Below are 376,786 nucleotides of genomic sequence, written 5' to 3' on the forward strand. Positions count from 1 at the left end.
CGGCTGCGCCCTTCGCCAACCCAGAGTACTTGCCGTGTGTCGGCATCAAGAACCACCGTGGCGTAACGATGCCCTTTGAATAGCGCAAACTCGTCCATGACCAACTTGCTGGGCTGCGCGGCAGGCATCGTCGCCAATTGTTCGATAAGCCTTGCTCGCTCGATTCGCCGCACGGTTTCCCAGTGGAGGCCAGTAAGCTGGCAAACGTGGGCGACCGGTAGTTTCTCGCACCACAAGCCGACAAATTGGGCCAGCCTGCGCGTCACTCGCGCATGGCGGTCAAGCCAGTCAATTTGCTCGGCGCAGGTGCCGCAATCAGCACACCGGACACGGCGCAAATTGACCTGCAACCATACCGGCTCACCAAGCAAGCTCATGTCCCGTACTGTGCGCCAATAGCGCCCATGCAGGCGCGGGCATATCGCGGAACAATTGGAACACCGTGCATCGTTACCAGGAACAGGCACGAGCGAAATCCAGATGCCATCGCTGCGTCGATCAAAATTCCAAATGGAGAAGCCTTCCCAGAACGGGAGCTCGAGATTATTATCATGCATGAAAGCGGTGGGTAAAGTTCAGTTTTGTTGGTCGCACAACAAGTCTAACTTTTCTTCACCGCTTTCTCATTTCTACTATGCCCTCAACAGCAATCCGTGAAGAGCCTTTTTTTTTGTGGCCGCAGGCGGCGCCGGCGCGGCGGGTTACGCGCGGCTGCGCCGCGCTAACCCGCCCTACGTTGCCCAAACCTTCACCATTCGCCCGACATTCGCCCGCCATTCGTCCTCCATTCGTCCCATTCGTAGGGCGGGTTAGCAGCGGAGCTGCGTAACCCGCCGGCGCCGCAAGGCGCACAGCGCCGCCAGCCCGCCCCCCATCAGCAGCAAGGAGCCCGGCTCCGGCACGGTCACCGCATCCAGATAATTAATGGTCAGGACCATGCCCGCGCGGTCCGCCGCGTAGGCGCCGTTGTTGGCCGTCGTCCATTGCGCCACGGTGGAGCCGCGCAGGTGCATGCCGAACCAGCTGTCGTGCGCTGCCAGGCTGGCCGCCAGCAGGGAGGTGACATCGAAGTAGCTGACCGCGCGGCCCGCCAGCGTGGACACCACAGATCCGTAATTGGTGCTGGGCGCGTTCCAGCTATATGCCAGGTTGCCTGCGTTCGCGTCGGCGTCGAAGCCCACCAGCGTGCCGTTCTGCGAGCCGGTCTCTCCATCCTTGAGTTCAAACGACAGCACCGCGCTGGAAATGCTCTTGCCCGCCAGTGCGGCGATATCGACCTGCATGATGGTGCGGCTCAAATTGCTGCGTTCCACGCCCAGCACATGGCCCCAGGCGTTGCTGTACATGCCCAGGTAGCCGGTGCCCGCGTAGGTGCTGGCGGTGTTGCTGTTTCTGAGCGCGGCGAAGGTGCCGATGTCGTTGAGCGAAATCGTCATCACGCTGGCGTTGGCCTGCATTGCGGCCAGCAAGGGAATCAGGGCGAACAGTTTTTTCATGATGCGTCTCCGGTGGGGTAGGTGGCAACGTGCTCCGTCCGCGCGGCGTTGGCTCCGGCGCGGCCTTCGAAATAACGGCCGATTTCTTCCAGCGTCTTGCCGCGCGTTTCAGGCAGCAGGAAGGCGGCGGCCAGGAAGTACACCACTGTGCAGCCCGCCCAGGCGAAGAACATGGGCGCGTAGCCGTGCTGGCCCACGGTGGGCAGGAACACGGCGGCGATGGAGGTCGAGACCAGCTGGTTGAGCAGCAGCGCCACACTCATGCCATTGGAACGGATGCGGTTCGGCATCAGCTCGGACAGCGCCAGCCACACGCACACGCCGGGGCCGACCGCGAAGCTGGACACAAACGCCAGCAGGCAGGCCAGCAGCAGCCAGCCTTGCGCGGCAGTGGGCGGCGCGCCCAGGCGGGCACGCTCGATCACCAGCGGCGCGCCCTGGGCCAGGCTCATGTCGGGGAAGGGATTCAGGTGAACGGCGCGGAAGGCGGCGCCGAGCGCGCTGTCGCCGTCGATGTCGGTGGGCGGGGCGATGTTCAGCGCCTGGCCTGGGCGCAGCGTGCGCACTTGCGTCAGCGGGCCGTAGCTGTAAGCGATCTCGAGCTGGTAGGCGTCGCTGCCGGCCAGTGCGCGCAGTGCGGGTGCGTCCAGCGCGAGCGCTTCGTTCCTGGCCAGCGGAGCCAGCGCGGCGCGCACGTCGGCTTTGCCGTTATCCATGGCGAGGAACAGGGCGCCGGCGGCGCACAGGGAGGCGATAATGCCGCCGCAGCCCAGCATCAACAGGAAGCGGCGCCCCTTGCGGTCCACCAGCACCACGGCGGCCACGGTCACCAGCGCGTTGGCCAGCTTCAGCGCGACGTCGCCCCAGTTGGCTTGCGAGCCCGCCAGGCCGCCTTGTTCGAGGATGTTGACGGAGTAGGCCAGCACGGAGTTCATGCCGGTGGCCTGGTTGCAGGCCAGGATCAGGCAGGCCAGCAGGAAGGGCAGCACAAAGCGGCGCTGCAGCAGGCTGCCCTGGTCGGCGGCTGCTGCGGCCGAGGCGGCGGCACCGGCGGCGCCGTCGTTGCCGGCGGCCGCGCTGATGGCGGCCAGTTCGGCGTCGGCATCGTCGTGCGTGCGGGTGCGGCGCAGCGCGGCGAGGGCTTGCTCGCGGCGTCCGCGCCCCAGCAGCCAGCGCGGCGATTCGCTCAGGCCCAGCACGCCCGCGCAGAACAGCAGTCCCGGCGCCAGGCTAAGCCAGAAGATGCGGCGCCAGGCGGCGTCCTGCATGGCGGGCAGGCCGGCGGGATTGGTCTGCGCGACGGCTTCCACCTGCTGTGCCACGGCCAGCCCGATCAGCGCCGCCGCCACCAGGCCTATGGTGAGCAGCAGCTGGAACAGCGCCGTGCCGCGCCCGCGTACGGCGGCGGGCAGCGATTCGGCCAGGTAGAGCGGCACGATCACGCCGATCAGGCCCCCGCTGACGCCTTGCAGCAGGCGGCCCAGCAGCAGCGGCACATAGCCGTCGGCCAGCGCGATCATGGGAATGCTGGCCGAGAACAGCAGGCCAGCCACCAGCATGCCCGCTTTGCGGCCGATGGCGTCCGCCAGCGCGCCTGCGGCCAGCGAGGACAGCACGGAGCCGAGCAGCACGGCGGCCACCACGAAGCCGAGCTGCTGCGCCGACAGCTTCCACAGCTGCGCGGCGGACGATTCCAGATAGGGCAGGGCGCCGGCGATGATGCCGACGTCGATACCGTACAGCAGGCCGCCAAGGCCGGCCACGGCCAGCAGGTAGCGGGTTTGGCTTGCGTGTGTCGCTTGTTTCTCAGGCGGGGACGGGCGCATGGTGTTTTCCTTGTTGGAGGTCCAGGGGGCGTCCGTGCAGGAGCACGGAACGTAGTTGCAATTCGTCGTCGAGCACGACGATGTCGGCGCGCGTGCCGGGGGCGAGGCGGCCACGGTCCTGCATGCCGAGATAGTCGGCCGGGAAGCGCGACACGCGGTCGCTGGCGTCGGCCAGCGTCAGGCCGATGCCGACCAGGTTGCGCAGCGCCTGGTCCATGGTGAGCGCGCTGCCGGCCAGCGAGTCGCCGGTGGCCAGGCGCACGCAGCCCGCGCATTTCATCACGTGCTGGCTGCCCAGCATGTAGGCGCCGTCCGGCATGCCGGTGGCGGAGGTGGCGTCCGTCACCGCGTACAGGCGCGGGATGGCGCGCAGGGCGGCGTGTATCGCGCCCGGCTTGGCGTGATGCAGGTCGGGGATGATTTCGGCGTATTCGCCGTGCGCCAGCGCCGCGCCGACGATGCCGGGCGCGTACTGGTTCAAGCCTGTCATGCCGTTGAACAGGTGGGTGAATCCGGCCAGGCCGGCTTTGAGCGCGGCCACGCCGTCTTCATAGCTGCCGGCGCTGTGGCCCGCCTGCACGCGGATGCCCATGCCGCACAGCTCGGGGATGAGCTGCAGGTGGCCTTCCACTTCCGGCGCCAGCGTCAGCACGCGGATGGGCGCCAGCGCGTTCCAGGCTTGCACCTGTTCCAGCGTGCCTTGCTTGACCAGCGGCGGCTGCGCGCCCAGGCGGCCGATGTTGAGGAAGGGGCCTTCCAGGTGCACGCCTGCGATGTGGGCCGTATCCGGGGCGGGGCTGGCCATGGCCGCGCCGGCGCCGCGCAGCGCGTGCTCTATCGCCGCGGGCGGAGCGGTCATGGTGGTGGCGAGCAGCGTGGTGGTGCCGTGGCGCGCGTGCAGCCGGGCCACGGTCTGCGCGGCGTCGCCGCCCTGCATGATGTCCACGCCGCCCGCGCCGTGCACGTGCAGGTCGATAAAGCCGGGCAGTATCCAGCGGTCGCCGCGCGCGGTGTGGTCGGCTTCGATGGCGACAATGTCGCGCCCGTGGTGCAGGCGCCCGTGTATCCAGCCGTTGGGAGTGAGGATGCGGCCTTCCAGCATATCAGCTTCCATGCCCGTCCTCCGCGACGATGACGGTGACGCCCTGCGCCGCCAGCTGCTCGCGCAGGGCGGGCGCCAGGCTGGCGTCCGTGACGATGGTGTCCACTTGCTTGAGCGCGCAAATGCGGTTCAGGCAGATGCGGCCGAATTTGGACGCGTCGGCCAGCACGATCACCTGGCGCGCGCAGGCCGCCATGCGCGCGTTCAGGCTGGCGTCGGCGGCGTCGTGGGTGGACAGGCCGAAGGCGGTGTCGATGCCGTCGGCGCCCAGGAAGAGCTTGTCGAACACATAGCCATCCAGGCTGGCCTCGGCATGTTTGCCTTGCAGCGACTGGGAAGCGTGGCGCAGCACGCCGCCGGAGACGATGAGGTCGATGTCGCTGGAGTGGGCCAGCTCGGTGGCGATGGGCAGGCTGTTGGTGAACACCGTCAGCGTGCCGCGCGCGGGCAGCAGGCGCGCCAGTTGCAGGGTGCTGCTGCCCGCGTCGAGTATGAGCTTGTCGCCGGGCGCAACCAGCGCCGCTGCGCGCGCGGCGATGCGCTGCTTGCGCTCGCGGTGCTGCAGGCGTTTTTCCGCCAGCGGCGCCTCTGGAGGGGCGGAATGCGCCAGGCGCGCGCCGCCGTGCTGGCGCAGCACCAGGCCGGCGTCGGCCAGCGCCCGCAGGTCCAGGCGTATCGTCACCGGCGTGACGCCGAGGCGCTGGGCCAGGCGCTGCACGCGCACGCTGTCCTGCTCGCGCAAGGCGTGCAGGATCTGCTGGCGGCGTTCCTCGCAGCCCGCCGTGGTGTTGCCGTGGTAGTGCGGCGCGGCGCCGCTTGCGGGGGCGAAGTTCAGCATGGCGCTTCCGCCGTGTTGCGCTGGCACGCGCGTGCATAGCGCGCCAGCACCAGTTCCACTTTGTGGCGCGCCAGGTCCGCTGCGCGCGCGGCCAGTTGCCCCGAGTTCACCAGTTCCGCCTGTTCCGGCAGGTATTGGCTGAGCAGGGGCAGCGGCAGCGGGCGCGCGTCCAGGTTGGCTTTCAGCGTGGCCAGCGCCTGCTGCACCGGCTCCGCCGGCCAGTAGTAGCGGCTGCGGTCGGACAGCGCGTAGCGGCGCAGCGTGGCTTGCTGGCTGGGCGTGCCCGGATAGTGTTTGGTCCAGTGGCCGGGCTGCTCCAGCATGCAGCGCTCCAGCACGGCCTTGAAGTGCGAGCGCTGTTCGATGGGCAGCAGTTCGTCCTCGATGGCGGCCAGCGCGAACCATGCCTCGCGCAGCGCATGGGTGGCGGCCGGCCCCACTTTGAGGATGGCGAAATGGTCGCGCACCAGTGCGTGCAGGGCGTGCTCGGACTGGTAGTCGGTGGAGTGGGCTTCGTACACCAGGCCAGGATGGTCCTGGATGAAGGCGGACAGTTCCACCGCCTCTGCCGGCGCGTAGTGGCGCACTGTGCTGTGGTCGAAGTCCACGCCGGGCTGCACCACCAGCGCAATCACGCGCTGCCATGCCGCTTCCAGGCCGCGCTGAGCGAAGGCCCGGCGGTGCGCTTCCAGCGTGGCGGCCGCCGCTTGCGGGCGCGTGACCTGGATGCCGCCTTCCAGCGATGCTTCGCCGCCAGGTACCGGCACTTCGGTGCCGACCACGTAGACCGGCGGCGGCAGGCCCGCGCTGGCTGCTGCGCGTTCGGCTACTTCGGCCAGCTCGGCGGAGCGCGCCGCCACCAGCTCGTCGGGCAGCGGGAACGGGTCGCCCGCGCAGGCCATGCTGCAATCGAGGTGGATTTTTTCAAAGCCGGCTTCGACGTAGGCTGCGATCAGCGCGCGCGCATGCGCCATGGCTTCGGCTGGCGGCAGGTGCTGCCAGGTGTTGGGGCCGAGGTGGTCGCCGCCCAGGATCAGGCGGTCTGCCGGGAAGTCCATCGCGCGGGCCAGCTCGCGCACGTAGGCGACAAAGTCCGCCGGGCGCATGCCGGTGTAGCCGCCGAACTGGTCGACCTGGTTCGAGGTCGATTCCACCAGCAGCGGGCCGCCGTGTTCCAGTGCGACGGCGATGGCGGCTTGCAGCACTTCGGCGTTGCTGCAGCAAACGCTGGCGATGCCGGCGGCGGCGCCTGCGCGGTGCTCGCGGATCAGGTTTTGGAGATGGGACATCAGTTTTCCTTTGCTATGAGGTTGGGCTGGCGCGCCAGCAGGGCCGCGCCGCGCGCGCCGCCGGCGTCGCCAAAGACGGGCGGCAGGATGGGGGGCACGGCAAGGCCGGGCAGCAGGTGGGCGCCGGCGGCTTGCCCCAGCTCCGCGTACAAGTGGGGCATGCGAGAGAGGCCGCCGCCCAGCACGATGGCGTGCGGGTCGTACGCCAGCACGATGCGGGCGATGGCCGCGCCCAGCAGATCCAGGTGCTGCGCCACCACGCGCTGCGCCACCGGGTCGCCCGCGCTGCGCAGCGCGAGCAGCGTTTCCGCGTCCGCTCCGTCGCCGCCGGTGGCGTGCCGGTGCAGGCGGCGCATGCCGGTGCCGGACACGTAGCATTCAAGGCAGGCCTTGCTGCCGCAGGCGCAGTTCCAGACCGGAAGTTCGTAGCGCTGCAGCAGGTCCGGGCCTATGGGCCAGTGGCCCCATTCGCCCGCGATGCCGTTGCGGCCGCGTACCAGCTGGCCGTCCAGCACATAGCCGGCGCCCGCGCCGGTGCCGATGATGACGCCGAACATGCTGGCGTAGCCTTGCGCCGCGCCGCCGTGGGCTTCCGACAGCGCGAAGCATTGGCAGTCGTTGCCCATGGCGATGGGGCGGTCCAGCATGGCTTGCAGCACGGGCAGCAGCTGGCGTCCGGTCAGGCACGGCACGTTGGCGCTGAGGTGCTTGCCGCTGGCCGCGTCGACGATGCCGGGCACGCCCAGGCCCACCGGCGCGCGCATGCCCAGTTCCTTGTCGGCGCTCTGCACCAGGGCCGCCAGCGCGTTCACGAAGGTGTCGTAGTCGCCGCCGGGCGTGGGCACGCGGCGGCGCAGGCGCACGTTCAGCTCCGCATCGCACGCCACCAGTTCCATCTTGGTGCCGCCGATGTCGATGCCGTAGGTGTAGCCGGCGGATGGATGGTCAGATGGCTTCATGGGCATAGACCGTCACGCCTTGCACCACGCGGTTCACGGTGCCGTCGGGGAAGGGGTTGTCCGGAGTGAGGCCGAGGCGCACCGACTGGTGCAGCGCCAGCGTCTGCGCCAGCAACACGTAGGCGGCGGCCAGCCAGGCGTCGGACAGGTCTTCCGGCGCGCCCAGCGCGGAGCCGTCGAGGGCGGCCACGTGGCCCGCCACCTGGTCGCGCCGCAGCTCGGCCAGCAGATCGTGTTCATACAGGCGGGCGTGGGCGTCCTGGCTGTGGAACAGCACCACCAGCGTGTCCCGGTTCAGCATGGATTTGGGGCCGTGGCGGAAGCCCAGCGGCGTGTTGGGCATGGCCAGCACCTGGCCTGCGGTCAGCTCCAGCACCTTGAGCGCCGCTTCCTGCGCCAGGCCTTCCAGCGCGGCGCCGCCCAGGTAGACGATGCGCGACAGCGGCAGGCTGCCAAGCTCGCGCCACTCGGCCGCGAAGGTATCGAGCCAGCGGTCCGCCAGTACCGCCAGGGACTCGATGCGGCGCGCGGCCTGCGCCAGCGGCGCCGGTTCCAGCAGCGACAGGGCGGCCAGCAGCATGGTGGTAAAGCTGCTGGTCATGGCAAAGCTGCGGTCGCAGGTGGCGGGCGGCAGCAGCAGGGTGATGGTGTCGCTGCGGCCGTCGCCGTCGCGGGCCAGCGCACCTTCGGCGTTGCAGGTGATGTGCAGGAACAGGGCGCCCGGCGCCTTGGCGCGCACCACGTCCACCACGGCCTGGCTTTCCGGGCTGTTGCCGCTGCGTGCGAACGATACCAGCAGCAGGGGCTTGTCTGCCGCCAGGTACAGGGCAGGGTGGCTCAGCAGGCTGGTGGTGGCGACGGCGCGCACCTGCGCAGGCCAGGCGCCGTTGAGGCCGTCCGCCGCCAGTTCGCCGATAAAGGACGAGGTGCCGGCGCCGGTCAGGATGGCTTGCGCCGACGGGTCGGCCAGCAGCGCGTGCAGGCGGGCGCGGTTGCTTGCAGAAATGCCGGCGGAGATGCCGGCAGCTTCGCTTTTCTCTTCATTCAGCAGCGCGGCGGCCAGCTGGCGCCATACCGCAGGCTGCTGCGCAATTTCCCGGGCCGTGTGTTGTCCGCCTAGTGCTTCCCATTGCGGGCTGGCCAGATCGAGGGCTTGTGTCATGGTCATTCTCCTGTTCGATGGTGAAACTGATTGAATTGATGGTAACGTTAACCCATCGAATTTTCCAGTTTCGCTTTCGAATTTGTTGTCCGAATGTGCAAACGAAGAAATCGGCAGAAAAACGCTGGCATTGCCGGAAATGTGTGTGGTATCGTTAACGCACCATTGCCGCGATGCGGAAAACAGATTCAACACTTCCCAACTCTCAACAAAGGACGCCCTATGAAACCTACCCTGCCTTCCCGGTCCGCAGCCCGCCTGCTGGGCGCTACCCTGGGCCTGGCGCTGCTGGCCGGCGCGCCGGCGGCGGTGCACGCAGCCGCCGCCGCGCCTGCCTCGGCCGCAGCGGCCCAGCGCGCCGTCACGCCCGCCGCCACCCTCGCGGTCATGCAGCGCGTGGCGGACTGGCAGCTGGCCCACCCCAGCACCTATCCCGAGGACGACTGGACCCAGGCCGTGGGCGACGCGGGCATGATGGCGCTGGCCGGCATCGCTACCGACACCCGCTACCGCGACGCCATGGTCTCCATGGGCCAGCGCAATGAATGGAAGCTCGGCCCAAGCATGTACCACGCGGACGACTACGCGGTCGGCCAGACCTACGCCGAGCTGTATCTGCAGCTGCGCGACGCGAAAATGATCGCCCCGATGCGCGCGCAGTTCGACTACATGCTGGCCCACCCGCGCGAAGGCAGCCTGAACTGGATCACGCCAGGCGTGCTGCACCGCTGGGCCTGGTGCGACTCGCTGTTCATGGGGCCGCCTGCCTGGGCGCGCCTGGCCGCCGCCACCGGCGAGCACCGCTACCTGGACTTCGCGGTGGCGAACTGGTGGCGCACCTCCGACTATCTGTATGACAAGGAAGAGCACCTGTACTACCGCGACAGCCGCTTCTTCAAGCAGCGCGAAGCCAATGGCCGCAAGATGTTCTGGGGCCGGGGCAATGGCTGGGTGATGGGCGGCCTGGTGCGCATGCTGCAATACGTGCCGGCCAATCATCCGTCGCGCGCCCGCTTCGTGCAGCAGTTCACCGAGATGTCCGAAAAGCTGCTGACGCTGCAGCAGCGCGACGGCATGTGGCGCGCCAGCCTGCTGGACCCGGCCAGCTATCCGCTGCAGGAAACCAGCGGCACCGGCCTGTACACCTACGCTCTGGCCTACGGCGTCAACGAGGGCATACTGGACCGCGCGCGTTTCGCACCGGCGGTGGCCAAGGCCTGGGACGCGCTGGTGGCCAATGTGGACGCGGACGGCAAGCTAACCCACGTGCAGCCTATCGGCGAAGACCCCAAGGCCTTCGACGCCAGCTCCACCGATGTGTACGGCGTGGGCGCCTTCCTGATGGCGGGCAGCGAGCTGCACCGCATGCAGACGCGCGGCGCGGCGAAATAGCGCGCTGACGCAGTGGCAACTGCCTGTCCTGCGGCCCGTGCTGTGGTATTTACTGCAAATCCGGTAAAATAACCGATGTGGAGGCCAAAAGCCCGATATCGTTATCAGTAGCCAAAGGACAGCAATGAAGAAATCGACGGTGACCCTGGTCGATGTGGCCAAAAAAGCGGGTGTTTCAGTGATGACGGCCTCGCGCGCGCTGAGCGGCGAAGGCTATGCATCGGAGGAAACCCGGGCCAAGGTGCAAGCCGCCGCGCAGGAGCTGGGCTACGCGCCGAACGCGCTGGCGCGCATGATGAAAGGCGGCCGCACCAATGTGATCGGTGTGGTCGTCAACGATCTCGCCTCCACGGTGGTGAACGGTTTCGTCACCGCCATCAGCGAGGAAGTGCGCAAGTACGAGATGGACATGTTCATCTACAACTCGCTGGGCGACCTGGGCGACGGCAAGGGCAAGCGCCTGAGCCAGCTGCTGCACGGCTTGTGGGACGGCCTGATCTACGTGCTGCCGCGCATGAGCGACGATTACCTGCGCACGCTGGAGGCGAGCACCAGCCCCATCGTCATGATTAACTACTGCAAGCAGGAGACCACCTTGCCGGTGGTGCGCGGCGACAACGTCAACGGCGCGCGCGACGCGGTGGCGCACCTGATCGAACTGGGGCACCGCCGCATCGCCTTCGTGCGCGGCACCGCTTACACCGGCCAGAGCGACGAGCGCGAGCGCGGCTACCGCGCGGCGCTGCAGGAAGCAGGCATAGAAGGCGACCCCGAGCTGATTGTGCAGGGCGACTTCAACGAGCAGTCCGGCGCGGATGCGGCGCGGACGCTGCTGGCGCTGGCCGAACCGCCGACGGCCATCTTCGCCGCCAACGACGCCATGGCGCTGGGCTGCATGAGCGCGCTGCGCGAAAAGGAACTGCGCATTCCTCAGGACGTGTCGGTGATCGGCTTCGACGATATGGCCGGTTCGGCCGTGGTGCAGCCGGGCCTGACCACCTTGCGCCACCCGGTCGCGCCAATGGCGCAGGCCGCCGTGCAGGAGCTGATGCGCCGCATCCAGTCCCAGCCTGGCCGTCGCCAGCGCATTGAATTCCCCAGCGAATTCGTCATCCGCGCGTCGACCGGGCCGGGTCCGGAAGCGCCTGCGCGCAAGAGCAGGGCGCGGGCGCGCAAACAGGCCTGAGGACGCGCAGCGGCCGGTATGGACGGCCGCTTTTTTGTGAACTAATATGATAACGATATCTCATCATGGTGGCAATGTGATCAACACACCTGTCAACGCAATCCAGTCCCGGCTGTTCCAGGACGCGCAGGCAGCTGCGCTGGACCAGCTGGAGCGCCACGCCGTGGGCTACGGCGCCGATTTTCCCGACGATACGGCCACGGACGGCGTGTACCGCCCGCGCCGGGCGCCCGGCTTTCCGGAAGGCGCCAACGTGGGCTGGACCACCGGCTTCTGGACCGGCATGGGCTGGCTGGCCCATGAACTGAGCGGGCGCAGCGTGTTCAGGCAGTGGGCGCAAAGCCACCATCCGAGCTTTGCTTCCCGCGTGGCGCTGCACACCGACCTGGACCACCACGATCTTGGCTTTCTGTACGGGCCGTCGGTGGCCGCCTTTGGCATTACCGGCGAAGGGCGCCACCGCGAACTGGCGCTGGGCGCGGCGCAGGTGCTTGCCCGGCGCTTCCTGCCTGCTGCCGGCGTGATCCAGGCCTGGGGCCGGATAGGCGACCGCAGCGACCAGCGCGACCAGGGCCGCATCATTATCGACACGCTGATGAATCTGCCCCTGCTGCACTGGGCCAGCGCGCAGACCGGCGACGCGCGCTACGGCGACGCGGCGCGCTCCCACCTGGCCCGCACGCTGGCGCTGCTGCTGCGGCCGGACGGTTCCAGCGCGCACAGCTGCCATATCGACCTGCACACGGGCGAAGCGCTGCGCATCAGCACCGTGCAAGGCCACGGCAGCGATTCCTGCTGGGCGCGCGGCCAGGCCTGGGGCGTCTACGGGCTGGCGCTGAACCACCGCCACGCGCCGGAGCAGGGCGCGCTGGACGCCGCCTGCCGCATGGCGGACCACTTGCTGGCGCACCTGCCGGAAGACGGCGTATGTCAATGGGATCTGGCGCTGGACTGGCGCGGCGGCGAGCAGCGCGACAGCTCCGCCTCCGCCATTGCCGTGTGCGGCCTGCTGGAACTGGCCGAGCAGCTGCCGCCGGGCGCGCACAGCCGGCATTACCGCGAAACGGCGCTGCATATGCTGCAAGGCCTGGCCGCCGGCTGCGCGGCGCCGCCGGGTCCGGGCCGCGGCCTGCTGCTGCATGGCGTGTACAGCTTCCCCGAAGGGCGCGGCGTGGACGAAGCCAATCTGTGGGGCGACTACTACTATCTGGAAGCGCTGGCGCGTGTCAACGCCGGCTGGCGCAGCTATTGGAGCGGCGGCATGGCGGCGCAGTCCCGGCACGCCGCCGCGTGACGCTGTGGGCTGACGCTGTGGCGAGACACTGCGCCGCATCTTGATGTGTAAAACGCCGTAAGTTTCACGTCCGGCCGCTACCGCTGAGTGTCCAAATCGGCTAGCATGCTAGAAGTCATCAGCATGCCACGGTACCGAAGGTCCGGCGGATAGTGAAAACACGGAAGCGCCGGAAGCGGGGAGGTGGAGTGGGCCAGAAAGTCCTTTTGCGGCAAGCGCCGCCGCTGCTTGCTGCCGGCCTGGTGTCGCTGCTGCCGCTGTACTTCTTCCTCCTGATGGGCGACCTGGCATGGTCGCTCAAGGAGCGCGCGGTGCAGGAAGTGGTGAAAGCCCAGCTGCGCGAGTTCAGCCAGAATCCCGTGCTGCTCAATGTGCTGTTCGGCGCCTTGCCCGCCATGCTGTCGCTGCTGTTCGGCCCCCTGGTCGGCGCCTGGAGCGACCGCACGCGCACCCGGCTCGGACGGCGCATTCCCTTTTTGCTGTGCGGCGCGCCGCTGCTGTCCGGCGCCCTGGTGGGGCTGGCCTACAGCGAAGCGCTGGCGGACGCCTTGCTGGCCTGGTTCGGCATCGCCCCCGCATTCCGCCGCGAGACGGTGATCGCCTGCATGGGCGTGTTCTGGGCACTGTTCGAGCTGCTCAGCATCACCAGCAACGCCCTGTTTATCGCCCTCGTCAACGACACCGTGCCCAAGCCCATGCTGGGGCGCTTTTTCGGCCTGTTCCGCATTGTCAGCCTGGCGGTCGGCGCGGCCTTTTTCTATGTGGTGTTCGGCAACGACCTGCCATCGGTGGCACGCCAGGTCATGCTGGCCATCGCTGGCGTTTATCTGGCTGGCTTCGCCCTGCTGTGCGCCTGCGTGCGCGAACCGGAATCTCCGCCGCCCAGCGCGCTGGCGGCGCCGCCGGGACTGGGCCGCTTGCGCGCACCCGGCGGCGAAGCGCCGTGGTTCTATGTGCTGCTGTTCGCGGCGCTGGGCATGGCCACCACCAGTTTGTTGCCGGTGAATATCAACAGCTACAACGCCATCAGCCAGTTCGGCGTGGACCGCAGCAGTTTCGGCCACGCGGTGGCGCTCACCTATTGCATCTCCATCGTGCTCGCGCTGCCGCTGGGCTGGCTGGCCGACCGCGTCCATCCCTTGCGGGTGGGCTTCGCGGCGCTGACGCTGTATGCACTGTGCATGCTGGGCGCCTGGCTGCTGGTGGTGGGGCGCACGTCCTTCCTGATCTGGTTCGTGGTGCACGGCGTGCTGGCCGGCGCCTTCCTCACCGGCACGGCCGCGCTGCTGCCGTCGCTGCTGCCGCGCGCGCGCTTTTCCGAACTGGCGGCGTTTTCCGCGTCCGTGACGGCGCTGCTGGCGATGGTGTTCACGCTGGCCATGGGCGCCGCGCTGGACTGGAGCGGCCGGGACTTCCGCCTGATGTTCCTGGCCGCCGGCCTGGTGGCGCTGGCCGGAGCAGGCCTGTGGTACGGCGTGCTGCGGCTGTTCCGGCGCGCGGACTTCACGTCCCCATCTCAGGATCGCTGACGCCGTGGCGCCCGGTCTCGAGCCGGCCCGCGAAGCGCCGCGTCCAGCCGCCGCTCTGCACGCTGTAATCGTACCAGTAGCGCTGCGCCTCCAGCGGCAGCAGGATGCGCACGCTTTCGCCCGGATCGAGCGTGCGCAGCTGCACCGGCGCGGCGCCATAGGCCAGCTTGCGCAGCGCCACCTCGCACGCGGCCGCGCCGCCGTTGCGCAAGCTTAGCCGCAGGCCGTTGCCGTAGGCTTCCAGCGTCATCTCCAGCGCGTCCGCATCGACGGTGCCCTGCAACTGGCGGTGGAAACCGTTCGGTCCCAGCACCCATAAGTCGTACTTGCCCTGGTCGGCCGGCGCGGGTGTCCACAAGTCCAGCAGCGATTTGCCCGCTTCCACCGTGTAGCGGCGCGGAATGCGTTCCAGGTGCAGCTTGTCGTACACGTGGAAGACCGCGCCCGCCGTGCCGCTGTTGATGAACTGCAGCGCCACGGCGCGCTGCGCGCCTTCTGCGATGGCGGACTTCAGCTCCAGGCGGTAGGGCAAGGCGCGCGAAGGGCGCTCGCCCGCAGGCTGACGCGGCGCGCCCTGGCTGCTTTCCGCAGGCACCTCGATGCCGCCGCGCGCGCGCTGTTCGCGGCGCCAGGCGTCGGCCCAGGCTTTGCTGCGGGACTCCAGCGGCGGCGGTGCGGCGTCCGGCGCGCGGAAGTCGAAGCAGCTGGTCAGGTCGCCGCAGACGGCGCGCCGCCACGGGCTGATGTTGGGCTCAAGCACGCCGAAGCGCGTCTCGAGGAAGCGCAGGATGGAGGTGTGGTCGAACACCTGGGAATTGACCCAGCCGCCCTTGCTCCAGGGGGAGATCACCAGCATGGGTACGCGCGGCCCCAGGCCGTAGAGCCAGTTGACCGAGTGGCATTCGGCCGTGTAGTCCACGGTGGATTTGCCGGCGCGGCTGCCGTCGCGCTGGAGCGAGGGCGCGGCCGGCGGCGGGGCGTGGTCGAAGAAGGCGTCGTTCTCGTCGTACATTTGCAGGAACACGGTCTTGCTCCACACGGCGGGATCGGCCAGCAGCGCTTCCAGCACCATCTGCGTGTAGGCGCCTCCCTGCACCGGCGTGGACGGCCCCGGATGCTCGCAGTACAGGCGCGGCGGGACGATCCAGCTTACCTGCGGCAGGCGCCCCGCCACCACGTCGTCCTTCAGGCCTTGCAAGGTCGCGTTGCGCAAATTGGTGCTCAGGCCTTTTTCGGCCAGCGCGTTGGAACGGCTCTGGTGCGCTTCGCGGAAGCTGCGGAACACGGTCAGCAGATTGCAGTCGTAGTTGTCGTCCATGTCCTGGTAGACCTTCCAGCTTACGCCGGCCTGTTCCAGGCGCTCCGCGTAGGTGGTCCAGGTGAAGCCCTGTTCGGGCGGCCCCAGGCCTTCCATGCGGTTGTCGATGGCGGGGCCACCGCAGGCGCCGGTGGGGTCGTTGGTGCCGGTCAGCATATACAGGCGGTTGGGATTGGTGCCGCCCTGCAGCGAGCAGTGGTAGGCGTCGCACAAGGTGAAGGCCTCGGCCAGCGCGAACTGGAAGGGCAGCTCCTTGCGCGTGTAGTAGGCCATGGAGGCGTCGGTCTTGGAGCGGGGCCAGTAGCCCATGCGGCCCTCGTTCCAGGCGGCTTGCGCGTCCGGCCAGGTGTGGGGCAGGTCCAGCGCGCACTGGGCGTTGCCGGCTTCCTGGTCCAGGTGGTAGGGCATGACGGTGCGGCGGCCATTGTGCTGCTGCCAGACGGTGCGGCCGCCTGCGAGCGGAATGGTGAAGCGGTCGCCGAAGCCGCGCACGCCGGGCAGGGTGCCGAAATAGTGGTCGAAGGAGCGGTTCTCCTGCATCAGGATCACCACGTGCTGCACGTCCTGCAGCGTGCCGCTGTCGCGGTGCGCGGGCACGGCCAGCGCCTGGCGCAGCAGCGGCGGCATGGTTCCCATCAAGCCTGCGGCCAGTGCTTGGCCCAGGAAGCGGCGGCGGTGTTGCGGCACGGCGGTCTCCTTATCAAAAAAGGGCGTACACGGATAACCGGTACGCCCAGCGGGAGAAACTCTCCCGGAGAGTGAAACTCTTACAGCGTCACGACATCATAGCCGCATCAGAACTGCATGTCGGCGCGGACCGAGAAGTAGCGCTGGTAGTCGCGGGCCGGCGTCCAGCTGGTGGTGTTGACGATGGCCACAGGATTCGGCGCCTTGGCGGTCCAGGTGCCGTTCACCCAGGTGTTGGCCAGGCCGGTGGCGTAGGACTTGTTGAACACGTTGTTGACCATGAAGCTCAGCTTGAAGCCGTCCTTCTTGTCCTTGATGCCGGCGCCCAGGTTGACGATGCCGTAGCCGCCTTGCTCGGTCATCGGATCCTGGTTCAGGTTGAACTGGGTCTTGCTCTGCCAGCGGAAGGCCGTGGTGACGAAGCCGTTGTAGCTGCGGTCGGTCAGGATGTCGTACTGGCCGCCCAGGTTCAGCTTGAACTTCGGCGCGTTGGGCAGGGTTTTGCCAGCCAGGTCGGCCACGTTGGTGTTGTTGTACTTCGGATTGGCCGCGCAGTTGCCGCCCGGAGTGGTGCCGGTGCCGGCGGCATTGAGCACGCTGTAGCAAGGGCCGTTCTCGAAGCTGGTGACGATGGCCTTGGTGTAGGCGAAGGAACCATTGAGCAGCAGTTCACGCGAAACGCGCCAGTTCAGGTCGGACTCGAAGCCGCTGGTGCGCAGGCCGCCGATGCTGTGCAGCGTGGTGCGGAAAATGCCGTCGGCGTCGGTGAAGCCGGCCGATTGCTGGAAGCCCGTGAAGTTGGTGCGGAACACGGCCAGGTCCAGCGACATGCGGTTGTTCAGCAAGCTCATTTTCACGCCGGCCTCGATGCTCTTGGCATCCTCGCCCGGCACCGGCTGGGTCTTGGCGATGGCCGCGTTGAAGGAGCTGGTCAGGTCATAGGCCTTGCCTTTGTGGCCGGTGGAGTAGGTCGCGTAGGCCATGGTGGCCGGGTCGAGGCGGTGTTCCAGGCCGATCTTGCCGGTGGCTTTTTTCTCGGTGTCGTCGCCGTGGAAGTACTCGGTCAACACGCGGCTGGTGGCCGGCGGCGGGTTGTAGCGGCTGAAGGAGTAGCCGGTGTCTTCCTTGTTGTAGCGCAGGCCTGCCACCACGCTGGTCTGCGGCGTCAGGTCGAAGCTGCCCTGGCCGAAGATGGCGTAGTTGGTGTTGTAGGCGGTGGCGCCGTAGTCGGTGACGTAGGTGGTGACCGGTGCGCGGGTCAGTTCGCGCGCCAGTTCGTTCTTGCCGTACCACAGGCCGGCCACGTAGCGCACGCTGCTCTTGTCCGGCGAGGTCAGGCGCAGTTCCTGCGTCTTGGCTTTCACGTCGAACAGGCCGTACTGGTACAGGCCGCCGCTCACGCCGATCAGCTTGTTGCTGATCAGCGCTTTGCCCAGGACGTCGCTGTCGGTGGCGTCGCCATCCTGGTAGTCGTTCATCTTGTAGTGCGACCAGGAGGTGACGGAGGTCAGCGTGTGCTTGGCCAGCACGCTGTCCTCGCCGAAGGCATAGCTGACCTTGAGGCCGGCGCCCACGTCGCGTGCCTTGCCGCCGGCGGGGTAGTCGTTGCGCACCGAGACATTGTCCGGGCCGGGCACGATGCCTTTCAGTACCTGGGAGGCGGGCATGTAGCCGCCGGCCGCGTAGGTGGTGCCGTTGTTCAGGTTGTACACCGCGCCGGCGAAGTTCGACATGGAGTTGAACGGCTGTACGCAGCAGGCTTTGGTGAATTTGCTGGCGCGCGGCGAGAACACCACGGTCCAGTTGTCGTCCGGGGTCCATTCCAGCTTGCCGGACAGGTTGGTGTCGCGCGAACCGTTCAGCTTGCCGCCGTCGTAGAGGTTTTTCACCACGCCGCCGAAGCTGGTCTTGCCCGCCGCCAGGCGCATGCGCACGGTGTCGCTCAGGGCGCCGGAGACCGAGGTGCTGGCGCGCCATTCGCCGTCGCTGGTCAGCAGGGTGGAGGCCTTGGTTTTCCAGATGCTGTCGATAGGCTTGGTGCTGATATTGACCGCGCCGGCAATCGAGCTTTTGCCGAACAGCGTGCTTTGCGGGCCTTTCAGCACTTCGATGCGGTTCACGTCGGCCAAATCTTTGAAGGCGTTGGCCTGCATGGCGTAAGGCACGTCGTCGATGATGACCGATACGTCCGACTCCACGCCGATGCCCAGCGAATAGGTGCCGATGCCACGCATATTGATGCTGAAGTTGCCCGGCTGGGTGCTGTAGGAGACGCTCAGGGCCGGCGACAGGGCGGGCAGGTCGTCGAAGTCTTTCACGTTGTTGCGCTGCAGGACGGCGTCGTTCAGGACGGTGATTGCCATCGGCACGTCCTGCAGGTTCTGGGCGCGCTTGTTGGCGGTGACGACCACCGTTTCCAGTTTCACTTCTTCCTTGCCGGCAGGCGCTGCTTGCTGGGCGTGGGACAGGCTGGCCATGGCCAGGGCGACGGCTGCTACAACAGGCCGCACTGCGAATTTGGCTTTGGCGCCGGCTGGATGCTGTTTATTCGTGTTCATGTACTCTCCTCGGTCGAAATTTAACATGTGCTTGCCAGTTGCAGGGCGCCTGGCTTCCCTTATTTATGAGAACGTTATCAGTCGTCGTCCTAAAAAACACAGCGAATCAGGCTGTGTTGATGTGATAACGATATCAGTCATTTTTATCCATAACAAGAAAATTTCATATCCATGCGCGAAAAACCACAGATTCTCACCACAGTGGGGCACGAATTGAATTGCATTTGCAGAAAGGCTTGGGTAACGTTAACACACCGTATTTCCTGTCCATACAAAAAAGGAGCATTCATGACGCAAACCGCATCCCCCGTTCCCCGGCAGCGCACGCTGTCCGCGGCCCTGTGCCTGGCCTTGCTGGCGGCTGCGCCCCTGGCCGCCCCGCATGCCCAAGCGGCAACGGCCGTGCGCGGCGCAGCCGACCAAGCCACGGCGGCCAGCCCGGCCGCCGTGCTGAACGTGATGCAGCGCGCGGCGGACTGGCAGCTGGCCCATCCCAGCACCTATCCCGAGGACGACTGGACGCAGGCGGTGGGCGACGCGGGCATGATGGCGCTGGCCGGCGTCTCCGGCGAGCGCCGCTACCGGGACGCCATGATCGCCATGGGCGAGCGCAACCGCTGGAAGCTGGGTCCGAGCATGTACCACGCGGACGACTATGTGGTCGGCCAGACCTACGCCGAGCTGTATTTGCAGACGCGCGAGCCGAAGATGATTGCGCCCATGCGCGCCCAGTTCGACTACATGCTGGACAACCCGCGCGAGGGCAGCCTGTACTGGGAAACGCCGGGCGTGCTGCACCGCTGGGCGTGGTGCGACGCGCTGTTCATGGGGCCGCCCGCGTGGGCGCGCCTGTACGCAGCGACGGGCGACCAGCGCTACCTGGACTTCGCGGTGAAAAACTGGTGGCTCACGTCGGACTACCTGTACGATAAAGAGGAGCACCTGTACTACCGCGACAGCCGCTACTTCAGCAAGCGCGAAGCCAATGGCCGCAAGGTGTTCTGGGGACGCGGCAACGGTTGGGTAATGGGCGGCCTGGTGCGCATGCTGCAATATCTGCCGGCGAATCACCCATCCCGTCCGCGCTTCGTGCAGCAGTTCAGCGAGATGTCCGCCAAGCTGCTCACGCTGCAGCAGAGCGACGGCACCTGGCGCGCCAGCCTGCTCGACCCGGCCAGCTACCCGCTGCAGGAAAGCAGCGGCACCGGCTTGTACACCTACGCGCTGGCCTATGGCGTCAACCAGGGCATACTGGACCGCGCGCGCTTCGGCCCCGCAGCGGTCAAGGCCTGGGACGCGCTGGTGGCCAACGTCAACGCGGACGGCAAGCTGACCCACGTGCAGCCCATAGGCGCGGACCCGAAATCCTACGACCCCAACTCCACCGACGTCTACGGCGTGGGCGCCTTCCTGATGGCGGGCAGCGAGATCTACCGCATGCGGCTGCTGGACAGCGCACCGTCCAGCGTGGTCGTGGTGCGCAACGGCGGCAGCCTGCACCGGGCGGATGAATCGGTGGAGGCGCCGCTGGCGGCGGGTGATGTTGCCGTGTTGGACGCGGCCACGTCGCGCATCGTGGCCAGCCAGCGCCTGGAGAAGAACGTGTTGTTCCAGGCCACGCTGGCGCCGGGAGAAACGCGGCGCTACCTTGTGCTGCCGCGCGCCTCGCTGCCCGCCGTGCCGCCGGTGGACGCCAAGGCCCACGCCCGCTTTGTGCCGGAGCGGCTGGACGATTTCGCGTGGGAGAACGACCGCACCGCGCACCGCGTCTACGGCCCGGCCATCATGCGCGACCCCAAGGAGATGCTCGTCAGCGCCGGCGTGGACGTGTGGTCCAAGCGCACCCGCGCGCTGGTGCTGGACAAATGGTACGCCAGCGGCGACTACCACACCGACCGGGGCGAGGGCATGGACTTCTACAAAGTTGGCAAGGCGCTCGGCTGCGGCGGCCTGGCCGTGTTCGACGGCGGCCGGCTGCATCCGGCGTCGTCCAACTTCAGCAAGTGGAAAGTGCTGGCGGACGGCCCGCTGCGCGCCGTCTTCGAGCTGACCTATGACCAGTGGGATGCGGGCGGACGCCAGGTGTCCGAGCTGCGCCGCGTGTCCATCGACGCGGGCACGAATTTCAGCCGCGTGGAAAGCCGCTTCGCCGCCAAAGGGCCGCTGGAAATCGGCGTCGGCATCGCGCAGCGCGAAGGGGAAGGGCGCTACAGCCAGGGCAATGGCTGGATGAGCTACTGGGAACCGGCACACGGCGCGGACGGTAACGCTGCCTGCGCGGTGCTGCTGGAAGGCCGCCACACCCCGCACGAAGGCCAGTATCTGGCGGTGGGCAAGGCGCAGCCGGGCAAGCCCTTTGTCTACTACCTCGGCGCGGGCTGGAGCAAGAACGCCGATTTCCCCACGCCGGAAGCGTGGGAGCGCTACGTGAAGGAAGCCGCGCAGCGCGTCGCGGAGCCGGTTGCCGTCAGCGTGGAAAGCGGAAAATAACGTTAATATGGCCCCGCCTCCCGGTGGGGCGCTCTTTGAGGGATCACCAATGAAGTTTGCGACACTTGCATTGATGCTGGCGGCGTGGGGCGCGCAGGCGCAGGCAGCGGAGACGCCGCCCGTGCTGCATATCGATTGTTCGGCCGCCGCTGCTGGCGTTGGCAGCTTGCGGCAGCCGCTGAACAGCCTCGCGCAGCTGAACGCCATCCGCTTCCAGCCCGGCACGCGCATCCTGTTCAAGCGCGGCGCCACCTGCCACGGCAGTTTCCGCCCCATGGCGGGCAGTTCGGGCGCGCCCGGCGCACCCATCGTGGTGGACAGCTACGGCGACACTGCGCTGCCGCGTCCCGCGATCGCGGCGGGCTGTCTTTCGTCGCGTCGCGATCCGCAGCAGGCGCTGACCGAAGCCAGCAAGCAGCCCGATGGCGTGAGCCCCTACCATACGCTATGCACCGCAGATGACGGTCAGTTCAACCGCGCCGCGCTGCATCTGTTCAATGTGGAACACTGGGAAATCAACGGCCTGGAACTGAGCAACGACGGACTGGAAGAAGCCGGGCGCCTCGGCCTGCTGGTGCAGCTGGAAGACTTCGGCACCGGCCACCACTACCGCGTCAACGACGTGCTGGTCCACCATGTGCGCGGCTACCTGAAGGACGAACCGGGCCGCGCGCTGGCCTACAAGGCCACCGGCGGCATGCTGTTCGAAGTCACGCGCGACAACGAAGGCCGGGGCGTCCGGCAGAAGAAGACCAACTTTGACGACGTGCTGGTTGAAAACAGCGAGATCTACCATGTGGACGGCATAGGCCTGTCCAACCGTTCGGCATGGATGTGCCGTCCGCGCGGCGCTCCCTGCGGCGACTTCCCGCCTTACAAAAACAATCCCGGCTATTTGCAGGAGACCGCAGCGCAGGCCGCAAGCGAGTTTTACCCGTCCACGCGGCTGGTCTTCCGCAACAACAAGATCCATGACATCGGCGGCGACGGCATCGTGGTGCGCACGGCGGTGGCGCCGCTGGTGGAAGCCAATCTGCTCTACGACATCTGGATGCGCTCACCCGGCAACAGCGCGGGTGCGTGGGCCATCAACACCGACGGCGCCGTGTTCCAGTACAACGAAGTTCACGGCGTGCGGCTGCGGCCCGAGATCGAGTCCGGCGACGGCATGGCCTTCGATGCCGACATGGGCACGCGCGGCACCCGTATCTACGCCAACTACAGCCACGGCAACGCGGGCGGTTTGATGCTGTTCTGCGCTTGCGGAAAGGACGGATTGGGCCAGCAGGCCATGGCGGAGGACGTGGTGGTGGAGCGCAACCTGAGCGTGAACGACAAGCGGCGCGCCATCATGGTGGCGGGGCTGGACAACGCCGTCGTCAGCGGCAACCTGATCGTGACCAATGGCGCCACGCCGCTGCTGGAAAGCCACGACAAGGGCACGCGTGACGTGCTGAAACTGCGCGGCAACCAGTTTATCGACACCAGCGGCACCGGCGCACTGTACCGCGCGTTTCGGAACTCCGGCAGCCACGCGCGCTATGCGTGGAGCGGCAACAGCTTCCACGGCTACCCTGCGGGCGCGGAAAGCGGGGCGGCCGTGCCGGCGGCGCAGGCCGATGTTCCTGCCCTGATCGAGCAATGGTTCACCGCCACCCGGTTCCGCCAGCGCGGCTACCGCCCGCGCTGAAACCAGAGCCGGGGCAAGCGCCCCGGCCGAACCTCAAGGCCGCTTCAGTTCGAAGCGCGCCTGATACGACTTGCCTGCCGAGCCTTTCACCGCCACCGTCAGTTTGATGGTGGGGCTCAGCTGCTGCACCGTGATGGCCGGGTCAAGCGACAGCACGGCGCGCGCGCTGCGGTGCAGCTCCAGGTGGATCACGTCCGTGTTCTCCTGGGTGGGATCGGCCACGGCCAGTTGCAGGCCTGCGGCGTCCTGCTGCACCACCACGGCGGCCTTGCGGTCGCTGGCCAGGTAGGGCTTGCCCGCCACCTTCACGGTCTTGACCGCATCCTCCCAGAACACCAGGCCGGTCAGGCCCAGCGCGCTGTCGGTCACTGCGGTGGCGCCGGTGGAGCGTTCCGCCACGCGCACAGGATTGGCCGCCGCAAACGCCGCCACCTGGGCCGCGCTGCGGTTGGGCAGCAGGATAAAGGTGTAGGCGCCCGCAGCTGGGCGGACGCCGTGCGGTAGCGCCAGGCTCAGATAGCTGGCGCTGACCGGCTGGGTGGAGCCTTCGACGTTGATATCGCGCCAGGCGCCGGTGCGGACCTCGCGCAGGCCTTGCACGGTGGGCGCGTCCGGGAACACATAGCCGATGTCCGAGCCGGGTACGCTGCCCGCCAGGTGCGCCCATTTGGTGTTAGGCAGCGCGTGCGACCAGCCGGCCGTTGCGGGCTGGCGCACGCCGTTGACCGTCAGCGTATTGTCGCCGCCCGCATTGAGCTTGCGGTTCTCTACGATGGTCTCGACCGCCGCCGTGGGGGAAGTGGCGGAGATGCCAGAACCGACCGCCACCACCCGGTCCCCGAACAGGAACCAGGCCTTCTTGCCCTGCAGGCCGCTGTCGCTCCATGCCCTGGTGGAGAAGTCCATGCCGATGGCCGCGTGCTGGCCCGCCAGTTCCGCGCCGCCAACGGCGGACTTGTCGTTGGCGTACAGCTTCCACTTCTCCGGCGTGCCGCTGCCGCTGTGGTCCGTGGTGGTGCCGGGCATGCGCAAGGCATCGGCGGTGGGCCAGTAGCTGCCGCTGTACTGGGTCTGGTCCGCGTTGTAAAGGGAATGCGTGCCCACGCCGGTCCACCAGCCGCGCAGGTTTTCGCCGTTGCCGGATTCGAAGGAGCTGATGCGCTTCGAGAACATGGCCAGCGTGAAGGCGTGGCCGGGACGGCGCTGCACGGCGCGGTCGGTGGCCGGGTAGTAGCGGGTTTCCGCCGCTTCCGGTTGCGGCGCCACGGCGGCGTCCCGCTGCAGCGCTTTCAGCAGCCCCATTTGATAGACCGGCAGGCCGGCGTAGATGCCGGGCACCGCCGTCGCCACAGGCGTGAAATAGGACGCGCCGAAAGTGCGGTCGCGCTGCAGCCAGCCTTTCAGCACGGACTTCAGCTGCGCGCCTTGCGCGGGCGGCAGCACTTCGGCCAGTTCCGCCATCGTGCCCGTTACCGTGCGGCCCACGCTGTGGTCGGAATAGAACTCGCGCGAAATGGAGCGGCCGCGCTGCATGTCCATCATGGCGCCGTCGTAGATGAAGGGGCGGTAGGCCTGCATGGACCAGTCGAAGGGCAGGCCGGCGTTCGGGTCTTGCAGCTGCCAGGGCGAGCCGTTGAGCACGTAGTACAGCGCCGCGATGTCGGCCATGAGCACCACGCCGTAGCCGCCGATGTAGGACACATGCGTGTGCTGGACGAAGGAGCCGTCGGCATAGAAACCGTCGCCGCTGGTCACATAGGGGAGGGCGTGGCTGATGGCGTCGCGGCCCTGGGCGATCTTGGCGGCGTGCTTGCCGTTCACGCCGCGCATGATGGCGACGAAGGCCTTGTCGAGGCGGTTGGCGCCGGTCTCCTCGGTGCGCGACAGAGTGCCGGATGGCGTGGTGCGCCATGCCGGATCGGGCACATGGAAATCGATGGCGGCCAGGCAGCGCGCCAGCAGCTCCGGCGCGAGCAGGCCGCGCATGGCCATCACGGCCTCGTTGAGCGCCATGGGCGCGCCGATCTGCCAGTCCCACCAGTTGTTGTAGGCATGGCGGCCGGCGGCGTAACGGTTTTTGCTCATCCAGTCCAGGCCATCGACCACGGCGGCGCCCAGCGCGGCATTGCCGTGCAGCGCGGACTTGGGCGAGGCATAGACGGCGGCCATGGCGGCGAGGCGGCGGTAGGCGCTGGTGACGTGGGCCGACACGGTGGTGGAGGCCAGGTCGGGCCAGAGCGCGGCGCGGTCCGGCGCGGTCTGCATGGACGACCAATAGCGTTGCGCGTTGGCGTCGTCGAGCTTGAGCTGGGCGGCGATTTCCTGGTCTGCTGTATCGGCCGCCGCGCCGCCGGCCGCGCGCAGCAGCCACTTGGCGCGCATATCGTCGAAGTCATCGGCCAGGGCCGGCGTCACCGCCTGGCAAGCCTGCAGCACAGCGGCCAGCAGCAGGCTGCGCCGCCAGGCCGGGCGGAACGGTGGTAAGCGATGCAGCATTAATGCTCTCCTCAAGATGATCAATCCGAGGGCATGATAACGTTAACCTAGCCGTTACACCACCCCGGGGTCAGTTCTGTCATCGCGTCATTATGACGCGATGACAGAACTGACCCCGGGGGGATTAGTCGGTGAGGAAGGCGTCCATGGCTTTGGTGGGGCGGCCGTCGTCGCCCCAGGCGCTGAGGGCGTATTTGCTCCAGTTGCGCGCGCCTTGCGGTTCCCAGTAGATCATGCCCAGCCCTTTGCCTTCGGGGACGGCTTTGACCTTCTGCTGCACGGCCACCAGCATGTCGTAGGTGTTCTGCGGCTGCGTGTCTTCGCCGCCGACTTCGACCACCATGACTTCCTTGCCGTAGCGCGCCGCCATGTCGTCCAGGTTGGCGCCCAGGTCGCCGATGGATTGCGTGTAGTCCGGCTTGCCGGGCAGCCAGTAGGGGTAGTAGGAGAGACCGATCACGTCGTATCTGGCGCCGTGGGCCTGGGCCTGGTCGAACCAGCCACGGAAGCGCGCGCTGTTGTTGCCCTGGTCCAGGTGCAGTATAACCTTGGACGAGGGACTGACGGCCTTGATGGCGTCGTAGCCCTGGTTGATCAGCTGTGCCAGTTGCGGCCAGTTAGCGGTGCTGCCTTCGGGATAAATCATGCCGCCCGGCGTTTCGTTGCCGACCTGGACCCATTCGGGCGTCACGCCGGCCTGCTTGAGCGCGCTCATGACGTCGTGGGTGTAGCTGTACACGTCTTGCAGCAGGCGCGGGAAGTCGTGGCCTTCCCAGGCGGCGGGCTTTTTCTGCTTGGCGGGGTCGGCCCAGGAGTCGCTGTAGTGGAAGTTGATCATCACCCGCATGCCGCGTTTCTGCGCGCGCACCGCCATAGCGACGGTTTCGTCCTTGCTATTGTGGCCGCTGGTTTTACTGTCGGACGGGTTGACCCAAGTGCGCAGCCGCACGGTGTTGATGCCGTAGTCTTGCAGGATTTGCAGGCAGTCTTGTTCGGCGCCGTCCTTGTTGCGGAACTTGTAGCCCGTGGCCTCCATTTGCTGCAGCCAGCCGATGTCGGCGCCTTTGACGAAGGCGCCGGTCCGGGCCGGCGCCGTTGCGCAGCCTGACAGGGCGATGGCCATGCAAGCCAGTGCGAGGATTCTTTTCAACGGCATGTGTACTGTTCTCCTTTGGGCTTGAAAATTGGCTGGTGTATCATCCTGCCATGTCTTTCCGCTTGTCTCTGTTCCGCCATTTTGTGCTGGCGCTTTGTTGTTCCGTGCCGCTTGCCGCCACTGCGGAAAGCGTGGAGCTGCGCGTTGCGTCGCAACTGGGCACGGAGCCGAAGTTTCTGATCGATGAATCCTCCGGCCGGATCACCGGCATCTGCATCGACATCATGCGCGCCGTGGAGCGCGCCGATCCGGGACTGAAGTTTGTCGGCGTACAGCGCTGGATGCCGCTGGTGCGCATCACCACCGAGCTGTCTGCCGGGCTGCAGGACGCGGCCTGCGCGCTGCAGCGCACGCCGGAGCGGGAGCGCAAATTCACCTATCTGCAACCGGCGCTGTATCCGGTCGATTTTTTCCTGCTGGCGCGGATGGATGATCCCGTCGTGGTCAACTCGTGGGAGGATGTGCGCAGCTTGCGCCCGGCGCCGGTGGTGCTGGTGAACCGGGGCTTCGGCGCCAGCGCCACGCTGCAGGCGATTCCCGGCATCGTGGTCGATTCCAGCACCACCGAGACCAGGCTCAATCTGGAGAAGCTGATCGCCGGGCGCGCGCGGCTGTATTTCCATCGCGGCCCGGGCATCGCCCGCATGCTGGCGCATGCCGGCGTGACGGACAAGGTGCGCGTGCTGCCCACCGTGATGCTGCACGCGGAGTTTCACTTCGTGCTGGGCAAGCATGTGGCGCCGGCCACCGCCAACCGCCTGCGGCGCGTGCTCGCCGCGATGGAGCAGAGCGGCGAGCTGAAGGCCATCTACAGGAAGTGGGACTAGGCGCCGAACTGGATGGTGTCCTTGCTGGGCGCGCCGATATCGGGTGCGTCCAGTTTCTCCACCAGGTCCATGCTCCAGCCGCAGGTTGTCTTGGGGCAGCGGATGACGGGGTATTCGGCGGTGTTGATATTGTGGGAGTGCGACACCTTGATTTCGCGCCGCATGGCCGCCGCGCTGGAAAATTCGACTGTCACCGGCCGGGCCCTGCCGCTGCAAACGGGGTTGTTGCAGACAAAGTAGGCGTGCCTGGGGCCGTCGTCCCGGTCCGCCATCTTCTTGGCCACGCCGCCCTGGCCGTAGAAGCGCTCGTGTATCCGCGCGAACAGCGCCAGGTTGCCGTCGACCACCGCCCGCACGTCGGCGCGGATGCCGGCGGTGAGCGAGTCGTCGCTGTCGAAGGTGCTGACGCGGCCGCCGCCGAAACTGTAGCGCGGCATATTCTTCTGGCCCGGCTTGCGCCCGTCCGGGAAGATGTAGACGTAGGGGCCGTGGTTTTCCAGATGCAGTTCGAACTTGTAATCCATATTGTTCTGCCACACGGTGATCTCGCGGATCTCCTGTTCGGTGACGCCGCAGCCCCCTTGCGAGGCGGGCGTGGTCAGCATTTTGTCGTTATGGAGGAAGTAGAATCGCATGCTTCAATCCTTGGGAGGTTGGACAAGATAGTTATTAAATAATAACACTTGTGGCGGCGCCTTTCCGGCCTGGCGCCGCCACGCTCCCGGTCCCGCTTACTGCTGCTTGCGGCGGCGCGGCGCACGCATCGCCAGCAGGCCCACGCCCATCAGCAGCACCGTGCCCGGCAGCGGGATGGCGTTGATGGCGTAGGACTGCAGCGGCGATTCGTCCAGCTGCGCCAGGTTGAAGTAGGCGTCATTGCTCCAGTCGTACAGGTTGTTGCTGACGGTGGTGTCCAGCGCGAGCGTGGCGCCCAGGTCCACCAGGGTCAGGTAGAAACCGGCATTCTGGCCGCCCTGGTCCGCCGTGGTGTTGGCGAGGAAAACCCACGGCTGCGGGTCGGGGTTCTCCAGGTTCCACACCTTGTCGATGTTGGTGGTCTGCGCCAGGTCCACCAGCGTGCCGGTGACTTTCGTGATGCCGAAGGGCGACGCGGCGTCGTAGTAGAACTGGCCGCTGAACTGGCCGTCGCGCCAGGTGGCGTCCAGCTGGTACCAGCCGATATGGGCCGCGAGCGCCGATTGCGAGAACAGGCTGAGGGCCAGGGCAAACATCATGTAAAGCTTTTTCATTTCATCTCCGGATTATGGAACCAGCAGTTCGTCGATATTGGCCAGGCTTTGGCCGGTGGATTCGAAGCGCAGCGTGTTGTCGCTGCCGGCGGCGAGGTTGACCGTGGCCGTCATGGTGAGCCAGGTGGTCCAGCCGCCGGTGGGCTTGAACGCGACCGGCTGCGAGACGCCGTTCACTTTCAGCACGCCGGTGCGCGGCGTGGGGTTGCCGTTGGCGTAGCGGATGGTGATGGTCTTGCTGCCGCCCGCGCCGCCGTTGATGCGGCCGAATTCCGCGCTGCCGCCGGTGGTGGGGAAGGTCAGGAAGGCCGTGCCGCGGTAGCCTGCGCGGTCGGTCTTGGCTGCCGTGCCGCCGCCCACGATGGCCGTTTCGGCCTGGATGGTGCCGGTGCCGTCGAACGGGATATGCACGGGGTCCTGCGGGAAGGAGGTGGCGCCTGCGCCCAGGTAGAAGCTCGGGTGCGGCGGCTGGTTGTAGCCGGCGTTCTGGCCCGCCACCTGGGTGCGGTATTGCGGATTGTGCATCAGGGTGGTGATGCGGGTGGCGGTGGGGATGGTGGTGCTGTAGATCTGCAGCTCCGTGTTGGCCGCGTTGCGCCAGATGACTTCCTCGCGCCAGTCGCCGAACAGGTCGGCCGTCAGCACCGGGGTGGCCTTGGTGCCGTTGTTGGAGGCGGCGCCGTTCAGGGCGGCGTCGATGATCTTGGTGCCGGTGCGGGTGACGGGGTCGAACTTGTCGATCGAGGTGCTGCCCATCGGTTCGCGCAGCAGGTCGCCGTCCCACCAGGCCGCGAAGTTGACGTAGGCGGTGGGCGCGGTGGCGTTGATGAGGGCGCCGGTGGCGGTGCGGAAGCCGCCGCGCGTGGCCCAGCATTCCTCGCCTTCGTAGTTGGGGTCGATGTCGAAGCACACGCCGCGTCCCACGTCGGCGTTGGAGCCGCTCACGCCCCAGATCAGCGCGCCGGTGGCCGCGTCGTGCATGCCGGCGCCGGTGGCGCCGTAGACGGCCGGGGTCTCGTGCACCATGTAGATCTGCTGGCCGGGACGGTTCGGGTCGAGCTTGCCGAAGTGCAGGGCGTCGCCGTGGCCCAGGCCGGTGGCGTATTTGAGCTGGCCGTAGCTGTCGATGGTGGCCGCGCCGTAGACGATGTCGTCCTTGCCGTCGCCGTCCACGTCGCCGGTGGCGAACCAGTGCGCACCCTGGCCGCGTGCGGCCGCGCCGGCGATGTCGGTGTCGAATACCCAGCGGCTGGTCAGCGCGCCGTCGCGCCAGTCCCAGGCGGCGATCACGGCGCGCGTGTAGTAGCCGCGCGAGAAGATGGCGCTGGGGCGGTTGCCGTCCAGGTTGGCCACGCCGCCCAGGAAGCGGTCCACGCGGTTGCCGTAGTTGTCGCCCCAGGCGGACACGGTGCCGCGCGCCGGCAGGTAGTTCACGGTCTTCATGGCCGCGCCGGTCAGGCCGTTGAACACGGTGAGGAACTCGGGGCCGGTGAGGATGTAGCCGGCGGTGTTGCGGTGGTCGGCCGTGGCCGAGCCGATCACCACGCCCTGGCCGTCGATGGTGCCGTCGGCGGTCTTGGCCATGACCTCGGCCTGGCCGTCGCCGTCGAAGTCATAGGCCAGGAAGGTGGTGTAGTGGGCGCCGGCGCGGATGTTCTTGCCCAGGTCGATGCGCCACAGGCGGGTGCCGTCGAGCTTGTAGGCGTCCAGGTAGGTGTTGCCGGTGTAGCCGGACAGGGAGTTGTCCTGCGCGTTGGTGGGCTGCCACTTGATGATGATCTCGTAGGTGCCGTCGCCGTCCAGGTCGGCGGCCGAGCCGTCGTTGATCTCGTAGGTGTAGGCCTGGCCGGTGGGTGTGACGCCGGCCGGCGGCGCCTGCACCGGCAGCGATTTGTACAGGTTGGCCCAGGTGGCGCCCGCTTCGTAGCCGTTCTGCTCCACGCCGTTGACCACGGCGCGCACCGAATAGCTGCTCGCCGCGGTGCCGGCCGCGTCGGTGTAGTTGAGCGCGTTCAGCGGCGAGGCGTTCAGCTTGACGCCGCCCTTGTAGACGTTGAAGGTGGTGCCGGCGGCGTCGGTGGCGAGCTGGCGCCAGCTGATGAACACGCCGGCCGGGGATTTGATGGCGACGGCGCCGCGATTCAGGTTTTCTATCTGCTTGCCGGGGCTGGTGATGACGGCGCCGGCGCTGCCGGCGATGGACAGCAAAGCGAGCAGGACGGCAGAAGTGGTTGCTTTTCGTAACATGATGCGTGTCTCCCTGTTGATTTTTATGGTTACCGCAACGTGAAGGTAACGGAAGGAGTTTGCAAAATGTCTACGCGCACCGGCCGCACGTCGTATTGCTCAAACAGTCGAGCAATGCTGTTGTATTTCTGTACAGCCGATTTTGGCCAGTTCGGCCAGCTGCTGCAGCGCAGCAGCGTCGCCGTGCTGCAGGGTGAGGGGAAGGCGGAAGGCGAAGCCGGTGCGGGCGCTGGCGTACTCGAAACTGGCGCCGCGCGCGTCGTCGAGCAGGAAGCGCCAGCTGCGGTTGCGGAAGCCGATCAGGATGTCCACGGTGTGGTCGCCGTTGTTGCCGCCCATGTTGCAGTGCAGGTGGCGGGCCGGATCGCGCCGGGTGGCGGAGGTGGTCCAGACGAGCATATAGCGCACCACGTCGGCCACGGCGTAGTTGGCGAACACGGCGGCCATGCGCGCCGGCTTGCTGTAGGGGTTGGCCAGCCAGTGCAGGCAGGGCAGGTCGTCGTTGGTGGACGAGAGCGGGTCGCCGCACAGCGGGCAGGCGTCGCTGTGGCTGGACGCCGCCAGGCGCGCGTGCAGCGACGCGCCGGTCTGCGACTGGCACAGCCAGCCGGCTAGTTCAGGTGTACATTTCACGATCGCCCCGTTGCGGATGTGTGCCGCATATCATCCGCCGGAGCGGCGCGGGCGAGGAATGCCTTTTCTCGGTTGAGCTATGTGTTTTTGAGATAGCTGGTTTGAGATAGCTAGTCGCTGCGCAGCAGGGACGCGTCGCCGTGCAGCGCGAACGGCACGCCGCGCGCCCAGCGGTTGGACGACAGCGAAAACGACAGCGCGCTCACCTGGTGGTACCAGCCGGCCGGCACGTACAGCATGTCGCCGGGCTGGACCAGCAGCTCTATCATGGTGGCCTGGCGCGCCAGCGGGAAGGCCTCGAAATCCGGCGCTTCCGGGTCGAAGGGCGAGCCGAACAGGATGGCGTTGGCCTCGCTGGGGTAGAGGAACTCGTCGTGGTGGGGCGGCGCCAGGAAGATGCGCTTGCTGCCCCAGATCTGCGCGAAGATGTTGTCGTCATAGTCGCAGTGCAGTGGCGTGCGGGTGCCGGCCGGACCTATCCAGAAGCGCGGCGGCCCCATCTTGCTGAAGTAGGCGGGCCAGTGGCACAGGCTGTTCAGCTCGCGCAGCTCCAGGTTGCCCAGGTAGGGCGGCAGCGCGTGGCTGCCGTCGGCGGCCAGCTCCAGGTACTCCAGCATGGACATGTCCTGCATGGCGCGGTCGGGCGCGAAGGCGGTGCCGATGTAGTCGCCCACCCGCGCGCGCACCGGCAGGTGGCTGTAGCGCTCGCGCAGCGCGGACGGGGTGAGGGCGCACAGCGGCCATTTGCCCACCAGGCCGGTCATCAGGAAAGGCAGGCCCTGCGCGGCGCGGGCGCGGAACTGCGCCGCGCTGAGCACGCCCACGCGCGGCACCTCGGTAATGTGGGGCAGGCTGCGCGCGGACCGCTTTATCGCGTCCCGCATCGCCTGGATGGAAGTCACGCCGCGCACTTGCGCGTCCTTCTGTTCGCGCGCCAGTTTCCTGGCGGCGGCGCCTTCCGGCGGCACGGCGCGGGACGCCTCCAGGGGCGGGAGCTGTTTTAGTTTTGACATTGCTGACTATCTGTTATGGGCGCAGCGTGGGAGCGTGCGCGACGAGAGTGCAATTATAATGCTGGGTTGCCCAATGACGCCGCCCCTCCGCATGCTTGCCATCCTCGCCATCGTCAGTCCCATCTACATCATTATCGCCCTCGGCTACGCCACCACGCGCGCCGGGGTGTTCGGCAAGGCGGAGCTGCTCGCCTTTGGCAAATTCGTCCTCAAGCTGGCGCTGCCTGCGCTGGTGTTCAACGCCATCGCCCAGCGCCATATCGCCGACATCATCGTTCCCGGCTACCTGCTGGCCTACACCGCCGGCGGACTGGCCATGCTGGGCGGCGCCTATGCGCTGGCGAGGAAGGCTTTCGGACTGAGCCATCAGCAGGCGCTGCTGCACGCCATGGGCATGTGCAGCTCGAACAGTGCCTTCATCGGCTACCCCATCCTGCTGCTGGCGCTGCCGGGCGTGGCCACTACGGCGCTGGCGCTGAACGTGGTGGTGGAAAACGTGGTGCTGCTGCCGCTGCTGCTGGTCTTGCTCGAGACCAGCGCGCGCAAGGCGGGCGCCGAGGGCGCTGCCGGAGGCGCTGCGGCATTCAAGGCCACGCTCAAGCAGCTGGCACGCAATCCGCTCATTATCGCGCTGCTGGCGGGGCTGGCCGTGTCTTTGCTGGAACTGCAGCTGCCTGCGCCGCTGGGCCGCAGCGTCACCATGTTCGCGCAGGCCAGCGGCGCACTGTCGGTGTTCGTGATCGGCGGAACGCTGGTGGGCCTGCCGCTGCGCGGCGTAAGCATGAAGGTGGCGCCCATCGCGGCGGGCAAGCTGCTGCTGCATCCGCTGATGGTGGCGCTGGCCCTGGCGGCCTTGCCGCTGCTCGGCGTTGCGCCGCTGGAGCCCGATTTGCGCAACGCCGCCGTGCTGATGGCCGCCATGCCGATGATGAGCATCTACCCCCTGCTGGCGCTGCCCTACGGCTTCACCGAGCGCGCCGCCGCCGCGCTGGTGCTGGCCACCGTTGCTTCGTTCGGTACGCTCAGCGCGCTGCTTTGGCTGATGGGCAGCTTCGCCTAGCACGCCTGCGCGGGACAGTTTTGGAAAGGACTATACTGGTGCCTATGCAGAGGAGCCGCCATGAGCCATGTCGCCAAACTTTTCATCAACGGACGCAGCCAAGCAGTGCGCCTGCCCGACGCATTTCGGTTTGACACCAAAGAAGTGTTCATTCGTAAAGACCCGGAAACCGGAGACGTGATCTTGTCGCGCCGTCCTGGCGACTGGAATGGCTTTTTTGCTGCACTCAAGGGGGCCGAAGTGCCTGCCGATTTCCTTTGCGAGGAAGACCGTCGGACGGACGCAACGCCGCGTGATCCCTTTGACGAGTGGCGTGAATGACGCTGTATATGCTGGACACCAACTCGGTCAGCTATCTGATCAGAGGTAATGCTGCAATTGCCAGCAGGCTGCAAGAAGTGCCGATGAGCGCGTTAGGCGTTTCGGCGATTACCAAAGCCGAGCTGATGTTCGGTTTGGCGAGACGACCCGAGGCCACTCGTCTGCAGCTTGCTGTGCGCGAGTTTTTACGTCGGGTCGATGTCTTGCCCTGGGGGGATGCTGTGGCAGAGGGCTATGGCGTGCTTAGGGCTGGGATGACAGCGCAAGGCCTAGTCCTAGCCCCGCTGGACTTGTTGATCGCGGCCCATGCGTTGAACCAGAGCAGGGTGCTGGTTACGAGTGATCATTCGTTTCGTCTGGTGCCAGGCTTAAAGATCGAAGATTGGACCTAGCTGGCTGTTGACAAATAAATCATCCTGAATTACGTTGCGGGACTCGACCACTCAGCCGGGCTCCGATGAAAACGCTATTCGCCTTCCTTCTGTCCCTGTGCTGCTGCTGCGCGCAAGCCGGGCAATTCAATGTGCTGGTGTTCTCCAAGACCGGCGGCTGGCATCATGATTCGATACCGGCGGGCGTGGCGGCCATCCAGGAACTCGGCAAGCTGCACGACTTCTCGGTGTTCTGGACCGAGGACCCCAAGCGCGTCTTCAAGGACGAGGAACTATCCAAGTACCAGGCCGTGGTCTTCCTGCTGACCAGCGGCGACATCCTGGACCAGCCGCAAAAGGCGGCGTTCGAGAAATACATCAAGGCCGGCGGCGGCTACGTCGGCGTGCACAGCGCGGCGGACACCGAATACGGCTGGCCGTGGTACACCAGGCTGGTGGGCCATATGTTCCAGTACCACCCCGCCAACCAGAGCGCCGTACTCAAGGTCGAAGACCGCAACTTCCCCGGCATGGACCGCTACGCCCCGCGCAGCCTGGTGACGGAAGAGTGGTACGCCTTCAAGCCCGCCACGTCGGACCAGCTCCACTACCTGCTCTCAGTGGACGAGTCCACCTACAAGCCGGTTAAAGGCATGGGAACCTTCCACCCCATCAGCTGGTATCAGCAATACGACGGTGGCCGCTCCTTCTACACGGCCCTGGGCCACCTGCCCGCAAGCTATGGCGACCCGGTTTTCCGCCACCACCTGTATGGCGGCATCTACTGGGCGGCAACGGGCAACACCTTCAAAGCCGAATAAGGGGAAGCGATTGGACAAGAAAGCAGGCAAGCCAACTGCGGGCCTCAACCGCAAGCGGAGGAGCTTCATGGTGTCGGCGGGGCTGGCCGCAGTCTTCCCCGCGCTGGCGCAGGCGAAGGTTGTGGAACAGATTCATGGTGGCCGGGAGAGCTTGAGCTTGTGGTACGACAAGCCCGCAGCGCCCTGGGTTGAAGCGCTGCCGGTCGGGAATGGCCGCCTCGGCGCCATGGTGTTTGGGCGCGTTGCCCAGGAACGCATCCAGCTCAATGAAGACACCCTGTACGCAGGCGGTCCCTACGACCCCAATAACCCCGCCTCGCTGGAAGCCTTGCCGAAAGTGCGCGCGCTGATTGAGCAGGAGCGCTACCAGGAAGCCTCGGACCTAGCCGGCTCCGCCATGTTCGGCATCCCGATGAAACAGATGCCCTACGGCGCCGCAGGGGACCTGCTGCTGGATTTTATAGGTCTCAAGGATAGCGCTACCTACGACCGCTCCCTGGATCTGGCCAGTGCCATTGCCACCACGCGCATTGCGAGCGGTGAGGCCGCGCACGTGCGTGAAGTGTTTGCCAGCGCCCCCGACCAGGTGCTGGTGATACGGCTGATGGCCAGCGGCGGCGCGAAACTGAACTTCGATCTGGGCTACCGCCATCCCTCGGACGTGAAGTACGGCTTGTTGCGCGCAGCCGATGCCGGCGCCAGCCAGTACACGGAAACGCTGAACGAAGACAAACGCCCGGCCTCGCTATCGATAGCGGCGGACGGGCCGGGCGCGCTGCTGGTGCAGGGGCGCAACCAGCCGTCGGCAGGCGTAGCGGCCGCGCTGCGGTATGCCGTGCGCATCCAGGCGGTAGGGGACGGCAAGATCGCCGTCGCAGGCGACCGGCTGCAAGTGCGCGGCGCGCGGGAGATTACGCTGCTGGTGGGCGCGGGCACCAACTATGTGAACTACGCGGACGTGAGCGGCGACCCGGTGACGGCAGTGCGCAAGCAGACCGGCGCCGCAGCGCTGCAGCCATATGCTCGGCTCAAGGCTGCGCACATGAAGGCGCATCAAGCGCCGTACGCGCGCATGTCCATCCGGCTGGGCGGACCAGCGGACAGTGTGCAGCCACCGCGTTTAACCGACCGGCGCATCGCCGCCGCCGAGAGCGGGGCCGATCCCGGCCTGGCCACCCTTTACGTTCAGTACGCGCGCTATTTGCTGCTGTCGTCTTCACGCGCGGGCAGTCAGCCGGCGAACCTGCAAGGCATCTGGAACGAAGGCAACAATCCGCCCTGGGGTTCCAAGTACACCATCAACATCAACACGCAGATGAACTACTGGCCGGCGGAAGCGGCCAACCTTGGCGAGTGCGTGGAGCCGGTGCTGCGCATGATAGAAGACCTGGCCGTAACCGGCGCCGTCGCCGCGCGCAAAGGCTACGGCGCGCGCGGCTGGGTGGTGCATCACAACACCGACTTGTGGCGCGCCGCCGCGCCCATCGACGGTCCCAAATGGGGCATGTGGCCCTGCGGCGGCGCCTGGCTGTGCAAGACATTGTGGGACCACTACGAGTACCAGCCCGACCAGGCCTACCTGCGCCGCATCTACCCGCTGCTCAAGGGCGCGGCGCTGTTCTTCATCGACACGCTGGTGGAAGACCGCAAGGGGCGCGGCCTGGTGACGTCGCCGTCCATGTCGCCGGAGAACGCGCACCAGCCGGGCGTGGCGATCTGCGCCGGCCCCGCCATGGACCGCCAGATTGTGCGCGACCTGTTTGCGTGGACGCTGGCAGCGCACGGCCAGCTCAAGGAGGCGGACGGCGAATTTGCCGCCGCCGTTGCAGCGGCGCGTGCGCGCCTGCCGGCGGACCGCATCGGCGCGCAAGGCCAGTTGCAGGAATGGCTGGATGACTGGGACGGCAAGGCGCCCGAGCAAAAGCACCGGCACGTGTCGCACCTGTACGGCGTCTACCCCAGCGAGCAGATCAATGTGCGCGACACGCCGGAGCTGGTGGCCGCCGCCAAGACCACGCTCAACACGCGTGGCGACAAGTCCACCGGCTGGGCCACCGCATGGCGGCTGGCGCTGTGGGCACGCATGGGGGAGGGCGAGCGCGCGCATGCAATCCTGCTGGGCTTGCTTGGGCCGTCCCGCACCTATCCGAATATGTTCGACGCGCACCCGCCGTTCCAGATCGACGGCAACTTCGGCGGCGCGGCCGGGATACTGGAGATGCTGGTGCAGTCCTGGGGCGGCGAAACCCGCCTGCTGCCTGCGCTGCCCAAAGCCTGGCCCGACGGCAAGCTGAACGGCGTCCGTGTGCGCGGCGGCATGGAGCTGGACATCGAATGGCGCGCAGGACGGTTGACGCAACTGGGCATCCGTGGCCAGCCCGGCGCAAAGGCCGCGCTGCGCCATGGCGGGGAGTTGCGGACCGTCACGCTGGACGCCAAGGGCCGCTACCGGCAGGTGTTTGCGTGAGACGTTCTTACGCGTTGGCGGAGCATCTGCGGCGGCACCCGGTGATCTACCTCATCACGCTGGCCATGCTGGTGTGCGCCGCCGCAGTTTGGGTAATGGGTTCTTTGCTGATCGCCGTTACGCCAAAAGAGGTGGCGTTGCCGGCCCTTGACGCAGAGGCCATCACGCTGCATGCGGGGCCAGGCCAGGCCGTCGCCGCGTCCTACCTCGCGGGAGAAGGACGCGGAGCCATCCTGCTCCTGCATGGCATCCGCGCCGACAGGCGGCAGATGGTGCAGCGCGCACGCTTTCTGCACCAGCAAGGCTACTCCATCCTCCTCATTGACCTGCCGGGCCAGGGTGCCAGCACGGCCGACGCGGTCACCTTTGGCTTGACGGAAGCCGAAGGTGTGCGCGCGGCGCTGGCCGAACTGCGGCGGCGGAATCAAGGACAGCGCATAGGCGTGATCGGCGTATCGCTTGGCGCCGCCTCGCTGGTGCTTTGCCGGGACTGCGGCCCGCTGGATGCCGTGGTGCTGGAATCGATGTACCCGACGATTGAGGAAGCGGTCGTGGACCGTTTGAAATTGCGCTTCGGCGCTGCCGGTGGTCCGCTGTCCGAACTGCTGCTCATGCAATTGCCGCTGCGGCTGGGTATCAGCCGGGAGCAACTGCGCCCTATAGATCATATCGGCAGCTTGAAGGCGCCCGTATTGATTGCGGCTGGAAGCGAGGACCAGCTCACGACGCTGCCGGAAACGCAGCGCCTGTTCCAAACCGCCGCCGAACCCAAGGAGCTGTGGCTGGTGCCCGGAGCTGGGCATGTCGATCTACATGCATTCTCGCCAGCGGACTACGAGCGCCGCATCAGCGTTTTTATGGCACGCAATCTACGAGCAGACCCGGCGGCTGAGCCACGGCAAGACAAGGTATCGCCATAAGAGCTTGCTTGTGACCGGTTGCTGTTACAAAGGGTGTATTTTTGTGGTTTTACAAAATGTTATCCTTAATGCAGACAACCAAGTTTTGCAACGGCAAAAAATATCACAATGCACTTACGCCTACTTGCCATGCCCGTTGCGTTCGTTCTGTCGAGCGGAACATTTGCCGCCTTACCTGCGCAGGCCGTTACGCCAGCGTATGCGCCCACTAAAATGCGGTTGTGCCGGCCCTGCACAATGCCAAGCATTCCCATCGCCCTGCCGCAGCGAGGACTTGTGCTTTCGTTTGGTAGCTTTTTCGGCGATGGTTCAACGTGGTACGTGATAGACCTACAGCGCGCCGAGGCGACCCAGATTTACGCCCGATTGAATCGTTCCACCAGCCAGCAAAGCATCGGCGAGCAAGTAACTCGGCCATTGGCGCCGGAGGAAATCTCCTTGCTCACCCAACTGGTCAATGATATCTGGGCGAGCAGGGAACTGTTACCGTCTACCGATGTGACGGATGTAGCCTGGAGCATTTGGCTGTTGGACGATGACGACGTAAGGCACGAATTTAGCGCAGGTAGGCCCGACGGATTAGCTAAGGAAGTTGAACAAAGCATGCGTCGTATGTTTATGGCAGAGCTGCATGTTCAGCCTAAGGTTAGCCCATGATTGCGGTGCTATGAGCGGAACTTGGTTCGCTGGAACTAGATTGCTATCCTAGGAAACACTATTGCTATGCTTAGTTCGATCGGCCTGGTCCGGCCAAGAACAGACATTGGCTTTGGTTTTCCTTGTGAAACTGGGCTGCCTAGCTAGCCAACTATTTTATTGAGCACTCGCATGATGAAATTTGCATTGATGCTGCTGCCGCTGTTCTCCGGCCTCAGCTATGCCGCCGAAAAAATCGCCGACAAGCACCAAATGGTCAACGTTCAGGATAAGAATATGGCCATGGCAATGGAAAAAGCACGAAGCACGCTGGACAGCTTCCTGGCCATGTCTAGAAATCCGCCTGCTGGCGCGACGGGTTTCAAGTTAAAGGTGATGATGTCCGACGACAACGGCGTTGAACATTTCTGGATGAGCCCATTCAAGGAAGTCAACAGCGGCTTCGCAGGCATCCTCGCGAATGAGCCGAAAGTAGTCAAATCAGTGGAATGGGGGAAATTCTACGTATTCAAGCGAGAGCAAATTTCCGACTGGGGCTACGAACGGGATGGTAAGCAGATGGGCAGCTTCACCGTATGCGCTCTCTTCAAATCTATGCCTAAGGATGAAGTCGCCCGGTATAAGAAGGACTATGGATTTACCTGCGAGAGTTAGCCTTTCAACCTTTAATATCGAGTTGGGCCGCTACCGGTCACAGCGGACATTGGTAAGAATTACGTTAAGGAGGATGAATGGTACGGAATAGATGGTGGCTGTGCCTCGTCATCTCGGCCACGCTACCGATTTGGGCCATTGCCACGTTACGGAGCTTTGGCGGTTGGGTTACTGCGGAAATTCGCTACTCTAACTTTCAATGGTTCGCGATATCCTGTTTCCTTGTGTCTTTTGCGCTGACAATGTTCTGGTTAGGGGCGACCGGATAAGTACAAAATGATGAGAATTGCTACGGGAATTATTCTTGGTGGTGTTCTTTTGGGGGGCGCGGTCATCTGCACTTTTTCTTCATCGTGCGGTCCGACGGTAATGCAACTTGGCCGTGCGTTTTCCAGTCAAGTGAAGCAAGTCGCAGCAAGTGGCGGTTGCGATGTGACTGCCTTAGCCAATCAACGAACGAATGCTCACTGAAGCCTGTCGAATTTCGTACGGTATGGAAGCTGTAAATGTCAGCAACGATACGACAGAAAACGGCCACTTCCGGTCATTTATGAAATGGAGTCAGCGATGTCCTGCGTGTTGCGAGTGTCCGGTGAACATCTTGATATTGATGTTCTGCTTCGAGGTGTAAATCTCATCCCCATCGTTGCCTGGCGGAAAGGAGAAGAGCGATTTTTGAAGGGCCAGTTCCATGCTGATTCGGGCGCCAACTTCGATGTTAGTGATGCCGAAATTGAGGATGTTGCACGTCAAATCGCCGATGCGGAACTCTATCTGGCGACGAATTACAACGAAATTTCCATACTTGTTTCATCTGCAGATGTTGCGAAGGCAACCTTGGATTTTGCAGTGGCGACACGTCCAGAATTTGTTACTCAAACCAGCTCTTTTTCGTCCGCGTTCTTGCAACGTGTGGCTGAGCTAGGACTGGGGCTGGCAGTCTCGCACTACCCCACGCAAGATGATGTTGAATAAGAATGTATCTAATTTGATTGTCGGCATTGGGGCGACTTCTGCCTTGTGTGACAATTCGTGAATTTTCCATGTAGGCAACCTGCTACCCTGTGCACCAACGGCCGAGTCCGGCCAAAAGCGGTCCATCGCGGCTCGGCAGAGAACTAACCCATGTTCCCGAGCTAATTGTCGAGATAGCAGTACAAGTGGAGACCGACGTATGCCTCGAAGGGCTCGCCTGACAAACATCGCCAACGGGTTGTGCAACTCGTTCGCCAGCCGGAACAATGATCTGTATGGCTACTGGTCAATCGGCCAACTGCGTTTGCTGGCCGAGCAGCATTGTAGGCCCACGGTGTCAATCGACCTGTTGACGTCATCCCTGCAGCCGTATTCTTCCGAATTTGCTCCTGTATTGGTGCGCTACCGCCGTCTTCTTGAAAAGCTGGCATACTTCTCCTGCATTCAGCTTGAGGAAATCACGGCGGCACGCATTACACTTGATTTCGCGCCGCCACCTTGGCCCAGGGCCAGCTACTACAAATCGCATTGGGGCGAGCAGTTCGTCCTGACAGTGACTATTAACGCGGAAGGCAGGGCCGCTGGCATCATGCGTCACGCTGGCTATTGCCGGCCGCACGATCCAGCCAGGGAGAGGCGGTCAACACGCGGGGCGTGCTAATGCGAGACTGCTTTGGGGCGGCGGCCTGCCAGTGACAATGCGTGTATTTTTCACCTAAGCAGATGTTATCCTGAGTAGCGACGGCCGAGTCCGGTCACAAGCGGACGGACCAATATGAGAGAGGAGGTGGTCATGCGCATGACCGAACGCCAGTTCATCCGATTTGAGAGGCGTTGGAGAGCAATTTTCACGTTCTTTGCCGCAATGCTCGCAGCTGTACTGTGTGCCTTTAACTTTGGCCTGGTTGAAGGCGTCGGAATTTTCTGGTGCATTGTAATCGGAGCCATATCACTTATTGGGGCACTGTTCGCGGCGAAAGAACTCCGCGACCCTCAACGTCGCGAAGGAGTTTTCGAGGCATTGGAGACTTTAGGCGACGACTAATACTTCATGTCTTGTTCTAATAAATTGAAGGGTAAGTCAGCTTGAGCCGATGCCTATAGCATTAAATTCACTCAGTGCGACATCCCACCAACCGAGCTAATTTCGTCACCAAGGGAACTGAAAAACTCCGGGCGGCGGCGTGTTCTCGGAAATCTCGCCGGATTACATTTTAGATCTAGCAAGCGGTGGATAAAAAGGCGCCTAACGGCCAATAGCGGCCGCCCAATCGGAAATTTCACAACGCCCTCACAACTTGAACGTTACCTATGACTCTTAACGCGAAACGAATTTGCTGCTGGTGGGCCACAGCACTAATGCTTCTGGTTGCGCTTTATTCTGCAATGGGCATCCTCCAAGCGGGCAGCATTTATGTCGGGGAGCGTTCTTTGCAGAACCTTAGGTTTTGGGGGGCGATCATGGTATTAAGCCTTATCGGAAGTGCTTGTTCCACCTTCTACGCAATCCGTCTTGGGAAGTCCACGCCGCGATAATAGGAAAACCGCAACGACTGCTATGGGGAAAGCGGACTGGTCCGAAAGCCTACGCAAAGCAAAACAACGCTTTTGGTTTGTCGCTGTGCTGAGGATGCAGTTTTAGGTGGGCAAATCTATCCTCGGCTTTGCGGTCTACGCAAAAGTGAATGTTATTTTGTTCGTATTATCATCAGCTGGCGCTGAGATTATAGTGAATGCATGTGTTTAAACAGGAGGACATATGCAAGTCACACCCTTGGAAATTGGTTTTGGCGCCGTCATCGAAGGCATGGACCTTCGCCAGGTCGACAGCAGTACAGCCGCATTGCTGCGCGCCTCGCTGCTCGAGTACGGCCTGCTGGTGATACGCGGGCAGTCATTGACGCCCCAGGAGCAAGTGGCGGCGACCAATTTGTTTGGCCAGCCGGAGGTGTTCCCCGTGGTGCGTGGTCAATTGTCGTCATGGCCCGAGATTTTCCGTGTGGCCAGCCAGCCCGCCGACGGACATGTGGAAGTGGGGCGCTACTGGCATTCGGACGGCTCCTTCCGCGAAAATCCCACGCCCATCAGCTTCTGGTACTCGGTGATGCAGTCGGAAGAGGGTGGCGATACGCTGTTTACCGATCTGCAGCAAGCCTACGCCGAGCTGCAGCCCGATATCAAGGAAGAGTTTGATACGCTGAGGACGGCCCATCGCAACGGCGTGGTGCATCCGCTGGTGTTGCGCCACCCGAAGACCGGGGAGCGCGCGCTGTACTTGAACATGGGTCTGACGGCTGGCGTGCTGGGCTACAGCCCGGAGCAGTCCAGGGCAGTGATGGAAGCGGTCGACAGGCATTACTCGCGGTCTGGCGCAAGCTATCGCCACCACTGGCTGCCCGGTGATGTTGTCGTGGCCGATAACCTTCACGTTGCGCACAAAGCGACGCCGTTGCCGGCCTCGGCTCGCCGGATTTTAAACCGCACGACTGTGCGTGCCGACGGCGTGATCTGGCACGAGGCGCAGCAGGCGGCGTGACGGCGTGGTGCGAAAAAAAACCGCCCCCAGCTTGCACCGGGGGCGGCTTTCTCAGAGCGACGCTGCTTAGATTGCTTCCAGCGCGCTGTTGAAGGTGGCGCTAGGACGCATGACAGCCGAGGTCTTGGCTGGGTCTGGGTAGTAGTAGCCGCCGATTTCCACGGCTTTGCCTTGTACTTCAGCCAGCTCGGCCACGATCTTCGCTTCGTTCTCGCCCAGGGCTTTCGCCAGCGGCGCGAAGTAGGCTTTCAGTTCGGCGTCGTCGTTCTGCGCGGCCAGGGCTTGGGCCCAGTACAGCGACAGATAGAAGTGGCTGCCACGGTTGTCCAGCTCGCCGGTGCGGCTCGATGGCGACTTGTTGTTGTCCAGCAGCTTGCCGGTGGCTTCGTCCAGGGTCTTGGCCAGCAGCTTGGCTTTCGCGTTGCCGGTCTTGATGCCCATGTCTTCCAGCGACACCGCCAGCGCCAGGAACTCGCCCAGCGAATCCCAGCGCAGGTGGTTTTCTTCCACCAGCTGCTTGACGTGCTTAGGCGCCGAACCGCCCGCGCCGGTTTCGTACATGCCGCCGCCGGCCATCAGTGGCACGATGGACAGCATCTTGGCCGAGGTGCCCAGTTCCAGGATAGGGAACAGGTCGGTCAGGTAGTCGCGCAGGATGTTGCCGGTCACCGAGATGGTGTCCAGGCCGCGGAAGGCGCGTTCCAGGGTGAAGCGCATGGCGCGGGTTTGCGACATGATCTGGATGTCCAGGCCTTTGGTGTCGTGGTCTTTCAGGTAGGTCTGTACCTTCTTGATCACTTCGTTTTCGTGCGGACGGTAGGTGTCCAGCCAGAACACGGCAGGCATGCCGGAGTTGCGCGCGCGGGTGACGGCCAGCTTGACCCAGTCACGGATCGGTGCGTCTTTCACCTGGCACATGCGCCAGATGTCGCCTTCTTCCACGGTCTGGGTCAGCAGCACTTCGCCGGTGGCCAGGTCGGTGATGTTGGCGATGCCGCCTTCCGGTACTTCGAAGGTCTTGTCGTGCGAGCCGTATTCTTCGGCTTGCTGCGCCATCAGGCCCACGTTAGGCACGGTGCCCATGGTCTTCGGATCGAAGTTGCCATGCCATTTGCAGAAGCCGATCATTTCCTGGTAGATGCGGGCGAAGGTCGATTCCGGCATCACAGCCTTGACGTCCTTCGGACGGCCGTCGGCGCCCCACATTTTGCCGCCGATGCGGATCATGGCTGGCATCGACGCGTCGACGATGATGTCGTTCGGCGAGTGGAAGTTGGTGATGCCCTTGGCCGAATCGACCATGGCCAGTTCCGGACGGTTGGCGTGGCAGGCGTGCAGGTCCTTCAGGATTTCTTCCTTCTGCGACGCTGGCAGCTTTTCGATCTTCTCGTACAGGTTGCCCATGCCGTTGTTCACGTTCACGCCGATCTCGTCGAACAGCTTGGCGTGCTTGGCGAACGCTTCCTTGTAGAAGATGCGCACGCAGTGGCCGAATACGATGGGGTGGGACACCTTCATCATGGTCGCTTTCACGTGCAGCGAGAACATCACGCCGGTCTTGCGCGCGTCTTCCAGTTCGCGCTCGTAGAATTCCAGCAGCGCTTTTTTGCTCATGAACATGCTGTCGATGATTTCGCCGGCTTGCAGCGAGACCTTCGGTTTCAGCACGATGGTGTTGCCGGAGGCGGTGATCAGTTCCATCTTCACGTCGCGCGGCTTGTCCAGGGTCATGGACTTTTCGCCGTGGTAGAAGTCGCCATGGTGCATATGCGACACGTGGGTGCGCGATGCCTGGCTCCATTCGCCCATCGAGTGCGGGTTCTTGCGTGCGAATTCTTTTACAGCCTTCGGCGCGCGGCGGTCCGAGTTGCCTTCGCGCAGGACCGGGTTGACCGAGCTGCCGATGCACTTGCCAAAGCGGGCTTTCAGTGCTTTTTCTTCGTCGGTCTTCGCGTCTTCCGGGTAGTCCGGCAGCTTGTAGCCGCGTGCTTGCAGTTCGCGCACTGCAGCCACCAGCTGCGCTACCGAGGCGCTGATGTTAGGCAGTTTGATGATGTTGGTGTCCGCCAGCTGGGTCAGGGCGCCCAGTTCGGCCAGGGTGTTCGGTACTTTTTGCTCGTCGGTCAGGTATTCCGGGAACTCTGCCAGCACGCGCGCTGCGACCGAAATGTCGCTGGCGACGACGTCGACGCCGGCCGGTGCGGTGAACTTCTTGATGATGGGCAGCAGGGAATAGGTTGCCAGCAGCGGCGCTTCGTCGGTCAGCGTGTAGATGATTTTAGATTTTTGTGTTGCCATGTCATTCCCTCGTTTGCGGTCGGTGGTCGTACTTTCGTGGGTGTACTTGGTATTGGCGCTGTGGCCTTTTTCACCCAAATGCGTATTTTAGACTGTTGCACCTAAGTTTGCCCAAAAAACCCCCAGAAACAGCACGGATAAGCCCTTCGCAGGGCATTTCTCCAAATTTCTCATAGCTGGCGCGAGAAAATACATAGCTGACGCCCCGCGAAGGGAGTTAATCTCGCAGGATAGTCAACCCTTAAATTTATGTTATGGCAATTTCTGCGAACAAAGTGGTCAAAATAGGCCTGGTCGGACTGGGTAAAATCGCTGTGGATCAGCACATCCCCGCGCTGCGCGGCAATCCGGGCTTTGAGCTGGTGGCCGGCTGCTCGCCCAATGCGCGTCCGGACGGCATCCCCGCTTACCCTAGCATGGAGGCCATGCTGGCCGCCCATCCCGAGATCGAGGCGCTGGCCATCTGCACGCCGCCCCAGGTGCGGCACCGCATTGCCAAGGACGCGCTGGCCACCGGCCGCCACGTCTTCCTGGAAAAGCCGCCCGGCGCCACCTTGGGCGAGGCCGAGGTGCTGCGTTCCTTCGCGGCGGAAAAGGGCGTGACGCTGCTGGCCAGCTGGCACTCGCGCTTTGCCCCGGCCGTGAGCCTCACGCGCGCGTGGATCGCGCAGCGCAAGCTCAAGAGCATGCATATCGTCTGGAAGGAAAACGTGCGCCAGTGGCATCCGGGCCAGGCCTGGATCTTCGCGCCGGGCGGCATGGGCGTGTTCGACCCGGGCATCAACGCGCTGTCCATCCTGACCGCCGTGGTGGGCGACGCGGTGATCGTCAAGAAGGCCGACCTGCACATCCCGGTCAATTGCGACGCGCCCATCGCCGTGGAGATGGAGATGACGACCGCGCAGGGCGTGCCGGTGCGCGCCGATTTCGACTTCCTGCAGGAGAACCTGCAGACCTGGAGCATTTTTGCCGAGGCCGAAGACGGCGGCAAGCTGTCGCTGGGCATGGGCGGCGCCATACTGGAAATCGACGGCCAGCCGGTGATGAAGGAGGCCGAGCGCGAGTATCCGGGCCTGTACGCGCATTTCCACGAGCTGATCGCCAGCGGCGCTTCGGACGCGGACTTCGCGCCGCTGCGCATCGTGGCGGACGCCTTCATGCTGGGCAAGCGTATCGCCGCGCCGGAGTACATCGAGTAAAACAATCACGCCAATGATTGAATTGGTCAAGCCAATTTTGTAATTGGTCTTGCCGCAACCTCTTGCTGGGGCTACCATATTTACGGCATTAATCCGTAAAGTCATGTAGTCAAAAAACCATTAAGGGGACACGCAGCATGGACGAAAAAGGCCTGGGACCAATCGATCGACGTACTGTATTGAAAGCGGCCGGCACTGCCGGCTTGCTGCTGGCGGGCGGCGCGGGCGGCGCTTTTGCCGCCGAGCCGCGCAAGCGCTACGCCGTGGTGGGCGTGGGATCGCGCTCGCGCATGTACACCGGCGCCATCACCGGCAAGTTCCGCGACCGCAATGAAGTGGTGGCCGTGTGCGACCGCAACGCCGGCCGCGCCGCGCTGGCCGTCAAGAAGATCGCCGCCACCGGCGCCAGCGCCCCCAAGGCCTACGGCCCGGACGACTTCGAGCGCATGGTGCGCGAGACCAAGCCGCAGTTCGTGATCGTCACCACCACCGACGCCAGCCATGATGACTTCATCGTGCGCGCGCTCGATGCAGGCTGCGACGTCATCACCGAAAAGCCGATGACCACCACGGCGGAAAAAGCCCAGCGCATCCTGGACGCCGTGAAGCGCAGCGGCCGCCACATCCGCGTCACCTTCAATTACCGCTATTCGCCGCCGCGCACGCAGGTGAAGGACATCCTGATGAGCGGCGAGATCGGCGACGTGCTGTCGGTGGATTTCACCTGGCTGCTCAACACCAAACACGGCGCGGACTATTTCCGCCGCTGGCACAGCAATAAGGCCAATTCCGGCGGCCTGATGGTGCACAAGGCCACCCACCATTTCGACCTGGTGAACTGGTGGCTGGGCGCGCAGCCCGAGGTGGTGCATGCTTTCGGCTCGCGCCAGTTCTACACGCCGGTCATGGCCAAGCGACTGGGCCTGGAGGGCGCGCATGAGCGCTGCCTGACCTGTACGGAAAAGGCCAAGTGCACCTTCTACTTCGACCTGGCGGCGGACCAAGGGCTGAAGGAACTCTATCTGGATAACGAGAAGCACGACGGCTATTTCCGCGACCAGTGCGTGTGGCGCCCCGAGATCAATATCGAGGACACCATGAACGTCATGGTCCGTTATGACAATGGCGTGCAGCTGAAGTACGCCCTGTCTGCCTACGATGCGTGGGAGGGCTACCACATTGCCTTCAACGGCACCAAGGGGCGGCTGGAGCACCGCATTGTTGAATCGGCCGGGGTGGCGGGCGCCAATGAGACGCAGAGCAGGAGCGACAATGTGCAGATCCGGGTCATACCGATGCGCGGCGCGGCGCGCGACATCGAGCCCTGGACCGGCGTGGGCGGGCATGGCGGCGGGGATGATGTCATGCTTACCGAGATCTTCGGCGATGCGCCGGCGGACAAGTACAAGCGCGTGTCGGACGAGCGGGCAGGGACGTATTCCTGCCTGGTGGGGATTGCCGCCAACCGGTGTTTCGTCAACGGGACCTCGGTGCGCATTGCCGATATGGTGACCGGCCTGACGCCGCCGGACCGCGCGCCTATGCCGGACCGCAATGGTCCGGTGCCTATGCCGATTCGCACTGGCAAGGCCTGAGGCGGCTCTTGGCGGGTTACGCGCTGCGCGCTAACCCGCCCTACGATATTTCGGCCCCACGCACCCCATGCCGTAAAGGCGTAGGGCGGGTTAGCGGGGGGACGCCGAGTCCATAGCCGCGTAACCCGCCATCCTTGTGGACAAATAGCAACGTCGTAGCCACCCTTGCCTGAAGAGTACGGTTTTCCTTGTTAAAGTGGTCTAACCAATTTAGTATCTGGCTATACCAAAAAAAAGATTGATCGAACCAATTCGATTAGACACCTTGAGGAGGAGATCCCCCATGAAGCAAAAACCGCAACTCCAGCGTGCCGTGCTGGCAACCGCCGTCAGCCTGGCAGTACTGCAGATGGCCAGCCATGCGCAGGCCCAAACCGCCCAGTCCGGCGAGCAGCAAGTGCAGGCCGTGGTCGTTACCGGCTCGCTGATCCGCCGCGTCGCCGACGAAGGCGCCACCCCGCTGACCACCATCAAGGCCACCGAACTGGCCGCGCGTGGCCACACCGAACTGAAAGACCTGGTGCTGGAACAGCCGCAGTCGCTGTCGCTGGGCACCAACTCGGGCGCCGCCGGCCCCGTGACCAACTTGCGCGGCCTCGGCCCGATGCGCACCCTGTCGCTGCTGAACGGCCGCCGCCTGGCCAACGAGCCGCTGCAGGACCAGTACGTGTCCGTCAACGTGATGCCGCGCATGGCGCTGGACCGCGTTGAAACCCTGAGCGGCGGCGCCGCTTCGATCTACGGCGCGGACGCCATCGGCGGCGTGCAGAACTACTGGACCAAGCGCGGCTACGAGGGCGCCTCCATCAAGGCCGAATACGCCACGCCTGAAATGAGCGGCGGCGGCGACACCAAGTCCATCGGCGCGATCTTCGGCTACGGTAACCTGAACAAGGACGGCTACAACGCCTACATCGCGGTCGACCACCAGAAGAAATCGGCGCTGTTCCAGGCTGACCGTCCGGAGCAGCACGACCCGGCCATCCTGCGCACGCTGGGCCTGGGCATCCTGCCGGACGCCCGCAACGCCAGCCCGTTCGCCAACTTCGGCTTCACCCGTGCAGCCAACTCGAACTACAACCCGGCCTATGCCACCGGCTGCGGCGACGGCACTTATGCGCGCCCAACGCTGGGCAACGCCAGCGCCAATACGCCGCCGACCTACGCGCCGGGTTGTGCCCGCAATGCGCTGTACTGGACCGCCATCACCGACGGCAGCGAGATCACCAACGTGGCGGCGCGCGCCAGCTGGAACCTGTCCGGCGGTCACAAGATCGACCTGGACGTCCTGCACAGCAATTTCACGGTGCAGAAATTCCGCGGCATGCAGGTGCCGGGCGCCACGCAGCCGTTCACCACGTATTCGCTGCCGTCCACCAGCCGCTTCTACCCTGGCAAAGGCATCACGCCTAATATCCAGGTGGTGGGCAGCAACACCGGCGCCAACACGCCGACCATGTATATCGACGCGACCAAGACGCCGGGCACCGTCAGCAATCTGAACCTGAACAACCGCCCCATCTACTTCCAGTGGGGGCCTGCCGAACTCGGACCTGCCTACCGCAACGACGAGCAGACCAACAACCGCCTGGTGCTGTCGGCCGAGGGCGAAGTCATGGGCTGGGACTACCGCGCAGGCCTGAACTACGGCGCCTCCGAGCGCGACACCCGCGTGGGCGAAGGCTACATCCTGTACAGCAAGGCGCAGGAAGGCTTCGACAAGGGCATCCTGAATCCATTCGGCCTGCAGGACGAAGCCGGCGCGCAATACCTGCGCGACATCCAGGCCAACGACTACACCTACCGCCTGAACAAAGCCTACAACAAGAGCGTGGACGTGACCCTGTCGCGCGCGCTGATGCCATTGGGCGGCGGTGACCTGACGCTGGCCGTGTCCGGCGAACTGCGCCGCGACTCGGCACGCACCTTCAACGCAGCGCTGGATTATGTGCTGAAGAAGGCCGACGGCAGCTACAACATCGACGCCGCAGGCAACGTGGTGCAGTCCGACCTGGTGGGCGAAACCCCGCAAGGCGTGGCCAAGAAGCTGAAGCGCGACATCTCCTCGCTGGTGATGGAGATCGATGCGCCGCTGACTTCAACCTTCCTGCTGAACGGCGCAGTGCGCGCCGACCACTACGACGACCTGAAGCAAACCACCGTCAATCCTAAGCTGGCCGCACGCTGGCAGCCGATCAAGGAACTGGTGCTGCGCTCCTCCCTGTCGACCGGTTTCCGCGCGCCGTCCATCATGGACATCCAGAATCCGACACCGGAAGTGCGCACCCAGGTGATGGATGACCCGGTGCTGTGCCCAAGCTCGCAGCCTACGGTTGCAGGCACCGGTACGCCGAAGGCCGGCTACACTGCGGACCAGGTCTGCAACGTGACCACCAACTACTGGACCAAAACGCCGAACAACACCTTCCTGAAGCCCGAGAAGTCGCGCGGCTTCTCGTTCGGCGGCGCGTATGAGCCGATCAAGGACCTGGCGCTGACGGTGGACTACTGGGGCCTGAAACTGAAGGACGTGCTGGGCGCGCTGACCATCGCCGAAGTGCAGCAGAACCCGACCAAGTACGCCGAGTACATCATTCGCGGCTCGAACGGCGTGATCGACCACATCGTTGCCAGCCAGGCCAACCGTGGCCAGACCCGCATCCGTGGCGCGGACGTATCGGCCAGCTACCGCTTCCCGACCACCAGCATCGGCAACTTCGATGCAAAGATCGACGGCACCTGGTATCACAAGTATGAGTTCCAGAGCGAGAAGGACGGCCCATGGCTGCAGAACGTAGGCATCATCACCAATGATGGCCGCTTCGGTGGCGCAGGCCCGAACTCCGGCCTGGCCGGCATGCCGCAGATGAATCCGCGCTGGAAGTACACGGCGGCTGTGACCTACACCACCGGCGACTGGAGCGGTACGCTGTCGCAGCGCTTCCAGACCGGCTTGACCGACCTGACGCCGCGCGCCGGTTCCACGCTGACCACGGTGGATTCGTACAGCCAGTACAACCTGAACGTGCGCTACAAGGGCTTCAAGAACACCACCATCAGCCTGGGTGTGAACAACCTGACCAAGGAATGGCCGCCGCTCACCTCCAACAGCATCTACGGCGGTGGCTACGTGACCAGCATGGCCGACATGATGGGCCGCGTGTATCGCCTGTCGGTTGAATACAAGTTCTAACAAGCTTGTTTGAAGGGCGCGGCTCCGCTGTTGGCGGAGCCGCGCTTTTATCGTTGTTGGGAGACTGATTTGTTCATGACACTTCGCTGTTTCGCCGCTGTTCCCCTGTTCATCGTATTGACGGCCCATGCGGCTGCCCCCATTAACCGGCAAGCGCTGGCCGCGCGCCACTCTCCCCATTTATCCGCCATCGACATCATGGCCCCGCTCAGCGTGGGCAATGGCCGCTTCTGTTTCACGGCCGACGTCACCGGCCTGCAAACCCTGCCCGAACACTACCGCGCCGGCGGCACGCCGCTGGAAACGCAGGCGCGCTGGTCCTGGCATGAGAACGCCAACCCCAATGGCTACAAGCTGTCCGACGCCAACCGCAACTTCACTGCGCATGGCCGCACGCTGGGCTACCCAACCAACGCGGGCTCGCCGGCCGGCGTGTGGCTGCGCGAGAATCCGCATACCCAGCCGCTGCCGCAGATAGGCTTCGTGATGGCGGGCGAGGGCGCCCGTCCGCTGGCCGCCGCCGACGTGGCGTCCGTGGACCAGCGCCTGGACCTGTGGCAGGGCCAGCTGCAAAGCCGCGTGCGGCTGCTCGGCCAGCCGGCCAGCGTGCGCAGCACCGCCAGTCCGGACAGCGACACGCTGGCGCTGCATATCGAAACCCCGCTGTTCGCGCAGGGCAGGGTGGTGGTGCGCATCGCGCTGCCGCTGGGCTACGACCTGGCGGCGGCCAAGCACAATTCGCCGCTGGACTGGTCGCACCCCGACGCGCACAAGACCGCCGTGCTGGCGCAGACGGCGCGCACGCTCACCGTTGAGCACAGCCGCGACGCGTCGCGCTACAGCATGACGCTGGCCGGCGCCGCGCCGCTGTCCATCAAGCGCAGCGGCCCGCACAGCTTCGACATCACGCCCGCAGCGGGCAAGGTGATGGACCTTACGCTGACCTTCGTGCAGCTCAGCGCGGGCACGCAGGGCGCAGAGCGTATTGCGGACAGGTCTGCGGATCGTCCAGCGGCGGGCAAGCTTGCCCCGGCGCCGACCGCCTCGCAAATCTTTGCCCGTAGCGCCGCCTTCTGGCGCAGCTACTGGCAGTCCGGCGCCGCCGTCGATTTCACCGGCAGCACGGACCCGCGCGCGCAGGAGCTGGAGCGCCGCGTGGTGCTGTCGCAATACCTGGCCGCCATCCAGCTGGGCGACGAGCTGCCAGCCCAGGAAAGCGGGCTGACCACCGCCACCTGGTTCGGCAAGCACCATGCCGAAATGGTGTGGTGGCACACGGCCCACTTCGCACTCTGGGGCCGTCCCGACTACACGGCGCGCACGCTGGGCTGGTTCCAGCGCACGCTGCCCGCCGCGCGCGCGGTGGCGGCCGAGCGCGGCCTGCAAGGCGCGCGCTGGATGAAGATGACCGGCCCCGGCGGCCGCGAAAGCCCGGGCGGCAATCCGCTCATCGTCTGGAACCAGCCGCACCCCATCCACCTGGCCGAGCTGCTGTACCGCGCCGACCCCACGCCCGCCACCCTGGCGCGCTACGGCGAACTGGTGTCCGAAACCGCGCAGGCCATGGCGTCCATGCTGCACTGGCAGGAGGACCGCCAGCGCTACGTGCTCGGCCCGCCGCTGTGGATAGCGCAGGAAATCTACGACCAGTCGACCAGCATGAATCCGGCCTATGAGCTGAGCTACTGGGCCTGGGGCCTGGAGAAGGCGCAGCAGTGGCGCGAGCGCGCCGGCCTGCCGCGCAATCCGGACTGGGAACACAAGCGCACGCATTTGTCCGCGCTGCCGCAGAAGGACGGCAAATACGTGGCCGTGGAATCGCATCCGGACACCTGGGACAACGTGGACAGCCGCCACGACCACCCGTCCTTCCTGATGGCGCTGGGCCAGCTGCCTGGCGACGGCGTGGACCCCGAAACCATGCGCAGCACGCTGCACGCGGTGCTGGCGAACTGGGACTGGGCCACCAAGATCTGGGGCTGGGACTATCCCATGATCGCCATGACCGCCGCCCGCCTGGGCGAGACCGAGCAGGCGGTTAACGTGCTGATGAAAACGGACGGCCCGAACAACGGCTACACGCAGGCGGGCCACAACCCCAACAAGGGCTTGCCGGTCTACCTGCCAGGCAACGGCGCGCTGCTGGCGGCCGTGGCCATGATGGCGGGCGGCTGGGAAGGCGCACCCGGCCGCGCCGCCCCCGGCTTCCCGGCGGACGGCCGCTGGGTGGTGCGCGCAGAAGGATTCAAAAGGTTGCCATGATGAGTAAACGATACTTCCTTAAAACCGCCGTGGCTGCGGCCGTCGCACTGGGCGCCGTCCTGGCCGCACCGTGGAGCGCCGCCGCGTCCGCCGTGGTGGAACGCTGGGGCAGCACGGAGATTGCGCTGTCCGGCCCCAGCGCGGGCAACCCCTTCATGGAGGTGGAGCTGTCCGCCACCTTCCGCCAGGGTGCGCGCACGCTGACGGTGGCGGGCTTCTACGACGGCGACGGCCAGTACAAGATCCGCTTCATGCCGCCCGAGACGGGCGAGTGGGAATACGAAACGCAGAGCAACCGCGCGGAACTGAGCGGCCGCAAAGGCACGCTCACCGCCGTGGCGCCGTCGGCCGGCAACCACGGCCCGGTGCGCGTGAAGAACACCCACCATTTCGCCTACGAGGACGGCACGCCGTTCTGGCAAGTGGGCACCACCAGCTACGCCTGGGCGCACCAGACCGAGGCGCTGGAGCAGCAGACGCTGGCAACGCTGGCCGGCGCGCCGTTCAACAAGCTGCGCATGGCGGTCTTCCCCAACCAGGACGTAAAGAACCAGCCGCCGCGCTTTCCCTTCCCAGGCCAGCCGCCCAAGGGCTGGGATCTCACGCGCTTCAATCCCGAGTTCTTCCGCCATATCGAGCAGCGCGTGGGCCAGTTGCGCGAGCTGGGCATTGAAGCGGACCTGATCCTGTTCCACCCTTACGACAAGGGCTACTGGGGCTTCGACAGCCTGCCGGCCGACGTGAACGAACGCTATCTGCGCTACGTGGTGGCGCGGCTGGGCGCCTACCGCAATGTGTGGTGGTCCATGGCGAACGAGTTCGACTTCCTCAAGGCCAAGAGCATGGCGGAGTGGGACAGCTACTTCCAGATCGTGCAGGCCAGCGACCCTTACCAGCACCTGCGCTCCATCCACAACGCCTTCGTGTTCTACAACCACACCAAGCCCTGGGTCACGCATGTGAGCGTGCAGAGCGGCGCCATCGCCGAGGACTTCGAGCGCGCGGTGCTGTTCCGCGACGTCTACAACAAGCCGGTGGTGTACGACGAAGTGAAATACGAAGGCAATTTCTCGCGCCGCTGGGGCCAGCTCAAGCCGGAGGAAATGGTGCTGCGCTTCTGGGAAGGCGCCATCGCGGGCACCTATGTGGGCCACAGCGAAAGCTATGAAGACCCGAACGGCCTGGTATGGCTGGGCAAGGGCGGCGTGCTGAAAGGGCAAAGCCCGCCGCGCCTGGCCTTCTTCCGCAAGATACTGAGCGAGAGCCCGCCGGAGGGGCTGGAACCGATAGACAAATGGCAGAACCACCCGTTCGCGGGCAAGCATGCGCAGTACTACCTGGGCTACTTCGGCCTGGGCAAACCCAGGAGCTGGCCGTTCGTGCTGTTCAAGACCGGCCTGAAAGACGGCATGAAGTTCAGGGCCGAAGTGATCGATACATGGAATATGAAGGTGACGCCAGTGAACGGTACTTTTGAAATCGTCAAACGCGACGACTATACTTTTGCGGACAAAAATGGCCGCAGCATCGCGCTGCCGGGCAAGCCTTATATGGCGCTGCGCATCGTGCGGGTGGACCAATGAACGCCTCCCGTGTGCCGCGCAGCATCGCCGCTACGGCCGTTGCCACTGCCGTCGCCGCCGCGCTGCTTGCCGCCTTTGCGCTGCCAGCCGTCAGCCATGCGGAAGTCATCGGCCACATGAAGCCTGCCGAAGCGCTGACCGAAGCCAGCGTTGCCAGCCTTGCGGGGCAAGAGCAGAGCGCTTGGCTGGTCTACATCGCCCGCTCGCGCGCGCTGATGGCCGCAGACAAGGCCGCGCTGGCGGCTGAACGCGAAGGCCTGGCCCCGGCGGCCATTGCGCCGCCCCCGCCGCATTCGAGCAGCCGCGACGGCGGTATGCCGCTGGGCCGTCCCGCCGCCTGGTATGGCGGTGCGGAAGCGCGTGTGGTGGCCATGAATATTGTCAGCTTCCAGACGCCCGCCGGCGGCTGGGGCAAGAACGTGGACCGAAACGCGCCAGCGCGCCAGCGCGGCCAGCACTACATCGCGGACGACCACACGCCGGGCCTGCCCGTCCAGCGGGAAGCCTGGAGCTACGTCGGCACCATAGACAACGACGCCACCACCACCGAGCTGCGCTTCCTCGCCCGGGTGATGGCGCAAGCGCCCGCTGCGGAGAGCGGCGCCTACCGCGAGTCCTTCCTGAAAGGCCTGCGCTATCTGCTCAACGCGCAGTACCCCAACGGCGGCTATCCGCAGAACTACCCGCTGGAAGGCGGCTACCATGACGCCATCACCTTCAACGACAACGCCATGGGCAGCGTGGTGACGCTGCTGGACGAGATAGGCGCAGGGAAGGGCGATTACGCCTTCGTCCCCACCGCCATCGCCGCCGAAGCGCGCGCCGCATCGGCCAAGGCGATCCGGATGATACTGGCCGCGCAGATCGTGGTGGCGGGGCAGCGCACCGGCTGGTGCCAGCAGCACGACCCGGTAACGCTGGCCCCTGTTGGCGCGCGCAACTTCGAACCGCCATCGCTCACCAGCTCGGAAAGCGCCTCGCTGCTTAACCTGCTGATGCTGCAGCCTAACCCCGCTCCGGACACCGTGGCCGCCGTCCGCGCTGCCGCCGCCTGGCTGCAGCGCGTGGCGCTGCGCGACGTGGAATTCACCGGCAAGGAAGCCGCCACCGGGCGGCGCCTGGTGGCCAAGCCGGGCGCAGGCCCGCTCTGGTCGCGCTACTACGACATCGCCACCATGAAGCCCATCTTCGGCGACCGTGACCGCAGCATCCACGACGACGTCAACGCCATCAGCCTGGAACGCCGCAACGGCTACGCGTGGTTCGGCAACGGCCCGGCCAAGGCGCTGGAAAACTACGCCCGCTGGCCGCAGCGCACACCTTGATCCATAGCCAGCCTGGCGGAGTTGTGATACTTTTGAGAAATATTAAGTTAATCACAAAATCCGGGGGATGAATGGTATTCAAAAGCGCGGCGTTGGCAATGGCGATGGCGAGCGGACTGGCGGCGGCGGGTAATCCGGCGCTAGCCTATCCCGATCCGGAAGTGGATTTGCAAAAAGCCGAACTGAAAGTGCGGGCGCCGCGCGAGGTTATCGCCAGGCACGCGCAGGCGCTGGAGGAGGGCGACAAGGCGCGCAGCACGCTGAGCGGCGTCTTGCAAAGGCTGGCAGCGCAGCGTTCCTTCCTTGGCGATACCGAAGGCGCGATTGCGGCATTCGACGAGTCGGATGCGCTGGCCCGCCGTAAGGAAACCAGCTACGGCGACGATCTGGATCGTCTTGCTGAGGCGCGGGCAGAGGATGCGCTGGAAGCGATTGTGCGCGAAGCCCGCAAACACCGCATCGTTATCCTGAACGAGGCCCACCATGTTCCCATGCACCGCGCCTTCGCCATGCGCCTGGCGCGCGAGCTGCGCAAGGCAGGCTACACTTGGCTGGCGGCCGAGACGTTTGAGAACACGCCGTTTGAGAAGGGCTATCTTGCGCTGTCCGACGGCTACTATTCGCGCGAGCCCGTGTTCGGCAATTTCTTGCGCGACGCAGCGGCGGACGGCTGGAAAATGGTGCAGTACGAACCTTTCGACCAGCAGGCAAGCGACACTTTTGAGCAGCAGATCGAGCGCCGCGAATCCGGCGAGGCCCGCAACCTGGTCGAGCGCATCTTTGCCAAAGATGCGGCGGCCAAAGTCTTTATCTATGTGGGCTACGGCCACCTGGCCGAGATGCCGCGCGTGGGCAACGGCATCGGTACGGCATGGATGGCCGCGCAGCTCAAGCATATGACGGGCCTGGACCCGCTCACCATCGACCAGACCGTGATGATGGCCCACTCCAAGCCGGAGGCCGAACCAGGTATCTACGGCAAGGCGGTTGCGCGCGAAACCAGGCTGTCGCCCTTCGTGCTGCGCGCGCCGGGCGGCGGCTACGAAGTCTTCGGCAGCAGCCGCTTCAAGGCCGACATGCAGGTGGTGCACCCGCGCTACGGCATGGACGGCGCCACCGGGCGCGCCGCATGGCTGCAGTCGCTGGCGGGCTTCAAGCCCCTGGCTGTGCCGCAGGAACTGTATCCGGAGGCGGGCGCGCAGTGGGTGTTCGCCCACCTGGCGGGCCAGCCGGCGGACTCGGTGCCGGCGGACGTGGTGAAGCTGGAGGCGGGCAAGCCCGCGCCCCAGTTTATGCTGCGACCCGGGAGCTACAGTTATAGCGTCCGCAAATACCCTTAATTCGTTTGACCAGGACAAGGGGTGCAGATAAAATAGATGCAACACAGAAATAGCATGTCGAAACCCAAACTCCGTTTCAGCATTATCTGACACAGGCATTACCTCATCCGCCCAAGCTGTGCCGCGATGAAGGAGCTGCCTTGAAACGGAGTATCAACATGTTTACCAAGACCACCATTCGCTTGCGGCTCATTTCCACCATGGCGCTGCTTGGCCTGCTCATCGTGGGCACTGGCCTGAGCGGCCTGCATGGCATGAACACCATCAACGCCAGCCTGCGCGATGTGAATACCAACACCATGCCGTCCGCAGTCGCGATCCTCAATTCGCAGCTGTCGCTGAGCCGCGCGCGGCTCGCCATGGACCGCGTGACCATGCATCCGGAAGATCCGGATGCGGCGAAGACCCTGCAGCGCGCGGCCAGCTTTGTAGCCGACTCGGACAAGGCCTGGAGCCTCTACCTGACGCTGCCGCAAGGCGCGGACGAGAAAGTACTGTCGGATGAAATGGACAGCCGCCGCCGCAAATTCATCGACGAGGGTTTCCAGCCGCTGGTGGCAGCCGCCAAGGCGGGCGACGCGGCCAAGGCCGACGCCATCACCATGAAGACCATGCAGCCTTTGTTTACCAGCCTGTCCGAGAGCGCGGCCAAACTGACCGACTACCAGGCGCGCAGCAATATGGAGCAGTTCGACGCCAGCCAGGCCATGTACCGCCAGCGCCTGTGGTTCACGCTGGGCGCCATCGCCGGCGGCGTGCTGCTGATGCTGATCGCCTGCGTATCGCTGCTGCGCTCTATCCTGCGCCCGATCAACGAAGCGGTGAACCACTTCAACAGCATCGCCGGCGGCGACCTGTCCAACCGCATTTCGGTGGACGGCCATGACGAGATGTCGGTGCTGATGCGCGGCCTGGCCGGCATGCAGGCCAAGCTGGCGGCTCTGGTGCGCGGCGTGCGCGACGGCACCGCGTCCATCGCCACCGCCACCCACGAAATCGCCGAGGGCAACCTGGACCTGTCGCGCCGCACCGAGCAGCAGGCGGCCAGCCTGGAGGAAACCGCGTCCTCGCTGGAAGAACTGACCGCCACCGTGCAACAGAACTCCGCGCGCGCGCGGCAGTCCAACCAGTTGGCGCAAGCGGCATCGGAGATCGCGGTCAAAGGCGGCGCGCTGGTGGGCGGCGTGATCGGCACCATGGGCGCCATCCGCGAATCGTCCACCCGCATCCAGGACATTATCGGCGTGATCGACGGCATTGCGTTCCAGACCAATATCCTGGCGCTGAACGCGGCGGTGGAAGCGGCCCGCGCGGGCGAGCAGGGACGCGGCTTTGCCGTCGTCGCCTCCGAAGTGCGTAGCCTGGCGCACCGCAGCGCCGAAGCGGCCAAGGACATCAAGACGCTGATCGGCGACTCGGTGGCCAAGGTCGACAGCGGCGGTCAGCAGGTGGGCGAGGCTGGCGCCACGATGGAGGAAATCGTCTCCAGCATCCGCCGCGTGGCCGACATCATGGGCGAGATCGCCGCCGCAGGGCATGAACAGGAAATGGGCATCGGGCAGATCAACGTGGCCGTGGCCGAACTGGACGACGTGACGCAGCAGAACGCGGCGCTGGTGGAGGAAGCCGCGGCGGCGTCCGAATCGCTGAAAGAGCAGGCCGAGAAGCTGGCCGACGTGGCAAGCGCTTTCCGCGTCGACGGCGTGGACGATGGCGGCGGGGCCGGCAAGGCTGTCCGCGCGCGGCGTCCCGTTGTGGCGGGCATGCTGCAAAGGGCCTGACGGCGCTTACCCGCTCGGTTAAGATGGCCGCTTATCGAGACACGGCAAGGATAAGCGGCATGAGCGACATACTGAAGACATTGCACGGCAACCGCCTGGCGGCCCCTTTCGCCAGGGCGCTGGGCCTGCCCAAACCCGTGACGCTGGCGCGCGCCGCCGGCGGCTACGAGGCGCAGCCCTTTTCGGGGCAGGCCGCGCTGCTGCTGCCAGCGGGCGGCGGCTATGCGGCGCAGGCCTTGCGCAGCGCGCTGGAGGACGCCGGCGCCAGCGTGGCGTCGGCGCTGCCGGAGGATGAACGCCAGCAGGCGGGCATCGTGGTGATGGACGCCACCGGCTGCCGTTCCCCCGCCGACTACCGCGCACTGTACGACTCCTTCCACCCGATCATGCGCCGCATTGCCCGCAATGGCCGGGTGCTGATTGCCGCGCCGTTGCCGGAGGCGGGCGGCGACCCGGTGCAGGCCGCCGTGGCGCGCGGCATTGAAGGCTTCAGCCGCTCGCTGGGCAAGGAGCTGGGACGCAAAGGCATCTGCGTGAACACCGCCTACGTCGCCGCCGGCGCGGAAGACCGGCTGGCGGGCGTGGTGCGCTTCTTCTGCGGTAAACAATCCACTTACGTATCCGGGCAGGCGGTGCGCGTCACAGCGCGCGTGGCCGCGCCGCGCGCCTTGCCGCAGGCGCAGGCCATGGCGGGCAAGACCGCGCTGGTGACCGGCGGCGCGCGCGGCATCGGCAAGGCCATCGTGGAGCGCCTGTCGCAAGAGGGCGCGCGCGTGATCTGCCTGGACGTGGCGGCAACCGCCGAGGAGCTGCGCAGCACTTGCGCGCAGTTCGGCGCCATTCCGCTCACGCTGGACATCACCGCGCCGGACGCCCCGGTGCAGCTGGCGGACTTCCTGCGCGGCCAGGGCGGCGGACTGGATATCCTGGTTCACAACGCGGGCGTAACGCGCGACCGCACACTGTCCAATATGAAGCCGCAGGACTGGGATGTTGTGGTGAACATCAACTTCGCCGCCATCACGGCCATCGACGCCGCGCTGCTGTCGGGCGGGCTGCTGCGCGACGAGGGACGTATTGTGTATCTGTCGTCCATCAGCGGCGTGGCGGGGAATTTCGGCCAAACCAATTACGCCGCCACCAAGGCCGCGCTGATAGGCTACGCGGCGGCGCAGGCGCCCTTGCTGGCGGCGCGCGGCATCTGCGCCAACGCGATTGCGCCGGGCTTTATCGAAACCGCCATGACCGCGAAGCTGCCGTTCTTCACGCGCGAGATAGGCAGCCGCCTGAACGCGCTGATGCAGGCCGGCCAGCCCCGGGACGCGGCCGAGCTGGTGGCTTTCCTGAGCAGCCCCGGCGCCTATGGCGTCAGCGGCGAAACCATCCGCGTGTGCGGCCAGGGCGTGATGGGCGCGTAGACTGTCATGTCAATGTAATAATCCTGTGATCCAATAAGGTCCGCTGCAAAAAACATAACAGGGACCGGGGATCATGGGCTTCAGCGTGATGGTGGTCGAGGACGAGCCGGCTATCCAGGAGCTGATCGCAGCCTCGCTGAACGGATACGAAGTGCGCTGCACGGGTAGCGCGGAGGCGGCCGTGCTGGCGCTGGCGCAGGCCACGCCGGACCTGCTGCTGCTCGATTGGGGCTTGCCGGGACAATCCGGCATAGACCTGCTGCGCCGCCTGCGCTCGCAGGCACGCACGCGCGCGCTGCCGGTCATTATGCTCACTGCCCGCAGCCAGCCGCAGGACATGGTGTTCGGCCTCGAGTGCGGGGCGGACGACTATATTTCCAAGCCATTCAGCCCGCTTGAACTGCGTGCCCGCGTGCAGGTGCAACTGCCGCGCAAAGCGGGCATGGCGCTGAACGGCTTGCAGCTGGACCTGGCTGCGCGAAGCGTGTCTGCGGGGGCGCGCGGCCTTGCACTGGGGCCGGCTGAATTCTCCCTGCTGCGCCATTTCATGCGCCATCCGGAACGCACCCATACGCGGGCTGCCTTGCTGGAGCAGGTGTGGGGCAACGACAGCACCGTCAGCGAGCGCGCGGTCGATACGCGGGTGCGGCGCTTGCGCCTGGCCCTGCAGGCGAGCGGCCACCACGCCATGATAGAAACGGTGCGCGGCGACGGTTACCGCCTGGCGGTGACGCGCTGAGCGCAGGGACGCCATGGACGATATCGTTACGCCTTCCGCGCGCGAGCTGGAATATCTGGTACGGATAATCGAGCGAGCCGCCACCGTGCGCACGCGCGCGGGCTGGTCTTCCTGGTCGCAGGGATTGCTGCAAACGCTGCTGCCGCATCAGGCCATGGTTTGCCTGCACATGGGCGAGCGCGGGCAACTGCTGGATGCGCATTGCCTGCATGGCGAGATGGCGCATGCGGCGCAGGCGGAGCGCCTGCGTGCACTGGCGGCGCGCCTGGCTGCCATTTGCCGCAGCCAGTATGGCTTGCCGTGGGCGGTGGGCGGTGCGGAAACGTCCGCCGCGCTGACGGAACTGCGGCGCGAGATTTCAGGTCTGGTGGCAGGCGAACTGCTGCTGCACGGCTCGGGCGAGCTGCAAGGCGGCGCCAGCATGTTTGTGCTGTTCGGGATGCCGGACGAGGGCAGGGCGCGGCACAGGTATTTCATCGAGCTGCTGCTGCCTTGCATGCATCTGGCGTGGCAGCGGCAGGCGGCGCACCAGCCTCCGGCGAGCTTTCCGGAGGCTGGTGCTCTGGCCGACCCGCTCACCGGGCGCGAGCTGGAGATACTGCGCGGGCTGAAGGAGGGCAAGATCAACGCGGAGATCGGGCTGGCGCTGGGCATCAGCGCGCATACAGTCAAGAAGCATGTCTACAACATCTACCGCAAACTGAATGTGCAGAACCGCGTCCAGGCGGTTTCACGCGCCGCTGCGCTGGCCTTGACGGCGCAGGCAGTTTGATGCGCGCCCCACGGCCTATGGCGGCGCTGGCCTGCGCCTTGTCGATGGCGCTTGCTGCCGCCCCGTGCGGCGCGGCAGGAGCGGCGGCCGGGCCACTGACGCTGGAGCTGTACAACGTGACTTTGCAGCAGGCTTTCGGCGAACTGGCGCGTTCTTGCGGGCTGGTATTCGACTTCGGCGACGGCGTGCGCACCGACCGCCGCATGTCGCTCTTCCTGAAAGACGCGGATCCGGAATCGGTCCTCTACTACGCATTGCGCGCCAACAGCCTGGCAATGCTCCCTCCGCGCGAGGGCCGCGCATTGCTGGTGCTGGCCGAGGAGACCGACGATGCCCCCACAGTGGCCATCGGCACGCCGTCCCTGCTGATAGAGGTGAACAAGGACGAGGCAGACGTGCAGCAGCAGCGCGCCCGCCTGCAGCCACCGCCCGCCGCTGCGCCGGCAGCCGCGTCAATCGCAGCGGCGCCCGCAGCGCAGTCGGCAGGGACGCTGCTTGACTGGAAGATCCGTCCGCGCTCGCGGGTGGGCAGCAACTTCACCGTGCAGCTTTTCCTGCGCTCCGACCGCCAGGTGGATGCCGTGCCGCTCACCATCAGCTTTGACGGGCAAGCGTTCGAAGTGGTGCGGGTGGAGGCGGGAAGCTACTGGGGAGTGCAATCCAGCCTTGCCAGCCGGGTGGACCCTGGCGGAACCATTACGCTGGAAGCGGCGCATCCGGCCGGCGCCAGTACCGGACCCGGTTCCGGCGATGCCGGCAGAAGCATCGGCCAGCCGGGGCTGCTCGCCTCCATCACCTTCCGCGCCGCCGCCGCCGCGCCGGCCGCGCACATCCAGATCGTCGCCGCGCGCGCCGTGGGCAGCGACGGCAATGACATTGGCGTGGCCGTCCCGCTGCGGCACGCGATGCAAGTCCAGCCCTGACCGCGCATACGCCGTTCGGCCTATTTTCCATGTCAACCATGACATCAGGTTGACACACTTGCAATCTACCATCCTCGGCTGAGCTGCGACGCGCGCAGCGACATCAAACCCCCAACGGAAGCCGACTATGCAAACCCCTTTCAAACTGAAGCACCATCTGCTGCTGGCCGCAATGGGCATGGCCGCCGCCGCGCTGGCCCACGCCGAACCGTTCAAATTCGGCGTGATGGCCGACACCCAGTGGACCAGCAACGACGCGGGCAACAACCCGAACACGGTCGCACTGGGCATCATCAACCAGATCCTGCCCAAGTTCGTGGAGCAGCAAGTGAAGTTCGTGGTGCAGGTGGGCGACCTGACCGACAACGGCAGCACCGGCGGCCTGGACACCTGGAACGTGGCCGCGCAAACCCTGTACAACAACCGCATCGGCTTCTACCCCGTGCGCGGCAACCACGAGCCTTCGGCCGCCGCCGCCGCCCGCTTCAAGACCAACTTCCCGCAGACGCAAGGGCAGGGCTCCAACGTCGCCGGCGCCATCAACCACGCCAGCCCGGCCACGCCGGTGGGCCTGACCGGCCTGACCTACTCCTTCGACTACGGCAACACCCGCTTCATCGCCGTGGACCAGTACACCCGCACCAGCGGCAGCACGCCCGCCGTGAACTCGGCCGCGCTGGACCAGCTGGGCTGGATCGGCCAGCAGCTTGACGGCAAGCCTGCCGACAGCCACGGCTTCGTGTTCGCCCACAAGGAACTGATAGGCCAGAACCACACCGACGTGCTCACGGGCGCGGACCCCGCCGCCAACGCGGCGCAGCGCAATGTGCTGATCGGCGCGATGGCGCGCAACAAGGTGCGCTACTTCCTGGGCGGCCATGACCATATGCACCACCGCTCCATCGTCAAGAGCCCGGACGGCACCGCCACCGTGCAGAACATCATCCACTCGTCGGACAGCTACAAGTTCTACGTGCCGTCGGTGCCGTCGAAAGACCAGGCCTACAACGCCGCCAACCGCCAGGAAATGCCGATTGCGCAGGAGCTGTTCAGCATCGGCTACTACATCTTCACCGTGGACGGCCCGCGCCTGACGGTGGACCACTACGCGTCCGACAACGGCTGCGGCGGTTCGCTGGGCGCAGGCCGCGACTGCGACCTGACCCGCACCCCGGCGCTGACCTTCTTCAAGCGCGAGAGCTACGGCTATAGCCTGAACGGCAAGGAGTTCATCTTGCAGCCGGGCGCCAGCTTCGCCAGCATCGCCGACGCGGCGCCGGCCGGCGGCAACTGGGGCGGCACCAGGATGGCCATCCTGGACGGCGCCAACGCCGTTTCCACTACTCTGTACGATGGCCGCGTGGCGATCCAGGACGTGAACACCGGCTGGTCCAGCCGCGCCGACATCGACGCCAACGGCGCCGCCAAACTGAAAAGCGACGCGTTGACCCTGTGGGGCATGGAAAACGCGATCGGCAGCGAAGAGGCGGACGTATTCACCCTGTCGCTGAGCTACGACGCCAGCGCGCGCGGCCCGCTGGCGCTGGTGGCGCGCCCCTTCAACGGCAGCGCATGGGAGCCGGTGGCCGCGCGCAACCTGGGCGGCAGCGCCAAGTACGTGGTCGGCCCATGGAAAGCCGGCTATGCGCTGGGCACCTACGGCGTGGACCCCGCCACCCGCACCGCATGGGCGGTGGTCAATCGCGGCGGCGAGTTCGCCGTGGCGCAAACCATCAGCGGCGACCTGAATGGCGACGGCGTGGTGGACAGCCGCGACGTGGCCCTGCTGACGCAGAAGGTCAACCGCGACGCGTCCGAACTGCCGGCCGCCGACCTCGATAACGACGGCAAGATCACCGCGCTGGACGCCCGCAAGCTGGCCAGCATCTGCAACAACGCCAACTGCGCCATCGCCAACTAACCCTTACATCTGGAGCTACCATGTTCAACATCATCTGCAAACAGGCGCGCAAGGCGCTGACCGCAGCCCTGCTGGCCGCCAGCGCCATCGGCGCGCCCGCCATGGCCACCACCCTGAGCTTCACGCCTGCCGCAGGCAATGTGACGGTAGGCGGCAATGTCGCCATCGACGTGCGCGTTTCCGGCCTGGCCGCAGGCGTGGACGTGGGCGCGTTCGACTTCAGCGTGCTGTTCGACTCCGCCGTCCTGAATCTGACCGGCTACAACCTGGGCGCGACGCTGGGCGACCTGTCGGCCGTCGAAGCGCTGGACGTCAGCGCAGGCAGCACCGGCGCCGGCAAGTTCAACCTGGCCGAAATCTCGCTGCTGTCCGACCTGGCCTTCCAACAGGACTCGTTCACGCTGGCCACGCTGTACTTCACCGCCATCGCCTCCGGCAATGCCGCGCTGTCCCTGGGCGACGTGGTGCTGGGCGACGCCTTCGGCAACGCACTGGCTGCCGACCTGGGCGGCGCCGCCGTGAGCGCCGTGCCGGAACCGCAAGCGCTGCTGCTGTTCATTAGCGGCCTGGCGCTGCTGGGCGCCGTGCGCCGCCAGCGCAAGCAGTAATGTAGTGGACGCCCGGCTTCGCGCCGGGCGTTTTTCCGACTCCGTCCATCCCGCATCCATGACCTCCATACTCAAGACTTTCCAGCGCCGTGCCGCGCTGCTGTGCACCGCCGCGCTGTGCCTGGCCGCCGCGCCGTCTTTCGGCGCCGCCACCGCAGCAGCCGTTGCACCTGCCGCCGCCATCGCAGCGTCCGCAGCGCGCAACGGCGAAGCCGCCCCCATGCTGATCGCGCGCCAGGGCCACACGGCCACCGTGCTGCGCGACGGCACCGTGCTGGTGGCCGGCGGCATAGGCCGCGACGGCGCGGCCACCACGCACACCGAAATCTACGACCCGAAAACCAACAAGTGGACCGAGTCCGAGACCATGACGGTGGCGCGCTCCCAGCACACCGCCACGCTGCTCGCCAACGGCAACGTGCTGGTGACCGGCGGCGTGGACCGCACCACCTTCCGCAACAACGCAGAAGTCTACGACCCTGCCGCCAACACCTGGTTCGCGCTCGGCCCCATGAGCGAAGCGCTGCGCGCCGCGCACACGGCCACGCTGCTGCGCGACGGCCGCGTCTTCATCGCCGGCGGCCACGGCTACCCGGATGACGACGAATACGAGGACACCATGGCGCTGGCCACCGCCGTCATCTACGACCCGCAGTCGCAAACCTGGACCAAGGCCGCGCCCATGCGCACCGCGCGCCAGCTGCACGCGGCCACGCTGCTGGCCAACGGCAAGGTGCTGCTGAGCGCAGGCGCGGGCGAGTTCGGCGGCCTGTCCGACAGCGAAATCTACGACCCCGCCAGCAACAGCTGGACGCCGGGCGGCGTGCTGCGCGAGCAGCGCTGGTCGCACACGGCCAGCCTGCTGCCGAACGGGAAAGTGCTGGTGACCGGCGGCTTCGGCTCCAACCGCTCGCTGGCCAGCGCGGAACTGTACGACGCCGCGCAGCAGCACTGGTCGCCCGCCGCGAGCATGGCCGCCGCGCGCCACCTGCACACGGCCACGCTGCTGCCGAGCGGCCGCGTGCTGGCCGAAGGCGGCGTGATCGCCAGCGGCGCGCTGCCTACGGCGGAACTGTACGACTACGCCGCCGACCGCTGGACCCCGGCCAAGGTGGCGCTGCGCAAGCGCTTCAGCCATTCGGCCACGTTGCTGCCGGGCGAGCGCCTGATGCTGCTCGGTGGCCTGGACGCCAACGACATCCTGTCCAGCGCGGAAGTGTTCAGCCTGAAGGCGGTGGAAGCGGCGCCGTAGCAGGGAGTCCGGGGAGGTAGTCCTTTTTTCGCTTTTGCTATACGTTTTTTGGTATTGATCGGTAAAGCTTTTCAAGTTGATACTGGCTGTCCGATCAATCCATTTTTCCTGCCATGCGCCTGATTCCCCATCTGCTGCTCGCCGCCGGCGTTGGCATGAGCGTGTCCGCCCATGCCGCCGACCGTGTCTCCTTCAACGCCGACTGGCGTTTCATGAAAGGCGAGCCGGCCGGCGCCGCAGGGGCAGGCGCTGCGCCGGGGCTGGACGACAAGGCCTGGCGCAAGCTGGACCTGCCGCACGACTTCGGCATCGAAGGCCCGTTCAAGCAGGAATACGAAGGCGAGACCGGCAAGCTGCCGTGGTGGGGCGTGGCCTGGTACCGCAAGACCTTCACCGCGCCCGCCGGCGACGCGGTCCGGCAAGTCTATCTCGACATCGACGGCGCCATGTCGCACGCCACGGTATGGCTCAATGGCGAGCAGGTGGGAGGCTGGCCTTACGGCTACAGCTCCTTCCGCGTGGACCTGAGCAAGCACCTCAAGCCGGGCGCGGAAAATGTGCTGGCGGTGCGCATCGACAATCCGCCCGATTCCTCGCGCTGGTATCCGGGCGGCGGCATCTACCGCAATGTATGGCTGGTGAAAGCCGCGCCGCTGCACGTGGCGCATAACGGCACCTTCGTCACCACGCCCATCGTCAAGGCCGGCGAGGCCACGGTGGACGTGCAGGTGACGCTGGAGAATAGCGGCGGCGCCACCGCCGCGCAGGTGTCGACCGCCATTTACGCGCTGGATGCGGCGGGCCGCCGCACCGGGCCGGCGCTGGCACAAAGCAGCCCGTCGGCGCTGACCAAGGTGGGCGCGGGGCGCCAGATCCTGCTGGCGCAGTCGCTGCAGCTGGCGCAGCCCAAATTCTGGAGCCCCGCCAAGCCGCAGCGCTACGTGGCGGTGACCACCGTGTCCGGCGAGGGCAAGGTGACGGACGAAGTGGAAACGCCGTTCGGCGTGCGCACGGTGGCCTTCGAGGCCGGGCGTGGGCTGATACTGAACGGTGAGCATGTGCCCATCCAGGGCGTGTGCATGCACCACGACCTGGGGGCGCTGGGCGCCGCGCTGAACGTGCGCGCGCTGGAGCGTCAGCTCGAGATCCTGCGCGACATGGGCGTGAACGCCATCCGCACCACGCACAACCCGCCCGCGCCGGAAATGCTGGAGCTGGCCGACCGCATGGGCTTCCTCATCGTGGAGGAGGCCTTCGACGCCTGGCGCCTGGGCAAGAAGAAGAACGACTACGGCCGCCTGTACGACGAATGGCACGAGAAGGACTTGCGCGCCATGGTGAAGCGCGACCGCAACCACCCCAGCATCATCATGTGGAGCATAGGGAACGAGATCCGCGAGCAGGGCGAACCGGAGGGCTGGAAGATGGCGGCCCACTTGGCGGACATCGTGCGCAGCGAGGACCGTACGCGCCTGACCACGGCCGGATTCAACCACGTGGTCTCAGGCTACAACGGCTTCCAGACCGCCGTGGACGTGGTGGGCTTCAACTACAAGCCGTGGGAGTACCCGACCTTCCACAAGAGCGCCCCGCACATCCCGGTGATAGGCAGCGAGACCGCGTCCACCGTCAGCTCGCGCGGCGAATACTTCTTCCCGGTGAGCGACGACAAGTCGAAAGGCCTGGCCAATTTCCAGGTCAGCAGCTACGACCTGTCTGCGCCGCGCTGGGCCTCCGCGCCGGAGCTGGAGTTCAAGGGCCTGGACGACAATCCTTTCGTGGCGGGCGAATTCGTCTGGACCGGTTTCGATTACCTGGGCGAGCCCACGCCCTACAACGCGGACAGCACCAACGCGCTGAACTTCACCGATCCGGCCGCCCGCGCGCGCGCCGAGAAGGAACTGGCGGAGCTGAGCAAGGTGAAAGTGCCGTCGCGCAGCTCATACTTCGGCATTGTGGACCTGGCGGGCTTCAAGAAGGACCGCTACTACCTGTACCAGGCGCGCTGGCGGCCGGAGCTGCCAATGGCGCACCTGCTGCCGCACTGGAACTGGCCGGAGCGGGTGGGGCAGGTCACGCCGGTGCACCTGTACACCTCCGGCGACGAGGCGGAGCTGTTCCTGAACGGGAAATCGCTGGGCCGCAAGCAGCGCGGCGCGCGCGACTACCGCCTGCGCTGGGACGACGTGGTTTACCAGCCGGGCGCGCTGAAAGCGGTCGTGTACAAGCAGGGCAAGCCCTGGGCCGAGGATACGGTGCAGACGGCGGGCAAGGCCGCCAGGCTGGCGCTGACGGCGGACCGCAGCGCGCTGCAGGCCGACGGCAAAGACCTGTCCTTCGTCACGGTGGCGATCACCGACAAGGAAGGCCGGCCGGTCCCCCGCAGCAGCAACGCGGTGCGCTTCACCGTCAGCGGACCGGGCGAGCTGGTGGCCACCGACAATGGCGACGCCACCAGCCTGGTGTCCTTCCAGTCGCCCGAGCGCGCGGCCTTCAATGGCCTGGCGCTGGCCATCGTGCGGACCAGGGCGGGGCAAGCCGGCGCGATCACGGTGACCGCGTCCAGCGACGGCCTGGCGGGCGCCAAGGTGACGCTGAACAGCAAGGCGCAGCCCTGACAAGGCTCAGGCAGACCTCAGGCAGCGGCGGCGCGCTCAGTCCGCGCCGGGTGCGCCTTCGTAGTTGACGGGCAGCCAGCGGTAGCCGGGGCTCGCGCCGCCTGGTGCGCCGATGCGGCCCAGGCCGGGGAAGGCGATGTGGGCGGCGCCCACCACCATGCGCTGGCTGGCGGCCATGTCCAGCAAGGCCCGGCGCTGGCGTTGCGCGTCGGCGGCGTCGCTGTCGTACTTGACGGTGGCTTCCGGATGCGGGAACTGCAGCGGGGCCACGTGCACAATGTCGCCCCAGACCAGCAATTGCCGTCCCCGGCTTTCCACCAGATAGGCCGCGTGCCCGGGTGTATGGCCCGGCGCGGGCAGGGCGCGCACGCCCGGTTCCAGCTGGCCGAAGGCGGCGTAGGGCTGGAAGCGGCCTGCGGCCTGGTAGGGCGCCACGGCGGCGCGCGCGCTGTCGAAGAAGCTGCGCAGGAATTCCGGTGCGGCCGCCTGCGCCGATGCGCTCAGCCAGTAGTGCGCTTCGCCCTGCGCCATGCGCAGCACGGCGTTGGGAAAGGCCGCCGCGCCCTGGCGCATCACGCCGCCGGCGTGATCCTTGTGCAGATGGGTGAGCAGCACGGTGTCCACCTGCTCCGGCTTGTAGCCTGCGGCGCGCAGGTGCTCCAGCAGCTTGCCGCAGCAGTCGCCGTACAGCGCGCCGGCGCCTGCGTCGACCAGTATCAGGCGGCTGCCGGTGTTGATGAGGAAGGCGTTGATGGAGCCTTGCAGCGGCTGCGCCAGGCCGGCGTCGTCCAGCCCGCGCCCGATCTGCGCCGGGGTGATGTTGTTCATCACCGTGTCGATGGGGAAGGCGTGCGTGCCGTCGGACAGCACGGTGATTTCAAAGTCGCCCAGCATCATGCGGTAGTAGCCGGGCGCCTGGCTGCGCACTTGCGGCGCGCCCGCCTGGGCGGGCGGAGCCAGCGGCGCAAACTGCAGCATGGCTGCGGCCATGAGCGGAAGCGTGAATCGGGTGGTGGTCGCAGCCATGGCGGGGCCGATCAGGAACGCAGGAAGGCCAGCAGCTCGGCGTTGAGCTTGTCCTTGTGCGTGGCGGGCAGGCCGTGTGGCGCGCCTTCGTACACGCTCAGCGTACCCTGCGGCAGCAGCTCCACGGCGCGGCGCGCGGTGGCGGCGATCGGCACGATCTGGTCGTCGTCGCCGTGGATCACCAGCGTGGGCACCGTCATCTTTTTCAGGTCTTCGGTGAAGTCGGTTTCCGAGAACTGCTTGATGCAGGCGTAGGCGCTGCGGATGCTGCACTGCATGCCTTGCAGCCAGAAGGTGTCGCGCAGGCCCGGCGAGTCCTTGGCGCCTTCGCGGTTGAAGCCGTAGAAGGCGGTGGTCAGATCCTTGAAGAACTGCGAGCGGTCGGCCTGCACCGCGCTGCGGATGCCGTCGAACACTTCCATCGGCACGCCGTTCGGATTGGCCGGACCGACCAGCATTTGCGGCGTGACCGCGCCCACCAGCACCGCGCGCGCCACGCGGTCCGTGCCGTGGCGGCCGATATAGCGCGCCACTTCGCCACCGCCGGTGGAGTGGCCCACCAGGGTGGCACCGGTCAGGTCCAGCGCGTCGATCAGCGTGGCCAGGTCGTCGGCGTAGGTGTCCATGTCGTTGCCGTGCCACGGCTTGCTCGACAGGCCGTGGCCACGGCGGTCGTGCGCGATCACGCGGTAGCCGTGTTCGGCCAGGAACATCATCTGGTCTTCCCAGGCGTCGCCCTGCAGCGGCCAGCCGTGGCTGAACACCACGGCCGGGCCGTGGCCCCAGTCCTTGAAGTTGATCAGCGTGCCGTCGCGGGTGGTGACGGTATTGATGGTGCGGGTAGTGGTCATGGCAAGTCCTTGCAGGTTGGTCAAGCTTGCATTCTGGGCAGCGCACGATTGCCCGTCTATCTGGACTAAGGGATAGATGCAACTCCCACTTCATTGCGCGGCGCGCAAAAATGTTCGGCGCGCGGCGCGTATTCCCCGGCGCAGGCGGCGCAGCTACAGTCGGTTCCCATCCCCACACTCCGGAGCGCCGTGATGAAACGCCTAACCTTTCAACAGAAACTCTGGCTGCCGCTGGCGGCCTGCCTGCTGTGCATCTGCGTCTTGTCGCTGCTGCACGCCTTTGAAACCCGCACCTTGCGCTATGAGGAGCGCAAGGCCAACCTGGCCGATGTGGATCAGGCCGCGCTGTCTATCGTGCGCGGCTTGGCCGCAGCGGCCAGGGCGGGAGAAATCAGCCAGGCGGAAGCGATGGCCGAGGCCAGGCGCGTGCTGCGCCATATCCGCTATGGGCAGGACGGCTACGTCGCCATCCTGGGGCTGGACGGCAGCGCTGTGCAAAACCCGGGCAACCCGGCCAACGACGGCAAGTCCATGCTGGATTTCCGCGATCCGGCCGGCCGCTACGTATTCCGCGAAGTGGCCAGCATGGCGGCTTCCGCCCAGGGCGAGGGCTATCTGTCCTATCTTTGGCTGCGCCCCGGTCAGAGCGCGCCGTCCGCCAAGTTGAGCCGGATAGTGAGTTACCAGCCGTGGGGCTGGGCTTTGGTGGCGGGCGTGTACACGGACGATATCGACGCCGCCTTCCACGCTTCGCTGTATCGGGCGCTGGCGGTGACCGCGCTGCTGTGCGCCCTGCTGGCTGCCGTGGTGGTGCTGGTCAACCGCAGCTTGCAGAGGGCGCTGGGCGGCAGCCCTGAATATGCGGTGGAGGTGGCGCGGCAGATCGCGGCCAACAACCTCGGCATGGCCGTCGCCACCGCGCCGGGAGACGAGGACAGTCTGCTGCACGCAATGAAAACCATGCAGCAGAACCTGGCCGGCATGATAGGGGCCATCAGCGGCAGCGCCGTCACCGTTGCCGCGGCCTCCTCGCAGATTGCCACCGGCAACCTGGATCTGTCGGCGCGCACGGAGAGCCAGGCCAGCTCGCTGGAGGAAACCGCCGCATCGATGGAGCAGCTCACGCAGACCGTGGCGCAGAACGCCGAGCATGTCCGGCAGGCCAACCGGCTGGCGGGGGAGGCGGGCGATGTGGCGCACCGTGGCGGGCAAGCAGTGGCGGAGGTGGTGCAGACCATGCACGCCATCCACGCCAGCGCCAGCCGCATCGAGGCCATCACCGGCGTGATCGACGGCATCGCGTTTCAGACCAATCTGCTGGCGCTGAACGCGGCGGTGGAGGCGGCGCGGGCCGGGGAGCAGGGCAAGGGATTCGCGGTGGTGGCGGCCGAAGTGCGCGGCCTGGCCCAGCGCAGTGCGGCCGCCGCGCGCGAGATCAAGACGCTGATTGACGGCGCGGTGCGCGGCATTGCCGAGGGCAGCGGCAAGGCCGCCCGCGCCGGCGGCACGATGGACGAGGTGGTGGCCAGCGTCACCCGCATGCGCACGGTGCTGGCCGGCATAGGCGAGGCGTCCAGCGAGCAAAGCACCGGCATCGGCCATGTTCACGCGGCCATTGCCGATATGGACGCGGCGACCCAGCAGAACGCGGCGCTGGTGGAGCAGGCCGCTGCGGCGGCGGGCAGCCTGAGCGACCAGGCCGGCGTGCTGGCCGCCCTGGTGGGCCGTTTCCGGCTGGCGCGCCAGCCGCTGCGCTTGCAGGGCGGTGTGCGCTAGCCGCCGCCAGGATCAGGTCAGCGGCTGCGCCAGGTGCTCGGCCAGCAGGTCGACAAAGGCCTTGATCGCCTGGGAGCCGCGCCGGTTGGCGGCGTACATGGCGTAAAGGCCGATTTCCATCTCGCCCGGATTGGCCTGGTAGCCGCCCAGCAGGGGCTGCAGCGTGCCGGCGGCCAGGTCGCCGCGCACCAGCCAGTCCGGCAGCATGGCGATCCCCACGCCGTCGAGCGCGGCGCGGCGCAGCATTTCCGAATTATTGATGGTGAGCGTGCCGCGTACCGGCAGCTCGGTGAAGCCGGCGCCGGCCTGCTGGGATTGCAGGCGCCAGCCGCGCCGCGCTACGCCGTAGGAAAACAGCAGGCAGTTGTGGCGCAGCAGATCCTCCGGCGCTTCCGGCGTGCCGTGCCGTTCCAGATATGCCGGACTGGCGCAAATGACGCGCTGGTGGCCGCTCAGGCGGCGCGCGATCAGGTTGGGCTGCTGCTGCGCCGCGCCGATGCGGATCGCCACGTCGATGCTGTCGTCCACCATATTGCTCACCGCATCGCTCAGGTGCAGGTCGAGCTCCAGCCGGGGATGGCGGCGTGCCAGTTCGCCCAGCAGCGGCGCGATAAACATGGTGCTGAACGTGACCGGGGCCGACACCCGCAGCAAGCCGCCGGCCTGGCCGTGGCGGGCTGCGGCCGCGTCGTCGGCCTGGTCCAGCTGCGCCAGGATGGCCTGCGCGCTGGCGTAGTACTGCTGGCCGCTGTCGGTCAGTGTGACCTTGCGCGTGGAGCGGTTCAGCAGCGCCGTGCCGACACGCTTTTCCAGCGCATCGACCAGCCGCGTCACCGACGACGCGGCCACCCCCAGCTGGCGCGCCGCCGGCGAAAACCCGCCGCTGGCCGCTACCAGGCAAAACGCCTTCAATTCCGCAAAACGATCCATCAGTGTTCCTTCATCTTTGCGCGCAGCGCAATGGTGTTGTCGGCCCCGCCCGGATTATCGGCGCGTCCCGGCGCCGCTACAGTGGCTGCATTCAATTACACGGAGCCGAATATGAAAAACATCCTGCAAACCATGACCCTGGGCGGCCTGCCCCTCAGCAGCCGCATCGCCATGGCCCCCGTCACCCGCTCCCGCGCAGGCGACGGCGGCGTGCCGACGGCGCTCAACGCAGAATATTACCTGCAGCGCGCAACGGCGGGGCTGATTATCAGCGAAGCCACCAATGTATCGCCCAACTCGGCCGCCTTCGAGCTGGCCCCCGGCATCTACAGAGAGGCGCAGCTGGCCGGCTGGAAGCAGGTCGCCGCCGCTGTGCATAGCCGGGGCGGGAAGATCTTCATGCAGCTGTGGCACGGCGGCCGCGTGGGCAGCTACGCGCTGCTCGACGGCCGCCAGCCGCTCTCGCCGTCCGGCTTCAACGACGACCTGGGCATGCTGCAGGTATATGGCGCGCTGCGCAACGGCTATTACACGCGCCTGGCGGCTTCGCCTTCGCGCGCCATGAGCGTGGCCGAGATCCACGAGGCGGTGGCCGAATTTGGCGCCGGCGCCGCCAACGCGCTGCGGGCCGGCCTGGATGGCGTGGAGATCCACGCGGCCAACGGCTACCTGCCGCAGCAGTTCCTCTCGCCCCATGTCAACCGGCGCAGCGACGAATTCGGCGGCAGCGTGGAAAACCGCGCGCGCTTCCTGCGCCTGGTGATCGAGGCGGTGCTGCGGGCAGTGCCGCCGGAGCGCGTGGGAGTGCGCATCTCGCCCTTTGCGCTGTATAACAATGCGCTCGACGAGGACGCCGCCGAGACTTACGCCTACGTTTTGCGCATGCTCGACAGCTACGGTATTGGCTACGTGCACGGCGCCGACACCAACGCCTGGGGCGGTAGCAGCGACATGGCGCAGCTGCTGCAGCTTATCCGCAGCAATTACGGCGGCGTGGTGATCGCCAACGCTGGCCTGTCGCCGGAGCAGGCCGAGCACCTGGTTGCCTTTGGGCGCGCGGACATGGTTGCCTTCGGCCGGCAGTTCATCGCCAATCCCGACCTGGTGGCGCGCATTGCCCGCAACGGCCCGTACAACGAGCCCGATCCGTTCAGCTTCTACGGCGGCGGCGCGCGCGGCTACACCGACTACCCGGCATTGTGAACATCACACTTTGGTATGAGGCGGCATACCAAGGTCTGATTTTCAGGCCGCCGTCCGCTATCTATAGTGGTCAGCATCCCGCAGCTTTGCGGCTTGTACCGATCCGGAGGGAGTCATGCCAGTCGAACTGTTAGCCCGTTGGCGCCGCCGTCCGCGCCGCGCCACCGCCGAGTGGCTGGTGCTGGCGCTGGTGCTGTTGATGAGCGGCCTGATGGCCGTGTATTTCATCTGGACCGAGCGCCGCCTGCTGCTCGGCTCCGACATCGAACGCATGCGCATGCAGACGCTGATCATCGACGAGAATCTGCAGCACCAGCTGGAGGGCGTGCGCAATGCGCTCGACAGCGCGCGCGCCGCCTTCGGCTCGCCGGGCAGCGTGGGCACCTGCGCCAGCGACTGCCGCCGCCTGCTGCTGCAGTCGCTCAAGCGCGCCATGCCGGGCGTGCGGGCGCTGGTGGTGGTGGACCGCGAGGGCCGCATCCAGGTGTCGGATGACGACCTGCGCGACGCCCGCCTGGACGACAAACTCTACACCAGCCAGGTGGCGCATATGCGCTCGCCGGACACACTGTACCTGTCGCAGCCCTACGAAAACACGCCCGGCGTGTTCAACATCAAGCTGTCGCTGGCGATGGTGGACGGCGCGGGGCACAATGCGGGCGCGGTCAGCGCCATCCTCAACCCCGAGTATTTCGATGCGGTGATGCGCTCGGCGCTGTACGCGCCCGATATGAGCAGCGCCATCACCGACGGCAGCGGGCGCCGCATCCTGTACGTGCCGGCCAACCCGGCGGCCATGCGCGCCGATGCCGCCGCCGATCTCTTTTTTCGTTATCATCTGCACAGCGCCTTGCCGCTGACGGTGCTGGGCGGCGACCGCCGCCTGGTGGTCCAGCGCACCATGGCGCTGCGCGAGCTGGGACTGGACAAGGCGCTGATCGTGAGCCTGACGCGCAGCCAGGACAAGATAGAGGCGGGCTGGCACAACCTGGCCTGGATCAGCGGCATGGCCTGGCTGCTGACGGGCGTGGCGGGGGCGGGCGGGCTGGCGCTGGCCCAGCGCCGCCGCATGGCGCTGGAGCAGCTGGCGCTGGAGGGCGAGGAGGAGCGCGCCGCCGCCGCCGAGCGGGTGGAGCTGGCGCTGAACGGCGCCAACCTGGGCCTGTGGGACTGGGACCTGGTGCGCGACGTGCGCACCGGCGACGCGCGCGCCGCCGCCATGCTGGGCTATCTGCCCGGTGAGCTGCCCACGGCGCCGGGCAACTGGCGCGCCCTGGTGCATCCGGACGACTGGGAGGCGCTGGACGCCGCGCTGGCCGGCCACCTGGAGGACGGCAGCCGTTCCTACGAAGCCGAGTACCGCATGCGCCACCGCGCCGGGCACTGGATCTGGCTGCAAAGCCGGGGCAAGGTGAGCGAGCGCGCGCCGGACGGCACGGCGCTGCGCATGGTGGGCACGCGCATGGACATCAGCGCGCGCAAGCTGGCCGAGGCGGAAATCGCCCACCTGGCGTTCTACGACGGCCTGACCAAGCTGCCCAACCGGCGCCTGTTGCTGGACCGGCTGGGCCACGCCATCGCCAAGTCCGAGCGCGGCGCCTGCCACGGCGCGGTGCTGTTCGTGGACCTGGACAATTTCAAGTCCCTCAACGACACGCTGGGCCACGAAATGGGCGACCGCCTGCTCGAGATGGTGGCCTTCCGCCTGCAGCAGGTCACGCGCGACAGTGACACCGTGGCCCGGCTGGGCGGCGACGAGTTCGTGATCCTGCTCGAAGTGCTGGGCGCGAGCGCGCAGGAGGCGGCGGCCCATGCCGAGGTGGTGGCGCAGAAGGTGGTCAGCGCGCTGAGCCTGAGCTATCCGCTGGACGGCCACGAGCTGCGCAGCACGCCCAGCATAGGCGTGGTGCTGTTCGGCGCGGGTAACCACACCATCAGCGACCTGCTGCGCCAGGCCGACATGGCCATGTACGAGGCCAAGGCGGCGGGCCGCGCCACCTTCCGCTTCTTCGATCCGCTGATGCAGGCGGCGCTGGACGCCACCGCCATGCTGGAATCGGACCTGCGCTTTGCGCTGGCGCGCGCCGAGCTGGAATTGCACTACCAGCCGGTGGTGGACGCGGACGGGCGGCCCACCGGCGCCGAAGCGCTGCTGCGGTGGCGGCATCCGCGCCGCGGCCTGGTGCCGCCGGCCGAATTCATTCCGCAGGCGGAAAAGAGCGGGCTGATTATCGATATCGGCGACTGGGTGCTGGCCACCGCCTGCCGCCAGCTGGTGCAGTGGCAGGAGTCGCCCTGCACGCGCGGGCTCACCGTGGCGGTCAATGTCAGCGCGCGCCAGTTCCGCCAGCCGGACTTCGCCGAGCATGTGCTGCAGATCGTCGCCGGCACGGGCGCCGATCCGCGCCTGCTGAAACTGGAGCTGACCGAAAGCATGCTGCTGGCCGACGTGGACGACATTATCGCCAAGATGGCGCGGCTGAAGGCCTGCGGCGTGGGCTTCTCGCTGGACGATTTCGGCACCGGCTATTCCTCGCTCAGCTATCTGCAGCGGCTGCCCATCGAGCAGCTGAAGATAGACCGCTCCTTCGTGCGCGACATGCTGCGCGCGCCGAACGCGGCCACCATCGTGCGCAGCATCGTCACGCTGGCGCACGGCATGGGCTTGTGCGTGGTGGCCGAGGGCGTGGAGACCCCGGCGCAGCGGGACGCGCTGTGCCAGATCGGCTGCGACGGGCTGCAGGGCTACCTGTTTGGCCGCGCCGAACCGGCCGATACTATACTTTGGTCTAAGATCATTCCCGTGGCGGTGGAATTATAATAAGAAGATATCACTCCGCATGGGAAGGGCAGGGCATGGTCAGGGTTCAAGGCAGCCCCTTGTTGTCGCTGTTGCTGGTCGGCCTGACGCTGGCCATATTCGCCGTCGACGCGTTTACGCCGCTGGATGTGGCCATCGCCGTCATGTACGTGGTGGTGGTGCTGCTCTCGGCCAGCGTGTGGCGCCGGCGCGGCGTGATACTCACCAGCGCCGTGTGCCTGGGGCTCACGGTGCTGGCCTACGCCTTTTCGCACGCGGCCATGTTCTCCGGCCCCGCCTCCGGCCGCATGGTGGTCAGCCTGGCCGCCATCGGCATCGTTGCCTACCTGGCGCTGCGCTGGCAGGCCGCCACCAATGCGCTGATCGCGCGCGAGGAAGCGCTGCATCGCTCGCAGTCGCAGCTGGCCCATGTCACCCGTGTAACCATGCTGGGCGAGCTGGCCGCGTCCATTGCCCACGAAGTGAACCAGCCGCTGGCGGCCATCACCACCAATGGCGGTGCGAGCCTGCGCTGGCTGAACCGCGCGGAGCCGGATTTGGACGAAGCGCGCGCCGCCATCGGCAGCGTGCTGGAGGAGGCGGGCCGCGCCAGCGAAGTGATACGCCGTATCCGCGCGCTGGCGCGCCGCAGCGATCCGCGCCACCTGCCGCTGTCGCTGAACGAGGTGGCGCAGGAAGCGGCGCGCCTGGTGCGGCGCGAGCTGGCCAGCCACCACGTCTCGCTCAACCTGGACCTTGCGCCGGACCTGCCGCAGGTATGCGGCGACCGCGTGCAGCTGCAGCAGGTGCTCATCAATTTGCTGATGAACGCCATGCAGGCCATGCAGCATTGCGCGCCCGGCGAGGCCTTGCTGCTGCTGCAGACCCGCATCCACGAGCAGGGCGGCGTGGTGTGCAGCGTGGCCGACACCGGCCCCGGCATTCCGCCCGAGCACCTGCCCAAGCTGTTCGACGCCTTCTTCAGCACCAAGGAGGAAGGCATGGGCATGGGCCTGCCGATCTGCCGCTCGATTATCGAAACCCACGGCGGCCGCATCTGGGCGGGCATGCCGCCGCGCGGCGCCATGCTGTGCTTTTCGCTGCCCGTCACGGAGGAGTGTTCCGCATGAACGTGTATATCGTCGACGACGACGCGCCGCTGCGCGCAGCCATTTCCAGCCTGCTGCGCTCCGTCGGCCTGCGCGTGTTCGATTTCGGTTCCGTGCCGCAGTTCCTGGCGCACCAGCGCGAGGAGGCGGCCAGCTGTTTGCTGCTGGACGTGCGCCTGCAAGGCATCAGCGGGCTGGAATTCCAGGCCGAACTCAATCGAGACGGCGTGTCCCTGCCGGTGGTCTTCATGACCGGCCATGGCGACATTCCCATGTCGGTGCGCGCCATGAAGGCCGGGGCGCTGGATTTCCTGGCCAAACCCTTCCGCGACCAGGACCTGATCGATGCGGTGAATTCTGCGCTGGAAGTGGACCGTGGCCGCAGGCAGCACAACCAGGCGCAGCATGCCTTGCAGGCGTGCTACCAGTCGCTCACGCCGCGCGAGCGCGAGATCATGGCGCTGGCCGCCAGCGGCTTGATGAACAAGCAGATCGCCGGCCAGGTGGGCACCAGCGAGATCACGGTCAAGATCCATCGCGGCAACGCCATGCGCAAGATGCAGGCGCGCACCTTTGCCGACCTGGTGCGCATGGCCGAGGCGCTGGGCATCGACACTGCACGCAAAGGATAATCTCTCTATACCCTTGTATGATTCCGCTACCAAGGCGCACACGGTATCTTGTTCCCATGCAGATTCAGGGAGTAAGCCGTGTCCAGTTCCACCACCAGCAGTACCAACCTTAGTGCCCGCGTAGCCATCGTCGACGACCACGACGCCGTGCGCGGCGCCGTCAGCAGTCTGCTGCGCTCCAGCGGCTATACCGTCACCGAATTCGATAGCGCCGAAAGCCTGCTGGCCGCCGGCGCCCAGCACGACTATAACTGCATCATCAGCGACCTGCAGATGCCTGGCATGAGCGGCCTGGAACTGCTGGAGCACCTGCGCCGCAACGGCTGCGGCGTGCCGCTGATTATGCTCACCGCCTTCCCCGAGCCTGCAGTGCGCCAGCGCGCGCAGCAGGGCGGCGCGGCCGCCTTCCTGAGCAAGCCATTCCAGTGCGACGAGTTGATGCACTGGGTTGCGCTATGCGTTGCCGAGTCCAACCCTTCCTCCGCCCCGTCCACCATCTAGGGAGCTAAAGCATGAGCACAACCATGAGCACAGCCATGAACACCGTTACGAGCAGCCTTCCGTCCGGCGCCGCGCCGCAGTTGCGCCTTCCGTCCGCGCCACGGCTGCGATGGAGCGCCTGCCATTCGCGCTGGGCCGCGTATGCGCTGCTGGTGTGCCTGATCACCGCCAGCGTGGCTTTATCTGTGCTGATAGAACGCTCGTCCGGCTCCGGCATGACGCGCCTGGTCCACCTGTTCGACATCGTAGCGCTGCTCACCGGCGCCTTCCTGCTGTACCACGTCCGTGCCCGCTTCCGCGTCGAGCAGCAGCTGGTGCACCAGGCCGGGCACGATCCGCTGACCGGACTGGCCCACCGCCGCTCCTTTGAAGCGCGCCTGCGCAGCCTGCCCGTGCGGCCGCACGCCGTGGTGCTGGGCACCATAGACCGCTTCTCGCGCATCGTGGGCGGCTATGGCCACGGCTTCGGCGACCGCATGATCATCGGCCTGACCAGCCGCATCCGCCAGGCCGCGGAGGCGCGCGGCGGCGAGGTGTATCGCCTGGACGGCGCCAACTTCGCTATCCTCTACCAGGGCCGTCTCGACAGCCCCGAATTCGACGCGGCCATCTCGGCGCTGCGGGCGGAAGTGGGCCAGCCCTACGTGTGCGAAGGCCACGAAGTGTTCACCACGCTGAGCCTGGGCGCCGTGTGCTACCCGCAGGACGGCGCCGAGCCGGAGATTTTGCTGAGGAACGCCGACGCCGCGCTGCAGGCGGCGCGCCAAGCCGGCGGCGACACGCTGGTGCATTACTCGGAAAGCTTGAACGCGCAGGCTGGCTTGCGGCTGGACCTGGAAGCCCAGCTGCGCCGCGCGGTGGAGCGCCAGGAACTGGAGCTGCACTACCAGCCGCAGCAATCGCTGTCCGACGGCGGCCTGATAGGCTTCGAGGCCCTGATACGCTGGCGCCGCGGCGAGGAGCTGGTGTCGCCGGCCCACTTCATTCCGCTGGCCGAGGAGTCGGGCCTGATCGTCTCCATCGGCGAGTGGGTGCTGGAGGAAGTGTGCCGCCAGCTCAGCCAGTGGCAGGCCGACAGCGGCCGCCGGCTGGTGGTGGCGGTGAACATCTCGCCGCGCCAGTTCGCCGCGCCGGGCTTCCTGGCGCATATCGAAGCGCTGCTGGCCAGCACCCATATTGACCCGTCCAGCATAGAGCTGGAGATTACGGAAGGGGTGATGATGGAGAACGCCGAAAGCGCCATCGTGCTGCTGCAGCGCCTGCGCGCACTGGGCCTGCGGCTGTCGATCGACGATTTCGGCACCGGCTATTCCAGCCTGGCCTACCTGAGCCGCTTCCCCATCGACAAGCTCAAGATCGACCAGTCCTTCGTGCGCAATATGGGCACCGTCAAGCAGCAGAGCGCCATCGTGCAGGCCACCATAGGCCTCGGCCACAGCCTGGGCATGACGGTGATCGCGGAGGGTGTGGAGACCGAAGCCCAGCGCGCGCTGCTGCACAGCTGGCAGTGTGACGAGATCCAGGGCTATCACTACAGCCGGCCCTTGCCCGCCCGCGCCGCATTGAATTTCCTGCAAGGCAGCGTGCAGCTGCGCGCCGCCTGAACCTATCCCCACACCGGAGACCGACAATGAACTGGTTCTATCACCTGAAGATTGCTCACAAACTGCTGGCCGCCGTGGCCGCCGTGATGGCGCTGACCGTGGCGCTGGGCGTGTTTTGCTTCCTGCAATTGCGGCATCTGCACAGCGTCAACAACGACATCACGCAGCGCTGGGCGCCTGCGGTGCGCAACGTGCTGCTGGTGAAATCCAGCCTGCTGCGCTTCCGCACCTACGAGCTGCAGCACGCGCTGTCGACCCAGCCGGTGGAATTCGACTACTACGAAGCGCAGATGAACGGCGAAATGGCGGAGATGCGGCGGGCGCTGGCGCTGTACGCGGCGGTGCCCAAGTCCGGCGCCGAGCAGGCCGACTTCGCCAAGTTCCGTTCCGCGCTGGATTCCTACGCCGCGGCGGTGCGCCAGGTGGTGCAGCTGGACCGCGCAGGCAACCACGCAGGCGCCATGGCGCTGCTGCGCGGCGAATCGCGCACCTATAATTTCGAGGCGACGGACCTGGTGGGGCGCCTGGTGGCGGCGGGAGAGCAGGGCAGCGACGCGGCGGCGGCCTCCGCAGCCGGCGCCTACGCCAAGTCGCGCAGCATGATTACCGCGCTGATCGCGGCCACGGTGGTGCTGGGCATGCTGATGGCGGCCTGGGTGGCGCGCCTGATCTCGCGGCCTTTGCAGCAAGCGGTGGACATCGCACGGCGCGTGGCGGGCGGCGACCTGCGCGCCGTGGCGGCAACTTGCTGGCGTGACGAAACCGGCGATCTGCTGCGCGCCCTGAACGGCATGAGCGCCCGCTTGCAGCAGATGGTGGGCCAGGTGCGCGGCGGCGCGGACACGGTGGCTGCGGCCTCCGCGCAAATTGGCGCCGGCAATGCCGACCTGGCCAGCCGCACCGAGCGCCAGGCCGCGTCGCTGGAGGAAACCGCCGCCACGATGGAGCAGCTCACCGTCACCGTGGGCCACAATGCCGACAAGGCGGAGCAGGCGCACGGCCTGATGGAGCGCACCGCCGCCGAGGCGCAGCAGGCCGAGCGCGCGGTGGGCGCCATGCTGGCCACCATGGAAGGCATAGACGCGTCGTCGCGCCGTATCGGCGACATCGTGGGCCTGATGGACGGCATCGCTTTCCAGACCAATCTGCTGGCGCTGAACGCTGCGGTCGAAGCGGCGCGGGCGGGCGAACAGGGACGCGGCTTCGCCGTGGTGGCGGGCGAAGTGCGCAGCCTGGCTCAGCGCAGCGCGCAATCGGCCAGGGAGATCAAGCAGCTGATCGCCGCGTCCATCGAACAGGTAGGCGAGGGCAGCCGCGTGGTGCGCGGCGCCGGCTCCGCCATAGGCGCGGTAACCGGCGGCGTGCAGCGCGTGGCAGGGCTGGTGGCCGACATCAGCTCCGGCAGCCGCGAGCAGAGCATAGGACTGCAGCAGCTCAACGCCACGCTGGCCGAACTGGACGGCGCCACCCAGCAGAATGCATCGCTGGTGGAGGAGTCGCTTGCCGCCACGCTGTCGCTGGGCGAGCAGGCGCAGCGCCTCACGCGCAGCGTGGACCTGTTCCGCCTGCAGGACGAGAAGCTGGAAGAAGGAGTGATCGACATGGCCATCTCCGCGCCCGCGCCCGCGCGCGGCGCCTTGCGCGGCGGCGCGGTGCGCCGGCCGGTCTACGTGGCGGGCGTGGTCTGAGCGTGCTAGGCCACGACGGTGACCACGTTGAGCAAGCCCTCGCGCGCCATCTTGGCGTAGGGGCAGACGCGTTCGGCGTTGCGCACCAGTTCTTCCGCCGTGCCCTGGCGCAGGCCGGGCAGGCGGATCTTCACGTTGGCCATGAGCAGATACATGCCGTCCACCGGATCGCGCGCGAACGACACCGCAACCTCGACGGAACAGCCGGCGGCGCTGAGTCCCGCCTTGGCCGCCAGCAGGTACAGCACGCCGTGGAAGCAGGCCGCAAAGCCCGCCGCGAACAGCTGCTCCGGATTGGTGCCGCCGCCCGGGCCGCCCAGTTCGGGCGGCAGGCGCAGCGCCAGCTCCAGGTTGCCGTCGTCCGAGCGCGCCACACCCGAGGCGCGTCCGTGTCCAGCCTCGCCGCCGGTCACGGTCACTGTGGTGGTGTAGAGCGGCTGGATGTCCTGGCCGACGTATTTGTCGAGCAGCGACAAGGGCGGCGCGGTTGGTGCTGGCGGCTTCATTTTCTGGTGGTCTCCTGGTGGCGGGTGCGCGGATGCGCACGGTGCGGGCCAGTGTAGGCCGGCGCCGCCGCCGCCGGTAGATACGCGCCGGGGTGCACGCTGGTGAGCGCCGTGCACCAGTGCTGGCCGCGTGTTTTGCTGCGTGCGCGTATTGGTGCCTGGCGCTCACCAGCGTGAGGCCCTCCATGCGTCTACCGGAGCAGCTGGCGCGCTCCTAGAATGATTCTGTGCCGCGAGCTTCCGCAAGCGGACTAATACCCAACCAGGAGATCATCATGACGCAGCGTATCAACTACCAGGAGCAATCCCCCGAGCTGTTCAAGAAACTCGTCGAACTCAATACCGTCATCAAGCAGGGCGCGATTGAAGAATCCATCCTCGACCTGGTGGCCATCCGCGCCTCCCAGATCAACGGCTGCGGATTCTGCGTGGACATGCACATCAAGCAGGCCACCATCCACGGCGAGCGCGCACTGCGCCTGCACCACCTGGCCGCATGGCGCGAATCGACACTCTTCATTCCGCGTGAGCGCGCCGCGCTGGCATGGACCGAAGTGCTGACCCGCCTGCCGGAGCAGGGCGTGCCGGACGATATCTATGAGCGCGTGCGCACGCAGCTGTCCGAAAAAGAGCTGTCCGACCTGACCTTCGAAGTCATGGCCATCAATGCGTGGAACCGCATCAACGTCGCCTTCAAGTTCGTGCCCGGCTCTTACGACAAGGCCTTCGGCCTGGACAAAGCCCACCTCGAATAAACCCCCTGGCGCGGCGCGGGGCGGCTTCCGCAGCCGTTCCCGCCAGCCGCATGGAGCCCACTATGAATGCCCCTCTACTGCCATTCGCCAGCCGTCCTGTGGCCCAGCGCATCAAGGTCTACTTGATGCACAGCTCACCCATTGTTCGCGCGGGGCTGGGCGCCATGCTGGCCGGCGAGCCGGACCTGGAAGTCAGCGCGCCGGTACAGTGGCCATGCGCCGACGAAGCCTGCGTAGTGATTGCCGATTACTTCTCCGCCCTGCGCGCCGCGCGCGATTGCGGCCAGGCCCCGGCCCAGTCGGCGCGCGCCATGCGGCTGCTGGTGGTGAGTTCGCAAGGCAAGGCGGGAGAAGTGCGGCACGCGGTCGACAGCGGCGTGCACGGCTATCTGCTGCAGGAGGCCGACGCCGGCGAGCTGCTGGAATGCGTGCGCCTGCTGGGCATGGGCTGCCGCTACCTGGGCGCTGCGGCCAGCCGCAGCGTGGCCAACGCGCTGCACCTTCCGCCGCTGACGCGGCGCGAGGCGGACGTGCTGTCCATCCTGTCGCGCGGCCATCCGGACAAGCTGATCGCGCGCGAGCTGGGCATAGGCGTGGGCACGGTGAAGACCCATATGAAGCAGCTGATGCACAAATTCGACGTCTCCACCCGCACGCAAGTGGTGCTGAGCGCGATGGAGCAGGGGCTGCTGGGCGTGCCTTTCAGTCCACCAGCGTGACCACGCTGAGCAGGCCTTCGCGCGCCATCTTGGCGTAAGGGCAGACGCGTTCGGCGTTGCGCACCAGTTCCTCGGCGGTGCTCTGCTTCATGCCAGGCAGGCGTACCTGCAGTGCGGACGTGAGCAGATACATGCCATCCATCGGATCGCGCGCAAACGAGACCGACGCCTCCACCGAGGTGCCGGCCGCGCTCAGGCCAGCCTTGGCCGACAGCAGGCTGATGACCCCATGAAAGCAGGCCGCAAAGCCGGCCGCAAAAAGCTGTTCGGGATTGGTGCCGCCGCCCGGGCCGCCCAGTTCGGGCGGCAGGCGCAATTGCAGCTCGAGATTGCCGTCGTCCGAGCGGGCCACGCCGGAGGCGCGCCCGTGTTCGGCCTCGCCCCCCGTCACCCGCACCGTCGTTGTATAGAGGGACTGGATATCCTGCCCTACATACTTGTCGAGCAGTGAAAGCGGCGGGGGCGCGAGCGGTTTCATTTCTTCTGCAGCCAGTTCCGTATGGTGGCCGTGCCCAGGCGCGCCTTGCCCGCCGGGACCAGGGTGCGCTCGCCCAGCAGCGCGCCGAAGTAGCGCGCGCCGGCGTCGGCTTCCACCTTGCGCGTATCGCCGATGGACACCAGGTACTGCTGCACCAGCCCGGACAGGGGGAAGGCTTCCGGACCGGCGATTTCCACCGTGCCATTGACCGGCGCGGCGGTGGCGTAATCGGCCATGGCCAGCGCCACGTCGTCCGACGAGATAGGCTGCACCAGGGCAGGGGACAGGCGCACGGTGTTGCCGTCCGCGCCGGATTGCGCTATCCCGCCGAGGAATTCGAAGAACTGGGTTGAGTGCACGATGGTGTAAGGCACCTTGCCTTCCTTGATCAATTTTTCCTGCGCTATCTTACCCCGGAAATAGCCGCTTTCGGCCAGCAGGTCGGTGCCCACCACGGACAGGGCGATGTGGTGCTTCACGCCCGCCTCGGTTTCCGCCTTGAGCAGGTTGCGGCCGGAGGCGGTGAAGAAGGCCAGCACGTCGGCGTCCGCGAAGGACGGCGAGTTGGCCACGTCGATCACCACGTCGGCCCCGGCCAGTACCGCAGCCAGGCCCTCGCCGGTGACGGTGTTGACGCCGGAATTGGGCGAGGCCGCGATGGCCTCGTGGCCGCGTTCCTGCAGGATCTTGATGGTTTTGCTGCCTATCAGGCCGGTGCCACCAATGACGACGATTTTCATGATGAAGCTCCTCTTATTGCGCTCAGAGCGGCTGAGCTGTCCGGTTGCGGAGATCGCGGTACAAGGCCAGTGTAGGCCGCGTCCGGGCGCGCCGGTAGGCGCGTGGACGACAGCACAGTGGTGAGCGGCAGGCACCAATCAGGGCGGATCAGGGCGGGGAGAAATTGCCGATGCAGTACAGGTCCAGCGCGCGGACCTGCAAGGTGATGTAGTCGATGAAGACGCGGGTGCGGGTGGGCAGGTGGCGCCGGTTCAGGTAGCAGAGATAGTGGCCGCGGTCGTCCGGCGCGTACTGCGGCAGCACCGCCACCAGCTGCCCCCTGCGCAGCAGCTCGCACACCTGGTAGCCGGCCAGCTGCGCCAGGCCTTCGCCGTTCAGCACGGACTGCAGCACCAGGTCGGCGTCGTTGAAGGTGCAGGCGGCCTTGGGCAGCAGGGTGCGCGCCACGCCGCCCACCCGGAATTCCCATTCCTCCACGCGGCCGGTGGCGAGCCGGTAGGTGATGCAGCGGTGTTCGGCGATCTCCTCCACGCTGGCCGGCAGGCCGCACTCCTGCGCGTAGGCGGGCGAGGCGCACACCAGCAGCTGCATGGGGATGAGCTGCTTGGCCACCACCTGGCTGTCGTCCATGCGGCCGTTGCGGAAGGCCACATCGACGCGCTTGGCGATGAAGTCGGTGGGGTTGCTGTCCAATACAAGATCCACCGCAATGTCGGGATACAGCGCCCGGAAGCCGCTCAGCAGCGGCGCCACCACCTTGCGGCCGAAGCCGGCCGTGGCGCACAGGCGCAGCTGGCCGCGCGGCGCGCCCGAGCGCAGGTCGCGCATCTCCTCCACGGCCTGCACGATGCGCTCCACGCCGGGGCTGCAATACTCGTAAAATAATTCTCCCTCGCTGGTGAGGGTGGTGCTGCGGGTGGTGCGCAGGAACAAGCGCGTATCGAGCTGGGTTTCCAGTTTGAGGATGCTGCGGCTAACGGCGGAACGTCCTATGCCCAGGCGGTCCGCCGCCCTGGCGAAGCTGCCTTCCGTGGCAACGGCGATGAACGCGACCACGCCGGCGTAGGTGGTGGCGAAGCTGGACGCCAGCGCGTCGCTTTCTGCTGCGGAGAATGAATTCATGTTTTCCAGAGCATTATTCTGAGACAATATTGACAGCAAGTAGACTAAACCCGCAGGAGCAGCCCGTAAATGCCAAACAACAGCGATTTTCTGCCAAGCGCGCCTGGCCAACGCCTGGTGCTGTTTGTGGCTTTCCCCGGCATGTGCATGCTGGATATGGCCGGCCCTCAAACCGTGTTCTGGTGTGCGGACCGCGTGATGCAGGAGCGCGGCCGGCCCGGCTATGCGCGTCACACGGTCAGCCTGGAGGGCGGGCCGGTGCCCACGCTGGAGGGTGTGCCCATGCTCACGGAAGCGCTGTCCGCCTTTGATACGGCGGGTGTGGACACCATCGTCGTGCCCGGCGCGCCCAATATCGAACAGGTGCTGGTGCACGCGCAGCCGCTGGTGGACTGGCTGCGCGCGGCGGCGGCCAGCGCGCGCCGCACCACGTCCGTGTGCAGCGGGGCGTTTGTGCTGGCGCAGGCAGGGCTGTTGGACGGCAAGCGCGCCGCCACGCACTGGGCTTTGAGCGACCGCTTGAAGGAGCTGCACCCGACGGTGGAAATCGACCGCGAAGCGATCTTCATCCGCCAGGGCGGCACCTGGACGTCGGCTGGCGTCACCGCCGGCATCGACCTTGCGCTGGCGCTGGTGGAGGCCGACTGCGGGCGCGACGTGGCGTTGGCCGTGGCGCGCGAACTGGTGATGTTCGTCAAGCGGCCCGGCGGGCATGCGCAGTTCAGCGCCTTGCTGGAATCGCAGCTGAGCGACGGCGACCGCTTTGAAGAACTGCACCTGTGGCTGGCGGACAATCTCGCCAGTGCCGGGCTGACGGTGGAGGCGCTGGCCGCACGCGCGCTGATGAGCCCGCGCAATTTCTCGCGCGTCTACAAGGAGACCACCGGCCGCACGCCGGCCAAGGCGGTGGAGATGTTCCGGCTGGAGGCGGCGCGGCGCATGCTGGAAGACTCCAGCCGCAATATCGACCAGATCGCCCGCGACTGCGGCTTTGGCGACGAAGGCCGCATGCGGCAATGCTTCCAGCGCAACCTGTCGGTGTCGCCCAGCGCCTACCGCGAGCAGCGCGGCAGCGCCGCCTGATTTGTCCCGTATTTGTCCCTGATTGGTGCCTGCCGCTCACCAGCGTGCGGCCCGCCGCAGGCCTACCGGTGACGGCCGCGCACTCCTAGAATTGATCCTGTTGCAGCCCCTCATCCCAACAGGAGTATCACAATGGACATCAAGAACATCTGCCTGGGCCTGGCCCTGAATGCCGCCATGGCCGTGGGCATGCCGACGGCGCACGCCGCGCCCGGCGGCGTTTCCGTCAAGCCCCTCATCAACAAGGACGTGGCCGAAATGCCCGGCAAGGAGCTGCTGATGATCTCCGTGGAATACGCGCCCGGCGGCGAAGACCCGGTGCACCGCCACGACGCGCACGGCATCGTCTACGTGCTGGAAGGCTCCGTCGTCATGGGCGTGAAGGGCGGCAAGGAAGTCACGCTGAAGCCGGGCGACACCTTCTACGAAGGCCCGGCCGACCTGCACACCGTGGGCCGCAACGCCAGCAAGACCAAGCCCGCCAAGTTCGTCGTCTTCCTGCTCAAGGAAAAGCAAAAGCCGGTGCTGATACCGGTGCCGTGATGCTGCTACGGCCTGGCCGGCTCGCGCCACACCGCCATCGACTCGTCCACCGACATGCCGCGCACCCTCGGGACGGGCCAGTTCATGAGCGCTGATCGCGCCCGCATGCGCGCCCTGCCAGCCCAGCAGGCTGGCGGCAAGTGAGGCGAGTTTTCTGCGTAGGGACATGGCGACGGGGCAGGCTGGTCATGCCGGACAGTATAGTCAACCTAATCAGATGAAAATTACTTCCTGTATTGATGTGCGTATAGCGGGCCATCGGCTATCTGCCGAACAGCTCGCTTATCATGGACCTTAAGGGGGAGCCATGGAAGACCGCGCAGAGTTCTACAGGAACAATGTCCAGGCAATTGAGCAGCTGCTATTGGAGCATGAGGTCGCAGATTTTTTTCGTGGCAACCTATACTTGCACGTTGATGGGCATGCTGAAGGCATCCCGCTGATTGAACTGGAATTGCCCGATCTTGGCGAAGGGCCTGTCAGCTTGTCGCCGGTTGATGTTGGCCGCTTGTTCTTTGCGCCGGATGAATCATTGATTGACTTTGCGCGCATTAACGAAGGCAATGACGGCAGCCCCGCTGGTTTCAGCGTAATTTCGGACAGTCCATTCGTTCAGGACGGTTATCCAATCCAGGTTATTGCGTATCGCAAGAACGACGGCCATGCGCTTCTGCTGAAAAACCTGCATTTGCGCACTCTCTTGTTGTCGCCGGAGGCTCCAGAAAGGTTTGCGACGATCGCTTTTGGCCTAATGGCGACTACTGCATACCGGTTCGGCTTTTTGGAAATCACGCTCTATGCGGCAGGCAGGGGGCCAATTCAACGCAATGACCCCGACGAGCTGGTGGGATACGCAGTCTGGCCAAAATTTGGTTTTGATGCTGAACTTGAAGCTGTCGTCCTGCAAATGGCGCCGGAGCATGTGAGGCGCTGCCGGACCGTTCTTGAAGTTGCCGAGATCGCTCCAGAATGGTGGGCGGCGCGCGGTATTGGCTGTTTCATGTCATTCGGTTTGAGGCCAAACAGCCGCTCATGGATGGTCCTGTTAGAATATCTTTATCGGACCGTGGAGGGTTGATGCAATGCCATTCCCAAAAAAAACATCTCTACTTCCACAGCATACTGTGGAGTCGTATAAGGAGCTGGCGCGCCTACGCCGTGCTGCTAGCGAGCTACGGTTGGGTGCTTTGTCCGACGGAGCAACAGCAAAGTTTGAGGACCGGAAAGCGCCCCCGGCGGACGCTAACGTAACGATCCTCAAGGATGGGGGCAAGGTAACAGTCCTGCTAGGTAAAACGCGGCCCATAACGAAACTCAGCACGAAAGCTGCGCTCGGCCACTCAGACCTGTCTATACCCGAGCTCAAAACAGAGAAAGATTCCATTAGGAATCTGGCGAAGCGCAAACGCGCCATTCGGCAAGCAGGCATACCAGAGGATTGATCCCCGCGCTCCGCCGAGCAGACATGCCGAATTGGCAAGCCGGCCTGTCCGTGCGCGCGCAGTTCGCCGCGTGTTCAATGATCGTGACGATGATGTATGTCGGGGTAATGGGGATGGCTGTGCCGCAGCGGCGCGTGCGCATGAGCATGCGCGTGCGGCTCGGCGCCATCCCACTCGAAGTCATGTTCGTGCTGGTGGTGTTCGTCGTGGCTGTGCATATGCGCATGTGACATCGGAAGGTGTTCGTGCTCATGCGCGTGCGATTCCGTCAGGTGCAGCCAGATGCCTCCGCCCATGAGTGCGGCCGCGATCCAGAATAAGGCGCCAGGCACTTCGCCCAGCGTCAGCAGCGATAGCGCTGCGCCTGCAAAAGGCGCAGCCGAGAAATAGGCGCCCGTGCGGGCCGTGCCCAGATGGCGCAGCGCGAGCACAAAGAGCACCAAACTCAGGCCATAGCCGCAGAAGCCCACCACGGCGGCTAGCAGCACCGTTTGCGCTTCCGGCATGGCGCCTCCTAGCGCAAGTCCGATCGCCAGGTTGACCGATCCGGCCACCAGTCCTTTTATGCCGGCGATCTGCAGCGGATCGCTTGCCGACACTTTGCGCGTTAGATTGTTGTCGATGCCCCAGCACAGGCAGGCCCCGGCAATGGCGATTGCTCCCCAAGGCAGCCCCGAGGCAGGCGCCTGCTCCCACGAGAGCATTAGGCCGGCGGCAACGATGAGCAGCATGCCGATAAAAATGCGGCGGTCGAAGTTTTCCTTGAATACAAACCAGGCCAGCATGGAGGTCAGCACCCCTTCCATGTTCAGCAGCAGCGACGCCGACGAAGCGGAAACGGTACTGAGCCCGGCCATCAGAAGCAGTGGCCCGGCCACGCCGCCTGCGGCAACGGCGCCGGCAAACCAGGGCAAATCATGTCGGGTGAGTGCGACAGGTTTGTCCCGGGCATTGCGCTTGATGACTGCGCGCGCCGCATAGCAAGCCAGAAGGCCGATCCCGCTGCCCAGATACAAGACGCCGGCGAGCGCCACCGGCGGCATTTGGCCCACCAGGGTCTTGGCGAATGGCGTGCTGGCGCCGAACAGTAGGGCTGCCAGCAGAGCGTAGACGACACCTGCATGCATAAAAATGTCCGAATCGCTACCCGCGGCGCGACAGCACCGCCGCCTGGTGGGCGTCCTTCTCCTGCCACTTGGATGCGCCCAGCAGGATCACGTGCAGCTGCTGCACGAAGTTCTCCTCCATCTCGCCCTCCAGCAGCGGCTGGCCGGGCGGCAGGTCCAGGATGTCGGTGGCGGCGGCCAGCATGGTCATGACGATCAGGCCGCACACCATTTGCAGGCGCGGGGTCGGCAGGTCGCGGTAGCGGCCCAGCGCGCGGATGTCCTGCGCCATCTCGTTGGTGAAGTGGGTCACGTCGGTGCGGATGGCCAGGCGCAGGATGCGGCTGCCGCCCGAGCGCTCGGTGGCGATGAACTGGAACTGCAGCCGGTTCGCCTTCACATAGTCCAGGTACACCCGCACCGAACGGCGCAGGATGGAGCCGCGCGACACGTCGATCTGGCGCGCTTCGCGCAGCAGGCGGCGCAGCGTGATGCCGGTTTCGTCCACCAGCTCCAGCCCCAGTTCGTCCGTGTTGCGGAAGTGGCGGTAGAAGGCGTTCGGCACCACGCCGGCCTGGCGCGCGATCTCGCGCAGCCCCAGGCTGGTGAAGCTGCGGCCTTCGCCCACCAGCGTCAGCGCCGCTTGCAGCAGGGCCTTGCGGGTGCCGGTCTTGCGCTCCGGCCGCGCCGCGCCTTCGTCTGATTCATGCTCGATCATGGCTTCCTTGTGTACAGGTGTACCGTCATTTTACACGTGCAATTCACGGAAATGTGACGGGCGTGTGACGTGGCTGCCTATTTGTTGTGCAGACGGGACTTGACTTGATGTGTACAAGTGTCCACAATCATGGCTATTCTTATTATTTGCTATGCCATGACACTACGAGCATCCCTGGCGCGCCTGGCGGACATGTTTGCCTATCCGCTGCGCCATTCGCACTATGTGGAGCTGGTGAACCCGCTCTGGACCACGCACGCGCTGATGGCGCGGGTGGTGGGCGTGCGCGAGGAAACGGCCGACAGCCGCACGCTGACCCTGCGCCCCGGCGCCGGCTGGCGCAGCCACCGACCCGGCCAGTTCGTGCGCCTGGGCGTGCCGATCGGCGGCCAGCGCCATACCCGCACTTATTCCATTTCGTCCGCGCCCGACCGCGAAGACGGCTGCATCACCGTCACCGTGAAGGCGGTGCCGGAAGGGCGCGTGTCCGAGCGCCTGGTGCGCCAGGTGCGCGTGGGCGAATACCTGCCGTTGGGCGAGCCGCAGGGGGACTTCGTGCTGCCCGAGTCCATGCCCGTGCATCCGCTGTTCATCACCGGCGGCAGCGGCATCACGCCCATCATGAGCATGCTGCGCAACTATGTGCAGGAATACGAAGTGGTGCCGGACACGGTGCACCTGCACTACGCGCCGCGCGAGCGCGACGTGATCTTCGGCGGCGAGCTCGATACGCTGGCGTCCACCCAGCGCCACTACCAGCTGTTCCGCCACTACACCCAGGACGGCGGCGCGCGCTTCAGCGCCGAACAGCTGGAAGCGGCCTGCCCGGACTGGCGCGAGCGCGAAGTGTGGGCCTGCGGCCCGGCCAGCCTGCTGGCGGCGGTGGAGGCGCACTGGCAGGCCGCCGGCCTGTCGCACCTGCTGCACGTGGAGCGCTTCCACGCGCCCATGGCGGCCGGCACCGACGCCGCCACCGCCGGCCGCGTGCTGTTCGCGGGCAGCGCCACCGAGGCGCAGTCGGACGGCGTGACCAATCTGCTGCGCATCGCCGAAGATGCCGGCCTTAATCCCAAGCACGGCTGCCGCATGGGCATCTGCCACGGCTGCGACACCAAGCTGGTGAGCGGCTGCGTGCGCGACCTGCGCAACGGCGCCCTGATCGCCGAGCCGGGCGACACCGTGCAAGTCTGCGTCTGCAGCGCGGTCGGCGACGTCGAACTGGCGCTGTAACCACCCAACGAGAATTCCATGCCTATTCCATCCCACCTTACTCCCTCCGACATCGCAGCCTTTGGCGGCGAGATCGAAGCGATCCGCAACGAAGTCATGGCCAGCCGCGGCGAGCGAGACGCGCGCTATGTGCGCCGCCTGCTGAAAGTCCACCGCTGCCTGGAAATCGGCGGCCGCCTGGGCATCTACGCCAGCCTGGCGCTGCTGCCGCAATGGGGCCACGCGCTGGCCGGCTGGGCCTTCTTCTGGCCCGTGATGGTGCTGGGCGTGCTGACGCTGGGCGCGGCCAAGATCCTGGAAAACATGGAGATCGGCCACAACATCCTGCACGCGCAATGGGACTGGCTGCGCGACCCGGAGATCCAGTCCGGCCGCTGGGAGTGGGACCACGTTTGCCCGTCCGACCAGTGGAAGCACGCGCACAACGTCAAGCACCACACCTGGACCAATGTGCTGGGCAAGGACGCCGACGTGGCGGGCTACGGCCTGCTGCGCCTGTTCTCCGGCCAGCGCTGGAAGCCCTTCAACCTGGGCAACCCGCTGTGGGCCTTGCTGCTGGCGGTGTTCTTCGAATGGGGCATTGCGATCCAGGAGCTGGAACTGGGCCGCGTGATCCAGGGCCGCATGAAGTGGTCCGCGCTGCGCCCCATGTGGCTGCGCACGCGCGCCAAGATCCTGCGCCAGGCGCGCAAGGACTACCTGCTGTTCCCGCTGCTGGCCGGACCGTTCTTCTTCTACGTGGCGGGCGCCAACGCGGTGGCCAATATCGTGCGCAATCTGTGGACCTACCTGATCATCTTCTGCGGCCACTTCCCGATGGACGTGCATGTGTTCACGAAAGCGGAAGTGGAGAACGAAACCCGCGCGCACTGGTATGTGCGCCAGCTGCTGGGCTCCTGCAATATCAAGGGCGGCAAGCTGTTCCACATCATGAGCGGCAACCTGAGCCACCAGATCGAGCACCACCTGTTCCCCGACATGCCGAGCAACCGCTACGCCGAAGTGGCGCCGCGCGTGCGCGCGCTGTGCGCCCAGTACCGCCTGCCGTACAACACCGGCTCGCTCACGCGCCAGTTCGGCACGACGGTGCTGCGCATCCTGCGCATGAGCTTCCCCGGCTACAGCCCCTTGCTGGACGGCCCGCCGCCCAAGCGCGCGCCGCGCGCCCGCAGCACGGGCGACACGGCCAGCCCGGCCTGATTGCTGATTCCTACTGCTTGGCAGCCTGCGGCGTGTTCACCAGCTTCTGCAGGCTGTATCCCTGTTTCTCCAGCCGGGCCAGCAGCGCCGCATAGGCTTGCGGCTCCACCGTTGGCGTGCGCGACAAAATCCACAAGTACTCGCGTTTGGGTTCGCTGACGGCGGCCAGCTGGTACTGCTCGTCCAGATCGATTACCCAGTAGTCGGCCCACACCATGGGCAGGAAGGACAGCCAGGCCGGCGCGAAGCGCACTTCCAGCTTGGGCGAAGTAGCGCCCCCAATTTGGCGCCCTTCGGCGGTCGCGGAGATGGTTACACCCGGGCCGGTGTCGCAGCGGTTGGTCACCTGCACCGTTTTGTCGGGCTGCAGCGCGTAGTTCGCGGTGGTGTTGCCCACGCATTTGCGCTGGAAGTAGTTGGGGTATTTTGCGATTTCGTACCAGGTGCCCATATAGCGCGGCACGTCCAGCGCGGCGATGGGCTGCACGGGCGCGGCGGCGGCGCCCGTGCAGGCCAGGATAAGACTGGCGGCGGTCAGCAGTTTGTACATTGGTGTTCCCTCGGCCCAAAGCACCATGGTAGCGCCTGGCGCCAGAGTTGTGCTGCGAAAATCGACCCTGGCAGGGGAGGGGGGCTTACATGCCCGGCGCCGGCACTTCCGGGATCTGGTTGCGCAGGCTCAGGTTAATCATGTTCCAACCCTTGATGACGGAGATGGCGTAAGCCAGTTCGGCCACCTCGTTGTCGTTGAAATGCTCGCGCAGCTCGGCGTAGGCCTTGTCGGTGTCGTCCTTGTGCGGCAGGGCGTTCACGGCCTCGGCCCAGCCCAGCGCGGCGCGTTCGCGGGCGCTGAAGAAGGACAGCGGGGCTTCGCGCCAGCCGGCGATGGCGTTCAGGTGGCGGTAGTCCGCGCCTTGCTTGACCAGGTCGCGCCAGTGCATGTCGATGCACATGCCGCAGCCGTTGATTTGCGACACGCGCAGATTGACCAGTTCCACCAGGCGGGCGCCCAGCGAACTTTGCTTGACGGCGCCGGACAGGCCGATCATGGCTTTCAGTGGAGCGGGGGCCAGGGTGAAGAAGGGGATACGTGCGCTCATGATGGTTTCTCTTTTCAGTGTGGGGCAACACCCAGTGTGCTGCCTTCATACTCATAAGACGTGGGCCGCCGCGCGCTTGTGACAGCTTTTCGAAAATAATTTCAATTCAGATATCCTCTGCGCACAAGGAATTTGCGTGGGATCAAGGTAGGTCGGGGTGAGCAGTGCCATCATCGCCGAACCCCTAGCCCCGAGGAGCCCCAGTGGAAAGCGATCTGCTTGACTTCCTGGTCCAGCCCAAGGACCTCATCACCACCAACCGCCCTTTGCGCCTGCGCCTGGACTGCTCGACCCAGCTCTCCGACGACATGCTGCTGCCGCAGCGCGTGTACGGCGCCGAAAGCATCTGCGGCGGACTCGAATACCGCATCCTGTGCGTCTCCGCGCGCGCACAGCTCCCGCTCAAGGAATTCATCGGCTTGCCCGCCGCGCTGGACTTCGTCACCGACCGGGGAGGCCTGCGCAGCATCTGCGGCATTATCACCGAGATTGCCGCCGGCGACAGCGACGGCGGCCTGGCCAGCTACCAGCTGGTGCTGCGCGACGCGCTCTCCATCATGGACAAGCGCACCAACACCCGCGTGTTCCGCAACAAGGACGAAGTGGAAATCGTCCAGCTGATCCTGGACGAATGGCGGCTGGGGAACCGCATCGTCGGCATCTGCTTTCAGCACGAACTGGCCGACTTCTTCGACACCATCCGCTACCCCAAGCGTGAATTCACCATGCAGCACAACGAGTCCGACGGCGCCTTCATCCGCCGCCTGCTCAAGCGGCGCGGCATCGCCTGGTACTTCCGCGCCGATCACGGCCAGAAAGCCCTGTTCCACACCATGGTGCTGCTCAACCGCCCCGACAGCGTGCGCCAAAACGCCGCCGGCGCCGTGCGCTACCACCGCGACAGCGCCACCGAGGAGCGCGACAGCATCACCTCCTGGAGCGCGGTGCGCACGCTGCGGCCGGGCAGCACCGCCACCCACAGCTGGAACTACCGCAACCCGCTCGGCGTGCACTTCATGAGCGTGGCCGCGCTTGGGGAGGCCGACCAGGGCAGCAGCGGCCGCTGGATGGCCGCCAGCATGGACGACTACCAGGTGCTGCCGCCGCACGCCGGCGACGACCATGAAGACCTGTTCAAACTTGGCCAGCTGCGCATGCAGCGCCACGACTACGAAACCAAGTGCTTCCACGCCGAAGGCAGCGTGCGCGACCTGTGCGTGGGCGAGTACTTCACGCTCGAAGGCCACCCTGAGATCAGCAGCCACGCCGCAGAGGAGCGCGACTTCACCGTCACCGCGCTGCAGGTGACCGCGCAGAACAACCTGCCCAAAGCGCTGGCCGCACGCGTGGAACGCCTGTTCGCCCGCAACCGCTGGATGCGCAAGGACGCGGAAGGCGCGCACGATGCGCAGCTGCACCAGGAGCTGGCCGGGCATGTGGCCGAAGGCAGCTCGCGCATGCACATCCAGTTCACCGCCGTGCGGCGCGGCGTCCCCATCGTGCCCGCCTACCACCCGCGCACCGAGCTGCCGCAGCCGCAGATGCAAAGCGCCATCGTGATCGGCCCGGAAGGCGAGGAAGTGCACTGCGACGAGATGGGCCGCGTAAAAATCCGCTTCCCCGGCACCCGCGCGCAGGACCACGGCGACCGCGGCCTGGCCGGCACCGCCAACGACGAATGCGACTCGGCCTGGGTCCGCGTTGCCTCCAACTGGGCCGGCAACGGACCCGGCCACCAAAGCCAGTGCGGCACCCTGGGTCTGCCGCGTATCGGCAGCGAGGTGCTGGTGTCCTTCCTCGGCGGCGATCCGGACAAGCCGGTGATTGTGGGCCAGCTCTACAACCAGGAAGGCCTACCGCCCGCGCTGAGCACGATGGATGGGCTGCCCGGCAACAAGCACCTGTCCGGCATCAAAAGCCGCGAAATCAAAGGCGCCCGCGCCAACCAGTTGCGGCTGGATGACACGACTGGCCAGATCAGCGCGCAGCTGGCCAGCGATCATGGTCGCACGGAACTGAATCTTGGCTACCTCACTCAGCCGAAGATAGGCGGTTATGGCGAATGTCGAGGCGAGGGAGGCGAACTGCGTAGTAACCAGGCAATTGCAGTGCGTGGCAAGAACGGCCTGTTGTTGAGTGCCGCAGCGAGCGATAAGGATGAACAGCTGGACCGGTCAGAGATGCTCGGTATGCTGGATATTCTCAACAGCATATCCGCACAATTGGCCTCGTTGGCACAAACGCATTCGCTAGACGATGCAGATGGCGGTGAGCTGGCGAAGCTAAATGACAAGCTGAAAGGATGGTCCCCCGTCTCCGGGAATCATTCCGTTATCGCCGCAAGTGCACCGGATGGCATGGCACTGATTAGCAGCGAAAGCATCGCCCTTGGTGCTCAGACAAAGCTGGATCTGTTGTGTCAAGGTGAAGCGCAAATCGCATCAGGCAAAAGCATCTTCGCGCGTGCGGCGCAAGGCCTGAGCTTGTTTGCTCACAAACTTGGCGTCAAGCTCATTGCAGCCAGCGGCAATGTCCTCGTCCAGGCACACCAAGGCGATATCAATCTGACCGCAACTGGCCGAATCAAGATCACGGCGGGCGAGGGCGTGGAAATCGTGGGGCCGGAAGTCAAGATCGCGACCAAGGGAGCCCAAGCAGATTTCGGCGGCGGCTCTATTACAGAACAATGCAGCGGTACCCACACCGTCAAATCTGCAAAATTCGAGTACACCAATGGCGGTGATGGCAGTGTCGATGAATTGAAATTTCCGAGCACGAGGCTTGAAACAGACGAACGCATAGTTCTTCATCATTCTCAAACCGGCAAGCCTGTAGTGGGCCGTCGCTATACCCTAACGCTGGCGGACGGAAGCAGTGTCGACGGCGTTACCGACGAGCAGGGTAGAACCGAACTGGTGAACAGCGACGACCTTGGCGATATCGAAGTCATTATCCATCCCGAGGATGAGCAAGGAGACTAGACACATGGCTGCCGTTCCCGAACCAACACGCCCTTTGACCAACGTCCGTCACGAAAGCGACGGGACCATCCGCGCCACCGCTGCCTTATCGCCAAAGAGTTGCAACACGCGCGCCAGTATTGTCGTGCCGCCAACCAAAGTGATTCCGGTGATTTTCGTTCCCGGAATTATGGGGAGCAATTTGTGTGCGACACGGGATCCCCAAAAAACGCCGAACAAAGTGCTCGATCCTGGGGAAGCTGCATGGCGCCCACCGAATGGGGTTGATGAGGGATTGAGCGAAGCAAGAAAATGGCAGCGACGCGACCCGGCAAAGCGGCAGTCGGTACTAGATGCGGCGACGTTGGACGTTGATGGTGGCGGCTTGATAAAAGTGGCGATTAATTCCCGCACTGGTGCTGCGCTACTTAGCCCAGAGGAGGCAAGGAGACGCGGCTGGGGAGAAGTACACTGGAGCAGCTACGGGACAGTGCTATGTACGCTTCAAGAGAGGCTAAACGCTACGTTCCAGGATTTGTGGGGCCACGTGTCGCACGACGGCCATTGGCGACGCATAAACGTATCCAATCCGGAAAACGGCGAAGATGTGAATAGCGCCGAGTTGAACGAAATTTCTCCATGCGAGCTGCAGAAGTTCGCTGAGTATCACTACCCGGTATATGCCTTTGGCTACAACTGGCTGCAATCCAATGAGCAATCCGCCAACTCTCTTCGTCAGCGCATCGAAGACATTATTGCATCGTGGGCAAACGCAAAGCGCAAATGCACATCGGTCATCCTGGTGACGCATTCGATGGGCGGTTTGGTTGCCCGTGCATGCGCCAAAGCGATCCCCAGCAAGATCGTCGGTGTTATCCACGGGGCTATGCCGGCACTGGGCGCCCCAGTCTGCTATCGGCGCATAGCCTGCGGCACTGAAACGTCGCATCCCGGCAAAGGGAAGCTGGAAAATGCCGCTGCTGAGAAGTTTGCCGACATCGCAGGCCGTCGACCCGAGGACACTACTGCTGTCATGGCAATGTCTGCCGGTGCGTTGGAACTGCTGCCCAACCACCTTTATCCCGAGCGTTGGCTGTTTGCTGCCGTGAAGTCTGGTGATAGCGCAAAGCCTGACGACTATTTGGAACTACCGAAAGGCAATCCGTATGAGATGTATCGCGATATGTCGTCTTGGTATCGGGTCATCAATCCGGACTTGGCGGATCCTGCGAACAACTGTTCGGGTGAGGTGAATGCAAGAATTGACGAAGCGGTACTGCAGGCTGAACGCTTTCACACTGAAGTGCTGGGTTCTTATTACCACCCCAATACCTTCGCATTTTACGGCGATGACGTTCAGCAGCAATCAGTAAGCGGTTGTCGCTGGCTTGCCAGTACTTTGCAAGGCACGCTTAGCCGTGAGCTGCTAGCGAAAGGGAAATACCTAAGCCATGTGGCGAGCGGAGCTCGGAATGTCGCTCTGGCTGGCGGCGCCACTTTGAATTTCTCTCTTAACGAGCAGTACGCAGCCGGTGATGGCACCGTGCCACGGCTTTCAGGCGCCGGTCCCTCCGGCAAAGTCCTGCGCCTGTTTCAGACACAGGGTTATGACCATCAAGGCAGCTACAACAATACGGACATCCTCTACTTGACCCAGCACTTGATCGCGAAGCTAGTGCAAAAGATATGAGCACGCAGCCAGGACGCTCTTTGGGAAGCCGGCTCAAGCTGGTCTGGATTGTGCTGAGCCTTTTAGGCGGTGTTTGGCTAGTCAGGATCATTCAGGAGAATCATATGAAGGCACGAATAGCCGAGATGCCAACCAAGACTGTCTGTGTCGGGCGCTTTCTTATTGACGTACCCAAGCAGGCCATCATCTCATTCGGTAGAACTCGCTTGGCTGGCTGGCGCATATCGGTTGACTACGATGAAACCGAAAGTGCGTTCAAAACTCAGTTACTGGAAAAGGAAAAAGAGCTGCGAGGGCAGAAAAACATGAAGGGCTGGGAAAGCCTGGAATCTGTCACAGAAATTGAGACGGCTGGTGTCAGCGGCAAAGTGCTGGTTTTCAATCGAAAGTGGGCACACCATTACGAGTTCGGGGAGCGGGTCGAAACGACTTCGGCAGCAATACTGGGGTTCGCGAGAACACAAGGGGTGAGCTTCCAGTTTCGCGCCGACTATAGGGACACCAAGAATGTTCCAGGACTGGTCCAGATTTTTAAACAACTTCGTACACGTGATGGAAACAAGATACCAACCGAGCCCGGTTTCTGTTTTGAAAATAGCTTGATTGCCGACCCGCTCATGGCGAGCCAGAGTGAATCCACGGTGATGTTCGCCGGCTTGCCGGGCCATCCCGACCTTGCTATCGCGCTTAGTACTACGGCTGGACTGAAAATCGACCGGACATTGTTGCAGCGTGACGCGGACGGCAACTTCAGGCAGGACTATAGTTCAGCGATTCACAACTTTCGCCTGGGTGAGCGCACGGTGAATGGTTTTGGCGGTCAGGAGCTCATGGACCGTGTCCGGGAGCGCAGCGGCGTTACCGGTCACGATTTTGAATGGGAAGCATACAGCAAGAAGGACAGCGTCTTTACGCCTAAGATATCACTGGAAATGAGCACCGGCCACGGGCGCCCCGGCGGACCAGTTCAATCCAGCCTGTCCGACGTCGAAGCCATCGCATTATGGGACAAGATGCTGTCAAGCTTGCGGCTGCGCCCGACCGCACCCAGCAACTGATCGGATTTGGCCGGACAAACACTCACGAGGATGCGCAAACGGCGGCGGGGGATTGAGACATAATCGGCTCCATCCCATCGTCCGTCTGCAAGGTATCCCGTGGCCCGAATTTCCCCCTCCATCCTGATCGCGGCGTGCTGGCTGGCCGCCGCCAACCTCCATGCCGCCGAAGTGCGCGACTTGTCCGGCCAGTGGCGCTTCGCCATGGACCGCGCCGACGAGGGTGTGGCCCAGGGCTGGTACGGGCGCGACCTGGCCGGCAAGGTCGCCATCCCCGGCATCTTGCAGGCGCAGGGGCAGGGCGACGAGATCACGGCCAAGACGCCGTGGGTGCTGTCCCTGTACGACAAGAACTGGGACCAGCGCGAGGACTACAAGCAGCACACCGAGCCGGGCAAGGTGAAAGTGCCTTTCCTGTCCCAGCCGCCGCGCCACTACCTTGGCGCGGCCTGGTATCAGCGCGACGTGGACGTGCCCGCGTCCTGGCGCGGCAAGCGCGTGTCGCTGTTCCTGGAGCGGCCGCGCTGGGGCTCCACCGCCTGGGTGGACGACAAAAAGGTAGGCTCCAACCTCAGCCTGGTGGCCGAGCACGAATACGACCTGGGCCTGCTGGCGCCGGGCAAGCACCGCGTATCCATCCGCGTGGACAACCGCATGCTGATGGCCTACCGGCCGGATGCGCACAGCGTGTCCGACTCGCTGGGCATGAGCTGGAACGGCATTATCGGCAAGGTGGAGCTGCGCGCTACGTCGCCCGTGTGGCTGGACGACGCGCAGGCCTACCCCAATGTGCAGGACAAGTCGGTGTTGCTGAAGGTCCGCATCGGCAATGCGGCCGGGCGCGCCGGCAGCGGCGTGCTGACGGCGAACGGCGTGGCGCACCAGGTCAGCTGGGGCGAGGGCGGGGGCATCGCCGAGATCAAAGTGCAGTTCCCGGCCGGCGCGCAGACCTGGGACGAGTTCCACCCCGCGCTGCACAAGATCAAGCTGCGGCTGAAAGGCGCGCAGGCGGACGACGCGCGCGAAGTGCGCTTCGGCTTCGCACAGATCGCCGCGCGCGGCAAGGACTTCGTGCTCAACGGCCGCACCCTGCTGCTGCGGGGCACCCACCACGGCGGCGACTTCCCGCTCACCGGCTATCCGCCCACCGACGTGGCCTACTGGCGCAAGATCTTCCAGATCAATAAGGACTGGGGCATCAACCATATCCGCTTCCACTCCTTCTGCCCGCCCGAAGCGGCCTTCCAGGCGGCCGATGAACTGGGCATGTATCTGCAGCCGGAACCGGGCATGTGGAACGAGGTCTCGCCCGGCACCGCCATGGACAAGATGCTGTACGAGGAAACCGAGAGGATCATCCGCGCCTACGGCAACCATCCGTCCTTTGTGCTGCTCAGCCCCGGCAATGAACCCAAGGGCCGCTGGAAGGAAGCGTTCGACCAGTGGATAGCGCACTACCGCGTGGCCGATCCGCGCCGCCTGTATTCCAACGGCACCGGCCACACCGAGAAGGAAGTGCCGGGCCTGGGCGAGGGCACGGACTTCCTGGCCATGCAGCGCATCGGCCCCAAGCCGCTGCGCGGCAACAAGGGCTGGTTCGGCAAGGACTACGGCGATTCGCTGGCCGAGATCCATGTGCCGGTGGTGTCGCACGAAACGGGGCAGTGGGTGGCTTACCCGGACTTCAGCGTGATCGGCAAATTCAAGGGCTACCTCCAGCCGGGCAACTACGAGATCTTCCGCGACTCGCTGGCGAAGCACGGCATGGCCCACCGCAACAAGGACTTCGCCTACGCCTCCGGCAAATTCCAGCTGAACAGCTATAAAGAGGACATCGAGGCCAATCTGCGCACGCCCGGCATGATGGGCTACCAGCTGCTGGACCTGCACGACTACCTGGGCCAGGGCACTGCGCTGGTGGGCCTGCTGGACACCTTCTGGGAACCCAAGGGCTACGTCACGGCCAAGGAATTCCGCCGCTTCAACGGCCAGACCGTGCCGCTGGCGCGCGTGATGAAGCGGGTCTACACCAGCAATGAAACGCTGACGGCGGACGTGGAGATCGCCCACTTCGGCGAGAAGGCGCTGGCCAATGCCCGGCCGTACTGGAAGCTGGTGGACCCGGCCGGCAAGGTGGCCGCCGGCGGCGACTTCCCGGCGCAGGCCATCGCCATCGGCAAGAATATCAAGCTTGGCACGGTGACGGCGGCGCTGTCCGCGCTGCCGGCACCCCAGGCCTACAAGCTGGTGGTGGGGCTGCGCGGCATGGAGGTGGAAAACGACTGGAATATCTGGGTTTATCCGGCCGCAGCCCCTGCTGCCGAGAGTGCGCAGGGCGGCGTGCTGGTGACGCACAGCTGGCCGGCGGCTGAAGCCAGCCTGGCGGCGGGGGGCAAGGTGCTCTACCTACCGCTGGCGGCGGACCTGGACTGGAATTCGCCCCCGCTGGACGCGGTGCCTGTGTTCTGGAACCGCCTGATGAGCCCCGCCTGGGGCCGCATGCTGGGCGTGTGGGTGGACCACCGCCATCCGGCGCTGGCGCAGTTCCCCACCGAGTCCTTCAACGACTGGCAGTGGAACGAGCTGGTGGCCGGCACCCGCGCGCTGAACCTGGACCGCCTGCCGTCCGGCCTGCAGCCCATCGTGCAGCCGGTGGACGACTGGAACCGCAACTTCAAGCTGGGCCTGCTGTTCGAGGCGCAGGTGGGCCAGGGCAGGCTGATGGTGGCCAGCACCGACCTGGAGCGCGACCTGGACCGCCGCGTGGTGGCGCGCCAGCTGCGCAAATCGCTGCTGGACTATATGGCCGGCGGCGGCTTCAAGCCGCAGGCCGTGCTGACGGCGGCGCAGCTGCGCTCGGTGCTGTTCGACACCCAGGTGATGAAGAAGCTGGACGCCAAGGCGGCGGGCGGGCGCGACGCGGCCAATGCCATCGACGGCGATCCGAACACCTTCTGGACGGGGGACGGCAAGAACGGCGCGCCGCGCGAGCTGGCGCTGGCCTTCCCGCAGCCGGTATCCTTCACCGGCCTGGTGCTGCTGCCGCGCCAGAACCACCGCGACCATGAGGGCGACGTGCGCGAGTACGTCGTCCACGCCAGCGACGACGGCGAAAACTGGCGCGAACTCAAGCGCGGCACGCTGGTGTCCACCTTCGAGCAGCAGGCCATCGATTTCGGCCAGGCGGTGACGGCGCGCCACCTGCGCTTCACGGCCCTGTCCGGCTTCGGCAGCGACACGTCCAGCGCCGTGGCCGAGCTGGCGCTGCGCTACACCGGCCCGGCGCTGCCGGAAAACGCCGGTCCGCTGACCTACAAGCGCGTGAGGTCGGCCTCCAGCGACATCGACGAGAACCTGCCGGCCGAGGAGAAGAAGAAACCGGCGCGTTAGCTTAGAAATTGTTGTGGCCGGATGGCATTTTCGCTAGGATGGGGAAAAGAGGAGGGATCATGCTAGCGCCTGCCATGCCTGTGAATGAAGCGACGCGCGTCGCCACGCTCAACGCGCTGCCCTTGCTCGACGCCTGCCCCGAGGAGCGCTTCGACCGCCTGACCCGGCTGGCCAAGCGATTGTTCCAGGTGCCGGTGGCCAAGGTGACGCTGGTGGCGTCGGACGCGGTGTACACGCTGTCCTGTTCCGGCCAGCTGGGCGCGCCGGTGCCGCGCGAAGTGTCGTTTTGCGGCCACGCCATCCTCGGCGACGACATCCTGATGGTGCCGGACGCGCGCCTGGACGCGCGCTTCCACGACAGCCCGCTGGTGCAGGGCGAACCCCATGTGCGCTTCTACGCCGGCTGTCCGTTGTTCGCGCCCAACGGCGCCAAGCTCGGCACGCTGTGCCTGATCGACCACGTGCCGCGCACCATGGGCGAGGAGGATATTGCTCTACTGCATGATCTGGCCACGATGGTGCAACAGGAGATGGCGGCGGTGCAGATGGCCACCATGGACGACCTGACCAAGCTGTCCAACCGGCGCGGCTTTGAAATGCTGGCGCAGCAGGCCATCAATGTGTGCCTGCGCATGAAGAAGGCGGCCTCGCTGCTGTTCTTCGACCTGAACCAGTTCAAGCAAATCAACGACACGCGCGGCCATGCCGAAGGCGACCACGCGCTGGTGGCGTTTGCCGATGTGCTGCGCCACGTGTTCCGGAACAGCGACCTGATCGGCCGCCTGGGCGGGGACGAGTTCGTCACCCTGCTGCTGGACGTGAACCGGAGCGACACCCGGGCCGCCATCGAGCGGCTGCGCGTGGCGCTGGAACTGCACAACGCCGAGGAGCAGCGCGGCTACGACATCTGCTTCAGCGTGGGCCAGGTCGATTTCGATCCGCAGCGGCACGACACCATCGCCCGCATGCTGGCCGACGGCGACGCCGAGATGTACCGCAACAAGGCGGAGATGCGGGCGCAGCGCCTGCCGCCGCAGTAGGGGCCGGGCAGTCCGGCGGCCTCAGGCGAAGCAGGAGCCCCAGCCGCGCTGGATTTCCTGCTTGGCGTAGCGGATGGCGGCGTCGACCGCCAGGGCGCTGTCGGCAAAGGCGTCCGCGCGCGGCGTGCTCCAGGATGTCTTTCGGTTGCCGCGAGAGATGCGGCATTGCGGCCGCCACAGCGTTCCCATCTTCACGGCGGTTGCTTCGATCATGAAGTTGCGGAAAGTGGCGTGCTGTATGGTTCCGGTTTTCATGGTGTTCTCCCTGTAGGACAACATCATCGCCCGGCGGCGGCCGGCGCGTCGGTGCGCAAGCGCACGAAGGCGGCTTAGTCCATGCGCTAGTCCATGCGCTTGAGCATGGCGCGCACCTCGTCGGCCTGGGCGAATTGCATATCGCCAGCCATCAGGTGCTGCAGCTCCTTGCGCGCGCCGTCCTTGTTGCCGGTCTTGTACAGCGCCACCGCCACGTGGTAGCGGATGTCGCGCGCCTGCGGCGCCAGCGCGCTGGCTTTCTGCAGGATGGCCAGGCCGCGGCCGGCGTCGTCCGGATGCTGGTCCACCAGTATCCAGCCCAGCGTGTCCATCACCGCCGGCTTGTTGCCGGCCAGCTGGAAGGCCTGCTCGGCGGTGGGCAGCGCGCGCTCGTCCTTGAGCTGCTGGTAGGTCCAGGCCTGGTTGTTGAGCGCCTGGATGTTCTTCGGCTCCAGCTTGAGCACGCTTTCCAGCTGATGCGCCGCCTGCGGGTACTGCTTGTCCGCCATCAGCGTTTCGGCGCGGAACAGCAGCACGCGCACGTCCTTGGGATGCTGCTGCAGCCATTGCGCCAGGCGCGCTTCGCCGTCCGGCTTGCGTCCGGCCATGCGCATGCCGTGCACGGTCTTGACCAGCAGCTCGCTGCTTTTGGCGTTGGCCCAGGCCTGCTCGTAGGCGGGCAGGGCCTGCGCGTAGCGGTTCTGGCTGACCAGCACGTCGCCCTCCAGCTGGAAGCCGGCCGCCGCCTTCGGATACTGGCGCTGCAGCTGGCGCGCCATCAGCACGGCCAGCTCATGCTGCCCGTTGCGCACGTACAGCTCGGCCTGCGCCACCTGCGCGGCCGGGAAGTCCGGCTGCATGGCCAGCGCGGTTTTCAGCTGGTCCTCGGCCGCCGCCGTGTTCTTGAGCAGCATGTGCAGCGCCGCCACCTGCATGTGGACGGAAGCCGAACGCGGCAGCGCCGCGGCCAGCTTCTTGTAGGTCTCCAGCGCCCCCACCAGCTCGCCGCTGGCGATCTGGCTCTTGCCCAGCAGGTCCAGCAGGTCCGGGTCGCTCGGGTTGCCCACCTGGACCTTGCGCGCCAGCGAAATGGCCTTCTGCTTGTCGCCGGTCTGCAGGTAGTGCGACAGCAGGCGCACCGAGGGCGCCACGGCGTCCGGGTAGGCCGCGCTGCCCTGTTCCAGCCAGTAGGTGGTTTCTTCCTTGTTGCCGGTGCTGGCGGCCAGCGCGGCCAGCGCGGTCATGGTTTCCAGGCTGTTCTTGTTCTTGGCCAGGAAGTCCTTCAGATGCCGGCGCGCGGCGTCCGGCTGCTTTTCGGCCACGTCCAGCTGCGCCAGGTTGGCCACGGCGGGGTAGTAGGCAGGGTCCAGCTGCAAGGCCTTTTCAAAGCAGGCGCGGGCGCGCGCCGCGTCCTGCTTGCCCAGATAGACCAGGCCTTTCAGTTCCTGCACGGCGGCCACGGCCGGATTGGCCTGCTCCAGCGCCAGCACGGCGGTATAAGCCTGCTCATAGCGGTGCAGGCCCAGCTCGGTGCGCACCAGCGACATGCCGGCGTACTGCGACTTGGCGTCCAGCCGGGTGGCGTGCTGCAGGTCGTTCAGGGCCTGGTCGCGCTCGCCCTTGCCCAGTTTGCTCAAGCCCAGCTGGGTGCGCAGATTGGCGGCCTTGGGATCGAGCTCGCTGGCCTTGGCGTAATACTCCTTGGCCTTGCTGAAATCGCGGATCTGCATATAGGACTCGCCGGCCAGGGCCAGCAGTTGAACGTCCTGCTGGCTGTCCTTGATGATGGGCGCCAGCACATTGAGCGCGTCCGGCGACTGGCCGGTGCGCAGCAGGGTGCTTGCCAGCATCTTGCGCGCATACACATTTTCCGGGTGCGCCTTCAGGTAGACGCGCAAATGCTTTTCGGCCGAGGGCAGCAGGTTCAGGCTGAAGTCGGCCGCGCCGGCCAGCAGCACGCTGGGCATGTGCTCGGGCGCCGAGTTCAGCACCGTTTCCAGGCCTTCCTTGGCGGCCGAGTGCTTGCCTTGCGAGAAGTCCAGCAGGGCCTGGGTATAAGTCACCAGCAGGCTGTTGGGCGTGGTCTCGGCGGCGGCGGTCAAGTCGGCCTGGGCTTCGGCGAACTTGCCGATGGCGATTTGCAGGTAGGCTTTTTCCACGTGGGCAGTGCGGTGCTGGGGGAAGACCTTCAGCGCCTTGTCATACATGGCCAGCGCCGGCTCGTACTGGTGCTGGGCGCGCAGCAGGTCGCCCATGAACATCAGCGCCTCGGTGCTGTTCGGGGCCGCAGCCAATGCCTGGTCGGCATAGGCGCGCGCGGGTTCCGGACCCTGCTCCAGGAAGGCCACCCGGCCCAGGCCGATCAGGGCGGCGGAGTAGCCGGGCTGGCGCGCGAGCGCCGCTTCGAACAGCTGCTTGGCCTCGGCGCGGTGGTCCTGGGCCAGGTGGGCGTCGGCGCGCACGCACAGCAGGGCGGCGTTGAGGCCGTCGTCGGCTTGTTCGGTCTCGTCCAGCGCCTTCTTGAACTGGCCCTGCAGCACCAGGGAGCGGCCCAGGATGGGCATGGTGTCGGCGGGGCTGTAGCCGAGGCTGATGGCGCGGCGGATTTCTTTTTCCGCCGACAGCGCTTCGCCGGTTTCAATGTAAAGCTGGGCCAGCGTGAAGCGCGCGACGGCGTCCACCGGATCGCCCTCGACCGCGTTTTTCAGCTCGATGCGGGCCGCTTCCAGGTCGCCTTTCTGGTGGTAGGCCTTGGCGCGCGCCATCAGTTCGGCGGTGGTGTGTTGCTGGCAGGCCGCAAGGCCGGTCAGTAACACGGTAATTAGCGCCAATTTGTTGGTTCGGTGTAACATATATTCCCGCAAAGGTAAAATTAACACGGCGCCGCATGTTGGCATGTTTGCCATTCTCCAGCAATATGGCCGTTGCGGCAACCCGATGGACTGTCGGTATTCTTTACACTTTAGGTCGTGTCAGGCGTTGCGGGGGTACTAAGCACCTGATTTAAAAGGCTTGCGCCAGCATGGCACGAATAATGCTTATAGGAATTACACGTTTCTAAGAGAAATATCATGAATAGATTGTTCACTTCGATGTGCGCCCTGCTGGCGATGCTGGCTGTGCCAGCTGTCCAGGCCGGCACCATCACGGACAACGGCATCAACGATTACTGGGGGTCGAACGCACATGGCGACGGCGATGTGATCGGCGCGGCCATGTACGACATCAGCGGCGCCACCATTACGCGGGTCGGCAGCGTGCTGAAGATTACCATCTCCACCGCCTTCGCCGGCCATGCCGGCGCCGACCCCTGGGCCGACCCGGGTCCGGTAGGCCAGGCCGGCATCGCCTATGGCGACTTGTTCCTGGCCTCGGCCTGGAAGCCGAAAGTCGTGGCGGGCGTGACCAACTACCAGGCAGACAACGCCAGTACCGGCACCAAGTGGGAGTGGGGCTTCAGCCTGGATAACCGCTGGAGCAACACCGGCGGCACCTTCAAGCTGTACACGCTGGGCGGCACCACCAACGCCGAGAACATCCTCAATTCCGAGGATGTGATGAATTGTTCGCAGCCGTGCACCTTCCGCGACGGCCAGGCCGTGCAGGTGAAGACCACGAACTCCACCACCGCCAAAGTGGTGAACGGCGTCACCGGCAGCTGGACCGTCACCCCGGACCAGAAACTGACCTTTACGCTGGACATGACGGGCACCAGCCTGATCAACTTGCAGGCCTTCGCCATGCACTGGGGCGAAACCTGCCAGAACGACGTGATCGAGGGCTTTACCCGCGTGGTGCCGCTGCCCGGCAGCGCTGCGCTGCTGGTGATAGGTTTTGGCGCCATGCTGCTGCGCCGCCGCCAGCAGGGCGTGGCGCGCGCCTAGCGATACCTTCTGTTATACTCGCGGCACCGTATCAGCCCACCTTCGCGTGGGCTGTTTTATTTCCGCCGCCCGCCAGATCCGCATGAACCAGCTCCCCAGCCGCATCCGCACCGACGTCCTCGCCGGTTTGACCACCTCCTTCGCCCTGGTGCCCGAGTGCATCGCCTTCGCCCTGGTGGCGCAGCTCAATCCGCTGATGGGGCTGTATGGCGCCTTCTTTATCTGCACCATCACCGCGCTGTTCGGCGGGCGGCCCGGCATGATCTCGGGCGCGGCCGGCTCGATGGCGGTGGTGATCGTGGCGCTGGTGGCGCAGCACGGCGCGCAGTACCTGCTGGCCACGGTGGTGCTGGGCGGCCTGCTGATGGCGCTGTTCGGCCTGCTGCGCCTGGGCACGCTGATACGCATGGTGCCGCATCCGGTCATGCTGGGCTTCGTCAACGGCCTGGCCATTATCATAGCCGGCGCGCAGCTGGAGCATTTCAAGACCGGCGGCCACTGGCTGCAGGGCGCGCCGATGCTGCTGATGGCGGGCCTGGTGGCGCTGACCATGGCCCTGGTCTGGCTGCTGCCCAGGCTCACCCGCGCTGCGCCGCCGGCGCTGGTGGCGATCGCCGCCGTGGGGCTGCTAAGCGCGCTGCTGGACCTGCCCACCCGCACCTTGGGCGACATGGCCCATATCGCCGGCGGCCTGCCGGCCCTGCACCTGCCCGCCGTGCCGTTCACGCTGGAAACGCTGCGCATCATCCTGCCTTATGCGGTGCTGATGTCGCTGGTCGGCCTGCTGGAAACGCTGCTGACCTTCAACCTCACCGGCGACATCACCGGCACCGAAGGCCAGGCCAACCGAGAATGCGTGGCGCTGGGCGGGGCCAATGTGGTGTCCGGCCTGTTCGGCGGCATGGGCGGCTGCGCCATGATAGGCCAGACCATGATCAACCTCGGCTCGGGCGGGCGCATGCGCCTGTCGGGCGTGGTGGCGGGAGCCATGATGCTGCTGTTCATCCTGTTCCTGTCGCCGTGGATAGAGCGCATACCGCTGGCGGCGCTGGTGGGCGTGATGTTCGTGGTGGCGCAGCAGACTTTCGCGTGGGGCTCGCTGCGCGTGCTGGGCAAGGTGCCGCGCCACGACGCGCTGGTGATCGTGGCCGTCACCGCCATCACGGTGGCCACCGACCTGGCCACGGCTGTGCTGTGCGGCATCGTGATTGCCGCGCTCAGCTTCGCCTGGCAGCATGCGCGCGACATCGGCGCCGATATCGACGACGGCGAACCGGGCGTGCGCAGCTACCGTCCGCGCGGCACGCTGTTCTTCGCGTCCACGGCGCGCTTCCAGGAGTTGTTCGCCCCGGCGGACGACCCGGCACGCGTGGTGCTGGACTGCCGCCACCTGCGCCTGGCCGACCACTCGGCCATCGCCGCGCTGGACGCCTTGCGCGAGCGCTACGCCAAGGCCGGCAAGCGCCTGGAGCTGGTCCACCTGTCCGAACGCTGCAGCGCGCTGCTGCTGCGGGCCGGCGCGGAAGTGTAAAATGCGCCCATTCCAATAAGAGAGACCGCCATGAACACGATATTCGCCGCACCGGTATTCGACGCCACCGTCATCTTCGAAGGCAAGGAACTGTTCAAGGGCCAGGGGGCGGCGCGCATGTGGGCCGAGAAGCTGGCCAAGGAACTGGAAACGCCCATCGACGTGCGCAAGATCGGTACCGGCTGGGCGCTGTTTGGCACGGTGGACGGCGCGGACTGCGTGTGGGCCATCCACGGCCAGCGCCTGAAGCGCGTGCAAGCCCCGGAGTGACCCGTAATTGAACTGGAATATTAGGCCAGTTCTGTAGTGTGGGCTGGACTTGACCCGTAATTGTCCGTAGTGTTGCTGGGAGTATGCAGTTCATTCCTACGACACAAGGGCTGGGTCATGAAAATAGCAGTAATAGGCGCCGGCATTGCCGGACTGGCCTGCGCACACCAGCTGGCGCGGATGGGCCGGGACGTCACGCTGTACGAGGGCGGCGACTGGTTCGGCGGGCACAGCAACACAGTGGACGTCACGCTGAACGGCGTCACGCATGGCGTCGACACCGGCTTCCTGGTTTTCAACCACGCCACCTATCCCCATCTGACGAGTCTGTTTGCCAAGCTGGGCGTGGAGACGGCCGGCACCGACATGTCCTTCTCCGTCAAGCTGCCGCTTGATGGCGGCCTGCTGGAATGGGCCGGCGCCAACCTCGACACCGTATTCGCGCAGCGCCGCAATCTGCTGCGGCCCGCCTTCCTCGGCATGCTGCGCGACATCCTGCGCTTCAACAAGGCCGCCACCGCGCTGGCGCTGTCGCCCGAAGGCGGCATCCCCGGCAACGCCGCCATGGCGCTGGGCCACTACCTCGACCTGCACGGCTACGGCGCCGCCTTCCGCGACTGGTATCTGCTGCCGATGGCGGCCTGCATCTGGTCCTGCCCGACCGCGCAGATGCTGGACTTCCCGCTGGCGAGCTTTGTGCGGTTCTGCCACAACCACGGCCTGCTGCAGGTGAGCGGCCGCCCGCAATGGCGCACGGTGACGGGCGGCTCGCGCGAGTACGTGCGGCGCATGCTGGACAGCATACCGCAGCGGCGCCTGTCCACGCCGGTGCGCCTGGTGCGGCGCGCGCCGGGCGGCGGCGCGCTGTCGGTGGCGGTGCATACCGCGAGCGATATCCAGCAGTACGACGAAGTGGTGCTGGCCTGCCATAGCGACCAGGCGCTGGCGCTGCTCGACCGCCCCAGCGTGGACGAGCAGGGCGTGCTGGGCGCGATCCGCTACCAGCCCAACCGCGCCGTGCTGCACACGGACAGCCGCTGCCTGCCGCAGCGGCGCAAGGCCTGGTCGGCCTGGAACTATCAGGGCGGAGTGGACGAACACGGCGCGCCGCGCGTGTGCGTGCACTACCTGCTCAATATGCTGCAGCCGCTGCCCTTCACCACGCCGGTGATCGTCTCGCTCAACCCCATCAACGAGCCGTCGCCAGAGCGGGTGCTGGCCAGTTTCGACTACGCGCATCCGGTGTTCGACGCGCGCGCCGTGGCGGCGCAAGCGCGCCTGCCGCAGCTGCAGGGCGAAGGCCATGTGTGGTTCGCCGGCGCCTGGACCGGCTACGGCTTCCACGAGGACGGCCTGAAGTCCGGCATGCGGGTGGCCGCCGCGCTGGCGCAGAAGGCGGTACTGAGCCATGCCGCATAAGGACAACGGCGGCGCCATCCAGCTATGCCTGGGCCAGGTGCGCCACAAGCGCCTGCGGCCGGTGCGCAACGCCTTCAGCTACGGCGTGTTCTATATCCGGGTGCCTGTGCATCGTATACCAGACCTTCAGCTTGACTGCGCCGCGCCGCCGCTGCGCTGGTTCTCGCGCAACCGCTTCAACCTGCTGGCCTTCCATGACGCCGACCACGGCGACGGTGTGCGGCCTTTGCGCGCGTGGATAGCCGACACGCTGGAGCGCGGCGGCGTGAGCGGCGCGGATGGCGAGATCTGGCTGCAGACCATGCCGCGCGTGCTGGGCTATCTGTTCAATCCCGTGTCGTTCTGGTTTTGCCACAGTGCCGACGGCAGCCTGCGCGCCGTGCTGTGCGACGTGCGCAATACCTTCGGCGAGCGCCACCTGTATCTGCTGGAGACCGGCGCGGCGATCGCCAACGGCGCCGAACTGCGTGCGGACAAGGCCTTTCACGTATCGCCCTTCCTGCCGCTGCGCGGCAGCTACCGCTTCCGTTTTGTGCGCGTGCAGCGGGCCGGGGAGGGCGAGCGCCACCTTGCCTGCATCGACTACCTGGACGGCGGCCAGCTGGCGCTGTCCACCAGCATCAGCGGCACGGCGCAGGCGCTCAGCGACGCGGCCGTGCTGCGCGCCTGCGCCACCCATCCGCTGCTCACGCTGGGCGTGATGGCAAAAATCCACTGGCAGGCATTGCGGCTTTGGTGCAAGCGCGCGCCTTTTTTCAGCAAGCCCGCACCACCGATCGAGGAACTTTCGAAATGACTATGCAACTGCCCATCTCCGAATCATCTGCGGCGCACACCGCCGCAGCCTGCTGCGCCATGCGGGCGCCCGGCGCACCAGGTGCACCCGCTTCGGCGCGGCCTGCGTCCGCCCGCCTGCTGCTGGCCGCGCTGTCCCGCATCCGCCACGGCGCCGTGCTGCTGCAAACGCCGGACGGCGCCGCCACGCTGTACGGCGAGGGCGCGCCCATCACTTTCAGGCTGGCCAACTGGAACGCGTGCCGCGCGGTGCTGCGTTCCGGCGACATCGGCTTTGCGGAAAGTTTTATCGCAGGCGACTGGAGCACCGACAATCTCCCCGGCCTGGTGGAGCTGCTGGCGCGCAACCGCGAGGAGCTGGAGTCGCTGGTGTACGGCAGCTGGTGGGGCGTGCTGCTGTACCGCCTGCGCCATCTGCTGAACCGCAATTCGCGCAGCGGCAGCAAGAAGAACATCCACGCCCACTACGACCTGGGCAACGCGTTCTACCAGCGCTGGCTGGACCCGTCGATGACGTATTCGAGCGCGCTTTTTGCCTATCCGGGCATGACGCTGGAGCAGGCGCAGCAAGCCAAGTACCGGCGCATCCTGGCGCAGCTGCAGGTGAAGCCGGGCGAGCGCGTGCTGGAAATCGGCTGCGGCTGGGGCGGACTGGCCGAGATGGCGGCGCGCGGCGGCCTGCATGTGACGGGACTGACGCTGTCGAGCGAGCAGCTGGCTTACGCGCAGGCGCGGCTGGCCGCCGCCGGGCTGGCAGCGCAGGCGGACCTGCGCCTGTGCGACTACCGCGACAGCGATGGCGAGTACGACGCCGTCGCCTCCATCGAAATGTTCGAGGCGGTGGGGCAGGAGTACTGGGCGAGCTATTTCGCCTGCGTGGCGCGCAACCTGAAACGCGGGGGGCGGGCCTGCGTGCAGACCATCACCATCGCGGACGAACTGTTTGAGCGCTACAGCCGTGGCACCGACTTCATCCAGCAATACATCTTCCCTGGCGGGATGCTGCCGTCGCAAGCCGAGTTCCGCCGCCACGCGGCCATGCACGGGCTGCGCGTGGAGGATGCGCTGCATTTCGGGCCGGACTACGCGGAAACGCTGCGGCAATGGCGCGAGGCCTTCCAGCGCGAGCAGGACAATATCGTGCCGCTGGGCTTCGACCTGAACTTCATGCGCACCTGGGAGTTCTACCTGGCCTATTGCGAAGGCGCTTTCAACGCGGGCAATACCGACGTGGTGCAATTCACGCTGGTCAAGGACTGACATGGGCGTCCGCAACGCAGCCTGGGTGCGGGCCGCTGCGGCGCGGCTGGCCCTGTGCCTGCTGGCCTGCTGCGCCGTGCCGGCCCAGGCGGAGGGCGATGCGGCCGCACCTCAGCCACTGCTGCCAGCGGAGGCATTGCAGCCCATGCAGCCGGTGCGGCTGGCGGGCGAAGGCGTCTACCGCTGGTATGGCTTGCGGATTTATGAAGCGCGGCTTTGGGTGGGGCCGCAGGGCTATCGCGACAGCGCCCCGGCCGCCGCGCCTTTCGTGCTGGAACTGCGTTACGCGCGCGCCTTGCAGGGCAGCCGCATCGCGGAGGCCAGCGCAGAGCAGATGGAGAAGGTCGGCGCAGGCAGCGCCGTGCAGCGCAAAGTGTGGCTGGAGACCATGCGCGGCCTGTTCCCGGACGTGCGCGAGGGCGACCGCATTGCGGGGCGCTACGTGCCCGGCGTGGGCGCGCGCTTCTACCTGAACGGCGCACCCTTAGGCGGGGCACAAGGCGGCGCGCAGCCCCCGGTGCTGGACGCAGAGTTTGCGCAAGCCTTCTTCTCCATCTGGCTGTCACCGCGCAGCACCGCGCCTGCGCTGCGCGAGGCGCTGCTGCGCCAGGCCGCGGCGCAGCCATGAACATCCAGCACACGCCAGCCGCTGGCCGGGACGTATCCGGCAGCGCGCCTTGCGGCGCAACACCGCCCGGCTCGCCTTCTACCGGTTCGGCGCCATCCGCTTCCATCCAGTCGCGCTCCGCACTTGCGAGCTACGCGCTGTTCGCGCTGCCGCTGGCGATGGTGGCGCTGCCGGTGTATCTGTTCGCGCCGGCGCTGTACGTGCGCAGCGGCGGGCTGGCGCTGGCCGGCGTGGGGGCGGTGCTGCTGGCCGTGCGGGTGCTGGCCGCGCTGGCCGATCCGCTGCTCGGCTGGTGGATGGCGCGCAACCAGCGCGGCTATCCCTGGCATGCCGCCGCGTCGCTTGCGCCGCTGCTGCTGGGCTACTGCGCGCTGTTCAACCCGCCCGCGCTGGACGGCGCCGCGCTGATGGCATGGTTCGCCGCCGCGCTGCTGCTGGTCTACCTCGGCTACGGCCTTGCCACCATCGCGCACCAAAGCTGGGGCAGCGCCATCGCCTGCGACGCCGCCGCCCGCGTGCGGCTGATGTCCGCCCGCGAAGGCTGCGGCCTGCTGGGCGCCGTGCTGGCGGCCGCGTGCAGCGGCGTGCTCGGCTACGGCGCGCTGGCGCTGCTGTTCTGCGCCTGCCTGCTGCCCGCCGCCTGGCTGCTGCTGCGCCGCGCCCCTCGGGCGGCCGTGCGGCCCCCGGCCACCGCGTCGGCCGGACAGCCTGCCCAGCCCCCAGCCTTGGGCCAGGCCCCGGCACGGTACGCACTGCTGGCGCCCTGGAGCGAGCCGCGCTTCCGCTGCCTGTTCGGTGTCTACTCAGCCAGCGCGCTGGCGGGCGCCATTCCCGCCACGCTGTTCGTCTTCTTCGCAGCGGACCGCCTTGGCCTGCCGGACAATTGGGCTGGCCCGCTGCTGGTGCTTTACCTGCTGGCGGCCGCCGCATCCATGTCCCTGTGGGCGGCGCTGGCCAGGCGCTGGGACACGCTGGCCGCCTGGCAGGCCAGCATGCTGCTGTCCGCGCTGGTGTTCATCTGGGCCTACGCCCTCGGCCCCGGCGACGGTGCGGCCTTCGCGGCCATCTGCGTATTGACTGGCATCGCAGGCGGGGCGGACCTCGCGCTACCGCCCGCACTGCTGGCCGGACTGGCCGCGCAAAGCCGCAGCGCCGATGCCGCCGCACAGCCATCCGCCGCCCCTTACTTCGCCTGGTGGAACTGGTGCACGCAGCTGGCGCTGGCGTTCGCCGCCGGCGCCACGCTGCCTGCGCTGGCCTTGCTCGGCTATGAGCCCGGCAGCGCCGCCGCAGAGACAGGCGCCGCGCCGCAAGGAACAGCCGTCCTGGCCGCCGCCTACGCGCTGCTGCCGTGCGCATTGAAACTGCTGGCCTGGCTGCTGCTGTTGCGCGGCGCAAGGGGCAGCCTGAAAAGCCTGAACGGGAGAGAAATATGAAGATCAAGCTGCTGCGCGCCTGCTTTGCCGGCGCCGCCATGAGCGCCATGATGGCAAGTCTGCTGTCCGGCTGCTCCACCCGCGCCGACCCGTCCCACTACGCCGCGCAAACGCCGGTGCTGGACGTGCAGCGCTACTTCAACGGCCGCGTGCTCGCCTACGGCATGTTCCAGGACCGGGGCGGCACCGTGCAAAAGCGCTTCACCGTCACCATGACTTGCACCTGGCGGGACGGCATCGGCACCCTGGACGAAGAATTCCTGTACGCCGACGGCACCCGCCAGCGCCGCGTGTGGACCCTGCGCCAGACCGCGCCCGGCCGCTACACCGGCACGGCAGCCGACGTGGTAGGCGAAGCGACCGGCGTGGTGGCGGGCAACGCGCTGCGCTGGAACTACGTGCTGGCGCTGCCGGTGGACGGCAAGACCATCAACGTGGACTTTGAAGACTGGATGTTCATGATAGACGAGGAAGTCATGCTGAACCGCGCCGCCATGAGCAAGTTCGGCATCGACCTCGGCTCGGTCACGCTGTCCTTCCGCAAGCAGAAGGACGGCAATGGCGCTCAATAAGCCCATCAGCGACTGGCAGGGGCGCTGCGTGTGGATCATAGGCGCGTCCAGCGGCATAGGCGAGGCCACTGCCCGGCTGCTGCTCGAGCGCGGCGCGCAAGTGGTGCTGTCGGCGCGGCGCGCGGACTCGCTGGGGGCGCTGTGCGCCGGACAGCCGCGCGCGATGCCGGTCCCGCTGGACATCACCGATGCCGCCAGCGTGCACCGCGCGCGCAGCGCGATCCAGGCGCACGGCTGGCGCATCGACCTCGTGCTGGTGGTGGCGGGCGGCTACCATCCCATGCGGGCCGACAGCTTCAACCTGGAGCAGGCCAACCGCCTGCTCGACCTGAACCTGCGCGGCGTCTACAACTGCCTGGACGCCGTGCTGCCGGAACTGCTGAAGCAGGGCGCAGGCGGCATAGGCGTGGTGGCCTCGGTGGCGGGCTACGGCGGGCTGCCGAAAGCGCTGGCGTACGGCCCCACCAAGGCCGCGCTGCTCAACCTCACGGAAACGCTGTATCTCGACCTGGCGCCGCGCGGCATCGGCGTGTACCAGATCAACCCCGGCTTTGTGGCCACCAGCCTCACCGCCGGCAATGACTTCGCCATGCCCGCGCTGATGACGCCGGAAGCCGCCGCGCAGGCGCTGGTGCGCGGCCTGGAGCGGGGCGACTTCCACATCCACTTCCCGCGCCGATTCAGCAACAGCCTGCGCCTGCTGCGGCTGCTGCCCTACGGCGCTTACTTCTGGCTGGTGCGCAAGGTGACAGGACTATGAACGAACAACAGCCGCTGGAACGCCTGGTGCGCTTCTACGAAACCCTGGCGCTCGAAACGGTGAACGACGTGCGCAGCGTATATGCGCCGGACGCCTTCTTCAAGGACCCGTTCAACGAGGTGCGCGGCCACGCCGCCATCATCCCCATCTTCCGGCACATGTTCGTGCAGGTGGAGCAGCCGCGCTTCGTGGTGAAGGAGCGCATGGAGCAGGGCAGGCAAGCCTTCCTGACCTGGGAATTCCATTTCCGCATGCGCAGCGCGGAAGGCGAGCAGACCATACGCGGCGCCTCCCACATCGAGTTCGACGAACAAGGCCGCGTGGCCATGCACCGCGACTACTGGGACGCGGCGGAGGAACTCTACGAGAAAATACCGCTGCTGGGCGCCGTCATGCGCTGGCTGAAGCGGCGCGCGCGAAAGTAAGGTTGCGCTATTCCGCCAGCGACGGCGGCAGCGGCAGGCCGTCGGCGCGCGCCAGGCGCTCCAGCGCGGTCTCCAGCATCATGCGCGCCTGACCGGCCGTATTGCACAGTTCCTGGTGCAGCGCCGCGTCGTCGGCATTGCGCGACGCGCACTGCTGGCTGTAGCGCTCGAAACTGCCCAGCATCATCAGGATGTCGGCCAAGTGGCGCGGGCACTCGCAGTTGATGCTGTTCGGCGCGCTGGCCAGGACGGCGAGCGCCTGCTCGTCCAGGCGGCGCGGCGAGGGCGCCGGCGTGACCGGCAGCACCGCCTGCAGCGGATGGCCCGCCAGCGCTGAACTGCAGAGCACCGCCACCTCGGCCGGATCGGCCGGCACGCGCGCCACCAGGCAGCCCTGTTCGCGCAGGCGGCGCACGGTGGCGCTGTCGCAGAAGCGGTACATCACCACCAGGGCCGCGCCCGGCGCGGCAGCGCGCGCAGCGGCGATCAGCGGCAGCGTATCGGCCGACATCTCGGACGATTCGATCAGCAGCACGTCGGCCGGCAGGCCGGGCAGGGCGGCGGGCAGCGCCTCCAGCGTGGCGCAGGTGTGGATGATGTCGAGCGGCGGCGCGGTGCGCACGGCGGCCAAGCGGCGCGCCATGGCGGCGCCTACCACGGCCACGCGCAGCGGCACGGCGGCGGCGCCATCGTCGGGTGCCGCGTCCTGCTGCGGCAGCGAGCCTGCCATCACGGCCAGCTCCTCGAAGGACAACGCGGCCACCATGCCGATGGGATGGCCCAGGTCCACCACGCGCTTGAGCAGGCCCAGGCGCCGCACCTGCTCGGCCGAATACAGGCGCTGGCCGTGCGGCGAGCGGTCGGCGCCGGACACGCCGTAGCGCCGCTCCCATACCCGCAGCGTTTCCACCGGCAAGCCTGCCAGCCGCGCTGCCACGCCGCTGCGGTATGCGCCCTTGGGTACTGTCTCTGCCACGTTGCGCCTCTAGCTGTTGTTCCGGTTCCGGATTCTAGCAGAGCGCGGGCGGACGCTCAGCCGCCTTTCGGCGTATCGCGGCCGGGGCGGTCATCGGCCAGCTGGCCTGCGCCGCTGTCCACCGGCATGCCCGAGCCGCGGGTGCCGCGCTCCCCTTTGGTCGGACCGGCTTCCGGCGCGGGCGTGCGCGCGGACTGCTCCGAGCTTGCCGTTTCACCGTGGCGCTGGGAAGAGAAGTCCCCCGCGCCCCGGTCCACGGTGCTGCGGCCCTGTTCCGTGGACGGCATGCCGTCCCGCTGCGGCGTGATCACATTGTTGGCCGGATGGCCGTTGGCGATATTGCCGCCGAAATCCTGCTGCGAATTGCGCGCATCCGCAGCCCTGACGTCCTTGTCGCTGTTCATGGCGAGTCCTCCTGGTCAAAGACGCCAGTATGCGGACCAGGGCGGGCGGCGCCCAAGCAGCGCACGTGCCGCGCGCTTGTAAGACGGGACCGACGCCGCCTTACTGGGCGAAATGCACCCGCATCTTGGACGGGCGCGGCTGGGCGATATGGTCCAGCGGCAGCTCGGTCACCTGCTTGACCTTCTTCAGCGAGATATTCGACTTCACATTGGTCACGCCCGGAATGCGCAGCAAATGGTTCATCATGAATTCCGAGAACGAGGCCAGGTCGTGCGACACCACGCGGATCACATAATCGGCCTCGCCGGTGACGGAAAAGCACTCCAGCACCTCCGGCAGATCGCTGATGGCCTGCTCGAAGGTATCGCCCCAGGCGGTGCCGTGGCGGTCCAGGGTCACGTGGACGAAGGCCATGACGCCCAGGCCCACCACCAGCGGGTCCAGCATGGCCGCGTAATGGTCGATCACGCGCGCCTCCTCCAGGCGCTGGATGCGGCGGCTCACCTGCGAGGTGGACAGGTGCACCTTCTCGCCGATGGCGCTGTTGGTGGCGCGGCCGTCGCGCTGCAATTCGGCCAGCAGGGCAAGGTCATGCCGGTCTACGCTGATGGTGCTCATGGTTTTTCCTCGATTCATGCATATTTTGTGCGCGGGACTGCGGTTATTGTGCACATTATGAACGAAATATTCACGGAGAATGGCTAAACTCATCCTATTACTTGAGGAGATCAGCATGACGCTAGAATTATGGGACAACCCGATGGGCACCGACGGCTTTGAATTCATCGAATACGCCGCGCCGGACCCGGTCGCCATGGGCAAGACCTTTGAAGCGATGGGCTTCACCGCCATCGCGCGGCACCGCTGCAAGAACGTGACCCTGTACCGCCAGGGCGAAATCAACTTCATCATCAACGCCGAGCCGGACTCGTTTGCCCAGCGCTTCGCGCGCCAGCACGGCCCGTCGGTCTGCGCCATCGCCTTCCGCGTGCAGGACGCGGGCAAAGCCCACCGCCGCGCGCTGGAACTGGGCGCCTGGGGCTTCGGCGGCCAGCCCGGCCCGATGGAACTGAACATCCCCGCCATCAAAGGCATCGGCGACTCGCTGATCTACCTGGTGGACCGCTGGAAGGGCAAAAACGGCGCCACGCCGGGCGCCATCGGCGACATCAGCATCTACGACGCCGACTTCGAAGCCATCCCCGGCGCCAATCCCAACCCGGTCGGCCACGGCCTGACCTATATCGACCACCTCACCCACAATGTGCACCGTGGCCGCATGGCCGAGTGGGTCAACTTCTACGAAACGCTGTTCAATTTCCGCGAGATCCGCTACTTCGACATCGAAGGCCAGGTGACGGGCGTGAAATCGAAAGCCATGACTTCGCCGTGCGGCAAGCTGCGCATCCCGATCAACGAAGAAGGCACCGACCGCCCGGGCCAGATCACCGAATACCTGAACATGTACAACGGCGAAGGCATCCAGCACATTGCCATGGGCAGCGACAACCTGTACGGCACGGTGGACGCGCTGCGCGCCAGCGGCATCAAGCTGCTCGACACCATCGACACCTACTACGAGCTGGTGGACCGCCGCATCCCGGGCCACGGCGAATCGCTGGACGAGCTCAAGAAGCGCAAGATCCTGATCGACGGCATGCCGGGTGACCTGCTGCTGCAGATCTTCTCCGAAAACCAGCTCGGCCCCGTGTTCTTCGAATTCATCCAGCGCAAGGGCAACCAGGGCTTCGGCGAAGGCAACTTCAAGGCCCTGTTCGAGTCCATCGAGCTCGACCAGATGCGCCGCGGCGTCCTCGAAGCCGTCTAATTACATCGGGGTCAGTTCCGTCATCGCGTCACAATCACACCGGGGTCAGTTCCGTCATCATGTCACGGACTCTGCAGTAGCTGCGTGCTACAGCTGAGCCCGTGACGCAATGGTGGAACTGACCCCGGTGGTGTAGTTGCGTGCTAAAGCTGAGCCCGTGACGCAATGGTAGAACTGACCCCGGTGGTGGCTAGTTGCGGCCGCTGGCTTCGACGTGGATTTCGCTGCCGCAACGGGAGGTTTGCGGACCCTGGCCGGGTGTCGTACCCAGCAGGCCGTTCAGCCCCTTGTCGACGCTGAAGTCGAGCGGGAGCTGGACGCGGATTTCCTGGAGCTGGCTCTGGCCGGCGCACACCAGCATCACACGGCTGGCGGCCGCTTCGCCGTGCTGGCTGCGCAGCGTGGCGAAGAATTTGTCGGCGTTGAAGCTGCCGCCTATGTTCTTCAGTACCTGCTGGCCGATGGACGAGCTGTTTACCAACTGCACCGCCGCCACTGCTTTCGTGAAGTAGGCGTCCGGGTCGAGCGACTGGCAGGAGCCGTGCTTGTTCCACTCGTATTTGCCGAAGCTGTTTTCGTAGTAGAAGTTGGGCATCCACTGCGCGATGCGGTCGACGGTTTCCTTTTTCAGCGCGAAGGGCTTGCCTTCGCAGTTGCCGTAGCTGGTGCCGCAGGCTTTTTTGTTGGGCCACAGGCCGTGCAGTGTGAGGTTGGTGACCACCAGGCTGCCTTTGTCCATCGCTGCGCACTCGGGCTTGCCGGACGTGCGCGGCGTGTGCTCGCAGAAGCCGGGCTGCCAGCTGATGGCCAGCAGGTAGCTGTCCTGCTGGTTGGCGGTGGAGCAGATTTCGTGTTTGCCGCCGGGACTGTCATTGGCGCTTTCCCGGGCGCTAGCCGGCGCGGCGTCCTGCGTGCCGCCGCCCAGCGCTGCGCTGCCGCAGTCGCGCGCAACCCAGCGCAGCTCGGGCCTGGCGCCCGGCACTTCTATCCGCAGCTGTTCATAGCTGCCCGGCTTGTTGACCTCTTTGATTTCGTAGCTGCTGCCCGGCTTGAGCCGCACATCCCCCGGATTGGTCTCTTTGGCGAAGGACGCGTAGGCTTCGCACGCCTTGCCGGCCTTGAAGCTGCCGCTGGCGGGTTCGCTGGCCAGCGCGAGCGCGGGGAGCAGGGCGAGCAGGCACGCCGCCCCGAGTGTTGTTTTTTTCATCGTAGCCTTCCGTGTTCGTTGTTGCGCTACATCATATCGTCATAGCACGGCAAAGAACAACGGAAAGGCGGGGCTCAGAATGCCTGGGCCGCTTGCGCAGCGGAAATCCGTCCCTTCACTTCCTTGTGGTATTTGGCCCGCGCCGCGGCCTGCTTCACCGCTTCCGCCTCTTTGTTGACCCGTTTGATACGGGCTTTTTCCGCTTTGCTGCGTTGCTGGGCTACGTCTTTGTTGCCGATTCGATTGGTCATGCTCTTCTCCTTGGTTGGTCCAGACTCCAGCATGCACCGGCCGCCACGCGCCATCCGTTCGCTGGCTAACGCGTGTGCGCCATTCCAAATCCATATAGTAATTGGCAAAGAATTCAGTTGCCGCCGCTTGGATTTTCGTCACATAATGTAGTAAATTTACGATATGGCGAGTATCTGGCACCTCGTATGGTGCGGATGTGCGAGATTTGCTGTAATTATGTTCCTAAACTGAAAAATTACTACATACTGGTGAGGCGGGAGATGGACGGTTCAAAGTCGGTGGAATTCAAGGATGAATTGCTGGGGCGGGACATCCGCCAGCTGGGCCGCATGCTGGGCGATACCATACGCACGCAGCACGGCGACGAGGCCTTCAATCGTATCGAGAACGTGCGCCAGCTGGCGATCCGTTTCCGCCGCGAGCAGGACGCGGGCGCGCAAGCACTGCTGGAAGAGGCGCTGCATGCGCTGTCGCCGGATGAAACCAGCCAGCTGATACGCGCTTTCGGCTACTTCTCGCTGCTGTCCAATATCGCCGAGGACCAGCACCACACCCGCCGCAGCCGCGCGCACTTGCTGGCCGGTTCCGCGCCGCGCCTGGGCAGCCTGGCCAAGGCGGTGCAGAACGTGGTGGGCGCCGGCCGCACCTCGTCCTTTGGCGAGTTCTTCGCCGAGGCGCATATCAGCCCGGTCTTCACCGCGCACCCGACCGAGGTGCAGCGCAAGAGTACCCTGAACTGCCAGATGGCCATCGCGCGCGAGCTCGACGAGCGCGACCGCGTGCAGATGACGCCCGAAGAGCAGGAGCAGAACGACGAGGCGCTGGCGCGCGGCATCCACACGCTGTGGCAGACGCGCTTGCTGCGCACGGCCAAGCTGTCGGTGATGGACGAGGTGGAGAACGGCCTGTCCTTCTTCGACCGCACCATCCTGAACGGCTTGCCGCAGCTGTACAGCACTTTGCAGGACATGCTGGCCAAGCTCGATGCGCGCTGGGCCGGCGAGGAACTGCCGACCTTTATGAAAGTGGGCAGCTGGATAGGCGGCGACCGCGACGGCAATCCTTTCGTCACCGCCACCGTGCTGCGCGCCACGCTGGCGCGCCAGGCCGACGTGGCGCTGGAACACTATCTGGGCGAGCTGCACAAGCTGGCTTCGCAGCTGTCGCTGGCGCAGACCATGACCGGCTGCTCCGAGCAGCTGCGCCAACTGGCCGACGCTTCGCCCGACCATTCGCCGCACCGCGTGGACGAGCCTTACCGCCGCGCCATCTACGGCATCCATAACCGCCTGGCGGCCAACCGCGCGCTGCTGACCAGTGCCGCTGCCGCCGGCCGCGCCGACACCGGCGCCGCTGCAAGCGCCGCCGCGAGCGCGCGTGCTGCCGTTGCCACCATCTGGCCTGCCGCCGCTGCGGCGGGCTACGCGCCTGCCGCTCCCGGCGCGGGCGCCCAGCCTTACGCCTCGGCGCAGGAGCTGCTGGCGGACCTGGAGACGGTGCACGAGTCGCTGGTGGCGCATGGCTCGGCCGTTCTGGCGCGCGGGCGCTTGCGCCAGCTGCGCCGCGCGGTGAAGGTGTTCGGCTTCTCGCTGGCGCCGGTGGACCTGCGCCAGAATTCGGACGTGCACGAGCGCGTAGTGGCGGAGATCCTATCCTGCGCCCGTCCCGGCATTGATTACGCCGCGCTGTCCGAGCCGGAGCGCTGCAAGCTGCTGCTGGAAGAGCTGCACACGCCGCGCCTGCTGATCTCTCCGTACACCAGCTATTCCGAAGAGACCAGCGGCGAGCTGGCCATCTTCCGCGCGGTGAGCGAGGCGCACCGCGCTTACGGCGCCGAGTCCATCACCAACTACATCATCTCCAAGGCGGACAGCGTGTCCGACCTGCTGGAAGTGGCGCTGCTGCTGAAGGAACACGGCCTGCTGCGCGCCGGTTCGGTGACGGAAGAGTCGTCGATGGCGGTCAACATCATTCCGCTGTTTGAAACCATCGGCGACCTGCAGGCCGGCCCGGACATCATGGACCGCGCCTTCCGCCTGCCGCTGTATATGGATCTGGTGCGCTCGCGCGGCAGCCTGCAGGAAGTCATGCTGGGCTATTCGGACTCGAACAAGGACGGCGGTTTCCTGACCTCCGGCTGGGAACTGTACAAGGCCGAAATCGAACTGGTGGAAGTGTTCAAGCGCCACAATGTGAAGATGCGCCTGTTCCATGGCCGCGGCGGTTCCGTCGGCCGTGGCGGCGGTCCGAGCTACGAGGCGATCCTGGCGCAGCCGCAGGGCGCGGTGCAGGGCCGCATCCGCCTGACCGAGCAGGGCGAGGTCATCACCGCCAAGTACGCCAATCCGGAAGTGTGCCGCCGCAACCTGGAGGTGATGGTGGCCGCCACCATGGAAGCGACCATGCTGCCGCCGCGCGGCATCGAGCCGGATGCGGCCCAGCTGGCGGCCATGCAGGCGCTGTCCGACGAAGCCATGCGCAGCTACCGCTCGCTGGTGTACGAGACCGAGGGCTTTGAAACCTATTTCTGGGAATCGACCGTCATCTCGGAAATCGCCGCGCTGAACATCGGCAGCCGCCCGGCCTCGCGCAAGAAGTCCACCGCGATTGAAGACCTGCGCGCCATTCCCTGGGTGCTGAGCTGGGCGCAGTGCAGGGTGATGCTGCCGGGCTGGTTCGGCTTCGGCTCTGCGGTGCAGAAGTTCCTGGGCACGCAGCCGGACGGCTTGGCGCTGCTGCAGAAGATGTACCGCGACTGGCCGTTCTTCAACACGCTGCTGTCCAATATGGACATGGTGCTGGCCAAGAGCGATATCGCCATCGCCAGCCGCTACGCCACCCTGGTGAGCGACGCCACGCTGCGCGAGGCCATCTTCGGCCGCATCCGCGCCGAGCATGAGCGCACCATCGCGGCGCTGAAGGAGATCACCGGCCAGGCCGAGCTGCAGGACGCCAACCCGCTGCTGCAACGCTCGATCCGCAACCGCTTCCCCTATATCGACCCGCTGAACCATTTGCAGGTTGAGCTGCTGCGCCGCTTCCGCGACGGCGACTCGGACCCCGCCACGCGCGAGGGCATTCATTTATCGATCAACGGCATTGCCGCCGGCCTGCGTAATAGTGGCTGAGTGGCTGAGCGGTGACCGATACCAACAACAGGAAAGAGACAACGTGCCAAATACCCCTACCGCAGTGACCCGCCGCGCCACCAAGATCGTGGCAACCATCGGCCCCGCATCGAACGACATCGGCACCCTGATCCGCATGTTCAAGGCCGGCGTTGACGTAGTACGCCTGAATTTCTCGCACGGCAAAGCGCAGGACCATGTCGAGCGCGCCCGCATGGTGCGCGACGCCGCCGCCGAGTGCGGCCGCGAAGTGGCCATCATGGCCGACTTGCAGGGTCCGAAAATCCGCGTCGGCAAATTCGAAGAAGGCAAGATCCAGCTGGAAAACGGCGCCCGCTTTATCCTGGACGCCAAGTGGGGCGAGAACGGTGAGCTGGGCAACCAGGAACGCGTGGGCCTGGATTACAAGGACCTGCCGCGCGACCTGCGTCCGCAGGACGTGCTGCTGCTGAACGACGGCTTGATCGTGCTGGTGGTGGACCGCATCTCCGGTAGCGAGATCCACACCACCGTGAAAATCGGTGGCGAGCTGTCGAACAACAAGGGCATCAACCGCCAGGGCGGCGGCCTGTCCGCGCCGGCGCTGACGGCCAAGGATATGGAAGACATCAAGACCGCCATGAGCTTCCAGGCGGATTACATTGCCGTGTCCTTCCCGAAGAACGCGACCGATATGGTGATGGCGCGCCAGCTGGCCAATATCGCCGGCGAGCCGTTCCAGCACAAGCCTTTCATGATCGCCAAGATCGAGCGCGCCGAGGCGATTCCGGCGTTGCAGGAAATCCTGGACGCGTCGGACGGCATCATGGTGGCGCGCGGCGACCTGGCCGTTGAGGTGGGCAATGCCGCCGTGCCTGCGCTGCAGAAGCGCATGATCAAGATGGCGCGCGCGTCGAACAAGCTGGCCATCACCGCCACGCAGATGATGGAATCGATGATCGTCAACGCCGTGCCTACCCGCGCTGAAGTGTCGGACGTGGCCAACGCGGTGCTGGACGGCACCGACGCGGTGATGACGTCCGCCGAAACCGCCTCCGGCAAATACCCGATCGAGACGGTAGAAGCGATGGCGGCGATCTGCCTGGATGCGGAGAAATGGAATCCGTCCAATCCGGACGTGGACCTGATCAACACGACCTTCAGCCGCATCGACCAGTCCATCGCCTATGGCGCGCTGTTCACCGCGCACCATCTGCGCGTGAAGGCCATTGCCGCGCTGACGGAGTCGGGTTCCACCTGTCTTTGGATGAGCCGCAACAATATCGACATTCCCATTATCGCGCTGACGCCCAGCGTGGCGACGCAGCGCAAGCTGGCGCTGTTCCGCAACGTGCAGGCGCTGGAGCTGAAGCAGACGCGCGACCGCGAGGTGGTGCTGCGCTCGGTGGAAGAGCTGCTGGTGGCGCGCGGCATCGCTGAACGCGGCGATACGGTGGTGCTGACCTGGGGCGAGCCTATGGGCCTGGTCGGTGGCACGAATGCGTTGAAGATCATGAAGCTGGGCGCGCCTGCGCATTGATGGAATTTACCAAGCCAACTACTGGAGACTTTGGATGACTGCTATTGTTGATGTGATTGCACGCGAGGTTCTGGATTCGCGCGGCAATCCGACCGTGGAATGCGACGTGCTGCTGGAGTCCGGCGTGACGGGCCGCGCGGCGGTGCCGTCGGGCGCTTCGACCGGTTCGCGCGAGGCCATCGAGCTGCGCGACGGCGACGCCAAGCGCTATTTCGGCAAGGGCGTGCTGCGCGCCTGCGAGAATATCAATACCGAGATCGCGGAAGCCATCATCGGCCTGGACGCGAACGAGCAGGCCTTTATCGACCGCACGCTGATCGATCTGGACGGCACGGAGAACAAGTCCCGCCTGGGCGCCAACGCCACGCTGGCGGTGTCGATGGCGGTGGCCAAGGCCGCCGCCGATGAAGCCGGCCTGCCGCTGTACCGCTATTTCGGCGGGTCGGGCGGCATGGAAATGCCGGTGCCGATGATGAACGTGATTAACGGCGGCGCGCACGCGGACAACAACCTGGATATCCAGGAGTTCATGATCATTCCGGTCGGTGCGCCTTCCTTCAAGGAAGCCGTCCGCTACGGCGCGGAAGTGTTCCATACGCTGAAGAAGATCCTGCACAAGAAAGGCCTGAACACCGCCGTGGGCGATGAAGGCGGCTTTGCGCCTTCGCTGGCCAATCACGAGGAAGCGATCAAGCTGATTATCCAGGCTATCGAGGAAGCCGGCTACGAGCCGGGCACCCAGATCGCGCTGGGCCTGGACTGCGCCGCGTCGGAGTTCTACAAGGACGGCAAGTACCAGCTGGACGGCGAAGGCATGAGCCTGACCGCCGTGGAGTTCACCAACCTGCTGGCCACCTGGTGCGACAAATACCCGATCATCTCGATCGAGGACGCCATGCACGAAGGCGACTGGGAAGGCTGGGCGACCCTGACCGCAGTACTGGGCAAGCGCGTGCAGCTGGTGGGCGACGACCTGTTCGTCACCAATACCAAGATCCTGAAAGAGGGCATCCAGAAGGGCATCGCCAACTCGATCCTGATCAAGATCAACCAGATCGGCACCCTGACCGAGACCTTCGCCGCCATCGAAATGGCCAAGCGCGCCGGCTACACCGCCGTGATCTCGCACCGCTCGGGCGAAACCGAAGACTCGACCATCGCCGACATCGCCGTGGGCACCAACGCGCTGCAGATCAAGACCGGCTCGATGTCCCGTTCGGACCGCATGGCGAAGTACAACCAGCTGCTGCGCATCGAGGAAGACCTGGGCGAGACCGCGTCTTATCCGGGACGGGGTGCGTTCTACAATCTGCGTTAATGCATTGACGGGTTACGGCAGGACCAGATGGGGCGCGGGGCAGAGGGGGAGGCGGATTTCGAATCGGCTGCCCTGGCCCGGTCCCTCGCTGTAGGCGGCCACGCTGCCGCCGTGCAGTTCCACAATTTTGTGCACCAGGGCCAGGCCCAGTCCCAGGCCTCCGTCGGCGCGGTCCGGCCGGCGCGCTCCCTGCGAGAACAGGTCGAAGATGCGCGGCAGCAGGCCTGGCTCGATGCCGCTGCCGTTGTCGCTCACGGACAGCACCAGCTCCTCTCCCACCCGCACGGCCTCCACCCGGATCTCCGAACCCGGCGGTGAATATTTGATGGCATTGGCCAGCAGGTTCGCCGTCACTTGCACCAGCCGTATCGCGTCCCCGTTCACCCACAGTTCGCCATGGATGGGCGCCACGCTCAGCACGTGCTGCTGGCTGGCCGCCATGCCTGCGGTCTGCTCGACCGCGCTGGCGATCACGGGCTGGATGCTGAGCGGCTTGCGCTCCAGCGAAATCAGCCCGCGCGTCACGCGCGACACGTCCAGCAAGTCGTTCACCAGCCGCGTCATGTGGGCGCTCTGGCGCGCGATCACGTCGCTGGCCTGGCGCAGCTGCTGCGCGCTCAAGCCGGGCATGGCCAGCATGTGGGCCGCCACACTGATGGGGGCCATTGGATTGCGCAGCTCGTGGCCCAGCATGGCGAGGAATTCGTCTTTGGCGCGGTTCTGCGTGTCCGCCACTTCGCGCGCGTGCTGGGCCTGGACCAGCAGCCGTTCGCGCTCGGCCGCCGCTTCGGCCAGCAGGTGCGCGGCCTGGTAGATGCTTTCGCCCAGGTCGTCCGCTTCGTCTATGCCCGACGGGGCGGGGCGCCTGGGCGGCCCGGAACCGATGGCGCCCGCCGCAGCGCTGGTCTGCGCGATGGCCTTGGCGATGCGCGCGCTGAGCGCCCAGGCGGTGGCCACCGCGAGCAGCAGCGCCATCAGCAGGCCCAGGCCGGACAGCAGCGCAATGCGGCGCGCGTTGCCGTCGATGCGCTCGGCGCTGGTGGTGATCACCACCCACCAGCCGGACATGGGCGAGGTTGCCAGCACCGCGTAGCCGCCGTCCGGCATGGCCACCAGGCCGCCTTGCCTGGAATGGATGGCGGCCGCGATGGCCGGCGGCGCGGCCGCCCCGATGTCGGCGGGCTGGCGGTTGGACTGGATCAGGCGGGCCTGGCGGTCGTAGATATGGTAGGTGTCGCCGTCGCTGTCCGGCGCGGGCAGGGCCTTGTCCATCAGCGCGGCTTCGAAGGCGTAGCCCATCACGTACTGGCGGTCCTCCGCCAGCGAGAAGGGATATTCCAGCGCCACCATGGGCTTGCGCGTGACGGGGCCGGTCAGCAGGTCGGTCACGGAGACTTTCGCGCTCTCCAGCAGCCGCGCGATGCGGTCTCGGTCGGCGCGCGTGTCGGGCAGGGGGGAGCCTTCCGGCACGCTGGTGTTGACGCGCTGCTGGCCGTTGGCGTCGTACAGCACCAGGTTGGCGTCGCGGTCCCTCATCAGCTGGTGCGCCTTGCCGGCGAACGCTTCCATCTGCTCGGCTTCGAGCTTGCTGGAGGCGCTCAGCGCGCGCATCAGGCCTGCCGCCTCGTTCCACTGGCCGTCCACCGCCACCGAGGTGGCGCGCGCCGCTTCCTGCAGGCTGCGCACGCCCGCGTCGCGCTCGGCGTCGACCAGGCGCGCCAGCGGCGCGGCGAGAAACACCACCACGGGCACCAGTGCCACCGTGATGGTGAGGGCAAGCAGGGAGCGTACCTTCATTGCAGCGAATTGGTTATCTTAACTGCAACAGTATATATGAGGCCGGGGCCGCGCGCGTTTGAAAACTGCTTAGAACTTCATCTCCAGGTTGGCCGAGAAGCGCGCGGAACCGGGCGTACGGGTCCAGGTGCGGCTGCCGCCGTTGGTGTCCAGGTATTGCGAGTCGCCCAGGTTGTCCTCGCCCAGCGCGTTGCTGACGCCCAGGCGCAGCTGGTAACCGGTGCGTATCTTGTACAGCAGGTAGCCTTCCAGCTCGCGCCGTCCCTGCAGGCGGCTGCTTTGCTGCTCGGAGATGCGCACCGGCCCGCCCTGGCGGTAGGACAGGCTGGCGCCGGCGCTGTATTTGTCTTCGCGGTAGTCCGTTCCCAGCACCAGGGTGAGCGGAATCTGCTGGTCCAGGCGGTTGTCCGGACCCGGCACGGAGTCGACCCTGGACCAGTTGCGGTTGGCGCTGGCGCGGAAGTCGAAGCCCGGCGCATCCTTCATGAGGGCCTTGAGCGGGAACTTCAGTTCCACGTCCAGCGAGCGCACGGTGGCGGTGCCGTCGTTGAGCGGCTGGATCAGCCAGTAGCCGCGCGCGTCCTGCGTCAGCTTGCTGCGGATGTAGTCGGAGATGCGGCGCTGCGAGCCGCCCACCGAGAACACGGCGCCGGGGGCGAAGAAGTGCTCATAGGTGAGGTCCACGCCGGTGGCCAGTTCCGGCTTCAGGTCCGGGTTGCCGCTGTAGTCCGGGTTGAAGCGGGTGTTCAGGTCGGACTCGTAGCGGCGGGCGCTGAGTTGGCCGGTGTTGGGCGCCTTGAAAGTGCGCGTCAGGGCCAGGCGCAGCTGGCGGCCGCTCTTGTCCGGGAACTTGTACAGGGTCTGGGCCACGGGGCTGAGCACGCGGTTGCGCGAGTCCGTGGTTTGCAGGCCGCTGCCGGAGCTGTCAGTGTTGATGGTTTCCCAGCGCGCGCCGAAGTAGACCGACCAGTCCTTGCTCACGTTCCATTCGTCCTGCGCGTAGGCGGCGACCTTGGTGACGACGGGATGGAATTCTTCGTTAATGCTGTTTTGCGCCAGGCCGATAATGCCTTCCACTCGCTGGTTGCTGTCGTCCGAGCCCTGGCGGCTGGCTTCCCAGCCGGTGGACAGCGCATGGCCTTCGAAGATGGTGCGCGTGTATTTGCCGCTGGTGCCCGAGTGCGTGAACTGGGACGAGGTGGCGCCCACGCGCGCAAACACCGTCTTGCGGTCCGCCGTGTAGGACAGGGCGTGGTTTTCGTTGTCCGAATTGGCGCGGCCGATATTGGCCTTGGCATCGAGCTTGCCGCCGGCGATTTTCGTGACCCAGTTGACGTCGATATTGCCGTAGCTGGAGGTGTTCCGGCCATCGCCCTGGCGGTCCACATAGTCCGGCTGCGGGAAGCTGCCGATGCGGTTGCTGGTCAGCGTGCCGTTGCCGTAGTTGAAGCGCTGCGACTGGATATAGGAGCTGAGGTTAAGCTGGTCGTCGTTCGCCAGCTTCCAGTTCAGGCGCGGCGCCAGGCCGACCGAGGCCGAGCCGTTGCTCTGGTGGCTGGCCTTGTCGCGCAACTGCAGCACCTGGCCGGACGGCGAGGTGAACTGCTCGGTGCTGTCGCTGGGGTTCTTGCCAAGGAAGCGCGAGGCGGTGGCGTTCAGGTACCAGGACAGCTGGCCGTCGCGGTCCGCGAGCGTGCCGTTGATGAACAGGTTGCGCTGCTGCTCCGAGTAGGCGCTGTTGATGCGCAGGTCGCGCTGCGGCTTGGACACCACTTTTTTCAGGATGATGTTGATGCTGCCCGCGATGGCCTGCATGGAGTTCTCGGCCGTGGCGGCGCGCACCACTTCAATGCGTTCGATCTGGTCCGGCGCCAGCGTGTCCATCGTGAAGCCCGGAGGCGGACGCTCGCCGTTCACCATGATTTGCGTGTAGCCATTGCCCAGGCCGCGCATGCGGATGGCGTTGCCGATCACCGTCACGCCCGGGGCGCGTTTCAGCACGTCGAACACATTGGTGTCGCCGTACTTGATGATCTCCTCGTGGGTCATCACGGTTTTGCTGGCGGTGTCGTCGCGGCGCGCGTCGTATTCGTCCGCGCTGCCCTTGATTTCCACCTTGGCGATGGCGGGTTCTGCGGCTGCCGCCTTGACGGTTTCTTTCGGCGCTGCCTTGATGGTTTCTTTGGCCGGCTGTTGCTGGGCCAGGGAGGCGGTAGCCGTTCCGAGCAGGGCGGCCGCCAGGGCGATGGGGGTGAGACGCAGATTCATTTCAAGGCTCGGATATGCAAACCGCGCAATTATCATCCAGAGCTGCTAATTTGGCAATATTCTTTTAGGGCAATATCTAAATTCTCATGGCAGTGATCGGGGCTGCGTGCGGAGGGAGTCCCCCCGCACGCAGCATTGCGGATTACGGCTGCGGATTCCAGCCGGCGTTGCTGTTAAAGGCGCTGAACACCAGGGCGCGGGTGGCGAAGCCCGCCGCCACGTCGCCCGCGCCGAGCTGGAAGCCGCCCACGCGCGTGGCCAGGTTCAGCGGATTGCCCAGCAGGTCGGTGGTGCCGAACTCGCGCCAGCCGCTGGCGGCGGTGGGCACGGTGGGGTTGGGAGCAGGCTGGCCGTTCACGCCCAGGCCGGCCCATCCAGCCGGGGCGACATGGCTGTCCATCTTGCAGTTGATGAAGGCGATGTTGTCCCAGGTGGTGGTGCCGCCGGGACTGCGCGCCAGCCAGGTGGCGCCGTTCGGCACGTCGCCGTGCAGCGGGCCGGGACCGGCGCCGTGCGTCAGGCTGCTGTTCAGGAACACAAAGCCCTTGTCGGTTGCGTTGGGCACGCGCGCCTGCAGCACATAGCCGCCGCTGGTGGCGCTGGTGGTGTCGCCCACGGAGCGGATTTCGCTTTCCTCGAACAGCGCGGCGCGGCTGCCGCCCCAGATGAAGTCCACATTGCCCGCCACCAGCGAGTGGTAGAACCACGACCAGCCTTTCAGCTGCAGCGTGTCCTGCTCGCTGAGGAATGCGGCGTTGACGGCGACGAGGCGGCCCGCGTCATTATTGAAGTACATGGTTTCGGCCTGCGCCGAAATCGAGGACGAACGCAGCGTGGTGTTGCGGATGGTGAGCGTGTCCAGGCGCAGCATGTCCGAAGTTTCCACCAGCAGCACCGAGCGGCCGCCCGATGGCGCGGCGGCGCCCGGCGCCTGGCTGCCGCCGGAGCCGGAGTTCAGCGTGTCGTGGTTGGTGTACTGGATCACCACGCCGTCGCGGCTTTCGCCTTTCAGGGTCACGTTGTCCTTGCCGCGCAGGTAGAGCAGCTCCTGGTAGGTGCCGTTCTTGATCTGGATGGTGACCGGGGCGGCCTTGGCCAGCTCCTTCATGGCGAAGTTCAGCGCGGCCTGCACGGTGTTGAAGTCGCCGCTACCGTCCGCCGCCACGGTGAGCGTGGCCGCCGCTGCCGGCGGGCCGGAACGGGTTGCAAAGCTCCAGCCGCCCAGCTTGCCGATGCCGAGGAAGGGCGCGCCGCCCAGGGTGCCAACAATGGTGCCGTTGGAGATGGCGACGTAGTATTCATCTCCGTAGGCCAGGCGGTTGCTGTGCGGGCGCACCGTCAGCGTGTTGCCGCTGATGGTGACCGGCGTGCTGTTCACCTTGCGGATGGCGGCCTGGCCTGCGTAGCCGATTTCCTCGGTTTCGCCGCTGATCCTGATCACGTCCACCAGCGCGTCGTCCGCCTTGCGGAAGATGCGGATGGTGCCGCCGGAGCCCAGTGTGGGCGGGCTGTCGAAGGTGAGCTGCAAGGCCGCGTCCACGTTCACGCCGTCCTGCTGCACGGCCGGGCTGGCGATGCCGGCCAGGCCGTAGGTCTGGGTAGGCTGGATAAACTGCGCCGCGATGGTGGCGGCGATGGCGCGCTTGAGCGTGGGGTCGGAGTCGCTGGTGACGGTGATGTTGGCCGTGCCCGCGCCCACCGGCGTAATGGTCAGCGTGCCGCCGTTGACGCCCACCGCAACCACGGCCGGGTTGCTGGAGCTGGCGGTGTATTCGTCGGCCGTGCCGTCGGCCTTGACGGCGGTGACGGCCACTTGCAGCGGCGTGTCGCCCGCTTCGGCGGCGTAGGTGGTGCCGGAAGGGTTCAGCGTGAGCTGGGCCGGTTTCAGCGCCGGGTCGCCGATGCGCACGTCGTCGATCTGGAAAGACTTGTTGGCGGTGTACAGACCCACCAGGCCGCGCGCGGCGAAGGAAGTGTCGGTCACGCTGCCCAGCGATTCGCCGTCCAGGTAGACGGTCAGCGTGCTGCCTTTCATTTCAAAGCGCACGGTGTAGAACTGCGCGTCCATATTGATGGCTTTCTTCACCTGCTTGGGACGGGTGAGGACATTGTTCAGCATCTTGGCGATTTCCACCTGCGTGCTGGCGGTGGAACTTTGCACGTTCAGGCCCGCGCCGTACCAGTTGGTGGCGTTCACGTAGCGCGTGATCAGGTAGAGCAGCTTGTTGCCGGTGGTGCCGTTGGTGAGCGGCTTGATGCGCGCTTCCACGAAGTAGTCGCCGCTCGGCACCGAGGCCATGGCGGTGGTCTTGAGCGTGGCGAGCACGCCGCCGGTGGTGGCCGCCGTGTACTGCATGACCTTGTTGCTGCCGGTCGCGGTTTCCGCCTTGACGGAGAAGCTGCCGTTGGCGCCGGCCACGGTCAGCAGGTCCCAGTTGGCGCTGCTGCCGTTCTGGAAGTCGTCGCAGAAGTACAGGCCGGTGGCGGGGCAGGCCAGCGTCAGGCCGGGGTCGACCGACACGTCGCCGGTGCCGGTGATGGTGGTGGCCAGCTTGCCGCCGCCCGCCTGCGCCAGCGCCATGGCTTTCACCAGTGCAGTGGGGCGCGCGGTGAAGGCGTAGGGCGGCGTCCAGCTCACGCTGTCGGAGATGGTGCAGCCGGCCAGAGGCGCGCCGTTGAGCAGCGAGCCGGTGTCCTTGAAGGCGCCGGTGGCGGTGCCGCCCGGGTTCTTCACCACCTGCGCGCAGCTGGTGGTGCCGGCGATCTCGAACACGTTGGCGTTGGACAGGATCTTGGAGTTGTAGCCCGCGCCCACACTGTATTCATAGCCGTACAGCGGTTCGTCCTTGCTGCCCACGAAGTAGTTGTTGAACAGGTGGACCTGGCCGTAGCGCACGCGCGGCGAACGGCTGGTGACGTCGCGGAAGACGTTGTTGCTGAAGGTGACGCGCAGCTTGCCCTCGTCGGCAGACGCGCTGTCGCTGGAGCCGATCAGGTTGTTCTTGCGGTGCTGCGTGAAGTAGTTGTAAGAAGCCGTCACGTAGTCGGACGCGTTGGTGATGTCCAGCGCGCCGTCGTGGCATTGCTTGACCATGCCGTTTTCAATGGGCAGCAGGTTGTCGGTCATGGCGCCGTCGCTGAAGCTCACGTGGTCCACCCACACGTGGTCTGCGCCGGACAGGGCGATGCCGTCGTAGGCCGAGTTCCAGTTGCCGGTGGAGCCGTCGGTCGGGTCCCAGATCGGGCCGACGTCGCAGGGCGCCACGATCTTCAGGTTGCGGATAATGACCTGGGAGATGTTGGTGACCTGGATATGGCCGTTGATGATGCCGGCGTTGGCGCCGTCGCCGATCAGCGTGGTGTTGGGCTTCATGCGGATCACCCCGCGCGCAGCCTGGTCGCCGGTGTTGGCGTAGGGGATGCCCTCGCTCATGTCCACCGTGCCCACCAGTTTGATGATCTTGGGATTGTTGCCGCCGTTGTTCAGCGCGGCGAGCAGCTGCGCGCGGTTGTTCACGGTGTAGATGTAGCTGCTGATGGCGGCCGAGCCGCCTGCGGTGCCGCCGGCCTGGCCCGCCCAGCCGTCGGCTGGCGCCGGCTGGCGTGCGGGGTCGATGGCGGCGGCATTGAGCGATGCGGGCGCCGACGCGGCGAACAGCATCGCAAGGCAAAGCGCGGCCTTGAAACGGAGGTGTCTCATGTGTGCTCCTGTGTCAGGAATCTAATTTAAATTTGATTGTTTGTTTTTGGCTGCGGCGCTGCTAGGCGGGCGGCGCTTTTCGGCGGCGCGCCAGCGCGATGGCGCCTGCGCCCAGCAGCAGTATGGACATGCTGCCCGGCTCCGGCACGGTGGCGGCGCGCGCCGCTGCAATGCTCATTTTGACGGGTATGAAGTCGCCGCCCCAGCTCAGGGAACTCAGGTCCAGGCTGAGCGCAGTGCCGCCGTTCAGGATGGCGAACTGCGGCAGGCCGCCCACCATGCTGGCGTCCAGCACGGAGAAGGCGGTAATGGGCGAGGCCAGCGAGCTGCCGAAGTCGAAGCGGAAGCGGTAGTCGCCGGGCCCGAGCGCGGCGCCGGTGTTGTTGTAAATGGACAGTGTGCCGTCCGGCGCGAAGTCGAAGCCGAAGGCAAAGTCGCCGCTGAGGAATTCAACCGTCGTATCGAGCGGGTCGAGGGCGGTCTTGTTGCCGTTGGGCGAACCGTTGAACAGGTCGTCCAGCCCCAGCATGGCGGCGCCCGAGCCGTTGTAGCTGCCGGTGATGACGGCCCCTTGCAGCGGCAGGACGGTGGCGTGCGCGCCGGCAGGGAGGGCCAATGCGCAGAATGTTCCGATGGCGGCGGCCGAAGTGATAGCGGTGCGCGCCAGTGTCTCCCATGTTCTTTTTTTCATGTGTGCTCCTGGATTGTGGGACAGCAGGGATGATGCAGCGTCCGGACGTGCCGGCGCGCCGTGGGGGACACCTCGCGTGTCCGGTGCCGTTTTGACGAGGGCGGGGAAGAGCGTGCCGAGGTCTCTGCGGGGAGAACTTGCATGTTGCACTTTTGCTCAATTGATTCTACTTTGGCCTGACCAATATATCAAGGCGGACGGACCAAATTCCTTGCGGCAACATTAACGGCTATTGCCGCGCGGACGCTTGTGTTTGCGGTAGAACGATTCCAGCTCGGCGCCGATCAATTCCTGGCCGGAGGTGACCATGAAGTCCTGGAAGGCGGCGGCGATGCGGGGCAGGGGCTGGTCCACCAGGTGCATCACGTGCCAGTCGCCCTCCACCGGGCTTTCCTGCATCGGCAGGATGCCGATCAGGCCGGACTCGAATTCCAGCGCGCAGGCGTGCACCGACACAAAGCCCACGCCCAGGCCCGCCGCCACCATGCTCTTGATCGCCTCGTTGCTCGACACTTCGGAGCCGAAGTGCAGCGTGTGGCCGGCTTCCTTGAACACGCGCTCCACCGTGGTGCGCGTGCCCGAGCCGCGTTCGCGCACCAGCAGGTTGGCCTGCACCACGTCCTCCATGGTGACGCGCTTCTTGCGCATCAGCGGATGCCGGGGGCTGGCCACGAAGGCCATGGGGTGGTGCGCAAAACGCGTGGCGTGGATGCGGAATTCGCGCGGCGGCGTGCCCATGATGGCCAGGTCAATCTCCTTGCGCGACAGCATGGCGACGATCTCGCTGCGGTTGCCCACGTTGAGCTTGAGGCGCACGTTGGGGCGCTCGGTGGTGAACTTCACCAGCATGGACGGCAGCAGGTGTTCCGCCGTGAGCACCGCGCCTATGCGCAGCGTGCCGCTGCTCACGCCCTGTAGTTCGCCCAGCTCGTCGCCGGCCTGTTCCCACAGCTGCAAAATGCGCTCGGAAAACTGCAGCAGCACTTCGCCCGCCGCCGTGAGCTGGATGTTGCGTCCTGCCTTGCGCGTGAGTGCGGTGCCGGCCAGTTCCTCCAGCGCGCGCAGCTGCGCCGATATCGCGGGCTGCGTGACGTGCATCTCCTCCGCCGCGCGCGACACGCTTTCATGCCTGCCCACCAAAACCAGCGCCTGGAGCTGGCGGAAACTCGCGTGATACATAAGCTATTCCTTATCAATCAGTAGAAATAAGTAATTTTTGTTTTCCATTTGACGGGACTATATTAACAGTCAGAAGGAGGGACATCATGCAATCCATCGTTATCGTAGGCGGAGGCGCAGGCGGCCTCGAACTGGCAACCCGGCTGGGAGATACCCTGGGCCGCAAGGGGCAGGCGCGGGTGATACTCGTGGACCGTTCACCCACCCATTTCTGGAAGCCGCTGCTGCACACGGTTGCTTCCGGCAAGCGCGATCCGCAGGTCTACCAGATTGAATATTCGGCGCAGGCTGCGGCGCATGGCTTCACCTTCATGCACGCCGAGCTGCGCTCGGTGGACCGCGCTGCGCGCACGCTGGAGCTGGCGCCGTGCCTGTCGGACGAGGAGGGCGGCGCGCCCGCCGTGCGCGTGCAGGGCTACACCACGCTGGTGCTGGCGCTGGGCGCGGTGACCAACTTCTACGGCGTGCCGGGCGCGGCGGAGCATGTCTGCACGCTGGACAATGTGCGCGAGGCGAAGGGCTTCTACCGCCGCTTCTTCGGCGCCTGCGTGCGGGCCAGCGAAGGGGGCGGCAAGGAAGGCAGCGCCGTGAACGTGGTGATCGTTGGCGGCGGCGCCACCGGCGTGGAGCTGGCGGCGGAACTGGGCTACAGCGCCCGCGCGCTGGCCAAGTACAAGATCCATACGCTGGACCCGGCGCGCGACGTGCGCATCACCATACTGGAACGCGGCCCGCGCCTGCTGCCGCACCTGCCGCTGGAGCAGTCGGCGCGCGCGGAGGCGTATCTGAGATCGCGCGGCATCGAGATCTGCACCGGCACCGGAGTGACGCAAGTGGACGCGGACCGCGTGCATATGGGGGAGGGCACCGTGCGTCCCGCCAGCCTGACCTTGTGGGCCGCCGGCGTGGAAGGCCCTGCCATTGTTGGCACGCTGGGACTGCAGTTGAGCCGCATGCGGCAGATCATGGTGAAGGCCACGCTGCAATCGGTGGACGACCCCAACGTGTTCGCCATCGGCGACTGCGCCAGCTTTGTCTGCCCGGTGAAAGGCGCAGCGCCGCCGCGCGCGCAGGTAGCGCACCAGCAGGCCGTGTTTTTGGCCAAATCCCTGGCCAGGGCGCTCGCCGCGCCGCGAGGCGGCAAGCGCGCCGCACAGCCCCTGCACGAGTTCAGCTACCGCGACTACGGCTCCCTGGTCTCGCTCGGCCCGGTGGCGGCGGTGGGCGTGCTGCTGGGCGGCGCCTTCGGCAGCAAGCTGCCGGTGAGCGGCGGCTTCGCCCATCTGCTGTACGGCCTGATGTACCAGAAGCACCTGATGGCCCTGCACGGCTTCGTCCGCGCCGCCGCCGTCACCCTGGCCGACTGGCTGCGAAAACGGATCTCGCCCTCAGTCAAGCTGCATTGAGTCAATGTGAGCGATAACATTTTGCCTGCGTAGGGGGCGGAAAATCGCTATCATGGCGGCATGACTACCGCCGCCGCTCCCCGTCCTCATATCTTCACCCTCGCCTGGCCTCTGCTGATTGAACTGTTTCTCGCCGTTGTGGCCGGCGTGGCCGGGACCGCGCTGGCGGCCCGTTTGTCCGATACCTACGGCGCCGCTTTCGCCATCGCCAACAGCATTTCAGTGACCTTGTTCATGCTGTTCCGCATAGTCGGTTCCGGCATCGGCGTGGTCATTACGCAGAACCTGGGCGGCGGGAGGCGCGACATGGCGGACAAGGTGGCGCTGGCGATGCTGGGCGCCAGCACCTGGCTGGGCGCGTTCACCGCATTGCTGGCCTTCGGCGGCGCGCGCTGGCTGCTGGGTCTTATGCACGCCCCGGCCGAGGTGCTGCCGCTGGCCACGCCCTTTTTGCAAGCGCTGGCCGCCGCCATGCTGTTCGATGCCTGGAACGCCTCCATGGCCAGCGTGATGCGCGCCCACCTGCGCACGCGCGACACGCTGGCGGTGCTGGCCGCCATGCATGTGAGCCACCTCGCGCTGGCCGTGCCGCTGATGTTCGGCTGGGGGCCGTTGCCCGCGCTGGGCCTGCCGGGTTTCGCCTTCGCGCTGCTGATCAGCCGCGTGCTCGGCCTGGTGCTGCACCTGATGCTGTGGCGCCGCCACCTGGACATCCATCCCGTGGCCAGCGACTGGTGGAAGCTGCGCCGCGCCGAGCTGGCGGCCGTGCTGCATATCGGCGTGCCTGCGGCGGCGGAAAACATCTCGTGGCGGCTGGCCTTCATGGCCAGCATGGCGGTGGCGGGTATGCTGGGCGCGCAGTCGCTGGCCACGCTGGCTTATGTGCACCAGGTGGGCGGGGTGGTGGTGATGTTCAGCCTCGCCACCGCCTTCGCGGTTGAAATCATGGTCGGCCACATGATAGGGGCGGGCGAGCTGCGCGAAGCGCACGGCCTGGTGCGCGGCGCGCTGGGGCGCGGGCTGGTAATCAGCGGCGTGATCTCGGGCTGCGTGGCGCTGGCCGGCCCCTGGCTGCTGCGCTGCTTCACGCAGGACCCGCTCATCATCAAGAACGGCGCCGTGCTGCTGTGGATCGCGGTGCTGCTGGAGCTGGGCCGCACCTTCAACCTGGTGGTCATCAACGCGCTGCGCGCGGCGGGCGACGCGCGCTACCCGGTGCTGGCGGGCGCCGCGTCCATGGCCCTCGTGATGGCGGGCGGCAGCTGGCTGCTGGGTATCTACTTCGGCCTTGGCCTGGTGGGCCTGTGGATAGCCTACGCCGCTGATGAATGGATACGCGGCCTGATGATGTGGCGGCGCTGGTCGGTGCACGCCTGGGTGCCGCATGCGCGCGCCACGCGGCGGCGCTTGCGCGCAAAAGATCCGGCGTCGTGATTATCTGTGACTTTTGAGCGCTTAAAAAACGTCACAATACCGGCTTTGCCCGCAAGCGGGCGTGGACCGGGATTGCCGTGGACGAGAATTGCTCGAAAGGACTGCCAGGAAGGCGGCGCATACGGCGCCTGGCGCGCGCCGCATGCGCCGGCGTTGCGCTGTTGGCCGCCGCATTGTCGGCAGGCTGCTCGCGCAGCGAGCGCTGGCAGGAGCAGGTGCTGCTGGCCAGCGGCCAGGTCATCCTGGTGGAGCGCGAGAGCAGCGACCGCTCGGCCTCGATGCGCTTCGCCATGCCCGGCCATCCCGGCGAGATCGTCGAATGGCGTTCGCTGCACGACGGCGGCCCCTGGCAGCTCGAGAACCCGGTAGTGCTGGACGTGGAAAACGGCGCGCCGGTGGTGCTCACCGTGGTCTCCACCTCGCCCGGCTGCCGCCTGTTCACCAAGTACGTCAACACCGGCGGCGGCTGGCGCGAAGAAGTGCTGCCGGACCGCTTCAAGGGCCGCGACATGAATCTCTTCATCCGCAGCGGCCTGGCCTTGGGCGACGTGGTAACGCTGGAACACAAGCGCCGCGAAAGCAGCGCCATCTCTTATTCGCGCTCCCTGCGTTTCCTCGGCCCGGCCGACAAGGCTTGCGGCCACTGAATGAAATGCTGCACCGCAGCGTAAACGTCGATACAATAGAGCTGAAGAATCAAGCCGAGATTCATTAGCAAAGGAGATCGACCATGCAGAACCGTCCCTTCATCGCGCCAGCGCTGTTCAACGACCCGGACGCCGCGCTGGCCCAGGTCCAGGCGCTTTACGACGGCAGCATACGGCATCTGCGTGAATCGCTGCAGCGCTTCGTCGACGGCGAAACGCCGGACGAGCATGTACGCGCCTGCTACCCCTACGTGCGGGTGCACACCGATACCGTGGCGCGCGCCGACTCGCGCCTGTCCTATGGCTTCGTGGCCGGTCCCGGCACCTACGAAACCACGCTCACCCGGCCCGACCTGTTCGCGCGCTACTACCGCGAGCAATTCAGGCTGCTGCTGAAGAACCACGGCAACCGCCAGCAAGTGCAGCTGGAAGTGGGCATGAGCGCGCAGCCGATCCCCATCCATTTCTCCTTCGCCGAGAACGACCACATTGAAGGCAGCATGAACGCCGACCGCCGCCTGCTGATGCGCGACGTGTTCGACCTGCCCAACCTGGCCGCCATGGACGACGGCATTGCCAACGGCACGCACGAAGCGCCGTTCGGCGAGTCGCAGCCGCTGGCGCTGTTCACGGCGCCGCGCGTGGACTACTCGCTGCAGCGCCTGCGCCACTACACCGGCACCTTGCCCGCCTACTTCCAGAAGTTCGTGCTGTTCACGAACTATCAGTTCTATATCGATGAATTCATCAAGCTGGGCCACGAGATCATGGGCCGCTCCGCGCAGGGCGAGGACGACTACGTGGCCTTTGTGGAGCCGGGCAACCTGGTGCTGCGCCGCGCCGGCGCGCCGTCCGAGCCGGGCGACGAACTGGGTTCGCCTTTGCCGCGCCTGCCGCAGATGCCGGGCTACCACCTGGTGCGCAAGGATGGCAGCGGCATCAGCATGGTCAACATCGGCGTGGGTCCGGCCAACGCCAAGACCATCACCGACCATATCGCGGTGCTGCGTCCGCACGCCTGGCTGATGCTGGGCCACTGCGCCGGCCTGCGCAACACGCAGGAGCTGGGCGACTACGTGCTGGCGCACGGCTATGTGCGTGAAGACCATGTGCTGGATGAGGATCTGCCGCTGTGGGTGCCCATCCCGCCGCTGGCCGAGGTGCAGGTGGCGATCGAGGCTGCCGTGGCCGAAGTGACCAAGCTGACCGGGCATGACCTCAAGCGCGTGATGCGCACCGGGACCGTGGCCAGCACCGACAACCGCAACTGGGAGCTGCTGCCGCAGCGCACGCCGGAGCGGCGCTTCAGCCAAAGCCGCGCGGTGGCGCTGGATATGGAAAGCGCCACCATCGCGGCGAACGGCTTCCGCTTCCGCGTGCCTTACGGGACGCTGCTGTGCGTGAGCGACAAGCCCATGCACGGCGAGATCAAGCTGCCGGGCATGGCCAATGCGTTCTACCGCGAGCGGGTGGACCAGCATCTGCGCATCGGCATCCGCGCTGTGGAGATGCTGCGCGAGCTGGGCGTGGACAAGCTGCACAGCCGCAAGCTGCGCAGCTTTGCCGAGGTCGCGTTCCAGTAAGCTTGGCGGGTTACGGCTGCGCCTAACCCGCCCTACGCGTCGACCGAACCGCAACGATATCGTAGGGCGGGTTAGCGCCGCAGGCGCGTAACCCGCCGGAGCCGCTAGTACAGCTGGTCTTTCAGCAGCGGCTGGATAATGCTGCTGAAGTCCAGCGTCCCCGCGCCGGACAGGCTATGCATGCCGTACAGGTTGCGCGCCAGCTCCCCCAGCGGCACCGCGCAGCGCGACGCAATCGCCGCCTCGGCGGCCAGCCCGAGATCCTTGTGCATCAGGTCCACGCCGAAGCCGCCGCTGTAGCCGCGCGCCGCCGGCACATTCTCCATCACGCCCGGATACGGGTTGTACAGCTCCAGCGCCCAGTTGCGCCCCGAGCTCTTGCCCATGATATCGGACAGCACCTTCGGGTCCAGCCCATGCGCAGCGCCCAATGCCAGCGCCTCGGCGGTGCCCGCCATGAGTATCCCCAGCAGCATGTTGTTGCAGATCTTGGCGATCTGCCCCGCGCCGCTGCCGCCCGCATGAAAGACGTTCTTGCCCATGGCGGACAGATAAGGCCTTGCGCGCTCCAGCGCCGCCGCCTCGCCGCCCACGATAAAGGTCAGCGTTCCCGCCGCCGCGCCGGCAGTGCCGCCCGAAACCGGCGCGTCCAATGCATCCAGCCCGCGCGCGGCCAGTGCCTGGGCCACCGCCTGCGCCGTGGCGGCGGAAATGGTGCTGCAATCAATCACCAGCGCGCCGTCCGCGATGTGCGGCACGATGCCTTGCTGGCCAAGGTAAAGCCCGTGCACGTGCGTGCTGGCGGGCAGCATGGAGATGACCACCTGCGCGCCTTCCACGGCGGCGCGCGCATCCGGCGCACTGCGGGCGCCCGCGTCGGCCAGTCCTTGCACGGCGCTGGCGGACAAATCGAACACGGCCAGTTCATGCCCGGCCTTGAGCAGGTTGTGCGCCATGGGCGCGCCCATATTCCCCAGGCCGATGAAGGCGATGCGGCTCATGCGGTTTTCCTTTCGAGTTGAGTAAAGAAGCCTTCGCCCCAAGCCTCGCCTACGTCGGCCAGGCTGGCGGGCTGCCAGCGCGGCTGCATGTCTTTGTCGATGATGAGCGCGCGGATGCCTTCGGCGAAGTCCGGCCGCGCGGCGCAGATCAGAGACACGTCCAGCTCGAGCTGGAACACCTCTGCCAGTGACAGGTATTTGGCGCGTTGCTGGATGGCGACCGCCAGCCAGGCCGCGCCCGGCGAGCCTTTGCGCAGCGCGGTGGCGGCCTTTTGCAGCCAGCGGTCCTCGCTTTCCAGCGAGGCGATGCGCAGCACCATGTCGCCGAAATTGCCGCTCGCGCAAAGCTCGTTAATCAGGTCGTAGTGCTCGCGCAGCGGACTGGCGGGGGCGGGCGGGGCGGCTTTCTGCAGCTTGGCCAGCATGGCGCCCAGCATGTGGTGGTTGGCCCCGGGCGGGGCGACCGTACCCGGCGCAGCCCATACCTCGGATTGCAGCATGTCTATCAGGCGGGCCTTGTCCGCGTGGGCAAGGCGGTAGTCGGCCAGGCGCGCGAACTGGGCGTCGGCCGCGTTCAGCGCTGCGCCGGTGAGCGCGAGGAAGGGGCCGGTGTGGCCGGGCGCGCGGCTCAGGAACCAGCTGCCGCCCACGTCGGGATACAGGCCGATGGCCACTTCCGGCATCGCCAGCCGCGACGCCTCGGTCACCACGCGGTGGCTGGCGCCCGCCATCAGGCCTATGCCGCCGCCCATGACGATGCCGTGGCCCCAGGCCAGGACCGGCTTGGCATAGGTGTGGATGCTGAGGTCCAGCGCATACTCGCGGCCGAAGAACTCCCGCGCGTAGGCATTGGCCAGCGGATCGGCCGATTGCGGCGAGGCGTGGTGCTCGCGCATTGAGCGGTACAGCTGCTGCAGGTCGCCGCCAGCGCAGAAGGCTTTGTCGCCCGCGCCTTCCAGCATCACCAGCACCACGGCGGGATCGGCCTCCCAGGCGGCCAGCTGCGTTTCCAGCAGCGCGATCATCTCCAGCGACAGCGCGTTCAGCGTGGCCGGGGCGTTCAGTGTGGCCACGCCTATCAGCGCACCGCCGCCTGCCTTGCTGCGGCAGGGCAGGGTGCGGAACAGTACCGGTGCGGCGCCGCTCATGCCTGGCTCCAGACTGGGGCGCGCTTCTCAAGGAAGGCCTGCACGCCCTCGCGCTGGTCCGCGCCGCCGAACAGGCCGACGAAGGCCTCCCGCTCGGCCGGCAGCACGTGGGCCATGGGCTGGCGGCGCGCGCCCTGGATCAGCTGCTTGCAGGCCTGCACGCTGGCGGGACTCTGCTTTGCCGCCTGCGCTGCCAGCGCCAGGGCGCGCGGCAGGGCGGCGCCGGTTTCCACTACTTCTTCCACCAGGCCGATGCGCTGCGCGGTGGCCGCGTCGATGCGTTCGCCGCACAGTATCATGCGCTTGGCCCAGCCTTCGCCCACCAGCCATGCCAGGTTCTGCGTGCCGCCCGCGCACGGCAGCAGCCCCACGGTGGCTTCCGGCAGCGCCATCTGCGCCTGCGTTTCCGCGATGCGCAAGTCGCACGCCAGCGCGCATTCCAGGCCGCCGCCCATGGCGTAGCCGTTGATGGCGGCAATGGACACGCCCCGGAAGCCCGACAGCGCCTCGAAGGCCGCGCCGAACAGCCGCGCCATGTCGCTGGCCACCGCCACGCCGCCGTCGGCAAACAGCTTCAGGTCCGCGCCGGCGGAGAAGAACTTGGCGCCGCCGCCGGTCACGACCAGGCTGTAGACGTTCTTGTTGGCGTTGAGGTCTTCCACCAGGCGGCGCAGGTCGCGCAGGCTGTCGGCGGTCCAGGTGTTGGCGGGCGGATTGGCCAGCGTGAGCACGGCGGTGTGCTCCATGATTTGCAACTCAAGATTGGTATAGCTGCTCACAGGTTCTCCTCTGTAGGTGCGTTTTTCAGCATGTGGCGCGCGACGATCACGCGCATGATTTCGTTGGTGCCTTCCAAAATCTGGTGAACGCGCACGTCGCGCAGAAAGCGTTCGAGCGGGTAGTCGCGCAGGTAGCCGTAGCCGCCGTGGATCTGCAGCGCCTCGTTGCAGACGTTGAAGCCGGTGTCGGTCGCCAGCCGCTTGGCCATGGCGCAGTAGATGCCCGCGTTGGCGGCGCCGCCATCGAGCTTAGTGGCTGCCAGGCGCACCATCTGGCGCGCTGCCACCAGGCCGGTCTGCATGTCGGCCAGCTTGAACTGCAGGGCCTGGAAGTCGCCCAGCACGCGCTTGAACTGCACCCGCTCGCCCATGTGGCGCTGCGCGCTGTTCAGCGCAGCCTGCGCCGCGCCGATGGAGCAGGTGGCGATGTTGATGCGGCCTCCGTCCAGCCCGCGCATGGCGAGCTTGAAGCCGTCGCCTTCGCGGCCCAGCAGGTGAGAGGCGGGCACGCGCACGCCGTCGAAGCTGATGGCGCGCGTAGGCTGGCTGTTCCAGCCCATCTTGTCCTCCGCGCGGCCATAGCCCACGCCCGCGCTGCCGGCAGGCACGAGGAAGGCCGAAATGCCGCCCGCGCCCGCGCTGCCGGTGCGCGCCATCACCACCAGCGCGTCCGTCGCGCCCGCGCCGGAGATGAAGGCCTTGCCGCCGGTGATGACGTAGTCGCCGTCCTCCAGCACGGCGGACGTGGTCAGCGAGGCCGCGTCCGAGCCGGCGCCGGGTTCCGTCAGGCAGTAGGAAGCCAGCTTGCGGCCAGAGGCCAGGTCCCCTATCCATTCCTCCCGCACTTCGGGCTGCGCCCACTGCGCGATCATGGCGCTGGCCATGTTGTGGATGGTGAGATAGGCCGTGGTGGAAGGGCAGGCGCGCGCCAGCTCCTCGAACACCACGGTGGCGTCCAGGCGCGACAGGCCCAGGCCGCCCATGGCCTGCGGCACGTACAGGCCGCAGAAACCCAGCTCGCCCGCATGCGCAATGGTCTGGCGCGGGAAGATGCCCTCGGCGTCCCAGCGCGCCGCCTGCCCGGCCATTTCGCGCGCGGCGAACTGGCGCGCGGCGTCCTGGTAGGCACGCTGGTCCTCGTTCAGTTCGAAGTCCATGACGGCCTCCTTACTTGAGCGAGATGGTCGTGTTGACGCCCGCTGTCACGGCCGCGTCGTCGAACCAGCGCGCGGTGATGGTCTTGGTCTGGGTGTAGAAGGCCACCACCTGCTTGCCGTAGGGACCAAGGTCGCCCAGCTTGGAGCCGCGCGAGCCGGTGAAGGAGAACAGCGGCACCGGTACCGGGATGGGCACGTTGATGCCGACCTGGCCGGCGTCCACGTCCTCCTCGAAAGTGCGGGCCGCCGCGCCGGACTGCGTGAACAGCGCCGTGCCGTTGCCGTTCGGGTTGGCGTTGATGATGGCGATGGCTTCCTTCAGGCTGGCGGCGTGCATCACGCACAGCACGGGGCCGAAGATTTCCTCCTTGTAGACTGCCATCTCGCGCGTGACGCCGGAGAACACGGTGGGGCCGACGAAGTTGCCGTTCTCGTAGCCGGGCACCACGGGGCCGCGCCCGTCCAGCTCCAGCTTGGCGCCTTCCTCTATGCCCTGGCCTATGAGCTGCTGCACGCGGGCCTTGGCCTTGCGCGAGATCAGCGGGCCGATGTCGGCGCCCGGTTCCGCGCCGGCGCTGATCTTGAGCGTCTGCGCTTTCTTCACCAGCTCCGGCAGCCATTGCTGCGCCTCCCCGACCAGGATCACCACCGACAGCGCCATGCAGCGCTGGCCCGCCGCGCCGAAGGCGGCGCCGGCCAGGTTGTTCAGGGTCTGCTCGCGGTGCGCGTCCGGCAGCACGATGGCGTGGTTCTTCGCGCCCATCATGCACTGCGCACGCTTGCCCGCCAGCGAGGCGCGCTGGTACACATGCGTGCCCACCGTGGTGGAGCCGACGAAGGAGACGGCCTTGATGTCCGGATGGTCGCAAATGGCGTTGACCACGTCCGCGCCGCCGTGCACCACGTTGAGCACGCCAGGCGGAATGCCGGCTTGCAGCGCCAGTTCGGCCAGGCGCATGGTCACCATCGGGTCCTGCTCGGACGGCTTGAGGATGAAGGTGTTGCCGCAGGCGATAGCCATCGGGAACATCCACAGCGGGATCATGGCGGGGAAGTTGAACGGCGTGATGCCGGCGCACACGCCCAGCGGCTGGTGCACGGTGTAGGTGTCCACGCCGCCGGCCACGTTGCTGGCCAGTTCGCCCATCTGCAGCTGGCCGATATTGGCCGCATGCTCCACCACTTCCAGGCCGCGGAAGATGTCGCCCTCGGCGTCGGCCAGGGTCTTGCCTTGCTCGGCGGTGAGCAGGGCGGCCAGTTCCGCCATGTGTTCGCGTATCAGCGCCTGGTATTTGAGGAAGATGCGGGCGCGCGCGCCGATGGGCGTTTTGCGCCAGGTCTGGAAAGCGGCTTTCGCGGCGGCGGCGGCTTGCGCCATTTCGTCCGGCGTGGCGTGCGGCACGCGCGCGATCACTTCCTGGGTGGCGGGGTTGACGACGTCGCTCCAGTGCTCGGTGCGCGACTCGACGAGGGCGCCGTTGATGAGGAGTTTGACGGTGGGGACAGCAGTAGCCATGGTGTGCCTTCCTTGATGGGCGGCGCGCCTGCGTTTCTGCGCGTGTGGCGCCGCCAGTCTGCAAAAGTAAGCCGGACGGCGTCTTGCGCCGCGCGGCACCCGCCACGCGCCTTCCGCACGTGGCCAGACCCGGCGCCGCCATGGAGCGGGCGGCGCTGAAGATCAACAGGCCGGTATCCGGGCTTGCAAGTCTTGCTGCTTCGCCTTCCCAGTCTCGTGGACCAGTGGCATGGATGAAGCAGCCGCACTTGCCTACCGTTGCGGAGGCAGCAGGGGCTTGGGGCGCACCGCATCGAGCGCGCCGACCACTTTCCCGTTTAACGCCGGACAAGAATTTGCCCGGCGCACCTGTTAAATAAAGATTAGCATAACAATTGACGTTTACGTTAACGTAATTTCATTTATCGCTTGCCGGGGACTTCAAGCTGCGCACGATGGCGTCGCGCAGGGTGAACAGATGGCGGTTGCCGTCAAACTCCGCCTCGGGTGAATTGCCGGTATGGACGATGATCACCCTGGCCAGCGGATCGATGAAGATGTTTTGCCCGTTCGTCCCCCAGAAAAACGATCTGCCCCCGGCCGCCTGCGGAATCCAGGTATGCAGGCCGTAGTAGGGCGGCCTGGGCGGCTGCGGCTTGTCCGGGCGGAGCGCGGTCATGGCTGCGATCCAGTCCGCAGGCACCACCTGCTTATCGCCGATCCTGCCCTGATTCATCACCAGGTAGCCCAGCCGGGCGTAGTCGCGCAAGGTGGCGGCGAACTGGCCTTGCACGCCTTCTTCGCCGTTCTGGTTCTTGATCCAGTGCGCGCTGCTTTCCGCGCCCATGGGGATCCAGAGCTTCTGCTCCAGGTAGCTGGTGAGATCCATGCCGACGCGCTGGCGCAGCATGGCTCCCAGCATGGCCGTCTGCGCGCCGTTGTACTGGAACTGCGTGCCGGGCGCCGACGAGCGTTCGCGCTTGCCACGCAGGTAGTCGCGCACGTTCTGCCGTGGCGACACCATGGGATTGGTGGCGCGGTTATCCGCTTCGGCGCCGGGTTCGAATGAATTGACCAGGGCGGCGCCCGAGGTCATCCGCAGCAGGTCTTCCACGGTGGCCGGGGCGAAGGCGCTGTCCTTGAAGTCGGGCAGTACCGCGTCCACGCGTTCGCTGAGCGAGAGCTTGCCTTCCGAGACCGCGATGCCGACCAGCAGGGCCAACACCGTTTTGGACATGGATGCGGACAGCAGTTTGTCGGCGGCGCCGCCGCCTTGCAGGTAGCGTTCAAAGACGATGTCGCGGTCCTTCAGTATCAGCAAGCCGGTGGTGCAGAATTTGCCGAGATAGTCGTCCAGCGTCGCAGCGGCGCTTTCTCCGGGCAGCTTGTAGCTGACGCTTTTCAACGGTGCGCCCAGCCTCAGCGCCAACGGCGCGGGCGACGCGCTTGCCGTGTTGTTCGGATAGCTGCGCTGCGGGTTGCGGAACACGTCCAGGCATCCGCTCTGGGCGTGGGCCGGCGCCTGCATGGCGACGAAGGCAAGGACGGCAAGCAGCGGGGCAATGCGGGCTTCGGTGCGGGGCGATGGCGTCATGGCTGGTCTCACGGGAGTAGCGGGACATGATATCCCAATGTGCGCCTCACTCCCGCTGCGATTGCGCTCGGATGGCGAGCAGGTAGAAGGCCAGCGAGGCCAGGGCTGCGGCCAGCAGCACCAGCAGCAGGATGGCGGGGGCGGCGTACCGCACCAGCCCGGCCACGGCCAGCGGCCCGGCGGCGCGCGCGATCAGCGCGGGGCCGGCCAGCGCGCCGGAGATGGCGCCGTAGTGGCGGCGCCCGAACATGGTCTGCGGGATGGTGCCGCGCACGATGGTGAGGATGCCGTTGCTCATCCCGTACATCATGCAGAACAGCGCGGCGGCCCAGGCGTGATGGCCGAACAGCAGCAGCGCGAGCAGGGCGGCCGGCAGGGAACAGAAGGTGATCTTGCCGATGGTGCGCGGCAGCGCGTGGCGGCCTATCGTCATTTCGCCGATGCGGCCCGCCACCTGCATGGGGCCGACCAGCGCGGCCAGCCACACCGCCAGCGTCGCGGCGTGGCCGTATTGCTGCAGCAGCGGGATCAGGTGCACGGACAGCGCGGAGAAGATGAAGCTGTTGGCGGAAAAGGCGAAGGCCAGCTTCCAGAAGGCCGGATGGCGGAGGGCTTCCTGCAGCGAGTGTTCGCGCGCCCCGGTGGCTGACGGGGCGGCGGGTGCTGCGGCGGCATGGGGCGGCAGCTGTTTGCCGGACGGTAGCAGCAAATGCAGCGGGAAGCTGAGGAGGAGCTGCGCTGCCGCGTAGACCAGGCAGGTGGCGCGCCAGCCGGCGTGCGCGTCCAGGTATTGCGTCAGCGGCCACGAGACGGTGCTGGCGAAGCCGCCGAACAGGGTGAGCGTGGAGATGGCTTTGCGGCTGTCCATGCCGAACTGGCGGTTGATGGTGGCGAAGGCCGCTTCATACATGGTCATGGCCATGGCGCATCCGAGCACGGTCCAGGCGGCGTAGTAGGCGGGCAGGCTGTGCACCTGGCTAAGCAGCGCGAAGCCCGCCGCGCCGAGCAGCGACCCCGCGCCCATCACGCCGCGCCCGCCGTGCCGGTCCAGCAGGGCGCCGATGGGCGTGGCGGCCAGGCCGGACACCAGCAAGCTCCAGGAAAACGCGCCCACCACGGCCTCGCCGCGCCAGCCCATCTCGCGCTGGATTTCGGGCGCAAGGATGGCGATGGCGTAGTACAGCGCGCCCCAGGACATGATCTGCGTGCAAGCCAGGATAGCGAGAGTCTTCCAGCGTTGCGGCATGCGGCGGGCCTTAAAGGTCGATAATGCCGCGCCGGATGGCGATGGTGACGGCGTGCGTGCGGTCGTTGGCGCCCAGCTTGGCCAGCAGGCCGCTCATGTGGGCCTTCACGGTTTCCTCGGCGATGCCCAGTTCCGCCGCCACGCGCCGGTTGGAATTGCCCAGCGCGACCAGGCGCAGCACGCTGATCTCGCGCGCCGTGAGCGCGTCGGCGGCGAAGTAGGCGGCCATCTCTGCGGCGATTTCGGGCGGTATGTGCTGCTGGCCCGCGTGGACTTTGCGTATGGTGTCCAGCAGGTCGGCGCGCAGCATGCTTTTCAGCAGATAGCCCGCCGCGCCGGCCTTCAGCGCGCGCAGTACCTGCACGTCGCCCTTGTAGGTGGTTAGCACGATGATGCGCGCTTGCGGATCGCCCGCGCGGATGGCGGCAATGGCGTCCAGGCCGCTCATGACCGGCATTTGCAGGTCCATCAGCGTCACGTCCGGGCGGTGCTGGCGGTACAGCTCCACCGCTTGCGCGCCGTTTTCGGCCTCCGCCACCAGCTCGATGTCCGCGCAGTGTTCAAGCACGGCCGCCAGCCCCTCGCGCAGCAAAGGATGGTCGTCGGCGACGAGAACTCGGATGGATTGCGGGCTGTTCACGGGTGATTGATTCGCTAAAAGCAATATTTTACACGAGACAACGGTGTTTTTACGTTCCGTATACCCCAATCGGGGGTAGGGCATTGTGCGCTGCGGCGTTACGCTGCTTTGCATGGATATATTGCTGGAACAGGATTTGGAGCCCCTTGCCTTCGGCCGTTATACGCTGCTGCCGGGGCGGGGCGAACTGCAGGCGGCGGGCGGCAGCCCCGTTGCGCTCGGCCCGCGCGCGACGGCGGTGCTGATGGCGCTGATCGCCGCGCGCGGCAGCGTGGTGAGCCAGAATAGCCTGCTGGCGCATGCCTGGCCTGGCCAGGACATCCACGCCAGCAATCTGCGGGTGCAGATTGCTGCGCTGCGCAAGGCCTTGGGCGAGGACCGCGAGCTGATCGGCACCGTGGCGGGACGCGGTTACGTGTTCACTGGCCGGCTGAGCGCAGTGCCCGCCGCCGTGCCGGACAGCCGCATGATACGGCCCTGCACCGGCCAGTTGCCCTTTCCGATGGCGGAGCTGATAGGCCGCGAGGCGCAGTTGCAGGACGCGCTGGCGCGCCTGGAACGCTGCCGCCTGCTCACGCTGGCCGGACCGGGAGGCATCGGCAAGACCCAGCTGGCGCTGGCGATGGCGCATCGGACTGCAGCTTTGGCCGCAGGCAGCGTGGCCTGGGCCGAGCTGGCGGATCTGCGCGACGGCTGCGGCGAACAGGACGTGGCGAAAGCGGTGGCGTGCGCGCTGGGGCTGGGGGCCGCTGCCGGTGTGGGCGCCGGCTTGCATGTTCCGGCCACGCTGGCGTCTTATATAGGCGAGCAGCCCATGCTGCTGGTGCTGGACAATTGCGAACATGTGGCGGACGCGGTGGCGGGGCTGGTGGAAGTGCTGCAGCAGCGCTGCCCGCAACTGCGCCTGCTGGCCACGAGCCGCCAGCCCTTGCTGGCCGCAGGCGAGACCGTGTGGCGCGTGCCGCCGCTGGCCGTGCCGAATCCGGATGTAGTGGACGGCGCGCATCTGCTGCAATACAGCGCGGTGCAGCTGTTCGTGGCGCGCGTGCGCGCGGCCGATAGCGGCTTTTGCCCGGCGCCGCGCGTGGCGGCGCAGATCGCGGCCATATGCAGAAGGCTGGAGGGGTTGCCGCTGGCGATAGAACTGGCTGCGGCCTGCGTGCCCGCCCTGGGCGTGGAGCAGACCGCTGCGGGATTGGACGACATGCTGCGGCTGCTGCGCCGTGGCCGCCGCAACGCGCCGGTGCGGCACCAGTCCATGCGCGCGGCGCTGGACTGGAGCTATGCCTTGCTGGCCGAGCCGATGCGCTGCGCCTTGCGGCATCTGGCGACGCTGCCGGACGGTTTTTCGCTGGAGGGGGCGGTGGCGGCATTGGCGCCGCAGGGTTTGTCCTCGTTCGAGGCGATTGATGCGCTGGCGGGACTGGTGGCGCATTCGCTGGCGCAGGTGGACCACAGCGGCACGCCGCCGCGCTATCGCCTGTCCACCACCACGCGGGCCTACGCGCTGGAGCTGCGCGGCGGCGGGGAAAACTGACTCAGTACTTGTTCCAGTTATTGCGCCGGTGCTCGGACGCTTCCTTGAGCAAATGGCCGGCGCGCTGCGCATCGTCGTTTTGAACGGCCAGCGCCAGGTCTTGCAGCGCCGGCGGATACTCATGCTCGGCCGCTTCCTCCAGCCATTTCAAGCCTTTGCGCTCGTCGCGCTCCACGCCCACGCCGTAGCGGTAGGCGTTGGACAGCAAGAACATCGCATGCGCATTGCCCAGCTCACTGGCCACCGCCAGCCACTGCACGGACACCGCCGCATCCTTGCGCACGCCTTCGCCATTGGCCGCCATCTGGCCCAGCGTGAGCGCCGCCTTGGCGTGCCGGCCCTCGGCGGCCTGCCGATACCAGGGCCAGGCCCGCGCGGGCTGTCCGGCCTGCGCCGGACCGCCCGCGCGCAGCAGCTCGCCGAGCTGGAAAGCCGCTTCCACGTCCCCCGCGCGCGCCGCGTGCTCCAGCAGCTGGCGCGCCGCGCCCAGGCGCTCCGGCTGCTTGCGGTACAGCGTGCCCAGCTCGCGCTCGGCCACCGGCAGGCCTTGCCGCGCCCAGCGTTGCAGCTGCTGGCGCGCTTCGGGACTGCCGGTCTGCGACGCCGACATGGCCGCCGCCTCTATCTGTGCGGAGGAGGGCGGCGCATCCGGCCCAGCGGCCGACCGGCTTGCTCCCGCCCCCGCCGGCGTGGCGGCGCCGTGCATGCTCCACGCCAGCACGGCGCCCGCCAGCACCACCGATGCACCCGCCAGCAGATGTGTGCTTTTCATGGCGGGTTTCACTTGCTCAGGTCCACCGTGTACTTGGCGAAGCCGCTGGCGTCCAGGCCGCCTTCCGCCGTCACGCCCGCCAGGCCGCTGGCCCTGGCTTGCGCCAGGTGTCCCGGCGCCGAGCGCAGGATCACCGGACCGGCCGTCGCCACCTTCACAAAGCTCCAGCTGCGCGCGCTGCCGTTGGCCGCCAGCGTGACCTTGCCGCTGCTCTTGCCCAGCGCTTGCAGGTAGTTGCTCACCACGGTCTGGTTGGCGTCCGGCGACTTGATGATGGTCTTGCTGCCGTCGATGCCGGGCACCGCGCCGCCGCCGCCCGCGCGGTAGTCGTTGGTGGCGACGATGAAGTCGTCCCCGTCCGCCACGGCCTTGCCTTTGTAGGTCAGGCCGACAATGCGGCTGCCGCCCGGCTTGGTCACGTCGATCTGGTACTTCAGCTCATTGTTCTCGGCGTAGAACACGTCGTAGTTGTAGATGGTGCCGTAGCTCGGCACCAGGTCCTGTTCGGCGGTCCTGGCCGGGTCGATCTGGCCGAACTGGCGCGCGGCCGTTTCCAGCCAGGCTTTCAGGTCCGAGCCCTTGATCTTCACCGCCTGCAGGTTGTTATTGCTGTACAGGTAAAGGTCGCCCGGATTGCGCACCTGCAGGCCCACCGGCGCTGCCGCGCTGGCGCCCGGCGCCACGTCGGTGAAGTCCGAAGGACCGTTGCGGCCGGCCTTGAACGGCGCGCTGCACGAGATCACGGGAATGGACTTGTAGCCGGCCAGCGTGGCGTCCGTGCTGGTGGCGATGAAGTTCTTCACGTAGTCGATCTGCGCCTGGTTCACCAGCTGGATGGCGCTCACGTCGCCGGCCAGCGCGAAGTAGGCCGACATCTGGAAGTCCGTGCTCACGCCCAGCGGCTGCTTGGCGTAGGCGATCGTGGCGGCATGCTCGCTGGCCACTTGCGCGGCGATGGCCGGGTCGGCGTTCACATTGGTCACGCCGTCCGTGTACTTGAAGCCGCGCGACTCCACCGTGGTCTTGCCCGGCTGGACCACCCACTTGTTGCCCTGGTAGACCAGGTCCATCTTGATAATGCCCAGGCGGCGTCCCCAGCTCTGCGCCATCACCGTGGGCACGCCGTTGACGAAGCCCTTCACGCCGTCCACATTGGCGCTGGCGGGCAGCGCGGTGAAGGACGGGTCCAGCGCGGCGGCGCCGGTCTCTTTCCCTTTCGGGAAGATCAGGTGCGAGTGGCCTATCATCAGCGCGTCGATGTCCATGCCGGGCGCGGTCAGGTGGTAGCTGGCGTTCTCCATTTTCGGGCTGTAGGTGCTGGAGTCCAGGCCGCCGTGCGACAGCGCCACCACCAGGTCGGCGCCTTTGCCGCGCAGCTCGGGCACGTATTTGCGCGCCGCTTCCACCGCGCCGTTGACGGCCACTTTGCCGGCCAGGTTCTTCTGGTCCCATTCCAGGATTTGCGGCGGCACAAAGCTCATCACGCCGATATTGAGCTTCACGCTCACCGGCTTGCCGTCCGGGCCGGTGCCCTTGAACTCGCGCGCCAGCAGGCTGTATGGCGAGAAGATAGGCTTGCCGCTGGCCACGCCGTCCACATTGGTCAGCACCAGCGGGAAGGCGGGGGCGCCGCAGTTGCCGGCCGGCTTGCTCACGCCGGGCACGCCGAATTCGGTATTGGTCACCTGGCTCAGATAGGGCAGGCCGTAGTTGAATTCGTGGTTGCCCATGCCGCCCGCGTCGAACTTCATGGCGTTCATGGCTTTGTGGATGGCCAGCGTGGCGCTGCACGGCACCGGCGTGGTGACGGCCTGCAGGTCGCCCAGCAGCGTGCCCTGGATGGTGTCGCCGTTGTCGAGCAGGATGTTGTTGGGGAACTCGGCGCGCGCCGCCTGCACCAGCGTGGAGGTGCGCTCCACGCCCAGCGAGGTGTCCTCGGACAGCGAGTAATAGTTGTAGCTCATGACGTTGGCGTGCAGGTCGGTGGTCTCCAGCAGGGCCAGCGTGACGGTGGTGCCTTCGGCGTAGGCCGGCGCCGCAGCGGCGGGCGGCGCGTCGCCGTTGTTGGAACAGCCGGCCAAACCCGCTGCAGCCAGCGCTGCCAGCAATACCTTATTCTTTGTCATTGCAGTGATTCCGTCAGTTGATAACGGCGCGACTCTACATTGAGCAAGTGACAAGAGCGTGACATGGAAGTGAGCCGGGATTCACCCGGCGTGACCCGCTAGCGCGGCTTGCACGGCTCCAGCGCGATGCCGTAGCGGGCCGCCACGGCGCGCCACTGCGCATCGCAGGGCAGGGCGGCCAGGGCGGCATTCAGGCTGGCCAGCAAGTCCTTGCGGTGCGGGCCGACAAACAGCCGCCGCGTGAACGGCGCCACGCCCGGCTCGGGCTCGGCCTCCAGATGTCCGGCGAACTCCGGTTCGCCCGCCATGCTGCCGTAGAGCAGGCGGTTCATCTGCGTGAAATCGATACGGCCTGCAGCGAGTTTTAGCAGGTTGCTGCGCTCGCCATTGGTGTCCTGGCGCACCACCAGCTCGGCGGCCAGTCCGCCGCCGCCGTCGAGCACGAAGGGTACGCCTGCGTTCCCTGATATCAAAAGCGGTATCGAAAACCGTTAAAAATTGATTGGATTGTATTCACTCCACCCCATAAGATGGTTTCCTAAGCGGCATTGCTCACGAGCTTGCTCATAACTAAAACAGACGGAGACCTTATGGAACACGCTATCGGCCCGATTGCGGCCAAGCCCTATACTTTTATCTTGAAAGCTTCTGTCGGCTCACTGTTGGCGGCCGGCCTGCTGAGCACTGCTTCGGTGTGGGCGCAGGAAGCCGCACCGGCCGCGCAGGACGGCGTGAACGGCTCCGTGGTGACCGTGAGCGGCGTGCGCAAAGCGGCCCAGAGCGCGCAAACCATCAAGCGCAACGCCGATGAAGTGATCGACACCATCGTGGCCGAAGAAGCCGGAAAATTCCCGGACAAGAACGTGGCCGAAGTGCTGGGCCGCGTGTCCGGCGTGCAGCTGCGCCGCGAATCGGGCGAAGCCAGCTCCATCATCGTGCGCGGGCTTCCCGGCCTGGTCACCCTGCTGAACGGCCGCGAGATCTACACGGCCCGCGACCGCAGCCTGTTCCTGGCCGATATTCCGACCACCATGCTGCAGCGCGTAGACGTGTACAAGACCCAGAGCGCGGACATGGTCGAAGGCGGCACCGCCGGCGTGATCGACGTGCGCACTTCGCGCCCCTTCGACTTCAAGGGCTTCACCGCCAACGTGGCCGGCCGCGTGGAAAACCGCGACAAGGCCAAGACCAACGACCCGCAAGTGTCGGGCATGGTCTCGAACCGCTGGAAGACCGGCTTCGGCGACGTCGGCGCGCTGCTCGGGCTGTCCTACCAGAAGGGCAACTACCACGACGAAGTGACATGGAGCGCGCCGCCGGCCCACCTGGTGCCGGGCGACCCCGCCGCCACCGGTCCGATCGACCTGGGCCACGTGAACGCGCTGGGCAAGCGGGTGCGCCTGTCGGCCAACTGGGCCGTGCAATGGCGTCCGTCGCGCACCGTGGAACTGTATTCGGAAGGCTGGTCGACCCGCATCGACCACGACATGGAGCGCCAGTTCTTCCTGGCCGGCGTGGGCTGGAATCCTAATTCGACCTACACCTTCTTCCCCGGCACCAAGCAGGTGGCCACGGTCACGTCGACCAATCCGAACGGCCTGTTCTCGCTGAGCTCCAACCAGGCTCCGCAGGACGATTCCGAAAGCCACCAGGGCGCCATCGGTGCGCGCTGGGACGTGACCCCGGACCTGCGCCTGACCACCGAGTTCTCGCGCGTCAACAGCCGCTGGAAGCAGGAAATGCCTATCCTGGACCTGAACGCCAGCCCGACCAAGATCGAAGGCAGCACCTACGTCAACGGCGGCGCCTACTTCAACTACCCGGGTTACGACATGACCAACCCGGCCAACTACAAGATGGGCGCCCTGATCGACAACTGGCAGGCTGCGGGCGGCCAGTCGAACGACTGGCGCGCCGACGCCATCTATAACAATGGCGAAGAGAGCTTCTTCCGCGAATTCAGCGGCGGCGTGCGCCTGGCCCAGCGCAAGGCCAGCTACCAGCACGAGAGCAACAACTTCCTGCCGGCGCCGGCAGGCCTGCCTGCCCCGGCCTCGATCCCCGGCCTGCTGTGCCCATCCATGCAGCTGGCCAACGACTACGGCATGAACCAGTGGCAAGTGGCCTGCGCCGGCTACCTGCATGGCAAACTCGACCAGCTGCGCAAGATGTATGGCCGCGACGGCAGGACCGCGCCCGATCCGTACTCGCTGTTCCGCAACGGCGAGGACACCACCGCCTTCTACGGCAAGACCCGCTTCGGCTTCGACGCCTTCGGCTTGCAGTTCGACGGCACTGCCGGCGTGCGCGTGGTGCGCACCGACCTGAACGTGAACGGTTTCAGCAACATCAACGGCAATCCGGTGGCGGTCAACCGCGACGTGTCCTCGACCGACGTGCTGCCGAATATGACCCTGAAAGCGACCCTGCGCAAAGACCTGATTGCCCGCTTCACTGCCGGCAAGGCGGTCCAGCGCCCGGCCTTCGGCGACTTCAACCCGGGCGTTTCGCTGGGCACCACGCCGGACGGCGAAGGCATCTACGGCGGCAACGGCGGCAATCCGGACCTCAAGCCGATCACCGGCAAGAACATGGACGCGGCGCTGGAATGGTACTTCGCGCCGACCGGCAGCGTGACCGCCACCGTGTTCCAGCACAAGTTCGAGGACTACGTGATCCGCCGCCTGAGCCTGGAGCAGATCGACGGCAAGACCTATCGCATGGACCGTCCGCGCAACGTCAACGACGGCCAGCTGGAAGGCATCGAACTGGGCTACCGCCAGTTCTACGACTTCCTGCCCGGCTGGCTGGGCGGCTTCGGCCTGGAGGCGAACTACACCTATATGAAGGGCTACCTGATGGAGGACGGCAAGCGCAACCCCTTCCAGGGCATGTCCAAGAACGCCTACAACATCGTCGGCCTGTATGAGCGCGGCCCCTGGTCGGCGCGCCTGGCCTACAACTGGCGCAGCCGCTTCGTGGACACCTACAACTACCGCGCCCTGGGCCTGGACCTGATCGTCGATCCGATCAAGACCGCCGATGCGTCGCTGTCATACAAGATCAACGACAACATGGGCGTGACGCTGGACGTGGAGAATCTGCTGGATCGTACCTACAACGACTACCACGGCATTCCGACCAACCCGCGCGACGTGCGCCGCTACGACCGCACCGTCGGCCTGTCGCTGCGCTGGAAGATGTAAGCAGCGCAGTGCCTGATGGCGTATTCCGCCGCGAGCCGCCGAGGCAGTCAGCCCCGGCGGCTTTTGCAATTGATATGTGAGGATCGGACCAGACATGCATACCCAAAAATTATCGACGCTGGAAAAAATCGGCTTCGGCGCCGGCGACATGGCCCTGAACGTGGTGATCTCATCCATGATGCTGATCATCACCTTCTTCTACACCGACATCTACGGCCTGCACACGGCCGACCTGGCGATGCTGTTCCTGGTGGTGAAGTTCGTCGGCGCCGCCGCCGACCTGGTGATGGGCCAGATCACCGACCGGTTCACCAGCCGCTGGGGGCGCTACCGCCCATACTTCCTGCTGCTGGCCGTCCCTTACGGCATCAGCGTGTTCTTCGTGTTCTCCACCCCGGACTGGGGCTACGACGCCAAGCTGCTGTGGGCCTATTCCACCTACATCCTGATGACCGTGATGACGGCGGGCGTCGGCATTCCCTACATCTCCCTGCCCAGCAGCCTGACCGCCGACCCGCAGGAGCGCCTGTCGGCCAACGGCTACCGCCTGTTCTTCGCCAAGATCGCCGGCTTCCTGGTCACCATCGTGGTGCCGGTGCTGGCCGAGCGCTGGGGCAGCGGCAATCCGGCCGTGGGCTACCAGGCGGCGATGGCCGTCATGGCCGCCATGGGCGTGGCGCTGTTCCTGTTCTGCTTCTTCACCACCACCGAGCGCGTCACCCACGTGGTCGAACGCCAGTCGCTGTGGGTGCAACTGAAGCTCCTGCTGCGCAACGACCAGTGGCTGATACTGTGCGGCGTCTGCGTGACCGGCACCATAGGCTATGTGCTGCGCGGCTCCGTGGCCATCTACTACGCCAAGTACTACCTGGGCGGGAACACCGCCGTGGTGTCCACCTTCATGTCCATCGGCGTGGGTGCGGCCATCTTGTCGATGATCGCCTCCACCTGGATCACCAAGTTCTACTGCAAGGTCAAGCTGTTCCGCTATACCCAGATCGGCGTGGCCGTCATCAGCGTGATGATCTACGCGCTGGTCAAGCCGGGCGACATCATGCTGGCCTTCGTGCTGTACTTCCTGCTTTCCTTCGTGGTGGACCTGCACGCGCCGGTGTTCTGGTCGGCCATCGCCGAGACCATAGACTATGGCCAGGTGAAGACCGGCAAGCGCGTCTCCGGCTTCGCCTTCGGCGGCATCTCCGTGTGCCAGAAAGCCGGCATGGGCATCGCCGGCGTGCTGGTGGGCGTGCTGCTGACCTGGTTCAACTACCAGCCTAACCAGGAGCAGACCCCGTTCGCGCTCACCGGCATCGCGCTGATGCTGTCGATTATTCCCGGCTTCTTCCACTTCTTGATGGGCATGCTGATGTTCAAATACCGCATCAGCGACCAGTACTACACCGAAGTGAAAGCCGAGATGAAATTGCAAGGCTATGTGGCAAACTGAATTTTTAGAATTGGAGAACCCTGTGGCTGAAATACTCAAGCCCCTGATCGAGCAACGCGCCGATCCCTATATCTACAAGCACACCGACGGCTACTACTACTTCACCGCCTCGGTGCCGCAGTACGACCGTATCGAACTGCGCCGCGCCTCCAGCATCGCCGGCCTGGCCTCGGCCGAAAAAGTGGACGCCTGGTTCAAGCCGGACAGCGGCGCCTGGAGCGAGCTTGTATGGGCGCCCGAGCTGCACTACAACGATGGCGCCTGGTACGTCTACTTCGCCGCCGCGCCCAGCCGCGAGATCAAACACAAGCTTTTCCAGCACCGCATGTACGCCATCCGCAACCAGAACGCCAACCCGCTGGAAGGCGAGTGGGAGTTCATGGGCCAGGTCGATACCGGCATCGACACCTTCTGCCTGGACGCCACCACCTTCACCCACAAAGGCCAGCTGTACTACCTGTGGGCGCAGAAAGACGTCGCCATCGAAGGCAATTCCAATCTGTATATCGCGCCAATGAAAACGCCGTGGCAGCTGGGCGGGCCGCCCGTGATGCTCAGCAAGCCGGAATTCGACTGGGAGATCCGCGGCTTCTGGGTCAACGAAGGCCCGTCGGTACTGAAGCGCAATGGCAAAATCTTCATCAGCTACTCCGCCAGCGCCACCGACGAGAACTACGCCATGGGCCTGTTGTGGGCCGACGAAAACGCCGACCCGCTGGACCCGGCCGCATGGACCAAGCTGCGGCAGCCGGTACTGCAAACCTGCTACGAAGGCAAAGTTTACGGCCCGGGCCACAACAGTTTTACATACGGCGATGACGGCGAAGTGCAGTTGGTTTATCATGCGCGCACTTACACCGAAATCGTTGGCGACCCGCTGTGGAATCCGGACCGCCACACCTACGTCAAGCCGCTGCGCTGGGACGCCCAGGGCATGCCGGTGTTCGGCAAAGCATCGGAGGCTTAATGGAATTGCGTATTACCGAGGCGCCTTTCGGCGCCACAACGGACGGCGTGGAAGTCCAGCTCTACACGCTGGCCAACCGTAATGGAACGACCGTCAAGATCACCAACTACGGCGGCATCATCACCGAACTGCATGTGGCAGACCGCGACGGTCGCCTGGCCGACGTCACCCACGGCTTCGACAGCGTGGCGCCGTATTGCGGCGACGTGCCGTACTTCGGCGCCCTGATCGGCCGCTACGGTAACCGCATCAAGCATGGCCGCTTCGAGCTGGACGGACGCACCGTGCTGCTCGACGTAAACGACGGCGAGAACCACCTGCACGGCGGCGCGCTGGGCTTCCACAAGCAGGTGTGGGATGCCACGCCGCTGGTGGCGCAGGACTCGGTCGCGCTGAAGCTCGTCTACCTGAGCCGCGACGGCGAGCAAGGCTACCCCGGTAACTTGCGCGTGGAAGTGGTGTATGAGCTGAACAACGCCAACGAACTGAGCGTGCGCTACAAGGCCGAGACCGACCAGGCCACGCCGGTCAACCTCACGCAGCACGCCTACTTCAACCTGGCGGGGCATGGCGACATTCTCGGACACGAGCTTGCGATCCACGCCGACCGCTACACGCCCATCGACGGCAAATCGATCCCGCTGGGCGAGCTGGCGCCGGTGGCCGGCACGCCGTTCGACTTCCGCGCGGCGCAGACGGTAGGTTCCCGCATCAACGCACAGGACGTCCAGCTGGCCAACGGCAAAGGCTACGACCACAACTGGGTGCTGAACGGGCAGGACGGCGAGCTGGAACTGGCCGCTACGCTGCGCGATCCGCAATCGGGTCGCGTGCTGGAACTGTACACCCGCGAGCCGGGCCTGCAGTTCTACAGCGGCAATTTCCTGGACGGCAGCCTGAAAGGGAAAGGCCGCAGCTACGAATACCGCACCGGCCTGTGCCTCGAACCCCAGCACCACCCCGACTCGCCCAACCACCCCGAATGGCCCAGCACCATCCTGCGCCCCGGTGAAACCTACTTCACCGAAACGCTGTACCGCTTTTCCGCTGGCTGAGCAGATAATGGCGGGTTACGCGGGGCGCGCCCCGCTAACCCGCCCTACGCGGTAATGGGAGACCGAGTCCCCCCTCCCACTGCAATGGGAGATCCGCGTAGGGCGGGTTAGCGCACAGCGCGTAACCCGCCGTTGCAGGCGTGAGCCTAGCGCACTTTATCCAGCACTTCGTTGATCGCCTTCACCACCGCCTGCGGCTTTTCGGCCTGGATAATGTGGCCGGCGCCCGGCACCACACGCTCGCTGCCCCGTTTCGACAGTGCCGCCACTTCCTTGTGCATCTTGCGGTTCTCGTTTTCAAACGCCTTGTTCAAGGCGCTCTGCGGCTTGCCAGGCACCGCGAACGGGCTCACGCCGCGCGTGAGCACCAGCACGGGCATGTCGCCGAAGCTGCGCCGGGCCGCGCGCAACTGGTCGCCGCCTTTGTCGAAATTAAAGTCTTCCGACACCGCCGCGCGCCAGTGTTTGGCGGACGACACCACGCCCAGGTAAGCCTTGGCCAGCTCGGGCCCGAAACCGTCCGGCACCTCGCCGATGCAGTTCTTCAGCTCATCGCTGCCCGGCTGGAAGCCTTTCTCCGCCTGCGCAGCGCACGCCTTCTCCATCTCGTTCTGCTGCGCATAAACCTGTTTCAGCTTGCCTTGCGAGGCCGCGTCCAGGCGTTTGGTCTCGTCTTCATGCTGCGGCTCCACCAGCACCAGCCCCTTCACCTCAGCCGGATAGCGATACGAGTACAGCTGCACGTTCGCGCCGCCATACGAATTTCCCACCATCACATACGGCGGCGCAATGCCCGCCTTGCCCAGCAGCGCATGCAGGTCCTCCACCGCGTTGCCCGACACGCCCTCGCGCGGCGACGGATCGCTAAAGCCCAGGCCCGCGCGGTCATACACGCAGGCACGCGTGCGCTTTGCGATCTCCGGCTGCACGCCGACCCAGCTCCAGCCGGCGTCGGTGGACGGCGAGTCGAACACCACGGTGACCGGCCCGCTGCCGCTGCAATGCAGATTCAATTTGCGCCCGCCGATGTCGATCATCTGCTGGGGCTTGGAGAAGGCGGATTGCTGGTCGAACGGGGCGGCTGCGGTGGCGGAGTTGGCCGCGCATGCGGCGAGGAGCAGTGCGAGGTTTTTGACGTTCATGTCTTCCCGGGCATGTTGGTGAAAAACCAATTTTGGCACAAAATAATCAGGCGCAGGGAAATAGCGAAGCGCAGCGTTTGGGCATCGCCCATCAATGGCGCATAGGTCCCACATTTGCTGCGGCTTTGATCTATCGTAAAACCGCGCAACAAGCGGAGCTTAGACTTCATGAATGGCTAATCGTGATCCAATTTGCGCTAGATATTTCAATCAGGCCGACATTTCCATTACATGGGACAGCTCGATAGGCAGTGAGCAACTCGAATGGGATGCAGTGACAATCGCAAAGCTCACGGGTGCGCCTGATGGAAGCAATATTTTGATTCGGCGCGGCGTTGGCAGCGTCGATTGCTTTGTGTTGACTGTGAAAAATGACGCTATATTCAAATATCCGTCTGAATACATCCTTTTCGGAGAGAGTCCTGCTGGGCGGCCGCAGCTCTTGATGGAATCAATTTATGTGCGTCCTGAGCTCAGGCGGATGGGCGTCGGGGTCCGGTCTGCAATGATCAGTTTGCTTGCTGCGAAGATGTTGGACTTTGCTACCGTCAAGCTTTTGGCCGCAGGCAGTGCGGCAAATCGTCGGATGTTCGTCGGCTATCATGTGTGGCCTCAACTTGGATTCGATGCCCCCTTGCCTGTTGAAAATTCACGAGCATTGCCACCAAGCCTGGCTGGCGCCGTTTGCCTGTCTGATTTGATGGTCTCGGAAGAGGGACGGCGCTGGTGGTACGATCATGGAAGTGCAATTGAAGTGGAGTTTGAGCTGGCAGACGGCAGTGCGAGCTGGAAATTATTTTCTTGCTACGCAAAGAGAAAAGGAGTTTGCTTATGAATCGAAATATTCATCGAAGCGTTTTGGAGCTGAAGCCCACGACTTTGGCTGAGCTGAGGGCCGCACTCGTCCAGGCGCGTGGATACGCGACTTATGCGATGGCGTTTGAGGAGGACATGCTTCCGCTGGGCGATGATCTGCGTGCTCCCGCAATTGACCTGTCTATTTGCGGCCGGGTGGAGCCTGATTGCTGAGCGGCACCGCTACCTGATTGGCCGCTATGCGCCGCGCAGCGCTTTGCGGACCACCAGCTTCAAGCCGGACCAGATTTCGCTGACAGCGCAGACTTTGATGTCGACAAAGCCCAGCATCTTCGCCAGCGTCGTGCCTGAATAGCCTGTGGGCTGCGTCGCCATGGCCTGCGTGCTTATGCCCGGAACAGGTGGGCTGCCAGGAGGCCCAGCATGGCCAGGATGAGCGCGATGCCCATATAGGCGCTGTTCATCATGAAGCGGCCCTCCCAGCTGCCTTCGCGCTTCAAACGCGAGTAGTAGGACCAGCCGCTGCCCGGTACGTAGGCGTTCTTCCTGCGGTGGCGGTAGTCGATAAGCTGGCACGGTATGCCGACCGCCACCACGAAGATCACCATGATGACTTTTAATATCAGCATTGCAGGCCCTTCAGTGTGGCGCTGGCGCGGAGGCAGCGGTCCAGCGCGGCTTGCACCTGCGCCGGATCGGCCTCGGCCGGGCGGCGCTGGAGTTCATCCACCGCCAGGTCTCCAGCCGCCACGTCGGCCAGCAGCGCTTCCCATGCATCCGCGCCCACGTGCGCGCCGGACGCCCGGAAGAAGTCCAGTTCGACTTTCAGCCGCTGCTGGCCGAAGATCAGTTTGCCGATGGTTTCGTAGTCCATGTCCACAATAGAGAAGAGGTTCAGCCCAGCAGCATGACGGAGCACAGGCTGGCGTTGTAGGCCGCATGCAGCAGCATGCCGTAGACCAGGCCGTGCCGGATGCGGAGGTAGCTGAACACCAGGCCGCAGAACAGCTGCGGCAGCAGCAGTAGCGGCATCAGGAAGGCAGCCTTGTGCGAGTATTCGAAATTGCCGATGTGGATAATGGCAAAGGCGGCGGCGTAGGCCCACACCACCAGCGGATAGCGCCGCAGGAAGGCGCGCCCGCGCCGCATGACCAGGCCGGGACGCGCCAGGTAGCGGCGGTACAGCCAGTCCATCAGCCCGATCAGCGCCATGGCGGCCGTCGCGGCCAGCGCAATCTGCCAGGTGCCGGGCCGCGTGACGATAAACAGCGCCGGCCCCAGGAACAAGGTGTAGCGCGCGCTGCGCAGCCCGGCCCGGAATGCCAGTTCCTCCACCACCGGCGCCATGAACACGGCCATCAGCATAAAGCGGGTATCGGTCGTGAGCGCGTATTTAATGGACGGGGCAAACTGCTCGAAGCCCAGCTCCAGCGGGATTTGCAGCATCGCCACCGCCAGGCACAAGCCCCACAGCAGCAGGAAGCGGCTCAGCCATTTCCGCTCGCCGCGCAGGGTGCGGCGCGGCTTGCGCACGAAATCGGCAAACATGCCGACTTCGTGCTTGATCTCGTTCCACGTGCGCTGCCTTTCGGACAGCGGCGCGGCAACCGCTTCGTTTAGGCCGCCTGGCACACGTCCACCCACTGGCCCTCGGTCAGCGCGGCGATCTGCTCGGGGCTGATGCGCACCGCGCTGTGCACCGCACCGGCGGCCGGCAGCACCTCGTCATACTTGCGCAGCGAGGAGTCGAGATAGACCGGCAGCGGCTCGGCCAGGCCGAAGGGGCACACGCCGCCCACCGGATGGCCGGTCATGCGCACCACGTCGTCTGCATCCATCATGCGGCCCTTGCCGAAAGCGTCCTTGAATTTGCGGTTGTCGATGCGCGCGTCGCCGCTGGCCACCAGCAGGATGGCGCGCCCGTCGCCCAGCCGGAAGGACAGCGTCTTGGCGATGCGGCCCGGCTCCACGCCGTGCGCCTCGGCCGCCAGCGCCACCGTGGCGGTGCTCACCTCCAGCTCGATAATCGGCAGATCCAGCTGTTTGGCGGCGAAAAAAGCGCGGACGGATTGCAGGCTCATGGGCGTAAAAAAGAATGTTAGAGTTGTACAGATTATAAGCGTAAGGCAATTTTCACAGGCGATATCAATTTTAGTATCGATATCGATTTTTAATTCATTGGAAAGACATCAATACCTTCTTTAGTATTCCACTATTGCAGTGCGAAAATTACAGGAGATTTTGCATGTCGGAGACGAAGAAAAAAGTGGAACTGCGCTCGGCGCAGTGGTTCGGTACGCAGGACAAGAACGGTTTCATGTACCGTAGCTGGATGAAGAATCAGGGCATTCCAGACCACGAATTCCAGGGCAAGCCGATTATCGGCATCTGCAACACCTGGTCAGAACTCACGCCGTGCAACGCCCATTTCCGCAAGCTGGCCGAACACGTCAAGCGCGGCATTCTCGAGGCGGGCGGCTTCCCGGTGGAGTTCCCGGTGTTCTCGAACGGCGAATCCAATCTGCGCCCAACCGCCATGCTGACCCGCAACCTGGCGTCGATGGACGTGGAAGAGTCCATACGCGGCAACCCCATGGATGCCGTGGTGCTGCTGGTCGGCTGCGACAAGACTACCCCCGCGCTGCTGATGGGCGCCGCGTCCGTGGACGTGCCCACCATCGTCGTCTCCGGCGGCCCCATGCTGAACGGTAAGCTGGACGGCAAGAGCATCGGTTCCGGCACCGCCGTGTGGCAGCTGCACGAGCAGGTCAAGGCCGGCGAAATCTCCATGCACAAATTCCTGGCCGCCGAAGCGGGCCACTCGCGTTCCGCCGGCACCTGCAACACCATGGGCACCGCATCGACGATGGCCTGCATGGCCGAAGCGCTGGGCACCACCTTGCCGCACAACGCCGCCATCCCTGCGGTGGACGCGCGCCGCTACGTGCTGGCCCATATGTCCGGCATGCGCATTGTGGATATGGTGTGGGAAGACCTGCGCCTGTCCAAGATCCTGACCAAGGAAGCGTTCGAGAACGCCATCCGCGTGAACGCCGCCATCGGCGGTTCCACCAACGCCGTGATCCACTTGAAAGCCATCGCCGGCCGCATCGGCGTGGATCTGGAGCTGGAAGACTGGACCCGCATCGGCCGTGGCCAGCCCACCGTGGTGGACCTGCTGCCGTCGGGCCGCTTCCTGATGGAAGAGTTCTACTACGCAGGCGGCCTGCCGGGCGTGATCCGCCGCATGGGCGAAGGCGGCATGCTGCCGCACAAGGACGCGCTGACCGCCAACGGCAAGACGCTGTGGGAAAACAATAACGACGCGCCGATCTACGACGATGAAGTCATCCGTCCGCTGGACAAGCCGCTGCTGAAAGACGGCGGCATCTGCATCCTGCGCGGCAACCTTGCGCCGCGCGGCGCGGTGCTCAAGCCGTCCGCCGCCACGCCGGCGCTGATGCAGCATCGCGGCAAGGCCGTGGTGTTCGAGAACTTCGAGCACTACAAAGAACGCATCATGGACCCGGACCTGGACGTGGACGCGAACGATATCCTGGTGATGAAGAATTGCGGCCCGAAAGGCTACCCCGGCATGGCGGAAGTGGGCAATATGGGCCTGCCGCCCAAGCTGCTGGCGGCCGGCGTGAAAGACATGGTGCGCATCTCGGACGCCCGCATGAGCGGCACCGCCTACGGCACCGTGGTGCTGCACGTGGCGCCGGAAGCGATGGCCGGCGGCCCGCTGGGCATCGTGCGCGACGGCGACTACATCACGCTGGACTGCGCGGGCGGCCAGTTGAACCTGGAAATCTCGGACGAGGAAATGGCGCAGCGCCAGGCCGCGCGCGCCGAGCAGAAAGTGGAAGGCGCCAAGTCCGGCTACCAGCAGCTCTACATCAACCACGTGCTGCAAGCCGACGAAGGCTGCGACTTCGACTTCCTGGTCGGCAGCCGCGGTTCGGCCGTACCCAAACACTCGCATTAATACGGAGACACCCATGCTGCTCGTACAATTTAAAAAAGAAAACGGCGAACGCCGCGTAGGCCTGTTGGAGCAGGGCGCCATCCGCGAACTGGAAAGCTTCGCCACCACCTACGCCCTGGCGCAAGCCGCCATCCGCCAGAAGAAAAGCCTGGCCGAACTGGCCCAGGCAGACGCCGGCGCGCAAACCCACAACTACGCCGACGTGGCCGCAAGCGGCCGCCTGCTCACGCCGCTGGACCACGAAGACGCGGCCCACGCCTATGTCACCGGCACCGGCCTGACCCACCTGGGCAGCGCCGACACGCGCGACTCCATGCACAAGAAGATCGGCGGCGACGTCGAGGCCCTGAGCGACTCCATGAAAATGTTCCGCCTCGGCGTGGAAGGCGGCAAACCCGCCCCCGGCGCCAAAGGCGTGCAGCCGGAATGGTTCTACAAAGGCGACGGCTCCATCGTGGCCGCCAGCGGCCAGCCCCTGGTCATGCCGGACTTCGCGCTGGACGGCGGCGAAGAGCCGGAAATCGCGGGCCTCTACATCATCGGCGACGACGGCCAGCCCTACCGCCTGGGCTACGCCATCGGCAACGAATTCTCGGACCACGTGACCGAGCGCCAGAACTACCTCTACCTGGCCCACTCCAAGCTGCGCGTGTGCGGCCTGGGTCCGGCGCTGCTGGTGGGCGAACTGCCGCAAAGCGTCACCGGCACCTCGCGCATCCTGGACAAGGAAGGCAAGGTGCGCTGGGAGAAGGCCTTCTTCAGCGGCGAGGAAAACATGTCCCACACCATCGCCAACCTGGAGTACCACCACTTCAAATACGGCCTGTTCAAGCGCGCCGGCGACGTGCACATCCACTTCTTCGGCACCGCCACGTTGAGCGTAGCGGACAACATCACCGTGCAGCCCGGCGAAAGCTTCGAAATCGAAGCGCCGGCCTTCGGCCCCGCGCTGCGCAACCGTCTTGAAGTAGTTGAAACCAGCCACACGAAAGTGACCGCGCTATGAAACTCACCGGCGAATCGCTGATAGGCGGCGTTGCCGTCAAAGGCAACGGCGACGCATTCCACGGCTACGACGCCGCGCTGGGCACGGCCATCGAACCCGCCTTCCACACCGTGGACGCGGACCAGATCGGCCAGGCCTGCAGCCTGGCCGGCGCCGCCTTCGACACCTTCCGCGCCACCAGCGACGCCGAGCGCGCCACCTTCCTCGAAGCGATAGGCGCGCAGATCATGGCCCTGGGCGACGCGCTGATCGAACGCGCCATGGCCGAAACCGGCCTGGCCCGCGCCCGCCTCGAAGGCGAGCGCGCACGCACCGTCAACCAGCTCAAGCTGTTCGCGGCCACGCTGCGCGAAGGCTCCTGGCGCGACGCCCGCATCGACACCGCGCTGCCCGAGCGCACCCCGCCGCGTCCCGACCTGCGCATGCGCCTGATCCCGGTCGGTCCGGTGGCCGTTTTCGCCGCCAGCAATTTCCCGCTCGCGTTCTCGGTAGCCGGCGGCGACACCGCCTCTGCACTGGCCGCAGGCTGCCCGGTGCTGCTGAAAGCCCACTTCGCGCATCCCGGCACCTCCGAACTGGTAGCCCGTGCCGTCGTCAAGGCGGTGGAAGAGTGCGGCCTGCCGGCCGGCGTGTTCTCGCTGCTGACCGGCACCGGCAACGCGCTTGGCCAGACGCTGGTGGCGCATCCCGCCATCCAGGCGGTCGGCTTCACCGGCTCGCGCTTCGGCGGCATGGCGCTGATGGCGGTGGCCGCCCAGCGTCCGCAGCCCATCCCCGTGTACGCCGAGATGAGCAGCATCAACCCCGTGTACCTGCTGCCGCAGGCGCTGGCCGCGCGCGCCGAAGGCATTGCCCAGGACTTCGCCGCCTCGCTGGTGATGGGCGTGGGCCAGTTCTGCACCAATCCCGGACTGGTGTTCGGCATAGACGGCCCGAACCTGGACCGCTTCGCCCAAGCCGCCACGGCGGCCCTGCAGCCAACCGCAGCGGCCCCCATGCTCACCGCCGGCATCGCAGGCAACTACCAGCGCGGCGTGGACAAACTGGCCAGCCAGGGCGGCGTTGCCACGCTGGCCAAGGGCGAACAGCTGGCAGGCAAGGGCGCGCCCGCCTTCTTCAAAGCCAGCGCCGCATCCTTTCTCGGCGACCACGCGCTGCACGACGAAGTATTCGGCCCCGCCTCGCTGCTGGTGGCCTGCAAGGACGTCGCCGAAATGCGCGCCATCACCGAAAAGCTCGAAGGCCAACTGACGGCCACGCTGCAGCTCGACGAAGGCGACTACGCCGACGCGCAAGCGCTGCTGCCGGTACTGGAACGCAAAGTCGGCCGCATCCTGGCCAATGGCTGGCCCACCGGCGTGGAAGTGGCGACCGCCATGGTCCATGGCGGCCCGTTCCCGGCCACGGCCGACGGGCGCAGCACCTCGGTCGGCACGGCCGCCATCAACCGCTTCCTGCGTCCCGTGTGCTACCAGAACCTCGCGCAAGCGCTGCTGCCTGTGGAGCTACGCGAAGGCAACCCCCTGGACATCTGGCGCCGACGCGACGGCGTGCTGGGCAAAGCCTGAGCACGTAGGGCGGGTTAGGCCAAAGGCCGTAACCCGCCGCCAGCAGCATAAAAATCATAAAAAAAAGCAGGAGACAAAATGACAGACCTTGCCAAATTCGGCAGCCTGCGCGGCAAGCGCGTATTCATCACAGGCGGCGGCAGCGGCATCGGCGAAGCGCTGGTGACGGCCTTCGCAGAGCAGGGCGCGCTGGTCGGCTTCGTCGACATCGCAAAGAACGCCAGCGAAGCGCTGGTCGAACGCATCGCCGCAGCGGGCCATCCGGTCCCCGAGTTCCGCCACTGCGACATCACCGACATCCCCGCGCTGCAAGCCACGGTGGCCGAACTGGCCGCCAAGCTGGGCGACTTCGACGTGTTGGTCAACAACGCCGCCAACGACCAGCGGCACGACGCCGAAAACGTCACGCTGGACTACTGGAACGAGCGCATCGCCATCAACCAGCGGCCCATGTTCTTCACCGCGCAGGCTGTACTGGCGGGCATGAAGCGCAAAGGCGGCGGCTCCATCATCAACGTCAGCTCCATCTCCTGGCACGCCAAGGGCGCCGGCTACCCGGTGTACGCCACCACCAAGGCCGCCGTGATAGGCCTGACCCGCAGCCTCGCGCGCGACCTCGGCCCGCACGGCATCCGCGTCAACACCGTCACTCCCGGCTGGGTCATGACCCAGCGCCAGATCGACCTGTGGGTGGACGACGAGGCCGAAGCCGAAATCAAGCGCATGCAATGCCTGCCCGGCAAGCTCATGCCCGGCCACATCGCCTCCATGATCCTGTTCCTGGCCGCCGACGACAGCGCCATGTGCACAGCCCAGGAATTCATCGTCGACGCCGGCTGGGTATAACCCCCCCTGGAGGGGAATGTGTGAACTTACAAGGAGGGCGCTTGTCTGGCGACGGGCGTGGCTAAGAATGATGATTTCGCATTTGAATCTTGGTGTGGCGCTGGCAGTTGCCGTTGCCGCCGTTGCGCCGGCGGCCCAGGCGGGCTTGAGCAGTCCGGATGGGCGCCTTGTTGTCAGCGTGCGCGTGGCGCAGGGCGGGGTGACGTATGCTGTTGCGCGCGACGGCAAGCCGGTACTGCTGCCGTCCGCGCTGGGCCTGAGCCTGGAGGGCGCGGATTTCACGCAGGGCCTGGTGCTGGCGGGTTTGACCGCCGCCAAGCCGGTGTCCGATAAGTATCAGATGGCGGTGGGGAAGCGCCGCAGCATCAGCTACGCGGCGAACGAGCAGGTCTACACGCTGCGCAACGCGCAGAAGCAGACCATGGAGGTGGCTTTCCGCGTTTCCAACGACGGCGTGGCCTTCCGCTACCTCGTCGCCGAGCCGTCGCTGCCGCTGAAGAAATTCACCGGCGAGAGCACGAGCTTTGCTTTCGCGAAGTCCGCCCAGGCCTGGCTGCAGCCTATGTCCGTCGCGCAGACGGGCTGGAAGAATACCAACCCGTCCTATGAAGAGCATTATCAGATGGCCATCCCGGTCGGTACGCCGTCGCGGATGAAGGCGGGCTGGGTCTTCCCGGCGCTGTTCAAGACCGGCGATACCTGGGTGGCGTTGACCGAGGCGAATATGGATGGCAGCTTCCACGCGTCCCGCCTGCAGGCCGACTCGTCCAACGGCGTGTACCGCATCGGCGGCCCGGCCGAGCCGGAGGTGTTCACCGGCGGCGCGCTGCTGGCGGAATCGACGGGGACGCTGGCCACGCCTTGGCGTGTGCTGGCGATAGGCTCGCTGCCCACGCTGGTCAATTCCACGCTGGGCACCGACCTGGCCGCACCCGCCGCGCACCGCGCCGCCTCGGCGCCTGCGCTGCCGCAGCCCGGCCACGCGTCCTGGAGCTGGGCGCTGCTGAAGGATGACCACACCGTCTACGACGTGCAGAAGAAATTCATCGATTACGCGGCGGACATGAAGTGGGACTACACGCTGATCGATGCGGACTGGGACCGCAAGATAGGCTACGAGAAGGTGCAGGAGCTGGCCGCCTATGCGGCTGCGAAGAACGTGGGCGTGCTGGTCTGGTACAACTCGTCCGGCGCGTGGAACCAGACCGAATATTCGCCCAAGGGCAAGCTGCTGACGCGCGAGGCGCGCCGCGCCGAGTTTGAGCGCTTGCAGGCCATGGGCGTGAAGGGCGTGAAGGTGGACTTCTTCGCCGGCGACGGCAAGTCCATGATCGCCTACTACATCGATATCCTGAAGGACGCGGCGGACTACGGCCTGCTGGTGAACTTCCACGGCGCGACGCTGCCGCGCGGCTGGTCGCGCACCTATCCCAACCTGATGACGGCGGAGGCCATCAAGGGCTTGGAGTTCACCACCTTTACGCAGGGCGACCAGGACGCGGTGGTGCGCCACATGTCCATGCTGCCGTTCACGCGCAATCTGTTCGATCCGATGGACTTTACGCCCATGGTGTTTGCGGACATCCCCAACATCAAGCGCGCCACGCGCAACGGCTTTGAGCTGGCGGAGTCGGTGCTCCTGCTGTCGGGCATACAGCACTTTGCCGAAGTCCCGGAGGGCATGGCGACGGTGCCGCCTTATGTGAAGGCCTTCCTGCAGGATCTGCCGCGCAGCTGGGACGACAGCCGCTTTGTGGCCGGCTTCCCCGGCAAGTTCGCCGTCATCGCGCGCAAGGCGGGCAATGCCTGGTACGTTGCCGGCATCAATTCGGAAGATACGGACAAGACGCTGGACCTGGACCTGTCCTTCCTCGGCAAGCGCACAGGCATGCTGCTGACGGACGGTGCGGGCCAGCGCGAATTTACCCAGTCTGCCTTCGCGGCGGGCAAGGCAAGCAAGATCACGATCAAGCCGCACGGCGGCTTCGTCGCAGTATTCAAATAAAAACCAAGGAGACGAGATGAACCTGATTAAAAAAACCATACTGGCCATGAGCCTGGCGAGCGGCGCGGCCTTCGCTGCGGGCGAAGTGACCATCACCATCGACGCGGCCAAGCCTGGTCCTGTCATTAACAAGAACGTGTACGGCCAGTTCGCCGAGCACCTGGGCACCGGCATCTACGAAGGCATGTGGGTGGGTCCGAATTCCAAGCAGCCCAACACCAAGGGCTGGCGCAACGACGTGCTGGGCGCGCTGAAGGAGCTGCATGTGCCGCTGGTGCGCTGGCCCGGCGGCTGCTTCGCGGACGAGTATCACTGGCGCGAAGGCATCGGCCCGCGCGCCAAGCGTCCGGTCAAGGTCAACACCATGTGGGGCGGCGTTGAGGAAAACAACGCGGTCGGTACGCACGAGTTCTTCGACCTGGTGGAGCTGCTGGGCGCGGACGCTTATGTGAACGGCAACCTGGGCACCGGCAGCAACCAGGAGATGGCGGAATGGCTGGAGTACATGACGTCGCCGTCCAAGTCCACGCTGGCGGAAATGCGCCGCAAGAACGGCCGCGACAAGCCCTTCAAGGTGGCGTACTTCGCGGTGGGCAATGAGGCCTGGGGCTGCGGCGGCCAGATGACGCCGGAGCACTACACGAACCTCTACAAGAACGCCGCTGAATTCCTGAAGGCGCCCAAGGAGAATATGCCGAAGTTCATCGCGAGCGGCGGCAATGACAACGACACGAAGTGGACCGAGACGCTGTCGGCCAATGTGAAGCACAAGATGGATGCGATCAGCTTCCACTACTACACCATCCCGACCGGCAAGTGGGACGTGAAGGGCGCGGCCACCGGCTTTGCCGAGGACCAGTGGATCTCCACCATGAAGAACACGCTGCGCATGGATGAGCTGATCCAGAAGAACGTGAAGATCCTGGACAAGAACGACCCGTCCAAGAAGGTGGGCTTCTATGTCGACGAATGGGGCACCTGGTACGACGTGGAGAAGGGCACCAACAGCGGCTTCCTGTATCAGCAGAACTCCCTGCGCGATGCGGTGGTGGCGGCGCTGAACTTCAACATCTTCCACAACTACGCGGACCGCGTGAAGATGACGAATATTGCGCAGATGGTGAACGTGCTGCAGGCCATGATCCTGACCGACAAGGACAAGATGCTGCTGACGCCGACCTATCACGCTTACCGCATGTACGTGCCATTCCAGGACGCGGCTTCCCTGCCTGTGACCGTGGCCAACAACGGCCAGTACAGCGTTGGCAGCGTGAGTGTGCCGCAGGTGAGCGCATCGGCCGCGCGCGGCAAGGACGGCAAGGTCTACCTGGCGCTGGTGAACACCAATCCGAAGGAACAGGCCGAGGTGGAAATCAATGTCTCCGGCGCCCAGGCTGGCGTGGCGCGCGGCCAGTTGCTGACCGCCGCCGCGATGGATGCGCACAATACCTTCGCCCAGCCGCAGGCGGTGAAGCCGGTGCCGTTCGAGGCCAAGGCCAGCGGCGGCAAGCTGCAGGTCAAGCTGCCGGCCAAGGCGGTGGTTGTCGTCGCCGTCGAGTAAGCTGCAAGCCGCGCGCCGTGAGTGGAACCTGATGGGAATGACGATGAAGTATGCAGCATTGGCAGTATCGGCAATAGTGGCGGCGGGACTGGCGTGCTCCGCACAGGCGGCGCAGGTGGGTGTGCACGACCCGGTGATTGCGAAGGAGGGTAATACCTACTACGTCTTCAGTACCGGGCCGGGCATCACCTTCTACAGTTCCACCAATATGAAGGACTGGAAGCCGGAAGGCCGCGTCTTCCCCGGCCAGCCTGCGTGGGCCAAGCAGGCCGCGCCCAGCTTCGACGGCCATATCTGGGCGCCGGACGTGCAGCACTACAAGGGCAAGTACTATCTGTACTACTCGGTGTCCGGCTTCGGCAAGATCACCTCGGGCATAGGCGTCACCGTCAACAAGACGCTGGACCCGCGCTCGCCGGACTATAAATGGGAAGACCAGGGCATGGTGCTGCAATCGGTGCCGGGCCGCGATCTCTGGAACGCCATCGACCCCAACGTGATTGAGGACGGCAAGGGGGGCGGCTGGATGTCCTTTGGTTCCTTCTGGGGCGGCTTGAAGCTGGTGAAGCTGAACGACGACCGCACCAGGCTCGCCGAGCCGCAGGAGTGGCGCACCATCGCGCGCCGCGAACGTCCCGCCTTCACGGCAGACGAATCCGGCGGCCCGGCGGAAATCGAGGCGCCGTTCATCTTCAGGAAGGAAGGGTACTACTACCTGTTCGCCTCCTGGGGACTGTGCTGCCAGAAGGAGAAAAGCACCTACCACGTGGTGGTGGGCCGAGCGCGCGAAGTGACCGGTCCTTATCTGGACAAGAGCGGCAAGGACATGGCCGCCGGCGGCGGCTCGCTTGTCATCGCGGGCGACAAGGACTGGCAAGGCGTGGGCCACAACAGCGCCTACAGCATGGACGGCAAGGACTATTTCGTTACCCACGCCTACGAGACCGCCGACAAATACCGCCAGAAGCTCAAGATCCTTGAAATGAAGTGGGACCAGGGCGGCTGGCCGGTGCTGGACCAGCAAGATCTCAACCGCTACCAAAGCAATCTGCAGTAACCGGCCCCACGACATGAAACTGATCCCCATCGCCTTCGCATTGCAACTGGCGCTCGCGGCCCAGGCGGGCTACGCGGCCGAGCTGTTTTCGCTATCCGACGTGCGCCTGTCGCCCAGCCCTTTCCTGGACGCCCAGAACACGGACCTGAAATACATCCTCGAACTGGAGCCGGACAAGCTGCTCGCTCCCTTCCTGCGCGAAGCGGGCCTGTCGAAGAAGGACGGCAGCTACGGCAACTGGGAGTCCAGCGGACTTGACGGTCATCTCGGCGGTCACTACCTGTCCGCGCTGGCCCTGATGTACGCCTCCACCGGCGACCCCGAAGTGCTCAAGCGCCTGAACTACTTCGTGGCGGAACTGAAGCGCTGCCAGGAAGCCAACGCCAACGGCTATATCGGCGGCATCCCCGGCGGCAAGGACGTCTGGAACGCCATCGCGCAAGGCAAGCTGCAAGCGGATAACTTCTCCGTCAATGGCAAATGGGTCCCCTGGTACAACCTGCACAAAGTCTACGCCGGCCTGTACGACGCCTGGCGCCTGGGCGGCAATGCCGACGCCAAGGCCATGCTGGTCTCCTTGTCCGACTGGGCGCTGGAACTGAGCACCCACCTCACGCCCGAGCAGATGCAGCAGATGCTGCGCAGCGAGCATGGCGGCATGAACGAAGTCTTTGCCCAGGTGGCGGAGATGACTGGCGATAAAAAATACCTGGCCCTGGCCATCAAGTTCTCGCACCAGGCCATACTGAAGCCGCTGGAAGAAGGGCGTGACCAGCTCACAGGCCTGCACGCCAACACGCAGATTCCGAAAGTGATCGGCTTCAAGCGCATCGGCGACATGACGGGCGACCCGAAATGGCAGCAGGCCGCCCAGTTCTTCTGGCAGACCGTGCGCGACCACCGCACCGTGGCTATAGGCGGCAACAGCGTCAAGGAGCACTTCCACGACGACAAGGACTACAGCTCCATGGTTCAGGAGACCGAAGGCCCGGAAACCTGCAACACCTACAATATGCTCAAGCTTACCGAGCTGCTGTTCCAGGGCGACCAGAAAGGCAGCTACGGCGACTACTACGAGCGCGCGCTGTACAACCACATCCTGTCCTCGCAGCGGCCGGACACCGGCGGCTTCGTCTACTTCACGCCCATGCGGCCCAACCACTACCGCGTGTATTCGCAGGTGGACAAGGGCATGTGGTGCTGCGTGGGCTCCGGAATAGAGAGCCACGCCAAGTACGGCGAATTCATTTACGCGCATGAAGGCGACGCGCTGTTCGTAAACCTGTTCATCCCCTCCACGCTGAACTGGAAGGCCAAGGGCATCCAGCTGCGCCAGGAGACCCGCTTCCCGGACGAAGACCGCACCAGCATCACGCTGGAATCCGGCGGCCGCTTCACCATGAAAGTGCGCTACCCGGAATGGGTTGCCCGAGGCACGCTGACAATCCGCGTCAACGGCAAGGCCGTGAAGGTGGACGCCAAGCCGGGCTCCTATGCCGCCATCGCGCGCGAGTGGAAGGCCGGCGACAAGGTCGAGATCCAGTTGCCGATGAAGACCCGCCTGGAGCAGATGCCGGACAAGTCCAACTACTACGCGGTGCTGCACGGCCCCATCGTGCTGGCCGCGAAGACGCAGCCTTTCGCCAGCGAGAAGCTGAACTACTTTGCCGACGACTCGCGCATGGGCCACATCGCGCAGGGGCCGGTGTGTCCGCTGGAGGCGGCGCCGCTGTTCGTCAACGACAGCAAGGCCTTCCTCGACAAGTTCAAGCCCGTGCCGGGCCAGCCGCTCACCTTCCGCGCGCCGGGGCTGGTGCAGGGGCCGGGCGCGGAGAGCACCCGCTTCATTCCCTTCTTCCGCCTGCACGATTCGCGCTACATGATGTACTGGCAGCAGACCACGCCCGCCAACCTGGCGGTGATGCGCGCCGCGAACGCGCGCGCCGAGTCCGAGCGCCTGGCGCTGGACGCCATCACCGTGGACCAGGTGGCGCCGGGCGAGCAGCAGCCCGAGTCCGACCATTTCTTCAAAGGCGAGGGCGCAGACGCCGGCATCAACAAGGGCCGCCACTGGCGCCACGCGAAAGCCTGGTTCAGCTACGAGCTGAATGACAAGGAAGGTGCGGCCAAAACACTGCGCCTATCCTTCTCCCGGGCCGACGCGGGCCGCAAGTTCGACATCGTGGTCAACGGCGAGCTGCTGGAAACGGTGATACTGGGCCGCGACGCCGCCGACGAAATCTACACCCGCGACTTCGCCATCCCCGCCGGCCATCCCGGCCAGCCGCGCAAACTGACGGTGAAATTCGTCGCGCACCCCGGTTCCATGGCGGGTGGCCTGTACGGCCTGCGCCTGCTGCGTTGATTCCCGGAGCCGGCTCAACTGTAGAAAGTTCAAAAAAAATAAAAAATAAAGTAGCTGCGTGCCTGATGGGGTAATGATTAAATTGCCTACATTGACTTTTGGTTAATTCAATTTTCAATGGGGGACGCAATGAAAATGTTCCTGTTAGCACTAGCGCTCGCCAGTGCCATCCTGCCGCACAGCGCGCAGGCCGAGGAAATGCAGGTGGTTGAGATCGTTGGCCAGCGCCCGATTTTCGATCCTGGAATGCTGGATTATCTCGACCTTATCCGTAATCGGGAGCGCTACGATTGGGTGGAGCGCTCGACGGGAGGCGGTGCCAGGGTCGTCGCCGCACCGCCGTCCGATAGCAACTCAAATCATGGCGAGATTGGCTGCAATAAATCAAAAACAGGAGCGCCGAACGGCGCCTCTCCTGTAATTGGCAACCCCGTGGTGGTCGCCACGGGCGAAAAACTGCTGTTCGAGCGGGACTTCCAGGCGATGGGTGACTACGGCCTCGGCCTTGCCCGCACTTACCGGAGCCAGAACGCCTCCGGAACCCTGTTCGGGCCTTACTGGCTGTCCAGCATCGATTCCCCCCGCTTGAATATCGTCACAGCGAATTGCTACCGCCTGCAAGTCGGTGGCTGCATTCCGCGCACGGTCATCGTGACCGATCCCGACGGCGTCAAGCAAAGTTACGGCCTCCAGCTATTCCACGATGAGCGTTTCCGCCTTTATGACTACACCGTGCGCAAATCGCAGTCGGCCGGAACGCTGACCCACAGGGCCAACGGCGAATGGCTGCTCACGCGGGATAAGACGCTCTACGCCTACAGCAACGACGGATACCTGCAGCGCATCGTGGACAGCTTTGGCGCGGTGCTGTCATTCGGCTACCAGGGCAACCGCTTGATCACGGTCACCAGCGCCGCCGGCAAGACCTTAACGCTGGGCTATGGCGGAAACGGACTGGTGGCTACGGTGCGCGATCCGGCCGGCTCCATCTGGACATACGATTACGACGGCAACAACATGCTGGCGAAGGTGACCGCGCCCGGCGCCGCTGGCCAGCAGGATATCCGTGAATATACCTACGGCGGCCCGGACAACCCCGCAAGCACTGACCCCACGCTGGTGACCGGCATAGTGATTAATGGCGTGCCCTTCAGCAATTACACCTATCACCCGGACCGGCGCGCAAAAGACAGCGGCCCGGCCAGCGGGGAAGAAAAGGAAACGTTCAACTACGGCGCCAACCTGACGAATGTGACGGATTTGCGCGGCCAGTCCACCGACTACACATTCATCAATGTTTTGGGCGAGATGAAGATCGACACCATCTCCCGCGCACCCAGCGCCACCTGCTCGTCCGCCAGCGCGAAAACCGTGTACGACGCCAACGGTTATATCGACTACCAGCTGGACTGGGAAGGCAGCAAAACCGACTACACCTTCGACGAGTTCGGACGTTTGACGGACGTCACGACCGCAGCCGGCACCAGTGATGCCCTGGCAACGATATACACATGGGAAGGCGACGATATCAAGACAACGGAATGGCGCGGCACCAATGGGATAGCCTACCTGCGCGTCACCTACACATACGAAGGATCGCAGCTGAAGTCGGAAGTCTGGGACGACCTGAAGACCGGCAACCGGCGCGAGATTATCTATACATACACCAGGCACCCGAGCAACATCCTGGCCGCGCGCACGGCGTCGCGCTGGCTGCCGGAAGGGTATGTGACCGACACGCTGGAGTTCAATACCAGCGGCAACCTGGTGCGGCACGTGAATCCCTTGGGCTACGCCGAGAGCTGGGCCAACCACAACAGCATGGGCCAGCCGGGCCGCCACACCACGTTCAAGAACCGGGTCGAAGAATTCGGCTACCACGTGAACGGCAACCTCACCCAGCACGCGCTGCTGCTGGCGGGCGGCAAGCGGTTCACCAAATTCAGCTACAACCATGACCGCCAGGTGATGGATGTCAGCCATGCCAGCGGCCGCATTGACCGCTACCGCTACAACGTCAGCGGCCGCCTGGACCGGACTGGCGACGCGGCCGGGAACTATGCCACGACGGTGTTCGATGCGCCCAGCAACACCATGACCTGGAGCGCCGAGCGCCATGTTCCTGCGGCCGGCAACGTGCCGCTGGCGAAATCCGAGGGACGGTTCAGCAAGGTCACCGTGTTCGACTCACTGGGCCGGCCCTACACGGTACTGGGCAATCACGGACAAAGAACCGATTTCCGCTACGACCTCAACGGCAACCTGGCCACCCAGACGGACGCGTTGGGCCGCTCCACCACCTTCGAGTACGACGCCCAGGACCGGCCCGTCAGGCGCGTCGCGCCGGACGGCGGCGTGAGCCGCTGGGAGTACGACAACGAGGGCCGCCTGCATTACTTCTACGACCCGCGCGGTATCCGAACGGACTACACCTACACCGGCTTTGGCGATGTGGCGACAGTGAACAGTCCCGATGGCGGTAATGTGAGCTACGGCTACGATGCCGCCGGCCGGCTGAAAAGCGAAACCCGCGCCGGCGAAGCCATAGTCTATACGCTAGACGCATTGGAGCGCTTGCGGACGCGCAGCCGCGGCGGCGTCACCGAAACGTATGCATACGACCCCATGGGCAAGCTGGAAAGGTTCACCGACGCGACCGGCAGTACCGACTTCGGCTACAACGACGCGGAAGAGCTGGTGGGCAAAGTCAGCAACGTCTATGGCGGGATTCATACGACCGCCTGGGCGTATGACGTGGCCGGACGCCTGATAGGCATGGGCTACGACGGCAGCCAGTTATCGCTGGGCTTCGACTACAACACGGTCGGCCAACTGACCCGCATCCGCACCAGCAAGGGCGGCACCTGGGGTGTGCTTGCCAGCCAGTTCCTGTACCAGCCCGCCACCGGCAGGCGCTACGGCTGGCGCTTCAACAACAGCATTCCACGGCTGGATACTTTGGATACGGACGGGCGTATCGAGAAAATCTACAGCATCAACGCGGTGAACCAGACCTACGGCTACGACGCTACCGACACGCTGAACCGGATCACGGATGCCGCCTATCCGACGTTGAGCGAGAACATGGGGTATGACGCCAATGACCGGCTGGGCTATTCTGGCCCGGCGGCCAATGTGCAGGCCTACGTCTGGGACCAAAGCGGCAACCGTGGCGTGCACCGCAACTTCGGCATCGAATATCACAGCGTGATCTCCCCGACCAGCAACCGCCTGGACTTATTGCACACGCTGGACAATCGGCAGTGGCGCAGCTTCGAATACGACGCGCTAGGCAACCTGTTCAGGGAAACGGCCAACAGCGGAACCCGCACCTACAGCTATGATGCGTTCTTCCGCATGAACGGAGCCCAGGTCGGAGCGAACCAGGCGGCATACTACAACAATGCGCTCAACCAGCGCGCAGTAAAAGTGGCGAACGGCAGCGTCACACATTATCAGTATGGCCCGGATGGCGAGCTCGTGGCCGAGTACATAGGCAGCAGCCGCACCTACTACATCTGGCTGGGCGGCGAACTGCTGGCCATCGAGCGCGACGGCACGATCTACGCGAGCCACAACGACAGGACCGGCCGCCCGGTGGTGCTGCTCGACGCCACGACGAAAAAGGTTTGGCGCGCCGCCAACACGGCGTTCGACCGCAAAGTGGAAACCAGCACCATTGGGGACATGAACATCGGTTACCCGGGGCAGTACTACGACAAGGAGACGGGCCTATGGTACAACTGGCACCGCTATTATGATGCCTCGCTCGGGCGTTACATCCAAAGTGACCCCGTCGGACTGCTAGAAGGGAGTAGCCTCTATTCTTATGTGGATGGTAATCCACTTAGCTATACCGATCGTCTAGGTTTGTGCCCTGCGTGTGTGCCTTTCCTAGCGCTGTTAGATGTAGGATTAACGCTGAATGCACTGGCGACCGGGGATGGGCCGGGAGCGTCGCCAGCTAGTTCGCCAATTCGAAACGCTGTGGCACTGGGACGGCAGGGCGAAGCATCTGTATGCAGTGCCTTCGACATTGGAGTGAGAAGAACAATCAAGGTGAATGGACGTAGGCGAATACCTGATGGCATATCAGAGGATGCCGTTAATGAAGTTAAAAATGTCGCGAAATTGAGTTTTTCTAGACAGTTGCGAGACTATTCTGACTTCGCTAAAGATAATGCGCTCAAGTTTAATCTCTATACCCGGCAAGGCACGAACTTATCTGCTCCTTTACAGAATGCCGTAGACATCGGCCTAATTAACCGTTTATTGATTCCGTAATGAAAAACAGTAAAGAAAAGGCCCCTATCCGCGACCGTATGACGGATGATGAGCTTGAAAACGTAAGAGCTAGCGATTTGTCTCGACTTAAGCTGGATGATGACGAAAAATCCCGATTGCGTGAGATAAACCGAAGGCTCGATGACGAACGATTGTTACGTTCAGCAAGGCTGGCAGTTGAGGCGGCGCCGTTGATCGCAGAGCTTAAAGAGGCCGGAATGAATGTCCGCTCTGTTTGGGATCTGGTGAACACAGCAGAGAGCTATGCGAACGCTGTTCCAGTGCTGCTAAAACATCTCCAGATGCCGTATTCGGATCGCACGCGGGAAGGTATTGCCCGCGCCCTCGCTGTGCGGGATCCTCAAGTCAGGAATGCATGGCCGCTATTGGTTGAAGAGTATCGTAAGGCGAAATCCGGACTCGGATTTAAAGCGCCCGGTGACGACAAGATGTACGAACTGGGCGCCAAGGATGGCCTTGCCTGCACGCTGTCAGCCGCCTTTTCGAAAGACCGCCTGCCTGAATATATCGAACTGCTGCGAGACCGAAGCAATGGGCCAAGTCGCCTGTTGCTTTTGTCTGCACTGCGGCGATCTAAAGATCCGGTCGTTCTGCGCCTGCTAGAGGATCTCGCCAGCGATCCCGATTTGACGGAAGAGTTGTTGTCGTGGGGGCGGTTTAGGACGCATTAAGGTGAGTGGAAGGCGACAGCAGAGTTGGCGAATCTGGTCGGCATGCCATGTTGCCGCCAAGGTGCAGCTGCCGCGTGCCTGCGCGTGCACTCGCTGGCAACTGCGCGCCATGGCCGGGCGCATGTGGCGCACACTGACCTGCTGCACGGCGCCTACCGCGCCCGGAGGGGGAAATGATGAGAACATTGGACGACAACGCCATGCGGCTGGTGCTGCAAATTCTGGCGCGCGGGCAGGAAATGAGCCTGGCCACGCTGCGCCCGGACGGCTATCCGCAGGCCACCACGCTGAACTACGCCAGCAGGGGATTGACGCTTTACGCAGCCATCGGCCTGGGCAGCCAGAAAGCGCACAATATTCAGGAGCACAAGCAGGTGTCGCTTACCATTTCACCCCCGGCTCAGCCGGGAAGCGAAATACAGGCCTTGTCGATCGGCGGGCTGGCCAGCTTCGTAAAAGGAGAGGAGCATACCGTCGATGTGTCGGCACGCCTGCTGCAGCGCTATCCGCAGTTCCGCCATGTGCTGTCCGGCACGCAGGGCCATCCGTGGGGCGGCATCGTGTTTCTGCGCATCGATCCGCAGGTGGTGTCGCTGCTCGACTACACCAAGGGTTTTGGCCATACCGAATTGTTCAAGGTGCAGGACATCGCCGTGCCTGCTTAGCCGGGCAGGCTGCAACGCGGCAGGTTGACGGTGAACACGCAGCCGGTGCCCGGCACGTCGCGCACCGACAGCGTGCCGCCGCTGGCGATGACGGCGTTTTGCGCTATCGTCAGGCCCAGCCCCAGGCCGCTGCGGTCTTTGCCATGCTGCGAGAACGGCTGGAACATGGAGGCGGCGGCGCCGGCGGGCAGGCCGCCGCAGTGGTCGTGCACTTCGATCAGGATGCGCTCCCCCGCAGCCATGGCAAGCAGCGTCACCTGGGAATGGGGCGGCGAAAATTTGAAGGCGTTCTGCAATAAATTCGCCACCGCCGCGAGCAGCAGTGCGCGGTTGCCGGCAATGGCCAGGCCGGCCTGCACCGGCGATGCCACCAGGGTGCAGCCCCGGCTGCGGGCCGTCAGCTCGGCGGTGCCATGGACTTCGCTGATGAACTCGTCCAGCGCAAACACCGGCGCAGCCTCCGTCTGCTGGTGCAGCACGCGGATCTCGTCGAGCGCGCCGTCTATCAGCCCGGCCAGGCCGTGCAGGCTGCGCTCCAGGATGGTGCTGGTGGCGCCTTGCAGGCTCAAGTTGCCGGAGCGTAGCGCGGTGTGCGCCAGCAAGGCCGTGCCAAGCATATTGCGCGCCTCGTGGGCGAGATAGCCCAGGCGTTTGTTGGCGTCGCTGGTGTGCTGGTCCGAGATGTCGGACTCGCGCTGGCGGCTGAATTCCGTGACCGCGTCGGCAATCGCATTGTCCAGGCAGCGGTTCAGCGTGCGGAACTCGTCCACCTCGAACGGCGTGCCGGACTCCACCGCCAGGTCGGTGATGGCCTGGCACAGGTCGCCATAGGTATGCACAGCCTCATTGACCGTGAAGCCCAGCGTCAGCAATTCCTTGCCGTGCTGTGCCGCCGTCACGCCGATCTCGCTGGCGGACAAGGCGCCGCCAGCCGGGCCGGAAATCCTCAGGCTTTCGGCCTGGCCGTCGCCTTGCTCGGCCTGCAGCGTGCGTATCAGCTGATCCAGGAATAGAGGGATGCCGTATTCGAGTTGCACCTGCGTGACGGAAGGCGCCTGCCGCTGGAGTACTTTGGCCTTGCAGCGTTCTATCAAGTCGCTGCGGGAATCAGACAGGAAAGTGTGCAACATGGGATATCTCCTGATTCTTGCTTGGAAATATAGAGGGATCGGCGGCCCAATGTGAGATGCAGCGCAGATGCAGACGCGGAAAGCGCGTTAAATCGTCTGGCTGTCTTGTTTTATTTTATTCACTCCATAGGGAATTTCATGTCCGATAACATAGCGAAAGCGTTGGAAAAGCAGGGCATGCCGGCTGCGGAGCAGCTTGAACTGTTGAACCTGGCCCTGGACGCGGCACTGGATTGCCTGACCGGCCTGGTCGCCATGAATAGCGCCCTGGCACGCACCGTGGCCGAAAGCGAGCAGCAAATCGCCGCTTCCCTGGCGCTGGTGAGCCGTATCGCCGGGCTGGCCGGCCTGCATGCGCAGCCATCCCCCCGCCAGCACAGCGCCGAACTGCGCGCGATTCTGCTGGCAACGAATGAGGATTTCTCCTCGGCCGTCGATTTCAATGCATGGAGAAAAAGACATCAAATCTCCACCCAGGCGGCCAGCGTCTTGAGGAGCCATCAACATATTGCCCCTGCGGAGCCCATCAGGCAAGCAGCCTCGTCTGCTCAGAAAGACAGCGAGGCCGCAGAACTCATTATGCAGGATGAGGGCGGGCACTGAACTGCTTTTCAGCGCCGCGCAGCCTGCCTGTAAATGTATTCATACTTTCCAATTCGAAAAATTCATCGCAGCCATCGAGGCTTGCTCGCGCTTGAGCAGGTTGGAGAATTGCTCCGCCTGCAAGGGGTGGCTGAATAAAAAGCCTTGCACGGCTTCACAGCGCATGGTTTGCAGATAGGCCAGCTCGGACTCCAGCTCCACTCCTTCGGCCACGATGGTTTTCCCCAGGCTCTGCCCCATGGCGATCACCGCGCCGGCCAGCATGCTGCCCTCCTGGGGGCCATTGATGCTCTGGACGAAGGACCGGTCTATTTTCACCACGTCGATGGGCAGGAAGTTCAGATAGCTCAAACTGGAATAGCCAGTGCCGAAATCGTCGAGCGCCAGCGTCACGCCCATGAGCTTGAGCTGGCGCAGGGTTTCGGCGCAACTGGCGGCGTCCCGCATCAGGACGCTTTCGGTGATTTCGAGCTGCAAATGCCGCGCGGGCAAGCCGGACTGGGCCAGCACTTCGCGCACATTGGCCAGGAACTCGGGGTGGCAGAATTCCAGCGTGGAGACGTTGACCGCCACATCCACCCACGCCGAGCCTGCGCTTTTCCACTGCTGCGCCTGCATGCACGCGGTCAGCAGCACCCAGCGCCCCATATTGACGATCAGGCCGAATTCCTCCGCGATGGGAATAAAGCGGTCGGGCATGAGCAGGCCCCATTCCGGGTGATTCCAGCGCATCAGCGCCTCGGCGCCGCAGATGCGTCCGCTGCGCAGGTCGACCTTGGGCTGATAGTACAGCTCCAGTTCGCCGCGCAGCAGCGCATGGCGCAAGCTCGATTCGATGGCTTGCCGTTCGACCGCGCGCGTGTTCATGGCCGGGGTGAAGAACTGGTAGTTGTTGCGCCCGGCGCTCTTGGCCTGGTACATGGCCGTGTCCGCATTTTTCAGCAAGGCCTCGGTATCGAGCCCGTCGAAGGGGCACAGGCTGATGCCGATGCTGCAGGTGATGTACAGTTCGTGGCCCAGTATCATGTGCGGCGCGGCCAGCGCCTGCAGGATTTTTTCCGCCAGCTGGGCGGCGGCCGCCGCTTGCGCGCCGTCGGGAACCAGCAGCACGAATTCGTCGCCGCCCTGGCGGCTCACGGTGTCGGACGCGCGCACGCAGGCGGTCAGGCGGCGCGCGATCGATTGCAGCAGGCGGTCGCCGGTCCCGTGGCCGAGGGCGTCATTGACGCTTGAAGTTGTCCAGGTCCAGGAAGAACAGGGCGAAATTGCTGCCGTCGCGCTCGGCAAGCAGGGTCGCTTGCGCAATGCGGTCGTTCAGCAGCATGCGGTTGGGCAAGTCAGTCAGGAAATCATGGTAGGCCAGGTGCCCCATCTGTTCGTTCGCCTGCTGCGCCGTGACCTTGCCCGCTTCGGCCTCGAAGCAGGACTGCACCAGTTTTTCGTTCACCTGCCACAGCCGCTGCAAGCGCTGCTCCAGCATGGCGCGCTGCTCGGCGCGCTTTTGCCCGATGCGCCCACGCCGCATCGCCGAGCGCTCGCGGGCGCCGCCGGCACGCCGCTCCTCGAGCCGGCGCTCGGGCCGGCCGGCGCCTGCCGGCTGGCTGGCGGACGCCGCCGGCAGCGCCGGTGCGTCTTCGCCCCAGGCCGCGTGCAGCAGGGTGCTGGTCATCTGTTCGCCCAGCAGGATGGCCAGGCTGTCTATCATGCCCAGGAATACATGGCGGCCGGCAAAGGCAATTTCTATCGGGGCGCGCCCATCGGCGCTGTCGCGCAGCACCGCGATCAGGTCGCCGGGGCTGGCGGGGGGGCTGCGCTGTTTTAGCCAGGGGTAGCGGCTGCGCGCCTGGTGCACGCTGCGGCTGAAAATAATGCAAAACCCCGCGTTGCCTATGAACGGGACCAGTTCCCTGGCCGCCGCCTCGGCCATGCCGATGGCAAGCTCTGCTATGCCATTCCGGCGGGCCGGGTCCAGCTGCGTCCGGATGGACTGCCGTAGTGCCTCAATTGCGTCCATCACATCTCCTGGTCCGGAATGGGCGCAGCCCATCCCGCCTCACTGTGCCGCCCGGCTGGCGCTGGGGTGGCCCGATAGCAGGCCTTCAAATGGCATACGCTGGGCGCCGATTTCTATGCCCTGGTCGCTGATGGTGTAATTGCGCAGATCCGTGCTGTGCCCGCTGCCGCGCACCTTGACCACGGAAATGACTTTCTGCAGACGGCCGCCGATTTCGGCGTAGCGCATGGCGATGATGGCGTCGGCCAGGAAGGAAGTGTCGCTCAGGCTGAAGCGCATGTCGGTGAAGCGGTCTTCCATGCCCATGGTCACCAGCACCGTCACATTCAGCGCGGCCAGCGTGGCCAGGACGCGGAAGATCGAGGCGCGGAAGTCCTGCGCGAACTCCGGCGCCAGGGACAGCCCTAGTTCGGACAGGGAATCGATCACCACGCGGGTGGCGCCGGTGCGCGCAATTTCCTGCACCAGGTCGTCCAGCACATTCTCAATGGACAGGTCTAGCGAGCGGGTGGCCACCACGGTGACCTGGCCGGCGCCGATCAGGGCGGCCAGGCGGTGATTGCGGCAATGCGAAGGCATTTTTTCAAAGCTGGCCAGCACGCCGTGCCCGCCTTGGCGCGCACCTTCCTCCAGGAAGGCCGTGGCCAGGATGGTCTTGCCGGAGCCCGAAGGCCCGACCACCAGGGCCGCATGGCCTTGCGGCAGGCCGCCGTTCAGCAGTTCGTCCAGCATGGCAATGCCCGTGCCCACCCGCGCCGTGGCGCCGTCTTCCTGCGCGGCATAATAAGAAGGCGGCAAGGAAGGCAGGGTGCGCGGATAGACTTTCAGGCCGTCCCCGGTGATGCGGAAGGTGTGCGCGCCGCCCATGTGGGCGTGGCCGCGCATTTTCACCACGCGCATTTTGCGCACCACGGCGTTGCCCTCCATATGCTGGGCCAGGCAGATCAGGCCGTCGGCCACGGTCATCACCGGATGGGCTTCGATTTCGTTGAAGGAATATTCCCCGATCAGGAAGGTGGTTGCCTGCCAGCTCGCCATGGAGGTGCCCAGTTCCTGCACAAACTGCTGCAGATCGGCGATGCCCTCGTTGCCCTGGCGCGCAGTCTGGATGACGGAGCGGAAGGAGTCGACAAACACCAGCCTGGGCTCGAAGCTGGCCACTTCCTGCATGATGCGCGCCAGCACACCGCTGAAATCGCCGGCCCGCAAGTCATCGGCCAGGTTCACGTAGCGCACGCTCGCTTCGACCTTGTTGACGTCGAAGAAGCTGTAGCGCTGCTGGTAGCGCAGCATTTTCAGCGGCGGCTCGCCCAGTACGGTGAAAAACAGCGCCTTGCAATTGGCCGATGCCAGCGCGAACATGATCTGGTGGGCCAGGGTGGTCTTGCCGCTGCCCGGCGAGCCAGCGATGACGTTGAACGAGTATTCGCTCAGGCCGCCGCCCAGCAGCGTATCGAGGCCAGGCACGCCCGTCGCCAGATACTCGTGGCTGGTAGGGGTAATCATAATGGTTTTCCTTCGGCCGCATTGGCCCAGGCGGTGGTGAGTAAGCGCATCGTGAGCGGCAGCCCGATCAAGCCGGCCAGCAATCCGGTCAGGGTTTCTATCACGGCAATACCAGCGCGGGCCGCCTGCTCGGTGTCGGCCGATGACAAGCTGGCCTGCAGGGCGGTGAAATGGGTGTCATCGCGTTCCATCGTCGAGAGCGGCGCGAGGCATGCGTGCTGCGCCCGGTTCAGATGCACGCTGCGCAAATACAAGGCGAAAAATCCGCTGCTACCCATCAAGGGGCGAAAATGAACTGCCAGTTGCTGTAGCGCCCGCACGACCTGGGCGACAACCGCGCTCTGGTTGGCGCCTTCCTCAAAGGAAAGTACGGACAAGATCAGCAGTTGGCGTTCGTCATCGGATTTGTCCATCGCGAAAAATTATAGTGTTGACTGCGCGCAACCAAATCGCTATTCCACAAGTGAATGCAGGGAATGGACGAAGTATGCTCTGTTTTTGAAAGTGAGGCCGCGAATTCTTTATCTCTTTTCAAGCAAACCATTTTTGCAACTCTTTGTGATACGCAAAACGATATCAATCCATCTAAAAAATGTATTGGATGGCTATGGCGCTTTCCCCTACTATTGGTGCATAACTATTATTGGAGATTCAGCATGCATTTCACTCGCAGGACTATCCTGGGCGCGGCGGTAGCCGCCGCTTGTGTCGCTGTTACCACCGCCGCCGCTCCCGCCTACGCGCAGAAGCCGCTGGTGATCGGTTTTTCGCAGGTGGGCGCGGAAAGCGAATGGCGCACCGCGAACACCGCTTCGGTCAAGGACGCCGCCAAGAAGGCGGGCGTGACGCTGAAGTTCGCCGATGCGCAGCAGCGCCAGGAAAACCAGGTGAAAGCCATCCGCTCCTTCATCGCCCAGCGCGTGGACATCATTGCGTTCTCGCCGGTGGTGGAGTCGGGCTGGGACACGGTGCTGCGCGAGGCGAAGGCTGCCAAGATTCCGGTGATCCTGACCGACCGCTCGGTCAACGTGAGCGACCCGACGCTGTTCGTGTCGCTGATCGGTTCCGATTTCGTCGAGGAAGGCCGCAAGGCCGGCCGCTGGCTGGTGGAGTATGCGAAGAAGTCGCCCGCCGCCACGCTGAACATCGTTGAACTGCAGGGCACCGTGGGCTCGGCGCCTGCCATCGACCGCAAGGCGGGCTTCGAGGAAATCATCAAGGGCAATCCCAAGCTGAAAGTGGTGCGCACCCAGACCGGCGACTTCACCCGCGCCAAGGGCAAGGAAGTGATGGAAGCCTTCCTGAAGGCCCAGGGCAAGAGCATCAACGTGCTGTACGCGCACAATGACGACATGGCCATCGGCGCCATCCAGGCCATCGAGGAAGCGGGCCTGAAGCCGGGCAAGGACATCATCATCATTTCCATCGACGGCGTGAAGGGCGCGTTCGAGGCGATGATCGCCGGGAAGCTGAACGTGACCGTGGAATGCAGCCCGCTGCTGGGGCCACAGCTGATGGAAGCCGCCGCCGCCGTCAAGGCCGGCAAGGCCATACCGAAGCGCATCGTGGTGAACGAGGGCGTGTTCCCGGCTGAAGTGGCGGCCAAGGAATTCCCGAACCGGAAGTACTAATGGCGGCGACGGACGTTGCGCCGGTCCTGGAACTGACCGGCATACACAAGGAGTTCCCCGGCGTGAAGGCGCTCAGCGATGCGGGCCTGCGCCTGTATCCGGGCGAGGTGCACACCCTGATGGGCCAGAATGGCGCGGGCAAGTCCACGCTGATCAAGGTGCTGACGGGCGTCTACACGCCGGAGCGCGGCACCATGCTGCTGGAAGGGAAGCCGATCCGGCCTTCGTCCACGCTGGAGGCGCAGGAGCTGGGCATCAGCACGGTGTACCAGGAAGTGAACCTGTGCCCGAACCTGTCCGTGGCGGAGAATATTTTCATCGGCCGCTATCCGCGCAAGTGGGGACGCATCGACTGGAAGGGCATGCAGCGCGAAGCGGCGCGCATGCTGGCGCTGATGGATATCGATATCGACGTGGCCAAGCCGCTGTCCCACTATTCGCTGGCGGTCCAGCAGATGGTGGCGATTTCGCGCGCGCTGAACGTGAACGCGAAGGTGTTGATCCTCGACGAACCGACCTCCAGCCTGGACGAGGCCGAGGTGCAGCTGCTGTTCACGGTGCTGCGCCGCCTGCGCGGCCAGGGCATTGCGATCCTGTTCGTGACGCACTTCCTGGACCAGACCTACGCCATTTCGGACCGCATCACCGTCATGCGCAACGGCGAGCGGGAAGGGGAGTACCTGTGCAGCGAGCTGTCCCGCATTGCGCTGGTTAACAAGATGATAGGCGCGCCTGCCGATGAGCAGCGTGCCGCCGCCGTGGCGGAAGACGCCGCGTTGGCGCAAGGCGGCCAGGCGCAGGCAGGGCAAGCGGCAGCGCAGTCGCCGGAACTCGTGCTTGAAGCGCGTGCCCTGGGCCGCCGTGGCGCGCTGCTGCCGACCGATATTTCCATCCGCAAGGGCGAGCTGCTCGGCCTGTGCGGTCTGCTGGGTTCCGGCCGCACCGAGCTGGCGCGCCTGCTGTTTGGCGCGGACAAGGCGGATAGCGGCGGCATCACGGCCGTGGACCGCGCCAGCGCCGCGCCGTTCGCCAATCCGCGCGACGCCATCGGCGCCGGCATCGGCTTCTGTTCGGAGGACCGCAAGCACGAAGGGGCGATCCTGTCGCTGTCGGTGCGCGAGAACCTGATCCTGGCCATGCAGGCGCAGGCCGGCATGCTGCGCGCGATTCCGCTGAAACGCCAGCAGGAACTGGCGAACAACTACGTGAAATGGCTGGGCATCAAAACCGCCAGCATAGAAACGCCTATCGGCTCGCTCTCGGGCGGCAACCAGCAGAAGGTGCTGCTGGCGCGCTGGCTGGCCACCGAGCCCAAGCTGATGATACTGGACGAGCCCACGCGCGGCATCGACGTGCGCGCCAAGGAGGAGATCATGGATTACGTGTCCGCCTTGTGCCGCAAGGGCATGTCCATCCTGTTCATTTCGTCCGAACTGCCGGAAGTGCTGCGCGTGAGCGACCGCATGATCGTCATGCGCGACCGCAAAGCCTGCGGCGAGTACCAGCGCGGCGAGCTCGATGACACCACGGTGCTGCACGCCATCGCAGGGGAGGCGGCATGAGCGCTCCCGACGTCACCGTTCCCCACGCCGCGTCCGCGCGCGGCGGCAACAACCCGGAAAGCTTTGCCATGCTGTTGCAGCACCCTCTTATGAAGCCATTGGCCGCGCTGTTCGCGCTGCTGCTGGTGGACCTGATCTTCATCCCCGGTTTCTTCCACCTCGAATGGAAGGATGGCCATTTGTACGGCAGCGTGATCGACATCGTCAACCGCGCCGCCCCGCTGATGCTGGCGGCGCTGGGCATGACCCTGGTGATCGCCACGCGCGGCATCGACATTTCGGTGGGCGCCGTGGTGGCGCTGTCCGGCACCGTGGCCGCCATGCTGATCGGCGGCACCATGGTCATGCACAACGGCGTGCCGGTCTACGAGGCCAACACGCCCATGCTGTGGGCGCTGTGCGCGGCCATGGGGGCGGCGCTGCTGTGCGGCGCGTGGAACGGCCTGCTGGTCTCCACGCTCGGCCTGCAGCCCATCGTGGCCACGCTGATACTGATGGTGGCCGGGCGCGGCCTGGCGCAGCTGCTGACGGACGGCCAGATCGTCACGGTCTACTACCAGCCCTTCTTTTTCCTCGGCAGCGGCTACCTGTTTGGCCTGCCGTTCTCGCTGTACGTGGTGGCGGCCGTGGTGCTGGCCGTGTCCCTGCTGATGCGCAAGACCGCGCTGGGCCTGTTCATCCAGGCCGTCGGCATCAACCCGGTGGCCGCGCGCCTGGCCGGGCTGAAGACCGCCGCGCTGATCTTCTTTGTCTACGTGTTCTGCTCGGCCTGCGCCGGCATGGCCGGGCTGATGATCAGCTCCAACATCAAATCGGCCGACGCCAACAACGCCGGCCTGCTGCTGGAGCTGGACGCCATCCTGGCCGTCACGCTGGGCGGCACCTCGCTCGCGGGCGGCAAGTTCAGCCTGGCGGGCAGCATGATAGGCGCGCTCATTATCCAGACGCTGACCTACACCATCTACTCGCTCGGCGTGCCGCCGGAAGTGAACATGGTGGTGAAGTCGGTGGTGGTGTTCCTGGTCTGCCTGTCGCAGTCGCCGGAATTCAAGCAGATCTGGAAAAGGAAAGCAGCATGATGGCCCAAGTGCGCGGCTTCGCGTCCGCCCCGTATTTCACGTCCCTGGTGACGGTGTTCCTGCTGCTGGCCATGCTGGCCGCCGGCGGCGCCGCCTATCCGGGCTTCCTGTCGCTGCAGGTGGTCTTCAACCTGCTGATCGATAACGCCTTCCTGCTGGTGATCGCCATCGGCATGAGTTTCGTCATCCTGTCCGGCGGCATCGACCTGTCGGTGGGCTCCGTGCTGGCGCTGGCCACCATGATCTCGGCCTGGCTGCTGCGCAGCGCGCACTGGCCGCCGGTGGCCGTCATTGCCTTCGTGCTGGTGCTGGGCGCGCTGTTCGGCGCGGCGCAGGGCGCGCTGATCCACTACTTCAAGCTGCAGGCCTTCATCGTCACGCTGGCCGGCATGTTCCTGGCGCGCGGCCTGTGCTACCTGATCAGCATCGAGTCCATCACGATAGAAGACCCGCTGTTCGTCGCCATGTCGCAAACGCAGCTGGAACTCCTGGGCGGCTTCATCTCGCCGGGCGCGCTGATCGCGCTGGTGCTGCTCGGCCTTGCCATCTACGCGGCACACTACACGGCCTTTGGCCGCGCGGTGTACGCCATCGGCGGCAACGAGCAGTCGGCGCAGATGATGGGCCTGGCCGTGGGCCGCACCAAGGTGCTGATCTACGCGCTGAGCGGCCTGTGCGCGGCGCTGGCCGGCGTGCTGTTCTCGTTCTATATGCTGTCCGGCTACGGCCTGCATGCGCAGGGCACGGAGCTGGACGCCATCGCGGCGGTGGTCATTGGCGGCACGTTGCTCAGCGGCGGCTACGGCTATCTCGCCGGCGCGCTGTCCGGCGTGCTGATACTGGGCACCATCCAGACCCTGATCGCTTTCGACGGCACGCTCAGCTCCTGGTGGACCAAGATCGTGATCGGCGGCCTGCTGTTCGTGTTTTGCGTAGTACAGCGCCTGATGTCCATCGGCGCGAAGAATAACCAATAATCGGAGAACCCATGTTCAAGAAGTCCCTGCTGGCCTGCGCCATTTCCATGGCGGCAGCCGCCGCCGCACACGCGGGCAATCCGCTGTTCAAGGATAAATTCACCGCCGACCCGGCCGCGCTGAGCGACAACGGCCGCGTCTACCTGTACGTGGGCCGCGACGAGGCCGAGGAAAACGGCAAGGACTACCTGATGAAGGAGTGGCTGGTCTATTCCAGCTGCGACATGAAGAACTGGAAGGCGCACGGCTCGCCGCTGAACGTGCAGACCTTCGCCTGGGCCAAGAAAGACGCCTGGGCCGCCGACATCACCAAGCGCGACGGCAAGTACTATTTCTACTCTACCGTGGCGCACGCCACCATACCGGGCAAGGCCATCGGCGTGGCCGTGTCGGACAGCCCGGCCGGCCCGTTCAAGGACGCGCGCGGCAGCGCCATCATCACCAACGACATGACCAGGGAAACGGACATCGGCTGGGACGATATCGACCCGGCCGTCTTTATCGACGACGATGGCCAGGCCTATCTGTACTGGGGCAACCAGGTGATGAAGTACGTGAAGCTGAAGCGCAACATGATAGAAGCCGACGGCCCTATCCACACCGTGGCCGTGCCGCACTTCACCGAAGCGACCTATCTGCACAAGCACAAGGGCACCTACTACCTGTCCTGGTCGCGCGAATTCCCGGAGGAGACCGCGTACTCCACCGGCCCGAGCGCCACCGGCCCGTGGACTTACCGCGGCGTGATCATGAAAAAGAACGCGGTGGTGAAGACCATCCACCACGCCATCATTGAGCACAACGGCAAGTCCTACATCTTCTACCACAACGACAAGCTGCCCACCGGCGGCGAGTTCCGCCGCTCGGCGGCCGTGGAGGAGCTGCACTACAACCCGGACGGCACCATCCGTTTCATTCCGCAGACCGACGAAGGCCCGGCCGCCAATCCGAGCCCCGGCTGCCAGGGCTGATATCGAGGTGATATGATTTGCGGATGGATACCCTCAACCCGAACTGGTTTTTACGCGCCCGCCTCAAGACCCGCCAGCTGCTGCTGCTGATAGCGCTGGACGAACACCGCAACATCCACCGCGCAGCCGAAGCGCTGCACATGACGCAGCCCGCCGCGTCCAAGCAGATCAAGGATCTGGAGGAGATGCTGGACGTGCGGCTGTTCGAGCGCCTGCCGCGCGGCATGGAGCCCACCATCTACGGCGAAACCATGATACGCCACGCGCGCATGGCGCTCACCAGCCTGTCGCTGGCGCATGACGATGTAGTGGCGCTCAAGGCCGGCCTTGCGGGGCAGGTGGAGGTGGGCGTCATCATGACGCCGGCCATGTCCATGCTGCCCAAGGCCATTGCGCGCGTCAAGGAGCAGGCGCCGCTGCTGCGCATCGGCGTCAAGCTCGAGCCGAGCAATGTGCTGGTGGAGATGCTACAGCGCGGCAACCTGGACTTCATGATAGGCCGCATCCTGGAGAAGGACGGCAGTTCAGGCCTGATCTACGAGGAGCTGACCGAGGAGCCGGCGTGCGCCGTGTGCCGCCCCGGCCATCCGCTGATGGCGGTGGAAAACCTGCAGCTGTCCGATATCGCCGGCCATCCGTGGATATTGCCTCCGCCCGGCAGCATCCTGCGCCACCGCTGCGACATGATGTTCCGCCGCGCCAGCCTGGAGCCGCCGACCAATGTGGTGGACACCACCGCCATGCTGCTGGTGGCGCCGCTGCTGCAGCAGACCGACTTCCTGCACGTGATGCCGCTGGAAGTGGCGCGCTACTACGCCGACCTGAATATCCTCAGCATCCTGCCGATAGACTTGCCGTGTAAAATGGACGCGTTCGGCATTATCCGCCAGCAGGACCACCTGCTATCGCCCGGCGCCGATTTGCTGCTGCGCGCCGTCCGTACCGCTGCCAAGGAAATCCCCGCATGAGTATTGTGTTTTCCAGTCTTAACCATTCGCTGCGCGTGCCGCTTGCGGCCGAGATCCACTCGCGGCCCTTCCTGAAACTGGAAGCGCCGGAACTGATATCGCACTTTGCCGTCTACCGCGCCGCCGACAACGGCAGCGGCGCACCGGTGGGCCACAGCCACCACGCCACGCTGGGCGCGCTGTGCAAGCACTTCGGCGTTTCGTCCCCCGCCGGCGACGCCAAATACTTCTTCCACGACTTCGGCCGCTTCCGTCTGAAGTGGGAATGCCATACCGAGTTTTCCACCTACACCTTCGCCGGCCGCCCGGCCCAGGACGTGGCGGGCGAGCAGGCCTTCGAGCAGATGCCCGTCACGCACCTGCCGCAGGAATGGCTGCTGTCCCTGCAAGGCCGCCTGATGGTGGCCGCCCACGTGGTGCTGGAACGCGGCGAGCGCCTGAGCGACGCGCAGGACACGCTGCTGCGCATCTTCGAGGGCAACACGCTGGCGGGCAGCCAGGTGATGCAGGGCGGCGAGCTGTACACCGACTTTGCCATCCAGTCCGACGGTTTCAGCCGCTTCATCATCCGCGACGTGGGCATGCGCGCGCAGCAGGCCGGCCGCCTGGTGCAGCGCGTGCTCGAGATTGAAACCTACCGCATGATGGCGCTGCTGGGCCTGCCGCAGGCGCAGCAGGCCGCGCCCGCGCTCAACGCGATTGAATCGGAGCTGGTGAAGCTGGCCGGCGCCATGGTGCAGACCGACGCCGCGCAAGCCGACGGCGGCAGCGTGGACGGCGCCACGGAACAGGCGCTGCTGGGCGAGATCACGCGCCTGGCCGCGCGCATCGAAAAGCTCTCGCTGGAGAACAGCTACCGCTTCTCGGCCTCGAAAGCGTATTTCAGGCTGGTGAACGCGCGCATTGAAGAACTGCGCGAGGCGCGCATCGAAGGCATCCCCACCGTGGGCGAATTCATGGACCGCCGCCTGGCGCCGGCCATGAACACCTGCGAGGCGCTGTCGGCGCGGCAGGAAGCGCTGGCGCGGCGGGTGGCCAACACCAATGACCTGCTGCGCACGCGCGTGGGCATCATCCAGGAACAGCAGAACCGCAAGATCCTGCAGTCCATGAACGCGCGCGCGGCGCAGCAGCTGCGCTTGCAGCAGGCGGTTGAAGGCCTGTCGGTGGCGGCGATCTCGTACTACGTGGTCGGGCTGGTGGGCTATTCCACCAAGGCCGCCAAGGTACTGGGCCTGGTGGGCAATCCGGAAGTGGTGATAGGCGTGATGGTGCCGGTGGTGGTGGCCGGCGTGTGGCTGGCGCTGCGAAATATGCACAAGAAGCTGCATACGGCATAATGGCGGGCTTTCCCGCCATGATTCCGCATACATGAAACGATACCTGGCCGCCGCGTGGTGCGCGGCAAGCTTGCTGTCCGTCCCACTCGCCGCCGGCGCGGCCGAACGCACCGTGTCCAGCCTGCGCCTGATCGGCGAGCAGCGCATCCCGCACAGGCTGGACTTCCAGGGCACCGTCGTGGGCGGCTTGTCCGGCGTGGATTACGACCCGGCCAGCGGTGCCTGGCTGCTGGCCAGCGACGACCGCAGCGCCCTGAGCCCGGCCCGTTTCTACAGCGCCCGCCTGGACTACGACGGCGCCGCCTTCCGCAGCGTCACGCTCACCGGCGTGGCCACCTTCAAGCAGGCGGACGGCAGCAACTACCCCAGCGTGAAGCAGTACGACGTGAACAAGACCGGCGACGTGCCGGACATCGAAGCGCTGCGCATCGATCCGCTGGACGGCACCGTGTGGTACACCAGCGAAGGGGACCGCAAGCGCGGCTTCGATCCCTTCGTGCGCCATATGCGGCGCGACGGCGCCTACCTCGGCGCCGTGCAGCTGCCGGAGATGTTCCGCGTGTCCAGGGAAGAGAAGGGCTCGCGCGACAACCTGTCCTTTGAAGGCCTGAGCTTTGCGCCGGACGGGCGTTCGATGTGGGTGGCCATGGAGTCGCCGCTCTACCAGGACGGCCCGCTGCCCACGCCGGCCGGCGGCGCCTTTGTGCGCATCTCGCGCATGGACCGCGACGGCCGCATGCTGGAGCAGTACGCCTATCCGGTGGACGCCATCCCGGCGGCGCCCGGTCCCGGCAAGGTCGCGGACAACGGCGTTTCCGAAATCGTGGCCGTGAACCAGCGCTCGCTGCTGGTGCTGGAGCGCTCCGCCGTGCAGGACGCCGCCGGCGCCTACAAGAACTATATCCGCCTGTACGAAATGGAAGCCGGCGGCGGCGCCAGCGACGTGCGCGGCGTGGAGGCGCTGGCCGGAGGCGGCTTCCGTCCCGCCGCCAAGCGCCTGGTGCTGGACCTGAACACCCTCGGCATCCGGCTCGACAACCTGGAAGCCATGAGCTTCGGCCCCAAGCTCGCCAATGGCCATGACAGCCTGCTCATCGTCTCCGACGACAACTTCGGCAAGGACCAGGTCACGCAATTCCTGCTGTTCGAGGTTATTCCAAAAAGTGGAATGCTGAATTAATTTTTGTGGCTGTTCTCTTTGTGGGTGAAATAATCCACACTGCGGTATCGAATCTCGATCAACCGATTACAAGAGGAAGCCACCATGAAACTGTATTCCCACCCGCTGTCCGGCCATGTGCACCGCGCCCGTCTGTTCCTGTCCCTGCTGGGACTGGAGCACGAGGTGGTCGATGTCGACCTGCTCAAAGGCGAACATAAAACGCCGGAGTTCCTGGCCCTGAACAGTTTCGGCCAGCTGCCGGTGCTGGACGACGGCGGCGTGGTGGTCAGCGATTCGAACGCCATCCTGGTCTACCTGGCCAAGCGCGAAGGCCGCACCGACTGGCTGCCGGAAGACGCCCGCTCGGCGGCGGCGGTGCAGCGCTGGCTGTCGGTGGCGGCCGGCGAAGTGGCTTACGGCCCGGCTGCGGCGCGCATCGCGGCGCTGTTCAAGCGCACCGGCGACACGGCAGAGATGGTGGCGCGTGCCCACCGCATCCTGGGCCTGATGGACGCGCAGCTCACTGGCCGGAACTGGATCGCCACCACGGCCGCCGCACCCACCATTGCGGACGTGGCGCTGTACGCCTATATTGCCCGCGCCCCGGAAGGCAGCGTGGACCTGTCGGGCTATGCCAGCGTGAACGCCTGGCTGCGCCGCGTGGAAGCGCTGCCCGGCTTCGTGCCCATGGTTTCAAGCCCTGTCGGCCTGGCTGCTTAAGGTAAGGAGAACATCATGGACGCAGCCCTGGCATCACCCTGGCATGCTGGCGAAGTGGCCATGCAGCGCACGGTCGGCATGGCGGAACGCATGGACGAGCTGGGGCGCAAAGTGATACGCGGCTTTATGCCCGAGCAGCACCGCGCCTTCTTTGCGCAGCTGCCGTTTGTGGTGCTGGGCGCGGTGGACGCGGCCGGCGACGCCTGGGCCACGCTGCGCGCTGGCCGTCCGGGCTTTCTCCATTCGCCCGATCCGCAGCGCCTGCGGGCGGCGCTGCCGCGCGAGCCGCAGGACCCGGCGGAGGCCGGGATGGAACATGGCGATGCGGTCGGCATGCTGGGCATAGAACTGCACACGCGCCGCCGCAACCGCATGAACGGCGTGCTGCGCCGCAGCGGCGAGGACGGTTTCGAGGTCGAGGTGCGGCAGTCCTTTGGCAACTGCCCGCAATACATCCAGCTGCGCGATTACGCTTTTGTGGAAGAGCCGCAGGCCGTGCCGGTGGAACTGGAGGCGCTGGACGGCGAGGCGCGCGCGCTGATAGGCGCGGCTGATTCCTTTTACGTCGCCACCTATGCCGAGGTGGTTGCCGGCGGGCGGCAAGTGGACGTGTCGCACCGTGGCGGCAAGCCCGGTTTCGTGCGGATCGACGCGGACGGCACGCTGACCATCCCCGACTTTCAAGGCAATATGTTCTTCAACACGCTGGGCAATATTGCGCTCAACGGCAGGGCGGGGCTGGTGTTCGTGGACTTCGCCAGCGGCGGCGTGCTGCAGATGAGCGGCACGGCCGAGCTGCTGAGCGGCGCCGAAGCGGCGGCCGATCTGGCGGCTTTCGACGGCGCCGAGCGGCTGTGGCGTTTTGCTCCGCAGCGCATCATTCGGCGCGCGCATGCGCTGCCGTTGCGCTGGTTTGCCCAGGACAACGGCGCCTCGCCGGCGGCGCTGCGCACCGGAGCCTGGCCTGCGGCGTAGCACGTGATTCCTGTGTGCGTCTTGTGCGCGTCGTGCGCGGAAGGCTTGGGCTAGAATCGGGAGAACCCGGCTACATTAGCGCCCCCCGATGCACACCGACCACCATCTGACTGACCCAGCGCCGCCCGTCAACGATGAGCGGCTGGCTGGTTTCGGCACCCTGTTCGGCGCCAGTCCGCACATGGCGGTGCTGGTGGATGTTCAAGGCCGCATCCTGGCCTTGAACCGCTGCGCCACCTTGCATGCGATGGACGCGCGGCCCGGCATGCCGGCCGCTCTGCTGTACGCCCCCTGGGCCGGCAGCATCGTGCGCAGCGAAGGGCTGCCCACGGCGCGCGCCATGGGCTACTGGCGCGGCGAAATGGAGCTGGCGGAGAAGGACGGCGAAGCCAAGCCGGTATCTCTGCTGATCGAGTACCAGCCGGCCGATGCGGAAGGCGAAGCGACCTACCTGCTGCTCAACTACGAACTCGGCGAGTTCGATTCCTATGGATCCCGGCTGCGCTTCAAGCGCCTGTTCGAAGCCCACCCGCATCCCATGTGGGCGTACGACCTGGTGACGCTGCGCTTCCTGGTGGTGAACGCCGCCGCCGTCGACCACTACGGCTACACCGAGGCGGAATTCCTGGACATGACCATCAAGGACATCCGCCCCGAGCGCGAGCAGGAGCGGCTGGCCGCCGACCTGGCCGCCACGCCCGCCAAGGGCGCGCAGCGCGCCGGCTACTGGGTGCACCGCAAGAAGGACGGCTCGCTCATCACGGTGGACATTTCCTCGCACTCGCTCACGCTGGCGGGCCGCGCCGCGCGGCTGGTGTTTGCGCACGACGTGACGGCCAAGCTGCATATGGAAGAGGCGCTGCACGCGTCGCAGGAAATGCAGCAGCTGGTCATCAACCATATTCCGCACCAGATCTTCTGGAAGGACCTGGACTCGGTCTACCGCGGCGGCAACCAGTCCTTCGCCAACGCTGCGGGCGTGGGCGGGCCGGCCGGCATTGCCGGCAAGCGCGACAGCGATTTCCCCTGGGCGGCGAACGCCGCGCGCATCGTGGCGGACGACCGCGCCATCATCGACACCGGCCAGCCCAATCTCAACCAGGAAGACCGCATGTTGTTCGCCGACGGCAGCATGCATTGGTTCCTCATCAACAAGCTGCCGCTGCACGACGCCCAGGGCCACATTATCGGCGTGCTGGGCACCATAGAAGACATCAGCCAGCGCAAGCAGGTGGAGCAGACGCTGGCGCTGCGCGGGCGGGCGCTGGACGCCAGCGTGAGCGCCATCGTGATCACCGCGCACAGCGCCGGCGGCAGCGAGATCGAGTACGCCAACAAGGCTTTCGGCCAGCTGACGGGCTATGCGCCCGAGACCCTGGCCGGCCAGCGCCTGGAGCCGCTGCTCGATTGCGACGACGGCGCGGAAGGGGCGCTGGAGGCGAATGCCGACGTCACCCGCCTGCTGCAATGCCGCCACCGCGACGGCACGCTGTACTGGAGCCAGCTGCACGTGGCGCCGGTGCGCGGCGAGGGCGAAGTGAGCCACCATGTGTGCGTGCTGACCGATATGACGGCGGTGATGGATTACCAGGCGCAGCTCGAGCACCAGGCCAACCACGACGCGCTCACCGGGCTGCCGAACCGCCATCTGTTCAGCGACCGGCTGGAGCAGGCGCTGAGCTACGCGCGCCGCTATGGCCACGGGGTATGGGTGGTGTTTATCGACCTGGACAACTTCAAGCTGGTGAACGACAGCCTGGGCCACCAGGCCGGCGACGAGCTGCTGCGCGTGGTGGCGGGGCGCTTGCGCGCCTGCGTGCGCGCCAGCGACACCGTGGCGCGGCTGGGCGGCGACGAGTTCATGCTGCTCCTGCTGGGCGGCAGCGAAGGAACCTTGCCGCACGCCCTGCTGCAGAGCGTACTGGAAAGCGTGGCCGCGCCGGTGCCGCTGGGCGAGGCCGAGGTGGCCATCAGCTGCAGCGTGGGTGTGAGCGCCTACCCGGCCGACGGCGACGACGGCCAGATGCTGCTGCGGCACGCCGACATCGCCATGTACCGGGCCAAGGAGACGGGGCGCAACCAGGCCCAGTACTACGAGCCGGCCATGCAGGCGCGCGTGGCCGAGCGGGCCGCCATCGAAACGGAGCTGCGCTACGCGCTGCCGCGCCAGGAACTGCGGCTGTACTACCAGCCCAAGGTGAGCGTGGAGACGGGAGAACTGAGCGGCATGGAGGCGCTGCTGCGCTGGCCGCATCCGCGCATGGGCATGGTGTCGCCGGACCGCTTCGTCGGCGTGGCCGAGGATACCGGGCAGATCGTCGAGATAGGGCGCTGGGTGATACGCACCGCCTGCGCGCAGGCGCGCGCCTGGCAGCAGGCCGGCCTGGCGCCGCTGCGGGTGGCGGTCAATGTGTCGGCGCGCCAGTTCCGCGATCCCGGCCTGGCCGACGACATCGTGGCCGCGCTGCGCGACACCGGGCTGGCGCCGCACTACCTGGAGCTGGAGCTGACCGAGAGCATGATGATGCACAGCATAGACGAGGTGCTGGCGACGGTGACGCGGCTCAAGGGGCTGGGCATCGCGCTGTCGATCGACGATTTCGGCACCGGCTATTCGAACCTGTCCTCGCTCAAGCTGCTGCCGCTGAGCCATCTGAAAATCGACCAGTCCTTCGTGCGCGACATGCTGGACCAGCCGAATGTGTCCGCCATTGTGCGCTCGGTCATTGCGCTGGGCCACAGCCTGGGTTTCCGCATTATCGCCGAGGGCGTGGAGACCGAGGCGCAGCTGGCCTATCTGCGCGGCTGCGGCTGCGACGAGATCCAGGGCTACCACTTCAGCCGCCCGCTCGACAGCGACGCCTTTACCGCGCTGCTGGAAAGCGGACGGCGGCTGCAGCTGGCCGGCGCGGCCGATCCGGCCGAACGCACCTTGCTGCTGGTGGACGACGAAGCCCATGTGCTGGCCGCACTCACGCGCACGCTGCGGCGCGACGGCTACACGATACTGACCGCGCCGTCCGCGCGCGCCGCGTTTGACCTGCTGGCCCTGCATCCGGTGCAGGTGGTGATCAGCGACCAGCGCATGGCGGAGATGGACGGCACGGAATTCCTGCGCCGCGTGAAGCTGTTGTATCCGGACACGGTGCGCATGATACTGTCCGGCCACGCGGAGCTGGAGATGGTCATCAGCGCCATCAACACCGGCGAGATCTACCGCTTCTTCACCAAGCCCTGGGACGACGAAAGCCTGCGCGCCTCGGTGCGCGAAGGCTTCCGCTACCAGGCGCTGATGCGCCAGCGTTAAAGGAGGTTTTCAGGCCGGCGGCACCAGCGCGCCGAAGGCGTCGAGCAGGATGCGGGCGCGGAAGGGCTTGACGATCACGCGGGTGACGGCGCGTTCGCGCAGCGCGGCCAGCAGTTCGCCGGTGCAGTTCTCCGCCAGCACCGCGATAGGCATATTGCGCTGGCTGGCCGAGTCGCCCTCGCGGATCTGGTCCAGCAGGCCCAGGTCGATGGCCTCGCCGCTGTTGACGGCGATGATGGCGCCGCAAAAGCTTTGCTGGCGCAGGATCTGCCGCGCCAGCGCCGCGCTGGCCGCCTCGTGGATGTCGGCCAGGCCCAGCGAGCGCGCAGTCAGCGCCACGGTCCGGCGCAGCATGGTCTCCGGCTCCACCAGCAGCATGGGCGGCTGGCGCGCTTTGCTGTGCTCAGGCATGGCTGGCCTCCTGTTGCGATTGCAGCTCCTGCATGACCAGGCCGCGCAGCGTGGAAAGGATGGCCATTTCCACGTCGTCCAGCTGGCGCGGTCTGGTGTCGATCAGGCATATCGTGCCGAGCGCGTAACCGTTCGGCAGCAGCAGCGGGGCGCCGGCGTAGAAGCGGATATGCGGCGGGCCGGTCACCAGCGGATTGTCGGCAAAGCGCGGGTCTTGCGCCGCGTCCCGCACCTCCATGATTTCGGCGCGCATGATGGCGTGGCCGCAGAACGAGATGTCGCGCCCCGTTTCGCAGGCATCCAGGCCCACGCAGGACTTGAACCATTGCCGGTCGCTGTCGAGCAGCGAGATCAGCGCAATGGGGACATCGAACTCCATGGCGGCAAATTCTACGATCTTGTCGAAACGTTCCTCGCGCGGCGTGTCGAGGATGAGCAGGGCGTACAGGGCGGCGATGCGCTCTGCCTCGTTGGGCGGAGTGGGGGCTGCGAGCATGGCTGGTATCCATTCGGGCAATGCGCACACTCTACCACCATCGTTACAATTTAGTCACCCCGTTTGCGTTGGACTTCTGGCAATATTCCCGGGAGATTAATGATGGGGGCGGGGTATGCGAAAAGCGGGACTGGGGCAGTGGATCAAGCGCGTGGCGCTCACCTTGTTGCTGTTGCTGGCCATACTGGTACTGGCCCTGTGGTTCTTCCTGCGCGGCAGCCTGGCACAGCTTGACGGCCGCCGCACCGTGCCTACGCTGAGCGGCAGCGTGAACATCGCGCGCGACGGCCAGGGCATACCCACCATCAGCGGCGGCGACCGCAAGGACGTGGCCTACGCCACCGGTTTCGCCCATGCCCAGGACCGCTACTTCCAGATGGATTTGCTGCGCCGCGTGGCGGCCGGCGAACTGGCCGAGCTGTTCGGGCCGCGCGCGCTGCCGGTGGACAAAGAGCACCGCTTGCACCGCTTCCGCGCGCGCGCCGAGGCGGTGCTGCAAGCCATGCCGGCCGGCGACCGCGAACTGCTGGCGCGCTACGCGGCGGGCGTGAACGACGGTGTGAACAGCCTGGGTACGCGGCCGTTTGAATACGCGCTGATACGCGTGAGCCCGCGCCCGTGGAGCGAGGCCGACTCGCTGCTGGTGATCTGGGCCATGTATTTCGATTTGCAAGGCGGCCAGGAGGCGCGCGAGCTGGCGCGCGGCTGGCTGAAGGAGCACGCCACGCCGGAACAGCTGGCGGTGCTGCTGCCCGAGTCCACCCAGTGGGATGCGCCGCTGGACGCGGCCTCCGTGCCCGCGCCGGACGCGCCGTTCCCGGATCAGGCGCCCGCATGGTGGGGCAGGGCTACGGCCAAGGAATCAGCCCGGATAGCCGGCCTGGCAGGGGCGGACGGCGGCGGCGCGGCCGAGCTGCGCGGCATGGTGGGCAGTAACAACTGGGCGGTGGCCGGGAGCCGCAGCCAGGACGGCGGCGCCATCGTGGCGGACGATATGCATTTGGGCCTGCAACTGCCGCACATCTGGTACCGCGCGGTGCTGATGGTGCCGGACGGCCACGGCGCCACGCGCCGCGTGGCGGGCGTGACGCTGCCCGGCGTGCCGCTGGTGGTGGCAGGTTCCAACGGCCACGTGGCCTGGGGCTTCACCAACAGCTATGGCGACTACGCCGACCTGGTGACGCTGGAGACGGACCCCGCGCAGCCGGGCAAGCTGCGTACTCCCGCCGGCTGGGAAAGCCCGGCGGTGCATGAGGAGATCATCCTCGTCAAGGATGCCGCCGCCGAGAAATTCACCGTGCGCGAAACCTCGCTGGGGCCGGTGCGCGAAGTGGCGGGCCGCAGCTACGCCGTGCATTGGGTGGCGCACGCCAGGGAAGCGGTGAGCCTGGCCGCAGGCCGGCTGGAAATGGCCACCACGCTGGACGACGCGCTGGCCGTGGCCAAGCGCTCCGGCCTGCCGGCGCAGAACTTCGTGGCCGGCGACAGCAAGGGCAATATCGGCTGGACCATCGCCGGCCCGCTGCCGCGCCGCGCGCAGCCCGGCCTGGCGTCCACCTTCCCGCTGGCGGGCGAGACCCTGGCGGCAGGCTGGCAGGGGCTGCTGGCGCCGGAAGCCTATCCGGTGGTGCGCAATCCGGCCAGCGGCCAGCTGTCGACCGCCAACAGCCGTTTGCTGATGGGCGCGGACGCCGCCAAGCTGGGCGACGGCGGCTTCGACCTCGGCGCGCGCGCCCACCAGGTGCGCGACAGCGTGGCCGCGCTGGGCGCCAAGACGAATGAGAAGGGCGTGTACAGCGTGGCGCTGGACGACCGCGCGCTGTTCCTGGCCGGCTGGCGCGAACGCGCGCTGGCTGCCCTGGACGAGCAGGCCGTGGCGGCGGGCGGCGCCAATAGCGCGCAGCGCGCGGCGGCGCGCGAGCTGCTGAGCAAGAACTGGAGCGGGCACGCCAGCGTGGACTCGGCGGGCTACCGCATTGCGCGCGGCTTCATGTGGTCGATGTATGAGCTGCTGTACGGCGGCGCCAGCGCGGAGATGGGCAAGCTGGCCGACAAGGCGGACATGGCGGCAGCCAGCGCGCGCTGGCCGGTGGTGGTGGCGCGCCTGCTGGACGAGCAGCCGGCCGGATGGCTGCCGCCGCAGTACGCCAGCTGGAAGGATCTGCAACTGGCCGCCATCGACCGCACCGTGGCCGCCATGACGAAGGAAGGCAAGCCGCTGGCCACGGCCACCTGGGGCGAGCGCAATACGCAGGACATCGCGCATCCCATCGCCTCGGCGGCGCCCGCGCTGCGGCGCTGGCTGTCCGCGCCGGGCGACCAGATGCCGGGCGACAGCCACATGCCGCGCGTGGCGGGCCGCAAGTTCGGCCAGTCAGAGCGCATGGTGGTCTCGCCGGGCAAGGAGGAGCAGGGCATCTTCAATATGCCGGGCGGGCAAAGCGGCCATCCGCTGTCGCCGTACTTCCTGGCGGGCCACGCGGACTGGGTGAGCGGCAAGGCTACGCCTTTCCTGCCCGGCCCTGCACAGCATATGCTGACGTTCGTCAAGGTGGTGAACTAGGCCGCAACCGGCTGCGCCGATGCGGCGCGGCTGGTATCCGCGCCGGGCTGCTGCGTGCCATGGATGCCGAAGCAGGCCCGCAGCAGCGGCACCCTGCGCACGGCCTCGAAGATGGCGAAGCTGAACGTGAGCGTGAGCAGCACCAGCAGCAAGCCTTCCTTGGCTGGCTGCATGCGGGCCGGCTGCATCAGGTGGGCGAACACGATAATCAGCGTCTGGTGCACGATGTAGACCGGGAACACCGCCTGCGACAGGTAGCGGCGCTTGGCGCTGTCGAATTGCAGGTGGCGGTGGCCGAAGCCGAGTACCGCCAGCATGGCGCTCCACTGCACCAGGGCGTACACCACGCGCTGCGCCTGGATCAGCGGCATGATGTCGGCCGGGTTCATGTTCTCGGTCAGCGCGTAGTAGGCGATCAGCATGCTCCAGCAGCCCAGGGCCACGCCCAGCGACACAAAGCGCATACCCTCCATGCGCTGCCAGACGGCGCGCTCCTGCTGCATGCCGAGCAAGGCGCCCAGCAGGAACAGCGGCAGATACTGAGCGTGGTTGTACCAGTCCACCACCAGGTTGTGCGTGGACGGGTAGCTGCCGAACAGCGTCACGCGGGCCAGCGCCAGGGCGGCGACGGGCAGGGCGACCAGTTTCCATCCGGTGAGCGCCTTGCACAGCCGGTCCGACACAGCCTGCAAGCGCGGACCGAAGGCTGCGGCCATGGCGCCCAGCAGCAGCGTGTACACCCACAAGTAGGTGACAAACCACAGGTGGTTCCAGGTCGGCAGGTCCAGGCAGGCGCCTTCCTTGCAGAAGCCGTGGTAGCGGGCCAGGTAGAGCTTCATGAAGTCCAGGTAGCTGCCGCTGTAGCCCAGCTTCTCGACCACCTCGCAGTAGGATTGCGGCGGCACTACCACCAGCATGCCGAAGACCAGCGGCAGCAGCAGGCGCGCGCTGCGCTGGCGCAGGAAGGCGGCGGTAGTGAGCTTTTTCATCAGGTAGGCCGCCGCCACGCCGGACACCAGGAACAGCAGGCCAAGGCGCCAAGGCGAGGACAGCATCATCAGCGGTTCGATGGCGTCGCTGGCGAAAGGGCTTTTAATGTGAAAGTCCCAGGTCACGTAGTACATGCCGGTGTGGTACAGGATCAGCAGGAAGAATGCGCAGATGCGTATCCAGTCGAGGAAATACAGTCGGCTTGGGTGGGTGTTCGGCATGGCTGTCTCCACGTTGCGGGTTGCGATGAAGACAAGCTTATGGCCGTGCCGCGCGGCGGGCCAGCGAAATGGGGCGAGGCGGGGGCGGCCTGGGGCGAGCCGGGGGCTCAGCCCCGGCCGGCGAGCTGGGCCAGCAGGGCGGGGCGGTACTGGCGGCTGAGCGGGGCGCGGGCGCCGCCGTGCAGCAGCAGTTCGCCGTCGCCCTTGTCGTCCACTTCGACGGCGGCGACGGCGGACAGGCGCACCGCGCCGCGCCTGTGGCAGCGCAGGAAGTCCGGGCCAAGTTTTTCCAGCAGGCCGGCCAGCGTCTGGCGCAGCAGGGGCTGGCCGCCGGGCGTGTGCAGGATGACGTAGTTGTCCGCCGTTTCTATCCAGCTGATGTCCTCCACCTTGACGATGCGCGTGGCGCCGCGCTCGGGCACCAGCAGCTGGCGTACCGGCGGCATGGCCATTGCCATGGCGGCGGGAGCCTCGGCCGGGGTGCTGGCGCGTTCCATGGCCAGGCGCATGCGCAGGCGTTGCATGGCGCGCTGCAGGCGAGCCTGGTCGTAAGGCTTGAGCAGGTAGTCGATGGCGTTGGCGTCGAAGGCGCGGATGGCGTATTCGTCGTAGGCGGTGACGAAGACGATCAGCGGGGCAGGCGTGGGCAGCGAGGCGGCCACGTCGAAGCCGCCCACCTCGGGCATCTGGATATCGAGGAAGATGGCGTCCGGCGCGCAGGCGGCTGCGCGTTCCAGCGCTTCCACGCCGTCGCGCGCCTCGTCGATGGCGCTGACGTCCGCTTCCAGCGCCAGCAGGCGGCGCAGCTTGTCGCGCGCGGGGCGCTCGTCGTCGACGATCAGCACGCGCATGGCAGCCTCACTTCGGCGCACACGCCGGCCGGTTCCAGCTGCAGCAGTTGCAGCGAGCCCGCGCCGCCGTGCAGCACTTTCAGCCGTTCGCGCAGGTTGCGCAGGCCGATGCCGCTTCTTGCCGCGCCGGAGGATGATGCTGCCAGGCGCCCGCTGTCGTCCGCGATGCGCAGCAGCAGATGTCCGCCTTCGCGCTGCGCGCTGATGGCGATGGCCGTGGGCTGGCGGCGCTGCTCCACCGTGTGCTTGAACACGTTCTCCAGCAGCGGCTGCATGCTCATGAGCGGCACCTGGCAGCCCAGCAGCGATTCGTCGATGTCCCAGGTGATGCCGACCCTGTCCTCGAAACGCTCGCTCATCAGGTGGGCATAGCCGCGCAGCAGGCGCAGTTCGGTGGCCAGCGGCGCCTGCTGCTGGCCCGAGTGGTCCAGCGTGGCGCGCAGCACGTCGGCCAGCTGCATCAGCGTGGCGTCGGCGCGCGCCACGTCGGTGTGCATCAGCGAGGAAATGGTGTTGAGGGCGTTGAACAGGAAGTGCGGCTGCATCTGCTGCGTGAGCTGCTGCAACTGCGCCTGGCGCAGCAGCGTGTTGGCCTGCGCCGCCCGCAGGCGCTCCTCCAGCAGCGCGCGGTAGGACAGCAGGCCAAACTGGATCAGCACGAACAGGCCGAAGAACACGGTGATCTTGATGTCCTCGTACAGGAACACCTGCGGCCATGCTTCGTGCTCGTAGGACTGCCCGGCCAGCGCATACACGGCGTGCCGGATGCCGAAAGCCAGCGGTACGAAAGCCAGCCAGTACACCGGCGCCCACAGCAGCTGAACGCCGGCCCAGCGCAGCGGTGCGGCCATCAGGTGGTCGTAGCGCCGCGTGTGGCGGCGCTGCAGCACCATCAGCACGGTGGCCACCACCGCCGACGAGGACTCCCACAGGATGGGCTTCCAGACCGCGTGCTCGCCGTCGCGCAGCGCGTCCTGCACGGCGGTGAGCACCATCATGCTCCAGAACAGCAGCCAGGCGGCGGACAGGGCGAAGGTGGCGCGGCGGTTCTGCATGGCTTAGCGGAAGCGCGTTTCGCTCAGGTCGATCTCGCGCACCAGCTTGCGCGCGGTTTCGTCCGAGATGTGGTCGTGCCGCGCCAGGTTGAAGATGGCCTTGCGCTCGGCGTGCAGCGCCGCCATGCGCAGCGCCTTTTCCGCCATGTCCAGCTTGCGGAACTGGCGCGCCTGCTCCACTTCGGTGTGCTCGACCAGGCGGTGCCGGTACAGCGCGATCACGCGGCTGGCGGCCTGGGGGTAGAGGTCCGCGTCCACGCTGGTGGACATCAGTTCGATCTGCGCCCGTTCGATAGCGGCGATGGCCGCGTTGGCCGCCACTTCGCGCGCGCGGTCCTCTTCCTGGCTTTCTTCCGAGTCCTCAGGAAAATCCACGCCGCTCAGGATGCGCGGCAGGCCGATGCTGGCCGCCAGCAGCGACAGCAGGATCACCGCGCTGGCCAGGAAGATGGTGAGGTCGCGCGCGGGGAAGGGCTGGCCGCCGGGCATGAACAGCGGCAGCGTCATCACGCCGGCCAGCGTAATGGCGCCGCGCGCGCCGGCCAGCGACGTGGCCAGCAGCAGGCGCCAGTGCGGCGGCGCGGCGTCGTGGCCCATGCGGCTCTTGCGGAACAGCGTGAGCTTGAGCGCGGTCCACACCCAGGCGAAGCGCAGCACCATCAGGCCCAGGGTGATGGCGAAGGCGTACAGCACCAGCCACCACGGATTGACGTGGCCCACCGCCTCCAGCGAGGCGCGCGCACCCTTCAGGATGCTGGGCAGCTGCTCGCCCAGCAGCACGAACATCACGCCGTTGAGGGAGAACTGCACGGTGTCCCACACGGCGGAGCGCTGGATGCGGGTGGCCGCCAGCGCGTGGCCGCCCAGCTCCACATAGCTCATGGTGACGCCGGCCGCCACCGCCGCCAGGATGCCGGACGCGTTCAGGTGTTCGGCCAGCAGGTAGGCGCCGAAAGGCATCAGCAGGTTGACCAGGATGGGCGAACCGGACGGCTCGCCGAAATGGCGCGTCAGCCAGCGCTGCGCCAGCGCGATCAGCAGCGTGACGCCCACGCCCATGCCGATGCCGCCGGCCACCAGCCACACGAAGGTGAGCGTGGCCGAGGTGAGCGAGAAGGTGCCGGTCAGTGCGGCGGCCACGGCGAAGCGGAAGCACACCAGGCCGCTGGCGTCGTTGAGCAGCGATTCGCCTTCGAGAATGTGCATCAGGCGTTTTGGTATCGGCGTGCGCGAGGCGATGGCGGAGACGGCCACGGGGTCGGTGGGCGAGATGATGGCGGCCAGCGCAAAGGCCACCGGCAGCGGCATGGCCGGTATCATCCAGTGGATCAGCAGGCCCATGCCCAGCACGGTGAACACCACCAGGCCGAGCGCCAGTTGCAGGATCACGCCGCGGTCGCGCAGCAGGCCGCTTTTGGGGATGCGCCAGCCGTCCAGGAACAGCAGCGGCGGCAGGAACAGCAGGAAAAAGAATTCGGGGTCGAGCGCAATGCCGTGGCGCGAGAACGCGGCAACGACGAAGCCGAGCGCGATCTGCATCAGCGGCAGCGGCACGGCCACGGGCAGCAGGCGCACCAGGTAGGCGCTGCCGACCACGGCCAACAGCATGGCCAAGACGGTTTCTATTGCATCCATTCATGTCCTTATTTCAACGTGGTGCAATTATATAGTCGGCCCTACTGGCGAGGCTGCAAACTTTCTGTCATAATCTTGCCTTCTGCGGGAGTAGCTCAGTTGGTAGAGCGCAACCTTGCCAAGGTTGAGGTCGAGAGTTCGAGACTCTTCTCCCGCTCCAGAATTCAGAAAAAAGGAAACCTCAGGGTTTCCTTTTTTTTATCCCGGCGCAATTGCAACATCGGCGGGCGAAATGTTTCGTTGTATAGGGCAATATCGTTATACTGATTGCAGACCTTGCAATGGAGACGATCCCTATGAATTCTGTTCAACAAGAAATTGACGAACGCAGTAACTTAACCAACTCCAACAAGTTCGAACTGCTGCTGTTCCGCCTGGGCGCCGACGCCAATGGCGAGCATTCGGAGCTGTACGGCATCAACGTGTTCAAAATCCGCGAAATCGTGGCCATGCCGGAAGTGACGGCGGTGGCCGGTTCCGCGCCCCATATGCTGGGCGTGGTCAACCTGCGCGGCCAGATTATTTCCGTCATGGACCTGCCCGGCATCGTGGGTGTCACGCCGAAGACCGGCTTGAACATCATGCTGGTGACCGAGTTCGCACGCACCACGCAGGCCTTCGCGGTGGAATCGGTGGACGAGATTGTGCGCCTGGACTGGGGCCAGGTGCTGTCCGCCGAGGGCAGCACGGCCGGCGGCATGGTCACCAGCATCGCCCGCCTGGACGGCGACGTGAACAACACCCGCCTGGCGCAGGTGCTGGACGTGGAAACCATCCTGCGCAAGATGGTGCCGAACGAAGGCAAGGACGTGGACCCGGAAACCATCGGCCCGAAACTGGCGCTCAAGGCCGGCACCATCATTTTGGCGGCGGACGACTCGGTGGTTGCGCGCAGCCTGATCGAGCAGGGCCTGACCGCCATGGGCGCGCCTTTCGTGATGACCAAATCCGGCAAGGAAGCATGGGAACGCCTGCAGCATATCGCCGACGGCGCCAAGGCCGAGGGCATCCCGGTCGAGGACCGCGTGGGGCTGATCCTGACCGACCTGGAAATGCCGGAAATGGACGGATTTACGCTGACCCGCCTGGTCAAGCAGGACGCCCGTTTCAGCAAGATTCCGGTCGTGATCCATTCCTCGCTGTCTGGCAAGACCAATGAGGACCATGTCAAGGGCGTGGGCGCGGACGCCTACGTTGCGAAGTTCGTGGCGGAAGACCTGGCGGAAACCATCCGCAAGGTGCTGCACAAGTAAAGTAGGCAAGTTGGCAGCATTGCCCGTCAAATAACGCTATCATGGCCAGGTCGTACTTTTCCAACCAAGTGGGAGATGACCGTGGCAGCCAAGCAGATACTGTTATTGACGGGCGATTACGCCGAGGACTACGAAACCATGGTGCCGTTCCAGGCACTGCAAATGGTGGGCCACACGGTGCATGCCGTGTGTCCGGGCAAAAAGAGCGGGGAGAAGGTCAAGACCGCCATCCATGACTTCGAGGGCGACCAGACCTACACCGAGAAGCCGGGCCACCAGTTCGCCCTGAACGCCAATTTCGATGATGTGAATGTGGCCGCTTACGACGCGCTCGTGATCGCGGGCGGGCGCGCGCCGGAATATCTGCGCTTGAATCCGCGCGTGCTGGAGATCATCCAGCAGTTCGCGCAGGCATCCAAGCCGATCGCGGCGGTGTGCCACGGCGCGCAGCTGCTGGCGGCGGCGGACGTGATCAAGGGCCGCAGGATTTCCGCCTACCCGGCTTGCGCGCCGGAAGTGAAGCTGGCGGGCGCCCAGTATGCGGATATCGCGGTGGACAGCGCCGTGACGGACGGTATTTTCGTCACCGCGCCGGCATGGCCGGCCCATCCGCAATGGCTGGGGCAGTTCCTGGCGCGGCTGGGGACCGAGATCAAGCTATAGGCGGCGCTCGGCGGGTTACGGCGGCGCGCCGCCTAACCCGCCCTACGCAGAGAGCAAGGATCGTAGGGCGGGTTAGGCGGAACGCCGTAACCCGCCAAGATTGGCCGCGTGGAAGCGCAAATGATCCTCGATAAAGCTTGAAATGAAGTAGTAGCCGTGATCGTAGCCCGCATGCCGCCGCAGTTGCAGCGGCTGCGCGGCCTGCTTGCACGCCTCCTCGAACGCTTCCGGATACAGCTGCTCGGCCAGGAACTTGTCGCCCAGGCCCTGGTCTATCAATATGCCTTGCGGGAAGGGCGTGCTGGCAGCGGCCATCAGTTCGCTGGCGTCATGCTTGCGCCATGCGGCCTGGTCCGCGCCCAGGTAGCCGCCGAACGCTTTCTTGCCCCACGGGCAGCGGGTCGGCGCGGCGATGGGCGCAAAGGCCGATACCGAACGGAACACGTCCGGCCGCTTCAGCGCCAACGTCAGCGCGCCGTGGCCGCCCATGGAGTGGCCGAAGATGCCCAGCCGCGCCGCGTCCACCGGCAGTTCCTGGGTCACCAGCCCGCGCAGCTCATGCAGATAGCTTTCCATGCGGTAGTGCTTGCTCCACGGCGCTTCCGTTGCGTCGATGTAGAAACCGGCGCCGGCGCCGAAGTCCCACGCATCCGTTTCGCCGGGCACGCCGGCGCCGCGCGGGCTGGTGTCCGGCGAGATCAATATCAGGCCCAGCTCGGCCGCCACGCGCTGGGCGCCGGCCTTGATGGGGAATGTTTCCTCAGTGCAGGTCAATCCTGCCAGGTAGAACAGCGCGGGCAGCGGCGCGTCGTCCTTGCTTTCCGGAATGAAAACCGAAAATCGCATCGGCAGGCCTATTGTGGCGCTATCGTGCTTGTAAAAGCGCTGAACGCCGCCGAAGCAACTATGTTCGCTAATGAGTTCCAGCATGGGGATTCCTTCTCGTGCATTGGTCTGGCCATGATTCTAACCCGGGCTAGGGTGCGACGCGATTTAACGGAATGCAATAAACTGTGTACTGATTTTGCATTGGAGGAAATATTTATGCCGGATTTAGTAGTTATCACGGCCGAACTGGCCTGGCCTATTGCAATCGCCCTGGCCTGGCTGGCGGGGGAAATCATGCACCGCTGGTCCGGCGTACCGCGCATCAGCGTGTACGGCCTGGTCGGCTTCGCGGTGGCCCAAGCCTTCCCGGACCTGTACACCAGCGACAGCTCCAGCCCCGTCACCATACTCGCCAACGTGGCCTTCGGCCTTATCCTGTTCGAGTTCGGCTACCGCATCAATCTCAATTGGCTGCGCCTGAACCCGTGGATCGCCGTCACCGGCCTGGTCGAATCGGCTGCCACCTTCGGCGTGGTGTATGTCATCGGCAACCTGTCCGGCATGCCGCCGCTGACCTCGCTGCTGCTGGCCTCGCTGGCCATGTCCAGCTCGCCTGCCGGCGTGCTGCGCGTGATTAACGAGCAGAACAGCGCAGGCCAGGTCACCGAGCGGGTGCTGCACCTGGTTGCCATCAACTGCGTGCTGGCGGTGTTCGTCTTCAAGGTGGTGGTGGGCGTGTGGGTGTTCCAGACGTCCGGCAGCCTGGGGCAGGCCATTTCGCACAGCGCCATCGAGCTGCTGGCCTCGGCCGTGCTGGGCGCCGTGTTCGGGGTGGTGATCCCCGCGCTACTGCGCCAGCTCGGCCATGTGCAGCGCGACGGCACGGTGGCCTTTGCGCTGGCCGTGGTGCTGCTGGTGGCGATCACGCACGCGGCCAATCTGTCGCCGGTGCTGGCCACGCTGACCTTCGGTCTGATGGCGCGGCACCGCCGCATTTCCTTCAGCCGCACCGAGCGCAATTTTGGCGCCATCGGCGAGCTGCTGACGGTGCTGCTGTTCGTGTTCGCCGTCACCACGCTGGACTGGGAGCGCGTGGTGGCCGGCGCCGGCCTGGCCATCGTGCTGCTGCTGGCGCGCTTTGTCGTCAAGACCGTGGCGGTGGCCGTGTTCGCGCACCCGGGCGGGGTGACCTGGCGCAAGGGGGCGCTCACCGGGGTGGCGCTGGCGCCGATGTCGGTGTTCGTCATCCTGCTGCTGGAGCAGACCAAGAGCATGGGCATCGTGCTGGTCGACGAGCTGGCCGCGCTGGCCGCGATGACGCTGCTCATGGAAGTATTGGGCCCCATCTTCACGCAGTACGCGCTGGTATGGGCCAAGGAAACGCCGCAAGAGGAGGACGCATAAATGGCGCTTGAACAATTCAAAAATTCCCAGCCGCTCACCATGGGCGTGGAGCTGGAACTGCAGCTGATCAGCCATGCGGACTATGACCTCACCGCGTCCAGCCCCGACCTGCTGCACCTGCTGAACCGCAAGCCTTTTCCGGGCAATGTGACGCCCGAGATCACCGAGAGCATGATCGAGATTAACACCGACGTGCACACCAACCATACCGAGATGGTGGCGCAGCTGCAGCTGATCCGCGACACGCTGGTGCAGGCCTGCGAGAAGCTCAACATCGGCATCTGCGGCGGCGGCACGCACCCCTTCCAGAAATGGTCCGAGCGGCGCATCTTCTCCAAGCCGCGTTTCAAGGAAGTGTCGGCGCTGTATGGCTATCTGGCCAAGCAGTTCACCATTTTCGGCCAGCACGTGCACATCGGCTGTGCCAGCGGCGACGACGCGCTGTTCCTGCTGCATTCGCTGAGCCGCTACGTGCCGCACTTTATCGCGCTGTCGGCCTCGTCGCCGTTTGTGCAGGGCGGCGACACGCTGTTCAACTCCGCGCGCTTGAACTCCGTGTTCGCCTTCCCCATGAGCGGCCGCGCGCCCTTCACCTTGAGCTGGGACGACTTCGAGCACGGCTACTTCGCCAAGATGGAGCATACCGGCGTTATCAAGAGCATGAAGGACTTCTACTGGGATATCCGTCCCAAGCCGGAATACGGCACCATTGAGCTGCGCGTGTGCGACACGCCGCTGACGGTGGAGCGGGCGGCGGCGCTGGCGGTGTACCTGCAGGCGCTGTGCCGCTACCTGCTGGAGCGCCACGAGGCTGCGCCGGAGGAGGACGACTACCTGGTCTACAACTACAACCGCTTCCAGGCCTGCCGTTTCGGGCTGGACGGCACCATCGTGCATCCGAAGACCTATGAAAGCCTGTCGCTGCGCGAGGACATCCTGACCACGCTGCGCAAGATGGAGCCGCACGCGGAGGCGCTGGGCGGCAGCGCCGGCCTGGCGCACCTGGTGCAAGTGACGCATACCGGCAGCGACGCCCAGTACCTGCGCGACCAGTTCAGGGAAAGCGGCAGCGTGGAAGGCGTGGTGGACGCGGCGGTGAACCGCTTCCGGGGCTAAGGCACGGCGGGTTACGGCTGCGCCTAACCCGCCCTACGGTTTTTCGACACACGGATATTCGGTATCGCGTAGGGCGGGTTAGCGCAGCGTAACCCGCCGTCCCCGAGCCGCTACAAGCGCGGGTTGCTAAAAGCGGGTCTCGCGGGCCACGCGCAGGAAGTTGTCCAGTATCGGCGTGCAGTCCAGCAGTTCCACGCCGCCCGCGCGGTGGAACTCCGGGTGCCACTGCAGGCCCATGACAAAAGGCGCCTTGGTGTAGCGGATGGCCTCCACCATGCCGTCCGGGACCGAGCGCGCCTCCACCGTCATATCGCGGCCCAGGTTTTTTACCGCCTGGTGGTGGATGGAGTTGACCATCGCCTGGCCGCTGCGCATCTTCAGCATGCGGCCCAGCGAAGCGCCTTCAGGGAAGGCGATTTCGTGGCGGTGGCGGTCGTAGTCGTCATGCACGTGGGCCATGGCGTCCGGCACGTCGGAGGCGATATCCTGGTACAGCGTGCCGCCGAAGGCCACGTTGATCAGCTGGCAGCCACGGCAAATGCCCAGCACCGGTTTGCCCGCCTCCACGAATTCGTGCAGCAGCTCCAGCTCGTACATGTCGCGCGCGCGGTCGCCGCTCCATTCCGGCCGCGTGGGCGATTCCGCATAGCTTTGCGGCGACACGTCCGCGCCGCCTTGCAGCACCAGGCCGTCCAGGTGGCGCGCGTAGTCGCGCAGGCGGATATTCGATGGATGCAGCAGGCCGTCCGTGTTCACGGTCGGTATCATGAACACCAGCACGTCGCGCGACATGACCCACTGCGCGATGGACTCTTCGAGGTATTGCAGGTTCTTGCTGCGCAGGCCCTTGGCGCCGGCCTCCGGATGGAAGATGCGGGCCGACACGCCGATGTGCAGCGGGCGCTGGATGATGTGGCGCGTGGCCGCCGCCGCAATGCGCCGGTAGCGCGCCATGATGATGCGGCCCCACAGGCTGAACACCGTGTCGCCCGGGTCCAGGTAGCGCGGCGTTCCCATCTGGTCGCCGTGGCGGCGTTCATGGCGGCGCTCCTGGCGCCGCGGATCGTGATCTCCGGTACTCATGCAAACTCCCTTAGTGCGCAAGCATGGTTTTACCACACGCCGCCGTTACGGGTCGCCCGGCTGGCGGGCTCAGTGTTTGAAATAGAGTTCGTGCAAGCGCGCCAGCGTGACATTCGCCGCCGCCTCGGACAGCGCCACCTTCCCGCCTTGCAGCAGGTAGACATGGTCGGCAATGGCCAGCGCGCGCTCGGTGTTCTGCTCGACCAGGATAATGGTGCGGCCTTCGGCCTTGAGCCGCGCCAGGATCCCGAACAGCTCGTTCACCAGCAACGGCGCCAGGCCCAGCGAAGGCTCGTCCACGATCAAGATTTTCGGGTCGGACATCAGCCCGCGCGCCATCGCCAGCATCTGCGCCTCGCCGCCGGACAGCGATCCGGCCAGCTGCTTGCGCCGTTCGCGCAGGCGCGGAAACATCTCGTATGCGGCCTCCAGCCGCGCCGCCACGTGCGGGCGGTGCGCCTTGTTGAAGGCGCCCACGATCAGGTTTTCCGCAACGCTCATGTCGCGGAACACCATGCGGCCCTCGGGCACCATGGCCAGGCCACGGTCGGCCATGTCCCAGGTCGGCGTGCCGTCCAGGCGCTTGCCGTGCAGCGTGATTTCACCCTGCTTGAGCGGCAGCAGGCCCATGATGGCGCGCAGCAGCGTGGTCTTGCCCGCGCCGTTCTGGCCCACGATGGCGGTGAGCCGGCCCGGCTGCATGGCCAGCGACACGTCCCACAGCACGTTGATGGCGCCGTAGCCGGCGCGCACATTGCTCAGTTCAAGCATGGCCGTCCCCCGTACCTGCGCCGGTATAGCTCTTGATGACGGCCGGATCGCGGAACACCTCGTCCGGCGTGCCGTCGGCAATCAGCTCGCCGAAATTGAGCACGGCCACGCGCGGGCACAGGCTGCTGATGGTCTCGATATCGTGCTCGATGATGACGATGCCCACGCCGAAGCGCTGCTGCATCTCCTTGAGCATGCCCATGAAGCGCCGCTTGCCGCTGGTTTCCAGCCCGGCCAGCACTTCGTCCAGCAGCAGCAGGCGGGGATTGGTGGCCAGCGCCTTGGCTACCTCCAGCGCTTTCAGCTCGGTCAGCGCCAGGCTGGTGGCGGCGTCGCGCCGAGCCTTGCCGGCAAGGCTGGTGAAGTCCAGTATCTCGTCGATGCGCGCCATATCCACCTTGCCGGTGCCGAAGCGCTGCGCCACCACCAGGTTCTCGCGCACCGTCAGCTCGTGCATGGGCTGCGGAATCTGGAAGGTGCGGCCTATGCCCAGGTGCGCGCGCTTGTGCATGGGCGCGCGCATCACGTCGCGGCCGTCGAAGCGTATCGCCCCGGCGGTGGGCTTCACCAGGCCGGAGATGGCGTTGAACAGCGTGGTCTTGCCCGCGCCGTTGGGCCCCACCAGGCCAAGCACGCCGCTGCCGTCCATGCGCAGCGAGACCGCGTTGACGGCGGTGAGGCCGCCGAAGCGCACCGTGAGCCGGTCCAGTTCAAGCAGGGGATCAGGCGCGGCCACGTCTGCGCCTCCTTCCAAAGCCGCGCAGCAGCGGCATCAGGCCGTTGGGGCTGAGGATAATCATCAGCACCAGCAGCACGCCCAGCACCAGCTGGTGCCCGGTGGGCAGCAGTTCCTTGAACAGCAGCTGGTCCGCCAGCGACACGAACACGGCGCCCGCGATCGGCCCGGGAATGGTGCGGTAGCCGCCGAAAATCGCCGCCACGATGGGCAGCGTTACCCACAGGCCGTTGAAGGCGTAGTCCGGCTCCAGGAAGTTGATGGTGTGCGCGTTGAAAGCTCCCACCACGCCCGCCATGAAGGCGGACACCATCAGCATGGCCGCTTTCAGCAGCGTGCTGTTGACGCCCACCACGCGGGTGGCGTCCTCGCTGTCGTGCATGGCGCGCAGGGCCAGGCCGTAGTGGCTGGCGCGGATGGCGGCATAGATGAAGGCGAAGGCCACCACGATGGTCAGGATGATGAGGTAGGCGCCGGCCTTGCCGCTGAAGTCGTAGCCCATCAGCGTGGGCAGTCCCGGAATATTGGCCAGCCCACCCGCGCCGCGCGTGACCGAAGTCCATTCGGTGGCGATGATGCGGAATATGTGGGCGTAGGCGAGGATGGCCAGCGCGAAGTAGGGGCCGCGCAGGCGCAGCACCGGCAGCATGGCGATGGAGGCGGCCGCCGCGCCCGCTCCGCCCAGCAGCATGGCGGGCAGCACCGGCACGCCGAGCCGCATGCTGCACAGCGCGGACACATAGGCGCCCACGCCGAAAAAGGCGGAGTGGCCGAAGCTGATCATGCCGCCCAGGTTGCCCAGCAGCGCCCACGACAGCGCCACGCCGCCCGTCACCAGCGCGGCCACGATGGTGCTCATCACGTAGTTGTTGCCCGCCAGCGTAAGCGGCACCACCAGGTAGGCCAGTATCAGCGCGGACAGCACGCCGCTGTGTATCTTCATCCGCGCCTCCGGGCCGCGCCGAACAGGCCGTTGGGCATAACGAACAGCACCAGCAGGAATAGCGACATGCCCGCCAGTTCCTGCAGCGCGGAGCTGGCCAGCGTGACGGTGAGCGCTTCGCACACGCCAAGCAGGACGGCGCCCAGCAGCACGCCGGGAATCGAGCCCACGCCCGCCAGCACGGTGATGATGAAGGCCTTGACCGTGAGCGCGCTGCCGTAGGAAGGCTGGATCACGCCGTAGCTGAACAGCGCCACGCCCGCGAACGCGGCCAGGATGCCGGCGATGATGAAGGACACCAGCTCCACCTTGCCGGGATTGATGCCCATCAGCTTGGCGGCGTCGCGGTTGCTGGCCACGGCGCGCAGCGCACGGCCGTACCAGCTGCGCGAAAGCCACCACCACAGCGCCGCCAGCAGCGCCAGGCTGACGCAGAAGAAGATGGCTTCGCTGCGCATGCTGTACAGCGGGCCGATGACCAGCGCTTCCTGCAGCCAGCTGGAGCTGGTGGTGCGGATGTCGGCCTTCCAGGTGATCAGGATGGCGTTGGTGAGGATGATGCCGATGCCGTAGGTGAGTATCAGCGAGTTGATCTCGCGGTCCTTGTTGATGCGCCTGACGGTCCAGTACACGCACACGGACGCCAGGCTGACCAGCACCAGCGCCACCGGAATGGCGAACACCGGGCCCAGGCCCGCCTGCGATTCCACCGTGTAGGCGATGTAGGCGGCCAGCAGCACCAGCTCGCCGTGCGCGAGGTTGATGATCTTCATGGCGCCGAACACCAGCGCCAGGCCGAGCGCGATCAGCGCGTAGGAGCCGCCTTGCAGCAGGCCGGAATACAGCGCTTGCAGTATCAGTTCGGTCATCAGTTCAGCGTACCGCGCTTACCAGGGCACGGCCGGGTAGGCGATCTTGCCGGTGGCGCCGGCTTTCGGCCAGACGATGACGATCTTCTTGTCCTGGTGCTGGCCCATGCGGTGCACGAAGTTGGGGTTGTCGCCGTTGGCGGAGAACTGCACCTTGCCGATCAGTGTTTCGCGGCTGGTCTTGCGCATTTCCTCGGCGATGCCGCCGGTCTTCACGCTGCCTTTGTCGGCGGCGCGGGCGATGGCTTCGAACAGCAGCATGGACTGCACGTAGCCGAACTGGCCCAGGTAGTCCGGCTCTTTCTTGTACAGCTGCTTGTAGGTTTCGGAGAAGGCCTTGCCGTCCGCCGACTCAAACGTGGCGGGGTAGGGCAGCAGCGCGGTGCCGAACACATTGGGCATCAGGTCGGGGAATTCGGACGCCATCTTGGGCGTGGCCAGCGACCACACGCCCACCATGGCCTTCACGGCGGGCTTGAGCACGCGCGCGGCGCGCAGTATGCCCACGTAGTCGTTTTCGTAGCCGGACATCAGCACCAGCTCGGACTTGTCCTGCAGCTTGATCTTGTTGATGATGGGCTTGAAGTCGGTAATGGCCGGGTCGAAGGAGTGCGAAGCGGCCTTGATGCCTTTCGCTTCGAGCGCCTTCTGGATGTTTTTGGCCAGGTCGGACGTGGCTTCCTTGGTGGAGTAGATGATGGAGACCGATTTGGCGCCCACGTCGTCTATCAGTCCCAGCACGGCTTTCTCGTAGCCAGCGGTGTTATTGATGCGGAAAAAATTCTTGCGCCCGCTGGAGACCAGGCTGTCGTCCACGCCGCCGGAGGTGATGTAGACCAGGTTCAGTTTATTGGCCGCGTCGGACGCCGGAGCGATATTGTTGGAGCCGTAGCCTCCGGTGATGGCGACCACGCCCTGGCTGTGCAGCTTCTCCACGGCGGCGATGGCCTTGGCCGGGGCGGATTCGTCGTCCACGGTGATGATTTTGATCTTGTGCTTGCCGTTGGTTCGGTTGAAGACTTCCGCCGCCACCATCACGCCTTCCTGCATGCCGGCGCCCACGCGCGCCAGGGAGCCGGTGAGCGGCAGTTCGGCGCCGACCAGGAATTCTTCCGCGCGCGCGCCGGCCAGTGCTGCGGACAACAGGGATGCCAGGGCGATTTTCTTGTACAGGCTATTCATTGTTTTGTCTCCTTGGTTTGGGCCGCTTGTTGGGCCAGCGTGCGCAGCTGGCTTTTTAATATCTTGCCTGTGGCGGCTGCCGGCAATGATGGCATGGGAATGATCTCGGCGGGGCATTTATAAGGCGCCAGTGCTGCGGCCAGGTGGGCGTGCAGTTCGCCCTCCAGCACTTCCGGCTGGCCGGCGTGGCGCGGATCGAGTTCCACGTAGGCGATGACTTCCTCGTCGCCGCCGGCCACGGTGCGGCCGACCACCGCCGACTGCGCCACGGCGGGATGCGCGTTCAGCACCGTTTCCACTTCGAGCGGATAGACGTTGAAGCCGGAGCGGATGATCAGCTCCTTGCTGCGGCCGACGATGAAGAGCGCGCCGTCCGCGTCCTGGCGGGCGACGTCGCCGGTGTTGAGCCAGCCGTCCGCGTCGATGGCGGCGGCGGTCAGCGACGGTTCCTTGTAGTAGCCGAGCATGACGTTGGGCCCGCGCACCCACAGCTCGCCGGTGGCGTCCTGCGCCGGGACTATGCGGGTCTCCACGCCGGGAATGGCGTAGCCCACCGAGGTGTCGCCGCGCGGGGCGTCCAGGCGGGTCTGGCTGATGGTGGGCGAGCTTTCCGTCATGCCGTAGCCGTTGTGCAGCGGCTGGCCGAGCAGCGCTTCGGCCTGGCGCTTGAGCACCGGGTCCAGTGGCGAACCGCCGGCGTAGATGAAGCGCAGGCTGGCGCCCAGCGTCTCGCGCCGGGCCGCGCCATCCGCGCCCGCGCCCGCGCCGGGCTGGCCGAGTATTTCAAGCAGCCGCGCATACATGGCGGGCACGCCTTGCAGTATGGTGAGCTGGTCTTCGCGCAGGGCGCGCAGCAGCGCGTCGGCATTGAAGCGGGGCTGCAAATGCAGGCAGGCGCCCGCGTACAGAGTGCCCAGCATGACGGATGCCAGGCCGTAGACGTGCGAAATCGGCAGCACGCCGTAGGCGCGGTCGGCAGGCGTGAGGCCGCGCAAGGTGCTGGAGACGGCAGCCACGAACAGCAGGTTGCGGTGCGACAGCATCACGCCCTTGGACTGGCCGGTGGTACCGGTGGTGTAGATCAGCGCCGCCGGCTGCCGCGCGCTGAAGTCCGCGCCGGCGGCCACAGGTTCCGGCTGTGCCGCTTCGTTCAGAGGACCTATCATCCACTCGCCGAACAGCCAGGATTCCCGCTGCGCGCCATCGCGCTCGCCGTGCGCTGCCGCCTCCGGCGACGCCGCCGTTGCTGCTCCCGCCGCCGATCCGCAGCAATAAATTACGCGCCGCGCGCCGGAATGCTCGCGGAACTGGGCGATCTCCCGCGCCGACAAGCGGCTGTTCGCGTTCACGGCCCACGCATCCATGCTGGCCGCCGCGAAGATCAGCGCGATCTGGGCGACGCAGTTCTCCGCCACCACCATCAGCCTGTCCCCCGGCCGCACGCCCAGTTCGCGCAGCCGCTGCGCAGTGGCATCCACCGCCGCCGCCAGTTCGCCGTAAGTCCAAACCCGCTCGCCTTCGCGCAGCGCGGGCGCATGCGGCGCGCGTTCGGCCCAGCGGCGCGGAATGTCGCTGATGCGCGGCGGCAGGCCGGCGAGGAGGGCGGCAATATCCATCAACCCTGCGCCGCCTTGATCATGTTGCGCGCAATGACGATCTGCTGGATCTGCGAAGTGCCCTCGTATATGCGGAACAGGCGGACGTCGCGGTAGAAGCGCTCCGCCGCGTACTCCGAAATATAGCCAGCCCCGCCGTGTATCTGCACCGAGCGGTCCGCCACGCGCCCGCACATCTCGGATGCGAACAGCTTGCTGCACGAGGCCTCGGTGGAGATGTCCAGCCCCTGGTCGCGCTTGCGCGCCGCGTCCAGCACCATGCAGCGGGCCGCGTACAGTTCCGCCTTGCTGTCGGCCAGCATGGCCTGGATCAGCTGGAAGTCCGCAATGGCGTGGCCGAACTGCTCGCGCTCCATGGCGTAGCGCAGCGCATCCTCCAGCATGCGCTCGGCCGCGCCCACGCACACGGCGGCAATGTGCAGCCGGCCCTTGTCCAGCACCTTCATGGCCGTCTTGAAGCCCACGCCTTCCTTGCCGCCGATCAGATTGGCGGCCGGTACGCGGCAGTTCTCGAAGATCACGTCGCAGGTATGCGCGCCGCGCTGGCCCATCTTCTTGTCCGTCTTGCCCAGGCTGAGGCCCGGTGTGCCGCGCTCCACGATGAAGGCGGAAATGGCGCCCGCGCCCTTGCGCGTTGCATCCGTGCGCGCCATGACGGTGTAGATGCTGGCCTCGGGCGCGTTGGTGATATAGCGCTTGGTGCCGTTGAGGATGTAGTGGTCGCCGTCGCGCACGGCGGAGGTGCGCAGCGAGGCGGCGTCCGAGCCGGAGCCGGGTTCGGTCAGCGCGAAGGAGCCGATGATGTCGCCCGCCGCCAGCCGGGGCAGGTAGTGCTGCTTCTGCTCCTCTGTGCCGTCGATGACGATGCCCTGCGAGCCGATGCCGTTGTTGGTGCCGATCAGCGAGCGGAATGCGGGGGAAGCGTAGGCGATCTCGAACGCCACCAGCACTTCCTCCTCCATGGTCAGCTGCAAGCCGCCATAGGCTTCGGGGATGGACAGGCCGAACAGGCCCAGTTCGCGCATCTGCGCCACCACGGCGGGAGGAATCTGGTCGGTCTCGGCAACCTCCTGCTCCTGCGGCAGCAGCACTTCGCGCACAAAGCGGCGCACGCCGGCGAGCAGCAGGTTCAGGGTTTCTTCGTCGCGTATCATCGTGGTCCCGTGGGAGGGGTTGCCTGGGCGGGTATCGTATCGACCCGGTGGCTCCACTGTCAATTGTTTTACAGCGCGACGCTGCGGCGCGGCTTCAGGCCTGGATGTCGATCAGCGTGCCGATGCGCTGCTCGGCAGCCTGCACCACTTTGGCGTTCAGGTCGAAGCTGGCTTTGTAGACCAGGGAGTTGGTGATGTCGGAGGCGAGGCCGGTATCGGAAACCGCGCCTTCGGATGCGGCCAGTCCACGGCCTTGCGCGGACAGCGTCACGCCGGAGCCAGCCGGGCTGGCTTCCTGGAATTGGGCTTGCTGGGCCTGGTAGCCCTGCGTGCCCGTATTGGCAATGTTGTTGGCCGCGATACCCAGCGCCTGCTGGTTCGCGTTGAGGCCGGAAGCCCCGGCGCTCAGGGCGGATACACTCATGTTCTTTCCCTTCAGCAATAGCAGCCAGTGTAACCGCTTCGCCGTGGCCGTGCAATCGGATGTTGCTGAAAAAAAAGGCAGTGGTTTTGACGTTCTGGTATTGCCTTTGAAAAACTTGACCCGCAGAATTGTGATATTGCCCCGTTCTCTCATCAGGAGCCGCATCATCCGCGCCCTCGTCCATTCCTGCCGCTGCTTGTTCGCCGCCCTGGCACTCTGTGGCGTGTTTGCACCAGGCCACGCCGCCGCATTGCCAGTCTCGCAACTGAACGAGCAGGTGGTGATGATACCGGCCGGGCAGGGTGCTGCGCTGGAAACCACGCTGTTCAAGCCGGACGGCGACGGCCCCTTCCCGCTGCTGGTCATCAACCACGGCAAGGCGCCGGGCGACCCGAAACTGCAGCAGCGCGACCGCTTCGTCCACATGGCGCGCGCCTTCGTGCGGCGCGGCTACGCCGTGATGGTGCCGATGCGCGCCGGCTTTGCGCACTCCGGCGGCCGCTACATCGATCACGGCTGCGACATGGCCGCCAACGGCTACACCCAGGCCGCCGACGTGCGCGAGGCGATCCGCTACGCGCGCAGCCTGCCCTGGGTGGACGCGCAGCGCATCGTGGCGGCGGGCCAGTCCTATGGTGGCCTGGCGACGATGGCGCTGGCCACGCAGCAGATTCCCGGCCTGCGCGGCGTGATGAATTTCGCCGGCGGCCTGCGCGTGCACGGCGGCCCGTGCGACTGGCAGGAAGCGCTGGTGCGCGCCTTCGGCGAGTATGGCAAGCGCAGCAAGGTGTCCAGCCTGTGGATGTATGGCGCCAACGACTCCTACTTCGGCCCCGAGCTGGCCAGCCGCATGCATGGCGCCTACACCAGGGCGGGCGGCAGCGCCGAGCTGGTGGCCTTCGGTGCATTCAAGAGCGACGCGCACACCATGCTGGCCAGCCAGGACGGCGAGCAGGTCTGGCTGCCGCAGGCCGAGCGCTTCCTGGCGCGCATCGGCATGCCGGTGAAGGAAAAATTCGCGCTTCCGGCCAGCGAGCAGGCGCCCACCGAATACGCCGCCGTGGACGACGTGTCCGCGCTGCCTTACCTGGCCGTGCATGGACGCGAAGAATACCGCGCCTTCCTGCAGCGCCAGCTGCCGCGCGCCTTCGCGCTGTCTCCCAGCGGCGCCTGGGGCTGGGCCGAAGAGGGCGAAGACCCGCGCCGCAGCGCCCTTGCCGCCTGCCAGTCCAGGAGCCGTGAACCCTGCCAGCTCTATTCGGTGGACAATGCCGTCGTCTGGCCCGCCGCCACTTCCTCGGGCGGCACGGACCGCTAGTCCGCGCGCTGAATTTCCGTCATCGCTGCCTCCAGCACTTCGTCGCGGCCTGCGCGGATGCCTTCGATGGTGGGGATGACTTCAATGTCCGGGGTGATGCCCACGCGCTGCGTCGGGCGCTTATCGGGATGGAAGATGCCGATGCCGCTGATGAGGGAACGCAGTCCTCCCGGCATGCCAAAGGGCGAGGTGTTGCCGTCCGCGCCGGCCGTGGTGCTGCCGATAATCCGGGCGCGCGGGGAGGCGCGGAACGCCAGGGCGGTGTATTCGGACTGGCTTTGCGAAATCTCGTCGATCAAAATCATCACTTTGCCTGCGTAGTGCGTCTGTCCGGGGTGCAGCATGGCGCCCTGTTTCCAGTAGAAGGCGCCGGGGTTGTTGAGGTCGGGGAAGGTGAAGCGCACGAAATTGGTGGGGCGCTCGACCAGGTATTGGCCTAGCGCGAAGACGACAAACTCGGACGGGTAGTTGCGGATGTCGATCACCAGTCCCTTGGTACCGGCTGCCGCTTCCATATAGCGCGGAATGTCCGCCTGCTTGATGGACGAGAGTTTGAGGTAGGCTATGCCGCCGGACAGCATTTGGAAGGTGTCGCCCGCGCGGTCATGCGTCTTTGCGCGGCGGACCTCGGGCGTGTGGCTTGCCTGTACATCCAGCTCGCTGTCCGCCCTGCGTATCCGCAGACTGGCTGCGCCACAAGGGCCACGGTGCAGTTCCTGTGCGATGTCGCGCAGCCGCGTGGGCTCGTTGGATGCGGCATAGTAGGGGCGCCATGCCTGCACCAGCTTTGCTACGGGCGTGTTGTCTATGGCTGTGATGACGTCGCCGGGAAGGAGGCCGGAGGCCTTGCCCGCAGCCTCGTCCGTGTATCCCGCGACGACGGCGTCGCCGCCGAGGAAGCGCACATTCACCGGCAGCTTGCACTGCCCCAGCGGCGGGCGGACGTGGAGCGAGGTCCACAGGTTGCTATGCGTGTCGTTGAAGCGCGCGATGACGGCCATCATCTCCAGCTCGTAGGCCGGCCGGTCCTTGGCAAGAACCACTGTGGGAATGGACTGGCGCAGCACACCGTTCCAGTCCTCGCCGATAACATCGCGGTATGGCGCCCAGTATTCAATAATGTTCCAGAAGCGGAACAGTGCCAACAGCCTGAATCCCGCGTCCGGATAGCGCATGCCGTCGTACAGGGGCTCGTGCTTGAATACCGGGTTCTTGACCCCTTTACCCAATTCCAGAAAGAACTGCTGGCCGTTTGCGGGACGATTCCGGTAGATGCGCTTCAGGTCTGCCTGGAGTTCCGCGCCAAGCAGCTTGCCGTCCTCCAGCCAGTCCAGCGCCGGGCGCAGATGCAGGTCTTCCGCAGGCAATGTGGCGCAGGGATTGCACGGAATGATCTCGCCCAGGCTTGCTATCCATTTATGGAGCACCGTATTGGCCTCGGCCTGGTCCCGTGATGCGAGGATTGCGGGCGTCACGCGCAGCAGGTCGTAGTCCCAGTGCCGCTGGCCGGATGTGACTATCGGATGGTGATATTTCAGGAAGCCCCACACCTTGCCCAGCGTTGCGAGATTCTCGATCTGCATGTCCGAAAGAGCGGTGATCCTGATATCCGAGCCAGTGTCGAATGTATGGTCTGTGTCGTAGGCGGTCTGGCCGCTGTCCTGCGCGCATGCCGCCTGGCATGCAAATAGAAGGGTGAGGATGAGAATTCGCATGGGCCGGGAGGGGGAAGTTGTCATTCAGTATATAGCGGTTGATCTAATACCTTTGTATCACTATGTATCCCTGTCGTCATCGGCCACAATGATGTACAAAAAGCAGCGTTGTCGTACACACAGCCGATACACGCCCGCCTTATTCTGAGTGCTGTGCATATTTCAATTCGGAGATAGGAATGCAAGAGAACATCAGCCAACAGCGCCGCCGCTTGATCGGTTCCGCAGCAGTCGCGCTGGCCGCGAGCCAGTTCGGCATCATGGGCCTGGCGCGCGCGCAGGCGAATCCGGCGTCGCCGTTCGGTGCGCTGAAGCAGATCGATGCGGGCCTGCTGAACGTGGGCTACGCGGACGTGGGACCTGCGGACGGCAAACCGGTGATCCTGCTGCACGGCTGGCCTTATGACATCCACGCTTTCTCCGAAGTGGCGCCCATCCTGGCTGCGGCCGGATACCGCGTCATTATTCCCCACCTGCGCGGCCACGGCACCACGCGCTTCCTGTCCAATGCCACCTTCCGCAACGCCCAGCAGTCGGTGGTGGCGCTCGACATCATCGCGCTGATGGACGCGCTCAAGATTCCACAGGCCGTGATCGGCGCCTTCGACTGGGGCGCGCGCACGGCCTGCATCATCGCGGCGCTGTGGCCCGAGCGCGTGAAGGGGCTGGTGTCGGTGAGCGGCTACCTGGTGACCAATATCGACACGCGCGCAGTGCCTTTGCCGCCGAAGGCCGAGCATGACTGGTGGTACCAGTACTACCTGGCCACGGACCGTGGCGCCGCGGGCTACGCCAAGAACACGCGCGACTTCGCCAAGTACATCTGGGAGACCGCCTCGCCCAAGTGGAAATTCGACGCGGCCACGCTGGACCGCAGCGCCGCGTCCTTCGCCAACCCTGACCACGTGGCCATCGTGCTGCACAACTACCGCTGGCGCCAGGGCGCCGCAGCGGGCGAAGCACAGTACGACGCGCTGGAAAAGCGCCTGGCGGCGGCCCCGGTCATCACCGTGCCCACCATCACGATGGAAGGCGACGCCAACGGCGCACCATTCCCGCCACCGGCCAGCTACCGCCAGAAGTTCACCGGTAAATACGAGCACCGCAACCTGAGCGGCGGCATCGGCCACAACCTTCCGCAGGAAGCGCCGCAAGCGTTCGCCCAGGCCATTCTCGACGTCGCCGCACTGTAACCAGGCAAGCCTGCTGGTATCATGGCCGCATATGCTGGCTGATTGATACCGAGATGATGAAAAACAGTTCCAAAGGCGGGTTGGTGTATTCCACCGAAACCGGCCGCATGTGCCCGGATTGCGGGCAGCCGGTTGCAGCCTGCACTTGCAAGGCCAGCGCGAAGCTGGCTCCGGTGGGTGATGGCGTGGTGCGCGTGTCGCGCCAGACCAAGGGGCGCGGCGGCAAGTGCGTCACCGTGGTGAAAGGGCTGGCGCTGGACGGCGAGGCGCTGGCCGCGCTGGGCAAGCAGCTGCGCGCCGCCTGCGGCTCCGGCGGCACCGTCAAGGACGGCTTGATCGAGGTACAGGGCGATCATTGCGACGTGGTGATGGCCGCGCTGTCCAAACTGGGCCACCAGCCCAAGCGGGCCGGCACATGACAGCGAGTACAAGCTGGGTGACCGGGTCGGCATTTTCTCCATACTCTACCTGAGCGACGACGAGGTAATCCTTGGCGATGCGGACAAGCACCTGAAAGTATGCGTCTCGGTGCGCAAGCTCAGCGAGGCGCGCAGCGCGGTTGCCGTATCGACCGTGGTCCACATCCACAACCTGCTGGGCCGCGTGTACATGCTGTTCGTTGCGCCGGTTCACAAACTCATCGTGCCCGCCGTGCTGGTGCGCGCAAGCGATCAACTGTCTCCAATCAAGGCCGCTTCGAGTACTGTGCGTCGCTGACTTTTTCCAGCCATTCCACCACCTTGCCGTCCAGCGCTTCGGCGATGGCGATGTGGCTCATGGCGGTGGTGGGGGCGGCGCCGTGCCAGTGTTTGACGTTGGGCGGTATCCAGACGATGTCGCCGGGTTTGATGTCCTGCACCGCGCCGCCCCAGTGCTGCACTTGGCCTGCGCCTGCGGTGACGATCAGCGTCTGGCCCAGCGGGTGCCGGTGCCACGCCGTGCGCGCGCCCGGTTCGAAGGTGACGGTGGCGCCGCCAGCCCGTGCCGCGCCCGTACCCTTGAACGGCGCGTCGACGCGGACCGTGCCGGTGAAGTTCTCGGCCGGGCCTTTGACGGAGGCCTGGCTGCCTGCGCGCGTGACGCTGACGCTGGCCGCTTCTTCGGCCGCCGAGGCCATCGGCGACATGGCCGCCATCGCCGCTGCCGTCACTGCTGCGGATACCAGTTTCATAGTTGACCTTTCTTGGGTTGGATGCAAATCGCGCGGGCACGATGGTTGGGCGCTACGATAAAGCCGAGTACCACCGCGAGCGCCAGCACCAGCATGGCGGAGCTGGCTGCCAGCACGTTGCCGATGCGGTGCGCCAGCATGGCCTTCTCCGTCAGCCCGCCTGATGCGCTGCTGAACACCACCACCAGCACGGCCAGTCCAAGCGAGCCGCCGAACTGGTGCGCCACGGTGACCACGCCGGACGCGGCGCCGGCATCCTGCGCCGGCACGCCGGAAACAGCAGCCACTGTGAGCGGACTCAGTGCCGCGCCCTGGCCTATGCCAATCAGCAGCATGGGCAGCGCCACGCCGGTGAGGTAGGCGGTATCGGTAGACACGCGGCTCAGCAGCGCCACACCTGCCAGCGCCACTGCCAGGCCGCCCGCCAGCAGCGGCCCGTTGCCAAAGCGCTTGGTGAGCTTGGGCACCGAGACGGCGATGGCGAAATTGGTGAGCGTCATCGGCAGGAAGGCAAGGCCGGCCTGGAAGGCGGTAAAGCCCAGCACCCCTTGCAGGAACTGCGTGGTGAAGAACCAGAAGCCCATCATGGCGCCCAGGAAGAGCAGCCGCGCCAGGTAGGCGGCGTTGCGCTGGCTGTCGGCGAACAGGCGCAGCGGCATGATGGGTTGCGCCGCGCCGCGTTCCACCTGCACGAACACGGCCAGCGACAGCACGCCCGCCGTCACCGATGCCAGCGTGGCCGCGTCGCTCCAGCCGGTGCCGGCCGAGCGCACCACGCCGTACACCAGCGCGCCCATGCCCACCGTGGAGCTGAGCGCGCCGGCCAGGTCGAAGCGGCCGCTGTGGCGCTCGGTCTCCGCCAGGCAGCGGTGCGCGGCGGCCATCAGCAGCAGTCCTATCGGGAGGTTGATGAAGAAGCCCACGCGCCACGAGGCCCAGTCTGCGATCACACCGCCCAGCACCAGTCCGGCGCTGGCGCCTATTCCGGCCACCGAGCCGTGGTAGGCCAGCGCGCGGGTGCGCGGCGCGCCTTCGGCGAAATTGGTGGAGAGCAGGGCCAGCGTGGACGGCGCCAGGATGGCGGCGCCCGCACCCTGCACGGCGCGCGCGAGCAGCAGCCAGGCGGGCGTCTGCGCCAGGCCGATGGCCAGCGAGGCTGCGGTGAACAGGCCCAGGCCGGCCATGAACATGCGGCGCCGGCCCAGGATGTCGCCGGCGCGCGCGCCCAGCATCAGCAAGCCGCCGAAGGCCAGCGTGTAGGCGCTTTGCACCCAGGACAGCCCGGCGGACGTGAAGTGCAGCTCGTCCTTGATACGGGGCAGGGCGGTGATGACGATGGAGCCGTCCAGCACCAGCATCAGGTAGCTGATGAGCACGATGGGCAGGACGGCGCGGGATGGGGACGTTTTCATGCCGCCAGTGTAGCGGCACGGGGACTGTGCGATAAGACTACATAATCCGCAAAACCTTATTAGCCGGACTTATGAATTCCACGAGCTTAGTGCCGTTTTGCAGTCAGGTTCAGCACGGCCGGCGGTATCACCTTGGACAGGGACTTCAGGAAGCGCTTGCCGATTTCGTCGTTGCCCAGCATGTCGATCAGGACGGCCTGGTCGGCTGGCAGCAAGGTGCGCGTGGAGACGTAGAATCCCGCGTCCTGCCAGGGCACGTCCTCAAGTGCGCTGATCGACAACTGGCCATCGAGCCCGCTCAGCCTCGGATCCTCGACGATGGTGTTGTAGGCGCTGCTGTACGGCAGGATGGTCACGTCCGCGATGTTGGCCTGCATGCGGCGCATCAGATCATTGAGGTCGTTGGCGTATTGTACCCGCGCGGCCTGGGCCGGCTCGAGCAGCTTGCGGTACGCGGGGCCGTAGTCAAAGCCGCGCACCACGGCGATGCGCAGGTCGGTATTCTTGAGCAGGGTATCCACAGACTGCACCGAGGGGTCTATCGGCTTGACGCCGACCAGCACGGCGCGGTACTTGAAGACCGGAACAAAGGTGCCGGACAGGTCGCGCTCGGGCGAGCGGGTGGAGAGGACAATAACGTCCGCGTCGCTGGCGCGGAACAGCATTTCCAGCCGCGCGCGCGGCACCACGGGGAAGGTGAATTTGCAGCCGTATTTGTCGCCCAGTTCGTCGAGCATGTCGGGCATGACGCCCGCCGCCTTGCCGTGCTTGACCACGATGGCCATGCCGTGCGGCGCCACGGGAACGTTGATGGTGCGGGAACAGGCTGCCGCCGCCAAACCTGGCAAGACGCAGCAGAGGGTTGCGAAGGTGGTCAGGCGGCGTGCATTCATATAAATCGTTTTCAGACTTTCTTGACGAATTCGGTTTTCAGGCTCATGTTGCCGAAGCCTTCGATCTTGCAGTCGATATCATGGTCGCTGTCGACCAGGCGGATGTTCTTGACCTTGGTGCCCATCTTGACCGTGCCGCCGCCGCCCTTGAGTTTCAGGTCCTTGATGACAGTGACGGTGTCGCCGTCCTGCAGGAGGTTGCCGGCGGCGTCCTTGTAGACGCGCGGGCCGTCTTCGGCGTCGGCCGCCGCACCCGGCTGCCATTCATGCGCGCATTCCGGGCACACGCATTGCGTGCCGTCGTTGTACGTCAGTTCGGAGCCGCATTGCGGGCAGGGTGGGAGTGCGCTCATGTTCATCCTTGTTGGTGCAGGCCTGGCCTGGAAAGGGCAGCAGTATAACAGGCGGCCCCTCCGGATCAGGTCCTGGCCAGCGCCTCGCGCATCTGCTTTTCCAGCGCGAGCAGGTTGCCTTGCACGCCGTCGATGGTGCTCTCCATCTGGCGCAGCGTGTGGTACAGCGCGGCGGGATCGACCTTGCCCAGCTCCAGGTCCGACAGCGTGTTCATCATGGCCGGGCCGCTCAGCGTGAGCTGGGTGTTGGTGTTGGCCGAATCCAGCGTGTCGCGCTGCTGGGCGTACAGGGCGGAATAGCGCTGCAGCAGCGCGGGCGACATCCAGCTGGCCGACTGGCTGGCGACCGCCACTTCCCATGCTTCGCGCCGCAGCGTGGGCGTTTTCAGGTTCAGGCCGAAGCTGCGGTTGGTGGCCGTCAGCAGGTGTTCGCCCACGTCCTTGTCGGCGACCTTGGCCTTGATGTCGTCGCGCAGGGCTTTGCGCAGCTTGGTGATGTGCTCGAGCTGCTTGCTGTTGGCCTCGGTCACGCGGTGCAGCTCCTCCAGGTTGATGCGCAGCTCGGCTTCGATCTGCTGTTCGGCGTCGCTCGCGCGGTGGCGGTGGTGCCAGCTTTGCGCCGCGTGTTCGAGCGCCAGCGCGGTCAGGATGCTGACCACGATCATCGAGTATTCGCCCAGGAATTCCTTGACGGTTTTCAGTCCGGCTTTTGGCACTTCAAAATGCATGAGATTACCCAGTGGAAGAAATTCAACCGGGCAATCTTACCAGAAATGCATGCGAAATTAGTAAGGTGCTAGTAGCGGGCAGGCTGATTCGCGGCCGGTGTGGTTTGTTTGATGAAGTCACGGATGTCGTCGGTCGAGCGCACCAGGTCTTCCGAGCGCAGATACATCATGTGGCCGCTGCGGTAGCCCTCGAAGCGCAGGCGGTCCTTCATCTTGCCGCTCGGGTCCAGCTGCCACATGGTGTACTTGGCGTCGAAGTAGGTGGTGGCGCCGTCGTAATAGCCGGACTGCACCATCACTTTCATGTAGGGATTCATGGCCATGGCCTTGCGCAGGTTCTCGCCGGTGGTGTCGTTCTTGTTGTCCCAGGGATGCACGGAGCCGAACATGTTGTACTTGATGTCGGTCTTGTACTGCAGCACGTCGCGCAGGTAGTGGTTGATGGCGGGCGTGAAGGAATGCAGCCAGGAGGTCAGCTCGGCGTTGTAGTCCGGGCTGGCGCCGGCGTCGGACTTGTCGATGCCCTTGTAGCGCGAGTCCAGGCGGCCCACGGTGTAGCCCTGGTCGCGCAGCAGTTCCTTCCAGAAGAAATTGGTCGGGATCACCAGGTTGTGCTGCAGCACGGCCTTTTCGCCGATGCCGGAGTAGCGCGCCACCTTGGCGGCGATGCCGGCCTTCTTCGCGCTGTCCAGGAAGCCGCCCTTGGCCAGCGCGGGGATCAGCTCGTCCACGGTGAAGGCTTCCACTTCGGGCAGCACGTCTTTCAAGTCCCGGGCCTGCAGGTCGGCCGGCAGCGCTTTCTGGTACCAGGCGGTGGCGGCGTAGTAGGGCAGGTTGAGCGCGTCGCCGACGATGCCGTCGCGCTTCAGTCCCAGCTCGGTGGGCGAGACCAGGATCACGCCGTTCAGGTACATCCAGTGCGCGTTCTGCAGCTCCAGCGACAGGCCGGCCACGCGCGCGGTGCCGTAGCTTTCGCCGATCAGGTATTTGGGCGAGGTCCAGCGGCCTTCGCGCGAGACGAAGGTGTTCAGCCATTCGGCCAGGTAGGAGATGTCGGCGTTCACGCCGAAGAAGGTGGCGCGGTCGGCCTTGCTGTCGAGGATGCGCGAGAAACCGGTGTTGACCGGGTCCACGTACAGGATGTCGGCCACGTCCAGGATGGAATGCGGGTTGTCGCGCACGCCGTAGGGCTGGACCGGGTAGCCTTCGTCGTCGATGTTGAGCATTTTCGGGCCGGTGTAGGCCACGTGCATCCACACCGAGGCCGAGCCGGGGCCGCCGTTGAAGGACAGCACCAGCGGGCGCCTGGCCTTGTCGGCCACGTCGCTGCGCTGGTAGTAGGTGTAGAACAGCGAGGCGATCACCTTGCCGTCCTTGTCCCACACGGGCTGGGTGCCGGCGGTGACTTTGTAGGGAACGGCTTTGCCTTTGATCATGACCGTGGCGGACTTGCTGACGGCGGACTCGGCCTTCAGGGCGCGCTCGAAAGGCTGCGCAGGCGCGGCGGCAGGGGCGGGGGTGGCGGGCTTGCTGTCGGCGGCTTGCTGGGCGTGGGCGCTGAGCGAGAGCAGCAGGGCGGGGATGATCAAGGATTTCATGGTCGGGACAGGATCGATGGGAAGGCGCGAGTATTCCATATCGGGATCTGCTTGGGCGGCTGAGTTACAAACTCGCTACATTTCGTCAAGCGCGCACGTTTGATCTGGATCATGGTGCGCCGGCGGGGTTCACGTAGTCTGATTGATTCGCGCAGCCATGTTGCAATGCAGCGCGACCCATCAGATAACTTTCATTTCAAGAGGTGATTTATGTTTTCTTTCAACCAGTCCGTCACTCCCGCCGCCAAACACCACATGGAAGCGCAAGTGTCGCTCATCAACGATATGTCCAAATCGCTGTTCCGCACCGTGCAGCAATACAGCGATCTGAACATTCAGCTGGCGCAGACCATCGCCGAAGAAATGTCGTTGACGGGGCAAGAGCTGCTTACCACCAACCGCCCGGCGGAGGTCGTCAACGTCACGCTGTCGCATGCCCAGCCCACTGCCGACAAGCTGCGCGCCTACCAGCAGCACCTGTCGCGCATCGCGGCCAACACGCACGTGGCCCTGGCCAAGGTGGCCGAGGAGCACGTGAGCGAAACCAGCCGTACCGCCAAGGAACTGGCCGAGGAAGTGACCCGCATGGCCACCGAGGAAACCGAGAAAAACGTGCGCACCCAACAGGATGCGATGCGTCGCATGGCCGCCACGTTCGACCAGTTCGCCGACGGCCATCATTTGCAGCCTGACGGCCACAGCAATGGCCGGGACCGTGAAGAGCAGCAGCGTCAGCAGGCCGAGGCGCAAGCTGCCGAAAGCCGCGCAGCCGGTGCCCAGGTGCACCAGACCAGCCAGCCTGCCGGCTCCAAGCAGCCGGGTGCCCGCAAGGAAGGCTGAGATATCCGATCTGACTTGCAGTAGCTAGCCAGCAGTTGGTAGCTGGCCTCCACCGGCGCCTGCTTGCCAGGCTGCCATGAATGTGCGCGGCATCGTCAAAGGCGAAGGCCGCGCCGATACGGGCTGAGCCGCGCTCACGATTTCCGCATTTCTGCTACATTGGCGCCATGCGCAACAAGGATGGCAGCCATGAATACAGCAACCGACAACAACGCAACCCGTACTGATTCCCTCCACATCGTTTGCCCGCATTGCGACGCGGTCAACCGCGTCCCGGCCACGCGCCTGGGGCAAGACCCAACCTGCGGCAAATGCCAGCGCGACCTGTTCACCGGCAAGCCGGTCGACCTGTCGAGCGCGCGCTTTCTGAAGCAGATAGAACGCAGCGAACTGCCGGTGCTGGTGGATTTCTGGGCGCCATGGTGCGGCCCATGCTTGTCGATGGCGCCGTTCTATGAGCAGGCCGCGCAGCGGCTGGAGCCGGATTTCCGCGTCGTTAAAGTCAATACGGAGGAAGCGCAGGATCTGGCGGCGCGCTACGCCATCCGCAGCATTCCCACGCTGGCGCTGTTCAAAGGCGGACGGGAAGTGGCGCGCCAGCCGGGCGCCATGGACGCCAACAGCATCGTGGCGTGGGCGCAGCAGAACAACCGCCGCTAGACTATTCGCAGTGGCGCCGCAGCCAGGCGCGCACGCCGTCCAGGCTGCGGAAATCGGCCACCGAGCGGCAGGCGATGCCGGGGTGGCGCGCCTGCATCATGCGCGACAGCGCCGCGCCGGGGCCGAGCTCCAGCGCCACGGTGATGCCCGCTTCGGCGCAGGCGTCCATGCATTCATCCCATACGATGGTTTCGCAGAGCTGGCGCGGCAAGTGCTCGATGGCTTGCTCGCGGCGCTCCAGGCGGGCCGCGCTGATGCCCGACAGGACCGGCGTCTGGGCGTCATGCAGGCTGGCTGCCCGCAGGGCGTCGGCGAAGGGGGCTTGGGCGCAGGCCATGAGGGGCGTGTGGGAGGCTATCTCCACCGGTAGCGCGGTAACGCGCGCGCCTGCGGCCGCCAGCAGCGCCGTCGCTTCGCTGGCGCTGCTTTGCAAACCGCCGATGATGCAGCTGTCCTCGCCGGTGGCGATGGCGGCATGGAAGCCGCAAGCCGCCACCAGCGCTGCTGTCCGCGATGGGTGGGGGCCGGTCACGGCGAGCAAGGCCTGGCCGGGATGCGTGGCCAGGCTCTGATCCATCAGCTCCGCGCGCGTTTGCGCCAGCCGCACCGTTTCAAATGGCGTGAGTGCCCCCGCCACCCCCCAGGCCGCCAGCTCGCCTATGCTGTATCCGGCGACCAGCGCAGGCTGCGGCGCGCAGGACCGCAGCGCCTCCCACATCACCAGCGCCGCCGCCACTATCATCGGCTGCGCCACGCGATTTGAAAAGAGCCCGTGCCCTCCGCGCGCCGCATGATCCGCCTGGCCTGCGTGTTCCGCGTAGGGCGGGTTAGCGCACGCCCCGCGTGCGCGTAACCCGCCAAGCAGCGCCGCCGCAGCCGGATCCCCGTCGGCCAGATCAAACATCCCCTCATGCTGCCCGCCCTGGCCCGGACACAAAATCAGCAGCCTCGCGCTCATGGCCACGCGTGCACCGAAAACGCCTGCACCAGGCAGCAAGCCGCCAGCAAATCCGCCGCCCCCCCCGGCGAGAGCCTATGGCGCACAAACAGCCGGTGAGTATCAAGCGCGCGCGCATGCCAATCCGGCTGCCGCGTCCCGCCCAGCTCCACGAATTCCCGCGCCCGATCCCGCACCATGCTCGCCCCGGCCGCGCCGCCGCGATGCAGCACATTCGTATCGCTCACATGCGCCATCAGCGCAAACAGCGCGTCGATGCGCGCGTGGTGCATGCCGCCGCCGCGCGCCAGCGTAGCCTGCAACGCCGGCAAGCCGACCAGAAATACCGACGGCAAGCCCAGCGCCGCCTCCTCGCGCGCGCCGCTGGCCGAGTGGAGTTGCGCGGCGCGCTGGCCGTGCGAGCCATCCGGCGCGGCCAGCGTGTGGGCCGCCAGCGCCGCGCCCCAGCCGTCCAGCAGGGCGGCGCGCAGCGATGCGGGATCAACTTTCGCCGCAAGCCCGGCATTGCGCCGCGCAAGCTGCCGCCCCAGCGCCGCGCACAGCATGCCCAGGCCGAATATGGCGCCGCGATGCGTGTTCACGCCGCCGGTGGCCGCCATCATGCGGCGCTCGGCGGCCATGCCCAGCTGCTTCAGGCGCGCAAACGGCGCAGCGTCCATGCCAGCGAGGCAGATGGCGGCGAAATAATGCCGCAGCGAGAACAGGCTGCGCATAAAGGTCAGCGCCGTCATATCGTCATGGCTGCCGTTGTCGATCAGCGACACCAGGCCGGGTTTGGGATAGAGGGCCAGTTCGGCGTAGAGCGCCCGCAGCGCCAGGCGAGCAGCCTGATGGCTGGCGACACGCCGGCGCGCACTGCCGAGGCCGTGACCGGATGACAGAACTGACCCCGGGGTGGGAGGGCGCGTACTGCCGAGGCCGTGACCGGATGACAGAACTGACCCCGCGTGGGATTCCGTGTGGTGGCGAGGGAGGGCGGGGGTCATGCGGGCCTCAGGGTGGCGAGCAGCTCGTCGGGGGCGGCGAGGTGGACGCTGTCTGTGGTTTTGACGAGCACGCGCGCCTGGGCGGCGCTGGCGCTCAGCCATTCTTTCCAGGAGACGGCTTGTCCGGATGGGAACATGATTTCGCCGTCCAGCGGCAGGCCGTGCGCGGCGCCGGACAGCAGCGCCAGGCCGGCTTGCAATTGTTGCCGGGTGAGGGGGCGGAACAGGATGTCGATGTCGGAGCTGTCCGTCAGGCAGCGCAGGCTGGTCAGGGCTTGCCAGGCGAGGGAGCCGTAGACGCGCAGGTCCAGCCCGGCCGACAGGCGCTGCAGTTCGGTGTAGCCGGGACGCCAGTGCGCCGGCAGCGCGGGCCGGGCGGCTTTGAGCGTGAGCGGGGCGGTGCTGCGTTCGATGTGCGCGGCCGCGACGCGCAGGGCGATGCGCGGCTTGGCGCCGGTGGAGTCGGGCGGGAGGGCGATGCCGGCGAAGACGTCCTGCCCGGCTTCGCTTTCGGGTTCGGCTACGTCCGTGGCTGCTTTCGCCGCCGATGCCGCTGCGCTGCCGATGCCGGGCTCGCGCCGCCGCACGACGACGGGCCAGTCCTCGTCCCGCCAGTGGCGCAGCACGGCTTCCTGCGCGGGCTGGGCGGCGAGCGCCGCTTGCCAGCCGGCGCGGGTGAGCCAGATCAGGTCATGCCGCTTGTACATCATGGCCGCCAAGGATGGCTTGGATGATGGGCTGCGCGAGCTTGCGGCCGCCGCGCTGGCGCCCCAGTTCGGCCCGTACGTCGGCGCCGGCGGGGGCGCGCAGCGCTTGCGCCAGCTGCTCGGCCAGGCTGCCGTCCCAGATCGATTCGATGCCGCCCATGCGCAGGTAGTTTTCCGGGCCGGGGGCGAATACGGGGTTGCTGCGCGCCAGCTCGGTGAGCACTTCTTCCGGCACCTTGGTGATGCGGGCCATGGCGGGCAGGCCCATCACGCGGATGGTGGCGGCGGGCAGGGCGTGGCAGGTGTCGGCCATCAGGCCGCTGGTGATGAAGCCGCCCGACAGCGCCTGGTCGTACACCAGCGCGACGATCTTGTGGCCGCGCCGGCGCGCGAGGTCCACGCATTTGCCCAGGTGGGCCATGTAGCTATTGATGCCCAGCATTTCGTCGCGGTGGCGCAGGCGCTGGCCCTGGGTGTCGACCAGCATGACGATGGGCCGGCCGGGGTGCTCGCGCACCGTGGCCAGCACGGCCTGCGCTTGCGCCAGCGCGATTTCGATGCCGATGGGGGCGTGGCCGGTGGTGCCGATGACGGCTACCGTGGCGCCGTCCACTTGCGCGCTGCCGGACAGGAACTGGTCTTGCTCGGTGATGGCGTGGCCTTGGGGGAACAGGTCTGTTGCCAGGGTTTGCCAGTCCATTATTGGCCTCCTGCGCGGCGGCCTGCCGCTGCCGCTTTGAAGGGGGCGATGTCCAGCATGGCGATGTTGGCTGCGTCGGGCATGCCCATCTCGGTCCAGATGTCGGCCGGGTCGGGCAGCGCGCCGTAGCGGGCGATGCGGTCGGTGAGCATGGCTTGCTCCTGTTCGAGTGCTTGCAGTGTCAGTTCGGGGGCGCTCTGCCGGGCGATGGCTTCGATGGCGGCGGCGCGGAAGGCGCCGATGGCGTCTGGCACGATGGCCTGGCAGTCGCCCATCAGGTAGCGGTGCTTGCCGCCGGTGGTGCGCCACACCAGGGCGCGGTCGCGCGAGTCGAATTCTTCCACGCCGTTGGCGGTTTCGATCACTTCGGGGCCGGACATGGAGAGCCGCGCTTCTTCGGACATGATGACGGCGTTGGTGCAGCGCGCCACGATGCCCATGCCGCCGAAGGCGCCGTTGGCGCCGCCCACCAGGGCGATGACGGGGATGCCCGCCGCCCGCGCGTCCAGCACGGCGCGCATGACTTCGGCCACGGCGATCAGGCCGGCGTTGGCTTCGTGCAGCCGCACGCCGCCCGATTCGATCAGCAGCACCACGGCTTGCGGGCGTTCGTCGAGCGCGCGCCGCAGCAGGCCGGTGAGTTTGGCGCCGTGGACTTCGCCCACCGCGCCGCCCATGAAGCCGCCTTCCTGCGCGGCGACGAAGATGGGCATGCCGTCCAGCCGCGCGCGGCCGATGGCGACGCCGTCGTCGAAGGCGACGGGGGCGTTGAGTTGGCCCAGGTGGGGGCTGACCACGCGCTGGGCGGGGCCGATGAGTTCTTCAAAGCTGCCCGCGTCGACCAGCTGGAGCAGGCGTTCGCGGGCGCTGGCCTCTTGGTAGCTGCTGCTGTTGTTCATGGCGTGGTCCCCAGCATGGTTTCGACGGCCTGGTCCAGCCGCAGGCTGACCACGGCGGGCGTGGCGCCCACGTCGTTGATGGCGATGCGGGCGTCCGCCAGCGGCCAGCGCTGGTGGAAGTCGCGCATGACGGCTTCCCAGATGGCGCCGAAGCCGACGGCGGCGGTGGTGATCTGTATCTCGCAGGCGCCGGCCAGCGGGGCCGATTCGATGAGTACTTCGAGGTTGCCGGAGCCGACCACGCCCACCACCTGCGGCCCGGCCGGCAGGCTGCGGCTGCCGTTTTCAAAGCGGTACGTTAGAGTTTCCATGTCCTTGCCTTATGCCTTAAGTCTTGTGGCCTACCAGTTGCGGAAGCGCTGCGGCGGGTCGTACAAGCCGCCGGATGCGCGCACCAGGTCTTTCATGTTTCGCGCCGCGAGCAGGTCGCGCGTGGCGAGGCGCTTGTCGACGCCGATGTCTTCGGGCCGCTGTATCACGCCACGGTCGCGCAGGTTCTCCACCATGCGCCGGTCGCGGCCCAGGCCCACCGGCGTGTAGCCCGCCACGCCGCGTATGGCTTGCTCCCGTTCTTCGTCGCTGCGGCACAGCAGCAGGTTGGCGATGCCTTCTTCGGTCAGGATGTGGGTCACGTCGTCGCCGTAGATCATCACCGGCGGCAGCTCCATCTTGGCTTGTTTGGCCAGTTCCCATGCGTCCAGCTTTTCCACGAAGGCCGGGTGCATGTGCTCGCGGAAGGTTTCCACCATCTGCACCACCAGCTTCTGGCCGCGCGGGATCATGTTGCGGCCTGCGCGCGCCTGCTGGCCCGCCTTGATCCATGCGGGGCTGGCGTGGCGGCGTCCGCGCGCGTCCGCGCCCATGTTGGGGGCGCCGCCGAAGCCTGCAATGCGGCCCAGCGTGGCGGTGGAGGAGTTGCCTTGCAGGTCGATCTGCAGGGTGGAGCCGATGAACATGTCGCAAGCATAATGGCCGGCGGCCTGGCACAGCGCGCGGTTGCTGCGCATGGAGCCGTCCGCTCCCACCGCGAACACGTCGGGCCGGGCGCGGATGTAGTCTTCCATGCCCAGTTCCGAGCCGAAGGAGTGCACTGATTCGACGAAGCCGGCTTCGATGGCGGGTATCAGCGCTGGGTGGGGGTTGAGCGCCCAGTGCTTGCCTATCTTGCCTTTCAGGCCGAGCGAGGCGGCGTAGGTGGGCAGCAGCAGTTCGATCGCTGCGGTGTCGAAGCCGATGCCGTGGTTGAGCCGCTGCACGCCGTACTCGGCGTAGATGCCTTTGATGGCCATCATCGCCATCAGCACCTGGATTTCGGAGATCAGCGCGGGGTCGCGCGTGAACAGCGGTTCGATGTAATAGGGGCGCGGCGACTGCACCACGAAATCCACCCAGTCGCCGGGTATGTCCACGCGAGGCAGCGTGTCCATGATGCGGTTCACCTGCACGATGACGATGCCGTTCTTGAAGGCGGTGGCTTCGACGATGGGCGGCGTGTCTTCCGTGTTGGGACCGGTGTACAGGTTGCCGTGGCGGTCCGCCGCTTCGGCCGCCACCATGCATACGCGCGGCGGCAGGTCGATGAAGTAGCGGCTGAACAGTTCCAGATAGGTGTGGATGGCGCCGATGTTGAGCTTCCCCGCCGACAGCAGCTTGGCCACGCGGCCCGCCTGCTGGCCGGAGAAGGAGAAGTCCAGCTTGGAGGCCACGCCGCGCTCGAACACGTCCAGGTGCTCCGGCAGGGTCAGCACGGACTGCAGCATGTGCAGGCCGTTGACGCGCGCCGGGTCCAGCTTGGCCAGCGCCTGGGCCAGGAAATCGGCCTGCTTCTGGTTGTTCCCTTCGATGCAGACCCGGTCGCCGCATTCCAGCACCGCGTAGAACAGGTCCGCAATGCGGGCGGCGGGCAGGCTTTTGCCGTCCAGTTCAGCGCCCAGCGCGGCGGCGGCCCGCTCCAGGCGCTGCGCGCGGTTGCGCTGCAAGGTATCCCAGGCGCGCGAGGGTGCGTTCACCGGCGCATTCATCATTTAGCTCCCATCATCATATCCGGCAGGCCCGTTGCAATGGCGGGGAACAGGCATAGCAGGATCACCGCCACGAACATCAGCACCACGAATGGCGCCACTCCCCAGATCACGTCCTTGAGCGGAATGTCCGGCGCAATATTCTTGATGACGAAGATGTTCAGCCCCACCGGCGGGTGGATCAGGCCCATTTCCATCACCACCGTCATGACGATGCCGAACCAGATCAGGTCGAAGCCGGCGGCTTTCAGCGGCGGCAGGATGATGGGGGCCGTCATCAGGATAATCGATACCGGCGGCAGGAAGAAGCCCAGCACGATCACCATCAGCAGGATCACCGCGAGCAGCAGCCATTTGGACAGGTGCATGCCGACCACCCAGCTGGCAGCGGACTGGCTGATGTGCAGATAGCTCATCACATAGGAATAGAACAGCGACATGCCAATGATCATCAGCAGCATCGTCGATTCCTTGATGGTGGAGGTGAGGATGGGCGCGAGGTCTTTCGGCCGCCACACGCGGTAGACGATGGCGATCAGCACCAGGGCCAGCAGCGCGCCCAGGCCGGCCGTCTCGGACGGCGTGGCGAAGCCGCCGTACAGCGCCACCATCACGCCGATGAGCAGCACCAGGAAAGGAAGCACGCGCGGCAGCATCTCCACTTTTTGCGCCAGCGTGAAGTGTTCGTCATGCAGGCTAGCCGCTTTTTCGCCGCCTTTTTCGTAGATGTCCAGCGCGAGCTTGTATTCCTTGCGGGCGCGGTGCACGGCGTAGCTGGCGAACAGCACCACCAGCAGGACGCCGGGGCCTATGCCGGCCAGGAACAATCGGCCCAGCGACTGCTCGGCCGCCACCGCGTACAGGATCATGGTGATGGAGGGCGGCAGCAGAATGCCCAGCGTGCCGCCAGCCGCGATAATGCCGGCGGCGAAACCGGGCGAGTAGCCGCGCTTGCGCATTTCGGGGATGCCGGCCGAACCGATGGCCGAGCAGGTGGCGGGCGAGGAGCCGGCCATGGCGGCGAACAGCGCGCAGGCGAACACATTGGCGATACCCAGGCCGCCCGGCACCTTGTGCAGCCAGGCGTGGATGGCGCCGTACAGGTCGCGCCCCGCAGGCGATTTGCCGATGGCCGCGCCCTTCATGATGAACAGCGGGATGGACAGCAGGGTGATGGAGGCCATTTCCTCGTACACGTTCTGCGTGACCGTGTCCAGCGAGGAGGACGGCATGAAGAAGTACATAAAGCCGGTGGCCACCACGCCCAGCGCGAAGGCGATGGGCATGCCCGAGAACATCACCACCAGGGTGACGGCGCCGTACAGGGCGCCCAGGGTCAGTTCGCTCATGGTGCGGTCTCCGTGGGTTTGTCGCTCAGGCGCGCGGCCGTTTGCAGCAGCAGCTGCAGCGTGAGCAGCGTCATGCCGAGGGCCATCATGCCGTAGGGGATCCAGAGCGGCGGGGCGAAGGTGGAGGTGGTGGTCTGGCCGTCCACATAGGCTTCGTGCCACAGCGTCCAGGACTTCCAGGAGAAGAAGGCGCAGAACAGCATGGACAGCAGGTCGACGAAGAACAGCCGGGCGGCGTTCACGCGCGCGGGCAGCAGCCCGGCCAGCGCTTCAATGCCGATATGGCCGCGATAGGACTGCACATAGGCTGCGCAGGAGAAGGTGACGCCCACCAGCATGAACACCGAGGCTTCGTCCTGCCAGTCGGTCGGTGCGTTGAAGAAGTAGCGCGACACCACCGAGTAGGTGAGGATGAGCGCCGTCAGTATCAGCGCGCACATGGATAGCGTGAGCAGCGCTTTATTCAGCTTGTTGAGCAGGCCTGAGGCGCCGGCCAGGGCCGCGTTGTCCGGCACTGCGGGGCCGGGCGCGGCTTTGAGTTCAAAACCGTGGCTCATAGCGTTTTCTCGGCGAGTTTCAGCAGTTTGGCGCAGTTTTCGTTTTTCTCGCCGTAGTCTTTCCACGCGGTGGTGCGGGCGATGGCCTGCCAGCGCTTGACGGTGGCCGCGTTCAGGTCCACCACCTTGGCGCCGGATTTCTGGTACACGGCGGCCACTTGCGCGTCGTCTTCCTGCGCGGCTTTCAGGGCGAAGGTTTCCATGTCGGCGCCCACGGCGAGGATGGTGGCTTGCTGGTCTTTCGGCAGCTTGTCGAACACCGCGCGGGACATCATCAGTGGCTCGAACATGAACCAGTAGGCGTTGCCGCGTCCCGTGGTCAAGGCTTTGGACACTTCTTCCAGGCGGAAGGAGATCAGCGAGGTGGAAGAGGTGAGGGCGGCGTCCATGGCGCCGGTCTGCATGGCGGCGTAGATTTCATTGGACGGCAGCGACACCACGGCGGCGCCGGCGGCTTTCAGTATCAGGTCCATTTCGCGCGAGCCGCCGCGTATCTTCATGCCTTTCGCGTCCTCCGGTTCCACTACCGGCTTGGTGCGCGAGGCCACGCCGCCGGCCTGCCAGATCCAGCTCACCACCACAATGCCCTTGTCGTACAGGATGCGGGCGAGCTCCTTGCCCACTTCCGCGTTCTTCCAGCTGTAGCCCTGTTCGTAGGAGGTGACCAGGCCGGGCATCAGGCCGATATTCACTTCCGGCACCTCGCCGCCCGCATACGACAGCGGCACCAGCGACAGGTCCAGCGCGCCTTTGCGCATGGCCGAGAACTGGGCGTTGGTCTTCATCAGGGAGGAGCCGGGGTAGATGGCGAACTTGAGCGCGCCCTTGCTGCGCTTTTCCACCTCGGCGGCAAACATGCGCGTGAGACGGTCTCGGAAGTCGCCTTCGGTCAGCGTGCCGCCGGGGAACTGGTGCGAGATCTTCAGCGTGGTGGCTTGCGCCCAGGCGCTGGACATCAGGAAGGGGCTGCCTGCCAGCGCGCCCACAGTGCCGAGTTTGCCCAAGGTGCTTAGTGCGGTCCTGCGTGTCATTCCAGTCATGTCATCCTCCAAGGTGGTTGAAATATGCAATTCCTCTTTTTGTGTATACAAGAATATATGCACTGCATGCATTGTCAAGTTAAAAATCGCTCCTATAATGAAGGCCTACATACAGGAAATTCCATTGCCATGAAGAACCGATCCACAGAATTGCGCGAAGCGCTGGAAGAAATGATCGCCGTAGGCACGCTCTCCCCGGGGCAGCATTTGGACGAGACCGAGCTGGCGGCGCGCTTCGAGGTGTCGCGCACGCCGATACGCGAAGCGCTGATACAGCTGGCGTCCATGGGCGTGGTGGTGATACGGCCGCGGCGCGGCGCCATTGTGGCCGAACTGGGGCCGCAGCAGCTGGTGGAGATGTTTGAGGTGATGTCCGAGCTGGAGGCGACCTGCGGCCGGCTGGCCGCGCGGCGCATGACGGTGGAGGAGCAGCAGGCGCTGCAGGCGGCGCACCAGGCGTGCAAGGAAGCGCTGGACTCGCAGGGGCCGGACGACTATTACTACCGGAACGAGGCTTTCCACGAAGCCATCTACGCGGGCAGCCACAACCAGTTCCTGATCGAGCAGGCGCGCAGCCTGTACCGGCGTTTGCGTCCCTACCGGCGCTTGCAGCTCAGGGTGCGCAACCGCCTGTCCAATTCCTATGCCGAGCATGACGGCGTGGTGCAAGCCATCATCAGCGGCGACGGCGACAAAGCCGCCGAACTGCTGCGCGAGCACGTGATGATACAGGGGCAGCGCTTCTCGGATTTGATGGCGTCGCTGCCGCAGCTGGGCAAGCAGGCTGCCTAGGCTTGCGCCGGCGCATATGGAAACGTCCAAATCGACTTCCCGTACCAGGCGCGCCTTGCTGCTGGCGGCGTGTACGAGCTTGCTGGGCGGCGCATGCGCGCGCGCTGCCGGCAGCGATGCGGCGCCGGGCCGCGAGCTGCGGGTGGTAGGCACACGTTTTCAGCGCATCTACGAGCCCGGGCCGGATGGCGGTATGGGCGGCATGGGGGCGGAGCTGGTGCGTATCATCGCCCTCCAGCTGGGCTATACCTTGCGCTTCGAAATCTACCCGTGGGCGCGGGCGCAGCAGATGCTCAAGCAGGGACAGGCAGACATCTTGATTGGCCCGTACAAGTCGGCCGAGCGCATGCTGGCCATGGCCTTTTCCAGCCGCGCCTTTTTTGAGGACCAGCTGGCGTTTTATGCGCGCACCGACAGCATGATAGCCTGGGGCGGCGACTACAATGCCCTGGCTGGCAAACGCATCGTGGCCTTGAACGGCTGGGCCTATGGCGCGGCCTTCGACCAGGCGCGCCCTGGCTTGCTGCTGAGCGTGTCGAACACGGTGGAAAATGGTTTGAACATGCTGTTCCACCGTCGTGTGGACCTGTTCGCCACCGACCGCCGCGATACCGACCCGGTGGTGGCGTCGCTTGGAATGCAGGGCAAGGTTGCGGTGCTGGCTCCTTTAATCACCACCGAAATTGCCTATCTGGCCTTCCCGAAACTGGCGGCATTCGACGAGTTGCGCACCCAGTTTGACCACGTGCTGAACCAGTTGGCCGCGCGCGGCGCGCTTCAGGAGCTTGGACGGCGCTACGGCGTCAGCGTGCCGTTATAGGCCAAGCGGGAGAGGATGCGGGCGAGACTTCTTGATAGAGTGGATCGCAGCCGAGATGGCGGGCACCGGCGTGGGCCGCATCCTCGCGGCATCTTCGGCGATTAACTCAGGAGAATCGGCATGGACTTGCAACTCAAAGGAAAATTGGCCCTGGTGAGCGGAAGCACGGCCGGTATCGGCTACGCGATCGCGCACACGCTCGCGCAGGAGGGGGCCAGCGTTATCGTCAACGGCAGGTCGCAGGCGGGCGTGGATGAGGCGGTGGAGCGCATACGCGCGGAGACGCAGGGCACGGTCCAGGGCTATGCCGGTGACCTCAGCCAGGCCGAGGCGGCGAATGACGTTGCTCGCCGCTTCGCTGGTATCAATATTCTCGTCAACAACCTCGGCATCTTCGAACCCAAGGCCTTTGAAGATATTCCCGACGAAGACTGGCAGCGCTTCTTTGACGTGAACGTGCTGAGCGGCGTCCGCCTTGCGCGCCTGGTGCTGCCGGAGATGAAGCGGGCGAACTGGGGGCGCATCATCTTCATTTCGAGCGAAAGCGGGATACAGATCCCCACCGAGATGATCCACTACGGCATGTCCAAGACCGCGCAAATCGCGGTTTCGCGCGGACTCGCAGAGTCGGTCGCCGGCACGGGGATCACGGTCAACAGCATCCTCCCCGGCCCGACGAAATCGCGCGGCGTTGGCGACTTCGTGCAGGACATGGCAAACGCCAGCGACAAGACCTTCGAGCAGGTCGAGGCGGAATTCTTCGAGCACGTGCGCCCGACGTCGCTGATCAAGCGCTTCGGCACGCCGCAGGAAGTGGCCTCGCTCGTGGCCTACGTGGCCAGTCCGCTCGCGTCGGCAACCACCGGCGCGGCGCTTCGCGTCGACGGCGGCGTGGTGAAGAGCGCGTTCTAGGGCAGGGCGACCAGGCAAGGTAGCTGCCAAACTTGCCTGAATTATCATCGCTGTGACAAAGGGTGAACATTCTCGCAGAGTAAACACCTACACTGTGCGAAGGAGTAGGGCGGCCGGACGCGAAATTCTTTTTCTCGCAACTTACATTTAGGCGTCTGATGAAATTTCTTAAGTCATCCCTGGTGCTGATTTTCGCCATCGGTTTTTCTGGTTGCACGACTACGCAAACACAGCCGGCAGCTTCCGGAGAAGTTGGCTTGTCTTGCTCGACGTCTCCCGGCGGCGCTTGTTACGCGGGGCCAGGCGGACCGATGTATGCCGGTCCCGGCGGTCCCATGTACGCCGGGCCAGGTGGGCCACTATATGCAGGCCCAGGCGGCCCGCGAGATTCAGGGCCAGGCGGCGTCTGTTATCGGGGGGCAGGCGGGGCTTGCAATGCCACGATAGTGGGGAACCAGCAATGTCCAGCAATTTGTAAACAGTAATGTCGTTCGCACGACCCATACACTTTAGTTGCCGCGCCCGATTTATCCCGCGTTTATGGGGACTGATTGCGACCAACACCGGACTTCCCAAATGCGTGAGCAGAAGTCCAGTGAGGCCCGGACGGCATTAGTTAATTCTAGATGGCGGCAGCCCGTTTGGAGCCGACACGGTCTTGGGTACAAGGTGAGAACCGGTGCGTAAGTGTGGAGCGGGATGTTGGCAACTATGCTGACTTGCACCCGAGGTATCAATCACGCGCACAGCTGGCACGTTCCCATTTGCGTACTGAACGAATTCAAGCCTTACTCGCCCGGATTTAGTCACGAACGCCGCAGAGCCGATTGCCACAATCTCGGCTTCGGGTTGATTCTCCAGCTGCATCATAAGCCGATTGCCACGGTGCGTGATATTCAGCAGGCAGCCATCGACCAGGTCGTATTGACCTTGAAAATCTTGTAGGCCGGTAGCAGGAATTTGCCGGTCGGATGCCGTGGCGGTGGCGGCGGTGAGCGTGCAGCAGGCCAGTAATGCTGCAAAGAATTTGGTTCGCATGGTATATCCTCTGTAAGTGTCGCCATCTTCTATGCGATGGCAATCCGCTTACTGTAGAGCCACGGCATTGGCATTGGGCAGAGTATCCGACCAATGGCGCGTAATCACGGGTGAGTGGCAGATACGTGGTGGTGAATGAAATCAACAGCGAATATCTTGATGACCATGTGCCTTACGTGGACGCTTGCCGATGTTGGCATCACTGGTAACCCATCTGGCGCACCAAAGCCAGTACTGGCTCCTCTCGCGATTCGCTATCTCTCGTTCATGTTGGCCGAAGGCGATCCATTTTGCGATAGACGATGTCTATGTCACTGTATTTCCTGATTGTTTCTACGTCGGAGACGAAGCCGAACTTCTCATAGAAGGCTATTGCCGGTTCGTTGGACTTTGCGACGTTCAATGAGAGCGGCCCGTCTTCCTTTTCGAGCACGGCCTTCAGCAGCGCGCTGCCTGCGCCGCGCCCACGTGCGTCCGAATGCACGAACAAGGCTCGCAGCAGGCCTGGAACGCTTGCAGCGAAACCGATGATGCCATTGTCGTCGCAGACGAGCACGTTGGATGCCTTGAACGCGGCCAGAATGATGGCGTCTTCCTTGAGCGGCGCCAGAACGAAGGGCTGCGCCTCAAACCTGAGTTCATCAAGCTTCGCGTTCGCGTACACCTCAGCGACGCCATCAAAGTCCCGTTCTTCATAGGATCGTATTTGCATCTAAGCTCCTCGGTATCGCAGCGCTTCCACCAGCAAACTGAACGCCGCCGAAGGGTGGCGGCGGCTGGGGTAGTAGAGATGGTAGCCGTCGTAGTAGGGGCACCATTCGGTGAGCAGGCGGACCAGGCGGCCTTCGGTGATCAGTGCTTGCACCTGGTCTTCCGGCACACACGCAACGCCTAGCCCGTCCAGCACTGCGTGCAGGCGCTGGCCCAGGGTGTTGAAGATGAGTTGGCCTTCGACCCGCACTTTGAGTTCGCGCCCGTCCATCTCGAATTCCCAGGGGTACAAGCCGCCGAGCGTAGGCAGGCGGATGTTGATGCAGTTGTGCTGGGTCAGGTCGTGCGGCGTTTGCGGGGCTGGGCGGGTGGCGAGGTAGGCGGGCGAGGCGACGACTGCCATGCGGATCGGGCCGCTGATTTTGACGGCGATCATGTCCTTGGCCACCTGGTCCCCCAGCCGCACACCCGCGTCGTAGCGCGCGGCCACGATGTCGGTCAGGCCGTTTTCAACCATGACTTCGACGTTGATGTCCGGGTATTCCGGTATCAGCCTGGCCAGCGCGGGGTGCAGCACGGTGAGCGCGGAGTGCTCGCCGGCGCTGATGCGGATGGTGCCGGCCGGTTTCAGGCGCTGTTCGCTCAGCAGCGCCAATTCGGCGTCTATCTCGTCGAAGCGCGGCGCCACGGTGCGCAGCATGTGCTCGCCCGCTTCGGTCGGGGACACGCTGCGCGTGGTGCGGACCAGCAGCCGCAGTCCCAGCTGCTCTTCCAGCCCCCGGATAGTCTGGCTGAGGGCGGACTGCGACACGCCCATCTTGGCCGCCGCCCTGGTAAAGCTGCCTTCCTTTGCCACCGCAACAAAGGCGAGCAAGTCGTTATAGTTGATATGCGCCATTAATTAGTTTAACTAATTGGTTCTAGCTAAATTTGCCGTCTATTCACGCATAGTAGCATCCCTTACATTACGTGCAATGGAGGAACGCGATATGAATACACGTATGCTGGGAAGCAGTAATCTGGAGGTGTCCGCACTGGGCCTGGGCTGCATGAGCATGAGCTCGGGATATGGGCCGGCGGCCGACAAGCAGGAGATGATCGAGCTGATCCGAGCCGCCGTCGAGCAGGGCGTGACGCTGTTCGATACGGCCGAGGTATATGGCCCGTTCAGCAACGAGAAGCTGGTGGGCGAGGCGCTGGCGCCGCTGCGCAGCCGCGTTGTCATAGCGACCAAGTTCGGCTTCGATGTCGATCTGCAGACGGGCGAGCGGCGCGGCGGCTTGAACAGCCGCCCCGAGCATATCCGGGCGGTGGCGGAGGCGTCGCTCAGGCGGCTGCGCACGGACACCATCGATCTGTTCTATCAGCACCGCGTTGATCCGGCCGTGCCGATTGAGGACGTGGCTGGCGCCGTGGGGGAGCTGATCAAGGCGGGCAAGGTGCGGCATTTCGGCTTGTCCGAGGCCGGTGCGCAGACGATACGCCGCGCGCATGCCGTCCAGCCGCTGGCCGCGGTGCAAAGCGAATACTCGCTGTGGTGGCGCGACGCCGAGCGCGAGATCCTGCCGCTGCTGGAGGAACTGGGCATAGGCTTTGTGCCATTCAGCCCGCTGGGCGCGGGTTTCCTCACCGGCCAGATCGGCGAGCACACCACGTTTGACAGCAGCGACTTCCGCAACAGCGTGCCGCGTTTCGCACCCGAAGCGCGCCGCGCGAACCTGGCGCTGGTTGAACTGGTGCGCAGGATCGCCGCGCGCAAGGGGGCCACGCCGGCGCAGATCGCGCTGGCGTGGCTGCTGGCGCAGAAGCCGTGGATCGTTCCTATTCCCGGCACCACCAAGCTGCATCGCCTGCAAGAGAACCTGGGCGCCACCGGCGTGGAGCTGAATGCGGATGATCTGAGCGCGATCGTCCTCGGGCTTGCCGCCATTCCTTTGCAGGGCGAGCGCCTGCCCGCAGGCTCTCTGGCGATGACCGGGCTCTGACATGGACATGAAAAAACTGGCGGGCGCCATGCTCGCGCTGGCATTCGGCGTCAACGTCGCGTGCGCTGCCGATGCGGCTCCGCGCACGGCGTCGGTGTCGCCCGCGCTGGAGAAGTACAGCCGGGACGCACTGGACAAGCTGTGGCGCCAGCCGGACCTGGCGCCGCGCGAGCGCAGCATCGCTACGCTGGCGATACTAATCGCGCGCAACCAGTCCGCCGAGCTGCCACGCTACCTGAACCGGGCGCTCGACAGCGGCGTCCAGGCGGGCGAAATCTCCGAGATCATCACGCACCTGGCGTTCTATTCCGGCTGGGGCGATGCTATGGCGGCGGTGGCGCCAACGAGCAAAGTCTTCGCCGCGCGCGGCATAGGCGCGAAGCAGCTGCCTGCAGCGTCGCCCAAATTGCTGGCCATCGACGCGGCGGCAGAGGCGAAGCGTGCAGCCCGGGTGGAGAAAAGCGCCGGACCCATTGCGCCCGGATTGGTCAGGGATACGACAGAGCTGCTGTTCAATGACCTCTGGCTGCGGCCCGGCCTGGCGCCGCGCGACCGCAGCCTGGTTACCATCAGCGCGCTGATGGCGACGGGGCAGGCGGGCCAGCTGCCGTCCCATCTGAACATCGGCATGGACAATGGGCTGACGCAGGCGCAGATTTCCGCGCTGATCAACCATATTGCATTTTATGCAGGCTGGCCCAAGGCCTTTTCTGCCGTGCCGATAGTGGCGGATGTATTCGCCAGCCGCGCCCGTCCCGCAGCGGCGGCCGAAACGCGCCAGACCGAGCCGCTGCTGGTGCAATCGCAGGGCAGCTTTGCGGCAGGCGGCACGGTAGTGACCGGTCCCGCAGGCGAGACCCTGCATGGCGACCACGCCTATGTGTTCTACCAGATCCCGCCAAACGCGCGTAAGCTGCCGCTGGTGATGTGGCATGGCGCGGGCCAGTTCTCCAAAACATGGGGCACCACGGCCGATGGGCGCGAAGGCTATCAGAATATCTTCCTGCGGCGCGGCTACGGCGTGTATGTGCTGGACCAGCCGAGGCGGGGCGCGGCGGGCCGCAGTACCGTGAGCGCCACGGTGCCCGCAACGCCGGACGAGCAGGTCTGGTTCAATATGTTCCGCATCGGCGCCTGGCCGGGCTACTTCGACGGCGTGCAGTTCCCGCGCGAGCCCGAGGCATTGAACCAGTACTTCCGCGCCATGACGCCCAATACGGGGCCGTTCGATATGGGCGTGGTGTCGGATGCGGTGTCTGCCGCGCTGGACAAGACCGGCCCCGCCATCCTGGTCACGCATTCGCAAAGCGGCGGGCCGGGATGGCGCACCGCCATCAAGAATGCCAACGTGCGCGCCATCGTCGCGTATGAGCCGGGCAGCGGCTTTATCTTCCCCGAAGGCGAAGTGCCGCCGGCCATGCCCAGCGCGGCGGGGCCGCTGGAAGCCTCCGGCGTGCCGCTGGCGGACTTCAAGCGCCTGACGCGCATCCCCATCGTCATCTACTTCGGCGACAATATTCCGGAGCAGCCCCATGCCAATCCCGGGCAGGACAATTGGCGCGTGCGGCTGGCGATGGCGCGCTTGTGGCGCGATGCAGTGAACCGCCACGGCGGTGACGCCACGCTGGTGCACTTGCCGGAACTGGGCATACGGGGCAATACGCACTTTCCGTTTTCGGACCTGAACAATGTCCAGATCGCGGACCTTATGTCCCGCTTCCTGGAGCAGAAGAAGCTGGACGGACGCTGAAGCCGGCAGGGTGCAGCAGCACCGGGATGGATTTGGAGGTGGGCGTGCTCGCGCCTGTCGCCACGCTGGCCAGCGGCACCAGCGGGTTGGTCTCGGGGTAGTAGGCGCCCACGCAGCCGCGCGGAATGTCGTATTCCACCAGCAGGAAGCCGTCGGCACGGCGCTCCACGCCGTCGTCCCACACGCTGGTGATGTCCACCATGCCGCCGGACTGCAAGCCCAGCATGCGCAGGTCTTCCTTGTTGATGAAGACCACGCGGCGCAGGCCGAACACGCCGCGATAGCGGTCGTCCAGGCCGTAGATGGTGGTGTTGTACTGGTCGTGCGAGCGCATGGTCATCATGGTCAGCAGGCGTTCGCCGTGCTGCTTGCGGGCGCGGTGCAGCGGCGTGTCGCGCTCGATGGCGTTGACGAGGAATTGCGCCTTGGCGCCCGGCGTGTCCCACTCGCGCTCGCGCGAGGCCACTTTCAGGTGGAAGCCGCCGGGCTTGGCCACGCGCGCGTTGTAGTCGTGGAAGCCGTCGAAGACTTTTTCAATGTCGTCGCGGATCAGGGCGTAGTTGGCGGCGCGCGCCAGCCAGTCCACGGTGCCGCTGCCCAGCGCGGCGTGCGCCATGCGCGCCACGATGGCCACTTCGGACAGCAGCGCAGGCGAGGCGGGCTGGTTGATGCCGTAGGAGATGTGCACCATGCTCATGGAGTCTTCCACGGTGACGCCTTGCGCCACGCCGTTTTGCAGGTCGGTCTCGGTGCGGCCCAGCGTGGGCAGGATCAGCGCGTCGTGGCCGTGCACCAGGTGGCTGCGATTGAGCTTGGTGGCTACGTGCACGGTCAGCGCGCACTGGCGCAGGCCTTGCCAGGTGAGCGGCGTGTCCGGCGTGGCCATGGCGAAGTTGCCGCCCAGGCCAATGAACACTTTCACGCGCCCGGCGCGCATGGCTTCGATGGTGGCCACCACGTCGTAGCCGTGACGGCGCGGAGGTTCGAAGCCGAATACGTGCTGCAGCCGGTCCAGGAATGCCGGCGTGGGCTGCTCGTCTATGCCCACGGTACGGTCGCCCTGCACGTTGGAGTGGCCGCGCACCGGGCACAGGCCGGCGCCGGGGCGGCCGATATTCCCGCGCATCATCATGAGGTTGGACAGCATCTGTATGGCCGCCACGGAGTTGCGGTGCTGGGTCAGGCCCATGCCCCAGCAGGCGATCACGCGCTCGCTGCGGACATAGACCTGGGTCAGGCGTTCTATCTGCTCGCGCGCCACGCCGGATTCTTCCAGCAGCAGGGGCCAGCTTTCGGCGCGCAGGTCGCGCGCGAAGGCGCCGAAGCCCTGCGTGTGGGCGTCGATAAAGGCGCTGTCGAGCACGCGCGGACCGCCGGTGGCGGCGGCCTTGTCGTCCAGTTCGAGCACGCGCTTGGCCACGGCCTTGATCAGCGCGAAGTCGCCGCCCAGGCGCGGCTGCACGAACAGGGAGCTGATGCGGGTGCTGGAGTTGAGCAGCATTGCGCCGGGACTTTGCGGGTCCTGGAAGCGCTCCAGGCCGCGCTCCTTGAGCGGGTTGATGGAGACGATGGCGGCGCCGCGCTTGGCGCAAGCATGCAGCTCGCCCATCATGCGCGGGTGGTTGGTGGCCGGGTTCTGGCCGAAGATCAGGATGGCGTCCGCCAGTTCAAAGTCGTCCAGCAAGACGGTGCCTTTGCCCACGCCCACCGTGTGCGGCAGGCCGCGGCTGGTGGCCTCGTGGCACATGTTGGAACAGTCGGGGAAGTTGTTGGTGCCATACATACGCGCAAACAGCTGGTACAGGAAGGCCGCCTCGTTGCTGGCGCGGCCGGAGGTGTAGAACGCGGCCTGGTCGGGATCGTCCAGCGCCTGCAAGTGCGTGGCGATGAGGGCGAAGGCCCGGTCCCATGGGATGGGCACGTATTTGCCGGAGGCGCGGTCGTACATCATGGGAGCGGTCAGGCGGCCGTGCTGTTCCAGTTCGTAGTCCGATTGCTGGAGCAGCTCTTCGACCGTGTGGCGGGCGAAGAAGTCGGGCCGCACGCGTTTGCTGGTGGCTTCGGCGGCGACGGCCTTCACGCCGTTTTCGCAGAATTCGAAGGTGGACGCGTGGTTGCGGTCCGGCCAGGCGCAGCCGGGGCAGTCGAATCCGTCCGGCTGGTTTTGCGCCAGCAGCGTGGTCAGCTTGCCGGCGCCCACGCGCTCGCGGTACAGGTTGAGCGCCACGTATTTGAGCGCGCCCCAGCCGCCGGCCGGGTTGGTGTATGGCGCCACGTGGCCCTTGTTTGCCATGCCGAGTTGTTTCACTTGATGCTCCTCTTGTTGCGAGCTTCCAGTGTCGCCGCAGCGGCGGCCGGGCAGGGTGTACAGAACCGCAGACGAGGCTGGGGTACAGTGGCATTGGGGCCAGGATGGGGCGCATGCGGCGCCATGCGCTGCGCTATACTGCGCAGCATGAACCTTTACGAAACCCTCGCTGCCGATATCGAAGGCCAGGTCGCGCGCGGCGTGCTGCTGGAAGGGGACAAGCTGCCCTCGGTGCGGCAGACCAGCCAGCACCGTGGCCTGAGCATCAGCACGGTGCTGCGCGCCTACTCGCTTCTGGAGAGCAAAGGCATTATCGAAAGCCGTCCGCAGTCTGGCTATTTTGTGCGCACCCGCCAGAGCAGCATGCCGCGCCCGGCGCCGCTGGCGGCCAGCGCGCCGCTGGAGCTGTCGTCGGAAGTGGACGTGAGCCGGCTTGTTCTGTCCACGCTGCGCACCATACGCGCCCACGGCGCGGTGCCGCTGGGGTCTCCGTATCCGGACCCGGCGCCGTTCCCCTGGCCGCGCATCAACCAGTACGCCAATGCCATCGCGCGCCGCTCGCAGCACTGGAGCGTGATGGACGACCTGCCGCCGGGGAACCCTCAGCTGATGCGCCAGATCGCGCGCCGCCACCTGGAGAATGGGCTGCCGGTGGACCCGTCCGAAATCATCATCACCGTGGGCGCCACCGAGGCGATCAACCTGTGCCTGCAGGCGGCGGCCAAGCCGGGCGACACGGTGGCGGTGGAGTCGCCCACGTTCTACGCGATGCTGCACGCGATAGAGCGCATGGGCATGCGGGCGCTGGAGATACCGACCGACCCGCGCGAGGGCATCAGCATCGAAGCGTTGCGCTCCATCCTGTCGCAGCAGCGTATTGCGGCCTGCATGGTGATGCCGAACTTCCAGAACCCGCTGGGCTTCCAGATGCCGGATGCGCGCAAGCGTGAACTGGTGGAGCTGCTGGCCAGCTACGACATTCCGGCCATCGAGAACGATGTCTACCACGAGCTGTATTACGGCGACAGCCATCCGACGTCGCTCAAGACCTATGACACCAAGGGCCTGGTGCTGCACTGTTCTTCGTTCTCCAAGAGCCTGACGGCCAACTACCGCATCGGCTGGGCGCTGCCGGGGCGCTACACGGCACAGGTGGAAAAGCTGAAGTTCCTGAACACGCTCACCACGCCCACGCTGCCGCAGATGGCGATTGCGGACTATCTGCAGAACGACGGCTACGACCGCCATCTGCGCAAGGTGCGCAAGGGTTATGAGCAGCGCGCGCGCATGATGGCGGCTGCGGTGCTGCGCTTCTTCCCGGCCGGCACCCGCGTGTCCGAGCCGCAGGGCGGCTATGTGCTGTGGGTGGAATTGCCGCAGGGCGTGGATGCGATGAAGCTTTATGCGCTGGCGCTGGAACGCAAGATCACCATCGGGCCGGGGCATATGTTCTCGGCGCGCGGCAGCTATACGAACTACATCCGCCTGAACTACAGCTATCCGTGGTCGAAGGAGATCGAGGATGCGCTGCGCATGCTGGGGCGCCTGGCGGGGCAACTGGCCTAGGCTTTATCCGCCCACCAGCGACATGCGAACCACCTTGTGCGCGTGCGTGCGCCCGGAGGCGGGGACCGTGCCGCGCAGCTCCGAGTAGCGGTCGCTGCGGGCTTCCCACAAGGCGCGCACGCGGGAGGCCAACTGCGCCTCCTGGCCCTCGCCCAGCCAGGGGCGCAGGTCCGCACCCTGCTGCGAGAACAGGCACAGATACAGTTTGCCGTCCGCCGCCACGCGCGCGCGCACGCAGTCGCCGCAGAAGGGATGCGACATGCTGGAGATGAAGCCTATGCTGCCGGCGCCGTCGGCATGGCGCCAGATCTCGGCCGTGCCGTGGCCGCGCGCGGCGCCGTCCGGCGCCAGCGGGTAGTGCTGCTGCACGATGGCGCGCATGGCGTCCGCGCTGAGCACCTGGCTTGCGCTCCAGCGGCTGGCGCCGCCCACGTCCATGTACTCGATAAAGCGCAGCTGCACGCCGCTGTCGCGGAAGTGGTGCACCAGCGGCAGGATCTGGCTGTCGTTCACGCCGCGTTCTATCACCGTGTTGACCTTGACCGGCGCCAGCCCCACGCGCTGCGCCGCCGCTATGCCTTCCAGCACCCGCGCCACCGGAAAATCGACGCCGTTCATGCGCCCTGCAAGCTTGTCGTCCAGGCTGTCCAGGCTGACGGTGATGCGGCTCAGGCCCGCGTCCTTCAGCGACTGCGCCCTGGCGGCCAGCAGCGAGCCGTTGGTGGTGAGCGCGATGTCGAGCGGGCGGCCTTCCAGCGTGCGCATGGCCGCCAGCGTTTCTATCAGCCGGGGCAGGTCTTTGCGCAGCAGCGGCTCGCCGCCGGTAATGCGCAGCTTCTCCACGCCCAGCTCCACAAAGGTGCGCGCCAGGCGGGCCAGCTGTTCGAAGGACAGGCGCTCGGAAGAGGACATGAACGGGAAGTCCGGCCCGTAGCTTTCCTTGGGCATGCAGTAGGGACAGCGGAAATTGCACTGGTCGATGACGGACAGGCGCAAGTCCCTCAGCGGGCGGCCACGGGTGTCTCGGAGGTCTGTCGTGTGCGTAGTCATGGGGCCAGCATAACGCGCGGGCGTGGAGGGAAAGCAGTACAGTCCGGGCCTTGGCGGAGGGGTACAGTTTGCCGGCGGCGCCGCTTGCGCAGGGGATAAGGCTGTACTCCTTCTTCTGCGGCGGTCCTGTACTCCTTGCGTTGTGCCTTGCGCGGCTATCCTGCGGCCATATTGTTCGCCACCCAAAGGAGATCTGCAATGAACACATCCCGCTTCGAGGTAGCTACCTTGCTCATGGCAGGCTTCGCCACGGTCTGCGTCTTCCTGGCCGCCACCATCGTACTGGGCCTGCGGGAGCAGGCCAAGCTGAACGCCGTCGCGGCGAGCATGGCGGGGGACCGCTGGCCCAAGATTGAACTGGCAACCAATATCCGCTTGCGCGTAACCGATATCGCCGTGGCGCTGCGCAATGTGATGCTGAGCAGCGACGAGACCGTGCGGCGCGCGCAGATCGATGAGATAGCCAAGGCCGGGAGGGAGATCGACGCCGACGCGGCGGAGCTGGACCGCCGCGTGGTGACCGAGAGCGGACGCGCTGCACTCAAGCGCGTGGAGTCGGCGGTGCGGGTTTATGAGGAGGGCCAGCGGCGGCTGGTGGCGCTGGTGCAGGCCGGGCACGAGGCGGAGGCGCGTGCTTATCTGAGCGTGGAAGTCATGCCCATGCTGCAGGCGTGCCGCACAGCGATGGCCGCCATGGTGGGCAACGAGGTGGCGCTGATGGAGGCATCGCGCGAGGAGGCGGAGCAGGCCTACGCCGCCACGCGCCTGAAGATGCTGGCGCTGGGCGCGCTGGCCTTGCTGTGTTCCGCAGGCGTGGCCACGCTGATCATCAGCCGGCTGCGGCGCGAGCTGGGCGGGGAGCCGGGGCAGGCGGCGCAGGTTGCCGCCCGCATCGCCGAGGGCGATCTGACGGGCGCCATTGCGCTGCGCAGCGGCGACAAGCGCAGCATGATGTATGAGATGGAGCATATGCGCGAGCACCTTGGCCTGCTGGTGGGCCATGTGCGGCGCGATGCGGAGCAGATTGCGTCGGCATCGGCGCAGATCGCGGCGGGGAATCTGGATTTGTCGGCGCGCACCGAGGCGCAAGCCGCCAGCCTGGAGGAAACCGCCGCCGCCATGGAGCAGCTGAGCGCCACCGTGGAGCAGAACAGCGCCAATGCCGACGCGGCAAACCAGCTGGCGCGGCAGGCGTCTGCTGCGGCGGAGCGCGGCGGACAGGCGGTGGCCGCCGTGACTGCGCGCATGCAGGACATTGCCGCTTCGGCCAGGCAGATGGCGGACATTATCGGCCTGATCGACGGCATCGCTTTCCAGACCAATATCCTGTCGCTCAACGCGGCTGTTGAAGCGGCGCGCGCGGGTGAGGCGGGACGGGGCTTTGCCGTAGTGGCTACCGAGGTACGCCAGCTGGCGCAGCGCTCGGCGGCAGCCGCGCACCAGATCGGCCAGCTGATCTCCGCCGCCACGGGGCAGGCCAGCGCCGGAGCAGCCCTGGTGGAGCAGACCGGGGATGCGATGCGCGACATTATCGACAGCGTGGCGCGGGTGGAAGGCATCATGGCGCAGATACGGCATGCGGGCGCCGAGCAGCATAGCGGCATTGTGGCGTGCAGCCGCGCAGTGGTGGAGATGGACCAGGGCACGCAGCAGAACGCGGCGCTGGTTGAGGAAGTCGCTGCGGCGGCCAATTCCCTGCAAGGCCAGTCCAGCCAGCTCGCGCAAGCGGTCAGCCGCTTCCGTATCGACGCGGCCGATCCAGCCGATCCTGCCGTGAACTCCGGGCGAGTTGCAGGGCGGCCCTCCAGCCGGCGCGCGCTGCCGCTGGCCGCGCAGGCTTGATGGAGGCCCAGCTATGGAAACCATGAGACAGGCGCCGCTGCGCGCCGTCGTCATCGTCGGTGACGCAAAGGAAAGGAGCGCCGTGCTGGCCGCCTGCCGCCATCTCGGCCTGGCGCTGGATGGCTGCACCGGCTCCGGGCTAGCCGGCATGGCCCTGATCGAAACGCTGGCCACTCCGCCGGACCTGGCCATCGTCGACCTGCGCGTAACCGACATGGACGGCGCGGACCTGATACGTTCGCTCTCCATGCTGGACGCCGAAATCGGCTTGGTGCTCTGCGGCGCGGACTGCCCGCGCCTGCAGGACACGGCGCTGGTGCTGGCCGCCGCCCTGGGCATGCGCGGCTGCGCGGCGGTGGCCGGTCCGGTGTCGGCGGCGGTGCTGTCCGCCGCCGTGGCCGAGAGCATAGCCAGCCGTGGCCGGGCCGGTGCCGCGGCCAAGCCCTTCGAGGTGCCGGACGCCATCGACATCCGATCCGGCCTGCTCCGCGATGAGTTCGAGCTGTACTACCAGCCCAAGGTGGCGCTGGCCCACCGCAAGCCGCGCGGCGTGGAAGCGCTGCTGCGCATGGCGCTGGACGACAGCGCGGCGCTGCGGGCGGCGGGGCATATGCTGCCGGTTGCGGTCAACCTGTCGCCCAGGGCGTTGGCCAATCCCGACCTGGCTGGCCATGTGGCGGACGCCGTGCGCCGCTCCGGCGTGCCGCCGCAGGCCGTGATGTTCGAAGTCACGGAGCACACCGAGATCGCCGACCTGGGCGCTGCCCTGCGCGTGCTGCTCAAGCTGCGCCTGCGCGGACACCCGCTGTCGCTGGACGACTACGGCGCGGGCCACGCCTCCATACTGCAGCTTTCGCGCATCCCCTTCGGCGAGATAAAGCTGGACCGCCGCCTGGTGCACAATGCCTGGAAGCGGCCGCACCTGGAGCCGCTGCTGCGGCAAGCCATCGAGTCGGCGCGGCAGCTGGGCATGACGTCGGTGGCCGAGGGCATAGAAACGTCCGAAGACTGGGACTTCCTGCGCAAGCTGGGCTGCGATCAGGCGCAGGGCTATCTGATCGCCCGGCCCATGCCTGCCGCGAGCCTGCCCGGATGGCTGCGGCATGCGGCTTCCACGCCGCCGCTTGCATATGAGGCGGACTCCGCGCCGTGTGACAATGCGTGACTATTTTTCAAAAGGAAACGCGTACACTTCCGGCGATCGACAACATCGCGCGCACGGGAGTCTGGTTTGGGTATCGATTTTTTGTTCGGCATACTGACGTATCCATTGACCCTGCTGCTCTGGCTTGCGCTGATCATCGGCTGCTCGTATGGCGTCTACCATCACCGCAACGCCGCCGCCTTCGTGCCGCCACGGCGGCTGGTGGCTGGCTACGCGGGAGCGGTGCTGGCATGCGTGCTGAGCACCGCTGCTGCGGCCTACGTCACGCCCGAGGAAGCGGCGCAGCTCTGGCAGGTGCCGCCGGATAAATACTGGGCCGCGATACGGCAGGAGTTTGTTTACACGCTGGCGCCGGCCATCATGTTCGGCACGGCGGGCATTGCGCTGGTTGGCGTGCCGGTCCTGCTGCGGCTTGCGCGCGCGGGGCGGCGCACCGTTGGATGGGCGTTGCTGGCGTCGCTGGCCATCTCGCTGCCGTTTTCGCTGCTGCTCTGCGCAGGCCTGCTTGGCTCGGGCAATGGTATAGCCAATGCGCTCCGCGCGATCGCATCCATCACCGGCGCCCATTTGCTGATGACCTTATTTTTCTGCGTGGGCGCGGGCTTGCCTTGGACGCGCAGCGGACAACTGCGTTCCGCCTCGCGGCTGGCGCTGAGCGCCGCAGCGGTGCTGCTGGTTGCGGCCTATCTGCTGTTCTGGCCCGTCCCGATTGAACCGCAGGCGTGGCGGGCGCCCCAGGCGCCGGGCTATGTGGGGGCGCATGCGCCTAACAGCAGGCTGTCCGATATAAGCGGGATTGCGCTGGGGCGGCAGATCGGGCCTGAATATATCGTGCAGGGCAAGGATGGCAAACTGTACGCGGGCCTGTCGAACGGCGCCATCATGCACATGCAGCCGGATGGTAGCGCGCAGGGCATGCTGGCACATACCGGCGGCAGGCCGCTGGGCATGGCCTTTGATGCGGACGGCAACCTGATCGTGGCCGATGCGATGAAGGGATTGCTGTCCTTCGACCCCAACGGCGCGCAGACCGTGCTGCTGGCCGCAGGGCCGGGCGGGCCGCTGCATTTCGCCAATGCGGTGGCGCTTGCTGGCAGCGGGAAAATTTATCTCACCGATTCGTCTGAGCGCTTCTCGCCTGCGCAGTACGGCAGCACGCAATGGGCGGCCACGCTGGACGTGCTGGAACAGTCGGCCACCGGCCGCGTGCTGGAGTTCGATCCGGCTACCAGGGCCGTGCGCGTGGTGGCGCGGGGACTGAGCCTGGCGAACGGGGTTTTGCTTTCCGCCGACGAGAAGACGCTGCTCGTCAGCGAGAGCGGCAAGTACCGCGTGTGGCGCATATCCGTCGCAGCCAGCCAGCTGGATGTGGCGCAAGCGTCGCCGCAGGCGCAAATCCTGTTCGACAATCTGCCCGGCTATCCGGACAACCTGACGAGGGGGCTGGACGGGCGGATCTGGCTGGGACTGGCGGGGCAGCGCAATGATCTGGATCGAATGGCGGACAAGCCCTTCATGCGGAAGCTGATGCTGCGCATTCCGCGCGCGCTCTGGCCCATGCCCAAGGCCTTCGGCCATGTGATGGCGTTCACCGAGGACGGCAAGGTGGTGGCGGATCTGCAGGACGCCAGCGGCCTGTCGCCGCTCACCACCGGCGTGACCGAAACGCCGGAGCGGCTGTATATCCAGAACGTGAACGGGGACCGTTTGGGCTGGCTGCCGCGCGCGGCGCTGGCGCCGTGAGCTGCGGCGCGGCCTGGGTTGCTTGAAGCGGTGGCGGAAGGCAGAAAGAGTCGAACTTACAGAGGAGCGGCTAACGCCCCTCACCGGGTTTGAAGCCCGGCCCCGTCACCGGACGGGAATGCCTTCCTTGGTTTCATGCGTCCAGCTTGCTGAGGGGCGCACCAGATGGCTGTTGCGCACGCGCCGAGTATAGCCGACGCGATCGAAAAATTCCAACAACTGCACGGCGCGCTTGCGTCCCAGCCCTGCGGCGTCGCGCAGGGTGGCCGCCTGCGCGTCCGGAAGGGTGGCGATCATGTGGGCCAGTTCGGCCAGCGGCGCGGGGTGGTAGAACAGGTCCGGCACGATCTGGCTGATGCTGCCGGCGCGCGCCAGTTTGCGCAGCAGGCGGCGCACTTCGCCTTCCGGCACGGCGAGCGTGGCGCTCAGGTCGCGTACCCAGGGCGGGTCGTAGCGGCCGGCCAGCAGCTCGGGCATCAGGCGGTCCGCCAGCGCTTGTTCGGCGGCGCTCAGTTCAACGCTGTGGCTGGGCAGGTGCAGCACGTTGCCCTTGCGGGCCAGACTTCCTTGTGCGATCAGGGCCGTCAGCGCGTGGCTCCATAGCGGGTTATCGCTGTCCGGGCTGGCGATGCGTTTCAGGCGCCAGAAATCGGGGCCGGCTTCGTCCGGGGTGCGGGCGTGGAAATCAGCCAGGGCGGCCAGGGCTTGCTGCTGCAGGCGTTCCAGCGCGCCGGCGTCGATCAGCAGCTCGTCGCCGCCGGGCAGGGGGATGCGGTGCACGCCGGCGGGCAGGGCAAGGCGGCCGGGCGGCAGCTGGGACAGGCGCACCAGTGTGCTTAAGGCCAGGCCGTGCGGGCTGCACGCAAGCAGCGCGGCGATGCCGCTGCCGTCGGCATTTGCGCCACTGCTCGCGTCGCTGCGCCCGGCGCTGCTTTTACGGCCATCCCTGCTGTCGGCAAAGGCGTGCAGCGCGTCCAGCCAGGCCAGGCGCGCGGGGCTGCGGCGCTTGCGGGCGGCGCCGAAAGGATCGAGCACCATGCCGCCGCCTATGGTTTGCGTGGCTTGCGCGTTGCGCAGCACGAAGCGGTCGCCGGGGACGGCGTGCAGCTCCTGCTCGAACACCAGCTGCACGCGCGCGCTTTGGCCGGGATGCATGGCGTCCGCATCCAGCGGCACCACGTTGGCGGTGCGGTGCGCCGCGCCCAGGTGGACGTGCACCGGCGACCAGGCCTTGAGCGCCGCGCCGCTGCCGGGCAGCAGCGTCAGCTCCACGTCGATGCGGCTGGAGCAGGCGGCCAGCTCGGGAGCGACGATCCAGCTGCCGCGCTCTATGTCCTCGCGCGCGGCGCCCGCCAGCTTGAGAGCTAGGCGCTGGCCCGCCCGGCCTTCGGTGGCGGACCGGTTCTGCGCATGGATGCCGCGTACCCGGACCTGCTGCCCGCTGGGCGCCAGCGTCAGCGTGTCGCCCACGGCCACGCTGCCTGCCAGCGCGGTGCCGGTGACGACGGTGCCTTGGCCGGCCAGCGTGAACACCCGGTCCACGCCCAGGCGGAACAGGCGCTGCTCGTCGCGTATGGGCAGGGCGCGCGCGGCGGCTGCAAGGTGGAGCAGCAGCGCCGACACGCCCGCGTCGCCGGACACGGTGGCGGCGGTGGGGAAGATGGGGCAGCCGGCGAAGGCGGTAGCTTCCAGCAGGCGTGCGATCTCGGTTTCCAGCTGCTGCAGGCGTTCCGGCGCAACGCGGTCCGCCTTGTTCAGCGCCACGGCGCCGCGCCGCACGCCCAGCAGGCGCAGGATGGCGAGGTGCTCCAGCGTCTGCGGCATGATGCCGTCGTCGGCCGCGATGACCAGCAGCGCGAAGTCGATGCCGGTAATGCCCGCCGCCATGGTGCGGATGAATTTCTCGTGCCCGGGCACGTCAATCACGCCGAGTATGCTGCCGTCTTCCAGCGGCGCGTAGGCGTAGCCCAGCTCTATCGAAATGCCGCGTTCCTTTTCTTCCTTCAGGCGGTCCGTGTCCACGCCGGTGAGCGCGCGCGTGAGCGCGGTCTTGCCGTGGTCGATATGGCCTGCGGTGCCGACGATCATGCCGGGACCAGATCCTTCAGCTGGGCTGCGAACAGTTCCAGCTGGGCGTCTTCCAGGCAGCGCAGGTCGAGCCAGAGCGTGTCGCTGGCGATGCGGCCGATGACGGGGCGGGGCAGGGAGCGCAGGCGTTTTTCGAGCGTGCCGAGCGGGTCGCCGTGCGTTTGGCGGGCGGCGCGGATCGCCAGGCCGTGGCTGGGCAGCTGGTCCACCGGCAGCGCGCCGCTGCCGATCTGGCTCAGAATCGGCTCTGTGGCTACCGAATAGGCCTCGCCCAGCGCCTGCTGGAGCAGCGGCTGCAGCGTGGCGGCGAGCGCGCGCATGGCGGCGGCTGGGCGCGTGAGCAGGCGCAGTGTGGTCAGGCGTTCGGGCAGCAGGTCCGGGGCGCGGTACAGGGCGAGCACCGGTTCCAGCGCTGCCAGCGTGAGTTTGCCCACGCGCAGGGCGCGCTTGAGCGGATTGCGCTTGATGGCGGCGATCAGGTCTGCGCGCCCGGCGATGATGCCGCACTGCGGTCCGCCGAGCAGCTTGTCGCCGCTGAAGGTGACGAGATCGGCGCCGGCGGCGATGGTTTCGCGCACGGTGGTTTCGTGCGGCAGGCCGTATTGTTCCAGGTCTACCAGGGTGCCGCTGCCCAGGTCCACGGCCAGAGGGATATTGTTGCGGCGTGCCAGCGGGGCCAGGTCCGGCAGTTCGACGGCCTTGGTGAAGCCTGTGATGGCGTAATTGCTGCAATGGACCTTCATCAGCAGCGCGGTGTTGGCGGCGATGGCGTTGCCGTAGTCGGCCAGGTGGGTGCGGTTGGTGCTGCCCACTTCGCGCAGCGTGGCGCCGGCGCGTGTCATGATGTCCGGGATACGGAAGGCGCCGCCTATTTCCACCAGTTCGCCGCGCGAGACGATGACTTCGCGGCCCATCGCCAGCGTGTTAAGCAGGAGCAGGACGGCGGCGGCGTTGTTGTTGACCACCGTGGCGGCTTCGGCGCCGGTCAGTTCGCGCAGCAGTTCTTCCACCAGGTTGTCGCGGTCGCCGCGCTTGCCGGTGTCGATGTCCCATTCCAGGTTCATGGGCCAGCGCAGCGCTTCGGCCACGGCCTGCACGGCGCTGTCCGGAAGCAGGGCGCGGCCAAGGTTGGTGTGCAGCACGGTGCCGGTGAGGTTGAAGACGGGGCGAAGCGCGGAGCGGTTGGCGCGTTCCAGGCGGTCCGCGAGGCGGGCAGTGACGGCGGCGATGCTGGCGTCGGCAGGATCCTCGGTGGCACTGGCTGCACCCAGCGAGCAGGCGCGCAGTTCGGCGAGCAGGGCGCGCAGGGTGGCGGTGGTCTGTTCGCGGCCGTATTGTGCGATGAGCGGCTGGCAGGCGGCGTCGCTCAGCACGCGGTGCACGGCGGGCAGCTGCACCGCGCGCGGCGGACGGATGTCGGCGCTCATTCGGAGCCCAGCCACAGCAGGGGATTGACACTGCCGCGCGCGTAGCCCGCTTCCGTCACCAGCACGTCGAGCGCCAGGCTGGCCAGGTCGTCGGCCAGCGGTTCCACCATAAAGTCATGCTCCTGGTTGAATACTTTCCGGTAACTGTGGCAGTCGTCGCAGGTCTCTGCGCGGGCTACGCGGGATGGGTCCTGGGCTTTGCTGGCAGACGCCTCCTCGGGCTGGTCCAGGCTTTGGTAAGCGATGCGGGCGTTCTTTTCGCAGCAGCTGCATTTCACCCGCACCATATGCCACTCGCTGGCGCAGATGCCGCAGTGCAGATAGCGGTAGCCCTGCGCCTGCCCGCCGATGCGGATCACGCTGGCCACCGGATGCGAACCGCACACCGGGCACAGGGCGCCCGTGACCGGCGGCTGGACGCGGCTGGCGTCGAGCTGGCTGGCGTGCGAGGTCCACAGCACTTGTAGGGCAGCGGCCACGAAAGGCGCATGCAGCGGGTTGATGCCTTCGCCGAATTCGGCCAGCACGGCGTCTGCGCAGCCTTCCAGTTCGGCTTCGGGCAGGGCGCGCAGGTCTTGCAGTACGGCGGCCAGCTGGGGCTGGCCGGAGGTGTCCAGCATGTCGAGCAGCGCCAGGTAGACGGCGCGCCAGCCTGCGGGGCGCGGACCGGATACCGGCAGCGGAGGCATATTGTGGGCCAAGGCCGTTTCGATGGCGTCGAGCGAGGGCAGCGGCGGGATGGTGGCGGGGGCGATTTTGGCTTGCGCGTCCGCCAGCGCGGCCATCAGGAGCAGGTAGCCGTGCAGGGATTCAGGGGCAGGTATGCCGGGGACGCCGCCGGCGGCAAGCTGGCGCAGACGGGCGGCGCGGGCAGAAAACAAGACGCCCGGTTGCGGCAGCACCAGGCGCGGAATGGTGTTGTGGTCCAGCGATTCGATCTCGCCGGGGGACAGGAGGCGTTGTACCAAGTAAGTCCTCTCGTTTGCGGTTGGCGGGTTACGCACTGCGTGCTAACCCGCCCTACAATGTTCCTCCGCCATGCAATGCCCAGGGCGCGTAGGGCGGGTTAGTGCGCAGCACGTAACCCGCCAGCTCATTCTAAACCTAGTCACGCTGCTTGCGCGCCATTTCTTCGAACCAGCGCCGGTGGTGCTTGCGCGCCCACCCGTAGGTGACGGTGCCGCGCACCATGGCGCCCACCGAGCCCTTGACCCAGAAGCCCGCATACACATGCACCACAATCGCCACAATAATAACGAAGGCGCAGAAAGAGTGGAGCAGCGCTGCGAAGCGCACCAGGTCTATGGGGAAGTAGAACGCAAAGTAGGCGCGCCAGATCACGATGCCGGACAGGATCAGCCCCACCATGCACGCAATGAGCACAAAGAACAGCACCTTCTGGCCCGCGTTGTAGCGACCCACGGGCGGCACCTTGTCCTCGCGCAGGCTGATCACGTCGGTGGCGCCTTTCAGCCACTCCTTGTCGCCCGGCTCGAAGCGGTTGTGGTGCCAGAAGCGCGCCACCAGCAGCCCGAAGGACACCGCCATCACCACCCCGATAAACGGATGCAGTATGCGCGTCCACTGCCCGCCGCCCAGGAACACGGCCATCCACGCCGTGGCCGGATGGAACATGGCCAGCCCGGACACGGCCAGCAGCACGAAGCAGATCGCCGTCACCCAATGGTTGCTGCGTTCATTTGCGTTATAGCGCTCGATGAGCGGATTGCCGTCTTTATCGCGTTTCATTTTGGCTCTCCCCGATGCGGTTGGCCTCGTGCAGCGCCTCGGCTTCCTCGTCCTTGCTCACTTCATTCGGCCCCACGCGGCTGTAGTGGAACCAGCCGGCCAGCGCGGTGACGGCGATGCCGGCCAGCGCGAGCGGCTTGGTCAGCCCCTTCCACAGTCCTACCATGGGGCTGATTGACGGATTGGCGGGCAGGTTGTGGTACAGGCCGGGACGGTCCGCATGGTGCAGCACATACATCACGTGCGTGCCGCCCACGCCGGCCGGGTCGTACAGGCCCGCCTGCGCAAAGCCGCGCGACTTCAGGTCCTCAATGCGTTCTTCGGCGTGGATTTTCATGTCCTCCTTGGTGCCGAACACGATGGCACCGGTGGGGCAGGTCTTCACGCAGGCCGGTTCCTGGCCCACCGCCACCCGGTCCGAGCACAGCGTGCACTTGTAGGCGCGGCTGTCCTGCTTAGAGATGCGCGGCACGTCGAACGGGCAGCCCGCCACGCAGTAGCCGCAGCCGATGCAGTTCTCCTGGTGGAAGTCCACGATGCCGTTCGTGTACTGCACGATGGCGCCCGGCGCAGGGCAGGCTTTCAGGCAGCCCGGGTCTTCGCAGTGCATGCAGCCGTCCTTGCGGATCAGCCATTCCAGGTTGCCGTCCTTTTCCTCATGCTCGGTGAAGCGCATGACGGTCCAGGACTGCGGCGTGAGGTCGCGCGGATTGTCATACTCGCCGTTGGTGTCGCCCACGTCGTCGCGCAGGTCGTTCCATTCCATGCAGGCGGTCTGGCAAGCCTTGCAGCCTATGCACTTCGACACGTCGATCAGCTTGGCCACGCTTCCTGTGGCCGGACTGCGCGCCACGGGCTGCTGCACCGTGGTGGCCGACATGCGCTTGATATCCAATGATTGCAGTGCCATGTCGGTTCTCCTAAGCTTTCTCGACCTTCACCAGGAAGGACTTGTACTCCGGCGTCTGGGTGTTCGCGTCCCCCACCGACGGCGTGAGCGTGTTGATCAGATAGCCGGGACGGGTTACGCCCTTGAAGCCAAAGTGCAGCGGCAAGCCGACCGTGTGGACTTTCTTGCCCTCGATGGTGAGCGCCTTGATGCGCTTGGTGACCACGGCCTTGGCAAAGATCTGCCCGCGCTTGGACGACACCTTCACCTTGCCGCCATTGGGCACGCCCAGTTCTTTCGCCAGGTCCTCGCCGATCTCCACGAACTGCTCCGGCTGGATAATGGCGTTCAGGCGCGCGTGCTTGGTCCAGAAGTGGAAGTGCTCGGTGAGACGGTAGCTGGTGGCCACGTGCGGGAACTCCTCGTGCTTGCCCAGCTTGGCCCTGTCGTCCTTGAACATGCGCGCCGCAGGGTTGCTGGTGGCGCGCGGGTTCTTCGGATGCAGCGGGTTGTAGCCCAGCGGGTTCTCCAGCGGCTCGTAGTGCTCGGGGAAGGGGCCTTCGCCCATGCCGGCCCGCGCAAAGAAGCGCGCCACGCCTTCGGCCAGCATGATGAACGGCCCCATGCCGTTTTCGGGCGGCTCGTCCACTTTGAAGTCCGGCACGTCCGCGCCGCCCCAGGTGGCGCCGTTCCAGGCCACCAGCTTGCGGGTAGGGTCGAAAGGCTTGCCCTTGGTGTCGGCGGAGGCGCGGTTGTACAGCACGCGGCGGTTGGCCGGCCAGGCCCAGGCCCAGTTCAGGGTCTGGCCTATGCCGGTCGGATCGCTGTTGTCGCGCCGTCCCATCTGGTTGCCGGCCTGGGTCCAGCAGCCGGCGAAGATCCAGCAGCCGCAGGATGTGGAGCCGTCGTCGCGCAGCTGCGCGAAGCCGCCCAGCTGCTCGCCTTTCTTCACCAGCACCTTGGTGGCGTCCTTGGGATCGGTCACCTCCGCCAGCGCCTTGCCGTTGTACTCCATCGCCAGTTCCTCCGGCGTGGGGCTGAACGGCTGCGCATACGGCCAGGTCAGGTTGACGATAGGGTCGGGGAATTTGCCGCCCTCGGCCTGGTACATCTTCCGCATCCGCAGGAAAATGCCGGACATGATTTCCAGGTCGCTGCGGGTCTGCCACGGCGGCTCCGCGCCTTGCCAGTGCCACTGCAGCACGCGCGAAGAGCTGACCAGCGATCCGCGCTCCTCGGCGAAGCAGGTGGTGGGCAGACGGAACACCTCGGTCTGGATCTGCGCCGGATCGGCCTTGTGGAAGTCGCCGTGCGGCTTCCAGAATTCGGCCGTCTCCACCGCCAGCGGGTCCATCACCACCAGGAACTTCAGCTTGGACAGCGCCTCCGTCACCTTCTGCTTGTCCGGCGCGGACGCCAGCACATTGAAGCCCTGGCAGATGTAGCCGTTCATTTTCCCTTGATGCATGAGCTCAAAGGCTTGCATCAGGTCGTAAGGCTTGTCCAGCTTGGGCAGGTAGTCATAGGCCCAGTTGTTTTCCGCCGTCGCCGCCGCGCCCCACCAGGCCTTCATCAGGCTCACGTGGAACTTACGGTAGTTGCTCCAGTAGCTGAGCTGATTCGGCCGCAGCGGCTTGAGGGCGCGCGCGTTGATGTAGCCGTCCAGTTCCTGCTCCGGCTCGTTCGGCAAGGTCATATAGCCAGGCAGCAGGTTGGTCATCAGCCCCAGGTCGGTCAGGCCCTGGATGTTGGAGTGCCCGCGCAGCGCGTTCATGCCGCCGCCCGCGATGCCGATATTGCCAAGCAGGAGCTGCATCATGGCGCCCAGGCGCAGCGTCTGCGCGCCGGTGGAATGCTGGGTCCAGCCCAGCGCGTACAGGATGGTGCCCGCGCGCCCCGGCACGGCGGTGGAGGCCAGCATCTCCGCCACTTTCTGGAACTTGTCCTTGGGGACGCCGCACACGCGCTCCACCAGGTCCGGCGTGTAGCGCGAGTAGTGCTTCTTCATCAGCTGGTAGACGCAGCGCGGGTGCTCCAGCGTGGGGTCGACCTTGGCGTAGCCGTCCTCGCCTTTTTCATAGTCCCAGCTGGACTTGTCCGCGTACTTGCCGGTGGCCTCGTCGTAGCCCGAGTACAGGCCGTCGTTCAGCGCGAAGTCCTCGCGCACGATAAAGGGCATGTCGGTGTAGTTCGTCACGTACTCGCGCTGGATCTTGTCCGTCGTGAGCAGGTAGTTGATGACGGCGCCCAGGAACACGATGTCCGTGCCGGTGCGGGTGGCCACGTAATAGTCGGCCACCGAAGCGGTGCGGGTAAAGCGCGGATCGACCACGATCAGCTGCGCCTTGCGGTGCGCCTTGGCCTCGGTCACCCATTTGAAACCGCAAGGGTGGGCCTCGGCAGCGTTGCCGCCCATGACCAGGATTACATCAGCATTGCGGATATCGACCCAGTGATTCGTCATCGCTCCACGGCCAAACGTCGGGGCAAGACCTGCCACCGTCGGACCATGTCATACACGCGCCTGGTTATCGAATGCCAGCATGCCGAGACTGCGCATGGTCTTGTGTGTCAGGTAGCCGACCTCGTTGCTGGAGGCCGAAGCGGCCAGCATGCCGGTCGAGAGCCACCGGTTGACGGTCTTGCCGTCCGCCGTTTTCTCGATGAAGTTGGCGTCGCGGTCCTGCTTCATCAGCTTGGCGATGCGGTCCAGCGCATCGTCCCAGGACAGCTGCTTCCATTCCGACGAGCCGGGCGCGCGGTATTCCGGCACCTTGAGGCGGTTCGGGCTCTGGATAAAGTCGATCAGGCTGGCGCCCTTGGGGCACAGCGTGCCGCGGTTGACCGGGTGGTCGGCGTCGCCCTCGATGTGGATGATGCGCGCCGCCGCGTTTTTCGCGCCGTCGCCCAGTCCGTACATCAGGATACCGCAGCCCACCGAGCAGTAGGGGCAGGTGTTGCGGGTTTCCGTGGTGCGCAGCAGCTTGTACTGCCGCACTTCGGCGAGCGCCGTGGTGGGGGCAAACCCGAGCGCTGCAATGCTCGACGTTGCCAGGGTGGCGCCAGTTACCCGTAGGAACTGCCGCCGCGACATCTGGTGCATAGCTGCCTCCATCATCGTCCTGAGATCAGACCAGTGTAGCACCATGACAAAAATAAAGTGTTTGCGGAATTGTATCTGTGATGTATCTGTTGCTTTTGTGGAATGGTCTGGGCGGGAGGGGCACCGGAAACTGATAATATCGACCTGGAAGCTCTGGACAACAGCGGGCAAACCGTAGGGCGGGTTAGACGGCCTTGGCCGACGTAACCCGCCATGATTCGTCGAGCCGCAAGCATTGGCGGGTTACGAGAGCCTTCGGCTCTCTAACCCGCCCTACGGGCTAAAAGCCGCATCAGTTGAGTCTATGGCATCATGACTGGATGAGCGCTTTCTTTGAAAATTCTTCGCCAACGTCCTCCCGCCACAGCGTGCGCCGGATCGCGCGCGGGGAGCGTCTGGACGGCATGGATGACCTGGCCGAGGAAGTGCCGGTGGCGCTGGAGTACAACGGCATTTCTCACGCGGTGATGATGGCCACGCCGGCCGATCTGGAAGACTTCGCTCTGGGCTTCTCGCTGACTGAAGGGATCTTGAACGATACAGGCGAATGCTACGGCATCGACATCGAAGAGGCCTGCGGCGGGCTGACCGTGAAGCTGGAGGTTTCGGCGCGCGCTTTCACGCAGCTCAAGGAGCGGCGCCGCAGCTTGAGCGGGCGCACCGGTTGCGGCTTGTGCGGCGTGGACAGCCTGGACCAGGTCTACCGCGCCTTGCCCGCACTCGCGCCGGACCGCGTGCTGACGCCAGCCGCCATCTCCACCGCGCTCGCCGCGCTGACCGGCGCGCAGCCTTTGGCCCGTTTGACCGGCGCTGCCCACGCAGCCGCATGGTGCGGGCCGAACGGCGAATTGCAGGCCGTGTTCGAGGACGTGGGCCGTCACAACGCGCTCGACAAGCTGATAGGCATGATGGCGCGCCGCCGCCTGGACCCGTCGTCCGGCTTTGTGCTTGTCACCAGCCGCGCCAGCGTGGAGATGGTGCAGAAGACCGCCATGGCCCGCGTGTCTGCGCTGGTGGCGATCTCGGCGCCCACGGCGGCGGCGGTGCGCCTGGCCGAAGGCTGCGGCATGACGCTGGTGGCGTTCGCGCGCGGCGGCGGCTTCGTCTGCTACGCGCATGGCACGGAGCGCCTGCTCGGTTGAGCGTCCCGCTCAGTCCATCTCCACCAGAATGTCGCGCACGCGGGTGAGGGCGGGTTCGATGTCCAGCGTGTCGATGGCGCCGTAGCCGAGGAACAGGCCTTGCTGAGGCGGCTGGTCGGCATAGAAATTGGCCAGCGAATACAAGCCCACGTCGGCGCGCCGCGCCAGCCGGATCAGCAGATCGATATCGACCTCCCGCTTGCACAGCGCCGCCAGGTGGAAGCCCGCTTCGGCCGGCACCAGCTCGAACCAAGGCGCCAGCAGCGTGGCGAACAGCGCCTGCAAACGCTCGCGCCGCAAGGCATAGATGCCGTGGCAGCGGCGGATGTGCTTCTGCAGATGCCCGTCGCCGATGAACTTGGCCAGCGCATGCTGGTTCATGGTGCCGGTGTGCCAGTCCGTCAGGTGCTTGACGGTCAGTACCGCGTTGAGCAGCGCGTCCGGCAGCACCATGTAGCCAAGACGCAGCTCGGGCAGCATCACCTTGGAGAAGGTGCCGACGAAGACCACAATGCCGTGCTTGTCCATGCTTTGCAGCGAGTCCGCCGGACGGCCTTCGTAGCGGAATTCGCTGTCGTAGTCATCCTCCACGATAATCGCGCCGATGTCGCGCGCGCGTGCCAGCAGGGCGCGGCGGCGCGCCACGCTCATCGGTATCCCAAGCGGGAACTGGTGCGCGGGGGTGACGTAGATCAGGCGCGTGCCGTCCGGTATGCGCTCCACCAGCATGCCTTCGGCGTCCAGCGGTATGCCGACCACCTGCGCACCCTGGCTGGCGAACAGGCCGCGCGCGGCAGGGTAGCCGGGGTCTTCCACGGCCACCGCGCAGCCCGGCTCCAGCAGCACCCGTCCCAGCAGGTCCAGCGCCTGCTGCGCGCCATTGGTCACCACCACGTTGACGGGCGTGCAGGCCACTCCGCGCGCGAAGGCGATGTGGCGGGCGATGGCTTCGCGCAGCACCGGCAGGCCTTCGGCTTCCGAATAGCGTCCGCGCAGCGCCGGGTCCTGGCGCAGGGCGTGGGTGACGCAGCGGCGCCATTCGTCCATGGGAAAGTGGCCGGGCGTGGCGCAGCCGCCGATGAATTCGTAGCGCGAGCGGCCTTCCGGCAGCGGGTGCCGCAGCGGCGTAGCCATGCTGTCCCATTTGCGCACGATGTCCGCGCTTGCCAGGCCGGAATGGACGGCGGGGGCGAGGCTGCCACGGCGCGGCGCGGCGGGCGCCTGCACAAAGCTGCCCGCGCCCACGCGGCCAACTACCAGCTGGTCCAGCGTGAGACGGCTATAGGCTTCGGACACGGTCTTGCGCGACAGGCCAAGCTGCTCGGCCAGCAGGCGGGAAGGGGGCAGCTGCTGGCCGTCCGCCAAGCGCCCGCTGCGGATGGCGTCCGACAGTTGGCGGTAGACCTGCCCGGCCAGGTCCTTGCGGCCTTCGATAACGATGTGGAGTTCCATGGTTTGCAAGGCTGCCCGGATTCGCGCCGCTTGGCAAGGGATTGGACTCTTGGCCTGCGCAATTTCCCTGGAATTGGCATCCTTCACAGGGACTTTGGTCTCCTACAATGGCCTCACTAACCCACACATTGAAGGAGCAGCAAAATGAACGCACGCATCGATTTCTACACCGCCAACCCAGACGCAATGAAAGCCATGATCGCCCTGGAAGTGGCAGTCGGCAAACTGGGCCTGGAGCCATCGCTGGTTGAACTGATCAAGCTGCGCTCGTCGCAGATCAACGGCTGCGCCTTCTGCGTGGACATGCACACCAGCGACATGCGCAAGGCCGGCGAAACCGAGCGCCGCCTGAGCGGCCTGGTGGTCTGGCAGGAAACCCCGTTCTTCACCGCCCGCGAGCGCGCCGCGCTGGCCTGGACCGAAGCGCTGACCCGCATCGCCGACACCCATGCGCCGGACGCAGTGTACGCAGAACTGGCGGAGCACTTCAATGCATCGGAAATGGTGGCTGTGACGCTGGCGATCAACGCCATCAACGGCTGGAACCGCCTGGCGATCGGCTTCCGCAAGATGCCTGCACTGTAAGGGAGCGCCGCCATGCTACGCAAATCCCTGATCGTGGCGGCGGCAGCCGTCGCCGCGCTGTCCTTGTCCTTGGGCGCGCAAGCCCATGAAGGTCACGTTGACGCCGCCACCGGCAAGGAAGTCCTGGGCATGCTGCAGCATTTGCCGCTGCCCGACGCGCCAGGCAAACATGGCGTGCTGGTGACAGTGACGTATGCGCCAGGCCAGGCCTCCATCCCGCACCGCCATCCGGGCTCCGTGTTCGCTTACGTGCTGGAGGGCGAAGTGGAGTCGCAACTGGCCGATGGCAAGCCCGTGACCTACAAGGCCGGCGACTCCTGGTACGAAGCGCCGCTGATCGTGCATGGAATGTCGCGCAACGCCAGCGCCACCAAGCCGGCCAAGCTGCTGGTTTATATGATGCTGGGGGAGGGCGATCCGCCGCTCATCCCGCTGAGCAAGTAGCTGGCGTTGGACTGGGTGGAGCCGGAAGGCTCCACTTTTCAATACAGTTTCTTGGTCATGAATATGCGGCTGACGCCTTCAATGTCAGACTCAATTTCGCCGAAACTCCTCCACCCGTTCTTCTTGTAGAATCCGGGCGCCTGGAAGCTGATGGTGTAAAGGACGGCTGAACGGCAGCCCCGTTCGCGTGCTTCGTCTTCGAATGCTTGCAGGATCTTTGTGCCCAGTCCCGAGCCACGCAGGGAGTCCGGGAGGTGAAACAGGTCCAGAAACGCCAGCCCGAGTGACGTTCTTCCGACTATTCCGCCCAAGATTTCATTGGTGTCGGGATCTCTCACCATCACGCACAGGGGGCGGCGGTCGCTTAAGCCCGATGTCTGGAGATTGAACTCGTCCAATCCTTTGCCTATCGCTTTTTCGAATTCGGGATCGGTGTTATCGCTGACGACAATGACGTTCTGCTTCAAGGTATTTCCTTCTGAATCGTTCGGCTTAGTAAGGTTCAAACGCTATCCCCGCCTTGCGCAACTGGGACGTCAGCAGCCGGTTCCACGGGCCTCTTGGAGACCAGACCCGCGCTACCGCTTGATACGCCTGTTCGGGCGCTTCGTGCGCTTGTGTCACGCGATACAGAAACGTGAACGTGGACGCACGCATATTGACCTGGCAGTGAATCAGCACCTTGCGGCCCTGAAACCGCTTCATCGCCACGACGAACTGCTCGAAGTCGGCCTCGGTAGGTTCGCCGAATTCGATAGGGATGTTGATGAACTCCAGGCCCTGTCTGCGGACGATGTTCGCCTCGTCGGCAACGGCATCGGAGACAGTCGGCGGCGCGAGGTAGATGACAGCCTGGAAGCCTTGGCTCCCGAGCTGGGAAAGGGACGCAGCGGTCGGTTGGCCTGAAGTTACAATCGTCGGCGAAATGGCCACGACGTTGGGCGCCTGGATACCGGTTTCGTCAGCATGGACTGGTGTGGTTGTCAGCGCCGAAACCAACATGGTGATCGCGATCAGAAAACTGCGGGGTAATGTGCTGATGCGCATGTGGTGGACCTTATCGGTTGTAGTTGCTTAGATTGCATCTTACAGGTTGCGCTAGGTGGCTGGCGGCTTCCGCCTGCGGATTCAACCGATGTACATCCAGTCATACGGAGGTGGCCGCGCCGAGGGGCGATGTTGGGGCAGCCCGTTCGTACTTTTGCATAAGCCAAAATGAAATGCATAGCGCAAAGAGATTTACTCCTATGGCGATACGTTCGCCAGGCTGTCCGAGGTTCAGGCCAAATTGCGCGCCGAGTACGGAGCCGGAAATGCCGACTTCTACCGGAGACAGTTTGACAAGGACTTGCGCCTGGGCGCCGCAAAACGCCGCGTAGCCGAGAGCAGGTGATTGCAGTAAAGGAGCCTGAACTAGCCAGAAGACGGCATTCTGAAATAATGCTTTCCGATTGCCCTCGAGCATCTGCACGCCGCAATATACGCCCCACAGGAAAAATGCTGTGGCAAGCACAATAGCTATAAAAGAATTTGTCGAGGGGGCCTGACGCTGCAGGTGTGTGTTCATAATTGAACTGAAGCCAATTGCCCCACCACCGAGAGCCAATATGCCAAGTCCACGACGCTGCCACTTATTCAAAGATTTACTCCTGTATATACGATAGAAAACTATTCTGCATAAGCGTACCAGGCGGTAGCACACTACGCTGCGCAAGAGCTAATAGCAGCATTGATACGCAAAGTTTCCCGGCTTGCATCTGTTATGCCGATTATCAACCGTGCCCACGCGTTCCCCTTTAAATCGATTACTACAGTTTGAAGTCCCCCGCGTCTATACACGAACTGCCTGGCGCCTTTTGAAATGAACGTGCCAGCTGCGAGTACAAATGGGATATGTGTTCCCGGAAGACGCCAGCCAAGTTTCAAGCCGTCCAGACCGTTATTTTCCCTTACGGCAACGACTTGACTCAGCGGCACCTTCACCTTATGAACAAAGGAAAAGAGCTGCTCCCACTTATCGAGATGGACGATAAGCTCGCTTTCAGTTATTTCGAATTGGGGCATGCTCGGTCTCCTATGACTGCTAAATCATCAATCTCCGTTTCCGGCCGAACCTGCGACGGCATTCAGTATGCCATCATTTCACCGGGATCATTCCGATCGTCCCAAGCCACGTTTCGACCAGCAAGGGCCACTTCGTGATTGGCGACTTTGTTGCGCGAAGGCCAAACGCGTGCCCGCCATTGGCGAACAAGTGCATCTCAGCGGGTACATTTTCCTTCCTTAGTGCCGCATAATAAAGCAGAGAAAACTCGACGGGGTCTACCGGATCGTCTTGCGCATGAAGCAGAAACGTTGGAGGCGTTTGGCTGGTGACTTTAATGGTTGGATTGAGCCTTGATAAGTCAGCTTTGTAGTTTATCGACATGTGCCCAGGGTACAGAGCCACTGCAAAGTTAGGGAGGCAACTCTCCTTGTCGGCGTCATCAACAGGCGAATAGATGCGTTGACCATGCGTACTGATCGATGCGACCAAGTGCCCACCAGCGGAAAAGCCGAGAACGCCAATCTTGTTCGGATCGATTTTCCAGTCGGAGGCATTGTGGCGAATGAGCCCCAGCGCCCTTTGGGCATCTTGAAGCGCAGTGTGCGTTTTCGGGATGACACGCATGTTGCGGATCTGATCCCAATGTGGACCGGATCCGGGAACCCGGTATTTCAAAAGTACACATGTCACACCTATCGATGTGAGCCAATCACAGACTTCCGTTCCCTCAAGATCGATAGCCAGGTGCCAATACCCGCCGCCTGGAAAAACTACAACGGCAGCGCCAGTGTTCGGTCCTGTTGGCGGGTAAACCGTCATCGTTGGTCGTGTGACATTGGCCACCTCCAACCAAGATTTACCAGCGACGAGCCGCTTGTCTTGCAGCGTCACTTCTTCAGGCCCAGTGCTTGACTTGGCGTCCGGGATTGCTCCAGGCCAGATCGGTATTTGTTTATTTCCGTTCGCAGGTTGCCACGGGGCTGCCTGCGCGCTGGCGAAAAAAGAGGCCGCAATTATGCAAAGAAGATATTTCAAAAAATTTACTTTCAATGTCGAAGCTGAAATTTCATTTGTGTGGTAATTTTTTGTGCGCTGACGGGTTATCGATTTTTTTAGGCCATACAGCCATGCACACACCGCTGAACATGCCAACAAATGCAGCGCGGTACCAGTCAAGATCATGGCTGCTACTTAAAAAATAAGTGTAAATCAGGGTGCCAATTGCAGCGCCTGTACCAGCCAAAAGGAATTTTTTCATGTGCGCGTTATTATCAATATAAAGTTAGGCAAAATAGGCACAGACCGCGACAAGCGCCAAGGCAAAGGTACCAAGAGCAAGGCGGCTGCGTGTTGGTTGGCTTCGGTCTATACAATATCCGCATGCGTGTCCTGCAAACATGCCCATGCCGAGCCCGAACGTCATATTGGTGCCAAGCGCTGCGGCTACTAGCACACCCAATCCCATTCCCAACAGTAAACCTATGATTGCCTTTGGCACTTGGCGTGTTTGCTCGGCACTTTCTCTCATATCACTCCTAGTATTCGGACGGTATCGAAAACTGGCGGGCTGCCCCCCATCGTTTTGCTAGTGGCGCCTGCCGCTGCCGCAGGTCAGCGCGTGGTTGGTTTTGCGTTCGAGGATCACTTCCTGGCGCTGTGCTTCTGTCAGTCGCTGCGGCGAGTTGCCGCCGTGGGTGATGGAGAGGTGTTTGGTCTTTTCGGCGTATTCGATCTGCTGGCGGTCGCGCGTGCAGAGTTCTTCGTCGCTCATCGCGTTGTTGGAACGGTTGGCGCTGGGGTAGTATGGCTCCTGCTTGGCCTTTGCCGATTCTTCCTGGCTGGCTGCGCGGCGTTCCAAGGCGGTCTGCCGTAGCCAGTTTTTGCGGGAGGCTTGCTCGCGCTCGCGCCAGTCGTCTTTTGCGGCGGCGGTGGAGGAGGTGGCTTGCACGCCCTGCATCGGCTGGACTTTGGCGTCGACGCCGTCCTGCGGGCGGTCCGAGTAGTGGATCTTGCCGTTGGCGTCGGTCCATTTGTATATCTCGGCCTGCGCGGGTAAGGTAGACAGCGCTAGCAGGAATGGCAACAGAATTTTCATGCGGCAACTATAAGCGCTTTCGGTACCGCAAAGGCTCACACATTGTCACAGCGCGGGCGCTATTCCGGCCAGTATTAGATCTATCCCTGCAAGAAAATCGCTGCGGTCATCGTGGTCGCGCAGATGGGCGGCCATGCTGCGCGTGAAAGCGTATTCGACGGCGTCCAGCTTGGACCAGTCGTCGGCAACGGCGCCCAGGAAGTCCGTCCTGTCCGCTTCGTGTTCGCGGGCGAATTGCGCGTTGGCGGCGTTTTGCCCGGCCACGCCCAGGATGTAGTGCAGCAGCGCGGACGCGGTCTGCCACAGGGCGCGGTCCGGCACGCCGAGTGCGCCGACTTGCCGGCCTATGCCTTCCAGGATACGCACCATCGGCATCTTGCCCGGGCTGCGCGCAAGTTCGGCGCCCACCCATGGATGCGCGTCGATGGCGTCGAAAATGGCGAGGCCGGCGGCGCGGATTTTCTCCTTCGGCGTGGCGCCGTCCACGGCGGCGGCCATGGCCTGCGCGACGATGCTGTCGCAGGCGGCATTCAGCAGGTCTCCCTTGTTGGCCACATGCCAGTAGATGGCGCCGGCGCCGGTGCCCAGCTGCTCGGAGAGGGCGCGGAACGTCAGGCCGCTTTCGCCGCTGCTGTCCAGCAGCGCGATGGATTGTTCGATGATGCTGTCCCGTGAGAGCGACGCTTCTCCGCGTTGGGTGCGGCGTGTGTTCTTGACCATGCCGCATCTTGACATGCTTGGTGGCTTGCCGCAATATCTATGGAACGACGTTCCATAACTAAGGGAAGGCATCAAAATGACAACATTCGGCATCATAGGCGCGGGACTGGGTGGGCTGATGCTGGCCCGCGTGCTGCATGTGAACGGCATCGCGGCGACGGTCTACGAGGCGGATGCTTCACCGGACTCGCGCTCCCAGGGCGGCATGCTGGACATCCACGAACACGATGGCCAGTTGGCGCTGAAGGCGGCCGGCTTGTTCGATGAGTTCACCCGCATCATTCATGAAGGCGGCCAAGCCACGCGCGTGCTGGACAAGCACGGCAAGCTGCTGCACGAGATGGGCGACGATGGCACGGGCGGACGGCCGGAAGTTCCGCGCGGCGAGCTGCGGCGCATCCTGCTTGGGTCGCTGCCCGAGGGGACGGTGCAATGGGGCCGCAAGCTTGCGGCGGTCACGCCGCTGAGTGGCGGGCGCCATGAACTCGTGTTCAGCGACGGTTCCACCACCACCACGGAGCTGCTGGTGGGCGCGGATGGCGCCTGGTCCAGGGTGCGTCCGCTGCTGTCCGGGGCCAAGCCCGCTTATACCGGTTTCACCTTTATCGAGACCTGGCTTTTCGATGCGGACCATCGCCACCAGCCGAGCGCGCAGGCGGCCGGCAGCGGCGCAGGGTTTGCGCTGGCGCCGGGGCAGGGCATTTTTACGCACCGCGAGCCGGACGGCGTGCTGCATGCTTACCTTGCCTTGAACAAGCCGCTGGATTGGATCGCGGATATCGACTTCGAGGATGCCGCCGCCGCCAAGTCCCGCATCGCCGCCGAATTCGAAGGCTGGGCGCCGGAGCTGAAGTCGCTCATCACAGACAGTGACACCGCGCCGGTGCCGCGCCCCATCCATGCGCTGCCGGATGGGCACAAGTGGGACCGCGTGCCGGGCGTAACACTGCTCGGCGACGCGGCGCACGTGATGGCGCCAGCCGGCGACGGCGCCAATCTGGCCATGGTGGATGGTGCGGAACTGGGCAAGGCTATTGCCGCCAACCCGGGCCAGCTGGAAGCCGCGCTGGCCGCCTACGAGCAGGCGCTGTTTCCCCGCGCCGAGGCGGCGGCAGCGGGCGCGCGCGAGGTCTTCGAGGTGTGCTTTGGCATGAATGCGCCCGAAAGCCTGATCGGCTTCTTCACAGCGCACCTGGAATCCACAGATAAATAAACATAAAAGTTTACTTATCTGGGCGGCGCCGGTATATTGATGGAACTCTAGCAATCCGAGATTCATCATGAAAAATGCGCTGCTGATCGCCGCCGCCTGCCTGCTGGCCCTGTTGTCCACCATCGGGGCCTCGCTTCCGTATCCTATTTTGCCGCCGCTGTTCGCATCCGGCGCCGAGTCCGGCCTGAACCAGTTCCTGGGCCTGCCGCCCAAGCTGCTGTTCAGCGTGGCGGTGATGATCAATCCGCTCGGGCTGCTGATCGGCTCCACCGTGCTGGGCGCGCTGTCGGACCGTTACGGCCGCCGTCCCGTGCTGCTAGCCACCGGCCTCGGCGCAGCCCTCGGCCACGCGCTGACGGCGGGCGCACTGCTGCTGGAATCCTATCCCTTGTTCCTGGCGGCCCGCTTCGCCACCGGCCTGCTGGAAGGGAACGGCGCCGTGGCGCGCGCCATGCTGGCCGAGCGGCTGCAGGGCACGCTGCGCAACCGCGCCATTGGCTGGCTGAATGGGGCTTTCCATTTCGGTTGGCTGGCCGGGCCGCTGCTGGGCGGCTTGACGGTGGGCTTTGGCCTGACAGTGCCGTTCTGGATCGCCGCCGGCGCGCTGCTGGCCGTGGCGCTGGTGGTGATGGCCGTGCTGCCGCGCGAAACGCCGTCCAAGCTCACCACGTCCTGGTGGCAGGTGGCGCGCGACCGCCATTCGCTGAACCTGCTCAAGCACACGGAGCTGCGCACGCTGTTCAAGCTCCAGCTGGCGGTGACCTGCGGTGTGACGGCTTTCTACGAGTTCTATCCGCTGTGGCTGGTGGAAGTGGGGCGCTATGACGCGCAGGGCATTGCCGCCATCAACGTGGGCTTGTGCGGCTTGATGACGCTGTCTTCGCTGTTCTCCGGCAGGCCGAGCGCCACGGCGCCGCTCAAGCGCGCTTCCTTGCATGCGTTCGGCATCGCCTGTGCGGTGGCGCTGGTGGCGCTGGGCAATTTGTGGGTGGGCATGGTGGGCATCGTGCTGTTCGGCTTGCCGAATTCCTTCTACAACGCGGTGGTGCAGAACTGGGCGGCGGACCGGTTTGGTGCGCACGGGCAGGGCGCCGTCATGGGACTGTTGTCGACTACTTTCTGCCTGGCGAATATACTGATGGCGCTTGCTGGGGCGGTGCTGACGCTGATCGACACCCGCCTGGTATTGCTGCTGGGTGCTGCGCTGAGCGCTGCCGCAGCCTGGCAGTTGCAGGCGTGGCGCTTGCGTTTGCCCCTGGCCGCTCCGATGACTTTGAATAAATCGCCCGAATGAACACTGCCGACAATGTACTTTTCCTGCTGAAGACGCGCGGTCCGCAAACCGCGCAGAAGCTGGCCGAGCTGCTGGACCTGACTTCGATGGGCGCGCGCCGCCAGCTTGAGTCGGCGCAGGAGAAGGGGCTGGTCGCGTTTGAGGACGTGGCGGACAAGGTGGGGCGGCCGTCGCGCCGCTGGCATCTGACCGAGGCGGGCCATGCGCGCTTCCCGGACCGGCATGCGGACTTGACGCTGCAGATGATCCAGCAGGTGCGCTCGCTGTTCGGCGAGGAGGGCATGGATAAGCTGATCGCTGCGCGGGAGAAGGAGAGCGAGGCGGTCTACAGGGCGGCGCTGGATGCGGTTGCGCCGCCGACGCCGGCCGATGCGCTGGCCGGGCGCGTGGAGGCGCTGGCACGCGCGCGGGATGCGGAAGGGTATATGGCGGAGACCGAGGTTCAGCAGGACGGGAGTTTGCTGCTGATCGAGAACCATTGCCCGATCTGCGCGGCGGCGACCAGTTGCCAGGGGTTTTGCAGGTCCGAGCTGCAGGTGTTTCAGCGCGTGCTGGGCGACGCATGTCAGGTTGAGCGCGCGGAGCATTTGCTGTCCGGTGCGCGGCGCTGCGTGTACGTGATCAGGCCTGTGTTGGGCCATGGTTCGTGAGCGCTCGAGCTCGCGTAGGGCGGGTTAGCAGCGCAGCTGCGTAACCCGCCATGCGTGCCGTGCGGCGGCGCTGGCGGGTTACGCGGCTGCGCCGCTAACCCGCCCTACGATGGAAGGGCGTGCGGTGCGCCCGGGTATGCGACGGTGGGCTTATACTGGGCCAATCGCACTAAGCATGGAGAAGTCTTATGGACGAGCAGCAGCGGCGGCAGTTTGTGAACGAAGTCTGGCAGCGCTTCGAGGCGGTGCAGGATTGGGCCATCGCCAACTGGCCAAACCCGGAGCATCCGCTCTCCACGTCCGACTTCGTGGAAGCGCGCAAGGAAATCCTGGCGCTGGGCCAAGCTCGGCACGCGCGCCCGTCGCAGTCCGGCGAGCCCGAACCCGAGCAGGGCGGCGCGCAGTATGTAGACGTTACTCCGTCGCCTTGGCCTTGATGCCGTGCGCCGCCACCCAGGCGGCGAAGCTGATCGCCAGGCCACCCATCACGCCGCAGGCCAGCTTGTAGGCGCTGTCGAACAGCATCGGCGCCACCACGCCCGAGATCAGTGCGAACAAAATCATCTGGATGAAGGACTGCATGGACGAAGCCAGCCCGCTGTTGTTGGGGAAGTGGTTCAGCGCGATCAGCGTCATCGGCGGCATGGCGATGGCCAGTGCGAACGAATACACGAACAGCGGCAGCACGGCCCACGGCACTTCCGCCGCGAAGTAGTGGTTGTAGGCCATGTTGGCCGCGCCCGCCGCGCCCATGATGGCGTAGCTCCACCAGATCTGCGCGTTCTGCGAATAGCGCTTGGCCAGCTTGCCGGACAGGCCGGAACCTATCACCGAGCCGCTGATCAGCGGGAAGAACAGCCAGGCGAACGCGGTTTCCGGCAGGTGCAGGATGTGCATCACGAAGTAGGCGGCCGAGCCGATGTAGAGCGCGAAGCCGCCGAAGGCCATGCCCACGCTGATGGACAGCAGCAGGAACTGGCGGTGGCACAGCACTTTCCAGTAGTTGGCCGCGATAAGGCGGCCGTGGAAGGGATGGCGGTCCTGCTTGGGCAGGCTTTCCGGCAGCAGGCGCAGCACGGCGAAGTACATCAGGATGCCGAAGCCGGTCAGGAACCAGAAGATGGAGCGCCAGCCGAAGGATACTTGCAGCCAGCCGCCCAGGATGGGCGCGATGGCGGGCGCAAGGCCGAACACCATCATCACGTGCGACATGATTTTCTGCGCCTCGGCGCCGGAGAACCGGTCCTGCACGATGGCGCGGCTGACCACCATGCCCGCGCCGGCCGACAGTCCTTGCAGCACGCGGCAGGCCAGCAGCACGCCGAAGGACGGCGCCAGCGCCGCGACGATGGAGGCGGCGATATAAATCACCAGCGATACCAGAATGACAGGCCGGCGGCCGAAGGAATCGGACATGGTGCCGTAGAACAGCATCATGAAGGCGAAGCAGAAGAGGAACAGGCTGAGGGTCTGCTGGATGGCGATGGGGCTCGCGTCGAAGGCCAGGGCGATGGCGGGGAAGGACGGAAGATAGGTGTCGATGGCGAGCGGACCGACCATGGTGAGGCCGGCCAGCAGCAGTGTCAGCAGAATATTCATGGATGCGTTATTGTTACCTGGAGCGGTATTTTACGCCACGCGCCGCGCTTCTGCCGGACGGTGGCTAACGGCATATCAATATGCGGATTTCGCATATGGTATGCCGAATTTATTCCTTCGCTTTGCGCGGGCCGCTGATTAAGCTTCTACGCCATAACATTGTTTTTTTGAGATTCCATGACTATCGATACCTATGACGGCACCGGCGTGCGCCCTGCGCACTGGAATTTGGGGCCGGTGATCGAGCAGCTGCGCATTTCGCGCGAAGCCACGCACAACATACGCCACCAGGGCCGCGTGCGCGAGCTGCCGTCGCGCGAGGCGCTGACCACCATCGTCAACGGCCTGTCCGCCGTGCTGTTCCCCACGCATTACGGCCGCCCGAATCTCACCGACGAGAGCATCGACTACTTTGTCGGCGACACGCTGAACACCACGCTGAACCGCCTCACCGAGCAGGTGCGGCGCGGCCTGCAGTTCACGGCGCAGCCGGCCGACGGCAACGAGGACGCGCTCACCGAGCAGGCCAACAACATCACACGCGAGTTCGCGGCGGGGCTGCCGGGCGTGCGCGCGCTGCTGGTGTCGGACGTGCAGGCGGCCTTCGCGGGCGACCCTGCGGCGACGTCGATTGCCGAGATCATGCTGTGCTATCCGGGCACCATCGCCATCCTGCATTACCGGCTGGCGCATTTGCTGCACCAGCTGGGCGCGCCCTTCATCGCTCGCCTGATCTGCGACATCGCCCACTCCAAGACCGGCGTGGACATCCACCCCGCCGCGCAGATCGGCGCCAGCTTCTTTATCGACCACGGCACCGGCGTGGTGATCGGCGAAACCGCCATCCTGGGGCAGGGCGTGCGCCTGTACCAGCACGTTACGCTGGGCGCCAAGCGCTTCCCGGCGGACGCCAGCGGTGTACTCATCAAGGGCACGCCGCGCCACCCTATCGTGGAGAACGACGTGGTGATCTACGCCGGCGCCACCATCCTGGGCCGCATCACCATCGGCGCAGGTTCCACGATAGGCGGCAATGTGTGGCTCACGCAAAGCGTGCCGGCCAACAGCAATGTGTCGCAGGCGCAGATGCGCAACGACTGCCGCTAGGCACATCGGGCCGCCTGCCTGCGCGGCTGCCCGGTCAGTTTTTCCCGCAGCGTTCCCGGCGCGTATTCGCGCTGGTATCGCCCCCGGCGCTGCAGCTCGGGCACGATGTAGTCCACCACGTCGCGCATGGATTCATGGGCGACGGCGAAGGCGAGGTTGATGCCGTCGATGCCGGTTTCGTCCTGCCAGGTTTCCAGCTGGTCCGCCACCTGGGCCGCACCTCCCACCAGCACCGGGCCGCGCCCACCCAGCCGATGAATTCCGCCGCCTGGTGCAAGGTCCACGTACGGTCCGGGTCCGCCTGGCTGAAGGAGGCCAGCGCCGAGCGGCCGGCCTGCGAGTCCATATAGTCTATGGTGGCGTCCAGTGGGTAGGCGCTGAAGTCCACGCCGGTCCAGCCGGACAGCAGCGCCAGCGCCGCTTCGATGTCGATATGGCTGCGGTATTCCTCGTGTTTGGCCCAGGCTTCCTCCTCGCTGGCGCCGGTGATGATGAGCGCCTGCGCGTAGATCAGCAGTCCTTCCGGCTTGCGGCCCGCAGCAGCGGCGGCGCGCACAGGTGGATGCCGGGCACCTTGTAGTAGCGGCCTTCGTGGGCGATGGCGTGTACTTTCGCCGGGTCGATATAGACGCCGCGCTGCTTGTCGTTCACCACCGCGCCGTCTTCCCAGCTCTGCTCCCACAGCTTGCCCACCACTTCCATGTACTCGTCGGCCAGGTCGTAGCGTTCGTCGTGGCCGAGCTGGCGCTCCAGGCCCAGGTTGCGCGCCGCGCTGTCCAGGTAGCCGGTGACGATGTTCCAGCCCATGCGGCCGCGCGTCAAATGGTCCAGCGTGGACATGCGGCGCGCAAAGGTGTAGGGATGCTCGTAGGTCAGCGCGCAGGTGACGCCGAAGCCCAGGTGCTCGGTGGCCTGCGCCATCAGCGGCACCAGCGCGAGCGGGTCGTTCAGCGGCACTTGCACCGCGTGCTTCAACGCCGCCTCCACGCTGCCCTGGTAGACGTCGTACACGCCCAGCACGTCGGCCAGGAAGACGGCGTCGAAGCGGCCCGCTTCCAGCAGCCGGGCCAGTTCGGTCCAGTGCTCAGGATCGGTGTAGCGGTGGCTGGTGTCGCGCGGGTGCGTCCACAGGCCGGGTGACTGGTGGCCCACCGTGTTCATCTGGAAGGCGTTGAAGCGGATCCTCCTGCTCATTTTGCCTCGAGCGCCAGCTGGTAGTCGGTCTTGGAGTAGTCCGCAAAGTGCTTGTTCGTCACGGCCAGGAACTCGCGCGAGCGGTAGGCCGCTTCAATGTCCTTGGCGAACTGCTTGTTCTTGTCGGCCGTGCGTACCGCCACCAGGTTGATGTAGTTGGGCGAAATTTTCTCCGTCACCAGCGCCTCGCTCAGTTTCAGGCCCGAGGCCAGCGCGTAGTTGCCGTTGACGAAGGAGTAGTCCGTGTCCTGCAGGGAGCGCGGCAGCTGCGCGGCTTCCAGCGGCACCAGCTTGATCTTTTTGGTGTTGGTGGCGATGTCCTTTTCGGAGGCGCGGATAGGATCGGTGCCGGCGCGCAGCTTCACCCAGCCCAGCTGGTCCAGCAGCACCAGCGCGCGGGCCTGGTTGGCCGGGTCGTTGGGCAGGGCGACGGTGGTGCCTTCCCTGGCGTCGGCCAGCGTTTTATGCTTTTTGCTGTAGATGGCGATGGGGGCGGTGGGTATCGTCACCAGCTCGCTCAGCGCCAGTTTGTGCTCGCTGGCGAACTTCTTCAGGTAGATGATGTGCTGGAACACGTTGGCGTCCAGCGAGCCTTCGGCCAGCGCGAAATTGGGCTGCACGTAGTCGTTGAACTCCACCAGCTTGACCTTGTAGCCCTGCTTCTCGAGGATGGGCTTGATGCCCAGCTTGATCTGGTCGGCGTAGGGGCCGGCGCTGGTTCCTATCACCAGTTCTTTCGGGTCTTTGGCGTTGGCCGGTGCGGACGTGAGGCCAGCAACGAGGCCGACGGCCAGGCTGGCCGCCGCAATGGCGGTGGCGCTGAGCGCGCGCAGGACGAAGGTGCGGCGGCGGGCGTGGTGCAGGGATGGCATGGGATATTCCTTATGAAGTTAGCGTTTCTCCAGGCGGCTGGCGATGCGGTTGCCCGTGAACTGGATGGTTTGGACGATAGCGATGAGGACGGCGACGGTGGCGATCATGACGTCGGTCTCGAAGCGGTAGTAGCCGTAGCGGATGGCGAGGTCGCCGATGCCGCCGCCGCCCACCACGCCGGCCACGGCGGAATAGGACAGGAAGCTGATGGACAGCACGGTGAGCGCGAGCACCAGGCCGGAGCGGGCTTCCACCAGCAACACGCGCAGCACGATCTGCAGTTCGGAAGCGCCCATGGCGTGCGCCGCTTCAATCACGCCGCGCGGCACTTCGCGCAGCGCCTGTTCGACCATGCGGGCGAAGTAGGGGATGGCGGCGATGGACAGCGGCACGGCGGCCGCCAGCGGGCCGATGGAGGTGCCCGCGATAATGCGCGTGAGCGGCACCAGCGCCACCAGCAGGATGATAAAGGGGAAGGAGCGCACGGTGTTGACGATCCAGCCCAGCACCAGGGAGGCTGGTTTGTTCTGCAGGGACTGGCCGTCTGCCACCAGGAACAGCAGCACGCCCAGCGGGCCGCCTATCAGCACGGCGGCGGACAGGCCTATGCCCAGCATGGTCAGCGTCTGGCCGAGCGCGGTCCAGAGTTCGGGCAGCAGGGAGATGAATTTTTCAAGCATGGACGGTCTCCTTGCGGGGGGCGATTGCGGCGGAGGGAGAGGCAGCGGCGGGGCGCAGGCTGGCCAGCTCGCGGCCCAGGGCGGTCTTGCGCATTTCGCCGCCGGTGAGCGCGAATTCCTCGGCGATGGCGCCGTCCTCGATCACGGCCACACGGTCGCAGATGGCGTCCAGCACGGACAGTTCGTGGCTGACGATGACGATGGTGACGTCCAGCCGCTGGTTGATGTCCTTGAGCGTGGCCAGCAGCGCGCGCGTGGTCTCGGCGTCCAGCGCGGAGGTGGGTTCGTCGCACAGCAGCACGGCGGGGCCGCTGGCCAGCGCGCGCGCAATGGCCACGCGCTGCTTCTGCCCGCCGGACAGCTGCGCGGGGTAGCTTTCCGCCTTGCCGCCCAGTTCAACCAGCTCCAGGCAGTCGCGCACGCGCGCGGCGATCTGCTCCTTGCTGCGGCCGCCGTGGATGCGCAGGGGGAAGGCCACGTTGTCGAACACGCTGGCGTTCTGCAGCAGGTTGAACTGCTGGAAGATCATGCCGATGTTCTGGCGCGCCGCGCGCAGTTCGCGCTTGCCGAGGGCGGTCAGCTCGCGGCCATCGACCGTCACGCTGCCGCTGTCCGGCTGCTCCAGCAGGTTAATCAGGCGCAGCAGGGTGGACTTGCCTGCGCCGCTCTTGCCTATCAGGCCGAATATTTCACCCTCGCGTACTTCCAGCGACACGTTTTTGACGGCGTGGAATTGTCCGCCCTTGGGAAGGGCGAACGTTTTGCTTGCGCCGCGGATCTGTATCAGCGGCGCGCGAGGGACTTGCGGGGTAATCGTCATTGAATTATCGTCGTTTAAGAATATGCAGTTGGTTCGGGCAGCGTGCCTTGCAGCGCGTAGCGGCCCAGGTCGCGGTATTTGTAGTCGATCGGATCGTGCAGGGTATGCACGCGCACATTGCGCCAGTAGCGGTCGAAGCCGTACTTGGCCGAAGTGGACCGGGCGCCGGTCAGTTCGAACAGCTGGCTGCTGATCTCAACGCCCGCCTTGTGGGCCAGCACTTTTGCTTCGGCCACTGTGACGGCCAGTTCGCCGCGCGTGCGGGCGCTCACATGCTCGCCTTGGGCAAACACGCGGTCCAGCTCCTGCGCCGCAAAGTCCGCCAGCACTTGCGCGGGCCGCAGCAGCGTCCACAGCTGGCCGTAGCGGTGCTGCACCAGCGGGTCGTCGCTGGCGGCGGGCACGCCGGACTGGAACCAGGGCCGCGCTTCGTCGTTGGTGTAGGCGCGCGCCGCTTCGAACGCGCCTTCGCCTATGCCCAGATACAGGTTGGCCATGATGAGCTGCGCCACTTGCGAGCGCAGCGTGGCGCGCGGCGTTGGCGCCTGGCCGGGCGCTTGCAGCACCAGCTCGGACGGCAGGCGCACACCGTTGAAGGAGACGTTGCCGCTATCGGTCTGGCGCTGGCCGAACGCATCCCAGTCTGCCTGCACGCGGATGCCCTCCTGGCGCGTGGGCAGCACGGCGATCAGCGCGCTTTGCGTGGACGCGTGCCATGCGGACAGCGTGAGCCAGTCCGAACCCACCGAGCCGGAGGCAAAGCTTTTCAGGCCGTTCAGCTCAAAGCCGTTGCGCGCGTCGGCCGCCATGGTGCGCTTGTCCAGCGGGTTAAGCGCATTGCCCCAGAACAGGCGCTGCTCCACGGTCTCCGTCAGCAGGCGGCGCTGCTGCTGCGGGCTGCCGTATAGAAGGATGCCCGCCAGCTGCAGGTGGTGGAAGCCGAAGACGTGGGCCAGCGCGCTGTCGGCGCGGGCCAGAATGCGAATGACCTGATAGACCTTGCTCCAGCTGCCGCCCTGGCCGCCGAATTCGGCTGGGATGGACAGCGTGAGCAGGCCCGATTCGCGTATCCATTCACGTTCGGCGGCGGCGTGGCCGCCTGCGCGGTCGCGCTCAACGGCGTTCTCGGCAAGGCGCGCGGCCAGCGCCGAGGCGACGGCGATGGGGTCTTCGGTGAAGAAGTCTTCGTCCATGATACGAATTCCAATGATGATGATGCGAACCAGTATCGCACCCGCATTCCGACCCCGTACACGAAGAAATACGGCTTTCCATATGCGGAAATGTCATGCGCCGAAAATCAGATATCGATGCGTAAAACAATTCGTTTTGCTTTCAGGCGGACGCACTTAATCTGCTGAAAAACCAACACTTATCACGGGGAGAAAAATGAGCATCCTACTTCTTGGCGGCAGTCCTTCGATTCCATCCAGTTCCAGCCGCTTGCTGCTGCACATCGGCGACAAGCTGGCGCTGCATGGGCATACGCTGCAGCGCTTGCATGTCCGCGACCTGCCGGCGCAGGCCTTACTGCATGCGGATTTTGAGGACGCTGCCATCAAGCGCGCCGTCGAGGCGGTGGCTTCGGCGCAGGCCATCGTTATCGCCACGCCGGTGTACAAGGCCGCTTATTCCGGCGTGCTGAAGGCCTTCCTGGACCTACTGCCGCAGGACGGGCTTGCGGGCAAGGTCGTGCTGCCCATCGCCACCGGCGGCACGCAGTCGCACATGCTGGCGCTGGACTACGCGCTGCGCCCCGTGCTGCATGCGCTGGCCGCCAGGCAGGTGCTGACCAGCATCTTCGCCACCAGCCAGCAGCTGGTCTGGCATGAGGAGGAAGGCCTCACGCTGGCGCCGCCTATCGCGAGCCGTGTCGCAGCGGGCGTGGATGAAGTGGTGACGGCGCTGGCGCCGCTGGCTAAGCCGCGCGCCGCCGCCGTCCACGGCGTGCACGTTACGAACGGCGCGCCGGTGCGTTCGCTGCAGGACTACCCATACACGGCCGCCACCCAGGCCGCATAAAAAGGAAAGCACATGAGTACCCCAATAAACAAGCGCGATGCGCGCCGCCGTACCCTCGGCCTGCTGTTCGCCGGCGCCGCCGGGGTGGCGGCTTCCGCCTTGCCGGGCATCGCCCAGGCGCAGGCCAAGCCGGTGCTGCGCATCGGCTACCAGAAGTACGGCACGCTCACGCTGCTGAAAGGGCGCGGCACGCTGGAGAAGCGCCTGGCCGCCAAAGGCATCGACGTGAAGTGGACCGAATTCCCGGCCGGCCCCGTGCTGCTGGAAGGCCTGAACGTGGGCAGCATCGACTTCGGCACGGTGGGCGAAGCGCCGCCGATTTTCGCGCAGGCCGCCGGCGCCAATCTGGTCTATATCGGCAACGAGCCGCCGTCGCCGGCCAGCGAAGCGATCGTGGTGCCCAAGGATTCCAAGGTGCGCAGCCTGGCCGAGCTGAAAGGCAAGAAGATCGCCCTGAACAAGGGCTCGAACGTGCACTTCCTGCTGGTGAAGGCGCTGGAGAAAGCAGGCCTGGCCTACAAGGATGTGGAAGTGGTGTTCCTGCCGCCGGCCGACGCTCGCGCCGCTTTCGAGCGCGGCAGCGTGGACGCCTGGGCGAATTTCCTGCGCTGGAATCCCGTATACCGTTGAAAAGGAGCGCCATGCTGCTCGCACCCACTTATTTTGAATCCGACCTGATTACGGACGCACCGTCGCAGGAGCCGTCCGCCCGCCATGCCGACGCCGCGCCGCTGGCGCGCGGCGCGCCCGAACGGGAGGGCGTCCCTATCAACATCTCCGCGCTGCGCAAGTCTTACGGCGCGCGTGAAGTGCTGCGCGGGATAGACCTGCAGTTGAAGGCGGGCGAGTTTGTGGCCATCGTCGGCCGCAGCGGCTGCGGCAAGAGCACCTTGCTGCGCGCGCTGGCGGGGCTGGAGCAGGCCGACAGCGGCAGCATCAGCATGGGCGAGGGCAAGGCCGACTTGCGCATCATGTTCCAGGAGGCGCGCCTGCTGCCTTGGAAGCCGGTGCTGGAGAACGTGGCGCTGGGCCTGCCGCATGCGCTCAACGCCGCCGCCGCCGCGCTGTCCACAGTGGGCCTGGGCGAGCGCGCCGACGATTGGCCAGCCGCGCTGTCCGGCGGCCAGAAGCAGCGCGTGGCGCTGGCGCGCGCGCTGGTGCACCAGCCGCAGGTGCTGCTGCTGGACGAACCCCTGGGCGCGCTCGATGCGCTCACCCGCATCGAGATGCAGCAGCTGATCGAGTCGCTGTGGCTGTCGCGCGGCTTCACCGCCGTTCTGGTGACTCACGACGTGACCGAGGCCGTGGCCCTGGCCGACCGCGTGCTGCTGATAGAGGACGGCGCCATTGCGCTGGACCTCGCCATCGATCTCCCCCGTCCCCGCGCCGCCGCGCGCGGCAATGGCGACAACGCTGCGGCCTTCGCCGCGCTGGAGCAGCGCATCCTCTCCCACGTGCTGCGCGCGCACGCCTGAGTGGTACATACTACCTTTGGCAGATGGGCGCTTCGGGCGCCTGTCTGTACACTGCGCTCATGAATTGCTTCAGTCTTGTGGCTACGATCGATTTTTTCGATAATAAACCGGTATATTTTCCGTTTTACAATCGATTTGCGCCAGCGCATAATCGCCGTCAATCACAAAGATAACGGGCACCCGCCCGTCCTGACAATCATTATTGACTGGAGTTTTACTATGAAAAAAATCGTTGCTCTGCTGATCGCCGCTGGCATTTCGATGGCTGCTACCGCTGCCCCGGAAACCTATGTTATCGACGGCACCCACACCTTCCCACGTTTCGAGTACTCGCACTTCGGCTACTCGAACCAGGTGAGCCGCTTCGACAAAACCGAAGGCAAGATCGTGATCGACAAAGCCGCGAAATCGGGCTCCGTGGACGTGACCATTGATGCCAAGTCGGTCAACACCGGCTTCCCGGTCTTCAACAACCACATCCAGGGCGAAGACTTCTTTGACACCGCCAAGTTCCCAACCATCACCTACAAGTCGACCAAGCTGAACTTCGCTGGCGACAAGCTGGCTTCGGTGGACGGCAACCTGACCATCAAAGGCGTCACCAAGCCTGTCACCCTGACCGTGACCTCGTTCCAGTGCATGCCGCACCCAATGCTGAAGAAAGACGCTTGCGGCGCCAACGCCGTCGCCAAAGTGCTGCGTTCGGAATTCGGCGCCGGCAAATACGCTCCTTACGTGGGCGACGAAGTCACCCTGACCTTCGCTGTCGAAGCCGTCAAGGAATAAATGAAGTAATGCAGTAAAGCAGTGCCGGCCGGCCGCCATTTTGATGTGCCCTATAAATTCAAGGACTACAATATGAATCCGGTATTTACCAGGCTGGTACTGCCTGCGGCTTTGTCCGTAGCGTTCCTCACGCCGGCCTACGCGGCCGACCTCATCATCACCAACGGCAAAGTGGCCACCATGGTCAAAGAGGGCAGCTTTGCCCAGGCCGTGGCGATGAAAGACGGCAAAATCGAAGCCGTCGGCAGCAATGCCCAGATCCTCAAACTCAAGCAAGCCAACACCCAGGTGATCGACGCCGGCGGACGCACCGTCATTCCCGGCCTGAACGACTCGCACCTGCACGTTATCCGCGAAGGCCTGAACTACAACGCCGAGCTGCGCTGGGACGGCGTGACCTCGTTGAAAAAAGCGATGGAAATGCTGAAGGAGCAGGCCGCGCGCACCCCGGAAGGCGCCTGGATCAAGGTGGTGGGCGGCTGGAACGAATTCCAGTTCGAGGAAAAGCGCTTGCCCACGCTGGAAGAAATCAACGCCGCCGTGCCGGACAAGCCGGTCTTCCTGCTGTATCTGTACGGCCTGGGCTTCCTGAACCAGAAGGGTATCCAGACCCTGGGCTATAACAAGGACACCAAATTCAAGGACGGCGTGGTGGAGCTGGACGCGGACGGCAAGCCGACCGGCAAGCTGATCGCCAAGCCGAACGCGCTGATCCTGTACACCACGCTGGCCAAGACCAATGTGCTGCCGCGCGACCAGCAGCTGAACTCCACGCTGCACTATTACCGCGAGCTGAACCGCCTGGGCGTGACCAGTGCCATCGACGCGGGCGGCGGCGGACAGAACTTCCCGGACGACTACGGCGTGACCGTCGAGCTGGCCAAGGACGGCAAGCTGACCGTGCGTACCTCTTACTACCTGTTCGCGCAGAAGCCGGGCAAGGAGCTGGAAGACTACCAGCGCTGGCTCACGCTGACCAAGCCGGACAGCAACCAGCATATGTTCTACGCCAACGGCTACACCACCGAGGGCGCGGGCGAGAACCTGGTCTGGAGCGCGGCGGACTTCGAGAACTTCCTGGAGCCGCGTCCGGACATGCCGGCCCATATGGAAGGCGAGCTGGAAGCCGTGCTGCGCCTGCTGGTGAAGAACCGCTGGCCGTTCCGCATCCACGCGACCTATGGCGAATCGATCGACCGCGACCTGGCCGTGATCGAAAAGGTGAACAAGGAAATTCCGCTGAAAGGCCTGCGCTGGTTCTTCGACCACGCCGAGACCATCAGCGACGCGCAGCTGCTGCGCGTGAAAGCGCTGGGCGGCGGCATCGCCGTGCAGGACCGCATGCACTTCCAGGGCGAACACTACTGGAAGCAGTACGGCGCGCAGACGCGCCAGATGCCGCCCATCCGCAAGATGCTGGAGATGAAACTGCCGGTGGGCCTGGGCACGGACGGCACGCGCGTGAGCAGCTACGGCCCGTGGCCGTCGGTGTACTGGGCGGTGACGGGCAAGACCGCAGGCGGCCTGAGCCTGTGGCAGCCGAAGGACATCCTGAGCCGCTACGAGGCGCTCAAGCTGATGACCGTGGGCAGCGCCTGGATGAGCGGCGAGGAAAAGCTGAAGGGCACGCTGGCCAAGGGCCAGTACGCCGACCTGGTGATTTTGCCGCAGGATTATTTCAGCATGCCGGTCGAGCAGATCAAGAACCTGGAAAGCGCGCTGACCGTGGTGAACGGCAAGGTGGTGTATGCGGGCAAGGAATTCGGCCAGTATGCGCAGCCGCTGCCGGACATCGCGCCTGACTGGAGCCCGGTCAAGCACTACGGCGGGTATCAGAACAAATGACGGGACTGCGCAAACTGGTGGGACCGTTTACGCCGGACCTGGGCATGCTGTTCGCCCGGCTTACCGGGGCGGCGCTGCTGCTGCATGTGCATGGCATACCGAAGATCGTGCATTACCAGGAAGAGCTGGCGCACATCGACGATCCGCTGGGCATGGGGCGCGCGCTGACCTTGTGGTGCGCGCTGTTTGCCGAAGTGTTCTGCCCGGTGCTGATCGCGCTGGGGTTGTTCACGCGGCTGGCGGCCTTGCCGGTGGTGTTTCTGCTGGCCGTGTCCATGGTGCTGGTGCATCCGGACTGGAGCATTGCGGAAGGGCAGTTCGGCTGGCTGCTGGTGATCGTGTTCGGCACCATCGCCCTGTCCGGCGCGGGGCGCTACTCGGTGGACGCCAGGCTGGCGGGTTACGCGCTGGCGCGCTAACCCGCCCTACGCGGCTCGTCGTGCATAGGGATCGTCGTGTACGGGGCGCATCGTGTACGGTGCTCGTCGTGCGGCGGTCTCGTCGTGTTACGGGGCACATCGTGTACGGGGCTTGTCGTGCAACTGCGTAGGGCGGGTTAGCGGCGGAGCCGCGTAACCCGCCAAAGCGCCGCTATACCAGCTGAAACCACCCCAGGGCGGCGCCTGCCGCCAGCAGCCACAGCAAATGCAGCCGCGTGCGCCAGATCACCAGGCCCGCGGCTGCCGCCAGCGCCCACAGCGGCCAGTCCTTGGCCGTCTGCGCATTGGCGGTGGCGAGAATGATGCCGGTGGACACAAGCAAGCCCACCACCACCGGCGCCATCCCTTGCTTGAACGCCCGCACGCCGCGCCGTTCGCGGTTGCGGTGCAGCCATTGCGAGGCCAGATAGGTCAGCGTGGTGCTCGGCAGCATGATGCCGCTCATGGTCACCACCACGCCCATCACGGCGGCGAACCAGCTGCCCGCGTTCAGGCCCACATTCCATCCCATCAGCGCCACAAACAGTACATTCGGCCCCGGCGCGGCCTGCGCTATGGCCACCGCGTCGTTGAATTGCGCCGGCGTGAGCCAGTGGTGCTGCTCGACCAGGTAGCGGTGCATCTCGGCCGTGGTGGAAATGGCGCCGCCTATCGACATCAGCGACAGCAGCATGTAATGGCCGAACAGGCTGATCCAGTCGCTCAGGCTCAGCACGATATGGATGGGTGGATTCATGTTTTCAGCCTGCGGTAGGTGAGCACGCAGCACAGCCCGCCTATGCCCAGCAGCACATAGGCCAGCGGAACGCGCAGGAAGGCCACCAGGGCCACGGCGAGCACGGCGGCCGGTACGCTCCAGGACAGCGGCAAGGGATGCTTGCGCAGCGTTGTGAGCAGCTTGAGGCCGGTTGCCGCGATCATGCCGGCGGACACGGCCGCCATGCCGCGCAGCGCGCCCTGCACGCCGGGATGGTCCGCGAAGTGGGCGTGCAGCACGGCCAGCATGACCACCACCAGCAGCGGCAGCGTCAGCATGCCGGCGAGGGCCGCCATGGCGCCGCGCAGGCCGAAATAGCGCGCGCCTATCACCAGCGACAGGTTGACCACATTGGGGCCGGGCATCACCTGCGCCACCGCCCATTCTTCCAGAAATTCCTCCTGCGTCAGCCAGCGCTTGCGCTCGACCATCTCGCGCTGGACCACGGCCAGCACGCCGCCGAAGCCTTGCAGGGCGAGAAAAGTGAAGGACAGAAACAGGTCGGTCAGCGAGGCTGGGCGGGGGCGATCTGGAGGGATGTCGTTGCTGGATATCATCCTGCCATTATCCTTGACTTTGGGATTTATTGTTCGATACTCCTTTCACCGGGCTTTGCCGGCCCGCCCGACCTGTGAAGGATGATGATGGATGCAATGACACTTCCAGCCCAGTTTGCAGAACTGGCCCCGCCTCAGCAGCGCTCGGATGAGCGCTCCAGCGCGATCGTCGACAAGGGCATTGCAGTGCAACGCTGTTTCAGCACCTTGTGCGCGATAGAGTATCTCAAGTCCAACAACGTCGGCCCCGACGTGATCGAACGTGTGCTGCTGCACCCGGATCTGCGCCGAAAATTCTCCCATTAAGCCCTAATTTCCTCCATTTTTCCCCGGTGCCGCAGAATTGCCGCGCCGGGCGCACTTATGCACAAAAAATGATAATAAGAAAATGCGCAAATAAATTTTGGCAGCGCTAGCTATCCACTTCCAAGTGCTTGATTTATAAGGAGATAAAATCTGCCTTTTGAACGGGCAGTTTGTAGAAAAGCCCATAGATACGGGCTGTATGGGCTGTCAAGTGGCCCTTATCCACAAAGATATCCACATTCGCTGTGGATATCGGAAAAAGCGCTTGAGAATCCGCCACTTAGCGCATGGTGGCGGCACGTTGCAGGGAGTTCAGGGGGAGATGGCTACTGTATGATTATACAGTGGTTTCTGTCAGTCCGGATTGGCGCTGGCGGCCAGCTTGCGGCCCCGCAGGGATTCTTCGGTTCCACCCAGCAGCGCGGCGGCCTTGGCGCTCAGTTCCACAATGCGCCCCTGTTCGTCCAGCACGAAGCGCACGCTGTTGTCGAGCTTGGACTGTACTTCGGCCAGGTGGCGGTCCGCTTCCACCAGGCCGGCGTAGCCGCGCAGCGAGGAGATCACGGTGGTGAACAGCTTGCGCGTGGTCAGGTCGCTCTTGCACCAGAAGTCGTTGATATCGTAGTCGAGGATGATGCTGTGTTCCAGCGCCTGGCCGGGCTGGCCGGTGCGCAGCACGATGCGCACCAGGTGGTTGTGCAGGTCGTCGCGGATCTGGCGCGCCACCTTGAGGCCGGCTTCGCTGGTTTCCATAATGACGTCCAGCAGCACCAGCGCGACGTCCGGCGTGGTGCGCAGGATGTGCAGCGCTTCGTCGCCGCTGTAGGCGTGCAGGAAGCTCAGGCGGCGGCCCTGGAAGCAGGCATTGCTGAGGGAGAATTTTGTGACAACGTGCACATCCACGTCGTCGTCTACTATCAGGACGCGCCAAGGCGCAAGAGCGGGTGCGGGGCCGGCCTGGTCCGCATTGGCAGGCACATCTTCTTCTATCATCCAGTCAGCGCTGGTATCTTCTTTCACGTCCATGCACAAATCCCGTGGGGTAAAAAATCTGTTAGTGCATCTGCTTCCGTCAACACTATTCCTCGCCTGCATTTTTGTCAAAGGATTCTATCGGACGCGGCCAAGCGGGCTCAAGAGACCGGTACGGGCATGCGGAAAATATTTTTTCAACTGGCAAAAAAGCGGCGCGTGTCGGGTTCAGGTGCCTTTGTAAGTCGTTGATTTTGTTGAGTTTAAAAAACTGCCTGCCAAATTGGCATTTTATTGAAAGCCGCACCGTTGCTGGCTTTGCGGCTTGTCAAGGGGCACTTTTCCACACCGTTATCCACAGTTGGTGTGGATAAGGTGAAAAAGCGCTTTAAAAACGGCTCTTTACGCGCTTAAGCTGAGAAAAAGGCTGGCTTGTGGTTTTTACAGCCTGGCTTTCAATCGCTCCAGTTCCGCCATGAAGCGCTCGCATGCCAGGGCGGGCGGCCAGGGCTCCCACGGCGCGCCACCGTAGACTGCGTGCAGCGGGTCCGTGTCGAGCACGGCGGCGCGTATCTTGAGCGTGCTGCGCACTTCCTCGCGCGACCAGCCCACCACATGCACCGCCTCGCTGGCCGCTGCCAGGCGGTCGGCTTTCTTGTGGACGCGGTGCTGGCCCGGCGTCCAGGCCGGCACGCCGTAGCGCAGGAAGACCGCCCGTTCCAGCCGCTGGCTCAGCTCGCGGAAGCTGTCGCCCAGAAAGGGCTTGAGCACCGAGATGCAGTCGAAGCCCAGCAGGCCTTCTTCGGCGTCGTGCAGCAGTTCGCGCAATTCCAGCACCGGGCTGAGCGCGCCGGCCCAGCTGCGCCGCAGTTGCATCACCGTCAGCGAGTGCTGCGCCACCGACAGCGGCAGGGGCCAGGCCGAATGCCCGCCCCAGCGGTAGGTGCGCGCCAGGCCCAAGGCCAGGTCGCCATCGTCCCAATCGAAGGGGGTGGGGTCGAGCAGGTCCAGCCTCTTGCCTGATGGCATACGGACCCAGGCGCGGGCTGTGTGGTCGGCGCGGCTCATCCGCATATCCTTGTTCTTTGCTTCAAGGCCGCATTGTAATCCGACTACGCTGAATAAGGAAATTGATATGCTTTTGGGCAATATTAAATTAACCCTGACCCCATTTTTCAGTGGGGCAAGCGAGGCTGGAGCAGGGCGAGGACGGCGGCTTCTTCGGGGGCGAGGGCGGATGCTGCCGGGGACGGGACCGTGCCCAGTTCGGCGCCGTCCAGGTAGGCGGCGAGGACGGCGGGGTGGATGTAGCACTTGCGGCAGATGCTGGGGGTGTTGCCGAGCTGCTGCGCCACCGTTTCGATGGCGCGCACGATGTTCTTTTTGGCTTGCGTTTCGCTGTCGAATTTCTCGAACTGGGTCAGCGCAAGGGCGGTCAGGACGGTGCCGTGCCAGGTGCGGAAGTCCTTGGCGGTATAGTCTTCGCCGCTGATGGCGCGCAGGTAGTCGTTGACGTCGGCCGAGTCTATGCTGTGGGTGGCGCCGTCGTCGCCGAGGTACTGGAACAGCTCCTGGCCCGGCAGCTCGCGGGCGCGCTGGATGATGCGGGCCAGGCGGCGGTCGCTGACCGTGACCTTGTGCATGATGCCGCTTTTGCCCCGGAACTGGAAGGCGATTGCGCTGCCGTCGATGCGCACATGGCGGTTGCGCAACGTGGTCAGGCCGAAGGACTGGTTGTCGCGCGCGTATTCCTCGTTGCCAATCCGCATTTTCGTCACTTGCAGCAGGTGCACGACCGTGGCCAGCACTTTTTCACGCGGCAGTCCCGGCAGGCTGAGCGCTGCGTCCACGGCCGCGCGGATGGCGGGCAGGGCCTGGCCGAAGGCGAGCATGCGTTCGTATTTGACCTCGTCGCGCACGCTGCGCCAGCGGGCGTGGTAGCGGTATTGCTTGCGGCCGCGCGCGTCGCGGCCGGTGGCTTGCAGGTGGCCGTTGGCGTGCGGGCAGATCCAGACTTGCTCCCAGGCTGGCGGGATGGCCAGCGCGCGTATCCGCGCCAGCGTGTCCGGGTCGCGCACCGGCTTGCCGCCGGCGTCCACGTAGCGGAAGCCTTTGCTGCTGCGCTTGCGGCTGATGCCGGGCTGGTCTCCGCTCACATAGCGCAGCCCTGCCGCCCTGGCGGTGGCGGGCGCGCCGGGAACGGGTGCTGGTTCGGCTGCTGCTGGCGGGTCGCGTTTCATCGCTGTCTTTCCTTGAGGATGACGCGATGGTAGGGCAGTTCGGCCCGCTATTCCGTTCCCTGCCGCACATAGGCCAGTGCATGGCCAGCCGCTTAGTTGGCGCTCAGGCTGGCTTCGGTGGCGTGGCGGCTGTAGGCGCGCAGGTCGGCGCAGGCCTGGTCGAGGGCGGCGGCGACTTCGGGCAGGGAGTCGACCACCAGCTGCAGCTCGCCAGCGGCGGACAGCTTTTCCAGGTCGTGGCAGAGGCTGTGCAGGCCGGTGTCGCTGAGGTAGCCCGCGCTGCCCTTGAGCGCGTGGAAGGCGGCCGAGGCGGCGTGGCTTTTGCCGCCCAGCGCGGCCTTGCGCGCCACTTCCAGGCGCCGTGGGGCCTCTTCCAGGAAGGCTTGCGTGATGCGCTGCATGTGCTTGGGCGACAGCCCGGCCAGCGGCATGATGCTGATCTTGCCTTGCGCTTCGGCGCCGGCCTCGCCGCTGTCTGCGCAGGCGGGCGGCTCCACGCCGAACTGGGCCGCCAGCTCGGCCTCGCTGGGAGTGGCCGGGCGGACGGAAGGGGCGGGGCCGGGCGACGCCAGCGTGTAGCCGGAGTGCCAGTCTTCTTCCTCCGGTTCGGCTGCCGGCGGCGGGCCGCAGGGCGGCAGTTCGCGGCCGCGCACAATCAGCTGGGCGATGGTTTTTTCAATCTGGTCGTACAGCAGCCGCTCGTCTACCGGCTTGCTGAGGAAGCCGTCCATGCCCACGGCCAGGTAGCGCGCGCGGTCGTGGTCGCTGGCGTTGGCGGTCAGCGCGATGATGGGCACACAGGTGTCGCGCACGCGGTAGTCTTCCGTGCCGCCGCGCCGTATCAGGCGCGCGGCCTGCTCGCCGTCCATGCTGGGCATGCGGCCGTCCATCAGCACCAGGTCGTAGTCGGCGCTGCTGAGCGCTTCCAGCGATTCGATGCCGTTTTCCACCAGCACCACTTCGTGGCCCATGGCTTCGAGCAGGGTGCTGATGATGATCTGGTTGGTGCGCACGTCTTCGGCGCACAGGATGCGCAGGCGGTAGGCGTGGCGCTGTTCGCGCGGCGCGGCCGGCACGCTGGCTTCGGGCGGCGTGCCTAGCGTCAGCGGCAGCGTGAAGTAGAAGCTGGAGCCCACGCCGGGCTGGCTGGCCACGCCGATCTCGCCGCCCATCAGCTCCACCAGCTCCTTGCAGATGGCCAGGCCCAGGCCGGTGCCGCCGTAGCGGCGCGTGGTGGACATGTCGGCCTGCTCGAATTTCTGGAATAGGCGCTCCATCGTGGTTTCGCTGATGCCGGGGCCGGTGTCGCTGATGCTGAACTGCAGCATGGTGACGCCGCGCTTGTCCTTGCCGGCGGCCGCCTCCAGGCGCACTTCGCCGCGGTCGGTGAATTTGATGGCGTTGCCGAGCAGGTTGAGCAGGATCTGGCGGATGCGGGTGGGGTCGCCCAGCACGTAGCGCGGCAGGTCCAGCGCCAGTTCGCGCCGCAGCAGCAGGCTCTTGGCGTCGGCCTGCGCCTGCAGGATGCCGATGGCTTCGTCGATCAGGGTGCGCAGGTCCACGCTGATGGTTTCGATCGACAGCTTGCCAGCGTCGATCTTGGAGAAGTCCAGGATGTCGTTGAGGATGGCCAGCAGCGCTTCGCTGTTTTGCAGGCCGATGCGCAGGTATTCCTCGGTGCGGCCCTGCACGGTCTGGTCGCGCAGCGCGAACTTGAGCATGCCGATCACGCCCGCCAGCGGGGTGCGGATGTCGTGGCTCATGGCGGACAGGAAGTCGATGCGGTGGCGGCTGACGATCTCGGCGTGCTCCTTGGCTTCGGTCAGCTCGGCGGTGCGTTCGTTCACGCGCTGCTCAAGGTGGTTGCGCAGCAGGCGGATCTGGTCGGCCAGGGCGAAGGCCAGCAGCACGCCGTCCAGCGTGCCGCCGAGCAGCGTGAACAGCTGCGCGTTTTCCACGGCGGCCGGGATCAGGCCGATATTGGCGGGCAGGATCAGCAGGCCGGGCAGCATCAGCGCAATAAAACCGAGCACGAAGAAGCGCGCCGGCTGGTAGCCGTTTTTCCAGACGATGACGCCGCTGGCCAGGGCCAGCGTCATCCACACCATGATGGCGACGGTGGCCAGCGTGTGCGCCCAGCTCAGCGCGATAAAGCAGCTGGGCAGCAGGGCCAGCGGCAGCACGAGGTTGATGGTGCTGAGCTTGTACAGCACCGGCGACTTGTCGCGCAGCTGCAAAAAGGTGCGGTAGAACAGCGTGCTCAGCACCGGCAGCAGGAAGAAGGGGATGTAGTGGATGTGCAGATTGTGCCAGCCGAACAGGTCGGCGGGCAGGTGGAAGGTCAGGCCCCAGCCGGCCGCGTAGCACAGCACGTAGAGCGAGTAGTACAGCGGCGCGCGTTCGCGCGTGTAGCTGTAGATGAAGAAGTTGAACACGCCCAGCGCGAGCAGGGCGCCGATGGAGCCGATGATAAGGAAGTTTTCGCGCGCCACCAGCTGCAGGTAGGCCGGGCGCGGCGTGACGGCGAACACCGGCGTGCGGGCGTAATAGGGGCTGCTGAAGCGTATCAGCACTTCGTAGCTTTCGCCGGGCTGCAGTTCGATGTCTTTGCCGTAGTGCAGCAGGTATTCGTGCGGGGCGCGGTAGCCGGACAGCAGGCGCTGCACGGCGCCGTCGGGGCCGTAGATGCGGGTTTCCACGGCGTCGATCAGGGTGTCGTTGGGGTCGATGACCCAGGCGGTCTGGCGGCTGTCGTTGCGCAGGCTGGCGTGCAGCCAGTAGCCGCCGCCCAGCAGGTCCACTTCGCTGGCGGGCTTGAGCGTGGCGATCAAGGCGGGCAGGCCGGCCGCGCTGGCGGGGAAGGTCTCAGCCCCGGCCTGGTAGAGGCGGGCGCTGCGCATCAGGTCCTGCGATTGCGGGCTGGTCAGCACGGCCTGTCCGAGGCGGGTGTCGGCCGTGGCCTGGGCATGGGCGGGCGAGGCGAGCACAAGGATGAGCAGACAAGCGGCAAGGCAAGGGAACATCGCGGCGAGGCGACTGAATATCTTGCTGGCTGTACTCATGTTGTTTGCCAAGGGCATCGCGCTGGGATAGTAGAATGGCGGAAATCTTGCCTCATTTTAATCGACTATTCAGGGAAACCCCTATCTTGCTGATCTCTCCGGAACAAATCGTTGCCTTTCTGGCCGCTGCGGTGGTGATAACTGTGTCGCCCGGCCCGGACAATTTAATGGTGCTGGGCATGGGCATGTCGCGCGGACGCGCCAAGGGCATCGTGTTCGGGCTGGGCTGCGCGCTGGGCTGCCTGAGCCATACGCTGCTGGCCACGCTGGGCGTGAGCGCGCTGATCGCCGCCTCGCCGCTGGCGTTCACCGCCCTGAAAGTGGCGGGCGGCGTGTATCTGATCTGGCTGGGCTGGGGCGCGTTGCGCAGTCCGGGCGGCGCGCGCGTGGAGGGCGGCGGCCTGCCGGACGAGTCCCTGCTGCGCCTGTTCGGCAAGGGGCTTTTTGCCAACAGTATCAATCCGAAAGTGGTGCTGTTTTTCCTGTCCTTTTTGCCGCAGTTCGTGGTGCCGGGCAACGGCCCCGTGAGCTGGCAGACTGCCCAGCTGGGCCTGCTGTTCACCTTGCAGGCCTGCGTGCTGTTCGGCCTGCTGGGCTATTTCTCGGGCGCCATCGGCAAGTGGCTGAACCGCAGCCCGCGCGCGGGGCTGTGGATGGACCGCATCGCGGGCACCATCTTTATCGGCCTGGGCATCCGCCTCATCGTTGCCCGTTAATTCGCCACCGCCTCGATGCGGAAGCGCAGCTCCAGCTCGTCCTGCACGGCCAGCGCGCCGCCCAGCACGGAATAAGGCTGGATGCCGAAGTCGGTCTGCTTGAGCCTGAGCGTGCCGGCGGCGCTGATGCCGTTGGCGCGCGGCGTCAGCACGGCGGGGATGGCGTAGCGGCGGGTAACGCCGTGCAGCGTGATGGCGGCCTGCAAAGGGCCTTCCGGCGTGCTGACCGCGTTCACCTGCACGTAGGGGTATTTTTCCGCCTCCAGCACCTTGTTGAGCATATTGTTGCGGGTCCCGGCGATGGCGTCCGCCGCCGGCACGCTGGTCATGCCGGCTTCGGCGCGCAGGGCGCTTTCATCCACGGTCAGCTGGTCCAGGCGGAAACGGAAGTCGGTGTGGCCGGGCTGGCCGCCTGCCGGGGCCACGGCCTGGCCCTCGATGCTGCGGCTGGCCACCACGTGGTCGTGCCCCATCCGCGCCAGCAGGCCGCCGCGCCGCACGGTGACGGCGATCAGGGAGTTTTGCGGGTCGATGCGCAGCAGTTGCCGGGCGGCGGCGGGCGCGGCGGAGGCAGGAGCAGGTGTGCGGGGCCGGGCTGCGGCCGGGGCGGCTGGGGCTGCGGATGCAGGCGCGGAAGCTGCCACCGATGCCGGAGCCGGCGGTGTTCCTAGCGGCGCCGGCGCGCAGGCACACAGCAGTGCGGGAAGCAGGACCGCGCCCAGTGTGGCGCGCGGCAGTGGCTTTTTTGCGATTGTTACTTTTCGAGAGTTTTGCAGGGGTAAGTTTGTCATATTCTGTGCATGAGACCTGAACGCAAACCATACCACCGAATAGCAGGGCAATGTCATGCGCCTGTCACGACGCTGTGCGATGATGGTTCCGCTCTCAAATCTCTCCCGATTTGAATCCCTTGGCCCGCAATGCAAAACATTGCGGGTTTTTTTTGCCCCTTTAGAGCTGGAAGACGCGCACCACCTGCGCCAGCGAGGCCGCTTCCTCCTGCAGCGAGGCGGCCGCTGCGGCGGCTTGCTCCACCAGGGCGGCGTTCTGCTGCGTTACCTCGTCCATGCGGGTGATGGCGGTGTTGACCTGGGCGATGCCGGCGTTCTGCTCCTGGCTGGCCGCTGAAATCTCGGTCATGATGCCGGTCACATGGGCCACGCTGGACACCACTTCGTCCATGGTGGAACCGGCCTGCTGCACCAGCTTGCTGCCTGCCTCCACCTGTTCGACCGAGGCGTTGATCAGCTCCTTGATTTCCTTGGCCGCGCCGGCCGAGCGCTGCGCCAGGTTGCGCACTTCGCTAGCCACCACGGCGAAGCCGCGCCCTTGCTCGCCCGCGCGCGCGGCCTCCACGGCGGCGTTCAGCGCCAGGATATTGGTCTGGAAGGCGATGCCGTCGATGACGCTGATAATGTCCACAATCTTGCGCGAGGACTGGTTGATCGTGCCCATGGTCTCCACCACTTGCGACACCACCTGCCCGCCGCGCGCGGCCGTGTCGGACGCGGCCACGGCCAGGCGGTTGGCCTCCAGCGCGTTCTCCGCGTTCTGGCGCACGGTGGCGGTGAGCTGCTCCATGGCGGCGGCGGTTTCCTCCAGGTTGGAGGCTTGCTGCTCGGTGCGCTGGCACAGGTCCTGGTTGCCGGTGGCGATCTCGCTGGTGGCCGTGGCGATATGTTCGGCGCCCGCGCGCACCTGGCCCACCACGCCGGACAGCTTGCCGCTGATGCCGTTCATGGCGCCGCACAGTTTGCCGATTTCGTCCTTGCTGGTGGTGTGCAGCGTGACCGTGAGGTCGCCCTCGGCGATGCGCTCGGCCGCGCCTTCGGCTTCCACCAGCGGCCGCGTGACGTAGTTGCGCACCAACAGCATCAGCGCCACGGCGAAGGCGGCCAGCGCGACAAAGCCGAACATGACGTAGCGGTTGCGCAGGCGTACCGCGTCCATGGTGATTTCCTCGGCGTAGGCGCCGCCGGCGATCACCCAGTTCCAGTCCGGGAAGGCGGTGTAGACCACCACTTTTTCGCGCGCCGAGCTTTCGCCCGGATTCAGCCAGGGGTAGCGTATCAGTCCCTGCTTCTTCTCGATGATCTCCTTGATGAATTCGCGGCCGCCGGCGTCCTTGCTGTCGATGATGTTGGCGCCTTCCTTGGCCGGGTGCACAACCAGCGTGCCGGCCGCCTTGCCGGGCGTGGAGTCGAGCACGTAGAAGTAGCCGGTCTGGCCCACCTTGATGGACTTGATCTTGTCCTTGAGCGCGCGCAGCGAGGCGCTGACGTCGACCCCGACGAACAGGATGCCGATCACCTTGCCGCCCGCGTTGCGGATGGGGTCATAGCGCGTCATGTACTGCTTGCCGAACAGCGTGGCCAGGCCGGTGTAGTTGTCGCCGGCGCGCAGCTTGGCGTAGCCGGGGTGGGCGCGGTCGAGCAGGGTGCCGATGGCGCGTTCGCCGTTTTCCTTTTTCAGCGAAGTGGATATGCGGATGAAATCCTCGCCGGTGGCGGCGAAGATCGTGGCCACGCTGCCGCTGTTGCGCTGGAATTTGTCCGGCACGCTGAAGTCCATATTGAGGACCTGCTCGCCGTTCTTCAGCGTGGGCGCGGGTTTGCCGGCCACGTCGGTGGTGGCGCTTTCGTCGAGCGTGAACTTGCCGTCGAAGGAGGCCGCCAGCATGCCGGCGTAGCCCGCCGTCTGCGCCTTGAGCGTGGTGTTGAAGATGTCCACCATGTCGGTCACGCCTTGCAGTTCCTGGCGCACGCTGTGGGTGCTGTTTTCTTCCAGCAGATTGGTGGTGGCGCTGCTGATCAGCAGGATCAGGATGCCGATGATGGCGCTGACCAGCGCAAAGGTGAAGGCGGTAATTTTGGCGCCCACGCCCCACAGGCGGGGATCGAATTTGCTGTCTCTCATGTTTGGCCCAGTCTGAATTGTCACTTTTGTACTTGTCGAATTTAATGAAGTCCTAAGCCTTGTCTTCATCAATGCTGGCAAAGTAGCACCTGTAGCGCGCGGTCTCCTCCGTGCGCCAGGTTGCCATATCCCTTAGATGCGGCACGATATCCCCGCGCTCTAAAAAGCGTTTTGACCGGCTCCCTCCAAAGATCGCCGGTCTTTTTTTGCCTGCCGATTTCTTTCGCTACCCGCCTTGTGGGCGTTTTGTACGGGACAAGGCAGTTTCGCCTACACTGGCGGACACTGCAACCAAAAAAGGGTGTCCGATGATAGACCTGTACACGGCAGCAACACCGAACGGCCACAAGATTTCCATCGCGCTGGAGGAACTGGCGCTGCCCTACACACTGCACGCGCTGGACCTGGCCGCCAATGTGCAGAAGGAGCCGTGGTTCCTGGCCCTGAATCCAAACGGCCGCATCCCGGCCATTGTCGACCGCGAGGCGGGCGATTTCGCCGTGTTCGAGTCCGGCGCCATCCTGATTTACCTGGCCGAGAAAACCGGGCGCCTGATGCCGTCCGACCCCAAGGGCCGCTCGCAGGTGCTGCAATGGCTGATGTTCCAGATGGGCGGCGTGGGGCCGATGATGGGCCAGGCCAATGTGTTCTTCCGCTACTTCCCCGAAAAAATCCAGGCCGCCATCGACCGCTACCAGGGCGAGAGCAAGCGCCTGTTCCGCGTGCTGGACGGCCACCTGGCGCGGCATGAATACCTGGCCGGCGACTACTCCATTGCCGACATCGCGAACTGGGCCTGGGTGCGCACGCATAGCTGGTCCGGGGTGGATGTGGACGGTTTGCCACATTTGCAGCGCTGGCTGGCGCTGGTGGGCGAGCGGCCGGCGGTGCGGCGCGGCATACAGCTGCCGCCGTCGCGGCTGGACCGCGCCTCCAGCCCGGAAAAAGCCGAGCAATTTGCGGCCGAAGCGCGCAAAATGCTCGAGACCGGACAATCACGCGAGAAAGGCGTCTAGAGCATGAAACTGTACACGAGCGCGCGCGCGCCCAATCCCCGCCGGGTGGCGATGTTCATGGCCGAGAAAGGCATCACGCTGGACACGCAGCTGATAGACCTGGGCAAGCTGGAGAACCGCGATCCGGCCTTCCTGGCCAAGAACCCCTTTGGCCGCGTGCCCGCGCTGGAACTGGACGACGGCCGCGTGCTGTGCGAGACGCGCGCCATCTGTTCCTATCTTGAGGGCGTTTATCCGGAACCCAACCTGATGGGCGAGGGCTTCGAGGAGCGCGCCTTTATCGAGATGGCGGACCGCCGCATCGAGCTGCATGTGTTTGCGGGCATCGCCAACTGCGTGCGGCATACGCATCCCGGCCTGGCGGCGCTGGAGCAGCCGCAGTTCCCTGACTACGGCGCGGCGCAGGGCGAGAAAATGCGCGAGTGGGCGCGCTGGCTGGACCAGACGCTGGCGGCGCAGCCTTTCGTGGCGGGGCAGCGTTTCACCATCGCCGACATTACGGCCTTCTGCGCCATGGAGTTCGCGCGCGGGCTGATGAAGTTCCGTCCCGGCCAGGAAGGCATGGAGCACCTGCAGGCCTGGCGCGACCGCATGGCCGAACGTCCCAGCGCGGCGGCGGGCTGACCTTCCGGCCATGAGCGGCGCGCGCCCGTCACGCAAGTTCGCCGGCCGGCGGCTTGTGCTGCGGGCCGGCGCCGCAGCCGGCCTGGCTGCGGGCGTATCCGCCGCGATGGGCCAGCCGTCCAAGCCGCCGGCGCCGCTCAAGGTGGTGGCCTTCAGCCTGGTCCCATTCGGTTTGCTGGATGCCTCGGGCCGGCCGGCAGGCATGATCGTCGATTTCCAGAAGCTGCTGGCGGCCGAAAGCGGCCTGGCGATGGACGTGCAGGTCGTGCCGTATCCGCGCGCCGTTGCTATGATGGTGGCCGGCGATGCGGACCTCTTGTTCAGTTTCCCCAATGCCCAGCTGCGCGAGCATGCGCACAGCCTCGGCGTGATCGGCCACGTCGATGTGGTGGTGATGGGCCTGGCGGGCAGCCGCTATGGCAGCGCGGAGGAGCTGCGCGGCAAGCGCGTGGGACATATCCGGGGCGCCGAGTACGATATGGCGCTGCAGTCCGACCCGGCGGTGGCGCGCTATGAAACGGTCACCTACGAACAGACCGTGCGCATGCTGCTGGAAGGCCGCTACGACGCGATGCTGGGCGTGCGCCCGTCCTTCCTGTACACCATGCGGCGGCTGGGCGTGCCGCGCCAGAAGCTCGGGCCGGAACTGGTGCTGCGCAAAGGCGAACTGCTGCTCCACTATTCCAACAAGCGCTACAAGCCGCAGACGGCGGCCACGCTGGTGCGCGCGCTCGCCGCACTGCGCGAGCGCGGCGCACTGGCCGCGCTGTTCAAGGCCTACGAGGACGGCGGCATGCCGCCCTGAGACCTGGCGCTTACAGCGCCTGGCGGTCCAGCCAGGCGTCGATTTCCGGCATGCGGTCGCGGATCACGGTGGCGCGGTACTGGATGCGCGAGATGGCCGTGTTGGTCTGGCTGCGCGCCGTGGCCGGCAGGTTGGCTTCGGCGTAGGCTTTCAGCTTGTCCGCCATGGCGGTGTTGAGCGCGCCGCTGGCCAGGGCGGGGAAGTAGCCCGCGCGCGAGCTGCTTTCCACCAGCGTGTTCACCTTGGGCAGGTTGGCCATGGCGAAATCGAAGGCGCGCTCGGTGTGCTCGCGCGATACGGCGGCGATGATGCCGGAGCCGATGGTGGCGTCCGGCTCGCCGCTCAGTGCCAGGTCCAGCGCGCGCTGCGCCAGCGCTGGATCGGCGCTTTCGCCCAGCAGGCCGTACAGCTCCGCCTTGACCAAGGAGGACTGTTCGGCCTTGGCGGCCGCGTGCAGCTGCTCCCACACGCGGGCGTCCGCGTTGCGGGCCACCACGCCCAGCACCACGCGGCGCAGTTCGGGCGGCAGCGCCTTGGCGTCGCCGGCCAGCGAGGCGTCGTAGCGGCGGCGCGCTTCCACCAGCACGTCGTCGTCGCCCAGCGCGCCCAGCGAATAGATCAGCTGTTCGCGCAGGATGGCGGTGGGGGCGTCCTCGCCGCTGCGGGCATCCCAGCCTACGCGTGCCAGCACCGGCGCCAGGCGGGAGATGGCGAAGGACGACAGCTTGGCGCGGGTGGCTTCATTGTCGCGGGTATAAACGCGCAGGTCGTCGAAGATGCGCGCGATGCGGCCCCACACTTGCGGCGCGGCGTCCACCGGCGTGGCGCGCGCCAGGCTCAGGGCGTCCGAGGCGGGCTGCTTGCCGGCCATGCCCAGCGCCCAGCTTTCGGTCATCAGTCCCAGCTGGTCCAGCGGCGCCAGCTTGCCGAAGCTGGCCGCCAGCGCGGCGTAGGCCTTGGGCGCGTACACGGTGCGGTAGTAGCCGGCTTGGCCGGCGTTCACCAGCACCGCCCCGCAGCCCGGCAGCGTGAGCGAGGCTTTGCCGCCGGTGACCAGGACGCGGCTCACGTCCTGCGCGCCCACAGTCTGCGCCAGCACTGGCACGCGCCAGGACAGCGGCTTCTTGTTCGGATGGTCCTTGCTGTATTCGCCTTGCGTGAGCGTGACGCGGGTCTGGCCGCCCTGGCAGCTGTAGTCGGACACTTTAATCAGCGGCACGCCGGGCTGCAGCGTGAAGTCGTGCGCGATGGCCTTCACCGGCTTTTTCGCGGCGCGCTCGATGTGCTGCCAGAGCTGGTCCGACACGGCGTTGCCGTAGGCGTTGGCCTTGATGTAGCCGCGCACGCCTTCGCGCCAGGCTTCCTCGCCCACATAGTTTTCCAGCATGTTGATGACGGCGCCGCCCTTGGCGTAGGTGATCTCGTCGAAGGCGGCGTGCGCCTCTTCCACGGTGGCCACCCGCTGCACCACCGGGTGGGTGGTGGCCAGCGCGTCGCGTTCGATGGCGCTGTTGCGGCCTGCCACGCGGTTCAGCGAGGTTTGCCATTCCGGATGCAGCAGCGCCGTGGTGCGGCCCGCCATCCAGGTGGCAAAGCCTTCGTTGAGCCACAGGTCGTCCCACCAGCGCATGGTGACCAGGTTGCCGAACCATTGGTGCGCGGTTTCGTGCGCGGCGGTACTGAAGGCTTCCTGCTTGTCGGCCTGGGTGGAGATGGCCGGATCGAGCAGTATGGTGGACTCGAAGCTCATGATGGCGCCCCAGTTTTCCATGGCGCCAAAGAACTGGCTGCGGCCCGGCGCGGCCAGGTTGTCCAGCTTGGGCAGCGGGTAGGGCAGGCCGAAGTAGTCGTTGTACTCGCGCAGCACGGCCTTGGACGAGTCCAGCACGAACTGCGCCTGGGGCAGGCGGCCCTTGACGGTGATCACGCCCAGTTCGGTGCCGCCTTCGGTGGCGGTGGCGCGCTCGAAGTCGCCCTGGCCGAAGAACAGCAGATAGGTGGACATGCGCGGCGTGGTGGCGAAGCGCACCAGCTTGCGGCCGCCGTCCAGCGCGGTGCTGCTGACGATGGGCATGTTGGAGACGGCCATCTGGTCCGCCGGCACGGTGGCCTCCAGCGCGAAGGTGGCGCGGAAAGCCGGCTCGTCCCACGATGGGACCATGCGGCGCGCGTCGGCCGCTTCGAACTGGGTGTAGAGCGCCCGCTTCTTGCCGGACGGCGTGTCGTAGTCGAGCGAGAACAGTCCGGCGGCCTGGTTGCCTATCTTGCCGCTGTAGTCGATGGCCAGCTGGTAGCTGCCCTTGGCCAGCGGCTGGGCGAAGCTCAGGCTGGCGGTGTGCTTGTCCGCGTTGAGGGCGATCTTGCTGGCCTGCTGCACCTGCTGGCCGGGGCCGGAGGCGATGCTGGCGCTGGCCAGCGCCAGGTCCAGCGCGTGCAGGGTGATGACGGCGCTGGGTTCCAGCACCTCGATGGCGATCACCACGCGGGCGCTGAAGGTGGCCGCTTGCGCGTCCGGCGTCAGCGAGATGGCGTAGTGGGTGGGGCGGACATTGCGCGGCAGCTGGGTGGTGGCCAGGCTTTCCGCAGCGGCGGCTTTGGCGGCCTTTGCCGGTTTGGCTTTGGCGGCTTGCGCGGCCTGCGCCGGCGCGGCGGCGAGGGCGGTCAGGGACAGGATGGCTGCGGAAATCAGGCTGCGCTGCATGCAATGCTCCAAGGTTTTTGTTGATGAAGCAATGTAGCTGTAATGGCCAGCGCGGTCAATGGACGGCTGCGGCAGCCAGGGGCAGCAGCATGGTCAGCTTCAGGTCATGGCGCTTGGCCAATTGCAGCGTCACCTGCTGAAAGGCCAGGGCTCCCCGCGCGGGATGCTGGAAGCGGCGTTCGCCGCCTTCGCGTCCCAGCACGTCCTGCAGGGGCCACAGTTGACGGAACTCGCCGCTGCCGCGCGCCAGTTCTGCAATCAGCGAGGCCAGCGGCTCCTGGCTGGCGTGCTTGCTGGTATCGGCGCGAAATTCCGCGACCAGGCGCTGTGCGCGGTGGGGCCAATCGACGATGAGGCTGCGCGCGGCGGGGTGGCTGAACATGAAGCGCAGCAGATTCGGTGTCCGGCCGTGCGGGTCCGCGCCGCCGTCCAGCCAGCCTGCGAACAAGGCCGCCGCGTCCGCATTCCAGGCCACGGCGTCCCATTGCTGATCCAGCACATAGGCCGGCGCCTGTATGGCCTGCACGATGGCGTCCAGCTCGCCGGGCGTGCCGCCGCCGTGCTCGTGCGCTTCGCGCTGCGGGTCCAGGCGCTCGGCAAGGCTGAACAGATAGGTCCGTTCCGCGCCGCTCAGGTGCAGCACATCGGCCAGCCGCGCCAGCATGCCGGCGGACGCGGACACCTGCCGGCCCTGCTCGAGCCAGGTCAGCCAGGTCGGGCTGATTCCGCACAGCTGGGCCAGTTCCTCGCGCCGCAAGCCGGGTGTGCGGCGCCGCCCGCCACCGGGCAGGCCGGCGCTTTGCGGGCTGATGCGTTCGCGGTGGCGGCGGATGAACTCGCCCAGTTCGTTGTTCATTGTCGCTAGCATGGAATGATTTATACCAGGATAAATTGTGGTCTTGTTACAGGATAAAACCCAGCCTATTCTGCAACAACTTGCCCAAACCAGGAGAAATAAATGAAGCAGCAAAGCTATGTCGCCCAGCAGTTCGGCAATACCGCCAGCAGCTATCTGAGCAGCAGTGTCCACGCGCAGGGAGCGGATCTGGCGGCGCTGCACGCCATTGCGCAGGGCATGCAGTCCCCGCGCGTATTGGACCTGGGCTGCGGCGCGGGCCACGCCAGCTTCGCCGTGGCGCCTGCCGCGCAGTCGGTCGTGGCCTACGATTTGTCGGCGCAGATGCTGGAGGTGGTGGCCGGCGCCAGCCGCGAACGCGGCCTGCGGAACATCAGCATCCGCCAGGGCGACGTGGGCAGGCTGCCTTTTGCCGACGCCAGTTTCGACCTGGTGGTGACGCGCTACTCGGCCCACCACTGGCCGGACGTGCAGGCCGCCCTGCACGAGGTGCGGCGCGTGCTGCGCGCGGGCGGGCGCTTCGTGGCCATCGATATCACGGCGCCGAAGGAGGCGCTGTTCGACACCACCCTGCAGGCGGTCGAGCTGCTGCGCGACGGCTCCCATGTGCGCGACTACCGGGTGTGCGAATGGGGCGCCAAGCTGAAAAATGCGGGCTTTGAGCACCAGTTGTCGAGCCAGTGGAAACTGACGATGCAGTTCGGCGAGTGGGTGGCGCGCATGCGCACGCCGGAGCTGCGCGTGCAGGCGATCCGCAGCCTGTTCGATTCGGCGCCGGACGAGGCGCGCGCCTATTTCAGCTTGCGGGACGATTATTCATTCGACATCGACGCCGCCATGTTCGACGCGGTTTGCGCGGGTTAGGCCACGCGCTTGTACAAGGGCTGCATGGGGAGCAGGGGGCGGTAGAAGGCGGCCAGCGCTTCGTTTTCGTCGAACTGGCGGTCCAGGGCCAGTAAGCCGAAGGGCGCCAGGCTGGCGTGGAACAGCTGCAGCACGCGCTGGCGCAGCAGCGGGCCGAAATCGGGCAGGGCGCGGCGGCACACGATGAGGTTGAATTCGTTGAAGGAGGCGTCCGTCACCAGGTTGTACTGCGCCCAGCTGATGCGGCTGCGCAGCTGCGGCAGCAGCACCGCTCGCTGGCCGGTGATGTGGAAGTAGTCGGCAAGCCGCGTGCTGCCGATGGCGGCGCCGGCGCGGTCGTAGCTGGCCTGGTATTCGGCCAGGCGTTCCAGCGGAATAGTGTGGTCCTGGGCTTCGGCCAGCAGTTCGTCGCTGGCGACGGTGCAGTGCAGCTCGGTGCGCGCCAGCAGGCCCTGTTCGGCCAGCAGCACGGCCAGCGTCCAGGCCTGTTCGGCGCCGGCGCAGTCGGCCAGCCAGACCTTGGGCAGCGCGGCGCCGCTCAGGCAGGCCGTGGAAGCCTGCCGCAGCAGGCGGGCTTCTTCCGCATCGTCGAACATGGTTGCGGAGGGCACGTGCAGCGCGCGCAGCACGGCGCTGGCGGCGCGCGGATCGTGCAGCACCTGGCCCTGCAGGGCGGACAGCGTGCGCAGGCTGCGCTGCTGCAGCAAGGCGCGCAGCTTGCGCCGCAGCGCGGTGCGCTCGTGGCCCCGGAAGTCGTAGCCGTAGCGCTGGAACAGGGCCTCGGCCAGCAGGTCCAGTTCCAGCTCCTCCACTTCCGGCGCCGCCTCGTGCCGCATCGGGGTCACATTGCCCATGGGCGCTCCATCAGTGCAGCCAGACGCGCATCAGCGACAGCAGCTGCGCCACGTCCACCGGCTTGGTGATGTAGTCGGAGGCGCCGGCGGCGATGCATTTGTCGCGGTCGCCCTTCATGGCCTTGGCGGTCAGCGTGATGATGGGCAGCGACTTGAACTTCGGTATGCGGCGGATGGCGCGCATGGTGTCGTAGCCGTCCATCTCCGGCATCATGATGTCCATCAGGACGATCTCGATGGTCGGGTCGCGCTCCAGCACCTCGATGCCGTCGCGCCCGTTCTCTGCAAAGGAGACTTGCATCTGCTGGCGCTCCAGCAGCGAGGACAAGGCGAAGATGTTGCGCAAGTCATCGTCGACGATCAGCACTTTGCGCCCGGCCAGGCCGCTGTCGGCCGCGTGGATTTCCTCCAGCATGCGGCGTTGCAGCTCCGGCAGGCTGGCCTGCGAGCGGTGCAGGAACAGCGCCGTCTCGTCCAGCAGGCGCTCGGGCGAGCGCGCGTCCTTGATGACGATGGTCTTGGCGTAGCGCTTGAGCCGCGCCACTTCCTTGCGGTCCAGGTCCTTGGCCGTGTTGATGACGATGGGCAGGTCGCGCAGCGTGGCGTCCTTGCCGATGATGTTGAGCAGGTCGAAGCCGCTGATGTCGGGCAGCGTCAGGTCCAGCACCATGCAGTCGAAGTGGTGGTCGCGCAGCGCCTGGAGCGCCTTCTCGCCGGAGTCCACCGCCACGATGCGCAGGTCGGCGTCGCCGATCAGGCTGACGATGGCGTCGCGCTGGTGCTGCTCGTCGTCCACCACCAGCAGGCTGCGCTTACCGCCCAGCAGGAACTTCTGGATGCGGCTGAATTCCTCGGTCAGCGTTTCCTTGCTGACCGGCTTGTTCAGGTAGGAAATGGCGCCCTGGCGCAGCGCGCGTTCGCGCTCGCGCAGGCTGGACATCACGTGCACCGGGATGTGGCGCGTGCTCGGGTCGCGCTTCAGGCGGTCCAGCACGGTGAAGCCGTCGATGTCGGGCAGGTCCAGGTCCAGCAGGATGGCCGACGGCAGGTAGTCGCGCGCCAGCGACAGGGCCGAGTCCCCCTGGTGGGTGACGATGCCCTTGAAGTTCTTTTCGCGCGCGTAGTCCAGCACCACCTTGGCGAAGCGCTCGTCGTCCTCGATGATGAGCACTGACGGGTCGCCCGGCGCCACCAGGGTGCGGTCGTCGAAGGAGCTGTAGATGGCCAGGTCGGGTTCCGGCTCGGCCAGCGCTTCGACCGCCAGCGGCGGCGGCGCGTACATGATTTTCGGCGGCTGCGCCGGCGCCCGGGTGGGCGGCTGGCGCGACAGGTCGTAGTTGACGAAGCCGGCGCGGTTGTAGGGCAGGAACAGCGTGAAGGTGGAGCCGCTGCCGACCACCGATTCCACGCGGATCTCGCCGCCCAGCAGGCGCGCCAGCTCGCGCGAGATCGACAGCCCCAGGCCGGTGCCGCCGTATTTGCGTGCGGTGGAGCCGTCGGCCTGCTGGAAGGCTTCGAAGATCAGCTGCAGCTTGTCGGCGGCGATGCCCACGCCGGTGTCGCTGACAGCGAAGGCCAGCACGCCGTCCGCATGCAGCAGGTTGGGGTGGTCGCTGGTCCAGCCGCTGGTGACCAGGCCGATCACCAGCGACACCTGGCCGTGGTTGGTGAACTTGAAGGCGTTCGACAGCAGGTTTTTCAGCACCTGCTGCAGGCGCGTGGTGTCCGTCATCACGGCGGTCGGCAGGTTCTCCGACAGTTCCACCGAGAAGCCCAGGTGCTTGGCTTCGGCCATGTGGCGGAAGGTGCGGTCCACGTAGTTGCGCAGGTTGGCGAAGCGGTATTCGGACACGTCCAGCGTCACCGTGCCGGACTCGATCTTGGACAGGTCGAGAATGTCGTTGATCAGCGTAAGCAGGTCGGAGCCGGAGCCGTGGATGGTTTTCGCGAACTCCACCTGCTTGCCGGACAGGTTGCCCTCCGGGTTGTCGCCCAGTTGCTGCGCCAGGATCAGCAGCGAGTTCAAAGGCGTGCGCAGCTCGTGCGACATATTGGCCAGGAACTCGGATTTGTATTTGGACGACAGCGCCAGCTGCGTGGCTTTCTCCTCCAGTGCCAGCTTGGCCTGCTCCACCTCGCGGTTTTTGCGCTCCACCTCGATGTTCTGCTCGGACAGCAGGCGGGCTTTTTCGGCCAGCTCCTGGTTGGTCTGCTGCAGTTCCTGCGCCAGCGACTGCGACTGCGTCAGCAGCGACTCGGTGCGGCTGTTGGCCTCGATGGTGTTGAGCACCACGCCGATGGATTCCATCAGCTGGTCCAGGAAGGACAAGTGGGTTTCGGTGAAGCGGTCCAGCGAGGCGATTTCAATCACCGCCTTCACCTGCTGCTCGAACAGGATAGGCAGCACCACGATATTGGTCGGCGGCGCGGCGCCCAGGCCGGAGCTGACCACGATGTAGTCGCGCGGCACGTCGGTCAGCCAGATGCGGACTTTCTCCAGCGCGCACTGGCCCACCAGGCCTTCGCCCGGCAGGAAGGAGGTGGGCAGCTTGCGGCTGGAGCGGTAGCCGTAGCTGGCGATCATGCGCAGGCGGGCGTCCGTGTCGAGCGAGTCCATCATGTAGAATACGCCGTGGTGGGCGGACACCAGCGGCGCCAGCTCGGACAGGATCAGCTTGGTCACGGCCTGCAAGTCGCGCTGGCCTTGCAGCAAGCGGGTGAAGCGCGCCAGGTTGGTCTTCAGCCAGTCCTGCTGCGCGTTCTTCTGCGTGGTTTCCTTCAGATTGCGGATCATTTCATTGATGTTGTCCTTCAGGTAGGACACCTCGCCGCGCGCCTCCACCTGGATGGAACGGGACAAGTCGCCCCGCGTCACGGCGGTCGCCACCTCGGCAATCGCGCGCACCTGGTTGGTCAGGTTGGCGGCCAGCTGGTTTACGTTCTCGGTCAAGTCCTTCCACGTGCCGGCCACGCCGGACACATTGGCCTGGCCGCCCAGCTTGCCCTCGGTACCCACCTCGCGCGCCACGCGCGTCACTTCCGATGCGAAGGAGGACAATTGGTCCACCATCACGTTGATGGTGTCCTTCAGTTCCAGGATCTCGCCCTTCACGTCCACGGTGATCTTCTTGGACAAGTCGCCGCGCGCCACGGCGGTGGTCACCGCCGCGATGTTGCGCACCTGGCCCGTCAGGTTGGACGCCATGAAGTTCACGTTGTCGGTCAAGTCCTTCCACGTGCCGCCCACGCCGGGCACATAGGCCTGGCCGCCCAGCTTGCCCTCGGTGCCCACTTCGCGCGCCACCCGCGTCACCTCGGAGGCGAAGGAAGACAATTGGTCCACCATCACGTTGATGGTGTTTTTCAGTTCAAGAATTTCGCCCTTCACGTCCACCGTGATCTTTTTGGACAGGTCGCCGTTGGCCACGGCGGTGGTCACCTCCGCGATATTGCGCACCTGGCCGGTCAGGTTGCCCGCCATGGAGTTCACGCCGTCGGTCAAGTCCTTCCACGTGCCGGCCACGCCGGGCACGTTGGCCTGGCCGCCCAGCTTGCCCTCCGTACCCACCTCGCGCGCCACGCGCGTCACTTCGGATGCGAAGGAGTTCAATTGGTCCACCATCACGTTGATGGTGTTTTTCAGCTCGAGAATCTCGCCCTTCACGTCCACCGTGATCTTCTTGGACAAGTCGCCGTTGGCAACGGCGGTGGTCACGTCCGCGATGTTACGCACCTGGCCGGTCAGGTTGCCGGCCATGGAGTTCACCGAGTCGGTCAAGTCCTTCCACGTGCCGGCCACGCCCTTCACCTGCGCCTGGCCGCCCAGCTTGCCCTCGGTACCCACCTCCCGCGCCACCCGCGTCACCTCGGAGGCGAAGGAGGACAATTGGTCCACCATCACGTTGATGGTGTTTTTCAGTTCAAGAATCTCGCCTTTCACGTCCACCGTGATCTTCTTGGACAAGTCGCCGTTTGCCACGGCGGTGGTCACCGCCGCGATGTTGCGCACCTGGCCCGTGAGGTTGGACGCCATGAAGTTCACGTTGTCGGTCAAGTCCTTCCACGTGCCGCCCACGCCCGGCACATAGGCCTGGCCGCCCAGCTTGCCCTCGGTGCCCACCTCGCGCGCCACGCGCGTCACTTCGGACGCGAAGGAGCGCAGCTGGTCCACCATCACGTTGATGGTGTCCTTCAGCTGCAGGATCTCGCCGCGCACGTCCACCGTGATCTTTTTGGACAAGTCGCCGTTGGCCACGGCGGTGGTCACCTCGGCGATGTTGCGCACCTGCGACGTCAGGTTACCCGCCATGGAGTTTACCGAGTCGGTCAAGTCCTTCCAGGTGCCGGCCACGCCTTTCACTTGCGCCTGGCCGCCCAGCTTGCCCTCGGTGCCCACCTCGCGCGCCACGCGCGTCACTTCGGAGGAGAAGGAGGAGAGCTGCTCCACCATGGTGTTGGCGGTGGTGGCCGCGCGCAGGTACTGGCCCTTGAGCGGGTGGCCGTCCACTTCCAGCGCCATGGTTTGCGACAGGTCGCCTTTCGCCACGGCGCCGATCACCCGCGCCATTTCCGTGGTCGGGCGCACCAGATCGTCGATCAGGGTGTTGACCGAGCTGATGATGGTCTGCCAGCCGCCGGCCACGTTGGGCACGGAGGCGCGCTGCGTCAAGCGGCCTTCGCGGCCCACCACGCGGCTCACGTCGGTGACCACTTTGACCATTTTTTCCTTGGTCTCGATGATCTCGTTCAGGGTGTCGGCGATCTTGCCCGGCATGCCGGTCCAGTCGGACGGCATGCGCACCGAGAAATCGCCTTTCTTCAGCGCCATCAGGATCTGCAGCAGCAGCTTGCTGTCGAGATCCTCGGCAAATTCGGTCATGTTGTTCATCAGGATAAATCCTCGGCAAAAGGTGGCGGACGATGGACGTAAAAGATACTCCGCTGACTAGCGGAGTCAAGTAAATGTTGCCAAAAGCGAAAAGTATGCCAAATATTAATTTGGCAACAGTATCGCGGGAAACTAATTTCTAATTTAGAACTTTTTTAGTTTCCGGCGCGCACGATTGTGCGGACAGGGCGGCTCAGCCCAGTTGCTTCAGCAGGAAGGCGTAGGTCAGCGCCCACATCTGCGCCTGCTGCGCGTTGTTGGCGGCGCCGGCGTGGCCGCCTTCGGTGTTTTCCCAGTACAGCACGTCGTGGCCCTGGTCCTGCATCAGCGCCGCCATTTTGCGGGCGTGGCCGGGGTGGACGCGGTCGTCGCGGGTGGATGTGGTGAGCAGCACGCGCGGGTAGCGCCCGGCGGCGCGCACGTTCTGGTAGGGCGAGTAGCGCTCGATGTAGGCCCACTGCGCCGGGTCGTCCGGGTCGCCGTATTCGCCCATCCAGGAGGCGCCGGCCAGCAGTTGGTGGTAGCGCCGCATGTCCAGCAGCGGCACCTGGCAGACCACGGCGCCGAACAGCTCGGGCCGCTGCGCCATGACGGCGCCCACCAGCAGGCCGCCGTTGCTGCCGCCCATGATGCCGAGGCGGCGCGGGCTGCTCAGGCCGCGCGCGGCCAGGTCTTCGGCCACGGCGATAAAGTCGTCGAAGGCGCGCTGCCGGTGTTCCTTCAGCGCGGCCTGGTGCCAGCGCGGGCCGAATTCGCCGCCGCCCCGGATATTGGCCAGCACGTAGATGCCGCCTTGCTCCAGCCAGGCCGAGCCGGTGACGGCGCTGTAGAAGGGCTTGAGCGAGACTTCGAAGCCGCCGTAGCCGTACAGCAGCGCGGGCCGCTCGGCGCCCGGCGCCGCGTCCCGCCCGGACACGACAAAATAGGGTACGGCGGTGCCGTCGGCCGAGGTGGCGTGCAACTGCTGCACGCGGTAGGGGGCGGCGTCGAAGAAGGCGGGCAGGGATTTCAGCCGCACACGCTCGTCGCTGCCGGCGCGGGCCAGGTAGAGCGTGGTCGGGGTCAGGAAGTCGGTGACGGTGAGGAAGTAGTCGTCGCTGTCTATGCTGTCCAGGGCGCTGGCGTCCAGCGTGCCGAAGGCGGGCGCGTCCACGGTGCGGCGCTGCCAGGCGCCGTCCACGTGGCGCAGCTCGGTGATGCGGTTCTTTACATTGTCCAGTTCGTTGAGCAGCAGGGCAGAGCGGGTGGCGCTGACGCCGTCCAGCGAACTGGTGGGCGTGGGCGTGAACAGCACGGCGAAGGCGCGCTCGCCGAGCAGGTGGCTGCGGAAGTCGGCTGCCAGCAGCGCGCCTTGCGGATAGCGCACGCCGTCCACCATCCATTCCGAGCGCAGCTCGATGATGAGCTGGTCGCGCACGGTGTAGGCGGTGGCGTCGTCCGGCTTGTCCACCCTGGTCAGCGTGGCGCCGTCGCGCAGGTAGAGCTCGTTGGTGTAGAAGCTCATGGATCGCCAGATCAGCTGGAACTCGTGGCCGGGCGTGAAGTCCTTGGCCGCGCCCACGGCCAGGTCGTCCGGCTCGCCTTCGAACACGGTGGCGGCCTGCTCCAGCGGCGTGCCGCGCCGCCATTCCTTGACGATGCGCGGGTAGCCTGAGCTGGTCATGGAGCCGGGGCCGAAGTCGGTGGCGATGAACAGGGTGTCGCGGTCTATCCAGGCGGCGCGGGACTTGGCTTCGGGCAGGGTGAAGCCGCCGTCGACAAAGCTGCGCGTGCCCACGTCGAATTCGCGCAGCACGCAGGCATCGCCGCCGCCGCGCGACAGCGACAGCAGGCAGCGCGTGCTGCGGTGCAGGAAACTGGCGCCGGCCCAGACCCAGTTTTCGTCCTCGGCGGCGGCCAGCGCGTCAATGTCGAGCACGGTGTCCCAGGCCGGTTCGGGTAGCAGGAACTGTTCCGGCGTGGTGCGGCGCCAGATGCCGCGCACGTGGACCGCGTCGCGCCAGAAGTTGTAGTAATAGCCTTCGTGCAGGCTGACGTAGGGAATGCGGTCCTGGGAATTGAGGATGGTCTTGAGCCGCGCATGCAGCGCCGCGTAGTGCGGCGTGGCTTCCAGCTCCGCCTCGGACACGGCATTCTGGCGCCGCACCCATTCCAGCGGCGCCTCGCCGGCCACGTCTTCCAGCCAGAGGTGGGGATCAATATTCAGTTCTGCGGGCATGCGGGTCTCCAAGGCGGCAGTGGGTTGGTCCGCCTATTGTGGCATGCCTGGGGACGGCTGGCTTATGGCGGAGCGGGCTGCTGGCTGACCCAGACCGGGGCGGACCAGAGCAGGGTGCCGTCGTCCTGGGTGATGCGGGCGTAGTAGTAGTGCTCGCCCGGCTCCGGGGTGAGGGTGATGCCGCCGCCGGAGGCTGCGCCGGCGAGGGGCAGCTGGGTGGTGGAGCCGCGCTTGCCGGGCACGCCCGATATGATGGCCAGCGCGGCTACTTGTCTGCCGGTGGCGCTGGCGTGGCGCACGTCCAGCGTCAGCGGGCCGCTGTTGCTGAAGCGCTCGCCCATCAGGCGGCCGTTGGCGGTGAGGACGATCTGGGCCTGCTTGTCCATGGTGGCGAAGACGCGCCGGGCGCGGATGGCGTCCAGCAAGGCGGCGGACGACAGCGCGGTGTTTTCCGGCAGCAGCACCGCCGTGCGGTTGGTGTAGGACATGCCCCAGTTGGCGCAGTGGTTGTCCTGGTTGCTGGCGAAGGCCAGGTGGTAGCCCGCTTCCAGCAGCCGCTGGCAGGCTGGCTCGTAGTTGCTGCGGCGGTTCTCGGTTTCGTCCGTATTGACGGAAAAGGCGTTGCTGTTCATGACCTCGCACAGCGCCATGGCGGCGTCGCCGTCCTCGGTGTAGCCCAGGGGCTGGCCGACGGCGCGGAACTGGCTTTCTTTCGGATGGTTGAACTGGCCCAGCCAGCCGCGCTCGCGCATCAGGGTGTAGAGCGCGCCGTAGTTGCCCTTGGCGGTGGCGATGTCGGCCAGCAGCTCGCCGCCGGCGTTGCGCTCCCAGCCCAGCAGCTCGGGGCTGTTCAGGATGTTCAGGTGGCCGCCGCCGCTGATCACACCCCATTCCATGCCGTAGATGGCCAGAAACTCCGGGTGCGCGGCCGTGTAGGCGGCGGCCGCCACAAGTCCGCCGTGGTACAGGCCCCTGGCCTGATCCGGGTCGGCGGATGGATTGCTGCCGTCGGAGCCGTCGTACATGTGGTTGTGCTCGGACGCCATCAGGAAGTCCAGGCCGTGGCGGCGGGCGTAGTCGAAAGCGTCTTCCGGGCCGAAGGGCGCGCTTTGCGGCTCCTGCGCGCCGGTGCAGTGGTCGAGTGCGCCTCCGCCGTCGCTGTGGCTGGTCTGGCTGTGCAGGTTGCCGTAGTAGACGGTGTAGGGAAGGGCGCCCGCTGCCGGCGCGGCGGCCGGGCTGCGGGCGGTGCGCGCCGTGGGCAGCGGACTGAACTGCGCCAGCGCCAGCGGGGTTGGCGCGCCCATGGCGACATCCCACTGCTGCCGGATGACTTCGCGCGCCCTGCCGGCGCCGGCTTCGGCGCGCATGCGCAATTGATAGACGCCGTCGGGCAGGGAATTTGCCGCCCTGCCAGCGGCCGCAGCCGCACCGGAAATCGGGCCGCAGCAGACCACGGTGGCGTCGGCCACGCCGGCCCGCGTGGCTGCCGCACCACGCCAGCGCCGCACGGTTGCACCGCCGGGACTGCGCAGCTCCAGCTGCCAGGCAACCCGCCGCGCGCCAGCGCCAGGCAGTGAAAAGTGCATGCCGATGAGGCCTTGCCCGCGCGCGCCGTCCGCCGCTGCGGCGCTGGCCAGCCGGGCCGGCGCGGCCAGCTCCGCCTCGAATTCCCGGTGCTCCCGCTCTGCGGCCATGCAAGCGCCGCCCCAGACTAGGCTGGCAGCGGCTACCATGATGAACGTCCCTGTGGCTGGCCGTGAACAAATGAACATGATTTCCCTCCTGCTCAACATGGTTAGAGCGGGAGCTTGTGAAATCGTTCACCTTTCTTCATCGCTTGCGTTTCGCTAGGCTCAGGTATGGCCAGTTAACGCTGGTTGAAAAATGCTGTTTGATAGTATGCTGCTTTAATGCAAAACAACTGGAACGAAGTGGCCGTGAATGCGTAAACTGGGTGCCCTGCTCAAAAGCCTGATTAATATAAGGACTGTGCTCTGGGGCATAGGCCTGTCGCTGGCATTGTCGGTGGGCATGGTGCTGTACGCGAACGCGGCGCGCGCGGTGGAGGAAGACGACCGCCAGCGCTTCGACAACCTGGCGCGCAGCACCCAGTACAGCATTTCCGCGCGCGTGAAATCCTACTCGGACGTGGTGCGCAGCCTGGTGGCCCTGTTCCAGACCAGCGACTCGCTCAGCCGCCAGCAGTTCCACGAGTACGTGTCCACGCTGAACCTGCCGCAGCATTTTCCTGCCATCGAAGCGCTCAACTACGCCGTGCCGGTGCGCGACGCCGACCGCGACGCCTTTGTGGCCGCGGTGCGCAACGACCGCAGCCTGCATGCGGGCGGCTATCCCAAGTTCGACATCAAGCCGCCCGGCCGGCGCGACCAGTACACCGTGTTGCTCTACCTGGAGCCGATGGAGATGGTGATGGAGCGCTTCGGCGTGGACATCGGCGTCAACCCGGCCATTGCGCGCGCCATGGAGCTGTCGCGCGACACCGGCCAGATCAGCGCCTCCGGCCAGCCGGTGGTGGTGAAAAAACCGGTGCCGCACATTGGCCTGGGCATGCGCCTGCCGGTGTACAAGCGCGGCATGCCGATACACGACGTGGCCAGCCGCCGCGCCGCCTATATCGGTTCGGTCGGCATCGGCTTTTCGGTAGCCAAGCTGGTGCAGGGCGCGATCGACGAAATGGCGATCCGCGAGGTGCACATGCTGCTGTACGCGGACAGCTCCACCGATGTGGAAAAGCGCCGCCTGACCATAGAAAAGACCGACCGCCTGCTGTACAACGACAACGGCTCCATCGAGGCGGTGCCGGTGGCCCCGGCCAATCCCGACGAATACATGGAAACGGTGCTGCCGATCGACTTCAACGGCACGCTGTGGAAGGCGCTGTTCCGCGTCAAGCGCGCGGACATGCACACCGGGCTGGACGCCTATTTCCCGTGGATCGCGCTGGCCACCGGTTTTATCGTCACCATGCTGATCTACGGCTACCTGCTGACCCTGTATTTCTCGCGCCGCAGCGCGATCGAGCAGCGCCTGCTGCTGGACAGCGTGCTCAACAACGTGGACGCCCGCGTCTTCATGAAGGACCAGCAGCGCCGCTATATCTACGTCAACGCCAAGACCGCCGAGGCGATGGGCATGCCGGTGGAGGAGATCATCGGCAAGAGCGACCGCGAACTGATGCCGCCGGCAGAGGCGGACGCGGCCTGGAAGGAGGAGCGCCAGGTCTTCCTGGACGGCATCAAGCGCGCCGGCGAGGAGCGCTATGTGGGGCGCGACGGCGCCGTGCAGCACCTGTGGACCGTGAAGGCGCCGGTGCATATCGATGGCGACGTTGCGGCCGTGATCGGCCTGGCCACCGACATCACCGAGCTGCACAACCTGAAGGAACAGGCGCAGGCCGCCAACCAGGCCAAGAGCGACTTCCTGTCGAATATGAGCCACGAGATCCGCACGCCGATGAACAGCATTATCGGCATGGCGCACCTGGCGCTGAAATCGGTCACCCACCCCAAGCAGCGCGACTACCTGCAGAAGATCTACCATTCCGGCCAGCACCTGCTGGGCATCATCAACGACATCCTGGATTTTTCCAAGATCGAGGCGGGCAAGCTGGAGCTGGAAGTGCTGGACTTCGCGCTGGAGACCTTGCTGGCCAATGTGTCCAGCCAGCTGGGCGAGAGCGCCGCGCGCAAGGAGCTGGAGCTGGTGTTCGAGATCTGGCCGGGCCTGGAGCACCAGCTGCGCGGCGACCCGCTGCGGCTGGAACAGGTGCTGCTCAATTTCACCAGCAACGCCATCAAGTTCTCGGAGAACGGCAAGATCTACATCCGCGCGCGGCCGGTGGAGGACCGCGACACCCACACCGTGGTGCGTTTCGAGGTGCAGGACCAGGGCATAGGCATGAGCCGGGAGCAGATCGATAAGCTGTTCCAGTCCTTCCACCAGGCCGACACGTCCACCACGCGCAAATACGGCGGCACCGGGCTGGGGCTGGTGATCAGCAAGCAGCTGGCCGAACTGATGGGCGGCACCGTGGGCGTGGACAGCCTGCGCGGGCACGGCAGCACGTTCTGGTTCACCGCGCGGCTGGCCAAGGGCACCAATTTCCTGGAGCAGCGCCACAGCGAAACGCTGCAGGCGGACGTGATGGCCACCATCCAGGGCGCCAACATCCTGCTGGTGGAGGACAATATTTTCAGCCAGCAGGTGGGGCAGGAGCTGCTCGAGGACGCGGGCGCCACCGTGTGCATCGCCAACAACGGCAAGGAAGCCATCGACCTGCTGCTCAAGGAGCATTTCGACTGCGTGCTGATGGACGTGCAGATGCCGGTGATGGACGGCTACGAGGCCACGCGATTGATCCGCTCGCACCCCAAGCTGGCCGGCACGCTGGTGATCGCCATGACGGCCAACGCCGGACGCGACGACCAGGCCCGCTGCATCGCCGCCGGCATGGACGAGTTCATCACCAAGCCGATCGCGCCTAACCTGCTGTTCATGGTGCTGTCGCGCTGGATGGTGCAGCGCGCCGGCGAGGGCACGCGGCCGCCGCGCAAGGACAGCCGGCCGGCCGTGTCCGCCGCCGCCGGGATCGAGACGCCGCTGCCGGAGAGCCCGGCGGACGCGGTTGCCGACGAGCCCGTCAGCGTTGCGGTCCCTGCGCCGCAGGCCGGCGGCGAGCTGTTCGACATCGGCGCGCTGGCGCAAACCTTCGGCAACAAGCACGACAAGATGCGCAAGTACGCGCTGATGTTCCTGGACGCCGCGCGCGACGGCATGGTGGAAGTGAACCAGGCCATGGCCGACGAGGACATGGCGCGCCTGGCCGAGCTGGGCCACCGCATCAAGTCCTCCGCCCGCGCCGTCGGCGCCATGAGCTTCGCCGAGCTGTGCCTGGCCCTGGAACACCTGTCGCCGGACGCCGCGCCGGCCCAGGCCCGGCACATCGTGGACCAGATGCAGCCGCTGCTGGACGTGCTGCAGGGCCATATCGCCCAGGAGCTGACCGCCCACGCGGCGGGCTAGGAGAAAAGTGGACGGAGGGGGAAATATTTTTCGAAGCGTGTCGATTTTGTGCGCAGCCGTCCGTCGTAGGGATGAAGCACCGTTTGCCCATACCACTTTGACCAAGGAAACGCCATGAAGAATCAGATCATCCTCAACTTGCCGGTGAAGGACCTGGATAAGTCCAAAGCCTTCTTTTCCTCGCTCGGCTTTACTTTCAGCGACCGGTTTAGCGGCGAGAACGCGGCATTCATGAACATCGCCGGCGACACCATCCAGGCCATGCTGACGGCCGAGCCTTTCTTCCAGTCCCTGATCAACAAGCCAGTCGTGCAGGCGAAGGACGCCAATGAAGTCGTCATCTGCCTGAGCTGCGAAAGCCGGGAGGAAGTTGACAGCCTCATCGCCAAGGCCGTCGCCGCCGGCGGCCGCACGCCGCACCCGCCGGAGGACCACGGCTTCATGTACGACCAGGGCTTCGAGGACATAGACGGCCACCTGTGGAACCTGGTCTGGATGGCGCCGGAGGCCTGACCCCGAACGGAGGACATGATGGGACTCTTGACCTTCAGTATCAATGTCACCCTGGACGGCTGCATCGACCACCAGGAGGGCATCGCCGACGACGAGACGCACGCCTTCTTCACCCGCCTCATGGACGAGCACGGGGCGATGCTGTGGGGCCGTACGACCTACGAGATGATGGAGAGCTACTGGCCAACTGTCGCCCGCGGCGCTGCGGAGGCGCCGCCGGCGATGCGCGAGTGGGCGGTCAAGCTGGAGGCCAAGCCGAAGTACGTGGTGTCCTCGGCGCGAACCGGCTTCACGTGGACCAACACCCACCACATCGCCGGCGACCTGCGCGCGAGCATACATAAGCTCAAGGACGCCACCCGGGACGGCGTACTCCTCGGCAGCGGCAAGCTCGCGGCCGAGCTCGACCGGCTGGACCTGATCGACGAGTACAAATTCCTCGTGCACCCCAGGATCGCCGGCCACGGCCCGACCCTGTACGGGAGCGGACTGCCCGGCACACGGCGGCTCGAGTTGATCTCGGCGCAGCCGCTCCGCAACGGCGCGGTCGCCATGCATTACCGGCGCGCGCGCTGACAGGGGTTTGCTATGATTGCAAGCCTATCCACCCACCGGAGGCCGCACCATGCTTGAAACGTTCAAGATCGTTGATTTGCCGGCGCAGGCTGTTGCTTGCATCCATATCACCGTGCCCGCCACGCAGATCCAGACGGTGATGGGGCCGGGGATACAGGAGCTGTTTGCGGCGCTGCAGGAGCAGGGCGTGGCGCCCACCGGTCCCTGGTTCACGCACCATTCCCGGCGCCCGACCGATACCTTTGATTTCGATATCTGCCTGCCGGTGGCTGCCGCCGTGAAGGAACAGGGGCGCGTCAAATCCGGCACCATCCCGGCCATGCGCGCCGCGCAGACTGTTTATCAGGGTGCTTATGAAGGCCTGGGCGAGGCCTGGGGCACTTTTATCCAACAAATTGCCGACGCCGGCCACCGCACCAAGGTGGATCTGGTGGAGACCTATGTGCTTGGCCCGGAAACCGGCGCGCCGCCGCAGGAGTGGCGCACGCAGCTGACGCAGCCGCTGGAGTAGTCGGCTACTGTCGATAGGCAACAGTGCAAGAGGTCTGCGGCAGTTGTCCTAGAATGGTTCGCTTCACCAGCCCGGAGGAAGCGCACCATGGAAGACTTGCCTGGCACCAAAATTTCCCGCCGTGACTTGTTGATTGCAGGGGCGCTGTCCGCCACGGCGGCGGCCATGCCGCCGGTGGCGTTGGCGCAAGCACATGCGCAGGACGGCGCGCCGTCCCCCGGCCTGCCGCCGGTGCGCTGCGCGTTCACCGTGAACGGCGTCCGCCAGGAACTCAGCCTGGATGCGCGCACATCGCTGTTGGACGCCTTGCGCGAGCACCTGCGCCTGACCGGCACCAAGAAGGGCTGCGACCACGGCCAATGCGGCGCCTGCACGGTGCTGCTGGATGGCCGCCGCATCAATTCCTGCCTGACCCTGGCGGTCATGCACGAGGGCGCGCAGATCACCACCATCGAAGGCCTGGGCACGCCGGACAAGCTGCACCCCATGCAGGCCGCTTTCATCAAGCACGACGGCTACCAGTGCGGCTACTGTACCCCCGGCCAGATCTGTTCGGCCGTGGCGGTGCTGGACGAGATCCGCCAGGGCAAGCCCAGCCACGTTACGCAGGACCTGGCCGCCAGGCCGTTGCTGAGCGTGGAGGAAATCCGCGAGCGTATGAGCGGCAATATCTGCCGCTGCGGCGCTTATTCCAACATTGTGGACGCGATCACCGAAGTGGGCGGCGCGGCGGGGAGGGCGGCATGAGGGCATTTACCTATCAGCGCGCGCAGTCCCCGGCCGAGGCGGCGGCAGCGGCCTTCCGCGCGCCGGGCAGCCGCTTTATTGCCGGGGGCACCAATCTGCTGGACCTGATGAAGCTGGAAATCGAAACGCCGCAGCATCTGATCGACGTGAACGGCCTGGCGCTGGACAAGATCGAGCCCACGCCGCAAGGCGGCCTGCGCATCGGCGCGCTGGTGCGCAACACCGACCTGGCCTCGGACCAGCGCGTGCGGCAGGATTATGCCGTGCTGTCGCGCGCGCTGCTGGCCGGCGCCTCCATGCAGTTGCGCAACCGCGCCACGACGGCGGGCAATCTGCTCCAGCGCACGCGCTGCCCGTATTTTTACGACACCAACCAGCCCTGCAACAAGCGCCAGCCCGGCAGCGGCTGCGCGGCCATCGGCGGCTACAGCCGCCAGCATGCGGTGGTGGGCGGCAGCGACGCCTGCATCGCCACCCACCCCAGCGACATGGCCGTAGCCATGCGCCTGCTGGACGCGGAGGTGGAAACGGTAAAACCGGACGGCGCCGCGCGCACCATCCCCATTGTGTCGCTGCACCGGCTGCCGGGCAATACGCCGCACCTGGAAACGGCGCTGGAGCCCGGCGAACTGATTACCGGCGTCACCCTGCCCAAGCCTGTGGGCGGCAAGCATGTCTACCGCAAGGTGCGCGACCGGTCTTCCTATGCCTTCGCGCTGGTTTCCGTGGCCGCAATCGTCCAGCCGGACGGCAGCGGGCGGGTGGCGCTGGGCGGGGTGGCGCACAAGCCGTGGCGCATCGAGGCCGCCGAGCAGCAACTGGCGCGCGGCGCGGAGCCGGTGGCCACGCAACTGCTGGCGGGCGCCCGCACCACGCCGGACAACGCGTTCAAGATCCTGCTGGTGCAGCGCACCCTGGCGTCCGTGCTGGACGAAGCGAAGAAAGGCTGATGCGATGAAATTCACCACTCCCGCCACCACCAATCCCATCGACCAGCTCAAGGTGGTCGGCCGCGCCACCGACCGTATCGACGGCCCGCTCAAGACCTGCGGCGCCGCGCCCTACGCCTACGAACAGCACGGCGCCGCGCCGGACGCCGTCTACGGCCATGTGCTGGGCGCGGGCATCGCCAAAGGCCGCATCGCGGCCATGGACGTGAGCGCGGCGCGGCGCGCGCCCGGCGTGCTGGCCGTGGTCACCGCCGCCAGCGCGGGCAAGCTGGGCAAGGGCAAGTTCAATACCGCCAAGCTGCTGGGCGGCCCGGAAATCGACCACTACCACCAGGCCATCGCGCTGGTGGTGGCCGAGACCTTCGAGCAGGCCCGTGCCGGCGCGCAGCTGATCAAGGTGAAATACGTCCGGCAGAAGGGTGCCTATGACCTGGCGCTCGCCAAGGACAAGGCCAAGGTGCCCAAGCCCGAGCAGGGCGATGCGCCGCCGGACTCGAAGGCCGGCAATTTCGAGGCAGGCTACGCGGCCGCCCCGGTCAAGCTGGACGCGCAGTACACCACGCCTGACCAGTCCCACGCCATGATGGAGCCGCACGCCTCGATGGCGGCGTGGAAAGGGGACCGGCTTACCGTGTGGACCGCCAACCAGATGGTGGACTGGGGGCGCGGCGACATTGCCAAAACGCTGGGCATCCCCAAGGACAAGGTGCGCGTGGTGTCGCCCTATATCGGCGGCGGCTTCGGCGGCAAGCTGTTCGTGCGTTCGGAGGCGCTGCTGGCCGCGCTGGGCGCGCGGGCGGTGCGGCGGCCGGTCAAGGTGGCGCTGGCGCGCCCGCTCATGATGAACAACACCACCCACCGGCCCGCCACCATACAGCGCATCCGCATCGGCGCCACGCGCGACGGCAAGATCAGCGCCATCGGGCACGAGTCCTGGTCGGGCGATCTGCCGGGCGGCAAGCCGGAGACGGCGGTGCAGCAAACCCGCTTGCTGTACGCGGGCGCGGACCGCATGACGAAGACCCGGCTGGCCGTGCTGGACCTGCCCGAGGGGAACGCCATGCGCGCGCCCGGCGAGGCGCCCGGCCTGATGGCGCTGGAGATCGCCATGGACGAGATGGCGGAGAAGCTGCAAATGGATCCGGTGCGCTTCCGCATCCTGAACGACACCAAGGTGGACCCGGAAAAGCCGGGCCGGCCGTTCTCGCAGCGGCGGCTGATCGACTGCCTGCGCGGCGGCGCCGAGCGCTTCGGCTGGAGCGCGCGCAATCCTCAGCCGGCCAGCGTGCGCGACGGGCGCTGGCTGGTGGGCATGGGCGTGGCGGCGGCGTTCCGCAACAACCTGGTGATGAAGTCCGCCGCGCGCGTGCGGCTGGAGCGCGACGGCAGCGTGACGGTGGAAACCGACATGACCGACATCGGCACCGGCAGCTACACCATCATCGCGCAGACCGCCGCTGAAATGCTGGGCGTGCCGCTGGCCAGCGTGGCGGTGCGGCTGGGCGACTCGGACTTTCCCGTGTCGGCCGGCTCCGGCGGGCAATGGGGCGGCAACAGCTCCACCTCGGGCGTGTACGCGGCCTGCGTCAAGCTGCGCGAGGAAGTGGCGCGCAGGCTGGGCTATCCGCCCGACCAGGCGGTGTTCGCGGACGGGCAGGTGAGCGCGGGCGGCAGCGCCACGCCGCTGGCCAAGGCAGCCGAAGCGGGCGAGATCACGGCCGAAGACGCCATCGAGTTCGGCAAGCTGGACATGGAATTCCAGCAGTCGACCTTTGGCGCGCATTTTGTGGAGGTGGGCGTGGACGCGGCCACCGGCGAAACGCGCGTGCGGCGCATGCTGGCCGTGTGCGCGGCGGGCCGCATCCTCAATCCCAAGTCGGCGCGCAGCCAGGTGATAGGCGCCATGACCATGGGCGTGGGCGCGGCGCTGATGGAGCACCTGGTGGTGGACAAGCGCGGCGGCTTCTTCGTCAACCACGACCTGGCCGGCTACGAGGTGCCGGTGCATGCCGACATTCCGCACCAGGAGGTGATTTTCCTCGACGAGACCGACCCCGTTTCCTCGCCGATGAAGGCCAAGGGCGTGGGCGAGCTGGGGATTTGCGGCGTGGCGGCGGCGGTGGCCAACGCCATCTACAACGCCACCGGGGTGCGGGTGCGGGACTATCCCGTCACCCTGGACAAGCTGCTGGCCGGGATGCCGCGCTACGCCTGATGTGACACCTGGCGCGGCCCCGGCTGCGGCTTGGCTATGCGGCCAGGGGCGGGGCCGGATCGAGGTCGCGCATCACCGGGGTGGTGAATTCGAAGCGCTTGATCTCGCCCACCATCAGCACGTAGCACAGGATGGCGACCGCCGCGTTGGCGCCCACGAACACCAGGGCGCCGGCGAAGGAGCCGGTGGCCTGCAGGATGTAGCCGATCACGATGGGCGTGGTGATGCCGGCCGTGTTGCCGAAGGTGTTGAACAGCGCGCCGCTCATGCCGCCCGCTTCCTTGGGCGAGGTGTCGGCCACCACGGCCCAGCCCAGCGCGCCGATGCCCTTGCCGAAGAAGGCCAGCGACATCACCATCACCACCACCCAGTCGGCCTCCACGTAGTTGCAGACGATCATGGACATGGCCAGCAGCATGCCGCCCACGATGGGCGTCTTGCGCGCCACCGACAGCGAGCGGCCGGACTTGATCATGCGGTCCGAGATCACGCCGCCCAGCACGCCGCCGAGGAAGCCCGCCACGGCCGGCAGCGCGGCCACGAAGCCGGCTTTCAGGATGGTCATGTGACGTTCGGTGACGAGGTAGACCGGGAACCAGGTCAGGAAGAAATAGGTCAGCGTGTTGATGCAGTACTGGCCGATGTAGACGCCCAGCAGCATGCGGTTGGCCAGCAGCTGGCGGATGCAGGACCAGGTGTCCAGTTTCTGCGTGGCGGCGGCCTTGTCCTTGCTTTCCAGGTCCACCAGCGCGCCGCCGGCCTTGATGTATGCCAGCTCGGCGGCGTTGATGCGCGGATGGTCCTTGGGGCCGTAGACCGTCTTCAGCCACAGCAGCGACACCAGGATGCCCAGCCCGCCCATGACGTAGAACACGCTTTGCCAGCCCAGCGAGTGCACCAGCCAGCCCATCAGCGGCGCAAACAGCACGGTGGCGAAATACTGCGCCGAGTTGAAGATGGCGGCGGCCGTGCCGCGCTCGCTGGTCGGGAACCAGGCCGAGGCCAGCCGGCTGTTGCCGGGGAAGGAGGGCGCTTCGGCCACGCCGATCAGCAGGCGCAGCGAGAACAGCACGGCGACGGCGGCCGCGCCGGTGAAGAAGCCCACGCCGCCCATCATCATGGTGAAGGCCGACCACAGGAAAATGCTGAAGAAATAGGTGACTTTGGAGCCGAAGCGGTCCAGCAGCCAGCCGCCGGGCAGCTGCGCCAGCACATAGGACCAGGCGAAGGCCGAGAAGACGAAGCCCATCTGCACCGGCGTCAGCCCCAGCAGCTTTTTCAGCTCGGGTCCGGCGATCGCGATGGTGGCGCGGTCGGCGTAGTTGATGGTGGTAACGAGGAAGAGGATGGCCAGTATCATCCAGCGGACTTTGGTGGCCCTGGCGGGCGCGGCGTGTTGCGGTGTCATTCGAGTCTCCAAGCGAAAGCGTGGAGCCATGATATCTCAGACGTCGGACATCGTACAACTAATTTGCGAAACCGTGCGGCGGCGCTGGCGCATTATTGCTTGCTGGAGCGATAATGGCATCCCGAGTGCGCCTCCCTGCTGACTATATGGATTCAAGCATCACCCCCGGCCTGTTGATTCTGCACGGCAACCAGATGGAACTGCTGCGCGCGGCGGTGTTCCAGTGGCTGCGCCAGCACCCGCTGGCGCCCCTGGAATCGGACATTTTCCTGGTGCAGTCGAACGGCGTGGCCGAGTGGCTCAAGATCGCGCTGGCCGAGGAAATGGGCGTGTGCGCGGCCAACCGCGTGGCGCTGCCGGCGCGATTCCTGTGGGAAACTTATCGCGGCATGCTGGGGCGAGAGCGCGTGCCGCGCATCTCCGCCTTCGATAAAGGCCCGCTCACGTGGCGGCTGATGCGCTTGCTGCCCACGCTCTTGTCTGACGAGTTGTTCGCGCCGCTGCGCCATTTCCTGGGCGACGGCGACCCCGAGCGCCGCCTGCAGCTGGCCGAACGCCTGGCCGACTTGTTCGACCAGTACCAGGTCTACCGCGCCGACTGGCTCACCGACTGGGCCGCCGGGCGCGACGCGCTGCGCAACGCGCGCGGCGAGAGCGTGGCGCTGGCGCCGGACCAGCGGTGGCAGGGCGCGCTGTGGCGCGCGGTGATCGCCAGCGTGCCGGAACAGGAGCGCGCCCTGGGCCGCGCCGACGTGCACACCGAATTCGTGGCGGCCGCTGCCAGCGGCGCCGCGCCGCAGGGCAAGCTGCCGCGCCGCATCGTGCTGTTCGGCGTGTCCGCGCTGCCTTACCAGACCTTGCAGGCGCTGGCCTCGCTGGCGCGCTACACGCAGGTGGTGCTGGCCGTGCCCAATCCCTGCCAGTTCTACTGGGGCGACATTATCGAAGGACGCGACCTGCTGCGCAGCGCGCACCGCCGCCAGCAGCTGCGCAACGGCGTGGACCTGGGCTTGATACCGCTGGAGGAACTGCACGCGCACAGCCATCCGCTGCTGGCGAGCTGGGGCCGCCAGGGGCGCGACTTCGTGCGCATGCTGGACGAATTCGACGTGGCCGCGAACGAGGCCGCGCAGCTGGCGCAGGAGCAGGGCAAGGATGAAGATAGGGGCGCCGTGGCGCCGCTGCGCGTGGACCTGTTCAGCGACGGCGAAGGCGACACCATGCTGGCGCAGATGCAGGCCGCCGTGCGCGACCTGCTGCCGCTGTCCGACCACCATTATCCGTCGCCGCCGGACAGCGACCGCTCCATCGAGCTGCACGTGGCGCACAGCGTGCAGCGCGAGGTGGAGGTGCTGCACGACCAGTTGCTGGCCATGTTCGCCGCCGCCGAGCACACGGACCGCCCGCTGCGCCCGCGCGACGTAGTGGTGATGGTGCCGGACATCGACGTCTTCAGCGCCGCCATCCACGCCGTCTTCGCGCAGCACCGGCGCAGCGACCCGCGCTACATCCCGTTTGAAATCGGCGACGTGAACGACCGCAGCGTCAACCCGCTGCTGGTGGCGCTGGAGTGGCTGCTGCGCCTGCCGCAGCAGCGCTGCCGCCAGAGCGAGGTGCGCGACCTGCTGGACGTGCCCGCGCTGGCGGCGCGCTTCGGCCTGTCGGAGGACGACCTGCCCACGCTGGGCCTGTGGATAGAAGGCGCGGGCGTGCGCTGGGGGCTGGACCAGCAGCACCGCTCCGGCCTCGGCCTGGCCCCGGCCGGCGAGCAGAACGCCTGGATCTTCGGCGTGCGGCGCATGCTGCTGGGCTATGCCAGCGGCCGCGACACCGCTTTCGGCGGCATAGAATCCTACGGCGAAGTGGGCGGGCTGGATGCGGCGCTGGCCGGATCGCTGGCGCAGCTGGTGGAGGCGCTGCTGCACTGGCGCGCCCTGCTGGCGCAGCCGCGCTCCCCGGCCGAGTGGGGCGTGCAGGCGCGCGCGCTGCTGGCTGCCTTCTTCGACGCGCGCGAGGAGGGCGACCGCCTCACGCTGGCGCTGCTGGACGACACGCTGAACCACTGGCTGGAAACCTGCGAAGGCGCGGGCTTCGACGAGGCCGTGCCGCTGGCGGTGCTGCGCGAGTCCTGGCTGGGCGCGCTGGACGAGCCCACGCTGGACCACCAGTTCGTGTCGGGCGGCGTGACCTTCTGCACGCTGATGCCGATGCGCGCGGTGCCGTTCCGCGTGGTTTGCCTGCTGGGCATGAATGACGGCGACTTCCCGCGCCGCGCCCGCAAGGCCGACTTCGACCTGCTGGCGCTGCCCGGCATGGCCCGCCCCGGCGACCGCTCGCGCCGCGACGACGACCGCTACCTGATGCTGGAAGCCGTACTGGCGGCGCGCGACAAGCTGTATATCAGCTGGGTGGGCCGCCACGTGCGCGACAACAGCGAACAGCCGCCGTCCGTGCTGGTGGCGCAGCTGTGCGACTATCTGAAGGCGGGCTGGCAGGTGGATCTGGCCAGGCGCACGACCGAACACGCGCTGCAGCCCTTCAGCCGCCGCTACTTCGAAGCGGGCGGCCTGCTGACCTATGCGGGCGAATGGCGCAAGGCGCACGCGGCCGACAATGCCGACAATGCCGCCGATGCCGGCCAAGCTGCGGCCCCGCCATCCGCCGTCCTCCCGCCCTACGAGCTGGACCCGAACTTCCGCCTGCGCCTGAACCAGCTGGCCAGCTTCATGCGCCAGCCGGTGCGCTACTTCTTCCGCCAGCGCCTGGGCGTGATGTTCGCGGAAGCGGCCGTGGTGGGCGAGGACGAGGAGCCGTTCGCGCTGAACGCCCTGCAGCGCTACCAGCTGGAAGACATGATGCTGGACGACAGCGGCGAACCCGAACCGATGGCCGACGTGCGCGCCAACCTCACCGAGCGCGCCGAGCAGCTTGGCCGCGAAGGCCGCCTGCCGATAGGCCTGATCGGCAAGCAGGAGCAGCTGAAACTTGTGGAGGCGCTGGTGCCGGTGCGCACCGCCTGGCTGCAGCTGTGCGCGCGCTACCCGCTGCCCGCGCCCAAGCTGCCGGTCAGCCTGGCGTTCGGCGGCGTGCCTTTGGAAGACTGGGTGGACCAGCTGCGCAGCAACGGCGCCGAAAAGGTCTGGCTGGCGCAGATGTCGTCCAAGGCGGCCAGTAAATCCCGCGAAGAATACAAGGGCCGGGGCGACAAGCTGATCGCCATGTGGCTGCGCCAGCTCGCTGCGGCGGCGCAGGGCGAGTCCGTCACCGGCTACCTGGTGGCGCGCGACGTGATCGTGAAAATGGCGCCGCTGGAACTGCAGCCCGCGCGCGACGCGCTGGAGCGGCTGGTGGCGATCTGGCGCGACGGCATGAACCGTCCGCTGCCCACCGCCTGCAAGACCGGCCTTGCGCTGGTGCAGGGCGGCGATCCGCGCGCCACCTACGACGGCGGCTTTGAAGTCAGCGGCGAGAACGAGGACTTGTGCCTGGCCCGCCTGTGGCCGGACTTCGCCGCCCTGGCCGCCGAGCCGGAATGGACCGACGTGGCGCAGGAACTGTATGGCCCGCTGGCGGACTGGATCGCCGGCCAGATAACGATTACGCCCATCGCAGGCGAGGACGAACAATGAGCTTGCTCGCACCACTGACCTTTCCGCTGCGCGGCTCGCGCCTGATCGAGGCCAGCGCCGGCACCGGCAAAACCTGGACCATCGCCGCGCTGTATGTGCGCCTGGTGCTGGGCCACGGCGGCGAGCAGGCCTACGGCCGCCCGCTGCTGCCGGCCGACATCCTGGTGATGACCTTCACCCGCGCCGCCACGCGCGAGCTGTCCAACCGCGTGCGCGAACGCCTGATCGAGGCGGCCGCGTATTTCCGGGGCCAGTCCGGCAAGCAGGACGGCTACCTGGACGCGCTGCTGGAGTCCTACCCTTCGCACGCGGAACAGCAGCAGGCCGCGCACCGGCTCATGCTGGCGGCGGAAACGATGGACGAAGCGGCCATCTTCACGATTGACGCCTGGTGCCAGCGCATGCTGCGCGAGCACGCTTTCGACAGCGGCAGCCTGTTCGACGAGGAATTGGTGGGCGACGAGGGCGCGCTGTTCGAGGACGCGGCGCACGACTATTGGCGCCAGCATGTGTATCCGCTGAAGGAGGCCGCGCTGGGCCAGTTGCTGCGCTGCTGGACGGACGTGGAAGCGCTCAAGCGCAGCGTGCGCGAGCTGTCGCGCCGCAGCGAATTCATCGCCGAGGCGGGCGAGGGCGGCGCGCCGGCGGACGAGGCGCTGGACGCGCTGATCGCCCGCGTGCTGCGCACCCAGCGTTCGCAGCTGCTGGAGCTGAAGGACGGCTGGAGCGAGCGCGCCAACCGCATGGAGCAGTGGATAGCGCAGCAGCGCGGCGCCGCGCCCAAGTGCTTCAACGGCGTGAAGATGAAGCCGGAATCGCTGGTCAAATGGTTCGACGGCCTGCGCGCCTGGGCGCAGGACGACTACATGGTCTTCCCCGATATTTCGGACACGGCCTGGCGCCGCCTCACGCCGGACGGCATCGCAGACGCCTGCGCCAAAGGCTACAGCCCGTCCATCCCGGACGACTTCGAGGCCACCGCGCTGCTGGCCGAAGGCCTGAAAGCCATCGAGCCGCTGGAGCATCCGCTGTACCGCCACGCGGCGGCGGCCATTGCGCGCCGCATGGCGGAGCTGAAGCGGCGCACGCGCCAGTTCGGCTTTGCCGACATGCTGGAGCGCCTGCGCGCGGCGCTGCTGGGCGAGAACGGCGCCGCGCTGCGCAAGCGCATCACCGAGCAGTATCCGGTGGCCATGGTGGACGAGTTCCAGGATACCGCGCCCATCCAGTACCAGATTTTCGACCAGCTGTACCGCGTGGCCGACAACGCGCCGGAGACGGGGCTGTTCATGATCGGCGATCCCAAGCAGTCCATCTACGGCTTCCGCGGCGCGGACATCCACAGCTACCTGTCGGCGCGGCGCGTCACGGAGGGGCGGCACTACCAGCTGGGCACCAACTTCCGTTCCACGGAGGCGCTGGTGGCGGCGGTCAACCAGGTGTTCCTGTACGCGGAAGGCGCGGCGCCGGGCGAAGGCCAGCCGCGCGGCGCGTTCCGCTTCCGCAAGCCGGACGGCGCCAATCCGCTGCCTTTCGACGCGGTGGGCGCGAACGGCCGCAAGGAGCGCCTGGTGGGCGCGCATGGGCAACTGGAAGCGCTGATGGTGAGCTGCAGCCAGGCCGACGACATGAAGGCGGACGGCTACCGCGAGTTCTTCGCCTGGCACTGCGCCGAGCACATCACGGCCATGCTGAACGACCCGCAGGCGGGTTTCGAGGGGCCGGATGGCTTCAAACGCCTGCAGCCGGCGGATATCGCGGTGCTGGTGCGGGACGGGAAGGAGGCGGCGGCGATACGGCGCGCGCTGCAAAGGCGCAAGGTCATCAGCGTTTATTTGTCGGACAAGGACTCGGTGCTGGAGAGCGAGGAGGCGGCCGACGTGTTGCGCTGGCTATCGGCGCTGGCCAATCCGCTGGACGGCGCGCTGGCGCGGGCCGCTTTCGCCACCCGCACGGCGGGCCTGCCGCTGGCCGAGCTGGCGCGCCTTTCGGCGGACGAACTGGCGTGGGAGCAGCGCGTGGAGCAGCTCAAGGCGCTGCATATTATCTGGCAGCGCCAGGGCGTGCTGGCCATGCTGCGGCGCTTCATCCACGAACTGAATCTGCCGGCGGCCTTGCTGGCGCAGGCGGGCGGCGAGCGCAGGCTGACCAATCTGCTGCACCTGGCCGAGCTGCTGCAGTCGGCCAGCCGCCAGCTGGACGGCGAGCAGGCGCTGATACGCTGGCTGGCCGAGCAGGTGGAAGGCGGCGGCGAGGGCGGCGACGAGCGCGTGCTGCGGCTGGAAAGCGACGCGGAACTGGTGCAGGTGGTGACGGTGCACAAGTCCAAGGGCCTGGAGTATCCGCTGGTGTACCTGCCGTTCGCCACCACGGCGCGCAAGGTGGACCGGCGCAACCGCAGCTTCTTCGAATACACCGGCGAGGACGGCAGGCGCAGGATAGACATGTCGCTGTCGGAAGAGGCGCTGGAGGCGGCCGAGGCGGCGCGCCTGGAGGAAGACTTGCGCCTGCTGTACGTGGCGCTGACGCGTCCGCGCCATTTCCTGTGGCTGGGCGTGGCCGCGCGCGGCGCCAGCGCGCTGCATGACTCGGCGCTGGGCTATCTGCTCACCGGCGGCGAGCCGCTGCCGGGCGCGGAACTGCTGGCGCGCTGGGAGCAGGTGAAAGGCGGCTGCGCGGCCATCTCGGTGCGCGCGCTGGAGCAGGCGGGCGCGTTGACGGTGCTGAACCGCGTGGAGCAGCGCCCGCAACTGGTGGACGCGCAGCGCTTCGAAGGCGACTTCGAGCGCGACTGGTCGGTGGGCAGCTTTACCTCGCTGGCGCGGCGCGGCAACGCCCCGGCCTACGGCGGCGGTGCTGTGCCCGGCCCGGCGGCGGGCGCCGTGGCCAGCCAGCCCGGCAGCCGCCATGTGCCGCGCAGCGCGGTGGAGGAAAAGCTGCTGGAAGGGCTGGAGGCCGCGCCTGCCATCCGTCCGGAGGACGCCCCCTGGCACCGCTTCCCGCGCGGCTCGGTGCCGGGCAATTTCCTGCACGAGCAGCTGGAGTGGATGGGGCAGGAAGGCTTCGGCGAGGTGCACGATGCGCACTTCGACACCCGCCTGCTGCGCCGCATCGAGCGCGCAGGCTGGTCCAACCGCCAGGACGACACGCTGGCCTGGCTGCGCGCCATCGCCACCACGCCGCTGCCGCAGCTGGGGGCGTCGCTGTCCGAACTGGACGGGGTGCTGCCGGAGATGGAATTCTGGTTCCCCAGCGAGCGCCTGAGCACCGGCGCGCTGGACCGCCTGTGCCGCCGCCACCTGCTGCAAGGCGTGGCGCGGCCCTTGCTGCCCGAGCGCCAGCTGCACGGCATGCTGAAAGGCTTTACCGACCTGGTGTTCGAGCACGAAGGCCGCTACTGGGTGCTGGACTACAAATCGAACGCGCTGGGCGCGGGCGACGCTGCCTACCACACGCAGGCGCTGGCGGCCGGCATGGCCGAGCACCGCTACGACATCCAGGGCGCGATCTATATGCAGGCGCTGCACCGGCTGCTGCGCAACCGCATGGGCGGCGACTATGATCCCGCGCAGCACCTTGGCGGCGCGGTCTTCTTCTTCCTGCGCGGCATAGGCAATGTCCACACGCGCGGCTGCTACCTGCTGGAGCCGGCTCCGGAACTGCTGGACGGGCTGGACGAATTATTGAGCGAGACTGAGCGAGGCACCACAGTTTGAACACCACCGACGACACCCACTGCGCCGCGCTGCTGGCCCGGATCGACGCGCTGACCGAAGCGGGGCAGCTGCGCCGCCTGAGCGGCGCGTTCGCGCGCTTTATCGCCTCGCTGGGCCACGGCTCGCCGCCGCTGATGCTGGCCTGCGTGCTGCTGTCCGAGCTGGAAGGGCGGGGCCACAGCTGTTTGCTGCTGTCCGAGCTGGCCGGCGACCCGCGCGCGCTGCTGGGCTGGAGCGAAGAGGACTGGAGCGCTTTGCGCACCAGCGCCGGGCCGCTGCCCAAGTCCGTCGCCGCGTGGAACGCCATGCTGTACCAGTGCGACCAGGTGTGGCCGGTGCAGGACCTGGATTTCCAGCAGCCGCTGGTGCTGGACGGCGAGCGCCTCTACCTGCGCCGCTACTGGCGCGACGAGACCACCGTGGCGCGCGCCGTGCGCGAGCGCGCCGCCGCGCCGCGCCTGGTGGACGTTGGCCGCGTGCGCCACTGGCTGGACACGCTGTTCCACCACGCGCCGCGCGAGGGCGGGCCGGACTGGCAGAAGATCGCCTGCGCGGCGGCCCTGCGCAGCAACCTGGGCATCATCACCGGCGGGCCGGGCACCGGCAAGACCTACACCGTGGCGCGCCTGCTGGCGCTGCTGTTCGCCACGGCGGGCGGCGCCAGCGGGGCGGACCTGGGCAGCTCGGCGGGCGGCGTGCGCATTGCGCTGGCCGCGCCCACCGGCAAGGCGGCGGCGCGGCTCAAGCAGTCGATCGACAACGCGCTGGAGGAACTGGCCGGACGCGTGCCCGAACTGCGGCTGCCGGAACTGGCGGCCCGCATGGGCGCGGCGCGCACCCTGCATAGCCTGCTGGGCGCGCGCCCGGACACGCGCAGCTTTGTCCACCACCGGGGCAATCCGCTGGACGTGGACGTGCTGATCGTCGACGAGGCGTCCATGGTGCACCTGGAGATGATGGCGGCGCTGCTGGACGCGCTGCCGCCCAACGCGCGCCTGATACTGCTGGGCGACAAGGACCAGCTGGCGTCGGTGGAAGCCGGCGCGGTGCTCGGCGACTTGTGCCACGACGCGCAGGCCGGGGGCTACAGCGCCGCCACGGTGGACTACATCCGCGCCGCCACGGGGCAGGAGATCCCGCCCGGCTTCCAGGGCGCGGCCGGTCCGCTGGCGCAACAGACCGTGATGCTGCGCGAGAGCCGCCGCTTCGGCGGGCCTATCGGGCAGCTGGCGCTGGCCGTCAACGCCGGCGACGCGGCGGCCGCGCGCGCAGCGCTGGCTTCGGACAGCGGCGGCAAGCTGTCCTGGATCGATCCGGCGCAGCAGCAGGACGTGTTGCAGCTGGCGCTGGCCGGCTACCAGGACTACCTGCGCATGATAGCCAGGGCCGGCGCGGGCGCCGACATCGGCGGCGAAGAGCATGACGCCTGGGTGCTGCAGGTGCTGCGCAGCTTCGAAGCGTTCCGCATCCTGTGCGCGGTGCGCGAGGGGGAGTGGGGCGTGACGGGGCTGAACGAGGCCATCGAACAGCGGCTGGAGGCGGCGGGGCTGCTGCGCAAGCGCGGCGAGTGGTATGTGGGGCGGCCGGTCATGGTCACGCGCAACGACTACGGCACCGGCGTGTTCAACGGCGATATCGGCCTGACCCTGCCCGATCCGGCGCGGGCCGGCTCGCTGCGCGTGTATTTCAGCGAGGGCGCCAGCATCCGCAGCGTACTGGCCACGCGGCTGCGCCAGGTCGAAACGGCGTTCGCCATGACGGTGCACAAATCGCAGGGGTCGGAGTTTGCGCACACGGTGGTGGCGCTGCCGCGCGAAGGAGGCGCGGTGCTGGCGCGCGAGCTGGTCTACACCGGCATCACGCGCGCCAAGGAACACTTCACTTTATGCACGCCGTCGGCGGCGGTGCTGGACAGCGCCATCGCCCAGCGTACGCAGCGCGCGAGCGGCCTGCGTACGCTGATCAGCGAATAAGGCTATCAGGACGCGCGGCGGCGGCGCGGGCTCTTGGCCACCGGCGCCTTCTTGCGGCTGGAAGCGCGCATGACGCGCGGTTTTTCTTCCTCGCCGCCGGAGATGAAGCGGCGGATGTTGAAGGCGTCCATCAGGCGGGCCGAGTTGGCCTTGGCGTTGAGCAGCACGACGGTGGCGTTCTTGCCGGCCGAGGTGATGCGCATGATCAGGCAGCGGCCCGCTTCTTCGGTGTAGCCGGTCTTGGACATGCCGATGTCCCAGCCCTTGGCCCCCACCAGGCGGTTGGTGTTGTGGTACTCCACCTGGCGGCCCTTGATCTTGATGACGTCCTTCTTGTCCGTGGTGATGCGGCGGATGTCTTCGTAGCGGGCGGCGGCGGCGGCCATCTTCACCAGGTCGGCGGCGGTCGATTTATTGTTGGGCGACAGGCCGGTCGGCTCCTCGATCACGGTCTGGGTCATGCCCAGCGCGCGGATCTTGGCGTTCACGGCGGCCTTGAAGGCCGGCATGCCGCCCGGATAGGTGCGGCCCAGCGAGGCGGCGGCGCGGTTGTCCGAGGACATCAGCGCGAGCTGCAGCACGTCGCCGCGCGAGATGGTGGCGCCCACCGGCACGCGCGAGGTGCTGTGCTTGAGCGTGTCGACGTCGACCTTGTCGATCTCGATTTCCTCGTCCATGTTCTGCTTGGCGTCCAGCACCACCATGGCGGTCATCAGCTTGGTCAGCGACGCGATCGGCACCACCGCGTTGGCGTTCTTTTCAACCAGGATTTTGCCGGTGTCGTCTTCGACCACCAGCACCGACTGCGAGCCGAGCGGCATCGCCATAGCGGCGGCGCTCAAGGACATCAGCAGGGCAACTACTGTTTTCTTGATCATGTTTTTGTCTTCGGAAAGAGGGTATTCGGGCGGGGACGGCGGGACAGAAGTTTTCTATCTGTGCGGCAACGTTTTCCCAAGATCGACAATACAGGAAATCGACTAACTCGTCTATTGAAACCAGCCCCGGCCGCAGGCGCGGGACGAAAAAAAGCCCCGCAGAGGCTCTGCGGGGCCGGGGTGTGGCGAAAATGTTCGCTGGGGCTTACTTGGTGGCGAAAATCTTGTCGAATTCGCCGCCGTCGTCAAAGTGCTTCTTCTGGGCGGCGCGCCAGCCGCCGAACACCGTGTCCACGCTCAGCAGGGTAATTGGCTTGAAGGTGGCGGCGTATTTCTTGGCCACCGCTTCCGAGGTCGGGCGCAGGTAGTGCTTGGCCAGGATTTCCTGGCCGGCGTCCGAGTACAGGAAGTTCAGGTAGGCGGTCGCTTCCTTGCGCAGGCCGCGCTTGTCGACCACCTTGTCCACCACCGCCACCGGCGATTCGGCCAGGATGGAGACGGCCGGATACACCACTTCGAAGTTGTCGCCGAACTCGGTGCGCACCAGCTGCACTTCGTTTTCAAACGTCACCAGCACGTCGCCGATCTGGCGCTGGGTGAAGGTGGTGGTGGCGGCGCGGCCGCCGGTGTCCATCACCGGCACGTTCTTGAAGATCTTGCCTACCAGCTCGCGCGCCTGCGCTTCGGTGCCGCCTTTTTTCAGCACCGAGCCCCACGCGGCCAGGTAGGTGTAGCGGCCGTTGCCGGAGGTCTTGGGATTCGGGATCACCACTTTCACGTCCGGCTTGGCCAGGTCGGTCCAGTCCTTGATCTGCTTGGGATTGCCCTTGCGCACCAGGTAGACCACGGTGGAGTAGAACGGCGCGGCGCCGTGCGGGAATTTGGCTTTCCAGTCGGCGGCCACCAGGCCGCGGTCGGCCAGCAGGTCCACGTCGTTGGCCTGGTTCATGGTCACCACCGACGCTTCCAGGCCGTCGGCCACGGCGCGGGCCTGCTTGGACGAGCCGCCGTGCGACTGGTTCACCGTCACCGTGGCGCCGGTCTTCTGCTTGTAGTCGGCGATGAAGGCCGGGTTGATATCCTTGAACACTTCGCGCATCACGTCGTAGGAGACGTTCAGCAGCACCGGGTCGGCGGCCCAGGCGTTGCCGCCCAGCGGCAGCGTGGCGGCGACGGCGATGGCGGCCAGCAGGCTGCGGCGTTGTAAATTACTTGCGCTAAATACGGAATTTTTCTTAGACATGGTTTGCTTTCGTAAAAAACATATATGCATGGTCTATAATTTCTGCCCGAAAAGATACGAATTGTTTGTAATATGCTTAGACTATAAGCGCTGCCTGGCGGTCTTGCCACCGGCCCGACGGTTTTTCCGGCGCTGGTGTATAGTCGGGCTGTGACGCCGCCGGGCGGGTAATTTTTTTGAACACACATGAGTCTTGAAATTCGTATTGCTGCACCGGAGGACGCTTTTGCAGCGTGCACAGTGCTGCGCCGTTCCATCACCGAGTGCTGCGTGGCCGACCATAAGGACGACCCTGCCATCCTGGGCGCATGGCTGGGCAACAAGACACCGCAGACCGTGGCAAGCTGGTTCGAATCCCCCACCAATTATTCGCTGGTGGCGCTGAAGGACGGCGCCGTGATCGGCGTGTCGCTGCTGACCGGCGCCGGCAAGCTGGCGCTGTGCTACCTGCTGCCGGAGGCGCGCGGCCTGGGCGCCGGCAAGGCCATGTTGGCCAAGGTGGAGGAGACCGCCTGCAACTGGGGCGTGAAGGCGGTGCAGCTGCACAGCACGGCCACCGGCGAGGAATTCTTCGCCAGCCAGGGCTATGTGCGCTCCGGCCACGTCCGTTCGCCGTATGGCGTGGACACCATCTTCTTCTGGAAGCAGCTCGACCGCGGCGCGGCGCCCGACACCAGCCAGCGCAAGCGCTTCTGCAACTGCAATTCGGCCTGAGGCCGCCATCGACCATCCCCATGACCGATATCGCTGTCTCCCGCCAGGACATTTTCCCCACCACGCTGTGGTCTTTCGATTTGAGTTTTTTGCAGCCGCATTTCCCCGTGTGGCTGAACGCGGTGCAGCAATGGCGCGCGGCGCAGCCGCAGCCTGCCGGCGGCAGCATGCGCAGGGGATGGAACAGCAGTGCCAGCCTGTTCGAGCAGGCGGCGTTCGCGCCGCTGCACGAGGCGGCGCAGGCCTGCTTCGGCCAGGCTTTGCAGGAGATGCAGCTGCCGGGCGCGGTGCGCTTCCGCATGGAGGGCTGGCTGGAGGTGCATGAGCAGGGCAGCTTCAATATGCCGCATGTGCATGCCAACCGTTTGCTGAGCGGATGCTTTTATCTGCAGGCGCCGCCGCAGTGCGGCCCGCTGCTGTTCCGCGATCCGCGCCCGGCGGTGGCGCTGGGACAGGTCGCGGGGCGGGGCGTCAACGGCGGCGGCCTTACGGCGGCGCAGCCGAGCGCGGGGCAGTTGCTGGTGTTTCCGAACTGGCTGGAACAGCAGCTGGAACCGCACGCGGGCGGCGCGCCGCGCGTGACCATCGGCATCAACGCTGTCGCCGCCTAGCCGTTCGCTGTCAGCACAGGGCGCAGGGCCGGCCCGCGCCGGCTTCGCTCCGGCTGCCGCGTGCGCTCAGCGCCGCGCCGTCCAGCACTTTTCCATCCACGAACATTTTCAATTCGCCCGGTACGAAGGCCACCCAGCTTTCATTGGACGTGAGCGGCTCGGTGGCGATCACGGCCATGCGGTCGTCCAGGCCGTGGTGGTTGCGGAAGTCTATGCTGCGCTCGCAGTCCACCAGGCTGGTCACCGAAAAGGGGTAGGCGCGCGCCACGTAGTGCAGGCGGGTGGAGCAGTGCGCGAACAGCGTTTCGCCGTTGGACAGCAGGAAGTTGAAGCTGCCGTGCACGGCGATCTCGGCGCTCAGTTCATGCACCGCCACATATAGCGCACGCCGGCTGGGCGCGCTGCGGAAGCGGTCGGCCAGGCCGGACATCAAATGGCAGAAGGCGCGTTCGCTGTCGGTGTCGCCTTCGGGCGTGTAGGCGCCGGCGTCGGGGGAAAAGCTTTTCAGGTCGCCGTTGTGCGCGAAGGACCAGGACTCGGCGTCCCCGTCCGCCCCCACAGCTCGCGTGTGAACGGGTGGCTGTTCTCCAGCGCCACGCGGCCCTGCGTGGCCTTGCGGATGTGGGCCACCACGTTGCTGGCCTTGATGCGGCGGCGCTTGATGCGCTCGGCCAGCGGCGATTCGATGGTGGCGCGTTCCTCGGTGTACAAACGGCAGCCGCGCCGCGTGTGGAAGGCGATGCCCCAGCCGTCCTTGTGCTCGCCGGTGCGGCCGCCCCGTTCGGCAAAGCCGGCAAAGGAGAAGCGCAGGTCGGCGGGTTTGCTGCTGTTCATTCCGAGTAGCTGGCACATGGCGGCGGCGCTGGTGGGCGGTAGTTGCTGATGGGCTTACGATACCGGCGCGCCATAGGGCCGGGAACGAATGTTTCAGCATATGCATATACGCGGCTTGAAATGCCTGTTTCATGCGTATTCCGCATATGGAATGGCGAAACCATTCCTTCTGGCGCGGACGGCGCTCGGCTAACCTGGCGGCATATCAGCAATTGGAGCACCGCATGACTTACCCCGTACTAAAGCAATACCTGGCGCGCCTGTCCGGCCAGGACAGCACTACCACCAGCATCTGGCTGGACGCGGACGGCCGCGCCCAGGGCCGCTTTTTCAATTGCACCATGACCAGCGCCTTCCAGCCTGTGCGCGAACTGGCACGGGGCGGGGTGGTGGCTTACGAGGGGCTGGCGCGCAGCGTGTCGGCGGCGGACGAGGGCTTGTCGCTGTGGCGCTTGCTGGACCATGCGGCCAGCGACGACGAGTCCGTGGAGCTGGACCGCCTGTGCCGCATGCTGCATGCGATTAACTTCTTCCGCCAGGACGACAATGCCGGAGCGGACCTGTATCTGAACGTGCACGACAGGCTGCTGAGCGCGGTCAGCAGCAATCACGGCTACGCCTTCCAGCGCATCCTGGACGCGCTGGACCTGCCGATAGGGCGCATCGTGCTGCTGCTGCCGACGGTGACGGCGCAGCAGGGCTGGCTGCTGAGCTATGTGGCGGACAACTACCGCCGCAACGGTTTCCGCTTCGCGGTCAACGCCGCCAGCGCGCGCGAGGGGCTGCATCTGCTGGAGCGGGTGCGGCCGGACGTGATGCGGCTGGACGCGCGCGGCTTGGCGGACGAAGCGGGCCTGGCGGGCTTGCTGGAGCGCGCCGCGCAGGCTGGGACGCGGGTGGTGTTCAAGCGGATGGAGACACTGGAAGCGCTGCAGGCGCTGCAGCGCATCGGCGCCGCATCGGGGCAGGCGCTGCTGGCCCAGGGCTTCCTGCTGGACGTGCCGCGCACGGCGCTGCTGCATGCAGGGGAGACGCTGGCCGCCGCCGCTTGAATGGCGGGTTAGGCGCAGGGCGCCGTAACCCGCCATGCCACGCCGCCGCTTAAATTTTTCTTAAACCTGCAGCGCATACTTAAAGAGGTTTCTCAACTCCCTCTGCTATACGCTATAGTAATCAATATCGTTACACTGGAATTGCTATGGTTACTCGCAGGGATATCTTACAGACAGGATTTGGGCTGACCGCCGCCAGTTTCATCGGCGTGCCGCTGCTGGGATGCGCGTCAGCGCCGGCCAAGGCGGTGGCGAAAGCCAAGCCCGCCGCCGTCCGTCCTGCGGTGCAGACGGCTTCGGCAGTGGCACCGGCCCCGGCCCAGGTCCAGCCCGCATTGCAAACCGAGCTGGAGCCGCCGCCCGACATCTTCGACGCGCAGCTGCTGGACATGGAATTCTGGCTCAAGCCGCGCACGCTCACCGTGACGCGGCCCGCCAGCGGCGAGAAGGCCCGCCTGCTGTACTGGAAGGACGGCGAGGTGATCGACGCGGCCTACCAGGAGCTGTGCCATCTGCTGCGCGACGTGAACGGCAAGCAGACCGCGCCCATCGATCCCAAGCTGCTGGAAACGCTGTGGGGCACGCAGGCTTTCGTGGCGCGCTACGGCATCGAGAGCCCGGTGGAGATCCTGTCCGGCTACCGCACGCCGGATTCCAACAAGCGCCTGATCGAGCAGGGCGTGCCCGCCGCGCGGCAGTCGCTGCATATCCAGGGCAAGGCGGCCGATATCCGCATCCCCAATCTGAACGCCGAGGTGCTGGGCGGGCTGGTGCGCAGCTTCCGCCAGGGCGGCGTGGGCTATTACTACCGCAACACGCCGCAGGGCGGCTGGATCCACGCGGACACCGGCCTGAAGCGCACCTGGAAAGGCTGACGGGCTTGTATGGCCGCAGCATGACTAATCCCGCGCGCCGGGTTACACTGCCGGATTCGTATAGTTTTACCGACAGGAAATCCATGCAGGACGCAGTAGACGCAGAGAACAACGGCGCGGCCAAACCGCGCTTCCGCCCGGTGCCCTGGAGCGCGCTCGAGAGCCCGGCCGACGTCGAGCTGTGGATAGAAGAGCACAACCTCGCGCTCAAGGAACACATCGCGCCGCATGAAACCGGCTATGGCGTGTGCTTCACGCTGGCCGAGGGCGGCACCATCCATATGCAGACCAGCGCCGACGGCGCCATCATCCTCGACGTGGACGCCGAGGCGGACTGGGTCGCGCCGCTGATCGCGGCCGTGGCGCAGGCCGAGCCGCCGCAGGGCGCCATGTGGGTACTGCCGGACGACAAGCTGGTGCAGCTGATTATGGGCCTGAGCAGCCTGATCGCCACCTCCACCTTGGTGGCGGGACATCATTTCGGACGCGGCCAGCGCCGCCGCTACTAAAAAACTGATAATAAGGATAAGCATGCGCACTTCCCGATTTTCTTTGAAACTCGCCGCCGCCGGCCTGATGCTGGCGGGCGCCATGGCCGGCGCGCACGCGGCCGACCTGCTCGAGACCGTCAAGGCGCGCGGCGCCATCAAGGTGGCGCTGGAAGGCACTTATCCGCCGTTCAACTACAAAGACCAGAAGACCGGCGAGCTGGCCGGCTTCGACGTGGACGTGGCGCGGCTGATCGCCGGCAAGCTGGGCGTGAAGACCGAATTCGTCACCTCCGAGTGGGCCAGCATCCTGGCCGGACTGCAGGCCGGCAAGTACGACGTGATCGTATCCCAGGTGACGGTGAACCCCAAGCGCGAGCAGGCCTTTGATTTCTCCGTGCCCTACGAGTATTCGATGCCGCAGCTGGTGGTGCGCAAGGACGAGAAGGCGCAATACGCCACCTTGGCCGACCTGAAGGGCAAGCGCGTGGGCGTGGGCCAGGGCAGCGTGTATGAGCAGCAGGCCAAGGCGGTGCCGGGCATCGAGGTGCGCAGCTATCCGGCCGCGCCGGAAAACCTGCGCGACCTGGCCGTGGGCCGGGTGGACGCGGCGCTGAACGACAGCCTGATGACGGCCTATCTGCTGAAGGCCTCGGACCTGCCGATCAAGGCCGGCGCCAAAGTGGGCAAGGTCGAGAAAGTGGCGGCCGCCTTCAAGAAGGGCAATCCGCAGTTCAAGGCGGCGGTGGACAAGGCCCTGGCCGACGCCGCCGCCGACGGCAGCCTGAAGGCCATTTCGGTGAAATGGTTCGGCGTGGACGTGAGCAAGGCGCCTTAAGCGATGGGGCTGCCGGAGCTGCAGGACTTATTCAGGGAGGCCGCCCCGGTGATGCTGACCGGCGCCGGCTATACGCTGGTGTATGCGGTGGCGTCCATGCTGGGCGGCGTGCTGCTGGGCTTCCCCACGGCCGTGGCGCGCATCCTGCCGTGGAAGCTGCTGGCCTGGCCGGCCGGGCTGTATGTCAGCGTCATGCGCGGCACGCCGCTGCTGGTGCAGATGTTCGTCATCTATTACGGCTTGCCCAGCGTGGGCATAGAATTCACCCCGGTCACGGCCGGCATCCTGGCGCTGAGCCTGAACGCGGGCGCCTATCTGTCGGAGAGCCTGCGCGGCGCCATCCAGAGCGTGGCGCGCGGCCAGTGGTGGGCCAGCTACAGCCTGGGCCTGGGCTACTGGCAGACCCTGCGCCACGTGGTGCTGCCGCAGGCGCTGCGGGTGGCGGTGCCGTCCATGAGCAACACCCTGATCAGCCTGATCAAGGACACCTCGCTGGTGTCCGTGATCACCATGACCGAGCTGATGCTCACCACCAAGGAGCTGATCGCCACCACCTTCCAGCCGCTGCCGCTGTACCTGGCCGCCGCCGCCATCTACTGGGTGCTGAGCCTGGGGTTCGAAACGCTGCAGCGCCGCGCCGAGCGCCACCTGAACCGCGCGCACGCGCGCTAGGCTTGTGGCGTAGCGCCCTCGATTGCGGGGCCGGCTGGCTCGACATTGCCAAAGCGCCATGTTAGTCTAGGCTACATGGATAAGGACACGCACGCTCCCCCAGCCGAAGCCGCTCCGCCGGTCCTTGGGCCTGTTTTTGGCGGCCTGGCCAGCGTGCGCGTGCACGACGCCGCGCTGTCCGGCGCGGGCACGGATGGCGAGGACCGCCTGGCGTTCAGCCCGGAGCGCCTGCGCTACGAGCAGGAGCAGGGCTACTTCAACGACATCTACCTGCTGGCCCCGGTGGGCTATTTCGTGCTGGCCTTCGACACCACCTTGCTGCAGATGAACCTGGTGGGCGCCGACCTGCTGGGCCTGCAGCGCAGCAATCCCGGCCGCGCCAAATTCCGCGACTACGTGGCCCCGCGCTTCCTGGCCGACTTCGACGCCTTTGTGCAGGGCGCGCTCAACTCGAGCACGCCGCAGCGCTGCGACCTGCAGATGACGCGCGGACGCGCCGGCGAGCAGGGCTATCCGGTGACGCTGCGGGCCAGCGCGGACGGCAGCGGCCAGGCCTTCCGCCTCGTGCTGGAACTGGCCGAGGGCAAGCTGGCCGCGCTGGAACGCAGCGAGGAGCGCTTCCGCCGCATCGTGCACAGCGCGCAGGAAGGCATCTGGGAGATCGATGCGCAGTCCTGCACCTCCTTTGTCAATCCCAAGATGGCCAGCATGCTGGGCTATCCCATCGAGGACATCGTCGAGCAGCCGCTGGTGGCGTTCATGGACGACGAAGGCCGCGCCATCCTGGAGCGCAATATCGCGCAGCGCCAGCAGGGCGCCGCCAGCGAACGGCACGAATTCAAATTCATCCGGCGCGACGGCAGCGCGTTGTGGACCACGCTGGTCACCAACCCCATCTTCGACGCCAGGGGCGTCTACCTGGGCGCGCTGGCGCTGGTGACCGACATCAGCGCCAGCAAGGCCTCGTCCGATCTGATCTGGCACCAGGCCAATTTCGACGCGCTCACGGCCTTGCCCAACCGGCATATGTTCCAGGACAGGCTGGGCCAGGAAATGAAGAAGGCCAAGCGCGAAGGGCTGATACTGGCGCTGCTGTTCATCGACCTGGACCAGTTCAAGCAGGTCAACGACACGCTGGGCCACGAGCAGGGCGACGCGCTGCTGGTGCAGGCGGCGGCCCGCATTTCGGACTGCGTGCGCGCCTCGGACACGCTGGCGCGCCTGGGCGGCGACGAGTTCACGGTGATCCTGGCCGGGCTGGAGCAGGTCGCCAGCGCCGAGCGCGTGGCGCAGAATATCGTGGCGGCGCTGGCGCGGCCGTTCGCGCTGGGCGGCGAGCAGGGCGAGGTGTCGGCCAGCATCGGCATCGCCTGCTATCCGGCCGACGCGGCCACGCCCGAGGAGCTGCTGCGGCACGCCGACCAGGCCATGTACGCGGCCAAGAAGGCCGGCCGCAGCCGCTACCACTATTTCACCCAGGACCTGCAGCTGGCCGCGCAGCACCGCCAGCGCCTGGTGGCCGACCTGCGCAGCGCGCTGGCGGCCGGCGAGTTCGAACTGGCCTACCAGCCCATCGTCAACCTGGCCAGCGGCGTGATCGAGCGCGCCGAGGCGCTGCTGCGCTGGCGCCACCCGCAGCGCGGCGTGCTGCATCCGGGCGAGTTTATCGAACACGCCGAGCACAGCGGCCTGATCGTGGAAATCGGCGACTGGGTGTTCCGGCGCGCGGCCGACCAGGCCAAGCAGTTCCAGAGCGCGCTGGGGCGCCCCTTCCAGATCAGCGTGAACCAGTCGCCGGTGCAGTTCCGGGGCGACCCGGCCTGGTGCCAGGGCTGGCTCGAGTACGTGGCCAGGCTGGACCTGGCGCCGCGCAGCATCGTCATCGACGTGACCGAGGGCATCCTGCTGGACGGCGCGGCCGAAGTGCTGCAGCGCCTGCGCAGCTACCGCGAAATGGGCTTGCAGGTGGCGCTGGACGACTTCGGCACCGGCTACGCTTCGCTGTCCCACCTGAAGACCTTCGACATCGACTTCCTCAAGCTGGACCGGGTCTTCGTGCAGGACATGGCGGGCGATTCGGGCGACCTGGCGCTGTGCGAGGCCATCGTGGTGATGGCGCACAAGCTGGGGCTGACGGTGGTGGCCGAAGGCGTGGAGACGGCGGCGCAGCAGGCGCTGCTGGTGCAGGCCGGCTGCGACTATGCGCAGGGCTACGTGTTTGCGCACGCGCTGGCGCCGGACGAGCTGCTGGCGCTGGCGCGCAGCGGCGTGCCGCTGATAGGGAAGTAAGGAAGGGCGCCTAGCGCAGGCCCAGCAGCGCCATCACGCGTTCGCGGTTGATGCCGGTCAGCGCCGAGGTCAGGCTCAGCAGGGAAGCGTAGCTGGGTTCGTTGGCCGCCACCACGAAGTTCTGCGCCGCCTGGTCCATGCCGGCCGCGCTCACCTGCGGCATGGCCGACACGGCGCGCGCGCTGGCGTCGCTCAGGGCCAGGTTGACCTTGGCCAGCGCCGCTTCCACGTGGTTCAGCGCCTGGATCACCTGGCTCAGGGTCTGGCGGATGGCGTCGGCGTCGCTGGTGCTCCAGGTTTCCGGCGCGATGGCCGGCGCTTCCGGTTCGGTGCGCACGCGGTGCAGCTGGCCGGTGGGGAAGCGGATGCCGCCGCCCTGGATGGCCATGGTGTCGCGCACATTGGCCCAGGCCGATTCCGGCACGGCGAATTCCAGATCGCCGTTGTCGCCCATGCCCACGCTGATATTGACCGGCACCAGCGCCTGGTTGAAGCGCTGCAGGATTTCCTCGTCCGACAGCCCTGGTTCCAGCGCCACCGAGCGCAGGCCGGCCGCGCCGCCGCCGACCGCGATGGCCAGCGTTTCACGCGCGCCACTGCGCAGATTGGCCATATTCATGCCGCGCACCTTGAAGCGCTGCATGGACTGGCTGGAGTTGTAACCGAGCTGGCTGTCCAAGGTCCCCCCCGACGCATCCTGGCGGTTGCGCCAGGTGTCGCTGAACTGGCGCACGCGCGCCTCCACCTGGCCGTCGCGGCCGGCGCGGCTGGCCAGCTTGGCGCTCAGTTCGGCCTTCAGCATGCGCAGCTGCGCCGCGCTCTGCTCCAGGAAGTCCACCGCCTGCTGGGCGCCGGAAATATCGCTCTGCAAAGGCTGGTCCCAGTTGCTCACGCCGCGGCGCGGCGCCGGGGCGGCGGCGCTGGCGCCGGGCGCAGGCGCGCCTACCGGCGCCGCCAGCGTGGTCTCGTCGACCTTGCTGGTGGAACTGGTATTGCCGGCGGCGAGGCCGCTGGAACTGGGGCGCGGAGCGATTTGCATGCGGATTACAGTACGTTAAACAGGGACAGGTTGCTTACCTTGGCATAGGCCTTGTAAGTGGATTGTAATGCAATATTGTAACCGTTTAGCTCGGTCGCGGCGACACCGTAGTCGAGCTTGCCGATATCGGTCAGCGCCATCTGGTTCGACAGGCTGACGTTGCTGTGGTTGTCCTTCAGCGTGGCCAGGATGTTCTGCGAGCCGCCGAAGGCCGCGATCTTGCTCGACACCAGCGTCATGGTGTCGTCCGAGCCGTCCAGCGCGCCTTGCAGCAGGGCGCGCATGGTGGGATCGTTGGGCGACACGCCCGGCACGGTCAGGCCATCGAGCACGGAGTCGATCTGGTTCAGAAAGGTTTCCAGGCCCTGCACATCCACGTTGGCGGTCTGCGCGATGCCGTTGCCGACCACGACTTCCTGCTTGCCGTTGTTGCCGGCGTAGCTGTAGCGCGCGCCCGGCGCCGCGCTGGCGTCGAAGCTGATGGCCGGCGTGGTGGTGAGGGTGCCCGAGAAAATGTATTTGCCTTCCTGGTCCTTGACGTTGGCGCTGTAGAGCATACTTTCGCGCAGCGACTGCAGCGAGGTGACCATGGACTGCAAGTCGTCCGGCGTGGTGCTGCCGCCGTCCAGCGCCCACACCATCAGGTCGCGCACCTGGTTGACGTCGCCGACCACGCTGGTCAGATAGGTCTCGTTCTTTTGCAGGCGGATCTGCACCGCGTCGATATTGGCGGTGTACTGGCCGATGATGGCTTCTTCGCGGTTCAGGCGCGAAATGCGCACATTCGACACCGGATCGTCGGACGGCACCTGGATGCGCGCGCCCGAGGCCATTTGCGCGGTCAGGCGGTTCACCGCGTCCTGGTTGTAGGACAGCGAGCGGTTCATCACGGCTTGGGTCTGGGAAGTGGCGATACGCATGGCGGCCCTCTTAGTTGAACATCGCCAAGGTGGCGTCGAACAGGTTGTTGGCCACTGCCAGCACTTTCATGTTGGCCTGGTACATATTCTGGAACTCCACCAGGTTGATCGCTTCCTCGTCCTGGTTCACGCCGCTGGTCGATTTCCAGTCATCCTCGGACTGCTGGCGGATGGTGGTGGCGGTTTTCAGCAGCGCCTGGTTTTGCTGGCTGTCGATGCCCAGCTTGCCCACCAGCTGGGTGTCGGCGTCGCCCACCAGCACGGAGCCGATGGAGGTCAGCGTGACGGGCTGGTTCTTGATGGTGATGAGCTGCTGCAGGTTGGCGCTGTCGCCCGGCGTGCCGTCGGCCGAGAAGGCCAGGTCGGAGGCCTGGAAGGCCGGGTCGATCTGCAGCATGCCGGTGGTGCTGGCGGCGTTGAAGGAGAACAGGTCCTTGCCCGGGTTGCCGGCCGTGTCGAAGCCGGCGCGCAACTGGGTGTTGACCTTGTCGGCCATCTGCTCGGCCAGGTCCTTGATCGACTGCTGCAGCGGCTGCAGGATGTTTTTGTCGTAGTCGGCCAGGCCGCCCATCTGGCCGCCCACCTTGGTGTCGTCCAGCTGGAACTGCGAATTGCCGAATTTCAGCGTGAGCACCGGGTCGCCGGCGGTGCTGACCAGGGACACGGTGCTGGCCAGGTTGCCCACCACCAGCGGCTGGCCGGTGCGCATGGAGACGCTGCGCGAGCCGTCCGGCTGGTCGATCACTTCGATCGACACCATGGAGGCCAGCTGGTCGATCGCCATGTCGCGCTCGTCGACCAGGGCCGAGGTGTTGGTGCCGCCGGCGGCCGCGCCCGCGATGCCTTCATTCAGGCGAGCGATATTGGCCAGGGTCTGGTTCATCGACGGCAGCAGGGCGTCGCGCTGCTGGCGCACGGACAGGCGCTGGTTGGCCGTCACGTTGTAGATGCTGTTGAAGTGCTGCGACATGGAGTTGGCCGCCGTCACCACCTGCTGGCGCAGCGGGGTCGAGGTCGGGTCCACGCCGGCCGCGTTGAGGGCCTTGAAGAACTCGTCCACGCCGTTGCTCAGGCCGGACTTGTCGTCGCCCATCACGCGTTCGAGCTGCGACAGGTAGGGCTGGGTCTGGCTGTGCGCGCCCAGGTCGGAGGCCGCGCGCCACATCTGCTGGTTCTTGTAGGAGTCGGAGAAACGCAGCAAACCGCCCACTTGCACGCCTTCGCCGGCCTGTTTCGAGCCGAGGCCGGGCGCCATGGCATTGAGGAGCACGCCCTGGCGGGTGTAGCCCTTCGTCTGCAAGTTGGCAATGTTTTGGCTGGTGGTGTTGAGGGCCGTTTGGGCGGCGATCGAACCGGACAGCGCGTTGCTGAGTATGCTCATTGGTGCTGGTCTTTCCTGGTGTAGGCTTGGACCAGTTGCTTTAAAGCATCATCACTGGTCCGTTAACTGATAAAGGCGACCACTTTTCATGTGGGATTAAATATTTTTGCCAGTATTTGCTACAGGCGCCAGCGGCATGGGGACGCCGGGCTGGTGGGCGGGAGCCGGTGCGGCCGGCAGCAGCTGGCGCAGGATGGCGTCGGCCACGCCGAAGGCGCGCTGGCCGGCCATCTGGTCGGCCACCAGGTTGTCGGCCATGTCCAGCATGTCGCGGTTGATGCTGTCCTTGTGTTCCTCGTCCTTGAGCGCCTCGGTGGAGCTGCGCATGCGGTGCAGCATGTCGCCGATAAAGAAGGACTCGAACTTGACGGCCGCCTCGGTGGCCTTGGCGCGGTAGTGGGCGGCGGCCGGATCGGCGTCGGCCTCGGCGGCGGCGGCGTTGGCCACCGGCGCCAGCGCGGGCTGGTCGGACCGGCCTATGCTGAACTGGCGCGGGAGGATGGGGGCGAAGCGGTCCATGGCGTGCTTTCTATTAGATGACGACCAGTTCGCCTTCGATGGCGCCGGCCTGGTCCAGCGCCTGCAGGATGGCCATGATGTCGTCCGGCGAGGCGCCCAGCGAGTTGACGGTGTCGATAATGGTTTGCAGCTTGGCGCCGGCCGGCCACTTGAACATCTGGCCCGAGCCCTGGTCCACGCTGACGTTGGACTGCGGCGTGACCTGGGTGCTGCCCTGGCCGAAGGCGTTCGGCTGGCTGACCTTGGACGATTCCGAGATCACCACCTTCAGCGAGCCGTGGGTGACGGCGGCGGCGCGCACGCGCAGGCCCTCGGCGATCACCACGGTGCCGGTGCGCGAGTTGAACACCACTTTCGGGTTCTCGTCGCCCACTTCGATGGGCAGGGTTTCCAGCTTGGCCATGAAGGCCACGCGCTGGGTCGGATTCTCGGGCGCCACCACGTCCACGCTGGTGGCGTCGGTGGTGCTGGCGATGTCGCCGAATTTCTTGTTGATGGACTCCACGATATTGGTGGCGGTCTGGAAATGCGGGTGGCGCAGCGACAGGCGCACGGTGGGCTTGGTGGCGAAGTCGCTGGCGATTTCGCGCTCGATGGTGGCGCCGTTCGGAATCCGGCCCGAGGTGGGCGTGTTCACCGTCACCGACGAGCCGCTCTTGCCGGCGGCGGACAGGCCGCCCACCACCACATTGCCCTGGGCCAGCGCGTAGACCTCGTTGTCGGCCGCGCGCAGCGGGGTCAGCAGCAGGGCGCCGCCGCGCAGGCTCTTGGCGTCGCCCAGCGAGGACACGGTGATGTCGATGGCCTGGCCGCGCCGGTAGCCCGGCGGAAACACGGCGCTGACCATGACGGTGGCCACGTTCTTGCTTTTCGCGTCGGTGCCGTCCGGCACTTTCACGCCGAACTGCTTGAGCATATTGATCACGGACTGGCTGGAGAACTTGACCTGGGTCGAGTCGCCGCTGCCGTTCAGGCCCACCACCAGGCCGTAGCCCACCAGCGGGTTGTCGCGCACGCCCTCGATGCTGACCAGGTTGCGCAGCGTCTGCGCGGCCTGGGCCGGCTGGGCGGACAGCACGCCCAGCAGCGCGGTGCAGGCGAGGGCGGCGGAGAAGAGCGAGGTGCGGAAGGAGGTGCGGCGCATGGTGCTACCTTAGAACGGCATGTAGGGACTGCTGAAGAAACGCGTCAGCCAGCCCGGGGAGTTGGCGTCGGCCAGGGTGCCCTGGCCGGAATAGGCGATGCGCGCGTTGGCGATGCGCAGCGAGGACACGCGGTTGTCGGCGTCGATGTCGGCCGCGCGCACATAGCCGCGCAGGCGCACGAATTCTTCGCCCTGGTTCAAGGTCAGCATTTTTTCGCCGGCCAGGCGCAGCAGGCCGTTCGGCATGACTTCCTGCACGATCACGGTGATGGCGCCGGACAGCGCATTCTGCTGGGTGCTGGTGGCGTCGCCCTGGAAGGTGCGGCCGGCGTTCAGGTCGATGCCGGCCTTGGGGCGCACCTTGCCCAGCAGGCTGGGCGCGGCCACGCTGACGCCGGAGTCCTTCTTGAAGGAGGTGCCGGCGCTCTTCGAGGCCTGGGTGGTCTCTTCCAGCAGCACGGTGACCACGTCGCCGACGCGGAAGGCGCGGCTGTCCGAGGTCAGCGAGACGCCGGAGTCGGCGGCGTACACGCCGCCGGAGGTGCCGCGCGGGGCGGCCGAGCGCGCCATGGTGGGCGCCTCGTCGAACGGCCCCGGCCGAACGGCCGGCGGCTGGATGGCGGCGCAGCCGCCCAGCAGCAGCGCGGCCAGGACGGGCAGGGCGGTTTTCATCAGCGTGCCGCCTGCGACAGGTACTGCAGCATATTGTCGGCGGCGGTCAGCACCTTGGTGTTCATCTCGTAGGTGCGCTGGGCGGCGATCATGTCCACCATTTCTTCCACCACCTGCACGTTGGAGCCTTCCAGCGCGCCCTGCTTCAGCTTGCCGAACTGGTCGGTGCCTGGATTGCCTTCGGTCGGCGCGCCGGAGGCGGCGGTTTCGGCAAACAGGTTCTCGCCCAGGGCCTGCAGGCCGGTCGGGTTGATAAACGAGGTCAGGGTCAGCTGGCCCAGCACGGTGGGGGCGGCGGTGCCGGCCACGGTGGCCGAGACCACGCCGTTTTCCGCGATGGTGATGGCGGTGGCGTTGGCCGGAATGGTGATCTGCGGCACCAGCGGCAGGCCGGCGCTGTTGACCAGGATGCCGTTCTGGTCGGGCTGCAGCTGGCCGGCGCGGGTGTAGGCCGGTTCGCCGTCCGGGCGGCGCACCTGGAAGAAGCCGTTGCCGTTGATGGCCACGTCGAGCGCGTTGGTGGTGTTCTGGATATTGCCGTTGGTGAAGATCTTCTGCGTGCCCACCAGCTGCACGCCGTTGCCCAGCTGCACGCCGGACGGCGCCAGCGTGTTGTTGCCGGCGCGCTGGGCGCCCGGCTGCTGCTCGATCGAGTAGAACAGGTCCTGGAAGGCGACGCGGTCGCGCTTGAAGCCGACGGTGTTGGCGTTGGCCAGGTTGTTGGCGATGGTTTGCAGCTTGGCGTCCTGCGCCTGCACACCGGTCTTGCTGATCCACATTGCTGGATTCATGATAACTCCTTGATAGTCCTGTCGTTGGGTGGGCTCAGCCGCCGATCAGGCGGTTGCCGGCTTCAGCCATGCTGTCGCTGGCTTTGAACAGCTTCATCTGCATTTCAAACGTACGGTTCAAGCTCATGGTGGCGACCATTTCCTCGACCGCCGACACATTGCTGCCTTCCAGGTGGCCGGAGCTGACCTTGACGGTCTCGTCGGCGGCCAGCGGCTGGCCGTCGCGCGCCACCAGCAGGCCCGCTTCGTTCTTGGTCAGTTCGGACGCTTCGGCTTTCACCAGCTTGAGCTTGTCGACCACCTGCAGCTGGGCCGTGCCCGGCGTCAGGATGGACACCGTGCCGTCCTGGCCGATCTGCACCTTGGTATGGATGGGCAGCGTGATCGGGCCGCCTTCGCCCAGGATGGGCATGCCGCCCACCGTCATGGCGCCGTCGGCGTCCAGCGTAATGGCGCCGGCGCGGGTGTAGCCCTCGCCGGTGGGGCCTTGCACGGTGAAGAAGCCGTCGCCGGCGATGGCCACGTCCAGCTCGCGGCCGGTCGACTTCATCGTGCCGCTGCGGGTGGTGACGGCGTTGGCCTGCATGTCGGCCATGTGGCGGTCGTCGTAGCCGTAGCCGCTCAGCGGGCGCGAGGTCGACAGCTCCAGGTTGGCGCGGAAGCCGGTGGTGTCCATATTCGCCAGGTTGTTGGCGTGGACCTGTTGCCCGCGCAGCGCCCGTTCGGCGCCGCTCATGGCGGTGTAGATCAGTGCGTCCATGTGTCAGTCCCGGCCGGCGCTTACAGTGCTTGCATCAGCGACTGCAGCATGGCGCTCTCGGTCTGGATGACCTTGGAGTTGGCCTGGTAGTTGCGCTGCGAGGTCATCAGGCCGACCAGTTCGGTGGTCACGTCCACGTTGGACTGCTCCAGCGAAGCCACGCTCAGCGCGCCGGCCATGCCGTTGCCCGGGGTGCCGAACAGCGGCGTGCCGGAGTCGTTCGAGGCCAGCCAGCTGGTGTCGCTGACCGGGGTCAGCGAGCCCTCGTCGGGGAAGGTGGCCACGGTCAGCTTGCCGACGGACTGGCGCTGGTCGTTGCTGTACTTGGCCACCAGCGAGCCGTCCTTGGCCAGCTCGACGCCGATAAAGGTACCCGAGGCGTAGCCGTCGGCCTTGTTGGTCGAGGTGGTCGCTTCGCCGGCGAACTGGGTGGTGCCGGTGTAGTCGATGGTCAGGTTGATGACCGCCGCGCCATTGGCCGGATCGTAGGTCAGCGCGTGCTTGGGGTCGGGCAGCGCCGCAGCGTCGATCGCGCCCTTGGCGTCGAACGGCAGGTCGATGTCCAGCGCCGGGTCCATGCCGTTGCCGTCCATGGCGTAGGTCACATGCACGTTGTTGGTGGCGGTCTTGATGAAGTACTGCGTCATCGTGTGCTGGTTGCCCTGCGAGTCGTACACCACGGACACGCGCGACATATTGTAGGACTCCGGCGCCGGCGAGGTCACGGTCGGGGTGGTCGTCGGCGGCGCGAAGGGGTTCACCGCCGGGTCGATGGTTTTCCAGTCGGCCGACAGGTTGCTGACGTATTTCAGGTTCTCGCTGGCCACGGCCGGAATCTGGCCGGTCGGCACCTGCAGGTCGCCCATGGGGCCGAGGGTGGTCGACGGCGGGGTGATGGAGAAGCCCTGCACGCGGCGGTCGGACGCATCAACCAGGTAGCCCTCGGTGCTGGCGTGGAAAATGCCGACGCGGGTGTAGTTGTTCTGGCCCTGGATGTCCTTGGTGACGAAGAAGCCGCGGCCGTTGATGGCGGCGTCCAGGCCGATGCCGGTGTTGACCACGCCGCCGTTCTTGCCGATCGACTGGGTCACCGAGCCGATTTGCACGCCGGTCGCCTGGTCGCCCGCGTACTGCGAGGCGAAGTTGGCGCGGCTGGCCTTGAAACCATAGGTACCCGCATTGGCGATGTTGTTGGAGATGGTGCCCAGTTGCTGGTTAATTGCCTGGATGCCGGACAGTGCGATATCGAAACTCATGGCGGATACCTTTCGTGGTGTACTGAGTTGTACTTGCTTGCTAGATGAACAAATGTTTTAAAGCGGTGGTTCAGTTGCTGGCGACGGTGCTGCCGGCCTTGCCGTTGAAGGCGGTGATGTAAGCCGGCGAGGTCTCGCCGACGTTGGCCACGTTGAGCACCACCGCGCCGCCGGAACCAAGGCGCACGCTGTTCAGGCGGCCGATCAGGTCGATCGACGCGTCTTCCTTGCTGCTCGTTTCCACGCGCATCTTGTAGTTGCCTGCCGGCAGGCCCAGGGCTTGCGGGTCGAGCGCGAAGGGCACCGCGCCGCTGGACTGCGCGCCCAGTTCGATCTTGTGTTCCTTGCCATCCAGGCCGGTCAGCACCAGGGTGGTCTTGTTGCTGCTGGCCGCCAGCGTGATCTCGCCCTTGACCTTGGTGCTGTCCAGCTCCACCGAGGTGGACGCCACCTGCACGTCCGAGCCCACTTGCGCGCCCAGCGCGAGCACCTGCATGCTTTGCAGGATGCTGGCGTTGGCGCTGGTGAGGTTGCCCACGTTCTGCAGCGCTTCGGTCTGCGACAGCTGGGTCAGCTGGCTGATAAACTGGCTGGGATCGCTGGGCGACAGCGGGTCCTGGTTCTGGATCTGGGCCACCAGCAGTTTGGTGAACATGGTGGACGTTTCGCTGCCGTTGGCCAGCGGATTGGAACCGGCGGTCTGGGTGGCCGGGGTATTGGAGAAGAAATTAGTTTGCATGGCTTAACCTTCACCGAGTTTGAGCAGCGACTGCTGCATGGAGCGGATGCGACCCAGCACTTCCACGTTGGTTTCAAAGGCGCGCGAGGCCGACATCATGTCGGTCATCTCGGCCACCTGGTTGACGTTGGGGTAGTACACCATGCCCTCGGCATTGGCCAGCGGATTGCCCGGCTCGTAGACCTTGCGCAGCGGCTCGCTGCTCTCGACCACGTCCAGCACCTGCACGCGGCCGCCGTTGTCGGCGTTGGCGCCTTCGTTCATCACGGCCGCGAACACCGGCTTGCGCGCGCGGTAGGTCTGGTTTTCATTGCCGGACACCGAGTCCGCGTTGGCCAGGTTGCTGGCCACGGTATTGAGGCGCACCGTCTGCGCCGCCATCGCCGAACCGGCGATCTGGGAAATGTCTTTGAAGCTCATGGGGATGCCCTGTTGGCCGGGTGGTTGACCGGTTTATTGACCATTGATCGCTTTGGCCAGCCCCTTGAGCTTCATATTAATGAAGGTCAAGCTGGTCTGGAAGTCGCTCGCGTTCTGCGAGAAGGCCGCCTGTTCGACGCCGATCTCGACGGTGTTCCCGTCGCGGGTGGGGTGGTAGGGCACGCGGTAGAGCGCGTTGCCGTCCGCATCGAGTTCCGGCTCGCCGGTTTGCAGGGCCTGGGTCTGGGCCAGCGTGGCGGCGAAATCCATGTCCTGGGCCTGGTAGCCCGGCGTGTTCTCATTGGCAATATTCGATGCCAGGATGCGCGTGCGTTCGGCACGCAAATGGAGCGCATCGCCATGCAGGCCAAGTGCGTCTTTGAAATTAATGCCCATTATTCCCTCCTGTCATAGATACGTTGCCCATGTAAAATGGCGACCGGACGCAAGCGCGCGCCGCAGCCCACATAGTAAAGGTATTGCCCATGTTCAACAATCCCATTTTACATCCGTTTATTGCCGCGTTGGCGATTGCCGTGCCAATTTCTGGCGAAGCGGCCGTCACGCCCGAGCAGACTGTGGCGCTGGTGGAACAAACGGCGCGCGAGGCCCTGCTGCGCCAGGCCGACGCCAGCGGCCTGGCCGAAGCGGAGTTCGAGGTGGCGGCGGTGCGCACCAGCCGGCCGCTGCCGGCCTGTCCCAGCCCGGTGGCGGTGGGGGTGCTGGACGCGCGCCAGGCCACGCGGCTGCGCCTCGTGGCCAGTTGCCCGGGCGAGGGGGGATGGAAATACGAGTTCGTGGTGCGCGCCAAGATCACGGCGCGGGTGGCGGTGATGGCGGCCGAGGTGCCCAGCGGCCGGGCCGTGGAGGCGGCGGACGTGGCGCTGGAGCGGCGCGACATCAGCCTGGTGCCGGACGCCGTGTCCGACCTGGCGCTGCTGGAAGGCATGTCGGCGCGCCGGTCGCTGCGCAGCGGCGAGCTGCTGCGCCAGAACATGCTGACGGCGCAGCTGCTGGTCAAGCGCGGCGAGGCGGTGCGCATCGTGGCGCGCAACGAGCAGATCGAGGTCAGCATGGCGGGCGAGGCGCTGGACCCTGGCGCGCGCGGCGCGCTGATACGGGTGCGCAACAACAACGGCAATGTGATCAAGGCGCGGGTGACGGGCGCTGGAATGGTGGAACCCGCCGATTTGCCCGTGTCCATTCAGTCACCCAAATGATTTTTCATCTGCTGGACTTTGCCGGCTAGCTTGCTGAGCTTGTCGGCATAGCCGGGATCGGTGGCGTAGCCGCCGCGCGCCAGGGCGCTGGCGAAGGCGCGCGCGTCGCTGCCGGTGTTGAGCGCCTGCTGGTAGCGCGGGTTGGCCAGCAGCGTGCTGGCGTAGTCGTCGAAGGCGGCGGCCTGGTCGGGATAGCTGCGGAAGCGCTCGACCTTCTTCAGGGCCACGCCCTGTTCGTACTCGGTGGTGGTGGCGGAAGCGACTGCGCCCTGCCATTGTCCGCCGGCCTTGATGCCGAACAGATTGTTGCTGTTGCCCACGGGATGCTGGCCCCAGCCCGATTCCAGCGCCGCGTGCGCGGCCACCAGTTCCGGCGCCACGCCCAGGCGCTTGGCGGCGTCGGCCGCCCACGGCTGTATGCTGGCGAGAAACTCCTGCTGGTCCGCCGTGGTGTTGCCGTGGTTCGCGCCGCTGTCCAGGGTGTCGATGGCGCCGGCCGCGCGGGCGCGCAGCGCGGCGGCGGCCGTGCTCAGCGCCTGCGAGGGCAGGGCGCCGTCCTGGCTGCCGGCGGAAGCGCTCCAGCCGCCCTGGATGGTGGCGGCCACGTCGCCCTGCACCTGGCGGAAGGCGGCGCTGAAACCGCCCGCGCTCAAGCCGCCGGCACTGAAACCGCCCGGGGTGGACAGGCTGGCCGTGGGGCGCATATTGCTGGCGGTGGCCGCCGTGGCGGCGGTGGCCTGCGTGGGGCGCAGCATGTCAGGCCGGCTCATAGAGCTGGTCCTCGCCATGCAGCACGCGCTGCATGATGGTGTATTGATTCACAAGCAATTCGCTGTTGCGCTTGCCCAGGCGCTTGCATTCGAGCACGCGCAGTTCCAGCTGCTGCCATTGCTGCTCCAGGCGGGCGCGCGGTTCGGGCTTGAGCAGGGCGAACACCCGCTCCATCGACGGCTCGGAGCCGAGCAGCTGCACCGCGCACTGCACGCGCTGGGCGCGGCGCGCGTCCATGGCGTCGACCAGGGCCGACACCGTGGCGGCGATTTCCTCCAGGCGGGCGCGCTGGTGGCGCACGGCCGCGTCGAATTGCTGTTCCAGCCAGCCGTGCAGCTCCGCGTAGGCCGCCATGTCCTGGGCGACGCCGTCGAGCAGCAGCTGCATGGCTTGCTGGCGCGTCGAGGGGGCTGCCGCATTCACGGCGGCACTCGGGGCCATACTCACTTGTCGCTCCCGTGGAAGCGCTGGATCAGGCCGGCCAGCTTGTCCGGGTCGAAGGGCAGCTCGCCCCTGGCCAGCGCGTCGCGCAGCTCGGCCACGCGTTCGTGGTCCACCTCGGGCATGGCTTTCAGCGCGGCCAGCGCCGGCTGCAGCACGGCCGATTGCAATTCGGGCGCGGCGGGCGCCCGGGCGGGAGCGTGCGCGCCGTCGGCCGGCGCGCTCTCGGCCACCCGCTGCACGGCCACGCCGTCCACGCCGCCAGTCGAAATTCTCATACGTTGACCCCTGGTCTTGGAAGTTTGCATAGTAACCCGCCTTACGCCGCGACGCGAAGTAAATGTTCAGTTCCCATTTCGCCCGGTCCCGTATTTGCCTTCCGGCCCCAGCTTGTTGCGCAGCTTCTGCAGCGACTCGGCATCCGGCAGCGCGGTGTCGACTTCGCCTTCCATCATGTTCTTGCTGCCGGGCATGCCAAACATCGACGACACCGCCTTGGCCTGGGCCGAGGTCAAAATCAGCAGTTCGATGCGGCGGTTCACGCCGGCGTCGGCCTTCTGGGTGTCGATGGGCGCGCGGTCGGCCATGCCCACCACCTGCAGCACGCTGTCCTTGCGCATGCCGCCCGAGAGCAGCATGGAGCGCGCCGCCATGGCGCGGTTGGACGACAGCGTCCAGTTCGAATAGGCGAAATAGCCGGTGTCGCTGTACTGGACGGAATCGGTGTGGCCCACCACCAGCATCTGGTTCTCCATGCGTTCGAACAGCGGGCCCATGCTTTTCAGCAGATTGGCGAAGCGGTCGGTCGGCACGGCCGAGCCGCGCACGAACATGCCCTGCTTGTCGGTGTCGTGCAGCATCACGCGCAGGCCGTAGGGGGTGATCACCGATTCCAGGTTGGCCGCCAGGCCGGTTTCCGCGCTCAGCTTGGCCAGCGCCTTGGCCAGCTTGTGCAGCTCGCCCGGGGTTTCATAGCTGACCTTGTCCGGCACCTCGGAGGCGTTCTCGCCGCTGGCCAGGGCCTGGCCGGGCGAGTCGTTCTTGCCGCTGCGCGGCATGGGGAAGCGCTCGATCAGGCTGCCGCGCGGGCCGCCCACCTGCTCGGGCATCACGCCCTTGCCCTGGTCGGTCTTGTTGCCGTCGGCCTCGGTCAGGATGTGCTGCAGGCTCTCGGTGTTGCGCGCCGCCATCAGCCACAGCACCAGGAACAAGCACATCAGCGCCAGGCAGAAGTCGGCGAAAGCGACCTTCCAGGCGCCGCCGTGGTCGTCATGCGCATGCTTGCCGCCGCCGCGCTTGACGATGGTGGCTTCATGTTTCTCATGCGGCTTTTGCACGGCCACCTCCACGGCGCGATCCGGACTCAGGCTCGCTGTCGCGGCCTTCCAGCTCGTTGATCCAGCGCTCGAGCTGGGCGAAACTCGGCTTGACGTTCAGCGCCACCAGGCGGCGCCCGGCGTCGATCGCCAGCAGCGCCGGCTTGCCGGCCACGTGGGTGACCAGCACCACTTTCACGCATTCCTTGTTGGAGCCTTCCTGGTTGACCAGCTGCTTCATCACGTTGGCGATGGGGTCGAGCAGGCCGTAGCACAGGAAAATACCGATAAAGGTGCCGACCATGGCCGCGCCCACGTGTTCCGCGATCTCGCCCGAGGTCGCGCCTTCGGACACGGTGCTCATGGTGATCACGATGCCCAGCACGGCGGCCAGAATGCCGAAGCCCGGCATGGCTTCGCCGATCTTGCCGATGGACTTGGCCGGCTGGTTCAGCTCTTCGTGGATGGCTTCCAGTTCCTGCTCCAGCACGCCTTCCAGCTCGTGCGCGTTGATCTTGCCCATCGCCATCAGGCGGAAGTTGTCGACAATGAAAGCCAGCAGTTTCGGCTCTTCCAGCACCAGCGGGTAGCGCTGGAACAGCGGGCTGTCCTTGGGCGCCTCGACGTGGGCGTCCAGTGCCTTCAGGCCGCCGGCGGCCAGCTGCAGCAGTTCGTACATGAGCAGCAGCAACTGGCGCTGGAACTCGGAGTCGTACTTCTTGCGGGTGATGATCTTCTTCAGCTGGGTGCCCATTTCCTTCAGCACGTGGGTCGGATTGCCGATCACGAGCGCGCCCAGGCCGGCGCCGGCGATCACGATGAGCTCGATTGGCTGCCAGATCTGGTGGAAGCTGCCGCCCATCATGAAGAAGCCCCCGAACACACTGCCGAGGACGATCAAAATACCGATTATTTGCTGCATGATGTCACGCCTTTCCGCGTCATGGTCTATCAGGCGCTTTGCAGCACCGCTTTCATTTTATTCAGGGCCGCCTTGTTGAGCTGGCAGACGCGGGCGTCGGTCAGGTCCAGCACGGCGGCAATTTCTTTGTAGCTCAGTTCGAATTCGTAATACATCTGCACCACGCGCTGTTCGCGCTCGTCCAGGCCGCCCAGCGCCTGGGCCAACGAGCGCCGCATCACCAGCTGGTCTTCCGGGCTGGGCGCGCTGTCGCCGCCGGGGCTGACGGTGTCCTGCAGCACTTCGTCGAAGCTGGCCATCATCTCGGCGCTTTCGTCGAGCTGGTAGGCCTGGTAGTCCTCGGCGCTGATGCCCAGGCCGTCGATGATTTCGCGCTCGTCCGGCTCGCGGCCCAGCTTGCGTGTCAGCTCGCGCACCGCGTCGCGCAGCTTGTGGCTGTGCTGGCGCACCGCGCGCGGGCGCCAGTCCTGGCGGCGCAGCTCGTCGAGGATGGCGCCGCGGATGCGCAGGCTGGCGTAGCTGCCGAAGGCGCCGTCCGGCACGCCGTAGCGGCGCAGCGCCTCAAGCAGCCCCATCAGCCCAATCTGCTCCATGTCGTCGCGGTCGATGGCGCCGGCGATCTGCGAATTGAGCTGGCGCACGATGCGCTTGACCAGCGGCGCATACGACAGCAGGTATTTCTGCTCGTCGGCCACGCTGTGCGCGGCGGGCGTGCTGCCCGCCGCGCCATAGCTCTCGGCGTAGCTGTCTGCGTATTGCTCTATATATGCCATGCCCGCCCCACTTGTTACGGCCAACCGATGCCAGCCACGCCTACTCGAGGATCAGTTTCCCGATCATCACTTCCGAGAACGGGCGCTCGCGCTTGTCCTTGGCGTAGGTCTCGTCGAATGCCTTGTTCAACTCGTCGGCGAACTGGTCGATCGACATGGTCGCCGCTTTCGACATCGGCAGCCCGGACAGCGCCTTGACGGCCACGCTGCGCAACAGCGGCAGATGTTCCTTGCATTCCTTCTCCTGCTTGGCCGTGGTGGCCACCACCAGGTCGGCCGACAGATAGTGCGTTACCACTTCGCCTTCGCTGCGTTTCAGCATGACGATCACCTTTTCCACGGTGATATATTTCGGTGGTTCGGTCTCGGCCTTCGGCTCCTCGTGCTTGACGGCCTTGCCTTCGCCGCCGGTGGCGGCCTGCTTGCCCATGTACCACACTGCGCCGCCGGCCACGCCGCCGCCCAGCAGCAGCACGCCCACCATCGCTATCACCAGTTTTTTATTCATCTATTCCTTACTCCCGTTCGGTCGTCATGGCAAAGGTGGGGGCGGCAGCCTCGTCGTCGCCCAGGGCGCGGCCGGGGCCGCGCTGTTCCTGGTTCTGCCCCTGCTGGCGGCCGGAGCCGCCGTCGGCCAGCGACTGGCTGCCCCCGCGCGGCGAGGCCGACACGGTGACGGCCACATCGCCGAGGCTGCGCTGCGACAAGTCCTGGCGCACGCTGTCGCCTATGGTGTTGAGCTGGCGCAGCACTTCGCTGTTGTTGGCGGACAAGTTCACCTGCAGCGCGCCGGCGCTGTGGCGGATCGAGATCTCGACGGTGCCCATGTTCGGCGGCTCCAGGCGGATCACCGCGTGGTCGTTATTGCGTTGCAGCGTCAGCTGCAGGCGGTCGCCCAGGGCGTCGCGCAGCGGCTGTTGCCACTGGTCCGGGTTGCCGGCCAGGCGCACGGCGTCGCCGCCGGCGGGCTGGGCCGCTGCCGCCGCCGCGTTGAGCTGGTGGATGGCGCCGAAACCGCCGCCGGCGCTGCTGCCCGGATTGCCGCCTGCGCTGCCGCCGCC

The 376,786-nt window shown here is 65.9% G+C and carries 320 protein-coding genes, 2 tRNA genes, 4 pseudogenes and 1 riboswitch; of the genes and pseudogenes, 164 read left to right on the forward strand and 162 right to left on the reverse strand.

The genetic code is table 11. From position 1 onward, the window contains the following. The 8 genes from GTP77_RS01955 to GTP77_RS01990 form a co-directional block, all read right to left on the reverse strand. Nucleotides 1-557, reverse strand: a 557-nt coding sequence (locus tag GTP77_RS01955; protein ID WP_161070492.1) for a helix-turn-helix domain-containing protein, incomplete at its 3' end; no start/stop codon positions are given. 252 nt (nt 558-809) lie between these two features. After that, nucleotides 810-1,496 (reverse strand): PEP-CTERM sorting domain-containing protein, encoded by a 687-nt coding sequence (locus GTP77_RS01960; protein ID WP_161070493.1) that lies wholly within the window; start codon nt 1,494-1,496, stop codon nt 810-812. Continuing rightward, entirely contained in the window at nt 1,493-3,322 is a 1,830-nt protein-coding gene (locus tag GTP77_RS01965) for an MFS transporter (protein ID WP_161070494.1), read from the reverse strand. The genes GTP77_RS01960 and GTP77_RS01965 overlap by 4 nt, the downstream gene beginning before the upstream one ends. Further along, on the reverse strand, nt 3,303-4,436 hold the full coding sequence (locus GTP77_RS01970) for an N-acetylglucosamine-6-phosphate deacetylase (RefSeq protein ID WP_229202043.1): 1,134 nt from the start codon (nt 4,434-4,436) through the stop codon (nt 3,303-3,305). The genes GTP77_RS01965 and GTP77_RS01970 overlap by 20 nt, the downstream gene beginning before the upstream one ends. Then, nucleotides 4,426-5,262 carry a DeoR/GlpR family DNA-binding transcription regulator gene (locus GTP77_RS01975; RefSeq protein WP_161070495.1) on the reverse strand — a complete coding sequence of 279 codons (837 nt, stop codon included), beginning with the start codon at nt 5,260-5,262 and terminating at the stop codon, nt 4,426-4,428. The genes GTP77_RS01970 and GTP77_RS01975 overlap by 11 nt, the downstream gene beginning before the upstream one ends. Then, nucleotides 5,256-6,551, reverse strand: a complete 1,296-nt coding sequence (locus GTP77_RS01980) for a D-tagatose-bisphosphate aldolase, class II, non-catalytic subunit (RefSeq protein WP_161070496.1) — start codon at nt 6,549-6,551, stop codon at nt 5,256-5,258. Before GTP77_RS01980 ends, GTP77_RS01975 begins: the two co-directional genes overlap by 7 nt. Then, on the reverse strand, nt 6,551-7,510 hold the full coding sequence (locus GTP77_RS01985) for an ROK family protein (protein WP_161070497.1): 960 nt from the start codon (nt 7,508-7,510) through the stop codon (nt 6,551-6,553). Before GTP77_RS01985 ends, GTP77_RS01980 begins: the two co-directional genes overlap by 1 nt. After that, nucleotides 7,497-8,672 carry an SIS domain-containing protein gene (locus GTP77_RS01990; protein ID WP_223149289.1) on the reverse strand — a complete coding sequence of 392 codons (1,176 nt, stop codon included), beginning with the start codon at nt 8,670-8,672 and terminating at the stop codon, nt 7,497-7,499. Before GTP77_RS01990 ends, GTP77_RS01985 begins: the two co-directional genes overlap by 14 nt. Nucleotides 8,673-8,894: 222 nt before the next feature. Between GTP77_RS01990 and GTP77_RS01995 the strand changes: the two genes are divergently transcribed. The 4 genes from GTP77_RS01995 to GTP77_RS02010 all read left to right on the forward strand — a co-directional run bounded on the left by GTP77_RS01995 (nt 8,895) and on the right by GTP77_RS02010 (nt 14,073). After that, a complete protein-coding gene (locus tag GTP77_RS01995) occupies nt 8,895-10,064 on the forward strand; it encodes a glycoside hydrolase family 88/105 protein (RefSeq protein ID WP_161070499.1) in 1,170 nt (389 codons plus the stop codon). A gap of 124 nt (nt 10,065-10,188) precedes the next feature. After that, the gene (locus tag GTP77_RS02000; RefSeq protein ID WP_161070500.1) at nt 10,189-11,250 is read left to right on the forward strand and encodes a LacI family DNA-binding transcriptional regulator; all 1,062 of its coding nucleotides are present in this window, start codon (nt 10,189-10,191) and stop codon (nt 11,248-11,250) included. Nucleotides 11,251-11,326: 76 nt separating this feature from the next. Beyond that, a complete protein-coding gene (locus tag GTP77_RS02005; RefSeq protein ID WP_223149290.1) occupies nt 11,327-12,544 on the forward strand; it encodes a glycoside hydrolase family 88 protein in 1,218 nt (405 codons plus the stop codon). 188 nt (nt 12,545-12,732) lie between these two features. Beyond that, nucleotides 12,733-14,073 (forward strand): MFS transporter, encoded by a 1,341-nt coding sequence (locus tag GTP77_RS02010; RefSeq protein ID WP_161070502.1) that lies wholly within the window; start codon nt 12,733-12,735, stop codon nt 14,071-14,073. On the opposite strand, the gene GTP77_RS02015 is transcribed toward GTP77_RS02010, so the two are convergent. Then, complete coding sequence (locus GTP77_RS02015) at nt 14,048-16,027, reverse strand: phosphocholine-specific phospholipase C (protein ID WP_161070777.1); 1,980 nt, start codon at nt 16,025-16,027, stop codon at nt 14,048-14,050. The genes GTP77_RS02010 and GTP77_RS02015 overlap by 26 nt on opposite strands. Before the next feature lie 158 nt (nt 16,028-16,185). Next, a complete protein-coding gene (locus tag GTP77_RS02020; RefSeq protein ID WP_161070503.1) occupies nt 16,186-18,636 on the reverse strand; it encodes a TonB-dependent receptor in 2,451 nt (816 codons plus the stop codon). A 288-nt stretch (nt 18,637-18,924) separates the two neighbouring features. On the opposite strand from GTP77_RS02020, the gene GTP77_RS02025 reads away from it, so the two are divergent. Both GTP77_RS02025 and GTP77_RS02030 read left to right on the forward strand, forming a co-directional pair. Further along, complete coding sequence (locus GTP77_RS02025) at nt 18,925-21,126, forward strand: glycoside hydrolase family 88 protein (RefSeq protein ID WP_161070504.1); 2,202 nt, start codon at nt 18,925-18,927, stop codon at nt 21,124-21,126. 49 nt (nt 21,127-21,175) lie between these two features. Then, the gene (locus GTP77_RS02030) at nt 21,176-22,816 is read left to right on the forward strand and encodes a right-handed parallel beta-helix repeat-containing protein (RefSeq protein WP_161070505.1); all 1,641 of its coding nucleotides are present in this window, start codon (nt 21,176-21,178) and stop codon (nt 22,814-22,816) included. A gap of 33 nt (nt 22,817-22,849) precedes the next feature. Here GTP77_RS02030 and GTP77_RS02035 read toward each other — a convergent pair whose 3' ends face one another. Both GTP77_RS02035 and GTP77_RS02040 read right to left on the reverse strand, forming a co-directional pair. Then, complete coding sequence (locus GTP77_RS02035) at nt 22,850-25,312, reverse strand: polysaccharide lyase 8 family protein (protein WP_161070506.1); 2,463 nt, start codon at nt 25,310-25,312, stop codon at nt 22,850-22,852. Between the two features lie 124 nt (nt 25,313-25,436). Next, a complete protein-coding gene (locus GTP77_RS02040; protein ID WP_161070507.1) occupies nt 25,437-26,468 on the reverse strand; it encodes a glycoside hydrolase family 53 protein in 1,032 nt (343 codons plus the stop codon). Between the two features lie 50 nt (nt 26,469-26,518). Here GTP77_RS02040 and GTP77_RS02045 point away from each other — a divergent pair, with 50 nt between their 5' ends. Further along, nucleotides 26,519-27,295 carry a substrate-binding periplasmic protein gene (locus GTP77_RS02045; protein WP_161070508.1) on the forward strand — a complete coding sequence of 259 codons (777 nt, stop codon included), beginning with the start codon at nt 26,519-26,521 and terminating at the stop codon, nt 27,293-27,295. Here the strand turns inward: GTP77_RS02045 and GTP77_RS02050 are convergent. The 5 genes from GTP77_RS02050 to GTP77_RS02070 all read right to left on the reverse strand — a co-directional run bounded on the left by GTP77_RS02050 (nt 27,292) and on the right by GTP77_RS02070 (nt 32,438). After that, nucleotides 27,292-27,930, reverse strand: coding sequence for a hypothetical protein (locus tag GTP77_RS02050; protein ID WP_161070509.1), 639 nt, complete (start codon nt 27,928-27,930; stop codon nt 27,292-27,294). The genes GTP77_RS02045 and GTP77_RS02050 overlap by 4 nt on opposite strands. 96 nt (nt 27,931-28,026) lie before the next feature. After that, entirely contained in the window at nt 28,027-28,545 is a 519-nt protein-coding gene (locus tag GTP77_RS02055) for a PEP-CTERM sorting domain-containing protein (protein WP_161070510.1), read from the reverse strand. A 12-nt stretch (nt 28,546-28,557) separates the two neighbouring features. Continuing rightward, nucleotides 28,558-30,792: a rhamnogalacturonan lyase family protein gene (locus tag GTP77_RS02060; protein ID WP_187358585.1), complete on the reverse strand. Its 2,235-nt coding sequence runs from the start codon at nt 30,790-30,792 to the stop codon at nt 28,558-28,560. A 99-nt stretch (nt 30,793-30,891) separates the two neighbouring features. Beyond that, nucleotides 30,892-31,425, reverse strand: coding sequence for a hypothetical protein (locus GTP77_RS02065; RefSeq protein WP_161070511.1), 534 nt, complete (start codon nt 31,423-31,425; stop codon nt 30,892-30,894). A gap of 110 nt (nt 31,426-31,535) precedes the next feature. Further along, nucleotides 31,536-32,438, reverse strand: a complete 903-nt coding sequence (locus GTP77_RS02070; RefSeq protein ID WP_161070512.1) for a cupin-like domain-containing protein — start codon at nt 32,436-32,438, stop codon at nt 31,536-31,538. A 73-nt stretch (nt 32,439-32,511) separates the two neighbouring features. Between GTP77_RS02070 and GTP77_RS02075 the strand changes: the two genes are divergently transcribed. The 11 genes from GTP77_RS02075 to GTP77_RS02125 all read left to right on the forward strand — a co-directional run bounded on the left by GTP77_RS02075 (nt 32,512) and on the right by GTP77_RS02125 (nt 43,220). Beyond that, nucleotides 32,512-33,498, forward strand: a complete 987-nt coding sequence (locus GTP77_RS02075) for an AEC family transporter (protein WP_229202044.1) — start codon at nt 32,512-32,514, stop codon at nt 33,496-33,498. Between the two features lie 60 nt (nt 33,499-33,558). Next, nucleotides 33,559-33,819, forward strand: coding sequence for an antitoxin (locus tag GTP77_RS02080; protein ID WP_161070513.1), 261 nt, complete (start codon nt 33,559-33,561; stop codon nt 33,817-33,819). Beyond that, entirely contained in the window at nt 33,816-34,211 is a 396-nt protein-coding gene (locus GTP77_RS02085) for a type II toxin-antitoxin system VapC family toxin (RefSeq protein WP_161070514.1), read from the forward strand. Before GTP77_RS02080 ends, GTP77_RS02085 begins: the two co-directional genes overlap by 4 nt. A gap of 65 nt (nt 34,212-34,276) precedes the next feature. Next, nucleotides 34,277-35,011, forward strand: coding sequence for a ThuA domain-containing protein (locus GTP77_RS02090; protein WP_161070515.1), 735 nt, complete (start codon nt 34,277-34,279; stop codon nt 35,009-35,011). Between the two features lie 10 nt (nt 35,012-35,021). Next, on the forward strand, nt 35,022-37,478 hold the full coding sequence (locus GTP77_RS02095; protein WP_223149291.1) for a glycoside hydrolase family 95 protein: 2,457 nt from the start codon (nt 35,022-35,024) through the stop codon (nt 37,476-37,478). Nucleotides 37,479-37,519: 41 nt separating this feature from the next. Next, on the forward strand, nt 37,520-38,398 hold the full coding sequence (locus GTP77_RS02100) for an alpha/beta hydrolase (RefSeq protein ID WP_161070516.1): 879 nt from the start codon (nt 37,520-37,522) through the stop codon (nt 38,396-38,398). Nucleotides 38,399-38,635: 237 nt separating this feature from the next. Further along, nucleotides 38,636-39,055, forward strand: a complete 420-nt coding sequence (locus GTP77_RS02105) for a hypothetical protein (RefSeq protein ID WP_161070517.1) — start codon at nt 38,636-38,638, stop codon at nt 39,053-39,055. 171 nt (nt 39,056-39,226) lie between these two features. Beyond that, the gene (locus tag GTP77_RS02110; protein WP_161070518.1) at nt 39,227-39,709 is read left to right on the forward strand and encodes a YegJ family protein; all 483 of its coding nucleotides are present in this window, start codon (nt 39,227-39,229) and stop codon (nt 39,707-39,709) included. Nucleotides 39,710-40,276: 567 nt separating this feature from the next. Further along, the gene (locus GTP77_RS02115) at nt 40,277-40,684 is read left to right on the forward strand and encodes a hypothetical protein (RefSeq protein ID WP_161070519.1); all 408 of its coding nucleotides are present in this window, start codon (nt 40,277-40,279) and stop codon (nt 40,682-40,684) included. A gap of 793 nt (nt 40,685-41,477) precedes the next feature. Continuing rightward, entirely contained in the window at nt 41,478-41,729 is a 252-nt protein-coding gene (locus tag GTP77_RS02120) for a hypothetical protein (protein ID WP_161070520.1), read from the forward strand. 714 nt (nt 41,730-42,443) lie between these two features. Further along, the gene (locus tag GTP77_RS02125; protein WP_161070521.1) at nt 42,444-43,220 is read left to right on the forward strand and encodes a TauD/TfdA dioxygenase family protein; all 777 of its coding nucleotides are present in this window, start codon (nt 42,444-42,446) and stop codon (nt 43,218-43,220) included. Between the two features lie 66 nt (nt 43,221-43,286). Here the strand turns inward: GTP77_RS02125 and GTP77_RS02130 are convergent, their stop codons facing one another. After that, nucleotides 43,287-45,518, reverse strand: coding sequence for an NADP-dependent isocitrate dehydrogenase (locus GTP77_RS02130; RefSeq protein ID WP_161070522.1), 2,232 nt, complete (start codon nt 45,516-45,518; stop codon nt 43,287-43,289). Between the two features lie 254 nt (nt 45,519-45,772). On the opposite strand from GTP77_RS02130, the gene GTP77_RS02135 reads away from it, so the two are divergent. From GTP77_RS02135 to galB, 16 genes are all read left to right on the forward strand, one after another. Further along, nucleotides 45,773-46,717, forward strand: a complete 945-nt coding sequence (locus tag GTP77_RS02135; RefSeq protein ID WP_161070523.1) for a Gfo/Idh/MocA family protein — start codon at nt 45,773-45,775, stop codon at nt 46,715-46,717. Between the two features lie 137 nt (nt 46,718-46,854). Beyond that, complete coding sequence (locus GTP77_RS02140) at nt 46,855-48,312, forward strand: Gfo/Idh/MocA family protein (protein WP_161070524.1); 1,458 nt, start codon at nt 46,855-46,857, stop codon at nt 48,310-48,312. Nucleotides 48,313-48,595: 283 nt separating this feature from the next. Then, a complete protein-coding gene (locus GTP77_RS02145; RefSeq protein ID WP_161070525.1) occupies nt 48,596-51,505 on the forward strand; it encodes a TonB-dependent receptor domain-containing protein in 2,910 nt (969 codons plus the stop codon). Nucleotides 51,506-51,580: 75 nt separating this feature from the next. Further along, on the forward strand, nt 51,581-53,767 hold the full coding sequence (locus GTP77_RS02150) for a glycoside hydrolase family 65 protein (protein WP_161070526.1): 2,187 nt from the start codon (nt 51,581-51,583) through the stop codon (nt 53,765-53,767). Beyond that, nucleotides 53,764-55,350, forward strand: coding sequence for a DUF5060 domain-containing protein (locus GTP77_RS02155; RefSeq protein ID WP_161070527.1), 1,587 nt, complete (start codon nt 53,764-53,766; stop codon nt 55,348-55,350). Before GTP77_RS02150 ends, GTP77_RS02155 begins: the two co-directional genes overlap by 4 nt. Then, a complete protein-coding gene (pelA, locus tag GTP77_RS02160) occupies nt 55,347-56,675 on the forward strand; it encodes a pectate lyase (protein WP_161070528.1) in 1,329 nt (442 codons plus the stop codon). Before GTP77_RS02155 ends, pelA begins: the two co-directional genes overlap by 4 nt. A gap of 71 nt (nt 56,676-56,746) precedes the next feature. Next, nucleotides 56,747-58,015 carry a hypothetical protein gene (locus tag GTP77_RS02165; protein ID WP_223149292.1) on the forward strand — a complete coding sequence of 423 codons (1,269 nt, stop codon included), beginning with the start codon at nt 56,747-56,749 and terminating at the stop codon, nt 58,013-58,015. 158 nt (nt 58,016-58,173) lie between these two features. Beyond that, nucleotides 58,174-59,796 carry a methyl-accepting chemotaxis protein gene (locus GTP77_RS30995; RefSeq protein ID WP_161070530.1) on the forward strand — a complete coding sequence of 541 codons (1,623 nt, stop codon included), beginning with the start codon at nt 58,174-58,176 and terminating at the stop codon, nt 59,794-59,796. Between the two features lie 59 nt (nt 59,797-59,855). Next, the gene (locus GTP77_RS02175; protein ID WP_161070531.1) at nt 59,856-61,214 is read left to right on the forward strand and encodes a 3-oxoacyl-ACP reductase; all 1,359 of its coding nucleotides are present in this window, start codon (nt 59,856-59,858) and stop codon (nt 61,212-61,214) included. A gap of 73 nt (nt 61,215-61,287) precedes the next feature. After that, nucleotides 61,288-61,953 carry a response regulator gene (locus GTP77_RS02180; RefSeq protein WP_161070532.1) on the forward strand — a complete coding sequence of 222 codons (666 nt, stop codon included), beginning with the start codon at nt 61,288-61,290 and terminating at the stop codon, nt 61,951-61,953. Between the two features lie 13 nt (nt 61,954-61,966). Next, entirely contained in the window at nt 61,967-62,725 is a 759-nt protein-coding gene (locus GTP77_RS02185; RefSeq protein WP_161070533.1) for a helix-turn-helix transcriptional regulator, read from the forward strand. After that, nucleotides 62,725-63,648 carry a cohesin domain-containing protein gene (locus GTP77_RS02190; RefSeq protein WP_161070534.1) on the forward strand — a complete coding sequence of 308 codons (924 nt, stop codon included), beginning with the start codon at nt 62,725-62,727 and terminating at the stop codon, nt 63,646-63,648. The genes GTP77_RS02185 and GTP77_RS02190 overlap by 1 nt, the downstream gene beginning before the upstream one ends. A 127-nt stretch (nt 63,649-63,775) precedes the next feature. Then, complete coding sequence (locus GTP77_RS02195) at nt 63,776-65,569, forward strand: dockerin type I domain-containing protein (RefSeq protein ID WP_161070535.1); 1,794 nt, start codon at nt 63,776-63,778, stop codon at nt 65,567-65,569. Nucleotides 65,570-65,589: 20 nt separating this feature from the next. Beyond that, the gene (locus GTP77_RS02200) at nt 65,590-66,177 is read left to right on the forward strand and encodes a cohesin domain-containing protein (RefSeq protein ID WP_161070536.1); all 588 of its coding nucleotides are present in this window, start codon (nt 65,590-65,592) and stop codon (nt 66,175-66,177) included. 58 nt (nt 66,178-66,235) lie between these two features. After that, the gene (locus tag GTP77_RS02205) at nt 66,236-67,429 is read left to right on the forward strand and encodes a Kelch repeat-containing protein (RefSeq protein ID WP_161070537.1); all 1,194 of its coding nucleotides are present in this window, start codon (nt 66,236-66,238) and stop codon (nt 67,427-67,429) included. 155 nt (nt 67,430-67,584) lie between these two features. Continuing rightward, the gene (gene galB, locus GTP77_RS02210) at nt 67,585-70,047 is read left to right on the forward strand and encodes a beta-galactosidase GalB (RefSeq protein WP_223149293.1); all 2,463 of its coding nucleotides are present in this window, start codon (nt 67,585-67,587) and stop codon (nt 70,045-70,047) included. Nucleotides 70,048-70,083: 36 nt separating this feature from the next. On the opposite strand, the gene GTP77_RS02215 is transcribed toward galB, so the two are convergent. Then, nucleotides 70,084-71,037: an MBL fold metallo-hydrolase gene (locus GTP77_RS02215; RefSeq protein WP_371869318.1), complete on the reverse strand. Its 954-nt coding sequence runs from the start codon at nt 71,035-71,037 to the stop codon at nt 70,084-70,086. Between the two features lie 47 nt (nt 71,038-71,084). After that, the gene (locus tag GTP77_RS02220; protein ID WP_161070780.1) at nt 71,085-71,906 is read right to left on the reverse strand and encodes an alpha/beta fold hydrolase; all 822 of its coding nucleotides are present in this window, start codon (nt 71,904-71,906) and stop codon (nt 71,085-71,087) included. Between the two features lie 210 nt (nt 71,907-72,116). Here GTP77_RS02220 and GTP77_RS02225 point away from each other — a divergent pair, with 210 nt between their 5' ends. Further along, complete coding sequence (locus tag GTP77_RS02225) at nt 72,117-73,700, forward strand: methyl-accepting chemotaxis protein (protein WP_161070540.1); 1,584 nt, start codon at nt 72,117-72,119, stop codon at nt 73,698-73,700. 12 nt (nt 73,701-73,712) lie between these two features. Here GTP77_RS02225 and GTP77_RS02230 read toward each other — a convergent pair whose 3' ends face one another. Then, the gene (locus GTP77_RS02230) at nt 73,713-74,630 is read right to left on the reverse strand and encodes a LysR family transcriptional regulator (RefSeq protein WP_161070541.1); all 918 of its coding nucleotides are present in this window, start codon (nt 74,628-74,630) and stop codon (nt 73,713-73,715) included. A gap of 111 nt (nt 74,631-74,741) precedes the next feature. Here GTP77_RS02230 and GTP77_RS02235 point away from each other — a divergent pair, with 111 nt between their 5' ends. From GTP77_RS02235 to GTP77_RS02265, 7 genes are all read left to right on the forward strand, one after another. Next, the gene (locus tag GTP77_RS02235; protein ID WP_161070542.1) at nt 74,742-75,833 is read left to right on the forward strand and encodes an alkene reductase; all 1,092 of its coding nucleotides are present in this window, start codon (nt 74,742-74,744) and stop codon (nt 75,831-75,833) included. Nucleotides 75,834-75,948: 115 nt separating this feature from the next. After that, nucleotides 75,949-78,654 (forward strand): bifunctional diguanylate cyclase/phosphodiesterase, encoded by a 2,706-nt coding sequence (locus GTP77_RS02240; protein ID WP_161070543.1) that lies wholly within the window; start codon nt 75,949-75,951, stop codon nt 78,652-78,654. 35 nt (nt 78,655-78,689) lie between these two features. Continuing rightward, complete coding sequence (locus tag GTP77_RS02245) at nt 78,690-79,763, forward strand: sensor histidine kinase (RefSeq protein WP_161070544.1); 1,074 nt, start codon at nt 78,690-78,692, stop codon at nt 79,761-79,763. After that, nucleotides 79,760-80,374 (forward strand): response regulator transcription factor, encoded by a 615-nt coding sequence (locus GTP77_RS02250; protein ID WP_161070545.1) that lies wholly within the window; start codon nt 79,760-79,762, stop codon nt 80,372-80,374. Before GTP77_RS02245 ends, GTP77_RS02250 begins: the two co-directional genes overlap by 4 nt. A gap of 78 nt (nt 80,375-80,452) precedes the next feature. After that, nucleotides 80,453-80,875 (forward strand): response regulator, encoded by a 423-nt coding sequence (locus GTP77_RS02255; RefSeq protein WP_161070546.1) that lies wholly within the window; start codon nt 80,453-80,455, stop codon nt 80,873-80,875. Nucleotides 80,876-80,910: 35 nt separating this feature from the next. Beyond that, entirely contained in the window at nt 80,911-82,479 is a 1,569-nt protein-coding gene (locus GTP77_RS02260) for a putative bifunctional diguanylate cyclase/phosphodiesterase (RefSeq protein ID WP_229202045.1), read from the forward strand. A gap of 26 nt (nt 82,480-82,505) precedes the next feature. Continuing rightward, complete coding sequence (locus GTP77_RS02265; RefSeq protein ID WP_161070548.1) at nt 82,506-84,167, forward strand: methyl-accepting chemotaxis protein; 1,662 nt, start codon at nt 82,506-82,508, stop codon at nt 84,165-84,167. Nucleotides 84,168-84,172: 5 nt separating this feature from the next. On the opposite strand, the gene GTP77_RS02270 is transcribed toward GTP77_RS02265, so the two are convergent. Beyond that, entirely contained in the window at nt 84,173-84,673 is a 501-nt protein-coding gene (locus GTP77_RS02270; RefSeq protein WP_161070549.1) for an Ohr family peroxiredoxin, read from the reverse strand. A gap of 275 nt (nt 84,674-84,948) precedes the next feature. On the opposite strand from GTP77_RS02270, the gene GTP77_RS02275 reads away from it, so the two are divergent. Both GTP77_RS02275 and GTP77_RS02280 read left to right on the forward strand, forming a co-directional pair. Then, nucleotides 84,949-85,428, forward strand: coding sequence for a carboxymuconolactone decarboxylase family protein (locus GTP77_RS02275; RefSeq protein ID WP_161070550.1), 480 nt, complete (start codon nt 84,949-84,951; stop codon nt 85,426-85,428). 62 nt (nt 85,429-85,490) lie between these two features. Next, entirely contained in the window at nt 85,491-86,147 is a 657-nt protein-coding gene (locus GTP77_RS02280; RefSeq protein ID WP_161070551.1) for a response regulator transcription factor, read from the forward strand. Here the strand turns inward: GTP77_RS02280 and GTP77_RS02285 are convergent. From GTP77_RS02285 to GTP77_RS02295, 3 genes are all read right to left on the reverse strand, one after another. After that, complete coding sequence (locus tag GTP77_RS02285; RefSeq protein ID WP_161070552.1) at nt 86,131-86,625, reverse strand: Ohr family peroxiredoxin; 495 nt, start codon at nt 86,623-86,625, stop codon at nt 86,131-86,133. The genes GTP77_RS02280 and GTP77_RS02285 overlap by 17 nt on opposite strands. Continuing rightward, entirely contained in the window at nt 86,622-87,365 is a 744-nt protein-coding gene (locus GTP77_RS02290; RefSeq protein ID WP_161070553.1) for an SDR family oxidoreductase, read from the reverse strand. Before GTP77_RS02290 ends, GTP77_RS02285 begins: the two co-directional genes overlap by 4 nt. Nucleotides 87,366-87,513: 148 nt before the next feature. Next, nucleotides 87,514-88,488: a LysR family transcriptional regulator gene (locus tag GTP77_RS02295; protein ID WP_161070554.1), complete on the reverse strand. Its 975-nt coding sequence runs from the start codon at nt 88,486-88,488 to the stop codon at nt 87,514-87,516. A gap of 69 nt (nt 88,489-88,557) precedes the next feature. Here GTP77_RS02295 and GTP77_RS02300 point away from each other — a divergent pair, with 69 nt between their 5' ends. The 3 genes from GTP77_RS02300 to GTP77_RS02310 all read left to right on the forward strand — a co-directional run bounded on the left by GTP77_RS02300 (nt 88,558) and on the right by GTP77_RS02310 (nt 91,192). Beyond that, nucleotides 88,558-89,571: a GlxA family transcriptional regulator gene (locus tag GTP77_RS02300; protein WP_161070555.1), complete on the forward strand. Its 1,014-nt coding sequence runs from the start codon at nt 88,558-88,560 to the stop codon at nt 89,569-89,571. Between the two features lie 132 nt (nt 89,572-89,703). Then, nucleotides 89,704-90,114: a cupin domain-containing protein gene (locus GTP77_RS02305; protein ID WP_161070556.1), complete on the forward strand. Its 411-nt coding sequence runs from the start codon at nt 89,704-89,706 to the stop codon at nt 90,112-90,114. 307 nt (nt 90,115-90,421) lie between these two features. Beyond that, nucleotides 90,422-91,192, forward strand: coding sequence for a hypothetical protein (locus tag GTP77_RS02310; RefSeq protein WP_161070557.1), 771 nt, complete (start codon nt 90,422-90,424; stop codon nt 91,190-91,192). Nucleotides 91,193-91,630: 438 nt separating this feature from the next. Here the strand turns inward: GTP77_RS02310 and GTP77_RS02315 are convergent, their stop codons facing one another. Together GTP77_RS02315 and fabR are read right to left on the reverse strand one after the other, a co-directional pair. Further along, nucleotides 91,631-92,683 (reverse strand): DMT family transporter, encoded by a 1,053-nt coding sequence (locus GTP77_RS02315; protein ID WP_161070558.1) that lies wholly within the window; start codon nt 92,681-92,683, stop codon nt 91,631-91,633. A 16-nt stretch (nt 92,684-92,699) separates the two neighbouring features. Continuing rightward, the gene (fabR, locus tag GTP77_RS02320) at nt 92,700-93,380 is read right to left on the reverse strand and encodes an HTH-type transcriptional repressor FabR (protein ID WP_161070559.1); all 681 of its coding nucleotides are present in this window, start codon (nt 93,378-93,380) and stop codon (nt 92,700-92,702) included. A gap of 156 nt (nt 93,381-93,536) precedes the next feature. Here fabR and GTP77_RS02325 point away from each other — a divergent pair, with 156 nt between their 5' ends. Together GTP77_RS02325 and GTP77_RS02330 are read left to right on the forward strand one after the other, a co-directional pair. Then, nucleotides 93,537-94,610, forward strand: coding sequence for a ferredoxin reductase (locus GTP77_RS02325; protein WP_228893253.1), 1,074 nt, complete (start codon nt 93,537-93,539; stop codon nt 94,608-94,610). 18 nt (nt 94,611-94,628) lie between these two features. Then, complete coding sequence (locus GTP77_RS02330) at nt 94,629-95,810, forward strand: fatty acid desaturase family protein (RefSeq protein ID WP_161070561.1); 1,182 nt, start codon at nt 94,629-94,631, stop codon at nt 95,808-95,810. Between the two features lie 10 nt (nt 95,811-95,820). Here the strand turns inward: GTP77_RS02330 and GTP77_RS02335 are convergent, their stop codons facing one another. Together GTP77_RS02335 and GTP77_RS02340 are read right to left on the reverse strand one after the other, a co-directional pair. Next, a complete protein-coding gene (locus GTP77_RS02335; protein ID WP_229202046.1) occupies nt 95,821-96,360 on the reverse strand; it encodes a lipocalin family protein in 540 nt (179 codons plus the stop codon). An 85-nt stretch (nt 96,361-96,445) separates the two neighbouring features. Further along, on the reverse strand, nt 96,446-96,910 hold the full coding sequence (locus tag GTP77_RS02340; RefSeq protein ID WP_161070563.1) for a carboxymuconolactone decarboxylase family protein: 465 nt from the start codon (nt 96,908-96,910) through the stop codon (nt 96,446-96,448). Between the two features lie 203 nt (nt 96,911-97,113). On the opposite strand from GTP77_RS02340, the gene GTP77_RS02345 reads away from it, so the two are divergent. The 5 genes from GTP77_RS02345 (at nt 97,114) to GTP77_RS02365 (ending at nt 107,048) form a co-directional block, all read left to right on the forward strand. After that, nucleotides 97,114-99,891: a type VI secretion system Vgr family protein gene (locus GTP77_RS02345; RefSeq protein ID WP_371869312.1), complete on the forward strand. Its 2,778-nt coding sequence runs from the start codon at nt 97,114-97,116 to the stop codon at nt 99,889-99,891. Nucleotides 99,892-99,895: 4 nt separating this feature from the next. After that, the gene (locus GTP77_RS02350) at nt 99,896-101,560 is read left to right on the forward strand and encodes an esterase/lipase family protein (RefSeq protein WP_161070564.1); all 1,665 of its coding nucleotides are present in this window, start codon (nt 99,896-99,898) and stop codon (nt 101,558-101,560) included. After that, a complete protein-coding gene (locus GTP77_RS02355; protein ID WP_161070565.1) occupies nt 101,557-102,618 on the forward strand; it encodes a T6SS immunity protein Tli4 family protein in 1,062 nt (353 codons plus the stop codon). The genes GTP77_RS02350 and GTP77_RS02355 overlap by 4 nt, the downstream gene beginning before the upstream one ends. A gap of 99 nt (nt 102,619-102,717) precedes the next feature. Beyond that, nucleotides 102,718-106,008, forward strand: a complete 3,291-nt coding sequence (locus tag GTP77_RS02360; protein ID WP_161070566.1) for a DUF8487 domain-containing protein — start codon at nt 102,718-102,720, stop codon at nt 106,006-106,008. A 59-nt stretch (nt 106,009-106,067) separates the two neighbouring features. After that, nucleotides 106,068-107,048 carry a sensor domain-containing diguanylate cyclase gene (locus GTP77_RS02365; protein ID WP_161070567.1) on the forward strand — a complete coding sequence of 327 codons (981 nt, stop codon included), beginning with the start codon at nt 106,068-106,070 and terminating at the stop codon, nt 107,046-107,048. A gap of 21 nt (nt 107,049-107,069) precedes the next feature. On the opposite strand, the gene GTP77_RS02370 is transcribed toward GTP77_RS02365, so the two are convergent. Together GTP77_RS02370 and prsT are read right to left on the reverse strand one after the other, a co-directional pair. Beyond that, nucleotides 107,070-107,303 carry an HlyU family transcriptional regulator gene (locus GTP77_RS02370; protein WP_161070568.1) on the reverse strand — a complete coding sequence of 78 codons (234 nt, stop codon included), beginning with the start codon at nt 107,301-107,303 and terminating at the stop codon, nt 107,070-107,072. 86 nt (nt 107,304-107,389) lie between these two features. After that, the gene (prsT, locus tag GTP77_RS02375; protein ID WP_161070569.1) at nt 107,390-110,119 is read right to left on the reverse strand and encodes an XrtA/PEP-CTERM system TPR-repeat protein PrsT; all 2,730 of its coding nucleotides are present in this window, start codon (nt 110,117-110,119) and stop codon (nt 107,390-107,392) included. Nucleotides 110,120-110,374: 255 nt separating this feature from the next. Between prsT and GTP77_RS02380 the strand changes: the two genes are divergently transcribed. The 11 genes from GTP77_RS02380 (at nt 110,375) to GTP77_RS02430 (ending at nt 120,283) form a co-directional block, all read left to right on the forward strand. Then, nucleotides 110,375-111,187: a hypothetical protein gene (locus GTP77_RS02380; RefSeq protein ID WP_161070570.1), complete on the forward strand. Its 813-nt coding sequence runs from the start codon at nt 110,375-110,377 to the stop codon at nt 111,185-111,187. A gap of 82 nt (nt 111,188-111,269) precedes the next feature. Then, complete coding sequence (locus GTP77_RS02385; protein ID WP_161070571.1) at nt 111,270-112,718, forward strand: SulP family inorganic anion transporter; 1,449 nt, start codon at nt 111,270-111,272, stop codon at nt 112,716-112,718. 30 nt (nt 112,719-112,748) lie between these two features. Next, nucleotides 112,749-112,988, forward strand: coding sequence for a hypothetical protein (locus GTP77_RS02390; protein ID WP_161070572.1), 240 nt, complete (start codon nt 112,749-112,751; stop codon nt 112,986-112,988). Nucleotides 112,989-113,105: 117 nt separating this feature from the next. Next, nucleotides 113,106-114,407, forward strand: coding sequence for an NAD(P)/FAD-dependent oxidoreductase (locus tag GTP77_RS02395; protein ID WP_161070573.1), 1,302 nt, complete (start codon nt 113,106-113,108; stop codon nt 114,405-114,407). Beyond that, entirely contained in the window at nt 114,397-115,203 is an 807-nt protein-coding gene (locus GTP77_RS02400) for a DUF1365 domain-containing protein (protein WP_161070574.1), read from the forward strand. The genes GTP77_RS02395 and GTP77_RS02400 overlap by 11 nt, the downstream gene beginning before the upstream one ends. A gap of 59 nt (nt 115,204-115,262) precedes the next feature. Further along, on the forward strand, nt 115,263-116,462 hold the full coding sequence (locus tag GTP77_RS02405) for an SAM-dependent methyltransferase (RefSeq protein WP_161070782.1): 1,200 nt from the start codon (nt 115,263-115,265) through the stop codon (nt 116,460-116,462). A gap of 1 nt (nt 116,463) precedes the next feature. After that, on the forward strand, nt 116,464-117,090 hold the full coding sequence (locus tag GTP77_RS02410) for a chalcone isomerase family protein (protein WP_229202047.1): 627 nt from the start codon (nt 116,464-116,466) through the stop codon (nt 117,088-117,090). After that, nucleotides 117,087-118,526: an MFS transporter gene (locus GTP77_RS02415; RefSeq protein WP_161070575.1), complete on the forward strand. Its 1,440-nt coding sequence runs from the start codon at nt 117,087-117,089 to the stop codon at nt 118,524-118,526. The genes GTP77_RS02410 and GTP77_RS02415 overlap by 4 nt, the downstream gene beginning before the upstream one ends. After that, the gene (locus tag GTP77_RS02420; protein WP_161070576.1) at nt 118,523-119,098 is read left to right on the forward strand and encodes a DUF3833 domain-containing protein; all 576 of its coding nucleotides are present in this window, start codon (nt 118,523-118,525) and stop codon (nt 119,096-119,098) included. The genes GTP77_RS02415 and GTP77_RS02420 overlap by 4 nt, the downstream gene beginning before the upstream one ends. After that, nucleotides 119,085-119,858: an SDR family NAD(P)-dependent oxidoreductase gene (locus GTP77_RS02425; protein WP_161070577.1), complete on the forward strand. Its 774-nt coding sequence runs from the start codon at nt 119,085-119,087 to the stop codon at nt 119,856-119,858. Before GTP77_RS02420 ends, GTP77_RS02425 begins: the two co-directional genes overlap by 14 nt. Beyond that, a complete protein-coding gene (locus tag GTP77_RS02430) occupies nt 119,855-120,283 on the forward strand; it encodes a nuclear transport factor 2 family protein (RefSeq protein WP_161070578.1) in 429 nt (142 codons plus the stop codon). Before GTP77_RS02425 ends, GTP77_RS02430 begins: the two co-directional genes overlap by 4 nt. Before the next feature lie 7 nt (nt 120,284-120,290). On the opposite strand, the gene GTP77_RS02435 is transcribed toward GTP77_RS02430, so the two are convergent. The 3 genes from GTP77_RS02435 to GTP77_RS02445 all read right to left on the reverse strand — a co-directional run bounded on the left by GTP77_RS02435 (nt 120,291) and on the right by GTP77_RS02445 (nt 122,282). Continuing rightward, nucleotides 120,291-121,259, reverse strand: coding sequence for a MerR family transcriptional regulator (locus GTP77_RS02435; RefSeq protein WP_161070579.1), 969 nt, complete (start codon nt 121,257-121,259; stop codon nt 120,291-120,293). A gap of 56 nt (nt 121,260-121,315) precedes the next feature. After that, on the reverse strand, nt 121,316-121,663 hold the full coding sequence (locus GTP77_RS02440) for a hypothetical protein (protein WP_161070580.1): 348 nt from the start codon (nt 121,661-121,663) through the stop codon (nt 121,316-121,318). 100 nt (nt 121,664-121,763) lie between these two features. Further along, entirely contained in the window at nt 121,764-122,282 is a 519-nt protein-coding gene (locus GTP77_RS02445; RefSeq protein WP_161070581.1) for an Lrp/AsnC family transcriptional regulator, read from the reverse strand. A gap of 115 nt (nt 122,283-122,397) precedes the next feature. On the opposite strand from GTP77_RS02445, the gene hppD reads away from it, so the two are divergent. Then, nucleotides 122,398-123,492, forward strand: coding sequence for a 4-hydroxyphenylpyruvate dioxygenase (hppD, locus tag GTP77_RS02450; RefSeq protein ID WP_161070582.1), 1,095 nt, complete (start codon nt 122,398-122,400; stop codon nt 123,490-123,492). Between the two features lie 190 nt (nt 123,493-123,682). Here hppD and GTP77_RS02455 read toward each other — a convergent pair whose 3' ends face one another. Both GTP77_RS02455 and GTP77_RS30165 read right to left on the reverse strand, forming a co-directional pair. After that, the gene (locus tag GTP77_RS02455) at nt 123,683-124,699 is read right to left on the reverse strand and encodes a ribonuclease T2 family protein (protein ID WP_161070583.1); all 1,017 of its coding nucleotides are present in this window, start codon (nt 124,697-124,699) and stop codon (nt 123,683-123,685) included. A gap of 74 nt (nt 124,700-124,773) precedes the next feature. Further along, entirely contained in the window at nt 124,774-124,950 is a 177-nt protein-coding gene (locus GTP77_RS30165) for a hypothetical protein (RefSeq protein ID WP_187358587.1), read from the reverse strand. A gap of 261 nt (nt 124,951-125,211) precedes the next feature. Between GTP77_RS30165 and ppc the strand changes: the two genes are divergently transcribed. The 3 genes from ppc to eno all read left to right on the forward strand — a co-directional run bounded on the left by ppc (nt 125,212) and on the right by eno (nt 130,916). Then, the gene (gene ppc / locus GTP77_RS02460; protein WP_161070584.1) at nt 125,212-128,079 is read left to right on the forward strand and encodes a phosphoenolpyruvate carboxylase; all 2,868 of its coding nucleotides are present in this window, start codon (nt 125,212-125,214) and stop codon (nt 128,077-128,079) included. A gap of 64 nt (nt 128,080-128,143) precedes the next feature. After that, entirely contained in the window at nt 128,144-129,598 is a 1,455-nt protein-coding gene (pyk, locus tag GTP77_RS02465) for a pyruvate kinase (protein ID WP_161070784.1), read from the forward strand. Nucleotides 129,599-129,632: 34 nt separating this feature from the next. Next, complete coding sequence (gene eno, locus GTP77_RS02470; protein ID WP_161070585.1) at nt 129,633-130,916, forward strand: phosphopyruvate hydratase; 1,284 nt, start codon at nt 129,633-129,635, stop codon at nt 130,914-130,916. A 12-nt stretch (nt 130,917-130,928) separates the two neighbouring features. Here eno and GTP77_RS02475 read toward each other — a convergent pair whose 3' ends face one another. From GTP77_RS02475 to GTP77_RS02495, 5 genes are all read right to left on the reverse strand, one after another. Next, nucleotides 130,929-132,713, reverse strand: coding sequence for a sensor histidine kinase (locus tag GTP77_RS02475; RefSeq protein WP_161070586.1), 1,785 nt, complete (start codon nt 132,711-132,713; stop codon nt 130,929-130,931). A gap of 69 nt (nt 132,714-132,782) precedes the next feature. Then, nucleotides 132,783-134,981, reverse strand: a complete 2,199-nt coding sequence (locus GTP77_RS02480) for a TonB-dependent receptor plug domain-containing protein (RefSeq protein WP_161070587.1) — start codon at nt 134,979-134,981, stop codon at nt 132,783-132,785. Nucleotides 134,982-135,123: 142 nt separating this feature from the next. Next, nucleotides 135,124-138,681 carry a pectinesterase family protein gene (locus tag GTP77_RS02485; RefSeq protein WP_161070588.1) on the reverse strand — a complete coding sequence of 1,186 codons (3,558 nt, stop codon included), beginning with the start codon at nt 138,679-138,681 and terminating at the stop codon, nt 135,124-135,126. A gap of 61 nt (nt 138,682-138,742) precedes the next feature. Beyond that, a complete protein-coding gene (locus tag GTP77_RS02490) occupies nt 138,743-139,372 on the reverse strand; it encodes a PEP-CTERM sorting domain-containing protein (RefSeq protein ID WP_161070589.1) in 630 nt (209 codons plus the stop codon). A gap of 222 nt (nt 139,373-139,594) precedes the next feature. Then, complete coding sequence (locus GTP77_RS02495; protein ID WP_161070590.1) at nt 139,595-140,551, reverse strand: LysR family transcriptional regulator; 957 nt, start codon at nt 140,549-140,551, stop codon at nt 139,595-139,597. Between the two features lie 86 nt (nt 140,552-140,637). Here GTP77_RS02495 and GTP77_RS02500 point away from each other — a divergent pair, with 86 nt between their 5' ends. From GTP77_RS02500 to GTP77_RS02515, 4 genes are all read left to right on the forward strand, one after another. Beyond that, nucleotides 140,638-141,957, forward strand: a complete 1,320-nt coding sequence (locus GTP77_RS02500; RefSeq protein WP_161070591.1) for an NAD(P)/FAD-dependent oxidoreductase — start codon at nt 140,638-140,640, stop codon at nt 141,955-141,957. Nucleotides 141,958-142,017: 60 nt separating this feature from the next. After that, nucleotides 142,018-143,391 (forward strand): MATE family efflux transporter, encoded by a 1,374-nt coding sequence (locus tag GTP77_RS02505; protein WP_161070592.1) that lies wholly within the window; start codon nt 142,018-142,020, stop codon nt 143,389-143,391. Nucleotides 143,392-143,552: 161 nt separating this feature from the next. Continuing rightward, nucleotides 143,553-144,038: a hypothetical protein gene (locus GTP77_RS02510; RefSeq protein ID WP_161070593.1), complete on the forward strand. Its 486-nt coding sequence runs from the start codon at nt 143,553-143,555 to the stop codon at nt 144,036-144,038. 83 nt (nt 144,039-144,121) lie between these two features. Next, entirely contained in the window at nt 144,122-145,621 is a 1,500-nt protein-coding gene (locus GTP77_RS02515; RefSeq protein WP_161070594.1) for an AMP nucleosidase, read from the forward strand. 104 nt (nt 145,622-145,725) lie between these two features. Here the strand turns inward: GTP77_RS02515 and mmsB are convergent, their stop codons facing one another. From mmsB to GTP77_RS02555, 8 genes are all read right to left on the reverse strand, one after another. Further along, nucleotides 145,726-146,622 carry a 3-hydroxyisobutyrate dehydrogenase gene (mmsB, locus tag GTP77_RS02520; protein WP_161070595.1) on the reverse strand — a complete coding sequence of 299 codons (897 nt, stop codon included), beginning with the start codon at nt 146,620-146,622 and terminating at the stop codon, nt 145,726-145,728. Beyond that, nucleotides 146,619-147,770: an enoyl-CoA hydratase/isomerase family protein gene (locus GTP77_RS02525; protein WP_161070596.1), complete on the reverse strand. Its 1,152-nt coding sequence runs from the start codon at nt 147,768-147,770 to the stop codon at nt 146,619-146,621. The genes mmsB and GTP77_RS02525 overlap by 4 nt, the downstream gene beginning before the upstream one ends. Next, entirely contained in the window at nt 147,767-148,549 is a 783-nt protein-coding gene (locus tag GTP77_RS02530) for an enoyl-CoA hydratase (RefSeq protein WP_161070597.1), read from the reverse strand. The genes GTP77_RS02525 and GTP77_RS02530 overlap by 4 nt, the downstream gene beginning before the upstream one ends. Next, nucleotides 148,546-149,706, reverse strand: a complete 1,161-nt coding sequence (locus GTP77_RS02535; protein ID WP_161070598.1) for an acyl-CoA dehydrogenase family protein — start codon at nt 149,704-149,706, stop codon at nt 148,546-148,548. Before GTP77_RS02535 ends, GTP77_RS02530 begins: the two co-directional genes overlap by 4 nt. 10 nt (nt 149,707-149,716) lie before the next feature. Continuing rightward, nucleotides 149,717-151,222 carry a CoA-acylating methylmalonate-semialdehyde dehydrogenase gene (locus tag GTP77_RS02540; RefSeq protein WP_161070599.1) on the reverse strand — a complete coding sequence of 502 codons (1,506 nt, stop codon included), beginning with the start codon at nt 151,220-151,222 and terminating at the stop codon, nt 149,717-149,719. 151 nt (nt 151,223-151,373) lie between these two features. Continuing rightward, a riboswitch (cobalamin riboswitch) is annotated at nt 151,374-151,589 on the reverse strand. Between the two features lie 30 nt (nt 151,590-151,619). Next, nucleotides 151,620-152,795: a serine hydrolase domain-containing protein gene (locus GTP77_RS02545; protein ID WP_161070600.1), complete on the reverse strand. Its 1,176-nt coding sequence runs from the start codon at nt 152,793-152,795 to the stop codon at nt 151,620-151,622. Nucleotides 152,796-152,841: 46 nt separating this feature from the next. Further along, entirely contained in the window at nt 152,842-154,041 is a 1,200-nt protein-coding gene (locus GTP77_RS02550; RefSeq protein ID WP_161070601.1) for an MFS transporter, read from the reverse strand. 10 nt (nt 154,042-154,051) lie between these two features. After that, nucleotides 154,052-154,681: a response regulator gene (locus GTP77_RS02555; protein ID WP_228893224.1), complete on the reverse strand. Its 630-nt coding sequence runs from the start codon at nt 154,679-154,681 to the stop codon at nt 154,052-154,054. Between the two features lie 112 nt (nt 154,682-154,793). Between GTP77_RS02555 and GTP77_RS02560 the strand changes: the two genes are divergently transcribed. After that, complete coding sequence (locus tag GTP77_RS02560; protein WP_223149294.1) at nt 154,794-156,218, forward strand: ATP-binding protein; 1,425 nt, start codon at nt 154,794-154,796, stop codon at nt 156,216-156,218. A 1-nt stretch (nt 156,219) separates the two neighbouring features. On the opposite strand, the gene GTP77_RS02565 is transcribed toward GTP77_RS02560, so the two are convergent. The 3 genes from GTP77_RS02565 to GTP77_RS02575 all read right to left on the reverse strand — a co-directional run bounded on the left by GTP77_RS02565 (nt 156,220) and on the right by GTP77_RS02575 (nt 159,589). Further along, the gene (locus GTP77_RS02565; RefSeq protein ID WP_229202049.1) at nt 156,220-156,990 is read right to left on the reverse strand and encodes a tetratricopeptide repeat protein; all 771 of its coding nucleotides are present in this window, start codon (nt 156,988-156,990) and stop codon (nt 156,220-156,222) included. Nucleotides 156,991-156,998: 8 nt separating this feature from the next. Continuing rightward, complete coding sequence (locus tag GTP77_RS02570) at nt 156,999-159,116, reverse strand: bifunctional 2',3'-cyclic-nucleotide 2'-phosphodiesterase/3'-nucleotidase (protein ID WP_161070603.1); 2,118 nt, start codon at nt 159,114-159,116, stop codon at nt 156,999-157,001. Nucleotides 159,117-159,214: 98 nt separating this feature from the next. Next, nucleotides 159,215-159,589: a hypothetical protein gene (locus GTP77_RS02575; protein WP_161070604.1), complete on the reverse strand. Its 375-nt coding sequence runs from the start codon at nt 159,587-159,589 to the stop codon at nt 159,215-159,217. A 117-nt stretch (nt 159,590-159,706) separates the two neighbouring features. Here GTP77_RS02575 and GTP77_RS02580 point away from each other — a divergent pair, with 117 nt between their 5' ends. From GTP77_RS02580 to GTP77_RS02595, 4 genes are all read left to right on the forward strand, one after another. After that, complete coding sequence (locus tag GTP77_RS02580; RefSeq protein WP_161070605.1) at nt 159,707-162,322, forward strand: TonB-dependent receptor; 2,616 nt, start codon at nt 159,707-159,709, stop codon at nt 162,320-162,322. A gap of 94 nt (nt 162,323-162,416) precedes the next feature. Continuing rightward, a complete protein-coding gene (locus GTP77_RS02585; protein ID WP_161070606.1) occupies nt 162,417-163,769 on the forward strand; it encodes an MFS transporter in 1,353 nt (450 codons plus the stop codon). Further along, nucleotides 163,756-164,736 (forward strand): glycoside hydrolase family 43 protein, encoded by a 981-nt coding sequence (locus GTP77_RS02590; RefSeq protein ID WP_161070607.1) that lies wholly within the window; start codon nt 163,756-163,758, stop codon nt 164,734-164,736. Before GTP77_RS02585 ends, GTP77_RS02590 begins: the two co-directional genes overlap by 14 nt. Continuing rightward, nucleotides 164,736-165,791, forward strand: a complete 1,056-nt coding sequence (locus GTP77_RS02595) for an aldose epimerase family protein (protein WP_161070608.1) — start codon at nt 164,736-164,738, stop codon at nt 165,789-165,791. Before GTP77_RS02590 ends, GTP77_RS02595 begins: the two co-directional genes overlap by 1 nt. Before the next feature lie 146 nt (nt 165,792-165,937). On the opposite strand, the gene GTP77_RS02600 is transcribed toward GTP77_RS02595, so the two are convergent. Further along, the gene (locus GTP77_RS02600; RefSeq protein WP_161070609.1) at nt 165,938-166,933 is read right to left on the reverse strand and encodes an alpha/beta fold hydrolase; all 996 of its coding nucleotides are present in this window, start codon (nt 166,931-166,933) and stop codon (nt 165,938-165,940) included. After that, nucleotides 166,930-167,103: a hypothetical protein gene (locus GTP77_RS02605; protein ID WP_161070610.1), complete on the reverse strand. Its 174-nt coding sequence runs from the start codon at nt 167,101-167,103 to the stop codon at nt 166,930-166,932. Before GTP77_RS02605 ends, GTP77_RS02600 begins: the two co-directional genes overlap by 4 nt. A gap of 2 nt (nt 167,104-167,105) precedes the next feature. Here GTP77_RS02605 and GTP77_RS02610 point away from each other — a divergent pair, with 2 nt between their 5' ends. Next, entirely contained in the window at nt 167,106-167,768 is a 663-nt protein-coding gene (locus GTP77_RS02610) for a GNAT family protein (RefSeq protein ID WP_161070611.1), read from the forward strand. Continuing rightward, on the forward strand, nt 167,765-167,962 hold the full coding sequence (locus tag GTP77_RS02615; protein WP_161070612.1) for a hypothetical protein: 198 nt from the start codon (nt 167,765-167,767) through the stop codon (nt 167,960-167,962). The genes GTP77_RS02610 and GTP77_RS02615 overlap by 4 nt, the downstream gene beginning before the upstream one ends. Nucleotides 167,963-167,986: 24 nt before the next feature. Here GTP77_RS02615 and GTP77_RS02620 read toward each other — a convergent pair whose 3' ends face one another. Genes GTP77_RS02620 through GTP77_RS02640 form a run of 5 tightly spaced genes read right to left on the reverse strand, consistent with a single transcriptional unit; the run spans nt 167,987 to nt 169,830 of the window. Next, complete coding sequence (locus tag GTP77_RS02620) at nt 167,987-168,124, reverse strand: hypothetical protein (RefSeq protein WP_223149295.1); 138 nt, start codon at nt 168,122-168,124, stop codon at nt 167,987-167,989. Nucleotides 168,125-168,135: 11 nt separating this feature from the next. Then, nucleotides 168,136-168,378: a hypothetical protein gene (locus tag GTP77_RS02625; RefSeq protein WP_161070613.1), complete on the reverse strand. Its 243-nt coding sequence runs from the start codon at nt 168,376-168,378 to the stop codon at nt 168,136-168,138. Further along, on the reverse strand, nt 168,372-168,623 hold the full coding sequence (locus GTP77_RS02630; RefSeq protein ID WP_161070614.1) for a hypothetical protein: 252 nt from the start codon (nt 168,621-168,623) through the stop codon (nt 168,372-168,374). Before GTP77_RS02630 ends, GTP77_RS02625 begins: the two co-directional genes overlap by 7 nt. Nucleotides 168,624-168,643: 20 nt before the next feature. Next, on the reverse strand, nt 168,644-169,381 hold the full coding sequence (locus tag GTP77_RS30470) for a CPBP family glutamic-type intramembrane protease (protein ID WP_161070615.1): 738 nt from the start codon (nt 169,379-169,381) through the stop codon (nt 168,644-168,646). Continuing rightward, nucleotides 169,366-169,830: a YbaK/EbsC family protein gene (locus tag GTP77_RS02640; protein ID WP_161070616.1), complete on the reverse strand. Its 465-nt coding sequence runs from the start codon at nt 169,828-169,830 to the stop codon at nt 169,366-169,368. The genes GTP77_RS30470 and GTP77_RS02640 overlap by 16 nt, the downstream gene beginning before the upstream one ends. A 164-nt stretch (nt 169,831-169,994) precedes the next feature. On the opposite strand from GTP77_RS02640, the gene GTP77_RS02645 reads away from it, so the two are divergent. The 11 genes from GTP77_RS02645 to GTP77_RS02695 all read left to right on the forward strand — a co-directional run bounded on the left by GTP77_RS02645 (nt 169,995) and on the right by GTP77_RS02695 (nt 187,786). Continuing rightward, on the forward strand, nt 169,995-171,737 hold the full coding sequence (locus GTP77_RS02645; protein WP_161070617.1) for an IlvD/Edd family dehydratase: 1,743 nt from the start codon (nt 169,995-169,997) through the stop codon (nt 171,735-171,737). Nucleotides 171,738-171,750: 13 nt separating this feature from the next. Further along, a complete protein-coding gene (gene araD1 / locus GTP77_RS02650) occupies nt 171,751-172,743 on the forward strand; it encodes an AraD1 family protein (protein ID WP_161070618.1) in 993 nt (330 codons plus the stop codon). Beyond that, nucleotides 172,740-174,311 carry an aldehyde dehydrogenase (NADP(+)) gene (locus GTP77_RS02655; RefSeq protein WP_161070619.1) on the forward strand — a complete coding sequence of 524 codons (1,572 nt, stop codon included), beginning with the start codon at nt 172,740-172,742 and terminating at the stop codon, nt 174,309-174,311. Before araD1 ends, GTP77_RS02655 begins: the two co-directional genes overlap by 4 nt. A 78-nt stretch (nt 174,312-174,389) precedes the next feature. Next, the gene (locus tag GTP77_RS02660) at nt 174,390-175,157 is read left to right on the forward strand and encodes an SDR family NAD(P)-dependent oxidoreductase (protein ID WP_161070620.1); all 768 of its coding nucleotides are present in this window, start codon (nt 174,390-174,392) and stop codon (nt 175,155-175,157) included. Between the two features lie 67 nt (nt 175,158-175,224). Continuing rightward, nucleotides 175,225-177,162: a glycoside hydrolase family 97 protein gene (locus GTP77_RS02665; protein ID WP_228893215.1), complete on the forward strand. Its 1,938-nt coding sequence runs from the start codon at nt 175,225-175,227 to the stop codon at nt 177,160-177,162. A gap of 16 nt (nt 177,163-177,178) precedes the next feature. Next, the gene (locus tag GTP77_RS02670; protein WP_161070621.1) at nt 177,179-178,723 is read left to right on the forward strand and encodes an alpha-N-arabinofuranosidase; all 1,545 of its coding nucleotides are present in this window, start codon (nt 177,179-177,181) and stop codon (nt 178,721-178,723) included. A gap of 31 nt (nt 178,724-178,754) precedes the next feature. Next, a complete protein-coding gene (locus GTP77_RS02675) occupies nt 178,755-179,780 on the forward strand; it encodes an arabinan endo-1,5-alpha-L-arabinosidase (RefSeq protein WP_371869313.1) in 1,026 nt (341 codons plus the stop codon). Nucleotides 179,781-179,793: 13 nt separating this feature from the next. After that, on the forward strand, nt 179,794-182,145 hold the full coding sequence (locus tag GTP77_RS02680) for a glycoside hydrolase family 127 protein (protein ID WP_161070622.1): 2,352 nt from the start codon (nt 179,794-179,796) through the stop codon (nt 182,143-182,145). A 129-nt stretch (nt 182,146-182,274) separates the two neighbouring features. Beyond that, nucleotides 182,275-186,429, forward strand: a complete 4,155-nt coding sequence (locus GTP77_RS02685) for an RHS repeat-associated core domain-containing protein (protein ID WP_161070623.1) — start codon at nt 182,275-182,277, stop codon at nt 186,427-186,429. Then, a complete protein-coding gene (locus tag GTP77_RS02690) occupies nt 186,429-187,121 on the forward strand; it encodes a hypothetical protein (protein WP_161070624.1) in 693 nt (230 codons plus the stop codon). Before GTP77_RS02685 ends, GTP77_RS02690 begins: the two co-directional genes overlap by 1 nt. A gap of 173 nt (nt 187,122-187,294) precedes the next feature. After that, nucleotides 187,295-187,786, forward strand: a complete 492-nt coding sequence (locus GTP77_RS02695; RefSeq protein WP_161070625.1) for a pyridoxamine 5'-phosphate oxidase family protein — start codon at nt 187,295-187,297, stop codon at nt 187,784-187,786. On the opposite strand, the gene GTP77_RS02700 is transcribed toward GTP77_RS02695, so the two are convergent. After that, the gene (locus GTP77_RS02700; RefSeq protein ID WP_187358588.1) at nt 187,783-188,916 is read right to left on the reverse strand and encodes a sensor histidine kinase; all 1,134 of its coding nucleotides are present in this window, start codon (nt 188,914-188,916) and stop codon (nt 187,783-187,785) included. The two genes, GTP77_RS02695 and GTP77_RS02700, sit on opposite strands and share 4 nt — an antisense overlap. A 138-nt stretch (nt 188,917-189,054) precedes the next feature. Between GTP77_RS02700 and GTP77_RS02705 the strand changes: the two genes are divergently transcribed. Beyond that, nucleotides 189,055-189,519 (forward strand): hypothetical protein, encoded by a 465-nt coding sequence (locus GTP77_RS02705; RefSeq protein ID WP_161070626.1) that lies wholly within the window; start codon nt 189,055-189,057, stop codon nt 189,517-189,519. 39 nt (nt 189,520-189,558) lie between these two features. Here GTP77_RS02705 and GTP77_RS30295 read toward each other — a convergent pair whose 3' ends face one another. The 4 genes and pseudogenes from GTP77_RS30295 to GTP77_RS02720 all read right to left on the reverse strand — a co-directional run bounded on the left by GTP77_RS30295 (nt 189,559) and on the right by GTP77_RS02720 (nt 193,452). Further along, entirely contained in the window at nt 189,559-190,440 is an 882-nt protein-coding gene (locus GTP77_RS30295; protein ID WP_371869319.1) for a putative bifunctional diguanylate cyclase/phosphodiesterase, read from the reverse strand. Nucleotides 190,441-190,458: 18 nt separating this feature from the next. After that, a pseudogene (locus tag GTP77_RS30300) lies at nt 190,459-191,566 on the reverse strand (diguanylate cyclase domain-containing protein); the annotation flags it as partial. 6 nt (nt 191,567-191,572) lie between these two features. After that, nucleotides 191,573-193,039 carry an ATPase domain-containing protein gene (locus GTP77_RS02715; protein ID WP_161070627.1) on the reverse strand — a complete coding sequence of 489 codons (1,467 nt, stop codon included), beginning with the start codon at nt 193,037-193,039 and terminating at the stop codon, nt 191,573-191,575. Beyond that, entirely contained in the window at nt 193,036-193,452 is a 417-nt protein-coding gene (locus GTP77_RS02720) for a hypothetical protein (protein WP_161070628.1), read from the reverse strand. The genes GTP77_RS02715 and GTP77_RS02720 overlap by 4 nt, the downstream gene beginning before the upstream one ends. A gap of 243 nt (nt 193,453-193,695) precedes the next feature. Between GTP77_RS02720 and GTP77_RS02725 the strand changes: the two genes are divergently transcribed. The 11 genes from GTP77_RS02725 (at nt 193,696) to GTP77_RS02775 (ending at nt 207,731) form a co-directional block, all read left to right on the forward strand. Further along, nucleotides 193,696-194,670, forward strand: coding sequence for an ABC transporter substrate-binding protein (locus GTP77_RS02725; RefSeq protein ID WP_161070629.1), 975 nt, complete (start codon nt 193,696-193,698; stop codon nt 194,668-194,670). Then, nucleotides 194,670-196,232: a sugar ABC transporter ATP-binding protein gene (locus tag GTP77_RS02730; protein WP_161070630.1), complete on the forward strand. Its 1,563-nt coding sequence runs from the start codon at nt 194,670-194,672 to the stop codon at nt 196,230-196,232. Before GTP77_RS02725 ends, GTP77_RS02730 begins: the two co-directional genes overlap by 1 nt. A 68-nt stretch (nt 196,233-196,300) precedes the next feature. Continuing rightward, nucleotides 196,301-197,311: an ABC transporter permease gene (locus tag GTP77_RS02735; RefSeq protein ID WP_161070790.1), complete on the forward strand. Its 1,011-nt coding sequence runs from the start codon at nt 196,301-196,303 to the stop codon at nt 197,309-197,311. Then, nucleotides 197,308-198,288 carry a galactofuranose ABC transporter, permease protein YjfF gene (gene yjfF / locus GTP77_RS02740; protein ID WP_161070631.1) on the forward strand — a complete coding sequence of 327 codons (981 nt, stop codon included), beginning with the start codon at nt 197,308-197,310 and terminating at the stop codon, nt 198,286-198,288. The genes GTP77_RS02735 and yjfF overlap by 4 nt, the downstream gene beginning before the upstream one ends. Nucleotides 198,289-198,299: 11 nt before the next feature. Further along, nucleotides 198,300-199,259 (forward strand): glycoside hydrolase family 43 protein, encoded by a 960-nt coding sequence (locus GTP77_RS02745; RefSeq protein WP_161070632.1) that lies wholly within the window; start codon nt 198,300-198,302, stop codon nt 199,257-199,259. 23 nt (nt 199,260-199,282) lie between these two features. Next, nucleotides 199,283-200,227 (forward strand): LysR family transcriptional regulator, encoded by a 945-nt coding sequence (locus GTP77_RS02750; RefSeq protein WP_161070633.1) that lies wholly within the window; start codon nt 199,283-199,285, stop codon nt 200,225-200,227. Further along, on the forward strand, nt 200,224-201,567 hold the full coding sequence (locus GTP77_RS02755) for a DUF3422 family protein (RefSeq protein ID WP_161070634.1): 1,344 nt from the start codon (nt 200,224-200,226) through the stop codon (nt 201,565-201,567). The genes GTP77_RS02750 and GTP77_RS02755 overlap by 4 nt, the downstream gene beginning before the upstream one ends. A gap of 31 nt (nt 201,568-201,598) precedes the next feature. Beyond that, a complete protein-coding gene (locus GTP77_RS02760) occupies nt 201,599-202,747 on the forward strand; it encodes an esterase-like activity of phytase family protein (protein WP_161070635.1) in 1,149 nt (382 codons plus the stop codon). A gap of 84 nt (nt 202,748-202,831) precedes the next feature. After that, nucleotides 202,832-203,449 carry a glutathione S-transferase family protein gene (locus GTP77_RS02765; protein ID WP_161070636.1) on the forward strand — a complete coding sequence of 206 codons (618 nt, stop codon included), beginning with the start codon at nt 202,832-202,834 and terminating at the stop codon, nt 203,447-203,449. Nucleotides 203,450-203,464: 15 nt separating this feature from the next. Then, nucleotides 203,465-204,424: a pyridoxamine 5'-phosphate oxidase family protein gene (locus tag GTP77_RS02770; protein WP_161070637.1), complete on the forward strand. Its 960-nt coding sequence runs from the start codon at nt 203,465-203,467 to the stop codon at nt 204,422-204,424. An 88-nt stretch (nt 204,425-204,512) separates the two neighbouring features. Further along, complete coding sequence (locus GTP77_RS02775) at nt 204,513-207,731, forward strand: EAL domain-containing protein (protein WP_161070638.1); 3,219 nt, start codon at nt 204,513-204,515, stop codon at nt 207,729-207,731. 9 nt (nt 207,732-207,740) lie between these two features. Here the strand turns inward: GTP77_RS02775 and GTP77_RS02780 are convergent, their stop codons facing one another. Together GTP77_RS02780 and GTP77_RS02785 are read right to left on the reverse strand one after the other, a co-directional pair. Continuing rightward, nucleotides 207,741-208,142, reverse strand: a complete 402-nt coding sequence (locus GTP77_RS02780) for a response regulator (protein WP_161070639.1) — start codon at nt 208,140-208,142, stop codon at nt 207,741-207,743. Further along, a complete protein-coding gene (locus GTP77_RS02785) occupies nt 208,135-208,638 on the reverse strand; it encodes a GAF domain-containing protein (protein ID WP_161070640.1) in 504 nt (167 codons plus the stop codon). Before GTP77_RS02785 ends, GTP77_RS02780 begins: the two co-directional genes overlap by 8 nt. A 115-nt stretch (nt 208,639-208,753) precedes the next feature. Here GTP77_RS02785 and GTP77_RS02790 point away from each other — a divergent pair, with 115 nt between their 5' ends. Beyond that, nucleotides 208,754-211,201 (forward strand): penicillin acylase family protein, encoded by a 2,448-nt coding sequence (locus GTP77_RS02790; protein ID WP_161070641.1) that lies wholly within the window; start codon nt 208,754-208,756, stop codon nt 211,199-211,201. Here the strand turns inward: GTP77_RS02790 and GTP77_RS02795 are convergent. The 4 genes from GTP77_RS02795 to GTP77_RS02810 all read right to left on the reverse strand — a co-directional run bounded on the left by GTP77_RS02795 (nt 211,198) and on the right by GTP77_RS02810 (nt 215,953). Next, on the reverse strand, nt 211,198-212,412 hold the full coding sequence (locus tag GTP77_RS02795; protein WP_161070642.1) for an acyltransferase family protein: 1,215 nt from the start codon (nt 212,410-212,412) through the stop codon (nt 211,198-211,200). The two genes, GTP77_RS02790 and GTP77_RS02795, sit on opposite strands and share 4 nt — an antisense overlap. Nucleotides 212,413-212,519: 107 nt before the next feature. After that, nucleotides 212,520-213,263: a LytR/AlgR family response regulator transcription factor gene (locus GTP77_RS02800; RefSeq protein ID WP_161070643.1), complete on the reverse strand. Its 744-nt coding sequence runs from the start codon at nt 213,261-213,263 to the stop codon at nt 212,520-212,522. Then, a complete protein-coding gene (locus tag GTP77_RS02805) occupies nt 213,251-214,318 on the reverse strand; it encodes a sensor histidine kinase (RefSeq protein ID WP_161070644.1) in 1,068 nt (355 codons plus the stop codon). The genes GTP77_RS02800 and GTP77_RS02805 overlap by 13 nt, the downstream gene beginning before the upstream one ends. Before the next feature lie 3 nt (nt 214,319-214,321). Continuing rightward, the gene (locus GTP77_RS02810; protein WP_161070645.1) at nt 214,322-215,953 is read right to left on the reverse strand and encodes a Na+/H+ antiporter; all 1,632 of its coding nucleotides are present in this window, start codon (nt 215,951-215,953) and stop codon (nt 214,322-214,324) included. Nucleotides 215,954-216,037: 84 nt separating this feature from the next. Between GTP77_RS02810 and GTP77_RS02815 the strand changes: the two genes are divergently transcribed. From GTP77_RS02815 to GTP77_RS02825, 3 genes are all read left to right on the forward strand, one after another. After that, nucleotides 216,038-216,113 (forward strand) — tRNA-Gly (locus GTP77_RS02815). A 136-nt stretch (nt 216,114-216,249) separates the two neighbouring features. Then, nucleotides 216,250-217,206 carry a chemotaxis protein gene (locus GTP77_RS02820; protein ID WP_161070646.1) on the forward strand — a complete coding sequence of 319 codons (957 nt, stop codon included), beginning with the start codon at nt 216,250-216,252 and terminating at the stop codon, nt 217,204-217,206. Nucleotides 217,207-217,287: 81 nt separating this feature from the next. Then, nucleotides 217,288-217,869: a DJ-1/PfpI family protein gene (locus tag GTP77_RS02825; protein ID WP_161070647.1), complete on the forward strand. Its 582-nt coding sequence runs from the start codon at nt 217,288-217,290 to the stop codon at nt 217,867-217,869. Nucleotides 217,870-217,941: 72 nt separating this feature from the next. Here GTP77_RS02825 and fghA read toward each other — a convergent pair whose 3' ends face one another. Beyond that, nucleotides 217,942-218,799: an S-formylglutathione hydrolase gene (gene fghA / locus GTP77_RS02830; protein WP_161070648.1), complete on the reverse strand. Its 858-nt coding sequence runs from the start codon at nt 218,797-218,799 to the stop codon at nt 217,942-217,944. Nucleotides 218,800-218,913: 114 nt separating this feature from the next. Here fghA and GTP77_RS02835 point away from each other — a divergent pair, with 114 nt between their 5' ends. Together GTP77_RS02835 and GTP77_RS02840 are read left to right on the forward strand one after the other, a co-directional pair. Further along, nucleotides 218,914-220,101 (forward strand): cation:proton antiporter, encoded by a 1,188-nt coding sequence (locus tag GTP77_RS02835; RefSeq protein WP_161070649.1) that lies wholly within the window; start codon nt 218,914-218,916, stop codon nt 220,099-220,101. Beyond that, nucleotides 220,102-221,217, forward strand: coding sequence for a YbdK family carboxylate-amine ligase (locus GTP77_RS02840; protein ID WP_161070650.1), 1,116 nt, complete (start codon nt 220,102-220,104; stop codon nt 221,215-221,217). A gap of 126 nt (nt 221,218-221,343) precedes the next feature. On the opposite strand, the gene GTP77_RS02845 is transcribed toward GTP77_RS02840, so the two are convergent. The 9 genes from GTP77_RS02845 to GTP77_RS02885 all read right to left on the reverse strand — a co-directional run bounded on the left by GTP77_RS02845 (nt 221,344) and on the right by GTP77_RS02885 (nt 229,995). Further along, nucleotides 221,344-222,300, reverse strand: a complete 957-nt coding sequence (locus tag GTP77_RS02845) for a gamma-glutamyl-gamma-aminobutyrate hydrolase family protein (protein WP_228893194.1) — start codon at nt 222,298-222,300, stop codon at nt 221,344-221,346. A 69-nt stretch (nt 222,301-222,369) separates the two neighbouring features. Beyond that, nucleotides 222,370-223,071 carry an ABC transporter ATP-binding protein gene (locus tag GTP77_RS02850; protein ID WP_161070651.1) on the reverse strand — a complete coding sequence of 234 codons (702 nt, stop codon included), beginning with the start codon at nt 223,069-223,071 and terminating at the stop codon, nt 222,370-222,372. After that, a complete protein-coding gene (locus GTP77_RS02855) occupies nt 223,064-223,789 on the reverse strand; it encodes an ABC transporter ATP-binding protein (RefSeq protein WP_161070791.1) in 726 nt (241 codons plus the stop codon). Before GTP77_RS02855 ends, GTP77_RS02850 begins: the two co-directional genes overlap by 8 nt. Nucleotides 223,790-223,793: 4 nt before the next feature. Further along, on the reverse strand, nt 223,794-224,750 hold the full coding sequence (locus GTP77_RS02860; RefSeq protein WP_161070652.1) for a branched-chain amino acid ABC transporter permease: 957 nt from the start codon (nt 224,748-224,750) through the stop codon (nt 223,794-223,796). After that, the gene (locus GTP77_RS02865) at nt 224,747-225,619 is read right to left on the reverse strand and encodes a branched-chain amino acid ABC transporter permease (RefSeq protein WP_161070653.1); all 873 of its coding nucleotides are present in this window, start codon (nt 225,617-225,619) and stop codon (nt 224,747-224,749) included. The genes GTP77_RS02860 and GTP77_RS02865 overlap by 4 nt, the downstream gene beginning before the upstream one ends. Nucleotides 225,620-225,637: 18 nt before the next feature. Continuing rightward, nucleotides 225,638-226,801: an ABC transporter substrate-binding protein gene (locus GTP77_RS02870; RefSeq protein ID WP_161070654.1), complete on the reverse strand. Its 1,164-nt coding sequence runs from the start codon at nt 226,799-226,801 to the stop codon at nt 225,638-225,640. Continuing rightward, nucleotides 226,798-228,417: a class I adenylate-forming enzyme family protein gene (locus tag GTP77_RS02875; RefSeq protein WP_161070655.1), complete on the reverse strand. Its 1,620-nt coding sequence runs from the start codon at nt 228,415-228,417 to the stop codon at nt 226,798-226,800. Before GTP77_RS02875 ends, GTP77_RS02870 begins: the two co-directional genes overlap by 4 nt. Beyond that, nucleotides 228,417-229,571, reverse strand: a complete 1,155-nt coding sequence (locus GTP77_RS02880) for an acyl-CoA dehydrogenase family protein (RefSeq protein WP_161070656.1) — start codon at nt 229,569-229,571, stop codon at nt 228,417-228,419. Before GTP77_RS02880 ends, GTP77_RS02875 begins: the two co-directional genes overlap by 1 nt. A 94-nt stretch (nt 229,572-229,665) precedes the next feature. Beyond that, nucleotides 229,666-229,995: a flagellar basal body protein gene (locus GTP77_RS02885; protein WP_161070657.1), complete on the reverse strand. Its 330-nt coding sequence runs from the start codon at nt 229,993-229,995 to the stop codon at nt 229,666-229,668. A 250-nt stretch (nt 229,996-230,245) separates the two neighbouring features. Here GTP77_RS02885 and GTP77_RS02890 point away from each other — a divergent pair, with 250 nt between their 5' ends. Then, entirely contained in the window at nt 230,246-231,313 is a 1,068-nt protein-coding gene (locus GTP77_RS02890; protein ID WP_229202050.1) for a dienelactone hydrolase family protein, read from the forward strand. Here GTP77_RS02890 and GTP77_RS02895 read toward each other — a convergent pair. Continuing rightward, nucleotides 231,310-232,896, reverse strand: coding sequence for a S41 family peptidase (locus GTP77_RS02895; protein WP_161070658.1), 1,587 nt, complete (start codon nt 232,894-232,896; stop codon nt 231,310-231,312). The genes GTP77_RS02890 and GTP77_RS02895 overlap by 4 nt on opposite strands. A 311-nt stretch (nt 232,897-233,207) precedes the next feature. Between GTP77_RS02895 and GTP77_RS02900 the strand changes: the two genes are divergently transcribed. The 3 genes from GTP77_RS02900 to GTP77_RS02910 are packed head-to-tail and all read left to right on the forward strand — an operon-like array spanning nt 233,208 to nt 234,938. Further along, complete coding sequence (locus GTP77_RS02900) at nt 233,208-234,221, forward strand: alpha/beta fold hydrolase (protein WP_161070659.1); 1,014 nt, start codon at nt 233,208-233,210, stop codon at nt 234,219-234,221. Nucleotides 234,222-234,277: 56 nt separating this feature from the next. After that, nucleotides 234,278-234,640 carry a translation initiation factor Sui1 gene (locus GTP77_RS02905; protein WP_161070793.1) on the forward strand — a complete coding sequence of 121 codons (363 nt, stop codon included), beginning with the start codon at nt 234,278-234,280 and terminating at the stop codon, nt 234,638-234,640. 31 nt (nt 234,641-234,671) lie between these two features. After that, a complete protein-coding gene (locus tag GTP77_RS02910) occupies nt 234,672-234,938 on the forward strand; it encodes a DUF2867 domain-containing protein (RefSeq protein ID WP_503826783.1) in 267 nt (88 codons plus the stop codon). On the opposite strand, the gene GTP77_RS02915 is transcribed toward GTP77_RS02910, so the two are convergent. The 6 genes from GTP77_RS02915 to GTP77_RS02940 all read right to left on the reverse strand — a co-directional run bounded on the left by GTP77_RS02915 (nt 234,907) and on the right by GTP77_RS02940 (nt 240,376). Continuing rightward, the gene (locus GTP77_RS02915) at nt 234,907-235,392 is read right to left on the reverse strand and encodes a (R)-mandelonitrile lyase (RefSeq protein ID WP_187358590.1); all 486 of its coding nucleotides are present in this window, start codon (nt 235,390-235,392) and stop codon (nt 234,907-234,909) included. The two genes, GTP77_RS02910 and GTP77_RS02915, sit on opposite strands and share 32 nt — an antisense overlap. Continuing rightward, complete coding sequence (locus GTP77_RS02920; RefSeq protein ID WP_161070660.1) at nt 235,389-236,804, reverse strand: MFS transporter; 1,416 nt, start codon at nt 236,802-236,804, stop codon at nt 235,389-235,391. Before GTP77_RS02920 ends, GTP77_RS02915 begins: the two co-directional genes overlap by 4 nt. 86 nt (nt 236,805-236,890) lie before the next feature. After that, nucleotides 236,891-237,697: a substrate-binding periplasmic protein gene (locus tag GTP77_RS02925; protein WP_161070661.1), complete on the reverse strand. Its 807-nt coding sequence runs from the start codon at nt 237,695-237,697 to the stop codon at nt 236,891-236,893. Between the two features lie 11 nt (nt 237,698-237,708). Beyond that, the gene (locus GTP77_RS02930) at nt 237,709-238,050 is read right to left on the reverse strand and encodes a zinc ribbon domain-containing protein YjdM (RefSeq protein ID WP_161070662.1); all 342 of its coding nucleotides are present in this window, start codon (nt 238,048-238,050) and stop codon (nt 237,709-237,711) included. Between the two features lie 65 nt (nt 238,051-238,115). Beyond that, nucleotides 238,116-238,778 carry a hypothetical protein gene (locus GTP77_RS02935; protein ID WP_161070663.1) on the reverse strand — a complete coding sequence of 221 codons (663 nt, stop codon included), beginning with the start codon at nt 238,776-238,778 and terminating at the stop codon, nt 238,116-238,118. 68 nt (nt 238,779-238,846) lie between these two features. Next, entirely contained in the window at nt 238,847-240,376 is a 1,530-nt protein-coding gene (locus GTP77_RS02940) for a S10 family peptidase (protein WP_161070664.1), read from the reverse strand. 210 nt (nt 240,377-240,586) lie between these two features. Here GTP77_RS02940 and GTP77_RS02945 point away from each other — a divergent pair, with 210 nt between their 5' ends. Together GTP77_RS02945 and trxC are read left to right on the forward strand one after the other, a co-directional pair. Further along, nucleotides 240,587-241,216: a phasin family protein gene (locus tag GTP77_RS02945; protein ID WP_161070665.1), complete on the forward strand. Its 630-nt coding sequence runs from the start codon at nt 240,587-240,589 to the stop codon at nt 241,214-241,216. A 189-nt stretch (nt 241,217-241,405) separates the two neighbouring features. Beyond that, the gene (trxC, locus tag GTP77_RS02950) at nt 241,406-241,876 is read left to right on the forward strand and encodes a thioredoxin TrxC (protein ID WP_161070666.1); all 471 of its coding nucleotides are present in this window, start codon (nt 241,406-241,408) and stop codon (nt 241,874-241,876) included. 1 nt (nt 241,877) lies between these two features. On the opposite strand, the gene GTP77_RS02955 is transcribed toward trxC, so the two are convergent. From GTP77_RS02955 to GTP77_RS03000, 10 genes are all read right to left on the reverse strand, one after another. Beyond that, nucleotides 241,878-242,834 (reverse strand): ACP S-malonyltransferase, encoded by a 957-nt coding sequence (locus GTP77_RS02955; RefSeq protein WP_161070667.1) that lies wholly within the window; start codon nt 242,832-242,834, stop codon nt 241,878-241,880. After that, nucleotides 242,831-243,715 (reverse strand): triphosphoribosyl-dephospho-CoA synthase MdcB, encoded by an 885-nt coding sequence (gene mdcB / locus GTP77_RS02960; RefSeq protein WP_229202069.1) that lies wholly within the window; start codon nt 243,713-243,715, stop codon nt 242,831-242,833. Before mdcB ends, GTP77_RS02955 begins: the two co-directional genes overlap by 4 nt. Nucleotides 243,716-243,816: 101 nt before the next feature. Next, nucleotides 243,817-244,530, reverse strand: coding sequence for a malonate decarboxylase holo-[acyl-carrier-protein] synthase (mdcG, locus tag GTP77_RS02965; RefSeq protein ID WP_161070669.1), 714 nt, complete (start codon nt 244,528-244,530; stop codon nt 243,817-243,819). Beyond that, entirely contained in the window at nt 244,511-245,227 is a 717-nt protein-coding gene (mdcE, locus tag GTP77_RS02970) for a biotin-independent malonate decarboxylase subunit gamma (RefSeq protein ID WP_161070670.1), read from the reverse strand. Before mdcE ends, mdcG begins: the two co-directional genes overlap by 20 nt. Continuing rightward, nucleotides 245,227-246,126 (reverse strand): biotin-independent malonate decarboxylase subunit beta, encoded by a 900-nt coding sequence (locus tag GTP77_RS02975; protein ID WP_161070671.1) that lies wholly within the window; start codon nt 246,124-246,126, stop codon nt 245,227-245,229. The genes mdcE and GTP77_RS02975 overlap by 1 nt, the downstream gene beginning before the upstream one ends. Further along, nucleotides 246,123-246,437, reverse strand: coding sequence for a malonate decarboxylase acyl carrier protein (mdcC, locus tag GTP77_RS02980; protein ID WP_161070672.1), 315 nt, complete (start codon nt 246,435-246,437; stop codon nt 246,123-246,125). Before mdcC ends, GTP77_RS02975 begins: the two co-directional genes overlap by 4 nt. A 30-nt stretch (nt 246,438-246,467) precedes the next feature. Then, nucleotides 246,468-248,150: a malonate decarboxylase subunit alpha gene (mdcA, locus tag GTP77_RS02985; protein WP_229202051.1), complete on the reverse strand. Its 1,683-nt coding sequence runs from the start codon at nt 248,148-248,150 to the stop codon at nt 246,468-246,470. Continuing rightward, nucleotides 248,147-249,496 (reverse strand): TRAP transporter large permease, encoded by a 1,350-nt coding sequence (locus GTP77_RS02990; protein WP_161070673.1) that lies wholly within the window; start codon nt 249,494-249,496, stop codon nt 248,147-248,149. Before GTP77_RS02990 ends, mdcA begins: the two co-directional genes overlap by 4 nt. Beyond that, complete coding sequence (locus tag GTP77_RS02995) at nt 249,493-250,053, reverse strand: TRAP transporter small permease (RefSeq protein WP_161070674.1); 561 nt, start codon at nt 250,051-250,053, stop codon at nt 249,493-249,495. The genes GTP77_RS02990 and GTP77_RS02995 overlap by 4 nt, the downstream gene beginning before the upstream one ends. Then, nucleotides 250,050-251,093: a TRAP transporter substrate-binding protein gene (locus GTP77_RS03000; RefSeq protein ID WP_161070675.1), complete on the reverse strand. Its 1,044-nt coding sequence runs from the start codon at nt 251,091-251,093 to the stop codon at nt 250,050-250,052. Before GTP77_RS03000 ends, GTP77_RS02995 begins: the two co-directional genes overlap by 4 nt. Before the next feature lie 129 nt (nt 251,094-251,222). Between GTP77_RS03000 and GTP77_RS03005 the strand changes: the two genes are divergently transcribed. From GTP77_RS03005 to GTP77_RS03015, 3 genes are all read left to right on the forward strand, one after another. Continuing rightward, a complete protein-coding gene (locus GTP77_RS03005; protein WP_161070676.1) occupies nt 251,223-251,885 on the forward strand; it encodes a GntR family transcriptional regulator in 663 nt (220 codons plus the stop codon). Nucleotides 251,886-251,901: 16 nt separating this feature from the next. Further along, a complete protein-coding gene (locus GTP77_RS03010; protein ID WP_161070677.1) occupies nt 251,902-252,705 on the forward strand; it encodes a substrate-binding periplasmic protein in 804 nt (267 codons plus the stop codon). A 120-nt stretch (nt 252,706-252,825) separates the two neighbouring features. Next, nucleotides 252,826-253,617, forward strand: coding sequence for an SDR family NAD(P)-dependent oxidoreductase (locus GTP77_RS03015; protein WP_161070678.1), 792 nt, complete (start codon nt 252,826-252,828; stop codon nt 253,615-253,617). Nucleotides 253,618-254,229: 612 nt separating this feature from the next. Here GTP77_RS03015 and GTP77_RS03020 read toward each other — a convergent pair. The 3 genes from GTP77_RS03020 to GTP77_RS03030 all read right to left on the reverse strand — a co-directional run bounded on the left by GTP77_RS03020 (nt 254,230) and on the right by GTP77_RS03030 (nt 256,264). Then, entirely contained in the window at nt 254,230-254,655 is a 426-nt protein-coding gene (locus tag GTP77_RS03020) for a 3'-5' exoribonuclease (RefSeq protein WP_161070679.1), read from the reverse strand. A gap of 265 nt (nt 254,656-254,920) precedes the next feature. Beyond that, nucleotides 254,921-255,367, reverse strand: a complete 447-nt coding sequence (locus GTP77_RS03025; protein ID WP_161070680.1) for a GNAT family N-acetyltransferase — start codon at nt 255,365-255,367, stop codon at nt 254,921-254,923. Further along, nucleotides 255,368-256,264, reverse strand: coding sequence for a LysR family transcriptional regulator (locus GTP77_RS03030; RefSeq protein WP_161070681.1), 897 nt, complete (start codon nt 256,262-256,264; stop codon nt 255,368-255,370). It lies immediately after the preceding gene. A gap of 91 nt (nt 256,265-256,355) precedes the next feature. On the opposite strand from GTP77_RS03030, the gene GTP77_RS03035 reads away from it, so the two are divergent. From GTP77_RS03035 to GTP77_RS30480, 3 genes and pseudogenes are all read left to right on the forward strand, one after another. Further along, complete coding sequence (locus GTP77_RS03035) at nt 256,356-257,351, forward strand: aldo/keto reductase (protein WP_161070682.1); 996 nt, start codon at nt 256,356-256,358, stop codon at nt 257,349-257,351. A gap of 28 nt (nt 257,352-257,379) precedes the next feature. After that, nucleotides 257,380-257,685: pseudogene (locus tag GTP77_RS31195) on the forward strand (carboxymuconolactone decarboxylase family protein); the annotation flags it as partial. Beyond that, nucleotides 257,677-259,101, forward strand: coding sequence for a carboxymuconolactone decarboxylase family protein (locus GTP77_RS30480; protein WP_371869320.1), 1,425 nt, complete (start codon nt 257,677-257,679; stop codon nt 259,099-259,101). The pseudogene GTP77_RS31195 and the gene GTP77_RS30480, both read left to right, overlap by 9 nt. Here the strand turns inward: GTP77_RS30480 and GTP77_RS03045 are convergent. After that, on the reverse strand, nt 259,058-261,394 hold the full coding sequence (locus tag GTP77_RS03045) for an FdhF/YdeP family oxidoreductase (protein ID WP_161070797.1): 2,337 nt from the start codon (nt 261,392-261,394) through the stop codon (nt 259,058-259,060). The genes GTP77_RS30480 and GTP77_RS03045 overlap by 44 nt on opposite strands. 162 nt (nt 261,395-261,556) lie before the next feature. Between GTP77_RS03045 and GTP77_RS03050 the strand changes: the two genes are divergently transcribed. Continuing rightward, nucleotides 261,557-262,975 carry an aminotransferase-like domain-containing protein gene (locus GTP77_RS03050; RefSeq protein WP_161070684.1) on the forward strand — a complete coding sequence of 473 codons (1,419 nt, stop codon included), beginning with the start codon at nt 261,557-261,559 and terminating at the stop codon, nt 262,973-262,975. Nucleotides 262,976-262,978: 3 nt separating this feature from the next. Here GTP77_RS03050 and moaA read toward each other — a convergent pair whose 3' ends face one another. Then, nucleotides 262,979-264,025 carry a GTP 3',8-cyclase MoaA gene (gene moaA, locus GTP77_RS03055; protein WP_161070685.1) on the reverse strand — a complete coding sequence of 349 codons (1,047 nt, stop codon included), beginning with the start codon at nt 264,023-264,025 and terminating at the stop codon, nt 262,979-262,981. 198 nt (nt 264,026-264,223) lie between these two features. Here moaA and GTP77_RS03060 point away from each other — a divergent pair, with 198 nt between their 5' ends. From GTP77_RS03060 to GTP77_RS31000, 3 genes are all read left to right on the forward strand, one after another. Continuing rightward, nucleotides 264,224-265,867 carry a methyl-accepting chemotaxis protein gene (locus GTP77_RS03060; RefSeq protein ID WP_161070686.1) on the forward strand — a complete coding sequence of 548 codons (1,644 nt, stop codon included), beginning with the start codon at nt 264,224-264,226 and terminating at the stop codon, nt 265,865-265,867. 13 nt (nt 265,868-265,880) lie between these two features. Then, nucleotides 265,881-267,032 carry an EAL domain-containing response regulator gene (locus GTP77_RS03065; RefSeq protein WP_161070687.1) on the forward strand — a complete coding sequence of 384 codons (1,152 nt, stop codon included), beginning with the start codon at nt 265,881-265,883 and terminating at the stop codon, nt 267,030-267,032. 66 nt (nt 267,033-267,098) lie between these two features. Then, nucleotides 267,099-268,775 carry an SMP-30/gluconolactonase/LRE family protein gene (locus GTP77_RS31000; RefSeq protein WP_308807684.1) on the forward strand — a complete coding sequence of 559 codons (1,677 nt, stop codon included), beginning with the start codon at nt 267,099-267,101 and terminating at the stop codon, nt 268,773-268,775. Nucleotides 268,776-268,806: 31 nt separating this feature from the next. Here the strand turns inward: GTP77_RS31000 and GTP77_RS03075 are convergent. The 7 genes from GTP77_RS03075 to fdnG form a co-directional block, all read right to left on the reverse strand. Then, nucleotides 268,807-268,902: transfer RNA gene (locus GTP77_RS03075), tRNA-Sec, on the reverse strand. After that, entirely contained in the window at nt 268,881-270,863 is a 1,983-nt protein-coding gene (selB, locus tag GTP77_RS03080; protein ID WP_161070688.1) for a selenocysteine-specific translation elongation factor, read from the reverse strand. Before selB ends, GTP77_RS03075 begins: the two co-directional genes overlap by 22 nt. Beyond that, complete coding sequence (gene selA / locus GTP77_RS03085) at nt 270,860-272,290, reverse strand: L-seryl-tRNA(Sec) selenium transferase (protein ID WP_161070689.1); 1,431 nt, start codon at nt 272,288-272,290, stop codon at nt 270,860-270,862. The genes selB and selA overlap by 4 nt, the downstream gene beginning before the upstream one ends. Next, nucleotides 272,287-273,258: a formate dehydrogenase accessory protein FdhE gene (fdhE, locus tag GTP77_RS03090; protein WP_161070690.1), complete on the reverse strand. Its 972-nt coding sequence runs from the start codon at nt 273,256-273,258 to the stop codon at nt 272,287-272,289. Before fdhE ends, selA begins: the two co-directional genes overlap by 4 nt. A gap of 136 nt (nt 273,259-273,394) precedes the next feature. Further along, complete coding sequence (locus tag GTP77_RS03095; RefSeq protein ID WP_161070691.1) at nt 273,395-274,039, reverse strand: formate dehydrogenase subunit gamma; 645 nt, start codon at nt 274,037-274,039, stop codon at nt 273,395-273,397. Further along, nucleotides 274,026-274,949, reverse strand: a complete 924-nt coding sequence (gene fdxH, locus GTP77_RS03100; RefSeq protein WP_161070692.1) for a formate dehydrogenase subunit beta — start codon at nt 274,947-274,949, stop codon at nt 274,026-274,028. Before fdxH ends, GTP77_RS03095 begins: the two co-directional genes overlap by 14 nt. Before the next feature lie 10 nt (nt 274,950-274,959). After that, nucleotides 274,960-278,031, reverse strand: coding sequence for a formate dehydrogenase-N subunit alpha (gene fdnG / locus GTP77_RS03105; protein ID WP_161070693.1), 3,072 nt, complete (start codon nt 278,029-278,031; stop codon nt 274,960-274,962). A 404-nt stretch (nt 278,032-278,435) separates the two neighbouring features. Between fdnG and fdhD the strand changes: the two genes are divergently transcribed. Continuing rightward, nucleotides 278,436-279,173, forward strand: a complete 738-nt coding sequence (gene fdhD / locus GTP77_RS03110) for a formate dehydrogenase accessory sulfurtransferase FdhD (protein ID WP_229202052.1) — start codon at nt 278,436-278,438, stop codon at nt 279,171-279,173. A 9-nt stretch (nt 279,174-279,182) separates the two neighbouring features. On the opposite strand, the gene pdxR is transcribed toward fdhD, so the two are convergent. Further along, nucleotides 279,183-280,625, reverse strand: a complete 1,443-nt coding sequence (pdxR, locus tag GTP77_RS03115; protein ID WP_161070695.1) for a MocR-like pyridoxine biosynthesis transcription factor PdxR — start codon at nt 280,623-280,625, stop codon at nt 279,183-279,185. A 144-nt stretch (nt 280,626-280,769) separates the two neighbouring features. On the opposite strand from pdxR, the gene GTP77_RS03120 reads away from it, so the two are divergent. Both GTP77_RS03120 and GTP77_RS03125 read left to right on the forward strand, forming a co-directional pair. After that, nucleotides 280,770-281,210 (forward strand): carboxymuconolactone decarboxylase family protein, encoded by a 441-nt coding sequence (locus GTP77_RS03120; protein WP_161070696.1) that lies wholly within the window; start codon nt 280,770-280,772, stop codon nt 281,208-281,210. A gap of 12 nt (nt 281,211-281,222) precedes the next feature. Continuing rightward, nucleotides 281,223-281,654, forward strand: coding sequence for a cupin domain-containing protein (locus GTP77_RS03125; RefSeq protein ID WP_161070697.1), 432 nt, complete (start codon nt 281,223-281,225; stop codon nt 281,652-281,654). A gap of 38 nt (nt 281,655-281,692) precedes the next feature. Here GTP77_RS03125 and GTP77_RS03130 read toward each other — a convergent pair whose 3' ends face one another. From GTP77_RS03130 to GTP77_RS03160, 7 genes are all read right to left on the reverse strand, one after another. Continuing rightward, entirely contained in the window at nt 281,693-282,121 is a 429-nt protein-coding gene (locus GTP77_RS03130) for a GNAT family N-acetyltransferase (RefSeq protein WP_161070698.1), read from the reverse strand. A 25-nt stretch (nt 282,122-282,146) separates the two neighbouring features. Further along, the gene (locus tag GTP77_RS03135) at nt 282,147-282,701 is read right to left on the reverse strand and encodes a protein tyrosine phosphatase family protein (RefSeq protein WP_161070699.1); all 555 of its coding nucleotides are present in this window, start codon (nt 282,699-282,701) and stop codon (nt 282,147-282,149) included. A 100-nt stretch (nt 282,702-282,801) separates the two neighbouring features. Continuing rightward, on the reverse strand, nt 282,802-283,293 hold the full coding sequence (locus tag GTP77_RS03140; RefSeq protein ID WP_161070700.1) for a hypothetical protein: 492 nt from the start codon (nt 283,291-283,293) through the stop codon (nt 282,802-282,804). 62 nt (nt 283,294-283,355) lie between these two features. Further along, on the reverse strand, nt 283,356-283,718 hold the full coding sequence (locus tag GTP77_RS03145; protein WP_161070701.1) for a hypothetical protein: 363 nt from the start codon (nt 283,716-283,718) through the stop codon (nt 283,356-283,358). 73 nt (nt 283,719-283,791) lie between these two features. Continuing rightward, nucleotides 283,792-284,883 (reverse strand): alpha/beta hydrolase, encoded by a 1,092-nt coding sequence (locus tag GTP77_RS03150; RefSeq protein WP_161070702.1) that lies wholly within the window; start codon nt 284,881-284,883, stop codon nt 283,792-283,794. A 403-nt stretch (nt 284,884-285,286) separates the two neighbouring features. Further along, on the reverse strand, nt 285,287-285,784 hold the full coding sequence (locus tag GTP77_RS03155; protein ID WP_161070703.1) for a DUF4124 domain-containing protein: 498 nt from the start codon (nt 285,782-285,784) through the stop codon (nt 285,287-285,289). Between the two features lie 57 nt (nt 285,785-285,841). Continuing rightward, on the reverse strand, nt 285,842-286,516 hold the full coding sequence (locus tag GTP77_RS03160) for a TetR/AcrR family transcriptional regulator (protein ID WP_161070704.1): 675 nt from the start codon (nt 286,514-286,516) through the stop codon (nt 285,842-285,844). A gap of 76 nt (nt 286,517-286,592) precedes the next feature. Here GTP77_RS03160 and GTP77_RS03165 point away from each other — a divergent pair, with 76 nt between their 5' ends. From GTP77_RS03165 to GTP77_RS03180, 4 genes are all read left to right on the forward strand, one after another. After that, nucleotides 286,593-287,729, forward strand: coding sequence for an FAD-dependent oxidoreductase (locus tag GTP77_RS03165; RefSeq protein ID WP_161070705.1), 1,137 nt, complete (start codon nt 286,593-286,595; stop codon nt 287,727-287,729). A 67-nt stretch (nt 287,730-287,796) separates the two neighbouring features. Beyond that, entirely contained in the window at nt 287,797-289,023 is a 1,227-nt protein-coding gene (locus GTP77_RS03170) for an MFS transporter (RefSeq protein ID WP_161070706.1), read from the forward strand. Continuing rightward, complete coding sequence (locus tag GTP77_RS03175; protein WP_161070707.1) at nt 289,020-289,673, forward strand: helix-turn-helix transcriptional regulator; 654 nt, start codon at nt 289,020-289,022, stop codon at nt 289,671-289,673. The genes GTP77_RS03170 and GTP77_RS03175 overlap by 4 nt, the downstream gene beginning before the upstream one ends. A gap of 188 nt (nt 289,674-289,861) precedes the next feature. Further along, complete coding sequence (locus GTP77_RS03180; RefSeq protein WP_161070708.1) at nt 289,862-290,110, forward strand: hypothetical protein; 249 nt, start codon at nt 289,862-289,864, stop codon at nt 290,108-290,110. Here the strand turns inward: GTP77_RS03180 and GTP77_RS03185 are convergent. Further along, nucleotides 290,088-291,272 carry a multidrug effflux MFS transporter gene (locus tag GTP77_RS03185; protein ID WP_161070709.1) on the reverse strand — a complete coding sequence of 395 codons (1,185 nt, stop codon included), beginning with the start codon at nt 291,270-291,272 and terminating at the stop codon, nt 290,088-290,090. The two genes, GTP77_RS03180 and GTP77_RS03185, sit on opposite strands and share 23 nt — an antisense overlap. 177 nt (nt 291,273-291,449) lie before the next feature. On the opposite strand from GTP77_RS03185, the gene epsC reads away from it, so the two are divergent. Beyond that, nucleotides 291,450-292,379, forward strand: coding sequence for a serine O-acetyltransferase EpsC (gene epsC / locus GTP77_RS03190; protein WP_161070710.1), 930 nt, complete (start codon nt 291,450-291,452; stop codon nt 292,377-292,379). Here the strand turns inward: epsC and GTP77_RS03195 are convergent. The 5 genes and pseudogenes from GTP77_RS03195 to GTP77_RS03215 form a co-directional block, all read right to left on the reverse strand. Beyond that, nucleotides 292,376-293,573 (reverse strand): annotated as a pseudogene (locus GTP77_RS03195) (LLM class flavin-dependent oxidoreductase). The gene epsC and the pseudogene GTP77_RS03195 overlap by 4 nt on opposite strands. Continuing rightward, entirely contained in the window at nt 293,570-294,445 is an 876-nt protein-coding gene (locus GTP77_RS03200; RefSeq protein WP_161070711.1) for a MetQ/NlpA family ABC transporter substrate-binding protein, read from the reverse strand. The pseudogene GTP77_RS03195 and the gene GTP77_RS03200 overlap by 4 nt, the downstream one beginning before the upstream one ends. 18 nt (nt 294,446-294,463) lie before the next feature. After that, nucleotides 294,464-295,126 (reverse strand): methionine ABC transporter permease, encoded by a 663-nt coding sequence (locus GTP77_RS03205; protein ID WP_161070712.1) that lies wholly within the window; start codon nt 295,124-295,126, stop codon nt 294,464-294,466. Next, nucleotides 295,119-295,946 carry a methionine ABC transporter ATP-binding protein gene (locus GTP77_RS03210; RefSeq protein WP_161070713.1) on the reverse strand — a complete coding sequence of 276 codons (828 nt, stop codon included), beginning with the start codon at nt 295,944-295,946 and terminating at the stop codon, nt 295,119-295,121. Before GTP77_RS03210 ends, GTP77_RS03205 begins: the two co-directional genes overlap by 8 nt. 14 nt (nt 295,947-295,960) lie before the next feature. Next, nucleotides 295,961-297,139, reverse strand: coding sequence for an acyl-CoA dehydrogenase family protein (locus tag GTP77_RS03215; protein ID WP_161070714.1), 1,179 nt, complete (start codon nt 297,137-297,139; stop codon nt 295,961-295,963). A 196-nt stretch (nt 297,140-297,335) separates the two neighbouring features. Here GTP77_RS03215 and ssuE point away from each other — a divergent pair, with 196 nt between their 5' ends. The 6 genes and pseudogenes from ssuE to GTP77_RS03245 all read left to right on the forward strand — a co-directional run bounded on the left by ssuE (nt 297,336) and on the right by GTP77_RS03245 (nt 302,493). After that, on the forward strand, nt 297,336-297,968 hold the full coding sequence (gene ssuE / locus GTP77_RS03220; RefSeq protein ID WP_161070715.1) for an NADPH-dependent FMN reductase: 633 nt from the start codon (nt 297,336-297,338) through the stop codon (nt 297,966-297,968). Between the two features lie 12 nt (nt 297,969-297,980). Next, nucleotides 297,981-298,586, forward strand: a pseudogene (locus GTP77_RS03225) (aliphatic sulfonate ABC transporter substrate-binding protein); the annotation flags it as partial. 23 nt (nt 298,587-298,609) lie between these two features. Next, nucleotides 298,610-299,443 carry an ATP-binding cassette domain-containing protein gene (locus GTP77_RS03230; protein ID WP_161070716.1) on the forward strand — a complete coding sequence of 278 codons (834 nt, stop codon included), beginning with the start codon at nt 298,610-298,612 and terminating at the stop codon, nt 299,441-299,443. A gap of 219 nt (nt 299,444-299,662) precedes the next feature. Next, nucleotides 299,663-300,229, forward strand: coding sequence for a YceI family protein (locus tag GTP77_RS03235; protein ID WP_161070717.1), 567 nt, complete (start codon nt 299,663-299,665; stop codon nt 300,227-300,229). A 72-nt stretch (nt 300,230-300,301) separates the two neighbouring features. Beyond that, nucleotides 300,302-302,074, forward strand: coding sequence for an amidohydrolase (locus tag GTP77_RS03240; RefSeq protein WP_161070718.1), 1,773 nt, complete (start codon nt 300,302-300,304; stop codon nt 302,072-302,074). Next, entirely contained in the window at nt 302,071-302,493 is a 423-nt protein-coding gene (locus tag GTP77_RS03245) for a DoxX family protein (RefSeq protein ID WP_161070719.1), read from the forward strand. The genes GTP77_RS03240 and GTP77_RS03245 overlap by 4 nt, the downstream gene beginning before the upstream one ends. 172 nt (nt 302,494-302,665) lie before the next feature. Here the strand turns inward: GTP77_RS03245 and GTP77_RS03250 are convergent, their stop codons facing one another. Both GTP77_RS03250 and GTP77_RS03255 read right to left on the reverse strand, forming a co-directional pair. Next, nucleotides 302,666-303,250, reverse strand: a complete 585-nt coding sequence (locus tag GTP77_RS03250) for a chromate transporter (RefSeq protein ID WP_161070720.1) — start codon at nt 303,248-303,250, stop codon at nt 302,666-302,668. After that, a complete protein-coding gene (locus GTP77_RS03255; RefSeq protein ID WP_161070721.1) occupies nt 303,247-303,828 on the reverse strand; it encodes a chromate transporter in 582 nt (193 codons plus the stop codon). The genes GTP77_RS03250 and GTP77_RS03255 overlap by 4 nt, the downstream gene beginning before the upstream one ends. Nucleotides 303,829-303,924: 96 nt before the next feature. On the opposite strand from GTP77_RS03255, the gene GTP77_RS03260 reads away from it, so the two are divergent. Further along, complete coding sequence (locus tag GTP77_RS03260; RefSeq protein ID WP_161070722.1) at nt 303,925-304,134, forward strand: hypothetical protein; 210 nt, start codon at nt 303,925-303,927, stop codon at nt 304,132-304,134. A 354-nt stretch (nt 304,135-304,488) separates the two neighbouring features. Here the strand turns inward: GTP77_RS03260 and GTP77_RS03265 are convergent, their stop codons facing one another. The 4 genes from GTP77_RS03265 to GTP77_RS03280 form a co-directional block, all read right to left on the reverse strand. Then, a complete protein-coding gene (locus tag GTP77_RS03265; protein WP_229202053.1) occupies nt 304,489-305,160 on the reverse strand; it encodes a response regulator in 672 nt (223 codons plus the stop codon). A 387-nt stretch (nt 305,161-305,547) separates the two neighbouring features. After that, the gene (locus GTP77_RS03270; RefSeq protein ID WP_161070723.1) at nt 305,548-306,174 is read right to left on the reverse strand and encodes a phosphohydrolase; all 627 of its coding nucleotides are present in this window, start codon (nt 306,172-306,174) and stop codon (nt 305,548-305,550) included. Nucleotides 306,175-306,281: 107 nt separating this feature from the next. Next, nucleotides 306,282-307,346, reverse strand: coding sequence for a DNA topoisomerase IB (locus GTP77_RS03275; RefSeq protein WP_161070724.1), 1,065 nt, complete (start codon nt 307,344-307,346; stop codon nt 306,282-306,284). 92 nt (nt 307,347-307,438) lie between these two features. Then, on the reverse strand, nt 307,439-310,408 hold the full coding sequence (locus GTP77_RS03280) for a hybrid sensor histidine kinase/response regulator (protein WP_229202054.1): 2,970 nt from the start codon (nt 310,406-310,408) through the stop codon (nt 307,439-307,441). An 86-nt stretch (nt 310,409-310,494) separates the two neighbouring features. On the opposite strand from GTP77_RS03280, the gene GTP77_RS03285 reads away from it, so the two are divergent. Continuing rightward, a complete protein-coding gene (locus GTP77_RS03285) occupies nt 310,495-311,124 on the forward strand; it encodes a LysE family translocator (protein WP_161070725.1) in 630 nt (209 codons plus the stop codon). Here the strand turns inward: GTP77_RS03285 and GTP77_RS03290 are convergent. Then, complete coding sequence (locus tag GTP77_RS03290; protein ID WP_371869314.1) at nt 311,121-311,768, reverse strand: YceI family protein; 648 nt, start codon at nt 311,766-311,768, stop codon at nt 311,121-311,123. The genes GTP77_RS03285 and GTP77_RS03290 overlap by 4 nt on opposite strands. A 307-nt stretch (nt 311,769-312,075) precedes the next feature. Then, nucleotides 312,076-314,040, reverse strand: coding sequence for a methyl-accepting chemotaxis protein (locus GTP77_RS03295; RefSeq protein WP_161070727.1), 1,965 nt, complete (start codon nt 314,038-314,040; stop codon nt 312,076-312,078). Between the two features lie 308 nt (nt 314,041-314,348). Here GTP77_RS03295 and GTP77_RS03300 point away from each other — a divergent pair, with 308 nt between their 5' ends. Genes GTP77_RS03300 through GTP77_RS03310 form a run of 3 tightly spaced genes read left to right on the forward strand, consistent with a single transcriptional unit; the run spans nt 314,349 to nt 316,485 of the window. Then, nucleotides 314,349-315,056, forward strand: a complete 708-nt coding sequence (locus GTP77_RS03300) for a glutathione S-transferase family protein (protein ID WP_161070728.1) — start codon at nt 314,349-314,351, stop codon at nt 315,054-315,056. 3 nt (nt 315,057-315,059) lie between these two features. Then, nucleotides 315,060-315,680, forward strand: a complete 621-nt coding sequence (locus GTP77_RS03305) for a glutathione S-transferase family protein (protein ID WP_161070729.1) — start codon at nt 315,060-315,062, stop codon at nt 315,678-315,680. Nucleotides 315,681-315,690: 10 nt separating this feature from the next. Continuing rightward, on the forward strand, nt 315,691-316,485 hold the full coding sequence (locus tag GTP77_RS03310) for a substrate-binding periplasmic protein (protein ID WP_161070730.1): 795 nt from the start codon (nt 315,691-315,693) through the stop codon (nt 316,483-316,485). Nucleotides 316,486-316,495: 10 nt separating this feature from the next. Here GTP77_RS03310 and GTP77_RS03315 read toward each other — a convergent pair whose 3' ends face one another. Further along, nucleotides 316,496-319,186, reverse strand: coding sequence for a M1 family metallopeptidase (locus GTP77_RS03315; protein WP_161070731.1), 2,691 nt, complete (start codon nt 319,184-319,186; stop codon nt 316,496-316,498). 55 nt (nt 319,187-319,241) lie between these two features. Then, nucleotides 319,242-320,042, reverse strand: a complete 801-nt coding sequence (locus GTP77_RS03320; RefSeq protein ID WP_161070732.1) for a helix-turn-helix transcriptional regulator — start codon at nt 320,040-320,042, stop codon at nt 319,242-319,244. A gap of 102 nt (nt 320,043-320,144) precedes the next feature. Between GTP77_RS03320 and GTP77_RS03325 the strand changes: the two genes are divergently transcribed. Beyond that, nucleotides 320,145-320,906, forward strand: a complete 762-nt coding sequence (locus GTP77_RS03325; protein ID WP_161070733.1) for a class I SAM-dependent methyltransferase — start codon at nt 320,145-320,147, stop codon at nt 320,904-320,906. On the opposite strand, the gene GTP77_RS03330 is transcribed toward GTP77_RS03325, so the two are convergent. From GTP77_RS03330 to GTP77_RS03345, 4 genes are all read right to left on the reverse strand, one after another. Further along, nucleotides 320,903-321,760, reverse strand: a complete 858-nt coding sequence (locus GTP77_RS03330; RefSeq protein ID WP_161070734.1) for a CheR family methyltransferase — start codon at nt 321,758-321,760, stop codon at nt 320,903-320,905. The two genes, GTP77_RS03325 and GTP77_RS03330, sit on opposite strands and share 4 nt — an antisense overlap. 10 nt (nt 321,761-321,770) lie before the next feature. Beyond that, the gene (locus GTP77_RS03335; protein WP_161070735.1) at nt 321,771-326,648 is read right to left on the reverse strand and encodes a HAMP domain-containing protein; all 4,878 of its coding nucleotides are present in this window, start codon (nt 326,646-326,648) and stop codon (nt 321,771-321,773) included. A gap of 193 nt (nt 326,649-326,841) precedes the next feature. Beyond that, entirely contained in the window at nt 326,842-328,866 is a 2,025-nt protein-coding gene (locus GTP77_RS03340) for a prolyl oligopeptidase family serine peptidase (protein WP_161070736.1), read from the reverse strand. 62 nt (nt 328,867-328,928) lie between these two features. Then, entirely contained in the window at nt 328,929-330,560 is a 1,632-nt protein-coding gene (locus GTP77_RS03345; protein ID WP_229202055.1) for a CehA/McbA family metallohydrolase, read from the reverse strand. Nucleotides 330,561-330,807: 247 nt separating this feature from the next. On the opposite strand from GTP77_RS03345, the gene GTP77_RS03350 reads away from it, so the two are divergent. From GTP77_RS03350 to paoC, 7 genes are all read left to right on the forward strand, one after another. Next, nucleotides 330,808-333,909 carry a CHASE domain-containing hybrid sensor histidine kinase/response regulator family protein gene (locus tag GTP77_RS03350; RefSeq protein ID WP_161070738.1) on the forward strand — a complete coding sequence of 1,034 codons (3,102 nt, stop codon included), beginning with the start codon at nt 330,808-330,810 and terminating at the stop codon, nt 333,907-333,909. A 114-nt stretch (nt 333,910-334,023) separates the two neighbouring features. Next, nucleotides 334,024-334,422, forward strand: coding sequence for a VOC family protein (locus GTP77_RS03355; protein WP_161070739.1), 399 nt, complete (start codon nt 334,024-334,026; stop codon nt 334,420-334,422). Nucleotides 334,423-334,437: 15 nt separating this feature from the next. Continuing rightward, a complete protein-coding gene (locus GTP77_RS03360; protein WP_229202056.1) occupies nt 334,438-334,998 on the forward strand; it encodes a dihydrofolate reductase family protein in 561 nt (186 codons plus the stop codon). A gap of 49 nt (nt 334,999-335,047) precedes the next feature. Beyond that, nucleotides 335,048-335,509, forward strand: a complete 462-nt coding sequence (locus tag GTP77_RS03365) for a GyrI-like domain-containing protein (protein WP_161070740.1) — start codon at nt 335,048-335,050, stop codon at nt 335,507-335,509. 87 nt (nt 335,510-335,596) lie between these two features. Further along, on the forward strand, nt 335,597-336,256 hold the full coding sequence (paoA, locus tag GTP77_RS03370) for an aldehyde dehydrogenase iron-sulfur subunit PaoA (RefSeq protein ID WP_161070741.1): 660 nt from the start codon (nt 335,597-335,599) through the stop codon (nt 336,254-336,256). Beyond that, a complete protein-coding gene (locus GTP77_RS03375) occupies nt 336,253-337,206 on the forward strand; it encodes an FAD binding domain-containing protein (protein ID WP_161070742.1) in 954 nt (317 codons plus the stop codon). The genes paoA and GTP77_RS03375 overlap by 4 nt, the downstream gene beginning before the upstream one ends. Before the next feature lie 4 nt (nt 337,207-337,210). After that, a complete protein-coding gene (gene paoC, locus GTP77_RS03380; RefSeq protein WP_161070743.1) occupies nt 337,211-339,421 on the forward strand; it encodes an aldehyde oxidoreductase molybdenum-binding subunit PaoC in 2,211 nt (736 codons plus the stop codon). A 34-nt stretch (nt 339,422-339,455) separates the two neighbouring features. On the opposite strand, the gene GTP77_RS03385 is transcribed toward paoC, so the two are convergent. Further along, nucleotides 339,456-340,829 (reverse strand): MFS transporter, encoded by a 1,374-nt coding sequence (locus GTP77_RS03385; RefSeq protein ID WP_161070744.1) that lies wholly within the window; start codon nt 340,827-340,829, stop codon nt 339,456-339,458. Between the two features lie 146 nt (nt 340,830-340,975). Between GTP77_RS03385 and recC the strand changes: the two genes are divergently transcribed. Genes recC through recD form a run of 3 tightly spaced genes read left to right on the forward strand, consistent with a single transcriptional unit; the run spans nt 340,976 to nt 350,147 of the window. Continuing rightward, a complete protein-coding gene (gene recC, locus GTP77_RS03390) occupies nt 340,976-344,458 on the forward strand; it encodes an exodeoxyribonuclease V subunit gamma (RefSeq protein ID WP_161070745.1) in 3,483 nt (1,160 codons plus the stop codon). Next, complete coding sequence (gene recB, locus GTP77_RS03395; protein ID WP_161070746.1) at nt 344,455-348,174, forward strand: exodeoxyribonuclease V subunit beta; 3,720 nt, start codon at nt 344,455-344,457, stop codon at nt 348,172-348,174. Before recC ends, recB begins: the two co-directional genes overlap by 4 nt. Beyond that, nucleotides 348,171-350,147: an exodeoxyribonuclease V subunit alpha gene (recD, locus tag GTP77_RS03400; protein WP_161070747.1), complete on the forward strand. Its 1,977-nt coding sequence runs from the start codon at nt 348,171-348,173 to the stop codon at nt 350,145-350,147. Before recB ends, recD begins: the two co-directional genes overlap by 4 nt. Nucleotides 350,148-350,152: 5 nt before the next feature. On the opposite strand, the gene GTP77_RS03405 is transcribed toward recD, so the two are convergent. Together GTP77_RS03405 and GTP77_RS03410 are read right to left on the reverse strand one after the other, a co-directional pair. After that, a complete protein-coding gene (locus tag GTP77_RS03405; RefSeq protein WP_161070748.1) occupies nt 350,153-351,025 on the reverse strand; it encodes a serine hydrolase in 873 nt (290 codons plus the stop codon). 205 nt (nt 351,026-351,230) lie between these two features. After that, nucleotides 351,231-352,268, reverse strand: coding sequence for a sulfate ABC transporter substrate-binding protein (locus tag GTP77_RS03410; protein ID WP_161070749.1), 1,038 nt, complete (start codon nt 352,266-352,268; stop codon nt 351,231-351,233). Between the two features lie 243 nt (nt 352,269-352,511). On the opposite strand from GTP77_RS03410, the gene GTP77_RS03415 reads away from it, so the two are divergent. After that, on the forward strand, nt 352,512-352,982 hold the full coding sequence (locus GTP77_RS03415) for a GNAT family N-acetyltransferase (RefSeq protein ID WP_229202073.1): 471 nt from the start codon (nt 352,512-352,514) through the stop codon (nt 352,980-352,982). A 20-nt stretch (nt 352,983-353,002) separates the two neighbouring features. Further along, complete coding sequence (locus GTP77_RS03420; RefSeq protein ID WP_161070751.1) at nt 353,003-353,593, forward strand: putative 2OG-Fe(II) oxygenase; 591 nt, start codon at nt 353,003-353,005, stop codon at nt 353,591-353,593. Nucleotides 353,594-353,603: 10 nt separating this feature from the next. Here the strand turns inward: GTP77_RS03420 and GTP77_RS31005 are convergent, their stop codons facing one another. Beyond that, a complete protein-coding gene (locus GTP77_RS31005) occupies nt 353,604-354,152 on the reverse strand; it encodes a class II glutamine amidotransferase (protein WP_371869315.1) in 549 nt (182 codons plus the stop codon). Then, the gene (locus GTP77_RS31010) at nt 354,098-354,427 is read right to left on the reverse strand and encodes a class II glutamine amidotransferase (protein WP_308807686.1); all 330 of its coding nucleotides are present in this window, start codon (nt 354,425-354,427) and stop codon (nt 354,098-354,100) included. The genes GTP77_RS31005 and GTP77_RS31010 overlap by 55 nt, the downstream gene beginning before the upstream one ends. 224 nt (nt 354,428-354,651) lie before the next feature. Between GTP77_RS31010 and GTP77_RS03430 the strand changes: the two genes are divergently transcribed. The 6 genes from GTP77_RS03430 to GTP77_RS03455 all read left to right on the forward strand — a co-directional run bounded on the left by GTP77_RS03430 (nt 354,652) and on the right by GTP77_RS03455 (nt 360,641). Further along, complete coding sequence (locus GTP77_RS03430) at nt 354,652-355,479, forward strand: EAL domain-containing protein (RefSeq protein WP_161070752.1); 828 nt, start codon at nt 354,652-354,654, stop codon at nt 355,477-355,479. Between the two features lie 146 nt (nt 355,480-355,625). After that, nucleotides 355,626-356,354 carry a YcbK family protein gene (locus GTP77_RS03435; protein ID WP_187358592.1) on the forward strand — a complete coding sequence of 243 codons (729 nt, stop codon included), beginning with the start codon at nt 355,626-355,628 and terminating at the stop codon, nt 356,352-356,354. 83 nt (nt 356,355-356,437) lie between these two features. Beyond that, a complete protein-coding gene (locus GTP77_RS03440) occupies nt 356,438-356,863 on the forward strand; it encodes a hypothetical protein (RefSeq protein WP_161070753.1) in 426 nt (141 codons plus the stop codon). 22 nt (nt 356,864-356,885) lie between these two features. Next, the gene (locus GTP77_RS03445) at nt 356,886-357,680 is read left to right on the forward strand and encodes a transporter substrate-binding domain-containing protein (protein ID WP_161070754.1); all 795 of its coding nucleotides are present in this window, start codon (nt 356,886-356,888) and stop codon (nt 357,678-357,680) included. 3 nt (nt 357,681-357,683) lie between these two features. After that, on the forward strand, nt 357,684-358,352 hold the full coding sequence (locus GTP77_RS03450) for an amino acid ABC transporter permease (protein ID WP_161070755.1): 669 nt from the start codon (nt 357,684-357,686) through the stop codon (nt 358,350-358,352). A gap of 75 nt (nt 358,353-358,427) precedes the next feature. Beyond that, nucleotides 358,428-360,641 carry a putative bifunctional diguanylate cyclase/phosphodiesterase gene (locus GTP77_RS03455; protein ID WP_161070756.1) on the forward strand — a complete coding sequence of 738 codons (2,214 nt, stop codon included), beginning with the start codon at nt 358,428-358,430 and terminating at the stop codon, nt 360,639-360,641. 10 nt (nt 360,642-360,651) lie between these two features. Here GTP77_RS03455 and GTP77_RS03460 read toward each other — a convergent pair whose 3' ends face one another. The 12 genes from GTP77_RS03460 to flgB all read right to left on the reverse strand — a co-directional run bounded on the left by GTP77_RS03460 (nt 360,652) and on the right by flgB (nt 370,678). Further along, complete coding sequence (locus GTP77_RS03460) at nt 360,652-361,680, reverse strand: hypothetical protein (protein WP_161070757.1); 1,029 nt, start codon at nt 361,678-361,680, stop codon at nt 360,652-360,654. Nucleotides 361,681-361,685: 5 nt separating this feature from the next. After that, entirely contained in the window at nt 361,686-362,600 is a 915-nt protein-coding gene (gene flgL / locus GTP77_RS03465) for a flagellar hook-associated protein FlgL (protein WP_161070758.1), read from the reverse strand. 10 nt (nt 362,601-362,610) lie between these two features. After that, on the reverse strand, nt 362,611-363,981 hold the full coding sequence (gene flgK / locus GTP77_RS03470) for a flagellar hook-associated protein FlgK (protein ID WP_161070759.1): 1,371 nt from the start codon (nt 363,979-363,981) through the stop codon (nt 362,611-362,613). A 96-nt stretch (nt 363,982-364,077) separates the two neighbouring features. After that, nucleotides 364,078-364,500, reverse strand: coding sequence for a rod-binding protein (locus GTP77_RS03475; RefSeq protein ID WP_161070760.1), 423 nt, complete (start codon nt 364,498-364,500; stop codon nt 364,078-364,080). Between the two features lie 13 nt (nt 364,501-364,513). Next, on the reverse strand, nt 364,514-365,644 hold the full coding sequence (locus tag GTP77_RS03480; protein ID WP_161070761.1) for a flagellar basal body P-ring protein FlgI: 1,131 nt from the start codon (nt 365,642-365,644) through the stop codon (nt 364,514-364,516). Nucleotides 365,645-365,653: 9 nt separating this feature from the next. Further along, nucleotides 365,654-366,316, reverse strand: a complete 663-nt coding sequence (gene flgH / locus GTP77_RS03485; protein ID WP_161070762.1) for a flagellar basal body L-ring protein FlgH — start codon at nt 366,314-366,316, stop codon at nt 365,654-365,656. Next, nucleotides 366,316-367,107 (reverse strand): flagellar basal-body rod protein FlgG, encoded by a 792-nt coding sequence (gene flgG / locus GTP77_RS03490; RefSeq protein WP_187358593.1) that lies wholly within the window; start codon nt 367,105-367,107, stop codon nt 366,316-366,318. The genes flgH and flgG overlap by 1 nt, the downstream gene beginning before the upstream one ends. A 34-nt stretch (nt 367,108-367,141) precedes the next feature. Further along, nucleotides 367,142-367,867 carry a flagellar basal-body rod protein FlgF gene (gene flgF, locus GTP77_RS03495; RefSeq protein ID WP_161070763.1) on the reverse strand — a complete coding sequence of 242 codons (726 nt, stop codon included), beginning with the start codon at nt 367,865-367,867 and terminating at the stop codon, nt 367,142-367,144. Nucleotides 367,868-367,887: 20 nt separating this feature from the next. Beyond that, nucleotides 367,888-369,123: a flagellar hook-basal body complex protein gene (locus GTP77_RS03500; RefSeq protein WP_161070764.1), complete on the reverse strand. Its 1,236-nt coding sequence runs from the start codon at nt 369,121-369,123 to the stop codon at nt 367,888-367,890. Nucleotides 369,124-369,193: 70 nt separating this feature from the next. Then, a complete protein-coding gene (locus tag GTP77_RS03505) occupies nt 369,194-369,862 on the reverse strand; it encodes a flagellar hook capping FlgD N-terminal domain-containing protein (protein ID WP_161070765.1) in 669 nt (222 codons plus the stop codon). A 3-nt stretch (nt 369,863-369,865) separates the two neighbouring features. After that, nucleotides 369,866-370,282 (reverse strand): flagellar basal body rod protein FlgC, encoded by a 417-nt coding sequence (flgC, locus tag GTP77_RS03510; RefSeq protein WP_161070766.1) that lies wholly within the window; start codon nt 370,280-370,282, stop codon nt 369,866-369,868. Nucleotides 370,283-370,315: 33 nt separating this feature from the next. Continuing rightward, complete coding sequence (gene flgB / locus GTP77_RS03515) at nt 370,316-370,678, reverse strand: flagellar basal body rod protein FlgB (RefSeq protein WP_161070767.1); 363 nt, start codon at nt 370,676-370,678, stop codon at nt 370,316-370,318. Between the two features lie 140 nt (nt 370,679-370,818). Here flgB and flgA point away from each other — a divergent pair, with 140 nt between their 5' ends. Then, nucleotides 370,819-371,502 carry a flagellar basal body P-ring formation chaperone FlgA gene (gene flgA, locus GTP77_RS03520; protein WP_228893133.1) on the forward strand — a complete coding sequence of 228 codons (684 nt, stop codon included), beginning with the start codon at nt 370,819-370,821 and terminating at the stop codon, nt 371,500-371,502. Here flgA and GTP77_RS03525 read toward each other — a convergent pair. From GTP77_RS03525 to GTP77_RS03560, 8 genes are all read right to left on the reverse strand, one after another. Continuing rightward, complete coding sequence (locus tag GTP77_RS03525) at nt 371,487-372,272, reverse strand: glycoside hydrolase family 73 protein (RefSeq protein ID WP_161070769.1); 786 nt, start codon at nt 372,270-372,272, stop codon at nt 371,487-371,489. The genes flgA and GTP77_RS03525 overlap by 16 nt on opposite strands. Then, a complete protein-coding gene (gene flgN / locus GTP77_RS03530) occupies nt 372,259-372,714 on the reverse strand; it encodes a flagellar export chaperone FlgN (protein ID WP_161070803.1) in 456 nt (151 codons plus the stop codon). Before flgN ends, GTP77_RS03525 begins: the two co-directional genes overlap by 14 nt. Before the next feature lie 2 nt (nt 372,715-372,716). Beyond that, nucleotides 372,717-372,992: a flagellar biosynthesis anti-sigma factor FlgM gene (gene flgM / locus GTP77_RS03535; protein ID WP_161070770.1), complete on the reverse strand. Its 276-nt coding sequence runs from the start codon at nt 372,990-372,992 to the stop codon at nt 372,717-372,719. 66 nt (nt 372,993-373,058) lie between these two features. Continuing rightward, nucleotides 373,059-374,051, reverse strand: coding sequence for a flagellar motor protein MotB (locus tag GTP77_RS03540; RefSeq protein ID WP_161070771.1), 993 nt, complete (start codon nt 374,049-374,051; stop codon nt 373,059-373,061). After that, on the reverse strand, nt 374,035-374,952 hold the full coding sequence (motA, locus tag GTP77_RS03545; RefSeq protein ID WP_161070772.1) for a flagellar motor stator protein MotA: 918 nt from the start codon (nt 374,950-374,952) through the stop codon (nt 374,035-374,037). The genes GTP77_RS03540 and motA overlap by 17 nt, the downstream gene beginning before the upstream one ends. Before the next feature lie 29 nt (nt 374,953-374,981). Continuing rightward, the gene (locus GTP77_RS03550) at nt 374,982-375,725 is read right to left on the reverse strand and encodes a FliA/WhiG family RNA polymerase sigma factor (RefSeq protein ID WP_161070773.1); all 744 of its coding nucleotides are present in this window, start codon (nt 375,723-375,725) and stop codon (nt 374,982-374,984) included. A gap of 40 nt (nt 375,726-375,765) precedes the next feature. Beyond that, nucleotides 375,766-376,233 (reverse strand): flagellar basal body-associated FliL family protein, encoded by a 468-nt coding sequence (locus tag GTP77_RS03555; protein ID WP_161070774.1) that lies wholly within the window; start codon nt 376,231-376,233, stop codon nt 375,766-375,768. A 7-nt stretch (nt 376,234-376,240) separates the two neighbouring features. Further along, nucleotides 376,241-376,786 (reverse strand): flagellar hook-length control protein FliK (locus GTP77_RS03560; RefSeq protein WP_161070775.1); only part of this gene is annotated, 546 nt, incomplete at its 5' end.

It is taken from the genome of Pseudoduganella aquatica (assembly GCF_009857595.1).
GTDB classification, from domain to species: domain Bacteria; phylum Pseudomonadota; class Gammaproteobacteria; order Burkholderiales; family Burkholderiaceae_D; genus Rugamonas; species Rugamonas aquatica_A.

Excerpts from the sequence above, each read along its gene's own strand:
- GTP77_RS01960 (WP_161070493.1), bottom strand. The coding sequence starts at position 1,496 with ATGAAAAAACTGTTCGCCCTGATTCCCTTGCTGGCCGCAATGCAGGCC.
- GTP77_RS01965 (WP_161070494.1), bottom strand. The coding sequence starts at position 3,322 with ATGCGCCCGTCCCCGCCTGAGAAACAAGCGACACACGCAAGCCAAACC.
- GTP77_RS01970 (WP_229202043.1), bottom strand. The coding sequence starts at position 4,436 with ATGGAAGCTGATATGCTGGAAGGCCGCATCCTCACTCCCAACGGCTGG.
- GTP77_RS01975 (WP_161070495.1), bottom strand. The coding sequence starts at position 5,262 with ATGCTGAACTTCGCCCCCGCAAGCGGCGCCGCGCCGCACTACCACGGC.
- GTP77_RS01980 (WP_161070496.1), bottom strand. The coding sequence starts at position 6,551 with ATGTCCCATCTCCAAAACCTGATCCGCGAGCACCGCGCAGGCGCCGCC.
- GTP77_RS01985 (WP_161070497.1), bottom strand. The coding sequence starts at position 7,510 with ATGAAGCCATCTGACCATCCATCCGCCGGCTACACCTACGGCATCGAC.
- GTP77_RS01990 (WP_223149289.1), bottom strand. The coding sequence starts at position 8,672 with ATGACACAAGCCCTCGATCTGGCCAGCCCGCAATGGGAAGCACTAGGC.
- GTP77_RS01995 (WP_161070499.1), top strand. The coding sequence starts at position 8,895 with ATGAAACCTACCCTGCCTTCCCGGTCCGCAGCCCGCCTGCTGGGCGCT.
- GTP77_RS02000 (WP_161070500.1), top strand. The coding sequence starts at position 10,189 with ATGAAGAAATCGACGGTGACCCTGGTCGATGTGGCCAAAAAAGCGGGT.
- GTP77_RS02015 (WP_161070777.1), bottom strand. The coding sequence starts at position 16,027 with ATGGGAACCATGCCGCCGCTGCTGCGCCAGGCGCTGGCCGTGCCCGCG.
- GTP77_RS02020 (WP_161070503.1), bottom strand. The coding sequence starts at position 18,636 with ATGAACACGAATAAACAGCATCCAGCCGGCGCCAAAGCCAAATTCGCA.
- GTP77_RS02025 (WP_161070504.1), top strand. The coding sequence starts at position 18,925 with ATGACGCAAACCGCATCCCCCGTTCCCCGGCAGCGCACGCTGTCCGCG.
- GTP77_RS02030 (WP_161070505.1), top strand. The coding sequence starts at position 21,176 with ATGAAGTTTGCGACACTTGCATTGATGCTGGCGGCGTGGGGCGCGCAG.
- GTP77_RS02035 (WP_161070506.1), bottom strand. The coding sequence starts at position 25,312 with ATGCTGCATCGCTTACCACCGTTCCGCCCGGCCTGGCGGCGCAGCCTG.
- GTP77_RS02040 (WP_161070507.1), bottom strand. The coding sequence starts at position 26,468 with ATGCCGTTGAAAAGAATCCTCGCACTGGCTTGCATGGCCATCGCCCTG.
- GTP77_RS02045 (WP_161070508.1), top strand. The coding sequence starts at position 26,519 with ATGTCTTTCCGCTTGTCTCTGTTCCGCCATTTTGTGCTGGCGCTTTGT.
- GTP77_RS02050 (WP_161070509.1), bottom strand. The coding sequence starts at position 27,930 with ATGCGATTCTACTTCCTCCATAACGACAAAATGCTGACCACGCCCGCC.
- GTP77_RS02055 (WP_161070510.1), bottom strand. The coding sequence starts at position 28,545 with ATGAAAAAGCTTTACATGATGTTTGCCCTGGCCCTCAGCCTGTTCTCG.
- GTP77_RS02060 (WP_187358585.1), bottom strand. The coding sequence starts at position 30,792 with ATGTTACGAAAAGCAACCACTTCTGCCGTCCTGCTCGCTTTGCTGTCC.
- GTP77_RS02070 (WP_161070512.1), bottom strand. The coding sequence starts at position 32,438 with ATGTCAAAACTAAAACAGCTCCCGCCCCTGGAGGCGTCCCGCGCCGTG.
- GTP77_RS02075 (WP_229202044.1), top strand. The coding sequence starts at position 32,512 with ATGACGCCGCCCCTCCGCATGCTTGCCATCCTCGCCATCGTCAGTCCC.
- GTP77_RS02080 (WP_161070513.1), top strand. The coding sequence starts at position 33,559 with ATGAGCCATGTCGCCAAACTTTTCATCAACGGACGCAGCCAAGCAGTG.
- GTP77_RS02085 (WP_161070514.1), top strand. The coding sequence starts at position 33,816 with ATGACGCTGTATATGCTGGACACCAACTCGGTCAGCTATCTGATCAGA.
- GTP77_RS02090 (WP_161070515.1), top strand. The coding sequence starts at position 34,277 with ATGAAAACGCTATTCGCCTTCCTTCTGTCCCTGTGCTGCTGCTGCGCG.
- GTP77_RS02105 (WP_161070517.1), top strand. The coding sequence starts at position 38,636 with ATGCCAAGCATTCCCATCGCCCTGCCGCAGCGAGGACTTGTGCTTTCG.
- GTP77_RS02110 (WP_161070518.1), top strand. The coding sequence starts at position 39,227 with ATGATGAAATTTGCATTGATGCTGCTGCCGCTGTTCTCCGGCCTCAGC.
- GTP77_RS02115 (WP_161070519.1), top strand. The coding sequence starts at position 40,277 with ATGTCCTGCGTGTTGCGAGTGTCCGGTGAACATCTTGATATTGATGTT.
- GTP77_RS02120 (WP_161070520.1), top strand. The coding sequence starts at position 41,478 with ATGCGCATGACCGAACGCCAGTTCATCCGATTTGAGAGGCGTTGGAGA.
- GTP77_RS02125 (WP_161070521.1), top strand. The coding sequence starts at position 42,444 with ATGCAAGTCACACCCTTGGAAATTGGTTTTGGCGCCGTCATCGAAGGC.
- GTP77_RS02130 (WP_161070522.1), bottom strand. The coding sequence starts at position 45,518 with ATGGCAACACAAAAATCTAAAATCATCTACACGCTGACCGACGAAGCG.
- GTP77_RS02135 (WP_161070523.1), top strand. The coding sequence starts at position 45,773 with ATGGCAATTTCTGCGAACAAAGTGGTCAAAATAGGCCTGGTCGGACTG.
- GTP77_RS02140 (WP_161070524.1), top strand. The coding sequence starts at position 46,855 with ATGGACGAAAAAGGCCTGGGACCAATCGATCGACGTACTGTATTGAAA.
- GTP77_RS02145 (WP_161070525.1), top strand. The coding sequence starts at position 48,596 with ATGAAGCAAAAACCGCAACTCCAGCGTGCCGTGCTGGCAACCGCCGTC.
- GTP77_RS02150 (WP_161070526.1), top strand. The coding sequence starts at position 51,581 with ATGACACTTCGCTGTTTCGCCGCTGTTCCCCTGTTCATCGTATTGACG.
- GTP77_RS02155 (WP_161070527.1), top strand. The coding sequence starts at position 53,764 with ATGATGAGTAAACGATACTTCCTTAAAACCGCCGTGGCTGCGGCCGTC.
- pelA (WP_161070528.1), top strand. The coding sequence starts at position 55,347 with ATGAACGCCTCCCGTGTGCCGCGCAGCATCGCCGCTACGGCCGTTGCC.
- GTP77_RS02165 (WP_223149292.1), top strand. The coding sequence starts at position 56,747 with ATGGTATTCAAAAGCGCGGCGTTGGCAATGGCGATGGCGAGCGGACTG.
- GTP77_RS30995 (WP_161070530.1), top strand. The coding sequence starts at position 58,174 with ATGTTTACCAAGACCACCATTCGCTTGCGGCTCATTTCCACCATGGCG.
- GTP77_RS02175 (WP_161070531.1), top strand. The coding sequence starts at position 59,856 with ATGAGCGACATACTGAAGACATTGCACGGCAACCGCCTGGCGGCCCCT.
- GTP77_RS02180 (WP_161070532.1), top strand. The coding sequence starts at position 61,288 with ATGGGCTTCAGCGTGATGGTGGTCGAGGACGAGCCGGCTATCCAGGAG.
- GTP77_RS02185 (WP_161070533.1), top strand. The coding sequence starts at position 61,967 with ATGGACGATATCGTTACGCCTTCCGCGCGCGAGCTGGAATATCTGGTA.
- GTP77_RS02190 (WP_161070534.1), top strand. The coding sequence starts at position 62,725 with ATGCGCGCCCCACGGCCTATGGCGGCGCTGGCCTGCGCCTTGTCGATG.
- GTP77_RS02195 (WP_161070535.1), top strand. The coding sequence starts at position 63,776 with ATGCAAACCCCTTTCAAACTGAAGCACCATCTGCTGCTGGCCGCAATG.
- GTP77_RS02200 (WP_161070536.1), top strand. The coding sequence starts at position 65,590 with ATGTTCAACATCATCTGCAAACAGGCGCGCAAGGCGCTGACCGCAGCC.
- GTP77_RS02205 (WP_161070537.1), top strand. The coding sequence starts at position 66,236 with ATGACCTCCATACTCAAGACTTTCCAGCGCCGTGCCGCGCTGCTGTGC.
- galB (WP_223149293.1), top strand. The coding sequence starts at position 67,585 with ATGAGCGTGTCCGCCCATGCCGCCGACCGTGTCTCCTTCAACGCCGAC.
- GTP77_RS02215 (WP_371869318.1), bottom strand. The coding sequence starts at position 71,037 with ATGGCCGCAGCCATGCTGCAGTTTGCGCCGCTGGCTCCGCCCGCCCAG.
- GTP77_RS02225 (WP_161070540.1), top strand. The coding sequence starts at position 72,117 with ATGAAACGCCTAACCTTTCAACAGAAACTCTGGCTGCCGCTGGCGGCC.
- GTP77_RS02230 (WP_161070541.1), bottom strand. The coding sequence starts at position 74,630 with ATGGATCGTTTTGCGGAATTGAAGGCGTTTTGCCTGGTAGCGGCCAGC.
- GTP77_RS02235 (WP_161070542.1), top strand. The coding sequence starts at position 74,742 with ATGAAAAACATCCTGCAAACCATGACCCTGGGCGGCCTGCCCCTCAGC.
- GTP77_RS02240 (WP_161070543.1), top strand. The coding sequence starts at position 75,949 with ATGCCAGTCGAACTGTTAGCCCGTTGGCGCCGCCGTCCGCGCCGCGCC.
- GTP77_RS02245 (WP_161070544.1), top strand. The coding sequence starts at position 78,690 with ATGGTCAGGGTTCAAGGCAGCCCCTTGTTGTCGCTGTTGCTGGTCGGC.
- GTP77_RS02250 (WP_161070545.1), top strand. The coding sequence starts at position 79,760 with ATGAACGTGTATATCGTCGACGACGACGCGCCGCTGCGCGCAGCCATT.
- GTP77_RS02260 (WP_229202045.1), top strand. The coding sequence starts at position 80,911 with ATGAACACCGTTACGAGCAGCCTTCCGTCCGGCGCCGCGCCGCAGTTG.
- GTP77_RS02265 (WP_161070548.1), top strand. The coding sequence starts at position 82,506 with ATGAACTGGTTCTATCACCTGAAGATTGCTCACAAACTGCTGGCCGCC.
- GTP77_RS02270 (WP_161070549.1), bottom strand. The coding sequence starts at position 84,673 with ATGAAGCCGCCAGCACCAACCGCGCCGCCCTTGTCGCTGCTCGACAAA.
- GTP77_RS02275 (WP_161070550.1), top strand. The coding sequence starts at position 84,949 with ATGACGCAGCGTATCAACTACCAGGAGCAATCCCCCGAGCTGTTCAAG.
- GTP77_RS02280 (WP_161070551.1), top strand. The coding sequence starts at position 85,491 with ATGAATGCCCCTCTACTGCCATTCGCCAGCCGTCCTGTGGCCCAGCGC.
- GTP77_RS02285 (WP_161070552.1), bottom strand. The coding sequence starts at position 86,625 with ATGAAACCGCTCGCGCCCCCGCCGCTTTCACTGCTCGACAAGTATGTA.
- GTP77_RS02290 (WP_161070553.1), bottom strand. The coding sequence starts at position 87,365 with ATGAAAATCGTCGTCATTGGTGGCACCGGCCTGATAGGCAGCAAAACC.
- GTP77_RS02295 (WP_161070554.1), bottom strand. The coding sequence starts at position 88,488 with ATGAATTCATTCTCCGCAGCAGAAAGCGACGCGCTGGCGTCCAGCTTC.
- GTP77_RS02300 (WP_161070555.1), top strand. The coding sequence starts at position 88,558 with ATGCCAAACAACAGCGATTTTCTGCCAAGCGCGCCTGGCCAACGCCTG.
- GTP77_RS02305 (WP_161070556.1), top strand. The coding sequence starts at position 89,704 with ATGGACATCAAGAACATCTGCCTGGGCCTGGCCCTGAATGCCGCCATG.
- GTP77_RS02310 (WP_161070557.1), top strand. The coding sequence starts at position 90,422 with ATGGAAGACCGCGCAGAGTTCTACAGGAACAATGTCCAGGCAATTGAG.
- GTP77_RS02315 (WP_161070558.1), bottom strand. The coding sequence starts at position 92,683 with ATGCATGCAGGTGTCGTCTACGCTCTGCTGGCAGCCCTACTGTTCGGC.
- fabR (WP_161070559.1), bottom strand. The coding sequence starts at position 93,380 with ATGATCGAGCATGAATCAGACGAAGGCGCGGCGCGGCCGGAGCGCAAG.
- GTP77_RS02325 (WP_228893253.1), top strand. The coding sequence starts at position 93,537 with ATGACACTACGAGCATCCCTGGCGCGCCTGGCGGACATGTTTGCCTAT.
- GTP77_RS02330 (WP_161070561.1), top strand. The coding sequence starts at position 94,629 with ATGCCTATTCCATCCCACCTTACTCCCTCCGACATCGCAGCCTTTGGC.
- GTP77_RS02335 (WP_229202046.1), bottom strand. The coding sequence starts at position 96,360 with ATGTACAAACTGCTGACCGCCGCCAGTCTTATCCTGGCCTGCACGGGC.
- GTP77_RS02340 (WP_161070563.1), bottom strand. The coding sequence starts at position 96,910 with ATGAGCGCACGTATCCCCTTCTTCACCCTGGCCCCCGCTCCACTGAAA.
- GTP77_RS02350 (WP_161070564.1), top strand. The coding sequence starts at position 99,896 with ATGGCTGCCGTTCCCGAACCAACACGCCCTTTGACCAACGTCCGTCAC.
- GTP77_RS02355 (WP_161070565.1), top strand. The coding sequence starts at position 101,557 with ATGAGCACGCAGCCAGGACGCTCTTTGGGAAGCCGGCTCAAGCTGGTC.
- GTP77_RS02365 (WP_161070567.1), top strand. The coding sequence starts at position 106,068 with ATGCTAGCGCCTGCCATGCCTGTGAATGAAGCGACGCGCGTCGCCACG.
- GTP77_RS02370 (WP_161070568.1), bottom strand. The coding sequence starts at position 107,303 with ATGAAAACCGGAACCATACAGCACGCCACTTTCCGCAACTTCATGATC.
- GTP77_RS02380 (WP_161070570.1), top strand. The coding sequence starts at position 110,375 with ATGAATAGATTGTTCACTTCGATGTGCGCCCTGCTGGCGATGCTGGCT.
- GTP77_RS02385 (WP_161070571.1), top strand. The coding sequence starts at position 111,270 with ATGAACCAGCTCCCCAGCCGCATCCGCACCGACGTCCTCGCCGGTTTG.
- GTP77_RS02390 (WP_161070572.1), top strand. The coding sequence starts at position 112,749 with ATGAACACGATATTCGCCGCACCGGTATTCGACGCCACCGTCATCTTC.
- GTP77_RS02395 (WP_161070573.1), top strand. The coding sequence starts at position 113,106 with ATGAAAATAGCAGTAATAGGCGCCGGCATTGCCGGACTGGCCTGCGCA.
- GTP77_RS02400 (WP_161070574.1), top strand. The coding sequence starts at position 114,397 with ATGCCGCATAAGGACAACGGCGGCGCCATCCAGCTATGCCTGGGCCAG.
- GTP77_RS02405 (WP_161070782.1), top strand. The coding sequence starts at position 115,263 with ATGCGGGCGCCCGGCGCACCAGGTGCACCCGCTTCGGCGCGGCCTGCG.
- GTP77_RS02410 (WP_229202047.1), top strand. The coding sequence starts at position 116,464 with ATGGGCGTCCGCAACGCAGCCTGGGTGCGGGCCGCTGCGGCGCGGCTG.
- GTP77_RS02415 (WP_161070575.1), top strand. The coding sequence starts at position 117,087 with ATGAACATCCAGCACACGCCAGCCGCTGGCCGGGACGTATCCGGCAGC.
- GTP77_RS02420 (WP_161070576.1), top strand. The coding sequence starts at position 118,523 with ATGAAGATCAAGCTGCTGCGCGCCTGCTTTGCCGGCGCCGCCATGAGC.
- GTP77_RS02425 (WP_161070577.1), top strand. The coding sequence starts at position 119,085 with ATGGCGCTCAATAAGCCCATCAGCGACTGGCAGGGGCGCTGCGTGTGG.
- GTP77_RS02430 (WP_161070578.1), top strand. The coding sequence starts at position 119,855 with ATGAACGAACAACAGCCGCTGGAACGCCTGGTGCGCTTCTACGAAACC.
- GTP77_RS02440 (WP_161070580.1), bottom strand. The coding sequence starts at position 121,663 with ATGAACAGCGACAAGGACGTCAGGGCTGCGGATGCGCGCAATTCGCAG.
- GTP77_RS02445 (WP_161070581.1), bottom strand. The coding sequence starts at position 122,282 with ATGAGCACCATCAGCGTAGACCGGCATGACCTTGCCCTGCTGGCCGAA.
- hppD (WP_161070582.1), top strand. The coding sequence starts at position 122,398 with ATGACGCTAGAATTATGGGACAACCCGATGGGCACCGACGGCTTTGAA.
- GTP77_RS02455 (WP_161070583.1), bottom strand. The coding sequence starts at position 124,699 with ATGAAAAAAACAACACTCGGGGCGGCGTGCCTGCTCGCCCTGCTCCCC.
- GTP77_RS30165 (WP_187358587.1), bottom strand. The coding sequence starts at position 124,950 with ATGACCAATCGAATCGGCAACAAAGACGTAGCCCAGCAACGCAGCAAA.
- ppc (WP_161070584.1), top strand. The coding sequence starts at position 125,212 with ATGGACGGTTCAAAGTCGGTGGAATTCAAGGATGAATTGCTGGGGCGG.
- eno (WP_161070585.1), top strand. The coding sequence starts at position 129,633 with ATGACTGCTATTGTTGATGTGATTGCACGCGAGGTTCTGGATTCGCGC.
- GTP77_RS02475 (WP_161070586.1), bottom strand. The coding sequence starts at position 132,713 with ATGAAGGTACGCTCCCTGCTTGCCCTCACCATCACGGTGGCACTGGTG.
- GTP77_RS02480 (WP_161070587.1), bottom strand. The coding sequence starts at position 134,981 with ATGAATCTGCGTCTCACCCCCATCGCCCTGGCGGCCGCCCTGCTCGGA.
- GTP77_RS02485 (WP_161070588.1), bottom strand. The coding sequence starts at position 138,681 with ATGAGACACCTCCGTTTCAAGGCCGCGCTTTGCCTTGCGATGCTGTTC.
- GTP77_RS02490 (WP_161070589.1), bottom strand. The coding sequence starts at position 139,372 with ATGAAAAAAAGAACATGGGAGACACTGGCGCGCACCGCTATCACTTCG.
- GTP77_RS02495 (WP_161070590.1), bottom strand. The coding sequence starts at position 140,551 with ATGTATCACGCGAGTTTCCGCCAGCTCCAGGCGCTGGTTTTGGTGGGC.
- GTP77_RS02500 (WP_161070591.1), top strand. The coding sequence starts at position 140,638 with ATGCAATCCATCGTTATCGTAGGCGGAGGCGCAGGCGGCCTCGAACTG.
- GTP77_RS02505 (WP_161070592.1), top strand. The coding sequence starts at position 142,018 with ATGACTACCGCCGCCGCTCCCCGTCCTCATATCTTCACCCTCGCCTGG.
- GTP77_RS02515 (WP_161070594.1), top strand. The coding sequence starts at position 144,122 with ATGCAGAACCGTCCCTTCATCGCGCCAGCGCTGTTCAACGACCCGGAC.
- mmsB (WP_161070595.1), bottom strand. The coding sequence starts at position 146,622 with ATGAGCCGCATCGCCTTCATCGGCCTGGGGAATATGGGCGCGCCCATG.
- GTP77_RS02525 (WP_161070596.1), bottom strand. The coding sequence starts at position 147,770 with ATGAGCGGCGCCGCACCGGTACTGTTCCGCACCCTGCCCTGCCGCAGC.
- GTP77_RS02535 (WP_161070598.1), bottom strand. The coding sequence starts at position 149,706 with ATGGACTTCGAACTGAACGAGGACCAGCGTGCCTACCAGGACGCCGCG.
- GTP77_RS02540 (WP_161070599.1), bottom strand. The coding sequence starts at position 151,222 with ATGGCTACTGCTGTCCCCACCGTCAAACTCCTCATCAACGGCGCCCTC.
- GTP77_RS02545 (WP_161070600.1), bottom strand. The coding sequence starts at position 152,795 with ATGACGCCATCGCCCCGCACCGAAGCCCGCATTGCCCCGCTGCTTGCC.
- GTP77_RS02550 (WP_161070601.1), bottom strand. The coding sequence starts at position 154,041 with ATGCCGCAACGCTGGAAGACTCTCGCTATCCTGGCTTGCACGCAGATC.
- GTP77_RS02560 (WP_223149294.1), top strand. The coding sequence starts at position 154,794 with ATGGATATATTGCTGGAACAGGATTTGGAGCCCCTTGCCTTCGGCCGT.
- GTP77_RS02565 (WP_229202049.1), bottom strand. The coding sequence starts at position 156,990 with ATGAAAAGCACACATCTGCTGGCGGGTGCATCGGTGGTGCTGGCGGGC.
- GTP77_RS02570 (WP_161070603.1), bottom strand. The coding sequence starts at position 159,116 with ATGACAAAGAATAAGGTATTGCTGGCAGCGCTGGCTGCAGCGGGTTTG.
- GTP77_RS02580 (WP_161070605.1), top strand. The coding sequence starts at position 159,707 with ATGGAACACGCTATCGGCCCGATTGCGGCCAAGCCCTATACTTTTATC.
- GTP77_RS02585 (WP_161070606.1), top strand. The coding sequence starts at position 162,417 with ATGCATACCCAAAAATTATCGACGCTGGAAAAAATCGGCTTCGGCGCC.
- GTP77_RS02590 (WP_161070607.1), top strand. The coding sequence starts at position 163,756 with ATGTGGCAAACTGAATTTTTAGAATTGGAGAACCCTGTGGCTGAAATA.
- GTP77_RS02595 (WP_161070608.1), top strand. The coding sequence starts at position 164,736 with ATGGAATTGCGTATTACCGAGGCGCCTTTCGGCGCCACAACGGACGGC.
- GTP77_RS02600 (WP_161070609.1), bottom strand. The coding sequence starts at position 166,933 with ATGAACGTCAAAAACCTCGCACTGCTCCTCGCCGCATGCGCGGCCAAC.
- GTP77_RS02605 (WP_161070610.1), bottom strand. The coding sequence starts at position 167,103 with ATGAAGTCTAAGCTCCGCTTGTTGCGCGGTTTTACGATAGATCAAAGC.
- GTP77_RS02610 (WP_161070611.1), top strand. The coding sequence starts at position 167,106 with ATGGCTAATCGTGATCCAATTTGCGCTAGATATTTCAATCAGGCCGAC.
- GTP77_RS02615 (WP_161070612.1), top strand. The coding sequence starts at position 167,765 with ATGAATCGAAATATTCATCGAAGCGTTTTGGAGCTGAAGCCCACGACT.
- GTP77_RS02620 (WP_223149295.1), bottom strand. The coding sequence starts at position 168,124 with ATGGCGACGCAGCCCACAGGCTATTCAGGCACGACGCTGGCGAAGATG.
- GTP77_RS02625 (WP_161070613.1), bottom strand. The coding sequence starts at position 168,378 with ATGCTGATATTAAAAGTCATCATGGTGATCTTCGTGGTGGCGGTCGGC.
- GTP77_RS02630 (WP_161070614.1), bottom strand. The coding sequence starts at position 168,623 with ATGGACTACGAAACCATCGGCAAACTGATCTTCGGCCAGCAGCGGCTG.
- GTP77_RS02640 (WP_161070616.1), bottom strand. The coding sequence starts at position 169,830 with ATGAGCCTGCAATCCGTCCGCGCTTTTTTCGCCGCCAAACAGCTGGAT.
- GTP77_RS02645 (WP_161070617.1), top strand. The coding sequence starts at position 169,995 with ATGTCGGAGACGAAGAAAAAAGTGGAACTGCGCTCGGCGCAGTGGTTC.
- araD1 (WP_161070618.1), top strand. The coding sequence starts at position 171,751 with ATGCTGCTCGTACAATTTAAAAAAGAAAACGGCGAACGCCGCGTAGGC.
- GTP77_RS02655 (WP_161070619.1), top strand. The coding sequence starts at position 172,740 with ATGAAACTCACCGGCGAATCGCTGATAGGCGGCGTTGCCGTCAAAGGC.
- GTP77_RS02660 (WP_161070620.1), top strand. The coding sequence starts at position 174,390 with ATGACAGACCTTGCCAAATTCGGCAGCCTGCGCGGCAAGCGCGTATTC.
- GTP77_RS02665 (WP_228893215.1), top strand. The coding sequence starts at position 175,225 with ATGATGATTTCGCATTTGAATCTTGGTGTGGCGCTGGCAGTTGCCGTT.
- GTP77_RS02670 (WP_161070621.1), top strand. The coding sequence starts at position 177,179 with ATGAACCTGATTAAAAAAACCATACTGGCCATGAGCCTGGCGAGCGGC.
- GTP77_RS02675 (WP_371869313.1), top strand. The coding sequence starts at position 178,755 with ATGGGAATGACGATGAAGTATGCAGCATTGGCAGTATCGGCAATAGTG.
- GTP77_RS02680 (WP_161070622.1), top strand. The coding sequence starts at position 179,794 with ATGAAACTGATCCCCATCGCCTTCGCATTGCAACTGGCGCTCGCGGCC.
- GTP77_RS02685 (WP_161070623.1), top strand. The coding sequence starts at position 182,275 with ATGAAAATGTTCCTGTTAGCACTAGCGCTCGCCAGTGCCATCCTGCCG.
- GTP77_RS02690 (WP_161070624.1), top strand. The coding sequence starts at position 186,429 with ATGAAAAACAGTAAAGAAAAGGCCCCTATCCGCGACCGTATGACGGAT.
- GTP77_RS02695 (WP_161070625.1), top strand. The coding sequence starts at position 187,295 with ATGATGAGAACATTGGACGACAACGCCATGCGGCTGGTGCTGCAAATT.
- GTP77_RS02700 (WP_187358588.1), bottom strand. The coding sequence starts at position 188,916 with ATGTTGCACACTTTCCTGTCTGATTCCCGCAGCGACTTGATAGAACGC.
- GTP77_RS02705 (WP_161070626.1), top strand. The coding sequence starts at position 189,055 with ATGTCCGATAACATAGCGAAAGCGTTGGAAAAGCAGGGCATGCCGGCT.
- GTP77_RS30295 (WP_371869319.1), bottom strand. The coding sequence starts at position 190,440 with ATGTACCAGGCCAAGAGCGCCGGGCGCAACAACTACCAGTTCTTCACC.
- GTP77_RS02715 (WP_161070627.1), bottom strand. The coding sequence starts at position 193,039 with ATGATTACCCCTACCAGCCACGAGTATCTGGCGACGGGCGTGCCTGGC.
- GTP77_RS02720 (WP_161070628.1), bottom strand. The coding sequence starts at position 193,452 with ATGGACAAATCCGATGACGAACGCCAACTGCTGATCTTGTCCGTACTT.
- GTP77_RS02725 (WP_161070629.1), top strand. The coding sequence starts at position 193,696 with ATGCATTTCACTCGCAGGACTATCCTGGGCGCGGCGGTAGCCGCCGCT.
- GTP77_RS02730 (WP_161070630.1), top strand. The coding sequence starts at position 194,670 with ATGGCGGCGACGGACGTTGCGCCGGTCCTGGAACTGACCGGCATACAC.
- GTP77_RS02735 (WP_161070790.1), top strand. The coding sequence starts at position 196,301 with ATGCTGTTGCAGCACCCTCTTATGAAGCCATTGGCCGCGCTGTTCGCG.
- yjfF (WP_161070631.1), top strand. The coding sequence starts at position 197,308 with ATGATGGCCCAAGTGCGCGGCTTCGCGTCCGCCCCGTATTTCACGTCC.
- GTP77_RS02745 (WP_161070632.1), top strand. The coding sequence starts at position 198,300 with ATGTTCAAGAAGTCCCTGCTGGCCTGCGCCATTTCCATGGCGGCAGCC.
- GTP77_RS02750 (WP_161070633.1), top strand. The coding sequence starts at position 199,283 with ATGGATACCCTCAACCCGAACTGGTTTTTACGCGCCCGCCTCAAGACC.
- GTP77_RS02755 (WP_161070634.1), top strand. The coding sequence starts at position 200,224 with ATGAGTATTGTGTTTTCCAGTCTTAACCATTCGCTGCGCGTGCCGCTT.
- GTP77_RS02760 (WP_161070635.1), top strand. The coding sequence starts at position 201,599 with ATGAAACGATACCTGGCCGCCGCGTGGTGCGCGGCAAGCTTGCTGTCC.
- GTP77_RS02765 (WP_161070636.1), top strand. The coding sequence starts at position 202,832 with ATGAAACTGTATTCCCACCCGCTGTCCGGCCATGTGCACCGCGCCCGT.
- GTP77_RS02770 (WP_161070637.1), top strand. The coding sequence starts at position 203,465 with ATGGACGCAGCCCTGGCATCACCCTGGCATGCTGGCGAAGTGGCCATG.
- GTP77_RS02775 (WP_161070638.1), top strand. The coding sequence starts at position 204,513 with ATGCACACCGACCACCATCTGACTGACCCAGCGCCGCCCGTCAACGAT.
- GTP77_RS02780 (WP_161070639.1), bottom strand. The coding sequence starts at position 208,142 with ATGCCTGAGCACAGCAAAGCGCGCCAGCCGCCCATGCTGCTGGTGGAG.
- GTP77_RS02785 (WP_161070640.1), bottom strand. The coding sequence starts at position 208,638 with ATGCTCGCAGCCCCCACTCCGCCCAACGAGGCAGAGCGCATCGCCGCC.
- GTP77_RS02790 (WP_161070641.1), top strand. The coding sequence starts at position 208,754 with ATGCGAAAAGCGGGACTGGGGCAGTGGATCAAGCGCGTGGCGCTCACC.
- GTP77_RS02795 (WP_161070642.1), bottom strand. The coding sequence starts at position 212,412 with ATGCCGAACACCCACCCAAGCCGACTGTATTTCCTCGACTGGATACGC.
- GTP77_RS02800 (WP_161070643.1), bottom strand. The coding sequence starts at position 213,263 with ATGCGCGTGCTGATCGTCGACGACGAGCGCCCCGCGCGCGACAAGCTG.
- GTP77_RS02805 (WP_161070644.1), bottom strand. The coding sequence starts at position 214,318 with ATGCAGAACCGCCGCGCCACCTTCGCCCTGTCCGCCGCCTGGCTGCTG.
- GTP77_RS02810 (WP_161070645.1), bottom strand. The coding sequence starts at position 215,953 with ATGGATGCAATAGAAACCGTCTTGGCCATGCTGTTGGCCGTGGTCGGC.
- GTP77_RS02820 (WP_161070646.1), top strand. The coding sequence starts at position 216,250 with ATGAATTCTGTTCAACAAGAAATTGACGAACGCAGTAACTTAACCAAC.
- fghA (WP_161070648.1), bottom strand. The coding sequence starts at position 218,799 with ATGCTGGAACTCATTAGCGAACATAGTTGCTTCGGCGGCGTTCAGCGC.
- GTP77_RS02835 (WP_161070649.1), top strand. The coding sequence starts at position 218,914 with ATGCCGGATTTAGTAGTTATCACGGCCGAACTGGCCTGGCCTATTGCA.
- GTP77_RS02840 (WP_161070650.1), top strand. The coding sequence starts at position 220,102 with ATGGCGCTTGAACAATTCAAAAATTCCCAGCCGCTCACCATGGGCGTG.
- GTP77_RS02845 (WP_228893194.1), bottom strand. The coding sequence starts at position 222,300 with ATGAGTACCGGAGATCACGATCCGCGGCGCCAGGAGCGCCGCCATGAA.
- GTP77_RS02850 (WP_161070651.1), bottom strand. The coding sequence starts at position 223,071 with ATGCTTGAACTGAGCAATGTGCGCGCCGGCTACGGCGCCATCAACGTG.
- GTP77_RS02860 (WP_161070652.1), bottom strand. The coding sequence starts at position 224,750 with ATGAAGATACACAGCGGCGTGCTGTCCGCGCTGATACTGGCCTACCTG.
- GTP77_RS02865 (WP_161070653.1), bottom strand. The coding sequence starts at position 225,619 with ATGACCGAACTGATACTGCAAGCGCTGTATTCCGGCCTGCTGCAAGGC.
- GTP77_RS02870 (WP_161070654.1), bottom strand. The coding sequence starts at position 226,801 with ATGAATAGCCTGTACAAGAAAATCGCCCTGGCATCCCTGTTGTCCGCA.
- GTP77_RS02875 (WP_161070655.1), bottom strand. The coding sequence starts at position 228,417 with ATGGATATTGCCGCCCTCCTCGCCGGCCTGCCGCCGCGCATCAGCGAC.
- GTP77_RS02880 (WP_161070656.1), bottom strand. The coding sequence starts at position 229,571 with ATGATACGCGACGAAGAAACCCTGAACCTGCTGCTCGCCGGCGTGCGC.
- GTP77_RS02885 (WP_161070657.1), bottom strand. The coding sequence starts at position 229,995 with ATGAGTGTATCCGCCCTGAGCGCCGGGGCTTCCGGCCTCAACGCGAAC.
- GTP77_RS02895 (WP_161070658.1), bottom strand. The coding sequence starts at position 232,896 with ATGCAGATCGAGAATCTCGCAACGCTGGGCAAGGTGTGGGGCTTCCTG.
- GTP77_RS02900 (WP_161070659.1), top strand. The coding sequence starts at position 233,208 with ATGCAAGAGAACATCAGCCAACAGCGCCGCCGCTTGATCGGTTCCGCA.
- GTP77_RS02905 (WP_161070793.1), top strand. The coding sequence starts at position 234,278 with ATGAAAAACAGTTCCAAAGGCGGGTTGGTGTATTCCACCGAAACCGGC.
- GTP77_RS02915 (WP_187358590.1), bottom strand. The coding sequence starts at position 235,392 with ATGAAACTGGTATCCGCAGCAGTGACGGCAGCGGCGATGGCGGCCATG.
- GTP77_RS02920 (WP_161070660.1), bottom strand. The coding sequence starts at position 236,804 with ATGAAAACGTCCCCATCCCGCGCCGTCCTGCCCATCGTGCTCATCAGC.
- GTP77_RS02925 (WP_161070661.1), bottom strand. The coding sequence starts at position 237,697 with ATGAATGCACGCCGCCTGACCACCTTCGCAACCCTCTGCTGCGTCTTG.
- GTP77_RS02930 (WP_161070662.1), bottom strand. The coding sequence starts at position 238,050 with ATGAGCGCACTCCCACCCTGCCCGCAATGCGGCTCCGAACTGACGTAC.
- GTP77_RS02935 (WP_161070663.1), bottom strand. The coding sequence starts at position 238,778 with ATGCATTTTGAAGTGCCAAAAGCCGGACTGAAAACCGTCAAGGAATTC.
- GTP77_RS02940 (WP_161070664.1), bottom strand. The coding sequence starts at position 240,376 with ATGAAATCCTTGATCATCCCCGCCCTGCTGCTCTCGCTCAGCGCCCAC.
- GTP77_RS02945 (WP_161070665.1), top strand. The coding sequence starts at position 240,587 with ATGTTTTCTTTCAACCAGTCCGTCACTCCCGCCGCCAAACACCACATG.
- trxC (WP_161070666.1), top strand. The coding sequence starts at position 241,406 with ATGAATACAGCAACCGACAACAACGCAACCCGTACTGATTCCCTCCAC.
- GTP77_RS02955 (WP_161070667.1), bottom strand. The coding sequence starts at position 242,834 with ATGAGCGCGAGGCTGCTGATTTTGTGTCCGGGCCAGGGCGGGCAGCAT.
- mdcG (WP_161070669.1), bottom strand. The coding sequence starts at position 244,530 with ATGATGTACAAGCGGCATGACCTGATCTGGCTCACCCGCGCCGGCTGG.
- mdcE (WP_161070670.1), bottom strand. The coding sequence starts at position 245,227 with ATGGACTGGCAAACCCTGGCAACAGACCTGTTCCCCCAAGGCCACGCC.
- GTP77_RS02975 (WP_161070671.1), bottom strand. The coding sequence starts at position 246,126 with ATGAACAACAGCAGCAGCTACCAAGAGGCCAGCGCCCGCGAACGCCTG.
- mdcC (WP_161070672.1), bottom strand. The coding sequence starts at position 246,437 with ATGGAAACTCTAACGTACCGCTTTGAAAACGGCAGCCGCAGCCTGCCG.
- mdcA (WP_229202051.1), bottom strand. The coding sequence starts at position 248,150 with ATGATGAATGCGCCGGTGAACGCACCCTCGCGCGCCTGGGATACCTTG.
- GTP77_RS02990 (WP_161070673.1), bottom strand. The coding sequence starts at position 249,496 with ATGAGCGAACTGACCCTGGGCGCCCTGTACGGCGCCGTCACCCTGGTG.
- GTP77_RS02995 (WP_161070674.1), bottom strand. The coding sequence starts at position 250,053 with ATGAGCCACGGTTTTGAACTCAAAGCCGCGCCCGGCCCCGCAGTGCCG.
- GTP77_RS03000 (WP_161070675.1), bottom strand. The coding sequence starts at position 251,093 with ATGACTGGAATGACACGCAGGACCGCACTAAGCACCTTGGGCAAACTC.
- GTP77_RS03005 (WP_161070676.1), top strand. The coding sequence starts at position 251,223 with ATGAAGAACCGATCCACAGAATTGCGCGAAGCGCTGGAAGAAATGATC.
- GTP77_RS03010 (WP_161070677.1), top strand. The coding sequence starts at position 251,902 with ATGGAAACGTCCAAATCGACTTCCCGTACCAGGCGCGCCTTGCTGCTG.
- GTP77_RS03015 (WP_161070678.1), top strand. The coding sequence starts at position 252,826 with ATGGACTTGCAACTCAAAGGAAAATTGGCCCTGGTGAGCGGAAGCACG.
- GTP77_RS03020 (WP_161070679.1), bottom strand. The coding sequence starts at position 254,655 with ATGCGAACCAAATTCTTTGCAGCATTACTGGCCTGCTGCACGCTCACC.
- GTP77_RS03025 (WP_161070680.1), bottom strand. The coding sequence starts at position 255,367 with ATGCAAATACGATCCTATGAAGAACGGGACTTTGATGGCGTCGCTGAG.
- GTP77_RS03030 (WP_161070681.1), bottom strand. The coding sequence starts at position 256,264 with ATGGCGCATATCAACTATAACGACTTGCTCGCCTTTGTTGCGGTGGCA.
- GTP77_RS03035 (WP_161070682.1), top strand. The coding sequence starts at position 256,356 with ATGAATACACGTATGCTGGGAAGCAGTAATCTGGAGGTGTCCGCACTG.
- GTP77_RS30480 (WP_371869320.1), top strand. The coding sequence starts at position 257,677 with ATGGCGGCGGTGGCGCCAACGAGCAAAGTCTTCGCCGCGCGCGGCATA.
- GTP77_RS03045 (WP_161070797.1), bottom strand. The coding sequence starts at position 261,394 with ATGGCAAACAAGGGCCACGTGGCGCCATACACCAACCCGGCCGGCGGC.
- GTP77_RS03050 (WP_161070684.1), top strand. The coding sequence starts at position 261,557 with ATGAACCTTTACGAAACCCTCGCTGCCGATATCGAAGGCCAGGTCGCG.
- moaA (WP_161070685.1), bottom strand. The coding sequence starts at position 264,025 with ATGACTACGCACACGACAGACCTCCGAGACACCCGTGGCCGCCCGCTG.
- GTP77_RS03060 (WP_161070686.1), top strand. The coding sequence starts at position 264,224 with ATGAACACATCCCGCTTCGAGGTAGCTACCTTGCTCATGGCAGGCTTC.
- GTP77_RS03065 (WP_161070687.1), top strand. The coding sequence starts at position 265,881 with ATGGAAACCATGAGACAGGCGCCGCTGCGCGCCGTCGTCATCGTCGGT.
- selB (WP_161070688.1), bottom strand. The coding sequence starts at position 270,863 with ATGATCGTCGGCACCGCAGGCCATATCGACCACGGCAAGACCGCGCTC.
- selA (WP_161070689.1), bottom strand. The coding sequence starts at position 272,290 with ATGAGCGCCGACATCCGTCCGCCGCGCGCGGTGCAGCTGCCCGCCGTG.
- GTP77_RS03095 (WP_161070691.1), bottom strand. The coding sequence starts at position 274,039 with ATGAAACGCGATAAAGACGGCAATCCGCTCATCGAGCGCTATAACGCA.
- fdxH (WP_161070692.1), bottom strand. The coding sequence starts at position 274,949 with ATGGCACTGCAATCATTGGATATCAAGCGCATGTCGGCCACCACGGTG.
- fdhD (WP_229202052.1), top strand. The coding sequence starts at position 278,436 with ATGGATGACCTGGCCGAGGAAGTGCCGGTGGCGCTGGAGTACAACGGC.
- pdxR (WP_161070695.1), bottom strand. The coding sequence starts at position 280,625 with ATGGAACTCCACATCGTTATCGAAGGCCGCAAGGACCTGGCCGGGCAG.
- GTP77_RS03120 (WP_161070696.1), top strand. The coding sequence starts at position 280,770 with ATGAACGCACGCATCGATTTCTACACCGCCAACCCAGACGCAATGAAA.
- GTP77_RS03125 (WP_161070697.1), top strand. The coding sequence starts at position 281,223 with ATGCTACGCAAATCCCTGATCGTGGCGGCGGCAGCCGTCGCCGCGCTG.
- GTP77_RS03135 (WP_161070699.1), bottom strand. The coding sequence starts at position 282,701 with ATGCGCATCAGCACATTACCCCGCAGTTTTCTGATCGCGATCACCATG.
- GTP77_RS03145 (WP_161070701.1), bottom strand. The coding sequence starts at position 283,718 with ATGCCCCAATTCGAAATAACTGAAAGCGAGCTTATCGTCCATCTCGAT.
- GTP77_RS03150 (WP_161070702.1), bottom strand. The coding sequence starts at position 284,883 with ATGATCTTGACTGGTACCGCGCTGCATTTGTTGGCATGTTCAGCGGTG.
- GTP77_RS03160 (WP_161070704.1), bottom strand. The coding sequence starts at position 286,516 with ATGGTCAAGAACACACGCCGCACCCAACGCGGAGAAGCGTCGCTCTCA.
- GTP77_RS03165 (WP_161070705.1), top strand. The coding sequence starts at position 286,593 with ATGACAACATTCGGCATCATAGGCGCGGGACTGGGTGGGCTGATGCTG.
- GTP77_RS03170 (WP_161070706.1), top strand. The coding sequence starts at position 287,797 with ATGAAAAATGCGCTGCTGATCGCCGCCGCCTGCCTGCTGGCCCTGTTG.
- GTP77_RS03175 (WP_161070707.1), top strand. The coding sequence starts at position 289,020 with ATGAACACTGCCGACAATGTACTTTTCCTGCTGAAGACGCGCGGTCCG.
- GTP77_RS03180 (WP_161070708.1), top strand. The coding sequence starts at position 289,862 with ATGGACGAGCAGCAGCGGCGGCAGTTTGTGAACGAAGTCTGGCAGCGC.
- GTP77_RS03185 (WP_161070709.1), bottom strand. The coding sequence starts at position 291,272 with ATGAATATTCTGCTGACACTGCTGCTGGCCGGCCTCACCATGGTCGGT.
- epsC (WP_161070710.1), top strand. The coding sequence starts at position 291,450 with ATGACTATCGATACCTATGACGGCACCGGCGTGCGCCCTGCGCACTGG.
- GTP77_RS03200 (WP_161070711.1), bottom strand. The coding sequence starts at position 294,445 with ATGCCATCCCTGCACCACGCCCGCCGCCGCACCTTCGTCCTGCGCGCG.
- GTP77_RS03205 (WP_161070712.1), bottom strand. The coding sequence starts at position 295,126 with ATGCTTGAAAAATTCATCTCCCTGCTGCCCGAACTCTGGACCGCGCTC.
- GTP77_RS03210 (WP_161070713.1), bottom strand. The coding sequence starts at position 295,946 with ATGACGATTACCCCGCAAGTCCCTCGCGCGCCGCTGATACAGATCCGC.
- GTP77_RS03215 (WP_161070714.1), bottom strand. The coding sequence starts at position 297,139 with ATGGACGAAGACTTCTTCACCGAAGACCCCATCGCCGTCGCCTCGGCG.
- ssuE (WP_161070715.1), top strand. The coding sequence starts at position 297,336 with ATGAGCATCCTACTTCTTGGCGGCAGTCCTTCGATTCCATCCAGTTCC.
- GTP77_RS03230 (WP_161070716.1), top strand. The coding sequence starts at position 298,610 with ATGCTGCTCGCACCCACTTATTTTGAATCCGACCTGATTACGGACGCA.
- GTP77_RS03235 (WP_161070717.1), top strand. The coding sequence starts at position 299,663 with ATGAAAAAAATCGTTGCTCTGCTGATCGCCGCTGGCATTTCGATGGCT.
- GTP77_RS03240 (WP_161070718.1), top strand. The coding sequence starts at position 300,302 with ATGAATCCGGTATTTACCAGGCTGGTACTGCCTGCGGCTTTGTCCGTA.
- GTP77_RS03245 (WP_161070719.1), top strand. The coding sequence starts at position 302,071 with ATGACGGGACTGCGCAAACTGGTGGGACCGTTTACGCCGGACCTGGGC.
- GTP77_RS03250 (WP_161070720.1), bottom strand. The coding sequence starts at position 303,250 with ATGAATCCACCCATCCATATCGTGCTGAGCCTGAGCGACTGGATCAGC.
- GTP77_RS03255 (WP_161070721.1), bottom strand. The coding sequence starts at position 303,828 with ATGATATCCAGCAACGACATCCCTCCAGATCGCCCCCGCCCAGCCTCG.
- GTP77_RS03260 (WP_161070722.1), top strand. The coding sequence starts at position 303,925 with ATGACACTTCCAGCCCAGTTTGCAGAACTGGCCCCGCCTCAGCAGCGC.
- GTP77_RS03265 (WP_229202053.1), bottom strand. The coding sequence starts at position 305,160 with ATGGACGTGAAAGAAGATACCAGCGCTGACTGGATGATAGAAGAAGAT.
- GTP77_RS03270 (WP_161070723.1), bottom strand. The coding sequence starts at position 306,174 with ATGAGCCGCGCCGACCACACAGCCCGCGCCTGGGTCCGTATGCCATCA.
- GTP77_RS03275 (WP_161070724.1), bottom strand. The coding sequence starts at position 307,346 with ATGAAACGCGACCCGCCAGCAGCAGCCGAACCAGCACCCGTTCCCGGC.
- GTP77_RS03280 (WP_229202054.1), bottom strand. The coding sequence starts at position 310,408 with ATGAGTACAGCCAGCAAGATATTCAGTCGCCTCGCCGCGATGTTCCCT.
- GTP77_RS03295 (WP_161070727.1), bottom strand. The coding sequence starts at position 314,040 with ATGAGAGACAGCAAATTCGATCCCCGCCTGTGGGGCGTGGGCGCCAAA.
- GTP77_RS03300 (WP_161070728.1), top strand. The coding sequence starts at position 314,349 with ATGATAGACCTGTACACGGCAGCAACACCGAACGGCCACAAGATTTCC.
- GTP77_RS03305 (WP_161070729.1), top strand. The coding sequence starts at position 315,060 with ATGAAACTGTACACGAGCGCGCGCGCGCCCAATCCCCGCCGGGTGGCG.
- GTP77_RS03310 (WP_161070730.1), top strand. The coding sequence starts at position 315,691 with ATGAGCGGCGCGCGCCCGTCACGCAAGTTCGCCGGCCGGCGGCTTGTG.
- GTP77_RS03315 (WP_161070731.1), bottom strand. The coding sequence starts at position 319,186 with ATGCAGCGCAGCCTGATTTCCGCAGCCATCCTGTCCCTGACCGCCCTC.
- GTP77_RS03320 (WP_161070732.1), bottom strand. The coding sequence starts at position 320,042 with ATGAACAACGAACTGGGCGAGTTCATCCGCCGCCACCGCGAACGCATC.
- GTP77_RS03325 (WP_161070733.1), top strand. The coding sequence starts at position 320,145 with ATGAAGCAGCAAAGCTATGTCGCCCAGCAGTTCGGCAATACCGCCAGC.
- GTP77_RS03330 (WP_161070734.1), bottom strand. The coding sequence starts at position 321,760 with ATGGGCAATGTGACCCCGATGCGGCACGAGGCGGCGCCGGAAGTGGAG.
- GTP77_RS03335 (WP_161070735.1), bottom strand. The coding sequence starts at position 326,648 with ATGAACAACATGACCGAATTTGCCGAGGATCTCGACAGCAAGCTGCTG.
- GTP77_RS03340 (WP_161070736.1), bottom strand. The coding sequence starts at position 328,866 with ATGCCCGCAGAACTGAATATTGATCCCCACCTCTGGCTGGAAGACGTG.
- GTP77_RS03345 (WP_229202055.1), bottom strand. The coding sequence starts at position 330,560 with ATGGCCGCAGAGCGGGAGCACCGGGAATTCGAGGCGGAGCTGGCCGCG.
- GTP77_RS03350 (WP_161070738.1), top strand. The coding sequence starts at position 330,808 with ATGCGTAAACTGGGTGCCCTGCTCAAAAGCCTGATTAATATAAGGACT.
- GTP77_RS03355 (WP_161070739.1), top strand. The coding sequence starts at position 334,024 with ATGAAGAATCAGATCATCCTCAACTTGCCGGTGAAGGACCTGGATAAG.
- GTP77_RS03360 (WP_229202056.1), top strand. The coding sequence starts at position 334,438 with ATGATGGGACTCTTGACCTTCAGTATCAATGTCACCCTGGACGGCTGC.
- GTP77_RS03365 (WP_161070740.1), top strand. The coding sequence starts at position 335,048 with ATGCTTGAAACGTTCAAGATCGTTGATTTGCCGGCGCAGGCTGTTGCT.
- paoA (WP_161070741.1), top strand. The coding sequence starts at position 335,597 with ATGGAAGACTTGCCTGGCACCAAAATTTCCCGCCGTGACTTGTTGATT.
- GTP77_RS03375 (WP_161070742.1), top strand. The coding sequence starts at position 336,253 with ATGAGGGCATTTACCTATCAGCGCGCGCAGTCCCCGGCCGAGGCGGCG.
- paoC (WP_161070743.1), top strand. The coding sequence starts at position 337,211 with ATGAAATTCACCACTCCCGCCACCACCAATCCCATCGACCAGCTCAAG.
- GTP77_RS03385 (WP_161070744.1), bottom strand. The coding sequence starts at position 340,829 with ATGACACCGCAACACGCCGCGCCCGCCAGGGCCACCAAAGTCCGCTGG.
- recC (WP_161070745.1), top strand. The coding sequence starts at position 340,976 with ATGGATTCAAGCATCACCCCCGGCCTGTTGATTCTGCACGGCAACCAG.
- recB (WP_161070746.1), top strand. The coding sequence starts at position 344,455 with ATGAGCTTGCTCGCACCACTGACCTTTCCGCTGCGCGGCTCGCGCCTG.
- GTP77_RS03405 (WP_161070748.1), bottom strand. The coding sequence starts at position 351,025 with ATGATCAAGAAAACAGTAGTTGCCCTGCTGATGTCCTTGAGCGCCGCC.
- GTP77_RS03410 (WP_161070749.1), bottom strand. The coding sequence starts at position 352,268 with ATGTCTAAGAAAAATTCCGTATTTAGCGCAAGTAATTTACAACGCCGC.
- GTP77_RS03420 (WP_161070751.1), top strand. The coding sequence starts at position 353,003 with ATGACCGATATCGCTGTCTCCCGCCAGGACATTTTCCCCACCACGCTG.
- GTP77_RS31010 (WP_308807686.1), bottom strand. The coding sequence starts at position 354,427 with ATGAACAGCAGCAAACCCGCCGACCTGCGCTTCTCCTTTGCCGGCTTT.
- GTP77_RS03430 (WP_161070752.1), top strand. The coding sequence starts at position 354,652 with ATGACTTACCCCGTACTAAAGCAATACCTGGCGCGCCTGTCCGGCCAG.
- GTP77_RS03435 (WP_187358592.1), top strand. The coding sequence starts at position 355,626 with ATGGTTACTCGCAGGGATATCTTACAGACAGGATTTGGGCTGACCGCC.
- GTP77_RS03440 (WP_161070753.1), top strand. The coding sequence starts at position 356,438 with ATGCAGGACGCAGTAGACGCAGAGAACAACGGCGCGGCCAAACCGCGC.
- GTP77_RS03445 (WP_161070754.1), top strand. The coding sequence starts at position 356,886 with ATGCGCACTTCCCGATTTTCTTTGAAACTCGCCGCCGCCGGCCTGATG.
- GTP77_RS03450 (WP_161070755.1), top strand. The coding sequence starts at position 357,684 with ATGGGGCTGCCGGAGCTGCAGGACTTATTCAGGGAGGCCGCCCCGGTG.
- GTP77_RS03455 (WP_161070756.1), top strand. The coding sequence starts at position 358,428 with ATGGATAAGGACACGCACGCTCCCCCAGCCGAAGCCGCTCCGCCGGTC.
- GTP77_RS03460 (WP_161070757.1), bottom strand. The coding sequence starts at position 361,680 with ATGCAAATCGCTCCGCGCCCCAGTTCCAGCGGCCTCGCCGCCGGCAAT.
- flgL (WP_161070758.1), bottom strand. The coding sequence starts at position 362,600 with ATGCGTATCGCCACTTCCCAGACCCAAGCCGTGATGAACCGCTCGCTG.
- flgK (WP_161070759.1), bottom strand. The coding sequence starts at position 363,981 with ATGAGCATACTCAGCAACGCGCTGTCCGGTTCGATCGCCGCCCAAACG.
- GTP77_RS03475 (WP_161070760.1), bottom strand. The coding sequence starts at position 364,500 with ATGGACCGCTTCGCCCCCATCCTCCCGCGCCAGTTCAGCATAGGCCGG.
- GTP77_RS03480 (WP_161070761.1), bottom strand. The coding sequence starts at position 365,644 with ATGCGCCGCACCTCCTTCCGCACCTCGCTCTTCTCCGCCGCCCTCGCC.
- flgH (WP_161070762.1), bottom strand. The coding sequence starts at position 366,316 with ATGAAAACCGCCCTGCCCGTCCTGGCCGCGCTGCTGCTGGGCGGCTGC.
- flgG (WP_187358593.1), bottom strand. The coding sequence starts at position 367,107 with ATGAATCCAGCAATGTGGATCAGCAAGACCGGTGTGCAGGCGCAGGAC.
- flgF (WP_161070763.1), bottom strand. The coding sequence starts at position 367,867 with ATGGACGCACTGATCTACACCGCCATGAGCGGCGCCGAACGGGCGCTG.
- GTP77_RS03500 (WP_161070764.1), bottom strand. The coding sequence starts at position 369,123 with ATGAGTTTCGATATCGCACTGTCCGGCATCCAGGCAATTAACCAGCAA.
- GTP77_RS03505 (WP_161070765.1), bottom strand. The coding sequence starts at position 369,862 with ATGCAAACTAATTTCTTCTCCAATACCCCGGCCACCCAGACCGCCGGT.
- flgC (WP_161070766.1), bottom strand. The coding sequence starts at position 370,282 with ATGAGCTTCAAAGACATTTCCCAGATCGCCGGTTCGGCGATGGCGGCG.
- flgB (WP_161070767.1), bottom strand. The coding sequence starts at position 370,678 with ATGGGCATTAATTTCAAAGACGCACTTGGCCTGCATGGCGATGCGCTC.
- GTP77_RS03525 (WP_161070769.1), bottom strand. The coding sequence starts at position 372,272 with ATGAGCCGGCCTGACATGCTGCGCCCCACGCAGGCCACCGCCGCCACG.
- flgN (WP_161070803.1), bottom strand. The coding sequence starts at position 372,714 with ATGGCCCCGAGTGCCGCCGTGAATGCGGCAGCCCCCTCGACGCGCCAG.
- flgM (WP_161070770.1), bottom strand. The coding sequence starts at position 372,992 with ATGAGAATTTCGACTGGCGGCGTGGACGGCGTGGCCGTGCAGCGGGTG.
- motA (WP_161070772.1), bottom strand. The coding sequence starts at position 374,952 with ATGCAGCAAATAATCGGTATTTTGATCGTCCTCGGCAGTGTGTTCGGG.
- GTP77_RS03550 (WP_161070773.1), bottom strand. The coding sequence starts at position 375,725 with ATGGCATATATAGAGCAATACGCAGACAGCTACGCCGAGAGCTATGGC.
- GTP77_RS03555 (WP_161070774.1), bottom strand. The coding sequence starts at position 376,233 with ATGAATAAAAAACTGGTGATAGCGATGGTGGGCGTGCTGCTGCTGGGC.